Raw genomic sequence first — 337,500 nt, 5'->3', positions numbered from 1 at the left:
TGATGCGCAGCGGCTGGCCGCGCTTGAGCTTCTCCACCAGTTCCGACTCGACCAATACCTCTTCCGCACCGCGCTTGATAAGCGCCAGCTGCTCTTCAACCGACTTCATAGACAGACCCGCAACGCTAGGATTCAAGGGGAGCCAACCATACAAGATCGGCCATCAAATACAAGTTTCGCAACGGATTGTGACCCGAACGGCGCACCGCAACGTCTACGCGCCCTTGCGTGAGAATGGATTTGGTTATATTTTATACAGTTATTTCATCTTCATCATGTCATTCATCTTTTCCATTTCACCTTTTTCAAAGTCACCTTACCTATGACCAACGAAACGCCTAAAGCGCCCCCGCTTTATCCGAAAAGCCATCTGTTGGCCGCCAGCGGCATCGCCGCCCTTCTCAGTCTGGCTTTGCTGGTGTTCCCCTCCAGCGAAGTGGAAGCCAAGAAAACCACCCTCAGCCTGGAGCTGGAAAGCCCGGCCGAACAGCTCAAGGACGAGGCCAGCGGCGCCCCGCTGGTCCAGGCCGAACAAAACAGTGACTCGCCCTTCGCCCAGATCGAAGGCGCGGCGCCCGAAACCGCCAAGGCAGAACCCGCGCCTGCCCCTGCAGCCAAACAAGAGGACAAGGCCCCTGGCCACCGCGAAGTGGTCGTCAGCCGCGGCGATACGCTCTCGACCTTGTTCAACAAGGTCGGCCTGCCCGCCAACGTCGTCCACGATGTACTGGCCAGCAACAAGCAGGCCAAGCAGTTCAGCCAGCTCAAGCATGGCCAGGTGCTGCAATTCGAGCTGGACAAGGACGGCCAGCTGGCAAGCCTGCACAGCAAGGTCAGCAACCTCGAGACCATCCGCCTGAACCGCACCGACAAGGGCTTCGCCTTCGAGCGTGAAGTCAGCAAGCCGGTGGTGCGCACCGCCTACGCCCACGGCGTGATCAAGAGCTCGCTGTCCGCCTCCGCCCAGCGCGCCGGCCTGTCCCACAGCATGACCATGGACATGGCGCGCATCCTCGGCTACGACATTGATTTCGCTCAGGACATCCGCCCGGGCGACGAATTCGACGTGGTCTATGAGCAGAAGATGATGGACGGCAAAGTGGTCGGCACCGGCAACATCCTCTCCGCCCGCTTCACCAACCGCGGCAAGACCTACACCGCCGTGCGCTACACCAACAAGCAGGGCAACACCAACTACTACACCGCCGACGGCAACAGCCTGCGCAAGGCGTTCATCCGCACCCCGGTGGATTTCGCCCGCATCAGCTCGCGGTTCTCCGCCGGCCGCAAGCACCCGATCCTCAACAAGATCCGCGCGCACAAGGGCGTGGACTACGCCGCGCCACGCGGTACGCCGATCAAGGCTGCAGGCGACGGTCGCATCGAGCTCGCCGGGCGCCGTGGCGGCTACGGCAACACCGTGATCATCGCCCACGGCAACTCGTACAAGACGCTCTATGGCCACATGCAGGGCTTCGCCAAGGGCATCAAGACCGGCTCCAGCGTCAAGCAGGGGCAGATCATCGGCTACATCGGCACCACCGGCCTGTCGACCGGCCCGCATCTGCACTACGAGTTCCAAGTCAATGGCGTGCACGTCGACCCACTGAGCCAGAAAGTGCCAATGGCCGACCCGATCGCCAAGGCCGAGCGCCAGCGCTTCAACCAGCAGAGCCAGCCCCTGATTGCCCGCATGGATCAGGAAAAGGCCACTCTGCTCGCAGCCAACAAGCGCTGAGCCCATGGCGCTCTACCTGGGGGTGATGTCCGGCACCAGCCTCGATGGGCTGGACATCGCCCTGATCGAGCAAGACGAGCAGCTGCGGCTGCTCGCCACCCACTACATCCCCATGCCCATCGACCTGCGCCAGGACCTGCTCGGCCTCTGCGCCAGCGGCCCCGACGAGATCGCCCGTGCCGCCCTTGCGGAGAACCGCTGGGCCACACTGGCCGCCCAGGGCATCAACCACCTGCTGGACGCCCAAGGCCTGGGCCCCGAGGCCATTCGCGCCATCGGCAGCCACGGCCAGACTGTTCGCCATGAGCCGGCCCGCGGCTTCACCGTGCAGATCGGCAACCCCGCCCTGCTGGCCGAACTCACCGGCATCTGCGTGGTGGGCGACTTCCGCCGCCGCGACGTGGCGGCAGGCGGCCAGGGCGCTCCCCTGGTACCGGCATTTCACGAGGCCTTGTTCGGGCATCTCGGCCAGTGCCTGGCGATCCTCAACGTAGGCGGTTTCAGCAACCTCAGCCTGATCGAGCGGGAGCAACCGGTACATGGCTTCGACTGCGGGCCGGGCAATGTGTTGCTGGATGCCTGGATCGAGCGCAAGCAAGGCCAGGCCTTTGATGCCAATGGCGCCTGGGCGGCCAGCGGCTGCGTGCGGCACGGCCTGTTGAACGCGCTACTGAGCGATCCATTCTTCGCCGGCAGCGGCCCGAAGAGCACCGGACGCGAGGTGTTCAACCTGCCGTGGCTGGATGCCCACCTGGCCCGGCTACCCGCTTATCGCGACGAAGACGTCCAAGCCACGCTGCTGGAGCTGACAGCCCACACCATCATCGACTCGCTACGCCAGGCTCAGTCGGGGACTGAAGCCCTGCTGGTCTGCGGTGGTGGCGCCCGCAACGGCGTCCTCATGGCTCGCCTGGCCGCCCTGCTGCCTGGGGCGAAGGTTGCCAGCACCGCCGCGCATGGTGTGGACCCCGACTGGGTGGAGGCCATGGCCTTCGCGTGGCTGGCCCATTGCTGCCTGGAAGGCATTCCCGCCAATCGGCCCAGTGTGACCGCCGCCAGAGGCCTGCGTATCCTCGGCGCGATCTACCCCGCCTGAATGTAAAACGCCGCGCAAATGCGCGGCGTTTTTTTGCCCAACCTGATCAGATCGAGAACGACGAACCGCAACCGCAGGTGGTGGTGGCGTTCGGGTTCTTGATCACGAAGCGCGAGCCTTCCAGCCCCTCCTGGTAATCCACCTCGGCGCCGGCCAGGTACTGGTAGCTCATCGGGTCGACGACCAGTGCAACGCCTTCGCGCTCGACGATGGTGTCGTCATCGGCCACGTCCTCATCGAAGGTGAAGCCGTACTGGAAGCCCGAGCAACCGCCGCCGGTCACGAACACACGCAGCTTCAGCCGGTCGTTGCCCTCTTCGCTGACCAAGGTCTTCACCTTGTGCGCAGCCCCGGGGGTGAACTCCAAAGCCGTGGGGGTGAAGGATTCGACGCTCATGTTGATTCTCCCGGCGCAGTGCCGCCATAAAACTCGATGGGGCGTATTATCCGCTTGTCCGAGAAAATCGGTCAAGAATTGTGCGGCTTTAGTCGGCCCCACGAAAAAGGCCCGCACGCGGCGGGCCTTGGCGACGTACGCTGGCTTACGGCAGCAGGCCCGCGTGGGACAGGCCCATGCGCTCATCCAGGCCGAACAGGATGTTGAGGTTCTGCACCGCCTGGCCCGACGCGCCCTTGACCAGGTTGTCGATCACCGACAGCACCACCACCAGGTCACCGCCCTGCGGCCGGTGCACGGCGATGCGGCAGACGTTGGCACCGCGCACGCTGCGGGTTTCCGGGTGGCTGCCGGCGGGCATCACGTCGACGAACGGTTCATTGGCATAGCGCTTCTCGAACAGCGCCTGCAGGTCGACAGACGTGTCGGCGACCGTCGCATAGAGCGTGGCATGGATGCCGCGGATCATCGGCGTCAGGTGCGGCACAAAGGTCAGGCCGATGTCCTTGCCGGCTGCCTGGCGCAGGCCCTGGCTGATCTCCGGCAGATGACGGTGGCCCTTGACCGCATAGGCCTTCATGCTTTCACCAGCCTCGCAGAACAGCGAGCCCACAGCGGCACCACGCCCGGCGCCGCTGACGCCCGACTTGCAGTCGGCGATCAGGCGCGACGGATCGGCCAGGCCAGCCTCCAGAAGGGGCAGGAAGCCGAGCTGGGTGGCGGTCGGATAGCAACCCGGCACTGCGATCAGCTGCGCCTGGCGGATCTTCTCGCGATTCACCTCAGGTAAACCGTAGACCGCGTCCTTGAGCAACTCTGGGGCGCCGTGAGGCTGGCCGTACCACTTGCCCCACTCGACAGCGTCCTGCAGGCGGAAGTCGGCGGACAGGTCGATGACCTTGGTCCCGGCGGCCAGCAGCTCGCCGGCCAAGGCGTGGGCGACACCATGGGGCGTGGCGAAGAACACCACATCGCAGGCCGCCAGGGTCTTGCTGTCCGGAACGCTGAACGCCAGGCCGTCGTAGTGGCCGCGCAGGTTCGGATACATGTCGGCAACCGCCACGCCCGCCTCGGAGCGCGAAGTGATGACCGCCACTTCGGCCTGTGGATGCTGCGCCAGCAGACGCAGCAGTTCGACACCGGTGTAACCCGTGCCGCCGACGATACCGACCTTGATCATGACGCTTGCCCCTTATCAACGAGACCACTGGAAAGCGCACGATAATAGGGGGCCAAGGCGCCTGTAACAACTCTTGGGATGACCCTTCGGCCCCTTGGACTCTACTATCTGACGACCGTGAAAACCTGAAGGAACTCCCCATGCTCTATCTATGGATCAAGGCGCTGCATATCGTCAGCGTGGTCTGCTGGTTCGCCGGCCTGTTCTACCTGCCACGGCTGTTCGTCTATCACGCCCAGAGCCAGGACAGCATCAGCCTCGATCGATTCGTCACCATGGAGCGCAAGCTGTACCGGGGCATCATGAACCCGGCGATGATCGCCACCTATGTGTTCGGCGGCTGGATGCTGTACCTGAACCCCGGCTGGCTGAGCCAGGGCTGGCTGCACGCCAAGCTCACCCTGGTCGCGCTGCTCACCGTCTACCATCACATGTGCGGCGCCCAGCGCAAACGCTTCGCCGCCGGCACCAACACCCGCAGCCACGTGTACTACCGCTGGTTCAACGAAGCACCGGTGCTGATGCTGCTGGGCGTCGTAATTCTCGTGGTGGTCAAACCGTTCTGACGATATCCACCCGCCTACAGGAGTTTCGCCATGTCCCTGCCCGCCTCGCTCGCAAAACACCTGCGCTTGCCTCTGGTTGCGGCGCCGATGTTCCTGATTTCCAACCCCCGGCTTGTGCTGGCCTGCTGCGCCAATGGCGTGGTGGGCAGCTTCCCGGCGCTGAACCAGCGTGACAGTGCAGGGTTCAAGGCCTGGCTGGAGGAGATCGAAGCAGGGCTGGACGAACTGCAGGCACCTGCTCCCTATGCGGTAAATCTCATCGTGCACCCGAGCAACCCGCGTCTGCAGGCCGACCTTGCACTGTGCGTCGAACATCGGGTCCCCATCGTCATCACCAGCCTCGGCGCGGTGAAGGAGGTGGTCGATGCGGTGCACGGCTATGGCGGCCTGGTGTTCCATGACGTGACGACCCGTCGCCACGCCGAAAAGGCCGCAGAGGCAGGTGTCGACGGCCTTATCGCGGTGGCGGCCGGGGCCGGGGGCCATGCCGGCACCTGGAGTCCGTTCGCCCTGGTTGCGGAGATCCGCCAGTTCTTCGACAAGACCCTGCTGCTGGCGGGCTGCCTCAACCATGGCCACGAACTGCTGGCCGCGCAATTGCTGGGGGTGGACCTCGGCTACATGGGCACACGCTTCATCGCCACCCGCGAGAGCCAGGCCCAGGACGCCTACAAACAGATGATCCTGGGCGCAGGTGCGGCCGATATCGTGCATACCCCGGCAGTGTCCGGCATCCCCGCCAGCTTCCTGCGCCAGAGCCTCGAGCAGGCCGGGTACGACCTGGCCGCGCTCAAGAGCAACCACGAGGCCGGTAAGCTCAAGCCGCTGGACGAGGAAGCCAAGGCCTGGAAGACCGTATGGTCGGCCGGCCAGGGTGTCGGCGAAATCCATGACCTGCCCACTGCCGGTGACCTGATCGGGCGCTTGCAGGACGAATACCAAGCGGCCCTCGAACGCAGCCAGCAGCTGCGCAGCAACGCCTTGTAGCAAAACGGCCACGCTGTACACTAGGCGCCCCTTTCGCCCCAGGAGCCTTGCATGACCCGTTACGCCATGATCACTGGTGCTTCCAGCGGCCTGGGCCTGGCCCTGGCGGAGGCTCTGGCACGGCGCGGGCGCAACCTGATCCTGGTGGCACGCCAGCGCGAAACGCTGGAGCCGGTGGCCATCGAACTCACCCAACGCTTTGGCGTGGAAGTGCTGTTCCGTGCCTGCGACCTCAGCCAACCCTTGCGCCTGTCGGGCTTCGTGCTTGAGCTGGAGGAAGGCGAGCGGCGTATCGACCTTCTGGTCAACTGCGCGGGGCAGCGCACCTACGGGCCATTCCTGGCGCATGAATGGGCCGATGAGCAGGACCTGCTCGAGGTCAACATCCTCGCGCTCAGTCGCCTGTGCCATGCCATCGGCAACCTGATGGCGATCCAAGGTGGCGGGCAGATCCTCAATGTCGCGGGACTTGCCGGCGTCGCCCCCGGGCCGTGGATGGCCGCCTATGCGGCCAGCAAGGCCTATGTGCTGAGTTTTTCCGAGGCGTTGCGCGAAGAGCTGAAACGCACCGGAATCAAGGTATCGGTGCTGTGCCCCGGACCGGTGCGCTCCGCCAGACGTCGCATTCCCCGGCTGGAAGGCAACACCCGCTGCCTGAGTCCCGAAGAAATCGCCCTGTATACAGTGCGCGCCCTGGACAAGAACCGCGCCCTGATCCTGCCCGGCAGGCGCAACCGCTGGCTGGCCTTCGCCCCACGCCTGCTACCGCGCTGGCTGGCGCGCAAGCTGGCCGGCGTTATCCATCGGCGCTACTGCCCGGTCGGCATGGAATAGCCACTGGGCGAGCAGCGTCGGGCTCAGTACACTCAGCCCCGACAATCACCATGGAGCACGTGCTGTGGACGATCTATTCCTCAAAATCATCAACCGGGAAATCCCGGCGGATATCATCTATGAAGATGACCAGATCCTGGCCTTCAAGGACATTGCCCCAGCGGCGCCTGTGCATTTTCTGGTCATTCCGAAAAAACACATCCGCACCCTCAACGACCTGACCGAAGAGGACAAGGCCCTGGCCGGCCATATTCTGTTCACCGCCCAGCGTCTGGCCGTCGAGCAGGGCTGCGAGGAAGGCTTCCGCGTCGTCATGAACTGCAACCCGAAAGGCGGCCAGACCGTCTACCACATCCACATGCACGTGCTTGGCCAGCGCCAGATGCACTGGCCGCCGGGCTGATCCAAGGCAAGCCCGCCCAAGGGTATTGAGGTAGACTGTCGGGCATCACTTCAGCGGAGGTGCCCGATGGCTACCGAACGTCACTACTCGCCGCTCGACCGCTTGTTGCTGCAGGCCGATACCGCCATGCGCACCTTGCTGCCCTTCAGCGGCCAACCCGCCCGCCCCTCGCCGGCCATCGTCCAGCCGGACGCCGAGCTCGATGAGCAGCAGTCCCGCCATATCGCCGGCCTGATGCGCATCAACCACACCGGCGAAGTCTGCGCCCAGGCGCTGTACCAGGGCCAGGCCCTGACCGCCAAGCTGCCCCAGGTGCGCAAGGCCATGGAGCATGCGGCGGAAGAAGAAATCGACCACCTGGCCTGGTGCGAGCAGCGTATTCGCCAGCTCAACAGCCACCCCAGCGTGCTCAATCCGGTGTTCTACGGCCTGTCGTTCGGCATCGGCGCCCTCGCCGGGCTGGTCAGCGACAAGGTCAGCCTGGGCTTCGTCGCCGCTACCGAGCATCAGGTGTGCAAGCACCTGGACGAACACCTGGAGCAGATCCCCGAGAACGACGGCAAGTCCCGCGCCATCCTCGAACAGATGCGCGTCGACGAGGAACACCATGCCGAGTCCGCGCTGGAAGCCGGCGGCTACCGCTTCCCGGCGCCCGTGCGCTTTGGCATGAGCCTGCTGGCCAAGGTCATGACCAAGAGCACCTACCGTATCTGAGGTTTCCCCGCATGGACCGCTTCGACGCCAGGGACCTGGCTCGCGCCGTGACTGCCGGCATCCTGCAGCCCGGCCAAGACCAGGCCCTGCTGGCGTTCCTGCGCCAGCAACCGCCCAGCCGTGCCAGCTTCCAGCTGGCCCACGTCGCCTTCTACCTGGGCGCGCTGCTGATCATGGGCGCCATGGGCTGGATGCTCACCGAGGCCTGGATGCGCATCGGCGACAGCGCGCTGCTGGCTTTCGCCTTGCTGTATATCGTCGGCATCACCCTGTTCGCCCTCTCCCTGCAGCGTCGCGCCCAACCCATTGCCGCCGGCGTGCTGGCCGCTGTGGCCGTGAGCATCGTGCCGCTGGCGGTATTCGCCATCGAGCGGTTGGTCGGCTGGTGGCCGCTGAACGACATCAGAGGTGGCTACGACTGGTACTTCACCCATGTACAGGGTGGCTGGGTGGTGATGGAGGTGGCAACGGTACTCGCCGGCCTGCTGATGCTGCGCCTGATTCCCTTCCCGTTCATCGTCATGCCGATTGCCGTGGCGCTGTGGTTCATGTCCATGGACCTCAGCGAATGGTTCCACGGCGAGGTATTCACCTGGGAGCAACGGCGCACGGTATCGCTGTGGTTCGGCCTTGGCCTGCTGCTGGTGTTCCTCGTGGTCGACGGGCGCACCAAGCGCGACTATGCCTTCTGGGGTTATCTCGCCGGGCTGGCGGCATTCTGGGGTGGGTTGACGCTGATGAACAGCGCCAGTGAATGGGGCAAATTCCTCTATTGCCTGATCAACCTGGGACTGATGGGCCTGGCGGTGTTGCTGCGCCGGCCGGTATTCATGGTCTTTGGCGCGATGGGCGTGGCGGTCTACCTCGGGCATCTTTCCCACGAGGTGTTCGCCGATTCGCTGTTGTTCCCGGTGGTACTCAGCTTGATCGGCCTGGGTGTGATCGCCCTGGGCGTGCTCTACCAGAAACGCCGCGAGGCAATGAGCGAGCAGCTTCGAGCAAGATTGCCCGCCGGCCTGTTGCAGTGGCTGCCAGCGCTGCGTCGTTGATCATGCGCCTGGCGATGACCCGATTGCTGCAGAGCCTGGCGCTGGCCCTGGTCGCCTACCTGTTCGTCTGCCTGATGCTCGCCAGCGTCGGGCAAGATCCTTTCAGCCTGGAGCTGCCAACGCTCACCGACCCCGACAGCAACAGCACCGTCGAACTGTTGCTGGGTACATTACCCGGGCAATTGCTGTTCCTGCTGCTCGGTGGCTTTGTTGTCAGCCGCCGGTTGCTGGTCGGCATGTTCGTACTGGCCGGCATCATCACGGCGTGGCTGCAGTGCGCGCTGTTTGCCGAGCACTTCGGCACCACCTGGAGCAACCTTGAAATCCTCATGTTGCTCGGCGTGAATACGCCGTGGCTGTTACTCGCGCTGATCCCCGGGGTGATGTTGCTGCTGGGCGCCGAACGCCTGCGCCAGCAAAGCGCCTGACGGTCAGGCGCCATGGTCGATCAACCGAGCTCGACGATTTCGTAACCGTGGGTGATCTCCACACCAGCACGCTCGAGCATGATCGACGCCGAGCAGTACTTCTCGGCCGACAGTTCCACTGCGCGCTTGACCTGCGCCTCTTTCAGCCCTCGCCCTTTGACCACGAAGTTCATGTGGATCTTGGTGAACACCTTGGGGTCCTCACCAGCACGCTCGGCTTCAAGGAAGGCTTCGCAGCTTTCCACGGCCTGGCGGGATTTCTTGAGGATGCTGACCACGTCGAAGCTGCTGCAGCCACCCAGGCCAAGCAGGAGCATTTCCATCGGGCGCACGCCCAGGTTGCGGCCTCCGGCTTCGGGCGGGCCGTCCATGACCACGACGTGGCCACTCCCCGACTCGCCAAGGAACATCGCTTCACCGGCCCACTGGATGCGTGCCTTCATCTATCCGGACTCCCGATCTCGTAAAAGGGTGTCAGCTTAGACCTTGCGAGGCTGTCGGAAAAGCTCAAGCCGCGTCGCTTTTGTGCCGATTCAAGTTGAAGTGTCTGATAAGCTGGCGCCAAATGACTGGCGCGTGCTGCCAGGCAGCCTCTATAAAAAGCCAATGCGTCGCATCGAACAGGATTTCGTGATGGTCTCCTCAGCCCTGCCACCCAAGATCAAGAACATCGACAAGCTGCTGGCCCACTGCCAACGCCGCCGCTACGCCGCCAAGAGCAACATCATCTGCGCCGGTGACCGGGCCGAGACCTTGTCGTTCATCATCAAGGGTTCGGTGACCATCCTGATCGAGGACGACGACGGCCACGAGATGATCATCGCCTACCTCAACAGCGGTGACTTCTTCGGCGAGCTGGGGCTGTTCGAGCCAGCCGGCCAGGAGCATCAGCGCAGCGCCTGGGTCCGTGCCAAGACCGAGTGCGAAGTGGCCGAGATCGGTTACGACAAGTTCCGGGAGCTGGCGCGTCTGGAGCCGGACATCCTCTACGCCCTGGGTAGCCAGATGGCCCAGCGCCTGCGCAACACCACGCGCAAGGTCGGCGACCTGGCGTTCTTCGACGTCACCGGCCGCGTCGCCCGCTGCCTGCTCGACCTGTGCAAGCAGCCTGATGCCATGACCCACCCCGATGGCATGCAGATCAAGATCACCCGCCAGGAGATCGGTCGTATCGTCGGTTGTTCACGGGAGATGGTCGGCCGCGTCCTCAAGGACCTCGAGGAGCGCAGCCTGGTGCAGGTCAAGGGCAAGACCATGGTGGTCTACGGCACCCGCTAGTCCATCGGTAGCGCGGTGAGCACCTGCGCATAAGCCTGGTTCAGACGCTCGAACCACGGCGCGGCGGGCGCCACTTCGTGCAGGGCGATATGGCTGTCCGCCCGGCAGCGCTGCTCCAGGTCACAGCACTCGTTGAAGCGGTTGACCGCCGCCACCATCGATTCGCGTTCGTTGTCCAGCAGCAACGCACCATGCACAAGCACCACCGGGCGCTTGCCGCCCAGCCCCTGGCGCCAGCGCTGGGCCGTGCCGACCAGCTTGCGGCCATTGAGATTGACGTTGTAGCGGCCATCACAGAAGGCGCCGTCGATCTCGCCCACCGAGGCGACTCCGCCCCATTCGCGCAGGACATCGCACAGCGGCAGGCACAGACGCTCGTAGGCGTTCTCGATGCGACCATGGTCGCCTTCGCTGCGCGGCGCGACATAGACCAGTGCCACGTTCACCGTTGCATGGGATTGCGGCACAGGCTCGCCGCCGGTTTCGCGCAGCAGCACCGGCCAACCGGCAATCGCAAGTTCCGCACAGGCGGCCTCGAAGTTGTCCAGGCGGCTCATGCGTCGGGGCATGACCAGGGCATGGTCGGTCGGGCGCCAGAACAGCACGCCGGATTCGCGCTCGCCGCGGCAGACGGCGGCCAGCAGGTCCTGCTCGGCATGCAGGCCTTGTTCAACGGTGAGGGCTAGAGGTTGATCGCTCATCGAGCCACCTTGCGTGTTGGATTCACCGGCCTCATCGCGGGGCAAGCCCGCTCCCACGCCAATACGGGACAACGTGGGAGCGGGCTTGCCCCGCGATGAGGCCGGTACAGGTATGAAAAAGCCGGCAAAAACGCCGGCTTTCGGTTCGATCAGTCCAGTTGCTGAACAGTCTTCTTCACTTGCTCGGGGAAGAACAGCCGCTGCAGCTCCAGCCCTGGCTGCTCTGCGCGCATGAACGCCTCGCCGACCAGGAAGGAGTACACCTCGTTGATTTCCATCAGCTCGACATCGGCCCGGTTGAGGATGCCGCTTTCGGTAATCGCCAGACGGTCACGCGGGATGCGCGGCAGCAGGTCGAGGGTGGTCTCCAGGCTGACCTCGAAGGTATGCAGGTTGCGATTGTTGACCCCGACCAGCGGTGTATCGAGGGTCTTCAGCGCACGCTCCAGTTCATCGCCGTCATGCACTTCGACCAGCACGTCGAGGCCGACGTCCTTGGCCGTGGCCGCCAGCTCGGCCATTTTCACGTCGTCCAGCGCTGACACGATCAACAGCACGCAGTCGGCACCCAGGGCGCGGGCCTCGACGATCTGATAAGGATCGACCATGAAGTCCTTGCGGATCACCGGCAGCGAAACGGCGGCACGCGCCTGCTGCAGGTAGATGTCAGCGCCCTGGAAATAGTCCACGTCGGTCAGCACCGACAGGCAGGTTGCGCCACCCCTCTCATAGCTGACGGCAATTTCCGCCGGCACGAAGTTTTCGCGGATCACGCCCTTGCTCGGCGAAGCCTTCTTGATTTCGGCGATGACCGCCGGCTGCTTGCGCCTGGCCTGCTCGATCAGGGCATTGGCAAAGCCACGCGGGGCATCGGCTGCCTTGGCCAGGCGCTCGAGCTCACCCAGGCTGACCCGCGCGCTGCGCTCGGCCACTTCCTGGAACTTGCGGGCGATGATCCTTTCCAGCACCGTCGGTACACTCATGCTTCGTTCTCCACCTTGAATACCGCGGTAAAGGCGCCCAGCTCCTGGAGTTTTTCCCAGGCCAAGCCGGTGTGCAGGACATCGTGAGCCAGCTCTACACCCTGGGCCAGGGTCATCGCGTGATCAGCGGCATACAGCGCCGCGCCAGCGTTGAGCACGATCATCTCGGCGGCCTTCTGGCCGTTCTCGGTCTTGCGCCGGCCCAGGGCATCGCGGATCAGTTCCAGCGAGGCCTGCGGGCCCTCGACCGCCAGGCCATGGAGGCTCTGGCTCTTCATGCCGAGGTCTTCCGGCTCGACCCAATACTCGGTGATCTGGTCGTTCTTCAGTTCAGCGACAAAGGTTGGCGCAGCCAGGCTGAACTCGTCCAGGCCATCCTTGGAGTGCACCACCAGCACATGCTTGCTGCCCATGCGCTGCAGCACTTCGGCCAATGGGCGGCACAGGGCCTGGGTGAACACGCCGACCACCTGGTGCTTCACACCGGCCGGATTCGTAAGCGGGCCGAGCATGTTGAACAAGGTACGCAGCCCCAGCTCGCGACGCGGGCCGGCGGCGTGCTTCATCGCGGTATGGTGGGTCTGGGCGAACATGAAGCCGATGCCGAGGCTGTCGATGCAGCGGGCCACCTGCACCGGAGTCAGGTTCAGGTAGATGCCGGCAGCTTCCAGCAGGTCGGCGCTGCCGCTCTTGCCGGAGACGGCGCGGTTGCCGTGCTTGGCCACCGTGCAGCCCGCAGCCGCCAGCACGAAGGCCGAGGCGGTGGACACGTTGAAGATGTTGGCGCCGTCGCCGCCGGTGCCGACGATGTCGACCACGCCGTCGAGGGTCTTGAGCTCGACCTTGTCGGCCAGCTCACGCATCACCGACACCGCGCCGACGATCTCGTCGATGCTCTCGCTCTTCATGCGCATGCCCATGAGGAAGGCGCCGATCTGCGCCTCGCTGCACTGGCCGGTCATGATCTGGCGCATGACGTCGCGCATTTCCTCGGTGGACAGGTCCAGGTGGCCGACAATGCGGCTCAAAGCGGTCTTGATTTCCATGATCGGTCCTTAACGGCGTCCGCCGGTCTGCTTGAGGAAGTTGGCGAACAGCTCGTGTCCCTGCTCGGTGAGGATGGATTCCGGGTGGAACTGTACCCCCTCCACGTTCAGGGTTTTATGACGCAGGCCCATGATCTCGTCGACGGAGCCGTCTTCATGCGCGGTCCAGGCGGTCACTTCCAGGCAGTCGGGCAACGTGTCGCGCTTGACCACCAGCGAGTGGTAGCGGGTCACGGTGAGCGGATTGTTCAGGCCAGCGAACACACCCAGGTCGCGGTGGAACACCGGGCTGGTCTTGCCGTGCATCACCTGGCGGGCACGCACCACGTCACCGCCATAGGCCTGGCCGATGGACTGGTGGCCCAGGCACACGCCGAGGATCGGCAGCTTGCCGGCAAAGTGCAGGATGGCCTCGATGGACACACCGGCCTCGCTCGGCGTGCAGGGGCCCGGGGAGACGACGATGCGTTCGGGGTTCAGGGCTTCGATCTGGGCGATGGTCATTTCGTCATTGCGAATGACCTTGACCTCGGCACCGAGCTCGCCGAGGTACTGCACGACGTTGTAGGTGAAGGAGTCGTAGTTGTCGATCATCAGTAACATCTGGAACGAACCTCTTGAATACTGACTTTTGATTCGAGCCTTCCCTGCTGCCATGGGCGCGGGAAAATTCCGCGGTGAGCGGCGGTTAAAGCGAAGGGAAGGCAAACAGGAGCGGGCCGGGCATGCCGGCAAGAGATAAAGTCAGGCGCGCCAACGCCAACGGGCGACGGCCTTGATAACGCGCATCAAGAGTTTGCTGACGATCAACACGGGGTAGGTCTCGTTCATACGTCAGGGCACAGTAGCCTACCGGGGCGACGGGCGCAATACGCCCGTAAACACTGGGAAACCAATGCGATGGTGGGCGAAGACCGGCGATTTGCTAAGGTCATGCGGCTTGCTTCGATAAAAACAACGAAAAGGATATTCATGCATGCGCAAGACTCCCTTCCTGTTCTCCGCCCTCGGCATCCTCGCCCTGGCTTGCAGCCAGGCGATGGCCGGCCCCTCCCCTTATTCATCGCTCATCGTCTTTGGCGACAGCCTCAGTGATGCCGGGCAGTTTCCCGACCTGACCGGCGGCACGCCAGGCATGCGTTTCACCAACCGCGATGCCGATGGCAACTACGCGCCCGTATCGCCGATGATCCTGGGGGGCAGGCTGGGCTTTTCGGGAACTGCCCTGGGACCATCGACATCACTCAGCAACCAGCTGCAAGGCACGCCCGACGGCAACAACTGGGCCGTGGGCGGCTACACCACCCAGCAGATCCTCGACTCGATCACCGACACTTCGAAAGCCGTCATCCCGCCCGGGCGCCCTGGCGCGGGGGTGGTCCTGCGCGAGCGTGACGGTTACCTGGCCAATGGCCTGCGCGCCGACCCCAATGCCCTGTACTACCTGACCGGTGGCGGCAACGACTTCCTCCAGGGCCTGGTCAACAGCCCCGCGACCGCAGCCGCAGCAGGTGCCCGCCTGGCGGCCAGCGCCCAGGCGCTGCAACAGGGCGGAGCCCGCTACATCATGGTCTGGTTGCTGCCAGACCTGGGCCAGACACCGAACTTCAGCGGCACGCCCCAGCAAGGACCGCTGTCGCAACTGTCCAGCGTGTTCAACCAGTCGCTGGTCAGCCAGCTCGGGCAGATCGACGCCGAGATCATTCCGCTCAACATTCCCACCCTGCTGCAAGAGGCCCTCGCCAGCCCCGCCCAGTTCGGCCTGGCCGCCGACCAGAACCTGGTCGGCACCTGCTACAGCGGCGACGGTTGCGTGGGCAACCCGGTCTACGGGCTGAACGGCACGACCCCGGACCCGACCCGGTTGCTGTTCAACGACTCGGTACACCCGACCATCGCCGGCCAGCAGCTGATCGCCGACTATGCCTATTCGATCCTGGCCGCGCCGTGGGAGCTGACCCTGCTCCCGGAAATCGCCCACGCCAGTATCCGCGCCCACCAGGATGAACTGCGCAACCAGTGGCAGACACCCTGGCAGGCCGTCGGTCAATGGCAGGCCTTCGTCGCCACCGGCGGCCAGGACCTGGATTTCGGCAGCCAGCGCAGCGCCGCCAGTGGTGACGGGCGCGGCTACAACCTGACCCTCGGCGGCAGCTACCGGCTCGACGACGCCTGGCGCGTGGGGCTGGCGGCCGGTGTGTACCGGCAAAAGCTCGAGGCGGGCCAGGATGATTCGGACTACAAGCTCGACAGCTACTTGGCCAGCGCCTTCGCCCAGTTCCGCCAGGATCGCTGGTGGGCTGATGCGGCATTGACCGCCGGTCACCTGGATTACCGCGACCTCAAGCGCACCCTCGCCCTGGGTGTGAACGACCGCAGCGAGAAAGGCGACACCGATGGCGAGGCCTGGGCCGTCACCGGCCGGGTGGGCTACAACCTGGCGCCCGAGAGCAGCCACTGGCAACTGGCGCCGTTCATCAGTGCCGACTACGCGCGGGTCAAGGTCGATGGCTACGACGAGAAGAGCGGCCGCTCCACGGCGCTCGGTTTCGACGACCAGGAACGTACGTCGCGCCGGCTCGGAGCCGGCCTGCTGGGTAGCGTGCAACTGCTGCCGACGACAAAGCTGTTTGCCGAGGTGGCCCGCGAGCATGAATTCGAGGATGACCAGCAGGACTTGCGCATGCACCTGACCAGCCTGCCGGCGAACGACTTCACCCTCACCGGCTATACACCGGACAGCAACCTGACGCGGGCCAGCCTGGGGGTGAGCCATGAACTGGTGCCGGGGGTGAACCTGCGGGGGAACTACAACTGGCGCAAGAGTGATGAGTTGCGCCAGCAGGGAGTGAGCGTGGCGTTGAGCCTGGACTTCTGAGTTGTCTGGGGCCGCGCCGCGGCCCCTATCAACCTACTTGGAGGTTTGCTCGGCCAGCGCCACCGCGCGGAACATCGCCCGGCGCTTGTTGATGGTTTCTTCCCACTCCAGCGCCGGAACCGAGTCGGCGACGATGCCGCCACCGGCCTGCACATGCAGTTCGCCATCCTTGATCACCGCAGTGCGGATGGCGATGGCGGTATCCATGTTGCCGTTCCAGGCAAAGTACCCCACCGCGCCACCGTAGACGCCGCGCTTGACCGGCTCCAGCTCGTCGATGATTTCCATGGCGCGGATCTTCGGCGCGCCGGAGAGGGTACCGGCCGGCAGAATCGCCCGCAGCGCGTCCATGGCCGTCAGCCCCTCGCGCAGCTGGCCGGTGACGTTGGACACGATATGCATGACGTTAGAGTACCGCTCGATGACCATCTTCTCGGTCAGGCGCACGCTGCCGGTGGCGGACACGCGACCCACGTCGTTGCGGCCCAGGTCAATGAGCATCAGGTGCTCGGCGATCTCCTTGTCATCCGACAGCAGGTCGTCTTCCAGGGCCCGGTCGGCTTCTTCGGTGGCGCCACGCGGGCGGGTACCGGCGATCGGGCGCACGGTCACCAGGTTGTCTTCGACCCGCACCAGCACTTCCGGCGAGCTGCCCACCACATGGAAGTCGCCGAAATTGAAGAAGTACATGTACGGCGTCGGGTTGAAGCAACGCAGCGCCCGGTAAAGGTCGATGGGCGCGGCCTTGAAGTCGATGGACATGCGCTGGGATGGCACCACCTGCATGCAGTCGCCGGCCAGGATGTATTCCTTGATCCGGCCCACCGCGTTTTCGTAGTCGTCACGGGTGTAGCTGGAGCGGAACTCGGGTTCGGCTGCCTGTGGCCCGCTCAAGTCCAGGCCGCGGCGCGGGGTGATCGGCTGGCGGAGGGTGTCCAGCAAACCTTGCAGGCGGGCCTGGCCCTGCTCGAACGCTTGTTCTTCGGCCGGATCAACCAGCACGATCGCATGCATCTTGCCGGCCAGGTTGTCGAACACCACTACCGCGTCGGAGACCATCAGCAGGATATCTGGCACGCCCAGCGGATCGGGGTTGGGGCTGGCGCCCAGGCGTTTTTCCACATAACGCACGCAGTCGTAGCCGAAGTAACCGACCAGGCCACCATTGAAACGCGGCAAGCCTGGGATGTCAGCGACCTTGTAACGGTCCTTGAACGCCTCGACGAAAGCCAGCGGGTCTTCGACGTCGTGGCTTTCCACCTCGACGCCATCCTGCAGGATGCTCACATGGTAGCCATGCACACGCATGACGGTGCGCGACGGCAGGCCGATCATCGAGTAGCGGCCCCATTTCTCGCCACCTTGCACGGACTCGAGCAGGTAGGAGTTGGGCTGGTCAGCCAGTTTCAGGTAGATCGACAGCGGCGTGTCGAAGTCAGCCAGGGTTTCGCAGGCCAGGGGGATGCGGTTGTAGCCGGCAGCGGCCAGGCGCAGGAATTCTTCGCGGGTCATGTGTAGCCTCGGGGCAAGCAGCAATGGGGTCGGGCAAACGGATGTACCGGCAGGCGCCGGCGGGCGGGAGTCAGGCGCGCCAGCGCCAGCGGGCCAGGGCCTTGATGACTTTCATCCAGAATTTGCCAGTAACCACCACGTCGTTGTCTCTGCTTTGCGGGGCTTGAAGGTCCGCCAACGTTATCCCAGTGTCGGTGACTAAGCAACCGGGCAGCAGCAGGCGCAGGTCGCTGAGCACCAGGCTGGGCGACTCCTCGTCGATGGGGCGGCCATGGTTGTAGCCGTAGCTCAGGCCGACGCACTGCACCCCCGCGGCCTTGGCGGCTAGCACGTCGCTGCGTGAATCGCCGACGAACAGCGCCTGCTCGGCGCTGACGCCGGCCATTTTCATGACAAACAGCAGCGCTGCAGGGTCGGGCTTCTTCTGTGGCAGGGTGTCGCCGCCGATGATCCAGCGGAAATAGCGCCCGATCTTCATCTGGTCAAGCAAAGGGGCAACGAAGCGTTCGGGCTTGTTGGTGATCAGTGCCATCTCCACACCCTGCTTGCGCAGCCAGCGCAAGGTGTCGCGCACGCCGGGGTAGACCACGGTGAGTTCATGGTTATCGGCATAGGCCTCCATGAACAGCGCCAGCGCTTGCTCGGCCAGCGCATCGTCCACCGCGGCGTGATCAATACCGCCGGCCAGGGCCCGGCGCACCAGCACCTGGGCGCCGTTGCCAACCCAGTGGCGCACGGCCTCAAGGCCTGCAGGCGGTCGCCCGAGTTCGAGCAGCGTGCGGTCGACGGCTGCGGCCAGGTCAGGTACCGAATCGATCAGGGTGCCATCCAGATCGAACATCACCAGCCTGGGCAGTGTCCCCGGGAACAGCTGCTCGAAGCCGCTCATGCGCGTGCCAGCGCCATTTCGGCACGCATCTTGTCGATGACTTCCTTGTAGTCCGGGGCATTGAAGATCGCCGAGCCGGCGACGAAGGTGTCAGCGCCGGCGGCGGTGATCTCGCGGATGTTGTTGACGTTCACGCCACCGTCGATCTCCAGGCGGATGTCACGACCGCTGGCGTCGATCAGGGCACGGGCTTCGCGCAGCTTGTCGAGGGTGCCGGGGATGAACTTCTGGCCGCCGAAACCTGGGTTTACGCTCATCAACAGGACCATGTCGATCTTGTCCATCACGTACTTCAGCGCATCCAGGCTGGTAGCCGGGTTGAACACCAGGCCGGCCTTGCAGCCGCCGTCCTTGATCAGTTGCAGGGAACGGTCGATGTGCTGCGTGGCTTCCGGGTGGAAGGTGATGTAGGTGGCGCCGGCCTCGATGAAGTCGCCGATGATGCGGTCGACCGGGCTGACCATCAGGTGCACGTCGATGGGCGCGGTCACCCCGTACTTGCGCAGGGCGCTGCAGACCATCGGGCCGATGGTCAGGTTGGGCACGTAGTGGTTGTCCATGACATCGAAGTGGACGATGTCGGCCCCGGCGGCCAGGACCTTGTCGACGTCCTCGCCCAGGCGGGCGAAGTCGGCGGACAGAATGGAGGGGGCAATAGCGTAGGGCTGCATGGCGCACCTGTTGGGCAGAATCACGGTGGCGCGCATTGTAACTCAGGGAAGCGGATCGGGGCTGATTGGTATCAACGCCGGCGCAGCAGACGGTCGAACGGATGGCGTGGAAGCGGGCTTGCCCCGCGATTGCGATCGTGAATTCGGCATGCCATCGCGGGGCAAGCCCGCTCCCACGTCACCCGCGTCGAAGATTCAACCTAGCTGCTGGGTCCTCAGTTTCTCACTGCGCCCACGCAACCACTCCAGGGTCAGCAGCAGGATCACCGAGAAGGCGATCAACAAGGTCGCCGCCGCGGCGATGGTCGGGCTCAGGTTTTCGCGGATGCCACTGAACATCTGCCGTGGCAGGGTCGCCTGCTCGGGCCCGGCAAGGAACAGGGTCACCACCACCTCATCGAACGACGTGGCGAAGGCGAACAGCGCGCCGGAGATCACCCCAGGGGCGATCAACGGCAAGGTCACCCGACGGAAGGCCAGCAGAGGCGAGGCCCCAAGGCTCGCCGCCGCGCGCACCAGGTTGTAGTTGAACCCCTGCAGCGTGGCCGACACGGTGATGATCACGAACGGCACACCCAGCACCGCATGTACCAGGATCAGCGAGGTGAAGCTGTTACCCATGCCCAACGGCGCGAAGAACAGGTAGCTGGCCACGCCGATGATCACCACGGGCACCACCATCGGCGAGATTACCAGCGCCATCACCAGCGACTTGCCGGGGAAGTCGCCACGGGTCAGGCCGATGGCCGCAAGGGTGCCGAACACCATGGCCAGCAGCGTGGCTGCGGGGGCAACGATGATGCTGTTCTTCAGGGCGCGCATCCATTCGGCGGAGGCGAAGAAGTCCTGGTACCAGTGCAACGAAAAGCCTTGCAGCGGATAGACCAGGAAGCTCCCGCTGTTGAACGAAAGCGGGATGATCACCAGCACCGGCAGCACCAGGAACAGCAGGATCAGGCCGCACAGGATGCGCAGGCTGTAGAACCACACCCGCTCCACGGGCGACATGTAAGGGCTCAGCATGACAAGGCTCCTCAGCTCAGGCGCAGGCGGCTGGCGCCGACCAGCCAGCTATAGATCAGGTACAGCAGCACGGTGGCCAGCAGCAGCAATCCGCCCAGGGCGGTGGCCATGCCCCAGTTGATGCTGGTGTTGGTGTAGAAGGCGACGAAGTAGCTGACCATCTGGTCGTTCGGGCTGCCCAGCAGCGCCGGGGTGATGTAGTAGCCGATGGCCAGGATGAACACCAGCAGGCAGCCGGCGCCGACACCGGCGTAGGTCTGCGGGAAGTACACCCGCCAGAAACTGGCGAACGGATGGCAGCCGAGGGAGATCGCCGCGCGCATGTAGCTGGGCGAGATACCTTTCATCACGCTGTAAAGCGGCAGGATCATGAACGGCAACAGGATGTGCACCATGGAGATGTACACGCCGGTACGGTTGAACACCAGCTCCAGCGGCTGGTCGATGATGCCCATGGCCATCAGCGCACTGTTGATCAGCCCGCCTGACTGCAACAGCACGATCCAGGCCGCCACCCGCACCAGGATGGAGGTCCAGAACGGCAGCAGCACCAGGATCATCAGCAGGTTGCTCTGCCGGGTCGGCAGGTTGGCCAGCAGGTACGCCAGGGGATAGGCCAGCAACAGACAGATCACGGTGATCACCACACCCATCCACAGGGTGCGAGCGAAGATGTCCAGGTAGATGGCCTGGTCGGGGGTGGCCTTGGCCAACTCGCCCAGGTCGTCGATACGGTGGTCCAGCGCGGCCAGCAGGTAGAACGGCGTGACACTGCTGGTGTTGCGACGGATCGCCTGCCAGTAGGCAGGATCGCCCCAGCGCTCGTCGAGCGTCTGCAAGGCTTCTTTGTAGGAGGCAGGCTCGGCCTTGAACGGCAGCGCCCGCGCAGTCTTGGCCAACAGGCTGCGGTAACCGGCCAGCTCCATGTTCAGGCGCTTGGAAAGGTCACCCAGGGTCTGGTTCTTGCGAGACTCGGCAAGGTCTTGGCTCAGGGCCTTGTAGACCTCCTCGCCCGGCAGGCTCTTGCCGTCCCACTGCGTCACTGCCTCGACGGTGCGCGGCAGGCCGGCGACCACCTCGGGGTTGCCGACGCTTTTGTACAGCAGTGCCGCGATCGGCACCAGGAACACCAGCAGGAGGAACAACGCCAGCGGCGCGATCAACGCCTGGGCCTTCCAGCGGTTGACCCGCTCGGCATGCTTGAGGCGCTGCTTGAGGCTTTTACCCGCGCCTTCGTTGAGGGGCACTGCAATGGCCATGGCGAACTCCGCGATACAGGCTGAAATTGGGGCTGCTGCGCAGCCCATCGCCGGCAAGCCGGCTCCCACAAGTACTGCACAGGTTTTATGGGAGCCGGCTTGCCGGCGATGAAGGCTCCAGATGGTTTACTTCTTCGCCGCCCAGGCGTTGAAGCGTTGCTCCAGCTGTTCGCTGTTGTCGGCCCAGAAGGCCACGTCGATCTGCACCTGGTTGGCGATGTTCTCAGGGGTGGTCGGCATGTCCTTCTTCACCTCGGCCGACAGCAGCTCCACCGCCTTGCTGTTGGCCGGGCCATAGGCGATGTTCTCGGAGTAGGTCTTCTGCTGCTCGGGCTGGACGGTGTAGGCGATGAATTTCTTCGCCTCTTCCACATCCTTGGCACCTTTCGGGATGGCCCAGGCATCGAAGTCGTAGATGCCGCCGTTCCACACCACCTTGAGGTTGCTTTCCTTCTGCACCGCGGCGATACGACCGTTGTAGGCCGAGCTCATGACCACGTCACCCGAGGCCAGGTACTGCGGCGGCTGGGCACCGGCTTCCCACCACTGGATGCTCGGCTTGAGTTCGTCGAGCTTCTTGAAGGCGCGGTCCTGGCCTTCTTTGGTGGCCAGCACCTTGTACACCTCTTTGGGTGCGACGCCGTCAGCCATCAGGGCGAATTCGAGGGTGTACTTGGCGCCCTTGCGCAGGCCACGCTTGCCCGGGAATTTCTTGGTGTCCCAGAAGTCGGCCCAACTGGCAGGCGCGCTCTTGAGTTTGTCGGCGTTGTAGGCCAGCACCGTGGACCAGACGAAGAAGCCGACGCCGCACGGCTGAATGGCGCCGGGCACGAAGTCGCCTTCATTACCGAACAGTGCGGGATCAAGCTCTTCGAACATGCCTTCATCGCAACCTCGGGCCAACTCCGGCGACTCCACCTCCACCAGGTTCCAACTGACGCTCTTGGTGTCGACCATGGCTTTGACCTTGGCCATCTCGCCGTTGTACTCACCGGCGACGATCTTGCCCTTGCCCGCCTTTTCCCATGGTTCGTAGAACGCCTTGGTCTGGGCCGCCTTGTTGGCGCCGCCGAAGGAAATCACGGTCAGGTCGGCCGCCATGGCCTGGCCGGCGGCGAACAGGCCAAGGGCCAGGGCGGTCAGTTTCAACTGCTTGCGCATTATTATTCTCTCCACAGTTCAGGGTTGGTGAAGCAAACCATCAATGGGCGTCGGCAATCGGATCGAGCGCGCGGGCGTGCTCCACCTCCCAGCCCAGCGGTACCACGTCGCCCACAGCCAGGGCCGGGTCGAGCTCGGCGATCGGCTGCTTGACGAAGAAATCGGCCTTGCCACAGACCTCCAGGCGCACCCGCACGTGGTCGCCGAGGTAGATGAACTCGGCGACACGACCGGAGAAGCGGTTGACGCAGTTCTCGCTGTGGCCGTTCAGGCGTACCCGCTCGGGGCGGATCGACAGCGTCACCGGGTCACCGGCCCTGGCCAACGTTGACCGCCAGCGCATCGACCCGCTCGCCACGGGCCAGTTGCACCTGGCAACGGCTGCCGTCACGGGCCAGCAGGGTGCCGTTGATGCGGTTGTTCTCACCGATGAAGTTGGCGACGAAGGTGTTGCAAGGCTCTTCGTAGAGGGTGCGCGGGTCGGCAATCTGCTGGATCTCGCCCTGGTGGAACACCGCCACCCGGTCGGACATGGTCAGCGCCTCGCCCTGGTCGTGGGTCACGTAGACCACGGTCACGCCCAGGCGCTGGTGGATATGCTTGATCTCCATCTGCATGTGTTCACGCAACTGTTTGTCGAGGGCGCCGAGCGGCTCGTCCATCAGCACCAGCTGTGGCTCGAACACCAGGGCACGGGCCAGTGCCACGCGCTGCTGCTGGCCACCGGAAAGCTGGCCGGGATAGCGCTTGGCGAAGGCATCCAGCTGGACCATGCCGAGCACGCGCTTGACCCGCTCGCTGACGTCGGTCTTGCTGAGGTTGCGCACGGTCAACGGGAAGGCCAGGTTCTCGGCCACGGTCATGTGCGGGAACAGTGCGTAGTTCTGGAAGACCATGCCGATATCGCGCTTGTGCGGCGGCACATTGTTGATTGAGCGCCCGGCCAGCTGGATCTCACCGGCGGTGGGGGTCTCGAAGCCTGCCAGCATCATCAGGCTGGTGGTCTTGCCCGAACCGGAAGGGCCGAGCAGGGTCAGGAACTCGCCCTTGCGGATGTCCAGATTGAGGTCCTTGACGATCAGCGATTCGCCGTCGTAGCTCTTCTGCACACCTCGGAAGCTGACCAGCGTCTCGTTCGAATTCGCCTCGCTCATGCCCTGCACCTTCTTGTTGGAATGACTGCGTTGGCAAAAGCGTAGAAGACGCGCAAAGCCCCGGAAATCGGGGGCGCTGAGAGAATGCCATCATCCGGATGGAAGACTTGTTGTAGGGATCGCCCTACAAGGATGGCGTTTTCAGGTAACTCGAGCTTTGCAGGAGCGGCTTTAGCCGCGAGCACCCGCGAAGCGGGTGTCGGAGACAGCGGCGCTTGCATCGCGGCTAAAGCCGCTCCTACGGTGAGATCGCGTAAAAGCCATTGTCGTAACCAGAACACTCACACCAACTTGTGCTCCATGGCGTATTTCACCAGCTCCGCCAACGAGTTGACCTTGAGCTTCTGCATCAGCCGCGCCTTGTGGGTGCTGATGGTCTTGCTCGACAGCGCCAGCTGCAGGGCGATGTCGTTGACGTTGGCGCCCTGGGCCAGGCGCTCGAACACCGAGAATTCGCGCTCCGACAGCAGCGTGTGCAGCGGCCGGGTTTCGGTCAGGCCCACCTCGAACACCATGCGGTCGGCCAGGGCCGGGTCGATGTAGCGCCCTCCCCCCGCCACCCGGCGGATAGCCGTGAGCAACAGCGCCGGGTCGCTATCCTTGGTCGCATAGCCCGCCGCACCGGCCTTGAGCGCCCGCGCCGCCATCTGCGCCTCGTCATGCATCGACAGCATCAGGATCGCCGGCGGATTGTTCAGCGCACGGATCCGCGGGATCGCCTCCAGGCCATTCACCCCAGGCATGGAGATATCCAGCAGCACCACCTCGCAGGGCGTGTGGCGCAGGGTCTCCAGCAACTGCTCGCCATTGCCCGCCTCGCCCGCCACCTGCATGTCCTTGGCCAGGCCGATCAATTGCTTGATGCCTTCCCGGACGATGGTGTGGTCTTCCGCCACCAGCACTCGAATCACGATTGTTTCTCCTGCTTCAAAGGAATCGCCACGCTCAGGCTGGTGCCCTCGCCCGGCTCGCTGTCCAGGTTCATGCTGCCACCGTGCATCAACACCCGCTCACGCACACCCACCAGGCCGAACGAAGTCGGCCGCGCCGCCTCCATGGCAAACCCCACGCCGTCGTCGATCACGGTCATGCGCAACTGCCCGGCCTCGTGAACCAGCTCGATCTGCACCGTGTGCGCCTGGGCATGGCGCATGACGTTGGTCAGCGCCTCTTGCAGGATACGGAACAGGCCGATGGCCTTGGCATCGCTCAAGGGTGGCAGATTGTCCGGTACCTGCACCAGGCAGGGGATCTGCGTGCGCGCCTCGAAACGCCGCGCCTGCCACTCGATGGCCGAGGCAATGCCGGCGTCGAGGATCGGCGGGCGCAGGGCCGTGGCCACGTCGCGTACCAGCTGGAACAACTGGGCGATCAGGCGCTTCATGCTGGCCAGGCGCTCGTTGAGGGCGGGATCCAGCTTGGCGAACGCCAGCTCGCACATCGACACTTCAAGCTTGAGCACCGTGAGCATCTGCCCCAGTTCGTCGTGCACTTCGCGGGCAATCCGCGCCTTCTCCTCTTCGCGCACGCTTTCCAGGTGCGCCGACAACTCGCGCAATTGCTCCTGGGACCCGGCCAACGCCAGCTCGGCCTGCTTGCCCTGGGTGATGTCCCAGACCACGCCGTCCCACACCATGCGCCCATCGGCCAGGCGGCGGGTGGTCGCCTTGATGTCGGCCCAGCGCTGCTCGCCCTGGCGGGTGAGGATACGCCCCTGCCAGGACCAGTCCTGATCGCTGGCCAAGGCCAGGTCCTGGACCCGATGGTAATCGGCGCGATCCTCCGGGTGGACCAGGTTGCGCAGCCCCATCTGCGGGTGCTGGATCGCCGCCGGGGTGTAACCGACCAGCGCCTCGCTGCCTTCGCTGATATAGGGAAACTCCGGGTCGCCTTCGGCCGGATCGCGCTCCAGGCGAAACACCAGCCCCGGCACGTTGCCAGCGATCCCCTTGAGCCGCGCCTCGCTTTCGCGCAGCGCGGCCAGGTCGCGCCGGCGCTCGGTGACGTCGGCGAGGAACACCACCAGGTACTCGGCATCGCGAAAACGCAGGAACGACAGCGACAACTCGACCGGGAACAGGCTGCCGTCGGCGCGCCGACACTGGCTTTCGAATTGCTGCTCGCCGCCATCCCCGGTACGGGCACGCTTCCACAGTTCCAGCCAGCGATCCATCTTCAGGTTCGGCTCGATAACGACCAGCGGCAGCTCCAGCAGCGCCCCCTCGGCAAAGCCCAGCATGCGCTCGGCGGCATGGTTGGCGTAGCGCACATGGCTGTCCCAGTTGACCCAGAGGATGCCCACCGTGCTCTGGTCGATGGAAAACTGACTGAGGCGCAAAGCCTCCTCACGCACCTGGCGCTCGACCAGGCTCTCCCGGGCCGCCAGCAACCCACGCTCCAGGCTGCGCTGCTGACGACGCTGCCAGGCCAGGGTGGCCAAGGCGCACAGCAGCAGCAGGCCGAACAGCAAGGCCAGGTTCTGCCAGAACCCGGCGGACTCGGAAAACCGGGGATACCTGGGCTGCAACCAACGCTGGTGCATCTGCTCCAGGGTCTTGGCCGGCAGGGCCTGCAAGGCACGCTCGAGAATATCAGCCAGCACTGGCCAATCGCGCCGTGAGCCGACCCGCAGCAACTGCGGCAGACCGATATCACCCACCACCGCGAGGTCGGCAAACTCGCCTTCGCGCGACAGCCGGCTAAGCTGCGCCTCGTCCAGCACGGCGAAGCTGGCCTGCCCACCCAACACCAACTGCAGGGCCTCGCGCTCGTCGGGTACACCCTGCAGGTTCAGATTGCCGTAGTTGCCGCGCAGGTAATCCGCCAAGGTACCGGGCATGCGTACCGCCACGCGGTCATTGGCGTTCAGTTTTTCCAGTTCCACGGCTACCGCGCCGCTGCGCATGCCTACCACCAATTGCGGCACACGCATGTAAGGGTCACTGAACAACCACAGCCGCAGGCTGGTCGGCGTTTGCATAAGGCCTGGAGCGAAATCGATCTCGCCCGCCTGCAAGGCATGCTCAAGGGCGGCCTGGTCGGCAAAGCCGCGCCAGGTCAAATCCAGGCCCAACGCCTGGGACAAGGCGCCGACCAGTTCGACGTTGGCCCCGTAGAATTGCTGCAGGCGCCGGTCGAACTGGGCATAGGGCGCCTGCAGTACCAGGCCGACGCGCAAGCCGCGGTGTTCGTCCAACCATTGCTGCTGGGCTGGATCCAGCATCACGGCAGGCGGCGCCTGCGGCTTGGCCAGGGCGATCAAGGGTAGACACAACCAGCCGATAACCCACAGGCAACGCACTCGCTTCATCTCTACGCTCGTCTTGGCAATGACGGCCACCTGGCGTGGCCGTCGCGGGCAAATACCATTAGGCTGCCGGTATGATTCTGGCCTTGGATTGATCGATGTTCACACTTTATCGCACGACGCTGGCAATGTTCTGCCTGGCTTCGGCCCTGCCGTTCGCGGCTCAGGCCGACGACGCCGAGAAACCCGAAGCGCCCGCCGAGGCGGCCGCGTCCGCTCCCGCTCCGCGCCCACCGCTGCTCGAGCGCAGCCAGGACGATGCCATGGCCCTCGAGCGCCAGGTACCCAAGGCCGAACAGCAGACCTTGCAGGCCAATGGTGAAAACTTCCTGGCGCTGTGGAAGCCTGCCAACGACAGCGATCCGCAAGGCGCGGTGATCATTGTCCCGGGCGCGGGCGAAAGTGCCGACTGGCCCACCACCGTCGGCCCGCTGCGTCGAGGTTTCCCCGATGTCGGCTGGAGCACCCTGAGCCTGAGCATGCCCGACCTGCTGGCCGAGCGCCCACAGGCGCGGGTCGAGGCCAAGCCCGCAGTCGAACCGAAAAAACAGGACGGCGAGTCGGCTCCAGCCAAGGACACGCCCGCCGATGCCAACGCCAACGTTGCCCAGGCGACCGCGCCGGAAGCGGATACCGCCGAAAGCACCGACGCGGTCGAAGCCGACGAACACACCAGCGAGGAAGATGCCGAGCGCATCTTTGCCCGCCTCGACGCCGCCGTGGCCTATGCCCAGCAGGAGAAAGCGCGCAGCATCGTGTTGCTGGGCAACGGCAGTGGCGCGTACTGGGCCGCACGTTATCTCAGCGAGAAGCAGCCGCCCCAGGTACAGAAACTGGTAATGGTCGCCGCGCAGACACCCGCGCGGGTTGAGCATGACCTGCTGAGCCTGACCCCGACGCTGAAGGTACCAACCGCCGACCTCTACTACGTCACCCGCACCGCAGATCGGCTGGCGGCCCAGAAGCGCCTGCAGGCCAGCAAGCGGCAAAAGGGCAGCCAATATCGCCAGGTGTCGCTGATGGCCATGCCTGGCAACAAAGCGGCGGAACAGGAGCAACTGTTGCGCCGGGTGCGCGGCTGGTTGACGCCGAAGGAAGAGTAACAACAGCCGCTCCTGCCCGCCTCGGCAGGAGCGGGCTTGCCCGCCGGTGTACCTACAGCCCCCGCCGCTTGCGGATCATGGCATAGGCCTGATGCAACTCACGGGTAAGCTCGGTCGCCTCGCGCACCTTCGCTTCGCTGGCGCCACTGCCCACCAGCTTGTCCGGATGGTGCCGGCTGAGCAGGCGCCGATAGGCCTGTTTGACCTTGTCGGCCTCGGTGTCCGGCTCTACCCCCAGCAATCTCAGCGCCGCCGCATAGGTCATGACGCCGCCTTCGATCGAAGAACGTCGCGGCTCATAATCTAGCGACAAGGCCTGCACCTGGTTGCGACTGAGCCCCAACTGCTGCCCCCAGCCGAGCAACAGGTCACGCTCCTGGCGCCCGGCCTTGCCGTCGGCCCAGACCATGCGCCAACAGGCACGCAAGGTGCCTTCGGCGCCGTGGGGCTGCATCTTTATGCGGCGCAGGTAGTGCCCCAGGCGCTCCTTGCCCGACTTGCCCCGGTTGAACGCGGCTATCGCACGCATCCGCGCTGGCTCCGCCAGGTCCAGCCGGGTCATTTCCTGCCGCGCCTGCTGGATATGCCCTTCACCCACCCGGCCATCGCTCTTGGCCAGCCGCCCGAGCAGAACGAACAACAACTCTTCGTCACGCAGTGCCGGGCGCCCGCCCAGGCGCTCGCGCGCGTCCTCCCAACCCTGCAGCCGCAGGCGCCGATCCATGGCCTGGCCCAGCAGCGCCCCCAGCAACGCACCTGGGATGCTGGCCACGGCGAAACCGGCACCGGCACCAATCACTGTGCTCGGCCACCACATATCAGGCACGCTCCCCGATCAGGCGCTCTACATCGGCCAGACGCTCGAGGGTGCCGACATCGATCCAGTGCCCGCCATAGTGCTCGCCGCTCACCCGCCCTTCGGCCATGGCGCTGCGCAACAGAGGAGCCAATTTGAATGCACCGGGCTGGCAACCTGCGAACAGCGCCGGGGCCAGCACCGAGATACCACTGAAAGTCAGCGTTCCCGGGGCGTCATCGCCATCGCTCACCTGCCCGTCCGCCAGGCGGAAGTCGCCACGGCCGTGGTGCCCGGGGTTGTCCACCAGCACCAGATGCGCCAGGCCGTGCAACGGCGCATTCAGGCCGGCGAAGTCGTAGTCGGTCCAGACATCGCCATTGACCAGGATGAACGGTGCATCACCCAGCAGCGGCAACGCCTTGAAGATCCCACCACCAGTCTCCAGCGGCTCGCCCTCCGGCGAATAGCTGATCACCAGGCCGAAGCGGCTGCCATCGCCCAGGTGATCCTCGATCTGCTGGCCAAGCCACGCATGGTTGATGACCACCTCGCGTATACCGGCACGGGCCAGCGCCTCGAGGTGGTACTCGATCAACGGCTTGCCGGCGGCTCGCACCAGCGGCTTGGGCGTGTGCAGGGTCAGCGGGCGCATGCGCTCGCCCTTGCCTGCCGCCAGGATCATCGCCTTCATGAACGCGCCCCGGCATGCAGTTCGGCAATCAGCTGGCCCAGCTCGGCCAACTCAGGCCGGCGGCTGATCACTTCATCTATATAAGCAAAGAACCGCGGCACGTCGGCCAGATAGCGTGGCTTGCCGTCGCGGTGGCAGATGCGCGCGAAGATACCGATCACCTTGAGATGGCGTTGCACCCCCATCAGGTCGCTGGCTCGCTGGAAGGCATCGAAGTCCGCCTGTACCGGAATCCCGGCGGCCTGCGCCTTGTGCCAGTAATCACGCAGCCAGCCCTCGACGCGGGCCTGGGGCCAGCTGAGGAAGGCGTCCTTGAACAGGCAGGTGATGTCGTAGGTGACCGGGCCGTAGACCGCATCCTGGAAATCCAGCACGCCTGGATTGGGCGCGCTGTGCATCAGGTTGCGCGGCATGTAGTCGCGGTGCACCAGCACCTTGGGCTGGGCCAGGGCACTGTCGATCAGCAGCTGGCTGAGCCGCTGCCAGGTGGCCTGCTGCGCGTCGCTGAAGCTCAGGCCAAGCTCGCGGCCCACGTACCACTCGGGGAACAGCTCGACCTCACGGCGCAGCAGGGCGACATCGTAGCTGGGCAGTGGTGCGTCCATCGGCAAGCGCTGGAACGCCAGCAGCGCATCGATGGCGTCGGCGAACAGGGCATCGGCATTGCCCTGATCAATGATGTCCAGGTATGTCTGCCGGCCGAGATCCCCCAGCAGCAGGAAACCGCGCTCCAGGTCCTGGGCATGGATGACCGGCACGTTCACGCCCGCCGTGGCCAGCAGATGGTCGATGTCGACGAACGGGCGGCAGTTCTCCTGGGGCGGCGGCGCATCCATGATCACGAAGCTGTGCCCGGCGCCCTCCCAGCGGAAGTAGCGGCGGAAACTCGCATCGCTGCTGGCGGCGGTCAGGCTGCCGGCGGGCACTTCGCCCCAGGCATTGGTACGGAAGAGGTTCTCCAGCTGCCCGGCAAGCCAGGCGGTCAGTTGTTGCAGGCGTACATCGTGATCGGGCATTACAAGGGTTCTCCGACGGCCCTAGCCGTCAAGCGGGTCATGCTTTATTATCCAGCATCTTTTTCAGACCATCGAGAGGCGTGCGGCCCCCACACGCGGGCAGATGGCACGCAGGAAGCCCGGACTAATAAGATGGCATTGAAATCCCCCGCGTTTCGTAGAAAGTTTCCGTTGCTCGTGACTGGCGGTTTGCTGGCCCTGCAACCCCTGGCCACGTCGTACGTGGTGGCGGCCGAGCAGTTCGACTGCCAAGTGTCCGCTTCCGGTGGCTGGGACTGCAAGCCCAAGACCGCTGCCAACTTGCCTCCGCGCCCGGTACACCCGGGCGCTGCCGCGGCCAGCACGGGTGCCGAGGCACCCGGCGAAGTCGCCGCGACCGAGGCCGACAAGCCGATGCTGGTCACCGAGGCCAAGGGCCGCGGCCTGAAGTCGCGCAGCGAAGACTACAGCCATCTGGACTGGGTCCCGCGCGAGAAGCTCACTGCCGCGCAGCTGGCCGAGACCGGCCCGTACTGCGGCGGCGCCTACATCGAGCCGACCCGCCCGGGCATGAACGACTCCACGCCCAAGGACGAGTCGCCGACCTACATCAACGCCAAGGTCTCCAAGTACCAGCAGGAGCAGCAGATCGCCACCCTCGCCGGTGACGTGGTCATGCGCCAGGGCAGCATGCAGGCCGAGGCCGACGAAGCCAACCTGTACCAGGCCGAAAACCGCGGCGAGCTCAAAGGCAACGTCAAGATCCGCGACAACGGCTCGCTGGTGGTTGGCGACGAGGCGCAGATCCAGCTCGATACCGGCGAGGCCCGGGTCGACAACGCCGAATACGTGATGCACAAGTCGCACATCCGCGGCAACGCGCTGTACGCCAAACGTGCGGAAAACGCCATCATCCGCCTCAAGGACGGTACCTATACCACCTGTGAGCCGGGCAGCAACGCATGGCAGCTCAAGGGCAACAACATCACCCTGAACCCGGCCACCGGTTTCGGCACCGCGACCAACGTGACGCTGCGGGTCAAGGATTTCCCGGTGTTCTACACACCGTACATCTATTTCCCGATCGACGACCGTCGCCAGTCCGGCTTCCTGCCGCCATCGTTCAGTTCCAGCAGCGACACCGGCTTCATGCTGGTCACGCCGTACTACTTCAACCTGGCGCCTAACTACGATGCCACGTTGTACCCGCGCTACATGGCCAAGCGCGGCATGTTGATGGAAGGCGAGTTCCGCTACCTGACCAAGTCCAGCGAAGGGCAGTTCGGCGGTGGATTCCTGAACGATCAGGACGACGACCGCGAGAAGCAGACGGACTACAAGAAAGACCGCTGGATGGTCAACTGGCAGCACAAGGGCGGTCTGGACGAGCGCCTGATGGCCGAAGTGGACTACACCGATATCAGTGATCCGTTCTACTTCCAGGATCTGGAGACCGATCAGATTGGTGTGCAGAGCCGTGATTACATCAACCAGCGTGGCACGCTCACTTATCGTGGCGATAACTACACTGCTGGCTTGAATCTGCACGCCTATGAATTGGCAACGATTTCGCAGATCACCCCGTATGACCGTCTACCGCAGCTGACCCTCAACGGCATGCTGCCCTTCCATCCGGGCGGCGTGGACGTCGGGTACGAAGCCGAAGCGGTACGCTTTGATCGGGATCTGAAAAACGACTTCGTTCTGGATAAGGATGGCAATCCAGACTCATCTGCAGGGCTGCCTGGCCGCCGTTTGGATGAGAACCTATTCGGCGTAGCCCGCTCCAACGGCAATCGCCTTAACGTCGCGCCATCGATCAGCCTGCCGCTCGAAGCCAGCTATGGCTACGTTACGCCCAAGCTGAAGTACGTCTACACGCACTACGACCTCGACCTCGACAGCAAGGGTAAGAAAGACCTCGCCGACAATCCGGGCATGGTTGGCGTATACGGCGACTTCAAGAGCAATCAGAACCGCGATATCCCGGTGTTCAGCGTCGACAGTGGCCTGTACTTCGATCGCAATACCCAGCTGTTCGGGACGAACTACCGCCAGACCCTCGAGCCACGGCTGTTCTACCTCTACGTACCGTACAAGGATCAAACCGACATCCCGCTGTTTGACTCCGGCGAGAGCACCTTCAACTACTCGTCGCTGTTCCGCGACAACCGTTTCAGCGGCATCGACCGCATCGGCGACGAGAACAAGCTGTCGCTGGGCGTGACCAACCGCTGGATCGAAGAGAACGGGTTCCAGCGCCAGCGTTTCAGCATCGGCCAGGCGCTGTACTTCAAAGATCGCAAGGTCCAGCTTCCAGGCATCGACTACCGCACCCGAGTGGACAGCAAATCGGATGTCTCGCCGTATGCGCTCGAATACGAATACGCCTTCAACCGCGACTGGCGCTTCAATTCGGACTACAACTGGGACCCGGACACCCACAGCCCTCGCTCGGGCAGTGCGATGTTCCACTACCAGCCCGAGGACAACCCGAACACGGTGGTTAACCTCGGTTACCGCTATCGCAACGACCTGATCACTTACGACTCGCAGACCGGCAACTGGAAGGTCGGTGGTGGTGACTACGGTACGCCAGGCACGCCGGGCTATATCAAGGACTACTACAAGATCCAGCAGCACGACTTCTCGGTCATCTGGCCGATCGTGCCGCAATGGAGCGTCATTGCACGCTGGCAGCATGACTACAACCGCAATCGCACGCTGGAAGCGATGGGCGGCTTCGAGTACGACAACTGCTGCTGGAAACTGCGCCTGATCAACCGTTACTGGATGGACTACGACGACTTCAGCCAGGCCATCCCGAACAACGAGAAGGGCGACCACGGCATCTTCCTGCAGATCGTGCTCAAAGGGCTCGGTGGTGTAGTCGGCAACAAGGTCGAATCGTTCCTGGACCAAGGCATTCAAGGTTACCGTACCCGTGAAGAGCAAGCTTATTGATCGTCTGCGCCCGCTGATGCTGGGCGCCGCAATGCTGAGTGGCGCGGTGCATGCCGCGGTGCAACCCATCGACCGCATCGTGGCCACCGTCGACAACGACGTGGTCATGCAGAGCCAGCTGGACCAGCGCGTTCGCGAAGTGCAGCAGACCATCGCCAAGCGTGGCGGCGGCGTGCCACCCACCAGCGCGCTGGAACAGCAAGTGCTGGAACGCCTGATCGTCGAGAACCTGCAACTGCAGATCGGCGAGCGCTCTGGCATCCGCATCACCGACGAAGAGCTGAACCAGGCCGTCGGCACCATTGCCCAGCGCAATGGCATGTCGCTGGAGCAGTTCCGCGCCGCCCTGGCCCATGACGGCCTGTCGTACGACGATGCCCGCGAGCAGATCAAGCGCGAGATGGTCATCAGCCGTGTGCGTCAGCGCCGCGTTGCCGAGCGCATTCAGGTCTCCGAGCAGGAAGTGAAGAACTTCCTCAACTCGGACCTGGGCAAGATGCAGATGTCGGAAGAATACCGCCTGGCCAACATCCTCATCCCGACCCCGGAAGGTGCCAACTCGGAGGCCATCCAGGCCGCCGCGCGCCAGGTAGGCGATGTCTACCAGCAGCTCAAGCAAGGCGCGGACTTCGGCCAGATGGCCATCGCTCGCTCGCGCAGTGAAAACGCCCTGGAAGGCGGTGAGATGGGCTGGCGCCAGGCAGGCCAGCTACCACCAGACTTCGCCAAGATGCTCAGCAGCATGGCGGTCGGCGACATCACCCAGCCGATCCGCATCCCCAACGGCTTCATCATCCTCAAGCTGGAAGAGAAGCGCGGCGGGAGCCAGAGCGTGCTGCGCGACGAAGTGCACGTACGCCACATCCTGATCAAACCGAGCGAGATCCGCAGCGAAGCCGCCACCGAGCAACTGGCCGAGCGCCTGTACGACCGGATCCAGAACGGTGAAAACTTCGCCGAGCTGGCGAAGAGCTTCTCGGAAGACCCGGGTTCGGCGCTCAACGGCGGCGATCTCAACTGGGTCGACCCGAACAGCCTGGTACCTGAGTTCCGCGAGCAGATGGCCAACGCCGAGCAAGGCGTAGTGACCAAGCCCTTCAAAACCCAGTACGGCTGGCATGTGCTGGAAGTGCTGGGCCGCCGCGCCACCGACAGCACCGAACAGGCTCGCGAGCAGCAGGCCATGAACGTCCTGCGCAACCGCAAGTACGACGAAGAGCTGCAGAACTGGCTGCGCCAGATCCGCGACGAAGCCTACGTTGAAATCAAGCTGCCTGGCGCCGACCAGGTCGCCCAGTGAAACCCCTGCGCTTCGCCGTCACCCCCGGCGAGCCAGCCGGCATCGGTCCCGACCTGTGCCTGCTGCTCGCCGCCGAGGTCCAGCCCCACCCCCTGATCGCCATCACCAGCCGTGACCTGCTCGCCGAGCGGGCCACGCAGCTGGGCCTGGACGTCAAGCTGATCACGGTTGAGCCGAGCGCCTGGCCGGAGCAACCCGCTCCCGCCGGCAGCCTGTATGTCTGGGATACCGCCCTGGCCCACCCGGTGACAGCCGGGCAGCTGGACAAGGCCAACGCCGCATTCGTCCTGGAAACCCTGACCCGTGCCGGGCAAGGCTGCCTGGACGGACACTTCGCCGGGATGATCACCGCGCCGGTGCACAAGGGCGTGATCAACGAAAGCGGTATCGCCTTCTCCGGGCATACCGAATTCCTCGCTGACCTCACCCACACCACACAAGTGGTAATGATGCTGGCCACCCATGGGCTGCGCGTGGCACTGGTGACCACTCACCTGCCCCTGCGGGACATCGCCGAGGCCATCACCGGCGACCGCCTGGAGCGCGTCACCCGCATCCTGCATGCGGACATGCGCGACAAGTTCGGCATTGCCAACCCTCGCATCCTGGTCTGCGGGCTCAACCCGCATGCCGGAGAAGGCGGCCACCTGGGCCGTGAAGAAATCGACATCATCGAGCCGGCGCTGCAGCGCCTGCGTGCCGAAGGCATGGACCTGCGCGGCCCGCTGCCGGCCGATACCCTGTTTACCCCCAAATATCTGGAGCACTGCGACGCGGTGCTGGCGATGTACCACGACCAAGGCCTTCCCGTGCTCAAGTACAAGGGCTTCGGCGCTGCGGTCAATGTGACGCTGGGCCTGCCGATCATCCGCACCTCGGTCGACCACGGCACCGCCCTGGACCTGGCCGGCACCGGTCGAGTCGACACCGGCAGCCTGCGCGTCGCCCTGCAAACCGCCTACCAGATGGCCGAGAACCGACCATGACCGAGCACTACCAACACCGGGCGCGCAAGCGCTTCGGCCAGAACTTCCTGCATGACGCCGGAATCATCGACCGCATCCTGCGGGCGATCAACGCCAAGGCCGGCGAACACCTGCTGGAAATCGGCCCGGGCCAGGGCGCCCTGACCGAGGGCCTGCTGGGCAGTGGCGCTCAGCTGGACGTGGTCGAGCTGGACAAGGACCTGGTGCCGATCCTGCAACACAAGTTCGCCGGGCGCGGTAATTTCCGCCTGCACCAGGGTGATGCCCTGAAGTTCGACTTCAATCAGCTGGGCGTGCCGGAGCGCAGCCTCAAGGTGGTGGGCAACCTGCCCTACAACATCTCCACGCCGCTGATCTTCCACCTCCTGGCCCATGCCAACCTGATCCGCGACATGCATTTCATGCTGCAGAAGGAAGTGGTCGAACGCATGGCCGCGGGCCCTGGCGGCGGCGACTGGGGCCGCCTGTCGATCATGGTGCAGTACCACTGCCGCGTGGAGCACCTGTTCAACGTCGGCCCGGGCGCCTTCAACCCGCCACCAAAGGTGGACTCGGCGATCGTGCGGCTGGTGCCCCACGAGACCCTGCCGCATCCGGCTAAAAATCCAAAGCTGCTGGAACACGTGGTACGCGAAGCCTTCAACCAGCGTCGCAAGACCCTGCGCAACACCCTCAAGGGCCTGCTCGACAGCCAGGCCATCGAGGCCGCTGGCGTGGATGGCAGTCTGCGCCCCGAGCAGCTCGACCTGGCCGCCTTCGTGCGCCTGGCCGACAAGCTGGCCGAACAGCAGGCCTGACCAGGCCTGCGCAGGACAAGCCCGTCCCACCGTGGGAATGGGCTTGCTTGCGCTCAGGCATGACTGGCCTCCACCCCCGCCAATGGCCTAGACTGCATTATTGCGTCAGTTCGCCCAAGGCCCTTGCATGTCCGACCCCCGCTACCAGATCGACGTCAGCGTCGTGACCCGCTACCTCAAAGAACAATCCGATCCCGAAAGCAGCCGTTTCGCCTTCGCCTACACCATCACCGTGCAGAACAACGGTAAGGTCAAGGCCAAGCTGATGTCCCGCCACTGGCTGATCACCAACGGTGACGGCGAAGTCGAGGAAGTGCGCGGCGCCGGCGTGATCGGCCAGCAGCCGCTGATCGAGCCCGGCCAGAGCCACACCTACAGCAGCGGCGCCGTGATCAGCACCCGCGTCGGCACCATGCAGGGCAGCTATCAGATGTTCGCCGAAGACGGCAAACGCTTCGATGCCCAGATCGCCCCGTTTCGCCTGGCCGTGCCCGGGGCGCTGCACTGATGGCCACCTATGCCGTCGGGGACCTGCAAGGCTGTCTGCAACCACTCAAGTGCCTGCTCGAACGCGTACGCTTCGACCCGGCCGTCGATCGCCTGTGGCTGGTGGGCGACCTGGTCAACCGTGGCCCAGAGTCCCTCGAGACCTTGCGTTATCTCTACTCGATCCGCCATGCGCTGGTCTGCGTGCTGGGCAACCATGACCTGCACCTGCTGGCCGCCTGGCACAATGTCGAGCGCCTGAAGAAAAGCGACACCCTGCGCGAAGTCATCGAAGCCCCGGACGCCGACCAGCTGTTCGACTGGCTCCGCCAGCAGAAACTGCTGCACTACGACGAAGCCCGCGGCATCGCCATGGCCCATGCCGGCATCCCACCGCAGTGGACCCTGGGCAAGGCGTTGGAGCTGGCCGCGGAGGTCGAGGAAGTGCTGCGCGACGACAGTCGCCTGAAACTGTATCTGGACGGCATGTACGGCAACGAGCCGAACAAGTGGAGCAAGGATCTGGCCGGCATCGAACGCCTGCGAGTGATCACTAACTACTTCACCCGCATGCGCTTCTGCACCGCCGCCGGCAAGCTCGACCTCAAGACCAAGGAAGGCGCCGACAGCGCGCCCAAAGGCTATAAACCATGGTTCGCTCACCCGGACCGCCGCTCGCGCCATGTGAAGATCATCTTCGGTCACTGGGCCGCCCTCGAAGGCCGGGTCGACGCCCCCGGTGTGATTGCCCTGGATACCGGCTGTGTCTGGGGGGGCGCGATGACCCTGTACAATGTCGACAGCGGCGAATTCCACCGCTGCGACTGCACCCGCGAAGGCACCCCTCGCCCGCCGGCATCACCCAACGATCAGCCATGAAGGAACCGCACCCATGAGCGAATTCAAGCGTATCTCCCCAGAACAAGCCCTCGCCCTGCGTGCCGAAGGTGCGATCGTTGTCGATATCCGCGACCCACAGGCGTTCGCCGCCGGCCATATCGCCGGCGCCACTCATCTGGATAATCACTCGGTAGCCGACTTCATCCGCAGCGCCGACCTGGACGCGCCTACACTGGTAGTCTGCTACCACGGCAATTCCAGCCAGAGTGCCGCCGCCTACCTGGTCGGCCAGGGCTTCTCCAACGTCTACAGCATCGATGGTGGCTTCGAACTGTGGCGTAACACCTACCCGGCGGAAACCGCCCAGGGCAGCGCCGAATAATTTTTTCATTTTTCCTGCAGCCCGCGCTTGGCGCGGGCTAGCGCCCGACCTGACGAACGGTCGTAGGCGTCTTCTCCGCTCCCCGCCCTTGACCTCTCGTATAACCAACTATCCTTAAGCCCAGGCCATCCAAAAAAGGGGAGAGCCGGTACACCGGCGTGCGGGTCATCGGTAGCGTTACAGGGTGTTCTGGGGGGTATACAGCAACCGGCAAAACCGGTTGCATGCCAGCATCGGCTGACTGATCCGGCGTCGTCTCCACGTATCGAGCGAGGTGACGTCATGAGCATTTTTAGCCACTTCCAACAACGTTTCGAGTCCACCCGCCAGGAAGAACTTTCGCTGCAGGAGTACCTCGAGCTGTGCAAAGAGGATCGCAGCGCCTATGCCTCGGCGGCCGAGCGGCTGTTGCTGGCCATCGGTGAACCAGAGCTGATCGACACCTCAAGCAACTCCCGGCTATCGCGGATCTTCTCCAACAAGGTGATCCGCCGCTATCCGGCCTTTGCCGATTTCCATGGCATGGAAGAGTGCATCGACCAGATCGTCTCCTACTTCCGCCACGCCGCCCAGGGCCTGGAAGAGAAGAAGCAGATCCTCTACCTGCTGGGTCCGGTGGGCGGCGGCAAGTCGTCGCTGGCCGAAAAACTCAAGCAGCTGATGGAAAAGGTGCCGTTCTACGCCATCAAGGGCTCGCCGGTCTTCGAATCGCCACTCGGGCTGTTCAACGCCACCGAGGACGGTGCGATCCTGGAGGAAGAATTCGGCATTTCGCGCCGCTATCTCAATACCATCATGTCGCCCTGGGCCACCAAGCGCCTGCAGGAGTTCGGCGGCGATATCAGCAAGTTCCGGGTGGTCAAGCTCTATCCGTCGATCCTCAACCAGATCGCCATCGCCAAGACCGAGCCGGGTGACGAGAACAACCAGGATATCTCGGCCCTGGTGGGCAAGGTGGATATTCGCAAGCTCGAGGAGTTTCCGCAGAACGACGCCGATGCCTACAGCTACTCGGGCGCGCTGTGCCGGGCCAACCAGGGCCTGATGGAATTCGTCGAGATGTTCAAGGCGCCGATCAAGGTTCTGCACCCGCTGCTCACCGCTACCCAGGAAGGCAACTACAACAGTACCGAAGGCCTGGGGGCGATCCCCTACACCGGTATCCTGTTGGCCCACTCCAACGAATCGGAATGGCACACCTTCCGCAACAACAAGAACAACGAAGCGTTCATCGACCGCATCTACATCGTCAAGGTGCCGTACTGCCTGCGCGTCAGCGACGAGATCAAGATCTACGACAAGCTGCTGATCAACAGCTCGCTGGCCAAGGCTCATTGCGCCCCCGACACACTGAAGATGCTCGCCCAGTTCACCGTGCTTTCACGCCTGAAAGAGCCGGAGAACTCCAACATCTACTCGAAGATGCGCGTCTACGACGGCGAGAACCTCAAGGACACCGACCCGAAGGCCAAGTCGATCCAGGAGTACCGCGACTCCGCGGGCGTCGACGAGGGCATGAACGGCCTGTCGACCCGCTTCGCCTTCAAGATCCTCTCCAAGGTATTCAACTTCGATCCGCATGAGATTGCCGCCAACCCGGTGCACCTGCTGTACGTGCTGGAACAGCAGATCGAGCAGGAGCAGTTCCCTGCCGAAGTACGCGAGCGCTACCTGCGCTACCTCAAGGAGTACCTGGCGCCGCGCTACATCGAGTTCATCGGCAAGGAAATCCAGACCGCTTACCTGGAGTCCTACAGCGAGTACGGCCAGAACATCTTCGACCGTTACGTGCTGTATGCCGACTTCTGGATCCAGGACCAGGAATACCGCGACCCGGAGACTGGCGAGATCCTCAACCGCATCGCCCTCAACGAGGAGCTGGAGAAGATCGAGAAGCCGGCCGGCATCAGCAATCCGAAGGACTTCCGCAACGAGATCGTCAACTTCGTGCTGCGCGCCCGCGCCAACAACAATGGCAAGAACCCCAGCTGGCTCAGCTACGAGAAGCTGCGGGTGGTGATCGAGAAGAAAATGTTCTCCAACACCGAAGACCTGCTGCCGGTCATCAGCTTCAACGCCAAGGCCAGCAAGGAAGACCAGCAGAAGCACAACGATTTCGTCACCCGGATGGTGGAGCGTGGCTACACCGACAAACAGGTACGCCTGCTGTCGGAATGGTACCTGCGGGTCAGGAAATCGCAGTAAAAGCGGCACGCCCCGGGCGCTTGGCGGTGTGCCCCGGCACACCGCCGGCCCGTGGCGGCAGCGACTGCTTTTACTTGCAGCTCGTAGCTTGAAGCTTGCAGCTGTACCCAGCTACCGGAGGGCCCATGAGCTACGTTATCGACCGACGCCTGAACGGCAAGAACAAGAGCACGGTCAACCGCCAGCGCTTCTTGCGGCGTTACCGTGAGCACATCAAGAAAGCCGTCGAAGAGGCCGTGAGCCGCCGCTCCATCATGGACATGGAACACGGCGAGCAGATCAGTATCCCGGGGCGTGACATCGACGAACCGGTGCTGCACCACGGCCGCGGCGGCAAGCAGACCATCGTTCACCCAGGTAACAAGGAGTTCACCGCCGGCGAACACATCGCCCGGCCACAAGGTGGCGGCGGTGGCGGCGGGCGCGGCAAGGCCGGCAACTCCGGCGAGGGCATGGACGATTTCGTGTTCCAGATCACCCAGGAAGAATTCCTCGAATTCATGTTCGAAGACCTGGAACTGCCCAACCTGGTCAAACGCCACCTTACCGGTGCCGACACCTTCAAGACCGTGCGCGCCGGTATTGCCAACGAGGGCAACCCTTCGCGCATCAACATCGTGCGCACCCTGCGCTCGGCCCACGCCCGTCGCATCGCCCTGACCGGCAGCAGCCGCGCGCTGCTGCGCGAGGCGCAAAAGGAGCTGGACCGACTCAAGGTCGAAGAGCCCGACAACTTCACCGACATCCAGGATACCGAGGCCGAGATCGAGCGCCTCAAGGCGCGCATCAATCGCCTGCCCTTCCTCGACACCTTCGACCTCAAGTACAACCTGCTGATCAAGCAGCCCAACCCCAGCTCCAAGGCGGTGATGTTCTGCCTGATGGATGTCTCCGGCTCCATGACACAGGCTACCAAGGACATCGCCAAGCGCTTCTTCATCCTGCTGTACCTGTTCCTCAAGCGTAACTACGACCGCATCGAGGTGGTGTTCATCCGCCACCACACCAGCGCCCGCGAAGTGGACGAGGAAGAATTCTTCTACTCCCGCGAGACCGGCGGCACCATCGTCTCCAGCGCGCTCAAGCTGATGCAGGAAGTCATGGCCGATCGCTACCCGGCCAGCGACTGGAACATCTATGCCGCCCAGGCCTCGGACGGTGACAACTGGAACGACGATTCGCCGATCTGCCGCGACATCCTCGCCAACCAGATCATGCCGCATGTGCAGTACTACACTTACGTCGAGATCACCCCACGCGAACATCAGGCGCTGTGGTACGAGTACGAGCGCATCGGCGAAGCATTTCCCGACACCTTCGCCCAGCAGCAGTTGGTATCGGCCGGCGATATCTACCCGGTCTTCCGTGAACTCTTCCAGCGCAGGTTAGCCACATGACCGCCAGAGAGCAGAGACGCCAACCCATTTCCACCGGCTCCGAATGGACGTTCGAGCTGATCCAGACCTACGACCGCGAGATCAGTCGCCTGGCCGCCCGCTATGCCCTGGATACCTACCCCAACCAGATCGAAGTCATCACCGCCGAACAGATGATGGACGCCTACGCCTCGGTCGGCATGCCGCTGGGCTATCACCACTGGTCCTACGGCAAACAGTTCCTCAGCACCGAGAAGTCCTACAGTCGGGGCCAGATGGGCCTGGCGTACGAGATCGTGATCAACTCCGATCCGTGCATCGCCTACCTGATGGAAGAAAACACCATGTGCATGCAGGCACTGGTGATCGCCCACGCCTGCTATGGCCACAACAGTTTCTTCAAGGGCAACTACCTGTTCCGCACCTGGACCGACGCCAGCTCGATCATCGACTACCTGGTGTTCGCCAAGCAGTACATTGCCCAGTGCGAGGAGCGTCACGGCATCGACGCCGTCGAGGACCTGATCGACTCCTGCCATGCGCTGATGAACTACGGGGTGGATCGCTACAAACGCCCCTACCCCATCTCCGCCGAAGAGGAACGGCGCCGGCAGAAGGAGCGTGAAGAGCACCTGCAACGGCAGATCAACGACCTCTGGCGGACCATTCCCAAGGGCGCCGAGAAGGGTGGCGACAGGGACGATGCGCGCTTCCCGGCCGAACCCCAGGAGAACATTCTCTACTTCATCGAGAAGCACGCCCCGCTGCTCGAGCCCTGGCAGCGCGAGGTGGTGCGCATCGTGCGCAAGATCGCCCAGTACTTCTATCCACAACGCCAGACCCAGGTGATGAACGAAGGTTGGGCGACCTTCTGGCACTACACGCTGATGAACGATCTCTACGACGAGGGCCTGATCACTGAAGGCTTCATGATGGAGTTCCTCCAGTCGCATACCAGCGTGGTGTTCCAGCCAGGCTTCGACAGCCCCTACTACAGCGGCATCAACCCGTATGCCTTGGGCTTTGCGATGTACACCGACATCCGTCGCATGTGCGAGGCCCCTACCGAGGAAGATCGCCGCTGGTTCCCGGACATCGCCGGCAGTGACTGGCTTTCGACCATCAAGTTCGCCATGAGCAGCTTCAAGGACGAAAGCTTCATCCTGCAGTACCTGTCGCCCAAGGTGATGCGCGACCTCAAGCTGTTCAGCATCCTCGATGATGACCAGCGTGATGACCTGCTGGTCCCGGCGATCCACGACGAGGCCGGCTACCGCACCATCCGCGAGCAACTGGCCGCCCAGTACAACCTGGGCAACCGTGAACCCAACGTACAGATCTGGAGTATTGATCGCCGCGGCGACCGCTCGCTCACCCTGCGCCACCAGCAGCACAACCGCAAACCCCTGGGTGATTCCACCGAAGAGGTGCTCAAGCACCTGCACCGCCTGTGGGGCTTCGATATCCACCTGGAGACCGTTCAGGGCGACCAGGTGATGAAGACCCACCACATGCCGCCACGCGGCGAGCACAGCGAGGCCGGCGACTACGGGCGCATGGACCTGGCCGTGGTGCACCACCTCTAGCGGCAGCCCACCTCCATTGCTGCCGACAAGGTATCCTGTCGCCAGTAATGGAGGTTCCACATGCAGATCTACAAGGTTGGCGGCGCCGTGCGCGACCGCCTGCTCGGCCGTCCGGTCAGCGACATCGACTGGCTGGTGGTCGGCGCCACGGTCGAACAGATGCAGGCCGAGGGTTTTCGCCCGGTCGGTGCCGACTTTCCGGTATTCCTTCACCCCAGGACGGGCGAGGAATATGCCCTGGCCCGTACCGAACGCAAGAGCGGGCGCGGGTATGGCGGTTTCACCTTCCACGCGAGCCCCGAAGTGACCCTCGAGGAGGATCTGGTTCGTCGCGACCTGACCATCAATGCCATGGCCGAGGACGAGCACGGCAACTTGCACGATCCCTACCATGGCAAGGCAGATCTCGAGCAGCGTCTCCTGCGCCATGTTTCCCCGGCATTCGCCGAAGATCCTCTGAGAGTACTGCGCGTTGCCCGCTTTGCCGCGCGCTATGCGCCGCTGGGCTTTCGTGTCGCCGATGAGACGTTGCAGCTGATGCGCCAGATCGCCGAATCGGGCGAACTGCAGGCGTTGACCGCCGAGCGCAGTTGGAAGGAGATCGAGCGTGCATTGATGGAAAGCGAACCGCAGGTGTTCATTGAGGTGCTGCGCAGCTGCGGCGGGTTGAGCGAGCTGATGCCCGAGCTTGAGGGCGCCAGTACACTGGCAGCGCTGCACCAGGCGGCAAGGCACCAGCAGCCACTGGCGGTGCGCTGGGCGTGCCTGCTACGCGGACTGCCGCCTGCCGCGCTCAAGGCGCTGAACCAGCGCTTCAAGGCCCCGCGTGAATGCCAGGAACTGGCAATGCTGGTGGGGGAGTTTGCCGAGCGCGCAGACCAGGCTGCGCAGCTGGAGCCTGCAAGCCTGCTGGAAATGTTGCAGAAGTTCGACGTGTACCGACGGCCGCAGCGCTTCGAGGACTTCATCGCCGTCTGCGAGATGGCGGCGTTGGGTTCAGGTTATCCACAAGGCGAGTACTTGCGCGGGGCCGCTGAAGCGGCGCGTGCCGTGGATGTGAAGCCGTTGCTGGACGCCGGGCTTGCCGGCCAGGGCCTGGGCGAAGCGCTTAAAGGTGAGCGGCTGAAGGCGCTCGAAGCCTATAAGGCAGCTTGATCTGCCCGGCCTCTTCGCAGGCAGATCCGCGAAGAGGCCGGCGCTGGCTTAAGCGGGGGTCAACTGCAACCCGCGCCATTCGAACGGTACCGGCGCCAGTACCTGCTCGATGCGCGCTTCGCGCCACAACTGCCCCATGGACTTGCCCTCGCCCGGGTGCACCAGCTCCGCAGCCAGCAGCGACAGCGGCCAAAGCACGAAGGCGTTCTTCAGGATCTCCGCGCGCGGCAGCACCAGGCCATCGAAGGTCCCGCACAGTTCATCGAACATCAGTACGTCGATATCCAGCGGCAGCCCCTTGCGGTCCGGCGCGTAGCGGCCATTGTCGGCCTCGATGAACTTGAGCCGGCGGTCAAGTTCCAGCAGCGGCAGTTCGGTGCGCCCGCGCACCACCAGGTTGTAGAACGGGCCACTCTTGATCCCCACGGCCTGGCTCTCGAACACCGCGGAACACTGCATGTCTTTGAGGATGCCGGCGAGGGCATCGAGCCCGGCGCACAAGTGCCGCTCACGCTCGATGTTGCTGCCCAGCCCAAGGTATACCGTGCTCAGAGACATCCGCGCTCGATCTCCACGCCAACACCACCACGGGCCGCCGGTACCGCGCCCGGCTTGGTGAGTTTCAGGCGCACCCAGGGAATGTTGAATTCCGCCATCAACACCGCGACCAAGCGCTCGGCGAAGGTCTCGACCAGCTCGAAACGGGCCTGTTCGGCGAACGCCTGGATACGTGCCGAGACACTGGCATAGTCCAGTGCCAGCGACAGGTCGTCACCGGCCGCCGCCGGGCGGTTGTCCCAGGCGAAGCTCAGGTCCAGGCGCAGGCACTGGCGAATATCCCGCTCCCAGTCATAGGCGCCGATCACGGTATCGACTTCCAGGCCTTCGATGAACACTCTGTCCAAGCACTTCTCTCCACAGCACGACAAGGGCGACGGGCGCCGTTAGAATCAGGGCGTCCTCGCCCGGAATAGTTAGCATGTTTTGGTCACTGGCGCTGCTTGCCTACCTGCTCGGCTCTCTGTCCTTCGCCATTGTCCTGAGCCGCCTCAGTGGCAGCCCCGACCCGCGCTCCAGCGGTTCCGGCAATGCCGGCGCCACCAACATGCTACGCCTGGCGGGCCGCAAACTGGCGATCCTGACGCTGCTCGGCGACCTGTGCAAGGGCATGTTGCCCGTGCTGCTGGCACGCCTGGCCGGGCTCGACCAGCAAGAGCAGGCCTGGGTAGGCATCTGCGCGGTGCTCGGTCACCTGTTCCCGGTGTACTTCCGCTTCAAGGGCGGCAAAGGCGTGGCCACCGCCGCCGGCATGCTCATGGCCCTGTACTTTCCAGCCGCCCTGTTGGCCATCGGCGCCTGGCTGCTGACCTTCTACCTGACCCGCACCAGCTCGCTCGCGGCGTTGATCGCCACACCGCTGACGCTGCCCTTGCTGGCCTGGCGCGAGCCTGAAGCGCTGCTGCCGATGACCGTGCTGACGGTGCTGATCGTGTGGCGCCACCGCCGCAACCTGCGTGACCTGTTCGCCGGGCGCGAACGCCACTTCTGATGCGCTCGCACAAGCCCGGCTCACCTCATACTGCCGGCAACTGCTCCATCGGCCAGCGCGCCTGCACGCTGATCGCCAGGTCCTGTTGCTGCCCGGCCAACAGACGCTGGCAACCGGCATAGGCAATCATCGCACCGTTGTCGGTGCAGAAGCGTGGGCGGGCGTAGTAGACATTGCCCTTGATGCTCGCCAGCATCTCTTCCAACGAAACACGCAAGGCCTTGTTGGCGCTCACGCCGCCGGCGATGACCAGGCGCTTGAGGCCGGTCTGCTTGAGGGCGCGCTTGCACTTGATGGTCAGAGTCTCCACCACCGCCTGCTGGAACGCCAGCGACACGTCGCAACGGGTTTGCTCGTTGTCGTCCCCGGCATCGCGGCATTGCTGCCAGGTATTCAGGGCAAAGGTCTTCAGGCCACTGAAGCTGAACTGCAGGCCGGGGCGGTCGCACATCGGCCGCGGGAACACGAAGCGCCCAGGCGTGCCTTGTTCGGCCAGGCGGGCGATCTCGGGGCCACCCGGATAATTGAGGCCGATCAGCTTGGCGGTCTTGTCGAACGCCTCGCCAGCCGCGTCGTCCAGGCTCTCGCCCAGCAGTTCGTACTGGCCGATACCATCGACCCGAACCAGTTGGGTATGGCCACCTGAAACCAACAAAGCGACGAACGGAAACTGCGGCGGCTGCTCTTCGAGCATCGGCGCCAGCAGATGGCCCTCCATATGGTGCACGCCAATCGCCGGAATATCCCAGGCGAACGCCAGTGCCTGGGCGCAAGAGGCGCCCACCAACAGCGCGCCGACCAGGCCCGGGCCTGCGGTGTAGGCGATGGCGTCGATCTCGGTAGCGACGCAGTCGGCCTCCTGCAGCACCTGGCGAATCAGGGGCAGCATGCGTTTGACGTGATCGCGCGAGGCGAGCTCGGGCACCACGCCGCCATAGACGCGGTGCAGGTCGATCTGGCTGAACAGCGCGTCGGCCAGCAGGCCGCGCTCACTGTCGTATAATGCGACGCCAGTTTCGTCGCAGGATGTTTCCAATCCCAGTACTAGCATGGGTCCGTGCCTTGTGGAGGCTGAATTCGAAGGCGCGCATGATAGTCCCCGTGCCCGATGCCGACCAGCGGTTTTCGATCAGAGGCTTTGCATTCCGGCCAGCTAAGGGTTAACATCCGCAACCCTTGAAAACCGACGTTCTCCAGCACACCTTATGTTTTGCCAGGAGCACGTCTACCCCGGTAATGAATTAAGGTAGCCCTGGATGCCAGCCGTCAAAGTTAAAGAGAACGAACCCTTCGACGTAGCTCTGCGTCGTTTCAAGCGCTCCTGCGAAAAAGCCGGTGTACTGGCTGAAGTTCGTAGCCGCGAGTTTTACGAGAAGCCGACCGCCGAGCGTAAGCGCAAAGCCGCTGCCGCTGTTAAGCGTCACGCGAAGAAAGTTCAGCGCGAACAGCGCCGCGCCGTTCGTCTGTACTAAGTACAGCCGTTCTACGCAAAGCTTCTGCCATGCCCGGCCTCGTGCTGGGCTTATGGTAGCGGTTGCTTGAAACCCTTGGCCATGCGCCTGGGGCGCCCCGGCAAAAGCCATGGGCAACCTGCCTCAACGCGTCAGAACTGGTCTTTGGCCAGGCGTGCACGTCTTTTCTGACGAGCCCTCACCGGCTACCGACGAGCACACACCTCTTCCTGCGACACCCCACGCCAAACCCGCGCACAAGCGTTTAGACTTGCCAGTTGCCAGATGACGAGGCTGCCATGGCCGGGCTGATTCCCCAGAGTTTTATCGATGACCTTCTCAACCGCACCGACATCGTCGATGTGGTGAGTTCGCGCATCCAGCTGAAAAAAACCGGCAAGAATCTTTCCGCCTGCTGTCCGTTCCACAAGGAAAAGAGCCCCTCCTTCACCGTCAGCCCCGACAAGCAGTTCTACTACTGCTTCGGTTGCGGCGCTGGGGGTAATGCCCTCGGCTTTGTCATGGACCACGACAACCTGGACTTCCCCCAGGCAGTCGAGGAGCTGGCCCGCGCGGCCGGCATGGAAGTCCCTCGCGAGGAAGGCCGCCGCGGGCAGAAGCCACGCCAGCCGACCGACTCGCCGCTGTACCCCTTGCTGGAGGCGGCCAGCGAGTTCTATCGCCAGGCCCTGCGCAGCCACGCCACCCGCAAGGCGGCGGTGGAGTATCTCAAGGGGCGCGGTTTGTCCGGCGAGATCGCCCGCGACTTTGGCCTGGGCTTCGCGCCGCCGGGCTGGGACAACCTGCTCAAGCACCTGGGAGCCGACTCGCTGCAACAGAAGGTGATGATCGACGCCGGCCTGCTGATCGAGAACGCCGAAAGCGGCAAGCGCTATGACCGCTTCCGCGACCGGGTGATGTTCCCGATCCGCGACAGCCGCGGCCGGGTCATAGCCTTCGGCGGCCGGGTGCTGGGCGACGACAAGCCCAAGTACCTGAACTCCCCGGAAACCCCGGTGTTCCACAAGGGCCAGGAACTGTACGGGCTGTACGAGGCACGCAAGCACAACCGCAACCTTGACGAGATCATCGTCGTCGAAGGCTACATGGACGTGATCGCCCTCGCCCAGCAAGGCTTGCGCAACGCGGTGGCCACCCTTGGCACATCCACCAGCGAGGAACACCTCAAGCGCCTGTTCCGCGTGGTACCTAGCGTGCTGTTCTGCTTCGACGGCGACCAGGCCGGCCGCAAGGCCGCCTGGCGCGCCTTGGAGGCGACCCTGTCGAGCCTGCAGGACGGTCGCCGTGCACGCTTCCTGTTCCTGCCCGAAGGCGAAGACCCGGACAGCCTGGTGCGCGCCGAAGGCACCGATGCCTTCCAGGCCCGCATCAACCAGCACGCCCAGCCACTGGCCGACTATTTCTTCGAGCAGTTGAGCAACGAGGCCGACCCGCGCTCGCTGGAAGGCAAGGCGCACATGGTGACGCTGGCCGCACCGCTGATCGAAAAGGTCCCGGGCGCCAATCTGCGCCAACTGATGCGCAACCGCCTGAAAGACATCACCGGCCTCGACCCGCAGCAGATGGAGCAACTGGCCCAGAGCGCGCCAGCACCCAGCGCGCCGGATTACGACCCCGGCTACGACTACGACGCGATGGCAAGCTACGTGCCAGACCATGGCGACATGCACTACCAGCCCAACTATGCCGCACCACATCAGGAGCAACGCCCCTGGACGCCGAACAAAGGTGGCGGCAAAAAGCAGTGGGACGGCAAACCCTGGGACAAGAAAGGTGGCAAGCCGTGGCAGCGCGATGGCCAGCGCGGCGAGGCGCCACCACGGGTACCCGCGCCAGTGGAGCCACCGACGCTCTCGGCCCTGCGCACCTTGCTGCATCACCCGCTGCTGGCCGGCAAGGTCGAGGACGCCAGCCACTTCGCCGACGAAGAGCAACTCTACAGCCAGCTGCTGGTGGCCCTGATCGAGGCCGCACAGAAGAATCCTAAGCTAAGCTCAATGCAGCTGATTGCGCGCTGGCACGGGACCGAACAGGGTCGCCTGCTACGCGCCCTGGCGGAAAAGGAATGGTTGATCGATGCCGACAACCTTGAACAACAGTTTTTCGACACTATAACTAGCTTGTCCGCTCGCCAGCGCGAGCGCAGCCTGGAACATCTGCTCAGGAAAGCGCGTCTAAGTGAACTGAGTACAGAGGAAAAATCTCAGCTGCTTACCCTGCTGAGCCGTAATGTTCCCGCACAAAACCCGACCTCATCTGGCGCGTGAGGTCCATGCTCGGGTATAATCCTCGGCTTGTTTTTTGCCCGCCAAGACCTTCAGTGGATAGGGTGTTATGTCCGGAAAAGCGCAACAGCAATCTCGTATCAAAGAGTTGATCACCCGCGGTCGTGAGCAGGGCTACCTGACTTACGCGGAGGTCAACGACCACCTGCCAGAGGATATTTCAGATCCGGAGCAGGTGGAAGACATCATCCGCATGATCAACGACATGGGGATCAACGTATTCGAGAGTGCTCCGGATGCGGATGCCCTGTTGTTGGCGGAAGCCGACACTGACGAGGCCGCAGCCGAAGAGGCCGCCGCCGCATTGGCGGCTGTCGAGACCGATATTGGCCGCACGACCGACCCGGTGCGCATGTACATGCGCGAAATGGGTACCGTCGAGCTGCTGACCCGCGAAGGCGAGATCGAAATCGCCAAGCGTATCGAGGAAGGCATCCGTGAAGTCATGGGCGCCATCGCTCACTTCCCGGGTACTGTCGACTACATCCTCGGCGAATATGACCGTGTCACCTCCGAAGGTGGCCGTCTGTCCGACGTTCTCAGCGGTTACATCGACCCTGACGACAACATCGCCGCACCGACCGAAGAAGTACCGATCCCAGGTGCCAAGGCCGCTGCCGCGAAGGAAGAAAGCGACGACGACGAAGAAGAGAACGCCGACGGCGACGACGAGGAGGAGGCCGAAAGCGGTCCGGATCCGGTCGTTGCCGCCCAGCGTTTCGGTGCGGTCAAGGATCAGCTGGTCGATACCCTCAAAGTGCTGAAGAAGCACGGTCGAGGCCATAAAGACAGCATCGGCGCCATGCAGGCGCTGGCCGACCTGTTCATGCCGATCAAGCTGGTACCGAAACAGTTCGATGTTCTGGTCGAACGCGTACGCGGCGCCCTGGATCGCCTGCGCCAGCAAGAACGCGCCATCATGCAACTGTGCGTGCGTGACGCGCGCATGCCGCGTGCCGACTTCCTGCGCCTGTTCCCGAGCAACGAGACCGACCAGACCTGGTCCGGTGACCTGGCCAAGCGCAACACCAAATGGGCCGCCGCCCTGGGTGAGAAAAACGCCGCCATCGTCGCCTGCCAGCAGAAACTGATCGACCTCGAGACCGAGACCGGCCTGACCGTCGCCGAGATCAAGGACGTCAACCGCCGCATGTCCATCGGCGAGGCCAAGGCTCGTCGCGCCAAGAAGGAAATGGTCGAGGCGAACCTGCGTCTGGTGATTTCGATCGCCAAGAAGTACACCAACCGCGGCCTGCAATTCCTCGACTTGATCCAGGAAGGCAACATCGGCCTGATGAAGGCGGTGGACAAGTTCGAATACCGTCGCGGCTACAAGTTCTCGACCTACGCCACCTGGTGGATCCGCCAGGCGATCACCCGCTCGATCGCCGACCAGGCGCGCACCATCCGTATCCCAGTGCACATGATCGAGACGATCAACAAGCTCAACCGTATTTCCCGCCAGATGCTGCAGGAAATGGGCCGCGAACCGACCCCGGAAGAGCTGGGCGAACGCATGGAAATGCCTGAGGACAAGATCCGCAAGGTACTGAAGATCGCCAAAGAGCCGATCTCCATGGAAACCCCGATCGGTGACGACGAAGATTCGCACCTGGGCGACTTCATCGAGGACTCCACCATGCAGTCCCCGATCGACGTGGCCACGGTCGAAAGCCTCAAGGAAGCAACCCGTGACGTGCTCTCGGGCCTGACCGCACGCGAAGCCAAGGTGCTGCGCATGCGTTTCGGCATCGACATGAACACCGACCACACCCTCGAAGAAGTCGGCAAGCAGTTCGATGTGACCCGCGAGCGGATCCGTCAGATCGAAGCCAAGGCGCTGCGCAAGCTGCGCCACCCGACGCGAAGCGAGCATCTGCGCTCCTTCCTCGACGAGTAAAGACGAACCCCGGCCCAGGCCGGGGTTTTTCTTATGTGACGGAAGGTCGTTACCACTGTCTACCCAGCGGGCGGAATGCCCGTCTACACTCGAATCAGACCCCCTGTTCGAGAGGCCGCTATGCCCATGATGCCGGCCTTCCTGTTGCTGCTCCTGCTCACCTGGAACACAACGGCCGGCGCCCTGACCCTGACCGACGAGGAACAAGCCTGGCTCAGCGCCCACCCGCAGCTGCGCCTGGGCGTCGATGCTTCATGGCCGCCGTTCGAATTCCGCGACCAGGAAGGTCGCTACCAGGGATTGGCCGCCGATTACATCGCCCTGATCCAGGAACGCCTGGGGATCACCCTCAAGCCGATCGAGCCCAGCAGCTGGACCGAAGTCCTCGCGCAGGCACGCAGCAACCGGCTCGATCTGCTGCCCGGTATCATGTCCACACCGGAGCGGCAGGGCTACCTGGCCTTCACCCGCCCTTACCTGGACTTCCCGATCGTCATCCTCGCCCACTCCGGCGGCGCGCAACCGCGCAACCTCAAGGACCTTTACGGCCTGAAGATCGCCGTGGTGGAGAACTACGCCCCCCATGAGCTGCTGCGCACCCACCACCCGGACCTCAACCTGGTGGCCATGCCCAATGTCAGTTCCACCTTGCAGGCCTTGGCTACCGACGAGGTGGACGCCGTGGTCGGCGACCTCGCTTCGAGCATCTGGAGCCTGCGCCAGCTCAAGCTCGACGGCTTGTATGTAAGCGGTGAAACGCCGTACCGCTACCAGTTGGCCATGGCCGTGCCGCGGGAACAGAAGATGCTCGTCGGCATCCTCGACAAGGTCATGGCCGACATGAGCAGCAGCGAAGTCAGCCACATTCAGCAGCGCTGGGTGGGCAACGTCGTCGACCAGCGGACTTTCTGGCACGACGTGCTGCTCTACGGCCTGCCAGCCGTGATGGTGCTGATGGCCATCCTGGCGGTGGTGATCCGCATCAACCGCCGGCTGAGTTCGGAGATTTCCCGGCGCATCGCCCTGGAACAGGAACTGCGCAGCAGCGAGTATCATTACCGCGGCCTGATCGAGAGCCTGTCAGCAGTGGCCTGGGAGGCCGATGCCAACGACTTCAGCTACAGCTATGTGTCGCCGCACGCCGAGGACCTGCTCGGCTACCCGACGGGAGAATGGCTCAAACCGGGCTTCTGGCGCAGCATCCTGCACCCGGAAGATGCCCTGTGGGCGCAGGCCTACTGCGACAGCGAAACAGCCGCCGGGCGCGACCACAGCCTCGACTACCGGGTGATCCGCGCCGACGGCCATACCCTATGGGTGCGCAACATCGTCAGCATGATCGAACATGGCCACAAGTCGCTGATGCGCGGATTGATGATCGACATCAGCGAAACCAAGCACACCGAAGATGCCCTGCGCCTGTCGGAGCAGAAGTTCGCCTCGGTGTTCCAGCAGTGCCCGGACATCCTGATCATCGCCCGGCACAGCGACGGCTGCCTGCTGGAGGTAAACGAAGCCTTCGAGGAACTGATCGGCCTGAGTCCGGCGCAAGTGATCGGCCGCACCGCCACCGAGCTCGGCCTGTGGGGCGTGGCCGGTACCGGCCCGGCCCTGCTCGAGCGCCTGCATCGCGGCGGCATCCGCAACCTGGAGATGACCTTTCGCCGCAACAACGGCGAGTTGTTCACCGGCCTGACCTCGGCCGAGACTTTCGACCTCGACGGCATGCCGGCACTGGTTGTGGCGATCCGCGATATCAGCCAGCTGAAGGAAACCCAGCAGCAACTGCAGACCTCCGAGGAGAAGTTCGCCAAGGCCTTCCACGCCTCACCCGATGGCCTGTTGCTGTCACGCCAGAGCGACGGCCTGCTGCTGGAGGTCAACGAAGGCTTCTGCCGCCTCACCGGCTACGACATCAGCCCAACGGTCGACCAGACCTCGCTGGACCTGGGTATCTGGGTCGACCTCAACGAGCGCCAACGCCTGGTCGATCAACTACAGCGTGACGGTTTCGTGCGCGATTTCAGCTGCCATATCCGCCGCAGCGACGGACAGATCCGCCTCTGTGAACTGTCCGCCCGGCCACTGCCGATCGGCGGCGTCGACTGTATGCTGACCATCGCCCGCGATATCACCGAACGCCACCTGATGCAGGAGAAGCTGCAACTGGCCGCCACGGTGTTCGAGAACACCGCCGAGGGCGTGCTGATAACCGACACCGACCAGCGCATCAGCGCGGTCAACCGCGCGTTTAGCGAAATCACCGGCTACAGCGAGATCGAAGCCCTCGGCCAGACTCCGCGACTGCTCGCCTCCGGCCAGCACGACAGCGCCTTCTACGTCGCCATGTGGCACCAGTTGACCGCGGAAGGCCACTGGCAAGGCGAGATCTACAACAAACGCAAGAACGGCGAACTCTACCCCGGCTGGCTGACCATCAGCGCCGTGCGCAACCACGAACGCGAGATCACCCACTTCGTCGCCGTTTTCGCCGACATTTCCAGTATCAAGCACGCCCAGGCCAAGCTCGACTACCAAGCCCATCACGACCCGTTGACCGGCCTGCCCAATCGCGCCCTGTTCGAAAGCCGCCTGCAGGCCGCGCTCAGCTGCGCCCAGGTATCCAACCGCCAGGGCGCGGTGCTGTTCCTCGACCTCGACCGCTTCAAGCACATCAACGACAGCCTCGGCCACCCGGTGGGCGACCTGTTGCTCAAGGGCATCGCCCAGCGCCTCAAGGAGCAGGTGCGTGATGTCGACACCGTGGCCCGCCTGGGCGGCGACGAGTTCATCATCCTTTTGCCCGGATTGCACAAGCCCAGCGATGCCAGCGCCATCGCCAACAAGCTGCTGGCCGGCTTCCACGCACCGTTCCAGGCCGGCGAGCACGAGTTCTTCACCAGCGCCAGCATCGGTATCAGCCTTTACCCACAAGACGGCACCGATGTCGCCAACCTGATCCGCAACGCCGACGCCGCCATGTACCGCTCCAAGGCCAAGGGCCGCAACCGGGTAGAGGCCTACACCCGCGAACTGACCACCCAGGCCAGCGAGCGCATCGCCCTGGAACACGAACTGCGCCGCGCCATCGAGCGCAATGAACTGAGCCTGTGCTACCAGCCCAAGTTCAGCCTCAAGACCCAGAGCCTGGTGGGCGCCGAGGCACTGATTCGCTGGACCCACCCAACCTTCGGCGACGTGCCGCCCGAGCAGTTCATTCACCTGGCCGAGGAGAACGGCACCATTCTCCAACTTGGCGACTGGGTACTGGAGCAGGCCTGCCGGCAGATGCACAGCTGGAAGAAGACCTACCACGCCTTCGGCCCGCTCTCGATCAACCTCGCTGGCGCCCAGCTGCGCCAACCCAACCTGGCCCGGCGCATCGAGCAACTGCTGCGCAGCTACCAGCTCAAGGCGGGCGACCTGCAACTGGAGATCACCGAAAACTTCATCATGAGCCAGGCCGAGGAGGCGCTGAGCGTGCTGCACCAGCTCAAGCAACTGGGCGTGCAGTTGGCCATCGACGACTTCGGCACCGGCTACTCCTCGCTCAGCTACCTCAAGCGCCTGCCGCTGGACATCCTCAAGATCGACCAGTCGTTCATTCGGGGCCTGCCCGACGACCCCCACGACGCCGCCATCGCCCGCGCCATCATCGCCCTGGGCCGCAGCATGCAACTGACGATCATTGCCGAAGGCGTGGAGAACCAGGCGCAGCAGCGCTTCCTAGCCGCCGAAGGTTGCGAGCAGATCCAGGGCTACATCGTCAGCCTGCCCCTGCCCCCGGACGAATTCGCGGCGACCTTTCTTCGCATAGCACAAACGGATCTTTCGGATGGCACGCTATCTAAACCCTCGTTATAATCCTGCCCACTTGCTGAGGGCCTATAGCTCAGTTGGTTAGAGCAGAGGACTCATAATCCTTTGGTCCACGGTTCGAGTCCGTGTGGGCCCACCATCTTCGAAGCCGCGCATTGCGCGGCTTTTGCGTTTTTGGCGGGATCGCCTCAGATACGGAATGCTCATTTGCAACTCGTAAACCCGAGTGCGAGCCGGGTCCTTTTCTCATCCGTTTTTGTGGGGCCGGCATCGCCTACGCCGCCCGGCCTGACTTTTGCTAGACGACTATTCGCACACAATCTACTCGTCAGCCGGCTCGAAGCGCTCGCCACGAAACACCCGACGTGGATTGCCACGCTCGATGCGGTGATGGAACAACCGCCGCTCCGCGCGCAGTTCGCTGTCGACCTGCTCTGCCTGTTGCGCCAGGCGTTGACCGATGAGCAGCAGCGCCAAGCGCTTGTTGGCGTGCTGGCTACGCTCGCTCTGTACCTTGACGCTGACGCCGCTGGCCAGGTGCGTGGCGCGCACTGCCGAGTCGGTGGTGTTGACATGCTGACCACCCGGCCCGGACGAACGCAAGGTCTCGAAGTGGATCTCGCTCGCCAATTCCGGTGCCGGTGGCGCAAACCGTGCGCCCCCAAAAAACCAGTTCTTGCGCGCATGCGCCGGCCGGTACGGACTGCTGCACGTCCATTGCAGCGAGCCCGTCCAGTGATCCGCCAGGCGCTCGGCCTGCTCGCCATCCAGTGCCAGCAACACCGAGCGCAAGGTGCCGCGCCGCGGCCCCGGCTCTTGTTCGAGTATCCGTACCGCCACGGCCTGGGCATCCGCTTCGGCCTGCAGCCTGAGCAATGCCTTGGCCACTGCCAGGGCACATTCTTCCGGCCCCTGAGCCGCCGAGAGTTGCAGTAGGATCATCAGCAGCACCCTCCGCGCGTCTTGTAGGTGAGCACCGGTTTCAGTCGTGCCAGCACGCGAACCAACCCCGCTTCACGCAAGGCACCCACCACCGAGTCGATAGCCTTGTAGGCCTCCGGCGCTTCCTCGTAGATCAGCGCCCGGTCGGCGCAGATCACGCGGCTGCCTAGTGCCGTACGACTCAGTTGCTCGACGCTGTAGCGCGAGGCGAGGCGCTCCTTGCACTCGCTGCGCATCCATTTGCGTCCGGCGCCATGGGCCAGGGACAACAGGCTGCGCTCGTCGGCGATCGGCTGTACCAAGTAGCTGTAGTCGCCGCGCGAACCAGGGATCACCACCGCCCCCTGATCCGAAGGTGTGGCGCCTTTGCGATGCAGCCAACCATCGAGCCCGTCGACCTGCGCTGGCGACACCAGGTTGTGGTTGATGTCGAGCAGTACATCGCCATCGGCACGCAAGCGGTCGAGCATGCGCCGGGCAATCAACTGACGGTTGGCTTCGGCAAAACGCAGCGCGCCGTCGTGCCGGCCCAGGTAATGAGTGCTGGCCTCGCTGCCCGCCTCCAGTCCGTGATGACCGAACAGGTCGACCTGCTCACGCAAGATCGCCTCGCCCAAACCACGCGAGCCGCTGTGCACCAGCAACAGCAGGTGTTTGCGCTCGATGCCCAAGGCTGTCAGGGCCGCATCGTCGTAGTTTTCATCGAGTTGCTGCAGCTCGGCGAAGTGGTTACCACCACCAATGGTGCCTAGAGAACGCTCGTGCCCCGTGGCAGGCAAACCGAAGCTGGCGACGGCCTCCTGCCACGTCTCGTCAAGCGGCAGGTCGAGGTTGCCAAGGCGTTTCTCCAGCTTGTCCAGATGCAGCTTGGCGGTCGGGATGTCCGTGCGCCACAGCGCCATGCCACAGCCGATGTCATTGCCGACCAGCGCCGGGTACAAACGCCCCACGGAAAAGAATGCCGCGCCGACCGGATAGCCACGCCCCGGGTGCAGGTCCGGCATGCCGGCCACCCGATGCATGCCCCTTAGGCGAGCGGTGGTTTCGAGTTGTTGGATCGCTTTTCCTTCGATCCAGGTGTCGTCCGCGGCGACCAATACGGCGCCGTCGGACAAATTGCGAATGCAAGTGCCCATAGTCCAATCCTGATGGGTTGAAACGAAAAGATGTTCGGATTGGCAGGCCAGAGGCCGGGCGTTGCGGTACCGCTAACGAGTAGCGGCGAATGCGATCAAGCCAGGCGCGACCTGCAAAGGGTGATCAACTGTTGCATGATGTACCTCCTTTGCTGTCGGGTGAGAGAAGGCGGGCATCTTAGGTGTGCAATTGCCACCTTGCAACAACCTTGATCACATTTTTACCAGGAGAACAACGTCATGGCCGAAAAACCTGACCGCTCCGCGGTACAAAAAACAATACACTGGCGCTACAGTGCCCAGCTTCCCCTGGATTTGTAGCTCGGGTCGCTCTGACCAGCGGCAAAGTGCCTTTAGCACACCCGTTCTATTTCGCCATCACGGCCGCGTTTCTAGAATTCCTCCATCGCTTCGGCACCGGGTCGGAGCCCAGTGATCGAGGGAACGTCACATGAACATCCAAGGAACGCTTGGGACCCTGCTCGTTGTACCGATGCTGGCCACGCTCGCAGGTTGCGTGGCACCGGGCTCCTACAACCAGGGCCAGCAGCCAAGCCAGATGGCCGGCGGCAACGCACCCTGCACCCCCAGTACGACCGACAACCTGATCTCCACCGGCCGCAGCCTGCTCAGCATCGCCAACTCCGTGCTCGAAACCAAGAACAGCATGAATGGCACCTCGGCCACTTATGACCAGCGCATGCAGCTTGCGGAGAACGCGCAGAAGGTCAACAAAGGCAACCAGATGCTCGACAACGTCGAGAGCATGACTGCTGGCCTGAAGTCGCCTTGCGCCACGGCGCAGACCAGCGCATCACGTTGATCAAATCCGATCAGGGCTGCGCAGCAGCCCCGGTCGTAAACGTCTCTGGACGATTCAAGCCGACGCCAGCACCTTGCAGCCACGCCGCGAAATTTCGATCCTCGTGTAACTTGCCTCATCCAGCCCGGTAATCCGGTCAAGACAGGCGGCAGGGTCGTGCAGCGGCAGCTCCAGCAACTGCCGGGTATCGCGCTCCCACCAGCGCGATGCGAGCAGACGCTCGATCATCTCTTCCGGGTATCGATAACGCACGACCTTGGCTGGAAAGCCCGCCACCACGGCATAGGGCGGCACGTCCCGAGTCACCAGGGCGCGAGTGGCGACAATCGCGCCCGTGCCCACTTCGACCCCCTCCATGATCATCGCGCCTTCGCCGATCCACACGTCATGGCCAATGCGTGCCGGCGTGCTCGGCGGCTCGTATTGCCACTGGGTGCCGGTGAACTGGAAAGGGTGGGAACTCAGCCAGTCGGTGGGATGAGCGTATTTTTCCTGGCCGATGACCACCGCGCTGCCGATGGAGCAGTAGCGCCCGATCGATTCGACCACCTGCAGCGAGCCGCCACTGCGGATATAGGTGTGGGCCCCGATCGAGACATCGAGGGTGGCGGCGCTGACCGCCACATCGCCGATGCGCACCTCGGCCTCGAGCGCCAGCCTGGCGCGCTTGCCGAACTTGGAAATGCCCGTGCTCACCTTGCAACCGTGTTGGCGAATCCATCGCCGCCAGTACCAGTCCTTGAACTTCATGGGTCAATCACTCCTGCCATGGTCCAGGCTGCCGAGCGGCAGCGGCCCGCTATCGTACCGCCTTGCCAACGTAATGCCAGCCCTGGGCGCCTTGCGCGAATCGGTCGCGCTTGCATAGGCTAGCAGCTCGACAAAAGAGACCTACCATGCCGGCCACCTCCTCCATCACCCTCGACGCCATCGATCGCCAGTTGATCTCCCTGTTGCAGATCAACGCCCGCGAAAGCGTCGCCACGCTCGCCCGCCAACTGGGGATCGCCCGTACCACGGTGAACTCGCGCCTCGAACGCCTGGAACGCAACAAGGTGATCACCGGCTATGGCGTGCGCCTGGGGCAGCGCCTGATCGGCGGCGGCCTGCAGGCGTACGTGGGGATCAAGGCACAGCCGCGCTCGGGCAAGGACATCGTGCGCCACCTGAGCGCCATGGGGCAGGTCCAGCAGTTGTGCGCGGTCAGTGGCGAATTCGACTACGTAGCCTGGCTGCTCAGCGACTCACCGGAGCAGTTGGACCAGTTGCTCGACCTGATCGGCAGCCTCGACGGGGTGGAGAAGACCACCACGTCGATCATCCTCAGCAGCAAGGTGGACCGCGGGCAGCCAGGCTGAGGCCCTCAGGCCTCCATCGCGTCGAGCAGCCCTTCCAGCAGCGCCCGTACCGTTTCCGCCGAATGCAGGATCGACCAGATCATCGCCCGCCCCGCCTCGGGGGCATGGTGCTGGGCGTAGTCGTCGGCGATTTCCTGGATGGCCCGAGCCAGCATGCTGGCGTGAACCAGGGCGTCGGCGGCATCGACGCCGGGGCGTACGGTAAAGATGGGGGGATGACTGGACTGGCAGGAGCAGAAGGACTGCTCGGTGGTTGGGTTCAGGGCGAGGGGTGGGTCGGGGACGATCTTTTTCATAGCGCAATATCCAAGTTGAGCCAGGGATCACTGCCATCTGCATCCTTCTCACGGGAATTGGGTGGCAGCCGTACGCGGGGTGAGAATCCGGCCAACTTGGAAACCGGCCAGGCAAGAGCCTGCCCACGCAAGGCTGCCATAACGCATGCCTCGACGCTCAAGTTGGAAGAGGGTTCTCACGCCCAATCACCGAATATGCGGTGACCGGCTGAAGTTAACCGCGAAGGTTTACCCGCACAGCCAGACCGGAGCGATAGGGTTTGTAGGATAGGTCTCGTTAAACTTCACGTCTGTAGGAAATAGTCTGACAAATACCGAACTGCTACCGCTTTCACGGGCCCGACGAAAAATTTGCAGTGGCCCTGAGATCGAGCGCCGCGCGGGCGGCGCTCGATCTCAAGAACACCACAAGGCCAACGCCGAACACCTTTCAGCAAGAAATCGTCACTATTAAAAATGACCAACCCATTAAGACGAAACAAATCACATAACGACGTCGATTTTCACCTTAATAACGAACACCCCACTTCATAAAATGGCCACCAGGCATTCTCTATACTCAGGCTCCGCCCCCTGCGCAGCCCCTGGCAAGGTCATTACATGAACAAGAAAAACCGCCACCCCGCCGACGGCAAGAAACCCATCACCATCTTCGGCCCGGACTTTCCCTTCGCCTTCGACGACTGGCTGGAGCACCCGGCCGGCCTGGGCAGCATTCCCGAGGCGCGCCATGGCGAAGAAGTGGCGATCGTCGGTGGCGGTATTGCCGGGCTGGTGGCGGCCTACGAGTTGATGAAGCTGGGCCTCAAGCCCGTGGTGTACGAAGCTTCCAAACTGGGTGGCAGGCTGCGTTCGCAGGTGTTCAACGGCACCGACGGCATCGTCGCCGAACTGGGCGGCATGCGTTTCCCGGTGTCGTCCACCGCCTTCTACCACTACGTCGACAAGCTGGGCCTGGAGACCAAGCCCTTCCCCAACCCGCTGACGCCGGCCTCAGGGAGTACGGTGATCGACCTGGAAGGCCAAACCTACTACGCCGAGAAGTACGCCGACCTGCCGCAGCTGTTCCACGAAGTGGCCGACGCCTGGGCCGACGCCCTGGAGAGCGGCGCGCAGTTCGCCGACATTCAGCAGGCCATTCGCGACCGCGACGTACCGCGCCTGAAAGACCTGTGGAACAAGCTGGTGCCGCTGTGGGACGACCGCACTTTCTATGACTTCGTCGCCACCTCGCGCTCGTTCGCCAAGCTGAGCTTCCAGCACCGCGAGGTGTTCGGCCAGGTGGGCTTCGGCACCGGCGGCTGGGACTCGGACTTCCCCAACTCGATGCTGGAAATCTTCCGCGTGGTGATGACCAACTGCGACGACCACCAGCACCTGGTGGTCGGCGGCGTCGAGCAGGTGCCACAAGGCATCTGGCGCCATGTACCGGAGCGCTGCGCCCACTGGCCGGCGGGCACCAGCCTCAGTACGCTGCATGGCGGCGCGCCGCGCACCGGGGTCAAGCGCATCGCCCGCGCCAGCGATGGGCGCCTGGCGGTCACCGACAACTACGGTGACGTGCGCCACTACGCTGCTGTGCTCACCACCTGCCAGAGCTGGCTGCTGACCACCCAGATCGACTGCGAAGAGTCGCTGTTCTCGCAGAAAATGTGGATGGCCCTGGACCGCACCCGCTACATGCAGTCGTCGAAGACCTTCGTCATGGTCGATCGCCCGTTCTGGAAGGACAAGGACCCGCAGACCGGTCGCGACCTGATGAGCATGACCCTCACCGACCGCCTGACCCGCGGCACCTACCTGTTCGACAACGGCGACGACAAGCCGGGGGTGATCTGCCTGTCCTACGCCTGGATGAGCGACGCCCTGAAGATGCTGCCGCATCCGACCGAAAAGCGCGTGCAACTGGCTCTCGACGCGCTGAAGAAGATCTACCCCAAGACCGATATCGCCGGGCATATCATCGGCGATCCGATCACCATCTCGTGGGAGGCCGACCCGCACTTCCTCGGCGCCTTCAAGGGCGCGCTGCCGGGCCACTACCGCTACAACCAGCGCATGTACGCGCACTTCATGCAGGCCGACATGCCCGCCGAGCAGCGCGGCATCTTCATCGCCGGTGACGACGTATCGTGGACCCCGGCCTGGGTGGAAGGCGCGGTGCAGACGTCGCTCAATGCCGTGTGGGGTATTATCAACCACTTCGGTGGCCAGACCCACCCGGACAACCCCGGCCCGGGCGATGTGTTCCACGAGATCGGTCCGATCGCCCTGGCCGACTGAGCGAAGGAGTAGCGCCATGCGCATCGCCCTGTACCAGGGCACGCCAAAGCCATTGGACGTGCCCGGCAACCTCGAGCGCCTGCAGCACCAGGCCCAGCTTGCCGCTGCCCGCGGCGCGCAGTTGCTGGTGTGCCCGGAGATGTTCCTCAGCGGCTACAACATCGGCCTGGACCAGGTGGAACGCCTGGCCGAGGCCGAGGACGGCCCCTCGGCGATGAGCGTCGTCGAGATTGCCCAGGCGCACCGCATCGCCATCGTCTATGGCTACCCCGAGCGGGCCGAGGACGGGGCGATCTACAACAGCGTGCAACTGATCGACGCCCATGGCCGCAGCCTGTGCAACTACCGCAAGACCCACCTGTTCGGTGAGCTGGACCGCTCGATGTTCAGCCCGGGCGGCGATCACTTCCCGGTCGTCGAGCTGGAGGGCTGGAAGGTCGGCATGCTGATCTGCTACGACATCGAGTTCCCGGAGAACGCCCGGCGCCTGGCGCTGAAAGGCGCCGAGCTGATCCTGGTGCCGACGGCAAACATGGCGCCCTACGACTTCGTCTGCCAGGTGACCGTGCGCTCGCGGGCGCAGGAGAACCAGTGCTACCTGGTATACGCCAACTACCGCGGCAGCGAGGGCGAGATCCAGTATTGCGGGCAGAGCAGCATCATCGGGCCGGACGGCGATGTACTGGCGATGGCCGACCACGAGGAAGGACTGTTGCTGGCAGATCTGCAACGCGAGCGGGTATTGAAAGGGCGGGAAGCGTTTCCCTACTTGGCGGACCTGCGTCGGGACCTGAATTGACAGCCGCAGGGCCAGAACAGACAACCTCGGCATTGCGCGCTAGCATGGCGTCATGTCCGACACCATTCGCCACCTCACCCTCGCCAACGGCCTGCACCTGACCCTGCGCCACGCGCCACGCCTCAAGCGCGCGGCCGCAGCGCTGCGGGTGCATGCCGGCAGCCACGACGCACCAGCGCGCTGGCCGGGCCTGGCGCACTTTCTCGAACACCTGTTCTTCCTCGGTAATACGCGTTTTCCGTTGGACGACGGCCTGATGCGCTACGTCCAAAGCCTGGGTGGCCAGGTCAACGCCAGCACCCGCGAGCGCACCACCGACTTCTTCTTCGAAGTGCCGCCCGCGGCGCTGGCCGGCGGGCTGGAGCGCCTGTGCCAGATGCTCGCCGAGCCGGACTTTGCCATCGAGAGCCAGCGCCGCGAACGCGAGGTGATCCATGCCGAGTTCATCGCCTGGTCGCGCAACCCCGAAGCCCAACGCCAGTTCACCCTGTTGCAATCGGTGTCGGCGCGCCATCCGCTGAGCGCTTTCCATGCCGGCAACCGCTATAGCTTGCCGCTGGAAAGCCCCGCCTTCCAACAAGGGCTGAGGCAGTTCCATCAACGCCACTACCAGGGCGGGCAGCTCACCCTGAGCCTGGTCGGCCCGCAATCGCTGGATGAGCTGGCACAACTGGGCAGACGATACGGCGAGCTGTTCACCCAGGGCGCCGGCACCGTCCGGGACCGACCGCCCGCCTTGCTCGAAGCGCCTTTGCGCCAGCCAACCGCATGGGGTGCCCGTCATGACTGGCTGTTCGCCCATGACAGCGTGCCGGAAGGCGCGGAACAGGCGCTTGAATTGTTACTGGCCCAGCTCACCGACAGCCGGCCTGGCGGTTGGCTGGATGCCTTGCGCAAGCGCGGCTGGCTGCAGGACTGCAAGGCGCAACAACTTTACGCCCATGCCGGGCAGCTGCTCTGGCATGTTCAGTTGCAGCTGGCGGACGAAGCCTGCCTGGCCGAGGCCTGGGCGCTGCTGCATGGCTGGCTGGGTTTTCTACGGCAGCAGGATCCTGGGCAACTGAACCTGCGCTTCACGCAAATGCAGCAACGCCGGGAGCAAGCTGGTAGCGCGCTCGAACTGGCCCAGCGCGACAGCGCCGGGCGGCCGTTCAGCGGCCTGTCGGCCCAAGGCCTGGCCGCCTTCGATGCACTGCTGGCCGACCTGCCATCCACGGCGGCAGGAGACTGGCAGCTCCCTCCCGAAGAAGTACTGCTGGCAGACGCACTGCCAATGATCGGCAGCGTATTGCCAGCCGCGCTCGGTATCGGCGACTGCCTGCCGCCAGCACGCCAGTTCGCGGCGCTGGATCTGCGCTGGCAGATTTTGTCACCTCTGCGCCAACGCCTGTGGTCCGTTCTCGAGCACAGCCTTCGACCGTTGCGCGAGCGTGCCACGCAGGCGGCATTGCGACTGGGCTTCGAGGCCTGCGGCGAGTACTGGCAGTTGCGCCTGGCGGGGCATCCCCTGGCCGTGATCAACGCCACGCAGGAGGCGCTTGCGTTGCTGCGTTCGCCTGCCTGGGAGCATTGGCACGCGCCAGCGGCAGCCGAAGCACCCTTGATACCGATCCGCACCCTGCTCAAGGCACTGCCAGACACTTTGCTGATGGGCGCAATACAACCACTGCAGGCCTGCACGCCGGACCAGCCGCAGCTCGATTCACTCTGGCGACAGGCCCGGTGGCAGGGATTGGCGCAAGGATTCGACGCGGCGCAACAGGGGGCGCTGGGAACGGTACTGCAAAGCCTCATGGGCCAACCTGCCGAGCCTTCAGCGCCACGTCCGATCCACGAGCGCTACTGGCGGCAGATCCCGACTACGGGCAGCGAGCCCGCACTGTTGCTGTTCTGCCCATTGCCCGCGCGCCTGCACCCCGCCGGCCGCCTGCTCGCCCAGCTGTTGCAGGGCCCGGTCTATCAACGCCTGCGCGTCGAGCTACAACTGGGTTATGCGGTGTTCAGCGCCTTTCGTCAGATCGAAGGCTACGGCGGGCTCCTGTTCGGCGTGCAATCGCCGCACGCCAGCCACGCAGAGATCCTTGGCCACCTGCTGAATCTGCTGCGCCAAGGCGCCACGCTGAACGCCGCTGCCCGTACCCAGCTCGCCGATCAATTCGACGAAACGGCGATGAGCAATGCCGATGTCGCGCAATGGGCCTGGCAGGCACATATGGCGACACACAATCCGGACCTGCCCCGCATGCGCCGGTCTATTCTAAATGTCGAGCAAGTTCAGTTGGACGAACTGCTGCAGCAACTCATCGACGCCAGTCACGGTTGGCTGTGCCTGGCCAATGCCGCCGCGCCGGACGCCAAATGGCGGTGACGTCAGCGGTGATTGTTACCGCTGGTGCAAGGGCGCATTTCGAATAATTAACCTTTCGGTACAATTTTTTCTTGTAAGATAGCGCAATCTCGGCCAATGGAACCTCTCGTCCCTGGGAGAACCCAATAATGAACCGACCACCTCAAACCCCATCCGGAAGGAGCAAACCCATGTGGACCAAACCTGCATACACTGACCTGCGTATCGGCTTCGAAGTGACCATGTACTTCGCCAACCGCTAAGCGGCAGTGCGTTACGACGCCTCGGCCCGCCGGGGCGTTGTCGTTTTTTGGATCAGCGTTTACGAGGGCGCGCATGTACATCCAGATTCTCGGTTCCGCCGCCGGTGGCGGCTTCCCCCAGTGGAACTGCAACTGCGTCAACTGCAAGGGCTACCGCGACGGCACCCTGCGCGCCACGGCACGTACCCAGTCGTCCATCGCCCTGTCCGACGACGGCGAGCACTGGATCCTGTGCAACGCCTCGCCGGACATCCGCGCCCAGCTCCAGGCCTTCGCGCCGATGCAGCCGGCCCGGGCCCTGCGTGACACCGGTATCGATGCAATTGTCCTGCTCGACAGCCAGATCGATCACACCACCGGCCTGCTCAGCCTGCGCGAAGGCTGCCCGCACCAGGTGTGGTGCACCGACATGGTCCACCAGGACCTGAGCACCGGCTTCCCGCTGTTCAACATGCTCAGCCACTGGAACGGCGGGCTGGTGTGGAACCGCATCGAGCTTGATGGCAGCTTTGTCATCGATGCCTGTCCGAACCTGCGCTTCACTCCCTTCCCGCTGCGCAGCGCCGCGCCGCCCTACTCGCCGCACCGTTTCGACCCGCACCCCGGCGACAACCTCGGGCTGCTGGTGGAGGACACCCGCACCGGCGGCAAGTTGTTCTACGCGCCGGGCCTGGGCCAGGTCGACGCCAAGCTGCTGGAGATGATGCATGGCGCCGACTGCCTGCTGGTCGACGGCACCCTGTGGGAGGATGATGAAATGCAGCGCCGCGGCGTCGGTACCCGCACCGGCCGCGAGATGGGTCACCTGGCGCAGAATGGCGCGGGCGGCATGCTCGAGGTGCTGGACGGCTTCCCACGTCAGCGCAAGGTGCTCATCCACATCAACAACACCAACCCGATCCTCGACGAAGACTCACCGGAACGCGCCGAAGTACAGCGCCGGGGCGTGGAAGTCGCCTTTGATGGCATGAGTATCGAGCTGTAAGGAGGCCCTGTGAGCGACGCAACGCCGATGTCCCCTGCCGAGTTCGAGCAGGCCCTGCGCGCCAAGGGCGCCTACTACCACATCCATCACCCCTACCACGTGGCGATGTATGAAGGCCGCGCCAGCCGCGAGCAGATCCAGGGCTGGGTGGCCAACCGCTTCTACTACCAGGTGAACATCCCGATGAAGGATGCAGCGATCCTGGCCAACTGCCCGGACCGCGAAGTGCGCCGCGAGTGGATCCAGCGCCTGCTCGACCACGATGGCGCGCCCGGCGAGGATGGCGGTATCGAAGCCTGGCTGCGCCTGGGCCAGGCCGTGGGCCTGGACCCCGAGCAACTGCGCAGCCAGGAGCTGGTGCTGCCCGGCGTGCGCTTTGCCGTGGACGCCTACGTCAATTTCGCCCGCCGCGCCAGCTGGCAGGAGGCCGCCAGCAGCTCGCTGACCGAGCTGTTCGCCCCGCAGATCCACCAGTCGCGCCTGGACAGCTGGCCGCAGCACTACCCCTGGATCGACCCGGCCGGCTACGAATACTTCCGCACCCGCCTCGGCCAGGCCCGGCGTGACGTGGAGCATGGCCTGGCGATCACCCTGCAGCACTACACCACCCGCGAAGGGCAGGAGCGCATGCTGGAGATCCTGCAATTCAAGCTGGATATCCTGTGGAGCATGCTCGACGCCATGAGCATGGCCTATGAACTGAACCGCCCGCCGTACCACAGCGTCACCGCCGAGCGGGTCTGGCACAAGGGGATCGCCCTATGAGTTTCGACCGTCAACAGGTGCCCGCCTGGCGCCCCGGCTATCGTTTCCAGTACGAGCCCGCGCAAAAGGGCCATGTGCTGCTGTACCCCGAAGGGATGATCAAGCTCAACGACAGCGCCGGCCTGATCGGCGGGCTGATCGATGGCCAGCGCAGCGTCGCCGCGATCATCGGCGAGCTGCAACAGCAATTCCCCGATGTGCCCGAAGTCGCCGACGACATCGAGCAATTCATGGAGGTGGCCCGTGCCGAACACTGGATCACCCTCGCCTGAGGTGCCGGTCGGCCTGCCCTTGTGGCTGCTGGCCGAGCTCACCTACCGCTGCCCTTTGCAGTGCCCGTACTGCTCCAACCCACTGGATTTCGCCGAGCAGGGCAAGGAGCTGAGCACCGAGCAGTGGTTCAAGGTAATGGCCGAAGCCCGCGAGATGGGCGCCGCGCAGATTGGTTTTTCCGGCGGCGAGCCGCTGGTGCGCCAGGACCTTGCCGAACTGATCGCTGAAGCTCGGCGCCTGGGCTACTACACCAACCTGATCACCTCCGGCATCGGCCTGACCGAACAGAAGATCGCCGCCTTCAAACAGGCCGGGCTGGACCATATCCAGATCAGCTTCCAGGCCAGCGACGAGCAGGTAAACAACCTCCTGGCCGGCTCGAAAAAGGCCTTCGCGCAGAAGCTGGAGATGGCCCGGGCGGTGAAGGCCCACGGCTACCCGATGGTGCTCAACTTCGTCACCCATCGGCACAACATCGACCGGATCGACCGCATCATCGAGCTGTGCATCGCCCTTGAGGCCGACTTCGTGGAGCTGGCCACCTGCCAGTTCTACGGCTGGGCGCACCTCAACCGCCTTGGCCTGCTGCCGACCCGCGCCCAGCTGGAACGGGCCGAGCGCATCACCAATGAGTACCGCGACAAGCTCAAGGCCGAAGGCAGCCCGTGCAAGCTGATCTTCGTCACCCCCGACTACTACGAAGAGCGCCCCAAGGCCTGCATGAATGGCTGGGGCAGCCTGTTCCTGACCATCACCCCGGACGGCACCGCCCTGCCCTGCCATGGCGCGCGCCAGCTGCCGGTGCAGTTCCCCAATGTGCGCGACCATGACCTGCGCCACATCTGGTACGACTCGTTCGGCTTCAACCGCTTCCGAGGCTATGACTGGATGCCCGAGCCGTGCCGCTCGTGCGACGAAAAGGAAAAGGACTTCGGCGGCTGCCGCTGCCAGGCCTTCATGCTCACTGGCGATGCCAGCAAGGCCGACCCGGTGTGCGCCAAGTCACCAGACCACGGCATCATCCTCAAGGCCCGCGAGGAAGCCGAGCACGCCACGTTGGAGATTGAACAGATGACCTTCCGCAACGAGCGCAACTCCCATGTCATTGCCCGCGGCTGAGTTCAGCGCCACCCAGGCGGTGGCCGCCGGGACCGATTTCGCCGAGCTGAAGGTCGGCGAACAGGGTGTGTTCTGGAACGAGTTCCGGCCCGCCGATGGCGCCTGCCGCATCTGGCATTGGCTCGACCACCAGGCTCGCTGCCTGACCCCGGACGGCTACAGTGTGCGCAGCCGGGTCTATGAATACGGCGGCGGCAGCTTTTGCCTCGGTGGCGACGGGCTGGTGTTCGTCAACGAACAGGACCAGCAGGTCTACACCCAGGGTTTCGACGGCAGCCCCCCGCGTCCGCTCAGCCACGCCGGCGATTGTCGCTACGGCGATGTCCAGTGGCATGCCGGCCAGGTGCTGGCCGTCGAGGAACGCCATGCCCAACAGGTCGAGCATCGCCTGGTCAGCCTCGCGGCGGGTCATCGGGAAGTCCTGGCCGAAGGCGCCGACTTCTACGCCTCGCCAACGCTGAGCCAAGATGGCTGCCGCCTGGCCTGGATCGAATGGGACCGCCCGGCGCAACCCTGGACCGTTACCCGGCTGATGTGTCGCGAGCGCGCCCCGTCCGGTGCCTGGGGAACGGCACGCTGCATCGCCGCGCAGGACGAATCGTTGCAGCAGCCGCGCTTCGATGAGCAGGGCCGCTTGCACTGCCTGTCCGACCGCGAGGGTTTCTGGCAGCCTTGGGGCGAACTCGACGGGGGCTGGCAACGCCTCCCCGCAGCGGCCGCCGATCATGCCACCGCGCCCTGGCAACTGGGCGCCAGCACCTGGCTGGCCCTCGGCCCCACCAGCTACCTGGCCAGCTGGTTCGAGAACGGCTTCGGGCAACTGGGGTTGCGCCGTGACACTGGCGAAGTGGAGCGTTATGCCAGTGCTTACACACGGTTCCGTAGCCTGGCCTTGGACAACGAGCGCATCTATGCAGTGGCCGCCTCGCCGATCAGCCCACCGGCGGTGATCGCCATCGACCGGCGCAGCCACGAAGTCGAAGTACTGGCAGGCGGCGCCGAGGTGCTGCCGGTGGAATACATCAGCCGCCCGCAGCCGATCCACTATGCCAGTGGCGATGGCTCGGCCCACGGTTTCTTCTATCCGGCCATGCAAGGTACGGCCGGCCTCCCCCCACTGGTTGTGTTCATCCATGGCGGCCCGACCTCGGCCTGCTACCCGGTGCTCGACCCGCGCATCCAGTACTGGACCCAACGCGGCTTCGCCGTGGCCGACCTCAACTACCGAGGCAGCAGCGGCTACGGTCGCGCCTACCGCCAGGCGCTGCACCTGCGTTGGGGCGAATGCGACGTCGAGGACGCTTGCGCTGCGGTCAGGCATCTTGCCGAGCAGGGCTTGATCGACCCGGCCCAGGCCTTCATCCGCGGTGGCAGCGCCGGCGGCTACACCACCCTGTGCGCCTTGGCCTTCCAGGATGTGTTCCGTGGCGGCGCCAGCCTGTACGGCGTCAGCGACCCCGAGGCGCTGGGCCGGGCCACCCACAAGTTCGAAGGCGACTACCTGGGCTGGCTGATCGGCGACCCGCAGCGCGATGCCGAGCGGTATCGCCAGCGCACACCATTGCTGCACGCCGGGCAGATCAAGGTACCGGTGATTTTCTTCCAGGGTGAGCTGGATGCGGTGGTGGTACCGGAGCAGACACGCTTGATGCTCGAGGCCCTACAGGCCAATGGCATCCAAGCCGAGGGGCATTTTTATGCGGGCGAGCGGCATGGGTTCCGCCAGGCGGCGAATCTGGCACATGCGCTCGACGCAGAGTGGAAGTTCTACTGCCGGCTGCTTGGCCGGTAGGGCAAAACATAGCTTCAGGCTTCAACTGCAACGGCGTGGGAGCGGCGGTGCGCCGATGCGACTTGCCCCGCGAACACGGGCAAAGCCGCTCCCACGCTGATCATGCTTGCAGCGCGGTCTATGCGCTCAGCGCTTGGCAATGATGTACACCGCGTGCACGATCCCGGGGATGTAACCCAGCAAGGTCAGCAGGATGTTCAGCCAGAACGCGCCACCGAACCCTACCTGGAGGAAAACGCCCAGCGGCGGCAGGAGGATGGCGATGATGATGCGGATGAAGTCCATGCGGTGTGCTCCTTGAAGGTGTATCAACACAGACTAGCCGTACCTGCCGGAGGTTCCACCGGGCAAAAAAACGCCCCTGGCCATGTATTTCAGACCAGAGGCGATGCGCAGGAACGCGAGACGGTTCGTTGAAATTCTGTACGTCGGCTGCCGGGTCAGGCCGGCACTTCACGGCGATTGTGCTGCTGGGCATGCAGCCGGGTGAACGCCCGGGCCAGGCGCAAGAGCATCTCGTCGATGTTGCCCTTGCTCACGGTCAATGCCGGCGAGAAGCGCACCACGTCGGCCTGCGGCGCATTGAGCAGCAAGCCTTCCTGCAACGCAGCCTCGACCAGCTGCGCCGCGACACCCTCGCGCAGTTGCAGCCCCCACAACAGCCCCTGGCCGCGCACTTCGCCCTGGCCATAGCGACCAGCCAGGCGGCTGAGGCCATCGCGCAGGTGGCGACCACTGTCCATCACCTGCTCGAAGAACCCCGTCTCCAGCACGGCCTGCAGCACAGCCAGCCCGGCAGCGCTCATCAATGCGTTGCCATGGTGGCTGCCTTCCAGCTCGCCCGGCTCGGCGCAGCAGGCACGCCCACGGGCCAGCAGTGCGGCCAATGGCACACCACCACCGAGTCCCTTGCCGAGAGTGATGATGTCAGCCCGCACGCCGTAGGTTTCTTCTGCCAAGAGGGCGCCGCAACGTCCTACACCGGTCTGCACCTCATCGAGGATCAGCAGAATGCCCAGCTCACGGCACAAGCGCTCGACACCCTGGAGGTACTCACGGGTGGCCGGGATCACGCCGGCCTCACCCTGTATCGGCTCGAGCATGATCGCCACGGTGCGCGAGTCGACCGCCGCATGCAGCGCCGCCAGGTCGTTGAACGGCACCTTGCTGAAGCCCGGCAAGCCGGGCTCGCAACGATTGCATGGCAGCGGGTCGGACGCCGACAACGCCCCGAGCGTGCGCCCATGGCAGCCATGGCTGGCGGTAATGATGTGATAGGCGCCGTTGCGGTGCAGTTGGCCCCATTTGCGCGCCAGCTTGATCGCACCCTCGCAGGCCTCGGCGCCACTGTTGAGCAGGTAGGCCTGATCACTGCCAGTGCGCTGGCACAGCAGCTCGACCAGGTTCAGCAGGCCACGGCTGTGGTAGCCCGCGCCGGGATTGACCAACGCCTGGGCCTGGTCACCCAGGGCCTTGACCAGCACGCTCGGGCTGTGACCCAGACTGTTCACCGCACAACCCTGGGTGAAGTCCAGGTAGGCGTGCCCTTCGTCATCCCACAACCACGATCCCTGACCGCGCACGAACACGTGCGGCGCACGTTCGATGCTGGGCATCAGCCGCTCGCGGGAGCACTGCGCGGCGGCCGGCACGCTCACCAAGGCACGCTTGGGCTCGGCGACGGCGGGTGCCGAACGGCGCAGGTTGAACAGGTTCATCGGGACTCCGGCCAATCACGGTGGTGGGCGGTCAAGGTTCCGGTCTGGCGCCGGAATTGAATATTCTGCCTTGCCTATCAAAAGTGTTTTTCACCTGGGGTAACAATCGCCGGGATGAGCGCTGTAACCCGTTGGAATACGGCGATAGACTAGGCCTCTGGTCGATTCGCGGCCATTTCGTTTTCTCAGCTTTTTCGATAAGTATCACTTATGGATTTTCGCCAACTGCGCTACTTCGTCGCGGTCTATGAAGAAGGCCATGTGGGCCGCGCCGCCGAACGCCTGTCGCTGTCCCAGCCAGCGCTGTCGCAGCAGATTCGCCAGCTGGAGCACAGCCTCGACCTGAGCCTGTTCGAACGCAGCAACAAACGCCTGCTGCCCACACTCGCCGCGCATACCCTGTACAACCACGCCGTGCCCTTGCTCGATGGCCTGCAACGGGCCCACGAGGCCATGGGCAATTTCAAGGGCCAGTCGCTGCGCACCCTGGCCATCGGCGTGCTGCAGACCGTACGGCCAAGTCTGGTACCGCAACTCCTGGAGCGGGTGCGCAAAGCCCAACCGCACCTGGTGGTACAGATCTATGAACTGTCGGGGTCGGAGATCGAACGGCGCCTGCTCAACGGTAGCCTGGACATCGGCATCAGCTACCTGCCACCACGCCAGCCGGGGCTGCACGGCTTGCTGCTGTACGAAGATGAACTGCAGTTGGTCATCCCCCGTACCCACCCCTTGAAAGACTTCAAGAAGGTCTCGATCCGTCAGGCGGCCGAGTTGCCGATGTTGATGCTTGGCGAGGAGTTCCAGATCCGCCAGATCTGGAAGGCGCAGCTGGCCAGCCAAGGGCGCAGGCCGCAGGTGCAGGCCGAGATGAACAACATGGCGGGGATCCTCGACAGCCTGGCGCACACGGCGCTGGTGACCATCCTGCCGGGCCGGGCCAAGGATGCCGCACAGGACGACCAGGAGCTGCTGTGGAAGCCTCTCAGCGAGCCACGTATACCGCTGAAGGTAGGCCTGGTGTTTCGTGACGCGCAACGTCAACAGGCCTCGGTCGAGCTGCTGCGTAGCTTGCTGGAGGAAGAGGCCGAGCCACGCCAGCTGGGTGTTTCGCCGCTGGACGTGCTTGGCTGAAACACGCGCACAAAGAAAACCCCGCCTAAGCGGGGTTTTCCAGACTGTTTCCCTTCGACATCCTTATCACCCCGCCATCCTGGCAGGAAATCCTTCTTGTCCCTGTTCTATCTTTTCGCGCTTCCTGCGCAACTTCCTTGTAAGGCGTCCTGCTCTGTCCATTGCGCATCCTGCGCTACGTCCATGTAAGAAAGAGTAACCGTGGATCCAATCGTAGGAAAGAGGCGAAACGTCACCACGTCGTGTAAGCCAAAGCTTACAAAAGAGGTCCATTCACAAACATGCGTCGCCGACAAAACAAAAAGGCCGCCCCCGCAGCCGGAAATTTATCCGGTGCGGGGGCGACCTCATACCGCAATAGGGCTGCCAGGCAGCTCGGCGGGATCAGAACTGCGCGGCGTCCAGCAGGTACAGCGACTCGCTACCGGCCTTTACCGAAGCTGCCAGCGAATGAACTCGCGGAAGCAGACGGGCAAAGTAGAACCGTGCCGTGCCCAGCTTGGCGCCGTAGAAATCAGCATCCCCTTCGCCGGCCTTGGCGGCACGCGCCATCAGGGCCCACATGTAGGCATAGGCGACATAACCGAATGCGTGCAGGTACTCGACCGAAGCCGCGCCGATCTCATTGGGGTTGCCCTTGGCCTGATCCAGCACCCAGTTGGTCAGCTCGTCGAGCTGGTCGAGGGAGACTGCCAGGGGCTTGGTGAACTCGCCAAGATCAGCAGCATTGGCGGCGATGAACTGGCGGATCTCGTCGGCGAACAGCTTGTAATAGGCGCCACCACTGGCCACCACCTTACGGCCGACCAAGTCCAGTGCCTGGATGCCGTTGGTGCCTTCATAGATCTGGGTGATGCGCACATCGCGCACCAGTTGCTCCTGGCCCCATTCGCGGATGTAGCCATGCCCGCCGAAGACCTGCTGGCCATGCACGGTGCACTCCAGGCCCAGGTCGGTGAGGAAGGCCTTGGCCACCGGGGTCAGCAACGCCACCAATTCCTCGCTGCGCTTGCGGGTCGCGGCGTCTTCGCTGTACTTGGCGCTGTCGAGCTGCATCGCCACATAGGTGGAGAACGCCCGGCCGCCTTCGGTCAGCGCCTTCATGGTCAGCAGCATGCGCCGCACGTCCGGGTGGACGATGATCGGGTCAGCCACCTTGTCCTTGGCCTGCGGACCGGTCGGGGCGCGGCTCTGCAGACGGTCACGGGCGTATTCCACGGCATTCTGGTAGGAACGCTCGGCCGAGGCCAGGCCCTGGATGCCGACACCCAGGCGCTCGTAGTTCATCATGGTGAACATGGCCGCCAGGCCCTTGTTCGGCTCGCCGACGATATAGCCGACCGCTTCGTCGAAGTTCATCACGCAGGTGGCCGAGCCCTGGATGCCCATCTTGTGCTCGATCGAGCCGCAAGTGGCCGGGTTGCGCGTGCCGAGGCTGCCATCTTCGTTGACCAGGAACTTGGGTACCAGGAACAGCGAGATGCCTTTCGGGCCTGCCGGTGCATCCGGCAGCTTGGCCAGTACCAGATGGATGATGTTCTCGGTGAGATCGTGCTCGCCGCCGGTGATGAAGATCTTGGTGCCGCTGACCTTATAGCTGCCATCAGTCTGGGGCTCGGCCTTGGTGCGGATAATACCCAGGTCGGTACCGGCGTGGGGCTCGGTGAGGCACATGGAGCCGGCCCAGACACCCGAGTACATGTTCGGCAGGTACTTTTCCTTGAGCGCTTCACTGGCGTGGGCGTTGATCGACAGGCAGGCGCCGGCGGTCAGCATCGGGTACAGGCCGAAGGCCAGGCTCGAGGCATTGACCATTTCCTCGACCTGGGCCGAGACGACCTTGGGCATGCCCATGCCACCGAAGAGCGGATCTCCGCCAACGCCGACCCAACCCCCTTCGGCATAAGTGTTGTATGCCTCGATGAAGCCCTCCGGGGTGCGCACCGAGCCGTTGTCCCAGTGGCAGCCCTCTTCATCGGCGGCACGGCTCAGCGGCGCGATGGTCTTGCCGGTGACCTTGCCCGCCTCCTCCAGCACGGCCATCGCCGTGTCGGCATCGACTGCCTCGGCAAGGCCGGGCAGTTGCGACCAGAGCGTGGCCACGTCGAAGACTTCATTGAGGACGAAGCGCATATCGCGCAGGGGCGCTTTATATTCAGCCATGACAACCTCTCGCTATAAGGGTCGGGGCGGCCCGTGAGGGCCGCGGCACTGGGATGAACGCAGTGTAACCGAACAACTTTTACGAGACATAGGGTCATCATGCGACCGAATAGTCAGGCATAGTCACGCCCTAACTCGCCATGCGCACGGCCCCACGCCGCGACTGCTGACCGAACGTCATGACGCAGTTACGCCCCGCGCCCTTGGCGCTGTACAGCGCCTGGTCGGCGGACTTGAGCACTTCCTCGGGGTTGCGGTGCTCGACCTGGCGCTCTGCGACGCCGATGCTGATAGTTACCGATACCGTGGTGTTGGCTCCTCCGCCACGGCGCTGGCGACCGGTGGAGTCATCCTGCGGGCGGCTGTTCTGGTCGCGCAACTGGATCGCATAGTTGGCGATCATCTCGCGCACCGCCTCCAGGTGCGGCAGGCATTCTTCGGCGGTCTTGCCGGCGAACACCAGGGCGAATTCCTCGCCACCGTAACGGTAGGCGCGCCCGCCCCCGGTCACCTTGGACAAGCGGCTGGCGACCAGGCGCAACACCTGGTCGCCGACATCGTGACCATGGGTGTCGTTGAATTTCTTGAAGTGGTCAACGTCGGTCATGGCGATCACATAGTTGCGCCCCAGGCGCTGCATGCGCTCGTTCAGGGCGCGCCGCCCCGGCAGGCCGGTCAGCTCGTCGCGGAAGGCCATCTGGTAGGCCTCGTGGGATACCGCGGCGGCGATCATCAGCATCACCTGGCTGCACATGATGTTCAGGGTGAACGGCAGGATGAAGGTCTTGGGCAGCATCCAGAAGATGCCGATAAGGCCAATGATCTGCGCGGCATGCAACGGCCTGGGCTCACGCAGGTACTGCACCACCAGCAAGATGAACACCGCCAGGAACAGCGGATAGGCCAACTGGATGAGGCTCATCCACTGGCCATGCAGCGAGGGCCAGCGGATCTCGGCCAACCAGCCCAGCAGGGCCTCTGGGAAGCTCTGCTCCAGGGCCACCGCCACGCTGCTCACGGCGAACAGCACGGCGAAGCGGGCCAGCAGATCCTGGGCCAGGTGCGTGCGTTCCTGCCACGCACCGTACAGGCCGAACAGCGCGGGTAGCAGCAGACAGACCAGGTGGAAGATCACCGCGGCATCCTCGCGGACCCGGCCATTGTCGCGATAGAAGTCGGTCTGGGTATCGAGCAGGAAATAGGCGATGTAGACCGTGACCATCAGGAACAGCTCGCGCTGGCGGCGGTATACGGCGCAGTAGGCGCCACCCAGCAAAAGCACCAAGGTGGGTAGAACGTTGAACAGCGATGTGAAGAAGACGCTGAGGTCCCTTACATAGGCTGCCGCAAGCCCTGCCAGCAACAGAATCAGCGAAGGCAGGAAGTGGCTCGCGCGTACAGCGGATAGACGAAACAAGGGTAATCTCCGACCCGGCAGATCAATAATGGCATTGTGCCCCTACTTCATCGGCAGTGCACATGAATAGATGAATACAGATGCCCGCTTTAACGGCAGATCAGGGGCGAAGCTTGAGACTTTCTCGTTACTGGATGCGACACCCGGTAGGATTATTCCTGTTTGTTTACACAAGGCCGCTCCTGCAGGGGCAGGCGTAGACTGCAAATAAGAGGCAAAAAAAAACCGCCTACCGGTAAGGGCAGGCGGTTTTCTTACAACCGGCGAGCTTAGATGGACAGACCGAAGTCTTCTTCCTTCATCGCCATGAGGTTGTCGGCGCCAGACAGAATCGCCGCCACGTGGCTGCGGGTACGCGGCAGGATGCGCTGGAAGTAGAAGCGCGCAGTCTGCAGCTTGGCGGTGTAGAACGCCTCTTCGCTGGTGCCGGCCGCCAGTTTCTCGGCTGCCAGGCGGGCGATGTCGGCCCAGAAGTAGGCCAGGCACGCATAGCCGGAGTACATCAGGTAGTCCACCGAAGCGGCACCCACTTCCTCGCGGTCCTTCATCGCGGCCATGCCGATCTTCATGGTCAGCTCGCCCCACTCCTTGTTGATCGCGGCCAGTGGCTCGACGAACTCCTTGGTGGCGGCGTTGCCTTCCTGGGATTGGCAGAACTTGTGAACGATCTTGGTGAAGCCCTTGAGCGCCTCGCCCTGGGTCATCAGCACCTTGCGGCCGAGCAGGTCGAGCGCCTGGATGCCGGTGGTGCCTTCGTACAGCATGGAAATACGGCTGTCGCGTACGTTCTGCTCCATGCCCCACTCGGCGATGAAGCCGTGGCCGCCGTAGATCTGCACACCGTGGTTGGCAGACTCGAAACCGACTTCGGTCATGAACGCCTTGGCAATCGGGGTCAGGAAGGCCAGCAGCGCGTCGGCCTTCTTGCGCTCTTCCTCGTCCTGGCTGTACTTGACGATGTCCACCTGCTTGGCGGTGAAGTAGACCATGGCGCGGTTGCCTTCGGCGAAGGCCTTCATGGTCAGCAGCATGCGGCGCACGTCCGGGTGGACGATAATCGGGTCAGCGGCTTTTTCCGGTGCTTTCGGGCCGGTCAGCGAGCGCATCTGCAGGCGATCGCGGGCATATTTCAGGCCGCCCTGGAATGCCACTTCGGCGTGGGCCAGGCCTTGCAGCGCGGTACCCAGGCGAGCAGTGTTCATGAAGGTGAACATGCAGTTCAGGCCCTTGTTGGCGGGGCCGATCAGGTAGCCGGTGGCGCTGTCGAAGTTCATCACGCAGGTGGCGTTGCCGTGGATGCCCATCTTGTGCTCGAGCGAGCCGCAGCTCACGCCGTTGCGCTGGCCCGCGCCGCCTTCGGCGTTGGGCAGGAACTTCGGCACGATGAACAGCGAGATGCCCTTGGTGCCGGCCGGTGCGTCGGGCAGGCGGGCCAGGACGATGTGCACGATGTTGTCGGCCATGTCGTGCTCACCGGCCGAGATGAAGATCTTGGTGCCGGACACTTTGTAGCTGCCGTCGGCCTGAGGTTCGGCCTTGGTGCGCAACATGCCCAAGTCGGTGCCGCAGTGCGGTTCGGTCAGGCACATGGTGCCGGTCCATTCGCCGGACACCAGTTTGGTCAGGTAGGTCTCCTGCTGCTCGGGGGTGCCGTGCTCGGAGATGGTGTTCATCGCGCCATGGGACAGGCCTGGGTACATGCCCCACGACCAGTTCGACTCACCGACCATTTCGCTCAGGGCCAGGCCCAGCGACTCAGGCAGGCCCTGGCCGCCGTGCTCGGCGTCGTGGGCCAGGCTCGGCCAGCCGCCTTCGACGAACTGCTGGTAGGCTTCCTTGAAGCCGGTCGGGGTCTTCACACCCGCCTCGCTCCAGGTGCAGCCTTCCAGGTCGCCGACGCGGTTCAGCGGGGCCAGTACCTCTTCACAGAACTTCGCGCCTTCCTGCAGGATCGCGTCGACCATGTCGGGCGTGGCGTCCTGGCAGCCCGGCAGGCTCTGATAATGCGCCTCATAGCCGAGCAGTTCGTCGCGGACGAAGCGGATATCACGCAAGGGGGCTTTGTAATCAGGCATTGCGATGAACCTCTGTGATGAGTTCGGTAGGGAGACCGCGGGTACCGACCAGCTCTTGGCGGCTTTCGGTCAAACAGTTGTTTGAAACTTACGTTTAGGAGGCCTCGCTGTCAAGGTGGGCTAACAATGGCATTTATGCCGCCGAATATGACGATTCAGCCAAGCACCCTCAAACGCATCGCGGGGCAAGCCTGCTCCCACGAATGGAAGCGGGCTTGCCCCGCGAAGTAAGCGAATGGGGTTCAGCGAGTCAGGCGTAGGTGTCGATGAACCGACCGAGCATTTCATCGGAAGCCTTGGCGACTTTGGCACCCAGTTCGACTTCGTGCTTGCCGATGGCCAGTTGCACGGTGCTGGTGGCCAGATCCATCTGCTGGCTGCGGTCAACGCCGCGCAGGCGCTCGGCCTGGTAGTCGGTGGACTGCCCGCTGGTGCCACGCTCGACGGCGCCGCTGGCGATCTGCTGGGCGGCCTGGTCGACACGGTTCTGGCCGTTCTGGATGGCACCCAGGCCCGCGTAGTAGGCGGAGCTCGCATTGATTTCCATGTCAGGACTCCATGACGCTGGATGATGAACAGGCCTTATTAAAGCAGCAGAACGGGAAAAAGGCCCGTTGAAATCCCTAATAGCCTTGTGCCAGCCGATAGACAGTAGGCCTAATCCAACAGGTCCAGGTGCAAATGCTCGGCCACCGCAGCCGCGCCCGCCACCTTCAACCAGGGCACGCGCCCCAGGCATGGTGCGGGCAGCCGCTCGGCCAGGCTCGACAGGTTCTCCTCCAGACGCGATGTCCGCGGATCGACGATGTTCGCCACCCAACCGGCCAGTTGCAGGCCGTCGCGGGCGATGGCCTCGGCGCTGAGCAAGGCATGGTTGATGCACCCCAACCGCACCCCTACCACCAGGATTACCGGCAGTTTCAGGGCAATGGCCAGGTCTGACAGGTTGGCATGATCGGACAACGGCACCCGCCAGCCGCCGGCCCCTTCGATCAAGGTGAAGTCGGCGTGCTGCGCCAGCACCTGCTGCATCGCATCACGCAGCACCGGTACGCTCAACACCACCCCCGCCTCGTGCGCCGCCACGTGTGGAGCGATGGCCGGCTCGAAAGCGAAAGGGTTGACCGATTCATAGGGCAGTTTGACCGAGCTTTCGTCAATCAATGCCAGGGCATCGCTGTTGCGCAACCCTCTGGGCGTCACCATGCACCCGGATGCCACCGGCTTGGCCGCCAACGTGCTCAGCCCCGACTGCATCGCTGCATGCAGCAGACCCGCGGCGATGGTGGTCTTGCCGACATCGGTGTCGGTGCCGGCAATGAAATAGGCCTCGCTCATGTCACTGCTCCCCGGCCAGCGGTTTGCGCAAGACGCCATACACCACCTGATAGGTGGCAGGCAGCCCCTGAGGCTGGCGGAACTGTTCATAGGCCTGCAACAGGCCCTGCATCCGCGCACGTCCGGTCAACCCCGATGGGCGCCCCGGATTGAGGTTGTGCGCACCCAGCGCCTTGAGCTCGTGGGTCAGGCTGCGCACGTCGGGGTAATGCAGTACATGGGGATGTCGCTCCAGGCCGATCAGCTCCAGACCGCTTTCCCCGCATAGACGCTGGTAATCCTCGAAACGCCGGAAGCGATTGACGTGCACCATGCCATCGACGGCTTGCCAGCTGGCACGCAACTCATCAAGGGTGCCCACGCACAAGCTGCTGAATGCCAGCACCCCGCCTGGGCGCAGCACCCGCCGCGCCTCACCCAGCACGCTGGCGAACTGGCCGCACCACTGCACCGCCAGGCTGCTGAACAGCAGATCGACACTGCGATCGCGCAACGGCAGACGCTCGGCGTCACCCGTCACATGGTGCCGGGCGCCGCCTTGCTCACGGGCATGGCGCAACATGCCCTCGGCAATGTCCACCGCCACACCGTCGGCATCGCTGAAGCGCTCGGCCAGGACCCGGCTGAAATGGCCGGTGCCACTGCCCATGTCCAGCCAGCGCGCTGGGACGAGCCCTGCGGGCAGTTTCCCCAACAGCGCCATGCCTACTGCGCGCTGCAAGGCCGCGACACTGTCATAGCTGGCCGCGGCGCGGGAAAACGAAGCCGCCACCTGGCGCTTGTCCGGCAGGGCACCGGGCAAGGTGGGCTGGGAAAGATCAGTCATCGCCACTCTCATGCAGGAAACTCTTGATGCCCGCCGCCAGCTCCTGCGGGTACTCCAGCAGGAAGGCGTGGGAACTGTCTTCGACCAGGCCGACTTCCACGTCGGGCAACAGGTCGCTCAGGGCCTTGGCAGCCTCCACCGGCACCAGCGCATCACTGCCGGCGAACAGGTGCAGCTGCGGGCCGCCGTATTGCTCCAGGGCAGCGCGTGTATCAAGGCTGGCCAACACGTCCAGACCGGTGGCCAGGTACAGCGGATCGGTGTCGGGCACGCCGACGCCCAGTTGGCGCAGCAAGGTGCGCGGTTGCTGCGCGCCATCGCTGCACAAGGTGCGAAAGCGCTTGAGGGTCACCTGGGTATGGCTGCGGCAGCCATCGAGGAAGGTACCGAAGGTATCCGGTGCCATCCCGTGCGGCCAATCCGGCCGAGCGACAAAGCTGGGATTGCTCGCCAGCGTGAGCAAGCCGCAGCAATGATCGCCGCGCTTGTGGGCCAGGGCGCTGGCGAGCATGCCACCCAGCGACCAGCCGCCAAGCCACACGTCGTTGGGCAGCTTGCGGTCGAGGTAGTCGACCCAGGCCAGCGGGTCGCTGTCGGCCAGGTCCGGCAACGGCATCAGTTCGACCTGCAGGCGCGGGTCCTGGGCACGCAGGCTGGCGGCCAGCGGCTCCAGTGAGGCGGTGCCCAGCCCCCAGCCGGGCAGAAGGATCATTCGGTTACGCATCGGCGGACTCCAGCTGTGGATAACACTCGGCCAATGCATTCAACAATAGCTGCACCTGTGCCTCACTGTGGGCGGCGCTCAGGGTCACCCGCAGACGGGCGCTGCCAGCGGGTACGGTGGGTGGGCGAATCGCCGTGACCAGCAGACCGCGTTCACGCAGCAAGCGGGACAATGCCAGCGCCCGCCCCGCATCGCCGATAAGGATCGGCTGGATCGCGGTGTGGCTGTCCATCAGGGTCAGGCCGATCTGCTCGGCGCCGGTGCGGAACTGCTGGATCAGCGCGGCCAGGTGCTCGCGCCGCCAGCGCTCCCGACGCAGCAGCTCCAGCGCCTTGAGTGTGGCGCACGCCAATGCCGGTGGCTGGCTGGTGGTGTAGATGTAGGGCCGGGCGAACTGCACCAGCGCCTCGATCAGATCCTCGCTGCCGGCAACGAAGGCGCCGGCGGTACCACAGGCCTTGCCCAGCGTGCCGATCAGCACCGGCACGTCATCGACACCCAGGCCGAAATGCTCGACCAGGCCGCCGCCGTTGGCGCCCAAGGTACCAAAGCCATGGGCATCGTCGACCATCAGCCAAGCGCCGCGGCCGCGGGCGGCCTTGGCCAACGCCGGCAGGTCGGCGCAATCGCCGTCCATGCTGAACACGCCATCGGTGACCACCAGGGTATTGCCGGTGGCTTTCTCCAGGCGACTGGTCAGGCTGGCCGGATCGTTGTGCAGATAGCGGCTGAAGCGGGCGCCACTGAGCAGCCCGCCGTCGAGCAGGGAAGCGTGGTTGAGGCGGTCCTGCAAGACTGTGTCGCCCTGCCCCACCAGCGCGGTGATGGCCCCGAGGTTGGCCATGTAGCCAGTGGAAAACAGCAACGCGCGAGGGCGCCCGGTCAACTCGGCCAGTGCTTCTTCAACGTCATGGTGCGGCGTGCTGTGGCCGATCACCAGGTGCGAGGCGCCACCGCCGACACCCCAGCGCTCGGCGCCATCGCGCCAGGCCTTGATCACCTCGGGGTGATTGGCCAGGCCCAGGTAGTCATTGCTGCAGAAGGCCAGCAGCGGCTGGCCATCGACCACCACCTGCGGCACTTGCGGGCTTTCCAGCAGCGGCCGTTGCCGATAGAGGTCCGCGGCACGCCGTTCGGCCAGCCGCGCGGCGAGATCGAAGGCCATGCTCAGGCCGAGGCTGCGTCGTAGAACAGCTCGCTGCTGCGCTGCTCGACCAGCGCCTGTTCGATGGCGGCCTGGTGCACTTCGTCGGCGTGCTCTTCACGGGCTTCCGGCTGGATACCCAGGCGGGCGAACAGCTGCATGTCCTTGTCGGCCTGCGGGTTGGCCGTGGTCAGCAGCTTCTCGCCGTAGAAGATCGAGTTGGCCCCGGCCATGAACGCCAGGGCCTGCATCTGCTCGTTCATCTGCTCACGGCCGGCCGACAGGCGCACGTGGGACTTGGGCATGAGGATCCGGGCCACGGCGAGCATGCGGATGAAGTCGAACGGATCGACGTCTTCCTCGTCGGCCAGCGGCGTGCCGGCAACCTTGACCAGCATGTTGATCGGCACCGACTCCGGGTGCTCGGGGAGGTTGGCCAGCTGGATCAACAGGCCGGCGCGGTCGTCCAGCGACTCGCCCATGCCAAGGATGCCCCCGGAGCAGATCTTCATGCCGGCGTCACGCACGTAGGCCAGGGTCTGCAGGCGTTCGCTGTAGGTGCGGGTGGTGATGATGCTGCCGTAGAACTCCGGCGAGGTGTCGAGGTTGTGGTTGTAGTAGTCCAGGCCGGCTTGGGCCAAGGCCTGGGTCTGCTCCTGGTCGAGCTTGCCGAGGGTCATGCAGGTTTCCAGGCCCATGGCCTTGACCCCTTTGACCATCTCCAGCACGTAGGGCATGTCCTTGGCCGAGGGATGCTTCCACGCCGCGCCCATGCAGAAGCGGGTCGAGCCGATGGCCTTGGCCCGGGCGGCCTCCTCCAGCACCTTCTGCACTTCCATCAGCTTCTGTTTTTCCAGCCCGGTGTTGTAGTGGCCGGACTGCGGACAATATTTGCAATCTTCCGGACAGGCGCCGGTCTTGATCGACAGCAGCGTGGAAACCTGCACGCGGTTGGGGTCGAAATGTGCACGGTGAACGGTCTGGGCCTGGAACAGCAGGTCATTGAACGGCTGCTGGAACAGTGCCTTGACCTCGGCCAGGGACCAGTCGTGACGGGTTGTTGCAATTGCGCTGGCGCTCATCGGCGTTTCCTTATCTATGGTCTGACTGACGCCGGGACAGGGAAACCCACCAGCGCATCACGGATAGCTCGCATAGTCACGGAAGGCCCCATGAACTGTCAACCAATCAAGAACACACTGGTTTACATCTGTACAAATATCGAACAATCCTGTTTGCTTTGCGATGAGCTCGCGGGGCAGCCCTACCCACTGTGCGTCGCCTGCGAGCAGGCGCTGCCCTGGCTGCAGGAGCAATGCCGCCGTTGCGCGCTGCCCCTGGCCCTGGACGACCTTCTCTGCGGCAGTTGCAGCCGCCGCCCACCGGCATTCAAACGGGTGATCGCGCCCTGGCATTACGGCTTTCCCGTCGACACCCTGATAAGCCGCTTCAAACACAACAGCCAGTGGCCCCTGGGGCGGTTGCTCGCCCAACTGCTCGGCCAGAACCTGAGCCACCACTATCACGAGGGCTTGCCGCGGCCGGATCGCTTGTTGCCCGTTCCCCTGGCCGGGCGTCGACTGCGCCAGCGCGGCTTCAACCAGGCGGCGATGCTCGCCCGCTGGCTCGCCAGGCAATTGCGCCTGCCCTGCGACGAGCACCTGCTCCAGCGGGTACGCGATACACCGGCGCAACAGGCGCTTGGTGCCAAGGCCCGGCAGCGCAATCTGCGCCAGGCCTTTGCCCTCACCCCGGGCAGTGAACTGGAGGGCCTGCACCTGGCGCTGGTCGACGACGTGCTGACCACCGGGGCGACCGCGCAGACCATCGCCCGGTTGCTGCGCAAAGCCGGAGCCCGGCAGGTGGATATCTACTGCCTGGCGCGCACACCGCGCCCGGGCCAGGCTTGACTTGACCCGGTGACGGCGGCAACGTCGCGGAACCTTCACCACGCCTGATGCCCACCCATGTCCCTGCCCGCCTTGCTCACCCAGCACATCGCCCGCCGCCCACAGCGCATCGCCCTGTTGCAACATGTCGCCGAACAGGGGTCCATCACCCGCGCCGCCAAGGCCGCGGGGATCAGCTACAAGGCCGCCTGGGATGCCATCGACGAACTCAACAACCTGGCGGCGCAGCCCCTGGTGGAACGCAGCACCGGCGGCCGGGGCGGTGGTGGCGCCCGGTTGTCCGCCGAAGGCGAACGGGTATTGCGTCTGTACCAGCGCCTGCAGGCGTTGCAGGCAGAGATCCTGGAGTCCGCCGAGGACAGCAGCGACTTCGCCCTGCTTGGCCGGCTGATGCTGCGCACCAGTGCGCGCAACCAGTTGCAGGGACGCATCAGCGGGCTGCGCCGCGAAGGCCGGCATGACCGTATCAGCCTGGACCTGGGCGGCGGCCTGGAGATCGAGGCCTTGATCACCCGGGGCAGTACCGAACGCCTGGAACTGGCACTTGGGGGCACGGTGGTGGCGCTGCTGAAGGCGGGGTGGGTGCAGTTGCTGGGGCCGGACGAGCTGGCGGAGCAAGGCAGCAATTGCCTGAAGGCCAAGGTCGAGGAGCTTGTCGGTGAGCAGGACGGTCCAGTCGAGGTGCGCCTGGCACTGGGTAACGGGCAGACTTTGTGCGCTTTCGCCGAGGCTGACTGGCTGGCGCAGTATCAAGTCGGGCCGCAGAGCATGATGCGAGTGCAGTTCCATCCGTCGTTCGTGTTGCTGGGGGTGCCGGTCTAACCGGCTACGACAAGGGCGGGGCCTGCCTTGTGATTGGGGTAACATGCAGCCACGCCGTCCCCGCGCCTGGAGCCTTTCATGTCCCACCCCTTCGACACCCTCACCCCCGACCTCGTGCTGGACGCCGTGGAAAGCCTTGGCTTTCTCAGCGATGCGCGGGTGCTGGCGCTCAACAGCTACGAAAACCGTGTCTATCAGGTGGGCATCGAGGGGGAACAACCGCTGATCGCCAAGTTCTATCGCCCTGGGCGCTGGAGCGATGCGGCAATCCTCGAAGAACATGCCTTCACCGCCGAACTGGCGGAGTGCGAAGTGCCCGTGGTGGCGCCGCTGCTGCACGAGCGCCGCTCCCTGTTCGAGCACCAGGGGTTTCGCTTTGCCCTGTTCCCGCGCCGTGGCGGCCATGCCCCGGAGCCGGGCAACCTCGACCAGTTGTACCGCCTGGGTCAGTTGCTCGGGCGCTTGCATGCCGTGGCGGCCATCCGGCCATTCGAACACCGTGAACAGCTGGCTGTGGACAACTTTGGCCATGCCTCGCTCAACACTCTGCTGGACGGTGGCTTCGTCCCTCGCGAGCTGCTGCCGGCCTTCGAGTCCGTGGCCCACGACCTGCTCAAGCGGGTCGAGGATATCTACGCCCGCACCCCGCACCAACTGATCCGCCTGCACGGCGACCTGCACCCCGGCAACCTGATGCATCGCGACGATATCTACCACGTCGTCGATCTCGACGACTGCCGCATGGGCCCGGCGGTGCAGGACCTGTGGATGATGCTCGCCGGCAGTCGCGAGGAGCGTCTCGGCCAGCTGGCCGAGCTGATCGACGGCTACAACGAGTTCCACGACTTCGACCCGCGTGAGCTGGCCCTGATCGAGCCACTGCGCGCCCTGCGCCAGCTGCACTACAGCGCCTGGCTGGCTCGTCGCTGGGATGACCCGGCTTTCCCCCGCAGCTTCCCGTGGTTCGGCCAACCACGCTACTGGGGGGACCAGATCCTGGCGCTACGTGAGCAAATGGCCGCCCTCGATGAACAACCGCTGAAATTGTTCTAGGTGCACGTCGCGCTCTGTCTACAATAGGCGTCGCTTTATTTAGCTACCTAAGCAAGGATTCTGCATGCACGCCGCAAACCCGCGTCGCGGGTACATTCTAGGCCTCGGCGCCTACATCATCTGGGGCCTGTTCCCCCTGTACTTCAAAGCCATCCAGAGCGTCCCGGCGGTAGAGATCATCGTCCATCGGGTGCTTTGGTCGGCGCTGTTCGGTTCGCTCCTGCTGCTGGTGTGGAAGCACCCCGGCTGGTGGCGCGAACTGCGCGACAACCCCAGGCGCCTGGCCATCCTGGCCCTGAGCGGCACGCTGATCGCCGGCAACTGGCTGACCTATGTATGGGCGGTGAACAACGGGCGCATGCTCGAGGCCAGCCTGGGCTATTACATCAACCCGCTGATCAACGTGCTACTGGGCATGTTGCTGCTCGGTGAGCGCCTGCGCCGCCTGCAATGGCTGGCAGTGGGCCTGGCGGCCCTCGGGGTGGCACAACAAGTCTGGCAGGTCGGCAGCCTGCCCTGGGTATCGTTGGCGCTGGCACTGTCCTTCGGCTTCTACGGGCTCATCCGCAAGCAGGCGCCGGTCGCGGCGCTGCCCGGCCTGGTGGTCGAAACCTGGATGCTGGTACCACTGGCGGTCGGTTGGCTGCTGCTGCACCCAACGGCCAACAGCGCCAGCCTGGCGTTTTTCAACAGCAGCGAGGCACTGTGGCTGATCGCCGCCGGCCCGGTAACCCTGATACCTCTGGTGTGCTTCAACGCCGCCGCGCGCCACCTGCCGTACACCACCCTGGGCTTCCTGCAGTACCTGGCGCCGACCTTGGTGTTGCTGCAAGCGGTGTGGCTGTTCGATGAGCATCTTTCGTCCAGCACACTGATGGCATTTGCATGTATCTGGGCAGGCCTGGCGGTCTACAGCGTCGATGCCTGGGTGAGTTTGCGCAAGCGCGCCTGATCAATTAATGATCAAATAGCTGCAGACCACGGAATGCGTGGCCTGCAGCAAGGTCTCCAGAGGTTATCCACACCCTCGTCCCCGTGGTTTGTGCACAAGCGACTGATTACTGGGTGTTTTTTGCTCAATGCTGGCTAACCGGCGCGGGCTCTGGGCTGGCGGCGAAGGCCCCCAGGTTATCCACAGGGGCATCCCCGTAGAATCTGGATAAAGAAGCTGGGTCACGCCCGACAACTCGCCTCATTCCTCAGGCCGCAAACTCAACTCCACCATCAGATCGTCCGCCAGGTTCTCAAGCCGCTGTTGCAGTTCGTCAAGCGACAGGGTCAAGGGCAGCGCCAGCAGCGCATCGGCCTGGAACAACGGCTCGCTGCTCATCGGTGCCGGGCGCACCTCGGTGCTCAGGCGCTCCACATTCACCCCAAGCTCCGCCAGCAGGCGGGTGATGTCACGGACAATGCCCGGCCTGTCGTTGCCCACCAGCTCCATGGCGATCGGTTTCCAGGTGCAGGACGGCTCGATGCCGCTTTCGGCGATCAACACTCGAATGCCGTGGTCGCCCAGTTTCTGCAACGACTCGACCAGTTCGGCGTAGTTCTCCGCCGGTACCGCCACCCGCAAGATCCCGGCGAACTGGCCGGCCATGCGTGACATGCGGCTTTCCAGCCAGTTGCCATTGTGATCGGCGATGCACTGGGCGATACGTTCTACCTGCCCGGCCTTGTCAGGGGCGATCACGGTCAGTACAAGATGGTCCACGGGGCCACTCCTTCATTCGTCTGCAAGCGCCGCCGCAGATGGGGGCGATACGGGGATCGAATCAGTATAGGCAAGGCGCGGCAACCTGCCGCAGGACAGCCAGGCCAACTAATCGTGTACTGTTTCAAGATTTATCTGGAACAATCCACCTGTTTTTTGCGAACATGTCGTCTCCCAGCGTGACCCTATGCGACCAATCGGTCGCAGAGCGACGCTTTTAGTCTGATGTTTACCTGCCTGCTGCTTCATGTAGTATGCATCGGCGCGGACTACAAAAACGTCGTTTCGATGTCTGCCAAGGCGCCTGTGAAAATACGCCAACCGCCCGCCGGCCCGTCTGGCGAGCCGCACCCAGCCGCCCCGGAATGCGCGGGCATGCACTGGTGCCGTGTTTAGAGAAGCGCTACAGGCTTAATACAGAAGAGCGAAAGCGAAATAGCTGAGCAGAGGTGAGGCAAGCAATGACTGGATACGTTCAAGTCGGTGGCCTTCAGGTCGCCAAGGCCCTGTACGACTTCGTCAACGACGAAGCGATTCCTGGAACCGGCATCGAAGCCGACAAGTTCTGGGCCGGGGCGGCAGAGATCATTAAAGACCTCGCTCCCAAGAACAAAGCCCTGCTCGCCAAGCGCGACGAGCTGCAAGCCAGGATCGACGCCTGGCACCAGGCCCGCAAAGGCCAGGCCCATGACGCCGTCGCCTACAAGGCATTCCTCCAGGAGATCGGCTACCTGCTGCCACAAGTCGAGGACTTCCAGGCCACCACCCAGAACGTCGATGACGAGATCGCGGTCATGGCCGGCCCGCAGTTGGTGGTGCCGGTGATGAACGCCCGTTTCGCCCTGAACGCCGCCAATGCCCGCTGGGGCTCGCTGTATGACGCGCTGTACGGCACCGATGTCATCAGCGATGAAGGCGGCGCTGAAAAAGGTCAGGGCTACAACAAGGTCCGTGGCGACAAGGTCATCGCCTTCGGCCGTGCCTTCCTCGACCAGGCCGCGCCGCTGGCCGCAGGCTCCCATGTCGACTCCACCGCCTACCGCATCGACGGCGGCAAGCTGGTGGTCGCCCTCAAGGGCGGCAGCAACAGCGGCCTGCGTGACGACGCCCAGCTGATCGGTTTCCACGGCGATGCCACCGCGCCGACTGCCGTGCTGCTCAAGCACAACGGCCTGCACTTCGAGATCCAGGTCGACGCCAGTACCCCGGTCGGCAGCACCGACGCCGCCGGCGTGAAAGACATCCTGATGGAATCGGCACTGACCACCATCATGGACTGCGAAGACTCGGTCGCCGCCGTCGATGCCGACGACAAGGTCATCGTCTACCGCAACTGGCTGGGCCTGATGAAAGGCGACCTGGCCGAAAGCGTGAGCAAGGGCGGCAAGACCTTCACCCGCACCATGAACCCGGACCGCGAGTACGCGGCGCCCAATGGCGGCAGCGTGACCCTGCACGGCCGCTCGTTGCTGTTCGTGCGCAACGTCGGTCACCTGATGACCAACCCGGCGATCCTCGACGCCCAGGGCAACGAAATTCCCGAAGGTATCCAGGACGGCCTGTTCACCAACCTGATCGCCCTGCACAACCTCAACGGCAACACCAGCCGCAAGAACACCCGTAGCGGCAGTGTCTACATCGTCAAGCCGAAGATGCACGGCCCTGAAGAGGTGGCGTTCGCCGCCGAGATCTTCAGCCGCGTCGAAGACCTGCTGGGCATGCAGCGCAATACCGTCAAGGTCGGCATCATGGACGAGGAGCGCCGCACCACGGTCAACCTCAAGGCCTGCATCAAGGCTGCGGCCGAGCGCGTGGTGTTCATCAACACCGGCTTCCTCGACCGCACGGGTGACGAGATCCACACCTCCATGGAAGCCGGCGCCGTGGTGCGCAAGGGCGCCATGAAGAACGAGAAGTGGATCGGCGCCTACGAGAACAACAACGTCGACGTCGGCCTGGCCACCGGCCTGCAGGGTCGCGCGCAGATCGGCAAGGGCATGTGGGCCATGCCCGACCTGATGGCCGCCATGCTCGAGCAAAAGATCGCCCACCCGCTGGCCGGGGCCAACACCGCCTGGGTACCGTCGCCGACCGCCGCCACCCTGCACGCCCTGCACTACCACAAGGTCGACGTGCAGGCCCGTCAACGCGAGCTCGCCTCGCGCACCCCGGCTTCGGTCGACGATATCCTGACCATCCCGCTGGCGGCCAACACCAACTGGTCGGGCGAGGAAATCCGCAACGAGCTGGACAACAACGCCCAGGGCATCCTCGGCTACGTGGTGCGCTGGATCGACCAGGGCGTGGGCTGTTCGAAGGTACCGGACATCAACGATGTCGGCCTGATGGAAGACCGCGCCACCCTGCGGATTTCCGCCCAACTGCTGGCCAACTGGCTGCGCCATGGCGTGGTCACCCAGGAGCAGGTGCTGGAAAGCCTCAAGCGCATGGCCGCGGTGGTGGACAAGCAGAACGCCGGTGACGCCCTGTACCGCCCGATGGCGCCAAACTTCGATGACAACATCGCGTTCCAGGCGGCGATCGAGCTGGTGATCGAGGGTGCCAAGCAACCGAACGGCTACACCGAGCCGGTCCTGCACCGTCGTCGTCGCGAGTTCAAGGCGCGCAACGGGCTGTAGGTCATCAAGGGGCCGCTTTGCGGCCCAATCGCCGGCAAGCCGGCTCCCACAGGTCAACACTATCCTTGTGGGAGCCGGCTTGCCGGCGATTGGGCTGCGAAGCAGACCCAGTACGATTAGTCCATTCTCAGTTCTTTGCGTACCAGCTCCAGCAACTTGCCCAGGTCCACCGGCTTGAGCAAAAAGTCCACCACCCCCAGGTGCATCACGTCCACCGCCTCCTTCACATCGGTGTCGCCCGACACCACGATGATCGACAGCGCCGCCCGCTCGGACTCGCGAATCTGGCGAATCAACTCCAGGCCATCCTTCGGCTCCATGCGCAGGTCGGTGATCATCAGTGCGATCCGCGGTTCGTAATGCAGCTTCAACATCGCTTCCTGCGCGCCGTCAGCCGTCATGCAGGCGATACCTCGGCTCTTCAGGTACAGGCTCAGCGCCTCGCTGTTCACCGGGTTGTCGTCCACCACCAGCACCACGGGACGAGCCGCGACAGGCGCACTCACCCCAGCCAGTGCCTCGCGCTCGGCGTCACTCAGTATGTCGTCATGCTCGGCCATGGCCCATCTCGTCAAAAAAATCTCGTTCACAGCTTAGGACCGCGAAATTTACATAGCCCGGTTCGCCTTTCGTCGGGTCCTTGACAGCCTCGCTCTAGACTTACGTCCAATGGGCACCACAGTACGGCCAGCCGACCATGGAGGCCGAGAACAACAAAGCCGACCCCTATAGATAGATATATATAGTTCGGCGTAGCGATACGGTCAGCTTCATGAGCAAAAAGGACGCCTACACCCAGGCCGGCAGGACAGCGGTACTGCAAAACATCCAGGGCACCCTGCAGTTCCTGCAGCGTTTCCCGCCGTTCAACCAGATGGAACACAGCCACCTGGCCTACCTGGTGGAACAGTGCCAGCTGCGCTTCTACGCGGGCGGCGAAAGCATCATCACGCCGGCCGAGGGCCCGGTCGAGCACTTCTATATCGTCAAGCAGGGGCGCGTGGTCGGCGAACGTCACCATGTCACCAAACCAGGCACCGAGACCACCTTCGAGATCACCAGCGGTGAATGCTTCCCGCTGGCGGCCTTGCTCGGCGAGCGGGCCACCCGCACCGAGCACCTGGCCGGCGAAGACACCTTCTGCCTGCAACTGGACAAGGCCGCGTTCATCCGTGTGTTTTCCATGTCCGAGGTATTCCGCGACTTCGCCTTGCGCGGCGTCAGCAGCCTGCTCGACCAGGTCAACCAGCAAGTGCGCCAGCGCGCCGTGGAGACCCTGGGTACCCAGTACTCACTCAACACACCGCTGGGCGAGCTGGCGCTGCGCCACCCGGTGGTGTGCACGCCAGACACGCCACTGCGCGAAGCCGTGCGGCTGATGCACGAGCAACAGGTTGGCAGCATCGTGATCATCGATGAGCAGCGCCACCCCATCGGCATCTTCACCCTGCGCGACCTGCGCCAGGTGGTGGCCGACGCCAGCGCCGAACTGACCGCGCCCATCGAGCGCTACATGACCGCCAAACCGTTCTACCTGAGCCCCCAGGCCAGTGCGTTCGACGCCGCCATGGCGATGACCGAACGCCACATTGCCCATGTCTGCCTGGTGGACAACCAGCGCCTGTGCGGGGTGATTTCCGAGCGCGACCTGTTCTCCCTGCAGCGCGTCGACCTGGTGCACCTGGCCCGCACCATCCGCCATGCACCGCGGCTGGACAGCCTGGTGGCACTGCGCGGCGAAATCGGCCAACTGGTCGAACGCATGCTCGCCCACGGCGCCTCCTCGACGCAGATCACCCAGATCATCACCCTGCTCAACGACCATACCGTGTGCCGGGTGATCGAACTGGCCATCGCCGAGCGCGGCGACCCCGGCGTGCCGTTCAGCTGGTTGTGCTTCGGCAGCGAGGGCCGCCGCGAGCAGACCCTGCACACCGACCAGGACAACGGCATTTTATTCGAGGCCCGTGACGGCGCCGAAGCCGAGGCGATCCGCGCACGCTTGCTGCCGTTGGCCCAGCAGATCAACCACAACCTGGCCCAGTGCGGCTTCACCCTGTGCAAAGGCAACGTGATGGCCGGCAATCCCGAGCTGTGCCTGTCGCGTGGCGAATGGGCGCGGCGCTTCGCCGGCTTCGTGCGCGAAGCCAGCCCCGAGAACCTGTTGGGCTCAAGCATCTACTTCGACTTGCGCGTGGTCTGGGGCGACGAGCAGGGCTGCGAGCAACTGCGCCAGGGCCTGCTGGAGCAAGTCGCGGACAACCGCATCTTCCAGCGCATGCTGGCCGACAACGCCCTGCGCCAGCGTCCGCCGGTCGGGCGCCTGCGCGAGTTCGTGCTGACCCGCCAGGGTGACGACAAGGCCGCCACCCTCGACCTCAAGGTGCAGGGCCTGACCCCGTTTGTCGATGGCGCCAGGCTGCTGGCCCTGGCCAACGGCATCACGGCGTGCAATACCCTGGAGCGGCTGCGCCAGCTGATCGCCAAGGGCATCATCGACCCGCTCGACGGCGCCGCCTATGAAGAGGCCTACCACTTCATCCAGCAGACCCGCATGCAGCAGCACCAGCGCCAGAGCCGCGAGAACATGCCTTACTCCAACCGGCTCGACCCCGACAGCCTCAACCACCTGGACCGGCGCATCCTGCGCGAGTCCCTGCGCCAGGCCCAGCGCCTGCAGAGCAGCCTGGCCTTGCGGTACCAGTTGTGAACCTGTTCGCCTGGTTGCGCCCCACAGCCCCCGAACTCGATGCGGCGCTGCAGCGGCGCCTGGCCGCGCTGCCCAGCCCTGCGCCCCTGGGCGTGTGCTCCCTGCGCGAACAGCGCTGGGTGGTGCTGGACCTGGAGACCAGCGGCCTGAATCTCAATCGCGACCAGGTGCTGTCGATCGGCGCGGTGGCCATCGAGGACGGTGCCATCGACCTCGGTCGGCCGTTCGAGCGGACCCTGCGCCGCCCCGAACAGAAAACCAACGCCAGCGTGCTGATCCACGGCCTGGGCCCCAGCGCCCTGGCCGCCGGCTGCGAACCGGCCGAAGCACTGCTCGACCTGATGACGTTCATCGGCGACAGTCCGGTACTGGCGTTCCATGCCCCTTTCGACCAGCGCATGCTGGCCCGGGCGTTGAAGGACAGCCTGGGCCTGCGCCTGCAGCATCCGTTTCTCGACGTGGCGGAGCTGGCGCCGATGCTCAACCCCGACACCGTGCTGCGCGAAGCCGGGCTGGACGACTGGATCGCCCGTTTCGGCCTCGAAGTCCAGGCCCGCCACCATGCCAGCGCCGATGCCCAGGTGACCGCGGAACTTGCGTTGATCCTGTTCAGCCAGGCGCGCCGCCAGCAACTGGACAGCCCGCTGCAGCTGGAGCAGCGGGTGCGCCAGTGGCGACGACGCAAGGCGCAGCACCACGGCCTCTGACTTTTATCGCGCTCCCCGCCATGCTGGCAATCCGATAAGCGTCAATTGCGCCCTCCCCCCTGCCTCTGCCACAATCGCGAATAATTATCGTTAGTTAACGCATTCTTTCCCGGGGAACGCTTCTTGACGTCTGCGCACAGTCCACATGCCGAACTGGTCGGCGCGCTGTACCGCGACCATCGCACCTGGCTGCTGGCCTGGCTGCAGCGCAGCACCGCCTGCCGCCAGCGTGCCGAGGACCTGAGCCAGGACACCTTCGTGCGCCTGCTCGGCCGCGAGCGTTTGGACGCCCCCCGCGAACCCCGCGCCTTTCTGGTCGCCGTGGCCAAGGGCCTGTTGTTCGACCACTTCCGCCGCGCCGCCCTCGAGCAGGCCTACCTCGCGGAACTGGCGCTGCTGCCCGAAGCCGAGCACCCGTCACCGGAACAGCAACACCTGATCCTCGAAGACCTCAAGGCCATCGACCGCTTGCTGGGCAAGCTCTCGAGCAAGGCCCGGGCAGCCTTCCTGTACAACCGCCTGGATGGCCTGGGGCACGCCGAGATCGCCGAGCGCCTCGGGGTGTCGGTCTCGCGCGTGCGCCAGTACATCGCTCAAGGCCTGCGCCAGTGCTATGTCGCCCTTTATGGGGAGCCGACATGAAGCATGCCCCGGTGTCCAGCAAGGTGCTGGAAGCGGCCATCGCCTGGAAGCTGTGCCTCGACGAAGGTAGCGGTACCCCGGACGAACGCAGCGAGTTTACGCGCTGGCACGCCGCCCACGAGGAGCACGCCCGCGCCTGGCTGCAACTGGGCATGCTCGACCAGCGCGTCAACACTGCCGCCGGGCCGGTACGCCACACTCTATTGCAATCCCGGGCCGGGTTGCGCCAGCGTCTGGGCGGCCTTGCCGGCATGCTGCTGCTCGGCGGCCTGCTGGCCTGGGCCGGCGCACCGTCACTGTCGCCCACCTACTGGCTGGCCGACCAACGCACCAGTACCGGCGAGCTGCGCACCCTGCGCCTGGAAGACGGCACCCTGCTCAGCCTCAACAGCCAGACCGCAGTGGACATCGACTTCCAGGGCGAACAACGGCTGATCGTCCTGCACCAGGGCGAGATCTCGGTGGAAACCGGCCACAAGGACAGCCGCCCATTGCTGGTGCGCACCGAGGAGGGCCGTCTGCGCCCACTGGGTACCCGCTTCCTGGTCAAGCGCGAGGAGGCCGGCACACGCCTGGAGGTGCTACAGGCATCGGTAGCTGCCAAACCCCAGCACAGCGGCGACGAGCAGGTGCTGCGCGAAGGCCAGCAGGTGCTGATGAGCGCCGACGGCCTGGGCAGTGTCACCCCCGTGGCGGTCGGCAGCGACGCCTGGACCCGCGGCATGCTGGTGGTGGACAACGTGCGCCTGGCCGACCTGGTGGCCACCCTCGGCCAGTACCGCAGCGGTCATCTGGGCGTCAGCGACGCAGTGGCCGAGCTGCGCGTGAGCGGCAGTTTCCCGCTGACCGACACCGACCTGGCCCTGGCCTCGCTGCAACCGGTGCTGCCAGTGAAGATCGAACGGCATACGCCGTGGTGGGTCACCGTTACCGCCAAATAGCCCCAGCCAGACCACCCTTTGGGAGCCGGCTTGCCGCCTCCCAAAGGATTTTGCAAATCAGTCGTATTTTTTTTCACACCCCCCTGTCACTTTCCCACTCTCGCTCGGCAAGGAAGCAGTCAGCACTATTTCGTCGAGGAGCCGCTGAATGTCCCGTGCCGTTGATGCTTTGCTTCGCCCCAGCCTGATGGCCCTGGCCATCAGCCTGGCCACCCCGTTGGCCAGCACTGCCCTGTTCGCCGCCGAACAGTCCGCCATGCGGGCCTACAACCTGCCCAGCGCACCGCTGGCCAGCACCCTGAACCAGATCGCCAGCCAGGCCGGTATCGCTCTGGCGCTGGATCCGGCGCTGGTCAGTGGGCGTAATTCGGCGCCGGTCAGCGGCCAGTACAACGGTATTGGCGCGCTACAGGCGGCCCTGCGTGGTACCGGCCTGCAGTTGCAGCAAAGCAGTGCCGGCAGCTACAGCCTGGTGGCGGAAGGCAGCCTGGCGCTGCCGGAGACCAACATCGACGCCAACAGCAGTTTTGAAAGTGCCTGGGGCCCGGTGGAGGGCTACACCGCCAAGCGCACCGCCGCCGGCACCAAGACCGACACCGCGCTGGTCGAAGTCCCACGCTCCATTTCCGTCGCCACCCGCCAGCAGATGAGCGACCGTGGCGTGCAGAGCCTGGATGATGCGGTGAAGTACATGCCAGGCATCGTCTCGGCCAGTTTCGGCAGCGACACCCGCTATGACTGGATGCGCGTGCGCGGCTTCGAGCCGACCCAGTTCCTCGACGGCCTGCCTCTGCCCCGCGGCGTGTATGCCAACCCGAAAGCCGAAACCTGGAACCTCGACCGCCTTGCGCTGCTGCGTGGCCCGGCCTCGTCGGTGTATGGCCAGACCCCGCCCGGCGGCCTGCTGGACATGGTCAGCCGCCGCCCCCAGGCCGAGAGCAGCCACGAGATCCAGCTGCAGTACGGTAGCGACAACCACCGCCAGATCAGCTTCGCCAGCACCGGCAAGCTTGATGAGCAGGGCCAGTTCCTCTATGGCGTCAGCGGCGTGGTGCGCGACAGCGGCACGCAGATCGACCATATCGACAACAAGCGCTACAACATCGCCCCAAGCCTGACCTGGAACATCGACGACGACACCTCGCTGACCTTCCTCAGCCAGTTCACCCGCGACGATACCGGCGCCACCAGCCAGTTCTACCCGATCCAAGGCACCAAGATCGACATGCCGTTCGGCAAAGTCTCCCGCCACAAGAACCTGGGTGATCCGGATTACGAATACTACGACCGCACCTACTACGCGCTGGGCTATGCCTTCGAACATCGTTTCAACGATGTCTGGCAGTTCCGCCAGAACGTGCGCTACACCAAGAGCGAGTTGTCGTTCCAGACGATCACCGTTGGTAGCTACTACCAACCCGGCGGCCCGGTGGACAACGAGGGCAATGCCAGCCGCATGTCCACCAACGTCAATGAGGACATCAGCCAGTTCGCGCTCGACAACAACTTCCAGGCCGACTTCAGCACAGGCGATATCAGCCATACCGTGCTGATCGGCCTGGACCACCAGCGCACCGAATCCGACTTTCTCTCCATCTATGGCTTCAACGTACCGCCCACCAACGTCAACAACCCGGTGTACGGTTTGCCAATCACCCGCCCGGACCGCTCCGCGGCCTATATGGACTACAACCAGAAAACCGTGCAGACCGGGCTCTACATCCAGGACCAGATGGCGCTCGACAAATGGCGCCTGACCCTGGGCGGGCGTGAAGACTGGGTGCATACCGGCACCACGTTCCTCAACAAGGGTAATGCCACCAACACCCAGCGCGACAAGCAGTTCAGCGGTAACGCGGCGCTGAGCTACGTGTTCGATTCAGGCTTTGTTCCCTACCTGTCCTATGCCGAGTCGTTCCAGCCAAGCACCGGCTCGGACGCGGACGTCGAGAAGTCGTTCAAGCCGACCGAAGGCCAGCAATGGGAGCTCGGCATCAAGTACCAGCCACCTGGCTCCAACACCCTTTTGTCGGCGGCCGTGTATGACCTCACCCAGAAGAACGTGACCGTCACCAACAACGTGGGTGGGGTGCCGGTCTCCAGCCAGACCGGGGAGGTCAAGGTCCACGGCCTGGAACTGGAAGCCGTCTCCGACGTCACCGACAACCTGAAAGTGATCGCCGCCTATACCCTGGCCAAGTCCGAAGTCCAGAAAGGGCAGTACAAAGGCAACCGCCTGCAACAGATGCCCAACCAGCAGGCCTCCTTGTGGGCCGACTACACCTGGCATACCGGTGTGCTTGACGGCTTCGGCATTGGCCTTGGCGCACGCTACACCGGCAACCGCTACGGCGACGAAGCCAACACCTGGCTCGGCAAGAGCAAGGCCTACACTGTGTTCGACGCTGCGGTGCACTACGACCTCGGCCGCCTGGACAGCAGCCTCAAGGGGGCCTCGGTGGCGGTCAACGCCAGCAACCTGCTGAACAAGGACTACCTCTCGACCTGCGACGGCTACTACTGCTACTACGGCGACCAGCGCAGCGTCGTCGCCAGCGCCACCTACAAGTTCTGAGTGACCGAAGCCATCGCGGGGCCAGCCCGCTCCCACGGTCAGTGGGAGCGGGCTGGCCCCGCGATGGCTTAAGGAGCCGTGATGAAAAGCCAAACCATCCGCCGCTGGTCAGCGATCCACACCTGGAGCAGCCTGGTGTGCACGCTGTTCCTGCTGCTGCTGGCCCTCACCGGCCTGCCGCTGATCTTCCACCACGAGCTGGAACACCTGCTGGGCGATGCCCCCGAACTGCGCGAGATGCCGGCCGGCACCCCGCACCTGGACCTGCAGCAACTGGTGCTCAAGGCCGAGCAACACCGCCCTGGCGAAGTCATGCAGTACTTCGGCTACGAAGAGGATGAACCCAACGGCGTGGTGGCGATCATGGCCGCCACCGCCGGCACCCACCCCGACCAATCGCACACCTTCATGCTCGATGCCCGCACCGGCGAGGCCGTGGCCATGCCGGCGGCCAATGGTGGTTTCATGATGCTGATGCTTCGTCTGCACGTGGACATGTTCGCCGGGCTGCCCGGCAAGTTGTGGCTGGCCTTCATGGGCGTGCTATTCGTCGTCGCGATCGTCTCCGGCACGGTGCTGTACGCGCCGTTCATGCGCCGCCTGGAGTTCGCCACAGTGCGCCACGACAAATCCCGGCGCCTGCGCTGGCTCGACCTGCACAACCTGATCGGCGTGGTCACCCTGACCTGGGCCCTGGTGGTCGGCGTCACCGGTGTGATCAGCGCCCTGTCCGACCTGGTGATCGCGACCTGGCGCAACGACAGCCTGGCGGCCATGGTCGCGCCCTACCGCGATGCCCCGCCGCTCACCGAACGCGCCCCGGCCAGCCAGCTGTTGACGATCGCCGAACAGGCGGCACCCGGCATGCGCCCGGACTTCATCGCCTTTCCAGGCACGCGTTTTTCCAGCGAGCACCACTACGCGGTATTCATGAACGGTGCCACACACCTGAGTTCGCACCTGTTCACGCCGGTACTGATCGATGCTCGCACCCTTGCAGTGACGGCCGTAGGCGACCGTCCCTGGTACATGGATGCGATGGGCCTGTCGCAGCCTTTGCATTTCGGCGATTACGGCGGGCGACCGATGCAGATCCTCTGGGCTTTGCTGGACGTGCTGACAATCATCGTGCTCGGCAGCGGCCTCTACCTGTGGTGGGGCAAGCAGCGCAAACCCAGAGGGTCGCGCGCATGAGCCACAGGTCGCAAGCCACTGTACGCATCTTCGCCTGGCCAGCGTTGATTGCCATACTTGGGCTCCTGGGCCTGTTCGCCGCACTGCTCGGCGACGGTGGCTGGGACATTCTGGCATGGGCCGGCCTGGGTCTGCCGGCCCTGGTGAGCTTGCGCGGGCTGCTCTGGCGTCGGGTGCGCTAGCCCGCTACCACCCCGCAACCGCAGGTATTGCCAAGCATGGGGGTTTTCCTCAACCCAGGACCCGCCCCATGCGCCCCCTCGAACAACTGGAACAGATCGACCGACAGATCAGCGACCTGCTCGGCGGCCTCCCGACCCTTGACCCTCAGCACCCCATCAACCCCGATACACGCACCTGGCTGCACGGCCAACTGGCCAGCTTCTGGACAACGGCCGATGAGCATGGCGAAACCCCAAGACAAAAGCTGCTGGCACTGCGCAAGGCGCTGATGCTGGCCGAGGTTGAATTGCGCCTGGGCGACCAGACCTTGGCCAACGGGTCAGCCGAGCAGCTGCGGGCGTGCCTGGAACAGCCGCTTCCCTCTCAGCGCAGGCAGCTGCCGCTGGCCAGCAGGCCACAGGTCTATCGCGTGCTGCTCGACGGCATACGGCCCAACTGGCGCAGCTACCTGCCAGGCACACTGATCATCGTTGCCGGCACCGCCGAGGGCCCTATGCTCACGCCTCAGGATGCCGCAGGCATGGCCTTGCTATGCAGCCTCTCACAAGGCATAGAGGCCTTCGACTCCCTTGCCGCACTGCACCAGGAACTTTGCGAACGCCTGGAGGACCCACTCCAGAGCAAGCCTCTGCTGCATCTGTATCCTGACCCACAGGCGGACCGCGTTCGTCGGTCACAGCGCCTGCGCTATGACTGGTACACCGATAGCCTGCTGGAGGCCCAGATCGACAGTGCGATAGAAGCCCAGCGCCAACGCTTGAGTGACGACGGCTTGTGGAGCAACGGCTCACCCGACCAGCACACCCGAATACATAAAGCCATGCAACTCTGGCACGAAGTCGGCGCCAAACCCATCCTGCTGACACGTTACTCCCGATTACTTGAGAAGAACCTGCCGAACTGGCTGCGCAACACCTCTGCGCAAGGCCTGAGCCATATGATGCAGGCCATGCAAGAGCTGGTGGCAATCGCCGAGCAGGCTGCTGCCCCGGGAGTGCTGAGCCTTAACGACTTCAAGCAACGCAATAGCCTGCTGGCCTGGGCCAACGCACGCCTTCGCGAGCGCCTTAGCCATAACCTGGGGTACGACACAGATCCTCGCGATATCAAGATCAGGGTCGTGCGTGCCCGCCGCACCGGCGCCATCATGCATCCCTTCGCCATCTCATCCTATGTCACCTATGTCGGCATGCGACGCGTGGGCCACGAGATGGTGGAAATGGTCGAAGAAATTAACACTCTCGAAGAGATCGCCCTCAAGAACTTGCCGTGGTTCGATACCGACTACTGGCTTACTGCTCGGGTGAGCCATGCCCACGGCAAAGCCATGCCCGCCGGGCTCACGCCGCAGTATGTCAAGCACATGGTCCGGGAACTGAACGTAGGTGACAGCTACGCAAAGTACCTGCACACCCAACTTGTCAGTTCCAGAGTGGGCAAATGGCGCCTGACCGCGCACAGCAAGGTCAACCGTGCACGCATGCACGCTGAAGCAGTCAAGGCGCGCTACGCCGGGCACTTTGGCGAAGACCCTTTCGAACACGGCTACAACTGGGTGCGCGCAGTGTTGGACCAACCACACAATGCCTTGCGTGCGCCAGTCGCAGGCTACCCGGTCACTGTTCGGCAGCTAAACATCATGGGCCATACCCTGCAGGGCGTGCTTCTGCTCAACAGCACCCCCTACAAGTCTCCGGCATGCGTGCTGTACACCCCGGATGCCCCGGACCGCAGGTCCTGGCGTCGTTTTCGAACAACCCGCGAACTGCTTCGCACGTTGCGCCAACAGCCCACGTTGAGAGCATACGTAGCCCAGCGCCTGCCATTGTTGCCTGCCGCCACGGTGCAACGGCTGCTGGACAAGGGGCGCATGAGCACACATTTGACGACACCCGAGATCAAGGACGACCTTTTCTTCGTCTACTACATCGCCGAAGCCCGGGCGCTGATCGCTCAGGCCGATGCCGACAGCATGACGACCAGGGAAGTGAACGTGGCATCGGTCATGGCGCTGAGCTGGCGCTTGCTGGACTTCATCAGCCTCCTGCTGCCGAACCGTGCGCTGCTGGTGCTGTCGATCGGCCGCATGGCAATCGATATTTGGGACGGCGTCGAGGCCTTCAAGCAAGAGGATGTCGAAGGGGTGATGCGGCATGCCTATCAAGCGCTTAGCCACCTCAACGATGCGGGTACCAGTTTTCTTGGTTCCAGAGTGCTACGCCGATCCCTGCGCGGGATCCCCAAACAACCGCCACTGCCACTGCCCGCACGCCTCCAGGTACAACCAGGGAGCAGCCTGCGCTATCGCATAGACGGCATCTACGGTGAAGGTGTATACGAGCAAAGCTCGGCGTTTGGCGGGCACTCACTGTACTTCGTCAAGGACAACGACAACCGCTATTACCAGGTCAGCTTCGACGGCTACCGCTGGCGGGCGATCGACCCTGACCAGCCAGACGTCTACCTGCAGCAACCGCTCAAGCGCAAGTCCGACGGGCAGTGGGTCATAGACTCACCGGTACTTTGGTACGACGGGCTGCCCGACCTGAAGCAGTTATTGCAAGACTGCTACCTGCAGGTGCCTGTGGCCGGCCTGCCACTGAACATCGAACAAGGGCTCTTTGAGGCTGACGATCAGCTGTACCTGGCGCTCGAGAACGGACAGTTGCCGGTGCGTCGCCACCTGCTGCCGGATCATTACCACTTGCAGATTACTGTCGCCAACAACGCCGGGGTGGTGCCGTGGGCGGTGATGCGTCACGAAAACGGCCAGTGGCTGATACGCGTTCGCCAGGCAGGGCGCAGCAGTGACTGGCTGACACTGCCAGACCAACCACCGCCCGCCCAATGAAAGCCCGAACCAGCTGCCTTACTCGACCCGTTTTGGCAAAAGCCGGTCCAGTCGCTGATGCAAGGCGCTGCCGCTCGGCCAGTTGCGCAGCAACCGTGCCCGGTCACGGGCAAACGCCGGGGCGAAGCTGAGCTGAGTGGCGTGCTGACACATGGCGTCGAGGTCGATCAGCGACCACTGGCCGGCCTGCCAGAACAGGTTATGGCCTTTGAAGTCGCCATGGCTGATGCGCTCGCGGATCAGCTGCTGCATCACCCGCACCAGGGCCTCGACCTGCTCGTCGGGCGCCTCGCCGCTTTCCACATAGGGCGCGAAGCATTCGATCAGGTCCGGCCCGTCGGCGTACTCGGTTACCAGGTAGGCCGTGCTGCGCAACCCCATCACCCGCTGCTCCAGCACCGCCAATGGCCGTGGCGTGGCAATGTCGAGAAACTCAAGGCGATGCCCTTCGATCCACGAATGCCAGGCCCGGCTCGGGCGCCAGAAGCGCTTGAACCAGTGCGCGGTGTTCTTGATGTTGTAGCGCTTGAGCACCAGCGTGCGGCCACCCACCTCGATACGCGCCACGCTGGCCGCGCCACCGGTCTTGTACAGGTGGCCCTGGTCAATCAACGCATCGGCCTGCTCGAGCACCGGCAGCAGCGCCTCGACCTCGCCGCGGCGGATGGCGCGCAGGCCCGACAGGTTGCGCGCAACGCTGAACAGCGTGCATTCACGCCCGGCCTTGTCCAGGTAGTCCTTCAGGCGCCAGTTGCGCACCTTGTCCACCTGCTTCTGCAACGCCTCAAGCGGCAACGCATGCTCGGCGTTGGCCAGGATGTAATGCACCAGTGCCTCTTCGATGTACGGCTCCAGGCGCTTGGGCAACTGGGCGAAGAACACCCCGAGGTTTTCCAGCACGCGCTGGCGCGACAGCTGCTGGCCGGGCGTTTCGGCCTTGATGCCGGCGCCGTCGATCAGGTACAGCTGACCGTCCTGGCGCAGCAGGTTGTCCAGGTGCAGGTCCTCCTGCCACAGGCCCTTGGCATGCAAGTGTGCGATGGCGGTCAACGCCTCGCCCAGCACCAGGTGCTGCTCGTCGGCGAGCATCGGCAATGATTCCACCTTGGCCCAGGCGTCACCCAGGCTTTCGGCGTGATCAAGGTATTCGAACAGCAGCCAGCCACCTTCGCCTTCCTTGAGGCCGTCGACCAGCAGGCGCGGCGTGGTCAGGCCCTGATCGGCCATCAGCCGGGCGCCATCGCGTTCGCGCTGGAAGTGGCGGGCGGCATTGCCGCCGACCAGCAACTTGGCCAGGACCTTGGTGCCACGCCAGATGCCGGGGCCGACATAGCGCTGGCCCGGCAGCACGCGCAGCAGGCTGAGCAGCTGCAAGTCGGCGCTGCCTGCGGCGTCGGCGAGGGTGATGGTCAGGGGCAGGCTTGGGCTGCGCCCGGCCTCCTTCAGTTCGGACAGGCGCATCAGCGGGCCTCTTTGTGACGGCGGCGTTGGGTCAGGCGTTGCAGCCAGGTGGAAACCAGGGCGCTGTCCGCCGGTTGCTCCAGGTAGGCGGCCAGCAGCACGCGCACGTCGCCCTCACCCCAGGCCCGGGCACGCCGTAGCAGCGGCTCGAGGTCCTTGACCCGGTCACGCATGCCGAACAGCAGCGGGCGGGTCTTCTCCAGGTCGATCAACTGTGCCTGCCAGCCTTCGCGGCGCTCACGCAGGAAAATGTGCTTGGGGTAGAAGCAACCGTGCATCTGCCCGGCGCCGTGCAGTGTGCGCGCCAGCTGGCCACAGGCCTGGAGGATGCCCTGGCATTGCGGCGCGGATGTCTGCGGCCAATGGCCGAGCAAATGCTCAAGGTCGGTCCATTCGTCCAGCGCCCGGGTCATGAGGATCGCCCGGTGTTGGCCGGCCTGTTTGCGCTCCCCATAGAAAACCGCCTGCAAGGCCGGGATATCGAGCTTCTGGTAACGGCTGATGTTGCGAAACTCACGGGCGAAGGTAGGCTCGCCGAACGGCCGGTGCAGGCTGCGAGTCAGGTAGTCGCTCTGGCGCTTGAGGTAGTACCCCTTGCCCTCGAGCTCGAGGCGGAACACGCTGCTCCAGCCGCCGCGGCCGGTGTTGGGTTCGTCCACGGCGTCAAGTTGCAGGGCCCAGAGCGCCTCGAAGTCGCCCAGTCCGTGCCGTTGCAGCAGTGCCTGGTCGGCACTGGCCAGGTAGTCGGTCATTCCCTTCCCTCGAAAAAGCTCAGCACCTGACGGATGCGCTTCTTGTCGCGCGCATGCAGGCGCGCATGCCCCCGGTACTGCAGGTAGAAGCGCAGGCGCTGGGTCGCCGACAGGTGATACTTGGCGACCTTGTCCAGGCAGGCCAGGTCCTTGATCAACCGGTGGCGCAGCATGAAACCACGCCAGAAGTCGCCCGTCGGGCAATCGATGAAGAACAGCGTGCCCTGGTCATCGACCAGCAGGTTGCGCCACTTGAGATCGTTGTGGGCGAAATGGTGATCGTGCATTACCCGGGTGTGCCGCGCCAGCTGACGGCTGACATGATCGACCCAGGCCGCGTCACGCAGGCGCGGGTCATTGCGCTCGGCCAACGCCGAGAGGTCCTCGGTGCGTGGCAGTTCGCGAGTGATCATCGCCCCACGGCCAAACGCCAGGCCCTGGCGCTCGAGGCCCCAGGCGACCACGTCGGCGGTGGGGATGCCCCATTTGGCGAACTGCTTGAGGTTCTGCCACTCAGCCTTGACTCGCGGGCGCCCCAGGTAGCGGCGCATGTGCTTGCCGGCTCCGGTGTAGCGTTTGACGTAGTAGTTGACCCCGTCCCGTTCGATGCGGATGACCTCGCTCAACGGGTCGCGGGTCAGACGCTCGCCCTTGATGGCGAACACCGCGTCGATACTGCCGAAATCGGCCGCCAGGTGCGCATACTCAGGCGCCAGGTTCCAGCTCGCCATCAGAGTGCGTCCCCGTAACGTTGCTTGCGGTCGTAGAGCTTCTGCGCCTTGCGCTCCAGCCAGGCGAGCAGTGCAGCCTCGTCCTTGAGCACCTGGCGCAACGGGCGCTGGAAGTAGCCGCGCAAAAAGCGCAGCTTGTCGCGACGGGTCAGACCGATGTCCAGGGCCGAGAAATACAGGGCCGCCAGGTCCTTGTCGCGCCAGCGGCGGCTGACCGTCGCCCGAGTCTGGGCACGGTGCAGGTCGATCACCGACAGCCGGAAGTCGTCCGCCATCACCGGGCGATCGGTGTGCAGCAGGAAGTGGCAGATGTAGCAGTCGCGGTGGTTGACCCCGGCGCGGTGCATGCCGCCGGTCATCTTCGCCACCTCGGCGATCAGCGCACGCTTCAGGCCCGGCTCGGGTGGCTGCCTAACCCAGTCGATGCTGAAGTCTTCCAGGCTGACCGTCGGCGCCAGCTCCTCGGTGACGATGAACGAATGCTGGGTGGCCGGATTGCCGCCGCGCTCGCCGTAGGCGACCGCGGTCATGGTCGGCACGCCGACTTCATGCAAGCGCTGGATAGCACGCCACTCCTGGCCGGCGCCGAGCACCGGCAGCTTGGCGCTGAACAGGTTCTTGAAGATTTCACCCCAGCCGATGCCACGGTGGATCTTGACGAAGAAGCCTGCGCCATCGACCTCGGTACGCAGGGTGCGACGGCCTTCCAGTTCGCGGTACACCTCGCCCTGCAGGGCCTCGACGGCATCGAAGGGGTCACGCCCGGCCCACAGGCGCTTGAACGGTTCGGCCAGTATCAGCTTCATGCGGTCTCCTGCCCAAGGATCACGTCGGCGGCATGCTGCGGCATGCTGTACAGGTCGGCGGTGGCGGCGAATGCCACGCCGTTGCTCGACCAGGATGCACGGGCCGCGGCGTCCTCGAGCATGCGTTGCAAGTAGGCGTTGAGCTGGTCCTGCTCGAACGGCTCGTCCAGCACCAGGCCGCTGTCGGCCTCGGCGATGTAGTGGGCGTAGCCGCACACCTGCGACACCAGCACCGGCAGGCCGGCGACCAGCGCCTCGAGCAATACGGTACCGGTGTTTTCGTTGTAGGCAGGGTGGATCAGCAGATCGGCGCCGAGCAGGAAGCGTGGGATATCGCTGCGCCCCTTGAGGAACTGCACCTGTTCACCCAGGCCGAGCGCAGTACTCTGCACCTGGAACAGCTTGGGGTCGTCCTGGCCGATGACCATCAGTTTCGTGCGTTTGCGCAGGCTCGACGGCAGCGCCGCGAGGGCCTTGAGGCTGCGGTCAACGCCCTTGGTCTTGAAGCCCGAGCCAATCTGTACCAGCAGCAGCTCGTCGTCGGCCAGGCCGAACTCCTGACGGAAGGCAGCGCGGATGGCCTCGGCGTCGGCCGGGCGCCGGCGGTCCTGGGAAATGCCCGGCGGCAGCAGGTGGAAACGCGCCTCGGGAGTGCCGTAGTGCTTGATGAACAGCGGCTGCTGCACCTCGGAGATCATCAGGATCTCGGTACGTGCGTCCTTGGCGAACACCGCCCGCTCGTATTCGGCGAAGTGGCGATAGCGGCCCCAGCGGCGGTAGAGGCCGCCGCGCAGGGTCTGGGCCTTGTCTTCGAAGCAGCCGTCAGCGGCGTAGTAGACGTCCAGACCAGGCATCTTGTTGAAGCCGATCAGGCGATCGACCGGGCGCTTGGCCAAGTCTGCGGCCATCCAGGCGCTGAGCTTCTCGTTGCGGCGGTGGTTGAACAGCGCCTTGACCGGCGCCACCAGCACCTCGAAGCCCGGTGGAATGTCACCTTCCCAGATCAGCGTGTACACACGGATCTGGTGGCCACGCTTCTGGCATTCGAGGGCAATGCGCATGAAGTCACGCTGCAGCCCGCCAAAGGGGAAATACTTGTAGAGCACAAAAGCCAGTTGCATCAACGAACATCCTCAGCCAGCAGCAGCGCGCTCAAGCGGCCCGCCACATGCTCGGGATTCAGGCGAGTGAAGCACAGCGGCCACTCGCGTTTGAGATCGAACCGGCGCAGGTCCTCGGCGCTCGGTTTGTAGGTGCACTTCTTCTGCAGGCACGGGGCGCAGGGGAAGTCGCTCGCCTGGTGGATCTGGGCGCGTCCGTAGGCACCGGTCAGACCAGGGTTGGTGGGGCCGAACAGGGAGATGGTCGGCACATCCAGGGCGGCGGCCAGGTGGCCCAGGCCGGTGTCGACCGCCACGCAGGCCTTGGCGGCGGCCAGCACACGGGCCACGCCCGCCAGGTTCAATTTGGGCAGCACCTGGCAATTGTTCAAGCCCTGGGCGATACGCTCGGCGCGGGCTTTTTCCGCAGGGTTACCCCATGGCAGCATCACCTGCAGCTTGCGCCGGCCCATGCGCTCGGCCAGCTCGCGCCAGTAAGCCTCGGGCCAGTGTTTGGTGGCCCAGGTTGTGCCATGCAGGAACACCACGTAGGGCGCGGCGGGTGGCAGTTGCAGGCGATTGAGGTCAAGGCCGTAGTTGCCCAGCCCTTCCGGCAGGTCATAGGCCAGGGCCAGGGCGAACAGTTGCCGCACGCGCTCAACGGCATGCTGGCCGACAGCGACCGACAGCCGCCGGTCGTAGAAGCGGCTGGCCCAGCCCTCTCGGGCCGAATAACGGTCCAGGCCGGCTACCGGCGCTTTCACGTAACGGGTCAGCCAGGCCGACTTGACCAGGCCCTGGGCATCGATCACCAGGTCGTACTTGTGCTCGCGCAGGCGCTGTTTGAAAGCCTTCCATTCGCCGCTCATGAGCGTCTGCCAGATATTCTTGCGCCAGCGGCGGATCGCCACCGGGATCACCTGGTCGACCGCCGGATGCCAGCTGGGGATCTCGGCGAAACCTTCCTCCACCACCCAGTCGAAACGGATGCCGGGAATGGCGTGGGCGGCGTCGGTAAGCGCTGGCAAGGTATGGATGACGTCACCCAGCGACGACGTCTTGATGATCAGGACCCGCACTCAGTCGACCTCGGCCACGGTATCGATCAGGTCGGAGCCACCCAGGCTGTGCAGGGCGGCGATCACTTTCGCCGGCTCCAGCAGCCGCAGGCAGTTGTAGTGGCCGAAGCGGCACGTGCGGTCGAAGCAGGGGCTGCATTCGATACCGGTGCGCACCACCTCCACCTGGTCGGCCAGCGGCGGGGTGAAGCCCGGCGAGGTCGAACCATACACCGCCACCAGCGGACGGTTGAGGGCGGCGGCCACGTGCATCAGCCCGGAGTCATTGGACACCACGGCGCTGGCGCAGGACATCAGGTCGATGGCCTCGGCCAGCGAGGTCTCGCCGGCCAAATTGCAAGATTCTTCGCGCAGGCCCGGGATCAGCCGATCACGGATCTGCTCGCCCACCGGATGGTCGTTCTTCGAACCGAACAACCACACCTGCCAGCCCTGGCGGATCATCGCCTCGGCCACCTCGGCGTAATGCTCGGCCGGCCAGCGCTTGGCCTCGCCGAACTCGGCGCCGGGGCACAGGGCGAGGACCGGGCGGTCCAGCTCCAGGCCGAACTTGGCCAGGGCGGCCTCGCGGCTGGCGGCCTCGATTTGCAGGGCCGGCCGCGGATACGGCTTGGGCAGTTCGGTACCGGGGGCGTAGGCCAGGGCCATGAAGCGCTCGATCATCAGCGGATAGCGCGCCTTGTCCAGCTTGCGCACATCGTTGAGCAGCAGGTAGCGCATCTCGCCGCGCCAGCCGGTGCGCTTGGGAATGCCGGCGAAATACGGCACCAGCGCCGACTTGAGCGAGTTGGGCAACAGGATCGCCTGGTCGTACTGGCCGGCCAGCGACTTGCCGATGCGCCGCCGCGTGGCCAGCTCCAGCGCGCCGTGGCCGAGCGGGAAGCTCAAGGCCTGGCGCACCTCGGGCATGCGTTCGAGGATGGGCCGGCTCCACTCGGGTGCCAGCACGTCGATCACGCAGTCGGGGTGCTGCTGTTTGAGGCTCTGGAACAGGGTCTGCGCCATCACCATGTCGCCGACCCAGCTGGGGCCAATGATCAGTATTCTCATGCTTTATCCAGAAACATTCGGGGAGGCTGCAGGCTGCGCTACAACCTGGCCTCCCCTCTTTATATTCAGGCTATGTGGCGGACAGTGTACCACCGAGGGCGCATTGCGCCCTTTTCGCCGCAGCGCGGCCCCGGCAAGCTCAGGTCAACCCAAGCTGCCCCCAGATCCGCCTTACCTCACGGCGCTCCTCGGCGAACTGCGCCGCGTCGATCACCCCGGCCTGCTTCTGCAAGGCCTGGCGGTGCGAGGCCGAGCGGAACGCCTTGTACAGCTCGCGCAGCAGCACGGCGTCGGCGGCGGGCATCAACCCGGCCTGTTCGAGCTCTTCGAGGATGCGGATGTTGTCGGTCCAGCGCAGTATGGCCGGATGGTCGTGGGACCAGGCCAAAGCGGCGTATTGCACCATAAATTCGATATCCACGATACCGCCGGCATCCTGCTTGATATCGAAGAGCTGGCCGGCATCGAAGGCATTGCCCGCCGTGCCTGCGCCGGTGGCCTTGGTGCCCAGGTTGTCGCGCATCTTGGCGCGCATCTCGCTCACTTCGGCGCGCAGTTTGCCCAGGTCGCGGGGCTGGCCGAGCACCTTGGCCCTAACGCCCTCGAAGGCCGTCGCCACCTGCGGGCAGCCGACCAGCACCCGGGCCCGTACCAGGGCCTGGTGTTCCCAGGTCCAGGCCTCGTTCTGCTGGTAGCGCTCGAAGGCGCCCAACGAGCTCACCAGCAACCCCGAGGCGCCGGACGGGCGCAAGCGCATGTCCACGTCGTAGAGCTGGCCGGAGTTGGTCTGGGTGGTCAACAGGTGGATGATGCGCTGGCCCAGGCGGGTGTAGAACTGCGCGCTGTCGATCGGCTTGGCGCCGTCGGTCTCGGCGTTGGGGTCACCATCGTGGATGAACACCAGGTCCAGGTCCGAACCGTGGCCCAGCTCGAGGCCGCCGACCTTGCCGTAGCCGACGATGATGAAGCCAGGGTCGCACAGGCTGCCGTCGCTGCGCTTGGGCTGGCCATGGCGCGCCACGGTTTGGCGCCAGGCCAGGGCCAGCACCTGGTCGAGAATGGCCTCGGCCAGCCAGGTCAGGTAGTCGCTGACCTTCATCAGGGGCAGGTTGCCGCTGATCTCCGAGGCGGCCACGCGCAGGCTGTGGGCCAGCTTGAAGTGGCGCAGCGCCTCCATCTGCTGCTCAAGGTCATCCTCGGGGATGCGGGTGAGCCGCTCACGCAGCTCGGCAGCCAGCTCCGGGGCCAGCGGCGGGCTGAACAGCCGACCTTCATTGAGCAGCTCGTCAAGCAGCAGCGGGTAACGGGCAATCTGCTCGGCAATCCACGGGCTGGCTGCGCACAGGGTCAGCAGACGGCGCAGCGCGCCGGGATTTTCGGTGAGCAGCACCAGGTAGGCCGAGCGGCGCGCGACCGCCTCGACCAGGGGCAGCACCCGCTCCAGCACCAGGTCAGGGTTGTCGTGCTCGACCGCCTGGGCCAGCAGACGCGGGATGAAGGCATCCAGGCGTTCACGACCAATGCGCTGCATCGAGCGCAGCGTCGGGCTGACACGCAAGGCGTTGAGCCGGCGCAGCGCCTCGGCAGGCTGGTGGAAACCGGCTTCCTGCAACTGGCGCCCGGCGGCTTCTTCATCCTGGGCCTGCTCCCACAGGGGCGACCATTCGCCACCGACTACGAGTTCGCCCTCGGCCTCATCCTCATCCGGATCGGCGATCACCTGACGGAAATGCCAGTCGATCCGCCCACGCCAGTGCATCAGTTGGGCATGGAAGCCCTCCCAGTCGGCAAAGCCCAGCATGTAGGCGATGCGCGCGCGGTCGGTCGGGTCATCCGGGAGCATCTGGGTCTGGCGGTCGGCGATGGCCTGGATCGCGTGCTCGGTGTAACGCAGGAACTCATAGCCGTCGCGCAGCTCGGCGACCACCGCTGGCGGCAGGTAGCCCTGGCCCTCCAAGGTGGTCAGCACCTTCAGCAGCGGCCGCTGCTGCAGGCTCAGGTCGCGGCCGCCATGGATCAGCTGGAATGCCTGGGCGATGAACTCGACTTCGCGGATGCCGCCGGCCCCCAGCTTGATATTGTCGGCCATGCCCTTGCGGCGCACCTCCTGCTGGATCAGCTGCTTCATGGTGCGCAGCGCTTCGATCGCGGAGAAGTCCAGGTAGCGCCTATAGACGAAAGGCCGCAGCATTTCCTGCAACTGCGCGCCGGCCGCCTGGTCGCCGGCCACCACCCGCGCCTTGATCATGGCGTAGCGTTCCCAGTCGCGCCCCTGATCCTGGTAGTACTGCTCCAGGGCATTGAAGCTGAGCACCAGCGCGCCGGCCGAACCGTACGGGCGCAGGCGCATGTCGACACGGAACACGAAGCCATCGACGGTGACCGGGTCAAGCGCCTTGATCAGACGCTGGCCGAGGCGGGTGAAGAACTCCTGGTTGTCCAGCGAGCGCTTCACGCCCTCGGTTTCACCGCCCTCGGGGAAGGCAAAGATCAGGTCGATGTCCGACGACAGGTTCAGTTCCACCGCGCCCAGCTTGCCCATGCCCAGCACCACCAGGTGCTGAGGCTGGCCGCTGCGGTTGCCGATGGGTGTGCCGAACTGCTGGCAATGGCGCGGGTACAGCCACTGATAGGCCTCGTCGATGCTGGCGTCGGCCAGGTCGGACAGGTCGCGGCAGGTCTCGGCCAACGCTGCCTGGCGGCTCAGGTCGCGCCAGATGATGCGCAACTGCTGGCGATTGCGCTCGCGGCGCAGGTTGCGCGCCAGTTCGTCCTCGCTTTGCGCAGCCTGGGCGACGACGTGGATGTGAGCACGCAGTTGGCCCGGTGTGTATGCCCGGTCCATCGCGCCACTGGCCAGCAGCTCGAACAGCACCGCCGGATCGCGCTGGGCCTGCGCCAGGACGAAGTCGCTGGCGGCGGCAACCTGGTCGAACTGGCGCCGATGCTCGGCGCCCAGGCTGTCCAGGTGCAGATCAGCATGACCGGCCAAGGCATCGCGGAGAAATTGCTGGTTGCGAGCGACCAGTGGTTGGAGAGCGGCAGGCAGATCGAGCGGCAAAGGCAGGCGCATGGTCTATCCTTGATCGGCGTGAAAGAGAGCGGTTGGGGAGGTCAAACGGGGGTTGGACCACGGTTGGACTGTCGTACAAAAGTTGGAAATAGCTGATAAAGCCGAAAAATTGGCAAAACCCATCAAGATTCACCTGCTCGCGACACACCGCCAACCAACATGAACGTTTTTCCTCACAACCCGGGATGCGACCAAACGTCGCATTTGTGTAGTTTTACTACTACGCCCAACGTGCAAAAGCATGAAATGCGAAAGCATTTGTAGTAAAACTACACCGCGCCGGATGACTGTCCGGTAATCCAAGAATTCACGACGTCTGCCCATAAGGCCAGTCGCAAACTCAGGCCATCGATTCTGGTGGCCTTTCCGCCCTGGAGCAAGCCATGCAAGACCTCGATCCAATCGAAACCCAGGAATGGCTGGATGCCCTGGAGTCGGTCCTCGACAAAGAAGGCGAAGACCGCGCTCATTACCTGATGACCCGTATGGGCGAGCTGGCCACCCGCAGTGGCTCCCAGCTGCCATATGCCATCACCACGCCGTATCGCAACACCATCCCTGTCACCCACGAAGCACGCATGCCCGGCGACCTGTTCATGGAACGCCGCATTCGCTCGATGGTGCGTTGGAACGCCCTGGCCATGGTCATGCGCACCAACCTGAAAGACTCGGACCTGGGCGGACACATCTCCAGCTTCGCCTCCAGCGCCACCTTGTATGACATCGGCTTCAACTACTTCTTCCAGGCCCCGACCGACGAACACGGCGGCGACCTGATCTTCTTCCAGGGCCACGCATCCCCTGGTGTCTACGCCCGCGCCTTCATGGAAGGCCGCATCAACGAAGAGCAGATGAACAACTTCCGCCAGGAAGTGGATGGCAACGGCCTGTCTTCGTACCCGCACCCATGGCTGATGCCTGACTTCTGGCAGTTCCCGACCGTTTCGATGGGTCTGGGCCCGATCCAGGCCATCTACCAAGCGCGCTTCATGAAGTACCTGGAAGCCCGCGGCTTCATCCCGGCCGGCAAGCAGAAGGTCTGGTGCTTCATGGGCGACGGCGAGTGCGACGAGCCGGAATCCCTGGGCGCAATCGCCCTGGCCGGCCGCGAGAAGCTGGACAACCTGATCTTCGTCATCAACTGCAACCTGCAGCGCCTCGACGGCCCGGTTCGCGGCAACGGCAAGATCATCCAGGAACTCGAAGGCGTGTTCCGTGGCGGTGGCTGGAACGTCAACAAAGTCGTCTGGGGCCGCTTCTGGGACCCGCTGCTGGCCAAGGACACCAACGGTGCCCTGCAGCGCCGCATGGACGAAGTCATCGACGGCGAGTACCAGAACTACAAGGCCAAGGACGGCGCGTACGTCCGTGAGAACTTCTTCAACACCCCAGAGCTCAAGGCCATGGTCGAAGACCTGTCCGACGAGGAGATCTGGAAGCTCAACCGTGGCGGCCACGACCCGTACAAGGTCTACGCGGCCTACCACCAGGCCGTGAACCACAAAGAGCAGCCAACCGTCATCCTGGCCAAGACCATCAAGGGTTACGGTACCGGTGCCGGCGAAGCCAAGAACACCGCGCACAACACCAAGAAGGTCGACGTCGACAGCCTGCGTCACTTCCGTGACCGCTTCGACATCCCGGTCAAGGATGCCGACCTCGAGAACCTGCCATTCTTCAAGCCCGAAGAAGGTTCCGCCGAAGCCAAGTACCTGGCCGAACGCCGTGCTGCCCTGGGCGGTTTCGTGCCGCAGCGCCGCGCCAAGAGCTTCAGCGTGCCGACCCCGCCACTGGAAACGCTGAAAGCGATCCTCGACGGCTCGGGCGACCGCGAAATCTCCACCACCATGGCCTTCGTGCGCATCCTGGCGCAGCTGGTCAAGGACAAGGACATCGGCCAGCGCATCGTCCCGATCATCCCGGACGAAGCCCGTACCTTCGGTATGGAAGGCATGTTCCGCCAGCTGGGCATCTACTCGTCGGTCGGTCAGCTCTACGAGCCAGTCGACAAAGACCAGGTGATGTTCTACCGCGAAGACAAGAAGGGCCAGATCCTCGAGGAAGGCATCAACGAAGCCGGCGCCATGTCGTCGTTCATCGCTGCCGGTACCTCGTACAGCTGCCACAACCAGCCGATGCTGCCGTTCTACATCTTCTACTCGATGTTCGGCTTCCAGCGTATCGGCGACCTGGCCTGGGCCGCTGGCGACAGCCGCACCCGTGGTTTCCTGATCGGCGGTACCGCCGGCCGTACCACCCTCAACGGTGAAGGCCTGCAGCACGAAGACGGTCACAGCCACATGATGGCGGGCACCATCCCGAACTGCCGCACCTACGATCCGACCTACGGCTACGAGCTGGCGGTGATCATCCAGGACGGCATGAAGAAGATGACCGAAGAGCAACAGGACATCTTCTACTACATCACCGTGATGAACGAATCCTACCAGCAGCCAGCCATGCCGGCCGGTGTCGAGGAAGGCATCATCAAGGGCATGTACCTGCTCGAAGAAGACACCCGCGAAGCCGCGCACCACGTTCAGCTGATGGGCTCCGGCACCATCCTGCGCGAAGTCCGCGAAGCGGCGAAGATCCTGCGTGAAGAGTTCAACGTCGGCGCCGACGTGTGGAGCGTCACCAGCTTCAACGAACTGCGTCGCGACGGCCTGGCCGTGGAACGCGCCAACCGCCTCAAGCCTGGCCAGAAGCCTCAGCAGACCTACGTCGAAGAGTGCCTGGCCGGTCGCAAGGGCCCGGTCATCGCCTCCACCGACTACATGAAGCTGTTCGCCGAGCAGATTCGCCAGTGGGTGCCGAGCAAAGAGTTCAAGGTCCTGGGTACCGACGGTTACGGTCGCAGCGACAGCCGCAAGAAGCTGCGTCACTTCTTCGAAGTCGACCGCCACTTCGTGGTGCTGGCTGCCCTGGAAGCCCTGGCTGACCGTGGCGAGATCGAACCCAAGGTTGTGGCTGACGCCATCGTCAAGTTCGGCATCGACCCGGACAAGCGCAACCCACTGGACTGCTGAGGAGTATTTTTAAGTGAGCGAACTCATTCGCGTACCTGACATCGGCAGCGGTGAAGGTGAAATCATCGAGCTGTTCGTCAAGGTCGGTGACCGTATCGAGGCCGACCAGAGCCTGCTGACCCTGGAGTCCGACAAGGCCTCCATGGAGATTCCGGCCCCCAAGGCCGGCGTGGTCAAGGAACTGAAGGTCAAGCTGGGCGACCGCCTGAAAGAAGGCGACGAGCTGCTGGTCCTGGAAGTCGAGGGTGCCGCTGCCGCGGCTCCTGAGGCCCCTGCTTCTGAACAGAAGCCCGCTGCCGCGCCTGCCCAGGCTGCTGCCCCAGCGCCTGCCGCCGAAGCCGCCCCTGCTCCGGCCGCAGCCCCGGCTGCCGCCAGCGTGCAGGACATCCACGTGCCGGACATCGGCTCGTCGGGCAAGGCCAAGATCATCGAAGTGCTGGTCAAGGTTGGCGACACCGTCGAAGCCGACCAGTCGCTGATCACCCTGGAGTCCGACAAGGCCTCCATGGAGATCCCGTCGCCTGCCGCTGGCGTGATTGAAGCCGTGCTGTGCAAGCTGGAAGACGAAGTCGGCACCGGCGACCTGATCTTCAAGATCAAAGCCGCTGGCGCTGCTCCTGCTGCTGCTCCGGCACCAGCCGCCGCCGCTCCGGCCAAGGCTGAGGCTGCTCCGGCCGCAGCGCCTGCCGCTGCTGCTCCGGCTGCCGCCCCTGCACCGGTCGCCACCGCGCCGGCCGCCGGCAGCAACGCCAAGGTCCATGCCGGCCCTGCCGTTCGCCAGCTGGCCCGTGAATTCGGCGTCGACCTGGGCTCGGTCGCGGCCACTGGCCCGCACGGCCGTATCCTCAAGGAAGACGTGCAGGTCTACGTCAAGGCGATGATGCAGAAGGCCAAGGAAGCCCCGGCTGCCGGCGCCACTGGTGGTGCTGGCATCCCGCCGATCCCGACCGTCGACTTCAGCAAGTTCGGTGAAGTGGAAGAAGTCGCCCTGACCCGCCTGATGCAGGTCGGTGCCGCCAACCTGCACCGCAGCTGGCTGAACGTGCCGCACGTGACCCAGTTCGACTCCGCCGACATCACCGAGCTGGAAGCCTTCCGCGTCGCGCAGAAGGCCGTGGCCGAGAAGGCTGGCGTCAAGCTGACCGTGCTGCCACTGCTGCTCAAGGCCTGCGCCTTCCTGCTCAAGGAACTGCCAGACTTCAACAGCTCGCTGGCGCCAAGCGGCAAGGCGATCATCCGCAAGAAGTACGTGCACATCGGCTTCGCCGTGGACACCCCGGACGGCCTGCTGGTCCCTGTGATCAAGAACGTCGACCAGAAGAGCCTGCTGCAACTGGCTGCCGAAGCCGCCGCGCTGGCAGAGAAGGCCCGCACCAAGAAGCTCTCGGCCGACGACATGCAAGGCGCCTGCTTCACCATCTCCAGCCTCGGTCACATTGGCGGCACCGGCTTCACGCCGATCGTCAACGCGCCGGAAGTGGCGATCCTCGGTGTGTCCAAGGCGACCATGCAGCCAGTCTGGGATGGCAAGGCCTTCCAGCCGAAACTGATGCTGCCGCTGTCGCTGTCCTACGATCACCGTGTGATCAACGGCGCCGCCGCCGCGCGCTTCACCAAGCGCCTGGGCGACGTGCTGGGCGATATCCGCACCATGCTGCTGTAATAGCTGCACGCTGCCCCTCACTTGAGGGGCAGCACCGTTTTCGAGCTGCCACGCTCGTACCTCAACCCCGCCAATTGGCGGGGCTTTTTTTTATTGGGCCCGCTCCCACCAAGGACCTCGCTTCAGATTTCATCCTGTTGGCCGACAACCTGTTCACAGCATCCCCCATGGCCGCTTGCCAGCCCACGGGACATGATGCAACCTTGCCCGATACGCCGTGCCTCAGGCCGCGCCCCAGTTCAAGCGAGTCTTCGATGAAAAGCCAACCCGATGCCGCCAGCCGTGTGGCGGCCGAGGTCGTGACGCAGCTCCCCGTGCCCTCGCGGCTCGGCATGCTGCGTTTCGAACGGCTGAACGAAGCCAGTTGGGCGATGCTTTACCTCGATCCGGCCTGCGACCGCCAGTTCGGCCTGCCCGCCGCCGAGCTCTGCGCCCTGATCGGCTCGCCCTATGCCAGCCTCATGGAGCCGGAGGCGCGCTACAAGCTGCACGACGAGATCCAGTTGCAACTGGCCCAGCGCGGCTATTACCGGGTGTGCTACACCCTGCACGCCAGCCCCGCGCCACTGCGCCTGCTGGAGGTCGGCGAAAGCTACAAGCAGCACAACCGCCAATTGTTGCGTGGCTACCTGACGGTCTTCGATGACCACCAGCAGGACGCCCCCGACCTCGACGCAAACGACCTGGAATCGCGCAACAACCGCCTGCAGCTGGCCCTGCAGCTGAACCAGCGTGCCCAACAGGAGCAGCTCGAGCACCTGGACCGGGTACGCGCCCAGCAGGACCTGATCCTGCGCCTGGCGCGACAGCGCTACAGCGTCGGCAACTCGCTGCTCGAAGCCGCCGAGCTGATCACTCGCAGCGCCTGCGAGATCTACCGGGTCGACTGCGCCAGCATCTGGTACCTGAACGACCAGCGCCTGGAGCCGATCAGCGCCTGGTACCGCCGCGAACAGCAGCACCGCATGCCCGAAGCGATCGACGCCAGCCGCTTCCCCGACTACCTCGAGGCCCTGCACGCCAGCCGCGCCATCGACGCCCACAACGCCAGCCACGACCCGCGTACCCGCGAAATGGCCGAGTCGCTGTACAGCACCGGCGACAACGCCATGCTCGATGCCAGCATCCGCATCGATGGCCAGGTAGTCGGCGTGCTGTGCCTGGAGCAGACCGGCCAGCCACGTGCCTGGCAGTCGGACGAGATCGCCTTTGCTGGCGAGCTGGCCGACCAGTTCGCCCAGGTCATCAACAACCACAACCGACGCACCGCCGCCAGCGCCCTGCACCTGTTCCAGCGGGCCGTGGAGCAAAGCGCCAGCGCCTTCCTGCTGGTCAACCGCGACGGCGTGGTGGAGTACGTCAACCCCAGCTTCACGGCGATCACCCAGTACAGCACCGAGGAAGTCCAAGGCCACCACCTGGCCGAACTGCCAGCGCTGGAAAACCTCAGCGAACTGCTGTTCGACTCGCCGTCGAGCCTGGCCATGGGCAACAGCTGGCAGGGCGAGTTCAAGAGCCGGCGCAAGAACCTCGAGCCCTACTGGGGACAACTGTCGATCTCCAAGGTGTACGGCGACAATCGCGAACTGACCCACTACATCGGCATCTACGAAGACGTCACCCAGAGCAAGCTGGCCCAGCAGCGCATCGAGCGCCTGGCCTACACCGACAACCTGACCAACCTGGGCAACCGCCCGGCGTTCATCCGCAACCTCGACGAGCGCTTCGCCCGCGACAGCAACAGCCCGATCTGCCTGCTGCTGGTGGACATCGACAACTTCAAGCGGATCAACGACAGCCTTGGCCACCAGACCGGCGACAAGCTGTTGATCAGCCTGGCCCGGCGCCTGCGCAACAGCCTGAGCAACGGCGGCAGCCTGGCGCGCTTCGCCAGCAACGAGTTCGCCGTGCTGCTCGACGACACCAGCCTCGATGACGGCCAGGGCGTGGCCCACCAGCTGCTGCGCACCCTCGACAAGCCGATGTTCGTCGACAACCAGTTGATCAACGTAACCGCCTCCGTGGGCCTGGCCTGCGCGCCAGTGCACGGCAGCGACCCGGCCACGCTGATGAAAAACGCAGGCCTGGCCCTGCACAAGGCCAAGGCCAACGGCAAGCACCAGGTCCAGGTGTTCACCGAAGTGCTCAACGCCGAAGCCAGCTACAAGCTGTTCGTCGAGAACAACCTGCGTCGCGCCCTGACCCAGAACGAACTAGAAGTGTTCTACCAGCCCAAGCTGTGCCTGCGCAGCGGTCGGCTGCTGGGCCTGGAGGCGCTGCTGCGCTGGAACCACCCTGAGCGCGGCATGATCCGCCCCGACCAGTTCATCAGCGTGGCCGAGGAAACCGGCCTGATCATCCCCATCGGCAAGTGGGTGGTGCGCCAGGCCTGCCGCATGAGCCAGCAGCTGCGCGAGGCAGGTCTTGGCAACCTGCACGTGGCCATCAACCTGTCGCCCAAGCAGTTCTCAGACCCGGAGCTGGTCGGCTCGATAGCCGGCATCCTCAAAGAGGAAGCCCTGCCGCCGCACCTGCTGGAACTGGAGCTGACCGAAGGCCTGCTGCTCGAAGCCACCGAAGACACCCACCGCCAGCTCGACGAGCTCAAGGCCCTGGGCCTGACCCTGGCCATGGACGACTTCGGTACCGGTTACTCGTCGCTGAGCTACCTGAAGAAGTTCCCGATCGACATCATCAAGATCGACCGCAGCTTCATCAACGAGATCCCCGACAACCAGGACGACATGGAGATCACCTCGGCGGTGGTAGCCATGGCCCACAACCTCAAGCTCAAGGTGGTCGCCGAGGGCATCGAGACGCCCGAGCAGCTGGCATTCCTTCGCCGCCACCGCTGCGATGTCGGCCAGGGCTACCTGTTCGACCGCCCTATTCCGGGGCGAGAACTGAGCGAAAAACTGCGCCGCTATCCGCGTGGGCCGGTGGACTGACAGCGGCACAAACCTCGGGCACTATAGAAGCCATCCAGGCCTCATCGCCGGCAAGCCGGCTCCCACAGTTGAACGTATGACCCTGTGGGAGCCGGCTTGCCGGTGATCGGGCCACCACCTGTCCAACTGAAAAGACACAGAGGAACGGCCATGGTCCTGCGTTCGGAAATCCTGGTGAACAAAAACGTCCTGCCCACCGCGGAACAGGCCCTGCCTGGCCGTGAAACCCCGATGACCCTGCCCGAGTTCCACTACGTGTTCGAAGGCACCCCGCTGCTCGGCCCGTTCTTCGAAGGCGACGTCGACTTCGCCATCTTCGGCCTGGGTTGCTTCTGGGGCGCCGAACGGCGCTTCTGGCAGCGCGAAGGCGTGGTCAGCACCGTGGTCGGCTATGCCGGCGGTTTCACCCCCAACCCGACCTATGAGGAAGTCTGCTCGGGCCTGACCGGCCACACCGAAGTGGTGCTGGTGGTGTTCGACAAGAACAAGGTCAGCTACCGCGAACTGCTGGCGATGTTCTGGGAGCTGCACAACCCGACCCAAGGCATGCGCCAGGGCAACGATGTCGGCACCCAGTACCGCTCGGCGATCTACTGCACCTCGCCGCAGCAGCTCGAGGAAGCCCAGGCCAGCCAGGCCGCCTACCAGGCCGAGCTGAGCAAGGCAGGCTTCGGCGAGATCACCACCGAGATTGCCCAGGCGCCGACCGTGTACTTTGCCGAAGCCTATCACCAGCAGTACCTGGCCAAGAACCCGGACGGCTACTGCGGCATCGGTGGCACCGGTGTGTGCGTGCCGCCCAGCCTGCAGGGCAACTGAGCCATGATCCTGTTCCATTCGCCGTTGTCGCCCTTCGTACGCAAGGTGATGATCGTCTTGCACGAGACCGGCCAGCTGGAGCGCGTCACCGTGCAGGGCGTGAACATCAGCCCGGTGAACGGCGACGAGCAGCTCAACCGGGGAAACCCGATCGGCAAGATTCCGGCCCTGCGCCTGGACGATGGCAGTGTGCTGCACGACAGCCGGGTTATCTGCGAGTACCTCGACAGCCAGCATGTAGGCCTGCCGTTGATCCCCCGCGAGGGTTCGGCGCGCTGGCGGCGGCTGACCCTGGTCTCCCAGGCCGATGCGATCATGGATGCTGCGGTGGCTACCCGCTATGAAACCTTCCTGCGCCCGGCGGACAAGCAGTGGACGGGTTGGGTCGAGGCCCAGGGCGAGAAGATCCGTCGCAGCCTGGCCAACCTGGAGCAGGAACACCTGGCGGAGCTGGCCTCGGGGTTTGATTTGGCCGCGATTGGCGTGGCCTGTGCGCTGGGGTACCTGGACCTGCGCCAGCCTGAGTTCGGCTGGCGTGAAAGGCAGCCAGGGCTGGCGGCGTGGTATACCGAGGTGTCGAAGCGGCCGTCGATGGTGGCTACAGCTCTTGTAGCCTGATCCACCGCAATCGCCGCGGTTCGTCGCCACGACAAGCCGGCTCCCACAGAGTTCAGCGCAATCCTTGTGGGAGCCGGCTTGCCGGCGATTGGGCTGCACAGCAGCCCCAGCATCAACGCCGTATCACAGGAAACAACTGCCCAATCCTCTGCGCCAACCAGCGCCCGATCTCTCTATCCTCCCTCATACGCCCCTCCCCACCCGCGACCAATCCAGCCGGCGGGTCAGCACCATGAACACACCCAGCAGGCCGAAGCACAGCAACGAGCCCATCAGCAATGCGTAGTCCTCGGCGCTGAGCAGCCCGTAGAGCATGCCGTACAACGCCGCCAACCCCGCCGCAAAGCCCACCCCCCGCCCAAGGCTGCGCAGCACGTGCACCAGATAGAAGCCGATCAGCAGCACACAGCCCGACGCCGACAGCCCATAGGCCAGGCCGAACCCCAGGTGCTCCGACAACGACAGCAGCAGCAGGTAGAAGAACGCCAGGGCCACGCCCACCAGGATGTACTGCACCGGGTGCACGCTGAGGTTCTTCAACACCTCGAACAGGAAGAAGCCGGCGAAGGTCAGGGCTATGAACAGCAGCGCGTACTTGATCGCCCGCTCGCTCTTGAGGTACTGGTCCACCGGGTCGACGAAGCTCACGCCGAACGCCCGGTCGGTGAAGTCAGCGCACTTCTGCGCCGTGGCGCACAGGCGCACCGCCTCTTCCAGGTTGGTGGCGAAGAACGTGGTCTGCCAGTGGGCGCTGAAGCCTTTCTCGTCGATGGCGCGGCGGCTGGGCAGGAAGTTGCCGATGAAGCTTGGGTGCGGCCAGTTGGCGCGCATGTCCACGGTACTGCTGCGCCCGACCGGCAGCACGGCCAATTGCCCAGTGCCCAGCAGGTCCAGGTCGAAGGCATAGGTGAACTCCCGGGCCTGCGGCTCGCTGAACTGCGGCAGGTCCACATGCACGCCGCCCGGTAACCAGTCGACACCGTTGCCGGGCTGGAACGGCAGGCGCTGGTCGTCCAACTTCAGTTCAAGGCTGTTCTCGATGCCGCGGATATCACTGATACCGACCATCAGCCGCGGCTTGTCGAAGCGATAGTCGTCGTAGTCCTTCTCGATCCCCCAGCGCTCGGGCAGCTTGAAGCGGCCGCTGATCCTGCTCTTGGCATGGAACAAGCGCGCCTGATAGATGCCACGGGCACGCAGCTCGGTATCAACGCCCACATCCATTTCGAAGGTTTCCGGCAAGAAGTACAGCTGGCCATGGACCGTGCTGGTTTCCTGGACACTCTTGCCGTCCTTGTCGATCCAGCGGCGCTCGTACTTGCGATAGGGCACCACCACGACCGGGCCGCTGACCAGCTGGTCAAAGCTGGAGCTCGCGGCGATCTCGCCCAGCACGTTATTGCGCAGTTGCTGACGTTCGTCGATCAGACCGCCGATCATCAGCAGGGGAATCAGCAGCAGCAGGATCAGCACGGCGATCAGGCCGAGCTTGAAACCTAGGGTCTTGTTCATGGGGTTGGGCTCCGTTTGCGATGCGGGCAGTGTCTGCCCGCTGCGTGGAGCCCTTGGGGAGGAAATGTGGAGATTGTGTGGAGATTCGGGCTACCCGCGCGCATGCCATGCGCAAATCCCTGTGGGAGCCGGCTCGCCGGCGAAAGGGCCGCAAAGCGGCCCCCGGTAACTCAACTGACGCGCCGCGCCGGCAGCCACAACCTCACTCGCACGCCACCCTCGACGTTGTCCACCGCCAGCGCCCCGCCATGCAACTGCATCACCTCGGCCACGAAGTTCAGCCCCAGCCCGGTGCTCTTGCGCCCGGTCCCGGGCCTTGGCAGCGAATAGAACCGCTCGCTGACCCGGTCCAGGGCATATTCGGGGATCGCCTGCCCCTGGTTGAACAGGCTCAATGCCACACGCTCGCCATCGCGCTCCAGCTCGAAGGCCAGCGCGCCTTGCTGCGGAGTGAAGTCCAGCGCATTGTCCAGCAGGTTGGCCAGCGCCTGGCGCATCAGGAATGGATCGCACAGCAGCCTGAGGCCCGCAGGGATGCGCTGGCGCACCTGCAACCCGGCACCGTCTATCCTCGTGCCATGGGCCAGCAACAGCTCATCGATCAGCGCCGCCACCGCCACCTGCTGCTCGTCCTCCAGGGCCTGCATCTGTTCGACCCGGGCCAGGTTGAGCAGCCGCTCGATCATCTGCTGCAAGCGGTCGCTCTCGCGCTCGATGTTGCCGGCAAAGCGCGCCCGCTGCTCTTGCGGCATGTCGCCCTGGAGCAGCTCCGAGGCGCCACGGATCGCCGCCAGCGGGCTCTTGAGCTCATGGGTGAGTGTGTGCACGTAGCGTTCGACATAAGCCTTGCCTTCGAGCTGGGTGCGCATGCGCTCCACCGCCGTGGCCAGCTGCAGCAGCTCGCCGCCCTTGTAGTGCGGCAACGCGGCACGCTGGCCCTCGCTGACCGCCTGGGCATAGTGGGTGAGTCGGCGCAGCGAGCGGGTCAACCACCACGACAGCGCCGCCCCCACCAACAGGCCGAGCACGATCAGCCCGAGGCCGAGGATCAGCAGGCGCCGCTCGGAGCGGTCGATGTACGGCTGCAGCGAGCTGTTGGGCTTGGCCACGGTGACCACGCCGATGATCTGGCCGCCGTCGAGGATCGGCGCCGCCACATGCATCACCGAGGTGCTTTCATCATCCGGGTCGCTGCGGGTCGAACGTGCGCCGTACTGGCCACGCAGGGTCAGGTAGATGTCGTTCCAGCGCGAATAATCCTTGCCCACGGCCTGGCCGCTGGAGTCGAGCAGGACGATGCCCTTGGCATCGGTCACGTAGATCCGGTGGCTGACCTGGTTTTTCGCCAATCCCCAGATCTGCGCGCTCGGGCGCCGCTCGCCATAGGAAGCCAGCACCTGCGACAGGCGGCTCTGGGTCAGGGTGCCGTTCTTCACATCGTCATGAAGGATCTCGGCCAGCAGGTTGGCGGTGTCCACCAGGGTTTCTTCCGATGACTGACGCACCACCGGGCGGATCTGCTCGCGCACCGTGTTGAGCAGGAAGTAGCCCGCCAGGCCGACGAACAGGAAGTACACCAGGAAGATGCGAATCCCCAGGCGCATCAGGCGTGCTCCGGGCTGTAGCTGTAGCCCAGGCCGCGGTGCGTCTGGATTGCCTCGGCGTCAGGCGCGACCTGGCGCAGCTTGGCGCGCAGGCTCTTGATATGGCTGTCGATGGTGCGCTCGTAGCCCACGTCCGAAGCCACGCCCAGGCCATCGAGCAATTGCTCGCGGCTGAACACCCGGCGCGGTTGCTCGAGCAGGCTTTGCAACAGGCGGAACTCGTGGCGGGTGAGCGCCAGCGCCTGGCCCCGGTAGCTGATACGCATCGCCAGGGTATCGAGCTGGAACGGTGTGCTGTCGCTGGCCACTTCAACCCTCGGCGTCATGCGCTTGAGGATCGCCCGCACCCGCGCCGCCACCTCGCGGGGGCTGAACGGCTTGACCACGTAGTCGTCGGCGCCGATCTCCAGGCCCAGCACGCGATCGATCTCGGCGTCGCGGGCGCTGAGGAACATTACCGGCACCTCGCTGAAACGGCGCAACTGGCGGCAGGTTTCGAAACCGCTGATGTCAGGCAGGCCAATGTCTAGGATCACCAGGTCGGCCGGGCGCAGACGCTGTTGCTCGACGGCGGCGCTGCCGAGGGTCACCCACTCGGTGCTGTGGCCGTCGGCCTGCAGGGCGTAGATGAGGGTGTCGGCGATGGCGGATTCGTCTTCGACGATGAGGATGTGGGGCATCTGAGCGGCAAGCCTCGAGCTGCAAGCTTCAAGTGAAAGCGGATCGCGGCAACTTACACCGATCCGCCGTTTCTTGCAGCTTGTCGCTCGATGCTTGCAACTGCTGCATCAGCAGCCCGGATTGCCTGCCGTGAACTTCTCGCGCGGATCCACTGCTGCCTTGAACTTGCGCAGGGCCTTGGAGCCGATCAACAGCGGATAACGGAAATTGCTGCGGTCAACCAGGTTGACCTCCACGGTGCGTTTCACATCGCCCAGGCACATTTCCAGGTCGATCACCGGGCGATGCGAGAGCGCTGGCGACTCCTCCTCGTCATCTTCCTCGGCGCGGTTCTTGATCTTGCTGATACGCGACACTTCATGTTCGTAGAGCTTGTCGCTGGCACCCTCGGTCGCCAGGCGGAAGCGCACCCACTCGTTGCCATCACGGGTGAACATCTCGATGTCCTTGGCCGACAGCGAAGCGGTCCAGGCACCGGTATCCATCTTGGCTTTGAGGGTCTGGCCGATCTCCGGCAGCTTGATGTTCTCGTAACGGCCATAGAGCGTCGGTTCGGCGGCCATCACCGGCAGCGCCAGAAGGGACAGCAGGGCAAGCAAGGGTTTCACAGGGCAGGCTTCCTTGAGAGGGGTCAGTGCTTAGACTGTGCGGGCAGGATAGGTTCGTCGCCACAGGTTAAACAACATAATGTGAAACATTTGTCCCAGTTAATGGACGTACGACGTTTGGCTAAGGGCCATACCCTGCTTATCATTGCCAACCGTTCACCTCACACAACAAGAGTCCCCTTATGCGTCGCCTGCTGACCGGCATCCTCACCCTCACCCTGCTGCTGCTCAACACCCTGGTGCTGATCGGCCCGCTGCTGGTCTTCGCCCTGCTCAAGCTGGTGCTGCCGGGCCGTGGCCGCGACTACGCGTCGGCCGCGGTGATGTGGATCGCCGAAACCTGGTCGGAGATTGACAAGGCCATCTTCGCCCTGTGCATCCCCACCCAGTGGGACATCCGCGGCGTCGACACGCTGCGCCAGGACACCTCGTACTTGTGCGTGAGCAATCACCAGACCTGGGTGGATATCCCGGCGCTGATCGAGAGCCTCAACCGTCGCGTGCCGTTCTTCAAGTTCTTCCTCAAGAAAGAGCTGATCTGGGTACCGCTGCTGGGCCTGGCCTGGTGGGGGCTGGATTACCCGTTCATGAAGCGCTACAGCAAGGCGTTTCTCGACAAGCACCCCGAACTCAAGGGCAAGGACCTGGAGATCACCAAGGCCGCCTGCGAGCTGTTCAAGCGCCAGCCGGTGACCGTGGTCAACTACCTCGAAGGCACCCGCTTCACCGAGGCCAAGCGCGCCGAGCAGCAATCGCCCTACCGCCACCTGCTCAAGCCCAAGGCCGGCGGCGTTGCCTTCGTGCTGGCGGCGCTGGGCGAACAGCTGGATGCGCTGCTCGATGTGACCATCGTCTACCCGGGCGACAAGGCGCCGGGGTTCTGGGACCTGCTCAACGGCAGCATCAGCCGGGTGATCATCGACATCCGCGTGCGCGAGCTGGACCCGGCGCTGTGCGAGGGCGATTACGAGAACGACCCGGCGTTCCGCCAGACCGTGCAGGCCTGGGTCAACCAGCTGTGGCTGGACAAGGACCAGCGGATCGCGCTGTTGCGCGCGGAGATGCGCTGATCCTGTACCAGCCCATTCGCGGGTAAACTCGCTCCCAAAGGCCGCACTTATCGGAGCCCACTACTGCCTGGCTAGGCCTGACATTTTTATCAGTAGCGTGCCTTTGCGGGCAGTGGGAGACTTCAGACCACATTGGCTTGCGAAGGGCGAAAACATGGCACGTAACAGCAACAGCAAGCCAGTTGACCTCCCCCGGCAGCTTGCCAGCCTGTTGATGGCAACCGACAGTCAACGGTCCGTGTTCTAAGGTGTGTGGGGGGCAAATACCAGACGCAAGTGTTATGCACCTTATGGATTCGATCCAATACCGAACATTGGAACCCCATTCTCCAGCTTCACAGGGGCGCTCAGGGAACTACACACAGGACTTTACTTGCTCGGCAATGGTACGCGAGGCTATAGCCCTGCCCTGATGCGCTTCCTGTCAGCTGATAGCTGGAGCCCGTTTGGCGAAGGTGGCGTCAATGCGTATGCCTACTGTGGTGGGGATCCTGTCAATCAGGTGGATCCGACAGCTCATGCCACCTCTCACGCCAGGCGCTCCTGGCGGGGACGGTCTTCAGCAGAGGAACCCGGGCGTCTTACACTCGGCCCTACAACCGAGCATCTAGGGCTCCAGATGCTGTTGACCAATTTAGAGACGGCAAACCCAACCAGACATGCAGTCACCGACACTGATGTTGCAGCCAATACCCGCCAGCACGCAGAGGATACGCCACCACCGCTTCCTCCTCGTGTGAGGCGCCCTAATGAAGAAAATCGATTGGAGTTGGGTGCGGCACGCCTATATGCGCAACAACTCAATCACTCTCGACATCTCGTGAGAGAGGAAGGAATGCAGAATGCCACCAATACGCGAGCCAATACCGTCATCGACAGGTCAAGAGAATTGCAATTGCGCATCTGGGAGCAAGAAGATCAAGCTAGGGACACGCGTCGCTAGACCTTCAGTTCATACCGAAGGTGGATTGCCAGGGACCGGGTTGGCCCACAAGCTCCCCAGATTCTGCAACAACGACCCGGCAATCCCCTGCTGCCCCAGGTACTGCAGGATCAACGGCGCAAATTGACCGATCATCCCCGTGTCCATGCCCAGTGCCTTGAAGGCGTTGTCCAGGTCATTGCGGTTTTCGACTTCACCGCCCAGCGCATTGCTCAGGGCCGAGCTGTTCTTGTCATTGCCCAGCAACTGCCCCAGCCCGTTCAGTCCACCCAGCGCATTGTTGCCCGACAACAGGTCGAGCCCCGGCACAGCCTTGGTCAACTGCCCGTAGTCATCGCCGCTGAGGTTGTTGCGCGCCAGGCCCAACATGGCCCCGGCGCCGCCGATGGCCTGCTCGGGGGTGATTTTCAACTCGCTGCCCAGCGTATTGAGCAGGTTGGCCTGGGCGGCTGGCGCTTGCCCCTGTGCCTGATGGTTCTGGTTCTGCATGGCCGAGACGGCATTGGCCGCGTCGCTGAGGTTGAAGGCGAACACCGGGCTTGCGGCCAGGGTCATCAGGGTTGCCAGGGTGAATGCTTTCATCGGGAGGGACCTCGTTGGCCGGAATGGCCGGGAAACGAGGGTTGGACTGGGGTGGCAGAGGTTTGTTCCGGGCCGGCCATCGGTGTTCATCCCAGGGCCCAATCGCTGGCAAGCCAGCTCCCACAGTGGATTGCGCAATAGTCTGAGCCCTGCGCTGTCCCTGTGGGAGCCGGCTCGCCGGCGATGGGCCGCACGGCGGCCCCAGCTATTTCAACCCGGCTGATAGAAGCCCGAGGCAGGCACCTGCTTCAACGCCCCCACCAGCGCATCGACCTGCCCCCAGGCGACGGTCAGGTGCTGCAGGCTGGACGCCTGGAGTTGCTTCAGATCGCCGTCGGTCGCCAGTTCCTGGGCGTGGTAGCCGTCGGTATAGGCGATGAACATGAAATGGCAGACGTTCATCAGCACTTCCTCGATGGGCACGGCGCCTTCGAGGATGGCGGTGGAGAGGGATTGGCCGGGCGGGAGTTGGAATTTGGCGTGGAGGTCTTCGGGTGGGTCGGGGACGATCTTTTTCATAACAGTCACTCGTGTGGTTGAACTGCTCCCGTCCGTTTCCACACGTAGGGTGGCAGTTGTACACGGGGTGGAAAACCGGTCACGAGTAACCCGGTAGGCCATACGGCCTCCCGTGCACAACTGCCATGACGGCAGGAGTCGTGATTGTCGGGTTTCCACACCCGATCGCTGAACCGACAGCGACCGGGAGAGCCTAGTGAGCAGGATTTCCCCGGACAATCAGACGTGCATCGACAGATTGCGTAGGGTATTTCCTTCAACCCCATCCAGTCAGTGAGATACGTCCTGCGAGCAAGTAGGACTCATCTGCGTAACTGACATTTTTGCCAGTTGCTAGCACCGCTCCTTCGTCGCAGAGTCATGCAAAATCGAGCGAACGCCAGGGGTGTGCCGTGAGACAGGGATTCAAAAAAAGCTCAGAAACAGTGCTTTTGGCAACAGACAGGCAGGGATCTGTATTGCACCGGCATAAGCCGCAGGAGCAACACTCCTGCCACTATACCGCATTTGGCTTCGGTCCTCTCAATGGCATGACCCGCTTGCTGGGTTTCACCGGCGTACACCGTGAAAAAAACGATATCTACTTATTAGGCAATGGTTACCGCGGTTACAAAACCGCATTAATGCGTTTCAACTCGCCCGACAGCTGGTCCCCATTTGAGCGCGGAGGTCTGAATAGCTACGCATACTGCCAAGGTGACCCTGTTAACATGACAGACAGGTCCGGACACACCCGCGACCTCAGCCTCCCTGGCAAAACAAACACTGCATGGCATACTGATACGTTGTCCGGTTGGCCCGCATTGTTGCTAAATAACAGCGTAGTAGACGAAATTGCGAAGCACCTACCTGACACCGAAGCCAACAACTTAAAAACACTCGCAAAAAAAACTCAGCGCGTCGCCACCAAAGCATCAAACAAAGCCGCTTCCGAAAACATCACGAGTGACAACTACAGCGACATTCGCGATGCTATTCATGAAGGCACATTTTACATGAAGACTGTTTCACTCGAAGCGGCAGAACACCGCATATACGAACTCCACATGCAACATTTAAAAAGTCTGTGGGGTGATGATGATTCCCTCCCTAGTGGCCGAGATGGGCGCCGCCGTGCAATAGGGCGAGAAACTATTGAACATCGTGAAGATAGCCTTGACAGGCTTGCCGAACATAATGAACGCGTTCAACGCATTCGGGACCGACGCGACAACCCATAGTTAATACCGAACCAGTGAGCTTTACTAGACAAAAATCACGCATGGCGTAATACGGTGGCTATCTCGGGGAGGCAACATGACGAGAAAGTCTATGCTTACATCAGTAAAGGTGTTACTTGGCACAGACAAGAATGGATCTATAATCAGACATTCAAACTCAGCCCAAAACACCATTTCTTATTCAGCTTTTGGCCACAGCCCGCTCAATAGCAGTGAACCCACACTATTGGGATTCAATGCTGAACACAGAGCGCGCTCAGGACTCTACCTGCTCGGAAATGGCTATCGGTCGTATAACCCATCACTGATGCGCTTCAACTCACCAGACAGCTTTAGTCCATTCGATGACGGCGGGATTAATGTGTACGCATATGTACTAAATGACCCCATAAACAAAACCGACCCATCAGGCCACAAGCCGGTGCTACCGCTTTTAAACAGTCAGGGGGTGCTTGTTCTTTCGCAGCCCAGAAAGCTTCAACGTGATTCACTGCTCATAAAAGCTCACGGACTTCCAGGTGCAGTACGAGCCAACGACAAAATAATGAGCGCAGCACAATTCACCAATTTCCTATCAGACAATAAAATAAATTTAAAAAAATTCATATCTCAATATGCGACTCAGCCACCCCAGATGCCAATGGAAAAATATTCGCCCAGGAACTATCTAACATTTCAGGCCGCAAGGTAAAAGGCTATGAGGGGACGGTATTCGACTTACGTAGCGAATATCTAAATACAGGAAAGGTCGACCTAGAAATCCTTAAAACAGACCGCAGAGGAGCACTTACCGACGCTAACTTTGAAGTTAGCGAGACAGAACCTTTCAACTACAAACCCAGGACCTTCTTCCCCATGCAAGATAGCAGTATCGACTTACGTAGGGTCTAACCCGCAAAGTCACTGGCCGTTTTCAAAAAACTACAACGCCCCAAAAGGGGCGCTGTAGTTAACATCTTACGCCGCACTAAATGTCTTATGCGGATCAATCACAAACTTCTTCGGCACCCCTGCATCAAACTCGCCATACCCCTCCGGCGCCTGGTCCAGGCTGATCACCTGCACCCCCACCACTTCGGCGATATTGATGCGGTCCCACATGATCGCCTGCATCAGCTGGCGGTTGTACTTCATGGTCGGGGTCTGCCCGGTGTGGAAGCTGTGGGACTTGGCCCAGCCGAGGCCGAAGCGAATGCTCAGCGCGCCGATCTTGGCGGCGGCATCCACCGCGCCCGGGTCTTCGGTCACGTACAGGCCCGGAATGCCGATGTTGCCGGCCACGCGGGTCACTTGCATCAGCGAGTTGAGCACGGTGGCCGGGGCTTCGTGTTTGGCGCCTTCATGGCCATGGCCACGGGCTTCGAAGCCGACGGCATCGACGGCGCAGTCCACTTCCGGCTCGCCGAGGATATCGACGATCTGCTCGTGCAGCGGGGTGTCCTTGGACAGGTCGACCACCTCGAAACCTTGGGATTTGGCGTGGGCCAGGCGCAGCGGGTTGAGGTCGCCGACGATCACGCAGGCGGCGCCCAGCAGGCGGGCGGACGCCGCGGCGGCCAGGCCGACCGGGCCGGCTCCGGCGACATACACCGTGCTGCCCGGGCCAACGCCAGCAGTGACAGCGCCGTGGTAGCCGGTGGGGAGGATATCGGACAGGCAGGTCAGGTCGCGAATCTTCTCCATCGCCTTGTCGCGGTCCGGCAGTTTCAGCAGGTTGAAGTCGGCGTACGGCACCAGCACGTATTCAGCCTGGCCGCCGGTCCAGTCGCCCATGTCGACGTAGCCGTAGGCGCCGCCGGCGCGGGCCGGGTTGACGGTAAGGCAGACACCGGTGTGCATCTCTTTGCACGAGCGGCAGCGGCCGCAGGCGACATTGAACGGCACCGACACCAGGTCGCCGATCTTCAGGCGCTCGACGTCACGCCCCATCTCGACGATTTCACCGGTGATTTCGTGGCCCAGCACCAGGCCGACCTGGGCGGTGGTGCGGCCGCGGACCATGTGCTGGTCGGAGCCGCAGATGTTGGTGGAGACCACCTTGAGGATGACACCATGCTCGATCTTCTTGCCGCGCGGGTCCTGCATCTTGGGGTAGTCGATCTTCTGCACCTCGACCTTGCCCGCGCCGAGATACACCACTCCACGGTTACCAGACATGCTTCTTACCTCGCTTGATTTGTATTTATGCAGCGGTGGTGGAAAGCGCCGCCTTTCCGTGGGCGGCCTGTGTTACTGGAATGAAGGGATTGTGGGCTTGATGGGGGATGGGGCGGTGACTGGATGCGACAGGGGGATGCCTGTTTGCGGCGGACATCGCTGGGGCCGCTGCGCAGCCCATTCGCTGCGGTTCGTCGCCACGACAAGCCAGCTCCCACAGAGGTGCGCGCACTGTACCTGTGGGAGCTGGCTTGCCAGCGAAAGGGCCGCAAAGCGGCCCCAGCGATCTATCAGAGAACCACGGTGCGATTGGCGTTGAGGAACACCCTTCTTTCGATGTGATACCCCACCGCCCGCGCCAGGGTCAGGCACTCGATGTCCCGCCCTTTGGCGATCAGGTCTTCCGGGTAGTGGCTGTGGTCCACCACCTCCACGCCCTGGGCGATGATCGGCCCTTCATCCAGGTCGTTGTTGATGTAGTGCGCGGTGGCACCCACCATTTTCACGCCCTTGTTATAGGCCTGGTGATACGGCTTGGCGCCCTTGAAGCCAGGCAGCAGCGAGTGGTGGATGTTGATCGCCCAGCCATCCAGCCGGCGGCACAGCTCCGGCGACAGCACTTGCATGTAGCGGGCGAGGATCACCAGCTCAGCACCGCTCTCCTCGATAACCTGCAGCACCTTGCGCTCCTGCGCCGGCTTGTCGTTGGGGTCGAGGGCGAAGTGGTAGTACGGAATCTTGTGCCAGTGCGCCAGGGGCTCCAGGTCGGGGTGGTTGGACACCACCGCGACCACGTCCATCGCCAACTGGCCAATGCGTTGGCGGTACAACAGGTCGTTCAGGCAATGGTCGGCCTTGGACACCATGATCACCACCTTGGGGCGGTGGTTGGGCGCGGTCAGCTCAAAGGCCATGCCGAAGGCTTCGCTGCGTTCGGCGAGGCCGGCGCGGAAGCCCTCCTCGTCGAAGCCGTCCGCGGCGCGGAACTCCACACGGATGAAGAACCGCCCCGACAGCCGGTCATCGAAGGAATGGTGCTCGGTGACGTAGCAGCGCTGCTCGTAGAGATGACGCGTCACCACATCGACCGTGCCGAGCATGCTCGGGCAGTCGGCAGTGAGAATCCAGGTGTCCGGTGCCCGACTCATGGGTAATGCTCCTTAGGCTTCGATGGCCAGGCCGTATTCGGCCGATGCGTCCTGCAGCCACAGCCACCAGTAGTCGGAGAAGCTGCGGCGAATCACCAACTCCCAGGTGTCCTCGGCGGTGCGGCGGATCACCAGTTGCGACTTGGCGAACACGGTGCCGACGGCCTTGCCCACCGGAAAGTTGTTCGGGTGTACATCGTAGCTGGTGGATTTCATCAGCACGTCGCGCACGTTGGGGCCGCGCAGCTCGAGCAGGGTCTGCCCGCCGGTGACGTTGACCACCTGGATGTGCTGGCCGTCGAGGGCGTCGCGCAGCTTCTGCTCGACGGCGAACTCCTGGCCGCCGGGGACGATCAGCAGCCACTCGTCCGGGCCCACCCACTGCAGCGACATCTCGCTGTTGGCGACCACGGTCAGGGCCACCGGCAGCTCCAGGCCCAGGGCCTTGTGCACGCCGCCGGCAAAGGCCTGGTCATGGCCGTCGCCACGCAGGGTCAGGTGGCCGAGCAATTTCTTTTCGCGCAGGGTCACGCCTGCGTTCTTGCGGCCCTTGCCGACCAGGCTGGCCAGGTCGGCGTGGTGCAGTGGCGACTGGGCCTTGGCGTCAGGGCCTGGGTTTTGCTGGAAGACGTTGATAGCGCTCATTTCTTACCTGCCTTGAATTCGTGTTCGTCGAAGCGATGCAGCAACTGGATGGATGCGCTGGCCCCATCGCTGGCAAGCCAGCTCCCACAGGGACCGCATCGACCTCAGGAGCTGCATCGAACCTGTGGGAGCCGGCTTGCCGGCGAAGGGCCTGGCCTGCCCCACAGGGCCCGGAATCAAACGTTCTGCCGCTCACCCTTCGGATCGAAGAACACCGAAGACACGATCTCGGCCTCGATCACGCTGCCATCGGCCTGCGGCGAATAGACCCGCTCGCCCAGGCGCTTGAGGCCGCCCTTGACCACGCCCATGGCGAACGAATAGCCCAGAGAGTTGGCCGCGTAGCTGGAGGTGACGTGGCCGACCATGTCCATCGGGATCGGCTGCTTGGGGTCGAACACCAACTGGGCGCCTTCCGGCAGCCACACGTTCGGGTCCACGGGCTTGAGGCCCACCAGTTGCTTGCGATTGTCGCGGGTGGTGTCTTCACGGTTCATGCCGCGCAGGCCGATCCACGAGAAGGCCTTGTTGCGGCCCACGCACCAGCTCATGTTGAGGTCGTCCGGGGTCATCGAGCCGTCGGTGTCCTGGCCGACGATGATGAAGCCCTTCTCGGCGCGCAGCACGTGCATGGTCTCGGTGCCGTACGGGGTCAGGTTGTACTTTTTGCCCGCCTCGACGATCTGTTCCAACACGCCCATGGCGTAGTTGGCCTGCACGTTGATCTCGTACGACAGCTCGCCGGTGAACGAGATGCGGAACACCCGCGCCGGCACGCCGCCGACCCGGCCTTCCTTCCAGCTCATGAACGGGAAGCCGTCCTTGTCCAGGTCGATGTCGCTGACGTCGGCCAGCAGCTTGCGGCTGTTGGGCCCGGACAGGGTCATGGTCGCCCAGTGGTCGGTGACCGAGGTGAAGAACACCTTCATTTCCGGCCATTCGGTCTGGTGGTACAGCTCCAGCCACTGCAGCACGCGAGCGGCGCCGCCGGTGGTGGTGGTCATGATGAAGTGGTTGTCGCCGACGCAGGCGGTCACGCCGTCGTCGAAGACCATGCCGTCTTCCTTGCACATCAGGCCGTAGCGGGCCTTGCCCACGTCGAGCTTGGTCCAGGCGTTGGTGTAGATGCGGTTGAGGAACTCGCGGGCGTCAGGGCCCTGGATGTCGATCTTGCCCAGGGTCGAGGCGTCCAGCAGGCCGACGCTGTCACGCACGGCCTTGCACTCGCGGGCCACCGCGGTGTGGATATCTTCGCCGGGCTTGGGGAAGTACCACGGGCGCTTCCATTGGCCGACGTCCTCGAACTCGGCGCCGTTCTTGATGTGCCAGGCATGCAGGGCGGTGAAGCGCACCGGCTCGAACAGGTGGCCGCAGTGCCGGCCTGCTACCGCGCCGAAGGTCACCGGCGTGTAGTTGGGGCGGAACATGGTGGTGCCCATTTCCGGGATGCCGATCCCGAGCGAGCGGGCGGCGATGGCCAGGCCGTTGATGTTGCCCAGCTTGCCCTGGTCGGTGCCAAAGCCCAGGGCGGTGTAGCGCTTGACGTGCTCGACCGACTCGAAGCCTTCGCGGGTGGCCAGCTCGATGGCCGCGGCGGTGACGTCGTTCTGTTGGTCGACGAACTGCTTCGGCGCACGGGCGGTGCCTTTGTCGTGGGGCACTTGGAACAGGGCCACGGTGGCCTCTTCCTTGCGTGCCAGGGTTTTCGGCAGGGTGCCGACGCTGGCCTTGAAGCCGGCCTCGGTGGCAGCGCGAACACCGCCTTCGAAACCGTCGGCGATCACGTCCCCAAGGGCATAGACGCCGTTCACGCCACCGACGCACACGCGTTTCTGCGGGGCATCGCCCGGCACGAAGCCGAGGATGTCTTCACGCCACACCGGGCGACCGCCCAGGTGCGAGGCCAGGTGCACCACCGGGCTGTAGCCGCCGGAGGTGGCGATCAGGTCGCAGTCGAGGGTTTCACCAGGGCTGGTGACCTTGTGCGCCTGCACATCGATGGCGGCCACGCGGGCGCCGGTGACGTGCTTGCTGCCCTTGGCCTCGATCACGGCGCTGGAGGTGAGGATGCGAATGCCTTTGGCGCGAGCCTCTTCGACCAGCGAGCCACGCGGGTTGTGGCGGGCGTCGGCGATGGCGACCACTTGCAGGCCGGCATCGTGCCAGTCCAACGCGGCACGGTAGGCGTGGTCGTTGTTGGTCGACAGCACCAGCTTGCGGCCCGGGGCCACGCCATAGCGGCGCACGTAGGTGGATACGGCGCCAGCCAGCATGTTGCCCGGCAGGTCGTTGTTGCCGTACACCAATGGACGCTCATGGGCGCCAGCAGCCAGCACTACACGATTGGCACGTACACGGTGCACGCGCTGGCGCACCTGGCCGATCGGGGCGCGGTCACCAAGGTGGTCGGTAAGACGCTCGTGGATGGTCAGGAAGTTGTGGTCGTGATAGCCATTGACCGTGCTGCGTGGCAACAGGGTGACTTCCGGCAGCGACTCCAGTTCGGCGACAACGGCATTGACCCAATCGGAGGCTGGTTTGCCATCGAGGGTTTCGCGGCTGTCGAGCAAGGTGCCGCCGAACTCTTCCTGCTCGTCGGCCAGGATCACCCGTGCGCCACTACGGGCGGCAGCCAGCGCGGCAGCCAGGCCGGCAGGGCCGGCGCCGACGATCAGCACGTCGCAGTGCTGGTTCATGTAGTCGTAGCTGTCCGGATCATTCTGCAGCGGCGCGCGGCCGAGGCCCGCCGCCTTGCGGATGTACTTCTCGTAGGTCATCCAGAACGACTTGGGGTACATGAAGGTCTTGTAGTAGAACCCGGGCGGCATCATGCTGCCGCCGACCTTGCCGATGATGCCCATCATGTCGTTGTTGACGTTCGGCCAGCCGTTGGTGCTGGTGGCCACCAGGCCTGCGTACAGGGCCTGCTGGGTGGCGCGCACGTTGGGGATCTGGGTAGCTTCGCTGGCGCCGATCTGCAGGATCGCATTCGGCTCTTCGGTACCGGCGGCGATGATCCCGCGGGGACGCGAGTACTTGAAGCTGCGCCCGACGATATCGACGCCGTTGGCCAGCAGCGCGGCGGCCAGGGTGTCGCCGGCATAGCCCTGATAGGTCTTGCCGTTGAAGGTGAAATTCAGCACCTTGCTGCGGTCGATACGGCCGCCGCTGGCGAGGCGATAGGTCTGGCTCATACTTTTTCCCCTTGGCCCTTGGCGGTCGCTGGCGCGCTGCTCTGTTTCGAGGCGGCGGTGACCTGAGGCTTCTCGCCGATCTTGTAGGTTTCCAGAATCTCGTAGGTCACGGTGTCGCGGGTGACGTTGAAGTACTGGCGGCAGCCGGCAACGTGGTCCCACAGCTCGTGGTGGATGCCACGCGGGTTGTCGCGGAAGAACATGTAGGTGCCCCACTCCTCGTCGGAGCAGGCGTTCGGGTCCAGCGGGCGGGCGATATGCGCCTGGCCGGACGCGTGGAATTCTTCCTCGGAGCGCAGCTCGCCGCAGTGGGGACAGAAGATGTGCAACATGACGGTTGTCTCCGGGGTCAGTGGGCGACGGCAGCGGCGCCGTGTTCGTCGATCAGCGCGCCGTTGTAGAAACGGTCGATGGAGAAAGGCGCGGCCAGCGGGTGCATCTCGCCCTTGGCCAGGCTGGCGGCAAACACGTTGCCCGAGCCCGGGGTGGCCTTGAAGCCGCCCGTGCCCCAGCCGCAGTTGAAGAACATGTTCTTCACCGGGGTCTTGGAGATGATCGGGCAGGCGTCGGGGGTGGTGTCGACGATGCCGCCCCACTGGCGATTCATGCGCACGCGCGAGAGGATCGGGAACATCTCGACGATCGCCTGCAGGGTGTGCTCGATGACCGGGTACGAACCGCGCTGGCCGTAGCCGACCCAACCGTCGATACCGGCGCCGATCACCAGGTCGCCCTTGTCGGACTGGCTGATGTAGCCGTGCACGGCGTTGGACATGATCACGCTGTCGATGATCGGCTTGATCGGCTCCGATACCAGTGCCTGCAGCGGGTGCGACTCCAGCGGCAGGCGGAAGCCGGCGAGCTTGGCCATGTGCCCGGAGTTGCCTGCGGTGACCACGCCGACGCGCTTGGCGCCGATGAAGCCCTTGTTCGTTTCAACCCCGATCACCGCGCCGTTTTCTTTACGGAAGCCTATTACCTCGGTCTGCTGGATCAGGTCCACGCCCAGGGCGTCGGCGGCACGGGCGAAGCCCCAGGCCACGGCATCGTGGCGGGCCACGCCGCCACGGCGCTGCACGGTGGCACCGAGGATCGGGTAGCGGGTGTTCTTCGAGCAGTCGAGATATGGGATCTCGGCCGCCACCTGTTCGGTGCGGATCAGCTCGCCGTCGACGCCGTTGAGGCGGTTGGCGTTGACCCGGCGCTCGGAGTCGCGGATGTCCTGCAGGGTGTGGCACAGGTTGTAGACGCCGCGCTGGGAGAACATCACGTTGTAGTTGATGTCCTGCGAAAGGCCTTCCCACAGCTTCATGGCGTGCTCGTACAAGTGCGCCGACTCATCCCACAGGTAGTTGGAACGCACGATGGTGGTGTTACGGGCAGTGTTGCCGCCGCCCAGGTAGCCCTTCTCGATCACCGCGACGTTGGTGATGCCGTGCTCCTTGGCCAGGTAGTAGGCGGTAGCCAGGCCATGGCCGCCACCGCCGACGATGACCACGTCGTAGACCTTCTTCGGCGTCGGCGTGCGCCACATGCGCTGCCAGTTCTCGTGGTGGCTGAGGGAGTGCTTGAAGAGGCCGAAGCCCGAATAACGTTGCATGGTGTTCTGCTCCACTCAGCGGTAGACCGGGAAGTCGGCGCACAGCGCGGCGACGTTCTTGGCCACATCGGCCTCGACATCGGCGTCGCCCAGGTTGTCGAGCACATCGCAGATCCAGCCGGCCAGCGCAGTGCACTGGGCAACCTTGAAGCCACGGGTGGTGACGGCCGGGGTACCGATGCGCAGGCCCGAGGTGACGAACGGCGACTGCGGGTCGTTGGGCACGGCGTTCTTGTTGACGGTGATATGGGCGCGGCCGAGGGCTGCGTCAGCGTCCTTGCCGGTCAGGCCCTGGCGGATCAGGCTGACCAGGAACAGGTGGTTGTCGGTACCGCCGGACACCACGTCGTAGCCGCGCTCGATGAATACCTGGGCCATGGCCTGGGCGTTTTCGATGACTTGTTTCTGGTAGGCCTTGAATTCGGGCTCCAGCGCCTCCTTGAAGCACACCGCCTTGGCGGCGATCACATGCATCAGCGGGCCGCCCTGGGCGCCGGGGAACACGGCGGCGTTGAGCTTTTTCTCGATCTCTTCGTTGGACTTGGCCAGGATCAGGCCGCCACGCGGCCCGCGCAGGGTCTTGTGGGTGGTAGTGGTGACCACGTCGGCGAACGGGATCGGGTTCGGGTACAGCCCCGCGGCGACCAGCCCGGCGACGTGGGCCATGTCGACGAACAGCAGCGCGCCGACTTTATCGGCGATCTGGCGGAAACGCGGGAAGTCCAGGGTCTTGGAGTAGGCCGAGAAGCCGGCGACGATCATCTTCGGCTTGTGTTCCACCGCCAGGCGCTCGACTTCGTCGTAGTCGATCAAGCCGGTTGCGGTGTCGATCCCGTATTGAACGGCGTTGTACAGCTTGCCCGAGGACGACACCTTGGCGCCGTGGGTCAGGTGGCCGCCGTGGGCCAGGCTCATGCCCAGGATGGTGTCGCCAGCCTGCAGCAGGGCCAGGTACACAGCGCCGTTGGCCGAGGAGCCGGAGTGCGGCTGGACGTTGGCGTAATCGGCACCGAACAGCTGCTTGGCGCGCTCGATGGCCAGCGCCTCGACTTTGTCCACATGCTCGCAGCCGCCGTAGTAACGCTTGCCCGGGTAGCCCTCGGCGTACTTGTTGGTCAGGCCGCTGCCCTGGGCCTGCATCACGCGCTTGCTGGTGTAGTTCTCCGAGGCGATCAGCTCGATGTGATCTTCCTGGCGCTGCTCCTCGGCATTCATCGCCGCCAGCAGTGCGTCGTCGTAACCCTGGATCTGGTCTTGCTTGCTGAACATCGTGTATCTCCCGGCAGCGATCGTTTCTTGTCTGTTGAGGGTTTTCCCACCCTTTGCAGCGATGGTATGACCGGGCACGGCGGTACAGATGCCTGCGCGCGCCTTGCAATGGCGCGTTTACGACATTGCTACCCCAAGCGCCACACAGCCCTGTGGGAGCCGGCTTGCCGGCGATGGGGCCAGACGTAGAACCATCGCTGGTTGAGCGGACGCTATCGCCGGCAAGCCGGCTCCCACAGGGATAGCGTTGGCCTGTATAGGCAACCGCCGAATCGATGGTTTAGAGTGCGTGCCTGCGTCGTAAAAAGGACAGGCGTCATGACCAATAACAACCAGCAATTCGCCAGCGACAACTATTCCGGCATCTGCCCCGAAGCCTGGGCCGCGATGGAAAAGGCCAACCAGGGTCACGAACGCGCCTACGGCGACGACCAGTGGACCGAACGCGCCTCGGAGTACTTCCGCAAGTTGTTCGAGACCGACTGCGAAGTGTTCTTCGCTTTCAACGGCACCGCCGCCAACTCCCTGGCCCTGGCCTCGCTGTGCCAGAGCTACCACAGCGTGATCTGTTCCGAGACCGCCCACGTCGAGACCGACGAATGCGGCGCGCCGGAGTTCTTCTCCAACGGCTCCAAGCTGCTCACCGCGCCTAGCGTCAACGGCAAGCTCACCCCCGAGTCAATCCGCGAAGTGGCGCTCAAGCGCCAGGACATCCACTACCCCAAACCACGGGTGGTGACCCTTACCCAAGCCACCGAAGTGGGTACCGTCTACCGCCCCGACGAGCTCAAGGCGATCAGCGCCACCTGCAAGGAACTGGGCCTGAACCTGCACATGGACGGCGCGCGCTTCACCAATGCCTGCGCGTTCCTCGGCTGTTCGCCGGCCGAGCTGACCTGGAAGTCTGGCGTGGATGTGCTGTGTTTTGGTGGCACCAAGAACGGCATGGCGGTGGGCGAGGCGATCCTGTTCTTCAACCGCGACCTGGCCGAAGACTTCGACTACCGCTGCAAGCAGGCCGGGCAGCTGGCGTCGAAGATGCGCTTCTTGTCCGCACCGTGGGTCGGGCTGCTCGAAGACGGCGCGTGGATGCGCCATGGCCAGCACGCCAACCACTGCGCGCAGTTGCTCGCATCGCTGGTGAGTGACCTGCCGGGGGTGGAGCTGATGTTCCCGGTTGAGGCCAACGGGGTGTTCCTGCAGATGCCGGAACCTGCGCTGGAGGCGCTGCGCAACAAAGGCTGGCGTTTCTATACCTTCATCGGTAGCGGTGGTGCGCGGTTCATGTGCTCGTGGGATACCGAAGAGGCGCGGGTGCGTGAACTGGCGGCGGATATCCGCGCCATCGTTGGTGCCTGACAGACCGTAATCGCGGGGCAAGCCCGCTCCCACGCAACTTTCGTGGGAGCGGGCTTGCCCCGCGATTGTTTTACAGCCTGAACCCACCCATCTGCCGCGCCAGGTCATCGGCCAGCCCACGCAGCGCCTGGCACTCCTCGCGGCAATCCTGCACCTCGGCGGCTGTCTGCCGCGCCAGGTCGGAAATGCCCTGGACCGTCCGGTTGATCTCCTCGGTCACCGCCGACTGTTCCTCGGTGGCGGTGGCCACCTGCTCGTTCATGCCGCTGATGCGCTCGACCTGATCGGTGATCGCGCCGAGCGAGGTCCCGGTGCGCTGGCTCGACTCGACACCGTTGCCGGTGGCCGTTTGCCCGGCCTGCATCGACGCCACCGCCGTGCCGGCGCCGTGCTTGAGGCGCTGGATCATCTGCTGCACTTCGTCGGTGGACACCTGGGTGCGCCGCGCCAAGGTGCGCACTTCATCGGCGACAACCGCGAAGCCTCGCCCCATCTCGCCGGCCCGCGCCGCCTCGATGGCGGCGTTGAGCGCCAGCAGGTTGGTCTGCTCGGAGATGCTGCGGATCACCGCCAGCACTTCATCGATCGAGGCAACCTCGTCGGCCAGCTGGGTCACGGCCTCGGCAGCGCGGCCAATCTCCCCGGACATGCCCTCGATGTTGTGGATGGAGCGGCGCACCACTTCCCGCGCCTGCAAGGCCTCGTCCCGCGCCGACTGCGAGGCGTGGGCGGCGGAGCCGGCGTTCTGGGCGATGTCCTGCACGGTAAGGCCCATCTCGTGCACGGCGGTGGCGACCATCTCGGTCATTTCCTGCTGGCGGCCCGAGCGCTCGGCGGTGTTGTCCACCACCTGGGTCACCTGCTCCACCGACTGGTGCAGACGTTCGGTGGTGCGCAGCACCTCGCCGATCAGACCGCGCTGGCTGTCGAGGAAACGGTTGAAACCCCGGGCCAGGTCACCCAGTTCGTCCTGGCGCGCATCGTCCAGGCGATGGCTGAGGTCGCCCGCGCCGCCGCCGATCTGCACCAGCGCCGCGGTGACCTGGCGGATCGGCCGCACCAACCCGCGCGCCAGCAGCACCACCAGCAACAACGAGATCAGCGCCACGCCGCCGCCAATCAGGCAGGTCTGCCAGATGGCCTGGCGCGCCTGGGCGTAGATCTCGGCTTCCGGCACTTCGGCCACCAGCGTCCAGTTCAGGTCGCGCAAGGGCAAGCCCAAGGCCAGGTAGTCCTCGCCATCACGTTGCAAACGGCTGCTGCGCAGGCCCTCGCCGCCCACCAGCACAGCCTTCGCCGACTCGACGTCCAGTTGCTCGGCAAGTTGACGCTTGCCGCTGAACTGCTGGTCGGGATGGACCTGGATCAGCCCGTCGTTGCGCACCAGGAACACCTTGCCGTGCTCGCCGAAGCTGAAGTCGTGGATCAGCTTGGACAGCTCGGTCATGCGCAGGCCCATGCCTGCCACGCCCACCAGCTGGCCGGCCTTTTCCACGCGATAGTCGATGAACAGCGCCAGCTCCCCCGTGGAGCCATCGATGTCGATGTTCAGCATGCGTTCGGCGCCGCTGTCGATGTAGCCGTAGAACCAGTTGTCCTTGGGGTTGGCGCGGCTGAGGGTGCGGTCCAGGCCTTTTTCGTTGTAGTAGTTGCCGCTCACCGTGGAGGCGAACAGGGTGGTAAAGGCGTGGTTGCGCTGCTTGGCGGCGTCGAGGTACTCGATGAACGCCGGCAAAGCGGCGGGGTCTTCACCGGCAGCCAGCCAGTCACGCAGGAGGGTGTTGCCGGCAATATCCGCGGCCGCCACCAGCGGGCGGCCGAGCATGCGCTCGATATCGTTGCGGATGGCCTCGATACTGGCCGGCAAGGCCGTATCCACCAGGTAGCGCTCGGTAAGGCGGTTGAGCGCCACCGTGTAGATCGCCACCACCACCAGGATACTCGCCAACAGGGCGGCGCCCATGCTCGCGATCAATTGCCATTGGATGCTCCGCCGCCAGATGCGCATGTGCCACTCCCCGATAATTATTGTTTTTCGGGAAGTGTATACACTTAAGTATCCAGTTGTTCCAGTGATCTGCGACAAGCTGGACGCCTTCATCGCGGGGCAAGTCGGATCGCCGCATCGCCGCTCCCACGAAGCCGCACGATGGCGTCAGTCAGACGTCGGAGACGGCCTTGCTGATGGCATCGACCGTGGCGTCGATCTGCGCCTGGGTGCGCTCGAGGGTGCGGTCGTGCTCGCGCTGCAGTTCGATCTGCTTGGAGCACAGGTTCAGGGCGGCCAGCACCAGCAGCTTGTCGCCGATCAGGGTCGGGTAGCTGCGCTTGGTCTCGGCCAGGGCGACATTGAGCATGCGCACGGCCTGGTTCAGGGTTTCTTCCTGGCCCTCGGGGGCCTTCAGCGAATAGTCGTTGCCCAGGATCGACACGACGTTGACCGGCTGCGCTTGCAGTCTCATGCGTTCACGACACCTGCGCTGGCGCGCTCGACCAAGGCCTGGATGCGCGCGGCGGTGGCGCCGTGCTTCTCTTCCTGCTCCATGAGCGACAACTGCAGGCTGTCGTTCTCTTCCTTGGCCTGGGCCAGTTCCTGGCTGAGGCTGGTGTTCTGTTCGGCCAGCTGTGCGTTCTTGTGCATCAGGTCGCTGACCAGTTGCTCGAGTTGATTCAGGGAAGTTTCCAACATGCGTCTATCTCGGTTGTTGCAAAGGGCGCACACGATAAGGAAAAACCTGCGCCCCCGCCATTAAATATCGGATTCAAAAGGTGTTTGCCGGGTTCAGGTTGACCCAGGATCACCGCCCTTGTTCCGACCTGGGTCAACCGCTGGTCAGGAAAATAGTTAGCTGCCTCACAATTTCATCAAGTCGGCCTAAAGACTGGTCGGTCGCGACCGATAGGCAGGCAGGTCTTCTTCCGTCGCATGGATCGCGGCACCTCTTCTGCCTTGGAAACCGCCTCCATGTCCTTACGCAATATGAATATCGCGCCCCGCGCGTTGCTCGGGTTCGCCGTGATCGGTGTGCTGATGCTCGGCCTGGGTATCTTCTCGCTGATCCAGATGGGCAACATCCGCCAGGCCGGCGTGACCATCGAAGAAGTCAGCGTGCCCAGCATCAAGACCCTCGACGAGCTGACCGCGCTGAACCTGCGCCTGCGCACCCTCTCCTACCGCCTGCTGCTCAACCGCGAGCCAGCCACCCAGCAAGACACCCTGCGCCTGCTGGACGAGCGCAACGCGCAGATCGACAAGGCGCGCCGCGCCTACGAGCCGCTGGTGACCGCCGCCGACGAGAAGGCCGCCTTCGACCAGTACGGCCTGCTGCTCAACCAGTACCGCCAGCTCGAGGCGCGCATGCGCAGCCTGAGCCAGGCCGGCGACCTCGATACCCTGCGTGACCTGCTCAACCGCGACCTGCTGGACAACTCCGAGCAGATCAACAAAGTCATGGACGCGCTGGTGCGCATCAACACCGACCAGACCAGCGCCACCAACGCCCAGGCGGCCGAGCAGTACAGCGGCGCCTTCGCCCTGGTCATCAGCCTGCTGGTGGCGGCCACGGTGCTGACTTTGCTGTTCGCCTTCCTCCTCACCCGCAGCATCGTCAAGCCCATCGACGAGGCGCTCAAGGCCGCCGAGCAGATCGCCGAAGGCGACCTGACCCACAGCATTCACGCCGACGGCACCGATGAGGCCGCGCGCCTGCTCAAGGCCATGGCCAAGATGCAGGACAAGCTGCGCGACACCCTGCAGCTGATCGCCGGCTCCGCCACCCAGCTGGCCTCCGCCGCAGAAGAGCTGAACAGCGTGACCGACGAAAGCGCCCGTGGCCTGCAGCAGCAGAACAACGAGATCGAGCAGGCCGCCACCGCCGTTACCGAGATGACCAGTGCCGTCGAAGAAGTCGCACGCAACGCGGTCAGCACTTCGGAAGCCTCCAGCGAAGCCAGCCGTTCGGCCGGCGATGGCCGCGACCTGGTACTGGAGACCGTGGGCGCCATCGAGCGCATGAGCGGCGATGTGCAGGCCACCGCCAAGCTGATCGCACACCTCGCCGAGCAGTCCCGTGATATCGGCAAGGTGCTCGACGTGATCCGTGGCCTGGCCGACCAGACCAACCTGCTGGCGCTCAACGCCGCCATCGAGGCCGCCCGCGCCGGCGAGGCAGGCCGTGGTTTTGCCGTGGTTGCCGACGAAGTGCGCGCCCTGGCCCACCGCACCCAGCAGTCCACCAGCGAGATCGAGCGGATGATCGGCAGCATCCAGGGTGGTACCGAGCAGGCGGTGGACTCGATGCGCACCAGCACCGAGCGCGCCGAATCGACCCTGAACATCGCCCGTGGCGCGGGCCTGGCGCTGGACACCATCGCCGGCGCGGTGGCGCAGATCAACGAGCGTAACCTGGTGATCGCCAGCGCCGCCGAGGAGCAGGCCCAGGTGGCCCGCGAGGTGGACCGCAACCTGGTGAACATCAACGACCTGTCGGTGCAGAGCGCCACCGGGGCGCACCAGACCAGCGCGGCGAGTGCCGAGCTATCCCGTCTGGCAGTAGATCTGAACGGGTTGGTGGCGCGGTTCCGCACCTGATCCTCAAACGCATCGCGGGGCAAGCCCGCTCCCACCAGCCTCACTGCGTGGGAGCGGGCTTGCCCCGCGATCGCCTCCGATTGAGGATCAATACTCGATCCGCACATCCCCCTTCGGCACGCTGCAGCACGACAGGATGTAGCCCTCGGCCTCATCCTCCTCGGTGATCCCGCCGTTGTGCTCCATCTCCACCTCGCCGCCGAGCTTGAGTACCTTGCAGGTGCCGCAGATACCCATGCCGCAGGCCTTGGGGATCATCAGCCCGACCTTGGCCGCCGCCGCATGCACGGTCTCGCCCGGGGCCACGCGGATGCTCTTGTCGCTGCCGACGAACTCCACCAGATTCAGATCTGCCACATCCACTTCCGGCGCATCGGCCGCCGCTTCGGCGTGCTCCACCGCGTCGGCCTTGGCTTCAGGCGGCGTCGCGCCGAACGATTCCTCGTGGTAGTTCTTCATGTCGAAGCCGACCGCTTCGAGCATGCGCTTGACCGCGCTCATGTAGGGCGTGGGGCCGCAGCAGAATATGGTGCGCTCGAGGTAGTCCGGGGCGATCAGCTCCATCAACCGCTGGTTCAAGTAGCCGCGATAACCCGCCCACGGCTCGCCCAGCCCATGCTTCTCGCAAATGATATGCAGGCTGAAGTTGGGGATGCGCGAGGCCATCTGCTCCAGCTCACGGTGGTAGATGATGTCTTTCGGCGAGCGGGCGCTGTGCACGAAGACCATGTCGACATTGGCGTTGGTGTCGTAGAACCAGCGCGCCATGGACATCACCGGGGTGATGCCCACGCCGCCGGACAGGTACAGCGTCTTGCCGGCCGGGAAGTCGATGGCGTTGAACAGCCCCACCGGCCCGTGCACCGGCAGCTCGGCGCCTTCGTGCATGGTGTCGTGAAGGAAGTTCGACACCAGCCCGCCCGGTACGCGCTTGACGGTGATCGAGAAGCTGTAAGGCACTGACGGCGAGCTGGAGATGGTGTACGAACGCATCACCGGCTTGCCTTCGATCTCCAGCTCCAGGGTGACGAACTGCCCGGGCTTGAAGAAGAACATGATCGGCTGGTCGGCCATGAAGCAGAAGGTGCGCACGTCCCAGGTTTCCTGGATGACCTTGACGCAGCGCACGATGTGGCGGCCATTGGCCCAGGTCTGGGTGGTAACCGGATTGAGGAAGGTATCGGACATGTTCATCTCCAGCAGCCGACTGTCGGCCTTTCTTATGGCTCCGATAATGCGCATAGCGCCGCCTGCGTACATTCCCATCCGCGACATCGGCGTGCTTATCGCGACCAGCCCCGCGCTACAAGGGCTGGCGCGTCGGAATTCGATGCGGCCATGTCGCCCGTGGATATGGTCCTTTCCCTGCCCGGACGCACACTCCTCGGCAAAACAACACGCTGTTTATCCCGAAGAACAGCCTTGCGGCACTACAACAACGATTAGCCACTTCAGCCGGCCGCACGCGGCCACGAGGACCACACGATGGACGTCACCGCAACCCTGAGCCTGGGCGATCCACTGGAACCTGCACGCAAGGCCACCGCCGAGATGCTGCAGACCCGCGAGCGCACCTACTCGCTGCCGCAACCGTTCTACTGCGATGAGCGCCTGTTCCAGATCGACATGCAGGAGATCTTCCACAAGGAGTGGCTGATCGCCGGCATGGTTTGCGAGATCCCGACCAAGGGCAACTACATCACCCTGCAGATCGGCAAGAACCCGATCATCGTGATACGCGGTGCCGAAGGTAAGGTGCATGCCTTCCACAACGTCTGCCGCCACCGCGGCTCGCGCCTGTGCGTCAGCGACAAAGGCAAGGTGGCCAAGCTGGTCTGCCACTATCACCAGTGGACCTACGAACTCGATGGCCGCCTGCTGTTCGCCGGCACCGAGATGGGCGCCGACTTCGACATGAACCAGTACGGGCTCAAGCCTGTGAATGTGAAGGTGGCCGGAGGCTACATCTTCATCAGCCTGGCAGAGAATCCGCCGGCCATCGACGAGTTCCTCGCCACCCTCGACCACTACATGGAACCGTACGACATGGAGAACACCAAGGTGGCGGTGCAGACCACCTTGATGGAAAAGGCCAACTGGAAGCTGGTGCTGGAGAACAACCGCGAGTGCTACCACTGCAGCGGCTCGCACCCGGAGCTGTTGAAGACGCTGCTGGAGTGGGACGACACCAACGACCCCCGCGCCAGCCAGGAATTCAAGGATCACGTGGCCGCCTCGGCCGCTGCCTGGGACGCCGAGAAGATCCCCTACCTGCACAAGAGTCATGGCCTGCGTAATCGCATCGTGCGCATGCCGCTGCTCAAGGGCACCGTGTCGATGACCATGGACGGCAAGGTGGCGTGCAAAAAGCTGATGGGCCGCATCAAGAATCCGGATCTGGGCTCGATGCGCATCCTGCATCTGCCGCATTCGTGGAACCACTGCATGGGCGACCACATGATCGTGTTCACCGTGTGGCCGATCAGTGCGCAGGAGACCATGGTCACCACCAAGTGGCTGGTGCACAAGGATGCGGTGGAGGGGGTGGATTACAACCCTGAAGAGATGCGCAAGGTGTGGGATGCCACCAACGACCAGGATCGGCGGTTGGCGGAGGAGAACCAGCGGGGCATCAATTCCACCGCTTACCAGCCTGGTCCGTACTCCAAGACCTATGAATTTGGTGTGGTCAATTTCATTGATTGGTACAGCCAGCGATTGCTGAACAATCTGGGGGCGGAGCCAGCGGCTTACTTAAGAGAAGTACAAGCCCAGTGAGCGATTGACAATACGCCTGGTTTAATCAATGGCTGCAATGCAGCCATTGATTAAACCAACCCGTAGCATTCGATTGTGTCAACGAACTGTTCTCAATTCGTTTCGCTCCGGAAACCGAATACATCATCAGAGAGTGGCGTTGTAGCACGTGAAGTGCTTGCCGAGCTCCCTCCAGCAACATATCCAGAACCTGAACTCGAACTTGAGGACCGCCGCTCTGCGTTTCTCCTGCGCCGAACGCCTTCATTCTCGTAAGTGAAAATCGCAGAAGGGCTGCCAGCAGTACCCTCAACCGGTGGATGAATCATGCTTCCGGTCGAATCACCTCCTCCCAGCTCCGCGTCTGGTACCGCTCTCGGCACTCCTCTAAACAAAAGCTTCAGGTTTTCGGTGACTCGCTGAACCGGTTGCGCATCCTCACCAAATATAGACCGGCCTACCCTGATCACATTTCCTGTGAGAGAGGTCGCAGTTCCCACTGCCGCTACGACGGGAGCTCCCGGAGCACCGGCTAAAGTAGCCGCCGCACCTGCCAAGCCAATCGCCGCCCCCCCCAGAATTGCACGGTTTACATTGACACCTAAATTATCCTTCGGTGGTGTGCCGAGCACGACCCAGCCAATCGAAAAGGCATTGTTGACCAGGCCCGTAATACGACCGACTTGAGCAAAGGTAGTGATGACATGGCCAGACGGATCACGTCGGTTAACGGGATCACCGGCACAGTAGGCGTATGCGTTAGCTCCTCCCTCGCCGAACGGGCTCCATGAGTCCGCACTGAGAAAACGCATCAGGATCGGGCTGTAGACACGGTAGCTACCCAGCAGATAGCCACCCAGGTTCGACTCGATTCGCTGACCGGTGAAGCCCAATGCCGCAGCATCGGGAGTCATTCGAAAGTGGCCGTACGGACAGTAGGTGCGATAGGCGTTGTTTGAAGAGCCCAAAGTAACAAGTGGGCTTTCAAGTCGATCGGTAGTCAGTAGGCGGCTGCTCACGAACCGGTACCCCCATGATGAGAGAAATGAACAAAGTTGAACCGGACAGTTAGATCTATATGGTTTCGATTAAATTTTCCAGTTCACGAACATTCACCATATTGTCACTAGGTGAAACGACGGGGTTGTTGCTGGAGGTAGAAGAACCACTACCCGACCCTGGCACCGTTATTTGAAGCAGCCCCCCAAATCCCCCAGCAATATTTTGCCTGCTACCATGCGGTCTAGTGCCAGATGTTGAGCTGCTGCTATCAGTGGGCGTTGTGGGTGGGCTCGAGCCGTTCGAGGGTGGCCTGCTTCCCCCCCTTGAAAAGCTTTGCACATCGCCCTGTGCCCCAGGCTGGTTCCGCCACATGCTTCTGAGACCATCGAATGTGGTTGCCGTACCTGCGAGATTCATCGTAGTAACGCCAACGGTCGCTATATCAGCCCCGGAAGGGTGGCCTTGAAGCTCCATGGTTCGTCCAGCAGCGTAAATTCCCGCTCCCACAATCCCGCTTACAACTCCCCCCACGGACGTTCTGGAGAAGGGCTCTTTGAGCCACCAGCTCGCAAGCAGTACCGCAACACCCGCCACCAAGGGCAGGACGCCTGCATAGTCGTTCATCGCACTGCTGAATCCATAACCACCCTGTGTGGTAGTCGCCAGCGTCGAGGAGGGAGTGATAGGCATGTTACGGCGCCCACCCCGGTCATGCCTGTTAATGGGATCGCCCTGGCAATAGGCATAGCTATTCAAACCACCTTCAGCGAAAGGGCTCAATCGGTCAGGCGAATGGAAACGCCGCACGACCGGGTTGTAAACCCGATGCCCATTGCCAAGCAAGTACCACCCTAGAGCAGGGTCACGCGGCTGGCCGACAAAGCCCGTTACCGAGGTCAAGGCCCCAGCGCAGGCCGGACGATGGCCATAGGGGTTGTATGTAGTCGATAGGTTCTCGAGCGACTCAAATATAACCAGAGGCGTTCTCGCACGGTCACCGGCGAGCAGCGGTGCGTTCATTCGTGGGGCCCTTAAAATGTTGGCTCCTACGAATCTATCAAGGCCATGAGGAATGCGAACCTGTCAAAAGTGATAGGTCGAGCCGGCAGAATCATTGGAAGGATCAATGCACACCTCCCCAGTTTACCCACAGCTCCACCCACCGCCCCTGTTGACAACCTCAACTGACTTGTCAGCGCCTTTGCATCCATGCGCTTGGCGCGATGCATTGCGTGGCTCTCAGAGGCGTCTCCCACGACTGTACGTTTTTCGATCAATTGCTCGAAGGCCCTGTGTCCAGGGGGCTGGAGTGATGCCTGAACATGTTATCCACAGCCCTGCCAACAGCAACTGTGCGTAAATGGTAGAAATATCGGATTAGCCGACGCCCATTAATTGCACAAATATTGTTCAATTCCTTGGAGGCTATACCGTGCAAGGGCTGTAGAGAAGCGCAAACAATTTATCCACATGTTGGCAAACAGATTTCGTGGGTAAGAGCTGAAGTCCCAATGACTCTAGTGAACTTATCCACATAGCAGAACTGCGAGCAGACCTGTTCCCACCACATAATCAATCATCCCTGGTGCCGCACCGACTTCAGCGCAGCACCCCCTCCTCCATCAGCAACTTGAGAATGGCCTCGGCTCCTTCCTGTGGAGAAACGTCCTTAAGCACCTTGCCGCCCCCGCCACTGGCCTTGGCCGTGGCGGCCTTCATGCGGTCTGCCCCACTTTTGGCCTTGATCACCTTGAGGCGCTTCGGCCGTGGGCGGGCCGGTTGCAGGGCATCTTCGGCCAGCACAGTGTCTTCCAAGACCTCCACAGTGCTTGCCGCCAGCACCCCACGCCTTGCCGGGCCAAAGGCTGACTGCCGTGGCTTGGGTGCGGCGTTGTCCACAGTCGCCAGCAACGGCAGGCGCACCTTCAGACGGCGCCGCTGCCCCCGAGGTAAGGCCTGCAGCACCTGGGCAGTGCCGTTTTCGATGGACTCGACCTCGGCCAACCCCACCACCAGCGGCCAGCCCAGTTTCTCGGCCAGCAGGAACGGCAGCATGCCGGAGCCCTCGCCGGTTTCCGCCTGGCTGCCGGTCAGCACCAGTTGGGCACCCGCATCGCGTAGATAGTCGCCAAGCACACCCAATACATCGGCGCCAGTAGGCTGTTCCAGCACATCCAGATGATCCAGCCCCATGCCCAAGTAGGCACGCAGCGCCTCTTCACGAGGATCGCCAGCATGCACCACCTGCAAGTTATCCCCAGCCAGTTGCAAGCCCAGTTCGACGGCACGGGCATCCTGCTCGGCGCGTCGGGCGCGGCCGGAGCTGGGGTGGGCACCGATGGAAACCAGGCTGATGACTTTGGTACTCATGCTTGTGCCCCTATGCTGCATCGCGCTGGCCGCCGCTGCGGAAGTTGTCCACAGCCTCGATCAGAGCCTGGAGAATTGCCGAGCTGTCGCCAATCACCGACAGGTCAGCCCGTTTGATCATGTCGCAGCCCGGGTCCATGTTGATTGCCACCACCTTGTCGCAGGCGCCGATGCCCTGCAGGTGCTGGATGGCGCCGGAGATACCCACAGCCACGTAGACCCGCGCCGTGACCCAGGTGCCGGTGGCGCCGACCTGGCGGTTGCGCGGCATGAAGCCATCGTCCACTGCCACCCGCGAGGCACCCTCTGTAGCGCCAAGCGCCGCCGTGGCCCGATGGTATAGGTCCCAGTCCTTGACACCGTTGCCGCCGGAGACGATGAACTCGGCCTCGGCCATGGCGATGGCGGCCGGGTCCACGGCCACCGAGCCAAGGTCTTCGATGCGCGACAAGCTGCGTGCCACGCCTGTGGACAACTCCACCGGCAGGGCTTCATGGCGAGTCTCGCTTACCGGCTCGGCGCATTCGGCGGCGGCCAGGATCAAGCGTGGCGTGGCGCGCTGGATATCCTGCTGGCCTGCGCCAGCACGGCCGATGCACTGGCCATCCTTGACCTGCCACACCCGCGTCGCCGGGCGTTCACCCAGGGCCGCGCCAAAGCGTCGGCCCAGTTCGCCGCCACCGCTTCGGCTGTCAGGCAACAACCAGTGGCGTGGAGTGAACTGGTTATCCACAGCCCGTAGGCCCTGGACCAGCTGTTCCGGTGCATAACCCTCGAAGGCCTCACCCTCGATGACCAGCAGGCGGTCGACACCGGCTGTGGAAAAGTTGGTTTCCTTGTGTTCGCCGAACACTATTGCCAGCACTGCGCCGTCGTTACCGGCGAGGCTGTGGGCCAGGCCCAGCAGGTCGCGGTCGTGGCTGCCGAGACGACCGCCGACCATGTCCGGTACCACGGCGATATAGAACGCAGGCGCAGCCACGCTGTGCAGCGGCAACTGCACTTCGGCAGCTGCTGTGCGCCGGCCGCCGACACTGGTGCCCTGCTGGGCGCCGCTGCGGTCGATGCGCTTGAGGCCGTTGGGGCCGATGAAGCCGGCAGCAATCGCATGGGGATTCTTGCGCATCAGCCCATTGGGGCCCATCCAGCTGGTTTGTTGCGTCTGCATGGCCGCATGCAGCGGGTGCAGGCGGTTACGGGCGATCCACTCGGCGCGTGGGTCGCGGCGGATGATGTCGCTCATCAGTGCACCTCCGCAGGTTCACGTTTGGCCGCTGGCGACTTTGCGCTGGCGGGGGCCTCATCTTCGATCAGTACATCGGCGACCAGCTCGGCCAGGTCCTTGATCTGTGGGCGCGGTTCGACCACGCCTTCGAGCATCGCCGTGCACTGCGGGCAGCCCACGGCCACCAGCTCCGCTTCGGTTTCGCGGATATCGTCCATGCGCATGTCGGGGATACGCTGCTTGCCGGGGATATCGGTGATCGGCGCACCGCCGCCTCCGCCACAGCAGCGGGAACGGAAGCCCGAGCGCTGCATTTCGCGTACCTCGATACCGAGGGCCTTGAGCACGTCGCGCGGGGCTTGGTACTCGCCGTTGTAGCGGCCCAGGTAGCAGGGATCGTGATAGGTCACGCTACCGCCCTTGTGCTGGCCGAGGTTGAGCTTGCCGGCGGCGATCAGTTCGGCGATGTAGGTGCTGTGGTGCTGCACCTGGTACTCGCCGCCAAGGGCGCCGTATTCGTTCTTGAGTACATGGAAACTGTGTGGGTCGCAGGTGACGATGCGCTGGAACTGGTATTTGGCCAGGGTCTGGATATTGCGCTTGGCCAGCTGCTGGAAGGTCGCTTCATCGCCCAGGCGGCGCGCCACGTCACCGCTGTCTCGCTCTTCCAGGCCGAGCACGGCGAAGTCGACGCCGGACGCCTTGAGCACTTTGACGAAGGCGCGCAGGGTGCGCTGGTTGCGCATGTCGAAGGCGCCATCGCCCACCCAGAACAGTACCTCGGTGGTTTTCACCTCTGAGAGCAGCTGCAGGTTGAGGTCGGCCGCCCAGTTCATCCGCCCGCCGGGGGCGAAGCCGCCGGGGTTGTCGGTGGCGATCAGGTTGTCCAGCACCTCGGCGCCCTTGTTCGGCGTGGCGCCCTTTTCCAGGGTCAGATGGCGGCGCATGTCGACGATGGCATCGACGTGCTCGATCATCATCGGGCATTCCTCGACGCAGGCGCGGCAAGTCGTGCACGACCACAGCGTCTCGGCATCCACCAGGCCGTTGACGATCGGCTGGTGCGGGTGGCCGCCATGCTCGCCGATCGGCTTGCCCGGGTACGGGCTGCCGGCGAACCGCGCGTCGGTGCCACCGGCCAGGCCGATGACCATGTCCTGGATCAGTTTCTTCGGGTTCAGCGGCTGGCCAGCGGCGAACGCCGGGCACATGGCCTCGCATTTGCCGCACTGCACGCAGGCGTCGAAACCGAGCAACTGGTTCCAGGTGAAATCCACCGGCTTTTCCACGCCCAGCGGCGCATTCGGGTCTTCCAGGTCCAGCGGCTTGAGGCCCGTGGAGCGGCCACCGCCAAAGCGCTCGGCGCGGCGGTGCCAGGCCAGGTGCAGGGCGCCGGCGAAGGCGTGCTTCATCGGCCCGCCCCACGTCATGCCGAAAAACAGCTCGGACACGCCCCACAGCACGCCGACACCCAGCAGTGCGACCAGTACCCAGCCGCCCGTGCCTTCAGGCAGGATCCCCGCCACCGGCAAGGTGGCAATGAAGAAGCTCGCCGCGAACATCAGCAGGCTCTTGGGCAGGCGCATCCACGGGCCCTTGGACAGCCGGGAGGGCGGGTCCAGCCGGCGTTTGAAGACAAACAGGGCGCCACTGAACATGATCACCGTGGCCACCAGCAAGGCGTAACCGAGGATCTTGCTGTGCAGGCCAAAGCCATGCACCAGGATCGCCAGCACGGCCGAGAGCACGAAGCCGCCAGCGGTGGCCACGTGGGTCTTGGACATGTACTTGTCGCGCTCGACCACATGGTGCAGATCCACCAGGTAGCGCCGTGGCATGGCCAGCAGGCCACCAAGCAGGTCAACCTTGCTCGGCCGCCCGCGCCGCCACATGCGCACCCGGCGCAGGGCGCCGAGCACCGCCAAGGCGAGGGCGGTGAACAGCAGGATGGGTAGAAGGGTGTTCAACATGGGAGGCTCCCACAACAGCGGTAAGCGTGCGCCGGTCCCTGTGGGAGAGGTCGGTGGGAGCGGGCTTGCCCCGCGATAGCGTCCGATCGGCCAATCAGGTTGCACCTGCTGACGCTATCGCGGGGCAAGCCCGCTCCCACCGTGTTCTCCGTACAGGAACCGCGTTGGTCCTGGGCTCAGAAATCCTTGCACAGCCGCAAGGCGTCGTAGATCGCCGCATGCACGTTGCGCTGGGCCACGCAGTCGCCGATGCGGTACAGCAGGTAGCCCTCGCCCGGCTGGCTGAGGATCGGCTGCGGCTTGATGGCGAACAGCGCCTCGACGTCGATCTGGCCCTTGTTGCGCGAGCCGTCCTTGAGCGCGTAGTACAGCTGCTCGTCGGGACGCACACCGTTTTCCACCACCACCTGGTCAACCACCCGTTCTTCCTTGGCGCCGGTGTACTCGTTCTCGAGCACCGCCACCAGCTTGTCGCCTTCGCGGTAGACCTTTTCCAGCATCATGTCGCCGGTCATGATCACTTCTTTCGGGTACATGCTGCGGTAGTAGGTCGGGAAGGTGGTGCCGCCCATGGCCACGCCCGGCTTGATGTCGTCGGTGACGATCTCGACCTGGCTGCCCTTGTCGGCAATGAAGTCGGCCACCGACATGCCGGTGAACTCACAGATGGTGTCGTACACCAGCACGTTCTTGCCCGGCGCGACCTTGCCGTCGAGCACATCCCAGCTGCTGACCACCAGGCCTTCGGCAGCGCCCCAGTGCTCGTTCTGTTCAAGGAACGAGTGCCCACCCACCGCCAGCACGATCACATCCGGGCGCAGGTCCTGGATGGTCGCCACGTCGGCGGCAGTCCCCAGGCGCAGGTCGACCTTCAGACGTGCCAGCTCCAGCTGGTACCAGCGGGTGATACCGGCAATCTGGTCACGCTGCGGGGCCTTGGCGGCGATGGTGATCTGCCCGCCAATCTGCTCCTTCTTCTCGAACAGGGTCACGTCGTGACCACGTTCGGCTGCCACGCGGGCCGCCTCCATACCGGCGGGGCCTGCGCCAACCACCACCACCTTGCGCTTGACCCCGGTGGTCTTCTCGATGATGTGCGGCACGCCCAGGTATTCGCGGGAGGTGGCCGCATTCTGGATGCACAGCACATCCAGGCCCTGGTACTGGCGATCGATGCAGTAGTTGGCACCGACGCACTGCTTGATCTGGTCGATCTGGCCCATCTTGATCTTGGCGATCAGGTGCGGGTCGGCCATGTGCGCGCGGGTCATGCCAACCATGTCCACGTAGCCGCCTTCGAGAATGCGCGTGGCCTGGTTCGGGTCCTTGATGTTCTGCGCGTGCAGCACCGGAACCTTGACCACTTCCTTGATGCCGGCCGCCAGGTGCAGGAACGGCTCCGGCGGGTAGCTCATGTTGGGGATGACGTTGGCCAGGGTGTTGTGGGTGTCACAGCCCGAGCCGACCACGCCGATGAAATCGAGCATGCCGGTGGCGTCGTAGTACGCGGCGATCTGCTTCATGTCCTCGTGGCTGAGGCCATCGGGATGGAACTCGTCACCGCAGATGCGCATGCCCACGCAGAAATCGTCACCGACTTCCTTGCGCACGGCCTTGAGCACTTCCAGGCCGAACTTCATGCGCCCTTCGAAGGTGCCGCCCCATTCGTCTGTACGCTTGTTGACCCGTGGGCTCCAGAACTGGTCGATCATGTGCTGGTGCACGGCCGACAGCTCGACGCCGTCCAGGCCGCCCTCCTTGGCCCGACGCGCAGCCTGGGCGTAGTTGCCGATCACCCGCCAGATCTCTTCCACCTCGATGGTCTTGCAGGTGGCGCGGTGCACCGGTTCACGAATGCCCGATGGCGACATCAGCGTGGGCCAGTTGAAGCCGTCCCAGCGCGAGCGCCGGCCCATGTGGGTAATCTGGATCATGATCTTGGCACCATGCTTGTGCATGGCGTCGGCGAGGTTCTGGAAGTGCGGGATGATGCGGTCGGTGGACAGGTTGACCGAGGCCCACCACTCCTGCGGGCTGTCGATGGCCACCACCGACGAGCCGCCGCAGATCGCCAGGCCGATGCCGCCCTTGGCCTTCTCTTCGTAGTACTTCACATAGCGGTCGGTGGTCATGCCGCCGTCGGTGGCATATACCTCGGCGTGCGCGGTGCTGAGCACGCGGTTGCGGATGGTCAGCTTGCCGATCTGGATCGGCTGGAACATTGCTTCGAAGGCCATGACGCTATCTCCGGCTTACAACGGCTTTGTAACGAACAGGCCATCTTCGTGGCCTTCTTCCGACCCGCCGTAGACCTGCTCGGCCACGGTGCGGATCGAGCTGCCGCGAGCGGCGAGAATCTGGTCCATGGCGCCGGCGAACCAGCCGGTGAACATGTAGTCGACCTTGCGGCCGCACTTGCCGTACACGTACACGAACGCCGAGTGCTTGAGCTTGACGCTGCAGGTGCCTTTATCCAGGTCGATATCCTGGATCTCGAACAGGCCCCAGCCACGCTGGCTCAGCCGCTTCATGTAGTGCTCGAACACCGCCACCCCTTCCAGGCCATGGCACTCGGCCTCTTTCTCGCACCAGTGCCAGGCGGACTTGTAGCCGGCCTTGTAGAGGATCTCGGCGTAGGCGTCGGCACCCAGCACTTCCTCGATGCCCATGTGGTTATTGACGAAGAAATGCCGCGGCACGTACAGCATCGGCAGGGCGTCGCTGGTCCAGACACCGGTCTCGCTGTCGACTTCGATTGGCAATTGCGGGGCGATCTTGGCCATGGAAACTCAACTCCATAAAATTTTTTGTTTGGGTGCCCCGGCGTTGCTGGCAAGGGCTTTCAGGCTTGGAGAGCGGCTTACTCGCCCCAGACGTCTTTCAACACGTTGACCCAGTTTTCGCCCATGATCTTGCGCACCACGCGCTCGGAATGGCCGCGCTTGAGCAGCGTCTCGGTCAGGTTGGGGAACTCGCCGACGGTGCGGATGCCCAGCGGGTTGATGATCTTGCCGAAGTTCGTCAGGCGCCGGGCGTAGCCCTTGTCGTGCGTGAGGTACTCGAAGAAGTCCTGGCCGTGGCCCTGGGTGAAGTCGGTACCGATGCCGATGGCGTCTTCACCGACGATGTTCATGGTGTACTCGATGGCCTCGGCGTAGTCGTCGATGGTCGAGTCGATGCCTTTGGCCAGGAACGGCGCGAACATGGTCACACCGACGAAGCCGCCGTGGTCGGCGATGAACTTCAGCTCTGCGTCGGACTTGTTGCGCGGGTGCTCCTTGAGGCCCGAAGGCAGGCAGTGGGAATAGCAGACCGGCTTCTTCGATTCGAGGATGACCTCCTCGGAGGTTTTCGAACCGACATGGGACAGGTCGCACATGATGCCGACGCGGTTCATCTCGGCGACGATTTCGCGGCCGAAGCCCGACAGCCCGCCGTCACGCTCGTAGCAGCCGGTGCCGACCAGGTTCTGGGTGTTGTAGCACATCTGCACGATGCCCACGCCCAGTTGCTTGAACACGTCGACGTAGGCGATCTGGTCCTCGAACGCGTGGGCGTTCTGGAAGCCGAAGAGGATGCCGGTCTTGCCCAGTTCCTTGGCCTTGCGGATGTCGGCGGTGGTGCGCACCGGCATCACCAGGTCGCTGTTTTCGCGGATCAGCTTCTGGCTGGAAGCGATGTTGTCGACGGTGGCCTTGAAGCCCTCCCACACCGACACCGTGCAGTTGGCCGCGGTCAGCCCGCCCTTGCGCATGTCCTCGAACAGCTCGCGGTTCCATTTGGCAATGATCAGGCCGTCGATGACGATGCTGTCGGCGTGAAGTTCGGCTGGGCTCATCAGGCTGTCCCCTTTTATAGAAGTTTGCTGGCGCCGAACCTTGTGCCGACGCTTTGGGGCCAGCATATGCCTGCGGCTCGAGGCGCCCCGATGCAAAAACGACAGGGGGTTTGCCGAAAGCGTCAATGGCCGACCTGGCACGCTCTAACGCGCCCCTCGGCAATGAGAGCGAGTCTCGACAACGCTGTTTCATGAACATTTTCTCGGGGAGCTATCGCCCGGGCCTGGGCTGAGCGAGAATCCAGCGCATCGTCAGCCTCTTCAGGAGAAACCCGATGAAATCAATGGCATGGCTGGTCTTGCTGGCAGTGGCTTTCGGCGCGCACGCCGCCGAAGAGGAGAGCACCCCCTGCGACAACGTCGAGACCGACCAGCAGGGCTATGCCTGCGCCGCCTACAACAAGCAGACCGCCGAACGCGAGCTGAAGGCGGCCTATGACGACCTCATGCAGCGCATTCGCGACCAGTACGCGGATGAAAGCGACAAGGCCGCGGCGCTGAGCGGCAAGATGGAAGCCGCCGAGAAACTCTGGACGCAGCTGCGTGACGCCGACTGCAAGGTCGAGACCTGGGCCGAGAAACCCGGCAGCAAGGCGTTCGAGGCAGCGTGGGACACCTGCGTGGCGCAACGTAGCGATGAGCGGTCGGAGTACCTGCAGGGCATCGGCCAGCAATGACCTTTGGCCCGCGACGGGCCGCCAAGCGGCCCCCGGGAAGTTTCCGCGCCGGGCGCTAGCGCCTGAAGTCAGGCCGCAGCTCCTGGCCATCGATGCTCAGCGTCTTGTAACGCGGCGCCACCAGTTTCACCGCCCCCTCGCGAATCCCGTTGGCCAGGCTTTCGAGGTTTTCCATGTTGCCGCTCAGGCTGCCCACCTCGCGCCACTCCCGGTCTTCCCAGGTGAACACGAACAGCTGCGATGCATAGGTGTGCCGGGGGATCATCAGCACTTCGTTGTGCCCGTCGCCATCCAGGTCGACTGCCCACAGGTAGCAGCCCTTGCCACCGCACTGGCTTTGCGCAAGCGTCGCGTCGGCCAATGATTCGCTACTCGATTGCACCGGCCCGAGCCACTCGAACTTCGGGCCATGGTCTTCGGCCACTGTCGGTTGACGCACCTGGGCCATCAGCACCAACAACTGCTGGCGGCGGCCCGCATCGAACAGTTCATCTGTCTGCAGCCGCTGCTCGAGCTGCTCGAAGGCTTCACGCCCCGGCTGGCCGAGGTCGCGATACAAGGTCTCGGCGTCGAACTCGGTGATCGGCGTGTACCCGTTGACCAGGCGCTGGACCTGGTTCCTCGCACTCAATGCCTGCGGATCGAGCAGCGGCGTGTAGAACACCACCACCAGCAGCGCACTGAGCAGGGCGATCCATGGATTGCTCAGGCGCAGGCTGTGCAGCCAGGCCTGGCGCGAAGCCAGCACCGACCAGACCGCCGCCAGGCCGTGCGCCAGCATCACGCCCACCAGCATCGACGCCATGATCCGTGACGGTGTAAGCCCGTATTGGTCGATACGCAGCCAGCTCGCATAGGCCGCCAGGCCCACCAGCACCGGCAGGCACAGCAGGCTGGCCTCCACCAGACGCTTGAGCGGCGCGGGGTAGACGCTACCTTGCCGGCCATCCTGGAACACGCCGTTGACCAGGAACAGGTTGATGCCCGCCAGTACCAGCAGAAGGGTGGTCGAATAGCCGGTGTTCCACACCGGTTGCAGGCCGGAGAATGGCAATGTCAGGGTGAACAGCACGGCGATCAGCGCGCTGAGCGGCAACAGGAAGCGGCACAGCGTCAGCAGGATGCCGCGCAGCAGGCCGATGATCTTCTCGTTTTCCCGCCCCATGCGCATGCCCAGCGAAAACACCACCGGCAACACCAGCCAGAGAAACACCGGTGACTCCACCGCGTCCTTGACCTGCGGGATACCCAGCATGCTGAACAGCAGCGCGCACAACCACAGCAGTTGCCAGAACAGGCCGGTCAGCAGCTGTGCCAGGAAGACAATGAACACGTTGTTCCAGGCATGCCGGAACAGGTCTTCGTAGCGCAGGCGCAGCCCTTCGCCGGTCGGCCAGGCGAGAATGAACGCGGTACCGATATAGGCCAGCACGACGGCGGCCAGGCACCAGGTCTGCTGCAGCCAGCCCATACGCCCGGTATCGAGGAGCCAGGCACTGATCCCGCTGAGCAGCACGGTCAGGCCCAGTACCAACCAGCCGGTGCCACGCTGCAGCACCGCGCTGCCAAGCAGTTGCAGGTTCACGCCCGCTACCGCCACCGCGACGCACAGGGCTACCGACAGGCTGAAACCCAGCAGCTGACCCTCCCCCTTCACGGTGGTGAGCCACACCACGCCCTGAATCAGGCCGATGACGACGTAGAACAATAAGGAGCGACTTGGCGCTGGCATTGCAAATCCTTTTGGCCAGAGGAGTAGAAGGCGCGCAAGTCTACCGAAACCGGCCCCCTCCACACCAAGGCCTTTACCTTGCGGGCTGGCGGCAGCCAATTATCACAACGCCATTCCCTCACGAGCGCGGCGGTGTAGAATCGGGCTATTCATCGCCAGACACCCCCGGCGGGTTTATGAGCTCTGGTCGAGCCTGCGGCGATCCCGCGCGGTCCTTCGACCCCCATCCGTGCCTGTGGCAACCGGCCTTCGGCGTATTAGGACAAGAGAAGCTCACTCCCTGTTTGGGTTTGCGGAAAAGCACTTTTCTCGCAAAGCCAGTGACCTGATTAAGCCGCCAGGAGCGCTCCATGCCTGATTATCGTTCCAAGACCTCCACCCATGGCCGCAACATGGCCGGCGCCCGCGCCCTGTGGCGCGCCACCGGGATGAAGGATGAAGACTTCAAGAAACCGATCATCGCCATCGCCAACTCGTTCACCCAGTTCGTCCCGGGGCACGTGCACCTGAAGGACCTGGGCCAGCTGGTTGCCCGCGAGATCGAACGCGCCGGTGGCGTGGCCAAGGAATTCAACACCATCGCCGTGGATGACGGCATCGCCATGGGCCACGACGGCATGCTCTACTCGCTGCCCAGCCGCGAGATCATCGCCGACGCCGTCGAGTACATGGTCAACGCCCACTGCGCCGACGCCATCGTCTGCATCTCCAACTGCGACAAGATCACCCCCGGCATGCTGATGGCGGCCTTGCGCCTGAACATCCCGGTGATCTTCGTCTCCGGTGGCCCGATGGAAGCCGGCAAGACCAAACTGGCCAGCCACGGCCTGGACCTGGTCGACGCCATGGTCATCGCCGCCGACTCCTCGGCCAGCGACGAGAAAGTTGCCGAGTACGAGCGCAGCGCCTGCCCGACCTGCGGTTCGTGCTCCGGCATGTTCACTGCCAACTCGATGAACTGCCTGACCGAGGCCCTGGGCCTGGCTCTGCCGGGAAACGGCTCCACGCTGGCGACCCACTCCGACCGCGAGCAGCTGTTCCTTACCGCGGGCCGCACCATCGTCGAGCTGTGCAAACGCTACTACGGCGAGGGCGATGCGTCCGTGCTGCCGCGCAGCATCGCCAACTTCAAGGCGTTCGAGAACGCCATGATGCTCGACATCGCCATGGGCGGCTCGACCAACACCATCCTGCACCTGCTGGCCGCGGCCCAGGAAGGCGAGGTGGACTTCGACCTGCGCGACATCGATCGCCTGTCGCGCAAGGTGCCGCAGCTGTGCAAGGTGGCGCCGAACATCCAGAAGTACCACATGGAAGACGTGCATCGCGCCGGCGGCATCTTCAGCATTCTCGGCTCGCTGGCCCGTGGCGGCCTGCTGCACACCGACCTGCCGACCGTGCACAGCCCCAGCATGGAAGAAGCCATCGCCAAGTGGGACATCACCCAGACCGATGACGAAGCGGTGCACACCTTCTTCAAGGCAGGCCCGGCCGGTATCCCCACGCAAACCGCCTTCAGCCAGTCGACCCGCTGGGAAACCCTGGACGACGACCGCGAAAACGGCTGCATCCGCAGCTTCGAGCACGCCTACTCGCAAGAGGGCGGCCTGGCCGTGCTGTACGGCAACATCGCCCTGGACGGCTGCGTGGTGAAGACCGCCGGCGTGGATGAGTCGATCCACGTGTTCGAGGGCAACGCGAAGATCTTCGAGAGCCAGGACAGCGCGGTACGCGGCATCCTCGCCGACGAGGTGAAGGCCGGCGATATCGTTATCATCCGCTACGAAGGCCCGAAAGGCGGCCCGGGCATGCAGGAGATGCTCTACCCGACCTCGTACTTGAAATCCAAGGGCCTGGGCAAGGCGTGCGCGCTGCTCACCGATGGCCGCTTCTCCGGCGGCACCTCGGGCCTGTCCATCGGCCATGCCTCGCCGGAAGCCGCCGCAGGCGGCGCCATTGGCCTGGTGCGCGATGGCGACAAAGTGCTGATCGACATCCCCAACCGTTCGATCAACCTGCTGGTCAGCGACGAAGAGCTGGCCGCGCGCCGTGTCGAGCAGGACAAGAAGGGCTGGAAGCCGGCGGAAGTGCGCCCACGCAAGGTTACTACCGCATTGAAGGCCTATGCCCTGCTGGCCACCAGTGCCGACAAGGGTGCGGTGCGTAACAAGGCAATGCTCGAAGGGCTGTGAGGCTCTGAAGGCAATAAGAACCGGCGCCTGGTGCGCCGGTTTTTTTATGCCTGAGAAGGCCTCATCGCCGGCAAGCCGGCTCCCACAATGTAATCGCAGGCCTTGGCATTGCACCTGTGGGAGCTGGCTTGCCAGCGATTGGGCCGGAACAGGTTATGCGTATTTCACTGAATCTGCTCCGGCGTCACGATCACCCAGTTCTTGTCCGCCGTCACCGGCAAGCCTTCCTTGGCCTGGGCCGCTGCATTCTTCGCGATCATGCCGTTGAGCTGATCCATGTACTTGGCCTTGCGGTTTATCCACAGGTGAATGCCGCCTTTGTTCACATCGACGCCGTGGAACTGCATGTAGCCGTCGCTGGTTGGGGTGTCGCCCCCCACCAGCACCGGTTTCTTCCACTCATTGATATAAGTCAGGATCGCCGCCTGCTTGCCCGCCATCCAGGTGGCCGGCGTCCACAGGTACGGGGTCAGCTCCAGGCCTTCGTTGGCCTTGGAATCGTACTGCCCGGCGCTGATCTGCTTGCGCGCCGTGGTCAGCTGGCCACTGGCGCGATCCTTGAGCAGCAGGCTCACACCGATCACGTTCTGTGGTTTGACGTTGTAGCCGTACTTTGGATCTGAGGCGACCATGCGTACCAGCTCTTCGGACGCCGCCGAGATCACATAGACCTCGATGCCGTTCTCCATCAGCTTGTTGTACAGCTCGGCCTGGCCCGTGAACACCTTCGGCGGCTGCACCTCGATACTCTTGACCTGGTCGCCCTCGAAGTAGGTGCTGGGGATCGGCTTGCCCGAGGCCATCAGCTCGTCGACCTGCTGCTTCAGTTCCTTGAGAGTGAAGCCCGAGAACACCTGGGCCACCCAGGGGTAGCAGACCATGTCGTCGAGTTCGCACAGGCGGTAGTAGTAACTGAACAGGCTTTCCTTATGCTCCGCTGTGTCCTTGAATGGGATCAGCTTGAGCGAGGGGTCGAGCTTGTCGCGGGTCAGCAGGCCCTTGTTCTCCATGAACGGCAGCAGTGCCTCTTCGAGGTCGAAGCGGTAGCTGGTGTTGTCCATGTCGAACACCGCGTAGTTACCCTTGTTGGCGTTGGCGGCAATCATCGCGTCGAGCTTCTGCGCGGCTTCGGCCGGCCAGTGCTTGAGCTCGGTGGCCGCCCAACTGCTGGCACTGAGCAACAGGGCAAGGCCGCCGGCAAGGATTTTCGGAGCTGACATCATGTGCGGTTCTCCCAAAGACGTGGCCGCTCAACCCTAGACCTGATTTGTGACAGGCAGGCATGCGCCACCGACCTCGAAGCAACCGCAAACGCCATGTGTATTGCCAAAAACGACCAGGCGTTATTCCATAAACGACTATGCAAATTCCTTTTAGGTATAAATTCGTTTGTTTTCAGGCTGTTAGCATTTCCGTTCGTAATCGCTCACAGAGGCGATGCCTCTTTTGCCTTTTTCCGGAGCTTCAATGAACCTGCCGCTGTCACTCAACCTGCTGGCGTTCCTGGCCCTGCTGCTGGGCCTGGCGCAAACCCGTCGCACCGACTGGAGCCTGGCCAAGAAGGTGCTGCTGGGCCTGGCCCTCGGCGTCGGCTTCGGCCTGGTGCTGCACACGATCTACGGCGCCGGGCACCCGGTGCTCAAGGCCACCATCGGCTGGCTCGACCTGGTCGGCAATGGCTACGTCGGTTTGCTGCAGATGATCGTCATGCCGCTGATCTTCGCCTCGATCCTCAGCGCCGTGGCCCGCCTGCACAACGCCTCGGCGCTGGGCCGCATCAGTGTGCTGAGCATCGGCACCCTGCTGCTGACCACTGCGATCGCCGCACTGATCGGCATCGCCCTGACCAACCTGTTCGGCCTGAGCGCTGAGGGGCTGGTGGCCGGCGCCCAGGAAAGCGCCCGCCTGCAGGCCATCCACAGCGACTACGCGGGCAAGGTCGCCGACCTCAACATCCCGCAACTGCTGCTGTCGTTCATCCCGACCAACCCGGTCGGCGACCTGGCCCGGGCCAAGCCGACCTCGATCATCAGCGTGGTGATCTTCGCCGTGTTCCTCGGCCTCGCCGCTTTGCAACTGATCAAGGACGACAAGGACAAGGGGGAGCGCGCCCTGTCGGCCATCGACGTGCTGCAGGCCTGGGTCATGCGCCTGGTGCGCCTGGTGATGAAGCTCACCCCCTACGGTGTGCTGGCCTTGATGACTAAGGTGGTGGCCAGCTCCAACCTCGACGACATCCTCAAGCTGGGCAGCTTCGTGGTGGTGTCGTACATCGGCCTGGGCCTGATGTTCGTGGTCCACGGGGTGATCCTGGCGCTGACCGGCGTCAGCCCGCTGCGCTTCTTCCGTAAAGTCTGGCCGGTGCTGACCTTCGCCTTCACCAGCCGCTCCAGCGCCGCCAGCATCCCGCTGAACATCGAGGCGCAGACCCTGCGCCTGGGCGTGCCGCAGTCGATTGCCAGCTTCAGCGCGTCGTTTGGCGCCACCATTGGCCAAAACGGCTGCGCCGGCCTGTACCCGGCGATGCTGGCGGTGATGGTCGCCCCGGCGGTGGGCATCGACACCTTCGACCCGCTGTGGATCGCCACCCTGGTGGCCATCGTCACCCTCAGCTCGGCAGGTGTTGCCGGCGTCGGCGGCGGCGCGACCTTCGCCGCGCTGATCGTGCTGCCAGCCATGGGCCTGCCGGTGGAACTGGTGGCGCTGTTGATCTCGGTGGAACCGCTGATCGACATGGGCCGCACGGCGTTGAACGTGAATGGCTCGATGACCGCGGGCGTGGTTACCAGCCAGTTGCTCAAGCAGACCGACCAGCAGGTGCTGGCTGGGGATGAGCATGCGCAACTGAGTCACTCCTGAGAGATTATCGGGGGCGCTTTGCGCCCCCGGCGATCCAGGCTCAATACGTCGCGCGCAGCTTGAGCGTCAGGTTGCGCGGCTCGCCATAGAAGTTCGAGCCCCAGGCACTGTCCACACGCTCGTAATACACACGGTCGAACAGATTGTTGGCCGTGAGTGTCGCCGACAGGTGCTTGTTGAAGCGATAGCCCACCTGCGCCGTGGCCACGCTGTAGCCACCCTGCACGAAGTCCACGCTGTTGCGCGTGTAGTAGGTGGAACTGACCACCCGCACACCACCACCGACACTGAACCCTTCCAGCGGCCCATCGGCGAACGCATAGCGCGTCCATACATTGAAGTTGTGCTTGGGCGTGATGCTGATGCCCTGGTAGTCGGCCTGACGCCCCGACTCCAGCCGGGTAAAGGCGTAGCCGGTGCTGACGCTCCAGTTGTCGGTCAGGTTGCCGGACAGCTCGGTTTCCCAACCCTGGCTGCGCACCTTGGCCTGGGCCTCGTAGAACGGCGTCTGGTCGATTTGCTGGGCGCGGTTCTCGTCATAGATGCGGAACACCGCCACGCTGCCGTTCAGGCGGCCGTCGAAGAACTCCCGCTTCAGGCCCAACTCATACTGTTTGCCCTCGCGCGGCGCCACCGTGCTGTCGCCGCCGGCCATCTGCGTCTGCGGCTTGTACACCGTGGTGTAGCTGGCATAGGCCGACAGTTCGGGGGTGAGCTTGGCGACCAGCGCACCGTAGGGGATCACCTTGCGGCGAACACTGGTGTGGGGGTCGGAGAATTCGTTGAAGAACGGGTTGGCATTGTGGCCATCGCTGTCGAACCAGATCACCCGGCTACCGAGGATCACGTCCAGCCAGTCGTTGGCGCTGAACTTGGTGCGGGCATACAGTCCGTACTGGTTCGACTTGGACGAGTTGCCGTTGTCCATGGCGTAGTCGATCTTGGGGATGTCGATGCTGCCCGGGTCGAACACGTTGATGTCGAACCACTCCCGGCCACCGTAGCGAAAGTCCTTGTCCACATGCTGGTAGTCGGCGCCCACGGTGAGCTCATGGGTACGCCCGAACGCCTCGAACGGCCGCGTCACGAAGCTGTCCAGACCCAGAGTCTTGATGTGGGTGTAGTAGTTGTAGGCCACCGCGGAACTGGCACCGGTCACCGGGTCCACGGCGCCGTCGGTCCAGGTGAAGTTGCGCGTGGGTGCCTCGGCGTCGCGATAGCTCAGCGAGGTCTTGAACTGGCCACCATCGTCCAGCGCATGGTCGACCTCGAAGAAGCTTTCCCAGACGCGCTCGTCCAGCTCGTTCCACTTCGCGTCGACGAAGGTCGAGCGCTTGACGTCGAGCAGCTTGCCGCTGTCGTAGGCCGGCAGACCGAACGCGGGCACCGACTTGTTGCGCTGGTAGGCGCCGCCCAGGGTCAGGGTGGTGGCCGGCGACAGGTCGTACTCCAGGCGCCCGTACATCATCGGGCGCTCGTTCTGGGCGTAGTCGACAAAGGCCTGGTTGTTCTCGTAGGCGGTGACGAAACGCCCGCGCAGGCTGCCATCGCTGTTCAGCGGCCCGGTGACGTCAACTGTGGAGTGGTAACGGTCATAGGTACCCGCCGACAGCTCACCAGACAGGGCAAACTTGCCCAAGGCGCGCTTGCGCACCAGGTTGATGGTGCCGCCGGGTTCGCCCGCGCCCTGGTACAGGCCGGATGGCCCGCGCAGCACTTCGACACGGTCATACATGGCCAGGTCGAACGCCGTGGCCATGTCGCCTTGCCCGGTGGGCTGGGTGACGCCATCGACCTGCACCAGGTCGACCGGGAAGCCGCGCATGTAAACGTCATTGAGGTTGGAGCCGGTGTTGTAGCTCTTGATCGTGGTACCGGTCACCTGCCGCATGGCGTCCTGCAGGCTGTTCATGTTCTGGTCGTCCAGGCGCTGGCGGGTCATTACCGACACCGACTGCGGGATGTCCTTGAGCTTCTGCTCGCCCTTGCCAAGGGTCAGCGACCCAGTGGTGTAGGAGCCGGTGCCTTCGGTGGTGGTGCCCAGCTGGCTGCTGTCGATCTTCACCGCGCCCAGTTGCATCGCGTCGTCGCCCCCGGCGCGCAGGCGCTCCAGGGTGACGCTGTCGTTGTCGATGTAGGCGGCATTCAGGCCAGTGCCCTGGAGCAGGCGGGCCAGTGCCTGGTCCTGTGGATAACTGCCACTCAGGCCCGGCGAGCGCAGGCCCTGGGTGAACTCACCGGGTACCAGCACCTGGATCCGGGTAACCGCACTGAAGGCCGCCAGGGCCGAGTCCAGCGACTGCGCTGGGATGTCGAAACGGTAGACCTGAGCCTGCGTGGCGGCCTGGGCCTGCAAGGGTCCGGCCAGCGCGGCGCTGCCAAGCGCGATGGCCAGGCCGAGCACGGCCCGAGTGGCGGTGGTTTTCATCAATGGGGCTCCCCGAAAGCGTCAAAGTGATCGACTGGCGCGGCACTGTCTGAGAGTGCTTATTATTTGCGCCTACGAAATCAAGGACGTCGGCCCGGCGGGAATCCCCGAAAAAATTTTAAATCAGCCTTCGCGCAGGATGCGCAGGTACGGTGTGTACTGGTCGGCACGCACGCCCAGGGTATGGGTCAAGGCCTTGAGCACGGCCTCCGGCTTGTCGATGTCGAACACGCCGGAGACCTTGCGCTGGCGCAGGCCGTCGCCCAGCACCAGGGTCAGCCCGGGCCAGTAGCGATTGAGTTCGGTCACCACCTCACCCAGCGGCTGCTGACTGAATACCAGTTGCCGCTCGCGCCAGGCGAAGGCGCGGGCGGGCTCGAAGCCATGCACGGCACCCGGCCCGCCTGCCGCGTACTCCAACGCCTGCCCGGGCTCGAGGAATACGCCCTGGCCGGTACCGGCACGGACCTCGACTTTGCCTTGGGCCAGTTGCACACGGGTCTGCCCGTCTGCCTCAGCCACGCTGAAGCGCGTGCCCACCACCCGCACCCAGCCATCCCCGGCACGCACCACAAAGGGCCGGGCCGGGTCGCGGGTCACCTCGAACCAGGCCTCGCCACGCAACAGCCGGACACGTCGCTCGGTGATCCCCAGTTCGACCTGCACGGCGCTGTCGGTGTTGAGCTGAATGCGCGAGCCGTCCTCCAGTTGCAGGCTGCGGGTTTCACCCGTGGCGGTGGCGTAATCGGCGCGCCAGCGGTCGAGCCAGGGCGTCTGGACGAGCAGCACACCCAACAGAACCGCCGCCGCGGCAGCGCCTGCCAGCTTGGGCCAGACCCGGCCACGGGGGGCGCGCCATGCCGCCTGCTGGTGTTCCCGCAGATGCCTGGCAGGGCCTTGCAAGGCCCCCAGCAAATCGAGCACTTCCTCCCAGGCCTTGGCATGCGCCGGCCCCTGCGCGCGCCATACGGCGAACGCCTGGCGTTCGTCCAGGGTGACGTCCTCGGCATGCAGACGGTAATACCAGGCTGTGGCTTCGGCGAACAGGCGCTCGCTGTCGGGCAGGTCGCTCATGGGATCGGTCGCACTCTCGGGATGACGGCTCATGGACGTTGCCCTCTCGCGTCACCGGCCAGCCGCGCCTGGATGAAGGCGCGGCAATCGAGCAATGCCCGACGCAGCTGGTACTCGACACTGCGGGGCGTGACGTTCATGCGCTCGCCGATTTCGCGGTAGGTGCAACCGTCGACATGATAGAGCAGGAAGATGTGCCGGGTCGCCTCGGGCAGGGCCTGGATCGCCGCCTGCATCAGCGCCTGCTCCTGCTGCGCGGCCAACTGGTCCTCGGCGCCGGGGGCTTCGCTGGCCAGTTCGTCGCTGGGCTCGCCGCCATCCAGGCGCTCGCGGCGAATGGCCTGGCGCTGATGATCGCGCACCAGGTTGCTGGCAATCGTGAAGAGGAAGGCCGGCAGGTTGTCGATCTGCTTGTCGGCAGGCAGCCGCGCCAGGCGCAGGAAGGACTCCTGGGTCAGGTCGGCGGCCACTTGGCTATTGCCGGTGCGCCGTGCGACGAACGCCTCCAGGGCCTTCTTGTGCTCGGTGAACAACCGGGCGATCTGCTTGTTCCACGAAGACACGGCACATCCTGGCTCTGGGTCTCAAGAGGAGCGAACGCTAGCAGAAGATGATATTTGTTCGCAATTGCAGTTATTGCGTATCAGCGGGCCCCGAACACACTCAAGCCTTGTCCCAGACTTCGAAGTGATAGGCCGGCTTTTCCGCTTCGGACTGCGCCTCGCTCGACGTCAACTGCCACTGCCCGTGGTCGAACTCCGGGAACCAGGCATCGCCTTGCGGCGACAATTCCACCCGGGTCAGGTACATCCGGCTCACCAGCCCTTTTTCCAGCGCCTGCCCATACAGCTGCGCACCGCCGATCAGCATCAATTCCCCGACGCTCTGCTCGCGCGCCCACTGCTCGGCGCGCACCAGCGCCGCCTCCAGCGAGGCGAACACCTCGGCGCCGGCCAGTTGCAGTCCAGGCTGACGGCTGACGACGATGTTCAGCCGCCCCGGCAATGGCCGGCCCAGCGAATCCCAGGTCTTGCGCCCCATGATTATCGGCTTGCCCAGGGTGGTGGCCTTGAAGTACTTGAAGTCCCCCGGCAGGTGCCAGGGCATGGTGTTGTCGATGCCGATCACACGGTTCTCGGCGAGCGCCGCGATCAGGCTGAGGGGGAGTGATGTATTCATGCCGGCGAGGATAGCACCGGGCGCGTGGGTTATGCTTGCGGCCAGACCTGTGCAATGGAAGAGCTTGTGACTGCACCCACTCCACTCGACAAGCGCTGGCTCACCGAAGCGGTACGCCTGCGCGAGGAACACGCCGGTCCCCTGGAGGACCAGGAGGCCAACCGACGCGCCCGCCAGCAGGGCGGCGACCTGGCCACACGCATCGAGGCCCGCGCTCTGTGGCTGGCCGAGCGCGACGGCATGGACGCGGCGCTGCGCCACTGGAAGCAGGGCGCACGGCTGGCATTGCTGAGCTTGATGGTCCTGGCTCTGTTCAGTGGCGCCGGCCTGGGGCTGGCGGCCCTGGGCGACGGCCAGCGGCCGGTGAACGTGTTCTGGGCCCTGGGCAGCCTGCTCGGGCTGAATCTCGTGCTGCTGCTTGGCTGGGCCGTGGGTTTCTTCTTCGCCGGTGAGCATGGCGCGGCGCTGGGCCGCCTGTGGCTGTGGCTAAGCGAGCGTTTTGCCCGTGACGCCAAGGCCGCGCAACTGGCTCCCGCGCTGCTGGTGCTGTTGCAGCGCCAGCGCCTGAACCGCTGGCTGCTCGGCCTGCTGGTGCATGGCCTGTGGTCGCTGGCAATGCTCGCGGCGCTGGGCATGCTCCTGGCGCTGCTGGCGACGCGACGCTACGGCTTCGTCTGGGAAACCACGCTGCTTGCCGCCGAACCTTTCATCACGCTGACCCAGGCCCTTGGCGCCCTGCCCTCGCTGCTCGGTTTCGCCGTCCCCGACGAGGCGATGATTCGCGCCAGCGGCGACACCCTGCCTGCACTCGATCTGGCGCGCCAGGCCTGGGCCAGCTGGCTGCTCGGCGTGGTGCTGGTCTATGGCCTGCTGCCCCGCATGCTGCTGGCCGCGCTGTGCCTGTGGCGCTGGCGCCAGGGCCGCGAGCGCCTGGCGCTGGACCTCAATCTGCCAGGCTACGCGCAACTGCGCGAAGCCCTGATGCCGCGCAGCGAACGCCTCGGCGTGCAGGATGCAGCCCCCGACACCCTGCCCCGCTTCGAGGCCGGCCAACTGGAACGCGACGGTGGCGGTGCCCTGCTGGTCGGCCTGGAACTGGACGACCAGCGCCCCTGGCCACCCGCACTGCCCCGCTCGGTCACCCATGCGGGCGTGCTCGACAGCCGCGAATCGCGCAACAAGCTGCTCGAGCAACTCAGCCGTTTCCCCCCGGCGCGCCTGGCCATTGCCTGCGACCCGCGTCGCTCGCCCGACCGGGGCAGCCTGGCCTTGCTCGCTGAACTGGCGCGCAACGCCGGCGCCACGCGTATCTGGCTGCTGCAGGCGCAGCCCGGCCAGGCACTGGACGCGGCACGCCTGGGCGATTGGCACGAGGCCCTCGACCGCCTGGGCCTGCCCCATGCCGACACCTCGCCCCTGACCTGGCTGGAGCATGGCCATGACTGAGCCGCTGAAACTGGCCGTGGTCGGCCACACCAACGTCGGCAAGACCTCGCTGCTGCGCACCCTCACCCGCGACGTCGGCTTCGGCGAGGTCTCGCACCGCCCCAGCACCACCCGCCATGTCGAAGGCGCCCGCCTGTCGGTGGACGGCGAACCGTTGCTCGAGCTCTACGACACCCCCGGCCTGGAGGACGCCATTGCCCTGCTCGACTACCTGGAGCGCCTCGAACGCCCGGGCGAGCGCCTGGACGGCCCCGCTCGCCTTGAGCGTTTCCTCCAGGGCAGCGAGGCGCGCCAGCGTTTCGAGCAGGAAGCCAAGGTGCTGCGCCAGCTGCTGGCGAGCCATGCCGGTCTGTATGTGATCGACGCCCGCGAACCGGTGCTGGCCAAGTACCGCGACGAGCTTGAGGTGCTGGCCAGCTGCGGCAAGCCGCTGTTGCCGGTGCTCAACTTCGTTGCCAGCAACCAGCACCGCGAGCCCGAATGGCGCGAGGCCTTGGCGCGCCTGGGCCTGCATGCGCTGGTGCGTTTCGACAGCGTGGCCCCGCCCGAGGATGGCGAGCGCCGCCTCTACGAAAGCCTGGCGCTGCTGCTGGAAGAGGCCCGCCCTGCCCTGCAACGGCTGATCGATGACCAGCAGGCCCAGCGCGAAGCCCGTCGCCACAGCGGCAAGCGTTTGGTCGCCGAGCTGCTGCTCGACTGCGCTGCCTGCCGGCGCAGCGTAGAGGCCGAGCCCGCCGCCGAGGCGCAGGCCATCGAAGCGCTGCGCCAGGCGGTGCGTGAGCGCGAGCAACGCTGTGTCGAGGCGCTGCTCAAGCTGTATGCGTTCCGTCGCGAGGACGCCAATGCCGGCGACTTGCCGCTGCTCGATGGGCGCTGGGGCGACGACCTGTTCAATCCGGAGACCCTGAAGCTGCTCGGTGTGCGCCTGGGCAGCGGCGTGGCGGCGGGCGCGGCGGCAGGTGCCGGCGTCGACCTGCTGGTTGGCGGCCTGACCCTGGGCGCCGCCGCGCTTGCCGGGGCCATTGCCGGCGGCGCGCTGCAGACCGCGCGCAACTATGGCTCGCGCCTGATGGGCAAGCTCAAGGGCCAGCGCGAGCTGACGGTGGATGACGCCGTGCTGCGCCTGCTGGCGCTGCGTCAGCAACAGTTGATACTGGCCCTGGAGGCACGCGGGCACGCGGCGCAGGACAGCATCCGCCTCGCGGCGCCGGAGGACAAAGGCTGGCGCGAAGGCAAGCTGCCCGAGGCCTTGCGCAAGGCGCGGGCGCATCCACAGTGGTCGACGCTCAATCCCGGGGCACGGGTCAACCAGGCCGAGCGGCAGGAGCAACTGGAAGCCCTGGTGGCGGAACTGTAGCTCCGTGCGCGGCGCCAACCCGCGATGATGGCTAGGGTCTGTATGAAAAGTCTTGAGACGAAGGTCAGGCAAGGCGAAAACAGCCGAGGAAGCGGAGTTTACGGGTTGTAAATGAGCATTCCGAGGCTGTTTTCAACGCAGCATCACCGAGTATCAAGGCTTTTCATACAGAGCCTAGGGCTTTGCCTTGCGCCTTTGCTCCCGGTACTGCGCCAGGAGAACGCGCATTTCTCTGTACCTGTTGCTATTGATCAACAGCAACGCTACCAGCGCTGCCAGCAGGCAGCTCGCGTAGATGAACATGTTGGGACGATATCCATAGGCCGGCAACGCGATCACCAGGCTGGCCAGGCACATCGCGGCCACGAGCCAGGCTCCCCACGTCCGCCCCCGAACTACAGCGCCATGGCCCAACATGAAGACTGCCAGCGTCAGGAACAGACTCGAAGCGAAGGCGCCATCCTTCAGGCAGTTCCGGCAATACGTGCTCCACACCAGCGCAAATGTCCAGGACACGGCAATGATCGACGAGAAGTAGGCGCCGATGAATACGCCGAAGTAACGCTTCAGAAAAGGCTTGAGCGTCATTGCGCTAGCGCCGCACCTTGCGCAGCTCCACCAACCGCCGCCGCATCTCTCGATGCCGCTGGCTGTTGAATACCAGCAGCGCGAGCAATGGCAGCGCCAGCAGGATTGCCAGCAACACGGCATTCACTCCACTACCGAGCAGGCTCAACGCCATCAGCAAGGCCACAGTCGGTACAGGGAGCACCACCCATACTGCCCATGTGAAGCCCCGGACCATCGCGAAATGCCCGGAACACAGCAGCAAGACCAGCACCGCGCTGGACATCATGGTGAATAAGGGGTTATCCGGGTGATTGCGCCAGTGACTGTCGATCCACAGAGTCGCTGACAACGCCGCCGACAGGAGGCAAATGAAAAACCCCAGCAAGAACGTCGGGAAGTAACGGCGCATGAAAGTCTGGAATTGCGCAGGCTTCATCATCACTCGATCTCTTCGTATAGCCCTACGGCTATGCTCTGCACCGTGGCACTCCCGGCCAACCCGAAGGTGGCGCCGAGCGAGTCGCGCATCAGGGTCTGCGTGGCGTGGCTGATCTCGGTCGGGGTGTAGCGCTTGGTCATGGTCCCTGCCGCCTGCTGCAACTTGATCTGCCTGGCCGTCAGGCTCGGGTGCTTGATCGACAGCAGCTCGTCGGTCAGCGCCTTGCGCTGCTGGCGGCTGAGGCTCTTGGACAACTCCAGCCAGCTGCGACCCGTGGCGGCCTTGTGTACTTGCAGGTACTTCAACGTGCTCAGGCCCGACGCGCCGACACCCAGCAACGAGACGCCATCGAGCACCATCGAGGCGGCCTGGTACCACTGGTTCTCATCGAGGGCATCGTTAGCCGCTGGGTTGGTCACTTCACGCACCGTGCGCATTACACCGATGCCGCACTGGACGCTGCTGGCGGTGGCGGCGGCGCCACCGACATAGGTCAGTACCAGGCTGGTACCACCGGAAAAGGGCGCGGCAATGGTGCCACTGAACACCACGAACCAGCCGATCACAGCGCCCGCACAGGAAAGGGTGGTGTTGACCGCCTCCTTGACCACCCGCGACTCGCGCGGATTGTGCTGCAACTGCTGGGTGTACTGGTCAGGTGTCTGGTACTTCTTGATCTCGCGCAGGATCACGCGCTTGGGGCGGATGCTGCAGATCGGCTGAAACTCACGCAGGGTGACAATGTTGTATTCGGCGTCGATGTACACCACACCGGCACCGACGATACGCGGGTCGGCGTCGATGGCGGCGAACATCTGCGGCAGGTTGATCCGCGCCTGGATACGCTGACGGGCAAGAAACTGGGAGTTGTTGGCCAGGGAATTGACCAGAAGATCTGTCACGAATAGGTTTCCTTGCACAAAGCCTGGCCAAGTCGCATGACCTGCAGGCGTGGGCTTGCCCCGCGCCTACAGGTCATGCAAGCAGCCTCAACGGATCACACGTTCGGGCACGGCACCGGCGCCCAGTCACCCATGTCCGGGTTGCGGCACATGGCGTTGACCTGGTCGGCGCCCGCCTTGGCCACCTGCTGGGCCTCGGCTTTCTTGCCGTTGGCGTTCTGCAGGGTCTTCTCGGTGGCCACCGCTTCCTGTGGCACCTTGGTGTTGGTCTTGGCCGGCTGGACCTTCTTCACATCCTTCTTCTTGCCGGTGGTTGCCACCTTCGGCGGCTCGGCCACTGCGACCACTTCGGTGCGCTGCACGCCCACCTGCTTGAGGTCCTGCTCGTAGGCCTGGGTGTAGTTGTTGAGGTTCTCACCCAAACGACCGTTCACGGTGGTCAGCAGGTTGTTCGACTCCTGCAGGCCGGCAACGATCTCGGCCAGGCGCTTGCGGCCCTCGGTGTCGTTGATGCGGCCAGCCTTGCGGTTCTGGATCAGGCTGGCGAACTCGCGCTGGTAGCAGCTCTGCGACGACTTGGCGTAGGCCGTGGTGCGGTCCATGTCGGCCGCGCTCTTGTCGATGTCGGTGGCGTACGAGGCGATGCGCTGCTTGTCGTCGCTGATCTGTTTCTGGCGCTCGGTGTAGTAACCGGCCGCGCCGCCAACCAACGCGCCGCCAGCGGCACCGATGGCGGCATTGCGGCCGCGGTTTTCCTTGTCGACCAGGGCACCGGTGAGGGCACCGCCGACCGCGCCGAGCAGCGCGCCGGTGGCGACCGAGCGGGTCATGTCACCGTCGGTGGAGCGCAGGTGCTGCACCGGCTCGTAGCAGTTGGGGTAGTACTCGACCTTGGTCGTGGCGCCAACCTTGGACGCCGGCGAGCTGGCGCAACCGCTCAACAGCACGGTGCTGAAACCGGCTGCCAGCAGCAGTGCGGTACGGGCCTGGGATGCGGTGATCAGGGGTTTGCGGGTGAACATGGTCTGGTTTCTCTTCTTGGGTTTCTGGGTGACCGGGGGCTTCGTGCCACCCGGGAGTCCTTTCTGTCGAAGCTGTCCTTAGGGTCGCGGGGCGGCCGATGCCAGCAGCTCCTTGAGGATCGTCGCCGGATCGGCCCGCCGGTTCTGGCGGTACTCCCCGACGTGGCGGACGAACAGGGTGGCGCGGGTGACCAGGCTGTTGCCCAGCACCGGCTTGCGATTGAGCTCTTCCTTGACCCGCTGGAACTGCGCCTGGATCACCGCGTCGGTGTAGCGCGTGCCACTGGCCAGGTTGTCGATGTAGATCGCCACGGCGCCGTCGAGGGCGGCGCGGCCATTGGCGATGGCGGCGCCGTACATGCGCGCGCTGGTCTGGTCGCCGGAAGCCTCGGCCTTGGCCTGGGTGTTCTGCAGGTTGGTCAGGCGGATGTTGTAGTTGTTGACGGTTTCGGCCACCAGGGCGGCGGACTGGATCAGGTTGCCGGCCGCTTCCTCGCGCTGGCGGGCGATCAGCGACACGTTGCGCTTGAGCTCTTCGTTGACCAGCCCCAACTCGGCCTGCTGGCGCGGGTCGGTGGCGGCGGCGATGATGCTGTCAAGGCGCTTGGTCGGGTCTTGGGCGGCGTCGATGTCGTCGGTCAGGCCGGCCAGGCGACCTTCCTTCTGCCACTGCTCGAACAGCTCCTGGTAACGCGAGCGCGGCGCCGACAAGGCGCCGATGGCCACGCGGAAACCAGTGGTCTCGTTGCGCTGCTCGGTGCCGTCGACGCCGAACAGCGGGTACTCGCGGCGCATGCCGGTGAACAAGGTGCCCTCGCCTTCTAGGTAGTTGCCGCCCTTGACCACGAAGCCGCCGTAGGCGCCCTGCAGGCGCCCGGCGTTGACCAGCTGGAACGACTCCTGGACCATCTCGGCGGCGTTGCCGATCACATCGAACAAGCCCAGCGGGTTGGGCTGTTTGGTGCCGATCGGCATCAGCCGCGCCGCCTGCCCGGTACCACCGGCGACCTGGTTGAACACCGCGAAGTCGCCCAGCGGCCCTTCGCTGTCGGCGCCTTCGACCTTACGCGGGAACAACCGCCCTTCCAGCTCCTGGCGGCTGACCGCCGAACCGCCACGGGCGGCGAACTCCCATTCCACCTCGGTGGGCAGGCGCACGAAGCCCACGCCACCATCCTCGGCCTTGCTGCCTCGGCCGCTGACCGGCAGCAGGTCGCGGTGGTGCTTCATCAGCCAGGCGCTGTAGACGGCGGCGAAGCGTTCGGCCTCGAAGCGCGACAATTTTACCTTGGGCAGGCGCCCCGCCGCGTCGTTGTTCGCCTCGCAGGCCGGTGCCGCGTCGCCGCCGGCCAGCGACGGCGCCTGGGCCATCACCTGGGCGTATTGGCGGGCGGTCACTTCGTACTTGCCGATGAAGTACATCATCGGCGTGAGCGGGCTGCCTTTGTCGACCTTGGGCAGGCTCGGGCCAACGGCCTTCTGCCACTGTGGCGCCAGGTCCTGCAGGCTGAACTGGCCGTTGATGAAGTCGCGCCGGTAACCGGAGATGAACGACTGCTTGTAGCCGGCCTCGCCTTCGCTGAACGGGTAGCCGAGGTTGACCTCGCGGTCGTCGAGGCTGCCCTGGGCCAGCACATAGACACTGCGCAGCACCAGCTCACCGCCACAGGGCAGCGGCAGGCTGACATCGCCCGGCAACGGTTTGGGGTTGTCGAACTTGCTTTCAGTCCCCGGCTGCGCCTGGGCAACTGGCTTGGCCTTGTCGTCGCCATCGGCCGGGGAACAGGCGCCCAGGCTCAAAGCGGTCAGGAGCAGGGCGGCAGCCCCGAGGCGGCGATCAGACATCACGTATTCCTTGGCAAGCCTCGATGCGCGCCACCCGCCAGCCGCCCAGGGCGGCGGCGGCGGTGCTGGCCAGCAGCACGGCACACAACGCAACGAGGTAGTGCATGGGCAGCAGGTGGCTGGCGAACTCGCCGGGCACCTGCATGAAAAGTCGGTTCAGGCCATGTTCGGCCAGCAGGTACAACAATCCCGCCGCGGCGGCGGCAAAAAGGCCGCTGTAGAGCGCCTGGAGCACCACGAACAACAGCAGCGCAGCAGTGCCGAAGCCCAGCAGACGCAGCACTGCCAGCTCGCGCTGCTTGCGCTCGACCGCCGCGACTGCGCCTGCGGCGATGGCCGCTACGGCGCCGGCCACAGCCAGGCTGGCGATGATCCAGAACACCAGGTCGAGATTGCGGCTGAGCGATTGCACCTGGGCGATCTGCGCGGCCTGAGTGGAAACCAGCAGCTTGCGTTCGACGAAGAACTGGCGCAGCGGCTCGACATCGCTCAGTTCGCGGGCATACAGGCGGAAGGCCGGGTACACCCGCTGCGCCGCGCTGCCTTGCGCCTCCCCCTGCCAGCCCAGCGCAGCCACGGCGCGGCCATCACGGTAATCCTCGACGGCTTCGAGCAGTTGCAGCGAGGCAAACAGGCCATCGCGCTCGAACGCAGCCAGGGGCAGCACGCTGCTGACCTGAAGGCGCGCCCGTCGCCATTGCATCTGCCCGGCCTGCTGGCGACTGAAGCTGGCCTGCAGTTCGTCCCCGGCCCTGGCACCGAGTTTTTCTGCAGCGGTAAAGCTCAGCACCACCTGTAGCAGGCCGTCCGGGGGGGCGACCTGCCCCAGCAAAGGATCGCCCTCGGCAGTGGGCAGCATCTCCGCCGTCAGGCCACGCCCATGGGCCGGGAGCAACAGCTCGGCGGTCGCAGCGATCTGCCGGGTGCGCGGGATCGCGAAGGCCACTCGCGGGTGCCGGGCCAGTTCCTCGATGAACTCGGCGCGAAAGCGCCCACCGCCCAGGGGAATGATCTCGCGCACACCCGGGTCGCGCTGCAGGCGCTCGGTCAGGCTGCCGACCAGTCCGAACTTCAGCCCGAACAGCACCAGCAACGGCGCGATCACCGCTACCAGCGCGAGCACGGCGCACGCCGACAGCCGCGCATCGTTGCGGTAGTCCTGCCAGGCCAGCCCGGCGATCAGCAGCGGGCGCATCAGGCCGCCCGCTCCAGGCACGCCGTGACGCCGCCATCGGCTTCGCGCCGGCAGGCCATGCGCAGCACTGTCAACCCGGCGTGGCGGGCCAGAGCCTCGTCGTGGGTGGCGACCACACAGGTCACCTGCCGCGCTTCGGCCTCGCACAGCAACAGCTGCATCACCCGCTCGGCGTTGACCGGGTCGAGCGAGGCGGTCGGTTCATCAGCCAGAAGCAGCGTCGGGGCATGGGCCAGGGCACGGGCACAGCTGACCCGCTGGCGCTGGCCGAGGGACAGGGTGGCGGGTTTCTTGCCCAGCTGGTCGTGTACATCCAGCGCTTCGGCCAGGCGCTCGACACTGCCGTCATCGCCGAGCCCCAGCAACTGGCGCGGCAGAGAGATGTTGCCGCGCACATCGAGAAAACCCAGCAGCCCACCCGCCTGCAGCACGTAGCCGAGGTGGCGGCTGCGCCAGTTGGCCAAACGGTCGAGCTGCCGGCCGCGCCACAGCCCGGCGACATCCTCGCCGCCGAGGACGAAGCCCTCTGCCGCATCCGGCGCCAGCACCAGCGCCAGCAGGTCGAGCAAGGTGCTCTTGCCGCAGCCGCTGGCTGGCCCGACCAGCGCCACCCGCTCGCCCACGGCCAGGTGCAGCCGGTCGATCTGCAGGCTGTAGCGCTGAGCACCTTGCCCGCGTGTCTTGCGCACTCCGTCCAGGCGGATCATCACGGCAGCGTCGACAGCGGGACACGGTACAGGGCGTCGCCCGGTTCGGCCTTGCCGAAGCGCACCCAGTTGGCCATGTCGTTGTGGAAGGTCTCGTACAGGCGGATCTTCGAGTCCAGTTCGTCGATGAAGTCTTCCTGCTCGGCCACCGACAGCGACAGCCACAGGTCCTGGGTCATGCTCAGGGACTTGCTGCGGTACGGCAGGCCGTCTAGGTATTCGCCGAGCACACCGCCCTGGGCCAGGTTGGCGCCCTTGCGCAACGCGCCGGGGTCGCGGCTCATGTAGGCACTGGCGCTGGCGATCTCGTTGAAGAAGTCGCCTGGCGAGCTGCGGGTCTTGCGCGCGGCATCGACGATCAGCTTGAGCGACTGCTGCAAGTCGTTGAGCTGCAGCTTGGTCAGCATCACGCACACCTGCAGGGTCGGCAGCATCGGGTTGGTCAGGTCGCGGTCGGCGGTCCAGGCGCTGACCAGTTGCGGCGCCTGGCTGGCGCCGTGGCGGCCAAGGAAGTCCATGTGCATGGCGTAGCCGATGGCCTGCGACTTGGCCGCCAGGCTCGAGGCCGAGGTCAGCAGCGGCACGGGTTGCGGTTGCTGGTTGCGCACCTGGTGCACCAGGTCGGCAAAGGTCGAGCCGATCTCGCGCACGCGGTCGCCGAAGGCACCGACTTCACCGCCCGGCACGCTGACGTAGAGGTCGCCGATCTGCGGGTTGCTGTCGGCGGTGAGCACACGGTACTGGGTCTCGGCCGCGCCGTGGTTCTTGAGCCCGGCGGGGGTGCGCAGGTGCAGGGCGTAGATCTTGATCTGCTTGCTCAGGGCGGCCTGGCGCACTTCGGCTTCGTTCATCTGGGTGCTGCTGAACGGGTCGTTCTTGCGCAGCGCGCCGGCATCGCTGACCAGCAGGATCAGACGCCCGCCGTAGCCGGACCAGTCCATGCCCTCGACCGCCTGCATCACGCCGGCGAAGGCGTCCTCGTTGAACGAGTGGCTGGAGACGCTGGTGGCCTTGACCTGCGAGGCGGCCTTGAGGAAACGCGCCGGATCGCGGCCCTGCTCCAGGCTGACCAGGGTCTTGCTCAGGTACTCCAGGCCCGGGGTGCGCTTGACGCTGTTGCGAAAGCCGACCAAGCCGAAGCTGACGCTGTCCAGCTCACCACGGGCCGCCAGTTGCTGCTGCAGCTCGCTGACCACCTGGCGCACCCGATCGATGTACGGCTGCATGGACACCGAAGTGTCCACCACCAGGACGATGCCGGTACGGAAGCTGTTGTCGCCGACCGCCGCGACGCCGGCCGCCTTGGGCGCGCTGTCGCGGGCGCTGGCACCGGGGTCGATGGAGGCGATGTTAAGCAGTTGCACCGGCTGGCCGCCGGCGTCGAAGCTTTCGCGGTAGTCGAAGATCGGCATCAGGTAGAACTGGTTTTGCGGCACGGCGCTGGCCGCCGGTTCCAGGGCCATCACCTGGGGCACCTGGTCGGGGTTGTTCTGCGCCTTGAGCAGGCTGTCGCGGGCTTGGGCGGTGTCGTCGAGCAGATGCTGCACATCGTCCACCTGACGCATGAACATCACCGGCGAGCGCCCCGAGCGTTCGGTGAACTTGAGCACCAGGCTCTGTTTCCAGTCACTGGTTTGCGCCGCCGGCAGCCAACCCTCGCGCTGGCCGTCACTGGCGGCGCCGACCTGGACCCAGGCCTGGCCGCCGACGTCCTTGCGCTGGTAGACATAGAGCACGGAGAAAGCTGGCAGTGTCTCGCCCGCGGCATCGCCAGGCTGGGTCACCAGCTGGGCATCAGGCTTGGTCAGCACACGCTGGAACAGGGTCTTCTTGCCGGGCATCAGCAGTGGACGACCGTCGTCCGAGGCGGCCACCGGTGTGACTTTGGGTTCGGTGGGGGCCACGCTGTCGGCGGGCGCCTGCACCACCGGCGTTTCAGGCGCGGGCGCGTCATTGCCGCCGAGCAACCAGAAGAACGCGCCGCCCAGCCCCAGCGCCGCCGCGATCGCCACCGCCAGCACGGCCTTGGCCGGCTTGTTCGAGGCGGGCTTCACAGCGGGCGCGGGCTTGGGTTCGGACCGCCGGGCAGGCTCGCTCACGGGAGCGGCAACGGCTTGCGGAATATTGATGGACACCGGCTGCGGGATGGCCGGTGGCGGGATCGGCAGCGGGCGAACCAATGTGCTGTCGTTGTCCTCGACCGGCGCCTGGACCGTCAGGCGATCCAGCGCCGCCAGCAACGCCGCCGCGTCAGCGAAGCGCTCGTTGGGATCCTTGGCCAGCAGACCGCGCAGGATGTCCTGGTAGCGGCCATGTTCGATGGGCAGTTCCGGCAACGGCTCGGTCAGGTGCGCCAACGCCGTGGACAACGCATCGGTGCCGTTGTACGGCAGCTTGCCGACGAGGATTTCGTACAGCACCACACCCAATGCATACAGGTCGGCGCGCCCGTCGATGTCCATGCCGCGCGCCTGTTCCGGGCTCATGTAGCTCGGCGTGCCGACGGCGAAACCGGCCTGGGTGAACTGGGTGCGGTCATCCAGCGACTTGGCGATGCCGAAGTCCGATAGCACCGCGGTGCCATCGGCGCGGAACAGGATGTTGGCGGGCTTGACGTCGCGGTGCACCAGGCCCTGGGCGTGGGCATAACCCAACGCCTGGGCGATCTGGCGCACGTAGACGAGGCCCTGCTCGGGCGTCAGCCCCGCGGCGATCCGCTCCTTCAGCGTGCCGCTGGGCAGGTACTCCATGGCCATGTAGTACAGCTCGCCGACGTTGCCGATGTCGTGGATGGTGGCGATGTTCGGGTGCGCCAGCCGCGCCAGGGTTCGGCCCTCGCGCAGGAAGCGCTCGCAGAAGGTCGGGTCGGCGGCCAGGCTCGCCGCCATGATCTTCAGCGCCACCTTGCGCTCCAGGGAGCGCTGGGTGGCGAGGTACACGCTGGCCATGGCGCCCTGGCCAAGCTCGCTGTCGATGTCGAATCCGGGAATCTGCATGTCCATGGTGTCTTCAGCTGGCCTTCACGACGACGGCGGTGATGTTGTCGGGGGCGCCACGGGTCAGCCCCAGGTGTACGAGACTGCGCACTACCTCATAAGGGTCGGCGTGGCCGAGCACCTCGGCGATCTCGTGGTCCTCGGCGGTCTTGTTCAGGCCGTCGCTGCACAGCAGGTAGGTGTCGCCGGGCTGCACCTGCAAGGCAACGGCCTGCAGCTCGAGGTGGTCCTCGACGCCGATGGCGCGGGTGACGATATTGCCGCGAGGGTGCACACGGGCTTCGGCTTCGTTGAGCAGGCCGCTGTCCTGCAGCTCCTGGACATAGCTATGGTCGTGGCTCAGGCGCTCGATGCGGCCGTCGCGCAGGCGGTACAGGCGGCTGTCGCCGGCCCACAGGCCAATCGCCTGGTCGCCACGCGCCGCCAGCACCACCACCGTGCTGCCCATCATCGCCACGCCACGGCGCACGGTTTCCTCGCGCACGATGCCGTTGACCCAGGCCAGGCCGTCGCGCACCTCGCCGCTGAAGTCGTCGAGCGAGTCGAGCATCGGCAAGCTGCGCAGGCTGTCCATGGCCAGGCTGCTGACATAATCGCCCGCCGCATGGCCGCCCATGCCGTCGGCCACCGCCCACAGGCCTGCCCAGGTCAACTCCAGGCAGGCGTCCTCGTTGATCTTGCGCACCATGCCGACATGGCTGTAGCTGGCCGCTGTGTACTGCATGCCGGTCATCCGATCCGCGCCTCGCTACCCAATAGAAAACCGGCGAAATCCTCGCTGCGCGGCAAGCCCGCGCAGCGCATCAACCCCGGGGCGATCCGTTCGGAACCCTTGCCCCACCAAAGGCTCATGCCTTCGCAGGCGCATTCGGCCAAGGCCAGTGCGCGCCCCTGCGGCGTGGTCGCATCCAACCGCTGCAACCCGCCCACCGTCACACGCGGTTCTTGCACAAGCGGCCTCGCGAAGCGAAACGGCTGCAAAGCGGCCTCGAACGCCTCGAAGACGGCACCCGGCTCAAGCGTCGCCAGCAAGGTTTCCTCGACCGCCTCGAACCATTCCTCGGCCCCGGCCACCACAGGCGCCAGCGGCTCCCCCGGCTCCAGCACTTGGGCCACGGTCAGCGGGAAGTACCGCCCCACCCGGTCGATGCTCGGCATCAGCACCCCGACCACCCCCTCGGGCCCGCAAAGCCCCGGCGCCAGGGCGAAACGCCACAAGGGGCTGACCAGATAGGCCTCGAGCCAGCGCTCGCCCAGGGCCTGCTGGCTCGCCTGGATCCCCGCCGCCAGCCACTGGTCCCAGGGCTGGATGAAACCGTGCGGCAGGCCGCGGCTGACAAAGTCGCCGCGGCAGGCCAGCTTTCCGTAGAAACCCACGTCGTTCACAGATGCTCCGGCAGGCTGAAACCGCTGAGCACTCGGCTGCGGAACGGGTTGAAGGCGCTGCTGGCACGCAGCTCGTAGGACACGCTGGCGCCGTCGACGCGCAGGCGCAGGTTGAAGCGCTCCGGCGAGCCGCCGGCCACCAGGTCGGACTGGTCAAGCAGGCGGAACCAGGCCCACGGCCCTTCCACGGTCAGCCCCGAACGGCCGGAGGCCGACGGTGGCGAGATCGACAGGCGCACCACGCCGATGCTGTTGGGGTTCGGCCACTGCAACGCCACCGGCCGGCTCGGGCCGTGGTCGTAGCTCACCTGCTGGCCGTCGAGGTCGAGCAGGAACTGGGTGATGGTCGCGTCCATCGCCACCGGCTTGAGCTCAAAGCGCACCCCCGGCTGCACGCCGTTGCTGTTGCGGAAGAACGCGTCGCGGATGCTCGCCGCGCGCTGGAAGGTGTACAGCACGTTGCTGTTGATCCCCAGCTTCTGCGCCGCGCCGGGCTGCCAGCTCCAGGGCGTGCTCGACGTGTTGACGTAGGGTTGCAGGTACTTGCGGAAGTAGTTGTCCATGACCCCGCCGACGCCGAAGAACAGGCCGAAGTCTTCCAGGGTCGCATCCCGCGAACTGCCGGCCACCAACGGGTAGCGGCCGCTGAGGGACTGACGGTAGACATTGACCACTTCGCTGGTCCAGGCGGCGTTGAGCTGGTTGCGCACCCCACCCATGACCAGGTTGTGGGTCGAGCCAAGCACCGAGCTCACCAGGTTCTGCACCACCTTCGGCTGACGCGCGGCCCCCAGGGCAACACGCTGCGCCGCGGCCTGGGCCTGGTTCTTGGCCTCGCCCAGCAGCGCGTCGCCGCTGGCGCCGACCATGGCGCTGACCTGCACGTACAGGGCGTTGAGGTCGGTAAGCAGGCCATCGATGGCCGCAGGCTGGCCTTCGCCGGTTTCCACCAGGCCGGCCAGCTCGGCGAAGTGCGCGGTGACCGGGTCCACCTCACGGGCGGCCGGGTTGTCACTGGGCAGCGGCGCATCGCCGAGCAGGCCGCCCAAGCGTTGGCGCAGTTGATCGACACCGGCCTGCTCGGCTTTGGCCTGGACCTTGTCGAGGGTGGTCGGCTGTGCCAGGTTGGTCTCCTTGGCGACCGCCTGCAGCAGCTTCTTCATCGGCGATGTCGGCCCGGACAGCACCCGCAGCACATCGGCGGCCTGGCCGACACTGGTGATCGGCACGAAGTCCAGGTCGGCCAGCAAGGCATCCCAATGGCGGATGTAGTCCTGGTAGTACAGCTGCAGCACATCGTCGGCCAGGCGCTTGGCATCGGCCGACTCGCTGGCCTCGCGGCCCAGCACCCAGCGCTCCTCGGCCAGGGTCTCGCTGTGGGCCAGGCTGGCGGCGAGGAAGGCCTTGCGGTAACCCTCGACGGTGAAGATACCCGGCAGCGGCTCGCTCAATGGCTTGCCGTCCTTGAAGCGGAACACCAGCGCGGCGTCACGCCCGGCGGCATCGCTGACCCGGAAATCGCTGAGCCCGGCGGGCAGCTTCTGGCGCTTGACCCGGTCGTAGACCCGTTGGGCCACCGGCAGTTGCTGCAGCTGGCGACGGGTGTCGTCGATCAGGCGCTGGTCCAGGCGGGCGTTCGGCGGACGCTTGTCGAACAGCGCCGCCAGGTGCTGCTCCAGGGCCTGGCGCAGGTCCGGCGCCAGGTCGCGCGGCAGGCTGCGCTCCCAGTCCAGGGTGACCCAGGCCTTGATGAACTCGGCGTCGTAGTGTTCGCCGTCGGCCAGCATCAGGTAGGCCTTGAGCCCCTCGTAGAGGTAGTCGGACGGACCACCGCCGTACAGCTGCTCCTCGATGCGGGTGACCAGGCGCGGGGCGAAGATGGCGATCAGCAGCTTGCGGTAGACGCTGTCCGACTCGCCTTCGAGCATGTCGCCCTGGTACAACCCCAGGCCCTCGGCCCAGCCGGGCGGATCTTCGGCCAGGCGGCGCACGCCATTGAGCAGCGGCAGCACCTCGACCACGTTGCGCTGCGCCGGGCTCAGCTCCTGCACGCTCTTGCCCAGCGGCTTGAGGCGGCTGTCGACCTCGGCGATGTATTGCTGGTTGGCGCGGTAGCTCAGGGTCCACAGGGTACCGACCACCAGCACCAGGGCCACGCTCAGGGCCAGGGCGCCACGGGCGATCCACTTGCGCCGCTGCTCGACCTTCGGGTTGCTGCCGACCAGGCCGCGCTCGGCGAAGGCCACGGCGCTGAACAGCTTCTCGATGAAGTAGCTGCGCCCGGTGCCGTTCTGTCGCGCCAGGTGGGCACGGTCCAGGCCCATGCTCTGGGCCATGCTGCCGATCAGGCGGTCGATGGGGCTGCCTTCCTGGGTACCGCTGGTGAAGTACACACCGCGCAGCAGGGCGCGCTCTTCGAAGGCGTTGGGTTTGAAGATGCCGTCGAGGAAGGTTTTCAGGTTGCCGCGCAAGGCGGCGAACTGCTGGACGAAGCCGTAGACCAGGTCGCGCCGCGCCGGATCGCGCTCCTGCTGCAGGCGCTCGACCAGGCGTTGGTTCAGGCGCTGCTCCAGCAAGGCGAATTCATTGCCGAACTGCGCCAGCGGTCCGTCGCCCTGCTGGCCATCGTCGAGCGGGAAGGTCATGCCCCACACCTGGGCGCGCTCCTCCTTGCTCAGGGTGTCGAAGAACTCCATGAACCCCGGCACCAGGTCGAGCTTGGTCAGCATCAGGTAGATCGGGAAGCGCACGCCCAGCTGGCTGTACAGTTCCTGGATGCGGGTACGGATCGCCGCCGCATGGGCGGCGCGCTCGGCGTCGCTGCCCAGCAGCAGGTCGGACAGGCTGATGGCGATGAACGCGCCGTCGATGGGGCGGCGTGAGCGTTGGCTCTTGAGCAGGTCGAGGAAGCCCAGCCAGGCCGCCTTGTCCACCTGGGCATGGCTGTCCTGGGTGGTGTAGCGGCCGGCGGTGTCCAGCAGCACGGCCTGGTCGGTGAACCACCAGTCGCAGTTGCGCGTCCCGCCAACACCACGGATGGCGCCTTCGCCCAGCTGCGCCGCCAGCGGGAAGTGCAGGCCGGAATTGACCAACGCAGTGGTCTTGCCCGATCCGGGCGGGCCGATGATCACGTACCACGGCAGTTCATACAGGTTGCGTCGCTCGTCGCCGCCCAGGCGTGCCTTCTTCAGCAGCACCAGGGCTTCGTCCATGCGCTGGCGCAGGGTCGCCAGTTCTTCGGCGGTGGCCACGCTGGCGGGGTCCGGCGCGGTCTCCGCAGCCAGGCTCTGCATGACCTTGGCCGCCTGACGGCGGGCCTGGACGATGCGCCACACGCGGTAGGCGATCCACACCGTGAACAACAGGCCGATCAGCACCAGGCGCGGAGCGGCAGGCACCAGCATGTCCAGCAACGGGCCGAGGAACCAGATGATCAGGCTCAGGGCCAGCAGGCCCAGCAGCGGAATCACCCAGCGAATGACAAAACTGAAAAACGCCTTCACTCGACGCCCTCCGCCAGAACGGTGATTTCAACCCGGCGATTCTTCGCCCGGCCTTGCGCGCTGTCGTTCGACGCCAGCGGTTCGGTGTCGCTCAGGCCCTGCGCGGTAAAGCGCTCGGGCTGGCCGGTGCGGGCGGCGAGGAGGTTCTTCACCTCTTCGGCGCGGGCCTGGGACAACGCCCAGTTGGACGGGAAGCGCAGCGTGGCGATGCGCTGGTTGTCGCTGTGGCCGGTGACTTTCACGTTGCCTTTCACTTTCGCCACGGCTTCGGCGATGCGCAGCATCAACGGCTCGAAGTCGCCCTTGATGCTGGCGCTGGCCGAGGCGAACAGTTCGTCGCCACGGATGGTCACCACCGAACGGTCCACCGCGTCCTGCACGGCGACCCGCCCGGCCTTGATGTCTTCGGCAAGGAAACCGGCCAGGCGCGGACGCTCCACGGGCTTGGGCTGCACCACCGGACGATCCATGGCCTGCACCGGGATCTCGCCCAGGGCATGAATGCCGCGGAACACCGGCTCCGCGTCGGCCGCCAGCTTCAGGCGCAGGCCGAACAGCACCAGCAGCAGCAACGCCAGGGCCACCGCCAGGCCGACCCAGGGCGGCACGAACTGCGCCAGGCGATCGCGGGCCACGGTGACACCGCGCCAGTGCGGTGACAGCTCGCGCTCGAACTCGCCACGGGCGCTGCGGATAGTCGCGGCGGTGCGCTCGCGCAAGGCTTCGAGCTGGGCGCGGCCACCGTTCATCACCCGGTAGCGGCCTTCGAAGCCGAGGCTGGTGCACAGGTACAGCAACTCCAGCAGATGCAGGCGTTCACGCGGGCTCTGCAGGCAATGCTCCATCAGCTGGAACACCTTCTCGCCGCCCCAGGCCTCGTTGTGCACGGTGATCAGCAGGCTCTGCTTGCCCCAGTCGCTGGCGCTGCCCCAGGGCGTGCTCAGTACCGCCTCGTCGAGCGCGGTGCACAAGGCATAGCGCGCCAGCAGCACCTCGTTGCGCGGCACCCCGGCGGCCTCGGCGCGCTCTTCGAACTGGCGCAGGTAGGCCAGCAGTTGCGCACGCAGGCTGGCCGGGGCCGGATGGGCGATGGTGTTGCGCAGGCGCGTGAGCAGCGCCAGCAATGGACCGGCCGCTTGCTCCAGCGGGTTCAGGCCCGCCGCCTGCCCAGGCGCCAGTGGTTCGGCCGGCACGTTCAGGGGTGGCGGCGGCGCAGCTTGCGCAGGCCCCGGCGCGGCCGGTTGCGGGCCACGGCCACCGGGGCGCGGCATGAACTGGGTGCGGTCGTTGGCGAGCGGATCGTCCGATTGCATCGCGGCTTATCCTCGAATGGCCCAGAAGGCCAGGTTCAGGCCGGGGAACTCGCCGGCGACGTAGAAGGCAAAACCACCGGAATGCTGCAGCTGCTTCCAGTGTTCGCTGCCCCGGTCGAGCTCGAAGTAGGTGGAGCCGGCATGGAACGGAATCTGCCGTGGCGCCACCGGCAGCGGCAGCAGGCCGATGCCCGGCAGTTGCAGGTTGACCAGGTCGCGGATGTGCTCCACCGCGCCGATCTTGCTCTGTTGGCCAAAGCGGCTGCGCAGGGTTTCGCTGGGCACGTCGGCGCGCACCACCAGGATGAAGCTGGCGCTGTCGAGCAGGCTGCGGTCGGCGAGCATGCCGACGTGGATGCCGTAGGCCTTCTCGACCAATGGGATGGCCACGGCCTTGCTGTCGATCAGCATCGACAGCGCCTCGCGCAGCGCGGCCATTACCGGGGCAAAGGTCGCCGCCAGGTCGTCGTGCTGGTACACCGGATAGCTGTCCGGACGGCGGCCATCGCGGGTGAAGGTGGCGAACTCGCCGGCCAGGGCCACCAGCTCGCTGTACAGCCGCTCGGGGTGCAGCGGCGTCAGCTGGTTGAGGTGCTCGACCAGTGGCTGGGCGCGGTTGACCAATTGCAGCAGCATGAAGTCGGCGATCTCCGAGGCGCCGCCATTGGCCGAGGCGACCACGCGCCCGGCCAGGGCTTCGCCGCGCTGGTGCAGCAAGCCCAGCAGCTCGCCACGAAAGCCTGAGAGCGGGTTGCTGGCGGCCACGTCAAGCAGTGGCGGGATGTAGCTGTCATCCAGCACCAGTGCGCGGTCGGCACGTTTCTCGCGGATACGCACCACGCCCAGCGCGGCATAGTCGCTCAAGCCATCCTCGGCGCGCAGCAGGCGCAGTGCACGGCTGCCCAGGGCAAGCGGCGCGCGGTTCTCGAACGGGGCGTTGTCGTCGCGCACTTCGCTGACACGGCTGACGTAGCGCGCGCCGTCAGGCACCTCGCCGTCGTCGACGGTATCGCGGGCGCCGGCACGCTTGAGCGGCAGGCCGAGGTGGATCACACCGTTGCGCAGGTCGTCGGGAATCTCCAGCGGCGCGGGCGGCAGGTCGTCACGGGGAATATCGAACGGCGTGCCATCCGGCAGCAGGCCACGGGCGCTGAGGATCGCCAGCTTGCCTTGGGCCAGCAGGCCCTGATCGATCAGCAGTTCGGAAAACCCCCAGGCGGCGGCGCTGAGCGGCCGGCTGCGGGCATCGACGAAGTTTTCCAGGTAGCGGTCGTGCTGCTGGAAGTGCTGGGTGGTGATGAACATCCCTTCCGACCAGACCACGCGATTGTTCCAGGACATGCTTTCTCCGATTGCCTAGCGGGCAGGCTCAGGTTGTGGGGCGGCCACGGCGCTGCGCACGGCGCGCACATCGAGGCTGATCTGATAGTCACGGGGCGGTACCGGCAGCACGCTGCGCCACTGGGCGCGATCGACCTCGCGGTAACCGACCACCAGGCCGATCTGGCGCGTGGCCGGGTCGAGCGGGCGCTCCAGGCGCAGCTGCTCGCCGGGCTGGAGCAGGACTTCGTCCTGGTCGATCAGGTCGGCGCCCAAGGTGGCCTGGGCGCGTTCGGCCAGGGCGAAGTAGTCGGCACGGGCGAAGGCGGCGCTGTTCTTCAACTCGTAGATGCGCACCCGTACCGGCGCGGGCATGCCGCTGGCACCGGGGTTGAGCCCGGCGGCGGCGCTGAAGTACAGGGTGACGCCCGTGGCGGGCGCCGCCTCGGGGGCTGGCTCGCTCGGCGTGTCCTTGCTGCAGGCACTGAGCAGCACCATGGCCAGGGCTGCGATCAGTCTTGTTGCACTCATCCTCGTCCTCATGACGTCTTGTGTTCTTCCTGTGTCCCGGGCATTGGCCTCAGGAACGTTGAATGCGTTGGCTGTGGGCCTCGTAGGCGCGGCTGAATTCGCGGCCGAACAGGTCCTGGAAGTCGTCTTCGGCTTCCCGGGAAATCTGGCTGTAGAGCTCGGTGAACTGCTGCCAGCAATGGGCCTGGCGTGAACCGCCGAACAGCTTGGCCAGCCCGGCCGCTGGCGCCAGGCGTTCCTCCAGGCGGGCGGGTTCGAAGCGTTTGAGCAGGTGCTTGAGCGCCGCCTCGATACCCGCCATCACCGCCAGTTGGTGGGCGCGCAAGTCGTCGAAGCTGTCGCGTACCGCCTGGTCGGGGGCCATGAACGCCTGGTTGCCCTCGCGCAGCAGCAACAACAGCGCTTCGTCGGCATTGGGGGCGAACTTCAGCGGGTTGTTCTGTACCGGGGCGATGGTGGTCTGCTGCATGCGGAACTCGCCTTTGAGGCTGCTGCGCGCGCGCAACACATCGATCAGGCCCTCGACCATGAGCCGATAGCTGCGGCCAATGGCCTCCATCTGCGCGGCGGCATCGACGGCGTCGATGCGCAGGTGCTCGATGCCTGCGCCACGCAGGAAAGCCTGGAGCAGCGCATCGCTGTCAGCAGGCGCGGCAACCGTCACGACGGGCTGCGGCCGAACAACAGGCTCGCTCGGGGTCAGTGGCTCCGGCAGCGGCGGTGGCGGTGCTGGCGCCAGTACAGGGGCGGGCTGGATAACAGGTGCCGGGGTTTCATCGAACAAGTTCCAGTCATCCGGGATCACGCCCGGCGCGCCGGGCATGGCTGCCGGTAAAGGCGCGGGCGGCGGCGCCACCGGCGTGGGCGGTCGAAAATCATGCTGCTGCGCGGGGACATGATCCGGCTGGCTGACAGGCGGCACGCTGGAAGGGCCGAGAAAATCGAACAGATCCGGCAAGGTGTCGTGGCTCGACGCCCCCTGCAGGAAGGCGGCGGGTGCACCGGCGATGGGCGCGCTCGGAGTGGCCACCTGGTTGGCCATCAAGGCCTCGAAACTATGGGCCTCGGACTGCCCGGCAATCGGGATCGACAAGCCGGAATCAATACGTGCCTGGATCTCGTAATCGCCAATTCGAATAACTTCGCCGTCCATCAACGGCTCACTGTTACCGCGACGCAGGCGAATGCCGGCATGCACCAATTCCACGCCATTGGTGCTGTTATCGGTCAAATAGTAGCGACCATCCTTGAACTGGATCACACAATGTTTCGAAGAAACAAGGCGTTCCGGATCGGGAAGTACCCAATCATTATCCGCGGCCCGACCGACGCTGATGGCACCGTTTTCCAGCAACTTCTCCGGGCACTGCCCCGGGGTGATCTTGTGATAACTGGTAATGGTCAGGCAAAGTGCCATCATGCCTCCTTGCATATATATGAAACACTCATCCATCCATTTGAGTGGATAAACGAGCCCGACCTGGCATTTCGACCAAGCCCTTTGAAATCAAGGGCTGGATGCCAAAACACGCTTCCCGGAAGGCCGTATTAAACCCTATCGGCAAGGCACTTTGATGGCACCTGACCAATGGACGCCAAGGGTTGCCAACTGGTTCACAGTCGCCTTGCGCGGCGCGTAGCTTACCTTGACAGCAATTTGGAAATAAACCATAAATGCGCAACTTAAGAGTGCCAAAGTGATATCACCGTGATATCAACTTCGCATTCTTTGACAAGTTTGTGCGCCAATTCACATTTGCAACTTGGCGCATACGAAGCCCTCGCCAAGGGCCGATATGGAGATCGATTTCTGGTGAACTCACCGCAGCTGCTCGCCGCTGTTTCCGCAGACTTCCCGTGCGGCGATGACCTCGAATACGACGCCGATTTCCTGCAACTGGAACGCGATGCCCAGGGCCGCCCCGAGCGCGTGATGGGCGATGCCGTGCAAGCAGCCGAACCGCCGCAGTGGCGCGCCATCGAACAGTCCTGCACCGACCTGCTGCAACGCAGCAAGGACCTGCGCATCACCCACTTCCTGGTCCAGGCCAACCTGGCCCTGCACGGCCTGCCGGGCCTGGCCGCCAGCCTCGAGCTGATCCGCGACTTGCTCGGCGAATACTGGCTGCACCTGCACCCGCAGCTGGATGCCGCCGACGACAACGACCCTACCGTACGCATCAACGCCCTGGCCGGCCTTACCTGCGACACCAACATCGGCCTGCTGCGCGACGCCGTACTGGTGCGCTCCCGGGCGTTCGGCCCGGTGACCCTGCGCGCCGCCCTGCATGCAGCCGGTGTGCAGCACTTCGCCAGCGAGCAGCTGAGCGCAGAGGAACTGGCCGCCGCCCTGCGCGATGCCGACCCCGAGCAGCTCGAACAGTGCCGCCAGGCGCTGCAACTGGCCCGCGACGCCCTTGACGTCATCGAGAGCCGGGTCAATGACCAGGTCGGCTCGTCCAGCGGCGTCGATCTGTCCGCGTTGCGCCAGCCGCTGCGCCAGGTCCAGCAGGTGCTGGCCGACTACAGCCCGGAAGGCGCAGTGCCGCCTTCGAGCAGCAGCGAAGACCAACCCGCCAGCAGCAGCCATGACGACCGGCAACCCGTTGCCAGCGCCGCCGGGCCACGCCCGACGGCGCGTCCCGGCGAAGTGAACAGCCGCGACGACGTGCTGCAGAGCCTCGAACGCCTGCTGCAGTACTACGCCCGCCACGAGCCATCGAGCCCGTTGCCGGTGCTGCTGCGCAGGGCGAAGAACCTGGTCAACGCCGATTTCGCGACCATCGTCCGCGACCTGATCCCCGAGGGTCTGTCGCAATTCGAGAACCTGCGCGGCCCCGAAGGCGACTGACGCCTCGACACCGCATCAACACCGACGCCTGCAACAAGCAACGCCGCCTTACCGGCGACCAGGAGGAACAACGTGGCGAAAGACAGCTCCCAGAAGTTCATCGCGCGCAACCGTGCGCCGCGGGTGCAGATCGAATATGACGTCGAGCTGTACGGCGCCGAGAAGAAGGTCCAGCTGCCCTTTGTCATGGGCGTGCTCTCGGACCTCGCCGGCAAGCCCGCCGAACCACTGCCGGCGGTGGCCGACCGCAAGTTCCTGGAGATCGACGTCGACAATTTCGACTCGCGCCTCAAGGCCATGAAGCCCCGCGTGGCGTTCAACGTGCCCAACGAGCTGACCGGTGAAGGCAACCTGAGCCTGGACATCACCTTCGAGAGCATGGACGACTTCAGCCCAGCCGCCGTGGCACGCAAGGTCGACGCGCTGAACCAGCTGCTCGAGGCCCGCACCCAGCTGGCCAACCTGCTGACCTACATGGACGGCAAGACCGGTGCCGAGGACATCATCCTCAAGGCCATCAAGGACCCGGCCCTGCTGCAGGCCCTGGTCAGCGCGCCGAAACCCGCCGACACCGAGCCGAAGGCCTGAGGAGACCGACCATGAACGATCCGTTGCGCGACAGCCAGGCCCCGCAGGCGGCCACCCAGGACCCGAGCGAGTTCGCCAGCCTCCTGCTGCAGGAATTCAAGCCCAAGACCGAGCGGGCCAAGGAAGCCGTCGAGAGCGCCGTGCGCACCCTCGCCGAGCAGGCCCTGGCGCAGACCAGCCTGGTGTCCAACGATGCCATCGGCTCGATCGAGCAGATCATCGCCGCCATCGACGCCAAGCTCACCGCCCAGGTCAACCAGATCATCCACCACGATGACTTCCAGAAACTGGAAAGCGCCTGGCGTGGCCTGCACTACCTGGTCAACAACACCGAGAGCGACGAGCAGCTGAAGATCCGCGTGCTCAACATCTCGAAGAACGACCTGCACAAGACCCTGAAGAAGTTCAAGGGCACCGCCTGGGACCAGAGCCCGGTGTTCAAGAAGCTCTACGAAGAGGAATACGGCCAGTTCGGCGGCGAGCCGTACGGCTGCCTGGTGGGCGACTACTACTTCGACCAGTCGCCGCCCGACGTCGAGCTGCTCGGCGAGGTGTCGAAGGTTTGCGCCTCTATGCACGCGCCGTTCATCTCCGCCGCCTCGCCGACGGTGATGGGCATGGGCTCGTGGCAGGAGCTGAGCAACCCCCGTGACCTGACCAAGATCTTCACCACTCCGGAATACGCCGGCTGGCGCTCGCTGCGCGAATCGGAAGACTCGCGCTACATCGGCCTGACCATGCCGCGCTTCCTGGCGCGCCTGCCCTACGGCGCCAAGACCGATCCGGTGGAGGCCTTCGCCTTCGAGGAAGACACCGACGGCGCCGACAGCAGCAAGTACACCTGGGCCAACGCCGCCTACGCCATGGCGGTGAACATCAACCGCTCGTTCAAGCACTACGGCTGGTGCTCGCGCATCCGCGGCGTGGAGTCGGGTGGCGAAGTCGAAGGCCTGCCAGCGCACACCTTCCCCACCGACGACGGTGGCGTGGACATGAAGTGCCCGACCGAGATCGCCATTTCCGACCGCCGCGAAGCGGAGCTGGCCAAGAACGGCTTCATGCCGTTGCTACACAAGAAGAACACCGACTTCGCCGCCTTCATCGGCGCCCAGTCGCTGCAGAAACCGGCCGAGTACGACGACCCGGACGCCACCGCCAACGCCAACCTGGCCGCGCGTCTGCCGTACCTGTTCGCCACCTGCCGCTTCGCCCATTACCTGAAGTGCATCGTTCGCGACAAGATCGGCTCGTTCAAGGAAAAGGACGAGATGCAGCGCTGGCTGCAGGACTGGATCCTCAACTACGTCGACGGCGACCCGGCGCACTCCACCGAGACCACCAAGGCCCAGCACCCGCTGGCGGCCGCCGAAGTGGTGGTCGAGGAAGTCGAAGGCAACCCGGGTTACTACAACTCGCGCTTCTACCTGCGCCCGCACTACCAGCTCGAAGGGCTGACCGTGTCGCTGCGCCTGGTGTCGAAGCTGCCTTCGGCCAAAGGGGCCTGATCATCGCGGGCCAGCCCGCTCCCACGCTGGGGGCGGGCTGCCCGCGATTAGCCACTCAACGCTAACCGACGCGAAATCCCGAGGACATCATGGCTGTAGATATTTTCATCAAGATCGGCGACATCAAGGGCGAGTCCCACGACAAGGCCCACAAGGACGAAATCGACGTGCTGAACTGGAGCTGGGGCATGTCCCAGTCCGGCAACATGCACCTGGGCAGCGGTGGCGGCTCGGGCAAGGTCAACATCCAGGACCTGTCCATCACCAAGTACATCGACAAGTCCAGCCCCAACCTGATGGCCCACTGCTCCAGCGGCAAGCACATCGACAAGGTCAAGCTGACGGTGCGCAAGGCCGGCGGTGAAAGCCAGGTCGAGTACCTGATCATCAACCTCGAAGAGGTGATCATCAGCTCGCTGAGCACCGGCGGTTCGGGCAGCGACGACCGCCTGACCGAGAACGTGACCCTGAACTTCGCCAAGGTCACCGTCGACTACCAGCCACAGAAAGCCGACGGCACCAAGGAAGGCGGCCCGATCAAGTACGGCTGGAACATCCGCTCGAACGTCAAGATCTGATCGACCGCGCCCGTGCCGCGCCACCGTGCGGCGCGGGTGCACCTCCCCACGCGTCACCCGCTCACGGTGAACATCATGGCCAAGCCTTCTTTCATCAACCTGTGGAATGCCTACCCGAGCGTGTCATCGCCCTGCGACGGCCCGTGGGACAACCAGTGCGCCATCCGCATGAGCATCGCGCTCAACGGCGAGATGAGCCTCAAGGTCAACAAATCGACCTATACCGAACCCAAGTGCGCCCACGACCATGCCCGTGGCGCCGAATCCCTGGCCAACTGGCTGGAGACACGATTGTTCTACCCGCTGAAGATTGCCGGTACCGCCCAGGCCCGCGACGCGCTCAAGGCCAAGACCGGGATCATCTTCTACAAGGACTGCTTCGCCCGCACCGGGCAAAGCCAGGAGAACCGCACGGGCGACCATATCGACCTGTGGAACCGCGGCCTGACCAAAGGTTTCTCCGACCACAACTACCAGTCGAAGCAAGTCTGGTTCTGGGAGCTCACATGACCCGCGCTGCCCTGGCCGGCGCCCTGCTGCTGGCCCTGAGCGCCTGCGCCGACGCCGAACTGCTGAACCAGGCGAATCTGGGCGGGCAGACCGTGACACTGAGCGAGAATGCCGGCCAGTGTGTGCTCGATCGCGGCGAACAGCGCCTGGCGCTGGACATGCAATGGCCCTGCGACCTGAGCCCGGACCGCGCCGGCAAGGCCCGGGTCGAGCAGTTCAATGGCACGCCGATCGTGCTGGTGACCCATGTACAGCCACACCCAACGCTCAAGGGTGAATGCCTGAAGACCTCGCGCGCCGTGCGCCTGACCCAGGCCGGCCTGGAAGCCTCCACGCCCGCGCCGAGCGCCTCGTGCGACACCGGCTTCGAAGACCAGAAAATGTTCACAGGGATGTTCCAGTGGTAGCCGAAATCGCCACCCGCGACCGCCTGCAGCCTTCGCTGCTGGATCGCCTGACCGACGATGACCCGGGCAACCCACAGGAAGCCCCCGACAAGCGCGTGCTCAGCCTGCAGCAGCTCAAGGCCTCGGTACTGCGCGACCTGGCCTGGCTGCTCAACACCACGTCGCTGCTCGACACCGGCGCCACGCTGAACTCCCCGGCCGGCGCCTCGGTGATCAACTACGGGTTGCCGGCATTGGCCGGCAACAGCGCGTCGAACATCGACCTCAACGCGCTCGAACGCATCATCCACCAGGCTATCGCCACCTACGAGCCGCGCATCCTCGCCCATACCCTGAAGGTACGCGCCCAGGCCGCGCCCGGCGAGATGAACGCCAACGCCCTGAGCTTCGAGATCGAAGGCGACCTGTGGGCCCAGCCGGCGGCCCTGCCGCTGCTGCTGCAGACCGACGTCGACCTGGAATCCGGGCACGTGCGCGTGGCCCCCGCCGACCGCCGGAGGCGCGCATGAACCCGCGCCTGCTAGAGCTGTACAACCAGGAACTGCAGCACATCCGCGAGGGTGCCGCCGAGTTCGCCAAGGAATACCCGAAGATCGCCGGGCGCCTGACGCTGTCCGGGATCGAGTGCGCCGACCCTTACGTCGAGCGCCTGCTCGAAGGTTTCGCCTATCTCACCGCGCGGGTGCAGCTCAAGCTCGACGCCGAATACCCGACCTTCACCCACAACCTGCTGGAGATCGCCTACCCGCACTACCTGGCGCCGACCCCGTCGATGACCGTGGTGCAACTGCAGACCGATCCCGACGAAGGCTCGCTGGCCGCCGGGTTCCAGCTACCCCGCGACAGCGTCCTGCGCGCCAATCTCGGGCGCAATTCGCAGACGCCGTGCGAATTTCGCAGCACCCAGGACGTCACCCTGTGGCCGTTACAGGTGGCCCGGGCCGAGTATTTCGGCAACCCCGGCGCCGTGCTCGGGCGCCTGGCCGCCAGCGAACCGAAAGCCCGCGCCGGGCTGCGCCTGACCCTGCGCAGCGGCGCCGAGATTCCGTTCTCCAGCCTGCCGCTGACGCACTTGCCGCTGTACCTCAACGGTGCCGACGAAACCCCGTTCCGCCTGTACGAACAACTGCTCGGCAGCGCCTGCGCGGTGTTCGTGCGCCAGCCGGGCGCCGACTGGGTCGAACGCATCCCGGTCGAGGACGCCTTGCTGCCCTGTGGCTTCGATGACCGCGAAGCGGCGTTGCCGGTGGTGCCGCAGGCCTTCCAGGGCTACCGCCTGCTGCAGGAGTACTTCGCCCTGCCCCAGCGCTACCTGTTCGTCGACTTCGCCGGGCTCGAGCGCGCGGTCAAGCGCTGCGACGGCCAGGAGCTGGAGCTGCTGGTGCTGTTCGACCGCATCGATACCGCGCTGGAAAGCAGCGTGGGCCCTGCCCAGTTCGTGCCGTTCTGCACCCCGGCGATCAACCTGTTTCCGCGCCGGGTGGATCGCATCCACCTGACCGACCGGGTCCACGAGCACCATGTGATCGCCGACCGTACCCGGCCCACTGATTTCGAGATCCACTCGTTGCAGCGGGTCACCGGCCACGGTACCGGGCCGGACCAGGAATTCCTGCCGTTCTACGCGGTACGCGACCCGTCGCGCTATGGCCGTGACCAGGCGTATTACCTGGTGCGCCGCGAACCGCGCGTGCTCTCCAGCGAGCAGCGGCGCAACGGTACGCGCTCCAGCTACATGGGCAGCGAGACCTTCGTCAGCCTGGTCGATGGCAACCAGGCGCCGTACCGTCATGACCTGCGCCAACTGGGCATCAGCGCGCTGTGCAGCAACCGCGACCTGCCGCTGTTCATGAATGTCGGCGACGGGCGCAGCGACTTCAGCCTGGCCGACAGCGCCCCGGTATCCGCCGTGCGCTGCCTGGCCGGCCCCAGCCGACCGAAGGCCAGCCACGCCCACGACAACCGGGCCTGGCGCCTGATCAGCCAGTTGTCGCTGAACTACCTGTCGCTGGCCGAACAGGGCCAGGGCGCCGCCGCCCTGCGCGAGCTGCTGCGCCTGTACGGCGACCAGCAGGACAGCGCCCTGCAGCTGCAGATCGACGGCCTGCGCGAAGTCAGCTGCAAACCCTGCACGCGGCGCCTGCCGATGCCCGGGCCGATCGTCTTCGGCCGTGGCCTGGAGATCACCCTGACGTTCGACGAGAACGCCTTCCGCGGCACGGGCGTGTTCCTGCTGGGCGCGGTGTTCGAGCGCTTCCTGACCCGTTACGTGTCGATCAACAGCTTCACCGAAACCGTGCTGCGCACCAGCGAACGAGGCGAGATTATGCGCTGGAAAGCCAAGCCCGGGCGCAGGCCGAACCTGTGAACACGCTACAGGCCATGCAGGCTGAGCCCTGGGAGTACGACTTCTTCCAGGCGCTGCGCCGTCTCGAGGCGGAGAACCCCGAGCTGCCCCGCTTCGGCCACTCGCTGCGCCTGGCTGACGAACCGGTGCGCCTGGGCCAGCGCCTGGACTGCGGCTTCGCCCCGGCGACCCTGGCCTCGGTCACGGCCAACGACGACCAGCCAGCGCGCCTGGAGCAGTTTTTCTTCGGCCTCGGCGGCCCCAACGGCCCCCTGCCGCTGCACCTGACCGAGTACATGCGCGAGCGCCAGCGCAACCACGCCGACCCAACCAGCAAGCGCTTTCTCGATGTCTTCCACCACCGCTTGCTGAGCCTGTTCTATCGCGCCTGGGCCGAGGCCCGTCCAACCGTCAGCCATGACCGCCCGGGCGACGATTACTGGGCCGCGCGCCTGGCCGCCCTCAGCGGCCGCGGTCAACCGGAGCTGCAAGGCCAGGGGCCGCTGGCCGATACCGCCAAGCTGCACTGGTCCGGTCACCTGGCCGCGCAGACCCGCTACCCGGATGGCCTGTGCAGCATCCTGGCCAGCTACTTCGGCGTGCCGGTGAAGCTGGAGGAATACGTCGGCCAGTGGCTGGAGCTGCCTGAACGCAGCCAGCTCGGCGTGCGCGCCAACCGCCTGGGCGTCGACCTGTGCCTGGGCCGCTACGTCTGGGACCGCCAGCACAAGTTCCGCCTGTGCCTGGGCCCGCTCACCCTTGACCAGTACCACGCCCTGCTCCCCGGCGGTCAGGCGTTCGTCGAGCTGGCTGCGTGGGTCGCCGAGTACCTGGGCCAGGAGCTGGACTGGGACCTCAACCTCATCCTCGCGCAGGGCCAGGTGCCCGCGCTGCAACTCAATGCCGGCCAACGCCTGGGGTTCGACACCTGGCTCGGCCGGCCGTCGCACGATGCCAACGACCTGAAGCTCGCCCGGTACTACGCCGAGCGGCCGGTCAACGCCCCGCCAACAAGGAGTCAGGACCATGGGTGAAATCAGCCGCGCCGCGCTGTTCGGCAAACTCAACAGCGTCGCCTACAAGGCCATCGAGGCCGCCACGGTGTTCTGCAAGCTGCGGGGCAACCCCTATGTCGAGCTGGCGCACTGGCTGCACCAGTTGCTTCAGCTGCAGGACAGCGACCTGCATCGCATCATCCGTCAGTTCAACATCGAGCCGGCGCGCCTGGCCCGCGACCTGACGGACGCCCTGGACCGCCTGCCGCGGGGCTCGACGTCGATCACCGACCTGTCCTCCCAGGTCGAGGAAGCCGTTGAGCGCGGCTGGGTGTACGGCAGCCTGATGTTCGGTGAAAGCCAAGTGCGCACCGGCTACCTGCTGGTTGGCATCCTCAAGACCCCGAGCCTGCGCAACGCCCTGCTGGGGCTGTCCAGCGAGTTCGCCAAGCTGAAGGTCGAGGCCCTGAGCGAACGCTTCGACGAGTACGTGGGCGATTCGCCGGAAAACAACCTGGCCGCCAGCGATGGTTTCAGCGCCGCCGCCCCCGGCGAGGCCAGCGGTGCCGTGGCGCCGGCGGCGATGGGCAAGCAGGAGGCGCTCAAGCGCTTCACCGTCGATCTCACCGAGCAGGCGCGCAGCGGCAAGCTCGACCCCATCGTCGGCCGTGACGAGGAAATCCGCCAGTTGGTGGACATCCTCATGCGCCGCCGCCAGAACAACCCGATCCTTACCGGCGAGGCCGGCGTCGGCAAGACCGCCGTGGTCGAAGGCTTCGCCCTGCGCATCGTCGCCGGCGACGTGCCGCCGGCCCTGAAAGACGTCGAACTGCGCAGCCTGGACGTCGGCCTGCTGCAGGCCGGCGCCAGCATGAAGGGCGAGTTCGAGCAGCGCCTGCGCCAGGTCATCGAAGACGTGCAGGCCTCGCCCAAGCCGATCATCCTGTTCATCGACGAAGCCCACACCCTGGTCGGCGCCGGTGGCGCGGCCGGCACGGGCGATGCCGCCAACCTGCTCAAGCCGGCCCTTGCCCGTGGCAGCCTGCGCACCGTGGCGGCAACCACCTGGGCCGAGTACAAGAAGCATATCGAGAAGGACCCGGCGCTGACCCGGCGCTTCCAAGTGGTCCAAGTGGACGAGCCGAGCGAGGCCAAGGCGCTGCTGATGATGCGCGGCGTGGCCTCGACCATGGAGAAGCACCACCAGGTGCAGATCCTCGACGAAGCGCTGGAAGCCGCCGTGAAGCTGTCGCACCGCTACATTCCGGCGCGCCAGTTGCCCGACAAGTCGGTGAGCCTGCTCGACACCGCCTGCGCCCGCGTGGCCATCAGCCTGCACGCGGTGCCGGCCGAGGTGGACGACAGCCGTCGGCGCATCGAGGCGCTGGAAGTCGAACTGCAGATCATCGCCCGCGAGGCCGCCATCGGTGTGAACACCGGGCAACGTCAGCCCCAGGCCGACAGCCTGCTGGCCGAAGAGCGCGAGCGCCTGGCCGCCCTGGAAAGCCGTTGGGCCGAGGAGAAAGCCCTGGTCGACGAGCTGCTGGCCACCCGCGCGCAACTGCGTGAACAGGTCGGTGTGGTCGATCAGGAAGTGGACGTGCAGGGCAGCCATGAGCTGCGCGAAAAACTCATCGACCTGCAGCAGCGCCTGAGCCAGCTGCAAGGCGAGAGCCCGCTGATCCTGCCAACCGTGGATTACCAGGCGGTGGCCTCGGTGGTCGCCGACTGGACCGGTATCCCGGTGGGGCGCATGGCGCGCAACGAGATCGAGACCGTGCTCAACCTCGACTCGCATTTGGCCAAGCGCATCATCGGCCAGGATCACGCGCTGAAGATGATCGCCAAGCGCATCCAGACCTCCCGCGCAGGCCTCGACAACCCGAACAAGCCGATCGGCGTGTTCATGCTCGCCGGCACCTCCGGCGTGGGCAAGACCGAGACCGCCCTGGCCCTGGCCGAGGCCATGTATGGCGGTGAACAGAACCTGATCACCATCAACATGAGCGAATTCCAGGAAGCCCATACCGTCTCGACCCTCAAGGGCGCGCCACCCGGCTACGTCGGCTACGGCGAAGGCGGCGTGCTGACCGAGGCCGTGCGCCGTCGCCCGTACAGCGTGGTGCTGCTGGACGAGGTGGAAAAAGCCCACCCCGATGTGCATGAAATCTTCTTCCAGGTGTTCGACAAGGGCGTGATGGAAGACGGCGAAGGCCGCCAGATCGACTTCCGCAATACCCTGATCCTGCTCACCACCAACGCCGGTACCGAGCTGATCGCCAACACCTGCAAGGACCCGCAGGCCCTGCCCGACCCCGAGGCCGTGGCCACTTCGCTGCGCAAGCCGCTGCTGGAGATCTTCCCACCAGCGCTGCTTGGCCGCCTGGTGACCATCCCCTACTACCCGCTCAGCGACACCATGCTCAAGGCCATCACCCGCCTGCAGCTGGAGCGCATTCGCAAGCGTGTGGAAGGCACCCACAAGGTCGGCTTCGCCTACGACGACGAGGTGGTCGAGCTGATCGTCTCGCGCTGCACCGAAACCGAAAGCGGTGGCCGCATGATCGACGCCATCCTCACCAACGGCCTGCTGCCGGATATGAGCCGCGAGTTCCTCACCCGCCTGCTCGAGGGCAAGCCGCTGGCCAGCGTCAGCATCAGCCGTCGCGACAGCGACTTGCACTATGACTTCGGCGCCGCCGACTGACAGGACCGACCATGCTGTTCAAGCAGTTCACGCGCCTGGCGCAAATCAACAGCCCCCTGGGGCCGGACAAGCTGATCCTTGCCGAGATGGGCGGCAGCGAGGAGCTTGGCCGCCTGTTCGACTACGAGCTGCAGCTGACCAGCGACGATCCGGCCATCGACCTCAACCAGCTGCTGGGCAAGCCCATGAGCCTGAGCGTGCAGCAGAGCGTCGGCACATCGCGGCACTTCCACGGCATCGTCGCCCGCTGCAGCCAGTCGGTGGATCAGGGCCAGTTCGCCAGCTACCGCGTCACCCTGCGCCCTTGGCTGTGGTTGCTGACGCGCACCAGCGACTGCCGGATCTTCCAGCACCTGAGCGCGCCGCAGATCATCAAGCAAGTGTTCCGCGACCTGGGTTTCTCGGATTTCGAGGACCTGCTCAGCCGCAACTACCGCGAGCGCGAGTACTGCGTGCAGTACCGCGAGACCAGCTTCGACTTCGTCAGCCGGCTGATGGAGGAGGAAGGCATCTACTACTTCTTCCGCCACGAGCAGGAACGCCACGTGCTGGTGCTCGCCGACGCCTATGGCGCGCACCAGAAAGCCCCCGGCTACGAGACCGTGCCCTACTACCCGCCGGACGGCCAGCACCGCGAGCGCGACCACATCAACGACTGGCACCTGGCTCAGGAAGTCCAGCCCGGCTCCCTGGAGCTAAACGACTACGACTTCCAGCGCCCCAGCGCGCGCATCGACGTGCGCTCGGCCATGCCCCGGCCGCACCAGGCCGGCGACTACCCGCTGTACGACTACCCCGGCGCCTACGAGCAGACCCAGGACGGCGAGCACTATGCCCGCACCCGCCTGGAGTCGCTGCAAAGCCTGCACGAGCGCGTCGAGCTGCGCGGCAACGCCCGGGGCCTGGGCAGCGGCCATCTGTTCAGCCTGAGCAACTTCAGCCGCCAGGACCAGAACCGCGAGTACCTGATCGTCGCCGCCCGCTACTACGTGCACCAGGAACGCCTGGAAAGCGGTGGCGGCAGCGGCGCGGCGCAGTTCGAGAGCAACCTGAGCTGCATCGACGCGCAGCAGAGCTATCGCCCGGTGAGCAGTTCGCTGCGCCCGATCGTCAAGGGGCCGCAGACCGCCGTGGTGGTCGGCCCGGCTGGCGAGGAGATCTGGACCGACCAGTACGGCCGGGTGAAGGTGCACTTCCACTGGGACCGCCACGACCAGTCCAACGAGAACAGCTCGTGCTGGATCCGCGTATCCCAGGCCACGGCCGGCAAGAACTGGGGCTCGATCCAGGTCCCGCGCATCGGCCAGGAAGTCATCGTCAGCTTCCTCGAAGGCGACCCCGATCGGCCGATCATCACCGGGCGGGTGTACAACGCCGAACAGACCGTGCCCTACGACCTGCCCGGCGGCGCCACCCAGAGCGGCATGAAGAGCCGTTCGAGCAAGGGCGGCAGCCCGGCCAACTTCAACGAAATCCGCATGGAGGACAAGAAGGGCGCCGAGCAACTGTACATGCATGCCGAACGCAACATGGACACCGTGGTCGAGCAGAGCGAGACGCTGTCGGTGGGCATCAACCGCACCCAGACCGTCGGCATGCTCGAGACCATCACCATCGGCCAGGACCGCATCCGCGCCGTGCGCCGCGACGACATGCTGCTGGTCGGCGCGAGCAAGACCGACAGTGTCAGCACCAGCTACCTGATCGAAGTCGGCGAGAACCTGCGCCTGGTCTGCGGCAAGAGCGTGATCGAGCTCAACGCCAGCGGGCAGATCAACATCAGCTGCGAGCAGTTCAGCTTCCACGCCAACGCCGACGCCGAGATCAACACCGGCGGCACCCTTGACCTGAACGTGGGCAGCGGCGCGCAGACCGCCCCGAACAACCAGGGCGTGAAAACGGCCATCGACGGCGCGGTGAAGGCCCTCTTCCCCGGCGCCGGCAAGTAACGAGACCAAACCATGAGCTACCGCGTCAACGAATTCCGCTTCGCCCTGCCCGATGCGCAGGTGCGCGACACCAGCATCAACATCCTGCGCTTCGAAGCCCTGGGCACCTCGCTGATCGTCAGCCGCAGCCTGCTCGAAGAGGGCGAGACCCTGCAGAGCAACTTCGACGGCCAGTTGCAGCGCCTGCAGCAGCAGGTCAAGGACCTGCAGTTCCAGCCGGCCCGCGCCACCCAGGTGGGCGCGGCGCAGCCGATCGAGGCGATCGAGCTGAGCAGCCAGTTCAGCAAGGGCCAGGAAAAGGTCTACCAGTACCAGCTGGCGCTGGTGCTGCCGGGCACGCGCAAGATGTTCGCCCTGAGCTACGTCAAACCCACCCCCCTGGGCGAAGCCGAGGCGACACACTGGGCGGCGCTCAAGCAGTCCCTCGACTTCGACAACCTGGGCTGACCCCGCACCATGTCCGACGCACTCTGGGCCGCCCGCGAAGGCGATGCGCTGCTGCACACCTCGGTGATGGCCGACATCATCGGCGGCGTGCTGGAAGTCGCCGCCAACGTCGCCATCGGCGCTCTGGCAACCGCTGCGGTGGCCGCGGCACTGGGCCTGACAGTGGTCACCGGCGGCCTGGGCTGCTTCGTGCTGGGCGCGGTGGTGGGCTTGGTGGTCGGCGTGGTCATGACCAAGACCGGCGCGGACACCGGGCTCAGTCGATTATGCGAGGGCATCGGCAACGCCCTGTTCCCGCCGACCGTGCAAGCCACCATCGCCAGCGGCTCGCCCAACACCAAGACCAACGGCAAGCGCGCCGCGCGCGCGGCCGGCGTTGTCACCGCGCCCTCGGCACCGGCCAGTGGCGAGGGCGGTGGCGCGCAGGCCGAGGAACAGGAAGAGACCTTCCTCGACATGGCCAAGGGCTTTTTCTCGCAGATGTGGCGGCCGACCGTCGCCAGCCCCGCGCCCAACACCCAGGAAGCCCCCGACGACAAGGTGCTGTGCACCAAGCACCCGCCGATGCCGCCGCAGTACCTTGCCGAAGGTTCGAGCAAGGTATTGATCAACGGCCACCCGGCCTGCCGCAGCGGCGATCGCAGCACCTGCGAGGCGGTGATCGTCGATGGCGGGCTGGTTTCGGACAACGTGCGCATCGGCGGCGGGCCGATCGTGGTGCGCGAGATCCGCAGCGGCAAGACGCCGGGGATCGGCCTGGCGATCACGGCGTTGATGATGTTGCGGGGGCGGGGGGGGAAGTTTTATAGCAAGTTTGGGTGCATGCTCGTCGGAGGCGTGGTCAGTTTTGCCAGCAGCCAGGTGACCGCCGCCCTGACTTCGGCCATCGTCGGCTCGCCAAACCCTGTCCACGCGCCTACTGGCGCGAAGATCCTGAGCGACGAACACGACCTCGACTTCACCCTCCAGGCCATGATCCCACTGGACTGGCAACGCTACTACAACAGTCGCGATGAACGCCGCGAGGGTCTGTTCGGTGCCGGTTGGAGCGTCCCCTATGAAGTGTCTGTAAGGGTCGAGCACGACCGTCTGCTGTATACAGACGAGCAAGCTCGTGTCATCGACATGGGAATGATCGCCCTCGGCGACGCCGTCTTCAGCGCTGGCGAAGGCATCAGCGTGCGACGCGCCCTTGATGGCGAGCTGCTGATCGAAGACATCAGCAGCGGCCTCTATCGTTTGTTCGAACCCAGTCCACAGGACGCCAACCACCTCCGTCTGGCGAAACTGGGAGATCGCAACGACAACCGCATCCACCTGGACTATGACGATCTCGGGCGCCTGATGTGGCTGCGCGACACCTTTGACCGCGTGCGGATCAAGCTGCACTACAGCGGCGCTTGGCCACGTCGAGTCAGCCATATCGAACGGGTGTTCGTCGATGACGATGCTGAAACGCTCGCCAGCTATCGCTACGACGCCGCTGGCGATCTGGCCGAGGTCCACGATGCACTGGGGCAATTGCAGCGTCGATTCATGTATGACGAAGGTCGGCGCATGGTCGGGCATCAAACAGCCAATGGCCTGCTTTGCCATTACCAGTGGCAGAAACTGGACGACTGGCGGGTGATCCGGCACTGGACCAACGCCGGCGACGAGTATCACTTCGAATACGATATCGAGGCTGGCATCACCTGCATCACCGACCCGCTGCTACGCACCAGTGTGCGGCGCTGGAACGCGCAGTTCCAGATCATCGAGTCGAGCAACGCGCTGGGCCAGACCTGGCGCTTCCACTGGAACGATGAACGTCAGCTGCTTGCCGCCACCGATCCTGAAGGCGGTGAGTGGCGCTTCAGCTACGACGAATCCGGCAACCTGTGCGAAACCATCGATCCGTTGGGACGCAGTGAATCGACCCAGTGGCTCGAGCATTGGGCGTTGCCTCGCAGTGAAACCAATGCCGCCGGGGCAACCTGGACCTATCGCTACGACCAGCACGGCAACTGTATTCGCGAAACCGACCCCTTGGGCGAGGTGACGCGCTACCGCCATGACGAACATGGCCTACCGCTGGAAACCATCGACGCCACGGGCAAGCGCCAACGTCAGCGCTGGAACGAACAAGGTCTGCTGATCGAGCAGGTGGACTGCTCAGGCTACGCCACACGGTTGCGCTACGACCGGCGCGGCCATTTGCAGAGTCTGACCAACGCCCTCGGCCAGACCAGCCACTTCCAACACGATGCCTTGGGACATCGGATACGCCAGGAGCTGGCGGATGGGCGCATTGTCCAGTACCGGTACACCGCCTCGGGCCTGCTCGAATGCTTCATCGATCCGCTCGGCAACACCGAGCATTTTCGCTATGACCTGAATGGCCAGATCATCGAGCAGCAGGACAACCTTGGCCGTCCGACACTGTTTACCTATGACCGTTGCACACGGCTGGTGGCACTGACCAACAGCAACGGTGAGTCCTATCGTTTCACTTGGGATGAGGCGAACCGCCTAGCCGTGCATGAAAATCTGGATGGCAGTCGCAAGGCCTATCAGTACGATGGACTCGGCCAGATCATCGCCATGGACTTCATTCCGGCGCCGGGCGCCGGAGAGGCGCCGATCCATCACCGCCTTCGACGTGACGCCGCCGGCAGGCTGGTTGCGTTGCTTACCGAGGACGACAGCACTACCTACAGTCTCGATCCGATGGACCGGTTGATGGAGGTGATCAGCGAGGATCGTCAGGGGAATGTGCAACGCGTCGCGTTCGAGCATGATGCCTGCGGACGCCGCACTGCCGAAAGCAACAGTGCCGGAAGGCTGGAGCACACCTACGACGCACTGGACAATCGCTTGCAGACGCGGCTGCCCGATGGCCGCCAACTGAACCGCCTGGTGTATGGCTCGGGACACCTCCATCAGATCAACATCGACGGGCAGGTGATCAGCGATTTCGAGCGCGATCGCCTGCACCGTGAGGTCTCGCGAACCCAGGGACGGCTGCTGACCCGTAACCAATACGACCTCAGTGGCCGACCGAGCGCCCGTCTGCGCTGGGACACCGACCACAACGAACACCTGCCCGCGCCCTGGCAGCAGCGCTTCGACTTCGATGATCGCGACAATCTGGTGCGCTACCTGCGCCAGCAACCCGATCATCAGCATCAGCTGCTGATGCATTACGACGCAACGGATCGCCTGCTCGCCAACCAGGGACCGTTGCCAGGCCAAAACGAACAATACCTCTATGACGCTGCGGCAAACCGTGTGCCCGGTGCTGGGCAAGTCGCCCGCCATGACCAGTTGCTCCAACTGGAAGATCGCCACTACCGCTATGACGGTTTCGGGCGCCTTTCGGAAAAACGTAGCACGCTGTATGGCGAACAGCATATGAGCTACGACCAGCATCATCGCCTTGTTCAAGTGCGCTCTATACGCGGCGGACGCGAGCGCATCGTCAAGCTGCACTACGACCCTCTCGGACGCCGCATCGGCAAGACCGACCACGACGATCAGGGCAATCTGCTGGGCAGCACCGACTTTGGCTGGGACGGTCTCAAGCTGCTGCAAGAACGCTGCAACGGCCACCTCACCCTATATGTCTATGAGCCGGGCTATAGAGTCCTGGCACGTGTCGACGGTCAAGGCGCGCATCAACGCACGTTCCATTACCACAACGCCCTCAACGGTCTGCCCGAGCAACTGACCGACAGTGACGGTACGTTGGCCTGGGAGGGCGAATGCTCCGCCTGGGGCATGACCTTACGCGAGTGGCGGGCTGACGACTTCATCGAACAGCAGAACCTGCGCTTTCAAGGTCAGTACCTGGACCGTGAGACAGGCCTGCACTACAACCTGTTCCGCTACTATGACCCACAGAGCGGCCGCTTCACTCAGCCCGACCCTATTGGCCTGGAAGGCGGCATCAACCTATACCGCTATGCGCCGAACCCTGTCGGCGGGATAGATCCGCACGGGTTGGACTGGAGCTATTTCCTTTCCGACGAGAAAGGCAACCCGTATTACAACGGGCGAGCCTCGGACAACGATACGCTCGAAGGCGTGGTACGCCGACATATGGAGACCAAGGGCGCAGACGGCCCACGCCTCAAGGAAGGTGACCGCATCAACCGCGTGACACCGATTGGTACCGACTACGACACGATACGCGGCATTGAGGATTCGGGGATCCGCGAGCGAGAAGTGCTCGGCAGGAAGAACCCGAACGTGCGAGGCAACAAGATCTATGGCATCTCCGACGCCAAGGCGAAAAAAGACCCTGGCCTCGAGCGGATAGCGCTCGCCAACGACTTCCTGAAGGCACGCGGTGTCAGCAAAGTCACGCAACTGCCCGTGCTCGACAGCCGTGGCGCCCTGCCCCCCAAGGCCAACAAAAGCTCCTGCGGGAAATGAACATGACTGCAACTCCGGAACAACTTTGCAAGATCCTCAAGGCCCAGCATCCCAGCGAGCCACCAAGCTCGGCGCTGGTAGCCACAGGCCTGGCGACCGAGACCCGCAGGATGAGCCATGACCAGGTGCTTACCTGGCTGTTCAAGGAGCGAGAGACCGTGGTGAAGAAAGAGGTGGTCGCCAACTTTCTCACCGGTGTCGAGCGCAACCAGGCCTACCTGCGCGCGGCTCTGTCGGCCTATGCTTGCGCGACACACCTGCCGCAACACGCTTTCACGGCGCAGGACCAACCGAACTGTCAGGTCTGCAGTTTCTTCAAGGAGCGCGAAGTCAACTTCATTGCCCTCAACAGGGTGCGTTTTCTGATCGGCGCAGCGCTTTTCGGCAGCCCCTCCCACATCGCGTTCCAGTTGCAGGAACATAGCGCCGGGCCGAAAGAACGGCCGGGTAACCTGGACCTAATGGTGTCGATTCTGGACCTGATCCGTAACGTGCCTGCCGTGACCAAACCCAAGGACCTGCTCAAGCTACTGCGTAAACTACCCGGCATCAAGATGAGCGAAGAAGAAGGCCGGGGTTTCCTCGACCTGCTTGGACACTGCGGGATACTGCAGACCCCGGAGCACCCTGGCCTGCTGTACCGCTATACCAACCTCGGCCTGGCACCACGCAGCGCACGCTCGTCGGACTGGAGTTACCCGATGGACTTCTGGCGCGGTGAGCATGGCCTCAACCAGGACGCCCTGCGCTATTGGTTCAGCGACTATCCCGAGTTGCTCAAGGCGTAGGCCATTGGCAGGCAGATCACAGCAACAGCCACGACCATTGCGGAACTGCACAATCAGACTCGCCAAAAGCAAAGGATGCTATCGACCATGAGCTCGCAAAAAATCGTGCTTTCCGACCAAGATCACGGTCTGGGCCAGATCGGCGGCGGTGCCCGCCTCAAGGATGCCTCGCTGTGGCCAAGAAGCCCGGATACCGGTGAGCCGATGACCCCACTGCTGACATTGAGCGAACGCTTCCTGCCCGTCACCTTCATTCCACCCGGCATGGCAATCACGGTGTTCATCACTGCGCGTCAGCATGACGGCGCCTTCAGTCGTTCCACCCAGCGCCATTACACCGTCAACCAGCAGAGTGAGCTCGACGAAAAACGCGCCAAAGGTTTTGCCCGGGTCATTCTGCATGAGCTGGCCGACCAGTCGATCGCGCCGCCCACCGCAGCCCTCCTGCTGGAACGTGCCTACATCCAGTTCGAACCGTTCAACGATGAAGAGGAAGAGCAGGAACTGGAGGACGAGGACAGCGGTATCGACCTGAGCAAGCCCGTCGGGCGGCCTTGCTGGCTGCAGGATCCGATCTACGAACCCCAGCGCTTCCTGTTCCTGATGCAACTGCTCGACAGTGATGTGGCCAGCGCCAGCCCGCAGCATGTGGGATTGTTCTCGGACGGTATCGGCTACCTGTATATCGACAGGCAGGCTCGGCGCGGCAAGCAAGGCGATGAAGCCGGCTTCTTCTTCATCCAGTTCACCTGATCGGATACCGCGACCTTGGCTCCCATCGAAACTGGCCGTAGCTACCGCCCCAGGCAATTCCGCGTCGAGTAACAGTCTTTTACCGAAACCCCAGGTTTTCCCTGCGCAGCCTTTGCCTATCCTAGGCCAGGTCATCCCGCCTGCGATGGACCCATGAAAGACTCGCTCCCCAGCCGCTATGCTTGCCTGTTCCTGTGTCTGGTCTTCACGATTGCCAGTGCCCCTTTCCTGCTTGCCCACACCTGGCTCTGGCCCTTCATCGTCATCAGCGCCCTGCTCAGCCTGGTCGGCCTCAACGACCTGCGCCAACGCCACCACGCCGTGCGCCGCAACTATCCGATCCTGGGCAATATCCGCTACCTGATCGAGACCATTCGCCCGGAGATCCGCCAGTACCTGATCGAGGGCGACGACGACAAGCTGCCGTTCTCCCGCGCCCAGCGTTCGCTGGTCTACGCCAGGGCCAAGAACGAGAGTGCCGAGAAAGCCTTCGGCACGCTCAACGATGCCTACAAACCGGGCTTCGAGTTCATCAGCCACTCGATGCTGCCGGTGCCGATGCCCGACCCTGCGTCGTTCCGCATTCGCATCGGCGGCCCGCAGTGCCGTCAACCGTACTCGGCGTCGATCTTCAATATCTCGGCCATGAGCTTCGGCGCCCTCAGTGCCAACGCCATCGCCGCGCTGAACAAGGGCGCGCGCCTGGGCCGTTTCGCCCATGACACCGGCGAGGGCAGCATCAGCCCCTACCACCGCGAGCACGGCGGCGACCTGATCTGGGAAATCGGCAGCGGCTACTTCGGCTGCCGCAGCGAAGACGGCCAGTTCGACCCCGAGCGCTTCGCCGAGCAGGCCCGCGCCGCCCAGGTGAAGATGATCGAGATCAAGCTCAGCCAGGGCGCTAAGCCGGGCCATGGCGGGATCCTGCCGGGGCACAAGGTCAGCGCCGAGATCGCCGCCACCCGTGGCGTGCGCGAGGGCGAGGACTGCATCTCGCCGGCCGCCCACAGTGCCTTCGCCACACCGCGGGAGCTGCTGCAGTTCGTCGCCCGGCTGCGCGAGCTGTCCGGCGGCAAGCCGGTGGGCTTCAAGTTCTGCCTGGGCCACCCGTGGGAGTTCATGGGCATCGCCAAGGCCATGCTGGCCACCGGCATCACCCCGGACTTCATCGTCGTCGACGGCAAGGAAGGCGGCACTGGCGCGGCGCCCCGGGAGTTCTCCGACAACATGGGCGTGCCGCTGCGCGAGGGCCTGATGTTCGTGCACAACACCCTGGTGGGGCTGAACCTGCGCGAGCGCATCCGCATCGGCGCGGCGGGCAAGCTGGTCAGCGCCTTTGACATCGCCAGCGTGCTGGCCATCGGCGCGGACTGGGTCAACTCCGCCCGGGGCTTCATGTTCGCCATCGGCTGCATCCAGTCGCAAAGCTGCCACACCAACAAGTGCCCGACCGGGGTGGCGACCCAGGACCCGCTGCGCCAGCGCGCGCTGGTGGTGCCGGAGAAGGCCGAGCGGGTCGCCAGCTTTCACCGCAATACCCTGAACGCCCTGGCCGAGATGCTTGCCGCCGCCGGCCTGGACCATCCTTCTGAACTCAAGCCCAAGCACCTGGCGCGGCGTATCAGCGCCAGCGAGATTGGCCTGTTCTCGCAACTGCACACCTTCCTCAAGCCAGGCGAGCTGCTCAGCGGTGCGATCGACAGCGAGTTCTATGCACGGATGTGGCGGATGGCGCGCAGTGACAGCTTCGCGCCGGAGACGGGGGACATCGAGGTGGCGCCGGTGACGGCCAGCGTGCTGCGGAAAGAAACAGCCCCGGCATAGGCCGGGGCTGCGGGTGACGCGGGATCAGGATCAGAAGATGCTGATCGGGTACTCGACGAATACGCGGACTTCGTTGCCGTCGTCGTTGTATTCGCTCTGGCGAACAGCCGTGTTGGTGCGCAGGAACGAACCACGCAGCTTGACCGACAGGTCCTTGGCCGGGCCTTCCTGGACGACGTAGCGGATCTGGCTGAACAGTTCACGTTCTTTGCCTTCACCATAGCCTTCTGGCTTGTCCAGGGTACGGGTATTGATGTTGTCACCCACGACGTAGGCAATTTTGTAGGTCAGGCCCGGTACGCCGAATGCGCCAAAGTCCAGGCCGTAGCCCAGCTGCCAGGAACGCTCGTCCTCGGCGTTGAAGTCGGACCAGTAGGAGTTGGCCAGGTAGATGGTCGAACCACCGTCGCCGATGCCGCCGCCTTTCTGGTAGCCGCCGTAGTTGTAGCCGGTATCGCCCGTGCTGCGCTGGTAGGCCAGGGTGAACGAGTGCGGTCCGTAGGCGTAGGTGGCTGCCAGGCTCCAGATGGTGTTGGAGTCGCCGGTCAGACGGCCTTCGACGTATTTCTTGTCGATGTCCGACTTGTAGCCGTTGAAGTCCAGGGTCAGGGACTGGTCAGCCGCAATCGGGAAGACGTAGTTCATGCCCAGGTAGTGCTTCTTCATCACGTCTTCGTTGTCGGCGGTGTACAGCGACGCGGTGAAGTTGTCGGTGAACTTGTAGCTGCCGCCCAGGACGTTGATCGACTTCAAGCGACCGCTGTCATGGCCTTGGGCGCTCTTCTGCACTTCGCTGGTGAAGCGACCGGCATTCAGCTCCAGGCCCTTGATCTCCTTGGACGTGATCAGGGTACCGCTGAAGCTCTCTGGCAGCAGGCGCGAATCGTCGTACTGCAGCACAGGCAGGGCCGGCATCTGGTCGCCGTACTTGAGCACGGTGTTGGAGACACGGAACTTGATCGCGGCACCGGCACGCGCCAGGTCGTCCGCTGCATCGCTACGCTTGCGCTCGTTGACGGTGTTCTCACGCTTGAAGAAGTCGATACCGCCGCCGCCGTTGCGGCCCTTGCCGCCATCGAGGCGCAAGGCGTACAGGCCGAACGCGTCGACACCTACACCGACGGTACCCTGGGTGAAACCGGAGGAGAAGTTGGCGATGACGCCCTGGCCCCACTGGGACTGGTCGTTGGTGTGATGCTTCTTGTCACGGTTGATGAAGGCGTTGCGCAGAAGGACGTTGGCGTGGCTGTCCTCGATGAAGCCCTTGCTCTCGGCCTGGTCATTGGCCTGTGCCTGGGTCGCGGCGATCATCGCCAGGGCGACCAGGCTGATCCTGGTTTTCAACATGTTATTTTCCTTATTTCGTATTCAAAAACGCTCTGCATCAGAACGCCAGGAACCAACGCCCCTTCGTAGGTTCGACGCTATGCGGATCCAAGCCGAAGGCCCGCCAATGGTCTGCAACGGGCCTTGCAGCCGCATGGCCAGAGAATGGCCAGCAGGCGTAGAGCCCGAATCCTAGCCCTGCCTGCTTATACATGTCAAAAAAACGTGAAATGCAGGTTGATATAACCAAAAACAAGGTCAGCGCTGGTGCATTTCCATGCATATCTGCCGTGGGTCAGCGCAAATTTGTCTCTTTTGTGGAAAACGCTCGAAATCCATAAAACCGTCATACGGCCATGTTCCCGCAGGCCTTCCGAAAGCCTGTTGGAAAGTGCCCTGCCCTTCCAGCTGCGCTGTCACGCGCAGAGCAGCATTGCACGCACCGCCGCTCCCACAAGCCATTCCGGAAATGCACCCCTAAGAATGCCAAGATAATTTCAAATCAATTCAAATGAATAGCAACATCTTGAAACATTTGTAAAGACAACCCTTTACAAATGTCGATGCAACAGTAAATAGCAAGCATTACCATTCGCGCCCAATTTCTCACTCCTTCCCTTGGACGCCTTCGATGCCTGCCCCCTGCCGCCTTTCACCCTTGACCCTGGGCCTGTCGCTGCTGTTCAGCGCCGGCCTGGCCAGTGCTGCCACCACGACCCTGCCGGAAACCTCGGTGACCGCCGACAGCACCCGCGAAGAGGACAACCCGCGAGTCAAGGACGTGACCACCGCGACCCGCACCTCGACCCCCGCGCGCTACGTGCCACAGGCCATCGATTCGGTGAAGACCCGCAACGTGCTGGACTACGGCAGCAGCAACCTGGGCAAGGCGCTGGAAGGCATCCCCAACGTCAGCAGCGGCGCCGACACCCGCTTCGACAGCCTGCGTATCCGCGGCTTCGACGCCAGCAACGACTTCTACCTGGACGGTGTCCGCGACGACAGCCAGTACACCCGCGATCTGCACAACATCGAGCGGGTCGAGGTGCTCAAGGGGCCGGCGGCAGTGCTTTATGGCCGTGGCAGCCAGGGCGGCATCGTCAACCGGGTGAGCAAGGCGCCGGAGCACGGCCGCCGCTCGACCATCGAGGCACAAGGTGGCAGCCAGGACCTGCGCAGCCTGTACGCCGACCTCAGCGCCGACCCCAGCGACACCCTCAGCCTGCGCCTGAACCTGGGCAACGAGGACAAGAACAGCTTCCGCGAAGGCATCGACGGCAACCACCGCCAGCTGTTCGCGCCGTCGATGAGCTGGCAGATCACCCCCGAGCTGAACTGGCTGGTGCAGTACGAGTACAGCCGCTACGACCGTACCCCTGACCGTGGCATCCCCGGCAACCCGCTCACCGGGCGCCCGGCCGATGTCAGCCGCAAGACCACCTACGGCGACACCCAGCGCGACTACATCAACGACCGCGCCGAGTCGCTGCGCTCGCGTCTGAACTACGAGCTGAACGATCAGTGGCAACTGCGCCACACCTTCAGCCTGTTCACCCTGGAGAGCGACTTCGACAACACCTACCTGACCGCCTACCGCCCCGTTGCCGGTCTGGTGGACCGCCAGCGCTGGCAGCAGGACCTGAGCACCCGCAATCTCTACAACACCGTCGAACTCGAAGGTCATGTAGAAACCTTCGGTCTGGAGCACACGCTGCTGGTGGGCCTGGAAATGGGCGAACAACGTCGCAACTCGCTGCTGAGCCAAGGCGTAGGCGTTCCCTCGGTACCGCTGCAGGGGGCCACGCCCAGCCAGCAGCACAACGGCACGATGCGGGTGTCCAGCAACAACCACACCGACGTCGAGAGCCGAGGGATCTACCTGCAAGACCAGATCCGCCTCAACGACCAGTGGCAGCTGCTGGCCGGCGTGCGCTTCGACCAGTTCGAGGTGGACACCACCAACAAACTGCGCAACATCTCGGAAAAGCAGAAGGACAACAGTTTCAGTCCGCGTATCGGCGTGGTGTACACCCCCTGGCAGGACCACTCCTTCTATGCCTCCTGGAGCAAGACCTACTCTCCGGTCGGTGGCGGCCTGATCGGCATCACCCCCGGCGCGGCCGGCAACGCCAACCAGACCGACCCGGAACAGACCCGGCAGAAGGAAATCGGGGTCAAGAGCGAATGGTTCGACGAGCGCCTGAGCACCACCCTGGCGATCTACGAACTGGAACTGTACAACCGCCGTACCCGCGACCCGATCAACCCGGAACTGATCCAGCTCAGCGGCCTGCAGCGTTCACGCGGCATCGAGCTGACCGCCACCGGCAACGTGGTGGGCAACTGGTACGTGCGCGGCGGCATCGGCCTGCAGGACGCGACCATCGTCAAGGACAACAACGGCCAGCAGGGCAACCGCATCAACGACGTGGCCAAGCGTAACGCCAGCCTGTTCGTGACCTGGAAGCCGGAGCTGGGCTGGTACGCCGAAACCGGCCTGACCCTGGTCGGCGACCGCTACGCCGACAACCAGAACACCGTGATCCTGCCGGGCTACGGCCGTTGGGACGCGCTGGCGGGCTATCGCACCCACGACTGGGATGTACGCGCGGCGTTGAGCAACATCACCGACAAGACCTACTACAGTTCGGCCACCAGCGCGGCGCAGATCCAGGTGGGCGATCCGCGCAGCCTGGTGGTGACCGGAACCTACAGCTTCTGAGTTGTGACAGCAGCGAGCATCAAGGACGGGCCGCCCAAACGAAAACGCCACCGCAATTGCGGTGGCGTTTTTTTCTGCGGCGGGGTCCTTCCCGGTCAATGCCAGATAGCCAGCAGAGCTTCGAGCTCTTCCTCGCTGATCAGGCCTTGGGGGTATCGCCCATCCAGCAGGCGTCGTGGGTCGGTCGTCCTGACCCGATCGTCTCCATGACGTTTCAACCACTGAGCCAGGATTCTGAGCGATTGGTGACTGGCCGCCGTTGAGGGCAAAGCCGACTCACTTGCTGCGTTCATTTCCTCACGTACTCCCTGGGCCGAGTGAGCGGCTAAGTTACTTCAGATGCATTACAGAATGGCGTAGGCCCATTCGTCTGAAGTACGAGGAAAAATCAATACAATTGCTGTGCCATGCCGCCCGACCGACTATCGCGAGCATTAAAAACCCGCCTTTCGACGGGTTTTTCACTCATTGGCCGATCAACGTTTTACCGGTGCCGGTTGCTGCTGGGTCAGGCAGTGGATGTTGCCACCGCCTAACAGCAGCTCACGCCCCGGGATCATCACCACTTCGTGATCCGGGAAGACCTTGGCCAGGATAGCTCTGGCTTGCGCATCAGCAGGGTCGTCGAAGCTCGGCGCGATGATGCCACCATTGACGATCAGGAAGTTCACATAGGACCCGGCCAGGCGTACCGAAGGGTCACGCTCTTGGCTGCCCACCACATGATCGACGCCATCGCATTCGGCCTGGGTGGCGTAAAGCGGCCCCGGAATCGGCATCTTGTGCACCACGAACTCGCGCCCTTTGGCGTCGCGGGTGTTTTTCAGCACCTCGTAGGCGGCGTGGCAGCGCGCGTAGTTGGGGTCATTGGAATCATCGGTCCAGGCCAGTAACACTTCGCCTGGGCTGACGTAACAGCAGAAGTTGTCGACGTGGCCATCGGTCTCGTCGTTGTACAAGCCGTCCGGCAACCAGACGATGGTCTCGACCGCCAGGTGCTCGCGCAGGATCTCCTCGATCTGTTCGCGGTCCAGGTGCGGGTTGCGGTTGCGGTTGAGCAGGCATTCTTCGGTGGTGATCAGGGTGCCTTCGCCATCGACGTGGATCGAACCGCCTTCGAGCACGAAGCCTTCGGTGTGGTAGCGCTGCACGCGCTCCATCTCCATGACCTTGGCGGCCAGCTCCTCGTCGCGGTTCCAGGGCGCGTACAAGCCGCCGTCGAAGCCGCCCCAGGCGTTGAAGCCCCAGTCCACGCCGCGTACCTCGCCGTGGTCGTTGATGACGAAGGTCGGGCCGGTGTCACGCACCCAGGCGTCGTCATTGCTGATCTCGACCACGCGGATGTTGGGCAGGTCGAGCTGGCGACGGGCGTTCTCGTACTGGCCGGCGGACACCGCCACGGTGACCGGCTCGAAGCGGGCAATGGCCTTGGCCAGGGTCACGTGCGCGGCCTGCGCCGGCTTGCCGCCCAAGCGCCAGTTGTCCGGACGCTCCGGCCAGACCATCCATACCTGGGTCTGCGGGGCCCACTCGGCGGGCATGTGGAAACCGTCGGCGCGGGGGGTCGAGTTGAGGGTCTTCATGGGTAACCTCTGCGAAGGCCCGGGGCCAGTGGCGCCAGGTCAGTGATCGAAAAAGATGCAGGCTCGCCAGTATAGGCAGCGTAATGTTCAGCCGATATTACAACCGATAAATATCGACTTTAAATAGCTAATCACAAAATATTTAGGCATAAAAAAGCCTGGCGAACCGATAACAATCGACTTGCCAGGCCTGCATGCCGTGATTCAGAGCCCTTCGCCGAGGACCCGCTCCACGCTGTCGACGAAGTAGTCCACGCTGGCCCGCGTGGTGCACATCGGCGGCTTGATCTTGAGGATGTTCAGGTAGTCGCCGGTCGGCTGCATGAAGATCCCCAGATCGCGCAGGCGATCGCACAGAATCATGGTCTCCTCGGTCGCCGGTTCCAGCGTCTGGCGATCGCGTACCAGCTCCAGCCCCAGGTAGAACCCGGAACCATGGGCGGCACCGGCAAGCGGATATTTATCGACCAATGCCTGCAGGCGTGCCTTGAAGTAACGGCCCACGTCACGGGCGTTGTCCCACAATCCTTCGTCACGCATTACGTCCAGCACCGCCATGCCGATGCGGCAACTGACCGGGCTGCCCCCGGCCGAGGAGAAGAAGTAGCCCTCGGCCTCCAGCGCCTCGGCGATCTCGCGCCGGGTGATCACCGCGCCCAGCGGCTGGCCGTTGCCCATGCCCTTGGCCATGGTGATGATATCCGGCACCACACCCTGCTCCTCGAAGCCCCAGAAGTACTCGCCCAGGCGCCCGTAACCGACCTGCACCTCGTCGGCGATGCACACCCCGCCGCGCTGGCGCACCTTGGCGTAGGCCTCGCGCAGGTAGCCCGGCGGCAGCGAGATGCCCCCGGCGTTTCCGTACACCGGTTCGCAGATCATCCCGGCCAACTGGCGACCACGGGCGTCGAGGTCGGCCAGCTTGGCATCGACATCGCGCAGGTAGTCGGCGGCGCTGTCGGCGCCCCGGTAGCGCCCGCGGAAGGTATTCGGCGCCTCCACCGGATGCACCCAGTCCGGCCGGGTCTCCAGGGCCTGGGGGTTGTCGGCGATGGAGGTGGAGATCGCGTCAGTGGCCACCGACCAGCCGTGGTAGGCCTCCAGCACGCTGAGCAGGTCGCGCCCGCCGCTGTAGGCCCAGGCCAGACGGATCGCCAGGTCATTGGCCTCGGTGCCGCTGTTGACCAGGAACACCCGGTCGAAGCCTTCCGGGGCCACTTCCAGCAGGCGTTCGGAGAATTCGGCGATGGCTGCGTAGTGAAAGCGCGAGTTGGTGTTGACCAGCGACCACTGGCGCGCCGACTCAGCGGCCATGCGCGGATGGCCATGGCCGAGCACCGCGACGTTGTTGAGCATGTCCAGGTACGAGCGGCCTTGCATGTCGATCAGGTAGTTGCGCCAACCGCGCTCGATGTGCGGAGGCTGGGCGTAGTAGTGCTTCTGCGAGCGCGCGAAGCTGGCATCGCGACGGGCCAGCAGGGCCTGCGGGTCGGCCAGCGGCTCGGCGTCGCAGGCGAAGCCCAGCAAAGCTTGTGGCGACGGGCACAAGGCCAGCCAGGCGGCAGCGCGCGACGGCGTGGCGAAGAACGGTGGACGGGTATCGGTATCCAGGCACAGTTGCACGCGGAGGAAACCACAGGTCGCGCCGATAGCCTGCCCCTTGAGCAACGCCTGGCCATCGGTCGGCGCCTCTTCCAGACCATCGAGCCACAGGTTCCAGTGCGCGGTGCGCAAGCAGCCACGACCATCGCCGATGCATTGCCATACCCCAGCATCGGGCGCCTGCAACGCGGTGCCGGGCGACAGGCACAGCTCTACGCCCAGGGCACAGGTGGCCGGTTCTTCAGGTCGGTCGATGTGGGTTTGCGACAGGCGGTACTGCCCATGCAGGCTACACGCCGGCCCTGGCTGGATAGCGAGCAGACGCTGGTCAAAGCCGGGCTGCTCCCAGTTGCCTGCCTCGCAGTGAGGGCTGAGCACGCCCAGGTCGACCCGGATCACCGACTGGCCGTTGAGTGCCGGCAGCAACACGGCGCAATCACCAAGGTCGATGCTGGCCGGCTTTCGCCCGGCCGCCTGGAGAATTGCCGCCTCCATCAAAGCTACGGGCACGGTGCAGGCGGTATCGAAGATCTCCCATTCATGGGCGATGTTGTCGCGGGTGTACTGGTTGTCCGGATCAATGGCCAGTTGCTGTTCGCTGCTGAGCACCAGCACGGCGGCACGGTTCAGCACCAGCGGCCAGAGGGCGCGCAACTCGGCATCCTGCAGGGGATTCACGGCATGATAGGCGCTGACCGCCGGCAGGATCCGCAGCGGGTCGCCCTCGGCGTGATGCAGCAAGGCCGCGCAGGTCACCGACAGATCGGCGATACGCCAGGTACGCACCAGGTCACCAAAATCGATGACACCTTGTACCTGCCACTGCCGCTCGGCATCCCGGGCCCAGACCACGTTGTCGTCGGTGATGTCCAGATGCACGGCCTGGATCGGCAACTGTTCGACCAGCGGCTGCAATCGTGCGCTTGCCGCCTTGGCCACGCTCTCCACCCGCGCCCGGCGCTGTGCATCCCGCAACACCGGCAGCAGATGCTGGATCAGGGCCTGGGCATGGCGCGGATCCCACTGCAAGGTGCGCTCGAGGCCGGGATGGTCGAAGTTGGCCAGGCCCCTGTCGACGCGGGCGCAAAGCGCGCCGAGTTCCACCATCACCCGCGCCGGTAGGTGGCTCAGGCGGGTCAACGGCCGCCCGTCGATGTAGTCGAGCAGGCGCACGCGCAAGGTCTGGCCGTCGACATCCAGCGCCAACAGGTCCTGCCCGTTGCTGGCCAGGCGTACCGCAGGTACCGGCAGGCCGCAGTCACGCAAATGAGTCAGCGCGGCATGCTGTGCTTCCAACTCCTGCCGGGCGTAGTTGGCGTGGCAGATCTTGAGCACATAGCACTCATCGCTGCCGTTGACCTGGAAGTTCAGGTCCTGCTGGCTACCCAAAGGCTGCAAACCACCGGCCAGATCGTAATGCGCCCGCAGCAAGGCATGGGCCTGCGCCTCGCTCAGTGAGGGGACGGGCAAACTGGAACGCTGGATCAGGATGGAAAGCGGCATGGCGGAAGCTCTCGTTTTTTTCGTATATCGCCATCAGGCAGGCAAATTGGCAAGCCGGCAGCGTACAATTGGCGTTTCGTCGCACAGGCCTTGCAGCCCAGCGCATTCAACTTGCCTATAGCCTTGTCAGCCGACAAGCTGTGAGCCCGCTAGCCACCGTCATTATTGGAAGGAAAGGGAATCCGACATGCGTATTCTCATTACCGGGGGAGCCGGTTTCATCGGATCGGCCCTGGTACGCCACCTCATCAGCAATACCGAGCATGAAGTCCTTAATCTCGACAAGCTGACCTATGCAGGCAACCTGGAATCACTGTCGAGCATCGCCAGCAATTCGCGCTATGAGTTCGCCCAGGTCGATATCGTCGACCAGGCCTCCGTCAGTGCAGTGCTCGCCCGGTTCCAGCCACACGCCATCATGCACCTGGCAGCGGAATCGCATGTGGATCGCTCCATCGACGGCCCTTCGGACTTCATCCAGACCAACATCGTCGGTACCTACAGTCTGCTGGAGGCCACTCGGGGTTACTGGAACACACTGGGCGAGGAGGAGCGCAAGTCTTTCCGCTTCCATCACATTTCCACCGACGAGGTCTACGGTGACCTTCACGGGGTCGACGACCTGTTCACCGAAACCACGCCCTACGCCCCCAGTTCGCCCTATTCGGCGAGCAAAGCGGCCTCCGACCACCTGGTCCGCGCCTGGCACCGTACCTATGGATTGCCGGTGCTGCTGACCAACTGCTCCAACAATTATGGGCCGTTCCACTTCCCCGAGAAGCTCATTCCACTGGTCATTCTCAACGCCCTCGAAGGCAAACCGCTGCCGGTCTATGGCGATGGCCTGCAAGTGCGTGACTGGCTGTTCGTCGAGGATCACGCCCGCGCGCTGTTCAAGGTGGTTAGCGAAGGGGAGGTAGGTGAAACCTACAATATCGGTGGCCACAATGAGCAGAAGAACATCGATGTGGTGCGCGGCATCTGTGCCCTGCTCGAGGAACTGGCCCCGCAACACCCTGCAGGAATTGCCAACTACGCTGACCTGATCACCTTCGTCAAGGATCGCCCGGGCCACGACCAGCGCTATGCCATCGACGCCAGCAAGATCGAGCGCGAGCTGGGCTGGGTTCCCGAGGAAACCTTCGAGACAGGCCTGCGCAAGACTGTCCAATGGTACCTGGACAACCTTGAATGGTGCCGCCATGTCCAGGATGGCAGCTATCAACGTGAACGACTGGGTAACAACGATTACAAGGACTCGATCGCATGACCAAGGGCATCATCCTCGCCGGCGGCTCCGGCACTCGCCTGCACCCGATCACACTGGCCACCTCCAAGCAGCTGCTGCCCATCTACGACAAGCCGATGATCTACTATCCGGTCTCTGTCCTGATGCTGGCGGGTATCCGCGATATCCTCCTGATCTCCACGCCCGCCGACCTCCCGCAGTACCGCCAGCTGTTCGGTGACGGCAGCCAGTTCGGCATCAACCTCAGCTATGCCGAGCAACCGTCGCCCGACGGCCTGGCCCAGGCCTTCCTGATTGGCGAGGAGTTCATCGGCAACGACTCGGTATGCCTGATCCTGGGCGACAACATCTTCCATGGCCAAGGCTTCAGCGAACAGCTCCAGCGCGCGGTCAAGCACCAGGCCGGCGCCACGGTGTTCGGCTACTGGGTCAAGGACCCCGAGCGCTTCGGCGTGGTCGAGTTCGACGGCAATGGCCGGGCCTTGTCGATCGAAGAAAAGCCAGCCAAGCCAAGGTCCAGCTACGCGGTTACCGGCCTGTACTTCTATGACAACGATGTGGTGAAGATTGCCAAGGGGGTCAAGCCCTCCCCACGCGGCGAACTGGAGATCACCGACATCAACAACGCCTACCTGGAGCGTGGCGACCTGCGCGTGGAGCGCTTGGGGCGCGGCCTTGCATGGCTCGACACCGGCACCCACGACAGTCTCCTGGAAGCGTCCCAGTATGTGCGGACCATCGAACACCTGCAGGGACTGAAAATCGCTTGCCTGGAAGAGATCGCTTATCAGAAAGGCTGGATCAGCCGTCAAGAATTACAGAGGAAGGCCGAAGAACTTAAGAAGACGGGGTACGGACAGTACCTCAGTAAATTGATAGAAGAGACCCCATGAATATCATCGCCACGGCCATCCCGGATGTTCTGATCATCGAACCGAAGATTTTTGGTGATAGCCGTGGTTTCTTCTTCGAAAGCTTCAACGCACGGGACTTTGCCGACAAGGCTGGCGTTGATGTGAACTTCGTGCAGGACAACCACTCACGCTCACAAAAGGGCGTACTGCGCGGCCTGCACTACCAGATCGACAATCCCCAGGGGAAACTGGTGCGGGTCATGCAGGGCGAGGTCCTCGACGTCGCCGTGGACCTGCGCCAGAGTTCACCTACCTGTGGACAGTGGGTCGCGACGCGGCTGAGCGCCGTGGACCACCGGCAATTCTGGATACCACCAGGATTCGCCCATGGCTTCCTGGTGCTGAGCGAGTCGGCCGACTTTCTCTACAAGACCACCGATTACTACACCCCGAGCGCCGAACGCTGCATCCGCTGGGATGATCCGCAGCTGGCGATCGACTGGGGCATGCAGGAAGCACCGATCCTGTCCGCCAAGGACCAGGCCGGCAGATTGTTCAAGGATGCGGAGCTGTTCCCGTGAAAATCCTTGTCTGCGGCCACAATGGCCAGGTTGCCCAGGCGTTGCAGGGCGCCCTGGCCGGATTGGGCGAGGTGTGCCTGGTTGGCCGCGACCAGTTCGACATGGCCCGACCGGAACAGCTGCGCGAACCACTGCGCCGACAGGCTCCAGATCTGATCATCAATGCGGCGGCACACACTGCGGTGGATCAGGCCGAGAACGAGCCGGAACAGTCCTTCGCCATCAATGCCGAGGCGCCGGGAATATTAGCCGAAGAAGCCGCACGCCTCGGCGTTCCACTGATCCACTACTCCACCGACTATGTCTTCGACGGCAGCAAGGCCACGCCATACGACGAGGACGACGCGCCCAATCCACTGGGAATCTACGGTCGCAGCAAGCTGGCCGGAGAACAGGCGATCCGCGCTGCAGGCGCAGAACACCTGATCCTGCGCACCAGCTGGGTCTATTCGCTGCATGGGCGTAATTTCCTGCTGACCATGCAGCGCCTGCTTCAGGAACGTCCACAGCTGAAAGTCGTCAACGACCAGATCGGCGCCCCGACCTGGGCGGGCACCCTCGCCGCCAGTACCCGCGCGCTGATCGAGCGCTGGCGCAACGGTCAGGCCGGTGCCTGGGGCACCTACCACCTGACCGCCCAGGGCGAGACCTCCTGGTTCGGCTTTGCCCAGGCCATCGGCGAACAGCTCAAGGCGCGCGGACTGTCCTGTGCCGAGCTGCTGCCGATCCCTTCCAGCGAGTACCCGACACCGGCCAGACGACCGCTCAACTCGCGCCTGGACTGTTCGCGCCTTGCCCGTGAATGGCAGGTCGTCCAGCCGCACTGGCACGATGCACTCATCGACTGCCTCAAGTAGCGCATAATTGCGCCAGAACTTTCTGGCGCAATAAACCGCGATGATCCCAAGACCCACGCCTCCCCGCCGACCCCGCTGGCGCAGCCTGGCCCTGCTGGCGCTGTGCCTGGCCCCGCTGCTGTGGCCGCTGCACCACCTGGCCGAGCGCTACTACCAGGATGAGCTGGCTTCACAGAACCGCCAGACCCTAGACCTCTACGTCGCCAACCTGCTGGGCACCCTGCACCGCTACGAAACCCTGCCGCAGATCCTCGGCGACCTGCCGGCGCTGCGCGGCGTGCTGGCCGACCCGCTGCGCCTCGAGGCGGTAACCAACGCCAACCGGTTGCTCAAGGGCATCACCCAGCAGACCGGTGCCGAGGTGATGTACCTGATGGATGTCAGCGGCAACACCCTGGCCGCGTCCAACTGGGACAAGCAGGACAGCTTCGTCGGCCGCAACTTCTCGTTCCGCCCGTACTTCATCGAGGCGATGGAGGGGCGGCTGGGACGGTTCTTCGGCCAGGGCACCACTTCGGCCAAGCGCGGCTACTTCTTCGCCGCCGCCGTGCACGACCGCGACAAGGTAATCGGCGTGCTGGTGGTCAAGGTCGACCTCGACCACACCGAAACCCTGTGGGGCCGCACGCCGGAACAACTGCTGCTGACCGACCAGAACGGCGTGGTGGTGCTCACCTCTCGCCCGGACTGGCGTTTCCGCGCCACCCGCGAATTGACCGCGGCCGAGCGCCAGGCCATCGTCGCCATCCAGCCCTACCCGACCCAGGCCCCGCAGCCGTTGAGCCTCAACCGCGACGCCTGGCTGGTCCAGACCCGCGACATCAAGGAAACCGGCTGGCAAGTGAACATCCTCGCCCCGCGCCTGCTGGTCGACCGCTCGGTGCAAACGGTCATGGCCATCGGCGGTGGCGCGCTGCTGGTGACCATGCTCCTGGCTGGCCTGGTCATGCAGCGCCGACGCCACTACATCGACCGCATCGACTTCGAGGCCCTTGCCCGGCAAGAGCTGGAAAAGCGCGTGATCGAGCGCACCGCCGACCTCGAAGGCCTCAACACCCGGCTCAAGAGCGCGGTACTGGAGCGCGAGAGCGCCCAGCAGGAGCTGGTGCGCGCCCAGGATGAACTGGTCCAGGCCGGCAAACTGTCGGTACTGGGCACCATGTCGGCAAGCATCAGCCATGAACTCAATCAGCCGCTGGCGGCGATTCGCTCCTATGCCGAGAACGCCGAGATTCTCCTCGACCATCAGCGCACCGAGGACGTGCGCGGCAATCTCAAGCTGATTGGCGAACTGACCGGGCGCATGGCCTCGATCATCGCCCACCTGCGCGCCTTCGCCCGCCGCGACCAGCACGCCCCGGAGAGCGTTGCCCTGCAACCGGCCCTGGATGATGCCCTGGCGCTGCTGGCCAAGCGTCGCCGGGCCATGGCCGTGGAACTGGTGCGCGACCTGCCCGAGGCCACGCTGTGGGTACAGGCCGGCGAGACCCGCCTGCGCCAAGTGCTGGGCAACCTGCTGGCCAACGCCCTCGATGCCCTGACCGAAAAAGCCAACCCGCGCAGGCTGTGGCTGAGTGCCGAGCGCCAGGACGGCTGCGTCTACCTGTACATCCGCGACAATGGCCCAGGCTTCAGCCGCCAGGCGCTGGAGCACGCCAAGGAGCCGTTCTTCACCACCAAGACCCGCACCCAGGGCCTCGGCTTGGGGCTGGCCATCTGCGAAAGCCTGATGCACGCGCTGGGCGGCGAGCTACTGCTGGGCAACCACCCGGAAGGCGGCGCACTGCTGACCCTGAAACTGCGCGTGGCCAAGCCCGGCGCCAACCTGCAATCTTCGGAGGATACCTCGGCATGAGCACCGAGACACCGATCGACAGCCGTGCCCAGGTGATCCTGGTCGATGATGACCCGCACCTGCGCCAAGCCCTGAGCCAGACCCTGGACCTGGCCGGGCTCAAGGTGGTGGCCTTGGCCGACGCCCAGGGCTTGGCCGAACGCCTGGAGGAGGACTGGCCGGGCGTGGTGGTCAGCGATATCCGCATGCCCGGCATCGATGGCCTGCAACTGCTGGAGCAACTGCACGCCCGTGACAGCGAACTGCCGGTGCTGCTGATTACCGGCCACGGCGATGTGCCACTGGCAGTGCAGGCCATGCGCGCCGGGGCATATGACTTCCTGGAGAAACCCTTCGCCAGCGACGCCCTGCTCGACAGCGTGCGCCGCGCCCTGGCCCTGCGCCGCCTGGTGCTGGACAATCGTAGCCTGCGCCTGGCCCTGAGCGATCGCCAGCAGTTGGCCACGCGCCTGGTCGGGCAATCCCCCGGCATGCAGCGCCTGCGCGAGCAGATCGGCGCCCTGGCCGGCACTCGCGCCGACGTGCTGATCCTTGGCGAGACCGGCGCCGGCAAGGAGGTGGTGGCGCGTGCCCTGCACGACCTGTCGAGCCGACGCGACGGCCCGTTCGTGGCGATCAATGCCGGCGCCCTGGCCGAGTCGGTGGTCGAGAGCGAACTGTTCGGCCATGAGCCGGGCGCTTTCACCGGTGCGCAGAAGCGCCGCATCGGCAAGTTCGAATTCGCCAATGGCGGCACGCTGTTCCTCGACGAAATCGAAAGCATGAGCCTGGATGTTCAGGTCAAGCTGCTGCGCCTGCTGCAGGAGCGGGTGGTCGAGCGCCTGGGCGGCAACCAGCTGATCCCGCTGGATATCCGTATCATCGCCGCCACCAAGGAAGACCTGCGCCAAGCCGCCGACCAAGGGCGTTTCCGTGCAGACCTGTACTACCGCCTGAACGTCGCACCGCTGCGTATCCCCGCGCTGCGTGAGCGCGGCGACGACATCCTGGTGCTGTTCCAGCACTTCGCCGACGCCGCCAGCGAACGCCATGGCCTGCCGCCCCACAACCTGCAACCGGCGCAGCGTGCCCTGCTGCTGCGCCACGACTGGCCGGGCAATGTACGCGAGCTACAGAATGCCGCCGAACGCTTCGCCCTTGGCCTGGAGCTGGCCCTTGATGGCCAGGCGCCTGCGGCGGCCAACGATATCCATGTCCCGGTGCCGGCCGGTAACCTCAGCGAGCAGGTCGAGCAGTTCGAGCGCTCGCTGATCGCCGCCGAGCTGATGCAGCCGCACAGCTCCATGCGCAGCCTCGCCGAGGCCCTCGGCATCCCACGCAAGACCCTGCACGACAAGCTGCGCAAGCACAGCCTGAGCTTTGGCGGGCACGACGACCAGGAGGACAACCGTCAATGAGCAACGACAGCCAGTACCTGCAGTCCGTACTGCACGGCGACATCCCGCTGACCCGCGAAATGGGCATGGAGGTCATCGATTGGCAGGCACACACCTTGCGCCTGAAGCTGCCGTTGGCACCCAACGTCAACCACAAGAGCACCATGTTCGGCGGCAGCCTGTATTGCGGCGCGGTGCTGGTGGGCTGGGGCTGGCTGCACCTGCGTCTGCGCGAGCTGGGGATCGATGACGGGCATATCGTCATCCAGGAAGGGCAGATCAGCTACCCGCTGCCAGTCACCGGGGCCGCCGTGGCACGTTGCCCGGCGCCGGACGAGAAGACCTGGGAGCGGTTTCTGACGATGTATCAACGTCGTGGACGGGCACGACTGACGCTGGAGACGGTGGTGAGCAACGAGGGTAGTGACGAGCCTGCGGTGACGTTCAGCGGGCAGTACGTGCTGCATCGCTGAAAGCTGGGGGTGCTTCGCCCCCTTTCGTCGCGGTTCGTCGCCACGACAAGCCGGCTCCTACAAAGATAACGGTGACTCCTGTGGGAGCCGGCTTGTCGTGGCGACGAACCGCGGCGATGGGGCGCGTAGCGGCCCCGACGAGCTCAAGCCTTGATCGCACTCGCCAGTTCGACGAGCGCCTGACGCCATTCAGCCGCGCGGGGCAACGCCAGGAAGAACGGATTGAGCAGCGACTCACGCGGTGGGTAGCGGAACGGCAACCCGTCCAGCCCGATCACTTCGCCCCCGGCTCCCTCCAGCACGCCCTGGGCAGCCGCAGTATCCCACTGCGAGGTCGGCGCCAGCCGCGGATAACAGTCGGCACTGCCTTCGGCCAGCAGGCAGAACTTCAGCGAGCTGCCGATGTTGGCCAGTTCCAGCTCCCCCACCGCACTCCCAAGCCCCGCCAGCAGCGCTTCCTGCTCCGGACTCGAATGCCGACGGCTGGCGACAACGGTAAACCGCTCCTGTGCCGGTGGGGCATTACGCACCTGGATCGGTTGAGCCTTTTCGTTACGCTCGGCCCTCCAGGCACCGAACTCGCGCCCACCGAAGTAACAGCGGCCATTGGTTGGCATCGCCACCACACCGAACACCACCTCGCCGTTTTCGATCAGCGCGATGTTGACGGTGAACTCCTCGCTACCGGCGATGAACTCCTTGGTGCCATCCAAAGGATCGACCAGCCACCAGCGCTGCCAGCCTGCGCGGGTTGCCAGCGGGATGTCGCAGTCCTCTTCGGAGAGCACCGGAATCTGCGGCGCCAACGCCTGCAAGCCATCGGCGATAACCCGATGGGCCGCCAGGTCGGCAGCGGTCACCGGTGAATCGTCGGCCTTGTTGCTTACCGCCACGTCAGCGCGCCAGAACGGCAAGGTCGCCTCGCCGGCCAACAAGGCGAGCTTGGCTACGTCCTGCATCAGTCGCCGATCATTCATACGCTCAGCACCCCACGCTGGATCAGCAGGTCACGGGCCAGGTACAGCGCCGCCAGCGCCCGGCCTTCGCTGAACTGCGGGTGCATGGCCAGGGCCGAGAGCTCGCGCAGGTTGACCTTGTCGACGCGCATCGGCTCGGGTTCGTCGCCCTCCAGACGCTCTTCGTACAGATCGGTGGCCAGGACCACCTGGATCTTCTGGCTCATGTAACCGGGCGACAGCGACAGCTCTGTCAGGTGTTCCAGCTGACGCGCGCCGAAACCGGCCTCTTCCTTGAGCTCCCGGTCGGCGGCGGCGAGCACGTCCTCGCCCGGCTCGATCAGGCCCTTGGGCAACGACAGCTCGTACTCGTCGGTACCGCCGCAGTACTCCTCGACCAGCACCGCATGCTCGGCATCGAGCATGGCCACGATCATCACCGCGCCATAGCCATTGCCACGGCCGACCAGTCGCTCATAGGTGCGCTCGGTACCGTTGGCGAAGCGCAACTGCACGGCTTCGACGCGGAACAGGCGGCTGCTGGCGACGATTTCGCGGCTGAGGACGGTGGGTTTCTGGCGCATGGGGCGGCTCCTTGGCGTGAACGGGTTACTATACCGTGGCTTGCCGACTGATCGAGAATTTCCCATGCCCGTTCTTCCCTGGTCCGCCATCGATACCGTCCTGCTGGATATGGACGGCACCCTGCTCGACCTGCATTACGACAACCGCTTCTGGCTGCAGCACTTGCCCCAGCGCTACGCCGAGCTGCATGGTGTGAGCCGGGCCATGGCCGAGCTCGAGCTGCGCCCGCTGTTCGAACAGCACGCTGGCACGCTCAACTGGTACTGCCTGGATTTCTGGAGCCGTGAACTGCGCCTGCCGATCCGCGAGCTCAAGCTGGAGATCGCCGACCTGATCGCCTTGAAGCCGGATGCCGATACCTTCCTCGCCGCCATTCGCAAGGCCGGCAAGCGGGTGGTGATGATCACCAACGCGCACCGTGACTCGCTGTCGTTGAAGCTGGAGCGGGTGGAGCTGGCGCCTTATTTCGAACGGCTGATCAGCTCACACGACTATGGCTATCCGAAGGAGAGCCCGCAGTTCTGGGATGCGTTGCAGGCAGACATCGGCTTCGAGCCGGCGCGCAGCCTGTTCATCGATGACACCCTGGCGATTCTGCGCAGTGCCCGGCAATTTGGCGTGGGGCACCTGCTGGCTGTGCGCCAGCCGGATAGTCGGGCCGAGCCACGCGATACCCAGGAGTTCGCGGCAGTAGAGGATTACCGGGCGTTGCTGGCAGGCTTGTAACTGCGCATTCGCCCCGTAGGAGCGGCTTCAGCCGCGATCACCCGCGACGCGGGTGCCAGGCACCGCGATGCCCGCATCGCGGCTAAAGCCGCTCCTACAAGCGCCCCCTCAGTCAGGAATACGCAGCACTTGCCCCGGGTAGATCTTGTCCGGATGTTTGAGCATCGGCTTGTTCGCCTCGAAGATCTTGTTGTACTTGTTGGCATCGCCGTAGACCCGCTTGGAGATGGCACTCAAGGTGTCACCCGTCTCGACCTCGATGAACCGGGCCGCCTGGGCCACCGGCCCGGTGACGGTGATCTGGTCATCCACCGAGGCCACGCCAGCGATATTGCCGGCCGCCAGGATGATCTTCTCTTTCTCTTCCTGGCTGCTTACCTCGCCCTTGAGGATGACCTTGTCACCCTCTACAGTGGCCGAGATGTTCGGGTTGCCCAAACCAACGTCCTGGACGTGTTTCTTCAACTGTTCCTCGGCATTGGCATTGCCGGGGGTCAGCAGGTCGATCAACTTCTCGCCGGCTTCCTTCACGAAACTGAACAGGCTCATGTGGCGCTCCTTTGATGGTGAATCCATGGAAGCAGGAGTCTAGGCCAGGATCGGCCATCCCGCCCCGCTGCGACCAATCGACGCGCTCTATCACGACATAGACGCTAGCGATTAGACGCCACCGGTACAGGGGCCTAGGCTTGTGGGGTCAAACTGCCAGCCGGTATTCGCCCCGATGAACAGCAAGCCACCGGTCTGCGCGGCGTCCACGCCCTTTGCCCTGCCCGCCGCCAGCAACACCTACGACTATGTCCAGCTTTCCGATGCCGCCCGCGACAATACCCCGCTGGCCGAGGAAGTGGCGCTGGCGATCGTCTACAACGGCCTGAACCAGGCGGTGATGCTGGTCAGCCCGACCGACCTGGAAGACTTCGCCGTCGGCTTCAGCGTGGGCAGCGGCATCGTCACCGGTACCGAGGAAATCTACGATGTGAAGCTCTCCGGCAGCGGTTCGGCGCTGTATGCCGACCTGGAGATCTCCAGCCGCGCTTTCTGGAACCTGAAGAATCAGCGCCGTCAGCTGGCCGGCACCAGCGGCTGCGGCCTATGCGGCGTCGAGGCCCTGGAGCAGGCATTGCCCGAACTGAAGGTGCTGCCCGGGGCGCCGTTGCCGCCCGCGCACTGGCTGAAAGACCTGCGCCAGCGCATCGATGCCTTCCAGCCCCTCGGCCAGCATTGCGGGGCTGTTCACGCGGCGCTGTTCATGGACCGCGACGGCCAGCTGCTGCTGGGCCGCGAGGACATTGGCCGGCACAACGCCCTGGACAAGCTGATCGGCGCCCTGCTGCGCCAGCGCATCGACACCCAAGGGGGGCTGGCCATCGTCACCAGCCGCTGCAGCCTGGAACTGATCCAGAAGGTCCTGCGCGCCGGCATCCAGACCTTGGTGAGCCTTTCCGCGCCCACCGGCCTGGCCCTGCAATGGGCGCGCAAGCACAACCTCAACCTCATTCATCTGCCCAAACACAGCGCACCGCGGGTGTTCAGCCCAGCGGCGGAGTAGCAACAGCCGTGACCTCCTACGAAAAACTGCCAGACAACACCCCCGCCTCCACCCCTCGCTACAAGCCTTATCCCGGCCCCGCCGGCGGCTGGGGTGCGCTGCGCAGCGTGGCCAAGGCCTGGGTGGGCAGCGACAACGCCCTGAAGAACATCCGCGCCCTGCTCAAGACCAACCAGAACGGCGGCTTCGACTGCCCCGGCTGCGCCTGGGGCGACTCGCCCGAAAGCGGCATGGTCAAGTTCTGCGAGAACGGCGCCAAGGCGGTCAACTGGGAAGCCACCAAGCGCCGGGTGGACGCCGCGTTCTTCGCCCGCTACAGCGTGAGCGCGCTGCTGGGGCAGAGCGACTACTGGCTCGAGTATCAGGGCCGACTGACCGAGCCAATGGTCTATGACCCGATCACCGACCGTTACCGGCCGATCGACTGGGACGCCGCCTTCGCCCTGATCGCCCGGCACCTGAACAACCTGGCAAGCCCCGACCAGGCCGAGTTCTATACCTCTGGCCGGGCCAGCAACGAGGCGGCCTATCTCTATCAGCTGTTCGTGCGCGCCTACGGCACCAACAATTTCCCCGACTGCTCGAACATGTGCCACGAGGCCAGCGGCGTGGCCCTGGGCCAGAGCGTCGGCGTGGGCAAGGGCACGGTCACCTACGACGATTTCGAGCACGCCGACACGATCTTCGTCTGGGGCCAGAATCCCGGCACCAACCACCCCCGCATGCTCGACCCGCTGCGTGACGCGGTGAAACGCGGCGCCCAGGTGGTGTGCGTCAACCCGCTCAAGGAGCGTGGCCTGGAGCGTTTCCAGCACCCGCAGAACCCGTTGGAGATGCTGACAAACAGCGACCGTCCGACCAACACGGCATTCTTCCGCCCGGCGCTGGGCGGCGACATGGCGCTGTTGCGCGGCATGGCCAAGTTCCTGCTGCAATGGGAGCGTAAGGCCCAGGCCAGCGGCGCGCCGGCCATCTTCGATCATGCCTTCATCGCCGAACACGGCCATGGCGTGGACGAATACCTGGCGGTGGTCGACGCCACCCCATGGGAACAGATCCAGGCCCAGTCCGGGCTGACTCTGGCCGATATCGAGCTGTCGGCACGCATGTACTGCAAAGGCAAACGCGTGATCATGTGCTGGGCCATGGGCATCACCCAGCACCGCCATTCGGTGCCGACCATCCAGGAAATCGTCAACCTGATGCTGCTGCGCGGCAACCTCGGGGTACCGGGCGCCGGCCTGTGCCCGGTGCGCGGCCACAGCAACGTGCAGGGCGACCGCACCATGGGCATCAACGAACGCCCACCGGTGTTCCTGCTCGATGCCATCGAAAAACGCTTCGGCTTCCCGGTGCCACGCCACAACGGTCACAACACCGTCGAGGCCATCCACGCCATGCTGGAAGGCCGGGCCAAGGTGTTCATCGGCTTGGGCGGCAACTTCGCCCAGGCCACGCCGGACACCGAGCGCACCGCCCAGGCGCTGCGCAACTGCGAGCTGACCGTGCACATCAGCACCAAGCTCAACCGTAGCCACCTGATTCATGGCAAGCAGGCGTTGATCCTGCCTTGCCTGGGCCGCACCGATATCGACCTGCAGGGCGAAGGCCCACAGGCGGTGACGGTGGAGGACTCATTCAGCATGGTCCACGCCTCCAACGGCCAGCTCAAGCCGCTGTCTCGACAGATGCGCTCGGAGCCAGCCGTGGTTGCCGGCATCGCCGCCGCCACCCTGGGCAAGCAGCCGGTGGACTGGCACTGGCTGGTGGCCGACTACGACCGTATCCGCGACCTGATCGCCGACACCATCCCGGGCTTCACCGACTTCAACGAGCGTCTGCGACTACCCGGCGGCTTCTATCTCGGCAACAGCGCCGGCAGCCGCCAGTGGAAGACCGCCAGCGGCCGCGCCAACTTCAAGGCCAACCTCCTACCGGACAGCCTGCTCGACGAACGCGTGCGCGCCAGCGGCCAGCTCCCGGACCTGATCATGCAGTCGATGCGCTCGCACGATCAGTACAACACCACCATCTATGGCATGGACGACCGCTACCGCGGCGTGCGCGGCCAGCGCGACGTACTGTTCGCCAACGAAGCCGACATCGTCCGTCTCGGCTTCCAGCCGGGGCAGAAGGTCGACATCGTGTCACTGTGGGGCGATGAGCACGTACGCCGGGTGCAGGGCTTCACCCTCCTGGCGTTCGACATCCCCGCCGGCCAGGCGGCGGCGTACTACCCTGAGGTGAACCCGCTGGTGCCGCTGGAGAGCATCGGTGACGGCAGCCACACGCCGACGTCGAAGTTCATCGCCATCAAGCTGGAGCGCGCGCGGGACGACGGGCGCATCATCTGATTCGCGCCCGGCAAAGCTGAACGCCGCCCACAAAAAAGCCCTGTTCCGCAACGGTTCAGGGCTTTGTCATAAGTACCTCAGACAAGCAAAAATCGAGAAAGTTTCATACACAATTCAATAACTTAGAGAATTGTGTACAACTCGTGCTACTCGTCGGATTCCGATTGCCAGCCGCTTCGCCGAGCCTCAAATTCCGCATCGTCATCCCTCTGAGGCTCTCTTGATGAAGAAGTACTCCTCGATTCTGTTGTTGTCTTTCGGTCTGCTCAGCGGCGTTGCCATGGCAGGCGGCACCACCGAGGCCGGCATTGGCGGCGCGTTGGGTGGGGTACTGGGCTCCGTGGTGGGCAACTCGATCGGTGGCAGCACCGGCGGCGCCATTGGTGCCGGCCTGGGTGGCGCGGCCGGCGGTGCCCTGGGTGCCGACAAGCGCCAGCGCGGCGAAGCGGCCATCGGTGGCGCACTGGGCGCGGCCGGCGGCAACGTGGTTGGTCGCTCGGTGGGCGGTACCACCGGTAGCTACATCGGTGCGGCGGCCGGCGGTGGCGCCGGGGGCGCACTGGGTAACTACATGGGCAACAAGGCCGACGAAGACGAGCGCCATGAATCGCGCCGCTACCGTCGTGACTACGATGACCGCCGCCATTACGACCGCGGCCATCACTACGGCCACCGCAAGCACAAACGCCACTGGCGCCATGACTGATCGCCAGGCTTAAGCCTGACGCCTAAGGCCCTGCCCTCACCGGCAGGGCCTTTTCGTTTGCAGACAAGCCAGGGGATTAAGGGCCACCCCGATATGGAGGCCACTAGCCACTAGTTATCATCGCTGTTTCGACCACGTACAGGACGCAGGGAATGCGCGCGACCTTCACCGATCTCATCTGTCTGCCCCGAGCCAGGAGAGGCTGAAGGATGCCCAGCCGCCGCCCGCCACTGCTCAGCGAAGCCGGCTTTGCTTCGATACGCCAGCGCGTGATGCAGGCTACCGGCGTGCAACTGGCCGATGATCGCCGGGCCGTGGTCGCGGCACGTCTGCACAAGCGCCTGAAAGCGCTGGGCCTGGCTAGCTTCGAGCATTACCTCAGCTTGCTCGAAAGCCCACAGGGCACAAACGAGCACGAGCACCTGCTGCGCCTGCTGGTCGCCCGCGACAGCTACTTCTTTCGCGAACATCGCCATTTCGAATGCCTGGCCCGCTGGCTGGCCGAGCTCGACCACCCCGCTCGCCTGTGGAGCGCAGCCTGTGCCACCGGCGAGGAGGCCTGGAGCCTGGCCATGGTCGCCGCAGAAAAAGCCCGTCACCCAGGCTGGCAGGTGCTGGCCAGCGACTTCGACCCGCAACTGCTGGAAACCGCAGGCGCCGGCATCTACGACATCGCCCAGGCCCGCTACTTCCCCGAGGGCTGGCTGACCCGGCACTGCCTGTGCGGTGTCGGCGAGATGGCCGGGCGCCTGCGCATCGCACCCGCCCTGCGCGAGCAGGTACGCTTCGAGGCCATCAACCTGATCCGGCCCCTGCCTGCCCACCTCGGCAGCTTCGACGTCATCTTGTTGCGCAACCTGCTGTCGAGCCTGGCGCCACGCTACAAGAGCGAGATGCTCCAGCAGTTGCTAGCGCACCTGCGCCCCGGTGGCCTGCTGATCATCGGCCACAGCGAAAGCGTCCACGCGCTGGGCCTGCCACTGCGCCCGCTACTGCCGTCGGTGTTCGAACGCCTATGATAATAGGCACTGCCGCGCCAATCGGCAGACAAGGACTGATCGCGCAGTTGCGCGGCAGTGCGCTTTCGGATCGAGCAGGCCTGCCGCCCCCCTTCCCTTGCGAAACAGGCCCTAATCCATGCCTTGCCGAATCCTGCTTGCCGATCATTCGCCCCTCTTCCGCGCCGGCCTGCGTGCCTTGCTGGAGCAGAAGAAAGATTTCGTCGTGGTGGGCGACACCGGTGATGCCATGAATGCCGTGAGCCTGGCCGAAAAGCTCAAGCCGGACATCGTGGTGCTCGACATGAGCGGCGAACTGGACGGCCAACAGGCCCTGCAGGAACTGTTCATCCGCGCTCCCGCCAGCCGGGTGCTGATGTTCTCGCCACGCTCGGAGCTTGAGCATGTAATGAGCTGCCTGCAGCTCGGCGCCCATGGTTTCCTGCTCAAGAACGCCACGGTGACCGAGCTGGAGCAGGCCCTGCAGACCCTGCGCGGCGGTGGCCAGTACCTGTCTTCGGCGGTGCTGCCGATGGTCATCGGCCAGGCCCTCAAGCACAGCCGCAAGCGCGTTGCCAACCAGGTCCAGCCGCCGCCCCTGACCACCCGCCAGCTGGAGATCCTGCGCCTGATCGCCCGGGGCGAGACCACTCGCTCCATCGCCGACGGCCTGGGGTTGAGCATCAAGACCGTAGAGGCGCACCGCTCGCAGATCATGCACCGCCTGCAGATCCACGACGTGCCCGGCCTGGTGCTGTTCGCCGTGCGCGAAGGGATTATTCGCCTCAACGATTGAGTGACAGCCCGGCGAGGATCAGCTGCAGCGTTTCCGGCAGTGCCGCCGGGCGGCCCGACGCACGCTCGATGAACACCTGCACCACCCCACCCGCCGCGCAGGCTTCGGTCTCGCCCGGGCGGAACAGCGCCAGGCTGAACTCAACGGTGCTGCCCGCCAGACGGGTCACCCCCAGGCCCACCTCAAGCACGTCGGGAAAGCCAGGCAAGGCGAAGAAGTCTGCCGCAGAACTCACGACGAAAGCGGCCAGGTCACCGTCGCGCAGGTCCAGCTCGGCCTGTTCGACCAGGAAAGCCTGGATCGCGGTTTCGAAGAAGGCATGCACGGTGGAACCGGCGAGGTGACCGTTGTGGTCGTTGTCCTGGGGACGGGTGAGGATGGGATGGAAATGGGAGAAGGCGGAGCGTTGCGGAGACTCGGTCATGGGGCCATCTGCATTCTGGTGGGTACCCTGCAAGTGAAACAGATTCTGCCAGTACTGTATCGCCCCCATCGCAGACCAAACCCGTTCCTACATCGAATAACGAAAAAGCCGCCCCGAGGGGCGGCTTCCTTATCCGAACCGGCAGCAGCTTACAGCTGCGGACCAGCGGCCTTGATGGCGTCGGAAACGTCGAACTTCTTGAAGTTCTCGGTGAACAGTGTGGCCAGGCCCTTGGCAGCTTCGTCGTAGGCAGCCTTGTCAGCCCAGGTGTTGCGCGGGTTGAGCAGCTCGGTCTCGACGCCCGGAACGACCTTCGGCACGTCCAGGTTGATGATGTCCAGGTGCTCGGTCTCTGCACCGACCAGCGCGCCGCTCTGGATGGCAGCGATCACGCCACGGGTGGTGGGGATGCTGAAACGCTTGCCAACGCCGTAGCCACCACCGGTCCAGCCAGTGTTGACCAGGTAGACCTTGGAGCCGAACGCTTTGATGCGCTTGATCAGCAGCTCGGCGTATACGCCGGCCGGGCGCGGGAAGAACGGTGCGCCGAAGCAGGTGGAGAAGGTCGACTTGATGCCGCTGCCCGAACCCATTTCGGTGGAACCGACCAGCGCGGTGTAACCGGACAGGAAGTGGTAGGCCGCCTGCTCGTTGTTCAGGATCGACACTGGCGGCAGCACGCCGGTCAGGTCGCAGGTCAGGAAGATGACCGCATTCGGCTCGCCGCCCAGGTTCTTCTCGGAGACCTTGGCTACGTGGGTCAGCGGGTAGGCTGCACGGCTGTTCTGGGTCAGGCTCACGTCGGCGTAGTCGGCGTGCTTGGCATCGTCGATGACGACGTTTTCCAGCACGGCGCCGTGCTTGATGGCTTTCCAGATGACCGGCTCGTTCTTCTCGGACAGGTCGATGCACTTGGCATAGCAACCGCCTTCGATGTTGAAGACCACGCCTTCGCCCCAACCGTGCTCGTCGTCACCGATCAGGTAGCGGCTTTCATCGGCCGACAGGGTGGTCTTGCCGGTGCCTGACAGGCCGAAGAACAGGGTGACGTCACCCGCTTCGCCGATGTTGGCGGCGCAGTGCATCGGCAGCACGTCGGCGGCCGGCAGCAGGAAGTTCTGCACAGAGAACATGGCTTTCTTCATTTCACCGGCGTAACGCATGCCGGCGATCAGCACTTTCTTCTGGGCGAAGTTGATGATCACGCAGCCGTCGGAGTTGGTGCCGTCACGCTCTGGCACGCACTCGAAGTTGGCGACGTTGAGAACCTGCCACTCATCGCGGCCAGCCGGGTTGTACTGGGCCGGGTTGATGAACAGGCAACGGCCGAACAGGTTCTGCCAGGCAGTCTGGGTGGTCATCTTGACCGGCAGGTAGTGATCGGCGGCAGCGCCTACGTGAACGTAGGAAACGAAGTGATCCTGGGCGTTGTTGAACGCCTCTACGCGGTCCCACAGGGCATCGAACTTGTCGGCCGGGAACTTGCGGTTGATCGGGCCCCAGCCAATCTGGTCCTGGGTGGAAGGTTCTTCGACGATGAAACGGTCAGCCGGCGAACGGCCGGTGCGATGACCGGTTTCCACCACCAGCGCGCCGGTATCGGCCAGCACGCCTTCACCGCGGGACAGCGCTTCTTTTACCAGCTCATCGACGCTCAGGTCGGTGTACACGGTGTTGTTGGCTTGCGTCATGAGATACCCCATCCGGCCCGAGGCCGAGTGCTCCAAACGTTTTGTAGTTGTCTCGAAAAAACTACTACAGCGAAAAAAGTGGCCGGATTATGCCAGAAAAGCCCAAAAAAAGTAGGCCCCTCCTGTCAGAACTGCGCTTTTGCGCAATTCGACAGGAGTATTTCCTGTAGTGAACCGTTTCAGTGCTGAGTTTCTGATGGCGCCTCGGTGCCACCGCCAGCAAACAATTGCGCAACATCGCTCGCGTCGAACACATAACGCTCGTTGCAGAACTGGCAATCGATCTCGACCTGGCCGCCACATTCGGCCACCAGCGCATTGGCATCCTGCTCGCCGAGGCTGACCAGGGCGTTGCCGGAGCGCTCGCGCGAGCAGCTGCAGCGGAAGCGTAGCGGCTGGATATCGAACAGGCGAACCGCGTCCTCGTGGTACAGGCGATGCAGCACGGTTTCGTTGTCCAGGCCGAGCAGTTCCTCGATCTTCACGGTGTTGGCCAGGGCCTTGACGTGGGCCCAGCTTTCCTCGCGCTCCTCGCTGTCCTTGTGGATCTCGGCCGGCAGCTGCTGCACCAGCAGGCCACGGGCGCGGGCGCCATCTGCGGCCAGGGAGATGCAGGTGTTCACCTGCTGCGACATGACGAAGTAGTTGGTGAAACACTCCGACAGGTCCTTGCCGTCCAGCTCGACGGTGCCCTGGTAACGCTGGCCGTTGACCGGAATGATGGTCAGCACCAGGTGACCACCCGGCATCAGATCGGCAAGGCTGGCATCCGCCTTGATCTGCTCGGCCTCGTAGCGCGCCAGGCCACGGATGTCGTGCTCGCTGGTGTACTCGATGGCTAGCAGCGGAACCGGGCCCTGGGACTGCGCCTGGAGCACCAGCAACCCGTCGAACTTCAGGGTGCCGACCAGCAGCGCGGCGGCGGCCATCAGTTCACCGAGCAGATGCTTTACCGGCTGCGGGTAGTCGTGCTTGGCCAGCACCTCGGCGTAGCTGCTTTCGAGCACGACCATCTCGCCGCGCACATCGCGGTCGTCGAACAGGAAGCGTTGGGTGAAATCGGTATCTGGCAAGTCGCTCATGGTTGTCTGGCTTTCTGAAAATGGTTACAAAATAATTACAGGAGACTGAAAGGTCTGTCGCAGAGCGCTCACAAGGCGCTCATTTCCTGCTGGATATCGAGGTATTTTATGGACAATCGACCACTGTTCCAAGCAAGGTGGTCCTGGGGCCCTTTGGCAGCCTGCACCCTGCTGCCCATCGCACTACTGTGTTTCTGGTTGTGGCCCGTTGGCCAGATCCTTTGCCTGACATTCGACGAGTGGCTGTTCCACAGCCTGAATGCGCCGCTGGCCGACAACACCCCCTGGCGCTACATCTGGACCGTCGGCAGCCTGCGCCCGTTCGACATCGTCGTCGGCCTGATCCTTCTGGCAGTGCTTATCCGTGGTGACTGGGTGTTCAAGGCAGTCCAGGTCCGCCAGGCCTTTTTCGGTTTTCTGATCACGCTACTCCTCTTAGTGGTGATTCGCGCGCTGTTTTCCAAGTGGGTCGATGCAGCGGGGTGGCAACACAAGAGCCCGTCGATGATGTTCGACGATGTGGTGCACCTCAGTGACTACTACCCGAACCTGGAGGCGGCCTGGGAGCTCAAGGACCGCTCGAGCAAGAGTTTCCCCGGCGATCACGCCTCGGTGCTGCTGGTCTGGGCACTGTTCATGAGCCTGTTCAGTCGTCGCCCGTTGCAGTACCTGCTCGTGTGGGGGCTGGCCCTGCTGTTCATGCTGCCGCGCCTGGTGGCCGGCGCCCACTGGGGCCAGGATGACTACATCGGTGGTTTGTTGATGGCGGTGCTGGCGTTGGGCTGGAGCTGCTACACGCCGCTGGCGGCCAAAGGCAGCGCAGCGTTGCTGCGCTGGACGACACCGCTGTTCGACCTGCTGGGCAAGTTGCCGTTGATCGGGCGGATGAGCGTGATTCGCGCCGCCTGATCGTTCACGGGGGCCGCTACGCGGCCCTCGTCACTCGAAACTGCCGTGCAACTGGTGAATCTGCCGGCGCTGCTTCTTGGTCGGCCGCCCGTCGGTCGTCACGCCCATTGCCCCTGCCTTGCGCATTTCAGCGGCCTGCTCGCGGCGCTTGACACTCTCGGCGGTTTCCTCGTACAGCGTCTGTGCTTCGGGCGCGCCACGGCGCACCACCGACAACGCCCTGACCACCACGGTGCGCTCGTCGAAACCGGTGCGCAGCACGAACTCATCGCCCACCCGTGGCTCCTTGCCGGGTTTGCAGCGCTCGCCCCGGCAGTGCACCTTGCCACTTTCAATGGCCGCCTTGGCCAATGCGCGGGTCTTGTAGAAGCGCGCTGCCCATAGCCACTTGTCCAGGCGTACCTTGTCGTCGTCTTCAGGCTTTTGTGCCATGGTTTTTCCTCGAATTCTGTCTTTCACAGAACTGTACTACCGTGACTGACAGATGCAAAAAGTCCGTGCCGTCATTACAGTTCACCTCCTTATCCGCAGGGCACGCTTAGTGAAGACATTTGACCACCTGACTGTGATCGGCCTGCGTGAATGGGTCGCCCTGCCCGGCCTCGGCGTCGCCGGCCTGCGCGCCAAGATCGACACCGGGGCCAGCACCTCCAGCCTGCATGCCACGGAGGTCGAGCCGTTCGAGCGCGATGGCCAGCAATGGGTAAGATTCACCGCCCACCTGGGCTCGGTGGTGCAACTGCGCCACCGGCGCTGCGAAGCGCCCATGGTCACCATGAAGACGATCAAGAGCTCCAACGGCCATGCCCAGACCCGCTACGTGATCCGCACGCCCCTGGCGCTCGGTGACCGGGTCTGGGAGGTCGAATTCACCCTGGCCTGCCGCAAGAGCATGCGCTATCGGCTGCTGCTCGGCTCGAAGGCGCTCATCCACGGCCAACTGGTGGTCAACCCCGGCCTCAAGTACGTTCAGGACAAACCGGCCTTCGCGGCCACCCTTTCCCCTGTCACAGGTGCTGCATGAAGATCGCTGTGCTGTCGCGCAATCCGCGTCTGTATTCCACCCGCCGCCTGGTCGAGGCCGGTACCCAGCGGGGCCACGAAGTGGTGGTGATCGACACGCTCCGGGCCTATATGAACATTGCCAGCCACAAGCCGCAGATCCACTACCGCGGCAAACCCCTGGAAGGCTTCGACGCGGTCATTCCGCGCATCGGCGCATCGGTCACCTTCTATGGCTGCGCGGTGCTGCGCCAATTCGAGATGATGGGCGTCTACCCGCTCAACGAATCGGTGGCCATCGCCCGCTCGCGGGACAAGCTGCGTTCGCTGCAATTGCTGTCGCGGCGCGGTATTGGCCTGCCGGTCACCGGCTTCGCCCACTCGCCGGACGACATCCCCGACCTGATCCAGATGGTCAACGGCGCGCCGCTGGTAATCAAGGTGCTCGAAGGCACACAGGGCATCGGCGTGGTGCTGTGCGAGACCACCAAGGCCGCCGAGTCGGTGATCGAGGCGTTCATGGGCCTGAAGCAGAACATCATGGTCCAGGAGTACATCAAGGAGGCCGGCGGCGCCGATATCCGCTGCTTCGTGGTCGGCGACAAGGTGATCGCCTCGATGAAGCGCCAGGCCAAGCCGGGCGAGTTCCGCTCCAACCTGCATCGCGGGGGCGTGGCCAGCCTGATCAAGATCACCCCTGAAGAACGCATGACCGCGATTCGCGCAGCCAAGGTGATGGGGCTGAGCGTGGCGGGTGTGGATATCCTGCGTTCGAATCATGGGCCGCTGGTGATGGAAGTGAACTCGTCGCCGGGCCTGGAGGGGATCGAGGTGACTACCGGCAAGGACGTGGCCGGGATGATCATCGAGCACCTGGAAAAGAACAGCGGGCCGAATCAGACGCGGACCAAGGGCAAGGGTTGATATTCCGGGGCCGCTTTGCGGCCCCGGCAATCACACGGCGTTACGCGGCAGCAACAACCCCAACGGTAACCGCACCCGCGCCTCGATCCCGCCACCGGAGCGGTTGCGCAACTCGACATTGCCGCCATGCTGCGCGGCGATACGCTTGACGATGGCCAGCCCCAGCCCGGTACCCTTGCCACCCCGCGCCCGGTCGCCACGGATGAACGGGTTGAAGATGGTCTCCAGCTCCGACTCGTCGATGCCCGTCCCCCGATCCAGCACGCTGAGCACCACATAAGGCGCGCTCTGGTCACCCGACACATAGGCCGCTACCTCGACCCCCTTGCCGGCGTGATGCAGGGCGTTGCCGATCAGGTTGCCCAGCATGCGCTTGAGCGACACACGGCGCAGCGGGAACGGTGGAATCGGCTCCAGGCACAGGCGCACCTGCTCCTTGTGCTGGTTGTAGGGGGCCACCACTTCGTAGATCAGGTCGTTCAGGTCGACCTCCTCCACCGGTTCGTCGCGCCCGTCGCGAATGAAGGCCAGGAACTGGTCGAGGATCGCGTCCATATCCTCGATATCGCGGACCATGTCCTCACTGAGGTCGCTTTCGTTGCCCATCAGCGACAGCGACAGCCGCAGCCGGGTCAGCGGCGTGCGCAAGTCGTGGGAAACGCCCGCCAGCATCAGCTCGCGTTCGCGCCCAGCCTGCTCGACATCTTCGGCCATCTGGTTGAACGCCCGATACACTTCGGTCATTTCGCTGGGTGTATCACTAATCGGCAAGCGCACGCTGCGCCCCTGGCCCAGCTGGCGGGCGGCGAACACCAGGCGCTTGAGCGGCTGGTTGAGCTGGCGCACGAAGATCCAGGCCGAAGCCGTGGACAGCAAGCCGATGGCCAGGAACCAGCCAAGCACGTTCCAGATCTTCTGCCCGCGCAGCGGATGCGGATACAGCGGCACCTTGAGCCAGCCCGGGCCCAGGCTCGGGGCGTTCACCCACAGTGCGGGCGGCGCGTGGATACGCAACCGCACTTCGGTGTCCTCGCCCAGCTCGGCCTGCATCTGGCGCTGGTAGATCTCGCTGTAGGGCCAGTGCTGCTCGCCCTCCGGCACGCCGGCGCCGGTCACGCGGATCAGGCCGGCAGCCTCGGCAATCTGGTCGCGGTTCTCTTCATCCGCTGCCCAATAGGCACGCAGCGTCAGGGCCACGCCGTGGCTGTACTGGCGGTCGACCAGCACGTCCTCGTTCATCAGCAGGTACACGAGCGTCAGCGCCTTGGAGAACAGCACGACGATCAGCACCAGCCAGAGGGTGCGGGCGAAGAAGCTTTGCGGGAACCAGAGAGGCGTTTTCATCGATCAACTACTGTGCTGAAAAGGCCGGTCGCCGTAGACGAAAACAGGGCGACCCGCATGGGTCGCCCTGCTGCACCCTGACGAGCCGGCAGGCTCATTTGCCGGCGTTTCCGTCCGGCACGAAGACGTAGCCCACACCCCATACGGTCTGGATGTAACGCGGCTTGGAAGGATCGGGCTCGATCATCCGGCGCAGGCGCGAGATCTGCACATCGATGGAACGCTCCAGGGCATCCCACTCACGGCCACGGGCCAGGTTCATCAGTTTGTCGCGGGTCAGCGGCTCGCGAGCGTGCATCACCAGGGCCTTGAGCACGGCGAACTCGCCGGTGGTGAGCATGTGCGTTTCTTCACCGCGCTTGAGCTCGCGGGTGGCCAGCGACAATTCGTAGTCGCCAAAGGTGACGGTCTCTTCCTCGCTCCCCGGCGCGCCTGGCACAGCCGGGGCCTGGCGGCGCAGTACGGCCTTGACCCGGGCCACCAGTTCATCCGGGTTGAACGGCTTGGCCAGGTAGTCGTCGGCGCCAAGTTCCAGACCCTTGATACGGCTGAGCTCATCGCCCTTGGCGGTGAGCATGATGATCGGGATCTGGTTGTTCGAGGCGCGCAGGCGTTTGCAGGCGGACAGGCCGTCCTCGCCAGGCAGCATCAGGTCGAGCACCACCAGGTTGAACACTTCACGGGCCAGCAGGCGATCCATCTGTTCGACGTTGGGCACGGTGCGGACACGGAAGCCCTTGCTGGTGAAGAAACGGTCCAGCAGGCTGCTCAGGCCCGGGTCGTCGTCGACGATGAGAATCTTGTCGCCTTCTACGGCGTTTGCGGTGCTGGTCATGAATTACTCCTCTGATATCGCCGCGCATTATGGCGTAGCCATTGCCGCGCGTGCCGTGTGCATTGTTAGCAGATTTTTCCCGCCGTGCCACTGCCGCCCCATCGACGACTGGCGCCGCGCCATCACCGCAAGCCCGGCCCGATGGGTATAATGCGCGGTTTTCACCCAGTGTCGCCGGGGCTTAACGCCCACCCGCGGCCTTGCATTCACTATTTGTCAGGTGGTTTTCATGGACAGCATCAACAGCCGTATCGCCGAGGAACTGGGCGTGCGCCCACAGCAGGTCGAAGCGGCCGTGGGCCTGTTGGACGAAGGATCGACCGTGCCCTTCATCGCCCGTTACCGCAAGGAAGTGACCGGCAGCCTGGATGACACCCAACTGCGCCACCTGGAAGAGCGCCTGCGCTACCTGCGCGAGCTCGACGAGCGCCGCGCCAGCATCCTGGCCAGCATCGAGGAGCAGGGCAAGCTGACTCCGGAGCTGGCCCGCGAGATCAAGCTGGCCGATACCAAGACCCGCCTCGAAGACCTCTACCTGCCGTACAAGCAGAAGCGCCGCACCAAGGGCCAGATCGCCCTGGAAGCAGGCCTGGGGGAGCTGGCCGACGGTCTATTCAACGATCCGCAGTTGAACCCGGAAAGCGAAGCGGCACGTTTCGTCGACGCCGAAAAAGGCGTGGCCGACGTGAAGGCCGCCCTGGAAGGCGCCAAGTACATCCTGATGGAGCGCTTCGCCGAAGATGCCGCCTTGCTCGACAAGCTGCGCAGCTTCCTCAAGCAGGAAGCGGTACTGACCGCCCGCGTGGTCGCTGGCAAGGAAGAGGAAGGCGCCAAGTTCCGCGACTACTTCGCCCACGACGAACTGCTGCGCACCGCGCCGTCGCACCGTGCCCTGGCGATCTTCCGCGGGCGCAACGAAGGCGTGCTGAGCGCCTCGCTGAAGGTTGGCGAAGAACTGCCGGGCACCCTGCACCCGTGCGAGGTGATGATCGGCAACCATGTCGGCATCGAAAACCGCAACCGCCCCGCCGACAAGTGGCTGGGCGAGGTGGTGCGCTGGACCTGGAAGGTCAAGCTCTACACCCACCTGGAAACCGACCTGTTCGGCGAGCTGCGCGACAACGCCGAAGGCGAGGCGATCAACGTCTTCGCCCACAACCTGCACGACCTGCTGCTGGCCGCCCCGGCCGGCCCGCGCGCCACCCTGGGCTTCGACCCGGGCCTGCGCACCGGCTGCAAGATTGCCGTGGTCGACGCCACCGGCAAGCTGCTGGACTACACCACGGTCTACCCGCACGCGCCCAAGAATGACTGGGACCGCACCATTTCCATCATGGCCGCGCTGTGCGCCAAGCACTCGGTGGAGCTGATCGCCATCGGCAACGGCACCGCCAGCCGCGAGAGCGACAAGCTGGTCGCCGAACTGGTAAAGAAGTACCCGGCACTGAAGATCACCAAGATCATGGTTTCCGAGGCCGGCGCTTCGGTGTACTCGGCCTCTGAACTGGCCGCCCGCGAGTTCCCCGACCTGGACGTGTCGATCCGCGGCGCGGTGTCCATCGCCCGCCGTCTGCAGGACCCGCTGGCCGAACTGGTGAAGATCGACCCGAAATCCATCGGTGTCGGCCAGTACCAGCACGACGTGTCGCAGGTGAAACTGGCCCGTGGCCTGGACGCCGTGGTCGAGGACTGCGTGAACGCCGTGGGCGTGGACGTCAACACCGCCTCGGTGGCGCTGCTGACGCGCATTTCCGGCCTCAATGCCACCCTGGCGCAGAATATCGTGGCCCACCGCGACGCCAACGGCCCGTTCGCCACCCGCGCCGCGCTGAAAAAGGTCAGCCGCCTGGGCGAGAAAACCTTCGAGCAGGCCGCCGGCTTCCTGCGTGTGATGAACGGCGACAACCCGCTGGACGCCTCGGCGGTGCACCCGGAAGCCTACCCACTGGTGCAGCGCATCGCCGCCGACACCGACCGCGACATCCGCTCGCTGATCGGCGACAGCAGCTTCCTCAAGCGCCTGGATCCGAAGAAATTCACCGACGAGTCCTTCGGCCTGCCGACCGTCACCGACATCCTCCAGGAACTCGACAAGCCAGGTCGCGACCCGCGTCCGGAGTTCAAGACTGCCACCTTCCAGGACGGCGTCGAGGACCTGAAGGACCTGGAACCCGGCATGATCCTCGAAGGCGTGGTGACCAACGTCACCAACTTCGGTGCTTTCGTCGACATCGGCGTGCACCAGGATGGCCTGGTACACATCTCGGCGCTGTCGGAGAAGTTCGTCAAGGATCCGCGTGAAGCGGTCAAGGCCGGCGACGTGGTCAAGGTCAAGGTCATGGAAGTGGACATCCCGCGCAAGCGCGTCGGCCTGTCCATGCGCATGAACGATACCCCGGGCGAGAAGGTCGAGGGCAACCGTGGCGGCAACCGCGGCAATGGCGGCAACCGTCAGCAGCAGGCGCCTCGCCAGCGCGAGACCGCCACCGCCGCGCCGGCCAACAACGCCATGGCGGCGCTGTTCGCCAACGCCAAGCAACTGAAGAAGAAGTGATGGAAGTACCGAAGGAGTACGTCGAAAGCGCCTTCAGCCAGCTCCTCGGCTGCCGCCTGCAACGCCTGGAAACGGGTGTTGCAGAGGTGGCCCTGGCACTTGAGCCGCACCTGCGCAACCGTGGCCAGAAGCTGCACGGCGGGGCGATCTTCAGCCTGGTCGACATCGCCATGGGCCTGGCCTGCTCGGCCAGCCATGGCTTCGACCAGCAGAGCGTGACCATCGAATGCAAGATCAACTACATGCGCGCCGTCAGCGAGGGCGAGGTCGTGTGCACCGCCCGGGTGCTGCATGCGGGACGGCGCACCCTCGTGGTCGACGCCGACGTGCTCCAGGACGACAAGCTGGTGGCCAAGGCGCAGGGAACCTTCGCGGTTCTCTAGCTGATGTAGCTAAATCTGCGGTATTTTCGAGCTACTCGGGGCCGCTTCGCGCCCCATCGCCGGCAAGCCGGCTCCCACAGGGGTATACATGCTCTGTGGGAGTCGGCTTGCCGGCGATGGGGCGCGAAGCGGCCCTGAAATCGACACTAAGCCTAGCCGGAACCGCATAAACCAGGCGACAACGCCAGTTCCTTTCCCAACTACCCTTGTAGACCGTCATCTCTACCCCCATATTGGGGCGACTGACGCGTGAAGGAATCCATCTTGAGCGACCTCCTCAACCGCCGCCTGAGCCTGCTCGGCGACAATATCGACCTGCTCAAGCAGTGCCTGCACGGCATTGAGCGCGAATGCCTGCGCGTGACCAAAGAAGGTCGCCTGGCCCAGACCCCACACCCCGAAGCACTGGGTTCGGCGCTGACCAACGAGCAGATCACCACCGACTATTCCGAGTCGCTGCTGGAGTTCATCACCCCAGCCCTGGCGGACCCTGCCAAGGTGCTCGAAAGCCTCGAACAGACCCACCGCTTCGTCTACAGCAAACTGGGCGACGAACTGCTGTGGAGCCCGTCGATGCCCTGCGCGTTGCCGGCCGAAGAAGACATCCCGATCGCCGAGTACGGCAGCTCGAACATCGGCAAGCTCAAGCACGTGTACCGCAAGGGCCTAGCCCTGCGTTACGGCCGCACCATGCAGTGCATCGCCGGCATCCATTACAACTTCTCGCTGCCCGAGGCGCTGTGGCCGCTGTTGCGCGATGCCGAAGGCGGCGAGCAGGACGACCGCGACTACCAGTCCTCGGCCTATATCGCGCTGATCCGCAACTTCCGCCGCTACAGCTGGCTGCTGATGTACCTGTTCGGCGCCTCCCCGGCCCTGGACAAAGGCTTCCTGCGCGGCCGCCCGCACCAGCTCGAAGAACTCGACGCCGAAACACTGTACCTGCCCTACGCCACCAGCCTGCGCATGAGCGACCTGGGCTACCAGAGCAACGCCCAGGCGGGCCTCACGCCCTGCTACAACAACCTGGCCAGCTACACCGATAGCCTGCGCAAGGCCGTCGGCACGCCCTACCCGCCCTATGTCGAGGTCGGCACGCACGTCGACGGCGAGTGGGTGCAGTTGAACACCAACATCCTGCAGATCGAGAACGAGTACTACTCGAACATCCGCCCCAAGCGCGTCACCTACACCGGCGAGCGGCCGATCCAGGCCCTGACCTCGCGCGGCGTGCAGTACGTGGAAGTGCGCTGCCTGGACATCAACCCGTTCCTGCCAGTGGGCATCGACCTGACCGAAGCCCGTTTCCTCGACGCCTTCCTGCTGTTCTGCGCGCTCGAAGAGAGCCCGCAACTGGACAACGGCGAGTGCGGCCAGTGCACCGACAACTTCCTCACCGTGGTCAAGGAAGGTCGGCGCCCGGGCCTGGAGCTGCGTCGTGACGGCCAGCCGGTCGCGTTGAAGCAATGGGCAAGCGAACTGATCGAGCGGATCGGCCAGCTGGCCGGGCTGCTCGATCGTGCCCAGGGTGGCAATGACCACGCCAAGGCCCTGGAGGTACAGCAGGCCAAGGTCGAAGACCCCGAGCTGACGCCATCGGCCCAGGTGCTGGCGCGCATGACCGAACACGACGAAACTTTCGTCCAGTTCTCCCTGCGCCAAAGCCGCCTGCACGCCGAGAGCTTCCGCGAGCAGCCACTGAGCAGCGCGCAGCAACAGGCCTTCGAAACCCTGGCTCGCGAGTCGATCGCCAAGCAGTCCGAGCTGGAACAGGAAGAGGTCGGTGACTTCGACCTGTTCGTCGGTGCCTACCAGGCCAGCATCCTGGCAATCAGCAACTGATGAACCGCACCGCCCCCCCGCGCAAGCCACGCGCCAGCAGCCAGGCCAGGATCGAAGCGATCCTCGCCGCGGCGCGCGAGCTGCTGGCAGGCCAAGGGGTGGCGGGGTTGTCGATCTACAGCGTGGCCGAACGGGCGCAGATCCCGCCATCGTCGGTGTATCACTTCTTTGCCAGCGTGCCGGCCTTGCTGGAGGCGCTGACCGCCGACGTGCATCGGGCTTTTCGCGAAGCCTTGAGCGCACCGATCGACAGCGCGGCGTTCAGCACCTGGCATGGCCTGTCGCGGCTGATCGAGCAGCGCATGCTCGACATCTACAACGAGGACGCCGCGGCGCGGCAGCTGATCCTCGCCCAGCATGGTTTGAGCGAAGTGGTCCAGGCTGATCGCCAGCATGATCTGGAACTGGGCGAGTTGATGCACCAACTGTTCGACCGGCATTTTCAGTTGCCAGCGATGCCGAGGGATGTGCACGTGTTCGCCCTGGCGATGGAACTGAGCGACCGGGTGTATGCCCGCTCGATGCAGCTGCATGAGGCGATCACGCCACGCATGGCGGAGGAAGGGATGCGCGTGTTCGAGGCGTATCTGGGGCTGTATCTGCCGCCTTATCTGGCCAAGCGCTGACCCTGAGCCCTGCAAATATCCTGTAGGAGCGGCTTTAGCCGCAATGCAGCCAACGCGATGTCTGGCACCCGCTCCGCGGGTGATCGCGGCTAAAGCCGCTCCTAAAGGTACCGTGCAAGACTTCAGAGCTTGGCGATAGACACCTCGGTCGATTTCACGAAGGCGATCACCTCGCTGCCCACCTGCAACTCGAGCTCCTTCACGGAACGGGTGGTAATAACCGAGGTAACGATGCCAGAGGCGGTCTGCACGTCGATTTCCGACAGTACCGGGCCTTCGAGGATTTCCTTCACGGTGCCTTTGAACTGGTTGCGAACGTTGATGGCTTTGATGGTCATGGCGTCATTCCTTTTTGCGGTTTCGGGGATTCAATGAGCCCAGCGCAACTGCGTGGGCAACGGGGCGACAGGTTCCGGATCGGGCGGCGTGCCCGGGACGGAGAGAACACGGTTGAGCACTTCGCTTTCCAGCGCCGCCAAGCGGTGCGAACCCCGCACCCGGGGTCGCGGCAGGTCGATGACCAGGTCCAGGCCGACGGCGCCGTCTTCGATCAGGATCACCCGGTCGGCCACGGCGACGGCTTCGCTGACGTCGTGGGTGACCAGCAGCACGGTGAAACCGTGCTGGCGCCACAGGCGCTCGATCAGTTGCTGCATCTCGATACGGGTCAGGGCGTCCAGCGCGCCCAAGGGCTCATCCAGCAGCAGCAGACGCGGCTGATGAATGAGCGCCCGGGCCAGGGCCACCCGCTGTTTCTGGCCACCGGACAAGGCTGCCGGCCACTCATTGGCGCGATCGACCAGGCCGACCGCCTCCAGGGCCTCCAGGGCGCGTGGCCGCCAGTTGCCGGACAACCCCAGGCCAACGTTGTCGATCACCTTCTTCCAGGGCAGCAGGCGCGCGTCCTGGAACATCAGCCGGGTATCCTCGCGGGCCTCGGCAAGCGCTGCGGCGCCCGCCAGCAATTGGCCGCCACTGGGCTGGTCGAGCCCGGCCAGCAGGCGCAGCAAGGTGCTTTTACCGCAACCACTGCGACCAACGATGGCGACGAACTGACCAGCCGGAATGTGCAGATCGATCCCGCGCAGCACTTCGCGCTGGCCGAACGTACGACGCAAGTCCCTGGCCGCCAGGGGGATGCCACGCAGCAGGCGTGGCGGTTGTGCCTTGAGTACCGTCATCACGCGCCCTCCTTCTTCGCCACCTGGTAGGCCGGGTGCCAACGCAGCCACACACGCTCCAGGCCACGGGCGGCCAGGTCGGCGAGCTTGCCGAGCACCGCGTACAGGACGATGGCCAGCACCACCACGTCGGTCTGCAGGAATTCGCGGGCGTTCATCGCCAGATAGCCGATACCGGCATTGGCCGAGATGGTCTCGGCGACGATCAACGTCAGCCACATGAAACCCAGGGCGAAACGCACGCCGACCAGGATCGAAGGCAGCGCCCCCGGCAGGATCACCTGACGGAACAGCGCGAAGCCCGACAGCCCGTAGCTGCGCGCCATCTCCACCAGCGCCGGATCGACATTGCGGATCCCGTGATAGGTGTTCAGGTAGATGGGGAACAGCGTCCCCAGGGCCACCAGGAAAATCTTTGCCGACTCGTCGATGCCGAACCACAGGATCACCAGCGGGATCAGCGCCAGGTGCGGCACGTTGCGGATCATCTGCACCGAACTGTCGAGCAGGCGCTCGCCCCAGTTCGACAGGCCGGTGATGAAGCCGAGCAACAGGCCTAGACTGCCGCCGATCACGAAGCCCAGGCCGGCACGCCAGCCGCTGATGGCCAGGTGGGTCCAGATCTGGCCACTGCGCACCAGCTCGACGCCGGCGCTGACCACCGCGCTCGGCGCCGGCAGGATGCGGGTCGACAGCCAGCCTGCGCTGACCGCCAACTGCCATACCGCCAGCAGCAGGATCGGCAGGGCCCAGGGCGCCAGGCGCTTGGACCAGGTGGTGGTGGATGCACGACTCATGGCCCCGGCCCTCAGCTCTGCGACACGGACTTGGGCAGGATGTCGTTGGCGACCATTTCACCGAACGGGCTTACGTAGCCACCGGTTTTCGGCTGCTCCGGACGCTGCACGTCCAGATGCGGGAACAGCAGCTCGGCGACGCGGTACGACTCTTCGAGGTGTGGATAGCCCGAGAAGATGAAGGTATCGATGCCAAGATCGGCGTATTCCTTGACCCGCGCCGCGACGGTCGGGCCATCGCCCACCAGCGCGGTGCCGGCGCCACCCCGTACCAGGCCGACGCCGGCCCACAGGTTCGGCGCCACTTCGAGCTTGTCGCGCTTGCCACCGTGCAGCGCGGCCATGCGCTGCTGACCGACCGAGTCGAAGCGCGCCAGCGACGCCTGTGCGCGGGCGATGGTGTCGTCGTCCAGGTGCGAGATCAGCCTGTCGGCGGCAGCCCAGGCCTCCTCGTTGGTTTCCCGCACAATCACGTGCAAGCGAATGCCGAAGCGCACCTCACGGCCCTGGGCGGCCGCTTTCTCACGTACCGCAGCAATCTTCTCGGCCACCGCGGCCGGCGGCTCGCCCCAGGTCAGGTACAGCTCGACCTGTTCGGCGGCCAGGTCCTGGGCAGCGTCAGACGAGCCACCGAAGTACAGCGGCGGGCGCGGCTGCTGGATCGGCGGGTAGAGCAGCTTGGCGCCTTTGACCTGGATGTGCTTGCCGTCGTAGTCGACCGTTTCGCCTTCGAGCACCTTGCGCCAGATACGGGTGAATTCCACCGACGCCTCATAGCGTTCCTGGTGGTTCAGGTGCAGGCCATCACCGGCCAGTTCGTCCGGATCGCCACCGGTCACCAGGTTGAACAATGCACGGCCGTTGGACAGACGATCCAGGGTGGCGGCCTGGCGTGCAGCCACGGTCGGCGAGATGATCCCCGGGCGCAGGGCCACCAGGAACTTCAGGCGCTCGGTCACCGGGATCAGCGACGCCGCCACCAGCCAGGAGTCCTCGCAGGAACGTCCAGTGGGGATCAGCACGCCGCCGAAGCCCAGGCGGTCGGCGGCCTGGGCGATCTGGCTCAGGTAGCCGTGATCGACGGCGCGGGCGCCTTCGCTGGTGCCCAGGTACTTGCCGTCACCATGGGTAGGGAGGAACCAGAAAATGTTAAGGCTCATTGGAGTTGTCTCCTCAAGGGTGGCTCATGCCGGGGCGACGCCCCGGCGCAGGCGAAACGTTCAAGGCGCACTGGCGACCTTGGCCGGGGGTGTCCAGATCACGTCCTTGATGCTCAAGGGCTTGGGAATCAGCTTCAGGGCCTGGAAGGTGTCGGCAATCTTCTGCTGTGCGGCGATCACTTCCGGGGTCAGCGACGCGGCTCCGTAGCCTTGGCGCTTGACCGAAGTCAGGGTGATGTCGGCGGGCAGGCCGAGCAACGGCGCAACCTGGTCGGTGACCTGCTGCGGATTGGCCTGGGACCATTCGCCCACGGCGCGCACTTCTTCGACCAGGGTGTTGATCACCGCCGGGTGCTGGGTCGCATAGCTGCGGGTGGCGAGATAGAACTGATGGTTGTCGACCAGGTCCTTGCCGTCACGCAGGGTGCGTGCCTGCAGCTGTTGCTCGGCGGCGGCCTGGTATGGGTCCCAGATCACCCAGGCATCGACACTGCCGCGCTCGAAGGCGGCGCGGGCATCGGCCGGGGGCAGGTAGACGGGCTGGATATCGGTGTACTTGAGACCGGCGTCTTCCAGGGCACGCACCAGCAGGTAATGCACGTTGGAACCCTTGTTGAGGGCGACTTTCCTGCCCTTGAGCTCCTTCACCGACTGGATCGTCGACCCCTTCGGCACCAGGATCGCCTCGCTGTGCGGAGCTGGCGGCTCATAGGCGACGTAGAGCAGATCGGCGCCCGCGGCCTGGGCAAACACCGGCGGCGTTTCGCCGGTCACGCCAAAGTCGATGGAGCCGACGTTGAGCCCCTCGAGCAGCTGTGGACCGCCGGGGAACTCGGTCCATTGCACGTCGATGCCCTGTTCCTTCAGGCGCTTTTCCAGCGAACCCTTGGCCTTGAGCAGCACCAGGGTGCCGTATTTCTGGTAACCGATACGCAGGCTCTCGGCCTGGGCTTGGCTGATGGCGCCGAAGGACACAGCCGCCGCGAACAGGGCGACCAGACCACGACGCAAGAAGACTGTGCGCATGGCGCTCTCCTGTGCGAGTTGGGTTCGGGTAGCACCTGCTTGCCTCGTTGGCGGGCGAGTAAGGTGGGGACAGCGATGGAGCGGTCAAGCCTGGTTCAGATACTCCAGCGGGCACTGATCAGGCGTTCGTTGAGCACGCCGGGGGCGACAGGTTGGGGCCGGCGTGCCATGGCGCTGTGGAACGTTTCCAGCGAATCCTGCAGGCGCTGCTCCAGGGCAGCGGCCAGTTGCGCGGGCCTGGAGCCCTCACCGTAGGCAATCTGGCTGTCGTCGGCGAAGATCCCTTGCAGGGTCTCCTGCGCCTTGAGGGCCGACAGCACGGGCTTGAGCGCGTAGTCCACGGCCAGCATGTGGGCGATGCTGCCACCGGTTGCGATCGGCAATACCACCTTGTGTTCCAGGGCCCGCTCGGGCAGCAGGTCGAGCAAGGTCTTCAAGGCCCCGGCGAAGGACGCCTTGTACACCGGGGTGGCCACCACCAGGCCGTCGGCCTGGGCTACAAGTTCGTTGAAGTGGCGCACCTGCGGGCTGTCGAAACGGGCATGCAGCAGATCTTCGGCGGGAAACTCACGCACCTGGAAGGTCACCACTTCGACGCCCCGCTCCTGCAGCCAGTCGCGCGAGCGTTCTAGCAGCACGCCGGAGCGTGAACGAAGACTGGGGCTACCACCGACAGAGACAACCAGCATTGAAAGCGCTTCCTTCGATTCGATTGCAGGGCCGCGAGGGGTTGTCCCCGCTGGATGTAACGACATTAACAGCTCGTCACATATATCCATAAATCATATTTTTTCATGTGTTTATTCCATATAGAGATATATGTGCCACCCCTGTAGGAGCGGCTTCAGCCGCGATCACCCGCGAAGCGGGTGCCAGCTACTGCGGTGCTTGCATCGCGGCTAAAGCCGCTCCTACAGGGATCGTGGATACCGTTCGGAAGGTATAAAAAAGGGCCGTCGAAACGGCCCGAAGATCCCTGCTTGGCTAAGAGCAATGCAACGAGGAACGCTTCAACGATTGGGTTGCGGGGTCAGCCGCAGATAGGGTTTCACCGCCCGATACCCTTTCGGGAAACGACGTTTGATTTCATCTTCGTCCTTGAGCGAAGGCACGATCACTACCTCATCGCCGTCCTGCCAGTTGCCCGGCGTGGCGACCTTGTAGTTGTCGGTCAGCTGCAGCGAGTCGATCACCCGCAGGATCTCGTTGAAGTTGCGCCCGGTACTGGCCGGATAGGTAATGGTCAGGCGCACCTTCTTGTTCGGGTCGATGACGAACAGCGAGCGCACGGTCAGGGTGTCGTTGGCGTTGGGGTGGATCAGGTCGTACAGGTCGGAAACCTTGCGGTCGGCATCGGCGATGATCGGGAAGTTGACCACGGTGTTCTGGGTCTCGTTGATGTCGTCGATCCACTTGTGGTGCGAGTCCACCGGGTCCACCGACAGGGCGATGGCCTTGACCCCGCGCCTGGCGAAGTCATCCTTGAGCTTGGCGGTCAGACCCAGTTCGGTGGTGCACACCGGGGTGAAGTCGGCCGGATGGGAGAACAGCACACCCCAGCTGTCGCCCAGCCATTCGTGGAAACGGATCTTGCCGGCGCTGGAATCCTGTTCGAAATCGGGGGCGATATCGCCAAGTTTGAGGCTCATGGAAGCGGCTCCTGTGCTGTGTCTGGCCTTGTGGGTTCAATGTGCCTGCTTCCGAATAAAAATAAAAAGAATAAATATCGATTTATTTATAACCATATTGCATACGGATTCGCAGACACAAAAAAGCCTCGCACAAGGCGAGGCTTTCTTTGTGCAGCTACGACTTACATGAAGGCATAAGTGTAGTTGACGATGAAGCGAGTCTGGTCCTGGTCTTTGGTGAACTCGCTGGTCGAGCCACCGCTGCCACGGTACACGCCTTGGCGCAGGCTGAAGCCCAGGCCTTTGAAGGTGCCTTGCTGGATGGTGTAGTCGACGCGTGCGTCACGCTCCCACTCGTTGTAGGTGCCGTGGCCACTCTTGTAGCGAATGTCGTCACCACGCAGGTAGGCGACGGAAGCCTTCAGCCCTGGTACGCCCAGCGCAGCGAAATCATAGGAGTACTGACCGAAGTTGGTGTTCTCGCCAGCACGAGCGAACTGGTTGATCATGCTGTCGGTGAACAGGTAGAAGCTGGAACCGCCAGCGCCTTCCGAAGTACCGCTGTCGTTTACCAGGTTGCCCTGGCCCATCCAGACGAAGCCGCCATCGTCGCCAACCTGCTGGCGACCGAGCATCAGCGCGTGGCCACCCAGGGTGTAGGTGAACATGGCCGACCAGGTCTTGTTGTCGACCTTGCCAGTGTTCTTGGCGTAGCCGCCGTTGTTGCTGAAGTTGTAGGTGGCGTCATGGCCGTTCTTGCCGTCGCTGCTGCTGTCGAAGTAGCGCAGGTCGGTCTTGAACGACTGGTCGTCAGCGATCTTGAAGACGTGGGTGGCGCCCAGGAAGTGCTGCTTGTAGAAGTCTTCCAGGTTCGAGTAGTAGTACTGCAGGGTCAGGTCTGGAGTGAGCTTGTAGTCCAGGCCACCGTAGCGGAACTTGTTGCTTTCGGCCGTGGCGCCTGCCACGGACAGACCGGTACGGTTGCTCGAGGCACGACCCATGGCGTGAGTCAGCTGACCGGCGTTGATGGTCAGGTTGTCGATTTCCTTCGATTGGATGGTGCCACCCTCGAAGGTTTGTGGCAGCAGACGGCCATCGTTGGAGACCAGAATCGGCAGGTTCGGCGCGAGAGCGCTACCGAAGTGTGCTTCGGTCTTGGAGAAGCGAGCCTTGGCATTGGCACCGAAACGGGCCCACTGGTCTGCGGCACCTTTACCGTCATCCGGGAAGAAGCCACCTTTGTGATACCCCTTGCCGCCGTCCAGACGGATGCCCCACAGGGCCTGGGCATCAACACCGAAACCGACGGTGCCCTCAGTGAAGCCCGAGATGTAGTCGAGCTTGAAGCCCTGGCCAGACTCACGCTGATCCGGGCGAGGGTTGCCGTGGGCTTCACGGTTGTCGTTGTTGAAGTACATGGTGCGCGAGCTCAGGGACAGCTTGCTGTCCTCGACGAAACCTGCAGCGCCTGCTTGTTGGGCGAGAACCCCCAGTGCCACGGCCAGGGCCAGGCTGGACTTGTACATGTTTTGCTCCTCTACGTTCTAATTTTTGTGCGTCTCAAGCGGCGGAGTCTGCTGCCCCACTCACCCGGATTGGCGATTTAGCACCAAAGCGTGACCGCCTAGTCAATCACTAACGATCGATTCGCGACTTTGGTCTAACCCGCCGACCTGCGCTACAGGATAATGACAATCCTATAAATCCAAAATGACCGTTTTATGAATCTGTAAGATTTTTACGGAATAACATCGGAACCATTCCTACGAATCGTTGTATCGACGCCGTCAATCATACCTTTAGGTTATGTGCAAACGTTTGCAAGGGTGGCGACCAACGGCTTCCCGTCGGAACCGATCAAGCGTAGCTAGCTTGGGGGATTCCGCCACTGGCACCGCCGCCCCACACGGACGGAGGTCAGAGCGATTGGCTTTTAAGCTAATTCTAAAAAGTTATTTATTTCATGTTTCTTAGATCATCTAGTCTTCTCGCCATCTATCCCCGAATGCCTGACGAGAGGTTCAACCATGATACCGCATGCTCCGCTGCGCCTGTTCGCCGCCCTGACCCTCGCCAGTGCCAGCTGGCTGGCCCAGGCCGCCGACCTGACCGTCGCCTACCAGACCACCGTCGACCCGGCCAAGGTGGCCCAGGTCGATGGCACCTATGAAAAGGACAGCAAGGCCAGCATCGACTGGCGCAAGTTCGACAACGGCGCCGATGTGATCACCGCCGTCGCCTCGGGCGACGTGCAGATCGGCTACCTCGGCTCCAGCCCGCTGGCCGCCGCCGCCACCCGCAAATTGCCTGTGGAAACCTTCCTGATCGCCACCCAGATCGGCGCCGGCGAGGCCCTGGTCGCCCGCGACAGCATCAAGACCCCGCAGGATCTGGTGGGCAAGAAAGTCGCCGTGCCGTTCGTTTCCACCGGCCACTACAGCCTGTTGGCCGCGCTGAAGAGCTGGAACATCGACCCGTCGAAAGTGCAGATCCTCAACCTCGCGCCACCGGCGATCATCGCCGCCTGGAAACGCGGCGACATCGACGCCACCTACGTCTGGGACCCGGCCCTGGGCGTGGCCAAGGAGAACGGCAAGGTGCTGATCACCTCCGGCGAGCTGGCCGAGAAAGGCGCGCCGACCTTCGACGCCTGGATCGTGCGCAAGGACTTCGCCGCCAAGCACCCGGAGATCGTCAAGTCGTTCGCCAAGGTCACCCTCGACGCCTACGCCAACTACCGCAAGGACCCGAAAGCCTGGCTGGCCGACAAGGACAACGTCGCCAAACTGGTCAAGTTGTCCGGTGCCAAGCCCGCCGATATTCCGGTACTGCTGCAGGGCAACGTCTACCCACTGGCCGCCGACCAGGCCAATGCCCTTGGCGCACCGACCACCCAGGCGCTGACCGACACCGCCACCTTCCTCAAGCAGCAGGGCAAGGTTGATGCCGTGCTGCCGGACTACGCGCCCTACGTCAGCGCCCAGTACCTGCCCAACTGATCCGGAGCCCGTCATGGCCTTGCTCGAGCTGGAGCGCATCAGCGCACAGTACCCCGGCGCCACCACCCCGGTGCTGGCCGACATCAATCTGAGCCTGGGCCCGCGCCAGCTGCTGGTGGCCCTCGGGCCTTCCGGCAGCGGCAAGACCTCGCTGCTCAACCTGATCGCCGGCTTCGTCGCTCCCAGCGGCGGGCGCATCACCCTCGATGGCGCACCGGTGCAAGGCCCGGGCGCCGAGCGCGGCGTGGTGTTCCAGGACGATGCGCTGCTGCCCTGGCAGGACGTGCTCGGCAACGTCGCCTTCGGCCTGGAGCTGGCTGGCGTGCCGCGTGCGCAGCGTGAAGCCAAGGCGCGAGAGATGCTGGCGCTGGTAGACCTGGCCGGCTTCGGCGAGCGGCGTGTGTGGCAATTGTCCGGCGGGCAGAAGCAGCGTGTCGGCCTTGCCCGGGCGCTGGCCGCCGACCCGCGGGTGCTGTTGATGGACGAACCGTTCGGCGCCCTCGATGCCTTTACCCGCGAACAGATGCAGGAACTGTTGCTGCAGGTCTGGCAGCGCACCGCCAAGCCAGTGTTCCTGATCACCCACGACATTGAGGAGGCGGTGTTCCTCGCCACCGAGCTGGTGCTCCTGGCGCCCAATCCGGGGCGTGTGGTCGAGCGCCTGCAACTGGACTTCGGTCAGCGCTACGCCGCTGGCGAGTCGGCCCGGGCGATCAAGTCCGATCCACGCTTCATCGAGACCCGCGAGCACGTGCTGGCGCGGGTGTTCTCGCAACGTCAGGAGTCCGCATGAGCAGTATCGAATTGCCAGCCGCCGCCAAGCAGGCACCCCGGACGCCACCTGTCGTGAAAACCCGCAAGCCCTTGCCGACCCGCTGGATCAGCGCCCTCACCCTGGCCTCGCTGCTGTTGGCGTGGTGGCTGGTTACCGCCGCCGGCTGGATCGAGCCGCTGTTCCTGCCCTCGCCCGCCGATATCCTGGCCAAGGGCTGGACGCTGCTCACCCAGGGCTACATGGACGCCAGCCTGTGGCAGCACCTGGGCGCCAGCCTGGGGCGCATTGGCCTGGCGCTGCTGTTCGCCACCCTGACCGCCATCCCGGTGGGCATCGCAATCGGCTACAACCGCGTGGCCCGCGGCATCCTCGATCCGCTGATCGAGTTCTACCGACCGATTCCGCCGCTGGCCTACCTGCCGCTGATCGTCATCTGGTGCGGCATAGGCGAGCTGTCGAAAGTGCTTTTGATCTACCTGGCGATCTTCGCCCCGATTGCCATCGCTACCGCTACAGGCGTGCGCACCGTCGACCCCGCCAAGCTGCGCGCGGCGCAGTCGCTGGGCGCCAGCAAAATCCAACTGATCCGTCATGTGATCCTGCCCAGTGCATTGCCCGACATCCTCACCGGCATCCGCATCGGCCTCGGCGTGGGCTGGTCGACGCTGGTGGCCGCCGAGCTGATCGCCGCCACCAGTGGCCTGGGCTTCATGGTGCAGTCGGCAGCGCAGTTCCTGGTCACCGATGTGGTGGTCCTGGGGATCCTGCTGATCGCCCTGATCGCCTTCGCCCTGGAGATGGGCCTGCGCGCCCTGCAGCGCAAGCTGGTGCCCTGGCACGGCCAGAGCCATTGACCACCGAATGACCACGCCGGCAACCCGGCACCTGCAACGAGAAACCACATGAGCCTGACCGTTACCCCCTTGAGCCCGGCATTGGGCGCGCAGATCAGCGGCGTGGACATCAGCCGCGACATCACTGCCGAACAGCGTGACGCCATCGAGCAGGCGCTGCTCGAACACCAGGTGCTGTTCTTCCGCGACCAACCGATGTCCCCCGAGCAGCAGGCGCGCTTCGCCGCCCGCTTCGGCGACCTGCATATCCACCCGATCTACCCGAATGTGCCGGAGACACCGCAGGTGTTGATCCTCGACACCGCAGTCACCGACGTGCGCGACAACGCCGTGTGGCACACCGACGTGACTTTCCTGCCGACCCCGGCGCTGGGCGCGGTGCTCAGCGCCAAGCAGTTGCCGGCCTATGGTGGCGATACCCTGTGGGCCAGCGGCATAGCTGCGTTCGAGTCGCTGTCGGCGCCACTGCGCGAGATGCTCGACGGCCTGACCGCCACCCACGACTTCACCAAGTCGTTCCCGCTGGAGCGCTTCGGCACCACGCCCGAGGACCTGGCACGCTGGGAGGCGACCCGGCGCAACAACCCGCCGCTGTCGCATCCGGTGGTGCGCACCCATCCGGTCAGCGGACGCAAGGCGTTGTTCGTCAATGAAGGGTTCACCACGCGGATCAACGAACTGAACGAACTGGAGAGCGAGGCGCTGCTCAAGCTGCTGTTCGCCCATGCGACGCGGCCAGAGTTCAGCATTCGCTGGCGTTGGCAGGAAAATGACGTGGCGTTCTGGGACAACCGCGTGACGCAGCACTTTGCGGTGGATGACTACCGGCCCAGCCGGCGGGTGATGCATCGGGCGACCATCCTGGGGGATGCGCCTTTCTGAAAGATCCGGGGAGGCCATTGGCCTCCTTTCGCTGGCAGGCCAGCTCCCACAGGTTTTGCCACAACCCTGCGGGAGCGTCCCCAGCGTTCTACCTGACCAGGTGCAGGTACTGCATGTGCCGCTCGTACTGGTCGAGGATGTCGTTGATGATCTGTTCCTTGCTGTAGCCCACCAGGTCGTAGTTCTGGCTGCCCTCGGACAGATGCACCTCCGCACGGTAGTAGCGGCGGTTCTTCAAGTCCTGGGTCCCCAGCCCGCCCAAGGCGAACGATGGCGTGAAGTAGCCGCGCATCTGCACCTGGTAGATGAACGGCTGCTCCTCGCCATGGCCGATCTTCAGGCTGACGTTGTCATGGCTCGGGTCGTCCTGGGTGATCAACACCAGGCCCTTCTGCTCGAACACCTCGCGCACCTCGGCGATGGCCGGGCGCACCACGTCGTCCATGAAGCGATACACCTCGTCCCGAGACGGGAAGTGCACCGCCTGGCTCAGGCGTTGGCGCCAGCCACCACGCCCGCGCCGGGATTGGGCGAACGGCGCCAGCGAATGCATCTGCGCGATCTGCCGCTGGCTTTCCAGGTAGAAGGCCTTGTGCAGCCCCCACATCATGCACAGCAGGATCAGCGAGAACGGCAACGAGGTCAGCACCACCGCCGACTTCAGCGAGTCGATGCTGCCGGCGAACAGCAGGCTGCTGGTAATCAGCGCAGTCATCGCGCCCCAGAAGATCCGCAGCCAGTTCGGACCGTCCTCGTCGGCGCCGCCGCCCTTGGCCGACAGCGTCGACAGCACCACGGTGCCGGAGTCGGCAGAAGTGACGAAGAACACGAAACTGATGAACACCGTCACGGCGATCACTGTCTTGCTCCACGGGTAGGTTTCCAGCAGCAGGTACAGGCTCATCGACGGGTTGTCGAGGGCTGACTGGCCGAGCGCGATCATGCCGTGGTTGATCACCTGGTCCAGGGCGCTGTTGCCGAAGATCGACATCCACGCCAGGGTGAAGCCCAGGGGAATCAGCAGCACGCCGAAGACGAACTCGCGAATGGTCCGGCCCCGCGAGATACGGGCGATGAACAACCCCACGAACGGCGCCCAGGCAATCCACCAGGCCCAGTAGAACACCGTCCAGCCACCCAGCCAGTCGCGTTGTTCGCCGTAGGCGTACACGTCGAAGCTCTTGCGCGGCAGGGCGCCAAGGTAGTCACCGAGGTTCTGGATCAGCGTATTGAACAGGTGCTGGGTGGGCCCGGCGAACAGCACGAACAGCAGCAGCGCGCAGGCCAGGAACAGGTTGATGTCGCTCATCACCCGCACGCCCTTCTCCACCCCGGCGACCGCCACGGCCACGGCCGCGCCCATCATCAGGGTGATGAGGATCACCTGCACCCATTGGCTGTGGCTGATGCCGAACAGGTAGTCCAGGCCTGCGTTCAGGTGCAGTACGCCGAAGCCCATGTCGGCGCCCAGGCCGAACACCGTGGCGATGATGCCGAAGCCATCCACCGCGTAGCCGATCGGCCCGTTGATGCGCTTGCCGATCAGCGGGTATAGCGCCGAGCGCAGGGCCAGTGGCAGGTTGTGGCGGTAGGCGAAGTAGGCGAGCGCCATGCCGACGAAGGCGAATACGCCCCAGCCATGCAGGCCCCAGTGCAGGAACAGGATCTGCATCGCCTGGCGCCCGGCCTCGGCGGTGCCCGCCTCGCCCTGCGGCGGCTGGAGCATGTGGGTCAGCGGTTCGGAGACGCAGAAGAAGAACAGCGTGATGCTGATACCGGCGGCGAACAGCATGCCGGCCCAGGACAGGTAGCTGAACTCGGGCTCGTCGTGATCGGCACCGAGCTTGATCTTGCCGTAGCCCGACAATGCGGTGACCACCACGAAGACCAGGTACAGGGTCATGGCCAGCATGTAGTACCAGCCGACCGTGTTGGCCGCCCAGTTCTGCGCCGCCAGCAACCACTCGCCGGCAGCCTGTGGCTGGGCGATGACGATCAGGCCGAAGATGAGGATGAAGCTTGCCGCAAAATAGAACACGGGGGGGTTCATGCGGATCTTGCCGTTGGCAAGGTCGGGGGTCGGTGCACTCATTGAACGGGCACCTCGTCACGGGACGTGAGGTTCGGATTGAACGGGTTCAGCAAAGGCGATTCCTCCTTTTGAACACCGGCAATGGACCAGCGTTTTCGTTGAACAAGCGTTCAAGTTAAACATGGATCGGATTTCAATGCGACCCGATGCCGCTCCAGGACGTGATCGAGGTGGAGGCGGGAAGTCCCGCCACCACGCCTCATAAGCCTTGAGCTAGAGGGCTTTCTTGCCCTCGCAATCCAGTTGCAGGTTCGCCTGGGTAATGTTGCTGTCAGCCGGCACGCTGCGGGTCAGCCAGACATTGCCGCCAATGGTCGAACCCTTGCCGATGGTGATCCGCCCGAGGATGGTCGCGCCGGCGTAGATCACCACGTCGTCCTCGACGATCGGGTGCCGCGCCAGGCCCTTGTGCAAGGTGCCGGACTCGTCGCTGGGGAAGCGCTTGGCGCCCAGGGTCACCGCCTGGTAGATGCGCACCCGCTCACCGATGATCGCGGTCTCGCCGATCACCACGCCGGTGCCGTGGTCGATGAAGAAGCTCGGGCCGATTTGCGCACCGGGGTGGATGTCGATGCCGGTGGCCGAGTGCGCCAGCTCCGAACTGATCCGCGCCAGCAGCGGCAGGCCGGCTCGATAGAGGTGGTGGGCCAGCCGATGGTGGATGATCGCCAGGATGCCCGGGTAGCACAGCAGCACCTCGTCGACGCTGCGCGCCGCCGGGTCGCCGTGGAAGGCGGCGAGTACGTCTGTGTCCAGCAGCACGCGCAGCGCCGGCAGGGCCGCGGCGAAATCCTGGATCAGGCGCAGGGCGTGGGTATCGACATCGACCACATCGGTCTTGCCATGGCGCGCCGCGTAGCGCAGTTCCAGACGGGCCTGGGCCAGCAGCGCGGTGAGGGCGGCGTCGAGGGTATGGCCTACATAGAAGTCCTCGCTTTCCTCGCGCAGGTCCACCGGCCCCAGGCGCATGGGGAACAGCGCGCCGCACAGCTGTTCGAGAATCTGCCGCAGCGCCTCGCGCGACGGCAGTTCGCGCCCGCCCTGCTCGCCGCTGCTGCGGCCATTGCTGCTGCGCCACTGCTCGCGGGCGTTGCGCAGGCCACTGACGATACCCTGCAGTTGCCAGTGCCCGGTTGATGGTTGTTCGCTCACGGTGTTTCTCCTGCCAGGCGGCTTTCTCTATTTGCATACGCTCCTACAAGGAGGTGCAAAACACGATACGTCAAATCTGCCTCTTGGAAAAAACAACGCTTTATTCCATCCTGAGCTAAGTCGGGTATAAGCCGCTGCAATTTGCAGCTTTGGAATAACAACCTGATTTTTTATTATTTCCCGGCCTATGAAGCCCACCTCTATAGTCGCCACCTCACTACTTCCACAACAAGCGCGGGGCATGCCATGACCAAATTCGCCAAACCCCTTCTCAACGCCAGCCTGGCGCTCCTGCTCGGCGCCGGCCTGCTCGGCCAGGCCTTTGCCGGCGAACAGTTGAAGACCATCCAGGAAAAAGGCGTGATCAACGTCGGCCTGGAAGGCACCTACCCACCGTTCAGCTTCCAGGACGAAAACGGCAAGCTGACCGGCTTCGAGGTCGAGCTGTCCGAGTTGCTGGCCAAGGAGCTGGGGGTCAAGGCCAAGGTCCAGCCGACCAAGTGGGACGGCATCCTCGCCGCACTGGAATCCAAGCGCCTCGACGTGGTGATCAACCAGGTGACCATCTCCGAGGAACGCAAGAAGAAGTACGATTTCTCCGAGCCCTACACCGTTTCCGGCATTCAGGCCCTGGTACTCAAGGGCAGCGACAACGAGAAAAACATCAAGACTGCCGCCGATCTCGGTGGCAAGAAGGTCGGTGTCGGCCTGGGCACCAACTATGAGCAATGGGTGAAACAGGATGTGCCGACAGCCGATGTGCGCACCTACGAAGATGACCCGACCAAGTTCGCCGACCTGCGCAACGGTCGTATCGACGCCATCCTGATCGATCGCCTGGCGGCACTCGAGTACGTCCAGAAAACCGCCAAGGACAAGAAACCGACCGCACTCGCTGGCGAGAAATTCTCCAAGCTGGAGTCGGGCGTGGCCTTGCGCAAAGGCGAACCTGAACTGCTCGATGCGCTGAACAAGGCCATCGACAAGCTCAAGGCCGACGGCTCGCTGGCCAAGCTGTCCGAGAAATACTTCGGTGCCGATGTCACCAAATGATCGCTGAAAGCCTGCAACTCGTTGTCGATTCCGCGCCCTTCCTGTTGAAGGGCGCGGGTTATACCGTGCTGCTCAGCGTCGGCGGCATGTTCTTCGGCCTGGTGCTGGGTTTTGCCCTGGCGCTGATGCGGCTGTCGAAGATCCTGCCGCTGGACTGGTTGGCGCGCATCTATGTGTCGTTCTTCCGCGGCACGCCGCTGCTGGTGCAGCTGTTCGTGATCTACTTCGGCCTGCCGCAGATCGGCATCGAGCTCGATCCGATCCCGGCCTCGCTGATTGGTCTGTCGCTGAACATGGCGGCGTATATCTGCGAGATCCTCCGCGCGGCAATCTCCTCGATCGACCGTGGCCAGTGGGAAGCAGCCGCCAGCATCGGCATGACCCGCACCCAGGCCATGCGCCGGGCGATCCTGCCGCAAGCCCTGCGCACCGCCCTGCCTCCGCTGGGCAACAGCTTCATCTCGCTGGTCAAGGACACCGCCCTGGCGGCGACCATCCAGGTGCCCGAGCTGTTCCGCCAGGCGCAGCTGATCACCGCACGGACCTTCGAGGTCTTCACCATGTACCTGGCTGTCGCGGTGGTCTACTGGATCCTCTGCAGCATCCTGGCGCACTTCCAGAACCGCATGGAAGCGCGGGTCAACCAGCACGACCAGGAGCACTGAGATGATCGTAGTAGAAGGCCTGACCAAGCAGTTCAAGGGCCAGACCGTGCTCAACGGCATCGACCTGAGCGTGCAGCCCGGCGAAGTGGTGGCCATCATCGGCCCCAGCGGCTCGGGCAAGACCACCTTCCTGCGCTGCCTGAACCTGCTGGAAACCCCCGATGCCGGGCGCATCCAGATCGGCGATATCAGCATCGATGCCAACCGTCCGTTGGGTGGCCAGCAGAGTGCGATCCGCCGCCTGCGCCAACAGGCCGGTTTCGTGTTCCAGAACTTCAACCTGTTCCCTCACCGCACCGCCCTGGAGAACGTCATCGAAGGGCCGGTGATCGTCAAGAAGACGCCCCGCGACAAGGCCATCGAGCTGGCCAAGCGCCTTCTGGCCAAGGTCGGCCTGGCAGGCAAGGAGGACGCCTACCCCAGGCGCCTGTCCGGTGGCCAGCAGCAACGGGTGGCCATCGCCCGGGCCCTGGCCATGGAGCCGGAGGTGATCCTGTTCGACGAGCCCACTTCGGCGCTCGACCCCGAACTGGTTGGCGAAGTGCTGGAAACCATCCGCGGCCTGGCCGAGGAAAAGCGCACCATGATCATCGTCACCCACGAGATGAGCTTCGCCCGCGATGTCGCCAACCGGGTGATCTTCTTCGACAAGGGCGTGATCGTCGAGCAGGGCGAGGCCAAGGCGCTGTTCGCCAACCCGAAGGAAGAGCGCACACGCCAGTTCCTGCGCAAGTTCCTCGGCACCGCCGCCGGCCAGGAATGAGCCCGATGCGCGGGGCTCACACCTCGCGCAGGTTGTGACAACGCCTGAAGCGCGCTTCCAGGTTGCGATCGGGCATCTGGTGGCTGCGCAGGGCGTTGAGGGTCTGCTCCACGTAATCGCGCGTGGTGCCATAGCGCCCCTTGGCGCTGGCGAGGATCTGGCTGAGCAGGGTGTCCGGCAGGTTGCCCGCATAGCACGGCAGGTGCCGCTCCAGCACGAAGCCCAGCGCCTGCACCTTGCTGCCATCGTTCAGGCGGCAACTCAGCCAATGCGGACGGTAGGCCGGGAACGGCATCTCACGTTGCCACAGTGCCATCAGCGAGTCATGGAGGTTGGTTTCGTCCAGACGGAAGGCAAAACCGCTGCAGGAGCCGCCACGGTCCAGGCCGAACACCAGGCCCGGGCACTCCGGAGTGCCACGGTGTTCGTGGGACCACAGGTAGAGGCCGCGGTGGTAACCATGCACCCGCGCCCGCTGGCGCTCGACCGAGTTGCATTCGGGGCGCCAGATCAGCGAACCGTAGGCAAAAAGCCAGACCGGGCCGCCTTCGTGCTGGGACATGGTTTCCTGCATCGAACGCTGCAGTTGTTCACGGGTCAACTGCTGCCCGAAGTCGAGTGACGGCGGATAGGCTATTTGCCAGGATGAACTTTCAAGCGTCGACATGAGCTGCCGCCATTAATTCCTGAGAACTACCAAAGTGCAGGTATTGCCGTGCCTGTTCGGATGCTATCGCGGGGCAAGCCCGCTTCCACAAAGGCCTACCAGGATCGCGTGGGAACGGGTTTGCCCGGCGATTTACCTGGTACCTAACGTAAGGCAGAACGCACTTTGCACTCAACCCCGAAAACAGGATTTCATTAAAGCATCCGCTGAACGGAAACTAATAGTCCGAGTATAGCGAAACTTATTACCCGCACCGGTAACAATCTCCGCCATATAATCAACAGGAAAACACTTGGTTATTAAACCCGACACGCCCTTGCAGCGTGCCGGGTTACTTCACCCGCGTGGCGCGTAGGCGAACACGTCAGCCCGCATGCGGTGGGCATCCATGCCTGCCTCGACCAATGCATCGAGGGTGGCGTAGACCATGTTCGGCGAGCCACTGGCATAGACATGCACCTGGTTGAGGTCGCCAATGTCCTCGCATACCGCTTCGTGGAGCAGGCCACACCGCCCTTCCCAACCGCACAGATCGCTGACCACCTTGTGCAGGAACAGGTTCGGCAGGCGCTCCCACTCGGCCCAGTGCTCGATCTGGTAGAAGTCTTCAGGCCGGCGCACACCCCAGTACAAGTGCACCGGGTGCTTGAAGCCCTGCGCCCGGCAGTGCTCGATCAGGCTGTGCATCTGCCCCATACCGGTACCGGCGGCGATCAGTACCAGCGGGCCGTCAGGCAACTCTGCCAGGTGCGCATCACCAAATGGCAGTTCGATGCGGGCCAGGCCATTGCGCTGCAACTGCTGGATCAACTGCACGGCACTGCTTTCGCGGGCCAGCACATGTAGCTCCAGCTCACGCCCACCGTGGGGCGCCGAAGCGAGCGAAAAAGCTGCCTTGTCCATGCCCTCACGCTCGATCATCAGGTATTGCCCGGCGTGGTAGCGGGGCGGCTTGCCGGCCGGCGCGCGCAGGCGCACGCGCCAGACATCGCCACCGATCTCGACGCACTCGCTCACGGTACAGGCCAGCTTGCGCAGCGGCAGCTCGCCCAAGGCCAGCACACCATCCCACAGCAACACACAGTCCTCCAGCGGCTCGGCGATGCAGGTGAACAGCTCACCGTGATCGCGCACTTGGCCTTCCTGGCGAACACTGCCTTCCACCAGCAGCGCGGCACACACATGGCAGTTGCCGTTGCGGCAGCTGTTCGGGCAGTCATAGCCCAGGCGCCGTGCCGCATCCAGAATCCTTTCACCCGGTTCGACCGCCAGTACCGCCCCGGAAGGCTGCAAGGTTACCTGCATCAATCTATTCCCAACTGGTCCCACAGCTCATCGATACGGCGGGTGACGGCCTCGTCCTTGACGATGACCCGGCCCCATTCGCGTGTAGTCTCGCCCGGCCATTTGTGCGTGGCGTCCAGGCCCATCTTCGACCCCAGCCCCGATACCGGCGACGCGAAGTCGAGGTAGTCGATCGGGGTGTTGTCGATCATCACCGTATCACGCTTGGGGTCCATGCGCGTGGTGATGGCCCAGATCACATCGTTCCAGTCGCGAGCGTTGATATCGTCGTCGGTGACGATAACGAACTTGGTGTACATGAACTGTCGCAGGAACGACCACACACCCAGCATCACGCGCTTGGCATGGCCAGGGTACTGCTTCTTCATGGTCACCACCGCCATGCGGTACGAGCAGCCTTCCGGCGGCAGGTAGAAGTCGGTGATCTCGGGGAACTGCTTCTGCAGGATCGGCACGAACACTTCGTTCAGCGCCACGCCAAGGATCGCCGGCTCATCCGGCGGCCTGCCGGTGTAGGTGCTGTGGTAGATCGGCTTTTGCCGGTGGGTGATGCGCTCGACGGTGAACACCGGGAAGCTGTCCACTTCGTTGTAGTAGCCGGTGTGGTCGCCGTACGGGCCTTCCGGGGCCATCTCGCCGGGGTGGATCACGCCTTCGAGGATGATCTCGGCGGTGGCCGGTACCTGCAGGTCGTTGCCACGGCACTTGACCAGTTCGGTGCGGTTGCCACGCAACAGGCCAGCGAAGGCGTACTCGGAAAGCGTGTCCGGGACCGGGGTCACGGCACCGAGGATGGTCGCCGGGTCCGCGCCCAACGCCACGGCTACCGGGAACGGCTGGCCAGGATGCTTCTCGCACCATTCGCGGTAGTCCAGCGCCCCGCCGCGGTGGCTCAGCCAGCGCATGATCACCTTGTTGCGGCCAATCACCTGCTGGCGATAGATACCCAGGTTCTGGCGGTCCTTGTTCGGCCCGCGAGTCACGGTCAGGCCCCAGGTGATCAGTGGCGCAACATCGCCCGGCCAGCAGTGCTGGATCGGCAGCTGGCCGAGGTCGACATCATCGCCTTCGACCACGATTTCCTGGCACACCGCGTCCTTGACCACCTTCGGCGCCATGGACACGACCTTCTTGAAGATCGGCAGCTTCGACCAGGCATCCTTCAGGCCCTTCGGCGGCTCGGGCTCCTTGAGAAACGCCAGCAGCTTGCCGATCTCGCGCAGTTCTTCGGTCGACTCGGCCCCCATACCCATGGCCACGCGCTCGGGGGTGCCGAACAGGTTGCCCAGCACCGGCATGTCGAAGCCGGTGGGTTTTTCGAAGAGCAAGGCCGGACCCTTGGCGCGCAGCGTGCGGTCGCAGACTTCGGTCATTTCCAGAACTGGGGAGATGGGAACCTGGATGCGCTTGAGTTCACCGCGCTGTTCCAGGCCACGAATGAAGTCGCGTAGATCGCGATACTGCATGCAAGGGCCTCGTGTTGGGCGTATCGGTCGGGGTGCAGAGTGTAGCGCCGTTGGCGGGGTAAAGGCCAAGAATGACTTGGGGCCGCTTCGCGCCCCATCGCCGGCAAGCCGGCTCCCACAAGGTCAGTGTGAGCCCTGTGGGAGCCGGCTTGCCGGCGATGGGCTGCGAAGCAGCCCCAATCAGTTCCAGCCTGAAACGCTTACTTGCGCTTCATCGACAGGAAGAACTCATCGTTGGTCTTGGTCTGCTTGAGCTTGTCGACCAGGAACTCGATGGCGGCGATCTCGTCCATCGGGTGCAGCAGCTTGCGCAGGATCCACATGCGCTGCAGTTCGTCGTCGGCGGTCAGCAGCTCTTCGCGACGGGTACCGGACTTGTTGATGTTGATGGCCGGGAACACACGCTTCTCGGCGATGCGGCGGTCCAGGGGCAGCTCCATGTTGCCGGTACCCTTGAACTCTTCGTAGATCACCTCGTCCATCTTCGAGCCGGTTTCGACCAGCGCGGTGGCGATGATGGTCAGCGAACCGCCTTCCTCGATGTTACGGGCGGCACCGAAGAAGCGCTTCGGCTTTTCCAGGGCGTGGGCGTCGACACCACCGGTCAGCACCTTGCCGGAGCTCGGGATCACGGTGTTGTAGGCACGTGCCAGACGGGTGATGGAGTCGAGCAGGATGACCACGTCTTTCTTGTGCTCGACCAGGCGCTTGGCCTTCTCGATGACCATCTCGGCAACCTGCACGTGGCGGGTCGGCGGCTCGTCAAAGGTCGAAGCGACCACTTCGCCGCGCACGGTGCGCTGCATCTCGGTCACTTCTTCCGGGCGCTCGTCGATCAGCAGGACGATCAGGTGGCACTCGGGGTTGTTACGGGTAATGTTGGCTGCGATGTTCTGCAGCATGATGGTCTTACCGGCTTTCGGCGGTGCGACGATCAGGCCACGCTGGCCTTTGCCGATCGGGGCGCACAGGTCGATGACGCGACCGGTGAGGTCTTCGGTGGAGCCGTTACCGGCTTCCATCTTCAGGCGCTTGTTGGGGAACAGCGGCGTCAGGTTTTCGAACAGGATCTTGTTCTTCGCGTTTTCCGGACGGTCGAAGTTGATGGTATCAACCTTCAGCAGCGCGAAGTAACGCTCGCCTTCCTTCGGTGGGCGGATCTTGCCGACGATGGTGTCGCCGGTGCGCAAGTTGAAGCGACGGATCTGGCTGGGCGAAACGTAGATGTCATCAGGGCCGGCCAGGTAAGAGGCATCCGCCGAACGCAGGAAACCGAAACCATCCTGGAGAATCTCCAGCACGCCGTCACCCGAGATCTCTTCGCCGCTTTTCGCATGCTTTTTCAGCAGGGCGAAAATCACGTCCTGTTTGCGCGAACGGGCCATGTTTTCGATGCCCATCTGTTCGGCCATTTCCAAAAGATCGGTAATCGGCTTTTGCTTGAGTTCTGTCAGGTTCATAAGGGGAGTGACGTAATCATGTAAGGAAGGGAAAAATTAAGCAGTTGGCTTAATGGGGCCGCGCCGCTAGATGGCGACAGGATCGCGTACTGATTCGAATTAGGGATGCTTCGGCGACGGCGTGCAGAGGGCACTGGAGAAGCAGTGCGAGGCCGAATGTAACACTTGCTTTTTTCGACGTCTAGTGGTTTTGCCCAGTGTTTTACGGGGCTATCCGACTGGATGGTCGCAAGGCCGGGGCTCGCCAGCCCTCAGGAAAACCACCTACAACAGATAAAGAAAAGCCCCGCATTTGCGGGGCTTCTTCACATCACAGGCTGGCGTCGAGGAACGCTTTGAGCTGCGACTTGGACAAGGCGCCGACCTTGGTGGCCTCGACGTTGCCGTTCTTGAACAGCATCAGCGTCGGAATACCACGCACGCCGTGCTTGGCCGGAGTTTCCTGGTTTTCGTCGATGTTCAGCTTGGCGATGGTCACCTTGCCTTGATATTCCGAAGCGATGTCGTCCAGTACCGGCGCGATCATCTTGCATGGGCCGCACCATTCAGCCCAGTAGTCGACCAGCACCGCGCCTTCAGCCTTGAGTACGTCGGCTTCGAAGCTGGCGTCGGTGACATGTTTGATAAGATCGCTGCTCATGGATATCTCCAGGTCGTAAGCACAAAAAACGTTGCCCATCATAGCCGCACCCAGGCGCGACAGGAAGCCACAGACGATTGAGTGTAACTATAGTGGTGCAAGACGCCACGAATCGAAACTGTCATATCACGGTCATAACATTGCTATGACATTGCCATGCATCAAGCCTTGCAGTGCCGCTCGTTGGCGTAGGACCACGATCGTGGCACGATTGCCGGGTTAACGACCGAGAACCTCCAGACCATGCCGCATACCACCGCGAAGAACCTGTCTCTGATCGCCGCCATCGACCTGGGCTCCAACAGCTTCCACATGGTCGTGGCCAAGGCCCATCACACGGAAATCCGCATCCTCGAAAGGCTTGGAGAAAAGGTTCAGCTCGCCGCCGGCATCGACGATGAGCGCAGGCTCAGCGAAGAAGCCATGCAACGCGGCCTGGAATGCCTCAAGCGCTTCGCCCAACTGATCAACGGCATGCCGCAGGGCGCGGTGCGCATCGTCGGCACCAACGCCTTGCGCGAAGCACGCAACCGCAACGAATTCATCCTGCGCGCCGAGGCCATCCTCGGCCACCCGGTCGAGGTCATTTCCGGCCGTGAAGAGGCGCGCCTGATCTACCTGGGCGTGTCCCACACCCTGGCCGACACCCCGGGCAAGCGCCTGGTCGCCGACATCGGCGGCGGCAGCACCGAGTTCATCATCGGCCAGCGTTTCGAGCCGCTGCTGCGCGAAAGCCTGCAAATGGGCTGCGTCAGCTTCACCCAGCGTTATTTCCGCGACGGCAAGATCACCCCGGCGCGCTACGCCCAGGCCTACACCGCCGCGCGCCTGGAGCTGATGAGCATCGAGAACGCCCTGCACCGCCTGACCTGGGACGAGGCGATCGGCTCATCCGGGACCATCCGTGCCATCGGCGCCGCCATCAAGTCCGGCGGCCTGGGCAATGGCGAGGTCAACGCCGAGGGCCTGGCCTGGGTCAAGCGCAAGCTGTTCAAGCTGGGCGAGACCGACAAGATCGACTTCGAAGGGGTCAAGCCCGATCGCCGCACCATCTTCCCGGCGGGGCTGGCCATCCTCGAGGCGATCTTCGACGCGCTGGAGCTGCAGCGCATGGAGCACTGCGACGGTGCCCTGCGTGAGGGCGTGCTGTTCGACCTGCTGGGCCGCCACCACCACGAGGACGTGCGCGAGCGCACCCTGAACTCGCTGATGGAGCGCTACCACGTCGATCAAGGTCAGGCCGCACGCGTGGAGCGCAAGGCGCTGCACGCCTTCGATCAAGTGGCCAAGGCATGGGACCTAGAAGAGGGCAACTGGCGCGATCTTCTGGGTTGGGCGGCGAAAGTGCATGAAGTTGGCTTGGATATCGCCCATTATCACTACCACAAGCACGGAGCCTACCTGATCGAGCACTCCGACCTGTCCGGCTTCTCCCGCGAAGACCAGCAGATGATGGCACTGCTGGTGCGCGGCCATCGCCGCAACATTCCCAAGGACAAGTTCGCCGAGTTCGGCGACGAAGGCATCAAGCTGATCCGCCTGTGCGTACTGCTGCGCTTCGCCATCCTCTTCCACCACATCCGCGGCACCCAGCAGATGCCGAAAGTGGTGCTGCACGCTGGCGACAACAGCCTGGAAGTGGTTTTCCCTGGCAACTGGCTGGAACAGAACCAGCTGACCCAGGCCGACTTCGCCAACGAGGCGGAGTGGCTGGCCCGGGTCGGCTTCGTCCTCAGCGTACGTTGAGCACCGGGTTGCTCAGGCGCTCCAGCAGGGTCGCCTGGGCACTGCGCGGGTTCTGGTTGCCGGTCGGGGTGCTGCGCACGTAGCGCCCGTCCGGCTGCAAGGTCCAGGCCTGGGTGTTGTCGGTCAGGTAGCCTTCCAGTTCCTTCTTGACCCGTAGCAACAGCTTCTTGCCTTCCACCGGGAAGCAGGTCTCGACGCGCTTGTCGAGGTTGCGCTCCATCCAGTCGGCACTGGACAGGTAGATCTGCTCCTCGCCGCCATTGAGGAAATAGAACACCCGGGTGTGCTCGAGGAAGCGGCCGATGATCGAGCGCACATGGATGTTGTGCGAAACGCCCGGGATGCCCGGACGCAGGCAGCACATGCCGCGCACCACCAGGTCGATGCGCACGCCCGACTGGCTGGCCTTGTACAGCGCCTTGATGATCTTGGCGTCGGTCAGCGAATTGAACTTGGCGATGATGTGTGCCGGCTTGCCCTCCAGGGCGAACTGGGTCTCCCGGGCGATCATGTCGAGCATGCCCTTCTTCAGGGTGAAGGGCGCGTGCAGCAGCTTCTTCATGCGCAGGGTCTTGCCCATGCCGATCAACTGGCTGAACAGTTTGCCGACGTCTTCGGTGAGGGCGTCGTCGGAGGTCAGCAGGCTGTAGTCGGTGTACAGGCGGGCGTTGCCGGCGTGGTAGTTGCCGGTCCCCAGGTGCGCGTAACGGACGATCTCGCCCTGCTCGCGGCGCAGGATCAGCATCATCTTGGCGTGGGTCTTGAAACCGACCACCCCGTAGATCACCACCGCGCCAGCGGCCTGCAGGCGGCTGGCCATCTGCAGGTTGGACTCTTCGTCGAAGCGGGCGCGCAATTCGATCACCGCAGTGACCTCCTTGCCGTTACGCGCGGCGTCCACCAGGGCGTCGACGATCTCCGAGTTGGCGCCCGAGCGATAGAGCGTCTGGCGCACGGCAAGTACGTGCGGGTCCTTGGCGGCCTGGCGCAGCAGGTCGATCACCGGGGTGAACGACTCGAACGGGTGCATCAGCAACACGTCCTGCTTGCCGATCACGCTGAAGATGTTGTCGGCATTGACGAGCAGCTTGGGGATCGCCGGGGTGAACGGCGTGTACTGCAGCTCCGGGTGGCTGTCGAGCCCGGTGATGCTGAACAGGCGGGTCAGGTTGACCGGGCCGTTGACCTGGTACAGCTCGCTCTCGCTCAGGCTGAACTGCTTGAGCAGGTAGTCGGAGAGGTGTTTCGGGCAAGTATCGGCCACCTCGAGGCGCACCGCATCGCCGTAGCGGCGCGAGAACAGCTCGCCGCGCAGGGCCCGGGCCAGGTCGTCGACTTCTTCGGAGTCCAGCGCCAGGTCGGCGTTACGGGTCAGGCGGAACTGGTAGCAACCCTTGACCTTCATGCCCTGGAACAGGTCATCGGCATGGGCATGGATCATCGACGACAGGAACACATAGTTGTCGCCAGGCCCACCCACGTCTTCCGGCACGCGGATTACCCGCGGCAGCAGGCGCGGTGCCGGAATGATCGCCAGGCCCGAATCGCGGCCGAAGGCGTCGACACCCTCGAGCTCGACGATGAAGTTCAGGCTCTTGTTCACCAGCAGCGGGAACGGGTGGGTCGGGTCGAGGCCGATCGGGGTGATGATCGGCGCGATCTCGTCGCGGAAGAAGCGCCGTACCCAGGTCTTGAGCTTGGGCGTCCAGTAACGGCGGCGGATAAAGCGAATGGCGTGTTTTTCCAGCTCCGGCAGCAGCACGTCGTTGAGGATCGCGTACTGGCGATCCACTTCGAGATGCACCAGCTCGCTGATGCGCGCCAGCGCCTGGTGCGGCTGCAGGCCGTCGGCGCCGGCCTGTTCGCGGGCGAAGTTGATCTGCTTCTTCAGGCCGGCCACGCGGATTTCGAAGAACTCGTCCAGGTTGCTGGAGAAGATCAACAGGAACTTCAGGCGCTCGAGCAGCGGGTACGACTCGTCCAGCGCCTGCTCCAGCACGCGGATATTGAACTGCAGCTGCGAAAGCTCGCGATGAATGTACAGGCTGCTGTCGTCCAGGCTCGGCACGGCGATCGCCGGAGCCGGCGCAGGCGCTGGAGCAGGGGCGGCTTCAGCGACAGGTTCCGGCTGCGCTACCGCCGGCAGGTCGGGCGGCGTCTGCACCATCTCTTCGGGCACGGCCTGGGCATCCTTGATCGCGACAGGGTTGAGCACTTCGTTATTCATCTGACGTTCCTGGAGAGCGTTACTGCCCTCTCATCATTTGAGCGGCACGCACGGCGAAATAGGTCAGGATGCCATCGGCGCCTGCCCGTTTGAATGCGGTGAGGGATTCAAGGATCACGGCTTCGCTGAGCCAGCCGTTCTGGATCGCGGCCATGTGCATGGCGTACTCGCCGCTGACCTGATAGACGAAGGTCGGCACCTTGAACTCGGTCTTCACCCGGTGAACGATGTCCAGGTACGGCATGCCCGGCTTGACCATGACCATGTCGGCGCCTTCGGCGAGGTCGGTGGCCACTTCGTGCAAGGCCTCGTCGCTGTTGGCCGGATCCATCTGGTAGGAGGCCTTGTTGGCCTTGCCCAGGTTCAGCGCCGAGCCGACCGCATCGCGGAACGGGCCGTAGTAGGCGCTGGCGTACTTGGCCGAGTAGGCCATGATGCGCACGTTGACGTGGCCGGCAACTTCGAGGGCTTCGCGGATCGCGCCAAGACGGCCGTCCATCATGTCCGATGGGGCGACTACCTGGGCGCCAGCCTCGGCATGGGACAGCGCCTGACGCACCAGCGCGTCGACGGTGATGTCGTTCTGCACGTAGCCTTCCTCGTCGAGGATGCCGTCCTGACCGTGGGTGGTGAACGGGTCAAGGGCCACGTCGGTGATCACCCCCAGCTCCGGGAAGCGGGCACGCAGGGCACGGGTGGCGCGCTGGGCGATGCCGTCCGGGTTCCACGCTTCGGCGCCATCGAGGGATTTCTTTTCGGTCGGGGTCACCGGGAACAGCGCCAGCGCCGGAATGCCCAGCTCTACCCACCCCTGTGCGGCTTCCAGCAACAGGTCAATTGACAGGCGCTCGACGCCCGGCATGGACGGCACTTCTTCGCGGCGGCCTTCGCCGTCCAGTACGAATACCGGAAGAATCAGGTCATCGACAGTCAGGGTGTTTTCGCGAACCAGGCGACGGGAAAATTCGTCCCGACGGTTGCGACGCAGACGGGTGGCAGGAAACAGACGATTGGCGGGGGTAAAGCTCACGGCAGACTCCTGAGCCCGCGCAGGCGGGCGAGCGCGACAGTTATAAGCGGCCATTATGACGCCTGTGTGACACCCGAGGGCAACCCTGCGACTTGTGGCCGCAGTCATTGTCCTTGTAGGAAATGTTCACGTCGAGACACATTTGGACACTTTCCCGATCGCGCCCGAAGGGGTAGGCTGCGCGTTCATTTCGCCAGCACGCCAGAAAATGCTTCAACAATTCCTGAACGATTTCGGCTATTTTGCCCTTTTTCTCGGCACGTTCTTCGAGGGCGAGACGATCCTCGTGCTCGCCGGGTTTCTTGCGTTCCGCGAATACATGGATATCAAGCTGGTAGTCCTGGTGGCCTTTTGTGGCAGCTACGCCGGTGACCAACTGTGGTACTTCATGGGCCGCCGCCATGGGCGCAAGATCCTCGCCCGCAAGCCTCGCTGGCAGGCCATGGGCGACCGCGCGCTGGAGCATATCCGCCGCCATCCGGACATCTGGGTGCTGAGCTTCCGCTTCGTCTACGGCCTGCGCACGGTCATGCCGGTGGCCATCGGCCTGTCCGGCTACCCGCCACGCCGCTACCTGCTGCTCAATGGCATCGGCGCCGCAGTCTGGGCCCTGGCCCTGGGCCTGGCCGCCTACCACTTCGGCGCCATCCTCGAAGGCATGCTGGGCAGCATCAAGAAATACGAGTTATGGGTGCTCGGCGGCCTGCTGGTGTTGGGCCTCGCGCTCTGGCTGCGTCGGCGCTTTCGCAATAGCCGCGCCGAGCGTCGCGCGGCGGCAGAGGGCCAGGCCGCCGAGGCTGAGCAAGCTGTAGCCGAGCAGCAGCAGCCAGAACAACGGCGTGACCAGCACTAAGCCAAGCGCGCCGGCCAGATACAGCGCGGGCGCATTCGACAGCAGGCGCGCCAGTTCCAGGCGCCCTGCCCAGGCCCGGTCTTCCAGCGCCACGCCCAGCACGAACAGCCCGAACGCCATCACCATCCAGCCCAATGCCAGGGCCGCGGGCGTCACCTGCTCCGCCACCTCCATCAGATAACTGCCCAACGCGACGTAGACCGCGAACTGCGCCGTGACGTACAGCTGCTGCGCAGCGCCCAGCGGGATCGCGAACTTGCGAAACGCGGCGAGGTCCTGCTTGGCCTGTGGATAAGCGGCGGCCACGTCCGCCGGCCGCCAGCCGGTGGGCATGAACCAGATGCGCAGCTTGTCCCACCAACGGGCCGTTCGCCGGGCGTCGTCCCACAGCTGGGCATAGAACTGCACGTTGGCCCACAGCGGGTTCCAGCTCGCCAAAGGCGTGGTCACGCCAAAGATCACCGGCTCGCGCTCGTCCTCTTCCTGGAAGGTGCCGAACAGCCGGTCCCAGATTATGAACACGCCGCCGTAGTTGCGATCCAAGTACAGAGGATTCTGCGCATGGTGGACACGATGGTTGGACGGCGTGATGAAAATCCACTCGAGCCAGCCCAGCTTGGGCACATGGCGGGTGTGCACCCAGAACTGGTACAGCAGGTTCAGCGATGCCACGGTGATGAACACCAGGGGCGGCACGCCCAGCAGCGCCAGCGGCAGGTAGAAGATCCAGGAAAACAAGAACCCGCTACTGGTCTGGCGCAAGGCGGTGGTGAGGTTGTACTCCTCGCTCTGGTGATGCACCGAGTGCGCTGCCCACAGGATGTTGCGCTCGTGGCCCAGGCGGTGCAGCCAGTAGTAACAGAGGTCGTAAAGTACGAAGGCGACCACCCACACCCACCAGGCATCCGCCGGCAGCCGCAACCAGGCCAGGTGCTCCCATGCCACGGCATAGGTGACCAGCCCCACCCCTTTGGTCAGCAGCCCGGTGCTGGTGGACAGCGCACCGGTGCTCAGGCTGTTGATCGAGTCGGCAAGCTGGTAGTTGCGACGCCCGCGCACGCGGTCGGCGATCAGCTCCACCGCGATCAGCACGAAGAAGAACGGCACGGCCAGCAGAATCAGGTCCATGAACGGCCACCTCCAAGGTTGTTCACGAAGATTAGGCCCGGCGAAGGGCAAATCCCATGGCTACATCTGCCAAACTAGAGGACATTTAGCGCCTCGACACTGGAGTATTGAGCATGACAAAAAAAGTTGCGGTGATTCTGTCCGGTTGCGGCGTGTACGACGGCGCCGAAATCCATGAGAGCGTGATCACCCTGCTGCGCCTGGACCAGCGCGGCGCCCAGGTGCAGTGCTTCGCGCCGAACATCGCGCAGATGCATGTGATCGACCACCTGACCGGGGAAGAGATGCCGGAATCGCGCAATGTGCTGGTGGAGTCGGCGCGCATTGCCCGTGGCGAGGTGAAGGACATTCGCGAAGCCAAGGTCGAGGACTTCGACGCCCTGATCGTGCCGGGAGGCTTCGGCGCGGCGAAGAACCTGTCGAACTTTGCCGTCGAAGGCGCCAACTGCACCGTGCAACCGGACGTGCTGGCGCTGGCCGAGGCCTTTGCCGATGCCTGCAAGCCGGTCGGGCTGATCTGCATCTCGCCGGCCTTGGCGGCGAAGATCTATGGGCCGGGCGTGGTCTGCACCATCGGCACTGACGCCGGCACCAGCGCGGCGGTGGTGAAGATGGGTGGCACCCATGAAGAATGCGATGTGCATGACATTGTCGAAGACACCCAGCGCAAGCTGGTGACTACCCCGGCGTACATGCTGGCCAAGTCGATCAGCGAGGCGGCGGGTGGCATCTACAAGTTGGTGGACCGGGTGCTGGAACTGACCCACGAGGGTGACAAGTAAGGCCTCGAAGGCCTGCTACGCAGGCCATCGCCGGCAAGCCGGCTCCCACAGGATCACCTACAGATGCGGGAACCGGCAGCCCCACGTACTTAACGCTTGGAAAGCCGTCCCAGAATCCGGTCCAGGGCATTGGCGAACGCCTGCTTCTCCCGTTCGCCATAAGGTGCCTGCCCGCCGCCCACCTGCCCCTGCTCGCGCAGTTCGGTGAACAGGTTGCGCACCGCCAGGCGCTCACCCATGTTGCGCTCGTCGAACTCGCGGCCACGCGGGTCCAGCGCGGCCACGCCTTTCTTGATCAGGCGGTCGGCCAGCGGCACGTCGCTGCAGATCACCAGCTCGCCGGGCTCGGCATTGTCCACCAAGTAGTCGTCGGCCGCGTCCATGCCGCTGGGCACCACGATAAGCCGCACGCAGGCGAAAGCCGGCTTGATCTGCGGCTGGCCGGCCACCATCACCACCTCCAGCTTGCGCTTGAGGGCGAACTTGACGATCAGGTCCTTGGCCGCCTTGGGGCAGGCGTCGGCATCGATCCATACACGCATGGGATTAATCCTGTACTCCGGGCAGTGACGTCGTGGGAGCGGGCTTGCCCCGCGATAGCGCCTGAACAGGCGGACATTATGCCAGCCCCAGCCTCATCGGGGGGCGGCGACGCACCACCCCTTCCCCCTGCACCCCCTGCACGGACTCAGCTGGCCGCCGCCCGGCGCTTCTCGGCCAAGCGGCTGCGTCCATAGAGGAACACGATAGCCAGCAACGCCACTGCCTGCGCACTCAGCGAGTAGAGATCGGCGTGGATCCCCAGCCAGTCGAACTCGAAGAACGCCACCGGCCGCGTACCCAGCACGCCGGCCTCCTGCAGCGCCTTGACGCCATGCCCGGCGAACACCACCGACAGCGCACAGAGCAAAGCCGCGTTGATGCTGAAGAACAGCGACAGCGGCAGCTTGGCCGAGCCGCGCAGAATTACCCAGGCCAGGCCCACCAGCAGCACCAGCGCCGTGGCACCGCCTGCCAGAACTGCCTGGTGGCCAGCCGGGCCGGCCTGCAGCCACAGGGTCTCGTAGAACAGGATCACCTCGAACAGCTCGCGGTACACCGAGAAGAACGCCAGCACGGCAAATCCGAAGCGCCCGCCGCCACTGACCAGGCTGCTCTTGATGTAGTCCTGCCAGGCGGCCGCGTGGCGGCGGTCGTGCATCCACACGCCTAGCCACAGCACCATCACCGCGGCGAACAACGCCGTGCAACCTTCGAGCAGTTCACGCTGCGCGCCACCGACATCGATCACATAGGCCGCCAGGGCCCAGGTGGCGAAACCGGCGACCAGCGCCAAGGCCCAGCCGACGTTGACGCTGCGCACCGCCGACTGCTGGCCGGTGTTGCGCAGGAAGGCGAGGATCGCCGCCAGCACCAGGATCGCCTCCAGGCCCTCGCGCAGCAGGATCAACAGGCCAGAGATGTAGCTCAACGACCAGCTCAGGCCATCGCTGCCCAGCAGCTTCGAGGCCTGTTCGAGCTTGACCTTGGCTTCGGCCAGGCGCTGGTCGGCCTGGGCCACCGGCAGGCCGTCCTGCAGCGACTGACGGTAGGCCATCAGCGACTTCTCGGTGTCCTTGCGAGCCTGGGTGTCGATGTTGTCGAGCGAGCTTTCCACCAGCTCGAAGCCTTCCAGGTAAGCCGCCACCGACAAGTCGTAGGCCTGGTCGTGGTCGCCAGCGCGGTAAGCCGCCAGGCTCTTGTCCAGGGTGCTGGAGGTGTACTCGAGCAGTTGCGCCGGGCCACGCTTGACCTGCGGCGGTTGCGCCCGCTGGGCGCGGAACGCGGCCACGGCGTTTGCGCCTTCACTGGCGGCAACCTCGGCCGGGGTCTGCCGGGCCAGGTCGGCGAGATTCCAGGTCTTGTCGCTCTTGGCCGCCTGCGGATCGGCGGTGAAGCTGGCGATGTAGGCCGCCACGTCCCAGCGCTGACGCTCGTCGAGCTGGTCGGCAAATGAGGGCATCTCGGTGCCCTCGATGCCCAGCCCGAGGGTGTTGTACAGGTCGAACAGGCTGAGCTGGTCGAGGCGCGCGACATCGCGCAGGTTGGCCGGCGCAGGCTCCAGGCCGACGCCGGCCGGGCCATCGCCCAGGCCGGTATCACCGTGGCAGATCGAGCAATTCTGGGCATACAGCGCTGCACCGCGGGCCGGGTCCGGGGTGATCACCGGTGCCTGGCTGACCTCGTAGGCCACGGCCAGGCGTGCACCCAGCTGGCGGGCCTGGCGAGCAACACCGGCGCCATCCTGTCGCTGGTCGATGGCCTGGCGCAGGCTCTGGACACCCTGCTCCAGGGCGCCGCGTTCGGCATGCTCGGGCAGCCCCTTGACCAGCTCGGCCAGCACGCCGCTGAACTCCTGTTGCTCGCGGTATTCCCCGTCGTCCACCACCTTGCCGTCGCGCACGGTTGGCGGGTAGTCGGCACCGATGTAGTCCAGCAGATGCAACGCCTTGGTCGCCTCGGCCGGAGCTTCGGCCAGCGTCGGGGTGCTGCACAGCGCCAGTACCGGGCCAAGCAACAGGGCAGGCAGCCAGGCAAGCAGACGGGAACGGGAAATCATGGCCAATCTCGACGGAAATACGAAAGAGAACATTGTTCACTTCCACTCTCCCCCGCTCAAGGCTCACCCGCATATTTCATGAAAAATCTTGCGACAAATTGACCGGTCGACAACCTGGAAAGCGGTTTTCCGACCTGGCACGCCTGCAGAAAATGCGAAGCAATTCGCCATCACGTAGCTACTACTTTGGGTATAATCCCGCGCCGCCGTAATAGCCATTAGCAATCAAGGCGCCTCCATCGAGAGGTTCTGGCGATAAAACAGAGGGATCTGCCGCCCCCGCCCACGCGGCCAACCGTTTCAGGGAAAGAAGAAGTCCGATGGTATCCCGCGCCCTCACCCTGGCGACCCTGGTCGCCGCCGTGCAGCTCACCGGCTGCTCGGTGTTCCGCAGCTACGACAGCGAACTGCAGGAGACCAACAAGCAGTTGGCCGCCGGCAATGTCGACGCCGCCCTCGCCCTGCTGGAAAACAACAACAAGGGCGACAAGAAAGACCTGCTCTACTACTTCGAGAAAGGCGAGCTGCTGCGCTCCAAGGGCGACCTCAAGGGCAGCCAGGACGCCTGGCGCGCCGCCGACAGCGTGGTGTTCCAGTGGGAGGAGTCGGTCAAGCTCGACACCGACAAGTACCTGAGCCAGTTCGGCAGCTACCTGGTCAACGACAAGGTCCGCCGCTACGAAGGCTACGACTACGAAAAAGTCATGCTGACCACGCAGATGGCCCTGAATCTGCTGGCGCAGAACGATTTCGACGGCGCCCGCACCGAGATCAAGAAGACCCACGAGCGCGAAGCGATCATCGCCGAGCTGCGCGACAAGGAATACCTCAAGCGCGAGGAAGAGGCCGAGAAGGAAGGCATCAAGACCGAATACAAGGACCTGCAGGGTTACCCGGTCGCCAGCCTCGACGCCCCTGAGGTGGTCGGCCTGAAGAACAGCTACCAGAGCGCCTTCAGCCATTACCTGTCCGGCTTTGTCTACGAGGCTCTCGGCGAGAAAGGCCTGGCCGCGCCGGGCTACCGCAAGGCCGCCGAGCTGCGCCCGAACACTGCGCTGCTGGACCAGGCATTGCTGGCGCTGGACAAGAGCAGCGCCAAAGCCGGTGAAAGCGACGTGCTGATCGTGGTGCAGACCGGCCTGGCCCCGGCCCGCGATTCGATCCGTATCCCACTGCCACTGCCGATCCAGGACAACCTGGTGATCACCCCGCTGTCGTTCCCGATCATCAAGGAAGACACCTCCACCGCGCACCTGAGCGAGATCCAGCTCAACGACAAGGCCCTGGCCCTGACCGCGCTCAACAGCACCACCGCCATGTCGCGCCGCGCCCTGCGCGACGACATGCCGGGCATCATCCTGCGCACCAGCGTGCGCGCCATCAGCCGTGGCGTGGCACAGAAGAACCTGAACCAGTCCAACCCGATGGCCGGGCTGGTGGTGGGAATCGCCTCCACCGTGCTGGAGGGTGCCGATACCCGCACCTGGCGCACCCTGCCCGACGAAACCCAGGTGGCCCGTGTGCGCCTCAAACAGGGCGAACACCACCTGAGCCTGCCGTCGAGCCTCGGCGGCACCCAAGTCACGGTGAAAGTCGATCGCCCCTACCAGGTGGTCAGCCTGCGCGTGGTCGGCAACCGCGTGTTCGCTGGCGGCCCGTCCGTCGAAGTCGCCCCGCAGGCCGCAGCCACCGCTGTCGCCAGCCTCAAGTAACCCAAGGATCGAACATGCGCAAAACATGCCTCGCCCTGGCCGCCGTCGCCCTCCTGGCCGGCTGCGCCACTCCACCCCCTGCCCCCGGCAGCGCCGCCAGCAAGGTGGTGACCATGGGCCAGCTGGATGACATCGAGATCGGCCAGATGCGCGTCGCCCGCGAAAACGGCTACCTCACCGTCAACGTGGCTTTGACCAACAGCAGCCGCAGCAACCAGACCCTGTTCTACCGCTTCGCCTGGCTAGGCAGCGATGGTTTCCCGGTGGCCGATGAAGAGAGCTGGAAAGCCCTGCCGCTGTACGGCAAACAGGCCAAGTTCCTGCCCGCCATCGCACCGACCCCCGCAGCCCGTGACTTCCGCCTCGAAGTCCACACCCGGTAACCCCTTTCAGGAGCACATTCGATGTTTGCACGCCTTTCCCTCGCCGCCCTCGCCATTGCCCTGGTCAGCGGCTGCAGCACCCCTTCGCCGGTTCTCGGCGGCAAGAACATCAGCTACGGCGACAGCAAGGCTGTCGAGCTGGTCACCAACGAGTTCGGCTCCACCGACCTGCAGATGATCGCCGAGAGCATGACCCGTTCGCTGGCCCAGTCCGGCGTGCTGCACGGCCGCCCGGTGGTGCAGGTGTACGACGTCAAGAACAAGACCAGCGAGTACATCGATACCCGCGAGATCACCACCTCGATCAAGACCCAGCTGATGAAGTCCGGCGCCGCCCGCTTCGCCAGCGACAACACCGACATGCAGAGCCAGGTCGACCAGCTCAAGCTGCAGAACCAGAGCGGCCTGTACAAGAAGAAGACCGTGGCCAAGACCGGCAACATGATCGCCGCCAAGTACCGCCTGGAAGGCTCCATCAGCTCGATCGTCAAGCGCAGCAGCGACTACAAGGACGTGTTCTACAAGTTCAGCCTGCAGCTGATCGACGTGGAAAGCGGCCTGGCCGAGTGGATGGACGAAAAAGAAATCCGCAAGACCACGGAGCGCTGATCGATGCGTGCATGGATGGCAATCATTGGCCTGGCCTGCGCCTTCGGCGCGCAGGCGGCCCCCAAGGTGGCGGTGACCGACCTGGCCTACCAGGCGCAGGTGGAGGAATACATCCACACCATCAACGCCCAGAGCAGCGGCCAGGCTGGCATGTACCACGCCAGCGGCCAGTCGAGCTACAGCGAGTACGAGAGCCTCAACAGCTACATCGAGCAGACCGAACTGCGCAAGTTCGGTGGTGATATCAAGGGTGAGATCCTCAAGACCGGCATGTTCCAACTGGTCCAGGGCCGCCCCTACACCGCCGACTCGAAGGAAGACGTGTACGACGTGATCCGCCGCATCAGGAACGGTGCGTTCAAGGGCGCCGACTACGTGCTGTTCGGCACCCTGTCGGACATCGACTTCCAGCAGGACATCAACTCGCTGGATCACACCGACAGCTACTCGGCGGTATTGGGCCTGACCGTGGTCGCCGACTTCAGCCTGATCAACACCCGCACCTACGAGATCACCTCGGCGTTCACCGCCATGGGTGAGGGGCAGGACACCAAGCTGGTGAAAAGCCAGGACCGCCGCGTGACGCTGAACCGTCCGCGGGTGGTGCGGGACGTGTCGAAGGCGCTGGGCGAGGATGTGGCGCAGCAGCTGGCCGAACAGTTGGGCGGCTCGGTGCCCGGGCAGGCGAAACAGCCGCGTGGGCGGGACAACCTGCCGCCGGATGAGCCGGCGCGGGTGCTGAACTAAGCCTCCTGAGCCAAACGCAATCCCTGTACTGCAGAGCTGCCCCAGGATCTCTGTACCAAATCAGAATTGCCGGGGCCGCTATGCGGCCCTTTCGCCGCGCTTCGTCGCCACGACAAGCCGGCTCCCACAGGGATCGGAGCAGCTTTTGTGGGAGCCGGCTTGCCGGCGATGAGGCCAGCACAGGCAACCATGGCAGCTACCCATTCAAAGCCAGATGGCATCCCAATGCGGATAATCGCCGATCCTCTCAACCAAGCCTGCCCGTTTGGGATTCATGACAATGTAGCGCGCAACAGCGCGCACATCTTCCTCACGCCGTAATGCCCGATCATGAAAGCCTTGCTGCCACAGGCGACCGGTGCGCCTCTGATATCCTTTGATCATCCGCGTACTGCGCGACTTGACCCTGCGCATCAGCGTTTTCAGATCCACGTCCCCAAGCTCCACAAGCCAGTGAAAATGATCTGGCATCACAACCCAGGCCAGCGAACGGGCGATGCCTTCTTGCTCCACAGTGCGCAACTGCGCAATCAGCAACCGAGCCGATCGCAGATCGACCAGATACGGCACGCGGTTCAAGGTCTTGCTGGTGAGCAGGTAAAGCCTGCCTGGTTCGGAGAACCTGCCACGCCTGAGTTGATCGGAATGAGGACTATCCATATGCCTGCTCCTGTTGATGACAGGTCAGGCTAGTTCCCTCAGCGGGCGAGGCGTAAATGGAGTGACACGTGATGTTTCTGTGTTGCCTCCATCGCCGGCAAGCCGGCTCCCACAGGGATCTGTGCAGCCTTTGTGGGAGCCGGCTTGTCGTGGCGGCGAACCGCGACGAAAGGGCCGCACAGCGGCCCCAGGGATTTCAGGGCCTGGCGCTATTCTTCCAGCCGCCGCCCAAGGCCAGGAACACGCCAATCTGCCCCATTGCCACCTGGCTGTTGGCCGCCGCCAGCTGCGCCCGTACATCGGTGTAGGTCCGCGTCGCCTGCAGGTCGGCCAGGAACGACTCACGTCCTACCTGATAGCGCAGATGGGTCTGGTCCGCCGACTCCTTGGCGGAGCGCTCCGCCTCGGCCAGCGCGTCGCGCCGATCCAGCAGCGCGCTGTACTGCGCCAGGCGGGTCTGGGTTTCGCGAATGGCGTTGAGTACCACCCCGTCGAAATGCGCCAACGCCGCCTGGGTCGAGGCCTCGGCCATGCGGATGCGCGCGCGGGTGCCGTTGGTGGGGATGTTCCAGCTGATCTGCGGGCCGAAGCCCCAGCGGTTGGTGGCCGGCTCGCCGAGGTTGTCGAGGATGCCGATGGTGCCCACCTGGGCGCCGATGCTGATATCCGGGTACAGCGCGCCGGTGGCCACACCGATGGTGGCGGTGGCTGCCGCCAGCTGGCGTTCGGCCTGGCGCACATCGGGGCGACGCTTGAGCAAGGCCGCGCCGTCACCGACCGGAACCAGTTGCGACAGCTGTGGCAGCTCGGCGCAATCGGCGGTGCCGGCAGGCAATTGCTCGACAGGCTTGGCCAGCAACGCGGCCAGCGTGTAGAGGCCTGCCTCGCGCTCGGCCTTGAAGCGCGGCAGCTCGGCGCGCAAGGACTTGAACTGGGTCTGCGACCGGGTGACCTGGCTCTCGTCGCCACGCCCGGCGTCGCGCAGACGCTGGGTCAGTTGCACGCCCTGCTGCTGCAGGTCCAGCGACTCGCGGGCGATGTGGTACTCCTCGTTGGCCGAGCACACCTGGGTGTACGCCTTGACCACATCGGCCACCAGGGTGATGCGCGCGGTGTCGGCGGCGGCCTGCACGGCATCGGCATTGGCCTTGGCGGCCTCGGTGCCGCGCTTGAAGGTGCCCCACAGGTCGAACTGGTAGCTGGCGCTGATGATCGCCTCGCCAATGTTGGCCACCGGTACTTTCTCCGGCAGCAGGAACGCTTCGCCGGACTCCTGCAGGCGCTGGGCACCCAGCTTGACGCCACCATTGAAGCCACCCTGCGATTCCGCCACCTCCACCTGGGCGCGGGCCTTGGCGATGTTGGCGGCAGCCACGCGCAGCTCGGTGTTGGCGCCGAGCGCCTCGCGCACCAGCTGGTTGAGCCGTTGATCCTTATACAGCTGCCACCAGTCCTCGGGCACCGGCGCCGAGACCACGCTGTCGGCGTCCTGGCGCAGCGGGCCGTTGAGGTCGCCGCGCTGCACGGCGGCCTCCTTGGGCAGCTGGTAGTCCGGTCCGACCATCATGCAAGCGCCGAGGGACAGGCACAGCCCCGCCAGGATCAATTGTTTCATGGGCGTTGGTCCTCGATGATCGACACCGTGGCGGTACGCCCAGCGATCATGCGAAAGTCCGCCGGCACTTCATCGAAGGTGATGCGTACCGGGATCCGCTGGGCCAGGCGCACCCAACTGAACGCCGGGTTGACGTTGGGCAGCAGGTTGGCGCCGCTGCTGCGGTCGCGGTCCTCGATACCGGCGGAGAGGCTCTGCACCCGGCCGCGCAGGCGGGTGGGGTCGCCCATCACACGGATATCCACGGCGTCGCCAATATGGATCCCGCCCAGCTTGGTTTCCTCGAAGTAGCCATCGACGTGGTACGAGGCGCTGTCGACCACCGACAACACCGGGCGCCCGGCGCTGACGAACTCGTGGGCGCGCGGGGCGCGGTCGTTGAGGTAGCCGTCCACCGGGCTACGCACCACCGAGCGATCGAGATTGAGCTGGGCCACATCCACCTGCACCTGGGCCTCACTCACCGCCGAGCGGGCGCGGGCCTCGCGGGACTGGCTCTCTTCAAGCTGCTCGGCCGCCACCAGGTTGCCCAGCTTGCGGTTGCGCTGGGCCTCGCGGGAGGCCTGGGCCAGGGTTTCCTGGCGCTCGGCCAGGGTTGCCTTGGCCTGGCGCAGGGCCAGGGTGAAACGGTCCTGGTCGATGGTGAACAGCACGTCACCGCGCTTGATGGTCTGGTTGTCGCGCACCTCGACCTGCTGGATCAGCCCGGAAACATCCGGGGCGATCTGGATCACGTCAGCGCGGATATGACCGTCGCGGGTCCAGGGGGCGAACATGTAGTACACCACCATCTGCCACACGAGCACGGCGGCGAAGGTCACTACCAGCAAGGTCAGGACCACGCGGCCCAGGGTCAGCAAAGGTTTTTTCATGGCAGCATCAGGCTTCGGCAAAAGTGGTCCACCGCGCCAAGCAGCACGGCATACAGGGCAACGTTGAACAGCGCCCGGTGCCAGACCAGGCGGTAGAAATGCAGGCGCACCAGCACCGCGTGCACCCCCAGGTACAACAGGTAGGTGCCAAACATCATCACCAGCAGTGTGGGCAGGAACACCCCGCTGATATCCAGTTCACCGATCACAGGGGTGCTCCGTCGAGGCCCGGGGGCAGTTGCGTTTGTTCGGCGGGCTCGAGCATCACCTCGACACCTGGCAGCAGCGCCAGGCGCAAACCGGCCAGGGCGTGCAGCAGGTGGGTGCGGGCATCGCCGCGCTCGTAAAGCTCATCGAGGTTCAGCGCCTGGCGCGCGCGCTCCATGTTGCGCAGCAGTGCCGCCGGGGCATGCAGGCGCTCGCCGGCGCGCAGGCAGGCGGCGTAGTGCGCGCCGACTTCCTCGATCACCGTCTGCAGGCGCTCGCGAGCCTGGGCGCCGGCGCGGGGCATGTAGGCCAGCAGGTCGAGCAGGTTCAGGCCCACGCGCAGGTCGCGCAGGGCCACGCCGCTGTCCTGGCCGGTCTGCGACAGGCGTGGCAGGTGCTGCATCAGGCGGTCGAGCATCTGCACCCCGACCTGGCGGTGCTCGGCCAGGGTGGCCGGCGCAGTCATCTCGACGATATCGCGCCAGGCAAAGCGGGTCATGCGCTTGGCCGCCAGCTCCACGCCGAACGGGCGTACCACCAGGGTCCAGATGAAGGCGAACAGCAGCCCCACGGGGCCTGCCAGGTTGGAATTGAGGAAGGTGAAGAAGTCGGCGTCGTAGGCGCCCTGGATGCTGATGAAGGTCGAGGTGTTGACGATGGTCAGCAAGGTACCGAGGTAGAAACGCGGCTGCACGGTCAGGGTGCCGACGCAGATGAACGGCACGGCGAAGGCCAGCACCAGCATGGCGAAGTCGTGCAGGTTGGGCAGCACCAGGAACAGATACAGGCTAGAGAAGATCACCGACATCAGGGTCCAGAAGAAGAACCGGTAGATCTGCGGCGCCGGGTCGTCCATGGCGGCGAAGAAACTGCACGACACGGCGGCGAGGATCACCGCGCTGGCGCCGTCGTTCCAGCCCAGGCCGATCCACAGGCCGCAGGCGACGACGATGGCGGTGACCGTGGAAAACACCGAGTAGAGCATCAGGCCGCGGTCGAAGAACGGTGTCAACCGGCCCAGGCGCCAGTGACGGTAGACCGCGCGCCAGGGCGTGGCGTCGTCCTTGCGCAGGGCGTGCTGCAGGCTGCAGCAGTCCTGCCAGAGGTCGGCCCATTCGATCAGGCGATAGAGGGCGTTGGACAGCAGCAGCTCAGAGCGCTGGTCGAGGGCGGCGGCGCCCGGCTGCAGGCGGTCGATCTGCTCGTGCAGGGCGGTCCAGCGTGCCACCGAGGCGCTGTCGGCGGTGCCTTCGAGCCATTCTCGGGCGCTGCCCAGCACTGGTTGCAGCAGCGCAAACTGCGCCGGGGCGCGACCTTCAAGGGCGATCAGGGCATCGTCGAGCGCGTCGATCACCGGCAGCAGATGGATCATCCGCCCGCGCAATTCGCGGGCGTTCTTCAAGGTATGCGGGCCGGCGCCTTCATGGCCGAGCTGGCCGATCATCAGCTCCAGCGAGTTGAAGGTGGCGACCATCGCGCCACGCATGCCGCCGACCTTGTCGGCGCCGGCTTCGCGGGCCAGGTAGGTGTCGCAGTAGCGGATCGCCTCGCCGAACCAGCTGCCGGTGGCGCCGACCACCACGGGCGCCAGCCGGCGCGGCCAGAACACCGCGCCAACCACCGCCGCACAGACGATCCCCAGGCAGATTTCCTGGGCCCGGGACGAGGCCACGTCGAACACTGCCAGCGGGTTGTCGACCACCGCCAGGGCGATCATCGGCAGGGTGTAGCCGGCCAGCATCAGCACGTAGTTGTTGGCCGTGCGCAAGTTCAGCGAGAGGAACAGCAACGTGCCGGTCCACAGGGCGATGGCGATGCTCAGCAGCAGCGGGGATTGCACCAGCGGCGGCACCAGCAGGATTGCCCCACCTGCGCCCAGCAGTGTGCCCAGGGCGCGGTACAGCGCCTTGGAGGTGGTCGGGCCGAGGAATGGGCTGGAGACGATATAGACCGTGGCCATGGCCCAGTAAGGGCGTGGCAGCTGCATCAGCAGGGCGATATACAGGGCAATCATCGACGCGGCGAAGGTGCGCACGCCGTAGAACCAGTCGCGGGCCGGCGGGACCGAGCTGAAGAAGCCATTCATGGCTGCAGGCCTGCCTGTTCGAAGGCATGGATGACCCGCAAGGTGGCCTCCAGGTCGGCCTGGTCGATGCCTCCAAGCACCTCACGACGCAGGCGTACCAGCTCGCCTTCGATGGACTCGGCCAGGGCACGGCCCTCGACGGTCAGGCTCAGCGCCTTGGCACGACGGTCCAGAGGGTCCTCGCTGCGGCATACCAGGCCAGCCTTGCACAGTTGGTCGAGCAGGCGCACCAGCGACGGGCTTTCCAACCCGGCCGCCTGGGCCACCGCCACCTGATGCACGCCATCGCCCAGGCGCACGATCATCAGCAAGGGGACGGCGCAGGCTTCGGAAATGCCATAGCCGGTCAGGGCGCCCTGACACAGGCGGCGCCAGTGCCGGGCAGCCACAACCATGCCGCTGCTGATCTTCAGGTGCAGTGCGTCGAGGGACATGTGAGAACCGAGGATATTCATAGTTTGCTAACTATCAATATACGCCCAGCCCTCCCCCTGTCGTCAACCGCAGGTGACGGAGGGAAAAGATGAAAGGTTGTTCATGATCCCTGCAGGCACGCTGCGCTCAAGGCTGGATCTGGTCTTCCAGCTTCATGGTCAGCGCCAGCGTGCTGCCCAGCTGGATCGCCTGGTCGCGCCAGCCGAGGTAGCGCGCCGCGTCGCGGCTGCTGAAATGCACCGCCAGCTCCTCGGCGGCCTGCATCACCCCGGTCGCCGCCGCCAGTTCCAGCCAGTACAGGCCGGCCTTGGTGTCAGCCTCCACATACACGCCATGCAGCAAGCGGTAGCCCACCTCGAAGCGGCAGCGCTTCTCGCCACGCTCGGCGCCGCGCAGGAACCATTGGTAGGCCTCGAGCGGATCGACCTGCCACACCTGGTCGCCCTCGCACACCTCCTCCTCGTACAGATCGCCCAGCGCCGCGGCGGCATGCACCATGCCCCGCTCGAAAGCATGGCGGTAGTATTCGGCCGCATTGACGTAGGAAACATCGACGCCCTTGCCGAAGTACTGCTGCTGCCCAAGGTTGAACCAGGCCGCAGCATTGCCCTGCAACGCCGCCATGCGCAACAGGTGCCCCGCCAGCACCGTGTCGCCGCGCCAGTATTTGCCATTGAGCCAGATCCAGCCCAGGTCATTGAGCGCCGCGACATTGCCCAGCAGGGCCTGGCGGCAGAGGTCGTGATAGACCGCCTGCAGGTCGACTGCCTCGTCCAGGCGGTCGATCAGGCCAAAGCGCTCGCCGCTCAGGGCCTGCTGGGCGGGCATGCCCACCCCGGCGAACAACCGGTGGCGCTGCCCGGGGCGGGCCGGCGCCGGAACGATCCGCTCGGGTAGAAGCCGGGCAAGCAGCGAATGGATATTGCTGGCGGCAGACATGTTCATCCTCATTGAACGACCCACAGCTCCAACCTCCACTGTGGTGAGGCGTGATTCTGCGCGATGCCACGACAAAACCTGTCGCGAACGAATTGATCCCAGGCAACCAATTGCATCTTCCTTGATCTGAGCAGGCTGTGGCCAATTGCCATGCCCTGCCCGTGCCGCCATCCTATGCCGGCAAGCCTAGACAAGGACGTTTCCTTTTGCCGTTCGCCACCACCCGCGCCACCCTCAGCCGCCAATGGGCATTGCTGCGCCAGCTACCCAGCCGCTCTCCCGGGATCACCAGTGCCGAACTGGTGTGGCGCCTGCGTGACGTGGGCTTCAATGTCAGCAAGCGCACGGTCGAGCGCGACCTCAACGAGCTGTCGCTGATCTTTCCGCTGGAGCGCAATGACAAGAGCATCCCGTTCGGCTGGCACTGGTCAGCCAACGCCGGCGGCGAGTTGCGTGGGAACTTCGACCTGCAGGGGTATTTGCGCGGCGATACGTTGCAGCCTGGCCAAGGGGAAGGCATCGAACTGCAGGCGTGGATCAGCGACTTGCTGGCTCGCCGTCTGCGCGAGACGCCACTGACTGCGGACATGCAGTTGACCGCGCTGGATCAGGGGCACCGATTACGGGCAACCGTGGCGGATGGCTGGCCCTTGCGCTGGTGGTTGCTGAGCCAGGGGGATGGGCTGGTGGTGGAAGCGCCGCAGGCATTGCGCGAGGAGATTGCGCGGACATTGGCCAGCGCAGCGGCTAAGTATCGGGACTAGACCCCGATTTCGCCGCTGGCTGATCTGGCCTCTCGCCGGCAAGCCGGCTCCCACACCGACCGTGCGGCCCTCAAGTCTTGCGCCATACCTGTGGGAGCCGGCTTGCCGGCGAGAGGCCGGTACAGGCAACACACTAGCGCTGCATCCCCCAGCGCCGAACGGTCAGCCGTTCGAGGGTGTTGAACACCAGCCCCTCCACCAACAGGCCGATCAGGATCACCACCGCCAGCCCGGCGAACACCTTGTCGGTGTACAACTCGTTGCGGTTCTGGAAGATGTACCAGCCAAGCCCGCCTTTGCCACTGCTGGCGCCAAACACAAGCTCGGCGGCGATCAGCGTGCGCCAGGCGAAAGCCCAGCCAATCTTCAGCCCCGACAGGATCGACGGCAGCGCCGCTGGCACCAGAATGTGCAACACCAGACGCAGGCCGCGCAGCCCGTAGTTGCGCCCGGCCATGCGCAGGGTCTCGGACACACCGAGAAAGCCTGCGTAGGTGTTCAGCGCCAGCGCCCATAGCACCGAGTGCACCAGCACGAAGATCAGGCTGTTGTCGCCCAGGCCGAACCAGAGCAAGGCCAGCGGCAGCAGGGCTATGGCCGGCAGCGGGTTGAACATCGAGGTCAGCGTGCCCAGCAGGTCGCGCCCCAGCTGCGTCGAGACGGCCAGGCTGGTCAGGCCGAATGCCAGGACGATGCCCAGCACATAGCCCTTGAGCAGCACCACCAGCGAAACGCCGACCTTGGCTGGCAGCTCGCCGCTGAGCAGCCCGTCCCACAATGCGCTGGAGGTCTGCAGGAAGCCCGGCAGCAGCAGGTCGTTGCCGGTGTAGCGAGCCACCGCCTCCCAGGCCGCCGCGAGCAGTATCAGGATCACAGCCTTGCGCAGCCAACCCTGTTGCCACAACCGTTGCACCAGCGGCAGCGCGCGTTCCAGCGGCACTCCGGGCAGGGGTTGCAACAGCACTTCGTATTCCTGGCGTACAGGTGTCGTGGTCATGTAATGGCTCCTGTTCAGTAGGCAATACGGATATCGTTGAAACCCAGATCACCCGCGTTTTGCGGGGCGTCGGTCTCGTCGAACAGCAACCGGTGGATGCGTCGGGCACTGGCCTGGAAGTCGCTGGCGCCGAGGCTGCCGAGGTCGTACTGATGGCTGTGCACCTCGGCCCGCACGCGCCCGGGATGCGGCGACAACAGGAGGATGCGGTTGCCCACCACCAGCGCCTCTTCGATGGAATGAGTGACGAACAACAGGGTGAAACGCACCTCTTCCCACAGCAGCAGCAGCTCCTCCTGCATCTTGCGCCGGGTGAGCGCATCGAGCGCGGCGAACGGCTCGTCCATCAACAGGATCTTCGGTTGCGTGGCCAGTGCCCGGGCGATCGCCACGCGGGCTTTCATGCCGCCGGACAAGGTATGGGGGTATGCGTCGGCGAAGGCGGCCAGGCCGACCTTCTCCAGGTAATGCAGCGCCCGCTCTTCGGCCTCGGCGCGCTTGAGCTGGCCGGACACCAGCAACGGGAACATCACGTTCTGCTTCACCGTTTTCCAGGGCGGCAGCTGGTCGAATTCCTGGAACACCACGATGCGGTCGGGCCCAGGGCCGCGTACCGGCTGGCCCTGCAGCAGGATCCGCCCTTCCCGGGGTTCGATGAAGCCAGCCACGGCTTTGAGCAAGGTGGACTTGCCGCAGCCGGACGGGCCGAGCAGGACGAAACGGTCGGCGCGGTCGACTTCGAAGCTGACTTGATGGGTGGCCCGCACCACGCGTTGGGCAGTGCGGTATTCGAGGCTCAGGTTGTCCACCGCCAGCAGCGGTGGCGTGGCGACACGGCTCAGGGTGCTGGCCGCGTGGCCTGGCAATGGGGCGGTCATTGGCGGTCAGCTCCCTTGCAGCGGGCGTTCATCCTGGAAGAAATAGTCCTTCCACGATTCGGGTTTGTGCTTGATCGCGCCGACCCGGTAGAGGAACTCGGCCAGCTTGTAGGTGTTCTTCGGAGTGACGGTGAATTCGTACTGCGGATTGTCGATCAGCTTGATCAGCGCGTCGCGGTCGATCTTGGCCTTGGTCACGCGGATGTAGGTATCGGCCGCGGCGGCCTTGTCTTTCTGGGCGAAGTCGGCGGCTTCGGCAAGGGCATCAACGAAGGCCTTGTAGGTCTTGGGATTGTCCTTGCGGAATTTCTCGGTGGCGAACAGCAGGGTCGGTGAGTTGGGCCCGAGCAGGTCGTAGCTGTTGAGCACCACGTGCACGTTCTTGTTGGCCAGTACCTGGTCCTGGAACGGCGGGTTGGAGAAGTGCCCGTTAAGCTCGGTGCCGCCGGCCAGCAAGGCCGCAGTGGCATCCGGGTGCGGCACGGCCAGGGTGTACTTGTCCAGGCGGTTGTATTCCTTGTCGCCCCACTGCCGTGCGGCGGCATACTGCAGGAAGCGCGACTGCACCGAAACCCCCACCGCTGGGACGGCGATACGATCTTTCTCGGAAATATCGGCGATGGTCTTCACATTGGGATTGCTGCTGACCAGGTAGTAGGGGAAGTTGCCCAGTGAGGCAACGGCCTTGACGTTCTGGCGGCCCTTGGTGCGATCCCACACGGTGAGCAGCGGCCCGACGCCGGCGCCGGCGATGTCCACCGAGCCGGACAGCAACGCGTCGTTGATCGCCGCGCCACCGGAGAGCTGGGCCCAGTCGACCTTGATGTCGAGACCCTGCTCCTTGCCGTGCTTCTCGATCAGTTGCTGGTCACGGACCACGTTGAGCAGCAGGTAGACGATGCCGAACTGCTCGGCGATGCGGATCTGCCCTTCGGCGTGAGCCACGGTGGGCGCCGCCAGACTGCCTAGACCCAAGCTGGCGCCCAGGCCGATACTTGCCGCCAAGCGGCTGATGGATTTGCGCATGGTGTACTTCCTCAGTCGTCAGAACGGGGCATCGCCCTGGATGGTGGTGCGGTACAGCTTGCGGCGCAGGTGCGCGGGGCAACCGGTGGCCAGGTGGATCAGCGAGCGGTTGTCCCAGAACACCAAGTCATGGGGCTGCCATTGATGGCGGTAGAGGTTCTGCTCCAGCACGCTCAGGGCGTACAGCTGTTGCAGCACGTCGCGGCTTTCGTCATCCGGCAGGCCGACGATACGGGTGGTGAAGCCTTCGCTGACGAACAGCGCCTTGCGGCCGTTCTCCGGATGAGTACGCACCACCGGGTGGATGACCTCCTGGACCTGGGCCAGTTGCTCGGCGGTCAGCGTCGGGCGCCAGTTGCCTTCGAACTTGGTCTCGGCGTAGCGGGCGGTATAGGAATGGGCGGCACTGCGGCCCTCGACGACCCGGCGCAGGGCGTCGGGCACCGCGTCCCAGGCCTTGTGCATGTCGGCGAACAAGGTGTCGCCGCCCTCGCTGGGCAGCTCCTGGGCGTGCAGCATCGAGCCCAGGCTCGGCAGTTCCTTGTACGACAGGTCCGAGTGCCAGAACTTGCCGGCGTCGCCCAGTCCGACGTTGCGACCGTTCTCGACGATGTTGGACACGATCAGGATCTCGGGATGGCCGGTGAGCAGGAACTGCTTGAGCACATGGATCTGCAGTTCGCCGAACCGGCGGCTGAAGGCGATCTGTTGTTCAGGGGTGATGCGCTGGTCGCGAAACACCAGGACATGGTGGTCCAGGTGGGCGCGGTGAATGCGGATGAAATCCTCGGCATTGACCGGACGGCTCAGGTCGAGGCCGATGATCTCGGCGCCAACGGCGCCGGGGAACGAGCGGATGTCGAAGGTTTGCGGTTGGGCGCTGTCGATGGTCGACAAGGCGTTCGAGGCGGCTGGCATTGTTCACTCCCACGCAGTGCGCGACTCCAGGGCGCGCAACGATCGGAAACGCACGGGGATTGCCCGTGTGGGTTCGAGTCGTGCGGCGCGCCGATTGGTCAGCGGGTACGCAGTGGGGTGACTATAAAGTCATAAGAACCGCAATTTAAATACCTTTATTGCATATACATATGAATATGCTAAGCCCTGCTCCGGCCTACAAAGCGAGGGCGTGGGAGAGGGCTTGCCCCGCTCCCACAGGATTTCCGCCCCCGCGCGCGATCAACGCTCGCGCAAGGCTTCGGAGCGCGCCTTGATGATCGGCTTGAGCAGGTAGCTCATGATGGTCTTCTTGCCGGTCATGATATCCACCGTGGCCACCATCCCCGGGATGATCAGCAGCGGCTTCTCGTCGGTGCCCAGGTGACTCTTCTCGGTACGCAGCTTGATCAGGTAATAGGTGGTCTTCTTGTCTTCGTCGGTGATGGTGTCGGCACCGATCTGCTCGAGCTTGGCCTTCATCCCGCCATAGATGGTGTAGTCATAGGCGGTGAACTTGACCGTGGCTTCCTGGCCCGGGTGCAGGAAGGCGATGTCCTTGGGCAGGATCTTCGCCTCGACCACCAGGGTGTCGTCCAGCGGCACGATCTCGATGATGTCGCTGCCCGGCTGGATCACGCCGCCGATGGTGTTGACCAGCAGCTGCTTGACGATACCGCGCACCGGCGAGATGACCATGGTGCGGTGCACGCGGTCGTCCAGCGCCTTGCTGGTGGCGGTGGCCTTGTTCAGCTCGGTACGGGCCTCGTTGAGCTGGGTCAGCGCCTCGCTGCGGAACTTGCCGCGGGTCTCCTCGATCTTGCTCTCGACCTCCTTGATCGCCGCCTCGGCCCGCGGGATGGCCAAGGTGGTGGAGTCCATCTGGCCCCGGTTCTCGACTTCGGCGCGGCGCAGGCGCAGCACCTCGACCTGGGAAATAGCACCCTGAGCCACCAGTGGCTCGGACATCGAGATTTCCTGGCGCAACAGCTGCAGGCTGTTGGCGTACTGGGCGCGCTTGGAGTTGAACTCGCGCAGCTCCTGCTGCTTCTGCACCAACTGCTGCTGCAGGCCGCCGATCTCATCCTGCAACTGCTGGCGACGGCTCTGGTACAGCGATTGCTCGTTGGCGGCCTGGCTCGGCGCGGCCTTGCGCAGCTCTTCGTCGATCTGCAGCGGCTTGTCCTCGACCTCGGCCGTGAGGCGCTGCACGCGCAAGGCCATGGCCAGACGCGAAGCCTCGGTCTCGTCGACATTGGAGGCAAAGCGGGTCTCGTCCAGACGCAGCAGCGGCTGGCCGACTTCGACGATCTCCCCCTCCTTGGCGAAGATCTCGGCAACGATGCCGCCTTCGAGGTTCTGGATCTTCTGCACCTTGGACGACGGGATGGCCTTGCCCTCCCCGCGCGTCACCTCGTCGATGGGCGCGACGCTGGCCCAGACGATGAGAAACAGGAAGAACGCGATCACCCCCCAGATGGTCAGGCGCACCACTCGCGGCGCGTCCTCGATCAGCGCCTTGTTGACCTCGGGCAGCGGCTGCCCGGCCAGCGACTCGGAGCCCTTGAAGTAGCGGCGCAGGTTGTCCTTGAAACGCCCCATATCCAGCTTATGCAACACTGATCTGCCCCTTCTTCAGCGCATCCATGACGGCGGCTTTCGGGCCATCCGCGACAATCTGTCCACGATCGATGACGATCAACCGGTCCACCAGCGACAGCAGCGACGCCCGGTGGGTGACCAGCAGCACGGTCTTGTTCTCGATGACCGCGGCCAGGCGCTGTTTGAGGCGCTCCTCACCGGTGTTGTCCATGGCGCTGGTGGGTTCGTCGAGCAGCAGGATCTGCGGGTTGAGCAGCAGCGCCCGCCCCAGGGCGACGTTCTGGCGCTGGCCACCGGAGAGGTTCTGCCCGCGTTCGCCGACCTGCAACTCGTAGCCGTCGGGGTGCAGGCGGGCGAATTCGTGCACGCCGGCCAACTCAGCGGCCTGCAAAATCAGCTCGTCCTCGATGTAGCGGGCGCCACTGACCAGGTTGTCGCGCAGGGTGCCGGCCAACAGCTGGATATCCTGGGGCACATAGCCGATGTTGTGCCGCAGTTCGCTGACGTCGATCTGGCGGATGTCCACACCATCGACCAACAGCGAGCCGTTGTCCGGCTCGTACAGGCCGACGATCAGCTTGGCCAGCGAGCTCTTGCCCGAGCCGCTGCGGCCGATGATGCCGATCTTCTCGCCTGGGCGGATGTTCAGGTTGATGCCCTTGAGCGCCTGGTTCTGCTGGTTCGGGTAGGTGAACTCGACGCCGCGGAACTCGATGGCGCCCTGCAGCACCTGGCGGCTCAGCGGGCGCTCCTCGAAGTTGCGCTCCTGGGGCAGTTCCATCATCTGGTCGGTGGCGACCATGGTCACCTTGGCTTGCTGGTAGCGGGCCAGCAGGCCGTTCAGCGAGCCCAGCGGGCCAAGGGCGCGACCGCTGAGCATGTAGCAGGCCACCAGGCCGCCCATGCTGAGGTTGCCGTCGATGATCAGGTACACGCCCACACAGATCATCGCTACGCCGGCCAACTGCTGGATCAGCAGGGTGATGTTCATGGCCAGGCCTGACAGCACCTTGACCCGCAGCTCGAGGCGGCTGAGGGTGCCGAGGGTCTGCTCCCACATGTACTGGCGCTCGCTCTCGGCGTTGTTGACCTTGATCCCGTCCAAGCCGGCCAGGGTCTCGATCAGGCTCGACTGGCGCTCGGAGGCCAGGGCCATGGTGCGTTCCATGGTCGCCATCAGCGGCTTCTGCAACGCGTAGCCGATACCCAGGGCCAAGGGGAAGGCAAGGACCGGGATCCACACCAGGTGCCCGCCGATGATGGCGATGACCATCAGGATCAGCAGGGTGAACGGCAGGTCGATCAGGCTGGTCAGCGTCAGCGAGGCGAGGAAGTCGCGCAGGCCCTGGAACTCATGGATGTTCTGGGCAAAGCTGCCGACCCGCGCCGGGCGGTACTTCATGGCCATGCCGACGATGCGCTCGAACAGCGTCGCCGAGATGATCAGGTCGGTCTTCTTGCCGGCCAGGTCCAGACAGAGACTGCGCAGCCCCTTTAGAATCAGGTCGAAGACATAGGCCCCGGCGATACCCACCGCCAGCACCCATAGCGTCGAGGTGGCCTGGTTGGGCACGACGCGGTCGTACACGTTCATCACGAACAGCGGCGCGGCCAGGGCGATCAGGTTGATCACCAGGCTGGCGGCGATGGCATCGATGTACAGCCATTTGCTGCGCAGCAGCGTGTCGCGGAACCAGGAGCGCGCGCGTGGGATCAGGTTGCCGTGGTTGACGTCGAACTTGTGCTGGGGCTGGGCGAAGAACACCTTGCCGCTGTAGTCGCCCTGCAACGCCTCACGGGTGACATGCACTTCGCCGCCGTCGCTCTCGCTGAGCAGCAGCCGCGCGGTGTCCTCGTTTTCCCAACCCAGCAGCACCGCGCAGCGGCCTTCCTTGAGCAGCAGCATCGCCGGCATGGCGATGCTGGGTATCTGCTCCAGCTTGCGCTGCAACAGGCGCCCCTGCAGCCCGGCCCGGGCGGCCGCACGCGGCAGCAGCTCGGCGGTCAGGCGTTGCGAGGGCAAGGGCAGCCCGGTGGTCAGCATGGCCCGGCTGGCGGGCTTCTGATGCAGGACACACAGGGTCAGCAGACTGTCCAGCAGCGGGTCGTCATGCTGACTGCGTGGATCGTGGCTGAGTTGGACTCGACTGACTTCGGATTCCACGCGGCGCTCTCTTCATCCTTGCGGGGGTGGGTTCAAGGCGCCTTTCAGTTCATGCCTGGCAGGTTCACCTTGGGTTTCAGGTCGTTCTGCACAACGGTGGCCATCGGGGCTACGACACCCTGGCTCTTGAGCAGCTGGCCAATGGTCGCCTTGATTCGGTACTGAGTAAACATTTGTATGTTCTTCACCTCTACCAGACGACGCTGGGCGGTGAAGGTTTCATTCTCGCTGTCGAGCAAGTCGAGCAGGGTTCGCTCGCCCAGGCCGAACTGCTGTTGGTAGGCGCTGCGCACCCGGTTGCTGTGATCGACGTACTGCTGGGCGATCGGCACCTGGGCGTTGGCGTTTTCCAGAGCATTCCATGCCAAGCCTAACTCCTCATTGAGCTGGCGCAAGGCGTTGTTGCGAATGTCCAGGGCCTGGTTGGCCAGATACGACTTCGATTCCAGGTCCGCCTTGTTGCTGCCGCCGGCGTACAGGTTGAAGTTCATGCGCAGCATGGCCTGCCACTCGTTGCTGTGGCCCACCGCGCCGTCGAGGTTGTTGTCGGCCGTTCGTCCGAGTTCGGCATCGAAACGCGGATAGAAAGTAGACTTTGCCGCTTCGTATTGCTTCTCGGCAGCCGCGATGTCCGACTCGGCCGAACGCAGGATCGGGCTCTCTTCGACCAGTTGGTGACGCGCCTCTTCGAGGGTGGCCGGCAGCAGGTCGACAAATGGCGCGGGCGTGCTTAACTCGTCGGGCATTTGCCCGACGACGCTCAGGTAGTTGGTGTTGGCATCGGCCAGGTTGGTCTGCTCGGTGATCAGGTTGTTGCGGGCCTGGGCCTGGCGCGCTTCAGCCTGGTCGAGGTCGGCCATGCGGCCTACGCCACGGCTGGTGCGCAACTTGATCTGGTCGAGGATGCGCTCATGGTTGCGCAGGTTTTCTTCGGCCAGGCGCACCATCTCACGGCGCGACAGGACGTCCAGGTAGACCTGGGCGACGGTCAGCGCGGTACGCTCGGAGGTGCCCAGCAATGAATAGGCGCGAGCGTTGACGGTGGCTTGTTGACGCCCGACCTCGCTGGAGGTGGCAAAACCGTCAAAGACCATCTGCCGCAGGCGGATCGCCGATTCGCCACGGTTGAGCGTCTCCCAGCGGTTGCGGGTGCTTGGGCTGTCGGTGCCCTCGCGGCCATAACCGGCCGTCACATCGACCCGCGGCAAATAGCCGCCCTGGGCTGCACGCAGTTGGTAATCCGCAGCCGTACGGGCGTTCACGCCGGCCTGGATTTCCGGGTGTACCTCGAGGGCCTTCTGCATGGCTTCAGGCAAGGTTTGTGCTTGAGCGAAAGAGGCGGCGAGAGCGAAAGGAAGAGCGGTGAACAGTGACGCACGCATTTTTACTGGGTTCCCGAAATGAGCTGTTGTCCTACATCACAACTGAAGCTCCTTCTACCTTGGAAGATGGCATTTCACCTTCGATCGGTAGGATGGTTCTCGCAGGCAACACGATAAGTAGGAAGTATCTTCAGCCGTTCAAATATCAATGTGACATTACGTGAGTGATTGTTTAGGATGGGCTGCATAAGGTCAATAGTTTGGCATAAACTTAATAGCCAGAAATTATAGACGTAAAATTGACGCAAAACGGCGTCAAAAACATTATTGAAAGATTTCCATCAAACGCCGCCCTCGCGCGCCGGCAGGCATGGAAGCCAACTGAACAGGTAGCCCGGAGAGTCCAATGAGCACTGTTGTTGCCATCGTCAAAAGCATTGTTGGCCAAGTCATCGCAGTTTCCCCAGAAGGCATCCGGCGCGTACTGATCGAAGGCGATCGCCTGCTTGCCGGTGAACAGGTAGACACCGGCACTGGCGGCGCGGTCACTCTGGAGCTGGCCGACGGCCGTCTGCTCGACCTCGGTCGCGACACCCAGTGGAGTGCCGACGCCCCCGACAGCAGCATCGACCTGAGCCAGGCCACCGCCCAGGCGGCGCCCTCGGTCGAGGAGCTGCAACAAGCCATCGCCGCCGGCGTCGACCCGACCACCGAACTGGAGGCCACCGCAGCCGGTCCGGCCGCGGCAGGCGGCGGTTCGGTAGGCGGCGGGCATAGCTTCGTCCTGCTCCAGGAAACCGCCGGGGTGGTCGACCCGACCATCGGCTTCCCCACCGGCCCAATAGGCTTTGCCAACGGGCTGGGTATCGATGAGCAGGGCGGGCTGGACGGCAACAACGCCAGTACCAACACCACCAACGCCCCGCTCACCACAGGCCTGACCCTGAGCGCCACTCCCACGATCACCGAGGCGGGTGGCGTAATTGTCTATACCGCCACCGTCGGCCAGCCACCGCTGACCAACCTGACCGTGACCCTGTCCAATGGCGCTGTCATCGTGATCCCGGCGGGCCAGACCACCGGCAACGTCAACGTCAATGTCCCGGCCAACGACACGCCCTACATCGATGGCGGCCAGATCTCCGCGACCATCACCGGGACCAGCGGCGGCAACGGCCTGATCGTCACGCCAAGCACCACGCCGGCGGTGACCGAGGTCACCGACACCATCGATACCACCACTGCCACGCTGACCGCCAACCCAAGCGTGACCGAAGGTGGCGTGATCACCTACACCGTGACCCTGACCAACCCGGCCCAGACCCCAGTCACCGTCACCCTGTCCAATGGCCAGACCGTCACCATCGAAGCCGGCAAGTCGTCAGGCAGCGTCGATTTCCAGACCCCGGCCAACGACGTCTATAACAATGGCAGCACCGTCAGCACCACGATCACGGGGGCAACGGGCGGTAATTTCGAGAATCTGGTGCCAAACCCGACACCAGCGGAAACGAAGATCAACGACTCCGTCGACACTACCACCGCCACCCTGACCGCGACCCCAAGCGTGACCGAAGGTGGCGTGATCACCTACACCGTGACCCTGACCAACCCGGCCCAGACTCCGGTCACCGTCACTCTGTCCAATGGGCAGACTATTACCGTCAAGGCCGGCGAAAGCACTGGCAGCGTCGACTTCCAGACCCCGGCTAACGACGTATTCGTCAACGGCAGCACGGTCAGCACCAGCATCACTGGTGTCACCGGTGGCAACTTCGAGAAGCTGGAACCCGACACTACGCCGACCCAGACCGTGATCAGCGACAGCATCGACACGGTGACCGTCAGCATCACCAGCAATGGCAACGTGACCGAGGCCGAACAGCCGACCTTTACTGTTTCAGTCAGCCAGAAGCTCGACCATGACCTGACCGTGACCTTGTCCAATGGCGCCACTGTGGTTATCAGCGCCGGCCAGACCCAGGCCACCTACAGCCTGCCGGCCCAGGGCGACGATGTATTCAAGGACGCCGGCTCCGTGACCCTCGGCGTGATCGATGCCAGCGTGGTGGGCAAGGCCTTCGAGAACCTGCAGTTGGGTGGTGATGCCACCGTGCAGATCACCGACACCGTCAGTGAAGTGGTCGCAACCCTCACTGCCGACAAAACCACTGTGTCCGAAGGTGGCCAGATCACCTACACCGTGACCCTGACCAATGCCCAGGGTCTGCCGGTCAACGGTCACAATGGCCTGACCTTCACTTTGACCGATGGCACCAAAGTCACCGTTCCGGCCGGCAGCGCCAGCGGTACCTTCACCATCACCGCTCCGGACGACGTGTTCGTCGGCGGCCAGCCTTCTATCGTCAACAAGATCGAATCGGTCGCCGGTGGCGACAACTTCGAGAAACTGACCCTCGGCGACAACTCGGTCACCACCACCGTGACTGACGAGCCAGGTACCGGCACCCCAGGCACCGACAACCAGGGCGACAAGGTCACCGTCACTATCGTCGGCAAAGGCGATGTCACCGAAGACCAGCAGCCAGCCTTCACCGTCAAGGTCAGCCAGAAACTGGACCATGACCTGACCGTGACCCTGTCGAACGGCGACAAAGTCGTCATTCCAGCCGGTCAGACCGAAGCTGAGTACAAAGCCAAAGCCCAGGGCGACGACGTCTTCAAAGACGGCGATACCCTGACTGTCGGCATCACCGATGCTGCCGTTGACGGCAAGTCCTTCGAAAATCTGGAACTGGGTGGCAACGCCTCGGTGCAAATCACCGACACCATCAGCGAAGTCGTCGCGACCCTGACCGCCGACAAGACCACTGTGTCGGAAGGTGGCCAGATCACTTACACCGTCACCCTGACCAATGCCCAGGGTCTGCCGGTTAATGGCCACAACGGCCTGACCTTCACCCTGACCGATGGCTCCAAGGTCACCGTACCGGCCGGCAGCGCCAGCGGCACCTTCACCATTACCGCACCGGATGACGTGTTCGTCGGCGGCCAACCAACCATCACCAACAAGCTGGAAGGCGTCACCGGCGCCGACAACTTCGAAAAACTGACCCTGGGTCAGGACGAAGTGAAGACCTCCGTCACAGACGAGCCGGGCACTGGTACCCCAGGCACCGACAATCAGGGCGACAAAGTCACCGTCACCATCGTCGGCAAAGGCGATGTCACCGAAGACCAGCAGCCAGCCTTCACCGTCAAGGTCAGCCAGAAACTGGACCATGACCTGACCGTGACCCTGTCGAACGGCGACAAAGTCGTCATTCCAGCCGGTCAGACCGAAGCCGAGTACAAAGCCAAAGCCCAGGGCGACGACGTCTTCAAAGACGGCGATACCCTGACTGTCGGCATCACCGATGCCGCCGTCGATGGCAAGGCCTTCGAGAACCTGGAGCTGGGTGGCAACGCCTCGGTACAGATCACCGACACCATCAGCGAAGTCGTCGCAACCCTGACCGCCGACAAGACCACCGTCACCGAAGGCGGCCAGATCACCTACACCGTGACCCTGACCAATGCCCAGGGTCTGCCGGTCAACGGCCACAACGGCCTGACCTTCACCCTGACCGATGGCACCAAAGTCACCATTCCGGCGGGCAGCGCCAGCGGCACCTTCACCATCACCGCACCGGATGACGTGTTCGTCGGCGGCCAGCCTTCTATCGTCAACAAGATCGAATCGGTCGCCGGTGGCGACAACTTCGAGAAACTGACCCTCGGCGACAACTCGGTCACCACCACCGTGACTGACGAGCCAGGTACCGGCACCCCAGGCACCGATAACCAAGGCGACAAGGTCACCGTCACCATCGTCGGCAAAGGCGATGTCACCGAAGACCAGCAGCCAGCCTTCACCGTCAAGGTCAGCCAGAAACTGGACCATGACCTGACCGTGACCCTGTCGAACGGCGACAAAGTCGTCATTCCAGCCGGTCAGACCGAAGCCGAGTACAAAGCCAAAGCCCAGGGCGACGACGTCTTCAAAGACGGCGACACCCTGACTGTCGGCATCACCGATGCTGCTGTCGACGGCAAGTCCTTCGAGAATCTGGAACTGGGTGGCAACGCCTCGGTGCAGATCACCGACACCATCAGTGAAGTGGTCGCGACCCTGACCGCAGACAAGACCACCGTCACCGAAGGTGGCCAGATCACTTACACCGTGACCCTGACCAATGCCCAGGGTCTGCCGGTCAACGGCCACAACGGCCTGACCTTCACCCTGACTGACGGCACCAAAGTCACCATTCCGGCCGGCAGCGCCAGCGGTACCTTCACCATCACCGCACCGGATGACGTGTTCGTCGGCGGCCAGCCGAGCATCGTCAACAAGATCGAATCGGTCGCCGGTGGCGACAACTTCGAGAAGCTGACCCTCGGCGACAACTCGGTCACCACCACCGTGACTGACGAGCCAGGTACCGGCACTCCAGGCACCGACAACCAGGGCGACAAGGTCACCGTCACCATCGTCGGCAAGGGCGATGTCACCGAAGACCAGCAGCCAGCCTTCACCGTCAAGGTCAGCCAGAAACTGGACCATGACCTGACCGTGACCCTGTCGAACGGCGACAAAGTCGTCATTCCAGCCGGTCAGACCGAAGCCGAGTACAAAGCCAAAGCCCAGGGCGACGACGTCTTCAAAGACGGCGACACCCTGACTGTCGGCATCACCGATGCTGCTGTCGACGGCAAGTCCTTCGAGAATCTGGAACTGGGTGGCAACGCCTCGGTGCAGATCACCGACACCATCAGTGAGGTCGTCGCAACCCTGACTGCGGACAAGACCACCGTCAACGAAGGTGGCCAGATCACCTACACCGTGACCCTGACCAATGCCCAAGGTCTGCCGGTCAACGGCCACAATGGCCTGACCTTTACCCTGACCGATGGCACCAAGGTCACCATTCCGGCCGGCAGTGCCAGCGGCACCTTCACCATTACCGCTGCGGACGACGTATTCGTCGGCGGTCAGCCGAACATCGTCAACAAGATCGAGTCGGTTGCCGGTGGCGACCACTTCGAGAAGCTGACCCTCGGCGACAACTCGGTTACTACAACCGTGACCGATGAGCCGGGTACTGGCACCCCAGGCACCGATAACCAAGGCGACAAGGTCACCGTCACCATCGTCGGCAAAGGCGATGTCACCGAAGACCAGCAGCCAGCCTTCACCGTCAAGGTCAGCCAGAAACTGGACCACGACCTGACCGTAACCCTGTCGAACGGCGACAAAGTCGTCATTCCAGCCGGTCAGACCGAAGCTGAGTACAAGGCCAAAGCCCAGGGTGATGACGTCTTCAAGGACGGTGACACCCTTACCGTCGGCATCACCGATGCTGCCGTTGACGGCAAAGCTTTCGAAAATCTGGAGCTGGGCGGTAACGCTTCCGTCCAGATCACCGACACCATCAGTGAGGTCGTCGCAACCCTGACTGCGGACAAGACCACCGTCAACGAAGGTGGCCAGATCACCTACACCGTGACGCTGACCAACGCCCAGGGTCTGCCGGTTAACGGTCACAATGGCCTGACCTTCACCCTGACCGATGGCACCAAGGTCACTATTCCTGCGGGCAGTGCTAGCGGTACCTTCACCATCACCGCTCCGGATGACGTGTTCGTTGGTGGTCAACCAACCATCACCAACAAGCTGGAAGGCGTCACCGGCGCCGACAACTTCGAAAAACTGACCTTGGGTCAGGACGAAGTGAAGACCTCCGTCACTGACGAGCCGGGCACCGGCACTCCAGGCACCGACAACCAGGGCGACAAGGTCACCGTCACCATCGTCGGCAAAGGCGATGTCACCGAAGACCAGCAACCGGCCTTCACCGTCAAGGTCAGCCAGAAGCTCGACCATGACCTCACCGTAACCCTGTCCAACGGCGACAAGGTGGTGATCCCAGCAGGCCAGACCGAAGCCGAATACAAGGCCAAGGCCCAGGGCGACGACGTCTTCAAAGACGGCGATACCCTGACTGTCGGCATCACCGATGCTGCCGTCGATGGCAAGGCCTTCGAGAACCTGGAACTGGGCGGCAACGCATCGGTGCAGATCACCGACACCATCAGTGAAGTGGTCGCGACCCTCACCGCCGACAAGACTACCGTCACCGAAGGTGGCCAGATCACCTACACCGTGACGCTGACCAATGCCCAGGGCCTGGCGGTCACCGGCCATAACGGCCTGACCTTCACCCTGACCGATGGCACCAAAGTCACCGTTCCGGCCGGCAGCGCCAGCGGGACCTTCACCATCACCGCCCCGAGCGACGTATTCGTCGGCGGCCAGCCCTCGATCGTGAACAAGCTCGAAGGTGTCAGCGGCGCGGACAACTTCGAGAAGCTGACGCTCGGCAAGGAGACACTCACCACTACCGTCACTGATGATCCGGATACCGGCAACAAGGTATCTGTCACCATCGTCAGCAACGGCGATGTCACCGAAGACCTGCAGCCGTCCTTTACCGTCAAGGTCAACCAGAAGCTGGACCAGGATCTCACCGTCACCCTGAGCAATGGTGCCAAGGTGGTGATTCCGGCTGGCCAGACCCAGGTCGAGTACAAGGCGGATGCCCAGGGCGATGACGTCTTCAAGGATGGCAGTTCGCTAACCGTCGGCATTACTGATGCAGTCGTTGATGGCAAGACCTTCGAGAACCTGCAGCTGGGTGGCGATGCCACCGTGCAGATCACCGATACCGTCAGCGAAGTCGTCGCGACCCTGACCGCCGACAAGACCACCGTCACCGAAGGCGGCCAGATCACCTACACCGTCACCCTGACCAATGCCCAGGGCCTGTCGGTCACCGGCCACAACGGCCTGACCTTCACCCTGACCGATGGCACCAAGGTCACCATTCCGGCCGGCAGCACCAGCGGTACCTTCACCATCACCGCACCGGATGACGTGTTCGTCGGTGGCCAACCGAGCATCGTCAACAAGATCGAATCGGTTGCCGGTGGCGGCAACTTCGAGAAGCTGACCCTCGGCGACAACTCGGTCACCACCACCGTGACTGACGAGCCAGGTACCGGCACTCCAGGCACCGACAACCAGGGCGACAAGGTCACCGTCACAATCGTCGGCAAGGGCGATGTCACCGAAGACCAGCAGCCGACCTTCACCGTCAAGGTCAGCCAGAAGCTCGACCACGACCTGACCGTAACCCTGTCGAACGGCGACAAAGTCGTCATCCCAGCCGGTCAGACCGAAACCGAGTACAAAGCCAAAGCCCAGGGTGACGACGTCTTCAAAGACGGCGATACCCTGACTGTCGGCATCGCCGATGCCGCTGTCGATGGCAAGGCCTTCGAGAACCTGGAGCTGGGTGGCAACGCCTCGGTACAGATCACCGACACCATCAGCGAAGTGGTCGCGACCCTGACTGCGGACAAGACCACCGTCACCGAAGGTGGCCAGATCACTTACACCGTGACCCTGACCAATGCCCAGGGTCTGCCAGTCAACGGCCACAATGGCCTGACCTTCACTTTGACCGATGGCACCAAGGTCACTATTCCTGCGGGTAGTGCCAGCGGCACCTTCACCATCACCGCGCCGGACGACGTGTTTGTCGGCGGTCAGCCTTCGATCGTCAACAAGCTCGAAAGCGTCAGCGGCGCGGATAGCTTCGAGAAGCTCACGCTCGGCAAGGACACCCTCACCACGACCGTGACCGATGAGCCAGGTACTGGCACGCCCGGCACTGGCAACGAAGGCGACAAGGTTTCCGTGACCATAGTTGGCAACGGCGCAGTCACCGAAGATCAGCAGCCGTCGTTCACCGTCAAGGTCAGCCAGAAACTCGGTCAGGACCTGACCGTAACCCTGAGCAACGGCGATAAAGTGGTGATCCCTGCGGGTCAAACCCAGGTTGAGTACAAGGCTACTGCCCAAGGCGATGACGTCTTCAAGGATGGCGACACCCTCACCGTCGGCATTTCCGATGCGTCGGTCACCGGCAAGACCTTCGAGAACCTCGAGCTCGGCGGCAACGCCAGCGTTGAGATCAACGACACCGTCAGCGAAGTGGTCGCAACCCTGACCGCCGACAAGACTACCGTCAGCGAAGGCGGCCCAATCACCTACACCGTCACCCTGACCAACGCCCAGGGCCTGTCGGTCACCGGCCACAACGGCCTGACCTTCACCCTGACCGACGGCACCAAGGTCACCGTGCCAGCGGGCAGCGCCACCGGCACCATCACCATCAATGCGCCGGACGACGTATTCGTCGGCGGTCAGCCGACCATCACCAACAAACTGGAAGGCGTGACTGGTGCCGACAACTTCGAAAAACTGACCCTGGGTCAGGACGAAGTGAAAACCTCCGTCACCGACGAGCCAGGCACCGGCACTCCGGGCACCGGCAACGAAGGTGACAAAGTCTCCGTCACCATCGTCGGCAACGGCGCGGTCACCGAAGACCAGCAGCCAAGCTTCACCGTCAAGGTCAGCCAGAAACTCGGTCAGGACCTGACCGTAACCCTGAGCAACGGCGATAAAGTCGTGATCCCAGCGGGTCAAACCCAGGTTGAGTACAAGGCGACCGCCCAAGGCGATGACGTCTTCAAGGATGGCGACACCCTGACCGTAGGGATTTCCGACGCCTCGGTCACCGGCAAGACCTTCGAGAACCTCGAGCTCGGCGGCAACGCCAGCGTTCAGATCAACGACACCATCAGCGAAGTCGTAGCGACCCTGTCTGCCGACAAAACCACCGTCAGTGAAGGCGGCCAGATCACCTACACCGTCACCCTGACCAATGCCCAGGGCCTGTCGGTCACCGGCCACAATGGCCTGACCTTCACCCTGACCGATGGCACCAAGGTCACCATTCCGGCAGGCAGCGCCAGCGGCACCTTCACCATCACCGCTGCGGACGACGTATTTGTCGGTGGCCAGCCGAGCATCGTCAACAAGATCGAATCGGTTGCCGGTGGCGACAACTTCGAGAAGCTGACCCTCGGCGACAACTCGGTTACCACAACCGTGACCGATGAGCCGGGTACTGGCACGCCAGGCACCGACAACCAGGGCGACAAGGTCACCGTCACCATCGTCGGCAAAGGCGATGTCACCGAAGACCAGCAGCCCGCCTTCACCGTCAAGGTCAGCCAGAAGCTCGACCACGACCTGACCGTAACCCTGTCGAACGGCGACAAAGTCGTCATTCCAGCCGGTCAGACCGAAACCGAGTACAAAGCCAAAGCCCAGGGTGACGACGTCTTCAAGGATGGCGACACCCTGACTGTCGGCATCACCGATGCTGCAGTCGATGGCAAGGCCTTCGAGAACCTGGAGCTGGGCGGCAACGCATCGGTGCAGATCACCGACACCATCAGTGAAGTGGTCGCGACCCTCACCGCTGACAAGACCACCGTCACCGAAGGTGGCCAGATCACCTATACCGTGACCCTGACCAATGCCCAGGGCCTGTCGGTCACCGGCCATAACGGCCTGACCTTCACCCTGACCGATGGCACCAAAGTCACCATTCCGGCCGGCAGCGCCAGCGGCACCTTCACCATCACGGCCCCGGACGACGTGTTCGTTGGCGGTCAGCCTGCGATCGTCAACAAGATCGAAGGCGTCAGCGGCGCAGAAAACTTCGAGAAACTCACCCTCGGCGACAACACGCTCACCACGACCGTGACCGACGAGCCAGGCACCGGCACTCCAGGTACCGATAACCAAGGCGACAAGGTCACCGTCACCATCGTCGGCAACGGCAATGTCACCGAAGACCAGCAACCGTCGTTCACCGTCAAGGTCAGCCAGAAACTGGCGCAGGACCTGACCGTGACCCTGAGCAATGGCGACAAGGTCGTAATCCCCGCCGGTCAGACCCAGACCGAGTACAAGGCTGCCGCCCAGGGCGACGACGTGTTCAAGGACGGCAGCTCGCTGACCGTCGGCATCACCGATGCTGCGGTCACCGGCAAGACCTTCGAAAACCTGGAGCTCGGTGGCAACGCCACTGTGCAGATCACCGATACCATCAGTGAAGTCGTCGCGACCCTCACCGCCGACAAGACCACTGTGTCCGAAGGTGGCCAGATCACCTATACCGTGACCCTGACCAACGCCCAGGGTCTGTCGGTCACTGGTCACAATGGCCTGACCTTCACCCTGTCCGACGGTACCAAGGTCACCATCCCGGCCGGCAACGCTACCGGCACAGCCACCATCAATGCACCGGACGATGTGTTCGTCGGCGGCCAGGCGACCATCAGCAACAAACTGGTGACCGTCAGCGGTGCCGACAACTTCGAGAAACTGACCCTCGGCCAAGGTGAGGTGCAGACCTCCGTGACCGACGAGCCGGGCACTGGAACCCCGGGCACCGACAACCAGGGCGACAAGGTGTCCGTCACCATCGTCGGCAATGGCAATGTCACCGAGGACCAGCAGCCCTCGTTCACCGTCAAGGTCAGCCAGAAGCTTGGATACGACCTGACTGTCACCCTGTCCAACGGCGACAAGGTGGTGATCCCGGCCGGTCAGACCCAGACCGAGTACAAGGCTGCCGCCCAGGGCGACGACGTGTTCAAGGACGGCAGCTCGCTGACCGTCGGCATCACCGATGCCACGGTTCCGGGCCATACCTTCGAAAACCTGGAGCTGGGTGGCAATGCCACCGTGCAGATCACCGACACCATCAGTGAAGTCGTGGCCACCTTGTCCGCCGACAAGACCACCGTGTCCGAAGGCGGCCAGGTCACCTACACCGTGACCCTGACCAACGCCCAGGGCCTGTCGGTCACCGGCCACAATGGCCTGACCTTCACCCTCACCGATGGCACCAAGGTCAGCATCCCGGCCGGCAGCGCCACTGGCACCGCCACCATCAATGCGCCGGACGACGTGTTCGTCGGTGGTCAGCCGACCATCAGCAACAAGATCACCGGCGTCACCGGCGCGGACAACTTCGAGAAGCTGACCCTGGGTCAGAACGAAGTGAAGACCTCCGTCACTGATGAGCCGGGCTCGGGCACACCAGGCACCGGCAACCAGGGTGACAAGGTTTCGGTCACCATCGTCGGCAATGGCAACGTTACCGAAGACCAGCAACCGTCGTTCACCGTCAAGGTCAGCCAGAAACTGGCGCAGGACCTGACCGTGACCCTGTCCAACGGCGCCAAGGTGGTGATCCCCGCCGGCCAGACCCAGGTCGAGTACAAAGCCGCCGCCCAGGGCGACGACGTGTTCAAGGACGGCAGCTCGCTGACCGTCGGCATCACTGACGCCGCAGTTACCGGCAAGACCTTCGAGAACCTCGAACTGGGCGGCAACGCCACCGTGCAGATCAACGACACCATCAGTGAAGTGGTCGCCACGCTGTCCGCTGACAAGACCACCGTCGCCGAGGGCGGCCAGGTCACCTACACCGTGACCCTGACCAACGCCCAAGGCTTGTCGGTAGTCGGCCACAACGGCCTGACCTTCACCCTTTCCGATGGCACCAAGGTCACCATCCCGGCCGGCAGTGCCACCGGTACCGCCACCATCAACGTGCCGGACGACGTGTTCATCGGCGGCCAAGCCACCATCAGCAACAAGATCACCGGTGTCACCGGCGCCGACAACTTCGAGAAACTGACCCTGGGTCAGAATGAAGTGAAGACTTCCGTCACCGACGAGCCGGGCTCGGGCACTCCAGGCACCGGCAACCAGGGCGATAAGGTCTCGGTCACCATCGTCGGCAACGGCGATGTCAACGAAGCCCAGCAGCCATCGTTCACCGTCAAGGTCAGCCAGAAGCTCGACCAGGACCTGACCGTCACCCTGAGCAATGGTGCCAAGGTGGTGATTCCCGCCGGCCAGACCCAGGTCGAATACAAGGCGCCGATCCAGGGCGACGATGTGTTCAAGGACGGCGGCCCGCTCACCGTTGGCATCAGCGATGCCAGCGTGGTCGGCAAGACCTTCGAGAACCTCGAGCTCGGCGGCAGCGCCACCGTGCAGATCAACGACACCATCAGTGAAGTCGTGGCCACTTTGTCCGCCGACAAGACCACCGTGTCCGAAGGCGGCCAGATCACCTATACCGTGACCCTGACCAATACCCAGGGCCTGTCGGTCACCGGCCACAACGGCCTGACCTTCACCCTTTCCGATGGCACCAAGGTCACCATCCCGGCCGGCAGCGCCACTGGCACCGCAACCATCAATGCGCCGGACGACGTGTTCGTCGGTGGTCAGCCAACCATCAACAACAAAATCACCGGCGTCACCGGCGCCGACAACTTCGAAAAACTGACCCTCGGCCAGAACGAAGTGAAGACCTCCGTCACCGACGAGCCAGGTTCGGGCACGCCGGGCACCGGTAACCAGGGCGACAAGGTCTCGGTCACCATCGTCGGCAATGGCAACGTCACCGAAGACCAGCAACCGTCGTTCACCGTCAAAGTCAGCCAGAAGCTGGCGCAGGACCTGACCGTGACCCTGAGCAACGGCGCCAAGGTGGTGATCCCGGCTGGCCAGACCCAAGTCGAGTACAAGGCCGCCGCCCAGGGCGATGACGTGTTCAAGGACGGCGACACCCTCACCGTCGGCATCTCCGATGCGTCGGTCACCGGCAAGACCTTCGAAAACCTCGAGCTCGGCGGCAACGCCAGCGTTCAGATCAACGACACCGTCAGCGAAGTGGTCGCCACCCTGTCTGCAGACAAGACGACTGTCAGCGAAGGCGGCCAGGTCACCTACACCGTAACGTTGACCAACGCCCAGGGCCTGTCGGTCACCGGCCACAACGGCCTGACTTTCACCCTGACCGATGGCACCAAAGTCACCGTTCCGGCCGGCAGCGCCACTGGCACCGCCACCATCAATGCGCCGGACGACGTGTTCGTCGGTGGTCAGCCAACCATCAACAACAAGATCACCGGCGTCACCGGCGCGGACAACTTCGAGAAGCTGACCCTGGGTCAGAACGAAGTGAAGACCTCCGTCACCGACGAGCCAGGTTCGGGCACGCCGGGCACCGGCAACCAGGGCGACAAGGTTTCGGTCACCATCGTCGGCAATGGCAACGTCACCGAAGACCAGCAACCGTCGTTCACCGTCAAGGTCAGCCAGAAACTAGCGCAGGACCTGACCGTGACCCTGTCCAACGGCGCCAAGGTGGTGATCCCCGCCGGCCAGACCCAGGTCGAGTACAAAGCCGCCGCCCAGGGCGACGACGTGTTCAAGGACGGCAGCTCGCTGACCGTCGGCATCACTGACGCCGCAGTTACCGGCAAGACCTTCGAGAACCTCGAACTGGGCGGCAACGCCACCGTGCAGATCAACGACACCATCAGTGAAGTGGTCGCCACGCTGTCCGCTGACAAGACCACCGTCGCCGAGGGCGGCCAGGTCACCTACACCGTGACCCTGACCAACGCCCAAGGCTTGTCGGTAGTCGGCCACAACGGCCTGACCTTCACCCTTTCCGATGGCACCAAGGTCACCATCCCGGCTGGCAGTGCCAGCGGTACCTTCACCATTACCGCCAAGGACGATCCGTACCTCGGTGGCCAGCCGAACATCGTCAACAAGATCGAGTCGGTCGCTGGTGGCGACAACTTCGAGAAACTGACCCTGGGCAGCAACACCGTCACCACCAGCGTTACCGACGAGCCGAGCAGCCAGGGCGACCTGACCACCGTCGGCATCAGCGGCGACACCTCGGTGACCGAAGGCGACACCGCCCACTACAACCTGACCCTGAGCAACCCGTCGAAGTCCGAGGTGACCATCACCCTGACCTACAGCGGCACCGCCACCGACGGCCAGGACTTCACCGGTGTGGTCACCGTGAAGATCCCGGCCGGCAGCAGCGGCACCACCTTCGACATCAAGACCATCGACGACAAGCTGGTCGAGGGCTCGGAGAACTTCACAGTCAAGATCAGCGGTGCCACGGGCGGCGGCTTCGAGAACCTGCAGGTCGACGCCGGCAAGTCCAGCGTCACCACCACCATCATCGACAACGACCATGCGCCGGTGTCGACCGGCGGCGCGGTGACCGGCAGCGAAGACACCGACTACGTGTTCAAGTGGGGCGACTTCAACGTCAGCGACGCCGATGGCAACACTGGTCTTTCGGTGACCATCAGCAAGCTGCCGGATCTGGGCGGCCTGAAGTTCTTCAACGGCACCTCGTGGGTCGATGTCTCGCTCAACCAGAATATCAGCCAGGCTGACATCGCCGCCGGCAAGCTCAAGTTCGTGCCGCTGGCCAACCAGTCGGGCGTCGACGGTTATGGCGGCAGCGGCGTGGGCAACAAGCAGGCCGACTACGCGCAGATCAAGTACAAGCCCAACGACGGCACCAACGCCGGCGGCGAAGTGACCATGAAGGTCGATATCGCGCCTGTGGCCGATAAGCCTGACCTGAACATCGGCAACAACAACGTCAACTCCATCGGCCTGCTCAAGGAAACCTGGAACAGCCTCTCCGGCCTTGGCAGCAATGGCAACGGCATCACCGGCGACGCGCTGAAGAACGTCTTCGCCAATGCCGGCAACGCCAGCAAGAGCGAGACCGTCACCGGTGTCGACACCGTTGCCAGCGTGACTGCGGGCAGCGGCTCGAAGACTTCCGGCCTGATCTACCTGGAAGCCGGCAAGACCTACGCGTTCAGCGGCACCGCCGATGACAGCCTGCAGATCGTAGTGGGCGGCAAGAACGTCGCCAGCGGCACCTGGGGCTCGGCCAGCGGCGCCATCTCCGGCAGCTTCACCCCGACCACCAGCGGCTACTACACCCTGGAGATCTACAACGCCAACCAGGCCGGCCCCGGCAGCCTGGACGTCAACATCAAGGTGGGCAACGGCGCGGTCACCGACCTCAACAGCTCGAACATCCCGATGTACCCGAGCGTCAAGGACCTTAACAATGCCGGCGTCACCGTTGGCGACCTGCACGGCAGCAACAACCAGGGCTACTACGACGGTTACAAGCTCAACGAAGGCAGCGAGAACGGCGCCCCGGTCAAGCTGGTGGGCATCAGCACCAACCTCACCGACACCGACGGCTCCGAGTCCCTGAGCGTCAAGCTCAGCGGCATCCCGGCAGGCTCGGTGCTGGCCGATAATGCCGGCCATACCTTCACCGTCGGCAAGGACGCGGTGGACGTTACCGGCTGGAACCTGGGCAGCCTGACCATCAAGCCGCCGGCCTACTACCAGGGCCAGTTCGACGTGAAGGTCAGCTCGACCTCCACCGAGAGCGTCGGCGGCAGCACGGCAACCAGCGAAGGCACCATCAAAGTTACCGTCTACCCGCAGGCCTACACCACCAGCAACCTGTCCTCGGACAGCGACAACATCACCGGCACCGACGGCAACGATGTAGTGGTTGCCGACGTCACCGGCCTGCACGTGGTGCCGGGCCAGGACTACAACCTCGCCTTCATCGTCGACACCTCGGGCAGCATGGGTTCGTCCGGCGTGGACGCGGCGAAGAAATCCCTGGAATCGGTGTTCAAGACCCTGACCGCCAGCGTCAAGGGCGACCAGTCGGGTACCGTGAACATCCTCCTGGTGGACTTCGCCACCCAGGTCAAGAGCAGCGTTTCGGTGACCCTGAACGATGCCGGCCTGCAACAGTTGCTCAATGCCCTGAACAACCTGCGGGCAGACGGCGGTACCAACTACGAGGACGCCTTCAAGACCACCGCCAACTGGTTCCAGAACCTCAAGGATGGTGGCAATACCGGCAGCAACCAGACGTTCTTCATCACCGATGGCAAGCCGACCTACTACCAGACCAACGAGAACTCCAACCCGACCCTGGGCACCTCGGGCATCACCCTGGACACCTTCCTGGCTTCGATCAACTACAAGCCGGGCATGGCGTACAACGGCTACATCGACAGCAGCAACACCAACTACGTCAGCATCGACAACGCCGGTAACCTGCAAGTGCAGTACTACCGCAACGGTTGGAAATACGGCGTATCGGGCGAGCTGCACGCGGAAGGTAACGGCACCTACGAGCTGTCTTCGCGTGGTGGCTACGGCAACTACACAGACAACGCGGCCCTGAACAACTCGATGGACAGCTTCAAGCTCCTGTCAGGTTTGTCCACCGTCGAGGCCATCGGCCTCAACAACGGCGTCAACACCAACGACCTGAAACCGTACGACACCGACGGCAAGCCGCAGACCAACATCGACCCGAGCAAGCTGGCCGAGGCCATCCTCGGCCATACCGAAGTTACCCAACCGGGCAACGACACGGTCAATGGTGGCGACGGCAACGACATCATCTTCGGCGACCTGATGGTCTTCGACGGTGTTGCCGGTACCGGTGTCGAGGCGATCCGCGGCTATGTCGCCGACAAGCTGGGCGTAGACGCGGGCAGCGTGGACGCACGGGCGATGCACAAGTACATCACCGAGCACTACACCGAGTTCGACGTCTCACGCAGCAACGACGGCGCCGACACCCTGCTTGGCGGCAACGGCAACGACATCATCTTCGGCCAGGGTGGCAACGACTACATCGACGGCGGCAAGGGCAACGACATCCTGCTCGGCGGCACCGGCAACGACACCCTGCTCGGCGGTGAAGGCAACGACATCCTGTTTGGCGGTGCCGGCAATGACATCCTCATCGGCGGCAAGGGCGATGACATCATGACCGGTGGCAGTGGTGCCGACACCTTCGTGTGGAAGGCCGGCGACCTGGGCAATGACGTGATCAAGGACTTCAAGGCGAGCGAAGGCGACCGCCTCGACCTGAGCGACCTGCTCCAGGGCGAGAAGGCCAGCACCATCGACAACTTCCTGAAGATCACCACGGTCAATGGCGAGTCGACCCTGCAAGTCAGCACCGAAGGCAAGCTCAACGCCGCCGGCGGCCTGGCCAACGCCGATGTGAGCATCAAGCTCGAAGGGGTCAACTGGTCCAACACCACGATCAACTCGTTGATCAGCGGTGGCGACCCGACCATCAAGATCGACAACTCCAACAGCTGATCCCCACCCCCGCGGCAGCCGGCAACGGCCGCCGCGTCGGGGGCGGGCTTTCCCCGCCAACGCTTCACGCGCATACTCGTGCACCGGGCCTACACGCCCGGTGAACTTTGCCTATGCTGCTGACTACCAACAAGGAATCATCGTGACGAGGGACGCCGCCATGTTCTACGTGCAACGCGACGCTGACGGCCGTTTGCTGCGAGTGGAAGCCGCCGGGTTTGATGGATTTACGGACATGGTCCCCGCCGACAGTGCCGAGATCCAGGAATGGTTCGCCGACGATGTCGTTGAGAACAGCCTCAAGCAGCTCAAGCAGAGCGATCTGGACATGATCCGGGTACTGGAAGACCTGATCGAGGTGCTGACTGCCAAAGGCGTGTTCAGCATCACCGACCTGCCGCCCGGCGCCCAGGCCAAATTGCTCAACCGCTCCACCGCGCGCAAGGCGCTGGGTAGCCTGAACAACCTGATCGAGGAAGATGAGGAAGGCGGGCTGATCTGATCATGCTGGCGGCGCATCGCGGTGCGAATTGCCCCGCGATAACGCCGAGCCAGCTTAACGCCAGGGCGCCGGCCCACCCACCAGTTGCCCCTGGATTCCCTGCACGCCCATCTCCCGCAGCACCTTCAACTCCCCTTCGGTCTCCACCCGCTCGGCGATCAGCGGCAGGTCGATGCTGTGCGCAGCCCGCTGGATGGCTTCGATGAACAGGCGCTTGTGCCGTTCCTGGTCGATGTTGCGGATGTAGCCACCATCGATCTTCAGGTAGGCCAGACCCAGGTGGGCCAGGTTGCCGATCATGCTGAAGCGCCCGCCGAAGCGTTGCAGTGCCAGGCTGAAGCCCAGGGTGCGCAGGCGCCGGGTGAGTTGCTCGAGCACTGACTGCTCGGGCAGCTGCTCCTCGCCGATCTCGAAGGTCAGTCGCTGCCCCAGCGCGCCGTGCTGCCCCAACAGCTCATAGACGCGCTGCAACGCCTTGGGGTCGGCCAGGGTGGCGGCCGACAGGTTCAGCGCCAGCGCTTCGCCATGCCCTTGCAAATGCTTGAGCACCTTCTCCAGCACCAGCAGGTCCAGCCGCGCCATCCAGCCGAAGCGCTCCAGCCAGGGCAGGAAGCGGCCGGCCGCCAGGGCTTCGCCCTCCTCATCGTGCAGGCGCGAGATGACCTTGTAGTGCAGCACCCGCTCCGGCGCCTTGGCGTCCACGACCGGTTGGAAGAACAGTTCGAACTGGCCCTTGCCCAGCGCCTGGTCCAGGCGCGTGTGCCAGGCGTGGTGGCTGTCGGCGGCCTGGCCCGCAGCGCCCTGCTCCAGGCATACCCAGCCCGGCGTGGGCTGGCTCTCGGCGCGGGCCAGGGCCTCGTCGGCAAGCTTGAGCAGCGCTTGCGGGGCATCGCCGGGGCTGTAGGGGGCAAGGCCGATGCAGGCCACCGGGTCGACATCGCTGGCACCGGTCTCGTGCAGGCTCTGCAAGGTAGCCTCCAGGGCCTGGGCCAGCTGGATCGCCTCGTCATGGACCATGCCCGGCGCCAGCACCGCGAACTCGCCGCCACGGCTGCGGGTGATCAGGTCGTTGGTCTCCGGGTAGTTCGCACAGGTACGGCGCAGTTGCTCACCCACCGCCTGCAGCAACTGGTCGGTGCGTTGGCCACCCAGGCGGGCATTGAGCCCGGCCAGGTCCTGGACCCGCAGCAGCAGCAGGTAGCCGGTACGGGCCTCCTCCAGGTTGCTGACCCGGGCATTGAGCTGCATTTCGAAGTAACGTCGATTGGCAAGGCCGGTGAGGCTGTCCTGGTACGACTCCGCCCGCAGCTTCTCGCTGCGCTCGGCCTGCTCGGTGAACAGTGCCTTGAGCTTCTCGACCATCTGGTTCATCGCCTGCACCACTCGGCGCAGCTCGGGGGTGCGTGGCAGCTCGGGCAGACTGAGGAACTCACGACGGGCGATAGCGTGGGACTGCGCCACCATGTAGTCGAGCGGGCGCAACTGACGGCGCAGCAGCAGTGCCCCGAGCACCGCGCTCACCGCGCCGCACAGCAGCAGCCAGCCAAGGCTGCCCAGGGCGCTCTGCCAGAGTTTGCCCAGGGCAAACATCGGGTGGCTGATCACCTCGACCCGCGCCGCCTGCTGCCAGCCGCGGCTGACGAGGGCATCACCACCGGCCGGCTCCAGGCCGATGAGCTGGATGAACCAGCCCGGCACACCGCCGGCGTCAGGCTCGGCGTGGCGCTCGACCAACACGGCGTTGGAGTCCAGGTCGATGACCTTGATACTCGAGTAGTAGCCACTGTCGAAAATCGAGCTGACCATCAGCTCGACCATCGCTGGGTCGTCGATGTTCGGCGTCAGCGACAACGCCAGCGCGGTCGCGGCGTCCTGGGCATGGGAACGCAGCTGGTTGACGTACTGGCTGCGCGAGCTCTCCAGGCTGACCATGAAGCTGCCACTGAAGGCGATCACCAGGAACAGGCAAATGGCTAGCAGCAATTGTTTGAACAGTGACATCTGTGCTCCTTCAGTAAACCGGTTCGGCCGGGAACCCTTCGGCCTGCATTTTCTTCAGCAGATCCTGCCAACGCGACAGGCGCTTGGTGTCGCCGACCTTCTTGTTGCCGCCCGCGCCGGTCAGCCACAGGCCTTCACCGTTGAAGGCATACACCGGCAGCAGGTCGGTACGCTGGCTGGCCGGCTTGATCGCGTCCATCAGGCTGTCCAGCACCAGCGGCTGGGCCTGTGGGCTTGAATAATAGGTCAGGACCATGTGCGCACGGTTCTGGCGCAAGGCCTTTACGTAGGTGATGCGTAGCTTTTCCGCCGGAATGCCCATGCGCCGCAGGCTGAAGTACTTGGCGATGGCATAATCCTCGCAGTCGCCCGCACCCTTTATCAGCGATTGTACCGGCGTGGCCCAGTAATCGACCTCGTGCCACAGGTCGATGTCTTCGACATAGCGCAGCTGCTTGTTGAAGAACAGGTTGACCACCTGCAGCTGCTCCAGTTCGCTGCCCTGCTTCTGTGTCGCCATCAGGTTCTGCCAGGCATCGATACGCCCCTGGCCCGCGCCCATCGGGCCGTAGAGCGCCTGAGCGCGGCGACTGATCTGCGAGAAGTCCCAATCCGCCTGGGACACGCCCAGCCACAGGCAGCCGAGCAGCACGGCAAGGCCGAGCCGGCGTGCGGTCGCATTGAGAGGCCAAGGTATCGCCACTGCGGACACCCGTTCAGATCAGTCGAAAGCAGCGATGGTGCGGGCTGGAGACGCAAAAGACAATGGCACCGTGCGATCATGCTGCCAACTGTCGGCAAACCCGCTTCGTACAAGGGCTGGCGACCTTGGCTATCTTCCCAATGCCGGCAACTTGCTTCACGATAGCCGCGTTTTGACTCTGCGCCACGGCGCATCGCTTGATCAATCCGTTTGACAAGCGCCCCCTTCCCTCACTAGGGTTATTGGATCCAATTTTCATGTTGCCGAGGCGAACCCCGCGTGGCTGAGAAACCCAAACTCCTGAGCACCGTACTGGGTAGCGAACAAGTACCACCGCACCTGGCCCGGGGTGTTATCGAAGAGCGCCTGCGCAGTGCCATCCTTGATGGCCGCCTGCCCCCGGGCACCGCCGTGCGCCAGCAAGAGCTGGCGACTTTGTTCGGTGTCAGTCGCATGCCTGTGCGCGAGGCGCTGCGCCAACTCGAAGCCCAGTCGCTGCTGCAGGTGGTGATGCACAAAGGCGCCGTGGTAGCGCCATTGATCGGTGAGGACGCCGTCGACACGTACGCCCTGCGTGTACTGCTCGAGACCGAGGCGTTGCGCCAGTCGATCCCCTTGCTCGATGCCGGCGACATCGCCCAGGCCAGGGCTTACATCCGTCAACTGGAGACCGAGACTCGTCATGCCGAAATCGGCCGGCTCAATCGCCTGTTCCACATGGCCCTCTACAGCAAGGCGCAGAACCAGAAACTGCTGCGCATGATCGAGATCGAGCTGAACGAAGAGGAACGCTTCCTGCGTTTCCATCTGTCCTCGATGGGCCTGGGCAAACTCACCCAGGATGACCACATTGCCCTTGTCGATGCCGCCAACGACAGACTGGTGGACGAGGCCGTGAAGCTCCTGGAAGAACACCTCAACCATGCCGCGCGCACCATCAGGAAGTACCTCGACAGGCAATCGGCCAACTGATCCTGCCCAACCGCGCAGCCGCCCCTGGCGACCACCCGCTGCGTCGACACGATCCGCCACAAGGAACGGCAGTGCACGTGCAGACTCGACAGGACACCATGCCCGACCAGCCGCCCAGGATTCGCCTGATCTGCCTGGCAAACACACGGCAGCAACTTGCCCAGTACCGCACCTGGGCAACGACCCTGAGCGACCCCATCGAGCTGGTCGCGGTCGATGTCCCCTCCATTGCCGACTTCGAACAATCTCTGCCCATTTCCGGGCGCCTGACCCAGGCCCTGGTAGAGCAGCTCCAGCCCTACCTTATGCAGCCACATGCCGTGTTTGCCCAAGGCCTGGGCGCGCACATCGCCTTGGCCCTGATCCAGCAAGTGCAAGGTGCTTGTCCGGGCCTGACTCGTCACTTGTTTGTTTCAAGCTGTGACAGCCCACAATTCAGCACCACTTACCTGCCCCTGCATATCCCCATGACCGTGCTCTATCCGCCGGGCTCGCTGGCGGCGATGCTCGGCTGGCACAGCCTGGTACGCCGGGAGCTGGAGCTGATTGAGCTACCGGTGCAAGCGGTCGATACTTCGCTGCTGAACCAGCGCCTGGTGCGCATCTTCAACGCCCACCTCGGGTTGCTGAGCTTCTAATTCTCCTCTTGCCATCCGTGCGCTGATCAAGGCTTTTCCGCTGCCTGGTCAGTGCCTGGCCATGGCAGTGCCAGCATTTTGGGCACACTCTACCCCCCGCAGCGGCCGCTGATCATCAGACGTGGACCTGGCCGTTTGCCTCTTCATTCACCTGCAGAAGGAACCTGGCACCGGGGCAAGGACCGCAAGCGATCAGCCGCCCCTCAATAGTCCCTCTCTCCATCTCCGTTCATTCGTGCTCCGAGTGAGGCATTCACTCTGTGTCTATTTTTCTGATCGTTAATTATCGGAAGGAGCACGTATTGCCAAAATAAAACTTACTCAATGTTTTATTCAGGTACTTATATTTCAAGAAAAGTCCGAACATAAAATAATCAAAAAAACAATTGCGACCAACTTTGAAGTTGTTCTAACTTTTATATCGCCAGCCAAGGGCGGCCAGGCGTCACCGTGGACACCTCGCCAAACAAGCCCTGCTGGCCTCTGCCTGTTGTTCGAATTCGAGTTTTCACTCGAGGCCTTCATTCGCCCGGCATTTAGTTGCCCTGCAACTTCCAGAGCATAACGTCCCTGCATATCACCTCTAAACGGATCTCATCATGAGCACATTGAAGCGCACACTTTCCGACAAGAAACATGAACTTTCCCTGCACCCGCTATTTTCCGAAATCGATTCTCTGGAGACGCTGCGTGGGTTCATGGAAACCCACGTGTTTGCCGTCTGGGACTTCATGTCGCTGACCAAGCGCCTGCAGCAGGAGCTGACCTGCGTCAGCCTGCCCTGGCTGCCACCAAGGGACCCGGCTGCGGCGCGCCTGATCAACGAGATCGTCTTGGGCGAGGAATCGGACGATCGCCTCGATCATGGTCACTACAGCCACTTCGAGCTGTACCTGGATGCCATGCGCGAAGTCGGTGCCAGCACCCAGGCCATCGAGCGCTTCGTCAGCCTGCAGCAACAAGGCGTCGCGGCATTCGACGCGCTGCAACGCTGCGGCGCCAGTGAAGCCGCGCAGCGATTCGTTCGCGACACCCTCAAAGTGGCCATCGAGGCACCGGCCCACCAAGTTGCCGCCGCCTTCCTGCATGGGCGGGAAAGCGTCATTCCAGCGATGTTCCAACAAATTCTCGACGAGTGGGGCATCGGTACCGAGCAGGCGCCGACCTTCCGCTACTACCTGCAACGTCACATCGAAGTCGACTCCGAGGACCACGGCCCCGCCGCCGAGCAATTGCTGGCACGCCTGGTCGATCATGATCCGCTGCGCCAGGAAGACGTCTACGTGGCCGCCATCGCCGCGGTGGACAGCCGCATGGCCCTGTGGGACCGCCTGCGTACATCGCTGAAAGCGGCTGTTGCCGAGGTCACCCCATGAATGCCCTCGAGTATCGCTCCTTTGCCGAGGCCTGGGAGGCCAGGGCGACCATTCGCACCCGGCCCCGGCGCCTGGTGGAGGATGACCAGCGCCTGATCTACCCCCTGAGCCGCCAGCCCCTGGTGCTCGGCGCGACGTTCCAGCGCGAGTGCCCGCAGCTGCGCGACTTCGTGCTGGTACAGAGCCTCTACAAGTTCATCAATGACGTGGTGATCTTCGAGACCGAGATCGTCGACCGCACCGCCCGGCGCATCGCCAAGGACCGCTTTGCCGTGCGCTTCCCGTTCGCCTGCCGCTACGACGCGATGACCGTGGTGGTGGACGAGGACTATCACGCCCTGGTGGCGATGGACTTCCTGCAGCAGACCATCGCCCTGACCGGGATCGAGCCGATCGCCCTGCCCCAGGAAATCGAACTCAGCCGCGCCATTCCAGCCGCGCTGGAACAGGTGCCCGAGGCCCTGCGTGACGCCTTGGAGCTGATCTGCGTGGGCATCGCCGAGAACACCCTGACCGACGATGTCGCGGCCTTTGCCCGCGACGACTCGGTCAAGCCCTCAGTGAAGGGCCTGATGGCCGATCACCTGCTGGACGAAGGTCGTCACTCGAGCTTCTGGGCGCGCCTGACGCGCATCTACTGGCATACCGCGCCCGAGGCGGATCGCCAGATGATCGCCAAGGTACTGCCGTTGTTCCTGCGCCAGTACCTGACCAACGACATCCAGCAGGCTTTCGACTGTGCCCTGATCGACGCCCTGCCGGTGACCGACACGGTGCGCCAGGCCCTGCGTGAGGAAGTGCTGGGCCTGGCCTACCCGATCAACCGCCAGCATCCGCTGCTGGGCAACATCCTGCGTTTCTTCCGCAGCAGCTCGATGCTCGAGTCGCCCTGCGTACAGGACGCCCTGCGCGACTATCTGCCCTGAGGACCTAGACATGAGACGCCTCGACATACTTCTGGTGGGCACCAGCCCGCCCCTGGAGGAGTTCGCCCGCATGCTCGCCGAGCACGGACATGGCTCGGCCAGGGCCGATAGCGCCCAGGCCTTGCCCCGGCAGCTGTCGGCCCATCCCGACCTGGTGGTGGAGGATGGCAGCCTGGCACTGAGCAGCAGTGATTGGCAGCCCCTGGGCGGCACGCCGCTGCTCAGGCTGCGCCTGGGTGCGAGCTGCGCCGACACCCTGCCGCAACTGGAGGCCCTGTGCTGGTGCGGCAGTGCCAGCGCCCAGCGCCTGATCCATCGCGTGCCGATACACACGCCGCGCTCCGGTAATGGCCAACAGCTGCGTGAGGACACCTTGCAAGCCCTGTGCGAGCAACTGGCACTGCAGGTCACCCGCTTCGCCCGCAACCCGTTGCATTTGCAGGAAACGCCTGCGGTGAACCCGGGAGATCAGGAGCGCGAGCACAGCCTGGACTGGCTGGACACTTTGGCTTACCGACATCCGTTCAACCGCACGCTACGCGCCGATTTGCTGGAGAAGGCCGAAACAGACCTGATCGGCGACCTGGAACACAGTCTGCGTGTGTACGCAGAGTGTCATGCCGTGAACCACGACGGCCTGCGTTGCACTTATGAGCAGCTGCATGCCCGCACCGCCGTCATCCAGCAGGCCTTGTTGCCGCTGTTGCCCAACGCCGGGGAACAGCCGCCTGTGGTCGCCGTGTGCATGGGCAAGTCACCCGAGCTCTACGCCAGCCTGTTGGCGGTGCTGGGCTGCGCCGCCATCTACCTGCCACTGGATCCGGCCACGCCGGCCGAGCGCCGCCAGCTGATCCTCGACGACGCTGGCGCCTGCGTTCTGCTGCACGACGGTCAGGCGCCTGTGGATATCCCTGATGTTGATGTGCGCAACCTTCCTTTGCCGCAGGACTTGCCGCTGCCCAGCCTGGCGTTGCGCCAGGCTGCCGCCGACCAGGCCTGCGTGGCGATCTACACCTCCGGCACCACCGGCCAACCCAAAGGCGTGTTGCTCACCCAGGGCAACCTGGCGCACTTCATGGCCTGGTATCGCGAGCATGTGGGCTTGGACCGGCACAGCCGGGTACTGCAGTTCTCCACCATCGGCTTCGACGCCTCGCTGCTGGATATCCTGCCGACGTTCGCCTGTGGCGCGGAACTGGTCTTGCCCAGTGAGGACCAGCGTCGCGATCCGCAGCGGCTGGTACAACTTATCCACAGAGAGGAGGTGAGCCACGCGTTCCTGCCACCGGCGCTGCTGAGTATCCTTCCCCGTGATCTGCACCTGGGCCTGCGTCACCTGGTGACCGGTGGCGACGTCTGCGAACCGGAAGTCATCGCTCGATTGGCCGGGCAATGCCACATGCACAACATCTACGGGCCGACCGAAACCACCGTGCTGGCCACAACCCGGGTGTTCGCTGCAGGCGACGACAACCGCAACCTGGGGCTGCCGATTGCCAACACCCAGGTGCTGATACTCGACCAGCACCTGCAGCCGGTTTGTGAGCAGACCCCCGGTGAGCTGTACATCGCCGGGCCAGGTGTCGGCCTGGGTTACCTGAACAACTCCGAACTGAGCGCCGAACGTTTCGTCGAGCTGAGCTTGCCCGCGGGCCGCACACTGCGCGCCTACCGTACGGGGGACATCGGCAAATGGACCGAACAAGGTATAGAGCTGTGTGGCCGGCGAGACAACCAGGTGAAGATCCGTGGCTTCCGGGTCGAACCCGAAGAAATCGAGCACTGCCTGCGCGATAGCCAGCTGTTCGCCCAGGTGGCGGTGGTGATCGACGCCCAGCGGCGGGTCCTGGCCTTCCTTGCCCACCCGCAACGGGCCGATGCCGAAGCCTTGCTGCGCGAGCATGCCGAGCGACACCTGCCCGACTACATGCGCCCGACGTTCTATCAGGTACTGCAGCAGATGCCCTATACCGCCAACGGCAAGGTGGATCGCCGGGCGTTGTCGTTGCGTCCACTGGCCTTGCCAACCAGCCAGCGCATCGAACCACGGACAGCGACCGAGGAGCACCTGCGTCGCCTGTGGAGCACGCTGCTGGAGCTCCCACAAAACGAAATTTCCGCCGACGACAGCTTCTTCAATCTCGGCGGTCACTCCATCCTGCTGTCGCGCTTGCTGCTGGAGGTCAGGGAGCACTTCGGCCAGGGGGTGGCCATCAACCGCTTCATCGAACAGCCGACCTTGCAGCGCCTGGGCGCGCTGCTCGATGGCGATCACGAGGCGTTGCAAACCTCCCTGGTACGCCTGGAGCAGGACGCCAACCGCGAACTGGGCCTGCAGGTGCAACCGCTGGAGCGCCTGGGCGATGTGCACAAGGTGATCGTCACCGGGGCCAACAGCTTCCTTGGCGTGCATCTGGTCGAGGCCCTGCTGGAGTGGGGCGCGAGTGAAGTCGCTTGCCTGGTACGCAGCGCCGCAGGGTTATCCGCCGATGAGCGTTTCTCCCAGGCCCTGCGGGACAACCACGTCACCCTGGACCGCAGCCGCGTGCGGGTATTCGAAGCGGACCTGCGCAAGCCACTGCTGGGTCTGGCCCAGGCCGACTACGACTACCTGGACAGCAACTATGGCGCGTTGCTGCACAACGCCGCGCAGGTCAACCATGTGCTCGACTACGAGGTACTGGCAGCCGACAACATCGAGCCGTTGTTCGAATGCCTGCGGTTGTGTGAGGGCCGTCGCAAGAAAATCTTCAACTTCGTCTCCACCCTGTCCGCCTGCAGCGCCGTAAATGGCGAGGGCCATGTGCTGGAGAGCGACCCCGCAGACACCCCACCGATCTACATCCGCAATGGCTACAACCTGAGCAAATGGGTCGGCGAGCGCATCCTCAGCCGTGCACGTGAGCAGGGCGTGTGGGTCAACCTGTTCCGCCCCGGCAACATCACCTTCGATAGCCGCACAGGGGCCTGCCAGCCTCAGCGCAACCGGCTGATGCTGATGCTCAAGGGCTCGCTGCAGTTGGGCCAGGTGCCGGAGCTGGAGATCGACTTCGACCTCATGCCGGTGGACTTCCTGTCCCGCTTCATCGCTTTCCACAGCAGCCGTCACCAGGCCGGCCGGTGCGTGTTCAACCTGCACAACCCCGAACCCCTGCGCTGGCGTGACTACCTGGCTTCGTTCCATGCCCAGGGCCATGCCTTCGAACTGGTCAGCATCGAGCAATGGCAGCGCCAGTTGGCCAGGGTCGATAGCGACAACGCGCTGTACGACGTCCTGGGCTTCTACCTGGACGGTTTCGAAGAAGACATCGGTGACATCTCCGGCATCGCCCACGACAACGCTCGTGCCGGCGTGCAGCGCATGGGCGCCCGTTACCCAAGCAAGGACCCGGCGCTGCTCAGTCGCGGCTGCCGCTACCTGGCCGACATCGGCTTTATCTGATCCCTTTCATGTACAACAGGAGCAACATCCCAATGCAAGCACTCAAACCCGATACCCTGATCCGCAACCCGCAAGGCTGTCTTGTGGTTTCCAGCGTGGAGATCGCCGCACCGGCGGCCAATGTGTGGAACATCGTCGGCAACTTCGCTGGCTTCCCGGTGTTCATTCCTGCCCTGGCGCATATCGAGATGACCGGCAGCGGCGTGCGCTCGGTGCGCAAGAAGCTGTTCAAGGATGGCAACGTGGTGATCGAGCAGTTGAACACTCGTGACGATCAAGCCATGAACATGACCTGGAGCCTGATCTACACCAGCCTGAACATCGGCAATCTGTGGGCGGCCATGCAAGTGCAGGCGATCGACGCCAGCCGCAGCCGTGCGACCTGGACCATCCAGGCCGAGCCATGGGAAGGCGGGCCGGAGGCACTGCCGGGCTTCCAGGCATTTCTGCAGGGCTTTGCCGATGAGGCGATGGGGAATGTGCGTAACCTGCTGAGCTGATATCACTGGAAGGGGCTTGTGCCCCGATGGCAAAAAAGGCCGCTCCCGACCCGGGAGCGGCCTTTTTTTGTCTTGAACATCAAGGGAGCTCTTCGGGCTGTGCTGTTGCACAGCAAAAAGAGATCTCTGTAGGAGCGGCTTTAGCCGCGATGCAAGCAACTCGGTGTCTGGCACCCGCTTCGCGGGTGATCGCGGCTGAAGCCGCTCCTACAGGGGCCGTGCTGTGCTTTTGAATACTGTTCCCTTCGTGCCAGCGCAGGGAGCTGGACGATCTCATACGAGAACTTCAGGCATCGATACCCTGAAAAGACAAAGCCCCTGATCGCATCGCGATCAGGGGCTTTGGAATTGAATCTTGACGATGACCTACTCTCACATGGGGAAACCCCACACTACCATCGGCGATGCATCGTTTCACTGCTGAGTTCGGGATGGGATCAGGTGGTTCCAATGCTCTATGGTCGTCAAGAAATTCTGTGTGCTGGTCCGTCCTGGGGACGCACCTGCGAATCTCTGTAGTCTCTACTTAAAGACAAAACCCCTACCTGCTCGCGCAGATAGGGGTTTTGCGAAATGAATCTTGACGATGACCTACTCTCACATGGGGAAACCCCACACTACCATCGGCGATGCATCGTTTCACTGCTGAGTTCGGGATGGGATCAGGTGGTTCCAATGCTCTATGGTCGTCAAGAAATTCGGTTGCCAGTACGTCTTTGCAGACATGCCAGCCAATTCGGATATGCGATATTTGTGGGGCGTCGCGAACTTTCGGTTCGTTTCGTCTTCACCACCGCAATCTGCGTTAGCAAATTGCTTGGGTGTTATATGGTCAAGCCTCACGGGCAATTAGTATTGGTTAGCTCAACGCCTCACAGCGCTTACACACCCAACCTATCAACGTCGTAGTCTTCGACGGCCCTTCAGGGAGCTCAAGGCTCCAGTGAGATCTCATCTTGAGGCAAGTTTCCCGCTTAGATGCTTTCAGCGGTTATCTCTTCCGAACATAGCTACCCGGCAATGCCACTGGCGTGACAACCGGAACACCAGAGGTTCGTCCACTCCGGTCCTCTCGTACTAGGAGCAGCCCCTCTCAAATCTCAAACGTCCACGGCAGATAGGGACCGAACTGTCTCACGACGTTCTAAACCCAGCTCGCGTACCACTTTAAATGGCGAACAGCCATACCCTTGGGACCGGCTTCAGCCCCAGGATGTGATGAGCCGACATCGAGGTGCCAAACACCGCCGTCGATATGAACTCTTGGGCGGTATCAGCCTGTTATCCCCGGAGTACCTTTTATCCGTTGAGCGATGGCCCTTCCATACAGAACCACCGGATCACTAAGACCTACTTTCGTACCTGCTCGACGTGTGTGTCTCGCAGTCAAGCGCGCTTTTGCCTTTATACTCTACGACCGATTTCCGACCGGTCTGAGCGCACCTTCGTACTCCTCCGTTACTCTTTGGGAGGAGACCGCCCCAGTCAAACTACCCACCATACACTGTCCTCGATCCGGATAACGGACCTGAGTTAGAACCTCAAGGTTGCCAGGGTGGTATTTCAAGGATGGCTCCATGAGAACTGGCGTCCCCACTTCAAAGCCTCCCACCTATCCTACACAAGCAAGCTCAAAGTCCAGTGCAAAGCTATAGTAAAGGTTCACGGGGTCTTTCCGTCTAGCCGCGGATACACTGCATCTTCACAGCGATTTCAATTTCACTGAGTCTCGGGTGGAGACAGCGCCGCCATCGTTACGCCATTCGTGCAGGTCGGAACTTACCCGACAAGGAATTTCGCTACCTTAGGACCGTTATAGTTACGGCCGCCGTTTACCGGGGCTTCGATCAAGAGCTTCGCTTGCGCTAACCCCATCAATTAACCTTCCGGCACCGGGCAGGCGTCACACCCTATACGTCCACTTTCGTGTTTGCAGAGTGCTGTGTTTTTAATAAACAGTCGCAGCGGCCTGGTATCTTCGACCGGCGTGGGCTTACGCAGCAAGTGCTTCACCCTCACCGGCGCACCTTCTCCCGAAGTTACGGTGCCATTTTGCCTAGTTCCTTCACCCGAGTTCTCTCAAGCGCCTTGGTATTCTCTACCTAACCACCTGTGTCGGTTTGGGGTACGGTTCCCAGTTATCTGAAGCTTAGGAGCTTTTCTTGGAAGCATGGCATCAACCACTTCGCGCTCTAATGAGCACTCGTCATCAGCTCTCGGCCTTGAGATCCCGGATTTGCCTAAGATCTCAGCCTACCACCTTAAACTTGGACAACCAACGCCAAGCTGGCCTAGCCTTCTCCGTCCCTCCATCGCAATAACTGGAAGTACAGGAATATTAACCTGTTTTC

General features: G+C 64.2%; 269 protein-coding genes, 1 tRNA gene, 3 rRNA genes and 5 pseudogenes (2 of these 278 running past the window's edge). 132 read left to right on the top strand and 146 right to left on the bottom strand.

Annotation, left to right across the window (positions count from 1 at the left end; translation table 11 throughout):
• A protein-coding gene (tyrS, locus tag ACZ9C1_RS20860) for a tyrosine--tRNA ligase (protein ID WP_110697522.1) crosses the window boundary here: on the bottom strand, nucleotides 1-109 show its 5' portion. The gene continues 1,091 nt to the left of window position 1, outside the view; only the first 109 of its 1,200 coding nucleotides appear in the window; its start codon is at nucleotides 107-109; its stop codon lies off the left edge, out of view.
• A 213-nt stretch (nucleotides 110-322) separates the two neighbouring features.
• Here tyrS and ACZ9C1_RS20855 point away from each other — a divergent pair, with 213 nt between their 5' ends.
• Both ACZ9C1_RS20855 and ACZ9C1_RS20850 read left to right on the top strand, forming a co-directional pair.
• The gene (locus ACZ9C1_RS20855) at nucleotides 323-1,738 is read left to right on the top strand and encodes a peptidoglycan DD-metalloendopeptidase family protein (protein WP_277502573.1); all 1,416 of its coding nucleotides are present in this window, start codon (nucleotides 323-325) and stop codon (nucleotides 1,736-1,738) included.
• A 4-nt stretch (nucleotides 1,739-1,742) separates the two neighbouring features.
• The gene (locus ACZ9C1_RS20850) at nucleotides 1,743-2,834 is read left to right on the top strand and encodes an anhydro-N-acetylmuramic acid kinase (protein ID WP_476254337.1); all 1,092 of its coding nucleotides are present in this window, start codon (nucleotides 1,743-1,745) and stop codon (nucleotides 2,832-2,834) included.
• Nucleotides 2,835-2,880: 46 nt separating this feature from the next.
• Here ACZ9C1_RS20850 and erpA read toward each other — a convergent pair whose 3' ends face one another.
• Together erpA and argC are read right to left on the bottom strand one after the other, a co-directional pair.
• Nucleotides 2,881-3,231: an iron-sulfur cluster insertion protein ErpA gene (gene erpA / locus ACZ9C1_RS20845; protein WP_023629312.1), complete on the bottom strand. Its 351-nt coding sequence runs from the start codon at nucleotides 3,229-3,231 to the stop codon at nucleotides 2,881-2,883.
• Between the two features lie 145 nt (nucleotides 3,232-3,376).
• Nucleotides 3,377-4,411, bottom strand: a complete 1,035-nt coding sequence (argC, locus tag ACZ9C1_RS20840) for an N-acetyl-gamma-glutamyl-phosphate reductase (protein ID WP_023629311.1) — start codon at nucleotides 4,409-4,411, stop codon at nucleotides 3,377-3,379.
• A gap of 140 nt (nucleotides 4,412-4,551) precedes the next feature.
• Here argC and hemJ point away from each other — a divergent pair, with 140 nt between their 5' ends.
• The 7 genes from hemJ (at nucleotide 4,552) to ACZ9C1_RS20805 (ending at nucleotide 9,392) form a co-directional block, all read left to right on the top strand.
• Nucleotides 4,552-4,977, top strand: coding sequence for a protoporphyrinogen oxidase HemJ (gene hemJ, locus ACZ9C1_RS20835; RefSeq protein ID WP_110697514.1), 426 nt, complete (start codon nucleotides 4,552-4,554; stop codon nucleotides 4,975-4,977).
• A 30-nt stretch (nucleotides 4,978-5,007) separates the two neighbouring features.
• Nucleotides 5,008-5,964: an NAD(P)H-dependent flavin oxidoreductase gene (locus ACZ9C1_RS20830; protein ID WP_110697512.1), complete on the top strand. Its 957-nt coding sequence runs from the start codon at nucleotides 5,008-5,010 to the stop codon at nucleotides 5,962-5,964.
• 51 nt (nucleotides 5,965-6,015) lie between these two features.
• Nucleotides 6,016-6,798 carry an SDR family NAD(P)-dependent oxidoreductase gene (locus tag ACZ9C1_RS20825; protein ID WP_110697510.1) on the top strand — a complete coding sequence of 261 codons (783 nt, stop codon included), beginning with the start codon at nucleotides 6,016-6,018 and terminating at the stop codon, nucleotides 6,796-6,798.
• Between the two features lie 64 nt (nucleotides 6,799-6,862).
• Complete coding sequence (locus ACZ9C1_RS20820) at nucleotides 6,863-7,201, top strand: histidine triad nucleotide-binding protein (RefSeq protein WP_011531867.1); 339 nt, start codon at nucleotides 6,863-6,865, stop codon at nucleotides 7,199-7,201.
• Nucleotides 7,202-7,267: 66 nt separating this feature from the next.
• The gene (gene coq7 / locus ACZ9C1_RS20815) at nucleotides 7,268-7,915 is read left to right on the top strand and encodes a 2-polyprenyl-3-methyl-6-methoxy-1,4-benzoquinone monooxygenase (protein WP_023629307.1); all 648 of its coding nucleotides are present in this window, start codon (nucleotides 7,268-7,270) and stop codon (nucleotides 7,913-7,915) included.
• Nucleotides 7,916-7,926: 11 nt separating this feature from the next.
• Nucleotides 7,927-8,964: a DUF2157 domain-containing protein gene (locus tag ACZ9C1_RS20810; protein WP_476254336.1), complete on the top strand. Its 1,038-nt coding sequence runs from the start codon at nucleotides 7,927-7,929 to the stop codon at nucleotides 8,962-8,964.
• Nucleotides 8,940-9,392, top strand: coding sequence for a hypothetical protein (locus ACZ9C1_RS20805; protein WP_277502570.1), 453 nt, complete (start codon nucleotides 8,940-8,942; stop codon nucleotides 9,390-9,392). Before ACZ9C1_RS20810 ends, ACZ9C1_RS20805 begins: the two co-directional genes overlap by 25 nt.
• A 20-nt stretch (nucleotides 9,393-9,412) precedes the next feature.
• On the opposite strand, the gene ACZ9C1_RS20800 is transcribed toward ACZ9C1_RS20805, so the two are convergent.
• Nucleotides 9,413-9,835 carry an OsmC family protein gene (locus ACZ9C1_RS20800; RefSeq protein WP_023532673.1) on the bottom strand — a complete coding sequence of 141 codons (423 nt, stop codon included), beginning with the start codon at nucleotides 9,833-9,835 and terminating at the stop codon, nucleotides 9,413-9,415.
• Nucleotides 9,836-10,025: 190 nt separating this feature from the next.
• Between ACZ9C1_RS20800 and crp the strand changes: the two genes are divergently transcribed.
• Entirely contained in the window at nucleotides 10,026-10,670 is a 645-nt protein-coding gene (gene crp, locus ACZ9C1_RS20795; protein ID WP_031314625.1) for a cAMP-activated global transcriptional regulator CRP, read from the top strand.
• Here the strand turns inward: crp and ACZ9C1_RS20790 are convergent.
• From ACZ9C1_RS20790 to ACZ9C1_RS20775, 4 genes are all read right to left on the bottom strand, one after another.
• Nucleotides 10,667-11,371 carry a lipoate--protein ligase family protein gene (locus ACZ9C1_RS20790; RefSeq protein WP_277502569.1) on the bottom strand — a complete coding sequence of 235 codons (705 nt, stop codon included), beginning with the start codon at nucleotides 11,369-11,371 and terminating at the stop codon, nucleotides 10,667-10,669. The genes crp and ACZ9C1_RS20790 overlap by 4 nt on opposite strands.
• 149 nt (nucleotides 11,372-11,520) lie before the next feature.
• A complete protein-coding gene (trpC, locus tag ACZ9C1_RS20785; RefSeq protein ID WP_198753816.1) occupies nucleotides 11,521-12,354 on the bottom strand; it encodes an indole-3-glycerol phosphate synthase TrpC in 834 nt (277 codons plus the stop codon).
• On the bottom strand, nucleotides 12,351-13,400 hold the full coding sequence (trpD, locus tag ACZ9C1_RS20780; protein ID WP_102685216.1) for an anthranilate phosphoribosyltransferase: 1,050 nt from the start codon (nucleotides 13,398-13,400) through the stop codon (nucleotides 12,351-12,353). The genes trpC and trpD overlap by 4 nt, the downstream gene beginning before the upstream one ends.
• A 9-nt stretch (nucleotides 13,401-13,409) precedes the next feature.
• Nucleotides 13,410-14,003 carry an aminodeoxychorismate/anthranilate synthase component II gene (locus ACZ9C1_RS20775; RefSeq protein ID WP_046857364.1) on the bottom strand — a complete coding sequence of 198 codons (594 nt, stop codon included), beginning with the start codon at nucleotides 14,001-14,003 and terminating at the stop codon, nucleotides 13,410-13,412.
• Between the two features lie 373 nt (nucleotides 14,004-14,376).
• Between ACZ9C1_RS20775 and estP the strand changes: the two genes are divergently transcribed.
• Nucleotides 14,377-16,278: an esterase EstP gene (gene estP / locus ACZ9C1_RS20770; RefSeq protein ID WP_277502568.1), complete on the top strand. Its 1,902-nt coding sequence runs from the start codon at nucleotides 14,377-14,379 to the stop codon at nucleotides 16,276-16,278.
• A 33-nt stretch (nucleotides 16,279-16,311) separates the two neighbouring features.
• Here estP and trpE read toward each other — a convergent pair whose 3' ends face one another.
• The 9 genes and pseudogenes from trpE to ACZ9C1_RS20725 all read right to left on the bottom strand — a co-directional run bounded on the left by trpE (nucleotide 16,312) and on the right by ACZ9C1_RS20725 (nucleotide 27,257).
• On the bottom strand, nucleotides 16,312-17,790 hold the full coding sequence (trpE, locus tag ACZ9C1_RS20765; protein WP_277502567.1) for an anthranilate synthase component I: 1,479 nt from the start codon (nucleotides 17,788-17,790) through the stop codon (nucleotides 16,312-16,314).
• A 70-nt stretch (nucleotides 17,791-17,860) separates the two neighbouring features.
• Nucleotides 17,861-18,679, bottom strand: a complete 819-nt coding sequence (locus tag ACZ9C1_RS20760) for a phosphoglycolate phosphatase (protein WP_277502566.1) — start codon at nucleotides 18,677-18,679, stop codon at nucleotides 17,861-17,863.
• Entirely contained in the window at nucleotides 18,676-19,350 is a 675-nt protein-coding gene (rpe, locus tag ACZ9C1_RS20755) for a ribulose-phosphate 3-epimerase (RefSeq protein ID WP_102685224.1), read from the bottom strand. The genes ACZ9C1_RS20760 and rpe overlap by 4 nt, the downstream gene beginning before the upstream one ends.
• Nucleotides 19,351-19,545: 195 nt before the next feature.
• Nucleotides 19,546-20,373, bottom strand: coding sequence for an ABC transporter permease (locus ACZ9C1_RS20750; RefSeq protein ID WP_457378195.1), 828 nt, complete (start codon nucleotides 20,371-20,373; stop codon nucleotides 19,546-19,548).
• A gap of 11 nt (nucleotides 20,374-20,384) precedes the next feature.
• Nucleotides 20,385-21,632 carry an ABC transporter permease gene (locus ACZ9C1_RS20745; RefSeq protein WP_277502565.1) on the bottom strand — a complete coding sequence of 416 codons (1,248 nt, stop codon included), beginning with the start codon at nucleotides 21,630-21,632 and terminating at the stop codon, nucleotides 20,385-20,387.
• Nucleotides 21,633-21,758: 126 nt separating this feature from the next.
• Nucleotides 21,759-22,793: an ABC transporter substrate-binding protein gene (locus ACZ9C1_RS20740; protein ID WP_102681939.1), complete on the bottom strand. Its 1,035-nt coding sequence runs from the start codon at nucleotides 22,791-22,793 to the stop codon at nucleotides 21,759-21,761.
• A 40-nt stretch (nucleotides 22,794-22,833) separates the two neighbouring features.
• Nucleotides 22,834-23,947 (bottom strand): annotated as a pseudogene (locus ACZ9C1_RS20735) (ABC transporter ATP-binding protein).
• 281 nt (nucleotides 23,948-24,228) lie between these two features.
• Nucleotides 24,229-24,861, bottom strand: a complete 633-nt coding sequence (locus tag ACZ9C1_RS20730) for a response regulator (RefSeq protein ID WP_172670942.1) — start codon at nucleotides 24,859-24,861, stop codon at nucleotides 24,229-24,231.
• The gene (locus tag ACZ9C1_RS20725) at nucleotides 24,855-27,257 is read right to left on the bottom strand and encodes a PAS domain-containing sensor histidine kinase (protein WP_476254335.1); all 2,403 of its coding nucleotides are present in this window, start codon (nucleotides 27,255-27,257) and stop codon (nucleotides 24,855-24,857) included. Before ACZ9C1_RS20725 ends, ACZ9C1_RS20730 begins: the two co-directional genes overlap by 7 nt.
• A 95-nt stretch (nucleotides 27,258-27,352) precedes the next feature.
• Here ACZ9C1_RS20725 and ACZ9C1_RS20720 point away from each other — a divergent pair, with 95 nt between their 5' ends.
• Nucleotides 27,353-28,357 carry an alpha/beta hydrolase family protein gene (locus tag ACZ9C1_RS20720; protein WP_476254334.1) on the top strand — a complete coding sequence of 335 codons (1,005 nt, stop codon included), beginning with the start codon at nucleotides 27,353-27,355 and terminating at the stop codon, nucleotides 28,355-28,357.
• 52 nt (nucleotides 28,358-28,409) lie between these two features.
• Here the strand turns inward: ACZ9C1_RS20720 and ACZ9C1_RS20715 are convergent, their stop codons facing one another.
• The 3 genes from ACZ9C1_RS20715 to ACZ9C1_RS20705 are packed head-to-tail and all read right to left on the bottom strand — an operon-like array spanning nucleotide 28,410 to nucleotide 30,863.
• Nucleotides 28,410-29,174, bottom strand: coding sequence for a TerB family tellurite resistance protein (locus ACZ9C1_RS20715; protein ID WP_277502562.1), 765 nt, complete (start codon nucleotides 29,172-29,174; stop codon nucleotides 28,410-28,412).
• 1 nt (nucleotide 29,175) lies between these two features.
• On the bottom strand, nucleotides 29,176-29,847 hold the full coding sequence (gene murU, locus ACZ9C1_RS20710) for an N-acetylmuramate alpha-1-phosphate uridylyltransferase MurU (RefSeq protein ID WP_476254333.1): 672 nt from the start codon (nucleotides 29,845-29,847) through the stop codon (nucleotides 29,176-29,178).
• A complete protein-coding gene (locus ACZ9C1_RS20705) occupies nucleotides 29,844-30,863 on the bottom strand; it encodes an aminoglycoside phosphotransferase family protein (protein ID WP_476254332.1) in 1,020 nt (339 codons plus the stop codon). Before ACZ9C1_RS20705 ends, murU begins: the two co-directional genes overlap by 4 nt.
• Nucleotides 30,864-30,995: 132 nt before the next feature.
• Between ACZ9C1_RS20705 and ACZ9C1_RS20700 the strand changes: the two genes are divergently transcribed.
• The 11 genes from ACZ9C1_RS20700 (at nucleotide 30,996) to ACZ9C1_RS20650 (ending at nucleotide 44,919) form a co-directional block, all read left to right on the top strand.
• Nucleotides 30,996-33,806 carry an LPS-assembly protein LptD gene (locus tag ACZ9C1_RS20700; RefSeq protein WP_476254331.1) on the top strand — a complete coding sequence of 937 codons (2,811 nt, stop codon included), beginning with the start codon at nucleotides 30,996-30,998 and terminating at the stop codon, nucleotides 33,804-33,806.
• Complete coding sequence (locus ACZ9C1_RS20695; protein ID WP_102681930.1) at nucleotides 33,787-35,106, top strand: peptidylprolyl isomerase; 1,320 nt, start codon at nucleotides 33,787-33,789, stop codon at nucleotides 35,104-35,106. Before ACZ9C1_RS20700 ends, ACZ9C1_RS20695 begins: the two co-directional genes overlap by 20 nt.
• Nucleotides 35,103-36,092 (top strand): 4-hydroxythreonine-4-phosphate dehydrogenase PdxA, encoded by a 990-nt coding sequence (gene pdxA / locus ACZ9C1_RS20690; protein WP_102681929.1) that lies wholly within the window; start codon nucleotides 35,103-35,105, stop codon nucleotides 36,090-36,092. The genes ACZ9C1_RS20695 and pdxA overlap by 4 nt, the downstream gene beginning before the upstream one ends.
• Nucleotides 36,089-36,889, top strand: coding sequence for a 16S rRNA (adenine(1518)-N(6)/adenine(1519)-N(6))-dimethyltransferase RsmA (gene rsmA / locus ACZ9C1_RS20685; RefSeq protein ID WP_102681928.1), 801 nt, complete (start codon nucleotides 36,089-36,091; stop codon nucleotides 36,887-36,889). The genes pdxA and rsmA overlap by 4 nt, the downstream gene beginning before the upstream one ends.
• Before the next feature lie 127 nt (nucleotides 36,890-37,016).
• Nucleotides 37,017-37,397, top strand: coding sequence for a Co2+/Mg2+ efflux protein ApaG (gene apaG / locus ACZ9C1_RS20680; RefSeq protein ID WP_476254330.1), 381 nt, complete (start codon nucleotides 37,017-37,019; stop codon nucleotides 37,395-37,397).
• Nucleotides 37,397-38,254 (top strand): symmetrical bis(5'-nucleosyl)-tetraphosphatase, encoded by an 858-nt coding sequence (locus tag ACZ9C1_RS20675; RefSeq protein ID WP_277502555.1) that lies wholly within the window; start codon nucleotides 37,397-37,399, stop codon nucleotides 38,252-38,254. Before apaG ends, ACZ9C1_RS20675 begins: the two co-directional genes overlap by 1 nt.
• Before the next feature lie 13 nt (nucleotides 38,255-38,267).
• Nucleotides 38,268-38,597 carry a thiosulfate sulfurtransferase GlpE gene (gene glpE / locus ACZ9C1_RS20670; RefSeq protein WP_046857381.1) on the top strand — a complete coding sequence of 110 codons (330 nt, stop codon included), beginning with the start codon at nucleotides 38,268-38,270 and terminating at the stop codon, nucleotides 38,595-38,597.
• Between the two features lie 282 nt (nucleotides 38,598-38,879).
• Nucleotides 38,880-40,802, top strand: a complete 1,923-nt coding sequence (locus ACZ9C1_RS20665) for a PrkA family serine protein kinase (protein WP_023629260.1) — start codon at nucleotides 38,880-38,882, stop codon at nucleotides 40,800-40,802.
• 125 nt (nucleotides 40,803-40,927) lie between these two features.
• Nucleotides 40,928-42,199 carry a YeaH/YhbH family protein gene (locus tag ACZ9C1_RS20660; protein WP_102681926.1) on the top strand — a complete coding sequence of 424 codons (1,272 nt, stop codon included), beginning with the start codon at nucleotides 40,928-40,930 and terminating at the stop codon, nucleotides 42,197-42,199.
• Nucleotides 42,196-43,764: a SpoVR family protein gene (locus ACZ9C1_RS20655; protein WP_277502554.1), complete on the top strand. Its 1,569-nt coding sequence runs from the start codon at nucleotides 42,196-42,198 to the stop codon at nucleotides 43,762-43,764. Before ACZ9C1_RS20660 ends, ACZ9C1_RS20655 begins: the two co-directional genes overlap by 4 nt.
• 60 nt (nucleotides 43,765-43,824) lie before the next feature.
• Nucleotides 43,825-44,919, top strand: a complete 1,095-nt coding sequence (locus ACZ9C1_RS20650) for a multifunctional CCA addition/repair protein (RefSeq protein WP_457378198.1) — start codon at nucleotides 43,825-43,827, stop codon at nucleotides 44,917-44,919.
• Nucleotides 44,920-44,967: 48 nt separating this feature from the next.
• On the opposite strand, the gene folK is transcribed toward ACZ9C1_RS20650, so the two are convergent.
• Both folK and folB read right to left on the bottom strand, forming a co-directional pair.
• A complete protein-coding gene (folK, locus tag ACZ9C1_RS20645; RefSeq protein ID WP_277502553.1) occupies nucleotides 44,968-45,477 on the bottom strand; it encodes a 2-amino-4-hydroxy-6-hydroxymethyldihydropteridine diphosphokinase in 510 nt (169 codons plus the stop codon).
• The gene (gene folB, locus ACZ9C1_RS20640) at nucleotides 45,468-45,824 is read right to left on the bottom strand and encodes a dihydroneopterin aldolase (protein ID WP_046857386.1); all 357 of its coding nucleotides are present in this window, start codon (nucleotides 45,822-45,824) and stop codon (nucleotides 45,468-45,470) included. The genes folK and folB overlap by 10 nt, the downstream gene beginning before the upstream one ends.
• Nucleotides 45,825-45,898: 74 nt before the next feature.
• On the opposite strand from folB, the gene plsY reads away from it, so the two are divergent.
• Nucleotides 45,899-46,468 (top strand): glycerol-3-phosphate 1-O-acyltransferase PlsY, encoded by a 570-nt coding sequence (plsY, locus tag ACZ9C1_RS20635; RefSeq protein ID WP_046857387.1) that lies wholly within the window; start codon nucleotides 45,899-45,901, stop codon nucleotides 46,466-46,468.
• Nucleotides 46,469-46,493: 25 nt separating this feature from the next.
• Here the strand turns inward: plsY and tsaD are convergent, their stop codons facing one another.
• On the bottom strand, nucleotides 46,494-47,519 hold the full coding sequence (gene tsaD, locus ACZ9C1_RS20630) for a tRNA (adenosine(37)-N6)-threonylcarbamoyltransferase complex transferase subunit TsaD (RefSeq protein WP_046857388.1): 1,026 nt from the start codon (nucleotides 47,517-47,519) through the stop codon (nucleotides 46,494-46,496).
• Between the two features lie 205 nt (nucleotides 47,520-47,724).
• Between tsaD and rpsU the strand changes: the two genes are divergently transcribed.
• From rpsU to ACZ9C1_RS20605, 5 genes are all read left to right on the top strand, one after another.
• Nucleotides 47,725-47,940, top strand: coding sequence for a 30S ribosomal protein S21 (gene rpsU, locus ACZ9C1_RS20625; RefSeq protein WP_003255575.1), 216 nt, complete (start codon nucleotides 47,725-47,727; stop codon nucleotides 47,938-47,940).
• 278 nt (nucleotides 47,941-48,218) lie between these two features.
• Entirely contained in the window at nucleotides 48,219-50,207 is a 1,989-nt protein-coding gene (gene dnaG / locus ACZ9C1_RS20620; RefSeq protein ID WP_476254329.1) for a DNA primase, read from the top strand.
• A 67-nt stretch (nucleotides 50,208-50,274) separates the two neighbouring features.
• Nucleotides 50,275-52,125: an RNA polymerase sigma factor RpoD gene (gene rpoD, locus ACZ9C1_RS20615; protein ID WP_102681921.1), complete on the top strand. Its 1,851-nt coding sequence runs from the start codon at nucleotides 50,275-50,277 to the stop codon at nucleotides 52,123-52,125.
• Between the two features lie 120 nt (nucleotides 52,126-52,245).
• Nucleotides 52,246-55,989 (top strand): EAL domain-containing protein, encoded by a 3,744-nt coding sequence (locus tag ACZ9C1_RS20610; RefSeq protein WP_476254328.1) that lies wholly within the window; start codon nucleotides 52,246-52,248, stop codon nucleotides 55,987-55,989.
• 17 nt (nucleotides 55,990-56,006) lie between these two features.
• Nucleotides 56,007-56,083, top strand: a tRNA-Ile gene (locus tag ACZ9C1_RS20605).
• A gap of 182 nt (nucleotides 56,084-56,265) precedes the next feature.
• Here ACZ9C1_RS20605 and prfH read toward each other — a convergent pair.
• Nucleotides 56,266-56,886, bottom strand: coding sequence for a peptide chain release factor H (gene prfH, locus ACZ9C1_RS20600; protein ID WP_110697542.1), 621 nt, complete (start codon nucleotides 56,884-56,886; stop codon nucleotides 56,266-56,268).
• The gene (locus tag ACZ9C1_RS20595) at nucleotides 56,886-58,022 is read right to left on the bottom strand and encodes an RNA ligase RtcB family protein (protein ID WP_110697459.1); all 1,137 of its coding nucleotides are present in this window, start codon (nucleotides 58,020-58,022) and stop codon (nucleotides 56,886-56,888) included. The genes prfH and ACZ9C1_RS20595 overlap by 1 nt, the downstream gene beginning before the upstream one ends.
• Nucleotides 58,023-58,473: 451 nt before the next feature.
• Between ACZ9C1_RS20595 and ACZ9C1_RS20590 the strand changes: the two genes are divergently transcribed.
• A complete protein-coding gene (locus ACZ9C1_RS20590) occupies nucleotides 58,474-58,845 on the top strand; it encodes a hypothetical protein (RefSeq protein ID WP_110697457.1) in 372 nt (123 codons plus the stop codon).
• Nucleotides 58,846-58,899: 54 nt separating this feature from the next.
• Here ACZ9C1_RS20590 and ACZ9C1_RS20585 read toward each other — a convergent pair whose 3' ends face one another.
• Entirely contained in the window at nucleotides 58,900-59,595 is a 696-nt protein-coding gene (locus ACZ9C1_RS20585) for a CatB-related O-acetyltransferase (RefSeq protein ID WP_476254327.1), read from the bottom strand.
• Between the two features lie 146 nt (nucleotides 59,596-59,741).
• Between ACZ9C1_RS20585 and ACZ9C1_RS20580 the strand changes: the two genes are divergently transcribed.
• Complete coding sequence (locus tag ACZ9C1_RS20580; RefSeq protein WP_094011516.1) at nucleotides 59,742-60,203, top strand: Lrp/AsnC family transcriptional regulator; 462 nt, start codon at nucleotides 59,742-59,744, stop codon at nucleotides 60,201-60,203.
• A gap of 5 nt (nucleotides 60,204-60,208) precedes the next feature.
• Here the strand turns inward: ACZ9C1_RS20580 and ACZ9C1_RS20575 are convergent, their stop codons facing one another.
• Complete coding sequence (locus ACZ9C1_RS20575) at nucleotides 60,209-60,499, bottom strand: DUF3077 domain-containing protein (RefSeq protein ID WP_028689051.1); 291 nt, start codon at nucleotides 60,497-60,499, stop codon at nucleotides 60,209-60,211.
• 600 nt (nucleotides 60,500-61,099) lie between these two features.
• On the opposite strand from ACZ9C1_RS20575, the gene ACZ9C1_RS20570 reads away from it, so the two are divergent.
• The 9 genes from ACZ9C1_RS20570 (at nucleotide 61,100) to ACZ9C1_RS20530 (ending at nucleotide 71,125) form a co-directional block, all read left to right on the top strand.
• A complete protein-coding gene (locus tag ACZ9C1_RS20570; protein WP_102681915.1) occupies nucleotides 61,100-62,782 on the top strand; it encodes a flavin monoamine oxidase family protein in 1,683 nt (560 codons plus the stop codon).
• A gap of 16 nt (nucleotides 62,783-62,798) precedes the next feature.
• Nucleotides 62,799-63,581: a carbon-nitrogen hydrolase family protein gene (locus ACZ9C1_RS20565; protein ID WP_476254326.1), complete on the top strand. Its 783-nt coding sequence runs from the start codon at nucleotides 62,799-62,801 to the stop codon at nucleotides 63,579-63,581.
• Between the two features lie 52 nt (nucleotides 63,582-63,633).
• Nucleotides 63,634-65,949, top strand: a complete 2,316-nt coding sequence (pqqF, locus tag ACZ9C1_RS20560) for a pyrroloquinoline quinone biosynthesis protein PqqF (protein WP_476254325.1) — start codon at nucleotides 63,634-63,636, stop codon at nucleotides 65,947-65,949.
• A 170-nt stretch (nucleotides 65,950-66,119) separates the two neighbouring features.
• Nucleotides 66,120-66,191, top strand: coding sequence for a pyrroloquinoline quinone precursor peptide PqqA (pqqA, locus tag ACZ9C1_RS20555; protein ID WP_003243383.1), 72 nt, complete (start codon nucleotides 66,120-66,122; stop codon nucleotides 66,189-66,191).
• A 73-nt stretch (nucleotides 66,192-66,264) separates the two neighbouring features.
• Nucleotides 66,265-67,176 carry a pyrroloquinoline quinone biosynthesis protein PqqB gene (gene pqqB / locus ACZ9C1_RS20550; RefSeq protein ID WP_102681912.1) on the top strand — a complete coding sequence of 304 codons (912 nt, stop codon included), beginning with the start codon at nucleotides 66,265-66,267 and terminating at the stop codon, nucleotides 67,174-67,176.
• Nucleotides 67,177-67,203: 27 nt separating this feature from the next.
• The gene (gene pqqC, locus ACZ9C1_RS20545) at nucleotides 67,204-67,941 is read left to right on the top strand and encodes a pyrroloquinoline-quinone synthase PqqC (protein ID WP_173862413.1); all 738 of its coding nucleotides are present in this window, start codon (nucleotides 67,204-67,206) and stop codon (nucleotides 67,939-67,941) included.
• Nucleotides 67,938-68,213 (top strand): pyrroloquinoline quinone biosynthesis peptide chaperone PqqD, encoded by a 276-nt coding sequence (pqqD, locus tag ACZ9C1_RS20540; protein ID WP_102681910.1) that lies wholly within the window; start codon nucleotides 67,938-67,940, stop codon nucleotides 68,211-68,213. The genes pqqC and pqqD overlap by 4 nt, the downstream gene beginning before the upstream one ends.
• Nucleotides 68,185-69,333 (top strand): pyrroloquinoline quinone biosynthesis protein PqqE, encoded by a 1,149-nt coding sequence (gene pqqE, locus ACZ9C1_RS20535; RefSeq protein ID WP_102681909.1) that lies wholly within the window; start codon nucleotides 68,185-68,187, stop codon nucleotides 69,331-69,333. The genes pqqD and pqqE overlap by 29 nt, the downstream gene beginning before the upstream one ends.
• A complete protein-coding gene (locus ACZ9C1_RS20530) occupies nucleotides 69,314-71,125 on the top strand; it encodes a S9 family peptidase (RefSeq protein WP_277502548.1) in 1,812 nt (603 codons plus the stop codon). The genes pqqE and ACZ9C1_RS20530 overlap by 20 nt, the downstream gene beginning before the upstream one ends.
• 126 nt (nucleotides 71,126-71,251) lie before the next feature.
• Here the strand turns inward: ACZ9C1_RS20530 and ACZ9C1_RS20525 are convergent, their stop codons facing one another.
• Nucleotides 71,252-71,410 carry a YqaE/Pmp3 family membrane protein gene (locus tag ACZ9C1_RS20525; RefSeq protein WP_003177654.1) on the bottom strand — a complete coding sequence of 53 codons (159 nt, stop codon included), beginning with the start codon at nucleotides 71,408-71,410 and terminating at the stop codon, nucleotides 71,252-71,254.
• Between the two features lie 155 nt (nucleotides 71,411-71,565).
• Complete coding sequence (locus ACZ9C1_RS20520) at nucleotides 71,566-72,843, bottom strand: aspartate aminotransferase family protein (RefSeq protein ID WP_476254324.1); 1,278 nt, start codon at nucleotides 72,841-72,843, stop codon at nucleotides 71,566-71,568.
• Between the two features lie 210 nt (nucleotides 72,844-73,053).
• Between ACZ9C1_RS20520 and ACZ9C1_RS20515 the strand changes: the two genes are divergently transcribed.
• The gene (locus ACZ9C1_RS20515) at nucleotides 73,054-73,977 is read left to right on the top strand and encodes a LysR family transcriptional regulator (RefSeq protein ID WP_139668024.1); all 924 of its coding nucleotides are present in this window, start codon (nucleotides 73,054-73,056) and stop codon (nucleotides 73,975-73,977) included.
• Nucleotides 73,978-74,361: 384 nt separating this feature from the next.
• Here the strand turns inward: ACZ9C1_RS20515 and ACZ9C1_RS20510 are convergent, their stop codons facing one another.
• From ACZ9C1_RS20510 to bioB, 9 genes are all read right to left on the bottom strand, one after another.
• Nucleotides 74,362-76,140, bottom strand: a complete 1,779-nt coding sequence (locus ACZ9C1_RS20510; protein WP_476254323.1) for an acyl-CoA dehydrogenase C-terminal domain-containing protein — start codon at nucleotides 76,138-76,140, stop codon at nucleotides 74,362-74,364.
• Between the two features lie 130 nt (nucleotides 76,141-76,270).
• A complete protein-coding gene (locus ACZ9C1_RS20505; RefSeq protein ID WP_102681904.1) occupies nucleotides 76,271-77,557 on the bottom strand; it encodes a GGDEF domain-containing protein in 1,287 nt (428 codons plus the stop codon).
• Nucleotides 77,558-77,826: 269 nt separating this feature from the next.
• Nucleotides 77,827-79,632 carry a phenylacyl-CoA dehydrogenase gene (locus ACZ9C1_RS20500; RefSeq protein WP_277502544.1) on the bottom strand — a complete coding sequence of 602 codons (1,806 nt, stop codon included), beginning with the start codon at nucleotides 79,630-79,632 and terminating at the stop codon, nucleotides 77,827-77,829.
• A gap of 250 nt (nucleotides 79,633-79,882) precedes the next feature.
• The gene (locus ACZ9C1_RS20495) at nucleotides 79,883-80,179 is read right to left on the bottom strand and encodes a pyrroloquinoline quinone biosynthesis protein PqqE (protein WP_277502543.1); all 297 of its coding nucleotides are present in this window, start codon (nucleotides 80,177-80,179) and stop codon (nucleotides 79,883-79,885) included.
• 110 nt (nucleotides 80,180-80,289) lie between these two features.
• On the bottom strand, nucleotides 80,290-80,970 hold the full coding sequence (gene bioD, locus ACZ9C1_RS20490) for a dethiobiotin synthase (protein WP_476254322.1): 681 nt from the start codon (nucleotides 80,968-80,970) through the stop codon (nucleotides 80,290-80,292).
• Nucleotide 80,971: 1 nt separating this feature from the next.
• On the bottom strand, nucleotides 80,972-81,796 hold the full coding sequence (gene bioC, locus ACZ9C1_RS20485; protein WP_476254321.1) for a malonyl-ACP O-methyltransferase BioC: 825 nt from the start codon (nucleotides 81,794-81,796) through the stop codon (nucleotides 80,972-80,974).
• Nucleotides 81,789-82,520 (bottom strand): alpha/beta fold hydrolase, encoded by a 732-nt coding sequence (locus ACZ9C1_RS20480; protein WP_277502540.1) that lies wholly within the window; start codon nucleotides 82,518-82,520, stop codon nucleotides 81,789-81,791. The genes bioC and ACZ9C1_RS20480 overlap by 8 nt, the downstream gene beginning before the upstream one ends.
• Complete coding sequence (bioF, locus tag ACZ9C1_RS20475; protein ID WP_457378210.1) at nucleotides 82,513-83,685, bottom strand: 8-amino-7-oxononanoate synthase; 1,173 nt, start codon at nucleotides 83,683-83,685, stop codon at nucleotides 82,513-82,515. Before bioF ends, ACZ9C1_RS20480 begins: the two co-directional genes overlap by 8 nt.
• A 2-nt stretch (nucleotides 83,686-83,687) precedes the next feature.
• Entirely contained in the window at nucleotides 83,688-84,746 is a 1,059-nt protein-coding gene (bioB, locus tag ACZ9C1_RS20470; protein WP_110697436.1) for a biotin synthase BioB, read from the bottom strand.
• Nucleotides 84,747-84,836: 90 nt separating this feature from the next.
• On the opposite strand from bioB, the gene ACZ9C1_RS20465 reads away from it, so the two are divergent.
• The 4 genes from ACZ9C1_RS20465 to rarD all read left to right on the top strand — a co-directional run bounded on the left by ACZ9C1_RS20465 (nucleotide 84,837) and on the right by rarD (nucleotide 88,401).
• On the top strand, nucleotides 84,837-85,574 hold the full coding sequence (locus ACZ9C1_RS20465; protein ID WP_277502539.1) for a ComF family protein: 738 nt from the start codon (nucleotides 84,837-84,839) through the stop codon (nucleotides 85,572-85,574).
• Between the two features lie 57 nt (nucleotides 85,575-85,631).
• Nucleotides 85,632-86,396, top strand: a complete 765-nt coding sequence (locus ACZ9C1_RS20460; protein WP_277502538.1) for a TOBE domain-containing protein — start codon at nucleotides 85,632-85,634, stop codon at nucleotides 86,394-86,396.
• A 78-nt stretch (nucleotides 86,397-86,474) separates the two neighbouring features.
• A complete protein-coding gene (locus ACZ9C1_RS20455) occupies nucleotides 86,475-87,449 on the top strand; it encodes a serine/threonine protein kinase (RefSeq protein ID WP_476254320.1) in 975 nt (324 codons plus the stop codon).
• Nucleotides 87,450-87,513: 64 nt separating this feature from the next.
• Complete coding sequence (gene rarD, locus ACZ9C1_RS20450; protein ID WP_277502536.1) at nucleotides 87,514-88,401, top strand: EamA family transporter RarD; 888 nt, start codon at nucleotides 87,514-87,516, stop codon at nucleotides 88,399-88,401.
• Between the two features lie 240 nt (nucleotides 88,402-88,641).
• Here rarD and ACZ9C1_RS20445 read toward each other — a convergent pair whose 3' ends face one another.
• Entirely contained in the window at nucleotides 88,642-89,160 is a 519-nt protein-coding gene (locus ACZ9C1_RS20445) for a glycine cleavage system transcriptional repressor (RefSeq protein ID WP_457378211.1), read from the bottom strand.
• A gap of 461 nt (nucleotides 89,161-89,621) precedes the next feature.
• Between ACZ9C1_RS20445 and ACZ9C1_RS20440 the strand changes: the two genes are divergently transcribed.
• The gene (locus tag ACZ9C1_RS20440) at nucleotides 89,622-91,799 is read left to right on the top strand and encodes a malate synthase G (RefSeq protein ID WP_476254319.1); all 2,178 of its coding nucleotides are present in this window, start codon (nucleotides 89,622-89,624) and stop codon (nucleotides 91,797-91,799) included.
• A gap of 116 nt (nucleotides 91,800-91,915) precedes the next feature.
• Here the strand turns inward: ACZ9C1_RS20440 and ACZ9C1_RS20435 are convergent.
• Nucleotides 91,916-92,366: pseudogene (locus ACZ9C1_RS20435) on the bottom strand (response regulator).
• 205 nt (nucleotides 92,367-92,571) lie between these two features.
• Between ACZ9C1_RS20435 and ACZ9C1_RS20430 the strand changes: the two are divergent.
• The 8 genes from ACZ9C1_RS20430 (at nucleotide 92,572) to ACZ9C1_RS20395 (ending at nucleotide 103,602) form a co-directional block, all read left to right on the top strand.
• Complete coding sequence (locus ACZ9C1_RS20430) at nucleotides 92,572-94,509, top strand: putative nucleotidyltransferase substrate binding domain-containing protein (RefSeq protein ID WP_277502534.1); 1,938 nt, start codon at nucleotides 92,572-92,574, stop codon at nucleotides 94,507-94,509.
• Entirely contained in the window at nucleotides 94,506-95,216 is a 711-nt protein-coding gene (locus ACZ9C1_RS20425) for a 3'-5' exonuclease (RefSeq protein ID WP_476254318.1), read from the top strand. The genes ACZ9C1_RS20430 and ACZ9C1_RS20425 overlap by 4 nt, the downstream gene beginning before the upstream one ends.
• A 123-nt stretch (nucleotides 95,217-95,339) precedes the next feature.
• Complete coding sequence (locus ACZ9C1_RS20420) at nucleotides 95,340-95,858, top strand: RNA polymerase sigma factor (RefSeq protein WP_038707220.1); 519 nt, start codon at nucleotides 95,340-95,342, stop codon at nucleotides 95,856-95,858.
• The gene (locus tag ACZ9C1_RS20415; RefSeq protein WP_277502531.1) at nucleotides 95,855-96,799 is read left to right on the top strand and encodes a FecR domain-containing protein; all 945 of its coding nucleotides are present in this window, start codon (nucleotides 95,855-95,857) and stop codon (nucleotides 96,797-96,799) included. The genes ACZ9C1_RS20420 and ACZ9C1_RS20415 overlap by 4 nt, the downstream gene beginning before the upstream one ends.
• A 148-nt stretch (nucleotides 96,800-96,947) precedes the next feature.
• Nucleotides 96,948-99,374, top strand: coding sequence for a TonB-dependent siderophore receptor (locus ACZ9C1_RS20410; protein ID WP_476254317.1), 2,427 nt, complete (start codon nucleotides 96,948-96,950; stop codon nucleotides 99,372-99,374).
• A gap of 81 nt (nucleotides 99,375-99,455) precedes the next feature.
• On the top strand, nucleotides 99,456-100,568 hold the full coding sequence (locus ACZ9C1_RS20405; RefSeq protein ID WP_277502529.1) for a PepSY-associated TM helix domain-containing protein: 1,113 nt from the start codon (nucleotides 99,456-99,458) through the stop codon (nucleotides 100,566-100,568).
• A complete protein-coding gene (locus tag ACZ9C1_RS20400) occupies nucleotides 100,565-100,750 on the top strand; it encodes a hypothetical protein (protein ID WP_139667991.1) in 186 nt (61 codons plus the stop codon). The genes ACZ9C1_RS20405 and ACZ9C1_RS20400 overlap by 4 nt, the downstream gene beginning before the upstream one ends.
• Before the next feature lie 68 nt (nucleotides 100,751-100,818).
• Nucleotides 100,819-103,602, top strand: coding sequence for a dermonecrotic toxin domain-containing protein (locus ACZ9C1_RS20395; protein ID WP_476254586.1), 2,784 nt, complete (start codon nucleotides 100,819-100,821; stop codon nucleotides 103,600-103,602).
• 18 nt (nucleotides 103,603-103,620) lie between these two features.
• On the opposite strand, the gene ACZ9C1_RS20390 is transcribed toward ACZ9C1_RS20395, so the two are convergent.
• The 8 genes from ACZ9C1_RS20390 to glnE form a co-directional block, all read right to left on the bottom strand.
• A complete protein-coding gene (locus ACZ9C1_RS20390; RefSeq protein ID WP_277502527.1) occupies nucleotides 103,621-105,063 on the bottom strand; it encodes a lipopolysaccharide kinase InaA family protein in 1,443 nt (480 codons plus the stop codon).
• Nucleotides 105,063-105,815, bottom strand: a complete 753-nt coding sequence (locus ACZ9C1_RS20385) for a lipopolysaccharide kinase InaA family protein (RefSeq protein WP_476254316.1) — start codon at nucleotides 105,813-105,815, stop codon at nucleotides 105,063-105,065. The genes ACZ9C1_RS20390 and ACZ9C1_RS20385 overlap by 1 nt, the downstream gene beginning before the upstream one ends.
• The gene (locus ACZ9C1_RS20380) at nucleotides 105,812-106,546 is read right to left on the bottom strand and encodes a lipopolysaccharide kinase InaA family protein (protein WP_102681882.1); all 735 of its coding nucleotides are present in this window, start codon (nucleotides 106,544-106,546) and stop codon (nucleotides 105,812-105,814) included. Before ACZ9C1_RS20380 ends, ACZ9C1_RS20385 begins: the two co-directional genes overlap by 4 nt.
• The gene (rfaP, locus tag ACZ9C1_RS20375; protein WP_277502525.1) at nucleotides 106,546-107,352 is read right to left on the bottom strand and encodes a lipopolysaccharide core heptose(I) kinase RfaP; all 807 of its coding nucleotides are present in this window, start codon (nucleotides 107,350-107,352) and stop codon (nucleotides 106,546-106,548) included. Before rfaP ends, ACZ9C1_RS20380 begins: the two co-directional genes overlap by 1 nt.
• Nucleotides 107,349-108,473: a glycosyltransferase family 4 protein gene (locus tag ACZ9C1_RS20370; protein WP_457378217.1), complete on the bottom strand. Its 1,125-nt coding sequence runs from the start codon at nucleotides 108,471-108,473 to the stop codon at nucleotides 107,349-107,351. Before ACZ9C1_RS20370 ends, rfaP begins: the two co-directional genes overlap by 4 nt.
• The gene (gene waaC / locus ACZ9C1_RS20365; RefSeq protein ID WP_457378218.1) at nucleotides 108,473-109,531 is read right to left on the bottom strand and encodes a lipopolysaccharide heptosyltransferase I; all 1,059 of its coding nucleotides are present in this window, start codon (nucleotides 109,529-109,531) and stop codon (nucleotides 108,473-108,475) included. Before waaC ends, ACZ9C1_RS20370 begins: the two co-directional genes overlap by 1 nt.
• A complete protein-coding gene (gene waaF, locus ACZ9C1_RS20360; RefSeq protein WP_139667984.1) occupies nucleotides 109,532-110,581 on the bottom strand; it encodes a lipopolysaccharide heptosyltransferase II in 1,050 nt (349 codons plus the stop codon).
• A 139-nt stretch (nucleotides 110,582-110,720) separates the two neighbouring features.
• Nucleotides 110,721-113,654, bottom strand: coding sequence for a bifunctional [glutamate--ammonia ligase]-adenylyl-L-tyrosine phosphorylase/[glutamate--ammonia-ligase] adenylyltransferase (gene glnE, locus ACZ9C1_RS20355; RefSeq protein ID WP_476254315.1), 2,934 nt, complete (start codon nucleotides 113,652-113,654; stop codon nucleotides 110,721-110,723).
• A 383-nt stretch (nucleotides 113,655-114,037) separates the two neighbouring features.
• Between glnE and aceE the strand changes: the two genes are divergently transcribed.
• From aceE to ACZ9C1_RS20330, 5 genes are all read left to right on the top strand, one after another.
• Complete coding sequence (aceE, locus tag ACZ9C1_RS20350; RefSeq protein WP_110697399.1) at nucleotides 114,038-116,683, top strand: pyruvate dehydrogenase (acetyl-transferring), homodimeric type; 2,646 nt, start codon at nucleotides 114,038-114,040, stop codon at nucleotides 116,681-116,683.
• Nucleotides 116,684-116,696: 13 nt separating this feature from the next.
• Nucleotides 116,697-118,346, top strand: coding sequence for a dihydrolipoyllysine-residue acetyltransferase (aceF, locus tag ACZ9C1_RS20345; protein ID WP_457378220.1), 1,650 nt, complete (start codon nucleotides 116,697-116,699; stop codon nucleotides 118,344-118,346).
• 254 nt (nucleotides 118,347-118,600) lie between these two features.
• The gene (locus tag ACZ9C1_RS20340; protein WP_139667978.1) at nucleotides 118,601-121,294 is read left to right on the top strand and encodes a putative bifunctional diguanylate cyclase/phosphodiesterase; all 2,694 of its coding nucleotides are present in this window, start codon (nucleotides 118,601-118,603) and stop codon (nucleotides 121,292-121,294) included.
• Nucleotides 121,295-121,444: 150 nt separating this feature from the next.
• The gene (gene msrA, locus ACZ9C1_RS20335) at nucleotides 121,445-122,113 is read left to right on the top strand and encodes a peptide-methionine (S)-S-oxide reductase MsrA (protein ID WP_277502520.1); all 669 of its coding nucleotides are present in this window, start codon (nucleotides 121,445-121,447) and stop codon (nucleotides 122,111-122,113) included.
• A 3-nt stretch (nucleotides 122,114-122,116) separates the two neighbouring features.
• Nucleotides 122,117-122,731, top strand: coding sequence for a glutathione S-transferase (locus ACZ9C1_RS20330; RefSeq protein WP_476254314.1), 615 nt, complete (start codon nucleotides 122,117-122,119; stop codon nucleotides 122,729-122,731).
• Between the two features lie 183 nt (nucleotides 122,732-122,914).
• Here ACZ9C1_RS20330 and creD read toward each other — a convergent pair whose 3' ends face one another.
• The 4 genes from creD to rloA2 form a co-directional block, all read right to left on the bottom strand.
• On the bottom strand, nucleotides 122,915-124,243 hold the full coding sequence (creD, locus tag ACZ9C1_RS20325) for a cell envelope integrity protein CreD (RefSeq protein WP_046857437.1): 1,329 nt from the start codon (nucleotides 124,241-124,243) through the stop codon (nucleotides 122,915-122,917).
• A 170-nt stretch (nucleotides 124,244-124,413) separates the two neighbouring features.
• Nucleotides 124,414-125,847, bottom strand: a complete 1,434-nt coding sequence (gene creC / locus ACZ9C1_RS20320; RefSeq protein WP_476254313.1) for a two-component system sensor histidine kinase CreC — start codon at nucleotides 125,845-125,847, stop codon at nucleotides 124,414-124,416.
• Nucleotides 125,847-126,527: a two-component system response regulator CreB gene (creB, locus tag ACZ9C1_RS20315; protein ID WP_102681869.1), complete on the bottom strand. Its 681-nt coding sequence runs from the start codon at nucleotides 126,525-126,527 to the stop codon at nucleotides 125,847-125,849. Before creB ends, creC begins: the two co-directional genes overlap by 1 nt.
• Before the next feature lie 108 nt (nucleotides 126,528-126,635).
• Nucleotides 126,636-127,136 (bottom strand): retropepsin-like aspartic peptidase RloA2, encoded by a 501-nt coding sequence (gene rloA2, locus ACZ9C1_RS20310; protein ID WP_094011550.1) that lies wholly within the window; start codon nucleotides 127,134-127,136, stop codon nucleotides 126,636-126,638.
• A gap of 182 nt (nucleotides 127,137-127,318) precedes the next feature.
• On the opposite strand from rloA2, the gene ACZ9C1_RS20305 reads away from it, so the two are divergent.
• On the top strand, nucleotides 127,319-128,206 hold the full coding sequence (locus ACZ9C1_RS20305; protein WP_102681868.1) for an acyltransferase: 888 nt from the start codon (nucleotides 127,319-127,321) through the stop codon (nucleotides 128,204-128,206).
• Between the two features lie 250 nt (nucleotides 128,207-128,456).
• Nucleotides 128,457-129,149 carry an RHS repeat-associated core domain-containing protein gene (locus tag ACZ9C1_RS20300; protein ID WP_476254312.1) on the top strand — a complete coding sequence of 231 codons (693 nt, stop codon included), beginning with the start codon at nucleotides 128,457-128,459 and terminating at the stop codon, nucleotides 129,147-129,149.
• 9 nt (nucleotides 129,150-129,158) lie between these two features.
• Here the strand turns inward: ACZ9C1_RS20300 and ACZ9C1_RS20295 are convergent, their stop codons facing one another.
• Nucleotides 129,159-129,731 (bottom strand): DUF2780 domain-containing protein, encoded by a 573-nt coding sequence (locus ACZ9C1_RS20295; protein WP_277502518.1) that lies wholly within the window; start codon nucleotides 129,729-129,731, stop codon nucleotides 129,159-129,161.
• Nucleotides 129,732-129,941: 210 nt separating this feature from the next.
• Nucleotides 129,942-130,250, bottom strand: coding sequence for a hypothetical protein (locus ACZ9C1_RS20290; RefSeq protein ID WP_046857444.1), 309 nt, complete (start codon nucleotides 130,248-130,250; stop codon nucleotides 129,942-129,944).
• Between the two features lie 392 nt (nucleotides 130,251-130,642).
• On the opposite strand from ACZ9C1_RS20290, the gene ACZ9C1_RS20285 reads away from it, so the two are divergent.
• Both ACZ9C1_RS20285 and ACZ9C1_RS20280 read left to right on the top strand, forming a co-directional pair.
• Nucleotides 130,643-131,470, top strand: a complete 828-nt coding sequence (locus ACZ9C1_RS20285) for an RHS repeat-associated core domain-containing protein (protein WP_277502517.1) — start codon at nucleotides 130,643-130,645, stop codon at nucleotides 131,468-131,470.
• 91 nt (nucleotides 131,471-131,561) lie between these two features.
• Nucleotides 131,562-132,161: an RHS repeat-associated core domain-containing protein gene (locus ACZ9C1_RS20280; RefSeq protein ID WP_476254311.1), complete on the top strand. Its 600-nt coding sequence runs from the start codon at nucleotides 131,562-131,564 to the stop codon at nucleotides 132,159-132,161.
• A 266-nt stretch (nucleotides 132,162-132,427) separates the two neighbouring features.
• Here ACZ9C1_RS20280 and fdhA read toward each other — a convergent pair whose 3' ends face one another.
• The 7 genes from fdhA to ACZ9C1_RS20245 form a co-directional block, all read right to left on the bottom strand.
• Nucleotides 132,428-133,627, bottom strand: a complete 1,200-nt coding sequence (gene fdhA, locus ACZ9C1_RS20275) for a formaldehyde dehydrogenase, glutathione-independent (protein ID WP_046787516.1) — start codon at nucleotides 133,625-133,627, stop codon at nucleotides 132,428-132,430.
• 290 nt (nucleotides 133,628-133,917) lie between these two features.
• Nucleotides 133,918-134,775, bottom strand: a complete 858-nt coding sequence (gene purU / locus ACZ9C1_RS20270) for a formyltetrahydrofolate deformylase (protein WP_023631289.1) — start codon at nucleotides 134,773-134,775, stop codon at nucleotides 133,918-133,920.
• A gap of 12 nt (nucleotides 134,776-134,787) precedes the next feature.
• The gene (locus ACZ9C1_RS20265) at nucleotides 134,788-135,420 is read right to left on the bottom strand and encodes a sarcosine oxidase subunit gamma (protein ID WP_277502515.1); all 633 of its coding nucleotides are present in this window, start codon (nucleotides 135,418-135,420) and stop codon (nucleotides 134,788-134,790) included.
• A gap of 176 nt (nucleotides 135,421-135,596) precedes the next feature.
• Nucleotides 135,597-138,614 (bottom strand): sarcosine oxidase subunit alpha, encoded by a 3,018-nt coding sequence (locus ACZ9C1_RS20260; RefSeq protein WP_476254310.1) that lies wholly within the window; start codon nucleotides 138,612-138,614, stop codon nucleotides 135,597-135,599.
• Nucleotides 138,611-138,946 (bottom strand): sarcosine oxidase subunit delta, encoded by a 336-nt coding sequence (locus ACZ9C1_RS20255; protein WP_023631299.1) that lies wholly within the window; start codon nucleotides 138,944-138,946, stop codon nucleotides 138,611-138,613. Before ACZ9C1_RS20255 ends, ACZ9C1_RS20260 begins: the two co-directional genes overlap by 4 nt.
• A gap of 17 nt (nucleotides 138,947-138,963) precedes the next feature.
• The gene (locus tag ACZ9C1_RS20250) at nucleotides 138,964-140,214 is read right to left on the bottom strand and encodes a sarcosine oxidase subunit beta family protein (RefSeq protein WP_046857448.1); all 1,251 of its coding nucleotides are present in this window, start codon (nucleotides 140,212-140,214) and stop codon (nucleotides 138,964-138,966) included.
• A gap of 15 nt (nucleotides 140,215-140,229) precedes the next feature.
• Nucleotides 140,230-141,483, bottom strand: a complete 1,254-nt coding sequence (locus ACZ9C1_RS20245) for a serine hydroxymethyltransferase (RefSeq protein ID WP_102681861.1) — start codon at nucleotides 141,481-141,483, stop codon at nucleotides 140,230-140,232.
• Between the two features lie 318 nt (nucleotides 141,484-141,801).
• Between ACZ9C1_RS20245 and ACZ9C1_RS20240 the strand changes: the two genes are divergently transcribed.
• Complete coding sequence (locus ACZ9C1_RS20240; protein WP_457378226.1) at nucleotides 141,802-142,842, top strand: threonine aldolase family protein; 1,041 nt, start codon at nucleotides 141,802-141,804, stop codon at nucleotides 142,840-142,842.
• Between the two features lie 70 nt (nucleotides 142,843-142,912).
• Here the strand turns inward: ACZ9C1_RS20240 and ACZ9C1_RS20235 are convergent, their stop codons facing one another.
• The 4 genes and pseudogenes from ACZ9C1_RS20235 to ACZ9C1_RS20220 all read right to left on the bottom strand — a co-directional run bounded on the left by ACZ9C1_RS20235 (nucleotide 142,913) and on the right by ACZ9C1_RS20220 (nucleotide 145,531).
• Nucleotides 142,913-143,641: a methyl-accepting chemotaxis protein gene (locus ACZ9C1_RS20235; protein ID WP_372241198.1), complete on the bottom strand. Its 729-nt coding sequence runs from the start codon at nucleotides 143,639-143,641 to the stop codon at nucleotides 142,913-142,915.
• 135 nt (nucleotides 143,642-143,776) lie between these two features.
• A pseudogene (locus tag ACZ9C1_RS20230) lies at nucleotides 143,777-144,805 on the bottom strand (HAMP domain-containing protein); the annotation flags it as partial.
• 196 nt (nucleotides 144,806-145,001) lie between these two features.
• Nucleotides 145,002-145,304, bottom strand: coding sequence for a cell division protein ZapA (locus ACZ9C1_RS20225; RefSeq protein ID WP_023630184.1), 303 nt, complete (start codon nucleotides 145,302-145,304; stop codon nucleotides 145,002-145,004).
• Entirely contained in the window at nucleotides 145,301-145,531 is a 231-nt protein-coding gene (locus ACZ9C1_RS20220) for a hypothetical protein (protein ID WP_102681859.1), read from the bottom strand. Before ACZ9C1_RS20220 ends, ACZ9C1_RS20225 begins: the two co-directional genes overlap by 4 nt.
• Nucleotides 145,532-145,768: 237 nt before the next feature.
• Here ACZ9C1_RS20220 and ACZ9C1_RS20215 point away from each other — a divergent pair.
• Both ACZ9C1_RS20215 and ACZ9C1_RS20210 read left to right on the top strand, forming a co-directional pair.
• Nucleotides 145,769-146,578 (top strand): annotated as a pseudogene (locus tag ACZ9C1_RS20215) (MCP four helix bundle domain-containing protein); the annotation flags it as partial.
• On the top strand, nucleotides 146,561-147,433 hold the full coding sequence (locus ACZ9C1_RS20210; protein ID WP_371918340.1) for a methyl-accepting chemotaxis protein: 873 nt from the start codon (nucleotides 146,561-146,563) through the stop codon (nucleotides 147,431-147,433). The pseudogene ACZ9C1_RS20215 and the gene ACZ9C1_RS20210, both read left to right, overlap by 18 nt.
• An 87-nt stretch (nucleotides 147,434-147,520) precedes the next feature.
• On the opposite strand, the gene gbcB is transcribed toward ACZ9C1_RS20210, so the two are convergent.
• The gene (gene gbcB, locus ACZ9C1_RS20205; protein ID WP_046857453.1) at nucleotides 147,521-148,621 is read right to left on the bottom strand and encodes a glycine-betaine demethylase subunit GbcB; all 1,101 of its coding nucleotides are present in this window, start codon (nucleotides 148,619-148,621) and stop codon (nucleotides 147,521-147,523) included.
• A gap of 297 nt (nucleotides 148,622-148,918) precedes the next feature.
• On the opposite strand from gbcB, the gene gbcA reads away from it, so the two are divergent.
• Entirely contained in the window at nucleotides 148,919-150,211 is a 1,293-nt protein-coding gene (gene gbcA / locus ACZ9C1_RS20200) for a glycine-betaine demethylase subunit GbcA (protein WP_102681858.1), read from the top strand.
• A 92-nt stretch (nucleotides 150,212-150,303) separates the two neighbouring features.
• Here the strand turns inward: gbcA and ACZ9C1_RS20195 are convergent, their stop codons facing one another.
• The 8 genes from ACZ9C1_RS20195 to ACZ9C1_RS20160 all read right to left on the bottom strand — a co-directional run bounded on the left by ACZ9C1_RS20195 (nucleotide 150,304) and on the right by ACZ9C1_RS20160 (nucleotide 160,595).
• Nucleotides 150,304-151,104 (bottom strand): RHS repeat-associated core domain-containing protein, encoded by an 801-nt coding sequence (locus ACZ9C1_RS20195; RefSeq protein ID WP_457378257.1) that lies wholly within the window; start codon nucleotides 151,102-151,104, stop codon nucleotides 150,304-150,306.
• A gap of 160 nt (nucleotides 151,105-151,264) precedes the next feature.
• Nucleotides 151,265-152,212, bottom strand: coding sequence for an RHS repeat-associated core domain-containing protein (locus tag ACZ9C1_RS20190; RefSeq protein WP_476254309.1), 948 nt, complete (start codon nucleotides 152,210-152,212; stop codon nucleotides 151,265-151,267).
• 579 nt (nucleotides 152,213-152,791) lie between these two features.
• Entirely contained in the window at nucleotides 152,792-153,562 is a 771-nt protein-coding gene (gene etfB, locus ACZ9C1_RS20185) for an electron transfer flavoprotein subunit beta (RefSeq protein ID WP_457378228.1), read from the bottom strand.
• A gap of 10 nt (nucleotides 153,563-153,572) precedes the next feature.
• Nucleotides 153,573-154,805, bottom strand: a complete 1,233-nt coding sequence (gene etfA, locus ACZ9C1_RS20180) for an electron transfer flavoprotein subunit alpha (RefSeq protein ID WP_457378229.1) — start codon at nucleotides 154,803-154,805, stop codon at nucleotides 153,573-153,575.
• Complete coding sequence (gene dgcB / locus ACZ9C1_RS20175) at nucleotides 154,805-156,757, bottom strand: dimethylglycine demethylation protein DgcB (RefSeq protein WP_277502507.1); 1,953 nt, start codon at nucleotides 156,755-156,757, stop codon at nucleotides 154,805-154,807. The genes etfA and dgcB overlap by 1 nt, the downstream gene beginning before the upstream one ends.
• A 176-nt stretch (nucleotides 156,758-156,933) precedes the next feature.
• Nucleotides 156,934-158,994: a dimethylglycine demethylation protein DgcA gene (gene dgcA, locus ACZ9C1_RS20170; protein WP_038707195.1), complete on the bottom strand. Its 2,061-nt coding sequence runs from the start codon at nucleotides 158,992-158,994 to the stop codon at nucleotides 156,934-156,936.
• A 15-nt stretch (nucleotides 158,995-159,009) separates the two neighbouring features.
• Nucleotides 159,010-159,540 carry a DUF5943 domain-containing protein gene (locus ACZ9C1_RS20165; RefSeq protein WP_012316656.1) on the bottom strand — a complete coding sequence of 177 codons (531 nt, stop codon included), beginning with the start codon at nucleotides 159,538-159,540 and terminating at the stop codon, nucleotides 159,010-159,012.
• Nucleotides 159,541-159,617: 77 nt separating this feature from the next.
• Nucleotides 159,618-160,595 carry a dipeptidase gene (locus ACZ9C1_RS20160; RefSeq protein WP_011536164.1) on the bottom strand — a complete coding sequence of 326 codons (978 nt, stop codon included), beginning with the start codon at nucleotides 160,593-160,595 and terminating at the stop codon, nucleotides 159,618-159,620.
• A gap of 275 nt (nucleotides 160,596-160,870) precedes the next feature.
• Here ACZ9C1_RS20160 and ACZ9C1_RS20155 point away from each other — a divergent pair, with 275 nt between their 5' ends.
• Entirely contained in the window at nucleotides 160,871-161,272 is a 402-nt protein-coding gene (locus ACZ9C1_RS20155; RefSeq protein ID WP_046857459.1) for a lysozyme inhibitor LprI family protein, read from the top strand.
• A 55-nt stretch (nucleotides 161,273-161,327) separates the two neighbouring features.
• On the opposite strand, the gene ACZ9C1_RS20150 is transcribed toward ACZ9C1_RS20155, so the two are convergent.
• Nucleotides 161,328-163,004: a DUF4153 domain-containing protein gene (locus ACZ9C1_RS20150; RefSeq protein WP_110700272.1), complete on the bottom strand. Its 1,677-nt coding sequence runs from the start codon at nucleotides 163,002-163,004 to the stop codon at nucleotides 161,328-161,330.
• A gap of 350 nt (nucleotides 163,005-163,354) precedes the next feature.
• On the opposite strand from ACZ9C1_RS20150, the gene ilvD reads away from it, so the two are divergent.
• Nucleotides 163,355-165,196, top strand: coding sequence for a dihydroxy-acid dehydratase (ilvD, locus tag ACZ9C1_RS20145; protein ID WP_046857461.1), 1,842 nt, complete (start codon nucleotides 163,355-163,357; stop codon nucleotides 165,194-165,196).
• A gap of 164 nt (nucleotides 165,197-165,360) precedes the next feature.
• Here ilvD and ACZ9C1_RS20140 read toward each other — a convergent pair whose 3' ends face one another.
• The gene (locus tag ACZ9C1_RS20140; RefSeq protein WP_476254585.1) at nucleotides 165,361-166,416 is read right to left on the bottom strand and encodes an HAD family hydrolase; all 1,056 of its coding nucleotides are present in this window, start codon (nucleotides 166,414-166,416) and stop codon (nucleotides 165,361-165,363) included.
• A 247-nt stretch (nucleotides 166,417-166,663) separates the two neighbouring features.
• On the opposite strand from ACZ9C1_RS20140, the gene ACZ9C1_RS20135 reads away from it, so the two are divergent.
• The gene (locus ACZ9C1_RS20135; protein WP_217867546.1) at nucleotides 166,664-168,055 is read left to right on the top strand and encodes an L-cystine transporter; all 1,392 of its coding nucleotides are present in this window, start codon (nucleotides 166,664-166,666) and stop codon (nucleotides 168,053-168,055) included.
• Between the two features lie 40 nt (nucleotides 168,056-168,095).
• On the opposite strand, the gene ACZ9C1_RS20130 is transcribed toward ACZ9C1_RS20135, so the two are convergent.
• The 4 genes from ACZ9C1_RS20130 to ACZ9C1_RS20115 form a co-directional block, all read right to left on the bottom strand.
• On the bottom strand, nucleotides 168,096-170,486 hold the full coding sequence (locus ACZ9C1_RS20130; protein WP_457378230.1) for a TonB-dependent siderophore receptor: 2,391 nt from the start codon (nucleotides 170,484-170,486) through the stop codon (nucleotides 168,096-168,098).
• Between the two features lie 120 nt (nucleotides 170,487-170,606).
• The gene (locus tag ACZ9C1_RS20125) at nucleotides 170,607-171,590 is read right to left on the bottom strand and encodes a FecR family protein (protein ID WP_457378231.1); all 984 of its coding nucleotides are present in this window, start codon (nucleotides 171,588-171,590) and stop codon (nucleotides 170,607-170,609) included.
• A complete protein-coding gene (locus ACZ9C1_RS20120; RefSeq protein WP_198753764.1) occupies nucleotides 171,587-172,120 on the bottom strand; it encodes an RNA polymerase sigma factor in 534 nt (177 codons plus the stop codon). The genes ACZ9C1_RS20125 and ACZ9C1_RS20120 overlap by 4 nt, the downstream gene beginning before the upstream one ends.
• Before the next feature lie 100 nt (nucleotides 172,121-172,220).
• Nucleotides 172,221-172,736, bottom strand: coding sequence for a dihydrofolate reductase (locus ACZ9C1_RS20115; RefSeq protein ID WP_457378232.1), 516 nt, complete (start codon nucleotides 172,734-172,736; stop codon nucleotides 172,221-172,223).
• A 54-nt stretch (nucleotides 172,737-172,790) separates the two neighbouring features.
• Here ACZ9C1_RS20115 and ACZ9C1_RS20110 point away from each other — a divergent pair, with 54 nt between their 5' ends.
• Together ACZ9C1_RS20110 and ACZ9C1_RS20105 are read left to right on the top strand one after the other, a co-directional pair.
• A complete protein-coding gene (locus ACZ9C1_RS20110) occupies nucleotides 172,791-174,182 on the top strand; it encodes a DUF2868 domain-containing protein (RefSeq protein ID WP_111532513.1) in 1,392 nt (463 codons plus the stop codon).
• Nucleotides 174,175-175,539, top strand: a complete 1,365-nt coding sequence (locus tag ACZ9C1_RS20105; RefSeq protein ID WP_102681844.1) for a GTPase/DUF3482 domain-containing protein — start codon at nucleotides 174,175-174,177, stop codon at nucleotides 175,537-175,539. The genes ACZ9C1_RS20110 and ACZ9C1_RS20105 overlap by 8 nt, the downstream gene beginning before the upstream one ends.
• A gap of 174 nt (nucleotides 175,540-175,713) precedes the next feature.
• Here ACZ9C1_RS20105 and ACZ9C1_RS20100 read toward each other — a convergent pair whose 3' ends face one another.
• The 15 genes from ACZ9C1_RS20100 to tagH all read right to left on the bottom strand — a co-directional run bounded on the left by ACZ9C1_RS20100 (nucleotide 175,714) and on the right by tagH (nucleotide 194,685).
• The gene (locus ACZ9C1_RS20100) at nucleotides 175,714-176,127 is read right to left on the bottom strand and encodes a hypothetical protein (RefSeq protein WP_277502500.1); all 414 of its coding nucleotides are present in this window, start codon (nucleotides 176,125-176,127) and stop codon (nucleotides 175,714-175,716) included.
• 4 nt (nucleotides 176,128-176,131) lie between these two features.
• Complete coding sequence (locus ACZ9C1_RS20095) at nucleotides 176,132-176,548, bottom strand: hypothetical protein (protein ID WP_110700251.1); 417 nt, start codon at nucleotides 176,546-176,548, stop codon at nucleotides 176,132-176,134.
• Entirely contained in the window at nucleotides 176,548-177,450 is a 903-nt protein-coding gene (locus tag ACZ9C1_RS20090) for an NAD synthetase (protein WP_277502499.1), read from the bottom strand. The genes ACZ9C1_RS20095 and ACZ9C1_RS20090 overlap by 1 nt, the downstream gene beginning before the upstream one ends.
• A gap of 95 nt (nucleotides 177,451-177,545) precedes the next feature.
• Nucleotides 177,546-178,472 (bottom strand): type VI secretion system-associated lipoprotein TagQ, encoded by a 927-nt coding sequence (tagQ, locus tag ACZ9C1_RS20085; protein ID WP_102681842.1) that lies wholly within the window; start codon nucleotides 178,470-178,472, stop codon nucleotides 177,546-177,548.
• A 78-nt stretch (nucleotides 178,473-178,550) separates the two neighbouring features.
• Complete coding sequence (locus tag ACZ9C1_RS20080; RefSeq protein ID WP_457378233.1) at nucleotides 178,551-180,317, bottom strand: formylglycine-generating enzyme family protein; 1,767 nt, start codon at nucleotides 180,315-180,317, stop codon at nucleotides 178,551-178,553.
• Complete coding sequence (locus tag ACZ9C1_RS20075) at nucleotides 180,310-181,512, bottom strand: FtsX-like permease family protein (RefSeq protein WP_277502497.1); 1,203 nt, start codon at nucleotides 181,510-181,512, stop codon at nucleotides 180,310-180,312. The genes ACZ9C1_RS20080 and ACZ9C1_RS20075 overlap by 8 nt, the downstream gene beginning before the upstream one ends.
• Nucleotides 181,512-182,219: an ABC transporter ATP-binding protein gene (locus ACZ9C1_RS20070; protein ID WP_476254308.1), complete on the bottom strand. Its 708-nt coding sequence runs from the start codon at nucleotides 182,217-182,219 to the stop codon at nucleotides 181,512-181,514. The genes ACZ9C1_RS20075 and ACZ9C1_RS20070 overlap by 1 nt, the downstream gene beginning before the upstream one ends.
• Nucleotides 182,219-185,221, bottom strand: coding sequence for a serine/threonine-protein kinase (locus ACZ9C1_RS20065; RefSeq protein ID WP_457378234.1), 3,003 nt, complete (start codon nucleotides 185,219-185,221; stop codon nucleotides 182,219-182,221). The genes ACZ9C1_RS20070 and ACZ9C1_RS20065 overlap by 1 nt, the downstream gene beginning before the upstream one ends.
• 7 nt (nucleotides 185,222-185,228) lie before the next feature.
• Nucleotides 185,229-185,948 (bottom strand): PP2C family protein-serine/threonine phosphatase, encoded by a 720-nt coding sequence (locus ACZ9C1_RS20060; RefSeq protein WP_102681837.1) that lies wholly within the window; start codon nucleotides 185,946-185,948, stop codon nucleotides 185,229-185,231.
• Entirely contained in the window at nucleotides 185,945-186,601 is a 657-nt protein-coding gene (gene tagF / locus ACZ9C1_RS20055; protein WP_102719447.1) for a type VI secretion system-associated protein TagF, read from the bottom strand. Before tagF ends, ACZ9C1_RS20060 begins: the two co-directional genes overlap by 4 nt.
• On the bottom strand, nucleotides 186,598-190,104 hold the full coding sequence (tssM, locus tag ACZ9C1_RS20050; protein ID WP_476254307.1) for a type VI secretion system membrane subunit TssM: 3,507 nt from the start codon (nucleotides 190,102-190,104) through the stop codon (nucleotides 186,598-186,600). The genes tagF and tssM overlap by 4 nt, the downstream gene beginning before the upstream one ends.
• Complete coding sequence (locus tag ACZ9C1_RS20045; protein WP_038707182.1) at nucleotides 190,101-191,417, bottom strand: DotU family type VI secretion system protein; 1,317 nt, start codon at nucleotides 191,415-191,417, stop codon at nucleotides 190,101-190,103. Before ACZ9C1_RS20045 ends, tssM begins: the two co-directional genes overlap by 4 nt.
• Nucleotides 191,418-191,423: 6 nt before the next feature.
• On the bottom strand, nucleotides 191,424-192,758 hold the full coding sequence (gene tssK, locus ACZ9C1_RS20040; RefSeq protein WP_102683421.1) for a type VI secretion system baseplate subunit TssK: 1,335 nt from the start codon (nucleotides 192,756-192,758) through the stop codon (nucleotides 191,424-191,426).
• A 15-nt stretch (nucleotides 192,759-192,773) separates the two neighbouring features.
• Nucleotides 192,774-193,268, bottom strand: coding sequence for a type VI secretion system lipoprotein TssJ (tssJ, locus tag ACZ9C1_RS20035; protein WP_214500861.1), 495 nt, complete (start codon nucleotides 193,266-193,268; stop codon nucleotides 192,774-192,776).
• Nucleotides 193,269-193,317: 49 nt separating this feature from the next.
• A complete protein-coding gene (gene tagH / locus ACZ9C1_RS20030; RefSeq protein ID WP_277502494.1) occupies nucleotides 193,318-194,685 on the bottom strand; it encodes a type VI secretion system-associated FHA domain protein TagH in 1,368 nt (455 codons plus the stop codon).
• A 396-nt stretch (nucleotides 194,686-195,081) separates the two neighbouring features.
• Here tagH and tssA point away from each other — a divergent pair, with 396 nt between their 5' ends.
• The 16 genes from tssA (at nucleotide 195,082) to ACZ9C1_RS19950 (ending at nucleotide 215,933) form a co-directional block, all read left to right on the top strand.
• The gene (gene tssA / locus ACZ9C1_RS20025; RefSeq protein ID WP_277502493.1) at nucleotides 195,082-196,119 is read left to right on the top strand and encodes a type VI secretion system protein TssA; all 1,038 of its coding nucleotides are present in this window, start codon (nucleotides 195,082-195,084) and stop codon (nucleotides 196,117-196,119) included.
• 72 nt (nucleotides 196,120-196,191) lie between these two features.
• The gene (tssB, locus tag ACZ9C1_RS20020; RefSeq protein ID WP_476254306.1) at nucleotides 196,192-196,707 is read left to right on the top strand and encodes a type VI secretion system contractile sheath small subunit; all 516 of its coding nucleotides are present in this window, start codon (nucleotides 196,192-196,194) and stop codon (nucleotides 196,705-196,707) included.
• Between the two features lie 11 nt (nucleotides 196,708-196,718).
• The gene (tssC, locus tag ACZ9C1_RS20015; RefSeq protein WP_046857484.1) at nucleotides 196,719-198,212 is read left to right on the top strand and encodes a type VI secretion system contractile sheath large subunit; all 1,494 of its coding nucleotides are present in this window, start codon (nucleotides 196,719-196,721) and stop codon (nucleotides 198,210-198,212) included.
• Between the two features lie 89 nt (nucleotides 198,213-198,301).
• Complete coding sequence (locus ACZ9C1_RS20010; protein ID WP_023632508.1) at nucleotides 198,302-198,790, top strand: Hcp family type VI secretion system effector; 489 nt, start codon at nucleotides 198,302-198,304, stop codon at nucleotides 198,788-198,790.
• Between the two features lie 75 nt (nucleotides 198,791-198,865).
• On the top strand, nucleotides 198,866-199,300 hold the full coding sequence (locus ACZ9C1_RS20005; protein WP_277502491.1) for a type VI secretion system amidase effector protein Tae4: 435 nt from the start codon (nucleotides 198,866-198,868) through the stop codon (nucleotides 199,298-199,300).
• Nucleotides 199,297-199,707, top strand: coding sequence for a hypothetical protein (locus ACZ9C1_RS20000; RefSeq protein WP_457378238.1), 411 nt, complete (start codon nucleotides 199,297-199,299; stop codon nucleotides 199,705-199,707). Before ACZ9C1_RS20005 ends, ACZ9C1_RS20000 begins: the two co-directional genes overlap by 4 nt.
• Nucleotides 199,701-200,216, top strand: coding sequence for a type VI secretion system baseplate subunit TssE (tssE, locus tag ACZ9C1_RS19995; RefSeq protein WP_038707176.1), 516 nt, complete (start codon nucleotides 199,701-199,703; stop codon nucleotides 200,214-200,216). The genes ACZ9C1_RS20000 and tssE overlap by 7 nt, the downstream gene beginning before the upstream one ends.
• Nucleotides 200,213-202,075, top strand: a complete 1,863-nt coding sequence (gene tssF, locus ACZ9C1_RS19990) for a type VI secretion system baseplate subunit TssF (protein ID WP_457378239.1) — start codon at nucleotides 200,213-200,215, stop codon at nucleotides 202,073-202,075. Before tssE ends, tssF begins: the two co-directional genes overlap by 4 nt.
• Nucleotides 202,039-203,088: a type VI secretion system baseplate subunit TssG gene (tssG, locus tag ACZ9C1_RS19985; RefSeq protein WP_038707645.1), complete on the top strand. Its 1,050-nt coding sequence runs from the start codon at nucleotides 202,039-202,041 to the stop codon at nucleotides 203,086-203,088. Before tssF ends, tssG begins: the two co-directional genes overlap by 37 nt.
• Complete coding sequence (gene tssH, locus ACZ9C1_RS19980) at nucleotides 203,081-205,756, top strand: type VI secretion system ATPase TssH (RefSeq protein ID WP_102683429.1); 2,676 nt, start codon at nucleotides 203,081-203,083, stop codon at nucleotides 205,754-205,756. The genes tssG and tssH overlap by 8 nt, the downstream gene beginning before the upstream one ends.
• A gap of 11 nt (nucleotides 205,757-205,767) precedes the next feature.
• On the top strand, nucleotides 205,768-207,705 hold the full coding sequence (locus ACZ9C1_RS19975; protein ID WP_277502488.1) for a type VI secretion system Vgr family protein: 1,938 nt from the start codon (nucleotides 205,768-205,770) through the stop codon (nucleotides 207,703-207,705).
• Between the two features lie 12 nt (nucleotides 207,706-207,717).
• Nucleotides 207,718-208,152 carry a DcrB-related protein gene (locus ACZ9C1_RS19970; protein ID WP_102683431.1) on the top strand — a complete coding sequence of 145 codons (435 nt, stop codon included), beginning with the start codon at nucleotides 207,718-207,720 and terminating at the stop codon, nucleotides 208,150-208,152.
• Nucleotides 208,153-208,161: 9 nt separating this feature from the next.
• Nucleotides 208,162-212,568, top strand: a complete 4,407-nt coding sequence (locus ACZ9C1_RS19965; protein WP_476254305.1) for an RHS repeat-associated core domain-containing protein — start codon at nucleotides 208,162-208,164, stop codon at nucleotides 212,566-212,568.
• Nucleotides 212,569-212,570: 2 nt separating this feature from the next.
• The gene (locus ACZ9C1_RS19960) at nucleotides 212,571-213,356 is read left to right on the top strand and encodes a hypothetical protein (RefSeq protein WP_102683433.1); all 786 of its coding nucleotides are present in this window, start codon (nucleotides 212,571-212,573) and stop codon (nucleotides 213,354-213,356) included.
• Nucleotides 213,357-213,443: 87 nt separating this feature from the next.
• Nucleotides 213,444-214,109: a hypothetical protein gene (locus ACZ9C1_RS19955; protein ID WP_476254304.1), complete on the top strand. Its 666-nt coding sequence runs from the start codon at nucleotides 213,444-213,446 to the stop codon at nucleotides 214,107-214,109.
• A 153-nt stretch (nucleotides 214,110-214,262) separates the two neighbouring features.
• Entirely contained in the window at nucleotides 214,263-215,933 is a 1,671-nt protein-coding gene (locus ACZ9C1_RS19950; RefSeq protein WP_277502485.1) for an FMN-binding glutamate synthase family protein, read from the top strand.
• A 30-nt stretch (nucleotides 215,934-215,963) separates the two neighbouring features.
• Here the strand turns inward: ACZ9C1_RS19950 and ACZ9C1_RS19945 are convergent, their stop codons facing one another.
• Complete coding sequence (locus ACZ9C1_RS19945; RefSeq protein WP_277502484.1) at nucleotides 215,964-217,280, bottom strand: OprD family porin; 1,317 nt, start codon at nucleotides 217,278-217,280, stop codon at nucleotides 215,964-215,966.
• A gap of 610 nt (nucleotides 217,281-217,890) precedes the next feature.
• Between ACZ9C1_RS19945 and ACZ9C1_RS19940 the strand changes: the two genes are divergently transcribed.
• Nucleotides 217,891-219,981, top strand: a complete 2,091-nt coding sequence (locus ACZ9C1_RS19940; RefSeq protein WP_476254303.1) for a TonB-dependent receptor — start codon at nucleotides 217,891-217,893, stop codon at nucleotides 219,979-219,981.
• A gap of 476 nt (nucleotides 219,982-220,457) precedes the next feature.
• Here ACZ9C1_RS19940 and aguA read toward each other — a convergent pair whose 3' ends face one another.
• Nucleotides 220,458-221,564, bottom strand: a complete 1,107-nt coding sequence (gene aguA / locus ACZ9C1_RS19935; protein WP_111532493.1) for an agmatine deiminase — start codon at nucleotides 221,562-221,564, stop codon at nucleotides 220,458-220,460.
• Nucleotides 221,565-221,768: 204 nt separating this feature from the next.
• A complete protein-coding gene (locus tag ACZ9C1_RS19930) occupies nucleotides 221,769-224,669 on the bottom strand; it encodes an aminotransferase (protein WP_476254302.1) in 2,901 nt (966 codons plus the stop codon).
• 187 nt (nucleotides 224,670-224,856) lie between these two features.
• Between ACZ9C1_RS19930 and rfbB the strand changes: the two genes are divergently transcribed.
• Genes rfbB through ACZ9C1_RS19895 form a run of 7 tightly spaced genes read left to right on the top strand, consistent with a single transcriptional unit; the run spans nucleotide 224,857 to nucleotide 231,914 of the window.
• A complete protein-coding gene (rfbB, locus tag ACZ9C1_RS19925) occupies nucleotides 224,857-225,939 on the top strand; it encodes a dTDP-glucose 4,6-dehydratase (RefSeq protein ID WP_277502481.1) in 1,083 nt (360 codons plus the stop codon).
• Nucleotides 225,936-226,811, top strand: a complete 876-nt coding sequence (rfbA, locus tag ACZ9C1_RS19920) for a glucose-1-phosphate thymidylyltransferase RfbA (RefSeq protein ID WP_102683442.1) — start codon at nucleotides 225,936-225,938, stop codon at nucleotides 226,809-226,811. The genes rfbB and rfbA overlap by 4 nt, the downstream gene beginning before the upstream one ends.
• Nucleotides 226,808-227,353, top strand: a complete 546-nt coding sequence (rfbC, locus tag ACZ9C1_RS19915) for a dTDP-4-dehydrorhamnose 3,5-epimerase (protein WP_102683443.1) — start codon at nucleotides 226,808-226,810, stop codon at nucleotides 227,351-227,353. Before rfbA ends, rfbC begins: the two co-directional genes overlap by 4 nt.
• On the top strand, nucleotides 227,350-228,210 hold the full coding sequence (gene rfbD / locus ACZ9C1_RS19910) for a dTDP-4-dehydrorhamnose reductase (RefSeq protein WP_277505529.1): 861 nt from the start codon (nucleotides 227,350-227,352) through the stop codon (nucleotides 228,208-228,210). The genes rfbC and rfbD overlap by 4 nt, the downstream gene beginning before the upstream one ends.
• A gap of 40 nt (nucleotides 228,211-228,250) precedes the next feature.
• Nucleotides 228,251-230,065, top strand: coding sequence for a sensor histidine kinase (locus tag ACZ9C1_RS19905; RefSeq protein ID WP_102683445.1), 1,815 nt, complete (start codon nucleotides 228,251-228,253; stop codon nucleotides 230,063-230,065).
• A complete protein-coding gene (locus tag ACZ9C1_RS19900) occupies nucleotides 230,062-231,462 on the top strand; it encodes a sigma-54-dependent transcriptional regulator (protein WP_102683446.1) in 1,401 nt (466 codons plus the stop codon). Before ACZ9C1_RS19905 ends, ACZ9C1_RS19900 begins: the two co-directional genes overlap by 4 nt.
• Complete coding sequence (locus tag ACZ9C1_RS19895; RefSeq protein WP_102683447.1) at nucleotides 231,459-231,914, top strand: thioesterase domain-containing protein; 456 nt, start codon at nucleotides 231,459-231,461, stop codon at nucleotides 231,912-231,914. Before ACZ9C1_RS19900 ends, ACZ9C1_RS19895 begins: the two co-directional genes overlap by 4 nt.
• Nucleotides 231,915-232,057: 143 nt before the next feature.
• Here the strand turns inward: ACZ9C1_RS19895 and cysQ are convergent, their stop codons facing one another.
• Nucleotides 232,058-232,891 carry a 3'(2'),5'-bisphosphate nucleotidase CysQ gene (gene cysQ, locus ACZ9C1_RS19890; RefSeq protein WP_277502480.1) on the bottom strand — a complete coding sequence of 278 codons (834 nt, stop codon included), beginning with the start codon at nucleotides 232,889-232,891 and terminating at the stop codon, nucleotides 232,058-232,060.
• On the bottom strand, nucleotides 232,888-233,454 hold the full coding sequence (gene nudE / locus ACZ9C1_RS19885; protein WP_457378245.1) for an ADP compounds hydrolase NudE: 567 nt from the start codon (nucleotides 233,452-233,454) through the stop codon (nucleotides 232,888-232,890). Before nudE ends, cysQ begins: the two co-directional genes overlap by 4 nt.
• 64 nt (nucleotides 233,455-233,518) lie before the next feature.
• On the opposite strand from nudE, the gene yrfG reads away from it, so the two are divergent.
• Nucleotides 233,519-234,181, top strand: coding sequence for a GMP/IMP nucleotidase (yrfG, locus tag ACZ9C1_RS19880; RefSeq protein WP_102683449.1), 663 nt, complete (start codon nucleotides 233,519-233,521; stop codon nucleotides 234,179-234,181).
• 108 nt (nucleotides 234,182-234,289) lie between these two features.
• Here the strand turns inward: yrfG and lysM are convergent, their stop codons facing one another.
• Nucleotides 234,290-234,730, bottom strand: coding sequence for a peptidoglycan-binding protein LysM (gene lysM / locus ACZ9C1_RS19875; protein WP_476254301.1), 441 nt, complete (start codon nucleotides 234,728-234,730; stop codon nucleotides 234,290-234,292).
• A gap of 175 nt (nucleotides 234,731-234,905) precedes the next feature.
• Here lysM and fdhD point away from each other — a divergent pair, with 175 nt between their 5' ends.
• The 5 genes from fdhD (at nucleotide 234,906) to ACZ9C1_RS19850 (ending at nucleotide 240,587) form a co-directional block, all read left to right on the top strand.
• Nucleotides 234,906-235,733 carry a formate dehydrogenase accessory sulfurtransferase FdhD gene (fdhD, locus tag ACZ9C1_RS19870; protein ID WP_139667864.1) on the top strand — a complete coding sequence of 276 codons (828 nt, stop codon included), beginning with the start codon at nucleotides 234,906-234,908 and terminating at the stop codon, nucleotides 235,731-235,733.
• Nucleotides 235,734-235,741: 8 nt separating this feature from the next.
• Entirely contained in the window at nucleotides 235,742-238,087 is a 2,346-nt protein-coding gene (locus ACZ9C1_RS19865) for an FdhF/YdeP family oxidoreductase (protein ID WP_457378247.1), read from the top strand.
• A 223-nt stretch (nucleotides 238,088-238,310) separates the two neighbouring features.
• Nucleotides 238,311-238,793 (top strand): glycine zipper domain-containing protein, encoded by a 483-nt coding sequence (locus tag ACZ9C1_RS19860; protein WP_046857505.1) that lies wholly within the window; start codon nucleotides 238,311-238,313, stop codon nucleotides 238,791-238,793.
• Nucleotides 238,794-239,002: 209 nt separating this feature from the next.
• Entirely contained in the window at nucleotides 239,003-239,812 is an 810-nt protein-coding gene (locus ACZ9C1_RS19855; RefSeq protein ID WP_457378248.1) for a CheR family methyltransferase, read from the top strand.
• 118 nt (nucleotides 239,813-239,930) lie between these two features.
• Nucleotides 239,931-240,587, top strand: coding sequence for a response regulator (locus ACZ9C1_RS19850; RefSeq protein ID WP_102683455.1), 657 nt, complete (start codon nucleotides 239,931-239,933; stop codon nucleotides 240,585-240,587).
• On the opposite strand, the gene ACZ9C1_RS19845 is transcribed toward ACZ9C1_RS19850, so the two are convergent.
• The 3 genes from ACZ9C1_RS19845 to hslO form a co-directional block, all read right to left on the bottom strand.
• Nucleotides 240,577-241,011, bottom strand: coding sequence for an acyl-CoA thioesterase (locus tag ACZ9C1_RS19845; RefSeq protein WP_102683476.1), 435 nt, complete (start codon nucleotides 241,009-241,011; stop codon nucleotides 240,577-240,579). The two genes, ACZ9C1_RS19850 and ACZ9C1_RS19845, sit on opposite strands and share 11 nt — an antisense overlap.
• A gap of 149 nt (nucleotides 241,012-241,160) precedes the next feature.
• Complete coding sequence (locus tag ACZ9C1_RS19840) at nucleotides 241,161-242,702, bottom strand: phosphoenolpyruvate carboxykinase (protein WP_102683456.1); 1,542 nt, start codon at nucleotides 242,700-242,702, stop codon at nucleotides 241,161-241,163.
• Between the two features lie 179 nt (nucleotides 242,703-242,881).
• A complete protein-coding gene (gene hslO, locus ACZ9C1_RS19835) occupies nucleotides 242,882-243,784 on the bottom strand; it encodes an Hsp33 family molecular chaperone HslO (RefSeq protein ID WP_110700172.1) in 903 nt (300 codons plus the stop codon).
• 108 nt (nucleotides 243,785-243,892) lie between these two features.
• Between hslO and ACZ9C1_RS19830 the strand changes: the two genes are divergently transcribed.
• Nucleotides 243,893-244,693 (top strand): phosphatase PAP2 family protein, encoded by an 801-nt coding sequence (locus tag ACZ9C1_RS19830; RefSeq protein ID WP_457378249.1) that lies wholly within the window; start codon nucleotides 243,893-243,895, stop codon nucleotides 244,691-244,693.
• A gap of 30 nt (nucleotides 244,694-244,723) precedes the next feature.
• Here the strand turns inward: ACZ9C1_RS19830 and ACZ9C1_RS19825 are convergent, their stop codons facing one another.
• The gene (locus tag ACZ9C1_RS19825; protein WP_038707163.1) at nucleotides 244,724-245,125 is read right to left on the bottom strand and encodes an RNA-binding S4 domain-containing protein; all 402 of its coding nucleotides are present in this window, start codon (nucleotides 245,123-245,125) and stop codon (nucleotides 244,724-244,726) included.
• 109 nt (nucleotides 245,126-245,234) lie between these two features.
• Here ACZ9C1_RS19825 and rimB point away from each other — a divergent pair, with 109 nt between their 5' ends.
• A complete protein-coding gene (rimB, locus tag ACZ9C1_RS19820; RefSeq protein ID WP_038707162.1) occupies nucleotides 245,235-245,717 on the top strand; it encodes a retropepsin-like aspartic endopeptidase RimB in 483 nt (160 codons plus the stop codon).
• Nucleotides 245,714-246,619, top strand: a complete 906-nt coding sequence (gene rimK / locus ACZ9C1_RS19815) for a 30S ribosomal protein S6--L-glutamate ligase (protein WP_046857513.1) — start codon at nucleotides 245,714-245,716, stop codon at nucleotides 246,617-246,619. Before rimB ends, rimK begins: the two co-directional genes overlap by 4 nt.
• 30 nt (nucleotides 246,620-246,649) lie before the next feature.
• Here rimK and ACZ9C1_RS19810 read toward each other — a convergent pair whose 3' ends face one another.
• Nucleotides 246,650-247,963: an ATP-binding protein gene (locus tag ACZ9C1_RS19810; protein WP_102683459.1), complete on the bottom strand. Its 1,314-nt coding sequence runs from the start codon at nucleotides 247,961-247,963 to the stop codon at nucleotides 246,650-246,652.
• Between the two features lie 94 nt (nucleotides 247,964-248,057).
• Nucleotides 248,058-248,798, bottom strand: coding sequence for an osmolarity response regulator transcription factor OmpR (gene ompR, locus ACZ9C1_RS19805; protein ID WP_046857514.1), 741 nt, complete (start codon nucleotides 248,796-248,798; stop codon nucleotides 248,058-248,060).
• A gap of 229 nt (nucleotides 248,799-249,027) precedes the next feature.
• On the opposite strand from ompR, the gene ACZ9C1_RS19800 reads away from it, so the two are divergent.
• The 4 genes from ACZ9C1_RS19800 (at nucleotide 249,028) to ACZ9C1_RS19785 (ending at nucleotide 254,203) form a co-directional block, all read left to right on the top strand.
• Nucleotides 249,028-251,352: a Tex family protein gene (locus ACZ9C1_RS19800; protein ID WP_277502472.1), complete on the top strand. Its 2,325-nt coding sequence runs from the start codon at nucleotides 249,028-249,030 to the stop codon at nucleotides 251,350-251,352.
• Nucleotides 251,352-251,735 carry a PaaI family thioesterase gene (locus ACZ9C1_RS19795; protein ID WP_102683462.1) on the top strand — a complete coding sequence of 128 codons (384 nt, stop codon included), beginning with the start codon at nucleotides 251,352-251,354 and terminating at the stop codon, nucleotides 251,733-251,735. The genes ACZ9C1_RS19800 and ACZ9C1_RS19795 overlap by 1 nt, the downstream gene beginning before the upstream one ends.
• Before the next feature lie 264 nt (nucleotides 251,736-251,999).
• Complete coding sequence (gshA, locus tag ACZ9C1_RS19790) at nucleotides 252,000-253,577, top strand: glutamate--cysteine ligase (protein WP_371926834.1); 1,578 nt, start codon at nucleotides 252,000-252,002, stop codon at nucleotides 253,575-253,577.
• Entirely contained in the window at nucleotides 253,577-254,203 is a 627-nt protein-coding gene (locus tag ACZ9C1_RS19785; protein WP_139667845.1) for a TetR/AcrR family transcriptional regulator, read from the top strand. Before gshA ends, ACZ9C1_RS19785 begins: the two co-directional genes overlap by 1 nt.
• 122 nt (nucleotides 254,204-254,325) lie before the next feature.
• Here ACZ9C1_RS19785 and ACZ9C1_RS19780 read toward each other — a convergent pair whose 3' ends face one another.
• The 8 genes from ACZ9C1_RS19780 to ACZ9C1_RS19745 all read right to left on the bottom strand — a co-directional run bounded on the left by ACZ9C1_RS19780 (nucleotide 254,326) and on the right by ACZ9C1_RS19745 (nucleotide 261,524).
• Nucleotides 254,326-254,541, bottom strand: coding sequence for a TOBE domain-containing protein (locus tag ACZ9C1_RS19780; protein WP_008095172.1), 216 nt, complete (start codon nucleotides 254,539-254,541; stop codon nucleotides 254,326-254,328).
• Nucleotides 254,542-254,571: 30 nt separating this feature from the next.
• Nucleotides 254,572-255,384 carry an aliphatic sulfonates ABC transporter ATP-binding protein gene (gene ssuB, locus ACZ9C1_RS19775; RefSeq protein ID WP_038707158.1) on the bottom strand — a complete coding sequence of 271 codons (813 nt, stop codon included), beginning with the start codon at nucleotides 255,382-255,384 and terminating at the stop codon, nucleotides 254,572-254,574.
• Complete coding sequence (ssuC, locus tag ACZ9C1_RS19770) at nucleotides 255,384-256,181, bottom strand: aliphatic sulfonate ABC transporter permease SsuC (protein WP_046857519.1); 798 nt, start codon at nucleotides 256,179-256,181, stop codon at nucleotides 255,384-255,386. Before ssuC ends, ssuB begins: the two co-directional genes overlap by 1 nt.
• Nucleotides 256,182-256,192: 11 nt before the next feature.
• Entirely contained in the window at nucleotides 256,193-257,341 is a 1,149-nt protein-coding gene (gene ssuD / locus ACZ9C1_RS19765) for an FMNH2-dependent alkanesulfonate monooxygenase (protein ID WP_038707156.1), read from the bottom strand.
• A 60-nt stretch (nucleotides 257,342-257,401) separates the two neighbouring features.
• Nucleotides 257,402-258,367, bottom strand: coding sequence for a sulfonate ABC transporter substrate-binding protein (locus tag ACZ9C1_RS19760; RefSeq protein WP_476254300.1), 966 nt, complete (start codon nucleotides 258,365-258,367; stop codon nucleotides 257,402-257,404).
• Nucleotides 258,368-258,462: 95 nt separating this feature from the next.
• Nucleotides 258,463-259,056 carry an NADPH-dependent FMN reductase gene (gene ssuE / locus ACZ9C1_RS19755; protein ID WP_023632430.1) on the bottom strand — a complete coding sequence of 198 codons (594 nt, stop codon included), beginning with the start codon at nucleotides 259,054-259,056 and terminating at the stop codon, nucleotides 258,463-258,465.
• Between the two features lie 321 nt (nucleotides 259,057-259,377).
• On the bottom strand, nucleotides 259,378-260,016 hold the full coding sequence (locus tag ACZ9C1_RS19750; RefSeq protein WP_110700156.1) for a peroxiredoxin: 639 nt from the start codon (nucleotides 260,014-260,016) through the stop codon (nucleotides 259,378-259,380).
• A gap of 164 nt (nucleotides 260,017-260,180) precedes the next feature.
• Nucleotides 260,181-261,524 carry an OprD family porin gene (locus tag ACZ9C1_RS19745; protein ID WP_023632432.1) on the bottom strand — a complete coding sequence of 448 codons (1,344 nt, stop codon included), beginning with the start codon at nucleotides 261,522-261,524 and terminating at the stop codon, nucleotides 260,181-260,183.
• A 501-nt stretch (nucleotides 261,525-262,025) separates the two neighbouring features.
• On the opposite strand from ACZ9C1_RS19745, the gene tauA reads away from it, so the two are divergent.
• Genes tauA through tauD form a run of 4 tightly spaced genes read left to right on the top strand, consistent with a single transcriptional unit; the run spans nucleotide 262,026 to nucleotide 265,508 of the window.
• Nucleotides 262,026-262,997 carry a taurine ABC transporter substrate-binding protein gene (gene tauA / locus ACZ9C1_RS19740; protein ID WP_476254299.1) on the top strand — a complete coding sequence of 324 codons (972 nt, stop codon included), beginning with the start codon at nucleotides 262,026-262,028 and terminating at the stop codon, nucleotides 262,995-262,997.
• Between the two features lie 13 nt (nucleotides 262,998-263,010).
• Nucleotides 263,011-263,790, top strand: a complete 780-nt coding sequence (gene tauB, locus ACZ9C1_RS19735) for a taurine ABC transporter ATP-binding subunit (protein ID WP_046857525.1) — start codon at nucleotides 263,011-263,013, stop codon at nucleotides 263,788-263,790.
• Nucleotides 263,787-264,626 carry a taurine ABC transporter permease TauC gene (gene tauC, locus ACZ9C1_RS19730; protein ID WP_277502464.1) on the top strand — a complete coding sequence of 280 codons (840 nt, stop codon included), beginning with the start codon at nucleotides 263,787-263,789 and terminating at the stop codon, nucleotides 264,624-264,626. Before tauB ends, tauC begins: the two co-directional genes overlap by 4 nt.
• A 48-nt stretch (nucleotides 264,627-264,674) precedes the next feature.
• The gene (tauD, locus tag ACZ9C1_RS19725; protein ID WP_277502463.1) at nucleotides 264,675-265,508 is read left to right on the top strand and encodes a taurine dioxygenase; all 834 of its coding nucleotides are present in this window, start codon (nucleotides 264,675-264,677) and stop codon (nucleotides 265,506-265,508) included.
• A gap of 88 nt (nucleotides 265,509-265,596) precedes the next feature.
• Here tauD and betT read toward each other — a convergent pair whose 3' ends face one another.
• Nucleotides 265,597-267,558, bottom strand: a complete 1,962-nt coding sequence (gene betT, locus ACZ9C1_RS19720) for a choline transporter BetT (RefSeq protein ID WP_476254584.1) — start codon at nucleotides 267,556-267,558, stop codon at nucleotides 265,597-265,599.
• A 255-nt stretch (nucleotides 267,559-267,813) separates the two neighbouring features.
• Nucleotides 267,814-268,752, bottom strand: a complete 939-nt coding sequence (gene epsC, locus ACZ9C1_RS19715) for a serine O-acetyltransferase EpsC (RefSeq protein WP_046857529.1) — start codon at nucleotides 268,750-268,752, stop codon at nucleotides 267,814-267,816.
• A 246-nt stretch (nucleotides 268,753-268,998) separates the two neighbouring features.
• Here epsC and tcyJ point away from each other — a divergent pair, with 246 nt between their 5' ends.
• The 3 genes from tcyJ to tcyN are packed head-to-tail and all read left to right on the top strand — an operon-like array spanning nucleotide 268,999 to nucleotide 271,233.
• Nucleotides 268,999-269,805: a cystine ABC transporter substrate-binding protein gene (tcyJ, locus tag ACZ9C1_RS19710; protein WP_023630289.1), complete on the top strand. Its 807-nt coding sequence runs from the start codon at nucleotides 268,999-269,001 to the stop codon at nucleotides 269,803-269,805.
• Nucleotides 269,802-270,470, top strand: coding sequence for a cystine ABC transporter permease (gene tcyL, locus ACZ9C1_RS19705; protein ID WP_046857530.1), 669 nt, complete (start codon nucleotides 269,802-269,804; stop codon nucleotides 270,468-270,470). Before tcyJ ends, tcyL begins: the two co-directional genes overlap by 4 nt.
• Nucleotide 270,471: 1 nt before the next feature.
• On the top strand, nucleotides 270,472-271,233 hold the full coding sequence (gene tcyN / locus ACZ9C1_RS19700) for an L-cystine ABC transporter ATP-binding protein TcyN (RefSeq protein ID WP_139667824.1): 762 nt from the start codon (nucleotides 270,472-270,474) through the stop codon (nucleotides 271,231-271,233).
• A 16-nt stretch (nucleotides 271,234-271,249) separates the two neighbouring features.
• Here tcyN and ACZ9C1_RS19695 read toward each other — a convergent pair whose 3' ends face one another.
• The 5 genes from ACZ9C1_RS19695 to trxA form a co-directional block, all read right to left on the bottom strand.
• Nucleotides 271,250-271,900, bottom strand: a complete 651-nt coding sequence (locus ACZ9C1_RS19695; protein WP_139667822.1) for a gamma-glutamylcyclotransferase — start codon at nucleotides 271,898-271,900, stop codon at nucleotides 271,250-271,252.
• 336 nt (nucleotides 271,901-272,236) lie between these two features.
• Nucleotides 272,237-273,205, bottom strand: a complete 969-nt coding sequence (locus ACZ9C1_RS19690) for a CDP-6-deoxy-delta-3,4-glucoseen reductase (protein ID WP_102683474.1) — start codon at nucleotides 273,203-273,205, stop codon at nucleotides 272,237-272,239.
• On the bottom strand, nucleotides 273,205-274,671 hold the full coding sequence (gene ubiD, locus ACZ9C1_RS19685) for a 4-hydroxy-3-polyprenylbenzoate decarboxylase (RefSeq protein ID WP_046857534.1): 1,467 nt from the start codon (nucleotides 274,669-274,671) through the stop codon (nucleotides 273,205-273,207). Before ubiD ends, ACZ9C1_RS19690 begins: the two co-directional genes overlap by 1 nt.
• A 200-nt stretch (nucleotides 274,672-274,871) precedes the next feature.
• The gene (rho, locus tag ACZ9C1_RS19680) at nucleotides 274,872-276,131 is read right to left on the bottom strand and encodes a transcription termination factor Rho (RefSeq protein WP_011536308.1); all 1,260 of its coding nucleotides are present in this window, start codon (nucleotides 276,129-276,131) and stop codon (nucleotides 274,872-274,874) included.
• 310 nt (nucleotides 276,132-276,441) lie between these two features.
• Nucleotides 276,442-276,771, bottom strand: coding sequence for a thioredoxin TrxA (gene trxA / locus ACZ9C1_RS19675; protein WP_046857535.1), 330 nt, complete (start codon nucleotides 276,769-276,771; stop codon nucleotides 276,442-276,444).
• A gap of 243 nt (nucleotides 276,772-277,014) precedes the next feature.
• On the opposite strand from trxA, the gene ppx reads away from it, so the two are divergent.
• Nucleotides 277,015-278,517, top strand: coding sequence for an exopolyphosphatase (gene ppx / locus ACZ9C1_RS19670; RefSeq protein WP_102684972.1), 1,503 nt, complete (start codon nucleotides 277,015-277,017; stop codon nucleotides 278,515-278,517).
• Here the strand turns inward: ppx and ppk1 are convergent.
• A complete protein-coding gene (gene ppk1, locus ACZ9C1_RS19665; RefSeq protein ID WP_371918078.1) occupies nucleotides 278,504-280,684 on the bottom strand; it encodes a polyphosphate kinase 1 in 2,181 nt (726 codons plus the stop codon). The genes ppx and ppk1 overlap by 14 nt on opposite strands.
• Before the next feature lie 79 nt (nucleotides 280,685-280,763).
• A complete protein-coding gene (gene hemB / locus ACZ9C1_RS19660; RefSeq protein WP_023631873.1) occupies nucleotides 280,764-281,774 on the bottom strand; it encodes a porphobilinogen synthase in 1,011 nt (336 codons plus the stop codon).
• Nucleotides 281,775-281,982: 208 nt separating this feature from the next.
• Between hemB and ACZ9C1_RS19655 the strand changes: the two genes are divergently transcribed.
• Nucleotides 281,983-282,627: a DedA family protein gene (locus tag ACZ9C1_RS19655; protein WP_173862468.1), complete on the top strand. Its 645-nt coding sequence runs from the start codon at nucleotides 281,983-281,985 to the stop codon at nucleotides 282,625-282,627.
• Nucleotides 282,628-283,128: 501 nt separating this feature from the next.
• Here ACZ9C1_RS19655 and ACZ9C1_RS19650 read toward each other — a convergent pair.
• A pseudogene (locus ACZ9C1_RS19650) lies at nucleotides 283,129-283,755 on the bottom strand (sterol desaturase family protein); the annotation flags it as partial.
• Nucleotides 283,756-283,868: 113 nt separating this feature from the next.
• Between ACZ9C1_RS19650 and elbB the strand changes: the two are divergent.
• Nucleotides 283,869-284,537 carry an isoprenoid biosynthesis glyoxalase ElbB gene (gene elbB / locus ACZ9C1_RS19645; protein ID WP_110700134.1) on the top strand — a complete coding sequence of 223 codons (669 nt, stop codon included), beginning with the start codon at nucleotides 283,869-283,871 and terminating at the stop codon, nucleotides 284,535-284,537.
• Nucleotides 284,538-284,626: 89 nt separating this feature from the next.
• On the opposite strand, the gene ACZ9C1_RS19640 is transcribed toward elbB, so the two are convergent.
• Nucleotides 284,627-285,079 carry a YaiI/YqxD family protein gene (locus ACZ9C1_RS19640; protein ID WP_023630873.1) on the bottom strand — a complete coding sequence of 151 codons (453 nt, stop codon included), beginning with the start codon at nucleotides 285,077-285,079 and terminating at the stop codon, nucleotides 284,627-284,629.
• A 146-nt stretch (nucleotides 285,080-285,225) separates the two neighbouring features.
• Nucleotides 285,226-287,169, bottom strand: coding sequence for a cytochrome c/FTR1 family iron permease (locus ACZ9C1_RS19635; RefSeq protein ID WP_277502460.1), 1,944 nt, complete (start codon nucleotides 287,167-287,169; stop codon nucleotides 285,226-285,228).
• A 287-nt stretch (nucleotides 287,170-287,456) separates the two neighbouring features.
• Between ACZ9C1_RS19635 and ACZ9C1_RS19630 the strand changes: the two genes are divergently transcribed.
• From ACZ9C1_RS19630 to ACZ9C1_RS19615, 4 genes are read left to right on the top strand one after another with little or no spacing between them, the layout of a single operon-like run.
• Entirely contained in the window at nucleotides 287,457-288,848 is a 1,392-nt protein-coding gene (locus ACZ9C1_RS19630; RefSeq protein ID WP_277502459.1) for a COG3014 family protein, read from the top strand.
• Nucleotides 288,849-288,862: 14 nt separating this feature from the next.
• Nucleotides 288,863-289,231, top strand: a complete 369-nt coding sequence (locus tag ACZ9C1_RS19625; RefSeq protein ID WP_038707145.1) for a YcfL family putative periplasmic lipoprotein — start codon at nucleotides 288,863-288,865, stop codon at nucleotides 289,229-289,231.
• A gap of 21 nt (nucleotides 289,232-289,252) precedes the next feature.
• Complete coding sequence (lpoB, locus tag ACZ9C1_RS19620; protein WP_023632455.1) at nucleotides 289,253-289,840, top strand: penicillin-binding protein activator LpoB; 588 nt, start codon at nucleotides 289,253-289,255, stop codon at nucleotides 289,838-289,840.
• 3 nt (nucleotides 289,841-289,843) lie between these two features.
• A complete protein-coding gene (locus tag ACZ9C1_RS19615; RefSeq protein WP_457378800.1) occupies nucleotides 289,844-290,587 on the top strand; it encodes a penicillin-binding protein activator LpoB in 744 nt (247 codons plus the stop codon).
• 204 nt (nucleotides 290,588-290,791) lie between these two features.
• On the opposite strand, the gene ACZ9C1_RS19610 is transcribed toward ACZ9C1_RS19615, so the two are convergent.
• The 7 genes from ACZ9C1_RS19610 to ACZ9C1_RS19580 all read right to left on the bottom strand — a co-directional run bounded on the left by ACZ9C1_RS19610 (nucleotide 290,792) and on the right by ACZ9C1_RS19580 (nucleotide 297,401).
• Nucleotides 290,792-291,247 carry an REP-associated tyrosine transposase gene (locus ACZ9C1_RS19610; RefSeq protein ID WP_277502458.1) on the bottom strand — a complete coding sequence of 152 codons (456 nt, stop codon included), beginning with the start codon at nucleotides 291,245-291,247 and terminating at the stop codon, nucleotides 290,792-290,794.
• Between the two features lie 196 nt (nucleotides 291,248-291,443).
• Nucleotides 291,444-292,862: an efflux transporter outer membrane subunit gene (locus tag ACZ9C1_RS19605; protein WP_476254298.1), complete on the bottom strand. Its 1,419-nt coding sequence runs from the start codon at nucleotides 292,860-292,862 to the stop codon at nucleotides 291,444-291,446.
• On the bottom strand, nucleotides 292,859-293,734 hold the full coding sequence (locus ACZ9C1_RS19600) for an efflux RND transporter periplasmic adaptor subunit (RefSeq protein WP_102684980.1): 876 nt from the start codon (nucleotides 293,732-293,734) through the stop codon (nucleotides 292,859-292,861). Before ACZ9C1_RS19600 ends, ACZ9C1_RS19605 begins: the two co-directional genes overlap by 4 nt.
• Nucleotides 293,731-293,943, bottom strand: coding sequence for a DUF1656 domain-containing protein (locus ACZ9C1_RS19595; protein ID WP_011531590.1), 213 nt, complete (start codon nucleotides 293,941-293,943; stop codon nucleotides 293,731-293,733). The genes ACZ9C1_RS19600 and ACZ9C1_RS19595 overlap by 4 nt, the downstream gene beginning before the upstream one ends.
• The gene (locus ACZ9C1_RS19590) at nucleotides 293,940-296,027 is read right to left on the bottom strand and encodes an FUSC family protein (RefSeq protein ID WP_476254297.1); all 2,088 of its coding nucleotides are present in this window, start codon (nucleotides 296,025-296,027) and stop codon (nucleotides 293,940-293,942) included. Before ACZ9C1_RS19590 ends, ACZ9C1_RS19595 begins: the two co-directional genes overlap by 4 nt.
• A complete protein-coding gene (locus ACZ9C1_RS19585) occupies nucleotides 296,024-296,461 on the bottom strand; it encodes a MarR family winged helix-turn-helix transcriptional regulator (RefSeq protein WP_023630816.1) in 438 nt (145 codons plus the stop codon). Before ACZ9C1_RS19585 ends, ACZ9C1_RS19590 begins: the two co-directional genes overlap by 4 nt.
• A 127-nt stretch (nucleotides 296,462-296,588) precedes the next feature.
• Entirely contained in the window at nucleotides 296,589-297,401 is an 813-nt protein-coding gene (locus ACZ9C1_RS19580) for a tetratricopeptide repeat protein (protein WP_102684982.1), read from the bottom strand.
• A gap of 206 nt (nucleotides 297,402-297,607) precedes the next feature.
• Here ACZ9C1_RS19580 and ACZ9C1_RS19575 point away from each other — a divergent pair, with 206 nt between their 5' ends.
• Entirely contained in the window at nucleotides 297,608-298,165 is a 558-nt protein-coding gene (locus ACZ9C1_RS19575) for a WYL domain-containing protein (protein WP_139667803.1), read from the top strand.
• 133 nt (nucleotides 298,166-298,298) lie between these two features.
• On the opposite strand, the gene ACZ9C1_RS19570 is transcribed toward ACZ9C1_RS19575, so the two are convergent.
• The 7 genes from ACZ9C1_RS19570 to ACZ9C1_RS19540 all read right to left on the bottom strand — a co-directional run bounded on the left by ACZ9C1_RS19570 (nucleotide 298,299) and on the right by ACZ9C1_RS19540 (nucleotide 307,150).
• Nucleotides 298,299-299,162, bottom strand: a complete 864-nt coding sequence (locus ACZ9C1_RS19570; protein ID WP_277502456.1) for an ABC transporter permease — start codon at nucleotides 299,160-299,162, stop codon at nucleotides 298,299-298,301.
• 14 nt (nucleotides 299,163-299,176) lie between these two features.
• A complete protein-coding gene (locus tag ACZ9C1_RS19565; protein WP_198755776.1) occupies nucleotides 299,177-300,040 on the bottom strand; it encodes an ABC transporter ATP-binding protein in 864 nt (287 codons plus the stop codon).
• A gap of 6 nt (nucleotides 300,041-300,046) precedes the next feature.
• The gene (locus tag ACZ9C1_RS19560) at nucleotides 300,047-301,066 is read right to left on the bottom strand and encodes an ABC transporter substrate-binding protein (RefSeq protein WP_277502455.1); all 1,020 of its coding nucleotides are present in this window, start codon (nucleotides 301,064-301,066) and stop codon (nucleotides 300,047-300,049) included.
• Between the two features lie 18 nt (nucleotides 301,067-301,084).
• Entirely contained in the window at nucleotides 301,085-301,984 is a 900-nt protein-coding gene (locus ACZ9C1_RS19555) for a TauD/TfdA dioxygenase family protein (RefSeq protein ID WP_476254296.1), read from the bottom strand.
• 261 nt (nucleotides 301,985-302,245) lie between these two features.
• Nucleotides 302,246-303,604 carry an HlyD family type I secretion periplasmic adaptor subunit gene (locus ACZ9C1_RS19550; protein ID WP_173862469.1) on the bottom strand — a complete coding sequence of 453 codons (1,359 nt, stop codon included), beginning with the start codon at nucleotides 303,602-303,604 and terminating at the stop codon, nucleotides 302,246-302,248.
• A 7-nt stretch (nucleotides 303,605-303,611) separates the two neighbouring features.
• A complete protein-coding gene (locus tag ACZ9C1_RS19545; protein ID WP_198755779.1) occupies nucleotides 303,612-305,768 on the bottom strand; it encodes a type I secretion system permease/ATPase in 2,157 nt (718 codons plus the stop codon).
• 44 nt (nucleotides 305,769-305,812) lie between these two features.
• A complete protein-coding gene (locus ACZ9C1_RS19540) occupies nucleotides 305,813-307,150 on the bottom strand; it encodes a TolC family outer membrane protein (protein ID WP_476254295.1) in 1,338 nt (445 codons plus the stop codon).
• A gap of 346 nt (nucleotides 307,151-307,496) precedes the next feature.
• Here ACZ9C1_RS19540 and ACZ9C1_RS19535 point away from each other — a divergent pair, with 346 nt between their 5' ends.
• Both ACZ9C1_RS19535 and ACZ9C1_RS19530 read left to right on the top strand, forming a co-directional pair.
• Nucleotides 307,497-324,089 carry an immunoglobulin-like domain-containing protein gene (locus ACZ9C1_RS19535; RefSeq protein WP_476254294.1) on the top strand — a complete coding sequence of 5,531 codons (16,593 nt, stop codon included), beginning with the start codon at nucleotides 307,497-307,499 and terminating at the stop codon, nucleotides 324,087-324,089.
• 160 nt (nucleotides 324,090-324,249) lie between these two features.
• Nucleotides 324,250-324,591, top strand: a complete 342-nt coding sequence (locus ACZ9C1_RS19530; RefSeq protein ID WP_046857559.1) for a hypothetical protein — start codon at nucleotides 324,250-324,252, stop codon at nucleotides 324,589-324,591.
• A 54-nt stretch (nucleotides 324,592-324,645) separates the two neighbouring features.
• On the opposite strand, the gene lapD is transcribed toward ACZ9C1_RS19530, so the two are convergent.
• Nucleotides 324,646-326,592 carry a cyclic di-GMP receptor LapD gene (lapD, locus tag ACZ9C1_RS19525; protein WP_102685158.1) on the bottom strand — a complete coding sequence of 649 codons (1,947 nt, stop codon included), beginning with the start codon at nucleotides 326,590-326,592 and terminating at the stop codon, nucleotides 324,646-324,648.
• A 10-nt stretch (nucleotides 326,593-326,602) separates the two neighbouring features.
• Entirely contained in the window at nucleotides 326,603-327,304 is a 702-nt protein-coding gene (gene lapG, locus ACZ9C1_RS19520; protein WP_102685159.1) for a cysteine protease LapG, read from the bottom strand.
• 270 nt (nucleotides 327,305-327,574) lie between these two features.
• On the opposite strand from lapG, the gene ACZ9C1_RS19515 reads away from it, so the two are divergent.
• The 6 genes from ACZ9C1_RS19515 (at nucleotide 327,575) to ACZ9C1_RS19490 (ending at nucleotide 335,149) form a co-directional block, all read left to right on the top strand.
• On the top strand, nucleotides 327,575-328,267 hold the full coding sequence (locus tag ACZ9C1_RS19515; RefSeq protein ID WP_102685160.1) for a GntR family transcriptional regulator: 693 nt from the start codon (nucleotides 327,575-327,577) through the stop codon (nucleotides 328,265-328,267).
• Between the two features lie 77 nt (nucleotides 328,268-328,344).
• The gene (locus tag ACZ9C1_RS19510; RefSeq protein WP_139667777.1) at nucleotides 328,345-328,905 is read left to right on the top strand and encodes a hypothetical protein; all 561 of its coding nucleotides are present in this window, start codon (nucleotides 328,345-328,347) and stop codon (nucleotides 328,903-328,905) included.
• Between the two features lie 599 nt (nucleotides 328,906-329,504).
• Nucleotides 329,505-330,281: a DUF3050 domain-containing protein gene (locus ACZ9C1_RS19505; RefSeq protein ID WP_139667779.1), complete on the top strand. Its 777-nt coding sequence runs from the start codon at nucleotides 329,505-329,507 to the stop codon at nucleotides 330,279-330,281.
• Nucleotides 330,278-331,207: a diiron oxygenase gene (locus tag ACZ9C1_RS19500; RefSeq protein ID WP_258599641.1), complete on the top strand. Its 930-nt coding sequence runs from the start codon at nucleotides 330,278-330,280 to the stop codon at nucleotides 331,205-331,207. Before ACZ9C1_RS19505 ends, ACZ9C1_RS19500 begins: the two co-directional genes overlap by 4 nt.
• A gap of 10 nt (nucleotides 331,208-331,217) precedes the next feature.
• Nucleotides 331,218-334,649: an amino acid adenylation domain-containing protein gene (locus ACZ9C1_RS19495; protein ID WP_476254293.1), complete on the top strand. Its 3,432-nt coding sequence runs from the start codon at nucleotides 331,218-331,220 to the stop codon at nucleotides 334,647-334,649.
• 32 nt (nucleotides 334,650-334,681) lie between these two features.
• On the top strand, nucleotides 334,682-335,149 hold the full coding sequence (locus ACZ9C1_RS19490) for an SRPBCC family protein (RefSeq protein ID WP_102685165.1): 468 nt from the start codon (nucleotides 334,682-334,684) through the stop codon (nucleotides 335,147-335,149).
• A 353-nt stretch (nucleotides 335,150-335,502) separates the two neighbouring features.
• Here ACZ9C1_RS19490 and rrf (ACZ9C1_RS19485) read toward each other — a convergent pair.
• The 3 genes from rrf (ACZ9C1_RS19485) to ACZ9C1_RS19475 all read right to left on the bottom strand — a co-directional run.
• Nucleotides 335,503-335,618 (bottom strand): 5S ribosomal RNA (gene rrf, locus ACZ9C1_RS19485).
• A 109-nt stretch (nucleotides 335,619-335,727) separates the two neighbouring features.
• A 5S ribosomal RNA gene (gene rrf / locus ACZ9C1_RS19480) occupies nucleotides 335,728-335,843 on the bottom strand.
• A gap of 134 nt (nucleotides 335,844-335,977) precedes the next feature.
• Nucleotides 335,978-337,500: ribosomal RNA gene (locus ACZ9C1_RS19475) — 23S ribosomal RNA — on the bottom strand (it continues 1,371 nt past the right edge of the window).

Source organism: Pseudomonas sp. TE21435, from assembly GCF_056279265.1.
This window is presented reverse-complemented; position numbering and strand designations above follow the sequence as displayed.

Excerpts from the sequence above, each read along its gene's own strand:
- ACZ9C1_RS20855 (WP_277502573.1), top strand. The coding sequence starts at position 323 with ATGACCAACGAAACGCCTAAAGCGCCCCCGCTTTATCCGAAAAGCCAT.
- ACZ9C1_RS20850 (WP_476254337.1), top strand. The coding sequence starts at position 1,743 with ATGGCGCTCTACCTGGGGGTGATGTCCGGCACCAGCCTCGATGGGCTG.
- erpA (WP_023629312.1), bottom strand. The coding sequence starts at position 3,231 with ATGAGCGTCGAATCCTTCACCCCCACGGCTTTGGAGTTCACCCCCGGG.
- argC (WP_023629311.1), bottom strand. The coding sequence starts at position 4,411 with ATGATCAAGGTCGGTATCGTCGGCGGCACGGGTTACACCGGTGTCGAA.
- hemJ (WP_110697514.1), top strand. The coding sequence starts at position 4,552 with ATGCTCTATCTATGGATCAAGGCGCTGCATATCGTCAGCGTGGTCTGC.
- ACZ9C1_RS20830 (WP_110697512.1), top strand. The coding sequence starts at position 5,008 with ATGTCCCTGCCCGCCTCGCTCGCAAAACACCTGCGCTTGCCTCTGGTT.
- ACZ9C1_RS20825 (WP_110697510.1), top strand. The coding sequence starts at position 6,016 with ATGACCCGTTACGCCATGATCACTGGTGCTTCCAGCGGCCTGGGCCTG.
- coq7 (WP_023629307.1), top strand. The coding sequence starts at position 7,268 with ATGGCTACCGAACGTCACTACTCGCCGCTCGACCGCTTGTTGCTGCAG.
- ACZ9C1_RS20810 (WP_476254336.1), top strand. The coding sequence starts at position 7,927 with ATGGACCGCTTCGACGCCAGGGACCTGGCTCGCGCCGTGACTGCCGGC.
- ACZ9C1_RS20800 (WP_023532673.1), bottom strand. The coding sequence starts at position 9,835 with ATGAAGGCACGCATCCAGTGGGCCGGTGAAGCGATGTTCCTTGGCGAG.
- crp (WP_031314625.1), top strand. The coding sequence starts at position 10,026 with ATGGTCTCCTCAGCCCTGCCACCCAAGATCAAGAACATCGACAAGCTG.
- ACZ9C1_RS20790 (WP_277502569.1), bottom strand. The coding sequence starts at position 11,371 with ATGAGCGATCAACCTCTAGCCCTCACCGTTGAACAAGGCCTGCATGCC.
- trpC (WP_198753816.1), bottom strand. The coding sequence starts at position 12,354 with ATGAGTGTACCGACGGTGCTGGAAAGGATCATCGCCCGCAAGTTCCAG.
- trpD (WP_102685216.1), bottom strand. The coding sequence starts at position 13,400 with ATGGAAATCAAGACCGCTTTGAGCCGCATTGTCGGCCACCTGGACCTG.
- ACZ9C1_RS20775 (WP_046857364.1), bottom strand. The coding sequence starts at position 14,003 with ATGTTACTGATGATCGACAACTACGACTCCTTCACCTACAACGTCGTG.
- estP (WP_277502568.1), top strand. The coding sequence starts at position 14,377 with ATGCGCAAGACTCCCTTCCTGTTCTCCGCCCTCGGCATCCTCGCCCTG.
- trpE (WP_277502567.1), bottom strand. The coding sequence starts at position 17,790 with ATGACCCGCGAAGAATTCCTGCGCCTGGCCGCTGCCGGCTACAACCGC.
- ACZ9C1_RS20760 (WP_277502566.1), bottom strand. The coding sequence starts at position 18,679 with ATGAGCGGCTTCGAGCAGCTGTTCCCGGGGACACTGCCCAGGCTGGTG.
- rpe (WP_102685224.1), bottom strand. The coding sequence starts at position 19,350 with ATGCAGCCCTACGCTATTGCCCCCTCCATTCTGTCCGCCGACTTCGCC.
- ACZ9C1_RS20750 (WP_457378195.1), bottom strand. The coding sequence starts at position 20,373 with ATGCTGAGCCCTTACATGTCGCCCGTGGAGCGGGTGTGGTTCTACAGC.
- ACZ9C1_RS20745 (WP_277502565.1), bottom strand. The coding sequence starts at position 21,632 with ATGGCCATTGCAGTGCCCCTCAACGAAGGCGCGGGTAAAAGCCTCAAG.
- ACZ9C1_RS20740 (WP_102681939.1), bottom strand. The coding sequence starts at position 22,793 with ATGCGCAAGCAGTTGAAACTGACCGCCCTGGCCCTTGGCCTGTTCGCC.
- ACZ9C1_RS20725 (WP_476254335.1), bottom strand. The coding sequence starts at position 27,257 with ATGAAGCGAGTGCGTTGCCTGTGGGTTATCGGCTGGTTGTGTCTACCC.
- ACZ9C1_RS20720 (WP_476254334.1), top strand. The coding sequence starts at position 27,353 with ATGTTCACACTTTATCGCACGACGCTGGCAATGTTCTGCCTGGCTTCG.
- ACZ9C1_RS20715 (WP_277502562.1), bottom strand. The coding sequence starts at position 29,174 with ATGTGGTGGCCGAGCACAGTGATTGGTGCCGGTGCCGGTTTCGCCGTG.
- murU (WP_476254333.1), bottom strand. The coding sequence starts at position 29,847 with ATGAAGGCGATGATCCTGGCGGCAGGCAAGGGCGAGCGCATGCGCCCG.
- ACZ9C1_RS20705 (WP_476254332.1), bottom strand. The coding sequence starts at position 30,863 with ATGCCCGATCACGATGTACGCCTGCAACAACTGACCGCCTGGCTTGCC.
- ACZ9C1_RS20700 (WP_476254331.1), top strand. The coding sequence starts at position 30,996 with ATGGCATTGAAATCCCCCGCGTTTCGTAGAAAGTTTCCGTTGCTCGTG.
- rsmA (WP_102681928.1), top strand. The coding sequence starts at position 36,089 with ATGACCGAGCACTACCAACACCGGGCGCGCAAGCGCTTCGGCCAGAAC.
- apaG (WP_476254330.1), top strand. The coding sequence starts at position 37,017 with ATGTCCGACCCCCGCTACCAGATCGACGTCAGCGTCGTGACCCGCTAC.
- ACZ9C1_RS20675 (WP_277502555.1), top strand. The coding sequence starts at position 37,397 with ATGGCCACCTATGCCGTCGGGGACCTGCAAGGCTGTCTGCAACCACTC.
- glpE (WP_046857381.1), top strand. The coding sequence starts at position 38,268 with ATGAGCGAATTCAAGCGTATCTCCCCAGAACAAGCCCTCGCCCTGCGT.
- ACZ9C1_RS20665 (WP_023629260.1), top strand. The coding sequence starts at position 38,880 with ATGAGCATTTTTAGCCACTTCCAACAACGTTTCGAGTCCACCCGCCAG.
- ACZ9C1_RS20660 (WP_102681926.1), top strand. The coding sequence starts at position 40,928 with ATGAGCTACGTTATCGACCGACGCCTGAACGGCAAGAACAAGAGCACG.
- ACZ9C1_RS20655 (WP_277502554.1), top strand. The coding sequence starts at position 42,196 with ATGACCGCCAGAGAGCAGAGACGCCAACCCATTTCCACCGGCTCCGAA.
- ACZ9C1_RS20650 (WP_457378198.1), top strand. The coding sequence starts at position 43,825 with ATGCAGATCTACAAGGTTGGCGGCGCCGTGCGCGACCGCCTGCTCGGC.
- folK (WP_277502553.1), bottom strand. The coding sequence starts at position 45,477 with ATGTCTCTGAGCACGGTATACCTTGGGCTGGGCAGCAACATCGAGCGT.
- plsY (WP_046857387.1), top strand. The coding sequence starts at position 45,899 with ATGTTTTGGTCACTGGCGCTGCTTGCCTACCTGCTCGGCTCTCTGTCC.
- tsaD (WP_046857388.1), bottom strand. The coding sequence starts at position 47,519 with ATGCTAGTACTGGGATTGGAAACATCCTGCGACGAAACTGGCGTCGCA.
- rpsU (WP_003255575.1), top strand. The coding sequence starts at position 47,725 with ATGCCAGCCGTCAAAGTTAAAGAGAACGAACCCTTCGACGTAGCTCTG.
- dnaG (WP_476254329.1), top strand. The coding sequence starts at position 48,219 with ATGGCCGGGCTGATTCCCCAGAGTTTTATCGATGACCTTCTCAACCGC.
- rpoD (WP_102681921.1), top strand. The coding sequence starts at position 50,275 with ATGTCCGGAAAAGCGCAACAGCAATCTCGTATCAAAGAGTTGATCACC.
- ACZ9C1_RS20610 (WP_476254328.1), top strand. The coding sequence starts at position 52,246 with ATGCCCATGATGCCGGCCTTCCTGTTGCTGCTCCTGCTCACCTGGAAC.
- prfH (WP_110697542.1), bottom strand. The coding sequence starts at position 56,886 with ATGATCCTACTGCAACTCTCGGCGGCTCAGGGGCCGGAAGAATGTGCC.
- ACZ9C1_RS20595 (WP_110697459.1), bottom strand. The coding sequence starts at position 58,022 with ATGGGCACTTGCATTCGCAATTTGTCCGACGGCGCCGTATTGGTCGCC.
- ACZ9C1_RS20590 (WP_110697457.1), top strand. The coding sequence starts at position 58,474 with ATGAACATCCAAGGAACGCTTGGGACCCTGCTCGTTGTACCGATGCTG.
- ACZ9C1_RS20585 (WP_476254327.1), bottom strand. The coding sequence starts at position 59,595 with ATGAAGTTCAAGGACTGGTACTGGCGGCGATGGATTCGCCAACACGGT.
- ACZ9C1_RS20580 (WP_094011516.1), top strand. The coding sequence starts at position 59,742 with ATGCCGGCCACCTCCTCCATCACCCTCGACGCCATCGATCGCCAGTTG.
- ACZ9C1_RS20575 (WP_028689051.1), bottom strand. The coding sequence starts at position 60,499 with ATGAAAAAGATCGTCCCCGACCCACCCCTCGCCCTGAACCCAACCACC.
- ACZ9C1_RS20570 (WP_102681915.1), top strand. The coding sequence starts at position 61,100 with ATGAACAAGAAAAACCGCCACCCCGCCGACGGCAAGAAACCCATCACC.
- ACZ9C1_RS20565 (WP_476254326.1), top strand. The coding sequence starts at position 62,799 with ATGCGCATCGCCCTGTACCAGGGCACGCCAAAGCCATTGGACGTGCCC.
- pqqF (WP_476254325.1), top strand. The coding sequence starts at position 63,634 with ATGTCCGACACCATTCGCCACCTCACCCTCGCCAACGGCCTGCACCTG.
- pqqB (WP_102681912.1), top strand. The coding sequence starts at position 66,265 with ATGTACATCCAGATTCTCGGTTCCGCCGCCGGTGGCGGCTTCCCCCAG.
- pqqC (WP_173862413.1), top strand. The coding sequence starts at position 67,204 with ATGTCCCCTGCCGAGTTCGAGCAGGCCCTGCGCGCCAAGGGCGCCTAC.
- pqqD (WP_102681910.1), top strand. The coding sequence starts at position 67,938 with ATGAGTTTCGACCGTCAACAGGTGCCCGCCTGGCGCCCCGGCTATCGT.
- ACZ9C1_RS20530 (WP_277502548.1), top strand. The coding sequence starts at position 69,314 with ATGTCATTGCCCGCGGCTGAGTTCAGCGCCACCCAGGCGGTGGCCGCC.
- ACZ9C1_RS20525 (WP_003177654.1), bottom strand. The coding sequence starts at position 71,410 with ATGGACTTCATCCGCATCATCATCGCCATCCTCCTGCCGCCGCTGGGC.
- ACZ9C1_RS20520 (WP_476254324.1), bottom strand. The coding sequence starts at position 72,843 with ATGAACCTGTTCAACCTGCGCCGTTCGGCACCCGCCGTCGCCGAGCCC.
- ACZ9C1_RS20515 (WP_139668024.1), top strand. The coding sequence starts at position 73,054 with ATGGATTTTCGCCAACTGCGCTACTTCGTCGCGGTCTATGAAGAAGGC.
- ACZ9C1_RS20510 (WP_476254323.1), bottom strand. The coding sequence starts at position 76,140 with ATGGCTGAATATAAAGCGCCCCTGCGCGATATGCGCTTCGTCCTCAAT.
- ACZ9C1_RS20500 (WP_277502544.1), bottom strand. The coding sequence starts at position 79,632 with ATGCCTGATTACAAAGCCCCCTTGCGTGATATCCGCTTCGTCCGCGAC.
- ACZ9C1_RS20495 (WP_277502543.1), bottom strand. The coding sequence starts at position 80,179 with ATGGAAATCAATGCGAGCTCCGCCTACTACGCGGGCCTGGGTGCCATC.
- bioD (WP_476254322.1), bottom strand. The coding sequence starts at position 80,970 with ATGAGCGAGGCCTATTTCATTGCCGGCACCGACACCGATGTCGGCAAG.
- bioC (WP_476254321.1), bottom strand. The coding sequence starts at position 81,796 with ATGACTGATCTTTCCCAGCCCACCTTGCCCGGTGCCCTGCCGGACAAG.
- ACZ9C1_RS20480 (WP_277502540.1), bottom strand. The coding sequence starts at position 82,520 with ATGCGTAACCGAATGATCCTTCTGCCCGGCTGGGGGCTGGGCACCGCC.
- bioF (WP_457378210.1), bottom strand. The coding sequence starts at position 83,685 with ATGGCCTTCGATCTCGCCGCGCGGCTGGCCGAACGGCGTGCCGCGGAC.
- bioB (WP_110697436.1), bottom strand. The coding sequence starts at position 84,746 with ATGAGCGCCAGCGCAATTGCAACAACCCGTCACGACTGGTCCCTGGCC.
- ACZ9C1_RS20465 (WP_277502539.1), top strand. The coding sequence starts at position 84,837 with ATGAACTGTCAACCAATCAAGAACACACTGGTTTACATCTGTACAAAT.
- ACZ9C1_RS20460 (WP_277502538.1), top strand. The coding sequence starts at position 85,632 with ATGTCCCTGCCCGCCTTGCTCACCCAGCACATCGCCCGCCGCCCACAG.
- ACZ9C1_RS20455 (WP_476254320.1), top strand. The coding sequence starts at position 86,475 with ATGTCCCACCCCTTCGACACCCTCACCCCCGACCTCGTGCTGGACGCC.
- rarD (WP_277502536.1), top strand. The coding sequence starts at position 87,514 with ATGCACGCCGCAAACCCGCGTCGCGGGTACATTCTAGGCCTCGGCGCC.
- ACZ9C1_RS20440 (WP_476254319.1), top strand. The coding sequence starts at position 89,622 with ATGACTGGATACGTTCAAGTCGGTGGCCTTCAGGTCGCCAAGGCCCTG.
- ACZ9C1_RS20430 (WP_277502534.1), top strand. The coding sequence starts at position 92,572 with ATGAGCAAAAAGGACGCCTACACCCAGGCCGGCAGGACAGCGGTACTG.
- ACZ9C1_RS20415 (WP_277502531.1), top strand. The coding sequence starts at position 95,855 with ATGAAGCATGCCCCGGTGTCCAGCAAGGTGCTGGAAGCGGCCATCGCC.
- ACZ9C1_RS20410 (WP_476254317.1), top strand. The coding sequence starts at position 96,948 with ATGTCCCGTGCCGTTGATGCTTTGCTTCGCCCCAGCCTGATGGCCCTG.
- ACZ9C1_RS20405 (WP_277502529.1), top strand. The coding sequence starts at position 99,456 with ATGAAAAGCCAAACCATCCGCCGCTGGTCAGCGATCCACACCTGGAGC.
- ACZ9C1_RS20400 (WP_139667991.1), top strand. The coding sequence starts at position 100,565 with ATGAGCCACAGGTCGCAAGCCACTGTACGCATCTTCGCCTGGCCAGCG.
- ACZ9C1_RS20395 (WP_476254586.1), top strand. The coding sequence starts at position 100,819 with ATGCGCCCCCTCGAACAACTGGAACAGATCGACCGACAGATCAGCGAC.
- ACZ9C1_RS20390 (WP_277502527.1), bottom strand. The coding sequence starts at position 105,063 with ATGCGCCTGTCCGAACTGAAGGAGGCCGGGCGCAGCCCAAGCCTGCCC.
- ACZ9C1_RS20385 (WP_476254316.1), bottom strand. The coding sequence starts at position 105,815 with ATGACCGACTACCTGGCCAGTGCCGACCAGGCACTGCTGCAACGGCAC.
- ACZ9C1_RS20380 (WP_102681882.1), bottom strand. The coding sequence starts at position 106,546 with ATGGCGAGCTGGAACCTGGCGCCTGAGTATGCGCACCTGGCGGCCGAT.
- rfaP (WP_277502525.1), bottom strand. The coding sequence starts at position 107,352 with ATGAAGCTGATACTGGCCGAACCGTTCAAGCGCCTGTGGGCCGGGCGT.
- ACZ9C1_RS20370 (WP_457378217.1), bottom strand. The coding sequence starts at position 108,473 with ATGCAACTGGCTTTTGTGCTCTACAAGTATTTCCCCTTTGGCGGGCTG.
- waaF (WP_139667984.1), bottom strand. The coding sequence starts at position 110,581 with ATGAGAATACTGATCATTGGCCCCAGCTGGGTCGGCGACATGGTGATG.
- glnE (WP_476254315.1), bottom strand. The coding sequence starts at position 113,654 with ATGCGCCTGCCTTTGCCGCTCGATCTGCCTGCCGCTCTCCAACCACTG.
- aceE (WP_110697399.1), top strand. The coding sequence starts at position 114,038 with ATGCAAGACCTCGATCCAATCGAAACCCAGGAATGGCTGGATGCCCTG.
- ACZ9C1_RS20340 (WP_139667978.1), top strand. The coding sequence starts at position 118,601 with ATGAAAAGCCAACCCGATGCCGCCAGCCGTGTGGCGGCCGAGGTCGTG.
- msrA (WP_277502520.1), top strand. The coding sequence starts at position 121,445 with ATGGTCCTGCGTTCGGAAATCCTGGTGAACAAAAACGTCCTGCCCACC.
- ACZ9C1_RS20330 (WP_476254314.1), top strand. The coding sequence starts at position 122,117 with ATGATCCTGTTCCATTCGCCGTTGTCGCCCTTCGTACGCAAGGTGATG.
- creD (WP_046857437.1), bottom strand. The coding sequence starts at position 124,243 with ATGAACAAGACCCTAGGTTTCAAGCTCGGCCTGATCGCCGTGCTGATC.
- creC (WP_476254313.1), bottom strand. The coding sequence starts at position 125,847 with ATGCGCCTGGGGATTCGCATCTTCCTGGTGTACTTCCTGTTCGTCGGC.
- creB (WP_102681869.1), bottom strand. The coding sequence starts at position 126,527 with ATGCCCCACATCCTCATCGTCGAAGACGAATCCGCCATCGCCGACACC.
- ACZ9C1_RS20305 (WP_102681868.1), top strand. The coding sequence starts at position 127,319 with ATGCGTCGCCTGCTGACCGGCATCCTCACCCTCACCCTGCTGCTGCTC.
- ACZ9C1_RS20295 (WP_277502518.1), bottom strand. The coding sequence starts at position 129,731 with ATGAAAGCATTCACCCTGGCAACCCTGATGACCCTGGCCGCAAGCCCG.
- ACZ9C1_RS20290 (WP_046857444.1), bottom strand. The coding sequence starts at position 130,250 with ATGAAAAAGATCGTCCCCGACCCACCCGAAGACCTCCACGCCAAATTC.
- ACZ9C1_RS20280 (WP_476254311.1), top strand. The coding sequence starts at position 131,562 with ATGCTTACATCAGTAAAGGTGTTACTTGGCACAGACAAGAATGGATCT.
- fdhA (WP_046787516.1), bottom strand. The coding sequence starts at position 133,627 with ATGTCTGGTAACCGTGGAGTGGTGTATCTCGGCGCGGGCAAGGTCGAG.
- purU (WP_023631289.1), bottom strand. The coding sequence starts at position 134,775 with ATGAGTCGGGCACCGGACACCTGGATTCTCACTGCCGACTGCCCGAGC.
- ACZ9C1_RS20265 (WP_277502515.1), bottom strand. The coding sequence starts at position 135,420 with ATGAGCGCTATCAACGTCTTCCAGCAAAACCCAGGCCCTGACGCCAAG.
- ACZ9C1_RS20260 (WP_476254310.1), bottom strand. The coding sequence starts at position 138,614 with ATGAGCCAGACCTATCGCCTCGCCAGCGGCGGCCGTATCGACCGCAGC.
- ACZ9C1_RS20255 (WP_023631299.1), bottom strand. The coding sequence starts at position 138,946 with ATGTTGCACATCTTCTGTCCCCACTGCGGCGAGCTGCGCTCCGAGGAA.
- ACZ9C1_RS20250 (WP_046857448.1), bottom strand. The coding sequence starts at position 140,214 with ATGCAACGTTATTCGGGCTTCGGCCTCTTCAAGCACTCCCTCAGCCAC.
- ACZ9C1_RS20245 (WP_102681861.1), bottom strand. The coding sequence starts at position 141,483 with ATGTTCAGCAAGCAAGACCAGATCCAGGGTTACGACGACGCACTGCTG.
- ACZ9C1_RS20240 (WP_457378226.1), top strand. The coding sequence starts at position 141,802 with ATGACCAATAACAACCAGCAATTCGCCAGCGACAACTATTCCGGCATC.
- ACZ9C1_RS20235 (WP_372241198.1), bottom strand. The coding sequence starts at position 143,641 with ATGGTCGCCACCGCCGTGCACGAGATGGGCCTTACCGTGCAGGACATC.
- ACZ9C1_RS20225 (WP_023630184.1), bottom strand. The coding sequence starts at position 145,304 with ATGAGACTGCAAGCGCAGCCGGTCAACGTCGTGTCGATCCTGGGCAAC.
- ACZ9C1_RS20220 (WP_102681859.1), bottom strand. The coding sequence starts at position 145,531 with ATGTTGGAAACTTCCCTGAATCAACTCGAGCAACTGGTCAGCGACCTG.
- ACZ9C1_RS20210 (WP_371918340.1), top strand. The coding sequence starts at position 146,561 with ATGGCCAAGATGCAGGACAAGCTGCGCGACACCCTGCAGCTGATCGCC.
- gbcB (WP_046857453.1), bottom strand. The coding sequence starts at position 148,621 with ATGTCCGATACCTTCCTCAATCCGGTTACCACCCAGACCTGGGCCAAT.
- gbcA (WP_102681858.1), top strand. The coding sequence starts at position 148,919 with ATGGACGTCACCGCAACCCTGAGCCTGGGCGATCCACTGGAACCTGCA.
- ACZ9C1_RS20195 (WP_457378257.1), bottom strand. The coding sequence starts at position 151,104 with ATGACTCCCGATGCTGCGGCATTGGGCTTCACCGGTCAGCGAATCGAG.
- ACZ9C1_RS20190 (WP_476254309.1), bottom strand. The coding sequence starts at position 152,212 with ATGAACGCACCGCTGCTCGCCGGTGACCGTGCGAGAACGCCTCTGGTT.
- etfB (WP_457378228.1), bottom strand. The coding sequence starts at position 153,562 with ATGAGTACCAAAGTCATCAGCCTGGTTTCCATCGGTGCCCACCCCAGC.
- etfA (WP_457378229.1), bottom strand. The coding sequence starts at position 154,805 with ATGAGCGACATCATCCGCCGCGACCCACGCGCCGAGTGGATCGCCCGT.
- dgcB (WP_277502507.1), bottom strand. The coding sequence starts at position 156,757 with ATGTTGAACACCCTTCTACCCATCCTGCTGTTCACCGCCCTCGCCTTG.
- dgcA (WP_038707195.1), bottom strand. The coding sequence starts at position 158,994 with ATGGCCTTCGAAGCAATGTTCCAGCCGATCCAGATCGGCAAGCTGACC.
- ACZ9C1_RS20165 (WP_012316656.1), bottom strand. The coding sequence starts at position 159,540 with ATGGCCAAGATCGCCCCGCAATTGCCAATCGAAGTCGACAGCGAGACC.
- ACZ9C1_RS20160 (WP_011536164.1), bottom strand. The coding sequence starts at position 160,595 with ATGAGCCCAGCCGAACTTCACGCCGACAGCATCGTCATCGACGGCCTG.
- ACZ9C1_RS20155 (WP_046857459.1), top strand. The coding sequence starts at position 160,871 with ATGAAATCAATGGCATGGCTGGTCTTGCTGGCAGTGGCTTTCGGCGCG.
- ACZ9C1_RS20150 (WP_110700272.1), bottom strand. The coding sequence starts at position 163,004 with ATGCCAGCGCCAAGTCGCTCCTTATTGTTCTACGTCGTCATCGGCCTG.
- ilvD (WP_046857461.1), top strand. The coding sequence starts at position 163,355 with ATGCCTGATTATCGTTCCAAGACCTCCACCCATGGCCGCAACATGGCC.
- ACZ9C1_RS20140 (WP_476254585.1), bottom strand. The coding sequence starts at position 166,416 with ATGTCAGCTCCGAAAATCCTTGCCGGCGGCCTTGCCCTGTTGCTCAGT.
- ACZ9C1_RS20135 (WP_217867546.1), top strand. The coding sequence starts at position 166,664 with ATGAACCTGCCGCTGTCACTCAACCTGCTGGCGTTCCTGGCCCTGCTG.
- ACZ9C1_RS20125 (WP_457378231.1), bottom strand. The coding sequence starts at position 171,590 with ATGAGCCGTCATCCCGAGAGTGCGACCGATCCCATGAGCGACCTGCCC.
- ACZ9C1_RS20115 (WP_457378232.1), bottom strand. The coding sequence starts at position 172,736 with ATGAATACATCACTCCCCCTCAGCCTGATCGCGGCGCTCGCCGAGAAC.
- ACZ9C1_RS20110 (WP_111532513.1), top strand. The coding sequence starts at position 172,791 with ATGGAAGAGCTTGTGACTGCACCCACTCCACTCGACAAGCGCTGGCTC.
- ACZ9C1_RS20105 (WP_102681844.1), top strand. The coding sequence starts at position 174,175 with ATGACTGAGCCGCTGAAACTGGCCGTGGTCGGCCACACCAACGTCGGC.
- ACZ9C1_RS20100 (WP_277502500.1), bottom strand. The coding sequence starts at position 176,127 with ATGACGCTCAAGCCTTTTCTGAAGCGTTACTTCGGCGTATTCATCGGC.
- ACZ9C1_RS20095 (WP_110700251.1), bottom strand. The coding sequence starts at position 176,548 with ATGATGAAGCCTGCGCAATTCCAGACTTTCATGCGCCGTTACTTCCCG.
- tagQ (WP_102681842.1), bottom strand. The coding sequence starts at position 178,472 with ATGTTCACCCGCAAACCCCTGATCACCGCATCCCAGGCCCGTACCGCA.
- ACZ9C1_RS20080 (WP_457378233.1), bottom strand. The coding sequence starts at position 180,317 with ATGTCTGATCGCCGCCTCGGGGCTGCCGCCCTGCTCCTGACCGCTTTG.
- ACZ9C1_RS20075 (WP_277502497.1), bottom strand. The coding sequence starts at position 181,512 with ATGCGCCCGCTGCTGATCGCCGGGCTGGCCTGGCAGGACTACCGCAAC.
- ACZ9C1_RS20070 (WP_476254308.1), bottom strand. The coding sequence starts at position 182,219 with ATGATCCGCCTGGACGGAGTGCGCAAGACACGCGGGCAAGGTGCTCAG.
- ACZ9C1_RS20065 (WP_457378234.1), bottom strand. The coding sequence starts at position 185,221 with ATGGACATGCAGATTCCCGGATTCGACATCGACAGCGAGCTTGGCCAG.
- ACZ9C1_RS20060 (WP_102681837.1), bottom strand. The coding sequence starts at position 185,948 with ATGACCGGCATGCAGTACACAGCGGCCAGCTACAGCCATGTCGGCATG.
- ACZ9C1_RS20045 (WP_038707182.1), bottom strand. The coding sequence starts at position 191,417 with ATGCAATCGGACGATCCGCTCGCCAACGACCGCACCCAGTTCATGCCG.
- tssK (WP_102683421.1), bottom strand. The coding sequence starts at position 192,758 with ATGTCCTGGAACAATCGCGTGGTCTGGTCGGAAGGGATGTTCATCACC.
- tssJ (WP_214500861.1), bottom strand. The coding sequence starts at position 193,268 with ATGAGTGCAACAAGACTGATCGCAGCCCTGGCCATGGTGCTGCTCAGT.
- tagH (WP_277502494.1), bottom strand. The coding sequence starts at position 194,685 with ATGGCACTTTGCCTGACCATTACCAGTTATCACAAGATCACCCCGGGG.
- tssC (WP_046857484.1), top strand. The coding sequence starts at position 196,719 with ATGAACGATCCGTTGCGCGACAGCCAGGCCCCGCAGGCGGCCACCCAG.
- ACZ9C1_RS20010 (WP_023632508.1), top strand. The coding sequence starts at position 198,302 with ATGGCTGTAGATATTTTCATCAAGATCGGCGACATCAAGGGCGAGTCC.
- ACZ9C1_RS20005 (WP_277502491.1), top strand. The coding sequence starts at position 198,866 with ATGGCCAAGCCTTCTTTCATCAACCTGTGGAATGCCTACCCGAGCGTG.
- ACZ9C1_RS20000 (WP_457378238.1), top strand. The coding sequence starts at position 199,297 with ATGACCCGCGCTGCCCTGGCCGGCGCCCTGCTGCTGGCCCTGAGCGCC.
- tssF (WP_457378239.1), top strand. The coding sequence starts at position 200,213 with ATGAACCCGCGCCTGCTAGAGCTGTACAACCAGGAACTGCAGCACATC.
- tssH (WP_102683429.1), top strand. The coding sequence starts at position 203,081 with ATGGGTGAAATCAGCCGCGCCGCGCTGTTCGGCAAACTCAACAGCGTC.
- ACZ9C1_RS19975 (WP_277502488.1), top strand. The coding sequence starts at position 205,768 with ATGCTGTTCAAGCAGTTCACGCGCCTGGCGCAAATCAACAGCCCCCTG.
- ACZ9C1_RS19970 (WP_102683431.1), top strand. The coding sequence starts at position 207,718 with ATGAGCTACCGCGTCAACGAATTCCGCTTCGCCCTGCCCGATGCGCAG.
- ACZ9C1_RS19965 (WP_476254305.1), top strand. The coding sequence starts at position 208,162 with ATGTCCGACGCACTCTGGGCCGCCCGCGAAGGCGATGCGCTGCTGCAC.
- ACZ9C1_RS19960 (WP_102683433.1), top strand. The coding sequence starts at position 212,571 with ATGACTGCAACTCCGGAACAACTTTGCAAGATCCTCAAGGCCCAGCAT.
- ACZ9C1_RS19955 (WP_476254304.1), top strand. The coding sequence starts at position 213,444 with ATGAGCTCGCAAAAAATCGTGCTTTCCGACCAAGATCACGGTCTGGGC.
- ACZ9C1_RS19950 (WP_277502485.1), top strand. The coding sequence starts at position 214,263 with ATGAAAGACTCGCTCCCCAGCCGCTATGCTTGCCTGTTCCTGTGTCTG.
- ACZ9C1_RS19945 (WP_277502484.1), bottom strand. The coding sequence starts at position 217,280 with ATGTTGAAAACCAGGATCAGCCTGGTCGCCCTGGCGATGATCGCCGCG.
- ACZ9C1_RS19940 (WP_476254303.1), top strand. The coding sequence starts at position 217,891 with ATGCCTGCCCCCTGCCGCCTTTCACCCTTGACCCTGGGCCTGTCGCTG.
- aguA (WP_111532493.1), bottom strand. The coding sequence starts at position 221,564 with ATGAAGACCCTCAACTCGACCCCCCGCGCCGACGGTTTCCACATGCCC.
- ACZ9C1_RS19930 (WP_476254302.1), bottom strand. The coding sequence starts at position 224,669 with ATGCCGCTTTCCATCCTGATCCAGCGTTCCAGTTTGCCCGTCCCCTCA.
- rfbB (WP_277502481.1), top strand. The coding sequence starts at position 224,857 with ATGCGTATTCTCATTACCGGGGGAGCCGGTTTCATCGGATCGGCCCTG.
- rfbA (WP_102683442.1), top strand. The coding sequence starts at position 225,936 with ATGACCAAGGGCATCATCCTCGCCGGCGGCTCCGGCACTCGCCTGCAC.
- rfbC (WP_102683443.1), top strand. The coding sequence starts at position 226,808 with ATGAATATCATCGCCACGGCCATCCCGGATGTTCTGATCATCGAACCG.
- ACZ9C1_RS19905 (WP_102683445.1), top strand. The coding sequence starts at position 228,251 with ATGATCCCAAGACCCACGCCTCCCCGCCGACCCCGCTGGCGCAGCCTG.
- ACZ9C1_RS19900 (WP_102683446.1), top strand. The coding sequence starts at position 230,062 with ATGAGCACCGAGACACCGATCGACAGCCGTGCCCAGGTGATCCTGGTC.
- ACZ9C1_RS19895 (WP_102683447.1), top strand. The coding sequence starts at position 231,459 with ATGAGCAACGACAGCCAGTACCTGCAGTCCGTACTGCACGGCGACATC.
- cysQ (WP_277502480.1), bottom strand. The coding sequence starts at position 232,891 with ATGAATGATCGGCGACTGATGCAGGACGTAGCCAAGCTCGCCTTGTTG.
- nudE (WP_457378245.1), bottom strand. The coding sequence starts at position 233,454 with ATGCGCCAGAAACCCACCGTCCTCAGCCGCGAAATCGTCGCCAGCAGC.
- yrfG (WP_102683449.1), top strand. The coding sequence starts at position 233,519 with ATGCCCGTTCTTCCCTGGTCCGCCATCGATACCGTCCTGCTGGATATG.
- lysM (WP_476254301.1), bottom strand. The coding sequence starts at position 234,730 with ATGAGCCTGTTCAGTTTCGTGAAGGAAGCCGGCGAGAAGTTGATCGAC.
- fdhD (WP_139667864.1), top strand. The coding sequence starts at position 234,906 with ATGAACAGCAAGCCACCGGTCTGCGCGGCGTCCACGCCCTTTGCCCTG.
- ACZ9C1_RS19860 (WP_046857505.1), top strand. The coding sequence starts at position 238,311 with ATGAAGAAGTACTCCTCGATTCTGTTGTTGTCTTTCGGTCTGCTCAGC.
- ACZ9C1_RS19855 (WP_457378248.1), top strand. The coding sequence starts at position 239,003 with ATGCCCAGCCGCCGCCCGCCACTGCTCAGCGAAGCCGGCTTTGCTTCG.
- ACZ9C1_RS19850 (WP_102683455.1), top strand. The coding sequence starts at position 239,931 with ATGCCTTGCCGAATCCTGCTTGCCGATCATTCGCCCCTCTTCCGCGCC.
- ACZ9C1_RS19845 (WP_102683476.1), bottom strand. The coding sequence starts at position 241,011 with ATGACCGAGTCTCCGCAACGCTCCGCCTTCTCCCATTTCCATCCCATC.
- ACZ9C1_RS19840 (WP_102683456.1), bottom strand. The coding sequence starts at position 242,702 with ATGACGCAAGCCAACAACACCGTGTACACCGACCTGAGCGTCGATGAG.
- hslO (WP_110700172.1), bottom strand. The coding sequence starts at position 243,784 with ATGAGCGACTTGCCAGATACCGATTTCACCCAACGCTTCCTGTTCGAC.
- ACZ9C1_RS19830 (WP_457378249.1), top strand. The coding sequence starts at position 243,893 with ATGGACAATCGACCACTGTTCCAAGCAAGGTGGTCCTGGGGCCCTTTG.
- ACZ9C1_RS19825 (WP_038707163.1), bottom strand. The coding sequence starts at position 245,125 with ATGGCACAAAAGCCTGAAGACGACGACAAGGTACGCCTGGACAAGTGG.
- rimK (WP_046857513.1), top strand. The coding sequence starts at position 245,714 with ATGAAGATCGCTGTGCTGTCGCGCAATCCGCGTCTGTATTCCACCCGC.
- ACZ9C1_RS19810 (WP_102683459.1), bottom strand. The coding sequence starts at position 247,963 with ATGAAAACGCCTCTCTGGTTCCCGCAAAGCTTCTTCGCCCGCACCCTC.
- ompR (WP_046857514.1), bottom strand. The coding sequence starts at position 248,798 with ATGACCAGCACCGCAAACGCCGTAGAAGGCGACAAGATTCTCATCGTC.
- ACZ9C1_RS19800 (WP_277502472.1), top strand. The coding sequence starts at position 249,028 with ATGGACAGCATCAACAGCCGTATCGCCGAGGAACTGGGCGTGCGCCCA.
- ACZ9C1_RS19795 (WP_102683462.1), top strand. The coding sequence starts at position 251,352 with ATGGAAGTACCGAAGGAGTACGTCGAAAGCGCCTTCAGCCAGCTCCTC.
- ACZ9C1_RS19785 (WP_139667845.1), top strand. The coding sequence starts at position 253,577 with ATGAACCGCACCGCCCCCCCGCGCAAGCCACGCGCCAGCAGCCAGGCC.
- ACZ9C1_RS19780 (WP_008095172.1), bottom strand. The coding sequence starts at position 254,541 with ATGACCATCAAAGCCATCAACGTTCGCAACCAGTTCAAAGGCACCGTG.
- ssuB (WP_038707158.1), bottom strand. The coding sequence starts at position 255,384 with ATGACGGTACTCAAGGCACAACCGCCACGCCTGCTGCGTGGCATCCCC.
- ssuC (WP_046857519.1), bottom strand. The coding sequence starts at position 256,181 with ATGAGTCGTGCATCCACCACCACCTGGTCCAAGCGCCTGGCGCCCTGG.
- ssuD (WP_038707156.1), bottom strand. The coding sequence starts at position 257,341 with ATGAGCCTTAACATTTTCTGGTTCCTCCCTACCCATGGTGACGGCAAG.
- ACZ9C1_RS19760 (WP_476254300.1), bottom strand. The coding sequence starts at position 258,367 with ATGCGCACAGTCTTCTTGCGTCGTGGTCTGGTCGCCCTGTTCGCGGCG.
- ssuE (WP_023632430.1), bottom strand. The coding sequence starts at position 259,056 with ATGCTGGTTGTCTCTGTCGGTGGTAGCCCCAGTCTTCGTTCACGCTCC.
- ACZ9C1_RS19750 (WP_110700156.1), bottom strand. The coding sequence starts at position 260,016 with ATGAGCCTCAAACTTGGCGATATCGCCCCCGATTTCGAACAGGATTCC.
- ACZ9C1_RS19745 (WP_023632432.1), bottom strand. The coding sequence starts at position 261,524 with ATGTACAAGTCCAGCCTGGCCCTGGCCGTGGCACTGGGGGTTCTCGCC.
- tauA (WP_476254299.1), top strand. The coding sequence starts at position 262,026 with ATGATACCGCATGCTCCGCTGCGCCTGTTCGCCGCCCTGACCCTCGCC.
- tauB (WP_046857525.1), top strand. The coding sequence starts at position 263,011 with ATGGCCTTGCTCGAGCTGGAGCGCATCAGCGCACAGTACCCCGGCGCC.
- tauC (WP_277502464.1), top strand. The coding sequence starts at position 263,787 with ATGAGCAGTATCGAATTGCCAGCCGCCGCCAAGCAGGCACCCCGGACG.
- tauD (WP_277502463.1), top strand. The coding sequence starts at position 264,675 with ATGAGCCTGACCGTTACCCCCTTGAGCCCGGCATTGGGCGCGCAGATC.
- betT (WP_476254584.1), bottom strand. The coding sequence starts at position 267,558 with ATGAACCCCCCCGTGTTCTATTTTGCGGCAAGCTTCATCCTCATCTTC.
- tcyJ (WP_023630289.1), top strand. The coding sequence starts at position 268,999 with ATGACCAAATTCGCCAAACCCCTTCTCAACGCCAGCCTGGCGCTCCTG.
- tcyL (WP_046857530.1), top strand. The coding sequence starts at position 269,802 with ATGATCGCTGAAAGCCTGCAACTCGTTGTCGATTCCGCGCCCTTCCTG.
- tcyN (WP_139667824.1), top strand. The coding sequence starts at position 270,472 with ATGATCGTAGTAGAAGGCCTGACCAAGCAGTTCAAGGGCCAGACCGTG.
- ACZ9C1_RS19695 (WP_139667822.1), bottom strand. The coding sequence starts at position 271,900 with ATGTCGACGCTTGAAAGTTCATCCTGGCAAATAGCCTATCCGCCGTCA.
- ACZ9C1_RS19690 (WP_102683474.1), bottom strand. The coding sequence starts at position 273,205 with ATGCAGGTAACCTTGCAGCCTTCCGGGGCGGTACTGGCGGTCGAACCG.
- ubiD (WP_046857534.1), bottom strand. The coding sequence starts at position 274,671 with ATGCAGTATCGCGATCTACGCGACTTCATTCGTGGCCTGGAACAGCGC.
- rho (WP_011536308.1), bottom strand. The coding sequence starts at position 276,131 with ATGAACCTGACAGAACTCAAGCAAAAGCCGATTACCGATCTTTTGGAA.
- trxA (WP_046857535.1), bottom strand. The coding sequence starts at position 276,771 with ATGAGCAGCGATCTTATCAAACATGTCACCGACGCCAGCTTCGAAGCC.
- ppx (WP_102684972.1), top strand. The coding sequence starts at position 277,015 with ATGCCGCATACCACCGCGAAGAACCTGTCTCTGATCGCCGCCATCGAC.
- ppk1 (WP_371918078.1), bottom strand. The coding sequence starts at position 280,684 with ATGGTGCAGACGCCGCCCGACCTGCCGGCGGTAGCGCAGCCGGAACCT.
- ACZ9C1_RS19655 (WP_173862468.1), top strand. The coding sequence starts at position 281,983 with ATGCTTCAACAATTCCTGAACGATTTCGGCTATTTTGCCCTTTTTCTC.
- elbB (WP_110700134.1), top strand. The coding sequence starts at position 283,869 with ATGACAAAAAAAGTTGCGGTGATTCTGTCCGGTTGCGGCGTGTACGAC.
- ACZ9C1_RS19640 (WP_023630873.1), bottom strand. The coding sequence starts at position 285,079 with ATGCGTGTATGGATCGATGCCGACGCCTGCCCCAAGGCGGCCAAGGAC.
- ACZ9C1_RS19635 (WP_277502460.1), bottom strand. The coding sequence starts at position 287,169 with ATGTTCTCTTTCGTATTTCCGTCGAGATTGGCCATGATTTCCCGTTCC.
- ACZ9C1_RS19630 (WP_277502459.1), top strand. The coding sequence starts at position 287,457 with ATGGTATCCCGCGCCCTCACCCTGGCGACCCTGGTCGCCGCCGTGCAG.
- ACZ9C1_RS19625 (WP_038707145.1), top strand. The coding sequence starts at position 288,863 with ATGCGCAAAACATGCCTCGCCCTGGCCGCCGTCGCCCTCCTGGCCGGC.
- lpoB (WP_023632455.1), top strand. The coding sequence starts at position 289,253 with ATGTTTGCACGCCTTTCCCTCGCCGCCCTCGCCATTGCCCTGGTCAGC.
- ACZ9C1_RS19615 (WP_457378800.1), top strand. The coding sequence starts at position 289,844 with ATGCGTGCATGGATGGCAATCATTGGCCTGGCCTGCGCCTTCGGCGCG.
- ACZ9C1_RS19610 (WP_277502458.1), bottom strand. The coding sequence starts at position 291,247 with ATGGATAGTCCTCATTCCGATCAACTCAGGCGTGGCAGGTTCTCCGAA.
- ACZ9C1_RS19605 (WP_476254298.1), bottom strand. The coding sequence starts at position 292,862 with ATGAAACAATTGATCCTGGCGGGGCTGTGCCTGTCCCTCGGCGCTTGC.
- ACZ9C1_RS19600 (WP_102684980.1), bottom strand. The coding sequence starts at position 293,734 with ATGAAAAAACCTTTGCTGACCCTGGGCCGCGTGGTCCTGACCTTGCTG.
- ACZ9C1_RS19590 (WP_476254297.1), bottom strand. The coding sequence starts at position 296,027 with ATGAATGGCTTCTTCAGCTCGGTCCCGCCGGCCCGCGACTGGTTCTAC.
- ACZ9C1_RS19585 (WP_023630816.1), bottom strand. The coding sequence starts at position 296,461 with ATGTCCCTCGACGCACTGCACCTGAAGATCAGCAGCGGCATGGTTGTG.
- ACZ9C1_RS19580 (WP_102684982.1), bottom strand. The coding sequence starts at position 297,401 with ATGTCTGCCGCCAGCAATATCCATTCGCTGCTTGCCCGGCTTCTACCC.
- ACZ9C1_RS19570 (WP_277502456.1), bottom strand. The coding sequence starts at position 299,162 with ATGACCACGACACCTGTACGCCAGGAATACGAAGTGCTGTTGCAACCC.
- ACZ9C1_RS19565 (WP_198755776.1), bottom strand. The coding sequence starts at position 300,040 with ATGACCGCCCCATTGCCAGGCCACGCGGCCAGCACCCTGAGCCGTGTC.
- ACZ9C1_RS19560 (WP_277502455.1), bottom strand. The coding sequence starts at position 301,066 with ATGCGCAAATCCATCAGCCGCTTGGCGGCAAGTATCGGCCTGGGCGCC.
- ACZ9C1_RS19555 (WP_476254296.1), bottom strand. The coding sequence starts at position 301,984 with ATGCCAGCCGCCTCGAACGCCTTGTCGACCATCGACAGCGCCCAACCG.
- ACZ9C1_RS19550 (WP_173862469.1), bottom strand. The coding sequence starts at position 303,604 with ATGGGGCGTTTCAAGGACAACCTGCGCCGCTACTTCAAGGGCTCCGAG.
- ACZ9C1_RS19540 (WP_476254295.1), bottom strand. The coding sequence starts at position 307,150 with ATGCGTGCGTCACTGTTCACCGCTCTTCCTTTCGCTCTCGCCGCCTCT.
- ACZ9C1_RS19535 (WP_476254294.1), top strand. The coding sequence starts at position 307,497 with ATGAGCACTGTTGTTGCCATCGTCAAAAGCATTGTTGGCCAAGTCATC.
- ACZ9C1_RS19530 (WP_046857559.1), top strand. The coding sequence starts at position 324,250 with ATGTTCTACGTGCAACGCGACGCTGACGGCCGTTTGCTGCGAGTGGAA.
- lapD (WP_102685158.1), bottom strand. The coding sequence starts at position 326,592 with ATGTCACTGTTCAAACAATTGCTGCTAGCCATTTGCCTGTTCCTGGTG.
- ACZ9C1_RS19505 (WP_139667779.1), top strand. The coding sequence starts at position 329,505 with ATGAGCACATTGAAGCGCACACTTTCCGACAAGAAACATGAACTTTCC.
- ACZ9C1_RS19500 (WP_258599641.1), top strand. The coding sequence starts at position 330,278 with ATGAATGCCCTCGAGTATCGCTCCTTTGCCGAGGCCTGGGAGGCCAGG.
- ACZ9C1_RS19495 (WP_476254293.1), top strand. The coding sequence starts at position 331,218 with ATGAGACGCCTCGACATACTTCTGGTGGGCACCAGCCCGCCCCTGGAG.
- ACZ9C1_RS19490 (WP_102685165.1), top strand. The coding sequence starts at position 334,682 with ATGCAAGCACTCAAACCCGATACCCTGATCCGCAACCCGCAAGGCTGT.